General features: G+C 74.3%; 384 protein-coding genes, 1 tRNA gene, 3 rRNA genes, 1 other RNA gene and 1 riboswitch (1 of these 390 running past the window's edge). Of the genes, 162 read left to right on the top strand and 227 right to left on the bottom strand.

Annotation, left to right across the window (positions count from 1 at the left end; genetic code table 11):
* The first annotated feature begins 580 nt into the window (after positions 1-580).
* A complete protein-coding gene (locus tag J0910_RS25540) occupies positions 581-1,753 on the top strand; it encodes a thioester domain-containing protein (protein WP_420161082.1) in 1,173 nt (390 codons plus the stop codon).
* Positions 1,754-2,443: 690 nt separating this feature from the next.
* On the opposite strand, the gene gatA is transcribed toward J0910_RS25540, so the two are convergent.
* The 7 genes from gatA to mnmA form a co-directional block, all read right to left on the bottom strand.
* The gene (gene gatA, locus J0910_RS25545; RefSeq protein ID WP_420161083.1) at positions 2,444-3,943 is read right to left on the bottom strand and encodes an Asp-tRNA(Asn)/Glu-tRNA(Gln) amidotransferase subunit GatA; all 1,500 of its coding nucleotides are present in this window, start codon (positions 3,941-3,943) and stop codon (positions 2,444-2,446) included.
* Positions 3,943-4,242, bottom strand: a complete 300-nt coding sequence (gatC, locus tag J0910_RS25550) for an Asp-tRNA(Asn)/Glu-tRNA(Gln) amidotransferase subunit GatC (RefSeq protein WP_420161084.1) — start codon at positions 4,240-4,242, stop codon at positions 3,943-3,945. Before gatC ends, gatA begins: the two co-directional genes overlap by 1 nt.
* A gap of 27 nt (positions 4,243-4,269) precedes the next feature.
* Entirely contained in the window at positions 4,270-6,336 is a 2,067-nt protein-coding gene (locus tag J0910_RS25555; protein WP_420161085.1) for a putative bifunctional diguanylate cyclase/phosphodiesterase, read from the bottom strand.
* Positions 6,337-6,662: 326 nt separating this feature from the next.
* Complete coding sequence (gene ligA, locus J0910_RS25560) at positions 6,663-8,867, bottom strand: NAD-dependent DNA ligase LigA (RefSeq protein WP_420161086.1); 2,205 nt, start codon at positions 8,865-8,867, stop codon at positions 6,663-6,665.
* Positions 8,868-8,889: 22 nt separating this feature from the next.
* Complete coding sequence (locus J0910_RS25565; RefSeq protein ID WP_420161087.1) at positions 8,890-9,882, bottom strand: methionine synthase; 993 nt, start codon at positions 9,880-9,882, stop codon at positions 8,890-8,892.
* Between the two features lie 114 nt (positions 9,883-9,996).
* Positions 9,997-10,512 carry a DedA family protein gene (locus J0910_RS25570; protein WP_420161088.1) on the bottom strand — a complete coding sequence of 172 codons (516 nt, stop codon included), beginning with the start codon at positions 10,510-10,512 and terminating at the stop codon, positions 9,997-9,999.
* A gap of 68 nt (positions 10,513-10,580) precedes the next feature.
* Positions 10,581-11,699, bottom strand: coding sequence for a tRNA 2-thiouridine(34) synthase MnmA (gene mnmA, locus J0910_RS25575; protein ID WP_420161089.1), 1,119 nt, complete (start codon positions 11,697-11,699; stop codon positions 10,581-10,583).
* Positions 11,700-11,801: 102 nt separating this feature from the next.
* Here mnmA and J0910_RS25580 point away from each other — a divergent pair, with 102 nt between their 5' ends.
* Positions 11,802-12,974 (top strand): DUF695 domain-containing protein, encoded by a 1,173-nt coding sequence (locus J0910_RS25580; RefSeq protein ID WP_420161090.1) that lies wholly within the window; start codon positions 11,802-11,804, stop codon positions 12,972-12,974.
* A gap of 123 nt (positions 12,975-13,097) precedes the next feature.
* Here the strand turns inward: J0910_RS25580 and J0910_RS25585 are convergent, their stop codons facing one another.
* From J0910_RS25585 to glgP, 10 genes are all read right to left on the bottom strand, one after another.
* Entirely contained in the window at positions 13,098-14,267 is a 1,170-nt protein-coding gene (locus tag J0910_RS25585) for a cysteine desulfurase family protein (protein ID WP_420161091.1), read from the bottom strand.
* Between the two features lie 75 nt (positions 14,268-14,342).
* On the bottom strand, positions 14,343-15,287 hold the full coding sequence (locus J0910_RS25590; RefSeq protein WP_420161092.1) for an electron transfer flavoprotein subunit alpha/FixB family protein: 945 nt from the start codon (positions 15,285-15,287) through the stop codon (positions 14,343-14,345).
* A gap of 30 nt (positions 15,288-15,317) precedes the next feature.
* Positions 15,318-16,094: an electron transfer flavoprotein subunit beta/FixA family protein gene (locus J0910_RS25595; protein ID WP_420161093.1), complete on the bottom strand. Its 777-nt coding sequence runs from the start codon at positions 16,092-16,094 to the stop codon at positions 15,318-15,320.
* Between the two features lie 224 nt (positions 16,095-16,318).
* Positions 16,319-18,358: a serine/threonine protein kinase gene (locus J0910_RS25600; protein ID WP_420161094.1), complete on the bottom strand. Its 2,040-nt coding sequence runs from the start codon at positions 18,356-18,358 to the stop codon at positions 16,319-16,321.
* 140 nt (positions 18,359-18,498) lie between these two features.
* Positions 18,499-19,059 carry a YbaK/EbsC family protein gene (locus J0910_RS25605; protein WP_420161095.1) on the bottom strand — a complete coding sequence of 187 codons (561 nt, stop codon included), beginning with the start codon at positions 19,057-19,059 and terminating at the stop codon, positions 18,499-18,501.
* 41 nt (positions 19,060-19,100) lie between these two features.
* Positions 19,101-19,889 (bottom strand): enoyl-CoA hydratase/isomerase family protein, encoded by a 789-nt coding sequence (locus J0910_RS25610; RefSeq protein WP_420161096.1) that lies wholly within the window; start codon positions 19,887-19,889, stop codon positions 19,101-19,103.
* A gap of 170 nt (positions 19,890-20,059) precedes the next feature.
* Positions 20,060-20,779 (bottom strand): energy-coupling factor transporter transmembrane component T family protein, encoded by a 720-nt coding sequence (locus tag J0910_RS25615; protein WP_420161097.1) that lies wholly within the window; start codon positions 20,777-20,779, stop codon positions 20,060-20,062.
* Positions 20,776-22,287: an ABC transporter ATP-binding protein gene (locus J0910_RS25620; RefSeq protein WP_420161098.1), complete on the bottom strand. Its 1,512-nt coding sequence runs from the start codon at positions 22,285-22,287 to the stop codon at positions 20,776-20,778. The genes J0910_RS25615 and J0910_RS25620 overlap by 4 nt, the downstream gene beginning before the upstream one ends.
* A complete protein-coding gene (locus J0910_RS25625) occupies positions 22,284-22,868 on the bottom strand; it encodes an ECF transporter S component (RefSeq protein WP_420161099.1) in 585 nt (194 codons plus the stop codon). The genes J0910_RS25620 and J0910_RS25625 overlap by 4 nt, the downstream gene beginning before the upstream one ends.
* A 69-nt stretch (positions 22,869-22,937) precedes the next feature.
* A riboswitch (TPP riboswitch) is annotated at positions 22,938-23,043 on the bottom strand.
* Positions 23,044-23,067: 24 nt separating this feature from the next.
* Positions 23,068-25,707, bottom strand: a complete 2,640-nt coding sequence (glgP, locus tag J0910_RS25630) for an alpha-glucan family phosphorylase (protein WP_420161100.1) — start codon at positions 25,705-25,707, stop codon at positions 23,068-23,070.
* A 497-nt stretch (positions 25,708-26,204) separates the two neighbouring features.
* Here glgP and J0910_RS25635 point away from each other — a divergent pair, with 497 nt between their 5' ends.
* The 5 genes from J0910_RS25635 to J0910_RS25655 all read left to right on the top strand — a co-directional run bounded on the left by J0910_RS25635 (position 26,205) and on the right by J0910_RS25655 (position 34,888).
* On the top strand, positions 26,205-28,187 hold the full coding sequence (locus J0910_RS25635) for an alpha-1,4-glucan--maltose-1-phosphate maltosyltransferase (RefSeq protein WP_420161101.1): 1,983 nt from the start codon (positions 26,205-26,207) through the stop codon (positions 28,185-28,187).
* 104 nt (positions 28,188-28,291) lie between these two features.
* Positions 28,292-30,034: a maltose alpha-D-glucosyltransferase gene (gene treS, locus J0910_RS25640; protein ID WP_420162086.1), complete on the top strand. Its 1,743-nt coding sequence runs from the start codon at positions 28,292-28,294 to the stop codon at positions 30,032-30,034.
* A complete protein-coding gene (locus tag J0910_RS25645; RefSeq protein ID WP_420161102.1) occupies positions 30,031-31,461 on the top strand; it encodes a maltokinase N-terminal cap-like domain-containing protein in 1,431 nt (476 codons plus the stop codon). Before treS ends, J0910_RS25645 begins: the two co-directional genes overlap by 4 nt.
* Before the next feature lie 125 nt (positions 31,462-31,586).
* The gene (gene glgB, locus J0910_RS25650; protein WP_420161103.1) at positions 31,587-33,776 is read left to right on the top strand and encodes a 1,4-alpha-glucan branching protein GlgB; all 2,190 of its coding nucleotides are present in this window, start codon (positions 31,587-31,589) and stop codon (positions 33,774-33,776) included.
* Between the two features lie 101 nt (positions 33,777-33,877).
* Positions 33,878-34,888, top strand: a complete 1,011-nt coding sequence (locus tag J0910_RS25655; RefSeq protein WP_420161104.1) for a DUF418 domain-containing protein — start codon at positions 33,878-33,880, stop codon at positions 34,886-34,888.
* 123 nt (positions 34,889-35,011) lie between these two features.
* Here the strand turns inward: J0910_RS25655 and J0910_RS25660 are convergent, their stop codons facing one another.
* Positions 35,012-35,638, bottom strand: coding sequence for a hypothetical protein (locus J0910_RS25660; protein ID WP_420161105.1), 627 nt, complete (start codon positions 35,636-35,638; stop codon positions 35,012-35,014).
* Between the two features lie 114 nt (positions 35,639-35,752).
* On the opposite strand from J0910_RS25660, the gene sppA reads away from it, so the two are divergent.
* On the top strand, positions 35,753-37,444 hold the full coding sequence (sppA, locus tag J0910_RS25665; RefSeq protein WP_420161106.1) for a signal peptide peptidase SppA: 1,692 nt from the start codon (positions 35,753-35,755) through the stop codon (positions 37,442-37,444).
* A complete protein-coding gene (locus J0910_RS25670) occupies positions 37,441-37,929 on the top strand; it encodes a flavin reductase family protein (protein WP_420161107.1) in 489 nt (162 codons plus the stop codon). The genes sppA and J0910_RS25670 overlap by 4 nt, the downstream gene beginning before the upstream one ends.
* A 371-nt stretch (positions 37,930-38,300) precedes the next feature.
* Here J0910_RS25670 and J0910_RS25675 read toward each other — a convergent pair whose 3' ends face one another.
* From J0910_RS25675 to J0910_RS25700, 6 genes are all read right to left on the bottom strand, one after another.
* On the bottom strand, positions 38,301-39,212 hold the full coding sequence (locus J0910_RS25675; protein WP_420161108.1) for an ABC transporter substrate-binding protein: 912 nt from the start codon (positions 39,210-39,212) through the stop codon (positions 38,301-38,303).
* A gap of 37 nt (positions 39,213-39,249) precedes the next feature.
* Positions 39,250-39,933, bottom strand: a complete 684-nt coding sequence (locus tag J0910_RS25680; protein WP_420161109.1) for an ABC transporter permease — start codon at positions 39,931-39,933, stop codon at positions 39,250-39,252.
* Complete coding sequence (locus tag J0910_RS25685; protein ID WP_420161110.1) at positions 39,930-40,604, bottom strand: ABC transporter permease; 675 nt, start codon at positions 40,602-40,604, stop codon at positions 39,930-39,932. Before J0910_RS25685 ends, J0910_RS25680 begins: the two co-directional genes overlap by 4 nt.
* On the bottom strand, positions 40,597-41,721 hold the full coding sequence (locus tag J0910_RS25690) for an ABC transporter ATP-binding protein (protein WP_420161111.1): 1,125 nt from the start codon (positions 41,719-41,721) through the stop codon (positions 40,597-40,599). Before J0910_RS25690 ends, J0910_RS25685 begins: the two co-directional genes overlap by 8 nt.
* Positions 41,718-42,368, bottom strand: coding sequence for an HAD family hydrolase (locus tag J0910_RS25695; protein ID WP_420162087.1), 651 nt, complete (start codon positions 42,366-42,368; stop codon positions 41,718-41,720). The genes J0910_RS25690 and J0910_RS25695 overlap by 4 nt, the downstream gene beginning before the upstream one ends.
* Before the next feature lie 67 nt (positions 42,369-42,435).
* Positions 42,436-43,170 (bottom strand): NUDIX hydrolase, encoded by a 735-nt coding sequence (locus J0910_RS25700; RefSeq protein ID WP_420161112.1) that lies wholly within the window; start codon positions 43,168-43,170, stop codon positions 42,436-42,438.
* Between the two features lie 68 nt (positions 43,171-43,238).
* Here J0910_RS25700 and nadA point away from each other — a divergent pair, with 68 nt between their 5' ends.
* Both nadA and J0910_RS25710 read left to right on the top strand, forming a co-directional pair.
* On the top strand, positions 43,239-44,207 hold the full coding sequence (gene nadA / locus J0910_RS25705; RefSeq protein ID WP_420161113.1) for a quinolinate synthase NadA: 969 nt from the start codon (positions 43,239-43,241) through the stop codon (positions 44,205-44,207).
* Positions 44,208-44,671: 464 nt separating this feature from the next.
* The gene (locus J0910_RS25710; protein ID WP_420161114.1) at positions 44,672-45,889 is read left to right on the top strand and encodes a hypothetical protein; all 1,218 of its coding nucleotides are present in this window, start codon (positions 44,672-44,674) and stop codon (positions 45,887-45,889) included.
* A 752-nt stretch (positions 45,890-46,641) separates the two neighbouring features.
* Here the strand turns inward: J0910_RS25710 and J0910_RS25715 are convergent.
* The gene (locus J0910_RS25715) at positions 46,642-47,760 is read right to left on the bottom strand and encodes a steroid 3-ketoacyl-CoA thiolase (RefSeq protein WP_420162088.1); all 1,119 of its coding nucleotides are present in this window, start codon (positions 47,758-47,760) and stop codon (positions 46,642-46,644) included.
* Positions 47,761-47,878: 118 nt separating this feature from the next.
* Positions 47,879-48,454, bottom strand: a complete 576-nt coding sequence (locus J0910_RS25720; RefSeq protein WP_241485079.1) for a TetR family transcriptional regulator — start codon at positions 48,452-48,454, stop codon at positions 47,879-47,881.
* A 274-nt stretch (positions 48,455-48,728) separates the two neighbouring features.
* On the opposite strand from J0910_RS25720, the gene J0910_RS25725 reads away from it, so the two are divergent.
* The 9 genes from J0910_RS25725 to J0910_RS25765 all read left to right on the top strand — a co-directional run bounded on the left by J0910_RS25725 (position 48,729) and on the right by J0910_RS25765 (position 60,141).
* Positions 48,729-51,326, top strand: coding sequence for an AMP-binding protein (locus tag J0910_RS25725; protein ID WP_420161115.1), 2,598 nt, complete (start codon positions 48,729-48,731; stop codon positions 51,324-51,326).
* Positions 51,327-51,337: 11 nt separating this feature from the next.
* The gene (locus tag J0910_RS25730; RefSeq protein WP_420161116.1) at positions 51,338-52,486 is read left to right on the top strand and encodes an acyl-CoA dehydrogenase family protein; all 1,149 of its coding nucleotides are present in this window, start codon (positions 51,338-51,340) and stop codon (positions 52,484-52,486) included.
* A 61-nt stretch (positions 52,487-52,547) separates the two neighbouring features.
* Complete coding sequence (locus J0910_RS25735; RefSeq protein ID WP_420161117.1) at positions 52,548-53,837, top strand: OB-fold domain-containing protein; 1,290 nt, start codon at positions 52,548-52,550, stop codon at positions 53,835-53,837.
* A complete protein-coding gene (locus tag J0910_RS25740) occupies positions 53,837-55,006 on the top strand; it encodes a lipid-transfer protein (RefSeq protein ID WP_420161118.1) in 1,170 nt (389 codons plus the stop codon). The genes J0910_RS25735 and J0910_RS25740 overlap by 1 nt, the downstream gene beginning before the upstream one ends.
* Positions 55,007-55,079: 73 nt before the next feature.
* Positions 55,080-56,096, top strand: coding sequence for an MBL fold metallo-hydrolase (locus J0910_RS25745; RefSeq protein ID WP_420161119.1), 1,017 nt, complete (start codon positions 55,080-55,082; stop codon positions 56,094-56,096).
* Positions 56,097-56,140: 44 nt separating this feature from the next.
* Entirely contained in the window at positions 56,141-57,034 is an 894-nt protein-coding gene (locus J0910_RS25750; RefSeq protein ID WP_420161120.1) for an SDR family NAD(P)-dependent oxidoreductase, read from the top strand.
* Positions 57,035-57,119: 85 nt separating this feature from the next.
* A complete protein-coding gene (locus tag J0910_RS25755) occupies positions 57,120-58,388 on the top strand; it encodes a glycosyltransferase family 4 protein (RefSeq protein WP_420161121.1) in 1,269 nt (422 codons plus the stop codon).
* Positions 58,389-58,432: 44 nt separating this feature from the next.
* Positions 58,433-59,116, top strand: coding sequence for a class I SAM-dependent methyltransferase (locus J0910_RS25760; RefSeq protein ID WP_420161122.1), 684 nt, complete (start codon positions 58,433-58,435; stop codon positions 59,114-59,116).
* Entirely contained in the window at positions 59,113-60,141 is a 1,029-nt protein-coding gene (locus tag J0910_RS25765; protein ID WP_420161123.1) for a glucosidase family protein, read from the top strand. Before J0910_RS25760 ends, J0910_RS25765 begins: the two co-directional genes overlap by 4 nt.
* A gap of 223 nt (positions 60,142-60,364) precedes the next feature.
* Here the strand turns inward: J0910_RS25765 and J0910_RS25770 are convergent, their stop codons facing one another.
* From J0910_RS25770 to J0910_RS25790, 5 genes are all read right to left on the bottom strand, one after another.
* Positions 60,365-63,667 carry a transglycosylase domain-containing protein gene (locus tag J0910_RS25770; protein WP_420161124.1) on the bottom strand — a complete coding sequence of 1,101 codons (3,303 nt, stop codon included), beginning with the start codon at positions 63,665-63,667 and terminating at the stop codon, positions 60,365-60,367.
* A gap of 1,160 nt (positions 63,668-64,827) precedes the next feature.
* Entirely contained in the window at positions 64,828-65,598 is a 771-nt protein-coding gene (locus J0910_RS25775) for a tetratricopeptide repeat protein (RefSeq protein WP_420161125.1), read from the bottom strand.
* Between the two features lie 324 nt (positions 65,599-65,922).
* Positions 65,923-66,040: ribosomal RNA gene (gene rrf, locus J0910_RS25780) — 5S ribosomal RNA — on the bottom strand.
* 98 nt (positions 66,041-66,138) lie between these two features.
* A 23S ribosomal RNA gene (locus tag J0910_RS25785) occupies positions 66,139-69,226 on the bottom strand.
* Between the two features lie 331 nt (positions 69,227-69,557).
* A 16S ribosomal RNA gene (locus J0910_RS25790) occupies positions 69,558-71,089 on the bottom strand.
* Together the 16S, 23S and 5S rRNA genes form the textbook arrangement of a ribosomal RNA operon.
* An 815-nt stretch (positions 71,090-71,904) precedes the next feature.
* On the opposite strand from J0910_RS25790, the gene J0910_RS25795 reads away from it, so the two are divergent.
* Together J0910_RS25795 and J0910_RS25800 are read left to right on the top strand one after the other, a co-directional pair.
* Positions 71,905-73,152, top strand: a complete 1,248-nt coding sequence (locus J0910_RS25795) for an Nramp family divalent metal transporter (protein WP_420161126.1) — start codon at positions 71,905-71,907, stop codon at positions 73,150-73,152.
* A gap of 187 nt (positions 73,153-73,339) precedes the next feature.
* The gene (locus J0910_RS25800) at positions 73,340-74,362 is read left to right on the top strand and encodes a LacI family DNA-binding transcriptional regulator (RefSeq protein WP_420161127.1); all 1,023 of its coding nucleotides are present in this window, start codon (positions 73,340-73,342) and stop codon (positions 74,360-74,362) included.
* A gap of 148 nt (positions 74,363-74,510) precedes the next feature.
* Here J0910_RS25800 and J0910_RS25805 read toward each other — a convergent pair whose 3' ends face one another.
* The 6 genes from J0910_RS25805 to J0910_RS25830 form a co-directional block, all read right to left on the bottom strand.
* Complete coding sequence (locus J0910_RS25805; RefSeq protein ID WP_420161128.1) at positions 74,511-75,221, bottom strand: sulfite exporter TauE/SafE family protein; 711 nt, start codon at positions 75,219-75,221, stop codon at positions 74,511-74,513.
* Positions 75,218-76,612, bottom strand: a complete 1,395-nt coding sequence (locus tag J0910_RS25810; protein WP_420161129.1) for an amidohydrolase family protein — start codon at positions 76,610-76,612, stop codon at positions 75,218-75,220. Before J0910_RS25810 ends, J0910_RS25805 begins: the two co-directional genes overlap by 4 nt.
* 63 nt (positions 76,613-76,675) lie before the next feature.
* Positions 76,676-78,031, bottom strand: coding sequence for a uracil-xanthine permease family protein (locus tag J0910_RS25815; RefSeq protein ID WP_420161130.1), 1,356 nt, complete (start codon positions 78,029-78,031; stop codon positions 76,676-76,678).
* 307 nt (positions 78,032-78,338) lie between these two features.
* Positions 78,339-78,959 (bottom strand): RdgB/HAM1 family non-canonical purine NTP pyrophosphatase, encoded by a 621-nt coding sequence (gene rdgB, locus J0910_RS25820; protein WP_420161131.1) that lies wholly within the window; start codon positions 78,957-78,959, stop codon positions 78,339-78,341.
* Positions 78,956-79,675 (bottom strand): ribonuclease PH, encoded by a 720-nt coding sequence (gene rph / locus J0910_RS25825; protein WP_420161132.1) that lies wholly within the window; start codon positions 79,673-79,675, stop codon positions 78,956-78,958. The genes rdgB and rph overlap by 4 nt, the downstream gene beginning before the upstream one ends.
* Positions 79,676-79,729: 54 nt before the next feature.
* The gene (locus tag J0910_RS25830) at positions 79,730-80,236 is read right to left on the bottom strand and encodes a DUF7144 family membrane protein (protein WP_420161133.1); all 507 of its coding nucleotides are present in this window, start codon (positions 80,234-80,236) and stop codon (positions 79,730-79,732) included.
* Between the two features lie 246 nt (positions 80,237-80,482).
* Between J0910_RS25830 and J0910_RS25835 the strand changes: the two genes are divergently transcribed.
* A complete protein-coding gene (locus J0910_RS25835; RefSeq protein ID WP_420161134.1) occupies positions 80,483-81,247 on the top strand; it encodes a hypothetical protein in 765 nt (254 codons plus the stop codon).
* 54 nt (positions 81,248-81,301) lie between these two features.
* On the opposite strand, the gene J0910_RS25840 is transcribed toward J0910_RS25835, so the two are convergent.
* The 7 genes from J0910_RS25840 to clpS all read right to left on the bottom strand — a co-directional run bounded on the left by J0910_RS25840 (position 81,302) and on the right by clpS (position 85,865).
* Positions 81,302-82,078 (bottom strand): MBL fold metallo-hydrolase, encoded by a 777-nt coding sequence (locus tag J0910_RS25840; protein WP_420161135.1) that lies wholly within the window; start codon positions 82,076-82,078, stop codon positions 81,302-81,304.
* Positions 82,079-82,298: 220 nt separating this feature from the next.
* Positions 82,299-83,108: a thioesterase family protein gene (locus J0910_RS25845; protein WP_420161136.1), complete on the bottom strand. Its 810-nt coding sequence runs from the start codon at positions 83,106-83,108 to the stop codon at positions 82,299-82,301.
* 76 nt (positions 83,109-83,184) lie between these two features.
* Complete coding sequence (locus J0910_RS25850) at positions 83,185-84,132, bottom strand: PLP-dependent cysteine synthase family protein (protein ID WP_420161137.1); 948 nt, start codon at positions 84,130-84,132, stop codon at positions 83,185-83,187.
* 6 nt (positions 84,133-84,138) lie between these two features.
* Positions 84,139-84,417: a MoaD/ThiS family protein gene (locus J0910_RS25855; protein ID WP_420161138.1), complete on the bottom strand. Its 279-nt coding sequence runs from the start codon at positions 84,415-84,417 to the stop codon at positions 84,139-84,141.
* A gap of 76 nt (positions 84,418-84,493) precedes the next feature.
* Complete coding sequence (locus J0910_RS25860; protein ID WP_420161139.1) at positions 84,494-84,919, bottom strand: M67 family metallopeptidase; 426 nt, start codon at positions 84,917-84,919, stop codon at positions 84,494-84,496.
* Positions 84,920-84,990: 71 nt separating this feature from the next.
* Entirely contained in the window at positions 84,991-85,569 is a 579-nt protein-coding gene (locus J0910_RS25865) for a DUF2017 domain-containing protein (RefSeq protein WP_420161140.1), read from the bottom strand.
* The gene (gene clpS / locus J0910_RS25870) at positions 85,569-85,865 is read right to left on the bottom strand and encodes an ATP-dependent Clp protease adapter ClpS (RefSeq protein ID WP_420161141.1); all 297 of its coding nucleotides are present in this window, start codon (positions 85,863-85,865) and stop codon (positions 85,569-85,571) included. Before clpS ends, J0910_RS25865 begins: the two co-directional genes overlap by 1 nt.
* Positions 85,866-85,998: 133 nt before the next feature.
* Here clpS and J0910_RS25875 point away from each other — a divergent pair, with 133 nt between their 5' ends.
* Both J0910_RS25875 and pncA read left to right on the top strand, forming a co-directional pair.
* On the top strand, positions 85,999-87,327 hold the full coding sequence (locus J0910_RS25875; protein ID WP_420162089.1) for a nicotinate phosphoribosyltransferase: 1,329 nt from the start codon (positions 85,999-86,001) through the stop codon (positions 87,325-87,327).
* A gap of 13 nt (positions 87,328-87,340) precedes the next feature.
* Positions 87,341-87,916: a pyrazinamidase PncA gene (gene pncA / locus J0910_RS25880; RefSeq protein WP_420161142.1), complete on the top strand. Its 576-nt coding sequence runs from the start codon at positions 87,341-87,343 to the stop codon at positions 87,914-87,916.
* 97 nt (positions 87,917-88,013) lie between these two features.
* Here the strand turns inward: pncA and J0910_RS25885 are convergent, their stop codons facing one another.
* From J0910_RS25885 to J0910_RS25940, 12 genes are all read right to left on the bottom strand, one after another.
* On the bottom strand, positions 88,014-89,024 hold the full coding sequence (locus J0910_RS25885) for a tryptophan--tRNA ligase (RefSeq protein ID WP_420161143.1): 1,011 nt from the start codon (positions 89,022-89,024) through the stop codon (positions 88,014-88,016).
* Positions 89,025-89,034: 10 nt separating this feature from the next.
* The gene (locus J0910_RS25890; RefSeq protein WP_420161144.1) at positions 89,035-89,988 is read right to left on the bottom strand and encodes a zinc metalloprotease; all 954 of its coding nucleotides are present in this window, start codon (positions 89,986-89,988) and stop codon (positions 89,035-89,037) included.
* A 79-nt stretch (positions 89,989-90,067) separates the two neighbouring features.
* The gene (locus J0910_RS25895; RefSeq protein WP_420161145.1) at positions 90,068-91,780 is read right to left on the bottom strand and encodes a DEAD/DEAH box helicase; all 1,713 of its coding nucleotides are present in this window, start codon (positions 91,778-91,780) and stop codon (positions 90,068-90,070) included.
* Positions 91,781-91,823: 43 nt separating this feature from the next.
* A complete protein-coding gene (locus J0910_RS25900; RefSeq protein WP_420161146.1) occupies positions 91,824-92,009 on the bottom strand; it encodes a hypothetical protein in 186 nt (61 codons plus the stop codon).
* A gap of 4 nt (positions 92,010-92,013) precedes the next feature.
* Positions 92,014-92,793, bottom strand: coding sequence for a class E sortase (locus J0910_RS25905; RefSeq protein WP_420161147.1), 780 nt, complete (start codon positions 92,791-92,793; stop codon positions 92,014-92,016).
* A gap of 246 nt (positions 92,794-93,039) precedes the next feature.
* Positions 93,040-93,282: a DUF3039 domain-containing protein gene (locus tag J0910_RS25910; RefSeq protein ID WP_017593614.1), complete on the bottom strand. Its 243-nt coding sequence runs from the start codon at positions 93,280-93,282 to the stop codon at positions 93,040-93,042.
* Positions 93,283-93,325: 43 nt separating this feature from the next.
* The gene (locus J0910_RS25915) at positions 93,326-93,904 is read right to left on the bottom strand and encodes a YqgE/AlgH family protein (protein ID WP_420161148.1); all 579 of its coding nucleotides are present in this window, start codon (positions 93,902-93,904) and stop codon (positions 93,326-93,328) included.
* Between the two features lie 85 nt (positions 93,905-93,989).
* Positions 93,990-95,393 (bottom strand): NAD-dependent malic enzyme, encoded by a 1,404-nt coding sequence (locus J0910_RS25920; RefSeq protein WP_420161149.1) that lies wholly within the window; start codon positions 95,391-95,393, stop codon positions 93,990-93,992.
* A gap of 216 nt (positions 95,394-95,609) precedes the next feature.
* Positions 95,610-96,353: a cytidylate kinase-like family protein gene (locus tag J0910_RS25925; protein ID WP_420161150.1), complete on the bottom strand. Its 744-nt coding sequence runs from the start codon at positions 96,351-96,353 to the stop codon at positions 95,610-95,612.
* An 82-nt stretch (positions 96,354-96,435) separates the two neighbouring features.
* Positions 96,436-97,374, bottom strand: coding sequence for a co-chaperone YbbN (locus tag J0910_RS25930; RefSeq protein ID WP_420161151.1), 939 nt, complete (start codon positions 97,372-97,374; stop codon positions 96,436-96,438).
* A 34-nt stretch (positions 97,375-97,408) separates the two neighbouring features.
* On the bottom strand, positions 97,409-99,112 hold the full coding sequence (locus J0910_RS25935) for a coenzyme B12-dependent isobutyryl-CoA mutase large subunit (protein ID WP_420161152.1): 1,704 nt from the start codon (positions 99,110-99,112) through the stop codon (positions 97,409-97,411).
* A gap of 66 nt (positions 99,113-99,178) precedes the next feature.
* A complete protein-coding gene (locus J0910_RS25940) occupies positions 99,179-99,697 on the bottom strand; it encodes a MarR family winged helix-turn-helix transcriptional regulator (protein WP_420161153.1) in 519 nt (172 codons plus the stop codon).
* A 129-nt stretch (positions 99,698-99,826) separates the two neighbouring features.
* Between J0910_RS25940 and J0910_RS25945 the strand changes: the two genes are divergently transcribed.
* The 3 genes from J0910_RS25945 (at position 99,827) to J0910_RS25955 (ending at position 104,248) form a co-directional block, all read left to right on the top strand.
* On the top strand, positions 99,827-101,815 hold the full coding sequence (locus J0910_RS25945; RefSeq protein WP_420161154.1) for a glycosyl hydrolase family 18 protein: 1,989 nt from the start codon (positions 99,827-99,829) through the stop codon (positions 101,813-101,815).
* Positions 101,816-101,958: 143 nt separating this feature from the next.
* Entirely contained in the window at positions 101,959-103,635 is a 1,677-nt protein-coding gene (locus J0910_RS25950) for a glycosyl hydrolase family 18 protein (protein ID WP_420161155.1), read from the top strand.
* A 142-nt stretch (positions 103,636-103,777) separates the two neighbouring features.
* The gene (locus J0910_RS25955; RefSeq protein WP_420161156.1) at positions 103,778-104,248 is read left to right on the top strand and encodes a GNAT family N-acetyltransferase; all 471 of its coding nucleotides are present in this window, start codon (positions 103,778-103,780) and stop codon (positions 104,246-104,248) included.
* Here J0910_RS25955 and meaB read toward each other — a convergent pair.
* From meaB to J0910_RS25970, 3 genes are read right to left on the bottom strand one after another with little or no spacing between them, the layout of a single operon-like run.
* Positions 104,152-105,180: a methylmalonyl Co-A mutase-associated GTPase MeaB gene (gene meaB, locus J0910_RS25960; RefSeq protein WP_420161157.1), complete on the bottom strand. Its 1,029-nt coding sequence runs from the start codon at positions 105,178-105,180 to the stop codon at positions 104,152-104,154. The genes J0910_RS25955 and meaB overlap by 97 nt on opposite strands.
* A gap of 10 nt (positions 105,181-105,190) precedes the next feature.
* Positions 105,191-105,727 carry a DinB family protein gene (locus J0910_RS25965; protein WP_420161158.1) on the bottom strand — a complete coding sequence of 179 codons (537 nt, stop codon included), beginning with the start codon at positions 105,725-105,727 and terminating at the stop codon, positions 105,191-105,193.
* A 33-nt stretch (positions 105,728-105,760) separates the two neighbouring features.
* Entirely contained in the window at positions 105,761-106,948 is a 1,188-nt protein-coding gene (locus J0910_RS25970; RefSeq protein WP_420161159.1) for an acetyl-CoA C-acetyltransferase, read from the bottom strand.
* Positions 106,949-107,033: 85 nt separating this feature from the next.
* Between J0910_RS25970 and mce the strand changes: the two genes are divergently transcribed.
* Both mce and J0910_RS25980 read left to right on the top strand, forming a co-directional pair.
* Positions 107,034-107,471: a methylmalonyl-CoA epimerase gene (gene mce, locus J0910_RS25975; RefSeq protein WP_420161160.1), complete on the top strand. Its 438-nt coding sequence runs from the start codon at positions 107,034-107,036 to the stop codon at positions 107,469-107,471.
* A 262-nt stretch (positions 107,472-107,733) separates the two neighbouring features.
* Positions 107,734-109,002: a DivIVA domain-containing protein gene (locus J0910_RS25980; RefSeq protein ID WP_420161161.1), complete on the top strand. Its 1,269-nt coding sequence runs from the start codon at positions 107,734-107,736 to the stop codon at positions 109,000-109,002.
* A 236-nt stretch (positions 109,003-109,238) separates the two neighbouring features.
* Here J0910_RS25980 and J0910_RS25985 read toward each other — a convergent pair whose 3' ends face one another.
* The 4 genes from J0910_RS25985 to J0910_RS26000 all read right to left on the bottom strand — a co-directional run bounded on the left by J0910_RS25985 (position 109,239) and on the right by J0910_RS26000 (position 113,119).
* Positions 109,239-109,973: an alpha/beta hydrolase gene (locus J0910_RS25985; protein WP_420161162.1), complete on the bottom strand. Its 735-nt coding sequence runs from the start codon at positions 109,971-109,973 to the stop codon at positions 109,239-109,241.
* Positions 109,974-109,996: 23 nt separating this feature from the next.
* Positions 109,997-110,299: an ATP/GTP-binding protein gene (locus J0910_RS25990; protein ID WP_420161163.1), complete on the bottom strand. Its 303-nt coding sequence runs from the start codon at positions 110,297-110,299 to the stop codon at positions 109,997-109,999.
* 133 nt (positions 110,300-110,432) lie between these two features.
* Positions 110,433-111,887, bottom strand: coding sequence for a mycofactocin dehydrogenase MftG (gene mftG, locus J0910_RS25995; RefSeq protein ID WP_420161164.1), 1,455 nt, complete (start codon positions 111,885-111,887; stop codon positions 110,433-110,435).
* 38 nt (positions 111,888-111,925) lie between these two features.
* Positions 111,926-113,119, bottom strand: a complete 1,194-nt coding sequence (locus J0910_RS26000) for a 3-hydroxyacyl-CoA dehydrogenase (protein WP_420161165.1) — start codon at positions 113,117-113,119, stop codon at positions 111,926-111,928.
* A gap of 66 nt (positions 113,120-113,185) precedes the next feature.
* Between J0910_RS26000 and J0910_RS26005 the strand changes: the two genes are divergently transcribed.
* Positions 113,186-114,208 (top strand): LLM class flavin-dependent oxidoreductase, encoded by a 1,023-nt coding sequence (locus tag J0910_RS26005; RefSeq protein WP_420161166.1) that lies wholly within the window; start codon positions 113,186-113,188, stop codon positions 114,206-114,208.
* Positions 114,209-114,371: 163 nt separating this feature from the next.
* Here J0910_RS26005 and J0910_RS26010 read toward each other — a convergent pair whose 3' ends face one another.
* Positions 114,372-114,758, bottom strand: coding sequence for an SCO5389 family protein (locus tag J0910_RS26010; protein ID WP_420161167.1), 387 nt, complete (start codon positions 114,756-114,758; stop codon positions 114,372-114,374).
* A gap of 183 nt (positions 114,759-114,941) precedes the next feature.
* On the opposite strand from J0910_RS26010, the gene nucS reads away from it, so the two are divergent.
* Together nucS and J0910_RS26020 are read left to right on the top strand one after the other, a co-directional pair.
* Positions 114,942-115,619, top strand: coding sequence for an endonuclease NucS (gene nucS, locus J0910_RS26015; protein ID WP_420161168.1), 678 nt, complete (start codon positions 114,942-114,944; stop codon positions 115,617-115,619).
* Between the two features lies 1 nt (position 115,620).
* Positions 115,621-116,448 carry an ion transporter gene (locus J0910_RS26020; protein WP_420161169.1) on the top strand — a complete coding sequence of 276 codons (828 nt, stop codon included), beginning with the start codon at positions 115,621-115,623 and terminating at the stop codon, positions 116,446-116,448.
* Positions 116,449-116,526: 78 nt separating this feature from the next.
* On the opposite strand, the gene gdhA is transcribed toward J0910_RS26020, so the two are convergent.
* On the bottom strand, positions 116,527-117,879 hold the full coding sequence (gene gdhA, locus J0910_RS26025; protein WP_420161170.1) for an NADP-specific glutamate dehydrogenase: 1,353 nt from the start codon (positions 117,877-117,879) through the stop codon (positions 116,527-116,529).
* 223 nt (positions 117,880-118,102) lie between these two features.
* On the opposite strand from gdhA, the gene J0910_RS26030 reads away from it, so the two are divergent.
* The 6 genes from J0910_RS26030 (at position 118,103) to J0910_RS26055 (ending at position 124,627) form a co-directional block, all read left to right on the top strand.
* The gene (locus J0910_RS26030) at positions 118,103-118,990 is read left to right on the top strand and encodes an ABC transporter ATP-binding protein (RefSeq protein WP_420161171.1); all 888 of its coding nucleotides are present in this window, start codon (positions 118,103-118,105) and stop codon (positions 118,988-118,990) included.
* Positions 118,991-119,099: 109 nt separating this feature from the next.
* The gene (locus J0910_RS26035; protein WP_420161172.1) at positions 119,100-119,939 is read left to right on the top strand and encodes an ABC transporter permease; all 840 of its coding nucleotides are present in this window, start codon (positions 119,100-119,102) and stop codon (positions 119,937-119,939) included.
* Positions 119,940-119,944: 5 nt separating this feature from the next.
* Positions 119,945-121,192 carry a sensor histidine kinase gene (locus tag J0910_RS26040; RefSeq protein WP_420161173.1) on the top strand — a complete coding sequence of 416 codons (1,248 nt, stop codon included), beginning with the start codon at positions 119,945-119,947 and terminating at the stop codon, positions 121,190-121,192.
* Entirely contained in the window at positions 121,189-121,818 is a 630-nt protein-coding gene (locus J0910_RS26045) for a response regulator transcription factor (protein WP_420161174.1), read from the top strand. Before J0910_RS26040 ends, J0910_RS26045 begins: the two co-directional genes overlap by 4 nt.
* Positions 121,819-122,048: 230 nt before the next feature.
* Positions 122,049-123,590 carry a M20/M25/M40 family metallo-hydrolase gene (locus tag J0910_RS26050; protein ID WP_420161175.1) on the top strand — a complete coding sequence of 514 codons (1,542 nt, stop codon included), beginning with the start codon at positions 122,049-122,051 and terminating at the stop codon, positions 123,588-123,590.
* Positions 123,591-124,009: 419 nt separating this feature from the next.
* The gene (locus J0910_RS26055) at positions 124,010-124,627 is read left to right on the top strand and encodes a cob(I)yrinic acid a,c-diamide adenosyltransferase (protein ID WP_420161176.1); all 618 of its coding nucleotides are present in this window, start codon (positions 124,010-124,012) and stop codon (positions 124,625-124,627) included.
* Between the two features lie 84 nt (positions 124,628-124,711).
* Here the strand turns inward: J0910_RS26055 and J0910_RS26060 are convergent, their stop codons facing one another.
* The 26 genes from J0910_RS26060 to J0910_RS26185 form a co-directional block, all read right to left on the bottom strand.
* Positions 124,712-125,005: an MTH1187 family thiamine-binding protein gene (locus tag J0910_RS26060; RefSeq protein WP_420161177.1), complete on the bottom strand. Its 294-nt coding sequence runs from the start codon at positions 125,003-125,005 to the stop codon at positions 124,712-124,714.
* A 33-nt stretch (positions 125,006-125,038) separates the two neighbouring features.
* Positions 125,039-125,512 (bottom strand): DUF2550 domain-containing protein, encoded by a 474-nt coding sequence (locus tag J0910_RS26065; RefSeq protein ID WP_420162090.1) that lies wholly within the window; start codon positions 125,510-125,512, stop codon positions 125,039-125,041.
* Between the two features lie 43 nt (positions 125,513-125,555).
* On the bottom strand, positions 125,556-125,966 hold the full coding sequence (locus J0910_RS26070) for a F0F1 ATP synthase subunit epsilon (protein ID WP_420161178.1): 411 nt from the start codon (positions 125,964-125,966) through the stop codon (positions 125,556-125,558).
* 80 nt (positions 125,967-126,046) lie between these two features.
* The gene (gene atpD / locus J0910_RS26075; protein ID WP_017593581.1) at positions 126,047-127,489 is read right to left on the bottom strand and encodes a F0F1 ATP synthase subunit beta; all 1,443 of its coding nucleotides are present in this window, start codon (positions 127,487-127,489) and stop codon (positions 126,047-126,049) included.
* 5 nt (positions 127,490-127,494) lie between these two features.
* Positions 127,495-128,409 (bottom strand): F0F1 ATP synthase subunit gamma, encoded by a 915-nt coding sequence (locus tag J0910_RS26080; RefSeq protein WP_420161179.1) that lies wholly within the window; start codon positions 128,407-128,409, stop codon positions 127,495-127,497.
* 3 nt (positions 128,410-128,412) lie between these two features.
* A complete protein-coding gene (atpA, locus tag J0910_RS26085) occupies positions 128,413-130,056 on the bottom strand; it encodes a F0F1 ATP synthase subunit alpha (protein ID WP_420161180.1) in 1,644 nt (547 codons plus the stop codon).
* Between the two features lie 75 nt (positions 130,057-130,131).
* Complete coding sequence (locus tag J0910_RS26090) at positions 130,132-130,938, bottom strand: F0F1 ATP synthase subunit delta (protein WP_420161181.1); 807 nt, start codon at positions 130,936-130,938, stop codon at positions 130,132-130,134.
* A complete protein-coding gene (gene atpF, locus J0910_RS26095; protein WP_420162091.1) occupies positions 130,938-131,483 on the bottom strand; it encodes a F0F1 ATP synthase subunit B in 546 nt (181 codons plus the stop codon). The genes J0910_RS26090 and atpF overlap by 1 nt, the downstream gene beginning before the upstream one ends.
* A 38-nt stretch (positions 131,484-131,521) precedes the next feature.
* Complete coding sequence (gene atpE, locus J0910_RS26100; RefSeq protein ID WP_420161182.1) at positions 131,522-131,740, bottom strand: ATP synthase F0 subunit C; 219 nt, start codon at positions 131,738-131,740, stop codon at positions 131,522-131,524.
* A gap of 94 nt (positions 131,741-131,834) precedes the next feature.
* A complete protein-coding gene (gene atpB / locus J0910_RS26105; protein ID WP_420162092.1) occupies positions 131,835-132,677 on the bottom strand; it encodes a F0F1 ATP synthase subunit A in 843 nt (280 codons plus the stop codon).
* Positions 132,678-132,785: 108 nt separating this feature from the next.
* Positions 132,786-133,004: an AtpZ/AtpI family protein gene (locus J0910_RS26110; RefSeq protein ID WP_420161183.1), complete on the bottom strand. Its 219-nt coding sequence runs from the start codon at positions 133,002-133,004 to the stop codon at positions 132,786-132,788.
* A 63-nt stretch (positions 133,005-133,067) separates the two neighbouring features.
* Positions 133,068-133,529 (bottom strand): Cg1360 family ATP-synthase-associated protein, encoded by a 462-nt coding sequence (locus tag J0910_RS26115; protein WP_420161184.1) that lies wholly within the window; start codon positions 133,527-133,529, stop codon positions 133,068-133,070.
* Between the two features lie 219 nt (positions 133,530-133,748).
* The gene (locus J0910_RS26120) at positions 133,749-134,936 is read right to left on the bottom strand and encodes a glycosyltransferase family 4 protein (RefSeq protein ID WP_420161185.1); all 1,188 of its coding nucleotides are present in this window, start codon (positions 134,934-134,936) and stop codon (positions 133,749-133,751) included.
* 113 nt (positions 134,937-135,049) lie between these two features.
* Positions 135,050-135,916 (bottom strand): L-threonylcarbamoyladenylate synthase, encoded by an 867-nt coding sequence (locus J0910_RS26125; protein WP_420161186.1) that lies wholly within the window; start codon positions 135,914-135,916, stop codon positions 135,050-135,052.
* A gap of 55 nt (positions 135,917-135,971) precedes the next feature.
* Complete coding sequence (prmC, locus tag J0910_RS26130) at positions 135,972-136,829, bottom strand: peptide chain release factor N(5)-glutamine methyltransferase (protein ID WP_420161187.1); 858 nt, start codon at positions 136,827-136,829, stop codon at positions 135,972-135,974.
* Entirely contained in the window at positions 136,826-137,893 is a 1,068-nt protein-coding gene (prfA, locus tag J0910_RS26135) for a peptide chain release factor 1 (RefSeq protein WP_420161188.1), read from the bottom strand. The genes prmC and prfA overlap by 4 nt, the downstream gene beginning before the upstream one ends.
* A 109-nt stretch (positions 137,894-138,002) precedes the next feature.
* Entirely contained in the window at positions 138,003-138,212 is a 210-nt protein-coding gene (gene rpmE / locus J0910_RS26140) for a 50S ribosomal protein L31 (RefSeq protein WP_017593568.1), read from the bottom strand.
* Between the two features lie 227 nt (positions 138,213-138,439).
* Positions 138,440-139,699, bottom strand: a complete 1,260-nt coding sequence (locus J0910_RS26145; RefSeq protein ID WP_420161189.1) for a serine hydrolase domain-containing protein — start codon at positions 139,697-139,699, stop codon at positions 138,440-138,442.
* 109 nt (positions 139,700-139,808) lie between these two features.
* Positions 139,809-141,614 carry an L-lactate permease gene (locus J0910_RS26150; protein WP_420161190.1) on the bottom strand — a complete coding sequence of 602 codons (1,806 nt, stop codon included), beginning with the start codon at positions 141,612-141,614 and terminating at the stop codon, positions 139,809-139,811.
* A gap of 129 nt (positions 141,615-141,743) precedes the next feature.
* Positions 141,744-143,642: a transcription termination factor Rho gene (gene rho / locus J0910_RS26155; protein ID WP_420161191.1), complete on the bottom strand. Its 1,899-nt coding sequence runs from the start codon at positions 143,640-143,642 to the stop codon at positions 141,744-141,746.
* A gap of 436 nt (positions 143,643-144,078) precedes the next feature.
* The gene (thrB, locus tag J0910_RS26160) at positions 144,079-145,047 is read right to left on the bottom strand and encodes a homoserine kinase (protein WP_420161192.1); all 969 of its coding nucleotides are present in this window, start codon (positions 145,045-145,047) and stop codon (positions 144,079-144,081) included.
* Between the two features lie 78 nt (positions 145,048-145,125).
* Positions 145,126-146,184: a threonine synthase gene (thrC, locus tag J0910_RS26165; RefSeq protein WP_420162093.1), complete on the bottom strand. Its 1,059-nt coding sequence runs from the start codon at positions 146,182-146,184 to the stop codon at positions 145,126-145,128.
* 328 nt (positions 146,185-146,512) lie between these two features.
* Complete coding sequence (locus J0910_RS26170) at positions 146,513-147,811, bottom strand: homoserine dehydrogenase (protein WP_420161193.1); 1,299 nt, start codon at positions 147,809-147,811, stop codon at positions 146,513-146,515.
* A 62-nt stretch (positions 147,812-147,873) separates the two neighbouring features.
* Complete coding sequence (lysA, locus tag J0910_RS26175) at positions 147,874-149,265, bottom strand: diaminopimelate decarboxylase (RefSeq protein WP_420161194.1); 1,392 nt, start codon at positions 149,263-149,265, stop codon at positions 147,874-147,876.
* A gap of 70 nt (positions 149,266-149,335) precedes the next feature.
* Positions 149,336-150,451 carry a DALR anticodon-binding domain-containing protein gene (locus tag J0910_RS26180; RefSeq protein ID WP_420161195.1) on the bottom strand — a complete coding sequence of 372 codons (1,116 nt, stop codon included), beginning with the start codon at positions 150,449-150,451 and terminating at the stop codon, positions 149,336-149,338.
* A complete protein-coding gene (locus J0910_RS26185; protein ID WP_420162094.1) occupies positions 150,451-150,810 on the bottom strand; it encodes a response regulator transcription factor in 360 nt (119 codons plus the stop codon). Before J0910_RS26185 ends, J0910_RS26180 begins: the two co-directional genes overlap by 1 nt.
* Before the next feature lie 132 nt (positions 150,811-150,942).
* Here J0910_RS26185 and J0910_RS26190 point away from each other — a divergent pair.
* From J0910_RS26190 to J0910_RS26200, 3 genes are all read left to right on the top strand, one after another.
* Positions 150,943-151,014: transfer RNA gene (locus J0910_RS26190), tRNA-Arg, on the top strand.
* A gap of 380 nt (positions 151,015-151,394) precedes the next feature.
* A complete protein-coding gene (locus J0910_RS26195) occupies positions 151,395-151,535 on the top strand; it encodes a hypothetical protein (protein ID WP_420161196.1) in 141 nt (46 codons plus the stop codon).
* Positions 151,532-152,701: a methyltransferase domain-containing protein gene (locus tag J0910_RS26200; protein ID WP_420161197.1), complete on the top strand. Its 1,170-nt coding sequence runs from the start codon at positions 151,532-151,534 to the stop codon at positions 152,699-152,701. The genes J0910_RS26195 and J0910_RS26200 overlap by 4 nt, the downstream gene beginning before the upstream one ends.
* Before the next feature lie 183 nt (positions 152,702-152,884).
* On the opposite strand, the gene J0910_RS26205 is transcribed toward J0910_RS26200, so the two are convergent.
* On the bottom strand, positions 152,885-153,076 hold the full coding sequence (locus J0910_RS26205) for a DUF397 domain-containing protein (protein ID WP_420161198.1): 192 nt from the start codon (positions 153,074-153,076) through the stop codon (positions 152,885-152,887).
* Between the two features lie 434 nt (positions 153,077-153,510).
* Here J0910_RS26205 and J0910_RS26210 point away from each other — a divergent pair, with 434 nt between their 5' ends.
* The gene (locus J0910_RS26210; RefSeq protein ID WP_420161199.1) at positions 153,511-154,593 is read left to right on the top strand and encodes a methyltransferase domain-containing protein; all 1,083 of its coding nucleotides are present in this window, start codon (positions 153,511-153,513) and stop codon (positions 154,591-154,593) included.
* A gap of 210 nt (positions 154,594-154,803) precedes the next feature.
* On the opposite strand, the gene J0910_RS26215 is transcribed toward J0910_RS26210, so the two are convergent.
* Together J0910_RS26215 and J0910_RS26220 are read right to left on the bottom strand one after the other, a co-directional pair.
* Complete coding sequence (locus tag J0910_RS26215; RefSeq protein WP_420161200.1) at positions 154,804-155,001, bottom strand: DUF397 domain-containing protein; 198 nt, start codon at positions 154,999-155,001, stop codon at positions 154,804-154,806.
* A gap of 8 nt (positions 155,002-155,009) precedes the next feature.
* Positions 155,010-155,861 (bottom strand): helix-turn-helix domain-containing protein, encoded by an 852-nt coding sequence (locus J0910_RS26220; RefSeq protein WP_420161201.1) that lies wholly within the window; start codon positions 155,859-155,861, stop codon positions 155,010-155,012.
* A gap of 195 nt (positions 155,862-156,056) precedes the next feature.
* Here J0910_RS26220 and J0910_RS26225 point away from each other — a divergent pair, with 195 nt between their 5' ends.
* From J0910_RS26225 to J0910_RS26265, 9 genes are all read left to right on the top strand, one after another.
* Positions 156,057-156,479, top strand: a complete 423-nt coding sequence (locus J0910_RS26225) for a hypothetical protein (RefSeq protein WP_420161202.1) — start codon at positions 156,057-156,059, stop codon at positions 156,477-156,479.
* A complete protein-coding gene (locus tag J0910_RS26230) occupies positions 156,476-156,688 on the top strand; it encodes a BldC family transcriptional regulator (protein WP_420161203.1) in 213 nt (70 codons plus the stop codon). Before J0910_RS26225 ends, J0910_RS26230 begins: the two co-directional genes overlap by 4 nt.
* On the top strand, positions 156,685-156,912 hold the full coding sequence (locus J0910_RS26235) for a hypothetical protein (protein WP_420161204.1): 228 nt from the start codon (positions 156,685-156,687) through the stop codon (positions 156,910-156,912). Before J0910_RS26230 ends, J0910_RS26235 begins: the two co-directional genes overlap by 4 nt.
* Before the next feature lie 635 nt (positions 156,913-157,547).
* Complete coding sequence (gene hemC / locus J0910_RS26240) at positions 157,548-158,495, top strand: hydroxymethylbilane synthase (protein ID WP_420161205.1); 948 nt, start codon at positions 157,548-157,550, stop codon at positions 158,493-158,495.
* A 649-nt stretch (positions 158,496-159,144) separates the two neighbouring features.
* Positions 159,145-160,767 (top strand): sensor histidine kinase, encoded by a 1,623-nt coding sequence (locus tag J0910_RS26245; protein WP_420161206.1) that lies wholly within the window; start codon positions 159,145-159,147, stop codon positions 160,765-160,767.
* A 71-nt stretch (positions 160,768-160,838) separates the two neighbouring features.
* Positions 160,839-161,249, top strand: coding sequence for a roadblock/LC7 domain-containing protein (locus J0910_RS26250; RefSeq protein ID WP_420161207.1), 411 nt, complete (start codon positions 160,839-160,841; stop codon positions 161,247-161,249).
* Complete coding sequence (locus J0910_RS26255; RefSeq protein WP_420161208.1) at positions 161,246-161,602, top strand: DUF742 domain-containing protein; 357 nt, start codon at positions 161,246-161,248, stop codon at positions 161,600-161,602. The genes J0910_RS26250 and J0910_RS26255 overlap by 4 nt, the downstream gene beginning before the upstream one ends.
* Positions 161,583-162,182, top strand: coding sequence for a GTP-binding protein (locus tag J0910_RS26260; protein WP_420161209.1), 600 nt, complete (start codon positions 161,583-161,585; stop codon positions 162,180-162,182). Before J0910_RS26255 ends, J0910_RS26260 begins: the two co-directional genes overlap by 20 nt.
* Positions 162,179-163,408, top strand: a complete 1,230-nt coding sequence (locus tag J0910_RS26265) for a cytochrome P450 (RefSeq protein WP_420161210.1) — start codon at positions 162,179-162,181, stop codon at positions 163,406-163,408. The genes J0910_RS26260 and J0910_RS26265 overlap by 4 nt, the downstream gene beginning before the upstream one ends.
* Before the next feature lie 75 nt (positions 163,409-163,483).
* On the opposite strand, the gene J0910_RS26270 is transcribed toward J0910_RS26265, so the two are convergent.
* Positions 163,484-164,701: a cytochrome P450 gene (locus J0910_RS26270; protein WP_420161211.1), complete on the bottom strand. Its 1,218-nt coding sequence runs from the start codon at positions 164,699-164,701 to the stop codon at positions 163,484-163,486.
* A gap of 259 nt (positions 164,702-164,960) precedes the next feature.
* On the opposite strand from J0910_RS26270, the gene J0910_RS26275 reads away from it, so the two are divergent.
* The 3 genes from J0910_RS26275 (at position 164,961) to J0910_RS26285 (ending at position 169,130) form a co-directional block, all read left to right on the top strand.
* Positions 164,961-166,739 (top strand): gamma-glutamyltransferase family protein, encoded by a 1,779-nt coding sequence (locus J0910_RS26275; RefSeq protein WP_420161212.1) that lies wholly within the window; start codon positions 164,961-164,963, stop codon positions 166,737-166,739.
* 103 nt (positions 166,740-166,842) lie between these two features.
* The gene (locus J0910_RS26280) at positions 166,843-168,582 is read left to right on the top strand and encodes a pyruvate dehydrogenase (RefSeq protein ID WP_420161213.1); all 1,740 of its coding nucleotides are present in this window, start codon (positions 166,843-166,845) and stop codon (positions 168,580-168,582) included.
* Positions 168,583-168,632: 50 nt separating this feature from the next.
* Positions 168,633-169,130, top strand: coding sequence for an inorganic diphosphatase (locus J0910_RS26285; RefSeq protein ID WP_420161214.1), 498 nt, complete (start codon positions 168,633-168,635; stop codon positions 169,128-169,130).
* Positions 169,131-169,410: 280 nt separating this feature from the next.
* On the opposite strand, the gene J0910_RS26290 is transcribed toward J0910_RS26285, so the two are convergent.
* Positions 169,411-170,898 (bottom strand): carboxylesterase/lipase family protein, encoded by a 1,488-nt coding sequence (locus tag J0910_RS26290; RefSeq protein WP_420161215.1) that lies wholly within the window; start codon positions 170,896-170,898, stop codon positions 169,411-169,413.
* A gap of 183 nt (positions 170,899-171,081) precedes the next feature.
* Between J0910_RS26290 and J0910_RS26295 the strand changes: the two genes are divergently transcribed.
* Positions 171,082-171,978: an SCO6745 family protein gene (locus J0910_RS26295; protein ID WP_420161216.1), complete on the top strand. Its 897-nt coding sequence runs from the start codon at positions 171,082-171,084 to the stop codon at positions 171,976-171,978.
* A gap of 239 nt (positions 171,979-172,217) precedes the next feature.
* Here the strand turns inward: J0910_RS26295 and J0910_RS26300 are convergent, their stop codons facing one another.
* From J0910_RS26300 to J0910_RS26325, 6 genes are all read right to left on the bottom strand, one after another.
* Positions 172,218-173,387, bottom strand: coding sequence for a DUF5808 domain-containing protein (locus J0910_RS26300; protein ID WP_420161217.1), 1,170 nt, complete (start codon positions 173,385-173,387; stop codon positions 172,218-172,220).
* Between the two features lie 132 nt (positions 173,388-173,519).
* Positions 173,520-173,924, bottom strand: a complete 405-nt coding sequence (locus J0910_RS26305; RefSeq protein WP_420161218.1) for a GntR family transcriptional regulator — start codon at positions 173,922-173,924, stop codon at positions 173,520-173,522.
* Between the two features lie 81 nt (positions 173,925-174,005).
* On the bottom strand, positions 174,006-174,800 hold the full coding sequence (locus J0910_RS26310) for an ABC transporter permease (RefSeq protein ID WP_420161219.1): 795 nt from the start codon (positions 174,798-174,800) through the stop codon (positions 174,006-174,008).
* The gene (locus J0910_RS26315) at positions 174,797-175,528 is read right to left on the bottom strand and encodes an ABC transporter ATP-binding protein (RefSeq protein ID WP_420161220.1); all 732 of its coding nucleotides are present in this window, start codon (positions 175,526-175,528) and stop codon (positions 174,797-174,799) included. The genes J0910_RS26310 and J0910_RS26315 overlap by 4 nt, the downstream gene beginning before the upstream one ends.
* 633 nt (positions 175,529-176,161) lie before the next feature.
* Positions 176,162-177,709 carry a glycerol-3-phosphate dehydrogenase/oxidase gene (locus J0910_RS26320; protein ID WP_420161221.1) on the bottom strand — a complete coding sequence of 516 codons (1,548 nt, stop codon included), beginning with the start codon at positions 177,707-177,709 and terminating at the stop codon, positions 176,162-176,164.
* The gene (locus tag J0910_RS26325) at positions 177,706-178,317 is read right to left on the bottom strand and encodes a TetR/AcrR family transcriptional regulator (RefSeq protein ID WP_420161222.1); all 612 of its coding nucleotides are present in this window, start codon (positions 178,315-178,317) and stop codon (positions 177,706-177,708) included. Before J0910_RS26325 ends, J0910_RS26320 begins: the two co-directional genes overlap by 4 nt.
* Positions 178,318-178,334: 17 nt before the next feature.
* Between J0910_RS26325 and J0910_RS26330 the strand changes: the two genes are divergently transcribed.
* The 5 genes from J0910_RS26330 (at position 178,335) to J0910_RS26350 (ending at position 185,195) form a co-directional block, all read left to right on the top strand.
* Complete coding sequence (locus tag J0910_RS26330) at positions 178,335-179,954, top strand: FAD-binding oxidoreductase (RefSeq protein WP_420161223.1); 1,620 nt, start codon at positions 178,335-178,337, stop codon at positions 179,952-179,954.
* A gap of 157 nt (positions 179,955-180,111) precedes the next feature.
* On the top strand, positions 180,112-180,915 hold the full coding sequence (locus J0910_RS26335; RefSeq protein WP_420161224.1) for a protein phosphatase 2C domain-containing protein: 804 nt from the start codon (positions 180,112-180,114) through the stop codon (positions 180,913-180,915).
* A gap of 68 nt (positions 180,916-180,983) precedes the next feature.
* Complete coding sequence (locus J0910_RS26340; protein ID WP_420161225.1) at positions 180,984-181,814, top strand: enoyl-CoA hydratase-related protein; 831 nt, start codon at positions 180,984-180,986, stop codon at positions 181,812-181,814.
* A gap of 67 nt (positions 181,815-181,881) precedes the next feature.
* A complete protein-coding gene (locus J0910_RS26345; RefSeq protein WP_420161226.1) occupies positions 181,882-184,488 on the top strand; it encodes a DUF4118 domain-containing protein in 2,607 nt (868 codons plus the stop codon).
* Complete coding sequence (locus J0910_RS26350) at positions 184,488-185,195, top strand: response regulator (RefSeq protein WP_420161227.1); 708 nt, start codon at positions 184,488-184,490, stop codon at positions 185,193-185,195. Before J0910_RS26345 ends, J0910_RS26350 begins: the two co-directional genes overlap by 1 nt.
* A gap of 359 nt (positions 185,196-185,554) precedes the next feature.
* Here J0910_RS26350 and J0910_RS26355 read toward each other — a convergent pair whose 3' ends face one another.
* Positions 185,555-186,655, bottom strand: a complete 1,101-nt coding sequence (locus J0910_RS26355; protein ID WP_420161228.1) for a glycerophosphodiester phosphodiesterase family protein — start codon at positions 186,653-186,655, stop codon at positions 185,555-185,557.
* Between the two features lie 261 nt (positions 186,656-186,916).
* Positions 186,917-187,849: an aminoglycoside phosphotransferase family protein gene (locus J0910_RS26360; protein WP_420161229.1), complete on the bottom strand. Its 933-nt coding sequence runs from the start codon at positions 187,847-187,849 to the stop codon at positions 186,917-186,919.
* Positions 187,850-188,016: 167 nt separating this feature from the next.
* On the opposite strand from J0910_RS26360, the gene J0910_RS26365 reads away from it, so the two are divergent.
* The 3 genes from J0910_RS26365 (at position 188,017) to J0910_RS26375 (ending at position 191,504) form a co-directional block, all read left to right on the top strand.
* Positions 188,017-188,445: a DUF6153 family protein gene (locus J0910_RS26365; protein ID WP_420161230.1), complete on the top strand. Its 429-nt coding sequence runs from the start codon at positions 188,017-188,019 to the stop codon at positions 188,443-188,445.
* Positions 188,446-188,556: 111 nt separating this feature from the next.
* Entirely contained in the window at positions 188,557-189,186 is a 630-nt protein-coding gene (locus tag J0910_RS26370; RefSeq protein WP_420161231.1) for a DUF305 domain-containing protein, read from the top strand.
* A gap of 371 nt (positions 189,187-189,557) precedes the next feature.
* Positions 189,558-191,504, top strand: a complete 1,947-nt coding sequence (locus tag J0910_RS26375) for a heavy metal translocating P-type ATPase (RefSeq protein WP_420162095.1) — start codon at positions 189,558-189,560, stop codon at positions 191,502-191,504.
* A 65-nt stretch (positions 191,505-191,569) separates the two neighbouring features.
* On the opposite strand, the gene J0910_RS26380 is transcribed toward J0910_RS26375, so the two are convergent.
* Entirely contained in the window at positions 191,570-192,244 is a 675-nt protein-coding gene (locus J0910_RS26380; protein WP_420161232.1) for a sirohydrochlorin chelatase, read from the bottom strand.
* Between the two features lie 948 nt (positions 192,245-193,192).
* Between J0910_RS26380 and J0910_RS26385 the strand changes: the two genes are divergently transcribed.
* The 3 genes from J0910_RS26385 to J0910_RS26395 all read left to right on the top strand — a co-directional run bounded on the left by J0910_RS26385 (position 193,193) and on the right by J0910_RS26395 (position 195,776).
* On the top strand, positions 193,193-194,002 hold the full coding sequence (locus J0910_RS26385; RefSeq protein WP_420161233.1) for an aminoglycoside adenylyltransferase domain-containing protein: 810 nt from the start codon (positions 193,193-193,195) through the stop codon (positions 194,000-194,002).
* A 50-nt stretch (positions 194,003-194,052) separates the two neighbouring features.
* On the top strand, positions 194,053-194,607 hold the full coding sequence (gene def, locus J0910_RS26390) for a peptide deformylase (RefSeq protein WP_420161234.1): 555 nt from the start codon (positions 194,053-194,055) through the stop codon (positions 194,605-194,607).
* A 164-nt stretch (positions 194,608-194,771) separates the two neighbouring features.
* Positions 194,772-195,776 (top strand): coiled-coil domain-containing protein, encoded by a 1,005-nt coding sequence (locus J0910_RS26395; protein WP_420161235.1) that lies wholly within the window; start codon positions 194,772-194,774, stop codon positions 195,774-195,776.
* 127 nt (positions 195,777-195,903) lie between these two features.
* Here the strand turns inward: J0910_RS26395 and J0910_RS26400 are convergent, their stop codons facing one another.
* Both J0910_RS26400 and J0910_RS26405 read right to left on the bottom strand, forming a co-directional pair.
* Positions 195,904-196,710, bottom strand: a complete 807-nt coding sequence (locus J0910_RS26400; RefSeq protein WP_420161236.1) for an alpha/beta hydrolase — start codon at positions 196,708-196,710, stop codon at positions 195,904-195,906.
* Between the two features lie 144 nt (positions 196,711-196,854).
* Complete coding sequence (locus tag J0910_RS26405) at positions 196,855-198,123, bottom strand: CPBP family intramembrane glutamic endopeptidase (RefSeq protein WP_420161237.1); 1,269 nt, start codon at positions 198,121-198,123, stop codon at positions 196,855-196,857.
* Between the two features lie 290 nt (positions 198,124-198,413).
* On the opposite strand from J0910_RS26405, the gene J0910_RS26410 reads away from it, so the two are divergent.
* Complete coding sequence (locus tag J0910_RS26410) at positions 198,414-200,597, top strand: elongation factor G-like protein EF-G2 (RefSeq protein WP_420161238.1); 2,184 nt, start codon at positions 198,414-198,416, stop codon at positions 200,595-200,597.
* Positions 200,598-200,615: 18 nt separating this feature from the next.
* Here the strand turns inward: J0910_RS26410 and J0910_RS26415 are convergent, their stop codons facing one another.
* Both J0910_RS26415 and J0910_RS26420 read right to left on the bottom strand, forming a co-directional pair.
* Positions 200,616-201,416: a M48 family metallopeptidase gene (locus J0910_RS26415; RefSeq protein WP_420161239.1), complete on the bottom strand. Its 801-nt coding sequence runs from the start codon at positions 201,414-201,416 to the stop codon at positions 200,616-200,618.
* 393 nt (positions 201,417-201,809) lie between these two features.
* Positions 201,810-203,645, bottom strand: a complete 1,836-nt coding sequence (locus tag J0910_RS26420) for an amidohydrolase (protein ID WP_420161240.1) — start codon at positions 203,643-203,645, stop codon at positions 201,810-201,812.
* 471 nt (positions 203,646-204,116) lie between these two features.
* On the opposite strand from J0910_RS26420, the gene J0910_RS26425 reads away from it, so the two are divergent.
* Complete coding sequence (locus tag J0910_RS26425) at positions 204,117-205,226, top strand: acyltransferase family protein (protein WP_420161241.1); 1,110 nt, start codon at positions 204,117-204,119, stop codon at positions 205,224-205,226.
* A gap of 191 nt (positions 205,227-205,417) precedes the next feature.
* On the opposite strand, the gene J0910_RS26430 is transcribed toward J0910_RS26425, so the two are convergent.
* Positions 205,418-206,422 (bottom strand): CDP-alcohol phosphatidyltransferase family protein, encoded by a 1,005-nt coding sequence (locus J0910_RS26430; protein ID WP_420161242.1) that lies wholly within the window; start codon positions 206,420-206,422, stop codon positions 205,418-205,420.
* A 249-nt stretch (positions 206,423-206,671) separates the two neighbouring features.
* On the opposite strand from J0910_RS26430, the gene J0910_RS26435 reads away from it, so the two are divergent.
* On the top strand, positions 206,672-208,111 hold the full coding sequence (locus J0910_RS26435; RefSeq protein WP_420161243.1) for a GuaB1 family IMP dehydrogenase-related protein: 1,440 nt from the start codon (positions 206,672-206,674) through the stop codon (positions 208,109-208,111).
* A gap of 168 nt (positions 208,112-208,279) precedes the next feature.
* Here the strand turns inward: J0910_RS26435 and J0910_RS26440 are convergent, their stop codons facing one another.
* Positions 208,280-208,858, bottom strand: a complete 579-nt coding sequence (locus J0910_RS26440) for a nitroreductase family deazaflavin-dependent oxidoreductase (RefSeq protein WP_420161244.1) — start codon at positions 208,856-208,858, stop codon at positions 208,280-208,282.
* Between the two features lie 132 nt (positions 208,859-208,990).
* On the opposite strand from J0910_RS26440, the gene J0910_RS26445 reads away from it, so the two are divergent.
* The 6 genes from J0910_RS26445 to J0910_RS26470 all read left to right on the top strand — a co-directional run bounded on the left by J0910_RS26445 (position 208,991) and on the right by J0910_RS26470 (position 217,216).
* Positions 208,991-209,713, top strand: coding sequence for an ABC transporter ATP-binding protein (locus J0910_RS26445; RefSeq protein WP_420161245.1), 723 nt, complete (start codon positions 208,991-208,993; stop codon positions 209,711-209,713).
* Complete coding sequence (locus J0910_RS26450) at positions 209,710-211,896, top strand: YhgE/Pip family protein (RefSeq protein ID WP_420161246.1); 2,187 nt, start codon at positions 209,710-209,712, stop codon at positions 211,894-211,896. Before J0910_RS26445 ends, J0910_RS26450 begins: the two co-directional genes overlap by 4 nt.
* Positions 211,897-211,976: 80 nt before the next feature.
* Positions 211,977-212,567, top strand: a complete 591-nt coding sequence (locus J0910_RS26455) for a TetR/AcrR family transcriptional regulator (protein ID WP_420161247.1) — start codon at positions 211,977-211,979, stop codon at positions 212,565-212,567.
* Between the two features lie 292 nt (positions 212,568-212,859).
* Complete coding sequence (locus J0910_RS26460; RefSeq protein WP_420161248.1) at positions 212,860-213,651, top strand: ATP-binding cassette domain-containing protein; 792 nt, start codon at positions 212,860-212,862, stop codon at positions 213,649-213,651.
* Positions 213,652-216,090, top strand: a complete 2,439-nt coding sequence (locus J0910_RS26465; protein ID WP_420161249.1) for a YhgE/Pip family protein — start codon at positions 213,652-213,654, stop codon at positions 216,088-216,090.
* A gap of 727 nt (positions 216,091-216,817) precedes the next feature.
* Positions 216,818-217,216: a DUF3592 domain-containing protein gene (locus tag J0910_RS26470; RefSeq protein WP_420161250.1), complete on the top strand. Its 399-nt coding sequence runs from the start codon at positions 216,818-216,820 to the stop codon at positions 217,214-217,216.
* Between the two features lie 50 nt (positions 217,217-217,266).
* Here J0910_RS26470 and J0910_RS26475 read toward each other — a convergent pair whose 3' ends face one another.
* The 6 genes from J0910_RS26475 to J0910_RS26500 all read right to left on the bottom strand — a co-directional run bounded on the left by J0910_RS26475 (position 217,267) and on the right by J0910_RS26500 (position 224,927).
* A complete protein-coding gene (locus J0910_RS26475) occupies positions 217,267-218,493 on the bottom strand; it encodes a cytochrome P450 (protein ID WP_420161251.1) in 1,227 nt (408 codons plus the stop codon).
* Positions 218,494-218,555: 62 nt separating this feature from the next.
* A complete protein-coding gene (locus J0910_RS26480) occupies positions 218,556-220,181 on the bottom strand; it encodes an AMP-binding protein (protein ID WP_420161252.1) in 1,626 nt (541 codons plus the stop codon).
* Between the two features lie 49 nt (positions 220,182-220,230).
* Positions 220,231-221,388, bottom strand: a complete 1,158-nt coding sequence (locus J0910_RS26485; RefSeq protein ID WP_420161253.1) for a thiolase domain-containing protein — start codon at positions 221,386-221,388, stop codon at positions 220,231-220,233.
* Entirely contained in the window at positions 221,385-222,425 is a 1,041-nt protein-coding gene (locus J0910_RS26490) for a lipid-transfer protein (protein ID WP_420161254.1), read from the bottom strand. Before J0910_RS26490 ends, J0910_RS26485 begins: the two co-directional genes overlap by 4 nt.
* Complete coding sequence (locus J0910_RS26495) at positions 222,422-223,378, bottom strand: Zn-ribbon domain-containing OB-fold protein (protein ID WP_420161255.1); 957 nt, start codon at positions 223,376-223,378, stop codon at positions 222,422-222,424. The genes J0910_RS26490 and J0910_RS26495 overlap by 4 nt, the downstream gene beginning before the upstream one ends.
* Entirely contained in the window at positions 223,368-224,927 is a 1,560-nt protein-coding gene (locus J0910_RS26500; RefSeq protein WP_420161256.1) for an acyl-CoA synthetase, read from the bottom strand. The genes J0910_RS26495 and J0910_RS26500 overlap by 11 nt, the downstream gene beginning before the upstream one ends.
* 161 nt (positions 224,928-225,088) lie before the next feature.
* Between J0910_RS26500 and J0910_RS26505 the strand changes: the two genes are divergently transcribed.
* Entirely contained in the window at positions 225,089-225,901 is an 813-nt protein-coding gene (locus tag J0910_RS26505) for a crotonase/enoyl-CoA hydratase family protein (protein ID WP_420161257.1), read from the top strand.
* Positions 225,902-225,932: 31 nt separating this feature from the next.
* Here J0910_RS26505 and J0910_RS26510 read toward each other — a convergent pair whose 3' ends face one another.
* Positions 225,933-227,036, bottom strand: a complete 1,104-nt coding sequence (locus tag J0910_RS26510; RefSeq protein ID WP_420161258.1) for a VanZ family protein — start codon at positions 227,034-227,036, stop codon at positions 225,933-225,935.
* A gap of 513 nt (positions 227,037-227,549) precedes the next feature.
* Here J0910_RS26510 and J0910_RS26515 point away from each other — a divergent pair.
* From J0910_RS26515 to J0910_RS26540, 6 genes are all read left to right on the top strand, one after another.
* Entirely contained in the window at positions 227,550-230,153 is a 2,604-nt protein-coding gene (locus J0910_RS26515) for a sensor histidine kinase (RefSeq protein ID WP_420161259.1), read from the top strand.
* Between the two features lie 26 nt (positions 230,154-230,179).
* The gene (locus J0910_RS26520) at positions 230,180-230,572 is read left to right on the top strand and encodes a roadblock/LC7 domain-containing protein (protein ID WP_420162096.1); all 393 of its coding nucleotides are present in this window, start codon (positions 230,180-230,182) and stop codon (positions 230,570-230,572) included.
* A 12-nt stretch (positions 230,573-230,584) separates the two neighbouring features.
* Positions 230,585-230,959: a DUF742 domain-containing protein gene (locus J0910_RS26525; protein WP_420161260.1), complete on the top strand. Its 375-nt coding sequence runs from the start codon at positions 230,585-230,587 to the stop codon at positions 230,957-230,959.
* The gene (locus J0910_RS26530) at positions 230,940-231,542 is read left to right on the top strand and encodes a GTP-binding protein (RefSeq protein ID WP_420161261.1); all 603 of its coding nucleotides are present in this window, start codon (positions 230,940-230,942) and stop codon (positions 231,540-231,542) included. Before J0910_RS26525 ends, J0910_RS26530 begins: the two co-directional genes overlap by 20 nt.
* Positions 231,543-231,701: 159 nt before the next feature.
* Complete coding sequence (locus tag J0910_RS26535) at positions 231,702-232,670, top strand: oxygenase MpaB family protein (RefSeq protein WP_420161262.1); 969 nt, start codon at positions 231,702-231,704, stop codon at positions 232,668-232,670.
* Positions 232,671-232,857: 187 nt separating this feature from the next.
* Entirely contained in the window at positions 232,858-234,234 is a 1,377-nt protein-coding gene (locus J0910_RS26540) for an MFS transporter (RefSeq protein ID WP_420161263.1), read from the top strand.
* A gap of 99 nt (positions 234,235-234,333) precedes the next feature.
* Here J0910_RS26540 and J0910_RS26545 read toward each other — a convergent pair whose 3' ends face one another.
* The 5 genes from J0910_RS26545 to pgfA (J0910_RS26565) all read right to left on the bottom strand — a co-directional run bounded on the left by J0910_RS26545 (position 234,334) and on the right by pgfA (J0910_RS26565) (position 239,821).
* Positions 234,334-235,449 (bottom strand): nitronate monooxygenase, encoded by a 1,116-nt coding sequence (locus J0910_RS26545; RefSeq protein ID WP_420161264.1) that lies wholly within the window; start codon positions 235,447-235,449, stop codon positions 234,334-234,336.
* 284 nt (positions 235,450-235,733) lie between these two features.
* Positions 235,734-236,504, bottom strand: coding sequence for a decaprenylphospho-beta-D-erythro-pentofuranosid-2-ulose 2-reductase (locus J0910_RS26550; RefSeq protein ID WP_420161265.1), 771 nt, complete (start codon positions 236,502-236,504; stop codon positions 235,734-235,736).
* A gap of 29 nt (positions 236,505-236,533) precedes the next feature.
* Positions 236,534-237,892 carry an FAD-binding protein gene (locus J0910_RS26555; protein WP_420161266.1) on the bottom strand — a complete coding sequence of 453 codons (1,359 nt, stop codon included), beginning with the start codon at positions 237,890-237,892 and terminating at the stop codon, positions 236,534-236,536.
* A 50-nt stretch (positions 237,893-237,942) separates the two neighbouring features.
* Positions 237,943-238,887, bottom strand: a complete 945-nt coding sequence (locus J0910_RS26560; protein WP_420161267.1) for a decaprenyl-phosphate phosphoribosyltransferase — start codon at positions 238,885-238,887, stop codon at positions 237,943-237,945.
* A 10-nt stretch (positions 238,888-238,897) separates the two neighbouring features.
* Positions 238,898-239,821 (bottom strand): cell envelope lipid trafficking protein PgfA, encoded by a 924-nt coding sequence (gene pgfA, locus J0910_RS26565; RefSeq protein WP_420161268.1) that lies wholly within the window; start codon positions 239,819-239,821, stop codon positions 238,898-238,900.
* A gap of 152 nt (positions 239,822-239,973) precedes the next feature.
* On the opposite strand from pgfA (J0910_RS26565), the gene J0910_RS26570 reads away from it, so the two are divergent.
* Positions 239,974-241,251, top strand: a complete 1,278-nt coding sequence (locus J0910_RS26570; protein ID WP_420161269.1) for an acyltransferase family protein — start codon at positions 239,974-239,976, stop codon at positions 241,249-241,251.
* A 109-nt stretch (positions 241,252-241,360) separates the two neighbouring features.
* Here the strand turns inward: J0910_RS26570 and J0910_RS26575 are convergent, their stop codons facing one another.
* Positions 241,361-243,421 carry an ArnT family glycosyltransferase gene (locus tag J0910_RS26575; protein WP_420161270.1) on the bottom strand — a complete coding sequence of 687 codons (2,061 nt, stop codon included), beginning with the start codon at positions 243,419-243,421 and terminating at the stop codon, positions 241,361-241,363.
* A gap of 172 nt (positions 243,422-243,593) precedes the next feature.
* On the opposite strand from J0910_RS26575, the gene J0910_RS26580 reads away from it, so the two are divergent.
* Both J0910_RS26580 and J0910_RS26585 read left to right on the top strand, forming a co-directional pair.
* Positions 243,594-244,367, top strand: a complete 774-nt coding sequence (locus tag J0910_RS26580; protein ID WP_420161271.1) for a class I SAM-dependent methyltransferase — start codon at positions 243,594-243,596, stop codon at positions 244,365-244,367.
* On the top strand, positions 244,364-245,137 hold the full coding sequence (locus tag J0910_RS26585; RefSeq protein ID WP_420161272.1) for a class I SAM-dependent methyltransferase: 774 nt from the start codon (positions 244,364-244,366) through the stop codon (positions 245,135-245,137). The genes J0910_RS26580 and J0910_RS26585 overlap by 4 nt, the downstream gene beginning before the upstream one ends.
* 94 nt (positions 245,138-245,231) lie before the next feature.
* Here J0910_RS26585 and J0910_RS26590 read toward each other — a convergent pair whose 3' ends face one another.
* Positions 245,232-245,420, bottom strand: a complete 189-nt coding sequence (locus J0910_RS26590; protein WP_420161273.1) for a DUF397 domain-containing protein — start codon at positions 245,418-245,420, stop codon at positions 245,232-245,234.
* A complete protein-coding gene (locus J0910_RS26595; protein WP_420161274.1) occupies positions 245,417-246,229 on the bottom strand; it encodes a Scr1 family TA system antitoxin-like transcriptional regulator in 813 nt (270 codons plus the stop codon). The genes J0910_RS26590 and J0910_RS26595 overlap by 4 nt, the downstream gene beginning before the upstream one ends.
* A 228-nt stretch (positions 246,230-246,457) precedes the next feature.
* Here J0910_RS26595 and J0910_RS26600 point away from each other — a divergent pair, with 228 nt between their 5' ends.
* Complete coding sequence (locus tag J0910_RS26600; protein WP_420161275.1) at positions 246,458-246,916, top strand: ATP-binding protein; 459 nt, start codon at positions 246,458-246,460, stop codon at positions 246,914-246,916.
* A gap of 56 nt (positions 246,917-246,972) precedes the next feature.
* On the opposite strand, the gene pgfA (J0910_RS26605) is transcribed toward J0910_RS26600, so the two are convergent.
* The 5 genes from pgfA (J0910_RS26605) to J0910_RS26625 form a co-directional block, all read right to left on the bottom strand.
* Positions 246,973-248,085, bottom strand: coding sequence for a cell envelope lipid trafficking protein PgfA (pgfA, locus tag J0910_RS26605; RefSeq protein WP_420161276.1), 1,113 nt, complete (start codon positions 248,083-248,085; stop codon positions 246,973-246,975).
* A complete protein-coding gene (locus tag J0910_RS26610) occupies positions 248,085-252,500 on the bottom strand; it encodes an alpha-(1->3)-arabinofuranosyltransferase (protein WP_420161277.1) in 4,416 nt (1,471 codons plus the stop codon). Before J0910_RS26610 ends, pgfA (J0910_RS26605) begins: the two co-directional genes overlap by 1 nt.
* Before the next feature lie 40 nt (positions 252,501-252,540).
* A complete protein-coding gene (locus J0910_RS26615; RefSeq protein WP_420161278.1) occupies positions 252,541-253,875 on the bottom strand; it encodes a glycosyltransferase family 4 protein in 1,335 nt (444 codons plus the stop codon).
* A 205-nt stretch (positions 253,876-254,080) separates the two neighbouring features.
* On the bottom strand, positions 254,081-254,221 hold the full coding sequence (locus J0910_RS26620; RefSeq protein WP_017593484.1) for a hypothetical protein: 141 nt from the start codon (positions 254,219-254,221) through the stop codon (positions 254,081-254,083).
* Positions 254,218-256,044, bottom strand: coding sequence for an MmpA family trehalose lipid delivery protein (locus J0910_RS26625; protein ID WP_420161279.1), 1,827 nt, complete (start codon positions 256,042-256,044; stop codon positions 254,218-254,220). Before J0910_RS26625 ends, J0910_RS26620 begins: the two co-directional genes overlap by 4 nt.
* Before the next feature lie 115 nt (positions 256,045-256,159).
* On the opposite strand from J0910_RS26625, the gene J0910_RS26630 reads away from it, so the two are divergent.
* Positions 256,160-256,576: a peptidase inhibitor family I36 protein gene (locus J0910_RS26630; RefSeq protein ID WP_420161280.1), complete on the top strand. Its 417-nt coding sequence runs from the start codon at positions 256,160-256,162 to the stop codon at positions 256,574-256,576.
* Positions 256,577-256,587: 11 nt separating this feature from the next.
* Positions 256,588-257,010, top strand: a complete 423-nt coding sequence (locus tag J0910_RS26635) for a peptidase inhibitor family I36 protein (RefSeq protein WP_420161281.1) — start codon at positions 256,588-256,590, stop codon at positions 257,008-257,010.
* Between the two features lie 382 nt (positions 257,011-257,392).
* Here the strand turns inward: J0910_RS26635 and J0910_RS26640 are convergent, their stop codons facing one another.
* From J0910_RS26640 to J0910_RS26655, 4 genes are all read right to left on the bottom strand, one after another.
* Positions 257,393-258,811, bottom strand: a complete 1,419-nt coding sequence (locus J0910_RS26640; protein WP_420161282.1) for an AfsR/SARP family transcriptional regulator — start codon at positions 258,809-258,811, stop codon at positions 257,393-257,395.
* Between the two features lie 1,514 nt (positions 258,812-260,325).
* On the bottom strand, positions 260,326-261,336 hold the full coding sequence (locus J0910_RS26645; protein WP_420161283.1) for a GNAT family N-acetyltransferase: 1,011 nt from the start codon (positions 261,334-261,336) through the stop codon (positions 260,326-260,328).
* Positions 261,337-261,421: 85 nt separating this feature from the next.
* The gene (locus tag J0910_RS26650; protein ID WP_420161284.1) at positions 261,422-263,047 is read right to left on the bottom strand and encodes a GDSL-type esterase/lipase family protein; all 1,626 of its coding nucleotides are present in this window, start codon (positions 263,045-263,047) and stop codon (positions 261,422-261,424) included.
* A gap of 8 nt (positions 263,048-263,055) precedes the next feature.
* Positions 263,056-265,305, bottom strand: coding sequence for an acyl-CoA dehydrogenase family protein (locus tag J0910_RS26655; RefSeq protein ID WP_420161285.1), 2,250 nt, complete (start codon positions 265,303-265,305; stop codon positions 263,056-263,058).
* Between the two features lie 210 nt (positions 265,306-265,515).
* Between J0910_RS26655 and J0910_RS26660 the strand changes: the two genes are divergently transcribed.
* On the top strand, positions 265,516-266,421 hold the full coding sequence (locus tag J0910_RS26660) for a hypothetical protein (protein WP_420161286.1): 906 nt from the start codon (positions 265,516-265,518) through the stop codon (positions 266,419-266,421).
* A gap of 84 nt (positions 266,422-266,505) precedes the next feature.
* On the opposite strand, the gene J0910_RS26665 is transcribed toward J0910_RS26660, so the two are convergent.
* Positions 266,506-267,024 carry an NADPH-dependent FMN reductase gene (locus tag J0910_RS26665; RefSeq protein WP_420161287.1) on the bottom strand — a complete coding sequence of 173 codons (519 nt, stop codon included), beginning with the start codon at positions 267,022-267,024 and terminating at the stop codon, positions 266,506-266,508.
* Between the two features lie 607 nt (positions 267,025-267,631).
* Between J0910_RS26665 and nagA the strand changes: the two genes are divergently transcribed.
* The 3 genes from nagA (at position 267,632) to J0910_RS26680 (ending at position 271,933) form a co-directional block, all read left to right on the top strand.
* On the top strand, positions 267,632-268,780 hold the full coding sequence (nagA, locus tag J0910_RS26670) for an N-acetylglucosamine-6-phosphate deacetylase (RefSeq protein WP_420161288.1): 1,149 nt from the start codon (positions 267,632-267,634) through the stop codon (positions 268,778-268,780).
* Between the two features lie 246 nt (positions 268,781-269,026).
* Positions 269,027-271,510 (top strand): glycosyltransferase family 4 protein, encoded by a 2,484-nt coding sequence (locus J0910_RS26675; RefSeq protein WP_420161289.1) that lies wholly within the window; start codon positions 269,027-269,029, stop codon positions 271,508-271,510.
* A 111-nt stretch (positions 271,511-271,621) separates the two neighbouring features.
* Entirely contained in the window at positions 271,622-271,933 is a 312-nt protein-coding gene (locus tag J0910_RS26680) for a hypothetical protein (protein ID WP_017593472.1), read from the top strand.
* Positions 271,934-272,179: 246 nt separating this feature from the next.
* Here J0910_RS26680 and J0910_RS26685 read toward each other — a convergent pair whose 3' ends face one another.
* Complete coding sequence (locus J0910_RS26685) at positions 272,180-272,860, bottom strand: NAD(P)-dependent alcohol dehydrogenase (RefSeq protein ID WP_420161290.1); 681 nt, start codon at positions 272,858-272,860, stop codon at positions 272,180-272,182.
* A gap of 107 nt (positions 272,861-272,967) precedes the next feature.
* Between J0910_RS26685 and J0910_RS26690 the strand changes: the two genes are divergently transcribed.
* Together J0910_RS26690 and J0910_RS26695 are read left to right on the top strand one after the other, a co-directional pair.
* The gene (locus J0910_RS26690) at positions 272,968-273,894 is read left to right on the top strand and encodes a LysR family transcriptional regulator (RefSeq protein WP_420161291.1); all 927 of its coding nucleotides are present in this window, start codon (positions 272,968-272,970) and stop codon (positions 273,892-273,894) included.
* A gap of 67 nt (positions 273,895-273,961) precedes the next feature.
* Positions 273,962-275,251 carry an MFS transporter gene (locus J0910_RS26695; protein ID WP_420161292.1) on the top strand — a complete coding sequence of 430 codons (1,290 nt, stop codon included), beginning with the start codon at positions 273,962-273,964 and terminating at the stop codon, positions 275,249-275,251.
* A 75-nt stretch (positions 275,252-275,326) separates the two neighbouring features.
* Here J0910_RS26695 and ssrA read toward each other — a convergent pair.
* The 8 genes from ssrA to J0910_RS26735 form a co-directional block, all read right to left on the bottom strand.
* Positions 275,327-275,699, bottom strand: a transfer-messenger RNA (tmRNA) gene (ssrA, locus tag J0910_RS26700).
* 486 nt (positions 275,700-276,185) lie between these two features.
* Complete coding sequence (locus J0910_RS26705) at positions 276,186-278,237, bottom strand: penicillin-binding transpeptidase domain-containing protein (RefSeq protein WP_420161293.1); 2,052 nt, start codon at positions 278,235-278,237, stop codon at positions 276,186-276,188.
* A 23-nt stretch (positions 278,238-278,260) separates the two neighbouring features.
* Positions 278,261-278,725, bottom strand: a complete 465-nt coding sequence (smpB, locus tag J0910_RS26710; protein WP_017593466.1) for an SsrA-binding protein SmpB — start codon at positions 278,723-278,725, stop codon at positions 278,261-278,263.
* Between the two features lie 99 nt (positions 278,726-278,824).
* The gene (ftsX, locus tag J0910_RS26715; protein ID WP_420161294.1) at positions 278,825-279,733 is read right to left on the bottom strand and encodes a permease-like cell division protein FtsX; all 909 of its coding nucleotides are present in this window, start codon (positions 279,731-279,733) and stop codon (positions 278,825-278,827) included.
* A 90-nt stretch (positions 279,734-279,823) separates the two neighbouring features.
* Complete coding sequence (ftsE, locus tag J0910_RS26720; RefSeq protein ID WP_420161295.1) at positions 279,824-280,513, bottom strand: cell division ATP-binding protein FtsE; 690 nt, start codon at positions 280,511-280,513, stop codon at positions 279,824-279,826.
* A gap of 329 nt (positions 280,514-280,842) precedes the next feature.
* Positions 280,843-281,961: a peptide chain release factor 2 gene (gene prfB / locus J0910_RS26725; RefSeq protein ID WP_420161296.1), complete on the bottom strand. Its 1,119-nt coding sequence runs from the start codon at positions 281,959-281,961 to the stop codon at positions 280,843-280,845.
* A gap of 156 nt (positions 281,962-282,117) precedes the next feature.
* Positions 282,118-287,028 carry an NAD-glutamate dehydrogenase gene (locus J0910_RS26730; protein ID WP_420161297.1) on the bottom strand — a complete coding sequence of 1,637 codons (4,911 nt, stop codon included), beginning with the start codon at positions 287,026-287,028 and terminating at the stop codon, positions 282,118-282,120.
* A 550-nt stretch (positions 287,029-287,578) separates the two neighbouring features.
* The gene (locus J0910_RS26735; protein WP_420161298.1) at positions 287,579-288,283 is read right to left on the bottom strand and encodes an HAD family hydrolase; all 705 of its coding nucleotides are present in this window, start codon (positions 288,281-288,283) and stop codon (positions 287,579-287,581) included.
* 137 nt (positions 288,284-288,420) lie between these two features.
* Here J0910_RS26735 and J0910_RS26740 point away from each other — a divergent pair, with 137 nt between their 5' ends.
* The gene (locus J0910_RS26740) at positions 288,421-290,040 is read left to right on the top strand and encodes a hypothetical protein (protein ID WP_420161299.1); all 1,620 of its coding nucleotides are present in this window, start codon (positions 288,421-288,423) and stop codon (positions 290,038-290,040) included.
* A gap of 95 nt (positions 290,041-290,135) precedes the next feature.
* On the opposite strand, the gene J0910_RS26745 is transcribed toward J0910_RS26740, so the two are convergent.
* From J0910_RS26745 to J0910_RS26760, 4 genes are read right to left on the bottom strand one after another with little or no spacing between them, the layout of a single operon-like run.
* Positions 290,136-290,621 (bottom strand): hypothetical protein, encoded by a 486-nt coding sequence (locus J0910_RS26745; protein ID WP_420161300.1) that lies wholly within the window; start codon positions 290,619-290,621, stop codon positions 290,136-290,138.
* Positions 290,618-290,950, bottom strand: a complete 333-nt coding sequence (locus J0910_RS26750) for a DUF397 domain-containing protein (protein WP_420161301.1) — start codon at positions 290,948-290,950, stop codon at positions 290,618-290,620. Before J0910_RS26750 ends, J0910_RS26745 begins: the two co-directional genes overlap by 4 nt.
* Complete coding sequence (locus tag J0910_RS26755; RefSeq protein ID WP_420161302.1) at positions 290,892-291,095, bottom strand: DUF397 domain-containing protein; 204 nt, start codon at positions 291,093-291,095, stop codon at positions 290,892-290,894. Before J0910_RS26755 ends, J0910_RS26750 begins: the two co-directional genes overlap by 59 nt.
* Positions 291,096-291,100: 5 nt before the next feature.
* A complete protein-coding gene (locus J0910_RS26760; RefSeq protein ID WP_420161303.1) occupies positions 291,101-291,955 on the bottom strand; it encodes a helix-turn-helix domain-containing protein in 855 nt (284 codons plus the stop codon).
* Between the two features lie 144 nt (positions 291,956-292,099).
* Here J0910_RS26760 and J0910_RS26765 point away from each other — a divergent pair, with 144 nt between their 5' ends.
* The 5 genes from J0910_RS26765 (at position 292,100) to J0910_RS26785 (ending at position 297,781) form a co-directional block, all read left to right on the top strand.
* Positions 292,100-292,561, top strand: a complete 462-nt coding sequence (locus J0910_RS26765) for an ATP-binding protein (protein WP_420161304.1) — start codon at positions 292,100-292,102, stop codon at positions 292,559-292,561.
* 42 nt (positions 292,562-292,603) lie between these two features.
* Positions 292,604-293,035, top strand: coding sequence for a hypothetical protein (locus J0910_RS26770; RefSeq protein WP_420161305.1), 432 nt, complete (start codon positions 292,604-292,606; stop codon positions 293,033-293,035).
* A 379-nt stretch (positions 293,036-293,414) separates the two neighbouring features.
* Positions 293,415-294,524, top strand: coding sequence for a methyltransferase domain-containing protein (locus J0910_RS26775; protein ID WP_420161306.1), 1,110 nt, complete (start codon positions 293,415-293,417; stop codon positions 294,522-294,524).
* Between the two features lie 397 nt (positions 294,525-294,921).
* Positions 294,922-296,217 (top strand): chymotrypsin family serine protease, encoded by a 1,296-nt coding sequence (locus J0910_RS26780; protein ID WP_420161307.1) that lies wholly within the window; start codon positions 294,922-294,924, stop codon positions 296,215-296,217.
* 463 nt (positions 296,218-296,680) lie between these two features.
* Entirely contained in the window at positions 296,681-297,781 is a 1,101-nt protein-coding gene (locus J0910_RS26785) for a methyltransferase domain-containing protein (RefSeq protein WP_420161308.1), read from the top strand.
* A gap of 165 nt (positions 297,782-297,946) precedes the next feature.
* Here the strand turns inward: J0910_RS26785 and J0910_RS26790 are convergent, their stop codons facing one another.
* On the bottom strand, positions 297,947-298,441 hold the full coding sequence (locus tag J0910_RS26790; RefSeq protein ID WP_420161309.1) for a cupin domain-containing protein: 495 nt from the start codon (positions 298,439-298,441) through the stop codon (positions 297,947-297,949).
* Between the two features lie 80 nt (positions 298,442-298,521).
* Here J0910_RS26790 and J0910_RS26795 point away from each other — a divergent pair, with 80 nt between their 5' ends.
* Entirely contained in the window at positions 298,522-299,373 is an 852-nt protein-coding gene (locus tag J0910_RS26795) for a LysR family transcriptional regulator (RefSeq protein ID WP_420161310.1), read from the top strand.
* Between the two features lie 54 nt (positions 299,374-299,427).
* On the opposite strand, the gene pruA is transcribed toward J0910_RS26795, so the two are convergent.
* Positions 299,428-301,056 (bottom strand): L-glutamate gamma-semialdehyde dehydrogenase, encoded by a 1,629-nt coding sequence (pruA, locus tag J0910_RS26800; protein WP_420161311.1) that lies wholly within the window; start codon positions 301,054-301,056, stop codon positions 299,428-299,430.
* A 694-nt stretch (positions 301,057-301,750) separates the two neighbouring features.
* On the opposite strand from pruA, the gene J0910_RS26805 reads away from it, so the two are divergent.
* Positions 301,751-303,223 (top strand): serine/threonine-protein kinase, encoded by a 1,473-nt coding sequence (locus J0910_RS26805; protein ID WP_420161312.1) that lies wholly within the window; start codon positions 301,751-301,753, stop codon positions 303,221-303,223.
* A gap of 9 nt (positions 303,224-303,232) precedes the next feature.
* Here J0910_RS26805 and J0910_RS26810 read toward each other — a convergent pair whose 3' ends face one another.
* Together J0910_RS26810 and J0910_RS26815 are read right to left on the bottom strand one after the other, a co-directional pair.
* The gene (locus J0910_RS26810; RefSeq protein ID WP_420161313.1) at positions 303,233-303,685 is read right to left on the bottom strand and encodes a DUF6912 family protein; all 453 of its coding nucleotides are present in this window, start codon (positions 303,683-303,685) and stop codon (positions 303,233-303,235) included.
* Between the two features lie 82 nt (positions 303,686-303,767).
* Positions 303,768-304,430 (bottom strand): HAD family hydrolase, encoded by a 663-nt coding sequence (locus J0910_RS26815; protein ID WP_420161314.1) that lies wholly within the window; start codon positions 304,428-304,430, stop codon positions 303,768-303,770.
* A gap of 161 nt (positions 304,431-304,591) precedes the next feature.
* Between J0910_RS26815 and J0910_RS26820 the strand changes: the two genes are divergently transcribed.
* On the top strand, positions 304,592-305,788 hold the full coding sequence (locus tag J0910_RS26820) for an acyl-CoA dehydrogenase family protein (protein ID WP_420161315.1): 1,197 nt from the start codon (positions 304,592-304,594) through the stop codon (positions 305,786-305,788).
* Positions 305,789-306,011: 223 nt separating this feature from the next.
* On the opposite strand, the gene J0910_RS26825 is transcribed toward J0910_RS26820, so the two are convergent.
* From J0910_RS26825 to J0910_RS26855, 7 genes are all read right to left on the bottom strand, one after another.
* A complete protein-coding gene (locus tag J0910_RS26825; RefSeq protein WP_420161316.1) occupies positions 306,012-307,664 on the bottom strand; it encodes a glycoside hydrolase family 3 protein in 1,653 nt (550 codons plus the stop codon).
* Between the two features lie 615 nt (positions 307,665-308,279).
* Positions 308,280-309,962 carry a phosphoenolpyruvate--protein phosphotransferase gene (ptsP, locus tag J0910_RS26830; protein ID WP_420161317.1) on the bottom strand — a complete coding sequence of 561 codons (1,683 nt, stop codon included), beginning with the start codon at positions 309,960-309,962 and terminating at the stop codon, positions 308,280-308,282.
* An 11-nt stretch (positions 309,963-309,973) separates the two neighbouring features.
* Complete coding sequence (locus tag J0910_RS26835; protein ID WP_420161318.1) at positions 309,974-310,231, bottom strand: HPr family phosphocarrier protein; 258 nt, start codon at positions 310,229-310,231, stop codon at positions 309,974-309,976.
* Between the two features lie 27 nt (positions 310,232-310,258).
* Positions 310,259-310,921: an HAD family hydrolase gene (locus tag J0910_RS26840; protein WP_420161319.1), complete on the bottom strand. Its 663-nt coding sequence runs from the start codon at positions 310,919-310,921 to the stop codon at positions 310,259-310,261.
* Positions 310,922-310,929: 8 nt separating this feature from the next.
* The gene (locus J0910_RS26845) at positions 310,930-311,379 is read right to left on the bottom strand and encodes a PTS sugar transporter subunit IIA (RefSeq protein WP_420161320.1); all 450 of its coding nucleotides are present in this window, start codon (positions 311,377-311,379) and stop codon (positions 310,930-310,932) included.
* Positions 311,380-311,441: 62 nt separating this feature from the next.
* On the bottom strand, positions 311,442-311,681 hold the full coding sequence (locus J0910_RS26850; RefSeq protein ID WP_420161321.1) for a PTS sugar transporter subunit IIB: 240 nt from the start codon (positions 311,679-311,681) through the stop codon (positions 311,442-311,444).
* A gap of 150 nt (positions 311,682-311,831) precedes the next feature.
* Positions 311,832-312,875 carry an SIS domain-containing protein gene (locus tag J0910_RS26855; protein WP_420161322.1) on the bottom strand — a complete coding sequence of 348 codons (1,044 nt, stop codon included), beginning with the start codon at positions 312,873-312,875 and terminating at the stop codon, positions 311,832-311,834.
* 208 nt (positions 312,876-313,083) lie between these two features.
* Between J0910_RS26855 and J0910_RS26860 the strand changes: the two genes are divergently transcribed.
* Both J0910_RS26860 and J0910_RS26865 read left to right on the top strand, forming a co-directional pair.
* The gene (locus tag J0910_RS26860; RefSeq protein ID WP_420161323.1) at positions 313,084-313,824 is read left to right on the top strand and encodes a GntR family transcriptional regulator; all 741 of its coding nucleotides are present in this window, start codon (positions 313,084-313,086) and stop codon (positions 313,822-313,824) included.
* Between the two features lie 85 nt (positions 313,825-313,909).
* Positions 313,910-315,304, top strand: a complete 1,395-nt coding sequence (locus J0910_RS26865) for a PTS transporter subunit EIIC (protein WP_420161324.1) — start codon at positions 313,910-313,912, stop codon at positions 315,302-315,304.
* 327 nt (positions 315,305-315,631) lie between these two features.
* On the opposite strand, the gene secA is transcribed toward J0910_RS26865, so the two are convergent.
* Complete coding sequence (secA, locus tag J0910_RS26870) at positions 315,632-318,505, bottom strand: preprotein translocase subunit SecA (RefSeq protein WP_420161325.1); 2,874 nt, start codon at positions 318,503-318,505, stop codon at positions 315,632-315,634.
* A gap of 221 nt (positions 318,506-318,726) precedes the next feature.
* Here secA and J0910_RS26875 point away from each other — a divergent pair, with 221 nt between their 5' ends.
* The gene (locus tag J0910_RS26875) at positions 318,727-319,092 is read left to right on the top strand and encodes a hypothetical protein (RefSeq protein ID WP_420161326.1); all 366 of its coding nucleotides are present in this window, start codon (positions 318,727-318,729) and stop codon (positions 319,090-319,092) included.
* An 81-nt stretch (positions 319,093-319,173) separates the two neighbouring features.
* Here the strand turns inward: J0910_RS26875 and hpf are convergent, their stop codons facing one another.
* From hpf to mtrA, 5 genes are all read right to left on the bottom strand, one after another.
* A complete protein-coding gene (gene hpf / locus J0910_RS26880) occupies positions 319,174-319,833 on the bottom strand; it encodes a ribosome hibernation-promoting factor, HPF/YfiA family (protein WP_420161327.1) in 660 nt (219 codons plus the stop codon).
* Positions 319,834-320,396: 563 nt separating this feature from the next.
* Positions 320,397-321,227 (bottom strand): ComF family protein, encoded by an 831-nt coding sequence (locus J0910_RS26885; RefSeq protein ID WP_420161328.1) that lies wholly within the window; start codon positions 321,225-321,227, stop codon positions 320,397-320,399.
* A gap of 503 nt (positions 321,228-321,730) precedes the next feature.
* Entirely contained in the window at positions 321,731-323,497 is a 1,767-nt protein-coding gene (locus J0910_RS26890; RefSeq protein WP_420161329.1) for an LpqB family beta-propeller domain-containing protein, read from the bottom strand.
* Positions 323,494-325,245 (bottom strand): MtrAB system histidine kinase MtrB, encoded by a 1,752-nt coding sequence (gene mtrB, locus J0910_RS26895; protein WP_420161330.1) that lies wholly within the window; start codon positions 325,243-325,245, stop codon positions 323,494-323,496. The genes J0910_RS26890 and mtrB overlap by 4 nt, the downstream gene beginning before the upstream one ends.
* Before the next feature lie 18 nt (positions 325,246-325,263).
* The gene (gene mtrA, locus J0910_RS26900) at positions 325,264-325,941 is read right to left on the bottom strand and encodes an MtrAB system response regulator MtrA (RefSeq protein ID WP_017593434.1); all 678 of its coding nucleotides are present in this window, start codon (positions 325,939-325,941) and stop codon (positions 325,264-325,266) included.
* A gap of 423 nt (positions 325,942-326,364) precedes the next feature.
* Between mtrA and J0910_RS26905 the strand changes: the two genes are divergently transcribed.
* From J0910_RS26905 to J0910_RS26930, 6 genes are all read left to right on the top strand, one after another.
* A complete protein-coding gene (locus J0910_RS26905) occupies positions 326,365-327,675 on the top strand; it encodes a glycerophosphoryl diester phosphodiesterase membrane domain-containing protein (RefSeq protein WP_420161331.1) in 1,311 nt (436 codons plus the stop codon).
* A complete protein-coding gene (locus J0910_RS26910; protein WP_420161332.1) occupies positions 327,672-328,307 on the top strand; it encodes a DUF4129 domain-containing protein in 636 nt (211 codons plus the stop codon). Before J0910_RS26905 ends, J0910_RS26910 begins: the two co-directional genes overlap by 4 nt.
* Entirely contained in the window at positions 328,304-329,464 is a 1,161-nt protein-coding gene (locus J0910_RS26915) for a DUF4350 domain-containing protein (RefSeq protein WP_420161333.1), read from the top strand. Before J0910_RS26910 ends, J0910_RS26915 begins: the two co-directional genes overlap by 4 nt.
* A 67-nt stretch (positions 329,465-329,531) precedes the next feature.
* Positions 329,532-330,515 (top strand): AAA family ATPase, encoded by a 984-nt coding sequence (locus tag J0910_RS26920; protein ID WP_420161334.1) that lies wholly within the window; start codon positions 329,532-329,534, stop codon positions 330,513-330,515.
* Between the two features lie 43 nt (positions 330,516-330,558).
* Positions 330,559-331,860: a DUF58 domain-containing protein gene (locus J0910_RS26925; protein WP_420161335.1), complete on the top strand. Its 1,302-nt coding sequence runs from the start codon at positions 330,559-330,561 to the stop codon at positions 331,858-331,860.
* Positions 331,861-333,192: 1,332 nt separating this feature from the next.
* Positions 333,193-333,588: a hypothetical protein gene (locus J0910_RS26930; protein WP_420161336.1), complete on the top strand. Its 396-nt coding sequence runs from the start codon at positions 333,193-333,195 to the stop codon at positions 333,586-333,588.
* A 54-nt stretch (positions 333,589-333,642) separates the two neighbouring features.
* Here the strand turns inward: J0910_RS26930 and J0910_RS26935 are convergent, their stop codons facing one another.
* From J0910_RS26935 to J0910_RS26945, 3 genes are all read right to left on the bottom strand, one after another.
* Positions 333,643-333,957, bottom strand: a complete 315-nt coding sequence (locus J0910_RS26935; protein ID WP_420161337.1) for a hypothetical protein — start codon at positions 333,955-333,957, stop codon at positions 333,643-333,645.
* Positions 333,958-333,959: 2 nt separating this feature from the next.
* Positions 333,960-335,432, bottom strand: a complete 1,473-nt coding sequence (locus tag J0910_RS26940) for a polymorphic toxin-type HINT domain-containing protein (RefSeq protein WP_420161338.1) — start codon at positions 335,430-335,432, stop codon at positions 333,960-333,962.
* Between the two features lie 276 nt (positions 335,433-335,708).
* The gene (locus J0910_RS26945; RefSeq protein WP_420161339.1) at positions 335,709-336,704 is read right to left on the bottom strand and encodes a stage II sporulation protein M; all 996 of its coding nucleotides are present in this window, start codon (positions 336,702-336,704) and stop codon (positions 335,709-335,711) included.
* A gap of 123 nt (positions 336,705-336,827) precedes the next feature.
* Here J0910_RS26945 and J0910_RS26950 point away from each other — a divergent pair, with 123 nt between their 5' ends.
* The gene (locus J0910_RS26950) at positions 336,828-337,637 is read left to right on the top strand and encodes an RDD family protein (RefSeq protein ID WP_420162097.1); all 810 of its coding nucleotides are present in this window, start codon (positions 336,828-336,830) and stop codon (positions 337,635-337,637) included.
* Positions 337,638-337,677: 40 nt separating this feature from the next.
* On the opposite strand, the gene ahcY (J0910_RS26955) is transcribed toward J0910_RS26950, so the two are convergent.
* Both ahcY (J0910_RS26955) and ahcY (J0910_RS26960) read right to left on the bottom strand, forming a co-directional pair.
* Positions 337,678-338,940, bottom strand: coding sequence for an adenosylhomocysteinase (gene ahcY / locus J0910_RS26955; RefSeq protein ID WP_420161340.1), 1,263 nt, complete (start codon positions 338,938-338,940; stop codon positions 337,678-337,680).
* Between the two features lie 24 nt (positions 338,941-338,964).
* Positions 338,965-340,401, bottom strand: coding sequence for an adenosylhomocysteinase (gene ahcY / locus J0910_RS26960; RefSeq protein ID WP_420161341.1), 1,437 nt, complete (start codon positions 340,399-340,401; stop codon positions 338,965-338,967).
* A gap of 191 nt (positions 340,402-340,592) precedes the next feature.
* On the opposite strand from ahcY (J0910_RS26960), the gene J0910_RS26965 reads away from it, so the two are divergent.
* Positions 340,593-340,994: a MerR family transcriptional regulator gene (locus tag J0910_RS26965; protein WP_420161342.1), complete on the top strand. Its 402-nt coding sequence runs from the start codon at positions 340,593-340,595 to the stop codon at positions 340,992-340,994.
* A gap of 24 nt (positions 340,995-341,018) precedes the next feature.
* Here the strand turns inward: J0910_RS26965 and J0910_RS26970 are convergent, their stop codons facing one another.
* The gene (locus tag J0910_RS26970) at positions 341,019-343,103 is read right to left on the bottom strand and encodes an acyltransferase family protein (RefSeq protein WP_420161343.1); all 2,085 of its coding nucleotides are present in this window, start codon (positions 343,101-343,103) and stop codon (positions 341,019-341,021) included.
* Positions 343,104-343,321: 218 nt separating this feature from the next.
* Here J0910_RS26970 and J0910_RS26975 point away from each other — a divergent pair, with 218 nt between their 5' ends.
* Positions 343,322-344,461: a hypothetical protein gene (locus tag J0910_RS26975; protein WP_420161344.1), complete on the top strand. Its 1,140-nt coding sequence runs from the start codon at positions 343,322-343,324 to the stop codon at positions 344,459-344,461.
* A gap of 43 nt (positions 344,462-344,504) precedes the next feature.
* On the opposite strand, the gene J0910_RS26980 is transcribed toward J0910_RS26975, so the two are convergent.
* The 4 genes from J0910_RS26980 to J0910_RS26995 form a co-directional block, all read right to left on the bottom strand.
* A complete protein-coding gene (locus J0910_RS26980; RefSeq protein WP_420161345.1) occupies positions 344,505-345,821 on the bottom strand; it encodes a serine/threonine-protein kinase in 1,317 nt (438 codons plus the stop codon).
* Between the two features lie 28 nt (positions 345,822-345,849).
* Positions 345,850-346,959, bottom strand: coding sequence for an SIS domain-containing protein (locus tag J0910_RS26985; protein ID WP_420161346.1), 1,110 nt, complete (start codon positions 346,957-346,959; stop codon positions 345,850-345,852).
* The gene (locus J0910_RS26990; protein ID WP_420161347.1) at positions 346,959-347,135 is read right to left on the bottom strand and encodes a Trm112 family protein; all 177 of its coding nucleotides are present in this window, start codon (positions 347,133-347,135) and stop codon (positions 346,959-346,961) included. Before J0910_RS26990 ends, J0910_RS26985 begins: the two co-directional genes overlap by 1 nt.
* 80 nt (positions 347,136-347,215) lie before the next feature.
* Complete coding sequence (locus J0910_RS26995) at positions 347,216-348,580, bottom strand: phosphomannomutase/phosphoglucomutase (RefSeq protein WP_420161348.1); 1,365 nt, start codon at positions 348,578-348,580, stop codon at positions 347,216-347,218.
* Positions 348,581-348,769: 189 nt separating this feature from the next.
* Between J0910_RS26995 and J0910_RS27000 the strand changes: the two genes are divergently transcribed.
* Positions 348,770-349,228 (top strand): PPOX class F420-dependent oxidoreductase, encoded by a 459-nt coding sequence (locus tag J0910_RS27000; protein WP_420161349.1) that lies wholly within the window; start codon positions 348,770-348,772, stop codon positions 349,226-349,228.
* A gap of 90 nt (positions 349,229-349,318) precedes the next feature.
* Here J0910_RS27000 and J0910_RS27005 read toward each other — a convergent pair whose 3' ends face one another.
* Complete coding sequence (locus J0910_RS27005) at positions 349,319-349,711, bottom strand: DUF3499 domain-containing protein (protein ID WP_420161350.1); 393 nt, start codon at positions 349,709-349,711, stop codon at positions 349,319-349,321.
* Positions 349,712-349,794: 83 nt separating this feature from the next.
* On the opposite strand from J0910_RS27005, the gene J0910_RS27010 reads away from it, so the two are divergent.
* Complete coding sequence (locus tag J0910_RS27010; protein ID WP_184392377.1) at positions 349,795-350,253, top strand: metallopeptidase family protein; 459 nt, start codon at positions 349,795-349,797, stop codon at positions 350,251-350,253.
* Between the two features lie 1,759 nt (positions 350,254-352,012).
* Here the strand turns inward: J0910_RS27010 and J0910_RS27015 are convergent.
* From J0910_RS27015 to J0910_RS27030, 4 genes are all read right to left on the bottom strand, one after another.
* A complete protein-coding gene (locus J0910_RS27015) occupies positions 352,013-353,464 on the bottom strand; it encodes a DUF5719 family protein (RefSeq protein ID WP_420161351.1) in 1,452 nt (483 codons plus the stop codon).
* Between the two features lie 97 nt (positions 353,465-353,561).
* Positions 353,562-356,987 carry a glycosyltransferase gene (locus J0910_RS27020; RefSeq protein WP_420161352.1) on the bottom strand — a complete coding sequence of 1,142 codons (3,426 nt, stop codon included), beginning with the start codon at positions 356,985-356,987 and terminating at the stop codon, positions 353,562-353,564.
* Positions 356,988-357,257: 270 nt separating this feature from the next.
* On the bottom strand, positions 357,258-357,545 hold the full coding sequence (locus J0910_RS27025) for a WhiB family transcriptional regulator (protein ID WP_017595089.1): 288 nt from the start codon (positions 357,543-357,545) through the stop codon (positions 357,258-357,260).
* 228 nt (positions 357,546-357,773) lie between these two features.
* Positions 357,774-359,231, bottom strand: coding sequence for a hypothetical protein (locus J0910_RS27030; RefSeq protein ID WP_420161353.1), 1,458 nt, complete (start codon positions 359,229-359,231; stop codon positions 357,774-357,776).
* Between the two features lie 266 nt (positions 359,232-359,497).
* On the opposite strand from J0910_RS27030, the gene cofD reads away from it, so the two are divergent.
* The 4 genes from cofD (at position 359,498) to J0910_RS27050 (ending at position 364,595) form a co-directional block, all read left to right on the top strand.
* Positions 359,498-360,466: a 2-phospho-L-lactate transferase gene (cofD, locus tag J0910_RS27035; protein ID WP_420161354.1), complete on the top strand. Its 969-nt coding sequence runs from the start codon at positions 359,498-359,500 to the stop codon at positions 360,464-360,466.
* Positions 360,463-361,752 carry a coenzyme F420-0:L-glutamate ligase gene (locus J0910_RS27040; protein WP_420161355.1) on the top strand — a complete coding sequence of 430 codons (1,290 nt, stop codon included), beginning with the start codon at positions 360,463-360,465 and terminating at the stop codon, positions 361,750-361,752. Before cofD ends, J0910_RS27040 begins: the two co-directional genes overlap by 4 nt.
* Before the next feature lie 48 nt (positions 361,753-361,800).
* Positions 361,801-363,390, top strand: a complete 1,590-nt coding sequence (locus tag J0910_RS27045; protein ID WP_420161356.1) for a Na+/H+ antiporter — start codon at positions 361,801-361,803, stop codon at positions 363,388-363,390.
* 188 nt (positions 363,391-363,578) lie between these two features.
* Complete coding sequence (locus tag J0910_RS27050) at positions 363,579-364,595, top strand: chitinase (RefSeq protein ID WP_420161357.1); 1,017 nt, start codon at positions 363,579-363,581, stop codon at positions 364,593-364,595.
* An 81-nt stretch (positions 364,596-364,676) separates the two neighbouring features.
* Here J0910_RS27050 and J0910_RS27055 read toward each other — a convergent pair whose 3' ends face one another.
* The 4 genes from J0910_RS27055 to J0910_RS27070 form a co-directional block, all read right to left on the bottom strand.
* Positions 364,677-367,238, bottom strand: a complete 2,562-nt coding sequence (locus J0910_RS27055) for a bifunctional FO biosynthesis protein CofGH (RefSeq protein ID WP_420162098.1) — start codon at positions 367,236-367,238, stop codon at positions 364,677-364,679.
* Between the two features lie 138 nt (positions 367,239-367,376).
* Positions 367,377-368,600: a glycosyltransferase family 4 protein gene (locus J0910_RS27060; RefSeq protein WP_420161358.1), complete on the bottom strand. Its 1,224-nt coding sequence runs from the start codon at positions 368,598-368,600 to the stop codon at positions 367,377-367,379.
* Positions 368,597-369,412, bottom strand: coding sequence for a hypothetical protein (locus J0910_RS27065; RefSeq protein WP_420161359.1), 816 nt, complete (start codon positions 369,410-369,412; stop codon positions 368,597-368,599). Before J0910_RS27065 ends, J0910_RS27060 begins: the two co-directional genes overlap by 4 nt.
* A 283-nt stretch (positions 369,413-369,695) precedes the next feature.
* Positions 369,696-370,409, bottom strand: coding sequence for a class I SAM-dependent methyltransferase (locus J0910_RS27070; protein ID WP_420162099.1), 714 nt, complete (start codon positions 370,407-370,409; stop codon positions 369,696-369,698).
* A gap of 80 nt (positions 370,410-370,489) precedes the next feature.
* On the opposite strand from J0910_RS27070, the gene J0910_RS27075 reads away from it, so the two are divergent.
* Together J0910_RS27075 and J0910_RS27080 are read left to right on the top strand one after the other, a co-directional pair.
* The gene (locus tag J0910_RS27075; protein WP_420161360.1) at positions 370,490-371,413 is read left to right on the top strand and encodes an alpha/beta fold hydrolase; all 924 of its coding nucleotides are present in this window, start codon (positions 370,490-370,492) and stop codon (positions 371,411-371,413) included.
* Positions 371,414-371,604: 191 nt separating this feature from the next.
* Positions 371,605-372,561 (top strand): lysylphosphatidylglycerol synthase domain-containing protein, encoded by a 957-nt coding sequence (locus tag J0910_RS27080; RefSeq protein WP_420161361.1) that lies wholly within the window; start codon positions 371,605-371,607, stop codon positions 372,559-372,561.
* Between the two features lie 463 nt (positions 372,562-373,024).
* On the opposite strand, the gene J0910_RS27085 is transcribed toward J0910_RS27080, so the two are convergent.
* The gene (locus J0910_RS27085) at positions 373,025-373,579 is read right to left on the bottom strand and encodes a methylated-DNA--[protein]-cysteine S-methyltransferase (protein ID WP_420161362.1); all 555 of its coding nucleotides are present in this window, start codon (positions 373,577-373,579) and stop codon (positions 373,025-373,027) included.
* Positions 373,561-374,121: an RNA polymerase sigma factor gene (locus J0910_RS27090; RefSeq protein WP_420161363.1), complete on the bottom strand. Its 561-nt coding sequence runs from the start codon at positions 374,119-374,121 to the stop codon at positions 373,561-373,563. The genes J0910_RS27085 and J0910_RS27090 overlap by 19 nt, the downstream gene beginning before the upstream one ends.
* 152 nt (positions 374,122-374,273) lie before the next feature.
* Here J0910_RS27090 and J0910_RS27095 point away from each other — a divergent pair, with 152 nt between their 5' ends.
* Positions 374,274-375,089 (top strand): SDR family NAD(P)-dependent oxidoreductase, encoded by an 816-nt coding sequence (locus tag J0910_RS27095; RefSeq protein WP_420161364.1) that lies wholly within the window; start codon positions 374,274-374,276, stop codon positions 375,087-375,089.
* A 109-nt stretch (positions 375,090-375,198) separates the two neighbouring features.
* Here J0910_RS27095 and J0910_RS27100 read toward each other — a convergent pair whose 3' ends face one another.
* From J0910_RS27100 to J0910_RS27120, 5 genes are all read right to left on the bottom strand, one after another.
* A complete protein-coding gene (locus J0910_RS27100; protein WP_420161365.1) occupies positions 375,199-375,531 on the bottom strand; it encodes a glyoxalase superfamily protein in 333 nt (110 codons plus the stop codon).
* Positions 375,532-375,688: 157 nt separating this feature from the next.
* Positions 375,689-376,810 carry a glycosyltransferase family 4 protein gene (locus J0910_RS27105; RefSeq protein WP_420161366.1) on the bottom strand — a complete coding sequence of 374 codons (1,122 nt, stop codon included), beginning with the start codon at positions 376,808-376,810 and terminating at the stop codon, positions 375,689-375,691.
* Positions 376,811-376,813: 3 nt separating this feature from the next.
* The gene (locus tag J0910_RS27110; RefSeq protein WP_420161367.1) at positions 376,814-377,743 is read right to left on the bottom strand and encodes a glycosyltransferase family 2 protein; all 930 of its coding nucleotides are present in this window, start codon (positions 377,741-377,743) and stop codon (positions 376,814-376,816) included.
* A gap of 28 nt (positions 377,744-377,771) precedes the next feature.
* Positions 377,772-379,808 (bottom strand): hypothetical protein, encoded by a 2,037-nt coding sequence (locus J0910_RS27115; protein ID WP_420161368.1) that lies wholly within the window; start codon positions 379,806-379,808, stop codon positions 377,772-377,774.
* 76 nt (positions 379,809-379,884) lie between these two features.
* Positions 379,885-381,321 (bottom strand): serine/threonine-protein kinase, encoded by a 1,437-nt coding sequence (locus tag J0910_RS27120; RefSeq protein WP_420161369.1) that lies wholly within the window; start codon positions 381,319-381,321, stop codon positions 379,885-379,887.
* A gap of 175 nt (positions 381,322-381,496) precedes the next feature.
* Here J0910_RS27120 and J0910_RS27125 point away from each other — a divergent pair, with 175 nt between their 5' ends.
* Both J0910_RS27125 and J0910_RS27130 read left to right on the top strand, forming a co-directional pair.
* Entirely contained in the window at positions 381,497-382,303 is an 807-nt protein-coding gene (locus J0910_RS27125; RefSeq protein WP_420161370.1) for a TIGR03089 family protein, read from the top strand.
* A 20-nt stretch (positions 382,304-382,323) separates the two neighbouring features.
* Positions 382,324-383,751, top strand: a complete 1,428-nt coding sequence (locus tag J0910_RS27130) for an LCP family protein (protein WP_420161371.1) — start codon at positions 382,324-382,326, stop codon at positions 383,749-383,751.
* A 194-nt stretch (positions 383,752-383,945) separates the two neighbouring features.
* Here the strand turns inward: J0910_RS27130 and J0910_RS27135 are convergent, their stop codons facing one another.
* The 3 genes from J0910_RS27135 to wecB form a co-directional block, all read right to left on the bottom strand.
* Positions 383,946-386,144 carry a glycosyltransferase gene (locus J0910_RS27135; RefSeq protein ID WP_420162100.1) on the bottom strand — a complete coding sequence of 733 codons (2,199 nt, stop codon included), beginning with the start codon at positions 386,142-386,144 and terminating at the stop codon, positions 383,946-383,948.
* 134 nt (positions 386,145-386,278) lie between these two features.
* The gene (locus tag J0910_RS27140) at positions 386,279-387,982 is read right to left on the bottom strand and encodes a serine/threonine-protein kinase (protein WP_420161372.1); all 1,704 of its coding nucleotides are present in this window, start codon (positions 387,980-387,982) and stop codon (positions 386,279-386,281) included.
* A gap of 220 nt (positions 387,983-388,202) precedes the next feature.
* The gene (gene wecB, locus J0910_RS27145; protein WP_420162101.1) at positions 388,203-389,279 is read right to left on the bottom strand and encodes a non-hydrolyzing UDP-N-acetylglucosamine 2-epimerase; all 1,077 of its coding nucleotides are present in this window, start codon (positions 389,277-389,279) and stop codon (positions 388,203-388,205) included.
* A gap of 160 nt (positions 389,280-389,439) precedes the next feature.
* Between wecB and J0910_RS27150 the strand changes: the two genes are divergently transcribed.
* The 4 genes from J0910_RS27150 to J0910_RS27165 all read left to right on the top strand — a co-directional run bounded on the left by J0910_RS27150 (position 389,440) and on the right by J0910_RS27165 (position 396,211).
* Positions 389,440-391,164: a glycosyltransferase family 4 protein gene (locus J0910_RS27150; protein WP_420162102.1), complete on the top strand. Its 1,725-nt coding sequence runs from the start codon at positions 389,440-389,442 to the stop codon at positions 391,162-391,164.
* A 326-nt stretch (positions 391,165-391,490) separates the two neighbouring features.
* Positions 391,491-392,816, top strand: a complete 1,326-nt coding sequence (locus J0910_RS27155) for a nucleotide sugar dehydrogenase (RefSeq protein ID WP_420161373.1) — start codon at positions 391,491-391,493, stop codon at positions 392,814-392,816.
* Between the two features lie 689 nt (positions 392,817-393,505).
* Positions 393,506-394,672, top strand: a complete 1,167-nt coding sequence (locus tag J0910_RS27160) for a glycosyltransferase family 4 protein (RefSeq protein ID WP_420161374.1) — start codon at positions 393,506-393,508, stop codon at positions 394,670-394,672.
* A gap of 927 nt (positions 394,673-395,599) precedes the next feature.
* Complete coding sequence (locus J0910_RS27165) at positions 395,600-396,211, top strand: malonic semialdehyde reductase (RefSeq protein ID WP_420161375.1); 612 nt, start codon at positions 395,600-395,602, stop codon at positions 396,209-396,211.
* Positions 396,212-396,447: 236 nt separating this feature from the next.
* Here J0910_RS27165 and J0910_RS27170 read toward each other — a convergent pair whose 3' ends face one another.
* The 8 genes from J0910_RS27170 to J0910_RS27205 all read right to left on the bottom strand — a co-directional run bounded on the left by J0910_RS27170 (position 396,448) and on the right by J0910_RS27205 (position 403,317).
* On the bottom strand, positions 396,448-397,401 hold the full coding sequence (locus J0910_RS27170; RefSeq protein WP_420161376.1) for a glycosyltransferase family 2 protein: 954 nt from the start codon (positions 397,399-397,401) through the stop codon (positions 396,448-396,450).
* A 143-nt stretch (positions 397,402-397,544) separates the two neighbouring features.
* On the bottom strand, positions 397,545-398,315 hold the full coding sequence (locus J0910_RS27175) for a CDP-alcohol phosphatidyltransferase family protein (protein WP_420161377.1): 771 nt from the start codon (positions 398,313-398,315) through the stop codon (positions 397,545-397,547).
* Positions 398,293-399,342, bottom strand: a complete 1,050-nt coding sequence (locus J0910_RS27180) for an iron-containing alcohol dehydrogenase family protein (RefSeq protein WP_420161378.1) — start codon at positions 399,340-399,342, stop codon at positions 398,293-398,295. Before J0910_RS27180 ends, J0910_RS27175 begins: the two co-directional genes overlap by 23 nt.
* Positions 399,343-399,347: 5 nt before the next feature.
* On the bottom strand, positions 399,348-400,079 hold the full coding sequence (locus tag J0910_RS27185) for a phosphocholine cytidylyltransferase family protein (protein WP_420161379.1): 732 nt from the start codon (positions 400,077-400,079) through the stop codon (positions 399,348-399,350).
* A gap of 16 nt (positions 400,080-400,095) precedes the next feature.
* Positions 400,096-400,743, bottom strand: coding sequence for a DUF5941 domain-containing protein (locus tag J0910_RS27190; RefSeq protein ID WP_420161380.1), 648 nt, complete (start codon positions 400,741-400,743; stop codon positions 400,096-400,098).
* Between the two features lie 3 nt (positions 400,744-400,746).
* Complete coding sequence (locus tag J0910_RS27195) at positions 400,747-401,532, bottom strand: hypothetical protein (protein ID WP_420161381.1); 786 nt, start codon at positions 401,530-401,532, stop codon at positions 400,747-400,749.
* 76 nt (positions 401,533-401,608) lie between these two features.
* Entirely contained in the window at positions 401,609-402,487 is an 879-nt protein-coding gene (locus J0910_RS27200) for an ABC transporter ATP-binding protein (protein ID WP_420161382.1), read from the bottom strand.
* On the bottom strand, positions 402,487-403,317 hold the full coding sequence (locus J0910_RS27205; protein WP_420161383.1) for an ABC transporter permease: 831 nt from the start codon (positions 403,315-403,317) through the stop codon (positions 402,487-402,489). The genes J0910_RS27200 and J0910_RS27205 overlap by 1 nt, the downstream gene beginning before the upstream one ends.
* A 404-nt stretch (positions 403,318-403,721) precedes the next feature.
* On the opposite strand from J0910_RS27205, the gene J0910_RS27210 reads away from it, so the two are divergent.
* Both J0910_RS27210 and J0910_RS27215 read left to right on the top strand, forming a co-directional pair.
* Positions 403,722-404,459, top strand: coding sequence for an IspD/TarI family cytidylyltransferase (locus tag J0910_RS27210; protein WP_420161384.1), 738 nt, complete (start codon positions 403,722-403,724; stop codon positions 404,457-404,459).
* The gene (locus J0910_RS27215) at positions 404,459-405,232 is read left to right on the top strand and encodes a glycerophosphodiester phosphodiesterase (protein WP_420161385.1); all 774 of its coding nucleotides are present in this window, start codon (positions 404,459-404,461) and stop codon (positions 405,230-405,232) included. The genes J0910_RS27210 and J0910_RS27215 overlap by 1 nt, the downstream gene beginning before the upstream one ends.
* A gap of 145 nt (positions 405,233-405,377) precedes the next feature.
* Here the strand turns inward: J0910_RS27215 and J0910_RS27220 are convergent, their stop codons facing one another.
* Entirely contained in the window at positions 405,378-406,379 is a 1,002-nt protein-coding gene (locus tag J0910_RS27220; protein WP_420161386.1) for a glycosyltransferase family 2 protein, read from the bottom strand.
* 224 nt (positions 406,380-406,603) lie between these two features.
* Here J0910_RS27220 and J0910_RS27225 point away from each other — a divergent pair, with 224 nt between their 5' ends.
* From J0910_RS27225 to J0910_RS27265, 9 genes are all read left to right on the top strand, one after another.
* Positions 406,604-408,142, top strand: a complete 1,539-nt coding sequence (locus J0910_RS27225; RefSeq protein ID WP_420161387.1) for an LCP family protein — start codon at positions 406,604-406,606, stop codon at positions 408,140-408,142.
* Positions 408,143-408,485: 343 nt separating this feature from the next.
* Positions 408,486-408,713: a hypothetical protein gene (locus tag J0910_RS27230; RefSeq protein WP_017595048.1), complete on the top strand. Its 228-nt coding sequence runs from the start codon at positions 408,486-408,488 to the stop codon at positions 408,711-408,713.
* Positions 408,714-408,906: 193 nt separating this feature from the next.
* Positions 408,907-409,503 carry a hypothetical protein gene (locus J0910_RS27235; protein WP_420161388.1) on the top strand — a complete coding sequence of 199 codons (597 nt, stop codon included), beginning with the start codon at positions 408,907-408,909 and terminating at the stop codon, positions 409,501-409,503.
* Between the two features lie 276 nt (positions 409,504-409,779).
* Positions 409,780-411,111, top strand: a complete 1,332-nt coding sequence (locus J0910_RS27240) for a UDP-glucose dehydrogenase family protein (protein ID WP_420161389.1) — start codon at positions 409,780-409,782, stop codon at positions 411,109-411,111.
* A 181-nt stretch (positions 411,112-411,292) separates the two neighbouring features.
* Positions 411,293-412,246 (top strand): sphingomyelin phosphodiesterase, encoded by a 954-nt coding sequence (sph, locus tag J0910_RS27245; RefSeq protein ID WP_420161390.1) that lies wholly within the window; start codon positions 411,293-411,295, stop codon positions 412,244-412,246.
* 33 nt (positions 412,247-412,279) lie between these two features.
* Positions 412,280-412,693 carry a CoA-binding protein gene (locus tag J0910_RS27250; RefSeq protein ID WP_420161391.1) on the top strand — a complete coding sequence of 138 codons (414 nt, stop codon included), beginning with the start codon at positions 412,280-412,282 and terminating at the stop codon, positions 412,691-412,693.
* Positions 412,694-412,793: 100 nt separating this feature from the next.
* Positions 412,794-413,387, top strand: coding sequence for a type III secretion system chaperone family protein (locus J0910_RS27255; protein ID WP_420161392.1), 594 nt, complete (start codon positions 412,794-412,796; stop codon positions 413,385-413,387).
* 153 nt (positions 413,388-413,540) lie between these two features.
* Complete coding sequence (locus J0910_RS27260) at positions 413,541-414,134, top strand: DUF2975 domain-containing protein (protein ID WP_420161393.1); 594 nt, start codon at positions 413,541-413,543, stop codon at positions 414,132-414,134.
* The gene (locus tag J0910_RS27265) at positions 414,134-414,394 is read left to right on the top strand and encodes a helix-turn-helix domain-containing protein (RefSeq protein ID WP_420161394.1); all 261 of its coding nucleotides are present in this window, start codon (positions 414,134-414,136) and stop codon (positions 414,392-414,394) included. Before J0910_RS27260 ends, J0910_RS27265 begins: the two co-directional genes overlap by 1 nt.
* On the opposite strand, the gene purE is transcribed toward J0910_RS27265, so the two are convergent.
* Together purE and J0910_RS27275 are read right to left on the bottom strand one after the other, a co-directional pair.
* Positions 414,349-414,885 (bottom strand): 5-(carboxyamino)imidazole ribonucleotide mutase, encoded by a 537-nt coding sequence (gene purE / locus J0910_RS27270; protein ID WP_420161395.1) that lies wholly within the window; start codon positions 414,883-414,885, stop codon positions 414,349-414,351. The genes J0910_RS27265 and purE overlap by 46 nt on opposite strands.
* Positions 414,882-416,039 (bottom strand): 5-(carboxyamino)imidazole ribonucleotide synthase, encoded by a 1,158-nt coding sequence (locus J0910_RS27275; RefSeq protein ID WP_420161396.1) that lies wholly within the window; start codon positions 416,037-416,039, stop codon positions 414,882-414,884. Before J0910_RS27275 ends, purE begins: the two co-directional genes overlap by 4 nt.
* Positions 416,040-416,282: 243 nt before the next feature.
* On the opposite strand from J0910_RS27275, the gene J0910_RS27280 reads away from it, so the two are divergent.
* From J0910_RS27280 to J0910_RS27290, 3 genes are all read left to right on the top strand, one after another.
* Positions 416,283-416,738, top strand: coding sequence for a GtrA family protein (locus J0910_RS27280; RefSeq protein WP_420161397.1), 456 nt, complete (start codon positions 416,283-416,285; stop codon positions 416,736-416,738).
* Positions 416,739-416,915: 177 nt separating this feature from the next.
* Complete coding sequence (locus J0910_RS27285) at positions 416,916-417,584, top strand: response regulator transcription factor (RefSeq protein WP_420161398.1); 669 nt, start codon at positions 416,916-416,918, stop codon at positions 417,582-417,584.
* Between the two features lie 59 nt (positions 417,585-417,643).
* The gene (locus tag J0910_RS27290; RefSeq protein ID WP_420161399.1) at positions 417,644-418,930 is read left to right on the top strand and encodes a sensor histidine kinase; all 1,287 of its coding nucleotides are present in this window, start codon (positions 417,644-417,646) and stop codon (positions 418,928-418,930) included.
* A gap of 36 nt (positions 418,931-418,966) precedes the next feature.
* Here J0910_RS27290 and J0910_RS27295 read toward each other — a convergent pair whose 3' ends face one another.
* The 3 genes from J0910_RS27295 to J0910_RS27305 all read right to left on the bottom strand — a co-directional run bounded on the left by J0910_RS27295 (position 418,967) and on the right by J0910_RS27305 (position 421,822).
* Positions 418,967-419,608, bottom strand: a complete 642-nt coding sequence (locus J0910_RS27295; protein ID WP_420161400.1) for an MBL fold metallo-hydrolase — start codon at positions 419,606-419,608, stop codon at positions 418,967-418,969.
* Between the two features lie 2 nt (positions 419,609-419,610).
* The gene (locus J0910_RS27300) at positions 419,611-420,717 is read right to left on the bottom strand and encodes an S-(hydroxymethyl)mycothiol dehydrogenase (protein ID WP_420161401.1); all 1,107 of its coding nucleotides are present in this window, start codon (positions 420,715-420,717) and stop codon (positions 419,611-419,613) included.
* A gap of 76 nt (positions 420,718-420,793) precedes the next feature.
* Complete coding sequence (locus J0910_RS27305; RefSeq protein ID WP_420161402.1) at positions 420,794-421,822, bottom strand: adenylate/guanylate cyclase domain-containing protein; 1,029 nt, start codon at positions 421,820-421,822, stop codon at positions 420,794-420,796.
* A gap of 194 nt (positions 421,823-422,016) precedes the next feature.
* On the opposite strand from J0910_RS27305, the gene J0910_RS27310 reads away from it, so the two are divergent.
* On the top strand, positions 422,017-423,036 hold the full coding sequence (locus J0910_RS27310; protein WP_420161403.1) for a zeta toxin family protein: 1,020 nt from the start codon (positions 422,017-422,019) through the stop codon (positions 423,034-423,036).
* A 217-nt stretch (positions 423,037-423,253) separates the two neighbouring features.
* Here the strand turns inward: J0910_RS27310 and J0910_RS27315 are convergent, their stop codons facing one another.
* The gene (locus J0910_RS27315; RefSeq protein WP_420161404.1) at positions 423,254-424,126 is read right to left on the bottom strand and encodes a biotin--[acetyl-CoA-carboxylase] ligase; all 873 of its coding nucleotides are present in this window, start codon (positions 424,124-424,126) and stop codon (positions 423,254-423,256) included.
* 95 nt (positions 424,127-424,221) lie between these two features.
* Between J0910_RS27315 and J0910_RS27320 the strand changes: the two genes are divergently transcribed.
* The gene (locus J0910_RS27320) at positions 424,222-424,839 is read left to right on the top strand and encodes a Uma2 family endonuclease (RefSeq protein WP_420161405.1); all 618 of its coding nucleotides are present in this window, start codon (positions 424,222-424,224) and stop codon (positions 424,837-424,839) included.
* Between the two features lie 99 nt (positions 424,840-424,938).
* Positions 424,939-425,550, top strand: a complete 612-nt coding sequence (locus J0910_RS27325; RefSeq protein WP_420161406.1) for a Uma2 family endonuclease — start codon at positions 424,939-424,941, stop codon at positions 425,548-425,550.
* A gap of 63 nt (positions 425,551-425,613) precedes the next feature.
* Here J0910_RS27325 and J0910_RS27330 read toward each other — a convergent pair whose 3' ends face one another.
* On the bottom strand, positions 425,614-428,214 hold the full coding sequence (locus J0910_RS27330; RefSeq protein ID WP_420162103.1) for a phosphoenolpyruvate carboxylase: 2,601 nt from the start codon (positions 428,212-428,214) through the stop codon (positions 425,614-425,616).
* A gap of 287 nt (positions 428,215-428,501) precedes the next feature.
* Between J0910_RS27330 and J0910_RS27335 the strand changes: the two genes are divergently transcribed.
* From J0910_RS27335 to J0910_RS27360, 6 genes are all read left to right on the top strand, one after another.
* Positions 428,502-430,109, top strand: coding sequence for an acyl-CoA carboxylase subunit beta (locus J0910_RS27335; RefSeq protein WP_420161407.1), 1,608 nt, complete (start codon positions 428,502-428,504; stop codon positions 430,107-430,109).
* On the top strand, positions 430,106-430,348 hold the full coding sequence (locus J0910_RS27340; RefSeq protein WP_420161408.1) for an acyl-CoA carboxylase epsilon subunit: 243 nt from the start codon (positions 430,106-430,108) through the stop codon (positions 430,346-430,348). Before J0910_RS27335 ends, J0910_RS27340 begins: the two co-directional genes overlap by 4 nt.
* 75 nt (positions 430,349-430,423) lie before the next feature.
* Positions 430,424-432,193: an acetyl/propionyl/methylcrotonyl-CoA carboxylase subunit alpha gene (locus J0910_RS27345; protein ID WP_420161409.1), complete on the top strand. Its 1,770-nt coding sequence runs from the start codon at positions 430,424-430,426 to the stop codon at positions 432,191-432,193.
* Between the two features lie 533 nt (positions 432,194-432,726).
* Positions 432,727-432,801 (top strand): putative leader peptide, encoded by a 75-nt coding sequence (locus tag J0910_RS27350; RefSeq protein ID WP_376769095.1) that lies wholly within the window; start codon positions 432,727-432,729, stop codon positions 432,799-432,801.
* A gap of 134 nt (positions 432,802-432,935) precedes the next feature.
* Positions 432,936-434,366, top strand: a complete 1,431-nt coding sequence (locus J0910_RS27355; protein ID WP_420161410.1) for a dicarboxylate/amino acid:cation symporter — start codon at positions 432,936-432,938, stop codon at positions 434,364-434,366.
* Between the two features lie 133 nt (positions 434,367-434,499).
* Positions 434,500-435,762: a chemotaxis protein CheA gene (locus J0910_RS27360; protein WP_420161411.1), complete on the top strand. Its 1,263-nt coding sequence runs from the start codon at positions 434,500-434,502 to the stop codon at positions 435,760-435,762.
* Positions 435,763-435,870: 108 nt separating this feature from the next.
* Here the strand turns inward: J0910_RS27360 and J0910_RS27365 are convergent, their stop codons facing one another.
* Positions 435,871-437,247 (bottom strand): NAD(P)H-quinone dehydrogenase, encoded by a 1,377-nt coding sequence (locus J0910_RS27365; RefSeq protein ID WP_420161412.1) that lies wholly within the window; start codon positions 437,245-437,247, stop codon positions 435,871-435,873.
* 248 nt (positions 437,248-437,495) lie between these two features.
* Here J0910_RS27365 and J0910_RS27370 point away from each other — a divergent pair, with 248 nt between their 5' ends.
* Entirely contained in the window at positions 437,496-438,302 is an 807-nt protein-coding gene (locus J0910_RS27370) for a purine-nucleoside phosphorylase (RefSeq protein WP_420161413.1), read from the top strand.
* A 445-nt stretch (positions 438,303-438,747) separates the two neighbouring features.
* Here J0910_RS27370 and J0910_RS27375 read toward each other — a convergent pair whose 3' ends face one another.
* The 5 genes from J0910_RS27375 to J0910_RS27395 all read right to left on the bottom strand — a co-directional run bounded on the left by J0910_RS27375 (position 438,748) and on the right by J0910_RS27395 (position 444,484).
* Complete coding sequence (locus J0910_RS27375) at positions 438,748-439,329, bottom strand: PH domain-containing protein (protein WP_420161414.1); 582 nt, start codon at positions 439,327-439,329, stop codon at positions 438,748-438,750.
* 17 nt (positions 439,330-439,346) lie between these two features.
* Positions 439,347-440,456, bottom strand: a complete 1,110-nt coding sequence (locus tag J0910_RS27380) for an adenosine deaminase (RefSeq protein ID WP_420161415.1) — start codon at positions 440,454-440,456, stop codon at positions 439,347-439,349.
* Between the two features lie 36 nt (positions 440,457-440,492).
* Positions 440,493-441,734 (bottom strand): amidohydrolase, encoded by a 1,242-nt coding sequence (locus J0910_RS27385; RefSeq protein WP_420161416.1) that lies wholly within the window; start codon positions 441,732-441,734, stop codon positions 440,493-440,495.
* Positions 441,721-442,944, bottom strand: coding sequence for a glutamate--cysteine ligase (locus J0910_RS27390; RefSeq protein ID WP_420161417.1), 1,224 nt, complete (start codon positions 442,942-442,944; stop codon positions 441,721-441,723). The genes J0910_RS27385 and J0910_RS27390 overlap by 14 nt, the downstream gene beginning before the upstream one ends.
* 349 nt (positions 442,945-443,293) lie before the next feature.
* Complete coding sequence (locus J0910_RS27395) at positions 443,294-444,484, bottom strand: YihY/virulence factor BrkB family protein (RefSeq protein ID WP_420161418.1); 1,191 nt, start codon at positions 444,482-444,484, stop codon at positions 443,294-443,296.
* Between the two features lie 413 nt (positions 444,485-444,897).
* On the opposite strand from J0910_RS27395, the gene J0910_RS27400 reads away from it, so the two are divergent.
* The 3 genes from J0910_RS27400 (at position 444,898) to J0910_RS27410 (ending at position 447,958) form a co-directional block, all read left to right on the top strand.
* Positions 444,898-446,010, top strand: a complete 1,113-nt coding sequence (locus tag J0910_RS27400) for a GHMP family kinase ATP-binding protein (protein ID WP_420161419.1) — start codon at positions 444,898-444,900, stop codon at positions 446,008-446,010.
* An 87-nt stretch (positions 446,011-446,097) separates the two neighbouring features.
* Complete coding sequence (locus J0910_RS27405) at positions 446,098-446,511, top strand: spore-associated protein A (protein ID WP_420161420.1); 414 nt, start codon at positions 446,098-446,100, stop codon at positions 446,509-446,511.
* 214 nt (positions 446,512-446,725) lie between these two features.
* Complete coding sequence (locus tag J0910_RS27410; protein WP_420161421.1) at positions 446,726-447,958, top strand: LCP family protein; 1,233 nt, start codon at positions 446,726-446,728, stop codon at positions 447,956-447,958.
* A gap of 587 nt (positions 447,959-448,545) precedes the next feature.
* On the opposite strand, the gene J0910_RS27415 is transcribed toward J0910_RS27410, so the two are convergent.
* Positions 448,546-449,763, bottom strand: coding sequence for an NADP-dependent isocitrate dehydrogenase (locus tag J0910_RS27415; RefSeq protein WP_420161422.1), 1,218 nt, complete (start codon positions 449,761-449,763; stop codon positions 448,546-448,548).
* A 108-nt stretch (positions 449,764-449,871) separates the two neighbouring features.
* The gene (locus J0910_RS27420; protein WP_420162104.1) at positions 449,872-450,294 is read right to left on the bottom strand and encodes a DUF3017 domain-containing protein; all 423 of its coding nucleotides are present in this window, start codon (positions 450,292-450,294) and stop codon (positions 449,872-449,874) included.
* A gap of 504 nt (positions 450,295-450,798) precedes the next feature.
* On the opposite strand from J0910_RS27420, the gene J0910_RS27425 reads away from it, so the two are divergent.
* Positions 450,799-451,404: an FHA domain-containing protein gene (locus J0910_RS27425; RefSeq protein ID WP_017595015.1), complete on the top strand. Its 606-nt coding sequence runs from the start codon at positions 450,799-450,801 to the stop codon at positions 451,402-451,404.
* Between the two features lie 150 nt (positions 451,405-451,554).
* Here the strand turns inward: J0910_RS27425 and J0910_RS27430 are convergent, their stop codons facing one another.
* From J0910_RS27430 to purN, 3 genes are read right to left on the bottom strand one after another with little or no spacing between them, the layout of a single operon-like run.
* Entirely contained in the window at positions 451,555-452,412 is an 858-nt protein-coding gene (locus tag J0910_RS27430; RefSeq protein ID WP_420161423.1) for a bifunctional methylenetetrahydrofolate dehydrogenase/methenyltetrahydrofolate cyclohydrolase, read from the bottom strand.
* Positions 452,413-452,425: 13 nt separating this feature from the next.
* A complete protein-coding gene (purH, locus tag J0910_RS27435) occupies positions 452,426-453,997 on the bottom strand; it encodes a bifunctional phosphoribosylaminoimidazolecarboxamide formyltransferase/IMP cyclohydrolase (protein WP_420161424.1) in 1,572 nt (523 codons plus the stop codon).
* Positions 453,994-454,617, bottom strand: a complete 624-nt coding sequence (purN, locus tag J0910_RS27440) for a phosphoribosylglycinamide formyltransferase (RefSeq protein ID WP_420162105.1) — start codon at positions 454,615-454,617, stop codon at positions 453,994-453,996. Before purN ends, purH begins: the two co-directional genes overlap by 4 nt.
* 192 nt (positions 454,618-454,809) lie before the next feature.
* On the opposite strand from purN, the gene J0910_RS27445 reads away from it, so the two are divergent.
* Positions 454,810-455,223, top strand: a complete 414-nt coding sequence (locus J0910_RS27445; protein WP_420161425.1) for a DUF4190 domain-containing protein — start codon at positions 454,810-454,812, stop codon at positions 455,221-455,223.
* A gap of 3 nt (positions 455,224-455,226) precedes the next feature.
* Here the strand turns inward: J0910_RS27445 and J0910_RS27450 are convergent, their stop codons facing one another.
* The 5 genes from J0910_RS27450 to J0910_RS27470 form a co-directional block, all read right to left on the bottom strand.
* The gene (locus tag J0910_RS27450) at positions 455,227-456,549 is read right to left on the bottom strand and encodes a cell division protein PerM (protein ID WP_420161426.1); all 1,323 of its coding nucleotides are present in this window, start codon (positions 456,547-456,549) and stop codon (positions 455,227-455,229) included.
* 100 nt (positions 456,550-456,649) lie between these two features.
* Positions 456,650-457,528 (bottom strand): succinate--CoA ligase subunit alpha, encoded by an 879-nt coding sequence (sucD, locus tag J0910_RS27455; RefSeq protein WP_420161427.1) that lies wholly within the window; start codon positions 457,526-457,528, stop codon positions 456,650-456,652.
* 14 nt (positions 457,529-457,542) lie between these two features.
* Positions 457,543-458,727 carry an ADP-forming succinate--CoA ligase subunit beta gene (sucC, locus tag J0910_RS27460; protein ID WP_420161428.1) on the bottom strand — a complete coding sequence of 395 codons (1,185 nt, stop codon included), beginning with the start codon at positions 458,725-458,727 and terminating at the stop codon, positions 457,543-457,545.
* A gap of 281 nt (positions 458,728-459,008) precedes the next feature.
* Positions 459,009-459,815: a TSUP family transporter gene (locus tag J0910_RS27465; protein ID WP_420162106.1), complete on the bottom strand. Its 807-nt coding sequence runs from the start codon at positions 459,813-459,815 to the stop codon at positions 459,009-459,011.
* Between the two features lie 73 nt (positions 459,816-459,888).
* A complete protein-coding gene (locus J0910_RS27470; protein ID WP_420161429.1) occupies positions 459,889-460,308 on the bottom strand; it encodes a coenzyme B12-dependent isobutyryl CoA mutase small subunit in 420 nt (139 codons plus the stop codon).
* Positions 460,309-460,398: 90 nt separating this feature from the next.
* On the opposite strand from J0910_RS27470, the gene J0910_RS27475 reads away from it, so the two are divergent.
* On the top strand, positions 460,399-460,689 hold the full coding sequence (locus J0910_RS27475; RefSeq protein ID WP_420161430.1) for a hypothetical protein: 291 nt from the start codon (positions 460,399-460,401) through the stop codon (positions 460,687-460,689).
* A 34-nt stretch (positions 460,690-460,723) separates the two neighbouring features.
* Positions 460,724-461,373: the 5' portion of an AlkA N-terminal domain-containing protein gene (locus tag J0910_RS27480; protein ID WP_420162107.1), read on the top strand. The gene runs 874 nt beyond the window's last position; only the first 650 of its 1,524 coding nucleotides appear in the window; the start codon lies at positions 460,724-460,726; its stop codon lies beyond the right edge, outside the window.

Genomic DNA, 461,373 nt, shown 5'->3' on the forward strand with positions numbered 1-461,373 from the left:
GTGTCCGCGCCCGCAGGCCGGCGCGGCGGCCGGAGCAGCGCACACCCGCCGGTTCCGGGCTGCGGCACCGCCCGGGACGGTACGACCCGAATCACATCGCGGCTCCGGCGCTCCTGTGACCGGATGCGCTCCCACGCAAGAATGCCCAGGTGAAACCGGGCTGCAGAATGGGACAGGAACGGACTTCGGCTCAGAATCGCACGAATTCCGCGAACCATGTTGGAAGACCGGAATTGGGTCGCTAGTATCAGGCGGTGCGGTGCTCCGGTACCCGCCGCCGAGCCGGAACCCCTTCCGGGGCGGGCGAGGCGGCTCCGGCGAAGACGAATCGCGCCGATCTCCGTTCGCTTTTTCCGTGACGGCGCCTCCCGAAACAGCACGATGCCGCCGGACACCGCAGCGGGCTTCTCCACGGACCGCGCGAAACTCGCGCCGCGGCGGTCCGCGGTGCGCGCCCGACCGCCGTTGCCGGGCCTCCGCCCGGCGCAGCGGCGATGACCGGTTTTCCCCTGAACAACACCGGGACGCAACCTTGATCAAAACGACCTCTCTCCCCCACTCCCCCCGCCGCGGCCGCCGCGTGGCGGCCGTCGCCGCCGCGACCACCGCGGCCGCCCTGGCCTTCGGCCTCTCCGCCGCCCCGGCCCTGGCCAGCGGCGCCAAGGGCGAGTACGTGGGCAACGCCCTCAACGGCGGCAAGGTGACCGCTTCCGACGGCACCAGCATCGGCGCCAGCCTCTTCAACCTGAAGCTGGAAGACGGCACGCTGCTGCAGACCTACTGCATCGACTACGAGACCTCGATCCGGGGCGGTGCCGCCTACCAGGAGGACGCCTGGGAGAACTACCCGGGCAAGGGCGAGTTCGCCACCCCTGGCAAGGTCAACTGGATCCTGCAGAACTCCTTCCCCAAGGTCGACGCGGCCTCGCTGGCCGAGGCCTCCGGCGTCGCGGGCCTGACCGAGAAGCAGGCCGTGGCCGGCACCCAGGCCGCGATCTGGCACTTCAGCAACAACGTGGAGTTCACCGAGCAGGGCAACGAGGACAACGTCTTCGCGCTCTACAGCTACCTGGTGAAGAACGCGAAGAAGGAGGACGTCTCCGAGCCGGACGCCTCGCTCACCATCGCCCCGGAGTCCGCCGAGGGCAAGGCCGGCGAGACCATCGGCGAGTTCACCGTCACCACCAGCGCCGAGTCCGTCCCGCTGACCCTGGACGCCCCGGAGGGCGTGGAGCTGGTCGACGTGGAGACCGGCGAGCCGGTGGAGGCCGCCTCCAACGGCGACGTCTTCGGCTTCAAGGTCCCGAAGGGCACCGAGGCCGGCGAGGCCAGCGTGTCCGGCACCGTCTCGGCCACCGTCGACGTCGGCCGGCTGTTCAAGGGCGTGGAGGGCCAGCCCGCCACCCAGACCCTGATCACCGCGGACGGCAAGGACACCGAGGTCAGCGCCGGCGCGAAGGTCTCCTGGGCCGCCGGCGGCGGCGAGGAGACCCCGACCCCGGAGCCGAGCGAGCCCGAGCCGAGCCCGTCCGAGCCGGAGCCGAGCCCGTCCGAGCCGGCCCCGAGCCCGAGCACCCCGGCCGAGAAGCCGGACGACAAGCCCGCCCCGGGCAAGGACGAGGACACCGGCGGCCTGCCGGTCACCGGCGGCGCGCTTGCCGGCCTGGTCGGCGCGGCCGTGGCGGCCGTGGCCGGCGGCGGTGCGGCCATGTACCTGAGCCGCAAGCGCCGCAGCGCCTCCGACGAGAGCTGAGCGGTACGGCTCTAGGCGCAGGCCCTGCGCACTGAGACGCCCGCCCGCCGGACTGATCCGGCGGGCGGGCGTTCTCATGCGCGCGGACGCGTGAGCGGCTCCCCGAGGCGGCGAGGGCCCGCCATCCGGGCGTTCTCATGCGCGCGGACGCGTGTGCGCGGGCCCGCGACACCGCCGGCGCCCTGCGCGGGCCCGTGCGCCCGGCTCCGCGTGCGCGGGGCGCTCCCCGGGTGCCTCCCCCAGCGGCGCGGCCGGGCGCGACGCGGCCGCCGTGCCGGAGCGCGGTGCCCCCGCCTCCTCGGACCGCCGACGGGAAGAGGTCCGCCGGCGCGGAAGCACCCCGCCCTTCCCCGAGGGTTCCGGTGCTGCGGGGCGGATCCGCCCGTCAACGGCCTGGGCCGGCTCCGTCCGAAGCGGACCCCCGCCCTCCGCCGATCGGCGCGGGACGCCCTCTCCCGGGTCGGACCGTCCGTCCCGGCGATCACGGCGGCCGCCCCGAGCACCTCCGTCCGTCCAGAGACCCGGCGTCCGGACCGGACGCGGAAGCGAATCCGGCCGTCAGCGGGCCAGGCCCCGTCCCGGCGATCGCGGCGGCCGCCCGCACCGGGACCATCGCCCCGGCCGGACGCGGAAGGGGCGGTGCGGCCGCCCGGCCGCTCCGCCCCCGGGACACGCCTCGGAGCCCGCTCCTCAGACCGCGTAGGGGCTGCCGGCGAGCAGGGCGCCGCCGCTGCGGTCGCGCAGCGCCGCCTCCACGGCCGCGCCCACCCTGTAGGTCCGGTCGTCGGCCAAGGCCGGGGCCATGATCTGCAGGCCGACCGGGAGGCCGTCCTCCGGGGCCAGGCCGCAGGGGACCGAGAGCGCGGCGTTGCCGGCCAGGTTGGTCGGGATGGTGCACAGGTCGGCGAGGTACATCGCCATCGGGTCGTCGGAGCGCTCGCCGAGCGGGAACGCGGTGGTCGGCGTGGTCGGCGAGACCAGCACGTCCACGTTGGCGAAGGCCGCCTCGAAGTCCCGCTTGATCAGCGTGCGCACCTGCTGCGCCGAGCCGTAGTAGGCGTCGTAGTAGCCGCTGGACAGCGCGTAGGTGCCCAGGATGATGCGGCGCTTGACCTCCGGCCCGAAGCCCTCGGCCCGGGTGAGCGCCATGACCTCCTCGGCGCTGCGGGTGCCGTCGTCGCCGGCCCGCAGGCCGTACCGCATCGCGTCGAAGCGGGCCAGGTTGGAGGAGGCCTCGCTGGGCGCGATCAGGTAGTAGGCGGCCAGCGCGGTGTCGAAGCTCGGGCAGGAGACCTCGACCACCTTGGCGCCCAGCGACTCCAGCAGCTCCACGCTCTCCTGGAAGCGCTGCAGCACGCCCGGCTGGTAGCCCTCCCCGGCGAACTGCTTGACCACGCCGACCCGCAGGCCGGCCACGTCGGCCCGGCGGGCCGCGTCGGCCACCGGCGGCACCGGGGCGTCGATGGAGGTGGAGTCGCGCGGGTCGTGCCCGGAGAACGCCTCGTGCAGCAGCGCGGCGTCCAGCACGTTCCGGGCGAACGGCCCCGGGGTGTCCAGCGAGGACGCGAAGGCGATCAGCCCGTACCGGGACGAGGAGCCGTAGGTGGGCTTGGCGCCGACCAGGCCGCAGACCGCGGCCGGCTGGCGGATCGAGCCGCCGGTGTCGGTGCCGGTGGCCAGCGGCGCCTCGAAGGCGGCCACCGCGGCCGAGGAGCCGCCCGAGGAGCCGCCCGGGATCCGGTCGGTGTCCCACGGGTTGCGGGTCACGCCGTAGGCGGAGTTCTCCGTGGAGGAGCCCATGGCGAACTCGTCCATGTTGGTCTTGCCGAGGATGACCAGGCCGGCCTTGCGCAGCCGGGCGGTGACCGTCGCGTCGTAGGGCGGCAGCCACCCCTCCAGCATCTTGGAGGCCGCGGTGGTGGGCATGTCCTCGGTGGTGAAGACGTCCTTGTGCGCGATCGGCACGCCGGCCAGCGGGCCCGGCTCCTCCCCCGCGGCGCGGCGCTCGTCGACGGCCCGCGCCTGGGCCAGCGCGGCCTCCCGGTCCACGTGCAGGAAGGCGTTGATGTCGCCGTCGACCTCGCCGATGCGGTCCAGGTAGGCCGTCGCCGCGTCGACCGCGCAGGTCTCGCCGCGCGCGATGGCGGCGCCCAGCTCGGCGGCGGAGAGCCGGATCAGGTCGCTGCTCATCACTCCTCCTCCCCGAGGATCTGCGGGACGCGGAACCGCTGGTCCTCCACCGCGGGCGCGCCGGCCAGGGCCTGCTCGGGGGTGAGGCCGGGCCGGACCTCGTCGGGGCGGTACACGTTGGTCAGCGGCAGGGCGTGCGAGCTCGGCGGGATGTCGCCTTCGGCGGCCTCCTGCACCTTCGCCACAGCGGAGATGATCTCATCGAGCTGGGCGGCGAGGTGGTCGAGCTCGTCCTCGTTCAACGCCAGCCGCGACAACCGGGCGAGGTGCGCGACCTCATCGCGGGTGATGGCGGACATGAATTGCTTACCGTTCTCTGATGTCGTTCAGGACGACTCAATCCTATGGCCGCCGGGCACCCCTCGGTCGTCCTTCCGCACGGCCCCGCGGATCCACTCCTCGGCCTCGGCCGCCGCCAGCGGGGGCGCGAAGTGGCGGCCCTGCGCCGCGCGGCACCCCAGGGCGCGCACCTCCTCGGCCGCCCCGGCGCTCTCCACCCCCTCGGCGACGGCGCGCATCCCCAGCGAGCCGACCAGGGTGATCGCCGAGGCGACGATGGTCCGCCCGTCGGCGTCCTCCTCGACCCGGCGGACGAACGAGCCGTCGATCTTGATCTCCTCCAGCGGCAGCCCGTTCAGCCGGGCCAGGGTGTAGTAGCCGGTGCCGAAGTCGTCCAGGGAGAGCGGAACGCCCAGCTCGGCCAGGGCCAGCACGCTGGGGGCGACCGCGTCGGCCTCGGCCACCATGGTCCGCTCGCTGATCTCCAGGCGGAGCCCCTCCGGGGGGACGCCGTGCCGGCGCAGCGCCGCGGCCACCACGTCGGGCAGGGTGGGGTCGAGCAGCTCGCGGGCGGAGAGGTTGACCGCGACCGGGAACCGCCAGCCCTCCCGGCGCCACCGGGCGACCTGGGCCAGGGTCAGCTCCAGCACCTCGTGGGTGAAGCCGCGGATCAGGTAGGACTGCTCCATCATCGGCACGAACTCGTGCGGCTCCAGCAGGCCGCGGGTGGGGTGCCGCCAGCGCACCAGGGCCTCCATGCCGACCGCCCGGCCGCTCTCCAGGTCGACCGTGGGCTGGTAGTACATCTCCAGCTCCTTCTCGACCAGGGCGCGGCGGAGCTCGCCGAAGAGGCTGAGCCGGTCGGTGGAGTTGCGGTCCTTGTGCGGGGCGTAGGACTCCACCCCGGTGCGCTGCTCCTTGGCGACGTACATCGCCACGTCGGCGCGCTGCATGAGCAGCTCGAAGTCGGGGGCGTGGTCCGGGTAGAGCGCGATGCCGACGCTGGCCTCCAGGTCGAAGTCCATCCCGTCGATCCGGGTGGGCTCGGCCAGCGCCACCCGGAGCCGGGCGGCCACCTCGCGCGCGGAGGCGGCGTCGCGCACCTGCGGCAGCAGCACCGCGAACTCGTCCCCGCCGAGCCGGGCGACCAGGTCCCCCGGGCGCACGCTGCGGGTCAGCCGGACCGCCACGATCTGCAGCAGCCGGTCCCCGGTGGGGTGGCCCAGGGTGTCGTTGACCTCCTTGAACCGGTCCAGGTCGAGCAGGAGCAGGCCGACCCGCAGGTCGCGCTGGCGGGCCTCGGTCAGCGCCTCCTGGGTGCGCAGGATGAGCAGCTTCCGGTTGGCCAGGCCGGTGAGCTCGTCGTGGTTGGCCTGGTGCTCGCGCTTCACCGAGAGGGTGGCGCTGCTGTACAGCGCGGCCAGCGGCAGGGCGAACAGCGGCACCAGCCAGATCGAGTGCGTCATCGCCACCACGACCAGCGGCGCCAGGGAGAGCAGCACCCCGTTGACGAAGAGCCGCTGGCCGATGTCCTTGCCGAGCACCGTGTGCAGCGGCGCCCGCTCGTGCATGGCCACCGCGCACTCCACCAGGACCAGGTTGGTCACGAAGTAGGCGGCGCCGGCCAGGCCGACCAGGACCAGCTCCGCGCCCTGCGGCACCCACGGGTAGACCGACGCCCCGGGGTGGAAGAGCCGCATCGCCGCGTCGGCCACGCCGAGGCTGAGCACGTACTGGGCGGCGTTGAAGGCGGTCCGGTGCGGGGCGTGCCGGCGGGCCACCCCCGCGACCACGGTGGCCAGCGCCTGGACCAGCCCGGCGGCGGGCAGGCCGAGGTGGATGAGGAGGGCGAAGGAGAACGGGAGCGAGGTGGGCGCGCCCTCGTCGCCCGCGGATCCGGGCGTGGCGATGGGGCGCAGCTCGCCGAGGACGACCATGCACAGGATCAGCCAGACCAGCGGCCGGTCGGCCAGCACGAGCAGGTCCCCCGGCCCCAGCCAGACGAGCGAGCCGGCGAGCAGCGCCGCCCCGGCCGCCGTGGTGCCGGCCAGGTAGAGCCAGAGCGGTGTCCCTACCCGGGGGCCGACGTCCCGGGTGTTGTTGGGATCCTTCATATCGTCCTCGGGATGGTCGGCGGAGCTCCGGTCCCGCCCGGGGGAGTGCGGTCCGGGAGCTCCTGGCGGAGTCTCGTCCTCAAGCCTTCCGGCCACCCCCTGCAACGGATCCGGTTCGCTTCCGCGCGGTGCGCAGGCCGTGCGCACCCGTCGGTGTACGGGCACAGCTTACGACGCTTCATCACCAGGTGTCGCCATACAGGGACTTTAGGTAAGCCTTGCGGGGGTTGACAGAAACACCCGGTTTCCGTATCGGGCACCGCGCCCGCCTCGCCGACATGCGGTGCGGCCGGGGGCGGGAGACCGCTCCCGCCCCCGGCCGCCGCTCACTCCTCGGCCGTCCGGGCCAGTTTCGCGGCCTCATCCGGCCCGCCGTCCAGCAGCACCCGGAACCCCTCCTCGTCCAGCACCGGGACGCCGAGTTTGACCGCTTTGTCGTACTTGCTCCCCGGGCTCTCCCCGGCGACCAGGAAGTGCGTCTTCTTCGAGACCGAGCCGCTGGCCCGGCCGCCGCGCTCGGCGACCGCCTCCTTGGCGCCGTCCCGGGTGAAGCCCTCCAGCGACCCGGTGACCACCACCGTCACCCCGTCCAGCGGCCGGGGGCCGCTGTCCGCGCCCTCGTCGGCCATCCGCACCCCGGCCGCCCGCCACTTGCGGACGATCTCCCGGTGCCAGTCGACCGAGAACCACTCCCGGATGGAGGAGGCGATCGTCGGGCCGATGCCCTCCACCGAGGCCAGCTCCTCCTCCGAGGCGGCCTCGATCGCGTCCAGCGAGCGGAAGTGCCGGGCCAGGTCCTCGGCGGCGCGCGGCCCCACGTGCCGGATGGAGAGCGCCACCAGGATCCGCCAGAGCGGCCGCTGCTTGACCGCCTCCAGCTCCTGGAAGAGCCGCTCCACGTTCTTCTTCGGCTCGCCGTCGGCGTTGGCGAAGAAGGTGACGACCTTGCGCTCGCCGGTCTTCGGGTCGGTCTTCGGCTCGGTGGTGTCCGGGTCGAGCACCAGGGTCCGGATCGGCAGCAGCTCGTCGACGGTCAGGTCGAACAGGTCGCCCTCGTCGCGCAGCGGCGGCTCCTCCGGCTCCAGCGGCTGCGTGAGCGCGGTCGCCGCCACGTAGCCGAGCGTCTCGATGTCCAGCGCCTTCCGCCCGGCCAGGTGGGACAGGCGCTCGCGGAGCTGGCCGGGGCAGGAGCGGGCGTTGGGGCAGCGCAGGTCGACGTCGCCCTCCTTCTGCTGCCCCAGCGGGGTACCGCACTCCGGGCAGGTCTCCGGCATCCGGAACGGCCGCTCCGAGCCGTCCCGGCGCTCGACGACCGGGCCGAGGATCTCCGGGATGACGTCGCCCGCCTTGCGCAGCACCACGGTGTCGCCGATCAGCACGCCCTTCCGCTCGACCTCCTGGGCGTTGTGCAGGGTGGCGAACTCCACCTCGGAGCCGGCGACGTGCACCGGCTCCATCACGCCGTAGGGGGTGACCCGGCCGGTGCGGCCCACGTTGACCCGGATGTCGACCAGCCTGGTGGTGACCTCCTCGGGCGGGTACTTGTAGGCGATCGCCCAGCGCGGCGCGCGGCTGGTGGAGCCGAGCCGGCGCTGCAGCGCGACGTCGTCCACCTTGACCACGACGCCGTCGATCTCGTAGTCGGGCTCGTGCCGGTGCTCGCCGTAGTGGTCGACGTAGGCGCGCACCTCGGCCAGCGAGCCGACCACCCGGTACCGGTCGCTGACCGGCAGCCCCCAGTCCCGGAGCAGGTCGTAGACGTGCGACTGGTGGGTGAACTCGACCCCCCGGTGCGCGCCCACGCCGTGCGCGATCATGGTCAGCGGCCGGGTGGCGGTGATCCGCGGGTCCTTCTGCCGCAGCGACCCGGCGGCGCCGTTGCGCGGGTTGGCGAACGGCTGCTTCCCCTCGTCGGCGAGGCGCCGGTTGAGCTTCTCGAAGCCCTCCACCGGCAGGAACACCTCGCCGCGGACCTCCAGCAGCTCCGGGGCGGGCCGGACGCCCTCGTCCAGCCGCTCCGGCACCGCGGCGATGGTGCGCACGTTGAGCGTGATGTCCTCGCCGACCCGGCCGTCGCCGCGGGTGGCGGCGCGGGCCAGCCGCCCGTTCTCGTAGACCAGGTCGACGGCGAGCCCGTCGATCTTGAGCTCGCACAGGTAGGCCTCGACCGGGACCTCCGCCGAGACCCGGTCGGCCCAGGCGGACAGCTCCTCGGCGTCGAAGGCGTTGCCCAGGCTCTCCATCCGCACCAGGTGCTCCACCGGTGCGAACTCGTTGCTGATCGGCGCGCCCACCTTCTGCGTGGGCGAGTCCTGGGTGACCAGCTGGGGGTGGCGGTCCTCGAGACCGCGCAGCTCCTCCATCAGCGCGTCGTACTCCGCGTCGGAGACGACGGGCGTCTTCATGTAGTACCGGTAGCTGTGGTCGTCGAGCTCCTGCGACAGTTCGGCATGGCGCTCGCGCGCCTCGGCGGGGACGGGATCGACGCTGGCCGACTCTTCCGTGCTCACCCGGGACGTCCTTTCCTCCATGCTGTGCTCCTCCGCTCCGGGCTCACCCGCGGGGGTCGTCGCGCAGCACCCGGGCCGCTTCGCGGCAGGCGTCCAGGGCGGCGCGGGCGCCCTCCGGCGAGGCGCCGGCCAGGCCGCAGACGGGGGTGACGACGACGGTCCCGGCCAGTGATTCAGGGGCGAATCCGATGCGGTTCCACAGCTCACGTACAGGATCGACGGTACCGACCGGGTCGGACACTCCGGCCCGGGCACGCGCCGCGACGCCGAGAAAAAGCCCGGCCCCCGCCTCCACCGCCTCGCCCACGGCCTCGTCGGAGCCGGAGGTGAGCCGGGCGGCGTCCAGGCCCAAGGCGCGCGCCCCGGAGCGGCGCAGCAGCCCGATCGGGGCGTCCTCGGCGCAGCAGTGCGCGGCCGGCAGCGCGCCCGCCTCCTCGACCGCGGCGAACACCTCGCCCAGCCGCTCCCGGGCGAGGGCCGGGTCCGGGGCCGCGATCCGCCGGTAGCCGCTGGCGGTGGGCACCCGGCCGGCCAGCACCGCGGGCAGCGACGGCTCGTCGATCTGCACGATCAGCTCCGCGCCGGGCAGCCGCGCCGCCACGTCGGCGATGTGCGCCCGCACCCCCTCGGCCAGCGAGGCGGCCAGGTCGGCCACGGCGCCCCGGTCGCCGAGCATCCGCTCCCCCGAGCGCAGCTCGACCGAGGCCGCCAGGGTCCACGGGCCGGCCGCCTGGACCTTGAACGGCCCGGTGTAGGCGGCCCCGTGCCGCTCCACCGCCTCCAGGTCGTAGGAGAGGAAGCTGCCGGCCCGGGCCAGGTCCCGTCCGGGCCCGCGGGCCACCCGCCAGCCGGTCGGCTGCACCTCGACCGGAATGTCCACCAGCAGCGAGGCGGTCCGGCCGATGATGTCCGCCCCGGCCCCGCGCGCGGGCAGCTCCGGAAGGTGCGGCAGCTGCGTGAGCTCGCCGAACACCGTCCGCGCCGCCTCGTCGGGGTCCTCCCACGGATACGACCCCACACCGGTCCAACTCGCCACTGCCCAGGGAAAACGCCGATCATCCACGAGCGACAAGACTAGGGCACCCGCACCGCCGCCACGAAGGACGGGACGGCCGCGCGGGGAGCGGGCGGGAGCCCGGGAGGGGCCCGGTCAGCCGGCGACCGGCTCGGAGGGTTCGGCGTCCTCCCGCCGGGCGGCGCGGGCGCGGCGCCGGCGGAGCAGGGCGGCGGCGGTGGCCGCCCCGGCCGCGAGCAGCAGCACCAGGGCCACGGCCAGCACCGGGGAGTGCAGGAAGACGTTCCACCACACCGCGAGCACGGCGAGGCCGCCGAGGCTGTAGATGGCCGCCCAGATCGCGCAGCCGGGGATCATCGCGGCCAGGTAGCGCGGGAAGGACATCCGCATCGCGCCGGCCACGAGGTGGATCGCGGTCTGCACGCCGACCGTGACGTAGGCGACGGTGACCACCGGCGGTCCGAACCGGTTGATCAGCCGCTCGGCCCGCTCCAGCCGGGAGCCGAGGCGGGCGCCCCAGCGCGAGCGGTGCAGCCCGGCGCCGAGCCCGCGGCCGATCCAGTAGGTGGCCTGCGTCCGGGCGAAGACGATGCCGAACAGCGCGGAGTACACGATCCAGAAGGGCTGTCCCTCCAGGAACTGGTATTCCATCGGCCCTCCATGCGTTCCGGGCCGCCCGAGCGGCGCCACCCGGAGACCATGTTAAGCCTAACCTAAGTTCACCCGGCCCGGGGGGCCGCCGCCGGCTCCGCGGAGCCCGCCGGCTCGGCCGCGCGGGTGCCGGAGATCGTCGCCGAGCCCAGCACCGCGTCGCCGTCGTAGAAGACCGCGGTCTGCCCGGGGGCCACCCCGGTGGCCGGGGAGTCCAGGGAGATCTCCACCCCCTCGCCGGTCGCCCGCACCGTGCAGCCGTGCACCTCGCCGTGGGCGCGCAGCTGCACCCGGCAGGCGAGCGGGGCGCCGCCGGGGGCCGGCGCCTCGCGCCCGCTCCACACCGGCCGGACGGCGCTGATCCCGCCCACCCGCAGCGCCTCGCGCGGGCCCACCGTCACCGTGTTCTCCACCGGCTCGATGGAGAGCACGTAGCGGCGGTCCGGGGCCCCGCCGAGGTTGAGGCCCTTGCGCTGGCCGATGGTGTAGGCGTGCGCCCCGTCGTGGGTGCCCAGCACCTCGCCGGACTCGTCCTTGATCGGGCCCGGCCGGCTGCCCAGCCGCCGGTTGAGGAAGCCCGCGGTGTCGCCGTCGGCGATGAAGCAGATGTCGTGGCTGTCCGGCTTGTCGGCGACGGCCAGCCCGCGCCGCGCCGCCTCCTCCCGGACCTCCTCCTTGGTGCAGTCCCCCAGCGGGAACATGGCGTGCCCGATCTGCTCGCGGGTCAGCACGCCCAGCACGTAGGACTGGTCCTTGGCCTCGTCCACGCTGCGCACCAGGCGCCCGTCGACCAGCCGGACGTGGTGGCCGGTGCAGACCGCGTCGAAGCCGAGCGCGACCGCCCGGTCCAGCACCGCCTCGAACTTGATCTTCTCGTTGCAGCGCAGGCACGGGTTGGGCGTGCTGCCCGCGGCGTAGGAGGCGACGAAGTCCTGGACCACCTCGCGGTCGAACTCCTCCGCCATGTCCCACACGTAGAACGGGATGCCGATCACGTCGGCCGCCCGGCGGGCGTCCCGGGAGTCCTCCACGGTGCAGCACCCCCGGGCCCCGGTCCGGTAGGACTGCGGGTTCTTGGAGAGGGCCAGGTGCACCCCGGTGACGTCATGGCCGGCCTCGGCCGCCCGGGCGGCGGCCACCGCTGAGTCGACGCCGCCCGACATGGCGGCCAGTACGCGCAAAGTCATAACGTCTCCAGGGTATGCGCTGCACCGGGCCGCCCCTTCCGCTCCGGCCGCTCCCCCGGACCGGCGTCCTTTCCCCCCTCCGGGTTCTGCGAAAATCAGAGCATGCCTCTGTTCCGCCGCCGCCGTTCCGCGGCGTCCGAATCCGCCGCCGGCATCGACGCCTTCTGGGCGCACTGGCCCGAGCTGCGCGGCGCCCTGGCGGAGTCGGTCGACGCCGGCTCCCCGCTCTCCGAGGAGGCCGCCGAGCGGCTCACCGGGCTGGTGCGGCGCATCCACCCGGCCCTCGACTGGGAGGTCTCCTCCGCCCCGCCCTCCGGCGGCAACCCGCTGGAGGACCTGCAGTCCTCGCTCGACGCCGACCCGAGCGAGCTGATGGCGCGCCTGGCCGAGCTGGACGACCCCGGGGCGCTGCTCGGCGGGGACGAGCCCTCCTACGCCCTGACGCTCCGCTCCGGGCCGGACGACGAGGCGCGGATCGCCGCCGAGCGGTGGTCCCGCGCCGCCCCCGGGGAGCCGGGCTGGGTGTTCCGCCCGTCGCTGCCCGCCGACCACGGCGCGCTCTCCCGCCCGCTGGACTGGAACGGCCACGAGCTGGACCTGTCGCACACCAGCGTGGAGCTGCGGGCCGATCCGCGGCGCGGCACCCTCACCGCCGGCGTCTACCACCCCGACTTCATGTTCCTCCCCGAGGAGGACCAGGCCGGTGTGGCCGAGCACGTGGTGATGCTGGCGCTGGGCGAGGACGACTACGTGCGGGCGATCGGCGCGGTGCGCGCGCTGGTGGAGAAGCCGCTGGACCCGCTCCCGCCGACGTCCATCCCCTCGGTCGCCCACCAGCTGGGCCACGGCTCCGGGGGCGCCCTGGTGAGCGCCGAGGCCCGGCACCCGGTGCTCGGCCCGCTGGAGGTGCTCCTCCGCCACCCGGTGCAGCGCCGCGACTTCCCGGTCTTCACCCTGCTGCTGCAGGTGGTGCTCCCCTACCGCGAGGCCGACGCGGAGAAGCAGCCCGGCGGGGCCAGCGCGGCGGCGCTGGAGGCGATGGACTCGCGGCTGGAGGAGGTGCTCGGCTCCGACGGCGCGCTCTTCCTCCAGCAGACCGGGGGCGGCCGCCGGGAGATGCTCTTCTACCTGGACCCCGAGTCCCAGGTGCTGCCCTCGGTGGAGGAGGCCGTCGCCTCCTGGGGCGAGGGCCGGCCGGGGATGAAGACCCAGCTGGACCCGGACTGGTCGGTCTTCAACCGGATCACCGGCAAGTTCCGCGGGCTCTCCTCCTAGGCCTCCGGCGGGAGGCGGGGCCGCGGGCTCCGCGGAACGGCGCGGCGGCGGTCGCCCGGAGCGCTCCGGGCGACCGCCGCCGCGCCGGGAGCACCCCTGGGGCGCGGAGGCGGGGGGGGAGGGTCAGCGGCGGCGGCTGCGGGCGGCGCGGGCCCGCTCCACGGCCGGGCCGACCGCCTCGGCCAGGGCGTCCACGTCGGCCGGGGTGGAGCCGCGGCCCAGGCTGAACCGGAGCGAGCTCAGCGCGGTCTCGGCGCCGGCGCCCATCGCGAGCAGCACGTGCGAGGGCTGCGCGACCCCCGCCGAGCAGGCCGACCCGGTCGAGCAGGCGATCCCCTGGGCGTCCAGGAGCATCAGCAGGGCGTCGCCCTCGCAGCCGGGGAAGGACATGTGCGCGATCCCCGGCAGCCGGTCCTCCGGGTGGCCGTTGAGCACCGCGTCCGGCACCGCCTTGTGCACCGCGCGGACCAGCTCGTCGCGGAGCGAGGAGAGCTCGGCGGCGTGCTCCTCGCGCTCCTCGGCGGCCAGCCGGACCGCGGTGGCGAAGCCGCGGAGCAGCGGCGTCATCAGGGTGCCGGAGCGGACCTCCCGCTCCTGCCCGCCGCCGTGCAGCACCGGGACCGGGTCGGTGCCGCGCGCCAGCACCAGCGCGCCGGCGCCCATCGGCCCGCCCAGCTTGTGCCCGGACAGGGTGAGCGCGGAGAGCCCCTCCACCGCGAAGTCCGCGGGGACCGCGCCGACGGCCTGCACCGCGTCGGTGTGCATCGGGACGCCGTACTCGGCGGCCACCGCGGCCAGCTCGCGCACCGGCTGCACCGTGCCCACCTCGTTGTTGGCCCACATCACCGAGACCAGCGCGACGTCGTCGGGGTCGCGCTCGATCGCCTCGCGCAGCGCCTCGGGGTGCACGGTCCCGTACCCGTCGACCGGCAGCTCCTCGCAGCGGGCGCCCTGGCGGTCGGCCATCCACCGGGCCGGGTCGAGCACCGCGTGGTGCTCCACCGCCCCCACCAGGATCCGCCGCCGGCGCGGGTCGGCCCGGTTACGCGCCCAGTACAGGCCCTTGACCGCGAGGTTGTCGGCCTCGGTCCCGCCGCCGGTGAACACCACCTCGTGCGGGGTCGCTCCGAGCGCCCAGGCGATGTCCTCGCGGGCCTCCTCCACCACCCTGCGGGCGGCCCGCCCCGCCCCGTGCAGCGACGAGGGGTTGCCGAGCCGCCCGTACTCCTCGGTCATCTCCGCGACGGCCTCGGGGCGGACGGCGGTCGTGGCTGCGTGATCCAGATACACCATGGCCTTCCAAGGATACGGCGGCGGCCCCGGGCACGAGGTGCCCGGGGCCGCCGCCGGCCTTCCGCGGAGCCGCGCCTACTTGCGCTTCTCGATCTCCTCGGTGAGCTGCGGGGCGACGGTGTGCAGGTCGCCCACGACGCCGTAGTCGGCGAGCTCGAAGATCGGCGCCTCGGGGTCCTTGTTGACCGCGACGATGTTCTTCGAGGTCTGCATGCCGGCCCGGTGCTGGATCGCGCCGGAGATGCCCAGCGCGATGTACAGGTTGGGGCTGACCGTCTTACCGGTCTGGCCGACCTGGAACTGGTTGGGGTACCAGCCCGAGTCGACCGCGGCGCGGGACGCGCCGACGGCGGCGCCCAGCGAGTCGGCCAGCTTCTCCACCACGGAGAAGTCGTCGGAGCCGACGCCCCGGCCGCCGGAGACCACGATCGCGGCCTCGGTCAGCTCCGGGCGGGCGCCCTGCTCCTGGGCGACGCGCTCCACGACCTTGGCGCCCTTGGCCGCGTCGGAGACCTCCACCGAGACCTCCTCGACCGCGGCGGCGCCGGAGGCCGGCTCGGCCGGGACCGAGTTGGGGCGGATCGCGACGACCGGCGTGCCGGAGGCGACCTTGGCGTGGGTGACCAGGGCGCCGCCGAAGACGCTGTGCTCGGCGACCAGCTCGGCGGTGACGTCCACGACGTCGGTGAGCACGCCGGAGCCCAGCTTCACCGCGGTGCGCCCGGCGATCTCCTTGTTCTCGGCGGTGGCCGAGACCAGGATCGCGGCGGCGGACTTCTCCCCGGCCAGCTTGGCGAGCAGCTCGGCCTTGGGCGCGACGACGTAGTCGTTCAGCTCGGCCGGAGCGACGTAGACCTTCTCCGCACCGAACTCGGCCAGCTTGGCCTTGCCCGAGTCGGCACCCTCACCGACCCACACGGCCGCCGGCTCGCCGATCCGGCGGGCCGCGGTGAGCAGCTCGGTGGTGACCTTCTTGACCTCACCGTCGACGTGGTCGACGAGGACGAGGACCTCAGCCATGTCTTGAATCCCTCTTTCGTCTCGCCGGACCTATACGAACTTCTTGTCGGCGAGGAACGCGGCGATCTTCGCCCCGCCGTCGCCCTCGTCCTTGACGACGGTGCCGGCGGCGCGCGGCGGCGCCGGGGCGGCGTCGACCGTCTGGGTGGTCGCGGCGGCCAGGCCCACCTTGGCGGTGTCGATGCCGGCGTCGGCGGCGCCCAGCTTCTGCACCGGCTTCTTCTTGGCCTGCATGATCAGCTTGAACGACGGGTAGCGCGGCTCGTTGATCTTCTCGACCACGCTGACCACCGCCGGCAGCTGCGCCTCGACCACGTCGTAGCCGTAGTCGGTCTGGCGCTGGATCTTGATGGCGGAGCCGTCCACGTCGACCTTGCCGGCCAGGGTGAGCTGCGGCAGGCCGAGGTACTCGGCGAGCGCCGCGCCGACCACGCCGGTGCGCGCGTCGGTGGACTCCGAGCCGAGCACGACCAGGTCGAACTCGATGGTGCCCAGGGCCTTGGACAGCGCGTAGGCGGTCTGCAGGGCGTCGGAGCCCTTCAGCGCCTCGTCGTTGACGTGCACCGCCTTGTCGGCGCCCATGGAGAGCGCCTTGCGGATGGAGTCGGTGGCCTGGTCCGGACCCATGCTCAGGACCGTGACCTCGCCGCCGTGCTTCTCCTTGAGGAGGAGGGCCTCCTCGATGGCGTACTCGTCCAGCTCGTTGATGACGCCGTCCGACGCCGCGCGGTCCAGCGTGTGGTCATCCGCGAGTTTCCGCTCGGTCGCCGTGTCCGGGACCTGCTTGACCAAAACGACAATATTCATGGCCGGTGGCCGACCTCCCTGCACTCCCTTGCGTCGCCCGCTCGGACGGCGCGGACGCCGGTGCGTCCGTGGCCCCTAAGGGTGCCAAATGCGCTGATGGCATCCGGCGGCGGGGGGCGCGTTCACGTCCCGCGTCCCGCCTGTTCATGGTGCTCGCCCCCGATGTTACTGACTAGTAGCACAGAAGGCGAACACACCCCCGGGACTTCAGAGCTTAGGGCACCCTAACCACCGAACGGGTTGCTGGGCGGGAACCAGACCCAGACCGGGGCGGCGCTGAACCCGAAGGAGAGCACCAGCATCGCGAAGAGCACGGTGAACACGATGACGCCCCAGTAGACGTACACGTTGCGGAAGCCCACCTTGTCCAGCAGCTCCATCGCCTGGCCCCGGGCACCGCGGGCGTTGGGCCCCACGAAGCTCAGCAGGACCATCACGAACGTGCCGAAGGCGACCGCGTTGTTGATGCCCTCCCTGCCGGTGAGCATCCCGACGATGAACCCGAGGACGCTGCCGACGAGCAGGTACCCCAGCCCGTACAGCGCGTTGACGCCCAGGTTGCGCAGGAGCGCCACCGGCATGTCCAGTGCCACCACGATCGTGTCGGAGCTGCGCGGCGCCCGGGTCTGCAGCCGGCGGGCGTGGTTGGCCTTGACCGTGCCCAGCGCGCCGAGCAGGCTCACCAGCACCAGGCCGAACAGCATCCCGATCCAGGGCAGCACCAGCGCGATGCCGGAGACCAGCGCGAGCAGCGCGACCAGGTAGAGCCGGGGCAGGTGCCAGCGGTCGTCGTCGTAGTACTCGTCGTCCTCACCGCCGCCCCAGTAGTCGCTGACGCTGTCCCCGCCGCTGCGCCGCCAGCGCCCGAACAGGCCTCCCCGGCCCTCCTCCTCGGCCTCGTCGCCGTCCTGGGAGGACCGGCGGCCGCGCCGGGCGTCCTGCTCGACCGGGGTGAGGATGTCCTGGAAGTCCTCCGGGCGGAGGGTGGAGTTGAAGTACTGGGTCTGCGGGGCGCCGCCGCCCTGCCCGTCCTCGTCGTCGGCGTAGTAGGTGCGCACCTGGCCGGCCCGGGTGCGGTCCGCGTCCTGCGGGTCCAGCAGCCCGGTGGCCTGCGGGTCGTCCGCCTCGCGCGGCTCCAGCAGGCCGGTCGCCTGGGGGTCGTCCGCGGGCTCCGCGGCCGACTCGGCGGTCTCCGCCGGCGGCACCGCGCGGGTCGCGCCCGCCCCGTACTCGGTGGCGGGGCCGTACTCGGTGGCCGGGCCGTACTCGGTCGCGGGCCCGTACTCGGTGGCCGGGCCGTACTCGGCGGCGGGCGCGGCCTCGGAGCGCGACTCCTCCTGCCGGTCCTGCTGCGCGGGCTGCGCCGAGCGGTGCACCGCGGTGTGCTTCCCGGTCATCCCGGAGCCGACGTAGGCCGCGATGTCGTCGCTGAGCGGCAGGTCGAGGTTGAGCCGCCCGGTCTCGGCGACCAGCTGGGCGGCGGTCGGCCGGGCCGCCATGTCCCGGGAGACCGCCTTCATGACCAGCGGGCGGAGCCGCTCCGGCATCCCCTCGATGTTGATCTCGCCGTTGAGGATGCGGAAGAAGATGACCTCGAAGGACCCGGCACCGTAGGGCGCGTTGCCGGTGGCCGCGAAGGACACCGTGGCGCCCCAGGCGTGCACGTCGGTCGCGGGCCCCAGCGCGGTGCCCTCGATGACCTCGGGGGACAGGTAGCTGGGCGTGCCGACGAAGGTGCCGGTCTGGGTGAGCTTGGCGCCGTCCACCGCGTGCGCGATGCCGAAGTCGATGACGATCGGCTCGCCGTTGGAGATGATGACGTTGCCCGGCTTGAGGTCGCGGTGGATGACGTCGGCCGCGTGGATGTCGTCGATGGCGCGGGCCAGGCCGCTGACGAAGTTGGTCAGCGCGCGGCCGCGCAGCGGGCCGTGCGACTCCACCGTGGAGTCCAGTGTGGGGCCGGGGATGTACTCGGTGACCACCCAGGGCAGCTCGGCGCTGGTGTCCGCGTCGATCACCTCGGCGACGTTGCGGCTGTGCACCCGCCGCATCGTCTCCACCTCTCGGGCCAGGCGGGCGCGGGCGATGTTGTCGCCGGCCACCTCCGAGCGCAGCACCTTGATCGCGACCAGGCGGTCCTGCCGGGGATCGTAGCCCTGGTAGACCACGCCCATACCGCCCTGGCCGATGCGCCTCCGGATGGAATAAGGGCCGACGCGTTCCGGCAGCTCCTCACCCTCGGGGAAACCTGCCGACATTGCCATTGCGAACTCATCCCCTCAAAACCCGCATACCGCCACGACCAGCTTAGCCGTCGCGGGGCGAGCGGTACCGCGCTGCGCGCCCCTTGCAACCCCACGAGTATGACGGAAAATACCTGCGCCCGGTTCCGCTTCGGTGCCGCTCAGCCCTCGGCCGGAAGCCCGAGCCCGTCGACGGTTTCGGCCCCCGGGAGGCCGGTCAGGGCCGCTCCGGGGACGATCAGCTTGGAGCGGCGCACCCCGCTGCCGATGACCACCAGCGGACAGGCCGCCACCGCCGCGTCGATCAGCAGCGGCCACCCCTCCGGCAGGCCGACCGGGGTGATGCCGCCGTACTCCATCCCGGTGGCGGCGACCGCGTCGTCCTGCCGGGCGAAGGAGGCCTTGCGCACGTCGAGCCGGCGGCGGACCGCGCCGTTGACGTCCAGCCTGGTGGTGGCGAGCACGACGCAGGCCGCCCTGCGCACCTCGCCGCCGCGCTTGCCGGTGACCACGATGCAGTTGGCCCCGGCCTCCATCGGGAAGCCGTAGGCCTCGGAGGCGGCGGCGGTGTCGGAGAGCGCCGGATCGACCTCGGCGACCAGCGGCGGGGGCTCCTCCGCCGCCGCCTTCCAGCCCTCCAGCCCCGCCGCCACCGGCGCGGCCAGCAGGTCGGTCCGCTCCGCCGCGGGGGCCGCCGCAAGGCCCCAGATCCGCTCCGCCATCTCCGCCGCTATCCTCTTCTCCGCCGCCCGGCCGGTTCCGGTCAGCGCCCGGTGAACTCCGCCTTGCCCGGGCCGCTCTCCATGAAGCTGCGCATCCCGATCTTCTGGTCCTCGGTGCCGAACAGCGCCGCGAACTGCACCCGCTCGATCTCCAGGCCGGTGCCCAGGTCCGCCTCGAGCCCGCGGTCGACCGCCTCCTTGGCCGCGCGCAGCGCCGCCGAGGGGCCGCCGGCGTAGCGGGCCGCCATGGCCACCGCCGCGGAGTAGACCTCCGCCGCCGGAACGACCCGGTCCACCAGGCCGATCCGGAGCGCCTCGTCGGCCGGCACGTGCCGCCCGGTGAAGATCAGGTCCTTGGCCCGCGCCGGGCCGATCAGCCGGGGCAGCCGCTGGGTGCCGCCGGCCCCGGGGATCACCCCGAGCAGGATCTCCGGCTGGCCCAGCCTGGCGTCCTCCGCGGCGACCCGGAAGTCCGCGCAGAGCGCCAGTTCGCAGCCGCCGCCCAGAGCGTAGCCGGTGACCGCGGCCACCACCGGCTTGGGGATCTCGGCGACCGCGGTGAACGAGGCCTGCAGGGTGCGCGAGTGGGCCGCCATGTCGGCGAAGCCCATGCCGGCCATCTCCTTGATGTCGGCGCCCGCGGCGAACACCCGCTCCCCGCCGTAGAGGACCGCGGCGGCCACCGAGCCGTCCGCGGCGACCTCGGCCGCGGCCGCCCCGATCTCCCGCTGCACCTGCGCGTTGAGCGCGTTCATCTTCGGCCGGTCCAGCCTGATCACCGCGACCGCCGGATTCTCCGCGTCCTTCTCCACCCGCACGAACTCGCCCACTGCCGAGCCCTCCTGCCCTTCGGTCCCGCGCCCGGGTTCTCCGGCGCCTCCCGATGTCCTACCACGGCGCCGCCCGGCTCCCCCGCCCCCGCCCGCGCCGCCGAACGGGGCGGCGGCCGTACCGGGCGGCCGGGCCGGGCGCGGGGACCCCGGGCCCCCGCGCCGCAGACTCAGCCGAACAGCAGCCGCCAGGTGCCCATCCGCATCGAGAGCAGGTGCGCCGCGACCAGGACCAGCACGGTCCCGGCGATCAGCGCGCCGTCCGCGCCGGACCACCGGCTGGTGCGGGCGTGGGTGCGCGGCCCGGTGCCGAACCCGCGCGCGTCCATCGCGGTGGCCAGCAGCGTCCCGGTCCGGATCGCCCGGACCAGCAGCGCGAAGGCCTTCCCGGCGAACTGCGCGGCCAGCGCCGCCGGGTTGCGCCCCGGCTCCAGGCCGCGGGCCCGCCGGGCCAGGGTGAGGGTGCGCCAGTGCGCCGCCAGCAGCGGGATCAGGCGCAGCGCGGCCAGCACCCCCAGCGCGGGCCGCTCCGGCACCTTCAGCCGCTGCACCAGCGCGTCGGCGGTCTCGGTCGGGTCGCTGGTCAGCGCGACCAGCACCCCGGGCAGCGCGATCGCCAGCAGCCGCACCGCCAGGCCGAACGCGGTCATCGGGCCGCTCTCCCCGAACAGCAGGTTGACCAGGCCGACCGAGAAGGCGGCCAGCACCAGCGGCACGCCGACGGTGAGCAGCGCCCGGCGCTCCAGGCCCGCGAACGGCAGCAGCAGGACGGTCGCGGCGAGCACCGCGCCCGCGGTCACCGGGTCGACCGCGGGGATCAGCCCGGCGGCCACCAGCAGGGCGGCGACGATCTTGGCCGCCGGGTTGCGGCGGCGCAGCACCCCGGTCATCGGCCGCTCCCCACCGCGGGCGCCACGCCGCCGCCGGCCACCCGCAGCTCCACGTCGGTGAACGGGCCGAGCAGCCGCTCGTCATGGGTGGCCATGACCACCGCGCGGCCCTGCGCGCGCAGCTCCGCCAGGAGCGCCACCAGCTCGGCCCAGGTGCAGGCGTCCTGGCCGAAGGTGGGCTCGTCGAGCAGGAGCACGTCGGGGGCGTGCGCCGGCCCGGAGCTGAGCGCGGTGGCCACCGAGAGCCGCCGCTTCTCCCCGCCGGAGAGCGTGTAGGGGTGGACCCCGGCCAGGGGCGCCAGCCGGAGCCGCTCCAGCAGCTCGCCGACCCAGGCCGCGGCGGTCTCCGCGGGCAGCCCGGCCCGCTTCGGGGCGAACTCCAGCTCCTCCCGGACGGTGGCGGTGACGAACTGGTCCTCGGCGTGCTGGAAGACCGTGCCCAGGTGGCGGGCGAGCCGCCGGGCCGGCCAGCGGCCCAGGTCCCGGCGGTCCACCCCGGCCAGCGCGCCCTCCGGCCGCACCGAGCCGGCGTCCGGCCGGGCCAGCCCGCCCAGCAGGGTGAGCAGGGTCGACTTCCCGGCGCCGTTCGGCCCGGTCAGCGCGGTGGTGGCGGAGCCGGCCACGGCCGCCTCCACCCGGTCCAGGACGGTGCGCCGGCGGCGCGGGTCGGTGCCGGGGCCCAGCGGCTCCAGCGCGGTGCACCCGGCGGCCCGGATCAGCACCTCCCCGGTGGCCCCGGAGGCTCCGGGCGCCCGCGGCTCGTGGCCGGGCACCCACACCCCGCGGGCGGCCAGGGCCGCCCCGTGCCGGGCGAACACCTCGCCGGGCGGGCCGTCGGCGACCACGCCGCCGCCGGGCTCGACCACCACCACCCGGTCCACCAGGCCGACCGCCTCGGCCACCCGGTGCTCGACGACCACCATGGTCGCCGAGCTCTCCGCGGCCAGCCCGGCCAGCACCCCGCGGATCTGCGCGGCGCCCTCCGGGTCGAGGTTGGCGGTGGGCTCGTCGAGCAGCAGCAGCCGGGGCCGCATCGCCAGCGCCCCGGCGATGACCAGGCGCTGCTTCTCCCCGCCGGAGAGCGCCGCGGTGGAGCGCTCCGGGCCGTGGCCGAAGCCGACCCCGGCCAGCGCCTCCCGGACCCGGCCGCCGATCAGCTCCGGGTCGGTACCGATGTTCTCCAGGCCGAACGCGACGTCGTCGCCGGCCCGCGCCATCACCAGCTGGGTCTCCGGGTCCTGGGCGACCAGGCCGGTGCCGCCCCGGCCGCGCTCGGCCGGGGCGCCGTCCACGGTGAGCTCGCCCTCGCTCTCCCCGGTGATGGCCGATTCCGGCCCGGTCAGCCCGGCCAGGGCGTGCAGCAGCGTGCTCTTGCCGGCGCCGGAGGGGCCGAGCAGCAGTACCCGCTCGCCGGGCTCGACCTCCAGGTCGACCCCGCGCAGCGCCCACTCCTCGCGGCCGGCGTGCCGCCAGCCCCAGCCGCGCAGCCGGATCCGCGCGCCGCTCATCCGCGCGCCGAGGGGAAGGGGGTGAGCGCCCCGGCCCGGGCCAGGGCGGTGGTGAGCAGCCGGCCGCCGACCCCGGCGATCAGCACCGAGCTGGCGGCGACGAAGGCCGCGTAGGCGGCCATGAAGGAGGCCGGCCAGTCGGCGTAGGTCATGGTGAGGTCCATGCCGATCGGGGCCAGCGCGGCGGCCGCGGCGGCCAGCACGGAGGCCGCCATGCCCCAGGAGCGGTACCGGCCGGCCAGGAAGACCAGCTCCGGCAGGAGCCCCTGGAAGAAGCCGGCGACCAGCACGATCATGCCCCAGTGCGTACCCAGCAGCGCCGAGACCGTGGCGGCCGCGACCGAGGTGAGGACGCCCGCCCCGGGCTTGCGCAGCACCAGCATGCCGAGCACGCCGGGCAGCAGCCAGATGCCGTAGATGACCGCCTGGGCGGGCGGGAAGAAGACGAACAGCGGTGCGGTGGCCTGCCAGAGCATGCCCCAGAACCAGAATATGACGCCGATGGCGACGCCGAGCACCGCGGCGACGACGATGTCGACGGTGCGCCAGGCGTACGGCGAACGCTGGGCGGTGGTCTTCACGGGTGGGTCCCTTCGCGTCGGTGAGGACACGAGAGGGCTCAGGCCAAGAGCGCCCGGTACGGACTCCGCCGGGCGGAACACACGACTTCCTTCGCTGGCATGATCCAGATCAGGTGTCTAAGGGTCTGCGGGGTCTCCGCACTCTCAGCGCCGAAGCGCTCCCCTGTCGGTTTCCACCCATTATGCGGGTTATCGCCGCTCAGCGCAGCACGATCCCGTCCTCCATTCCGCGGTGCGGCTCCGGAACGGCCACCAGCCCCATCTCCGCGGCCGAGCGGAGCGCCGGGTGCCGGGGCAGCACGCGCACCGTGTAGCCGCCGGAGCCCGCCCTGGTCAGCGGGGCCGAACCGGTGTAGCGGTGCCCCTCCTGCCCGCCGCCGGTCCACTCCAGCACGGCGACGGCCGGCGCCACCAGCCGGCCGTCCTCGTCGACCCGGCCGACCAGCGCCTCCACCTGGACGTCGTCCGGGTCCAGGTCGCCGAGGCGGACCGTGGCGCTCAGGTCCAGCTCGCCGCCGGCCCGCGGCGGCTCCCCGGTGCCCGCGTCGATCCCGCCGGCCTCGACGTGCTCGATGCGCACCCCCGGCCAGCCGGCGCGGACCCGGGCCTTCCAGGCCGCCAGCTCGCGCGCGCCGGCCGCGCCGCCGTCCAGCAGCGCCCGCGAGGAGGCCGCGGCGCCCCGGTAGTAGCCCGCCACGTAGTCCTGGACCATCCGGGTGGCCAGCACCTTCGGCCCCAGCGAGACCAGGGTGTGCTTGACCATCTCCAGCCAGCGCTTGGGCAGGCCGTCGCCGTCGGCGTCGTAGAAGAGCGGCGCGACCCGCTCCTCGATGAGCTCGTAGAGCGCGCGGGACTCCAGGTCGTCGCGGCGGTCGGGGTCGGAGACCCCGTCCGCGGTGGGGATCGCCCACCCGTTGGACCCGTCGAACCACTCGTCCCACCAGCCGTCCCGGACCGACAGGTTGAGCCCGCCGTTGAGCGCCGACTTCATCCCCGAGGTGCCGCTGGCCTCCAGCGGGCGCAGCGGGTTGTTCAGCCACACGTCGCTCCCCTGCACCAGGGAGGCGGCCAGGTCCATGTCGTAGTCGGGCAGGAAGACGATGCGGTGCCGGACGTCGGGGCGGTCGCTGAACCGAACGATCTCCTGAATGAGCCGCTTGCCGCCCTCGTCGGCGGGGTGCGCCTTGCCCGCCACCACGATCTGCACCGGCCGGTCCGGGTGGAGCAGCAGCCGGGCGAGCCGGTCCCGGTCGCGCAGCATCAGGGTGAGGCGCTTGTAGGAGGGCACCCGGCGGGCGAAGCCGATGGTGAGCACGTCGGGGTCGAGCACGCCGTCGATCCAGCCCAGCTCGGCGCCGGTGGCGCCGCGGGCCCGCCAGGAGGCGCGCAGCCGGGCGCGGGTCTCCTCCACCAGCCGGCCGCGGAGCGTGCGCCGCATCCGCCACAGCTCGCCCTCGTCCGCGCGGGCCACCTTGCGCCAGCCCTCGGAGCGGTTGAACTCGGCCGAGTCGCCGACCACCGCCGCGGCCAGCTCCTGGGCCTCCTCGGCCACCCAGGTGCGGGCGTGCACCCCGTTGGTGACCGAGCCGATCGGCACCTCGTCCGGGTCGAACCCGGGCCACAGGCCCTGGAACATGCCCCGGCTGACCGCCCCGTGCAGCCGGCTGACCCCGTTGGCCCGCTGGGCCAGCCGCATGCCCATCACCGCCATGTTGAACACGTCGGGGTCGCCGCCCGGGTAGTCCTCGGCGCCGAGCTCCAGCACCCGGTCGGCGGGGAGCCCCGGCACAGCCGGGGAGTCCCCGTCCAGGTGGGCGAGGACCAGCTCGCGCGGGAAGCGGTCGATGCCGGCGGGGACCGGGGTGTGCGTGGTGAAGACGGTCCCGGCCCGGGCGGCCTCGACCGCCTCCGCGAAGCCGAGCGGCCCGCCGTCCACGCCGCGGCCGTCCATGTACTCGCGGACCCGCTCCAGGCCGAGGAAGCCGGCATGCCCCTCGTTCATGTGGAACACCTCGGGCCGGGGGTGGCCGCTGATCTCGCAGTAGAGCCGGACCGCGCGCACCCCGCCCACGCCGAGCAGCAGCTCCTGGCGGAGCCGGTGCTCCCCGCCGCCGCCGTACAGCCGGTCGGTGACCGCGCGCAGGCCCGGCGGGTTGCCCTCGTGCACCGCGTCCAGCAGCAGCAGCGGCACCCGGCCCACCCGGCAGACCCAGACCCGGGCGGTGAGCCGCTCGCCGCCGGGCAGGTCCACCCCGATCTCGGCGGGGGCCCCGCCGGGGCCGGACAGCCGGGTGATCGGCAGGCCCTGCGGGTCCACCTCGGGGTAGGACTCCAGCTGCCAGCCCTCCCGGGAGAGGGTCTGGGAGAAGTAGCCGTGCCGGTAGAGCAGCCCCACCCCGATCAGCGGGACGCCCAGGTCGCTGGCGCTCTTCAGGTGGTCCCCGGCGAGGATGCCGAGGCCGCCGGAGTACTGCGGCAGCGCGGCGGCCAGGCCGTACTCGGCGGAGAAGTAGGCGATGGCGCGCGGCCGGTCCGCCTCGTCCGCCCCCTGGTACCAGCGGGGCCCGCCGAGGTAGGCGTCCAGGTCCGCGGCGGCCTCGGCGAGCCGGGCGCGGAACGCCTCGTCGGTGCGGAGCTCCGCGAGGCGCTCCCGGCCCACCTCCCCCAGCATCCGGTAGGGGTCGCGGCCGACGGACTCCCACAGCGCGGCGTCGACCGCGGCGAACACCTCGCGGGTCGGGGCGTGCCAGACCCAGCGCAGGTTGGCCGCGAGCCGGCCCAGCGCGGACAGCTCTTCGGGCAGAACGGTACGTACGGTGAATCTCCGGATCGCCTTCACGGACCGTGAGGCTAGCCAATGCGCGGCCGGGGCGCGAGCCTTTCCGGGCCGTTTTCGTGATTTCACCGAGAATTCAGTGCAGAGCACCGCCCGAATGCCGGGAAGAGCCCGAACCGAATCCTATTCATGCCCGTGTTGCCGCCGTGCCCGCAGTGAACTTCTGAAACCAATGACCGGTTCGCCGGAATCAATACGAAAGAAACATGTCTAAAACCGCATGGATATCCGCATTCGCACTGTGACGACAATCACAAAAATAATCGCGGCCGGACTGTCGGCAGCGGCGTTCCGGGCCCTGACGATAGGACAGTGAGACGCGGCTCCTCCGTCCCGGAATCAGTCAGTTGAAACACGCGGCATCACGCTGAAACATCCTTCCCTGCCGGAAACCCGACACACGGGCGGCACACGAGGGAACACCGGGAACATCCAGAGCCGGTACGGCATGCCCGAAAACGCCCGGCATAGATCCCGACATAGATATCGATGGTGCTCTTGTGATCGGACGAATTCCCATTCTCGACGTCGCCCCCGTGCTCGGCTACGGGACCGCCTGCGCCGCCGCCGGCGAGGCCTTCCCGGTGAGCGCCACCGTGATCCGCGAGGGCCACGGCGCCCTCGGCGCGGCGGCGGTGCTCTACGACCCCAAGGGCAAGCGCGCCGCGCAGGTCCCGATGGCCGAGGCCGCCCCCGGGACCGACCGCTACACCGCCCTGCTCAGCGCCCCCGAGCCGGGCCGCTGGACGTTCGCGGTGGAGGCGTGGGCCGACCCGTTCGCCACCTGGCGCCGCCGGGCCGAGGCCAAGATCCCGCTGGACCAGGACGCCGAGCTCACCCTGGAGGAGGGCGCCCGGCTGCTGGAGCGGGCCGCCCGCCGGGTGCCGCGCCGCCCGGAGCTGGCCGCGGCCGCCGGGCGGATGCGCGACGCCTCCCTGCCCGCCGCCGAGCGGCTGGCCCTGGCCCTCTCCGAGGAGGTCGCCGGGTCCCTGGCGGCCAACCCGCTGCGGGAGAGCACCACCCGCAGCAAGCGGTTCCCGCTGACCGTGCACCGCCGCCGGGCCCTGGTCGGCTCCTGGTACGAGTTCTTCCCGCGCTCGGTCGGCGCCGAGTACGACGAGGCCGAGGGCCGGTGGCGCTCGGGCACCCTGCGCTCCGCCGCCAAGCGGCTGCCGGCCATCGCCGACATGGGCTTCGACGTGGTCTACCTGCCGCCGATCCACCCGGTGGGGCGCTCCTTCCGCAAGGGCCCCGACAACGGCCTGCACGCCGGGCCGGACGACCCCGGGTCGGTCTGGGCGATCGGCTCCGCCGAGGGCGGGCACGACGCGGTCCACCCCGACCTGGGCGACATCGGCGACTTCGACGCGTTCGTCGCCGAGGCCGCCGCGCACGGCATCGAGGTCGCCCTCGACCTGGCCCTGCAGTGCTCGCCGGACCACCCGTGGGTCGCCGAGCACCCGGAGTGGTTCACCGCCCGCCCGGACGGCTCGATCGCCTACGCGGAGAACCCGCCCAAGAAGTACCAGGACATCTACCCGCTCGACTTCGACAACGACCCGGAGGGCCTCTACGCCGAGGTGCTGCGGGTGGTCCGGCACTGGATGGCGCACGGGGTGCGGATCTTCCGGGTGGACAACCCGCACACCAAGCCGCTGGCGTTCTGGGAGCGGCTGCTCGCCGACGTCGCCGCCTCCGACCCCGACGTGCTCTTCCTCTCCGAGGCGTTCACCCGCCCGGCGATGGTGCACGCGCTGGCCAAGGCCGGGTTCCACCAGTCCTACACCTACTTCACCTGGCGCAACGGCAAGGAGGAGATCGAGGAGTACCTGGCCGAGCTGTCCGGGGACGCCGCCGCCTACATGCGCCCCAACCTGTTCGCCAACACGCCCGACATCCTGCACGCCTACCTCCAGCACGGGGGCCGGCCGGCGTTCGAGGTGCGCGCGGTGCTCGCCGCGACCCTCTCCCCCTCCTGGGGCGTCTACTCCGGTTTCGAGCTGTGCGAGAACACCCCGGTGCGCGAGGGGAGCGAGGAATACCTCGGCTCCGAGAAATACCAGTACAAGCCCCGGGACTTCGACGCGGCCGAGGCCGCGGGAATGTCGATCATTCCGCTTCTGCGCAGGCTAAACTGTGTCCGGCGCGACCACCCGGCATTGCAAGAACTGCGCAACCTGCGGTTCCACCATGTCGACCAGCCCGAGCTGATCTGCTATTCGAAACGGCTGGCCGGGACCGGCGACCAGGAGGGGGACGACACCGTACTGGTGATCGTCAACCTCGATCCGCACCGCACCCGCGAAGCGACCGTGCGGATCGACATGCCCTCTTTGGGGCTCGAGCGCGGCGCTTCGTTCACCGTGACCGACGCGATCTCGGGCGATTCCTATACCTGGGGAGAGGCGAATTACGTCCGCCTCGACCCGAATGTCCAGTCCGCTCACGTCTTCACAGTCGACCCGGCCGGCAGCACCCCGTGAAAAAGGGTCCGACCGGCGGACGCACTGGAACGCCAACTGGTGGAGTTGTTCTCGTGACCACACCCGATCCGGTGCTCGGCACCCGTCAGGCGCCCCCCGCCCCCGTGCCCGACACCTTCTCCGAGGGACCGCCCCGGAACCCGTACTGGTACAAGCACGCGGTCTTCTACGAAGTCCAGGTCCGCGGCTTCTACGACTCCAACGGCGACGGGGTCGGGGACCTGCGGGGGCTGATCGACAAGCTCGACTACCTCGCCTGGCTCGGCATCGACTGCATCTGGCTGCTGCCGCTGTACGAGTCGCCGCTGCGCGACGGCGGGTACGACATCTCCGACTACATGACGATCCTCCCCGAGTTCGGGAAGATCGCCGACTTCGTGGAGCTCATCGAGCAGGCGCACCGGCGCGGCATCCGGATCATCACCGACCTGGTGATGAACCACACCAGCGACCAGCACCCCTGGTTCCAGGCGTCCCGGTCGGACCCGGACGGCCCCTACGGCGACTTCTACGTCTGGGCCGACGGCACCGACCGGTACGCCGACGCGCGGATCATCTTCGTCGACACCGAGCACTCCAACTGGTCCTACGACGAGGCGCGCGGCCAGTACTACTGGCACCGGTTCTTCTCCCACCAGCCGGACCTCAACTTCGAGAACCCGGCGGTGCAGGAGGCCGTGCTGGAGGTGCTCCGGTTCTGGCTCGACCTCGGCATCGACGGCTTCCGGCTGGACGCCGTGCCCTACCTCTACGAGCGGGAGGGCACCAACTGCGAGAACCTCAAGGAGACGCACGAGTTCCTCAAGCGGGTGCGCGCCGAGGTCGACCGGCTCTACCCGGACCGGGTGCTGCTCAGCGAGGCCAACCAGTGGCCCGCCGACGTGGTCGACTACTTCGGCGACTTCGAGTCCGGCGGCGACGAGTGCCACATGAACTTCCACTTCCCGCTGATGCCGCGGATGTTCATGGCGGTCCGCCGCGAGCAGCGCTACCCCATCTCGGAGATCCTCGCCCAGACGCCGCGCATCCCGCGCAACTGCCAGTGGGCCATCTTCCTGCGCAACCACGACGAGCTGACCCTGGAGATGGTCACCGACGAGGAGCGGGACTACATGTACGCCGAGTACGCCAAGGACCCGCGGATGCGGGCCAACGTGGGCATCCGGCGCCGCCTCGCCCCGCTGCTGGAGAACGACCGCAACCAGATCGAGCTCTTCACCGCGCTGCTGCTCTCCCTGCCCGGCTCGCCGGTGCTCTACTACGGCGACGAGATCGGCATGGGCGACAACATCTGGCTGGGCGACCGGGACGCGGTGCGCACCCCGATGCAGTGGACCTCCGACCGCAACGCCGGGTTCTCCCGGTGCGACCCGGCCCGGCTCTACCTGCCGCTCATCCTCGACCCGGTCCACGGCTACCAGGCGCTCAACGTCGAAGCGCAGCGGGACGACCCCGGCTCGCTGCTCAACTGGACCCGGAAGATGATCGGGATCCGCAAGCGGCACCCGGTCTTCGGCACCGGCGAGTTCACCGAGCTGCACGCCAGCAACCCGAGCGTGTTCGCCTTCGTGCGGGAGTACGGCGACGACCGGATGCTCTGCGTGAACAACCTGTCCCGCTTCCCGCAGCCGGTCGAGCTGGACCTGCGCCGCTTCGAGGGGGCCACCCCGGTGGAGTGCACCGGCGGCGTCCGCTTCCCGGCCATCGGCGAACTGCCCTACCTGCTCACCATGCCCGGCCACGGCTTCTACTGGTTCCAGCTGCCGCCGGTGGCCGAGGCCGACGGTCCCACCCGGGACGACCGCACCCGGGACGCACGCGAAAGGAAGCGGGCCTCAGTCTCATGACCCAGTTGGAGGAGCTCCTCACCCGATGGATGCCGCGGCAGCGCTGGTTCGCCGGCAAGGGCGCGCCGGTCGAGAAGGTGCTGATCGAACGCGAGCACCCGATCGGCGGCGCCGACCCGGGCCCGCACGGGCCGGGGATGCGCGCGCTGGTGGTCGCCGTGCACCAGCCCGGCGGCCGCGCGCGCTACCTGGTCGTCATCGGGCTGTGCGCCAAGGGGCGCCTCCGCGACGAGCTGGCGCACTGCGCCATCGGCGCGTGCACGGTCGGCGGCGCCCGGCGCACCGTCTACGACGCCCTGCACGACCCGGAGCTGACCGGGAGGCTGCTGCGCTGCATCGCCCGGGGCGCCGGGACCGGACCCGTCCGGTTCCGGCGCCTGCCGGAGCCCGCCGAGCCGATCGCCACCGGGATGCGCAGCCTGGTGCACACCGGCGAGCAGTCCAACACCACCCTGGTGTTCGGCGAGCGCTACGTGCTCAAGACGTTCCGCCGGCTCTGGCCCGGGCTCAACCCCGACCTGGAGCTCAACCGGGCGCTGTCCGGGTCGCCCTACGCGGCCCGGCCGCACGGCTGGATCGAGGTGGACGTCGAGGCCGACGACGGCGGGGGCGAGGTGCCCACCACCGTGGCCATGCTCCAGCAGTACCTGCGCAGCGCCACCGACGGCTGGGTACTGGCCGCCACCAGCGTGCGCGACCTCTACGCCGAGCCCGGCACCCCGCCGGGCGAGGCCGGCGGCGACTTCGCCGGGGAGGCCGAGCGGCTCGGCGCGGCCACCGCGGAGGTGCACCGCGCGCTCGCCCGCGCCCTGCCCACCGACGTGCTCTCCCCCGGCGCGCTGCACGGCCTGGCCGACGCCATGGTCCGCCGCCTGGAGAGCGCGGTGGAGCAGGTCCCCGGGCTCGCCCCGTACCAGGAGGCGCTGCGCACCGCCTACGACGACTTCGCCCGGGTGCAGGCGCCGCTGCCGGTGCAGCGCGTGCACGGCGACTTCCACCTCGGCCAGGTGGTCCGCACCGACCGGGGCTGGGTGCTGCTGGACTTCGAGGGCGAGCCGGCCGTCCCGGTCTCCGAGCGCCGCCGCCCGTCCAGCCCGCTGCGCGACATCGCCGGGATGCTCCGCTCCTTCGACTACGCGGCCCGGCACCAGATGATCGGCAGCGCCGACGAGGAGGCGCTGGCCCCGGCCGCCCGGGCCTGGGCCCGGCGGAACCGGGACGCGTTCTGCGCCGGCTACGCCGCGGCCGGCGGCGTCGACCCGGAGAAGCACGCGGTGGTGCTGCGCGCCTTCGAGTACGACAAGGCGGTCTACGAGGTCCTCTACGAGGCGCACAACCGCCCGACCTGGCTCCGCGTCCCGCTGGACTCGATCGCCTCGCTGGCCGGCCCGGCGCGCGCCGCCGGCCGGACCCCGCCGCCCCGCTAGGGAGGCGGGCGGCGGAGACCGCCCCCGCCGCCCGCCCCTCCCCACCCCCCGGGGAGCCCCGCCGACGACAGAGCAAGCCCTCCCCCGGTCGCCCGCGGGCGACCGGGATCCGTGAAAGGACCTCCATGACCACGCCCCCGCCCACCGAGGAGATCGACCGGCTCGTCTCCGGCCGCCACCACGACCCGCACGGGCTGCTCGGCGCGCACCCCCGCCCGGACGGGACGGTGCTGCTGCGCGCGCTGCGGCCGCTGGCCCGCACCGTGCACGCGGTCCTGGCCGACGGCTCCCGGGTGCCGATGGAGCACGTGCACAACGGCGTGTTCACCGCGGCCGTGCCGGGGACCGAGGCGCCGGACTACCGGATCGCCGCCGACTACGGCGACGGCGCGGAATCGGTCTCCGACGACCCCTACCGGCACGCGCCCACCCTCGGCGAGCTGGACCTGCACCTGATCGGCGAGGGGCGGCACGAGGAGCTGTGGCGCGCGCTGGGCGCGCACGTCCGCGCCTTCCCCTCCGCCCGGGGCGAGGTCCGCGGCACCTCGTTCGCGGTGTGGGCGCCCGGCGCCCGGGGGGTCCAGCTGATCGGCGACTTCAACCACTGGGACGGCACCGCGCACCCGATGCGGTCGCTGGGCTCCAGCGGGGTATGGGAGCTGTTCGTCCCCGGCGTCGGCGACGGGGCCCGCTACAAGTACCGGGTGCACGGCCGGGACGGCGGGGTCCGGGACAAGGCGGACCCGCTGGCGTTCGCCGCGCAGTGCCCGCCGGAGACCGCCTCGGTCGTCTACACCTCCGGCCACCGGTGGCGCGACGAGGCGTGGCTGGCCGAGCGGAAGGCGGCCGAGTGGATCCGCCGCCCGATGAGCGTCTACGAGGTGCACCTGGGGTCCTGGCGGCCGGGCCTGGGCTACCGCGAGCTCGCCTCCGAGCTGGTGGAGTACGTCCGCGAGATGGGCTTCACGCACGTGGAGTTCATGCCGGTCTCCGAGCACCCGTTCGGCGGGTCCTGGGGCTACCAGGTCACCTCCTACTACGCGCCCACCTCGCGGTTCGGCACCCCCGACGAGTTCCGCGCGCTCGTGGACGAGCTGCACCGGGCCGGCATCGGGGTGCTGCTGGACTGGGTCCCGGCGCACTTCCCCCGGGACGAGTGGGCGCTGGCCCGGTTCGACGGCTCGCCCACCTACGAGCACCCCGACCCGCGGCGCGGCGAGCACCCCGACTGGGGCACCCTCATCTTCGACTACGGCCGCACCGAGGTGCGCAACTTCCTCATCGCCTCCGCGCTGTACTGGCTGGAGGAGTTCCACATCGACGGGCTGCGGGTGGACGCCGTCGCCTCGATGATCTACCTGGACTACTCCCGGGAGTCCGGCGAGTGGGCCCCCAACCACGAGGGCGGGCGGGAGAACCTGGAGGCCATCGAGCTGCTCAAGGAGCTCACCGCCACCGCCTACCGGCGCAACCCGGGGACCATGATGATCGCCGAGGAGTCCACCGCGTGGGAGGGCGTCACCCGCCCCACCGACGCCGGCGGCCTGGGCTTCGGCTTCAAATGGAACATGGGGTGGATGCACGACACCCTGGAGTACCTCAAGCGCGACCCGGTGCACCGGCAGTACCACCACGACGAGGCCACCTTCTCGATGGTCTACGCCTACAGCGAGAACTACGTGCTGCCGCTCTCCCACGACGAGGTGGTGCACGGCAAGGGGTCGCTGCTGTACAAGAACCCGGGCGACGAGTGGCGCCGGTTCGCCGGCCTGCGCGCCCTGCTCGGCTACATGTGGGCCCACCCCGGCAAGCAGCTGCTCTTCATGGGCGGCGAGATCGGCCAGGGCGAGGAGTGGTCGCACGAGGCCGGGGTGCAGTGGTGGCTGCTCGACCACGCCTTCCACCGCGGGGTGAAGGCGCTGGTCAAGGACGTCAACGCCGCCTACCGCGGCCGGCCGGCGCTGTGGTCGCTGGACACCGACCCGGCCGGGTTCCAGTGGATCGACGGCGGCGACGCCGCCGGCAACACGCTCTCCTTCCTGCGCTACGGCGCGGACGGCTCCGCGCTGGCCTGCCTGGTCAACTTCTCCGCGGTGCCGCACCGGCGGCGCCGGATCGGGCTGCCCGCCGCCGGCGCCTGGCACCGGGTGCTCGACAGCGACGCCGAGCGCTACGGCGGCAGCGGCTACGCCGGCGGCGTGCCCGCGTCGGTGCGGGCCGGCGCCGAGCCGTGGCACGGGCAGCCCGCCTCTGCCGTGCTCGACCTGCCGCCGCTGGCCACCGTCTGGCTGGAGGCCGAAAGTACGGTGCGCTGACCGGGGAAAGACCGGCCGAATGACCGATTCCTCCGAAACGCCCCCTCCCGGTACCGTCGACGCCGGTTCTGAAGACCGGTTCCGACGAGACGGGGGGCGACGTGGCCGGAGAGCGGCGGCGCATCGAGACGCTGGACGTGCTGCGCGGGTTCGCGCTGTGCGGGATCCTGCTGGTGAACATCGGCCCGATCACCCATATGGGGTACGAGGCGATCGAGGCGGGCCGGATATCCGGCCCCGAGGCCCCGGAGCTCTGGCTGCACATGCTGGTGGCCGGCCGGTTCTTCCCGATCTTCTCGTTCCTGTTCGGGATCGGGTTCGCGATCTTCCTGGACTCCGCCGCCGACCGGCACCCGCGGCCCCGGCTGCTGCTGCTCCGCCGGCTCGTCGCCCTCGGGCTGCTCGGCGCGCTGCACCAGACGGTCCACCCGGGCGAGGCGCTGCTACCCTACGCCGTGTTCGGCCTGCTCGTGCTGGTTCCGGCGAGCTTCCTGCCGCGCTGGGCGGTACTGGCCGGCGGCGCGGCCGGGGCGGTCGCCGGCGTCACCCTGGTGAGCGGCGGGATGATGCTGATCCCCGGGATGTTCCTGCTCGGCATGGCGGCCGCCCGGTACCGGGTCCCGCAGCGGCTGGACCGGCTCACCGGCTGGACCGGGCTCGCCTTCGCGCTGTTCGCCGCGGCCGCGGTGCCCGCCGCCCTGTGGCAGTGGGGCGAGGTGGAGAACACCGGGTTCAGCACCTCCAGCGCGGTCGCCGGCCTCGCCATGGCCGGGGCGTACGTGACCGGGCTGTGCCTGCTCATGCGCACCCCGCTGGCCGGGGTGCTGCACCGGCTGCTCTCCCCGCTGGGCCGGATGGCGCTGACCAACTACACCACCGCGACGCTGGTGGTGCTGGCCGCCGGGTGGGCGCTGGACTTCTCCGCCCAGGACCGGTGGGGCGCCCTGTTCGCGCTGGCCGCCTCGGTGCTCGCGGCCCAGTGGGTGCTCTCCGTGCTGTGGCTGCGCGCCTTCCGGTACGGCCCGCTGGAGTGGGCCTGGCGGTGCGTGACCTGGTGGCAGGTGGTCCCGCTGCGCCGCGGGACCCGGCAGACCGCGCCGGTCGCGGCCTGACCCGCCGCCCCCGCTCCGCGCTGCCTTTGCGCCGCGGCCCCTCCCGGAGCGCTCCGGGAGGGGCCGCGGCGCGCCGGGCCGGCGTCCGGGGGCCTCCTGCGAGGGCGGCCCCGCCGGCCGGCCCTAGCCGTTCTTCTTGTACTCGGTGATGTCCATCGAGGCCGCCACCTCGTCGTAGACCTTGGCGTAGGCGGGGTCGGCCGCCGGGACGTACACCAGCACGTCGCTCTCGGGCAGGAACCACATGCGCACCTCGAAGGCGGCCCCGCCCTCGCAGGTGACCTCCCAGACCCGGTGGTGCGACTTGAGGCCGTCGGCGTGCTGGGTCAGCTCGCCCTTGCCCACCGTGAACGCGGCCTTCTCCGCCTTCTTGCCGTCCGCGCCGGGCGCCAGGCACTCCTTGCCGCCGCCGGTCCAGCCGCCCTCCTGGTTGAAGGCGGAGCCCTTCTTCGGCCACTTGCCCGGGTCGCTCGCGGCGGCCTTGGGCAGCACCTGGACCGCCCCGTAGCCGCACGCCTGGCCGCCGGGCGGGGTCATGCACAGCTTGCCGCCGTCGGCGGTCGCCGCCCAGTCCTGGGGCACATCGATCGCGATGCCCTGGAAGTCGGTGGGAGTGTAGGAGGACTCCGCGGCCGGGACGACCTCGCTGTAGGCGTTCTCCGCCGTGGCCCGCGCCTCGTCGGGGGCGTCCCCGCCCCCGCCGCACGCCGCCGTGAGCAGGAGCAGCGCCGACGCCCCGCCGGCGCGCACAGCCGCTCTACCCCACATCGCCTCTGCCTCCAAGGTCGGCCGATCGGACGGAACCGACCATAGCGGGCCCGGCGGGCTCCCCGCGCCGCGCCTCGGCTCAGTAGCCTGGTGGGCATGGCGGACCTTGCACAGCTTCTCGAACCACTGGCCGAGCTCCGGGGCAGGCGGCGCGCGCCGCTGGTACTGGAGCTGGATCTGACCGAGGCGATCATCGACGAGCCGGCGGCCCCGCCGGTGGCGCAGCTGCTGGGGCGGCGCCGGCAGCGCTTCGCCGACGTGATCGAGGGGGTGCGCAGAGGCGCGCACGACCCCCAGGTGGTCGCGCTGGTCGCCAAGGTCGACGGGCGCTCCCTCGGGTTCGCCAAGGTGCAGGAGGTGCGGGACGCGGTGCGCGCCTTCCGCGCCGCGGGCAAGCCCACCGTCGCCTGGGGCGAGTCGATCGGCGAGTTCGGCCCCAGCACCGTCGGCTACTACCTGGCGACCGCGTTCGAGGAGATCGCGCTGGGCCCCACCGGCACCCTCGGGCTCACCGGCATCTCCATGCGCGCCTACTTCCTGCGCGAGGCCGCCGACCGGCTCGGCATCGAGACCGAGGCGGGCGCCCGGCACGAGTACAAGACCGCGGTGAACATGCTGACCGAGCGGGACTTCACCGAGGCGCACCGGGAGGCCGCCGAGCACCTGGTCTCCTCGCTCTCGGAGCAGGTCCGGGCGGGCATCGCCGAGGCGCGCGGGCTGACCGCCGAGCGGGTCGCCGAGCTGACCGCCCGCGGTCCGCTGCTGGCCGGCGAGGCGCTGGAGGCCGGGCTGGTCGACCGGCTCGCCTACCGGGACGAGGTCTACGCCGAGCTGCTCGGCCGGTTCGGCGAGCCGCGGCTGCGCTACGTCCCCCGGTACAACCGGCACAAGGCGGCCGAGCGGGTGCCCGCGCCGGGCCGCCAGGACCAGATCGCGCTGATCACCGCGCACGGGGCGATCCACAGCGGCCCCAGCCGGCGGTCGCCGGTCTCCGGTTCGACCAGCGCCGGCTCGGACACGGTGGGCGCGGCGTTCCGCGCGGCCCGCCGCGACCCCTCGGTGCGGGCCGTGGTGTTCCGGGTGGACAGCCCGGGCGGTTCGCACTCGGCCTCCGACGTGATCCGCCGCGAGGTCCGGCTCACCTGCGAGGCGGGCACCCCGGTCATCGTCTCCATGGGCGACGTGGCCGCGTCCGGCGGCTACTACGTGGCGCTGGGCGCCCGCAGCGTGGTCGCCCAGCCCGGCACGGTCACCGGGTCGATCGGGGTGTTCATCAGCAAGCCGGTCACCGCCGGCCTGCTGGAGAAGCTGGGGGTGGGCACCGGCAGCGTGGACAGCGACCCGCACGCCGCCATGTTCGAGCCGGCCCGCAGGTTCACCGAATCCGAGTGGGAGCGGGTGAACGCCCTGCTGGACGCGGTCTACGCCGACTTCACCGGCAAGGTCGCCGAGGCCCGGGGGCTCGACCCCGAGCAGGTGGACCGGCTGGCCCGCGGCCGGGTGTGGAGCGGCGCCGACGCGCACCGCAGCGGCCTGGTGGACGAGCTGGGCGGCCTGGAGACCGCGGTGCGGCTGGCCCGCGAGGCGTCCGGGGCGGAGAGCGCGCCGCTGCGCCCGTTCCCCCGGCCCAACCCGGTGGAGCGGCTGCGCCCGGCCGAGTCCAGCGAGGAGCGGACCGCCGCGCAGAGCCGGCTGGACGCCTGGGGCCCGCTGGCCGAGCTCTCCGCCCGGCTCGGGCTGCCCGCCGAGGGCGTGCTCTCCCTCCCCGGCGACTGGCGGGTCCGGTGAGCGGCTACACCGAGGCGATGGCCGCCCTGCCCACAGGGGTGTGCGTGGTCACCGTGAACGACGACCGGGACGACATCGGCAGCACGGTGAGCGCGTTCGCGTCCATCTCCGCCGATCCGCCGATCGCCATGCTCAGCGTGATCGCCGACGGCTACCTGCGCGAGGTGATCGACGAGCGGCGCGCCTTCGCGGTGAGCGTGCTCGGCGAGGGCCACCGGGCGATCGCCGGCAGGTTCGCCGCCGAGGGCCGGCCCAGCGCCCGGCTGCTGCTCGCCGCCGAGGAGCACCACCGCGGCGCGGCCACCGGCGCGCTGGTGCTGGACGGGGCGCTGGCCGCGTTCGAGTGCGCGGTGCTGCAGCGGGCCGAGGTCGGCGACCACGTGGTCTACTTCGCCGAGGCGGCGGTGCTTCCGGAGGTGGCCGGCGCCCGCGCGGGCTCCTCGCCACTGGTCCGGTACGGCGGGCGCTACCGCACCCTCGGCTGATCCAAACTCTCTGCAGAGGTGGGATCGCACCCCCCGGCCGGGAGCCGGTTCTGCTGGCGGCGCCAGTTCACAGGAGCCCGGGCGGGGGGTGCAATGGGGGTATGGACGGCTTCTACACGGTTCTCGGCATCCTCGCGGCCGGACTCATCCTGGCCATGATCCTCTGACCTCCGACCCCGGAATCGGACCCCTGACCCCGGAGCAAGCCCTCCCGTCACCCACCCCCACCCTCAACGGAGGCCCTGCGGGCCGCAAACCACACACCCGTCACCCGCCCTCAGCAGAGACCCTGCCGCCCCTCACCGCGGCGGCCGGGGGCGCCCGGCCGCCTGCCCGGCGCCCCCGGCCGCCGCGGAGGGGACGGGGCCCTCTCAGGCCAGGCCCTTCTCCTGCAGCCAGTCGGCGGCGACGTCGGCGGGGCTCTCGTGCTCGATGCTGACCCGCTCGTTGAGCGCGGCCAGGTCATCGGTGGTGAGTTCGGCGGAGACCGCGTTCAGCGCCTCGCGCGCCGCGTCGTCCACCGAGGCGTCGTGGATCAGCGGCACCACGTTCTGCGCGCCGAAGACGTTCTCCGGGTCCTCCAGGGTGACCAGGTCCTCGGTGGCGATCGCCGGATCGGTGGTGAACAGGTTGGCGGCCTGGATGTCGCCGTCGGTCAGCGCCTGCGGAAGCAGCGCCGGCTCCAGCGACTCGAACCGCTTGAACTCCAGCCCGTAGGCCTTCTCCAGCCCGGGGACGCCCTGCGGGCGGCTCTCGAACTCCGGCGGCCCGCCCAGCACCATGTCCTCGGAGACACCGGACAGGTCGCCGATCTCGGTGAGGTCGTTCTCCTCGGCGGTCTTCCGGGTGACGGTGATCGAGTCCTTGTTCTCCGCCGCCGCGGAGTCCAGGATGCTCAGCCCGTCGGGCAGCGCCTCCTCGACCCGCTCGTCGGTCTCCTCCCGGTTCCCCGGCTCGGCCTTCTGGTCGAGGTAGAGCAGGATGCCGCCGTTGTACTCGGGGAGCACCGACAGGTTCCCGGACTCGATCTGGTTGTAGTAGACCTCCCGGCTGCCGATGTTGAGCTTGGTCTCCACCTCCTGGCCGGCGTTCTCCAGCGCCTGGGCGTAGATGTTGGCGAGCAGGGTGGACTCGGGGAAGTCGGCGGAGCCGACGACGATCGCGCCGCCGGAGCCGTTGGCGGCGCCTCCCTCGGAGTAGGGGTCGGAGGCCCCGCAGGCACCCGCCGCCAGCAGCAGCGGAACGGCCGCGGCCGCGGCGGTGATCCGGGTAGGGATGGCCATGGCGCACCTTCTCGGTTCTTGGACGTCGGGGACGGTTTCAGCGGCGGCCGGCGGCCGCGCCCGCGCGCAGCCCCCGTGCCACCGCCACTCGACTGAGCAGGGCGAAGAGTGCGATGACCAGCACCGCCAGCAGGACGACCAGCAGCGACCCGCCGGCGACCATGCCGAACTCCTGGCGCTTCTGCCCGTCGAAGATGAACTTTCCGAGGCCGCCGGCCCCGGCGTAGGCCGCGATGGTGGCGGTGGCGACCACCTGGATCGCGGCGGTGCGCAGGCCCAGCAGCATCATCGGGGCGGCCACCGGCAGCTCCAGCCGGAACAGCACCTGCGATGCGCGCATGCCCATCCCCCGGGCGGCGTCGGTGAGGCCGGGCTCCACCGCGCGGACCCCCTCGTAGGTGTTGACCAGGATCGGCGGGATCGCCAGCACCACCAGCGCCACCTCGATCGGCACCAGCCCGATGCCCATCAGCAGCACCACCAGGAACATCACCCCGATGGTGGGCAGCGCCCGGCCGACGTTGGCCAGCGTCACCGCGAGGAAGCCGCCCCGCCCGGTGTGTCCGGTGACCAGGCCGGCCGGGATCGCGATCAGCGCGGCGACGGCCATCGCCAGCACCGAGTAGAGGACGTGCTCGCCGAACCGGGCCGGGATGCCGGCCGGGCCGGACCAGTTGGCCGGGTCGGAGAACCAGGCCGCCATCAGGTCGCCGACGCTCATCGCCGCACCCCCGCCCCGGTGCGCCGCGCCCACGGGGTGAGCAGCCGCTGCACCGCCACCAGTACCGCGTCCACCAGGAAGGCCAGCGCCACGGTGAGCAGCACGCCGACGATGATCGGGGTGGCGAACCGGTTGTTGAAGCCGTCCCGCAGGATCAGCCCGCCCAGGCCGCCCAGGCCGACCAGGGAGGCGACGCTGACCATGCTGATCGTGGAGACCGCGGCGACCCGCAGCCCGGCGATCACCGCGGGGACCGCGACCGGCAGCTCCACCTGGACCAGCCGGCGCAGCGGGCCGAAGCCCATCGCGACGGCGGCCTGGCGGACGTGCTCGGGGACCTGGCGCAGCCCGTCCACCACGTTGGGCACCAGGATGGCCAGGGTGTAGACGGCCAGCGGCAGCACCGCGGTCCAGATGGTCAGCCCGGTGTAGGGCAGCAGCAGGAAGAAGAGCGCGATGGAGGGCAGCGCGTAGAGCACGTTCACCGCGCCGAGCAGCGGCGGGTAGGCCCTCGGCCAGCGCGCGGCGGCGATGCCCAGCGGCAGTGCGACCAGCAGGCCCAGGGCGATCGGGATCAGCGACAGCTGGAGGTGCTGGAGCAGGGCGGTGCCGATCGGGTCGGCCAGGCCCCGTTCGATCCACCCCCAGTGGATCAGGCCGCCGTCACCCATCGGGGCTCCCCACCGACCAGATGGCGGCGCCCAGGTCGGTCTGGGCGACGACGCCGACCACCGCGCCCTCGGCGTCCACCCCGACCGCGCGCCCCGCCGGGGAGAGCACCGCCGCGTCCAGCGCGGCGCGCAGCGAGTCGGTCCGCACGTGGAAGATGTGGCCGTAGCCGACCAGGTCCATCCCGTCCACCGGGCGGCCGGCGGGGGTGCGGGCCAGTTCGTCGGCGGAGACCCAGCCCAGCGGGCGGCGCGCGCCGTCGGCGACCAGCAGCCACGGCTCGCCGGTCCGCTCGGCCAGCGCGAGCGCCTCGCCCGCGGTGGCGCCGTGGTCCAGCACCGCGTCGCTCCGGAGCTGCAGCGCCGATGCGGGGAAGAAGGAGAGCCGGCGCACACCGCGGTCGTAGCCGATGAAGCGCTCGACGAACTCGTCGGCCGGCTCGGCCAGCAGCCGCTCCGGCGGGTCGTACTGGGCCAGCCGCCCGCCGGGGCGGAACACCGCGATGCCGTCGCCGAGCTTCACCGCCTCGTCGATGTCGTGCGTGACGAAGAGGATGGTCTTGTGCAGCTCGCCCTGGAGGCGGATCAGCTCGTCCTGCAGGCCGGTGCGGACCACCGGGTCGACCGCGCTGAACGGCTCGTCCATCAGCAGCACCGGCGGGTCGGCGGCGAGCGCGCGGGCCACCCCGACCCGCTGCTGCTGCCCGCCGGAGAGCTGGTGCGGGTAGCGGCGCCCCTGGGCGGCGTCCAGGCCGACCAGCTCCAGCAGCTCGCCGGCGCGGGCCCGCGCCTTGCGGCGCCCCCAGCCCAGCAGCAGCGGCACGGTGGCGACGTTGTCCAGCACGGTGCGGTGCGGGAACAGCCCGGCCTGCTGGATGACGTAGCCGATGGAGCGGCGGAGCAGCGCGGGGTCGCGGTCGGTGACGCTCCGGCCGTCGATGGAGACGGTGCCGGAGGTGGCCTCCACCATCCGGTTGACCATCCGGAGGGCGGTGGTCTTGCCGCTGCCCGAGGAGCCGACGAAGACGGTGGTGCGCCCGGTGGGGGCCTCCAGGTCGAGTCCGTCGACGGCCACGGTGCCGTCCGGGTAGCGCTTGCCCGCGCCCTCGAAGGTGATCATCGGCCGGCCGCGATCCAGTTCGGAAGCTCGTTCAGGGAGTCGATGACGACGTCGGCGTGCTTGGCGTCGGGCCGGTCGGCGTGCAGGTAGCCGAGCATCCCGCGGCGGATGAGCGCGGTGCGCATGCCGGCCGCGCGGGCGGGCAGCACGTCGTTGTCGACCCGGTCGCCGACGTAGAGGATCTCGGCCGGGGGGACGCCGGCGACGGCGGCCACCCGGGTGAAGAACGCGGGGTCGGGCTTCTGCACGCCCCACTCGTCGGAGACGTGCACCCCGTCGACGGGCAGCTCCATCGCCTCCAGCGCGGGGCGGGCCTGGACCGGCTGGTTGCCGGCGATGACGACGGACAGCCCCATCCCGCGCAGGGCGCCCAGCGCGCCGCGCACGTCGGGGTAGAGGTCCTCGGCGTCGAAGCCGTCGGCGAGGGTGCCGGGGTCCTCGGCGCGCCAGGCGCGCACCTCGGCCTCCAGGTCGAAGTCGGGTTTGACCAGGCGGAACGCGTCCATCAGCGGGCGCCCCCGGGCGAGGAGGCCGCCCATCAGGCCGAAGAAGGCCAGCCGCGGCACGCCCAGCCGGTCGGCCCAGCGGGAGAAGATGCGCGTCTCGTCCACGAGGGTCTCGCCGACGTCGAACACCACACTGCGAATCGTCACGAATGGGACGCTAACACGGGCGGACGACGGAGTGCGGGCACCACGCGAAATCCCTACTGGATCAGTGTACTTTTTCGGCCGGCTTCGGCGGCGGGCGCAGCACCGCGAACTCGTCGGTGACCTCCAGGTGCGAGACCCGGAACCGGAAGACCGCGGCGGGCCGGCCGCCGGACCGCCCGGAGGGCACCGAGCGCCCGGTCTCCTCGATCTGGCCGCGGCGGAGCAGTACCCGGCGCAGGTTGGTGGCGGCGACGTCGTGCCCCAGCGCGGCCCGGTAGTACCCGGAGAGCTGGGACATGGTGAACTCCGGCGGGGCCAGGGCGAAACCGATGTTGGTGTAGGAGAGCTTGGCCCGCAGCCGGCGCCGCCCGGAGTGGACGATCGCGGCGTGGTCGAAGCCCATCGGCGGCAGCTCGGAGATGGCGTGCCAGGCGGTGTCGTCCGGGATCACCGGCTCGTTGTGCGCGGGGACCAGGCCCAGGTAGGCGGTGGCCAGGGTGCGCCCCTCCGGGTGCCGGTCGGGGGCGCCGCGGGTCTCCAGCTGCTCCAGGTGGGCCAGGTCCCGGACGTCCACCTTCTGCGCGAGCTGGCGGCGCATCGACTGCCCCAGCCCCTCGTCCGCGCCGAGCCGCCCGCCCGGCAGCACCCAGTCGCCCTCGAACGGCGGCTGCGCCCTGCACCACAGCAGGACGCAGAGCCGACCGGCCCTGACCTGGAAGACGACCGCGAGCACCTCGTGCGCAGCCACCCCCACCCGGGCCTCCTCCATGTCTCGTACCGCGCCTGTCCCTCCCATGACCCCCCATGTTAGGCTGTCTCAAGTTTTCGCCTGAAAGACTAAAACCCCCGAAGGAAGTACCGGACATGACCGAACCGGACCGGGCCGCCGAGATCCGCCGCCTCGCCGACGAGCAGGGCGCCGTGATCCTCGCGCACAACTACCAGCGGCCGGAGATCCAGGACGTCGCCGACCACACCGGCGACTCCCTCGCCCTGTCCCGGCTGGCCGCGCGGGTCGAGGCCGAGACCATCGTCTTCTGCGGGGTCCACTTCATGGCCGAGACGGCCAAGATCCTCGCCCCGGAGAAGACCGTGCTCCTCCCCGAGCCGGAGGCGGGCTGCTCGCTGGCCGACACCATCACCGCCGAGGACGTCCGGGCCTGGCGGGCCGAGCACCCGGACGCGGTCGTCGTCGCCTACGTCAACACCACCGCGGCGGTCAAGGCCGAGACCGACATCTGCTGCACCTCGTCCAACGCCGCCGACGTCATCCGCTCCATCCCGGCCGACCGGGAGATCCTCTTCCTGCCCGACCAGTTCCTCGGCGCCCACGTCAAGCGGGTCACCGGGCGGGAGAACATCCACGTCTGGATGGGCGAGTGCCACGTGCACGCCGGCATCGACGGGCAGACCCTGCGCGAGCGCGCCGCCGCCGAGCCCGACGCCGAGCTGTACGTGCACCCCGAGTGCGGCTGCGCGACCTCCGCCCTCTACCTGACCGGCTCCGGCGCGGTCCCCGAGGAGCGGGTGAAGGTGCTGTCCACCGGCGGCATGCTCGCCGCGGCCGAGAAGACCCGCGCCGACAAGGTGCTCATCGCCACCGAGACCGGCATGCTGCACCAGCTGCGCGCGGCCAACCCGACCACCGTCTTCGAGCCGGTGAACCCGCGTGCCGAGTGCCACTACATGAAGATGATCACCACCGACAGCCTGCTCCGGTCGCTGCGCACCGGCTTCGGCGAGATCTCCGTGGACGCCGGCACCGCCGACCGGGCGCGCCGCTCGGTGCAGCGGATGATCGAGATCGGCACCCCCTCCCGCGGCGGAGAGTGAGCCCCCCGCCGCCCGGACACCGCGGCGGGCCCGCTCCCCCGGGGGCGGGCGGCACGGGCGCCCGGCCCGGACGGAGGGCAGGGCGCCCCGGGCCGCCGCCGGAGGAGGGAAGGGGCTCCGGCCCCTCCCCTCCTCCGGCGGTGCGGGGCACCGCCCTCCGCCCGCGTCCCGCCCGCGGGACGCGGGGGCTCCCGCCGGCGCCCTCGGCGCCCGGAACAGCAGAGCGGATCCGGATCCCGGCCGCGCGCGCTCCGGCGCCACCTGGAATTCCCCCTGGGGGACGAACCGGGCGTTCCACACCGGACCGATCGCGGCGGCGCGCAGCACCCGGACGCCCTGCCCGCGGGGCCGATAGCGGGAGGACGGTAACGAACTCCTCACTGTCGGGACACACATCGCCGACTCCGCGAGCGCACCGGTACCGGTCCGGCTAGCGTCGGGTCCTACCGCGGAGGACGCCCCTGATGACGACGGAGCCGGAGCGGCGCTACGACGCCTTCGCCCCCGCCCTGTACCGGTACTGCTGGTCCCTGGTCGGCCCGCAGGCGGCAGAGGCCGCGCTGCGGCGCGCCCTGCTGGCCGCACCTCGGCTGGCCGGCGAGCTCTCCGACCCCGACGACCTGCAGCCGTGGCTGTTCGCGCTGGCGCGCACCGCCTGCCGGCACCGCGGGTTCGCCGCCGCCTCCCCGTACGCCGCCCTGGCCGCCTCCGCCGAGGAGCGGCCGGTCGCGCAGATGCTCGCCGGGCTGCCGCCCAGCTCCCGCGAGATGCTCGAACTCCACCTGCGGCACGGGCTGACCGCCTCCCAGATCGCCAAGGTCTGCGGGCTGGACCGGGAGACCTGCGGCGAGCTGTGCCGCGCGGCCGAGCGGCGCGCCGCCGAGCTGCTGCCCGACCCGGCCGCGGCGCTGGCGCTGCTGGAGCCGCCCGGACCGCCGCCCGGCCTGCTCTCCGGCCCGCTCGGCGGCCGTGCCGAGGCGGCCGAGGCCGCCGGGGAGATGCGGCCGCTGGGCCCCGACGGGTTCCCGCTGCACCGCCGCCGCGGAGCGGACCTCCCCACCGGGCCGGCCGCCGGCCCCGGCCCGGCCGGGGCCGCGGAGGCGCCCCGCGAACGGGAGCCCAGACCGCTGCCCGAAGACCGGGTGACCACCGCCGACGTGGGCGCCCCGCTCCGCCCCGAGCAGGTCCGCGACGAGCACCGGGCCTGGTCCTGGGCCGCGGTCTCCGGTCTGGTCACGGTCGCACTGGCGCTGATGCTCTCGGCGGCGGTCCTGCTCAGCGGCCCGGGCACGGTGGCCGGCGCGGGCCCGCCGCCGGTCGGCACCGGTGCGCCGGCCACCGCCCGGGCCACCGCGCCGGCCGACCGCGGGGACGCCCCCGGCGGGGCCCCCTCGCCCCGGCCGGAACCGTCCGCCGCCGCCTCCTCGCCCGGTGCCGGCGGCGGGCCGGGCGCCGGGGAACCCGGGGGCTCCGGAGCGCCGGGCACCGATCCGACGGGCGGTCCGTCCGCGCCGCCGGCCGCACCGGAGGAGCCCGCCCCCGAGCCGTCCCGCACCGCGGACCCCGCTCCCCCTCCCCCCGAACCGAGCGGCACCGCCCCGCCGCCCACCCAGGGCCCGCCGAGGTCGGGACCGGTCACCCGGCTCCTGGACGGCATCGCCGAGTTCTTCTCCCCCGAATGACCACCGGGCGGCCCCCTCTTTCCGACCGCCGCCCGACCGCCGCTCCCGGGCCCGGACCGGGCGGCCGCCCGGACTCGGCCGCCGACGGCCGCCGGGAGGGGGGAGCCGCGCCGCCCGGCCGGGACGGCGCGGACCGGAGCCCCAGGAAGGCGGAGCCGCCGGGCGGACCGGGCGAGCCCCTGCCGGAAACGGGCGGACCGCAGGTACCGGGACGGCTCCGCCCCTGGGAAGCGCCCCTTCTCCGTCCCCCGCACCGCCCCGGACCGGCCCGCCGGGACGGCGCGGACCGAAGGCCCGAGAGAACGGAGCCGCCGGGCGGACCCGGCGAGCCCCTGCCGGAAACGGGCGGACCGCACGGCCCTGGGACGGGCCACCGGCTCACCCCGGCGCCTCCCGGGGCGATCGGTCCGGATGCGGGCGGCCGCCGCCTCCCGGACCACCGGAGCGCCCCTCGGAGCACGGCCCCGCCGCGCCCGCCGGAAACGGCGACCGCCCGGCCCGCGCCGACCGCTCTGTCGCCGAACGCCCTGCCGCCGACCGGAGCGAGAAGGCCTCCGACGGCGCCGCCCCGCCCCCCGGCGGCGAAGAGGGCGTCTTCAGCCGGGTGGCGGAGAACGCCCGCCGGCTGAGCAGCCTGTTCGGCGGTCCCGACACGGGCCGCGCCGAAGAGCCGCGCCGCCCCCGGAAGAACGGCGCGGAAGAGCGCACCGCCCCCGCCGACCGCCCCGCCTGCGCCCTCTCCTCGGCCCGGGTCAGCCGTCCGTGCGCTGCAGGATCGCCCCGGTGGCCATCGCGCCGCCGGCGCACATGGTGACCAGGGCGGTCTCCCCGCCGCCGCGCTCCAGTTCGTGCAGGGCGGTGGCGACCAGCCGGGCGCCGCTCGCGCCGACCGGGTGGCCCAGGGCGATGGCGCCGCCGTTCACGTTGACCCGGTCCAGGTCGGGGCGGAGCACCGAGGCCCAGGAGAGCACCACCGCGGCGAAGGCCTCGTTGACCTCCATTAGGTCGAGGTCGCCCAGCGCCATCCCGGCGGACTTCAGCACCGTGCGGGTCGCCTCGATCGGGCCGTCCAGGTGGTAGTGCGGCTCCGCCCCGACCAGGGCCTGGGCGCGCAGCCGGGCCCGCGGGCGCACGCCCAGCTCGGCGGCGCGGGACCGGCTCATCAGCAGCACGGCGGCGGCCCCGTCGGAGATCTGCGAGCTGGTCCCGGCGGTGTGCAGGCCGCCCTCGGCCACCGGCCGCAGCCCGGCCAGCCCTTCGGCGGTGGTCTCGCGCAGCCCTTCGTCGCGGGCCAGCTCCGGCAGCGCGGCGACCTCCCGGTCGAACCGGCCCTGCGCCCAGGCGCGGGCGGCCAGCCGCTGCGAGCGGACGCCCCAGGCGTCCAGGTCGGCCCGGCCCAGCCCGCGCCGGGCGGCGATCCGCTCCGCCGCGGTGAACTGGTCGGGGAGGTCGACGTCCCAGTCCGGCGGGCGGGGGTCGTCCGGGTGGACCGAGCGGCCCAGCGGCACCCGGCTCATCACCTCGACGCCGCAGGCCAGCGCGGTGTCCACCGCCCCGGAGGCGATCATCGCGGCGGCCAGGTGCACGGCCTGCTGGCCGGAGCCGCACTGGGCGTCCAGCGTGGTGGCCCCGGTCCGCCAGGGCAGCCCCGCGTACAGCCAGGCGTGCCGGCCGATGTGGTTGCCCTGCTCTCCGCCCTGGGTGACGCAGCCGGCGAAGACCTGCCCGACCTCGGCCGGGTCGACCCCGGAGCGGTCCAGAACGGCGCGCTGCGCCCGGCCGAGCAGCTCGACCGGTTTGACCCCGGCCAGCGCGCCGCCGCGCCTGGCGATGGGGGTGCGGACGGCCTCGACGACGACGGGCTCGGACAACGGGTCGGACATGCCGCCTCCTCCGACGGTGGAACCCCCGGGAGAGGCAGACTATAACCGGTTCTACTTCAGGGCCAGGGGTCCGTTGCGTCGTGGTTTCGGCCTACCAGAACCCGATTCAGGAACCGGCGAACAACCGGTCCGCGGCCACGGCCAGCCGCTGCTGGACCTGCTCCACGTCCCGGTGCCCCTTGAGGATCTCCAGCAGTTCGAAGATCCACACGCTCGCCAGCGACCCGACCAGGATGTACTCGGTCCCCTCCCGGTCCGGCTCGGCGCCCTCCGGCTCCGCGCCGCCGAAGGCCACCCGCCACAGCAGGTCGGTGATGCGCTGCCCCAGCTCGGTCTTGACCTCGGCCATGATCAGCGAGCGGACCAGCGCGTCGGCCAGCTCCGGTTCGCGCATCAGCCCCCGGGTGGCGCGCATCAGCACGTCCACGGTGCGCCCGGCGGCCCCCTCGTCGGCCGGCGGCCGGCGGCCGATGCTGGCCTCCAGCAGGTCCAGCTCCTCGGTGACCACCGCGACCACGAGGTCCATCTTGGAGGGGAAGTAGCGGTAGAGCGTGCCCAGCGCGACGCCGGCGCGCTCGGCCACCGTGCGCATCTGCATCGCCTCGACACCGCCGCGCAGCGCGAGGGCGGCCGCGGTCTGCACGATCCGCTTGCGGCGCTGGTTCTGACTCCGCGATCGCATCCCCATCGGCGCCTGGACCGCCACGGTGCCTCCCCCATCCTGCGTCGTCCACCCATAAGAACTCTTATAAGAACACGTTATCCAAGGATCGCTCACGAGTTCAGCCCTCGACAACTGTGGAGAAGACCTCATCGAACGATGTTGCAGCGGTATGACCACCCCTTGGGGATTCCTCTTCCCGGATCGGGCGACACCCACTAGAATCTGTTCTACTTAGCCGGCCGGGGCGCGACGGCCGGACACCGGCGAGCACGGCGAACGCAGGGAGCCGCACATGACGCGCCCGCACACCCTGACCTCCCTACTGGCCGCCCGCGCCCGCGACGACCGCCCCGCCCTGTACTTCGAGGACTCCACCTGGACCTGGCCGGAGTTCACCGAGCACTGCCGTCGCCACGCCACCGCCTTGCGGAGGTATCCGCAAGGCAGAGCCCTGCGGAGGCACCCGCACACCGCCGCGCGGGACCGCCCGCACGCCGGCGTCCTGCTGGACAACACCCCGGAGATGCTCTTCCTGCTCGGTGGGGCCGCACTCTCCGGAAGCGTCCTGGTCGCCCTGAACACCACGCGCTCCACCGAAGAACTGGCCCGTGACGTCAGCGCTACAGATTGTAATGTTCTGCTGGCCGGCGCCGCTACGGAATCCGCGGCAACCGACCTCGCCCGGGCCACCGGGCTGCCGCTGCACGACGCCGCCGCCTTCGCCCGCGGCGCCCCGGCCGCACCGCCGGGCGCCCTCGACCGGCCCGCCGACCCCGCGGCCCTCGTCATGCTGGTCTTCACCTCGGGCACCTCCGGCCGCCCGCGCGCGGTCCGGTTCAGCCACCGCAAGATCACCCTGCCCGGCGAGGCCATCGCCGCCGATCTGGGTCTGGGCCCGCAGGACGCGGTGTACTGCCCGATGCCGCTCTTCCACTCCGGCGCGGTGCTGGCCGCGTTCGCCCCGGCGCTGGCCTCCGGCGCGCCGATCGCGCTGCGGCGACGGTTCTCCGCCTCGGCCCTCCTCGACGACGTGCGCCGGTACGGCTGCACCTACCTGCACTACGTCGGCAAGGCCCTGTCCTACGCCGCCGCCACCGAGCCGCGCCCCGACGACGCGGACAACCCGCTGCGCGTCGCGTTCGGCAACGAGGCCCCGCCGGAGGCCCGGCGCCGCTTCGCCGAGCGGTTCGGCTGCCGCGTCATCGACGCCTACGGCTCCAGCGAGAACGCCATCGCCGTCCGCCCCTCCCCCGGCGGGCCGCCCGGGGCGCTGGGCCGGCTCCCCCCGGACGTGGCGATCCTCGACCCGGCCACCGGCGCCCCCTGCCCGCCCGGCGCCGTCGGCGAACTGGTCAACACCGCCGGCACCGGGCTCTTCGAGGGCTACTACGGCGACACCAGAGAGGGGGCCGAACGGGTGCGCGGCGGCCGCTTCCACAGCGGCGACCTGGCATACCAGGACGGCGACGGGTGGGTGTTCTTCGCCGGCCGGGAGCCCGACCGGCTCCGGGTGGACGGCGAGAACCTCGCGGCCGGGCCGATCGAGGAACTCCTCCGCGGCCATCCGCGGATCGCCGACGCGGCCGTCTACCCGGTGCCCGACCCGCAGGGCGGCGACCGGGTGATGGCCGCGCTGGTTCCCGCCGGGGGCGCCCGGTTCGACCCCGGGGGGCTCGCCGCGTTCCTGGCCGGCCGCACCGGCCCGGGAGCCAAGTGGGCGCCGCACTACCTGCGGATCGTCCCGGAGCTCCCGCTCACCGCCTCGCACAAGGTCCTCAAGCGCCGGCTGGGCGCCGAGGGCACCGACTGCGCCGACCCGGTGTGGGAGCGGCGCGGAGACCGCTACCTGTTGAGGAGCCGCATGGACTTCGGATTCGACGAGGAGCAGGAGGAGCTGCGCGCCCTGGCCCGCCGGGTGCTCGACGGCGAGGGCGGGGGCGGCGGCGCCTGGGCCGCGATGGCCCGGACCGGGCTGCTGGAGGCGGCCGCCCAGGGGGCGGTGCGCACCGCGATCGTGCTCCGCGAGGCCGCCGCCCGCGCCGCGCCGGTGCCCGCCCTGGCCGCGCTCGGCCTGGGCGCGCTGCCGGTCGCCATGGCCGGCACCGCCGAGCAGCGCGCCGCGCTCGCCCCGGTGCTCGCCGGAGAGCACCTGCTGACCGCCGGCTTCACCGGACCCGGCCCGGTGGCCGCGCACCCCGACGGCGACGGCTTCCGCCTGCACGGGGTGTGCGCCCCGGTCCCGGAGGCCGAGGCGGCGCGGACCCTGCTCGTCCCGGCCGCCCTCGACGGCGGCGGGACCGGGGTCTTCCTGGTCCCCGGGGACGCGGCCGGGCTGGCCGCGGCCGGCGAGCGGGTCGGCCTGGACGGTGCGGCCGTGCCCGCCTCCGCCCTGCTCGGCGGCGACACCAGCGGCGAGGCCGCCCGCACCCTGCGGCACTGCGCGCTGGCCGCGCTGGCCGCCACCGCCTCCGGCGCGCTGGCCGCGGCCCTGGAGCTGACCACCGAGCACGTGCGGACCCGGCGCCAGTTCGGCCGGGCCCTGGCCGAGCTGCAGGCGGTCACCATGAAGGTCGGCGACGTCTACGTGGCCGGGCGCGCCCTGGACGCGGCGCTGTGGGCCGGGGCGTGGCGGCTGGAGCGCGGCGCCGATGCCGAGGAGACCGCCTCGGTGCTGGAGTCGGCCGCGCTGCTCGCCACCGAGCAGGCCCTGGACGCCCTCTACACCGCCCAGCACCTGCACGGCGGGCTGGGCGTGGACGCCTCCTACCCGCTGCACCGGCACTTCTCCACCGCGCAGTGGGTCTCCCGGGCCCTCGGCGGACCGGAGGCCCGGCTCGACGGACTGGGCGCCCTGGCCGCCCGGGACCGGCCCGTGCACACCCTCGCCTGAAGGAGCGGCGCGTGTTCATCGACCTCACCGACGCCCAGCGCAAGCTCCGCGACGAGCTGCGCGCCTACTTCGCCACCGTGATGACCGACGCCGAGCGCCGCGACGCCGCCGACCCCGGGGTCTACCGGCGGGTGGTGCGCCGGATGGGCCGGGACGGCATGCTCGGCCTGGGCTGGCCGGCCGAGTACGGCGGCCGCGGCCTGGGAGCCGTGGAGCAGCAGGTCTTCGTCAACGAGGTGACCCGGGCCGAGGTTCCGTTCCCGCTGGTCACCCTGCAGACCGTCGGGCCGGCCCTGCAGCGGCACGGCTCCGAGGAGCTCAAGCGGGAGTTCCTGCCCGGCATCCTCGCCGGGGAGGTGCACTTCGCCATCGGCTACTCCGAGCCGGAGGCCGGCACCGACCTGGCGGCGCTGCGCACCTCCGCGACCCCCGACGGGCGCGGCGGCTTCACCGTCGACGGGCAGAAGATCTACACCTCCGGCGCGCACTTCGCCGACCACGTCTGGCTGGCCGTGCGGACCTCCCCCGACGCCCCCCGGCACAAGGGCATCTCGCTGCTCATCGCGGACACCTCCGACCCCGGCTTCTCCTGGACGCCGATCATCACCGCCGACGGCCAGCACCACACCAACGCCACCTACTACTCCGGCGTCCGGGTGCCCGCGGGGCGGGTGGTCGGCGAGGTCGACGGCGGCTGGCGGATCATCACCGACCAGCTCAACCACGAGCGGCTCACCCTCGGGCCGTCCGGGAACATCGCCCGGCTCTACGACCGGTTCCTGCACTGGGCGCGGAGCACCCCCGGGGCCGACCACCCCGCGGTGCGCCGCGCGCTCGGCCGGATCCACGCCTACCTGCGCGTCAACGAGCTGCTCAACTGGCAGGTCGCCGCGTCGATCGACACCGGGTGGCTGGGCGCCCCGGACGCCTCCGCGAACAAGGTCTACGGCTCCGAGCGGCTCCAGGAGGTGCCGCGGATCATCGCCGACACCGTCTCCCGGTTCGGCGACCCCGCCGACGAGGCCACCCGGTCGCTGCTGGAGCGGGCCGACACCGCCGCCAAGGGGGCACTGGTGATGACCTTCGGCGGCGGCGTCAACGAGGTGCAGCGGGAGCTCATCGCCACGCTCGGCCTCCGGCTGCCCCGGGCACCGCGGTGACCCGCGCCGCCCCACCCTCCGCCGCCCCCGCCGAGGGGGCGGACCCGCAGAAAGGCGCCCCATGACCGAATCCCCGCCCGAGGAGCTCACCGCCCTGGCCGAGGCCGCCCGCGCCCTCGGCGAGGTCGACGGCGGCCGGGCCGCCGACCCGGTGAACGCGCCGATGGCCCGGCACTGGCTGCACGCCATGGGCGACGGCAACCCGCGCTACCTCAAGGCCGGCGAGGCCCCGCCGGCGATGCTCCAGGTGTGGACCATGCGCGGCCTGGACCCGGAGCCGCACGGCACCGGGTCGGCCGTGGACGGGCTGCTGGAGTGGTTCGACGCCAACGGCCGCACCGGGGTGGTGGCCACCGACTGCGCCCAGACCTACCACCGCCCGCTCCGCTTCGGCGAGGAGCTCCGCTCCACCACCCGGTTCGGCTCGCTGTCCGGCCCCAAGCGCACCGCGATGGGGACCGGCTACTTCCTCACCTGGCACACCTGCTGGTACTCCGGGGAGGAGCAGGTGGGCGAGATGATGTTCCGGGTGCTCAAGTTCGCCCCGCCGGAGTCGCCGCCGCAGCGCCCGCCCCGGCCCGAGCAGTACCCGCTGCGGCCCGCGCGCAGCGCCGACACCGACTTCTTCTGGGACGGCACCGCCCGCGGCGAGCTGCGCATCCGCCGCTGCACCGGGTGCGGGGCGCTGCGCCACCCGCCCGGCCCGCTCTGCCCGCACTGCCGGTCCGCCGGGGCCGACCACGTCACCGCCTCCGGGGCGGGCACCGTGTACAGCTACACGGTGCACCACCACCCGCCGGTGCCCGGCCGCACCGCGCCGTTCGCCGTCGCGGTGGTGGAGCTGCCCGAGGGGGTCCGGGTGACCGGCGGCATCGTCGGCGCCGACCCCGCCGAGGTGCACGTGGGCATGCCGGTGCGGCTGGAGTTCGAGCGGGTCGGCCCCGACCTGGTGCTGCCGCAGTGGCGGCCGGGGACCGGCGAGCCGCTGCCCGCGCTGCACCTGCCGCTCACCCGCACCTCGATCACCGCCCAGGCCCTGGCCACCCGGGACTTCCAGAACGTGCACCACGACCCCGACGCGGCCCGCGCCCAGGGCGCCGCGGACGTCTTCATGAACATCCTGACCACCCAGGGGCTGGTGCAGCGGTACGCCACCGACTGGGCCGGGCCGGCCGCGCGGGTGCGCCGGATCGCGATCCGGCTCGGCGCCCCCAACCACGCCGGGGACTCGCTGCTGCTCACCGGCACCGCGGAGCGCTCCGGCCGCGCCACCGAGATCTCCGTGCGCGGCACCAACGCGCTGGGCACGCACGTCACCGGGACCGTCACCGTCGAAGAGGGGGAGGGCTGATGGGGCTGTCGCGCGCGGCGTCGATCGCCGGGATCGGCGCCACCGGGTTCTCCAAGGAGTCCGGCCGCACCGAGCTGCGGCTGGCCGCCGAGGCCGTGCTGGACGCGCTGGACGACGCCGGGCTGGCCCCGTCCGAGGTGGACGGCATGGTGACCTTCACCCAGGACTCCAGTTCCGAGATCGCCGTGGCCCGGGAGATCGGCGCCGGGCCGCTCCGCTTCTTCAGCCGGATCGACTACGGCGGCGGCGCGGCCTGCGCGACCGTCGCCCTGGCCGCGATGGCGGTGGCCACCGGCCAGGCCGATGCCGTCGTCGCCTACCGGGCGTTCAACGAGCGCAGCGGGCGCCGGTTCGGCCGGGCGATGCCCGAGGCGCACCGCAACCCGTCCTCGCAGGGCCTGGAGATGAGCTGGCACGTGCCGTTCGGCCTGGTCACCCCGGCCGCGTGGGTGGCGATGAGCGCCCGCCGCTACATGGCGGCCTCCGGCGCGACCAGCGAGGACTTCGGCCGGGTGGCGGTCGCGGCGCGCCGGCACGCGGCGACCAACCCGGCGGCCTGGTTCCACGGCCGCCCGATCACCCTGGAGGAGCACCAGGCCTCGCGGTGGATCGCGGAGCCGCTGCGGCTGCTCGACTGCTGCCAGGAGAGCGACGGCGGGGTGGCGCTGGTGGTGGTCTCCGCGGAGCGGGCCCGGTCGCTGCGCCGCACGCCCGCGGTGATCTCGGCCGCCGCCCAGGGGTCGGCGCCCGGCCAGCAGACGATGACCTCGTTCTACTCCGACGACATGGCCGGGCTGCCCGCGATGGGCGTGGTCGCGGAGGCGCTGTGGCGCCAGTCCGGTCTGGGGCCCGGCGATGTGCAGACCGCCGTTCTCTACGACCACTTCACCCCGTTCGTCCTGGTCCAGCTGGAGGAGCTGGGGTTCTGCGGCCGCGGCGAGGCCCGGCACTTCGCCGCCGACGGCGGGCTGGAGATCGGCGGGCGGCTGCCGGTCAACACGCACGGCGGCCAACTCGGCGAGGCCTATATCCACGGGATGAACGGCATCGCGGAGGCGGTCCGGCAGATCCGCGGCACCGCCGCCAACCAGCTGCCCTCCGTGCACAACGTGCTGGTCACAGCGGGAACGGGGGTGCCCACCAGCGGTCTGGTGCTGAGCCGGGAGTGAGCGGCGCGGGGCCCCGCCGTAAAATAGAACGGAATTCGGTTCTATGACGGCACGAGCAGGAAAGGCCGCGCGCATGCGGGACACCCCACCCGTGGAGGACCTGGGCAACGGCATCTGGAGCATCCCGGTGCCCATCCCGGGCAACCCCCTCGGCTACACCCTCGTCTACGCCCTGGAGACCCCGCGCGGCCCGGTGCTCGTCGACGCCGGCTGGCAGCACGAGGACTCCTGGCGGGCGCTCACCGCCGGGCTGCGCTCCATCGGCGCCGACCCCTCCGGGGTGCACGGCGTCGTCGTCACCCACTTCCACCCCGACCACTCCGGCCTGGCCGGCCGGGTCCGCGAGGCCTCCGGCTGCTGGATCGCCATGCACCACGCCGACATCGACGTGCTGCGCCGGATCGAGGCGCTCGGCGGCCTGCTCCAGGACGAGACCGAGGCCGCCCAGCTGCGGCTGGCCGGCGCCCCCGAGGAGGAGGTCGCCGCCTACGCCCTGCTCGACACCCGGATGGACCCGCCCGCCCTGCCCGACACCGCACTCGCCCACGGCGAGCTGGTCGACGCCCCCGGCCGCAAGCTCCGCGCGGTGTGGACCCCCGGCCACTCCCCCGGCCACATCTGCCTGCACCTGGAGGACGGCGACCACCTGTTCACCGGGGACCACGTGCTGCCCCGGATCACCCCGCACATCGGCCTCTACCCGTTCACCGAGCCCGGCGGCGGGCCCGACGACCGCGACCCGCTCGGCTCCTTCCTCGACTCCCTCACCCTCATCCCCGACATCGGCGCCGCGCACGCGCTGCCCGCGCACGAGCGCCGCTTCGACGACCTCGCCGGGCGCACCGGCGAGATCATCGCCCACCACGAGGAGCGGCTGGACCTCCTCGCCGGGGCGCTCGGCCCCGCCCCGCTCACCCTGTGGGAGCTCACCGCCGCCCTGCCGTGGAGCCGCGGCTGGGAGGCGATGGCCGTCCGGGCCCGCCGGATGGCCGCCTCCGAGACCGCCGCCCACCTGCGCACCCTGGAGCGGCGCGGCCGCGCCGCGCCCTCCCGGGGCCGCGGCGGCGTCCTGCTGTGGCAGCGCCCGTGAACACGCCCCGCCGAGAAACGCACCCCGCCGAGAAAGGACTTTCAATGACCGCGTCCACCCGCCTGGACGGCCGGACCGCCGCCGTCACCGGGGCCGCCCGGGGCCTCGGCCGCGCGCACGCCCTCGCCCTCGCCGCGCACGGCGCCCGCCTGGTGCTCAACGACGCCGGCGAGGAGGTGCACGAGGTCGCCGCCGAGATCCGCGCCGCCGGCGGGCAGGCCGCCGCCCTGGTCGGCGACGCCGCCGACACCGCCGCCGCCGAACGGCTGGTGGCCACCGCCGCCGAACTCCACGGCGGGCTGGACATCCTGGTCAACAACGCCGGCGTCACCCGGGACCGGATGCTGTTCAACATGGCCGAAGAGGACTGGGACACCGTGCTCCGGGTCCACCTCAGAGGGCACTTCGCCACCTCCCGGGCGGCCGCCGCGCACTGGCGGGCCCGCGCCAAGGAGGCCGGCGGACCGGTCTACGGCCGGATCGTCAACACCGCCTCCGAGGCGTTCCTCCTCGGCTCCCCCGGCCAGCCCAACTACGCCGCCGCCAAGGGCGGCATCGCCGCGCTCACCGCCTCCACCGCCCAGGGGCTGCGGCGGTACGGCGTCACCGCCAACGCGATCTGCCCCCGCGCCCGCACCGGCATGACCTCCGGGGTGTTCGGGCCGCCCCCCGCGGACGGCCCCGACCCGCTCGCCCCCGAGCACGTCTCCCCGCTCGTCTGCTACCTCGCCTCCGAAGCGGCCGCCGGCGTCACCGGCCAGGTCTTCGCGGTGCACGGCGGCGTCATCGGGGTGCTGGCCCCGCCCAGCGTCGCCGCCGCCCTGCACGCCCCGGACGGCGCCGGATGGTCCTCCGCCGACGAGGTGGCCCGCGCCCTCGGCGGCGCCGTCCTCCCACCGCACGGGTTCACCGCCCCCGACGTCGGCGACCTGCGCTGAGCGGCCTAGGATCCACTACCGGAACCCCGCACTAAACTGCCGAGTAACTTCCGGTCGCTCCACCGCTCGCCGATGGGTCAGACATATGCCGAAACCGCCGCCGTCCCCCACCCCGCCGCCGATGCGCGTCGCGCTGCTCTCCTACCGCAGCAAGCCCCACTGCGGCGGGCAGGGCGTCTACATCCGGCACCTGTCCCGCGAGCTCGCCGCTCTGGGGCACCGCGTCACCGTCTTCTCCGGCCAGCCCTACCCCGAACTCGACCCCGGCGTCATCCTGGAGAAGGTCCCCAGCCTGGACCTGTACAACGACGCCGACCCGTTCACGGCCCCGCCGATGCGCGAGTGGCGCGACTGGATCGACGCCCTCGAAGTCGGCACCATGTGGACCGCGGGCTTCCCCGAACCCCTCACCTTCTCCCTGCGCGCCCTGCGCGAGCTGCGCCGCCGCGCCGGCGAGTTCGACGTGGTGCACGACAACCAGACCCTCGGCTACGGCCAGCTCGGCCTGAAGAACGCCGGCCTGCCCCTGGTCACCACCATCCACCACCCGATCACCGTGGACCGCCGCATCGAGCTGTCCGAGGCCGAGGGCTGGCAGCGGCTCTCCAAGCGCCGCTGGTACGGCTTCGTCACCATGCAGGGCCGGGTCGCCCGCCGCCTCGACCCGATCCTGGTGCCCTCGCAGTCCTCCGCCGACGACATCGTCCGCGAGTTCGGCGTGCGCCGCGACCGGACCGCCGTGGTCCCCCTCGGCGTCGACACCCGGCACTTCCACCCCCGCCCCGAACGGCCCCGGACCCCCGGCCGCATCGTCTGCACCGCCAGCGCGGACAGCCCGCTCAAGGGCGTCGCCACCCTGCTGCGCGCCGCCGCGAAGCTCGCCACCGAGCGCGACGTGTCGCTGACCATCGTCAGCCGCCCCAAGCCCGGCGGCCCCACCGACTCCCTCGTCGACGAGCTCTCGCTGCGCGACCGGGTGGAGTTCGTCAGCGGCATCGACGACGCCGAGCTGGGCCGGCTGGTCGCCGGCGCCGAGGTCGCCGTCGTCCCCTCCTTCTACGAGGGGTTCTCGCTGCCCGCGGTGGAGGCCATGGCCTGCGGCACCCCGCTCGTCGCCAGCCGCGCCGGCGCCCTCCCCGAAGTGGTCGGCACCGACGGGGAGGCCGGCCGCCTGGTCGCCCCCGGCGACCCCGAGGAACTCGCCGCCGAGATCGCCGCGCTGCTGGACGACCCCGCCGAGCGGGAGCGGATGGGCGCCGCCGCCTGGAAGCGCGTCCAGGAGCGGTTCACCTGGCGCGCCGTCGCCGAGGCCACCGCACGGCACTACGCAACGACCATAAGGAGCCCGCACTGATCACCGTCGACTTCTCCCTGTTCCCCGTCGGTCCGGGCGACCGGGTGCTGGACCTCGGCTGCGGCGGCGGCCGGCACGCCTTCGAGGTCTACCGGCGCGGCGCCGACATCACCGCGTTCGACCAGAACGAGAACGACCTGGCCGACGTCTCCGCGATGTTCGCCGCGATGCGCGCCGAGGGCGAGGGGCCGGAGGGCGCCACCGCCGAGACCGTCAAGGGCGACGCCCTCGCCATGCCCTTCGACGACGGCCGCTTCGACCGGGTCATCGCCTCGGAGATCTTCGAGCACCTGCCGCACGACACCGCCGGCATGGCCGAGCTCTACCGGGTGCTGCGGCCCGGCGGCATCGCCGCGGTCACCGTGCCCAGCTGGCTGCCGGAGCGGGTGTGCTGGGCGCTGTCCGAGGAGTACCACACCGTCGAGGGCGGGCACATCCGCATCTACACCCGCGCCGAGCTGGAGGCCAAGCTCAAGGCCACCGGGTTCGAGATCGGCCCGCACCACCACGCGCACGCCCTGCACGCCCCCTACTGGTGGATCAAGTGCGCCGTCGGCACCGACGACGACCGGCACCCGCTGGTCAAGGCCTACCACCGGATGCTGGTCTGGGACATCCTCAAGGCCCCCCGGACCACCCGGGTCGCCGAGCGCCTGCTCAACCCGGTCATCGGCAAGAGCGTCGTGGTCTACGTGCGCAAGCCCCTGACCGCCCGGGACGGCGGGTGAGGCCGGCGCTCCCGGAGGTCCCCGGCGTACTCGGCGCGGACGAGGCGGCCCGCTCCGCCGGCTACCTGCTGGCCGCCCAGGAGGCCGACGGCGGCATCCCCTGGTTCCCCGGCGGCCACCTGGACGTCTGGGACCACGTGGAGTGCGCCATGGCGCTCACCGCCACCGGCCACACCGAGGCGGCCCGCCGCGCCTACTCCTGGCTGGCCACCGCCCAGAACCCGGACGGCTCCTGGCCCGCCAAGCTGCGCCAGTCCCGGGTCGTCCTCCCGCTCCGGGAGGCCAACCACGCCGCCTACCCCGCGGTCGGACTCCTGCACCACCTGCTGGTCACCGGCGACGAGGCGTTCGCCCGCCGGATCTGGCCGACGGTGCGCGCCGGGATCGGCTTCGTGATGGGGCTGCGCACCGAGCGCGGCGAGTTCCTCTGGGCCCGCGACCCCGGCGGCGCCCCCGGCGACCACGCCCTGCTCACCGTCTGCTCCAGCGTCCACCACGGCCTGCGCTGCGCCGCCGAGCTCGGTGCGCGCCTCGGCGGCGGGGACCCGGCGTGGACCGAGGCCGCCGACCGGCTGGCCGTGCTGATCAACGAGCGGGAGGACGTGTTCGCCGACCGCGGCCGGTTCTCCATGGACTGGTTCTACCCGATCCTCGGCGGCGCGGTCCGCGGCCGGGCGGCCCGGGAGCGGATCAAGGAGCGCTGGGACGCCTTCGTCGTCCCCGGACTGGGCATCCGCTGCGTGAGCGACCAGCCGTGGGTCACCGGAGCGGAGACCTCCGAGCTGGTCCTGGCGCTGGCCTCGATGGGCGAGGTGGACCTCGGCGCCGAACTCCTCGGCAGCATCTCCCACCTGCGCGACCCCGACGACGGCGCGTACTGGACCGGCTACCAGTTCGCCGAGCGGGTGCGCTGGCCGGTGGAGCGGAGCACCTGGACCGCGGCCGCGGTCATCCTCGCCGCCGACGCGCTCTCCGGGGCCACCCCCGGCGCCAGGGTCTTCACCGACCCGCCCGGCTGCGGCTGACCCCGCCGGGAGAATGAGGCGCTCCGCGCGCCTCCAGCGCCCGCCCCCGCGGCGGCCCCGGCCCCCGGAAGGCCGTCCCGGCGCTCCGGCAGCCCCGGAGCACCGCGGCCCCATCGGCCCGGAGGCCGCGCCCCTCCGGGCACCCGGAGCGCACGCGAAAGCGGCCGCGCCCTTCTCGGACGCGGCCGCTCACCTGCTCAGGCCCCCTGCCCGGGGCCGCCGGTCAGCCCCCTGTCGGAGGGGGCGGCTCCCCGTCCCCCGGGTTCTCCGGGATCCCCGGGCCGCCGGTCCCCGGTTCCTCGGGCGTTCCCGGGCCCTCCGGCTCCTCGGGGACCTCCGGCTGCTCGGGCACCTCCGGGTTCTCCGGCACCGGCGGCGGCTCCTCCTCCGGCGGCACCTCGCCCAGCCCGTCGTCGGGCGGCTGGGTCGCCGGGTCCTCCGCCGGGACGTCCGGCGCGAAGTTCTCCGTCTCCCCGCCGTAGCTGGGCCCGGGGAAGCTCTCCGGGTCGACGCCCTCCATGGCCTTGGCCATGAAGCTCCGCCAGATCGTCGCCGGGAGCGTCCCGCCGGACAGCGAGCCGTACCCCGGCATGCTGAACGGCTGGTTGTTGCCGTTGTACACGCCCACCGCGGTGGACATCTGCGGGGTGTACCCGGCGAACCAGGCCGCCACGCTGCTGTCGGTGGTACCGGTCTTGCCGGCCACCGGCCGCCCGTCCGGCAGGTTCGCGGAGCGCCCGGTACCGGAGCTGACCACCCGCTCCAGCGCGTAGGTGACGTCGTTGGCGACGCCCTCCTCCATCGCCCGGGTCTCCTTGGGCTTCTCCCGCTCGTTCTCGCCGTCCTGGTTGACGATCTCCCGGATCACGTGCGGCTCGATGTGCATGCCGCCGTTGGCGAAGGTGGCGTAGCCGGAGGCCTGGTCCACCGCGCTCACGTCGGAGACGCCCAGCGCCAGGGTGGGCGCGGCCGCCTGCTCCTCGGTGATCTTGTCCTCCGGGATCCCGGCCGCGTGCGCCATGTCGACGACGTTGTCCAGGCCGGTCTCCAGGGCCAGGTTGATGTAGCCGGTGTTGCTGGAGCGCCGGGTCGCCTCGATGAGGTTCATCGGGCCGCCGGACCGGTCCGCGTTGTTCACCACCGACCCGTTGAAGGTCTGGCCGTTGCTGCCGTCGACGACGGTGTTCAGGCTCTTGCCGCTCTCCAGCGCCGCGGCCAGCACGTACGGCTTGAACGCCGAACCGGACTGCGCGGCCCCGCGGAACGCGCTGTCGTACTGGTTCTCGTTGAAGTCCTTGCCGCCGTAGAACGCCACGACCTCGCCGGTCGCCGGGTCGATCGCGGTCAGCCCGGCCTGGACCCCCTCGGGGAGGTTGTCCACGTCGACGTTGTCCTCGACCGCGGCCTTGGCCGCCTCCATGAGGTCCTTGTCGAACGAGGTGACGATCTTGTAGCCGCCCCGGTTGACGTTGTCCTCGCTGTAGCCCAGGCGGTCCATCTCGCTCATGGCCTGCTGCCACATGTAGCCGGTGAACCCGCCGAGGCCCTCGCCGGGGGTCTCCTTCTCCGGCTTGGGGAACTCCAGCTCGTCGGCTTCCTTCTTGGTGATCAGCTCTTCTTCCACCATGCCGTTGACGACGTAGCGCCAGCGGGTCTCCATCTCCGGAGTGGTGTCGCTGTCCGCCATGCCGAACTTGGTGGGCTGCTGGATCGCCGCGGCCAGGAACGCCGACTCGGCGACGTTCAGCTCACCGACGTCCTTGTGGTAATAGGCCTGCGCGGCGGCCTGGATGCCGTACGCCTGGCGGCCGAAGTAGATGCTGTTGAGGTACTGCTCCATCACCCACTGCTTGTCCTTGGACTGGTCCACCTTGAGGGCGATGATGATCTCCTGGAGCTTCCGGGAGATCGTCTGGTCCTTGCTGACGCCCTCGTAGTAGTTGCGGACCATCTGCTGGGTGATGGTGGAGCCGCCCTGCACCTGCTGGCCGGTGAAGGTGGAGAACGCGGCGCGCAGCGTGCCGGTGAGCGAGACGCCGGGCTCCTCCCAGAAGCCGCGGTCCTCGGCGGAGATCACCGCCTCCTGGACCTCCTCCGGGATCTGCTCGTAGTCGACCCGCTCCCGGTCCACCCCGCGCTCGGCGAACTTCGTCTTGCCGTCGGAGTAGTAGAAGACCGACCCCTGGTCGGTGGCCTCCGCCTTGGCGCTGGTGGGCACCTCGAACACCGCGTAGGCGATGGCGAACCCGGCGGCCCCCAGCCCCAGCATGACCAGGAGCGCGATCAGGGAGGCCCGGACGATCCGGAACCACAGCGGCTTCTTGGGGCCGCCGCCCTTCTTGCCCTTCTTGCCGGGCCCCTTCGGGCCGCCCGGCCCGCCGGTCCGGGCCCCGGCCAGGGCGGTGCCCTCGTTCCCGTCCTTGCCCTTCTTGCCGCCGAAGGCCTTCCCCGGCCGCTTGGCGCGCAGGATGTTGCGCGCTCCGCTCACCGATCCCTCGGCCGCGGCGGCCGACGCCGGGGCCGCCGGCGGGACGGAGCCCGCGGCGGATCCGGCGGCCGCGCCCGCGGCCGCGGGGGCGGCGAACCCGGGACGCGCCCCTTCGGGCTGCTCCCCGCCCTGCCGCGCGCCGTCCCCGGCCGCTGCGGAGGGAAGCGCCGCGGTGGCGTCCTCGGACTCGGAGGGCGTGTCCGCACCGGCCTCGCCGGCATCGGCGGATCCGGCCCCGGCACCGCGCTCAGCGGCGCCGTCCCCGTCCCCGCCGTCCTCATCGCGGAAGACCGGCGCGAACTCGGCGGTCGCCGGCCCCTCGGCGGCGGCGTCCGCGTCGGCGGGCCGCTCCCCGGCCTTCTCCTGCGGGGCGGCGCTCTCTCCGCCGTCGTCGTCGCCGTCTTCGTCGCCGTCGTCGAAGACCGGCGCGAAGGCGGCCGTCGCCGGGCCCTCGGCTCCGGTCCCGGTGGCGTCCCCGGCCTCGGAGGAGGCGCCCGCACCGCCGGTCTCCCCGGCACCGGCCTCGGAAGCGGCACCGCGCTCAGCGGCGCCGTCCCCGTCCTCGCCGTCGTCGAAGACCGGTGCGAAGGCCGCGGTCGCCGGGCCCTCGTCCGCAGAGTCCTCGGCCTTCCCCCCGGCCGGCCGGTCCTCTTCGGCGGCGCCCTGCGCCTGGGAGGCGCTCTGCTCCCCGGCGCTCGCCCCGTCCCCGCCATCGGGGTCGCCGAAGTCGCCGGAGTCGCCCGAGTCAGCGGAGACCGGCGCACCGGCCTCCGTCCGCTCGGCACCGGCGTCCCCGGGTGCCTCGGCGGTGTCCGCGGAGCCCTGCTCCGCGCCGGCTTCCCCGTCCTCGGGGTCCGCTCCCCAGGTGCCGTCCTTCCGGAGGTCGTACCCCTGCTCCGCGAGGGTCTGCGCGACCCGGTCGCGGAAGAAGCTGCCGCTGTCCTTGAAGGCGCTCAGCGACTCCTGCCCGGCGTCCTGGGATTCCTCCGCGGACGCGGAGTCCTTTTCCGAGGAATCGGATTCCGAGGTCTCGACCACGGCCTCGGACCGGTCACCGTCGCCGGCCGATTCCGCGCTCGGCTCATCGGTCTCCCCGGCGGCGGCCCCGGCTGCGGGGTCCGCTTCCTGTTCTCCGTCCGCCGGGGAGTCGGCGTCCGAAGGGTCCGCGGGTCTGATGTCCTCGGGGGAGGCATCAGCATCGCTCTCAGAGGCTTCGGAAGCGCCGGTCACCTCCTCGGCACCGGCTGCAGCCTCGTCCTTCTTCTCCGGCTGCTCTGGCAAATCGGCGTCTCGGCGCGGTTCCTGCTCGTCACCGTCGCCATAGGTGCTGTCACTCAGTTGGAGGCCCCCTGGAATCCTCGATCCCCCACCGTGCGACTGCATCCCTACAAGACGCAGACGCGGGCCGAATCGGTTCAGCAGAAATCTCAGGCGGGGAACGGCGCTGCGGGAGAGATCGCCGAAAACCCCTCACACACGATACCCGCCCCCGCCGACCTCCCATGTCCTGGGGAATGTCCCTCAGCCGATTCTTACAGGACTCTTATTTCAAGACTCGACGTGCACGTATTCCCGTACGCCGGGTGACCGGCGCCCACGCCTTCCACCCTCTCCGCCACCCCGCGTGACCGCCTCGGGGCCGTTCAGCACCCGGCACGCCCTCCGGAGACCGATGGGGATCGATCATCACGAAAAGGTCTCGATTTCATTCACCCTCGTCCGGGAATACCGCACGCCCGGAAGTCCGCCGGCCGGCCGCGCGGTGCGAGCGTCGGCCGCCCCCCTCCCGACCTCGGGTTCCGCACGGCGGAGCCGACCGACCGGAGGAACCCGCCCGGCGCCGCGGCCACCCCCGAGCGCACCGCCTTCTGCAGGGAAGCGCCCCGGGAGGGCCGGCCCGCCGAGGCGGCGGACGGCCCCGCCCGCTCCGGGGGGGGAAGCGGCGGCCCACGCACGCCGGGCGCCCCCGTCCGGCCTTGCCCCCGCTCCCGTGAAGCCCTCGTAAAGAAGCAGGTCGGAGCGGCGCTAACGCACGGTTTCCGCGCCGACCGGGAATCCGCGGGCTCTTTCTCTCCACCGTCTTCCGCATCTCCGGCGGACGCGGCGGTTTTACTGGAATCCCCAAAGGCCGCGCGGCCTTCCCACCGGATTCCAGGGCACCCGGCGGTCCCGGATTCCGCCGAGCGCGGCGGCCGGCTTCACGCGGGGCGGGCGTAGCCCTTCTGCACCAGCCACTGCAGCCACTGCGTCGCCTCGCCGTTCCGCCCGGTCTGGGTGAGCAGCTCCATCAGGACGGTGATCGCCTCGACGTCCTCGCTCTCGGCGGCCCGGCGCAGCCAGCCCTCCGCCTCCTGGACGCGCCCGGTCTCCTTCAGCAGGCGGCCGAGGTTCCGGAAGGCCGGGGGGAGGCCCGCGTCCGCCGCCCTGCGCAGCCACGGCTCGGCCTCCGGGTAGCGCTGCTGGTCGAGCAGGTCGCGAGCGGCCGCGTTCATCGCCGACGGGTGCCCGGCCTCCGCCGCCTGCCAGAGGTAGGGCGCGCCCTCCTGATAGCGCCCCAGTCCGTTCAGCAGCACGCAGAGGTTGAACATCGCCGGTACATGCCCGGCGTCGGCGGCCTGGCGGAGCCACTGCGCAGCGGCCTCGGGGTGCTGCTCCGCGAGGTCGTTCCCCAGGTTGTACATGGCGTCGCGGTGACCGTTCCCCGCGGCTCTGATGTACCAGTCGCGCCCCTCAGGCACCCGCCCGGTGTCGTTGAGCAGACGGCCCAGGTTGTACATCCCCTGCGGCTCACCGGCCGTCGCGGAGGAGCGCAGCCACCACTCCGCCTCCTGCATCCGGCCGGCCTGGGCGAGGAAGACACCGAAGTGCGTCATGGAGAGCGGACGCCCGGTGCCGGCCGAGGCCTGGTGCCACTGCTCGGCCTCCTGCATCCGCCCCGCCTGGGCGTGCCAGAGGGCGAGATCCGTCATGGCCACGGGGTCCCCCGAACTCGCGGCCGCCTGACAGGCCTGCTCTTCCTGCCACGATCTGAACATGCTCCCCCGCCTCCTCTTCGTTTCCTCGCCTACTCGGCCCGCAGGCCGGCGGCCGCCCTGAGAACTCGGGAGACATCGCCCCCTGAAAGCACGGCCCCCTGGAAGCGTATTCGCCGACGCCGCGCCAGGCCCCCTTCGATTGAACCGCACTGCCACCGCATTACGGGCGGAATCACATTTTTCACATGTTCACAAGGCGGTGCGAAAAAAAGGGCCCCCCAGCACCCCGAAAGGCACCAGGAGACCCCCGAAAAAGAAATGCGGCGGCGACCTACTCTCCCACCCCCACCATGGAGGCAGTACCATCGGCGCAGGGAGACTTAACGACCGGGTTCGAAAAGAGACCGGGTGTGACCCTCCCGCCATGACCACCGCAAACCCAACAGACCCGCGGACCCCCCACCCGCCGAAACCCCCAACACGAGGCCCCCGGCGGCGGGGGAAAAACAGTGTGCGCGAACACCCAGCATCTGCGGCGGACAAGCCCTCGGCCTATTAGTACCGGTCAGCTCCACGCCTCACGACGCTTCCACACCCGGCCTATCAACCCGGTCGTCTACCGGGAGCCTTACCCCCTCGAAGGGGCAGGAGACCTCATCTCGAAGCAGGCTTCCCACTTAGATGCTTTCAGCGGTTATCCCTCCCGAACGTAGCCAACCAGCCATGCTCCTGGCGGAACAACTGGCACACCAGAGGTTCGTCCGTCCCGGTCCTCTCGTACTAGGGACAGCCCTTCACAAGTCTCCAACGCGCGCAGCGGATAGGGACCGAACTGTCTCACGACGTTCTAAACCCAGCTCGCGTGCCGCTTTAATGGGCGAACAGCCCAACCCTTGGGACCAACTCCAGCCCCAGGATGCGACGAGCCGACATCGAGGTGCCAAACCATCCCGTCGATACGGACTCTTGGGGAAGATCAGCCTGTTATCCCCGGGGTACCTTTTAGCCGTTGAGCGACACCGCTTCCACACGCCGGTGCCGGATCACTAGTCCCTGCTTTCGCACCTGCTCGACACGTCCGTCTCACAGTCAAGCTCCCTTGTGCACTTACACTCAACACCTGATTGCCAACCAGGCCGAGGGAACCTTTGGGCGCCTCCGTTACCCTTTGGGAGGCAACCGCCCCAGTTAAACTACCCACCAGACACTGTCCCCGAACCGGATCACGGCCCAAGGTTAGATGCCCGAAACAGCCAGAGTGGTATTTCACCAACGCCTCCACCGCCACTAGCGTGACCGCTTCACCGGCTCCCACCTATCCTACACAAACCATCCCAAACACCAATGTCAAGCTATAGTGAAGGTCCCGGGGTCTTTCCGTCCTGCTGCGCGAAACGAGCATCTTTACTCGTAGTGCAATTTCACCGGGCCCATGGTTGAGACAGCGGGGAAGTCGTTACGCCATTCGTGCAGGTCGGAACTTACCCGACAAGGAATTTCGCTACCTTAGGATGGTTATAGTTACCACCGCCGTTTACCGGCGCTTAGATTCCCAGCCTCGACCCCGAAAGATCTAACCGGTCCTCTTAACGTTCCGGCACCGGGCAGGCGTCAGTCCGTATACAGCGTCTTACGACTTCGCACGGACCTGTGTTTTTAATAAACAGTCGCTTCCCCCTGGTATCTGCGACCCCACCCAGCTCAGAAAGCAAAGTTCCATCACCGGACAGGGCTCCCCTTCTCCCAAAGTTACGGGGACAATTTGCCGAGTTCCTTAACCATGGTTCACCCGAACGCCTCGGTATACTCTACCTGACCACCTGCGTCGGTTTCGGGTACTGGCCGCCCGCGAACTCGCTAGAGGCTTTTCTCGACAGCACGGGATCACTCACTTCACTGAAAACAGCTCGGCATCACGCCTCACCCTATGAGGGGCACGGATTTACCTGCACCCCGGGCTACACGCTTACCCCCGGACAACCACCGCCGGGTAGAGCTACCCCACTGCGTCACCCCATCACTTACCTACTACCCCATCGGGTCCCACGCCTCCACACACCGGCACCCGAAGGCACCGACGAGCTTCGGTGGTGGTTAGCATCAAAGGACTCGGTATCGGACGCGCACGGACGGGTACGGGAATATCAACCCGTTGTCCATCGACTACGCCTGTCGGCCTCGCCTTAGGTCCAGACTCACCCTGGGCGGATTAACCTGCCCCAGGAACCCTTAGTCAATCGGCGGCAACGTTTCTCACGTTGCTCTCGCTACTCATGCCTGCATTCTCACTCGCACGCCCTCCACGACACGGTCACCCGGCCGCTTCACCGAACGCACGACGCTCCCCTACCAACCAGGACCCTAAGTCCCGGCTCCACGGCTTCGGCGGTGTGCTTAAGCCCCGCTACATTATCGGCGCAGAATCACTTGACCAGTGAGCTATTACGCACTCTTTAAAGGATGGCTGCTTCTAAGCCAACCTCCTGGTTGTCTCAGCAACTCCACAACCTTTCCCACTTAGCACACGCTTAGGGGCCTTAGCCGATGATCTGGGTTGTTTCCCTCTCGACCACGAAGATTATCCCCCGCAGTCTCACTGCCGCGCTTGAACCTGACCGGCATTCGGAGTTTATCTGACGTCAGTAACCTTGTCGGGCCCATCAGCCAAACAGTAGCTCTACCTCCAGCAGGCAACACGCGACGCTGCACCTAAATGCATTTCGGGGAGAACCAGCTATCACGGAGTTTGATTGGCCTTTCACCCCTACCCACAGCTCATCCCCCAGGTTTTCAACCCTGGTGGGTTCGGGCCTCCACGACCTCTTACAGCCGCTTCACCCTGGCCATGGGTAGATCACCCCGCTTCGGGTCTGCAGCATGCGACTCAAACGCCCTATTCAGACTCGCTTTCGCTACGGCTACCCCACCCGGGTTAACCTCGCCACACACCACAACTCGCAGGCTCATTCTTCAAAAGGCACGCCATCACCCGACAAGGGGCTCTGACGGCTTGACAGCACACGGTTTCAGGAACTATTTCACGACCCCTCACCGGGGCACTTTTCACCTTTCCCTCACGGTACTAGTGCACTATCGGTCACCAGGACGTATTTTGGCTTAGCAGGTGGTCCTGCCAGATTCACACGGAATTTCACGGGCTCCGCGCTACTCGGGAGCATGCCAACGCCCAGGCCCTTCCTTCACCTACGGGACTCTCACCCACTACGGCTCCGCTTCCCAACGGATTCGGCTAAAAGAACCATCAGCGCACCCGGCCGGCAGACCGGGAACAGGCACATCCCACAACCCCGCGAACGCAACGACCGCCGTCTATCACACGCCCGCGGTTTAGCCACATCCCCTTTCGCTCACCACTACTCAGGGAATCACTGTTGTTTACTCTTCCTGCGGGTACTGAGATGTTTCACTTCCCCGCGTCACCACCGACCGCCCTATACATTCAGGCGGCGGCAACCCGACACGACTCGGGCTAGGTTTCCCCATTCGGACACCCGCGGATCACAGCTCGGTTGACAGCTCCCCGCGGCCTATCGCGGCCTCCCACGTCCTTCATCGGCGCCTGGTGCCAAGGCATCCACCGTATGCCACATTCACTTGGCCACCACAGATACAAGATGCTCGCGCACACTATCCACGAATCAAAACACCAGCCACGAACCCGCCTAGAACACGACCCGCAGAAAAACCCCCGCAGACCGGTCTTCGACCGGGGTGGCACCCGGAAACACCCACCCACACCCACCCGAAGGCGGAGGTGAGGGTTGCTCCCTCAGACACCCAACAGCGCGCCCCGAGGCCTTCCAGAAAACCTCGGGGAAGTTCAATCTCTACGGCCATCCCGGAAAACCCCAGGCCGAAGCCTGCGAGTCCGGGTCCACTTTCGAGTCCGCCGGCCAAACTTGGAAAACAGCCGGCTGCAAAAGACTCCTTAGAAAGGAGGTGATCCAGCCGCACCTTCCGGTACGGCTACCTTGTTACGACTTCGTCCCAATCGCCAGCCCCACCTTCACCCGCTCCCTCCCGAAGGTTGGGCCACAGGTTTCGGGTGTTGCCGACTTTCATGACGTGACGGGCGGTGTGTACAAGGCCCGGGAACGTATTCACCGCGGCATTGCTGATCCGCGATTACTAGCGACTCCACCTTCATGGGGTCGAGTTGCAGACCCCAATCCGAACTGAGACCGGCTTTTAGGGATTCGCTCCGCCTCACGGCATCGCACGCCCACTGTACCGGCCATTGTAGCATGTTTGCAGCCCAAGACATAAGGGGCATGATGACTTGACGTCATCCCCACCTTCCTCCGAGTTGACCCCGGCAGTCTCCCATGAGTCCCCACCATCACGTGCTGGCAACATGGAACAAGGGTTGCGCTCGTTGCGGGACTTAACCCAACATCTCACGACACGAGCTGACGACAGCCATGCACCACCTGTCACCGATCCCCGAAGGACCCACCATCTCTGGCGGTTTACCGGTGATGTCAAACCTTGGTAAGGTTCTTCGCGTTGCGTCGAATTAAGCAACATGCTCCGCCGCTTGTGCGGGCCCCCGTCAATTCCTTTGAGTTTTAGCCTTGCGGCCGTACTCCCCAGGCGGGGCGCTTAATGCGTTAGCTGCGGCACGGGAACCGTGGAAAGCCCCCACACCTAGCGCCCAACGTTTACGGCGTGGACTACCAGGGTATCTAATCCTGTTCGCTCCCCACGCTTTCGCTCCTCAGCGTCAGGTAAGGCCCAGAGACCCGCCTTCGCCACCGGTGTTCCTCCTGATATCTGCGCATTTCACCGCTACACCAGGAATTCCAGTCTCCCCTACCTACCTCTAGCATGCCCGTATCCACTGCAAAACCGGGGTTAAGCCCCGGCCTTTCACAGCAGACGCGACACGCCGCCTACGAGCTCTTTACGCCCAATAATTCCGGACAACGCTCGGACCCTACGTATTACCGCGGCTGCTGGCACGTAGTTAGCCGGTCCTTATTCCCCACCTACCGTCAACCCCGGGAGAACCCGGGGCCTGCGTGAGTGGTAAAAGAGGTTTACAACCCGAAGGCCGTCATCCCCCACGCGGCGTCGCTGCGTCAGGCTTCCGCCCATTGCGCAAGATTCCCCACTGCTGCCTCCCGCAGGAGTCTGGGCCGTGTCTCAGTCCCAGTGTGGCCGGTCGCCCTCTCAGGCCGGCTACCCGTAATCGCCTTGGTAGGCCGTTACCCCACCAACAAGCTGATAGGCCGCGAGCCCATCCCCGACCGACAAGACTTTCCACCCGAACCCATGAGGGTGCGGGTCGTATCCGGTATTAGACGGCGTTTCCACCGCTTATCCCGGAGTCGGGGGCAGGTTGCTCACGTGTTACTCACCCGTTCGCCGCTCGTGTACCCCCGAAGGGGCCTTACCGCTCGACTTGCATGTGTTAAGCACGCCGCCAGCGTTCGTCCTGAGCCAGGATCAAACTCTCCATCAAGGTCTAACCCACCCGCCGGTCGCCCGGGGGTGAAACCTGGAAGAGAAACCCTGACCGAACCCGGGTGGCGGAAAAACCACCCGATATCCAATCAAAGGAACCCTACGGACCATCGGCCGAAAGACCGCGATCCGACGGGGCCAAAACAAACATGGCACATAAAGTATTGAACACGCGCTGTTGAGTTCTCAAGAAACAACCGCTCATCCCGTAGAAGCTTCCCCGCCGATCTTGGATCGGCCCGGTCGCTCTTCCGCTAGAGGCGGCGCTTTCCGCTTTGTTGTGTCTCCGACTTTATCAGGTCCGCTCATTCCCGTCGAATCGGCGGGTTTTTGCTTTCCTGATCCGAAGAACCGGCCATCTCTTTCAAAAGAACGAGAGAAACGCGAACAGCGAACTCGGATTCGAATCGAAAGAACATGGACGACGCAGCGGCCGGAGCCGGGAGCATCGGAGGATCTTCAGTCGAGGATCGGGGCCAGACCGCCCACCCTGTCCGGGTGTTCGGGGCTCGGCGCCCGCACTGCCCTCCAGCGTACACCCCCGAAGCCTGTGCTTCGACCGGTTTTCCCGGAGAGCCGCCGCCGGACCCGGGTCCGTGACCCGTTTCGTGGCGACCCGACCGACATTACCCGATGCTCCACCCCGGATCGACCCCCTCGGACGGTGGCCTGGGCCATATCGATTGCGGCACGAGCGGCCCCGCCCTCTGTTGCGCGCTGCGAGCGCGTGCCTACGCTCGCCCCGACGGCGCCGGACGGCGGGTGGGAACGGACCCGGCAGAGAAGACGGGTCCGGTCGTGAAGGAGGAGCCGGTGGCAGGCACCGAGCAGCGCAAGGCCACATGGAGACAGCTGGGCCCGGGGATCGTCGTCGCCGCGACCGGCGTCGGCGCCGGAGACCTGGTCGCCACGCTCATCGCCGGCAACCGGTTCGGCTACGCCCTGCTGTGGGCGACCATCGTCGGCTGCATCGTCAAGATCTCGCTCGCCGAGGCGGCCGGCCGGTGGCACCTGGCGACCGGGCGGACCATCTTCGACGGCTGGAGCAGCCTGGGCCGCTGGACCACCTTCTACTTCGCGCCCTACATCGTCATCTGGGGCTTCGTCTACGGCGCCACCGCGATGTCGGCGACCGGGCTGCCGCTGGCCGCCCTGTTCCCGGTGCTCCCGCTGGAGGGGTGGGCGATCCTCGCCGGCCTCACCGGGCTCGCCCTCGTCTGGTTCAACCGCTACGCGGTCTTCGAGAAGATCGTGACGGCGTTCGTCGGGATCATGTTCGTGACCGTGGTCGGGCTTGCGATCTATGTCGGCCCGAACGTGCTCGAGGCCGTCAAGGGCCTGGTCCCGCTGCTGCCTCCGGGGTCGGCGTTCTACACCATGGGGCTCATCGGCGGCGTCGGCGGCACCATCACCATGGCCGCCTACGGGTACTGGGTGAACGCCAAGGGGTGGCAGGACTCGACCTGGATGCGGATGATGCGCCTGGACAACCGGGTCGCCTACATCACCACCGGCGTCTTCGTCATCGCGATGCTCATCGTCGGCGCCGAGCTGCTCTACGCCAGCGGGATCGCACTGACCGAGGGCGACCAGGGGCTGATCCAGCTCGGCGAGGTCCTGGAGGAGCGGTTCGGGCGCTTCGTCTCCGTCCTCTTCCTGGTCGGGTTCTTCGCCGCGGCGTTCTCCTCGATCATCGGCGTCTGGCACGGCGTCAGCCTGATGTTCGCCGACTTCGTGAACCACCTCCGCAAGCGCCCGAACCGGCCCGTCGCCGAGACCGAGCGCGGCTGGCCGTTCCGGGCCTACGCGCTCTGGCTGACCTTCCCGCCGATGCTGCTCCTGCTGCTCGGCCGCCCGTTCCAGCTGGTCATCGTGTACGGCGTGCTGGGCGCGTTCTTCATGCCGTTCCTGGCGTTCACCCTGATCTGGCTGCTGAACTCCTCCCGGACGCCGCGCGAGTGGCGCAGCGGCCTGATCAGCAACACCGGCCTGACCATCGCCGGCGCGCTGTTCCTGGTGCTGTCCGTGCACGAGCTCTGGTCCACCTTCGCCGGCGAGTGACCCGGGCCCCTTCCGGCCGGCCGGACCGCCCATGCGCGCCCCGCCTCCGCGGCCGGCGCGGGACGGGGCGCGCGGCCGCGGCGCCCTGGTCCGGTCCGCGCCGGCGGCATGGGCCAGACTGGCAGTGCAGCCCGGCGGCGCGCCCCGGGAGCGCAGCGCCGCACCGCGAGTGAAGGAGCCCAGCCCGATGGCACGACCCGTCTCCGGCCGGCGCCGCCCCACCATCGCCGACGTCGCGGCGGCCGCCGGGGTCTCCCGGACCACGGTCTCGCACGCGCTCAACGGGATCGGCAAGGTCGACCCGCGGACCCGGGCCCGGGTGCGGGAGGCCGCCGCGGAGCTCGGCTACCGGCCGAACCTGCGCGCGCAGCGGCTCCGGCACGGCCGCGCGCAGACCCTGGCGCTGGCCTCGTCGATGCCGGTCGCGGTGGCCGGCGGGCCGTCCCGGCTCGGCTTCTACATGGAGGTCGCCGCGGCCGCGGCCGAGCGGGCGCTGACCCGGGGGTACGCGCTGGTCCTGGTCCCCCCGGTGGAGTCCGGACCGGGGGTGGAGTCGGTGGACATCGACGGCGCGATCGTCGTCGAGCCGGAGGAGGACGACCCGGTGGTCCGGCTGCTGCGCGAGCGCGGCCTGCCCTACACCACCCTGGGGCGGCAGCTCGGCGGGGACGACTCCGCCGCCGTGGACCTGCACGGCGGAGCGGTGGCCGAGCTGCTCCTGGAGCACCTCCGCGAACGGGGCGCGCGCCGCCCGGCGCTGATCACCGGTGCGGGCACCCGGCACTCCTACGTGGACGCCCGCACCGCCTACCTTCGGGTCGCGGCCGAGCAGGGGTTCGAGCCGGTCGCGCCGGCGGCGCCGGAGGGCGGCGGGGAGCAGGCGGGGTACGAGGCCTGCGCGCGGCTGCTCCGCGAGCACCCCGAGGTGGACGCGGTGTGCGCCCTGGTGGACGCGTTCGCGGTGGGCGCCGCGCGGGCGGCCGCCGACGCGGGGCGCCCCGTCCCCGAGGGGCTGCTGCTGGCCACCCGGTACGACGGGCTGCGCGCCAAGACGCACCGCCCCGCGCTCACCTCGGTCGACCTGGGCCTGGGCGAGGCCGCCGGGAGCGCGGTCGACCTGCTGCTGAACCGGTTGGAGGGGCGCGGGGACCCGGTCGCCGAGGCTCCGCTCCCCCGCCTGGTGCCCCGGGCCTCCACGCTCCGCGGCTGACACCGCCCCGGGCGAGACCGCCCCGGGGCGATGATCTTGACGTTGCGGGGCCGTCAGAGCCCTCTGACGGCCCCGCAACGTCAAGATCATCGGGGGAAGGGCGGGGGAGGCGGTGTTCTTCTGCGCCTCCCCCCTTCCCATCAACGGTCTAGACCCCGATCATCAGGACCACGCCGGACACCAGGGCGAAGGCGAGCACCAGCAGCCGCATCCGGCGGGTGTCGATCCGGTTCCGGACCAGTTGGCTGAGGAGGGCGCCGATGACCAGCGGCGGCAGCATCAGCAGGACCGGGCCCAGGTCGGCGGCGCCGAGCCGGCCGTCCGCGGCGAGCAGCGCGAGCGAGGCGGCCTCCCCCACCAGGAAGCAGAGCGCGACGGTGGCGCGCAGCTCGGCGGGCGGTCGGTGCTGGTAGACCAGGGCCAGCGGCGGGCCGCCGACCCCGGTGGCGGTCTCGGTCAGCCCGGTCACCGCGCCCGCTCCGATGAACGCCGCCCGCCCCGGGCGGAACCCGGGGGCGGCCAGGCTGGCCACCGCCGCCAGCACGGTGGCCGCGCCGACGAACAGGCCGAGGGCGTGCGCCGGTATCGCGGCCAGCAGCAGCAGGCCGCCGGGGGTGGCGGCCAGCCGGGCCGCGCTGATCCACCCGGCGCCGCGCAGGTCGATGGCGGAGCGCTCGCGCCAGGCCACGTAGAGGTTGAGCGGGATCATCGTGGCGAGCAGGAAGGCCGGCAGCAGCGCCGGTTCGAGCAGGCCGGCCACCGGGGCGACGATCAGCGCGTAGCCGACCCCCGAGGCGCCCTGGACGAACGCGGCGACGGCCACGGCCGCGGCGAGCAGTGCCAGTTCCGCGCCGCTCACCGGGCGGCCCCGCGGGCCCGGTGCTCGGTGGAGACGGGGTGCGCGCGGGTGATCGGGGCGCGCTCGACGGCGGCCCGGCCCGCCGCGGCGGCGCGCTCCAGCAGGGCGCGATCGTCCCAGTCGACCGGGCGGCCCCGCCAGAGCCGCAGCCGGCCGCCGACCGCGACCGCGGTGATCTGGTCCCGGTCGGCGGTGCGGACCAGTTCCCAGGGCAGGTCCCAGGAGGGGGCGAGCTCCGGTACCTCCAGGTCGACGAGGAGGAAGTCGGCGGCGCGCCCTTCGGCGACCTCGCCGGCGGTCCCGCCCAGGCCGACGGCGTCGGCGGCGCCCCGGGTGGCCCGCTCCAGCCAGGTCCAGCCGCCGCCGCAGGAGGAGTCCCCGGTGGCCAGGCCGTGCGTGAGGCGCTGCGCGGTCTCGGCGGCGTCGGCGAGCCGGAAGGCGTCGGCGCGGGTGCCGTCGGTGCCCAGCCCGAACCGGACCCCGGCCTGGTCGAGGGCGACGGCGGGCAGCACCGCGTTCCCCTTCCAGGCGCTGGCCACCGGGTTGTAGGAGACGGCGGCGCCGCGGTCGCGGAGCAGGGCGATCTCGGCGGGGGTGACCAGGGTGGAGTGCGCGGCGAGGAGCTGGGGGCCGAGGGCGCCGATGCGGTCCAGGTGCTCCAGCGGGCGGGCGCCGTTGCGGAGCAGGGACCGCTCGACCGCGGCCAGGTGCTCGTTGACGTGGATCTGCACCACGGTGCCGGCCTCCCGGGCCAGCCGGGCGGTGTCGCGCAGGGTGCGCTCGGTGGCGGCCTCCGGGATGGAGATCGCCAGGGACGGGTGGACCAGGTCGTCGCCGTGGTAGCGGGCGAGGTGCTTCTCGGCGGCCTCCAGTGCGGCGCCGGGGCCGTCGTGGGTGCCGTCGGCGTCGTTGGCGACGGCGCCGAGCACCACCCGCAGTCCGGCGTCGCGCGCGGCGCGGGCCACCGGGTCCGGTCCGGCCGGGGAGCGGGTACCGGCCTCGGCGACGGCGGTGAAGCCGCCGCGCAGCGAGCGCAGCGCGGCGAGCTTGGCGGCCAGGTAGGCGTCCTCCTCGTCGAGGGAGCGCTCCAGGGGCTCCCACACCCGGCGGAAGATCTCCGACGGTTCGCCGTAGGCGAGGGAGGAGCCGAAGGACTGGGTGAGGTGGTGGTGGGCGTCGACGAACCCGGGCATCAGCAGGTGGCCGGGGAGCGGGACGGGCCGGAGGTCGGGGCGGTCCCGGCGGAGCCGCTCCAGCGGGCCGACGGCGCCGAAGGCGGTGCCGTCGACCACCGCGCCGTAGCCGCGGACCGGTCCTGCGGGGAGCAGGAGCAGGTCCGGGGCGAGCAGCAGCGGCCCGGTGCCGAGCCGGTCGAGGGCGGTGCGGTCCATGGGGCTCTTCTCTTCTCAGGGGCACCGCTTCTCGGGTGCGGTGCTCTTCGGGTGCGGTGCTTCTCAGGCCGAGTGCTTCTCGGGCGCGGGGCCGGCCGGTTCGGCGGCCGGGGCCGGGGGGCCGCCGGGGTGGCGGAAGAGGACGTTGAGCAGGGCCGCGGTGAGCGCGCTGACGGCGACGCCGCTTTCCAGGAGGATGCGGGCGGTGGACGGGAGCGCGGCGTAGAGCCCGGGGACGAGGATCGGCAGCAGGCCCAGTGCGATGGCGACGGCGCAGATGAAGGTGGTGGTGTGGTCGTCGAGCGCGGCGCGGCCGAGCATCTGCACGCCGAGCACCACGATCACGCCGAAGACCACCACGGCGGTGCCGCCGACCACGGCCGAGGGGACCGCGTTGACCAGCCGGCTCACCGGGGCGAGGAAGCCGATCAGCACCAGGATCGCGCCGGCGGCGACGGTGACGTAGCGGCTGCGCACCCCGGTGACCCGGACGATGCCGATGTTCTCGCCGCTGGTCACCATGAGCGGAAGGCCGAAGAAGCCGCCGGCGAAGGAGACGACGGCGTCGCCGCGGATCGTCTTGGGCGCGTCCCGGCGGGCGTCCACGTCCTTGCCGACGGCCTCGCCGTTGATCACCGTCTGCCCGGTGGCCTCGGCCATCGAGGCGAGGCTGTAGAGGAGCAGCGGGAGCGAGGCGAGCAGGCTGAACTCGGGGGCGCCGAAGGGCAGCGGGCGGGGCGCCTGGAGCAGCCCGCCGTCCAGGGTCCCGGAGAAGTCGGCGGCGCCGAGGGCGGCGGCGAGCAGTGCCCCGGCGACCAGGCCGAGCATGACGGCGAGCTGCCGCAGCACCCCGCGGAAGAGGCGGTAGAAGGCGACGGTGAGGCCGATGGTGGAGAGCCCGAGGACCAGGGCGGTCGGGTCGCCGAACTCCGGTGTGCCGGGTTCGCCGGTGATCAGCAGGGCGCCGACCTTCACCAGGTTGATCCCGACGACGACGATCATCGTGCCGATGACCAGGGGCGGGAAGAACCGGATCAGCCGGGTGAAGACCGGTAGGACCACCAGGTAGAAGAGGCCGGTGATGATGACGGCGCCGGTGGCGGTGGGCAGGCCGTGCTGCTGGGCGATGGCGGCGAACAGCACGACGGGGGCGCCGCCGGGGAGCATCACGAAGGGCAGCTTGGCGCCGATCCGCCAGGGTCCCAGGGACTGCAGGATCGAGCCGAGGCCGGAGAGGACGAAGGCCGCGGCGAGCAGGTCGACGGTGAGTTCGGGGGTCAGGTCGCAGGCGGCGCTGATCAGGAAGACGCTGGAGATCGGGGTCGCCGCCATGACCAGGACGTGCTGGGCCCCGAAGAGCAGCATCCGGTGCACTGGGCGGTAGCGGTCGACGGGGTGGCGCTCGGCTTGGACGGTCACGTTGGCGCTCCCTTGGTTCTGGGGGGTGAGGGGGTTGGCCAAATCGATTTGGCCATCAGTATGAGCAGGTGGAGCGGGATCGGTCAAGACACTCTTCGAAGCCGCGGCGGCGCCGCCGGGGGCAGGGCCGCCGCGGCGCCCGTCCCGGAACCGCCGCCGGAGCCGCCGTCCGGCCTGCCCCGCCCCGGCCCCGCGGCCGTCCGCGCCGGGTCCGGGGCGGGCGGGGCGGCCGCGCCGGGCCCGCCGACGGCGGAGGGCCCCGTCCGCGGCGGTGCGGACGGGGCCCTCGCGTGCCGGGGCGGCCGGGTCAGCCGAGTTCGCGCAGGTACGCGGCGAGGAGGCGGAACGCCTTGCCGCGGTGGCTGATCGCGTTCTTCTCCGCCGGGCTCATCTCCGCGGTGCTGCGCTCCTCGCCCTCCGGGACGAAGATCGGGTCGTAGCCGAAGCCGTTGGACCCGCGCCGCTCGCGCAGCAGCCGGCCGCGCATCACGCCCTCGAAGACCTCTTCCCGGCCGTCCGGCAGGACCAGCGCCGCGGCGGAGACGAACTCCGCGCCGCGCCGCTCCTCGGGGGCGTCGGCGATCTGGTCCAGGACCAGGTCGAGGTTGGCCGCGTCGACGTCGCCGGAGGCCGCGCCGAACCGGCCGGACCAGCGCGCGGAGAGCACCCCGGGCATGCCGCGGAGCTCGTCCACCCGCAGCCCGGAGTCGTCGGCGACCGACGGCAGGCCGGTGTGCGCGGCGATGGCCCGCGCCTTCAGCAGGGCGTTCCCGGCGAAGGTCGGCTCGGTCTCGGCGACCTTGGGCGCGTCCGGGTGGCCGGACAGGTCGGCCACCTCGGCGTCGACCCCGGCCTCGGCCAGGACCGCCTGCATCTCCGGGACCTTCTTGGCGTTGTGCGTGGCCAGGACCAGCTTCAGCAGGCTCATCCGGCCAGGGCCTTCTTCTGCAGCTCGGTCAGCTCGGTGCAGCCGCCCAGCGCGAGGTCGAGCAGGCTGTCCAGCTCCTTGCGGTCGAAGGGCGCCCCCTCGGCGGTGCCCTGCACCTCGACGAACCGGCCGTCCCCGGTGGCCACCACGTTCATGTCGGTCTGGGCGACCGAGTCCTCCAGGTAGTTCAGGTCCAGCCGGGGCCGGCCCTGCACCACGCCGACGCTGATCGCGGCGACCGAGCCGGTGAGCGGGTTGTTCTTCAGGTTGCGCTTCTTGCGCAGGTACTTGACCGCGTCGGCCAGCGCCACGTAGGCGCCGGTGATGGCCGCGGTCCGGGTGCCCCCGTCGGCCTGGAGCACGTCGCAGTCGAGGGTGATGGTGTGCTCGCCCATCGCCTTGAAGTCGACCACGGCGCGCAGCGAACGGCCCACCAGCCGGGAGATCTCGTGGGTGCGCCCGCCGATCTTGCCCTTGACCGACTCCCGGGAGCTGCGGGTGTCGGTGGAGCGCGGCAGCATCGCGTACTCGGCGGTCACCCAGCCCTCGCCGGTGCCGCGGCGCCAGCGCGGAACGCCGTCCTCGACGGTGGCCGCGCACAGCACGCGGGTGTCGCCGAATTCGATGAGCGCGGACCCCTCGGCGTGGCGGAGCCAGTCGCGCGTGATGGTCACGGGGCGGAGTTGGTTCGGAGCGCGTCCGTCAGGTCGGGCCATGTCCGCAGACTATCGCCGTACGGGGTCCGGAGCGCCCCGATCCCGCCGCCGGGCTCAGCCCATCGGCTGCTCGTGCCGGCCCTGCTGCCGCGGGGCCTGTGCCTCCGGCTTGGCGTGCGCCGCCTCCCGGCCCGCGCCGTAGGCCGTCGCCGCCTCCTCCGCCTCGCGGCCGGCCGCCGCGGCCGCCGTGGCGGGCCAGCCCGCGGTCAGCCCGTAGATGGCCAGCACGTCGGCGGCCATGATCGCCAGCGACCAGAGCGGGAAGGCCGGCATGAAGAGGAACTGGACGACCGCGTTGACCGCCAGCACCAGCACGCCCGCGACGCGCGCCCACATCGCCCCGGTCATGATGCCGATGCCGCCCGCGATCATCAGCAGCCCCCACACCGTGAGGACGGTCCCCCAGAAGGCGAAGTTGAACACGAGGAGGCCGCCGTCGGCCACGGCGTAGAAATCCGGCCTGCCCATGCCGACGATGCCCTGGACGAGGTTGATCACACCGAGGGTGAGCAGCATCGTCGCGGAGAAGACCTGCCACCCGTGTGCGCTTCGCATGTTCATTTCCCACTCCTCTCCATCACCACGCCTTCACCATGCGCTCCGGGGCGGTGGCCTGCCAGACGGGAGCAGGAATGAAGCGGTAAAAGTCCGGTATGCCGCCCGGTGCGGTCAGGTCTCCGTTCGCTCACGTTCTGTGGGGGCGGAGCTGGAGCCCGCCGGAAAGCTGGCACCATTGGGTTCCGGTTCCCCGGGCCGCCCCCATGGCCCCTCCAAGGCAGAGTCACCCCAAGGCAGAGGTCCCGGCAGATGAGTGCGCGTTCGATCGGTGCTGCGGCGGCTGCGTCCGCCGCCCTGCTGGCCCTGGCGGCCGCCGGCTGCGGCGGGGGCGCCGCCCCCGGCGGAGCGGGCGGAGGCGGCTCCCCGTCGGGTCCGCGCTCGGAGCCGGCCGCCTCGCCGGAGCCGGCCTGGGAGCGGTTCGGCGGCGAGGCGCTCCCCGGCCCGGAGGCGGAGGCCGAGGCGGCCACCGCGGACGACGCCGGGCCGCCGGAGCCGGCCGGCCCGGCCGAGGTGCCGGACCGCTGCGAGGACGCCGGGATCAGCGCGGACCAGGAGGCCTTCACCGAGCTGATCGGGGAGGACCCGCAGTTCACCGGCATCCGCTCGGAGCACGCGCTGGAGTGCTCCTGGGCCGGGTTCAGCGCCGCCGAGGGCAGCGAGGTGGTGATGGTCTCGTTCTCCGCCGAGGGCAGCCGGGTGCAGGCCGCCGGCGAGCCGCCCGAGCGGGCGGCCGGCGATCCGGACTACTTCACCACCCCGGAGGTGGCCGCGCTGGGCGGGGTGGGCGAGTGGCGGCCGGCCGAGCCGTTCTCCCGGGTGCTGCTGCACTTCCCCGGGCTGCTGGTCACCGTCTCGGCCAACTCCGAGCGGATGGCCGAGGCCGGGCCGGAAGTGGTGGAGGCGGCCGCCGGGAGCGCGGCCGAGGTGCTCGCCCCGGAGAGCGGCGCGGAGCCGTCCGGGGGCGCGGAGGACACCGGAGACGGGGACGGCGAGGGCGGCGGAGACGGCGGGTAGGCCGGCCGGGCCCGGCCTCCCGATCGGTTCGGCCGGCCGGAGGCGGCCGGAGGCTCAGGCCGGTGACTGGGCCAGCGCCTCGGCGCCGATCCGGTAGACCGCGCCCGGCCGGGCCAGCTCGACCGGGCCGGAGTAGGCCGTGTGCGCCTCGCGCAGCGTGGTCTCGTCGTCGTTCCACGGCACCAGGTGCGTGAGGACCAGGCGCCGGGCGCGGGCGCGCTCCGCGTGCTCGCCGGCCTCGCGGCCGGTCAGGTGGACGTCCTTGGGGTTGTCGTGGTGGTCGTGGAAGGACGCCTCGCACAGGAACAGGTCGGTGTCGGCGGCCAGGTCGACCAGCTGGTCGCATGCGGCGGTGTCACCGCTGTAGGTCAGGGTGGTGCCGTTGTGCTCCAGGCGGAGGCCGAAGGCGTCGACGGGGTGGTTGACCCGGGCGGTGCGCGCCGAGAACGGGCCGATCTCCCGGGCCCCCGGGGCGAGCTCGTGGAAGTCGAAGGTCTCCCGCATGCCGGGCTCGGGGGCGAGCCCGTAGGCCTCGGCCATCCGGTCGGCGACGCCGGGCGGGCCGTAGACCGGGATGCGGGGCTTGCGGCCGCCCTGCGGGTAGGTGCGGGCCACCCAGTAGGAGCAGAGGTCGAAGCAGTGGTCGGCGTGGAGGTGGCTGAGGTAGACCGCGTCGATCGCGTAGATGTCGGTGTAGTTCTGCAGGGCACCCAGCGCACCGTTGCCGAGGTCGAGGAGCATGCGGAAGCCGTCCGCCTCGACCAGGTAGCAGGAGGCGGGGCTTGCGGGACCGGGGAAGCTCCCTGAGGAGCCGATGATGGTGAGTCGCACGTCGCTTTCGCCTTTTCGGTGGGGTGCTCCGCGGAGGCCCGCGGCGGCGCGGTCGCAGCACGGGGCGGGTGCCTCCCTGTTCTTCGTGTTACGGGTCTACCCCAACGGCCGCCGCGGTGGTACCGATTGTGGCCCGCGTCTCACGCGGTTTGAATCACATGTGCACCGCTACCAGATTCGAACACACCACGTTTGCCCTGTTCAAGGCCGCCGAGTGCAATCAACGGCCATTTCGCGCCATTTGTCGGGACTGGGCCACCAGCCGCCCCTTCACATCCCACAACTCCACGTTCTCATCGAACCATCCGCCCCCCGCCGCCAGGCAGGTCGCGCGGAAGGCCAGCGGGCCGGGCGCGGGCAGCGCGCGCATGTGCCAGGTGAGCTCCACCGTGGGCGCCCAGCGCCAGGAGTCGAAGACCGTCACCACCGGGGGCAGCGCGTCCACCGCCATCGGCAGGAAGAGTGCCGGGTCGGCCGGGGCTCCGCCGTCCCGCTCGCTGAGCCGCAGGTGGCCGCCGAGCTCGGGGACCGGTTCGGGGTCCTCGCCGCGCAGCCGCCGCCAGGTCGGCTCGGTGTAGAACTGGTCGACCCGGCCCGGGAAGCCGTCGGCGCCGGCCTTGCCGCGGCGCGGGTCGTAGGCGCGGCAGCGGTCCGGCGGCGGCAGGTCCGGGGGCGCGGCCTCGTGCGCCGGCTCGCCGCCCGGCTCCAGCTCCGCCGCCGCGACGTGCCCGGTCACCAGCGGCCTGCCCTCCTGGAGCAGGGTGACCCGGACGGTGTCCACGGTCCGGCCGCTCTTCACCGGGACCGCCTCGACCTCGGCCGGCCCCGCGCCCGCGGGGCGCAGGAAGTGGTAGGAGGAGGAGACCGGGTGCGGGTGGGACGCCTCGGCGAGGGCGGCCCGCTGCATGACGGCCATCAGGTAGCCGCCGTTCATCGCGGTGCCGATCAGGTACCCGGGGTCGAGGTCGGCGGCGTAGCGCCCGCCCTCGGGCAGGGCGCGGACCTCGGTGGCGGACTCGAAGCGGGTCATGGCCCCATTCAACCGAACCGGATTCCGGGGGCGCCGCCCGGCCCCTCCCGCGGGAGGCGGGGGGCGGCCCCCCGGATCAGGCCCACAGCTGGCCGTCGAGCCGCTCCTCGGCCTCTTCGAGGGTGCCCTCGTAGGCGCCGGTGGACAGGTACTTCCACCCGCCGTCCGCGATGACCAGGGCGATGTCGGCGCGCTCGCCGGCCTTCACCGCCTTGGCCGCCATGCCCAGGGCGGCGTGCAGCGCGCCGCCGGTGGAGATGCCGGCGAAGACGCCCTCCTTCTCCAGCAGCTGCCGGGTGCGCCGCAGCGCGGCGTCGGAGGGGACGGAGAACCGGGTGGTGAGCACCTCGGGGTCGTACAGCTCGGGCACGAAGCCCTCGTCCAGGTTGCGCAGCCCGTAGACCAGCTCGCCGTAGCGCGGCTCGGCCGCGACGATCTTCACGTCCGGGCGCTGCTCGCGCAGGTAGCGGCCGACGCCCATCAGGGTGCCGGTGGTGCCCAGGCCGGCCACGAAGTGGGTGATCTCCGGCAGGTCGGCGAGGAGCTCGGGGCCGGTGGTCTCGTAGTGCGCGCGGGCGTTGGCCGGGTTGCCGTACTGGTACAGCATGACCCAGTCGGGGTGCTCGGCGGCCATCGCCTTGGCCACCCGGACCGCCTCGTTGGACCCGCCGGCGGCGGGCGAGGAGTGGATCTCCGCCCCCCACATCCGGAGCAGCTGGCGGCGCTCCTCGGAGGTGTTCTCCGGCATCACGCAGACCATCCGGTAGCCGCGCAGCTTGGCGACCATGGCCAGGGAGATGCCGGTGTTGCCGGAGGTCGGCTCGAGGATGGTGCGGCCCGGGGCGAGCAGGCCGTCCTTCTCCGCCTGCTCGATCATGTAGAAGGCGGCGCGGTCCTTGATCGACCCGGTGGGGTTGCGGTCCTCCAGCTTGGCCCAGAGGCGGACCTCGGGCGAGGGCGAGAGGGCCGGCAGCCCCACCAGGGGCGTGCCGCCCAGCGAGTCGAGGAGCGAGTCGTAGCGCATGGCGGGCTAGCGCATGCCGCCGGCGACGGCGGGCAGCACGGTGACCGTGTCGCCGTCGGCCACCGGGGTCGTGATGCCGCCGAGGAAGCGCACGTCCTCGTCGTTCAGGTACACGTTGACGAACCGGCGCAGCCTGTCGCCGTCGACCAGCTTCTCGCCCAGGCCGGGGTGGCGGCTGTCCAGGTCTTCGATGAGCTCGCCGAGGGTGGAGCCGGCGCCCTCGACTGCCTTGGCGCCATCGGTCAGATTGCGCATGATGGTGGGGATGCGGACCTCGGTGGCCATGGGCTCTCTCTCCTCACAGGATGGGGCTTGCCGCCCGTTGACAACGGCGCGCGGGCGCCGGTGATTCCTCCGCGGGTCAGTACGCGTCGACGACCTCGACCGGTTCCTCGGTGACCTCGCCGTCGAGGATCCGGTAGGACCGGAACTCGACGGCGTCCGGGCCCGCCTCCGGGTCCCGGGTGGAGACCAGCACGTAGTGCGCGTTGGGCTCGGAGGCATAGGAGATGTCGGTGCGCGAGGGGTAGGCCTCGGTCGCGGTGTGCGAGTGGTAGACGACCACCGGCTCCTCGTCCCGGTCGTCCATCTCCCGCCAGACCTTCAGCTGCTCCATGGAGTCGAAGCGGTAGAAGGTCGGCGAGCGCTCCGCGTTGGCCATCTCGACGAACCGCTCGGGGCGGTCGGAGCCCAGCGGGCCGGCGACGATGCCGCAGGCCTCGTCGGGGTGGTCCCGGCGGGCGTGCGCCACGATCAGGTCGCGGATCTCGCGGTTGATCCTCAGCATGCCAGCCAGCGTAGCCGAGAATTTTTCCCTACCCACCCACTGGGTATGGGTTTGTGCCCCGGGTCTCGCCGCTAGCCGCGCCGCGCGCCCATCAGCGCCTGGACCAGGGTCTCCTGCACACCGCCGAGCCAGTCGTAGATGTGCGCGGCCGCCTGGTCGGAGGCGCCCTCGACCCGCACCCGGGTCTCGCCGCCCTCCTCGGACACCTCCAGCCGGGTGCCCAGCGCCAGCCGCACGTCGTTGAGCGCCTTCAGCCAGGCGTGCGCGTCCCCGACGTCCAGCACCAGCTCGCCCCCGCCGGGCGGGAGCGAGGCCAGCGCGGCCGCCATCGCCTCGGCGTTCTCCCGCTTGTGCCGGCGCAGGTCGCCCTCGGTGTAGCGGCGGAAGTCGGCGGCGGCCCCGGTGTCGCCCTCCTCGGTGTAGGCGTCCGGGAGCAGCCGGGCCAGCACCGGGTCCTCCGGCCGCTCCGCGCTGCCGGAGATGCCCACCATGGCCTCCAGCGAGTCGGCTCCGCCCTCGCCGCCCCCGCCGTCCTCGGCCGGTCCGACCAGCTCCAGCACCAGGGAGGCCATCGAGTGCAGCACCGCCGCCTCGTCCGCGTCCAGCCGGATGCCCACGCCGCCGCGGACGGCCCGGAAACCGCTCGTCATCAGGTGTCCCGCTTCAAGGTCGCCCACAGCCCGTACTGGTGCAGGATGTTCACGTCGCGCTCCATCTCCTCGCGGGTGCCGCTGGAGACCACCGCGCGGCCCTTGTGGTGCACGTCCAGCATCAGCTTGTGCGCCTTGCGCTTGGAGTAGCCGAAGACGGTCTGGAACACGTAGGTCACGTACGACATCAGGTTGACCGGGTCGTTCCAGACGATCGTGACCCAGGGCACGTCGGGCCGGACGTCCTCCCGGGCCTCCGGCCGTTCGAGCTCGACCGGTGCCGGTGCCGTCGGCATGGGTGGCCCACCTCTCCGCTCGATCCGTCGCCGCCCCCATTGTCCCACCCATCACAGGGGCCCTCGGTCCGCTGCGCCGGTGTGCTGCTCCCCCTATTTTGTTCCTCTCAGACACAAACTAGTCTGGATGCCCATGACGGACCACACCACCGGTGGCGCGAGCAGTGCGCTCCTCACCGACCACTACGAGCTCACCATGCTGGAGGGCGCGCTGCGCAGCGGAGCCGCGCACCGGCGCACCGTCTTCGAGATGTTCGCCCGCCGGCTGCCCGAGGGCCGCCGGTACGGCGTCGTCGCCGGGACCGGCCGGTTCCTGGACGCGCTGCGCGACTTCCGGTTCGGCACCGAGGAGCTCGACTACCTCGCCGACGCCCGGGTGGTCGACGAGGCCACCCTGGAGTGGCTGGCCGGCTACCGGTTCTCCGGGGACGTCTGGGGCTACGGCGAGGGCGAGTGCTACTTCCCCGGCTCCCCGATCCTGGTGGTGGAGGGCTCCTTCGCCGAGGCCGTCGTACTGGAGACGGTGGCGCTGTCCATCTACAACCACGACACCGCGATCGCCTCGGCGGCCTCCCGGATGGCGAGCGCCGCGCACGGCCGCCCGCTGATCGAGATGGGCTCCCGGCGCACCCACGAGGAGGCCGCGGTGGCCTCCGCCCGCGCCGCCTACCTCGCCGGCTTCGCCACCACCTCCAACCTGGCCGCCGGCCGGCGCTACGGGGTGCCCACCGCCGGCACCAGCGCGCACGCCTTCATCCTGGTGCACGACAACGAGCGGCACGCGTTCCGCTCCCAGCTGGAGGCACTGGGCTCCGGCACCACGCTGCTGGTGGACACCTTCGACGTGGAGCGGGCGGTGCAGGCCGCGGTGGAGCTGGGCGGCACCGGCCTGGGCGGGGTGCGCATCGACTCCGGCGACCTGGCACCGACCGCGGCGCGGGTCCGCGAGCAGCTGGACCGGCTCGGCGCCTCCGGCACCCGCATCGTGGTCACCGGCGACCTGGACGAGTACGCCATCCAGGCGCTGGCGATCGCGCCGGTGGACGGCTACGGGGTGGGAACCTCGCTGGTCACCGGGTCCGGAGCGCCCACCGCCTCACTGGTGTACAAGCTGGTGGCCCGGTCGCACGGCAGCGACCCGGCGGCGCCGCTGGAGCCGGTGGCCAAGCGGTCCGTGGGCAAGCCCAGCAAGGGCGGGCGCAAGTGGGCCGCGCGCGCCTTCGACGAGTCCGGCACCGCCACCGCCGAGGTGGTCTTCGACCACGAGCCGCCGCAGCGCCCGTTCACCCGGCCGCTGCTGCGCCGGCTGGTCGCCGGCGGCGAGATCACCGGCGCCGAGCCGCTGCCGGCCGCCCGCGAGCGGCACGCCGCCTCGCTGGCCGAGCTGCCGGCCTCCGCCCAGCAGATGTCGAGGGGCGAACCCGCCCTGCCGACCCGCTTCGAGCAGCGCGTCGGCGTGTGAGAGGAGAACGACCGTGAAGGCGCTGATCGTCGTGGACCTGCAGAACGACTTCTGCGAGGGGGGCAGCCTCGGGGTTCGGGGCGGAGCGGAGACCGCGCGCGCCGTCTCCGCGTTCCTCGCCGAGCACCGGGCCGACTACGACCGGGTGGTGGCCACCCGCGACCACCACATCGACCCGGGCGGCCACTTCTCCGACGAGCCCGACTACACCGACAGCTGGCCGCCGCACTGCGTGGCGGGCACCCCGGGGGCCGCGTTCCACCCCGGGTTCGACGCCTCCGCCGCCGAGGAGGTGTTCAGCAAGGGCGCCTACACCGCCGCCTACAGCGGCTTCGAGGGCTCCTCCGAGAGCGGGGAGGGCCTGGAGGAGTGGCTGCGCGCCCGCGGCGTGACCGAGGTGGACGTGGTGGGCATCGCCACCGACCACTGCGTCCGGGCGACCGCGGAGGACGCCGCCGCGGCGGGCTTCGCCACCCGGGTGCTGCTCGGCCTGACCGCCGGGGTGTCCCGGGAGACCACCGACGCCGCCCTGCGCCGGCTGGCCGGGAAGGGCGTCGCCCTGGAGGGGACCCCGGTCGTCGCGGCCTGAGGCCCGCGGCCGCCGGAGAGCGCCGGAGGGGCGCCGCTCATCGGCGGCGCCCCTCCGGCGCCGGCCGGGGTTCCGCGGCGGCGCCTCGGCCGGCGCCCTAGGCGATGCCGATGGCCGAGCGGACCCGGGCCAGGGTGGCCTGCGCGCGCTCGCGGGCGCGGGCGGCCCCGTCGGCGAGGATGCCGTCCAACTCGCTGCCCGGCTCCATCAGCGCGTCGTAGCGCTCGCGCATCGGGCCGAAGGTCTCGTCGAGCACCTCGAACAGCTCGTTCTTCAGCTCGCCCCAGCCCATGCCGCCCTCCTCCAGGCGCTTGCGGGCGGCGGCGGTGCGCTCCGCGTCGGCGAAGTGGGACAGCAGCTGGAAGACCGCGGAGGAGTCCGGGTCCTTGGGCGCCTCGACCGGGGTGGAGTCGGTGGGGATCCGCCGGACCAGCTTCTTCAGCTTGTTCGCCGGCAGGAACAGCGGGATGTGGTTGTCGTAGGACTTGCTCATCTTGCGGCCGTCGATCCCGGGGAGCATGCTGCCCTCCCCCTCGGGGTAGGCGCCCTCCGGGATCGGGAAGGCGTAGGACGAGCCGTAGAGGTGGTTGAACGAGCCCGCGATGTCGGCGGTGTACTCGATGTGCTGGCGCTGGTCCCGGCCGACCGGGACCACGTCGGCGGCCATCACCAGGATGTCGGCGGCCATCAGCAGGGGGTAGTTGAACAGCCCCATGTTGACCCCGGCGTCCAGGTCCTCCACCCCGGCCTCGGCGTTGCGGTCCCGGGCCGCCTTGTAGGCGTGCGCCCGGTTCATCAGGCCCTTGGAGGTGACCGCGGACAGGATGGTGGTCAGCTCGAAGACCTCGGGGATCGCGGACTGCCGGTAGAGCAGGGTGCGCTCGGGGTCCAGGCCGCAGGCGAGCCACGTGGCGGCGACCGACCGGACGTCGTGGCGGAGCTTCTCCGGGTCCCGGACCGAGTTGAGCGCGTGGTAGTCGGCGAGGAAGTACAGCGTGTCGTTGCTCGCCGCCGCCTCCAGCGCGGGCTTGATCGCGCCGACGTAGTTGCCGAGGTGCGGCATGCCGGACGTCTGGATGCCGGTCAGGTAGGTCTTGGTCGCTGCCATGGCCCCGAGTCTATCGAGCCGGGTTCCCCTGCCGGTCGCGGAAGGCGTGCCAGTGGTCGCTCATCCGGACCGCCTGGCCCCGGGTGAACTCCCGCAGGCACGGGTCGTCGCTGTAGTTCATGAAGTTGCGCACCGGGTCGGTGCCGGGCTTGTCCGGGCAGGTGTCCCGGCCCTTCGGGCAGCCGCTGGACTGCTCCCGCTCGTACGGGGTGTCCTCCACGTAGTCGCCCGGGTGGGAGCAGCCGTTCTGGAAGGTGTGGAACAGCCCGAGCCAGTGGCCGGTCTCGTGGGTGGCGGTGTGGCCGAGGTCGAAGCCCTTCCGGCCGCCGCCGGGCACCGTCCGGTAGTCCACCACGACCCCGTCGGCCTTCGGGTCGGTCCGGTAGTCCTGCGGGAAGGTGGACTGCCCCAGCACCCCGGAGCCCATGTCCACGGTGTAGATGTTCAGCGTCTCCGGGCCGCCGCGGCGCAGCTCGGCCTTGGCCTTCGACTCGTTGGCCTCGAAGGAGCCGAACCAGGCGTCGTCGCCGGTCCGGGTGACCTCCCGCAGCTCGAACCGGAAGCCGGTGTCCACGCCGGCGTAGCCGCCGCCGAAGCCGCGGTTCATCACGTCGATCTGCTCGCGGACCTTGTCGTCGGGGACGTCGCCGGTGCCGTCGGCGGCGGTGATCACGTGCATCGCGACCGGTACGGTCACCGGTCCGTCGCCGCGGTGGGAGACCCGGGCCTCGCGGAGCTTCCGCTCGTACTCCGCGGCCTCGGCCGGGCTGATGCCGTGGCGGTCGCGGACCGTCCCCGGATCGGTGCGGCGCTCCGCGCCGGGCGCGCACTCCCCGGCGGCGGCCGCCGGGGGGCGCTCGGGTGAGTCCTCCGCGGAGGAGGCCCCCGCCGCCAGCAGGCCGGCGAGGGCAGCCGCGCAGGCACCCGTCCCGGACCAGATACGCCACGCCGTTCCTTTGCCCATGGTCACTCAATGTAGTCGAGTGACGACGTAGTGCATATGAACGGCGCGCCCCTGTTCGCCGGTTTCTTCCCCTCCCGGGTTATTTCCCGCCGGTGGCCCAGGCCCGGATCTTGTCGATCCGCCGCTGGATCTCCTCCGCGCTGGCCTGCGCGATCGGCGGGCCGCCGCAGGCGCGGCGGAGCTGGCTGTGGATCATCCCGTGCGGGCTGCCGGTCCGGTGGTGCCAGGCCCCGACCAGGGTGTTGAGCTCCTTGCGCAGCTCGGCGGTGCGCTCGTGGGCCGGCGCCTCGGCCGGCTCGGCGGGCGCCCTGCGCTCGGCGGCCCGCTGCTCGGTCTTGCGCTTGCGGAGCAGCTGGGCGACCTGCTCCGGCTCCAGCAGGCCGGGCAGGCCGAGGAAGTCCTCCTCCTCCGGCGACCCGGGGGCCCCGCCGCCGAACTCGGTCCCGTCGTAGAGGGCCCGGTCGAACTCGGCGGAGGCCTCCATCGTCTCGAAGGGCAGCTCCTCCCCCGCGTCAGGGGTGTCCCGCTTCTTGCGGGCCTCGTCGACCATGTCCTGCTCGGGCTCTTCGCCCTCCTTGAGCGGGCGGTCCAGCGCGTGGTCGCGCTCGCGCTCCATCTCCCCGGCGTACTCCAGCAGGGTGGGCACCGAGGGCAGGAAGACCGAGGCGACCTCGCCGCGCCGGCGGGTCCGCACGAAGCGGCCGATCGCCTGGGCGAAGAAGAGCGCGGTGCTGGTGGAGGTGGCGTAGACGCCGACCATCAGCCGGGGCACGTCGACGCCCTCGGAGACCATCCGCACCGCGACCATCCACCGGTCCTCCGACTCGGCGAACCGGGAGATCTTCTTGCTCGCGGTGGGGTCGTCGGAGAGCACCACGGTGGCGCCCTGGCCGGTGATCTTGCGCAGGATCCGGGCGTAGGCCCGAGCCGTCTCGTGGTCGCTGGCGATGACCAGGCCGCCGGCGTCGGGGCTGGCGTTGCGCACCTCGCTGAGCCGGCGGTCCGCGGCGGCCAGCACCTTCTTGATCCAGTCGCCCTTGGGGTCGAGCGCGGCCCGCCAGGCCTGGGCCAGGGCGTCGGTGGTGAGCGGCTCGCCGAGCCGGGCGGCGAGCTCGTCTCCGGCCCGGGTGCGCCAGCGCATCTCCCCGGAGTAGGCCATGAAGATGACCGGGCGGACCACGCCGTCGGCCAGCGCCGGGGCGTAGCCGTAGCTGTAGTCCCAGGAGCAGCGGCGGACCCCGTCGTGGTCCTGCACGTAGTCCACGAACGGGATGGGGTTGACGTCGGACCGGAACGGGGTGCCGGTCAGCGAGAGCCGCCGGGCCGCCGGGTCGAACGCCTCGCGGGCGGCGTCGCCCCAGGAGAGCGCGTCGCCGGCGTGGTGCACCTCATCGAAGATGACCAGGGTGCGGCGCGCCTCGGTGCGGTTGCGGTGCAGCATCGGGTGCGCGGCGACCTGCGCGTAGGTCACCGCGGCACCGGTGAACTGCCGCCCCAGCGCGCCCTGGGCGTTCTTGAAGTCGGGGTCGATCGCGATCCCGAACCGGGCCGCCGCCTCGGCCCACTGCTTCTTCAGGTGCTCGGTGGGGCACACGATGGTGATGGAGCGGACCGCGTGCCGCGCCAGCAGCTCGGCCGCGAGCGTCAGCGCGAACGTGGTCTTGCCCGCCCCCGGCGTGGCGACCGCCAGGAAGTCCCGGGGCTCCCGGCGGAAGTACTCGTCGAACGCCTCGCGCTGCCATTGCCGCAGCCCGGTGAGGCGGTCCGCCGTGCTCGTCTGCACAACCGTCATCTGGCCATTCCCCCATTGCTCACCCGGACGAGGGTATCCGGCCCTACCCCGCGCCGGCGCCAGCCCCCGCGCCGGTGTCGACCGCGCCGTCGTTGAACGGCATGTAGGGGTCGATCCACGGGAAGGCCACGCTCCACAGCAGCCAGGCGGCCCCGGCGATCAGCGCCAGGACGACGATCAGCTTCACCGGCACCGGGCCGGGGATCAGCCGCCAGATCAGTCCGTACACCGGTTCACTCCGCTTCCTTCGCCGCGTCGCCGTCCTCCGGCGCCATGTGCGCGATGTTCTCCGGCATGCCCTGCTCCTTGGGCCGGGTCTCGCTGAGCTCGGCGTGCACGATCAGCCGGTGCGTGTTGTTCAGCTTGGGGGCGCAGGTGGTGAGGGTGAGCAGGGAGCGCTGCGGGTCGCCGTTGTTCTCCGGGTCGAACGGGTCGGGGTCGACCACCTCGACCTTGTCCGGAGTGACGGTGACCTCTTCGATGACCTTGTAGGTGTAGTAGTTGTCCCGGTCCTCCACGACGATCTCGTCGCCGTCGGAGAGCAGGTCCAGGTCCCAGAAGATGCCGGCCACCCGGTGCCCGGCCACCGCGTAGTTGCCCGGCTGCCCGGGGTCGGCGGACTCGCCGCCGGCCACGTCGTCGTCGGTGTAGCGGCCGGGGCTGTACCGGATGTCCTCCGGCTGCACGCCGTTGACGACGACCCAGTCCAGGTCGAGCCCGGGGATGTACATCCGGCTGTCGGCCGAGCCGGGCAGCGGCTCGGAGTCCGGGCCGGCCTCCCAGGTCTCCTCCAGCCCCTGGGAGAGCTGCTGCTGCTCGCGGTCGGTCTCGATCTGCTTGCCGTAGACCTGGTAGACCGCGAAGAAGAGCATCACCACACCCGCGGTGAACAGCAGCTCGCCGACGGTGCGCAGGATGCCGCGCGCGACGTCGCCGCCGGTGAGCCTGCGGCGGGCGCGGCGACCCGTCCCTCTGGTGCGCCGGTGCGCTCCGCGCTCACTGGTGGAAACCATATGGACCTACCCGTCGTCGCCGTCGCCTGCGAGCGTATCCTGCCGCACGGGGCACCGTGCGCACAAAGCCCGCACAGCAGGGCATTGCCGACGGCGGGCGCCCCTCTCTCCGGCCTCTGGCGGGCGGCCCGCCGGCGGCCGGGGACCGCGGAGCGCGACGGCCGGACGGGGCGGCGGCCCGGAGGCGCCCGGCGAGGGCGGCGGGGGCAGGGCCTCCGCCGATGGCGGCGGAGGGCTACGGGCGCCTCAGGAGGTCATCTCCTCGTAGATCTTCTTGCACTCGGGGCAGACCGGGAACTTCTTCGGGTCCCGGTTGGGCACCCAGACCTTGCCGCAGAGCGCGATCACCGGCGCCCCGGTGACGGCGCTCTCGGTGATCTTGTCCTTCTGCACGTAGTGCGCGAACCGCTCGCGGTCCCCGTCGTCGTGCGAGATGTCCGGACGGGTCTCGCTCTCCGGCACGACCTTGTTCAGCACGTCCATGGCCATCGCTCGCTCACACCTCCTCGGATCCGGCCTCCTACGGTACCGGTCAGTTCAGCGAGGGGTCGTCGGGCAGGGTGGAGACCAGCGCGAGATCGCCGCCCTGCCGGCGGAGCACCCGCGCCCACAGGGTCTCCGGGGAGTCCGAGAAGACGTCCTCCACACTGGCCGGGAGGACGTACCAGGCGCCCTCCTCGATCTCCGCGCCGAGCTGGCCCCGGCCCCAGCCGGAGTAGCCGGCGAACACCCGCAGCCGGCCCAGCCCGCCGCCGACCACCTCGGGCGGGGCGTCCAGGTCGATGACGCCCACCCGGACGGCCTCGGTGTCGGCCTCGCCCTCCAGCGGCCGCCAGCCCAGCGGCTCCTCCTCGTCCCCGGGAACGCCCAGGGCCAGCCCGGAGCCCTCGCCGACCGGCCCGCCCTCGAACATCACCGCCGGCGAGCTGGCGAAGGCGCTCCACCCCTCCAGCACCTCCTCGACCAGGTGGCCGGAGGGGCGGTTGACGACCACGCCCAGCGTTCCCTCGGCGTCGTCGTCGATGACCAGGACGACGGTCCGCCGGAAGTTCGGGTCCTCCAGCGCGGGGGTGGCCACCAGCAGGCTCCCGGTCAGGTTCGGCGTGCTCATGTCCTGCTCTCTACCCCGCCCGGGCGGCCGCGACCACCGGCCCCGGCGCACGGCCGCGCACCGGAGCCGGACGGTCGCGGCGCGGTCACTCCGCGGCGCCTCCGGCGCGGACCGCGACCTCGCGCACCGCCGAGGCGACGGCCTTGGACAGGCCGGTGTGGAACACGCTCGGGATGATGTAGTGCGGCCCGAGCTCGTCGTCGGTGACGGCCCCGGCGATGGCCTCCGCGGCGGCGACCATCATGTCGGAGTCGACGTGGTGGCTCTGCGCGTCCAGCAGGCCGCGGAAGAACCCGGGGAAGACCAGCACGTTGTTGATCTGGTTCGGGTAGTCGCTGCGGCCGGTGGCCACCACCGAGGCGTGCAGGTGCGCCACGTCCGGGTCGACCTCGGGGTCCGGGTTGGCCAGCGCGAAGATGATCGAGTCGTCGTTCATCTCGGCGATGTCCTCGCCGCCCAGCACGTTCGGCGCGGAGACGCCGATGAACACGTCGGCCCCGGCGACCGCGCCGCGCAGGTCCCCGGTGTAGCCGTCCGGGTTGGTGTTGGAGGCGATCCAGGCCAGGTTGGGGTCGAGGTCGTCGCGGCCCTCGTGCACCGCGCCGTTGACGTCGCAGACCACCACGTGCTTGGCGCCGGCGTGCATCAGCAGCTTGAGGATGGCGGTGCCGGCCGCGCCCGCGCCGGACATCGCGATCCGCACCTCGCCGAGGTTCTTGCCGACCACGCGCAGCGCGTTCTTCAGCGCGGCGAGCACGACGATGGCGGTGCCGTGCTGGTCGTCGTGGAAGACCGGGATGTCCAGCAGCTCGCGCAGCCGGGCCTCCACCTCGAAGCAGCGCGGGGCGGAGATGTCCTCCAGGTTGATGCCGCCGAAGCCGGGGGCGATCACCTGGACGGTGCGGACGATCTCGTCGACGTCCTGGGTGTCCAGGGCGATCGGCCAGGCGTCGATGTCGGCGAACCGTTTGAACAGCGCGGCCTTGCCCTCCATGACCGGCATGGAGGCCTCCGGGCCGATGTTGCCCAGGCCCAGCACGGCCGAGCCGTCGGTGACCACCGCGACGCTGTTCCGCTTGACGGTGAGCCGGCGGGCGTCGTCCTTGTTGGCCGCGATGGCCTGGGAGACGCGGGCGACGCCGGGGGTGTAGGCCATGGACAGCTCGTCCCGGTTGCGGAGCGGGACCTTGGACTGCATCTCGATCTTGCCGCCGAGGTGCATCAGGAAGGTGCGGTCGCTGACCTTGTGCACCACGACGCCTTCGATGGCCCCCAGGGCGTCGACGATGGCCTGGGCGTGGTCGGTGTCGCGGGCGGCGCACGTCACGTCGATGCGGATCCGCTCATGCCCGGCCTGGGCCACGTCCAGGGCCGTGATGACGCCCCCCACGTGCTCGACCGCGTTGGTGAGGCTGCCGACGGCGCTGCCGTGCCCGTCGAGTTCCAGGCGGACGGTTATCGAGTAGGAGACGCTGGGAAGGGTGGCCACGTAAAGCTCCTCTATGTCACATGTCCGACGCGAACCGGCGCGCTCCGGCTCAGAACGCGCGCCGCCGGCACCGCGGGCGACCTGGCTGGGGCCGCGTTTCCCGGGCGTCGTGTCCCGCCCGGGGCGCCGTCGAGAGGTCCGGCGCGCAGGTGCCGTGCGCACCCTTCATGGTGCCACCGCCGCTGGTCGCGGTGGGCACCGGGCCGGTGAGGCGCTTCACACTCCGGTGCGCCCGGCGGCCCGCTCCCGGGCCAGCCGCTCCGCGATGTCCACGCATGTGGCCAGTTCGACCGCGGTGGAGTCGAGGACCAGGTGGTAGAGGGAGGGGTCGGCCGGGTCGGTGCGGTAGTAGCGGCGGACGTAGGCGCTGCGGGCCCGGTCGTTCTGCTCCAGGTCGCGCATGGTCGGCGGGTGCCAGGGGTGCTCCCTGGGCCCGGCGTCCGGGTCGGGCAGGGCCTCGCCGTCGTCGGGGGGCTCCGGCAGCCCCTGGGCGCGCGCCAGCTCGGGCAGGGCGGCGGCCTGCTCCAGCCGGCGCGCTCTGGGCCCGTCCAACCGGACGTGCAGCACCCCGGGGGCGCCGGCCAGCACCACGGCGCCGGCCCGGCCCAGCACCACGCCGCCGTCCTCGGCGATCCTGGCCAGCACCTGCTCGGTCCGGTCGACGAACTCCCGGTCGTCGAGGATGCGGCCCTCGGCGTCGGCGGCGCCGAGGTAGCTCATGTCCACGCTGCCCAGGGTGACGGTGGGCAGCCGGGCCGCGCCGGCCAGCATCCGCTCCAGCCCGCTGGGGGCGCGGTCGTCCCGGCGCAGCGCCTCCTCCAGGGAGCAGCCGATCCGCTCGGCGACCGCGCCGGGCACCGCCCGGTCCAGGAAGGAGACGCCGAGGCGGGCGGCGAGCGCGCGCCCCACCACGCCGCCGCCCGCCCCGTAGGTCGCCGAGACCGTCACCGCACAGCCCATAGCGCCACCATCCGGTCCGATTCCCGCGGGCCGCCCCGCTCAACCGGTTCCTACCCCGGCGCGGGGCGGCCGGAACGGCGGCTCAGAACAGCGCGGAGGTGAGCGAGCGGCGGGCCTTGGAGACCACCGGGTCGCCCGCGGGCAGCACCTCGAAGAGCGAGACCAGGTGCTTGCGGACCCGCTCGCGCTCCTCGTCCCGGGTGACGCGGACCAGGTTGATCAGCCGGCTGAAGGCGTCCTCGAACTTGCCGCCGTAGGTGTCGATGTCGGCGACGGCGATGTGCGCGTCGACGTCGGCGGGGTCGTCGGCGGCGGCCTTGCGCACCGCGGCGGCGTCGACATCGCGGAGCCGGCCGACCAGGCGCACCCAGGCCAGCTTCTGCCGGGCGTTCTCGTTCTTCGGGTCCTTCTCCAGGGCCTTGGCGTAGACGGCCTCGGCCGCCTCGAAGTCGTCCCGGTCCAGGGCCTCCTGGGCCTCGGCGTCGACCGGGTCCTGCGGGCCCTGCTCCTGCTCCGGGGCGCCGTCGTCCTCCGGGCCCAGCCCGGTGAACTCCGGCGGGAGGACCTGCTGCTTGCGCAGCTCCTCGAAGATCTGGGAGAGCCAGTCGCGCAGCTGGTCCCCGGTGGCCGGGCCGACCGGGCCGGGGACCACCTGGCCGCCGATCACCAGGGCCAGCGTGGGCACCGCCTGGACCCGCAGCGCCTGGGCGATCTGCGGGTTGGCCTGCACGTCCACCTTGGCGACGCGCCACTGGCCGCCGGCGCCCACGGCGAGGCGGTCGATGGCCGCCTCCACCTGGGCGGACTGCTCAGAACTGGTCTGCAGGACGGCGAGGACCACAGGCGCGCTGAGCGACGCCTCCAGTACCTCCTGCTGGAAATTGCTCTCGTCGACGTCGATCGCGTAGGGGTTGGCGGTGCCGGAGTTCCGCTCGGCCTCGCGCTTGGCCTCGCGTTCCATCGCGGCTTTGCGGGCTCCGAGGTCGACCGCACCCTGCATGGAGTAGTCCGATGGCTGCATGCCTCCATCCTGCCGCATGCCGGGGGCGTGCCGGTCAGAACCGCGGGTCCTCGGTGTAGGTGCCGAACTCCTCGCCCATGGCCGAGCAGATCTCGCCGAGGGTGGCCTCGGCCCGGGCGGCGTCCAGCAGTACCGGGACCAGGTTGGGCCGGGCCGGGTCGCGGACGGCCTCCAGCAGCCGGGCCAGCGCGGCGTCCACCGCGGCCGGGTCGCGGGCGGCGCGGCGGCGCTTCAGCGCGGCGGTCTGCTCCCGCTCGATCTCGTGCCCGATGCGGAGGATGTCCAGGTCGCCGGAGACGGTGTTGGTGGCGGTGTTCACACCGACGATCCGCTTGCCGCCCCGCTCCAGCGCCCGCTGGTAGCGGAAGGCGGACTCGGCGATCCGCGCGCTGAACCAGCCGCTGCGGATCCCGGCGAGGACGCCGGAGGCCATCGGGCCGATCCCGTGCCCGGCGTCCTCGCCGCCGCCCATCCGCAGGATCCGCTCGAAGGTCCGCTCGGCCTCGGCCTCCATCCGGTCGGTGAGCGCCTCGACGTAGTAGGAGCCGCCGAGCGGGTCGGCGACGGAGGCGGCCCCGGTCTCCTCCAGCAGCACCTGCTGGGTGCGCAGGGCGATCTCGGCGGCCTGCTCGGTGGGGAGGGCGTGCGTCTCGTCCAGGGCGTTGGTGTGCAGCGAGTTGGTGCCGCCGAGCACCGCGGAGAGCGCCTCGACCGCGGTGCGGACCACGTTGTTGTAAGGCTGCTGGGCGGTGAGCGAGACGCCGGCGGTCTGGGTGTGGAAGCGCAGCCACTGCGCCTTGGCGGTGGCGGCGCCGTACCGGTCGCGCATCCAGCGGGCCCAGATCCGGCGGGCGGCGCGGAACTTGGCGATCTCCTCGAAGAAGTCGATGTGGGCGTCGAAGAAGAAGGAGAGGCCGGGGGCGAAGGCGTCGACGTCCAGGCCGCGGGAGAGGCCGAGCTCGACGTAGCCGAACCCGTCGGCCAGGGTGAAGGCGAGCTCCTCGGCGGCGGTGGCCCCGGCCTCGCGGATGTGGTACCCGGAGACCGAGAGCGGCTTGAAGGCCGGGGCGTTCTCCGCGCAGTACTCCATCAGGTCGCCGATGAGGCGCAGGTGCGGCTCGGGCGGGTAGAGCCACTCCTTCTGCGCGATGTACTCCTTGAAGATGTCGGTCTGCAGGGTGCCGTTGAGCGCGGCGGTGTCCGCGCCCTGCCGCTCGGCGGCGGCCAGGTACATGCAGAACACCGGGACGGCGGGCCCGCTGATCGTCATCGAGGTGGTGACCTCGTCCAGCGGGATGCCGTCGAAGAGCGCGTCCATGTCGGCGGCGGAGTCGACGGCGACGCCGCAGTGGCCCACCTCGCCCAGCGCGAAGGGCGCGTCGGAGTCGTGCCCCATCAGGGTGGGCATGTCGAAGGCGACCGAGAGGCCGCCGCCGCCGGAGGCCAGGATCATCTTGTACCGCTCGTTGGTCTGCCGGGCGCTGCCGAACCCGGCGAACTGGCGGATGGTCCAGGCCCGGCCGCGGTAGCCGGTGGGGTGCAGCCCGCGGGTGTAGGGGAACTCCCCCGGCCAGCCGATCCGCTCGAACCCGGGGACGTCGGCGCCCGGCGGCGGGCCGTAGACCGGGTCGACCTCCTCGCCGGAGAGGGTGGTGAAGTCGGCGTCCCGGATGCGCGCCGCGTCGTAGCGCCGCTGCCAGCGGGCGCGGCCCGCCTCGATCTCATCGCCGGTGGCCATGGCTCCGACAGTAGGCCGCCGGGCCGGTTTCCGACAGGGGGCGCCCCGGGCGGCGGGGCGCCGGGGTCAGTCCCCGCCGGGGTCGGGGAAGTCGCCGAAGCCCACCCGGAGCTTGACGAAGGAGCGGTGCATCCGCTCCAGCTCCTCGGCGGTGTAGCCCTCCAGGCCGAAGTCCATGGCGAGCAGGTCGCGGGTGGCGTGCTCGACCACCTCCCGGCCGGCCTCGGTGATCTCGGCGAGGGTGCCGCGGCCGTCGCTGGGGTTGGGCATCCGCCGGACCAGCCCCTGGCGCTCCAGCCGGTCGATGGTGTTGGTGACGCTGGTGGGGTGGACCATCAGCCGCTCGCCGATCTTGCCCAGCGGCAGCGCCCCGGAGGCGCTGAAGGTGAGCAGGACCAGCGCCTCGTACCGGGCGAAGGTGAGCTCGTAGGGCTTGAGCACGCCGTCCAGGCGGCCGATGAGGATCTGCTGCGCCCGCATGATCGAGGTGACCGCGGCCATGGCGGGCGAGGCGCCCCAGCGCCGCTTCCAGTTCTCGTGCGCCCGCTCGATCGGGTCGAACGGCAGGTTCAGCGGATTTCCCACGTCGCCACTCTAGCGACCCGCGGAACGGCGGTGGTCCGGCCGGATTTTCCGGGTAACGGGTCTTGCCCTCCATCGAAATTAATAGTTAAGTTTCCTAAAAGATGCTCACCCAACGTGAGGACATCCCCCATGTCCGTGACGCGAAGACGCCCCCGACTCCGCCTCCGTGACCGGATCGCCGCGCTCGCCGCGGCCCTGATCGCCGCCCCGCTCGTGCTCACCGCCTCCCCCGCGGCGGCCGCCCCCGGCGACGTGACCGTCGTCTACACCGAGGGGTCGAGCTGGGAGACCGGCTACAGCGGCCAGTTCACCATCGACAACGCCGCCTCCTCCGAGCTGACCGACTGGACCATCGAGGTGACCCTGCCCAAGGGCGCCGAGATCGCCAGCCTCTGGAACGCCGCCATGAAGCGCTCCGGGGACACCTACACCCTGACCCCGCCGTCCTGGGGCGCCCCCGTGCCGGCCAACGGCACCTACCAGATCGGCTTCAACGGCAAGCGCGCCTCCGCCGGCACCAAGACCGAACCGGTCTCGTGCACCGTCAACGGCGCCCCCTGCGCCGGCGGCCCGGCCGACACCGAGGCCCCCACCGCCCCCACCGGGCTGGCCTCGGCCGGCACCACCTCCAGCACGGTCGCGCTCTCCTGGAAGGCCTCCACCGACGACACCGGGGTGGCCGGCTACGAGGTGGTCAGCGGCGGGCAGCCGGTGCGGACCGTGATCGGCACCGGCACCGAGGCGACCGTCTCCGGGCTGAAGGCCGACACCGAGTACACCTTCACCGTGCGCGCCTTCGACGCCGCGGGGAACCGCTCGGCGGAGTCCGGCTCCGTCACCGCCCGCACCGCCAAGTCCGACGGCCCCGGCCCCGGGCAGCCCGGCGGGCACCGGGTCGGCTACTTCACCCAGTGGGGCATCTACGACCGCGGCTACCTGGTGAAGAACATGGACACCAGCGGCACCGCGGCGCGGCTCACCCACATCAACTACGCCTTCGCCAACATCAACTCCAACGGCCAGTGCTTCCAGGCCAACCAGCTCGGCCAGGGCGACGCCTGGGCCGACTACGGCCGCTCGTTCCGGGCCGACGAGAGCGTGGACGGCGTCGGCGACACCTGGAACCAGGACCTGCGCGGCAACTTCAACCAGCTCCGCGAGCTCAAGGAGAAGCACCCGCACCTGAAGGTGAACCTGTCCATCGGCGGCTGGACCTGGTCCAAGCACATCTCGGACGCGGCCGCCACCCCGGAGTCGCGCGCCCGGATGGCCTCCTCCTGCATCGACATGTTCCTCCGCGGCAACCTGCCGCCGTTCGACGGCGCGGGCGGCCCGGGCGCGGCCTACGGCGTCTTCGACGGCATCGACCTGGACTGGGAGTGGCCCGGCAGCGAGGGCGCGCCCGGCAACGTCTACCGCCCCGAGGACAAGCAGAACTTCACCGCGCTGGTCAAGGAGTTCCGCACCCAGCTGGACGCGCTGGGCCAGGAGACCGGCCGGACCTTCGAGCTGACCTCGTTCATGCCCGCCGACCCGGCCAAGGTGGAGGCCGGCTTCGAGGTCGCCAAGATCATGCCGGACTTCGACTTCGTCACCGTGCAGGGCTACGACTACCACGGGGCCTGGGAGAACACCACCGGCCACCAGTCCAACCTGGTCGTCTCGGCCTCCGACCCCAACCCGCCGGAGCGGAAGTTCAGCGGCGAGGTCGCGATCGACGCCTGGACCTCGCGCGGCGCCAAGCCCGGCGACCTGGTGCTGGGCGTGCCGTTCTACGGCCGCGGCTGGACCGGGGTGCAGCCCGGCCCCGGCGGGGACGGCATGTTCCAGAGCGCGACCGGGGCCGCCCCCGGCCGCTACGAGGCCGGCATCCAGGACTGGAAGCTGCTCAAGGCCCTGCCCTCCCAGGGCTACACGCTCCACCGCGACGAGGCGAGCGGGGCGGCCTGGATCTACGACGGGACCACCCTGTGGACCTACGACGACCCGACCGAGATGGAGCGCAAGGCGCGCTGGATCAAGACGCAGAACCTCGGCGGCGCGATGGTGTGGTCGCTGGACGGCGATGACGCCGACGGCACCCTGATGCGCACGCTGGACGGCGCGCTCGGCTCCTGACCCCCCCGGGGAGCCGAGCGGCGAGGGCGGCGGTTGTGCACCGCGGAATCCCGGTGCACGGCCGTTGCCCTCCCCCCTTTCTGTTAGTTAAGTTTCCTGAAAATTTCGGGCAGACCAACCGACCCCCTGGAGAGATGCCCCCCATGTCGATCCCCCGAACAGCGGCCCGGGCCGCGGCTGTGGCGGCGGCCGCGCTGCTCCTGCCGGCGTCCCTCGCGGCCGCGCCGGCCGCGGCCGAGGACGCCCCGAGCGGCGGGCCGGTCACCGCCGCCCACACCGAGACCTCCCGCTGGCCCACCGGCTACCAGGCGGAGATCACGGTCGCCAACCCGACCGGCGCCCCGCTCGACGACTGGTCCGTCTCCTTCGAACTGCCCGAGGGCGCGAAGGTGCACGAGATGTGGGACGCCTCCCTGGAGGAGGACGGCTCCGGCTACACCGCCACCCCGCCGAAGTGGGGCGCGGAGATCCCCGCCGGGGGCAGCTACACCTTCGGCTACAACGGGAAGTTCTCCGGCGGCGAGACCGACCCGGTCTCCTGCACCATCAACGGCGCCCCCTGCGACGGCGGCGACGGCGGCGAGCGGCCCTACCGCCAGGTCGGCTACTTCACCCAGTGGGGCGCCGACGACAAGGACTACCTGGTCAAGTCGCTGGACACCACCGGCCAGGCCGAGCGGCTCACCCACGTCAACTACGCCTTCGCCAACCTGGACGAGGACGGCCGCTGCTTCGCCAGCGACACCGAGGGCGAGGGCGAGGCGCTCTCCGACTACGGCAGGGCCTACACCGCCGAGGAGAGCGTCAGCGGCACCGCCGACGAGGCCGGCCAGCCGCTCCGCGGCAGCTTCAACCAGCTCCGCCAGCTCAAGGAGAAGCACCCCGGCCTCAAGGTCTCCATCGCCATCGGCGGCTGGGCCTGGTCGGACCACTTCTCCAACGCCGCGCTGCCGGAGAACCGCGAGGCCGCCGTCGCCTCCTGCATCGACATGTTCATCGAGGGGAACCTGCCCGAGCTGAACGGCGCGGGCGGCGAGGGCGCCGCCGAGGGCGTCTTCGACGGCATCGACCTGGACTGGGAGTGGCCCGGCAGCGAGGGCGAGCCCGGCAACGTGGTCCGCCCCGAGGACAAGGAGAACTTCACCGCGCTGGCCGCGGAGTTCCGCACCCAGCTCGACGAGCTCGGCGAGGAGACCGGCGAGGACTACCTCCTCACCTCGTTCATGCCCGCCTCCATCGCCGCGCTGGACACCGGCTACGAGGTGCCCGAGCTGATGGAGTCGTTCGACTTCATCAACGTCCAGGGCTACGACTTCACCGGCTCCTGGTCGAGCAGCACCGGGCACCAGTCCAACGTCCGGGTGCCCGAGGGCGACCCGTCCTCGACCCCGCGCAGCTACGAGACGATCGTCCAGGCCTACCTGGACCGCGGGGCCGAGCCCGAGGACATCGTGATGGGCGTGCCGTTCTACGGCCGCGGCTGGCAGGGCGTCGAGCCCGGCCCGAACGGCGACGGCCTGTGGCAGGAGTCCGCCGGCGCCGCCCCCGGCCCGCGCGACCCCGGCTACAACGACTACAACGTGCTCGCCGGGTTCGCCGAGGACGGCGGGTTCGAGCTCTACCGCGACGACCACGCCGGCACCGCCTGGCTCTACGACGGCGACCAGTGGTGGACCTTCGACGACGCCACCGCCATCGCGCAGAAGACCGCCTGGGCCCGCGAGACCGGGCTGAGCGGCGCCATGGTCTGGTCGCTGGACGGCGACGACGCCGACGGAACCCTGTTCCGCGCGCTGGACGGCGAGCTCAACGGCTCCTGAGGAGACCACCCTGGAAAGGGGCGCCGCCGACGGGAGACGGCGGCGCCCCGCCTCCGCCGAGGGGCTCCTCGGCGCTGCGGCCCCGGCGTTGCTCGCCGCCGGGGCCGCAGGGGTGTCCGGCGCCGCGGATATGCTGGCCGGCATGCCCGCGACCAGCACGATCCCCGTCCGCATCGCCCCCTTCGCCGAACTCGGCACCGCCGAGCTGTACGCGCTGCTCCGGCTGCGCACCGACGTGTTCGTCGTCGAGCAGGAGTGCGCCTACCCCGAGCTGGACGGCCGGGACACCGAACCGGGCACGCTGCACGCCTGGGCGGCCGGCCCCGGAGACCCCGGCACCCCGCTGGCCTGCCTGCGGGTGCTGGCCGAACCGGACGGCTCGGCCCGGATCGGCAGGGTCGCCACCGCCCCCTCGGCGCGCGGGCGGGGCCTGGCCCGGCTGCTGCTGGCCGCCGCGCTGGAGCGGCTCCCCGGCCGCGAGGTCCGGCTGGACGCCCAGTCCTACGCCGCCGGCCTCTACCGCTCGTTCGGCTTCGAGCCGTGCGGGCCGGAGTTCACCGAGGACGGCATCGCCCACGTGCCCATGCTGAGGAGGGCGTCGGCCGCGGAGTAGGGGTCGCCGCCGGCCGCGACCTCGGCGGCCGCCCGGTCCAGCCCGGCGTGGCCGTGCACGTCGGCCAGGCGCTCGCGGAGCGCGGCCAGCACGATCGACTCGACCTCCCCGCGGGCCCGGGCCCGGCGGCGCCGCTCCAGCTCGCCGGAGCCGCGCAGGTGCTCGGCGTGCCGGTCGAGCCGGTCCAGCAGCTCGCCCACCCCCTCGCCGGCGGAGGCCACGGTGCTCACGATCGGCGGCCGCCACTCCCCCGGCCCGCGCTCCGCCTGGGCGATCATCTGGCGCAGGTCGCGCACGACGGCCCGGGCGCCCTCCCGGTCGGCCTTGTTCACCGCGAACACGTCGGCGATCTCCAGCACGCCGGCCTTGGCCGCCTGGACCCCGTCGCCCATGCCCGGGGCGCACAGCACCACGGTGGTGTCGGCGTGCGCGGCGATCTCCACCTCCGCCTGGCCGACGCCGACCGTCTCCACCAGCACGGTGTCGAAGCCCGCGGCGTCCAGCACCCGCAGCGCGTGCGGGGCCGCCCAGGAGAGCCCGCCCAGGCGGCCGCGGCTGGCCATGGAGCGGATGAACACCCCCGGGTCGGTGGCGTGCTGCTGCATCCGCACCCGGTCGCCCAGCAGCGCGCCGCCGGTGAACGGGGACGAGGGGTCGACGGCGAGCACCGCGACGCTCTCCCCGCGCCCGCGCACCGCCGCGACCAGCGCCGCGGTGGTGGTCGACTTGCCCACCCCGGGCGGGCCGGTGAGGCCGACGATCCGGGCCCGTCCGGCGGCCGGGGCGAGCCCGGCGGTGATCTCGCGCAGCACCCGCGCGCCCGCTTCCCCCCGGGAGCCCTCCTCCACCAGGGAGACGGCCCGCGCGACCGCGCGCCGCTCGCCCCGCAGCACCCGCTCGACGATCCCGGCCGGATCCGGCGCGCCCGTCACCCGCGGCCCCTCATCCGAACGGCCCGGTCCGGCCGTCGATCTGCTCCCGGAGGATGTCGGCGTGGCCGGCGTGCCGGGCCGTCTCCTCCACCATGTGCAGCAGGATCCAGCGCAGCGTCACCCGGCCCAGCTCCGGGTGGGGCACCGCGTCGTCCAGCGCGAACCGGTCCGCCGCCCGGCGGGACTCGGCGCAGGCCTCCCGGTACTCGGCGGTGAGCGAGGCGACGGTGTCGTGCCCGCCCAGCCGGAAGGTGGAGTCCGGCTCGGAGAGGTCCAGGCCGAGGTCCTCGGGCGGGCGGCCGCACAGGATGTGCTGGAACCAGTTGAGTTCGACGCGGGCCGCGTGCCGCAGCAGCCCGGCCGGCGTGGTCGCGGAGGGCACCAGGGCGCGCCGGGCGTCGGCATCGGACAGCCCTTCGGCCTTCCGCTCCAGCACCTGCCGCTGCAGGTCCAGGAAGGCCTCCAGGGTCTCCCGCTCGCCGCCCGACGGCGCCAGCGCGACCAGCCGCCGCGCCGCTTCGGGGAGCCGCTCCTCATCCAGCGCCATGCCCGGACCCTAACCCGGGCCCGGGCCGCGCGGCTAGGAAGCGGGGACCTCCAGCAGCAGGGCGTCGCCCTGCCCGCCGCCGCCGCAGAGCGCGGCCGCGCCGAGGCCGCCGCCGCGCCGCCGGAGCTCGTGCACCAGGTGCACGGCGAGCCGGGCGCCGGAGGCGCCGATCGGGTGGCCGAGCGCGATGGCGCCGCCGTCGGCGTTGACGATGTCCTCGGAGACGCCGAGGTCGCGCACGGACTGCACGGCGACCGCGGCGAACGCCTCGTTGATCTCGATCAGGTCCAGGTCGGAGACGTCCCGGCCGGCCTTGCGCAGGGCGTGCAGGATCGCGTTGGAGGGCTGGGAGTGCAGCGAGTTGTCCGGGCCGGCGACGTTGCCGTGCGCGCCGATCTCGGCGAGCACCGTGCAGCCGAGCTCCTCGGCCCTGGCCCTGCTCATCACCACCACGGCGGCGGCGCCGTCGGAGATCTGCGAGGAGGAGCCGGCGGTGATGGTGCCGCCCTCGGCGAAGGCCGGGCGGAGCCGGGCCAGGCCCTCCTCGGTGGTGTCCGGGCGCACGCCCTCGTCGGTGGCGAACACCTTCGGCTCGCCCTTGCGCTGCGGGATCTCCACCGGGACGATCTCGGCGTCGAACCGGCCGTCCTTGGCGGCGCGGGCGGCGCGCTGGTGCGAGCGGGCCGCGAAGGCGTCCTGCTCGGCCCGGCCGATGCCGAGCCGGGCGTTGTGCCGCTCGGTGGAGGCGCCCATCGACTCCCCGTCGAAGGGGTCGGTGAGGCCGTCGTGCTCGGTGGCGTCGAGCACCTCCATCGCGCCGTACTTGTGGCCCTTGCGCGCCTTGGGCAGCAGGTGCGGGGCGTTGGTCATGGACTCCATGCCGCCGGCGACCACGACGTCGAACTCGCCGGCCGCGATGAGCTGGTCGGCCAGGGCGATCGCGTCCAGGCCGGACAGGCAGACCTTGTTGACGGTCAGCGAGGGGACGTTCATCGGGACGCCGGCCTTGACCGCGGCCTGGCGGGCCGTGATCTGCCCCTGGCCGGCCTGGAGCACATGCCCCATCACCACGTAGTCCACCTGGTCGCCGGTGATCCCGGCGCGCTCCAGCGCGGCCTTGATCGCGACGGCGCCCAGGTCCGCTGCGCCGTGCCCGGCCAGCGAGCCGAGCAGCCTGCCGGTCGGGGTACGTACCCCGCTGACGATGACGGATCCGGGCATCTCGGGCCTCCCAGTGTCATTTATCGCACCCGGTCTGCAACGATACAGATGCCCGAACGTCCGCCCCACGGGAGGATCCGGAACCGTGTTCACCCGCATCGACCACATCGGAATCGCCTGCCGCGACCTGGACTCCGCGGTCGAGTTCTACCGCGGCGCCTACGGCTTCGAGGTCGCCCACGAGGAGGTCAACGAGGAGCAGGGGGTGCGCGAGGCCATGCTGCGGGTCAGCGGCACCGACGACGGCGGCGCCTCCTACCTGCAGCTGCTGGAGCCGATCCGGGACGACTCGCCGGTGGCGAAGTTCCTGGAGCGCAACGGCGAGGGGGTGCACCACGTCGCGTTCGGCACCCCGGACGTGAAGGGCGCCTCGGCCGCCGTCGCCGCGCGGGGCGTCCGGGTGCTCGACGCCGAGCCGCGCCCCGGCTCGATGGGGTCCAGGATCGCCTTCCTGCACCCCAAGGACTGCGGCGGCGTGCTGACCGAGCTGGTCCAGGCGGCCGAGGAGGAGCGGCACGGGTGAAGCCGTGATGCAACCGTCACCCGGCGAGTCGGGCGAAGGTCCCTCCAAGCGGGCGTTCGAGTTGATAAAGTCTGCTAGCCGCCAGGAGTACGGCGTTTCCCCCGATGTCCACCGCCGCGGTCGGCCGGGACTCCGCGACCAATGGAGCGAACTCCACTACGCCTAGGGCGCCCGCAGAGTAATCTCCAGCAGGAGCACCCGACCGCGCCGGCCGCAGCCGATCCGTCCAAGCCGTCTCGCCACCCGTTCAGGATTCCGCCACATGTCGTCCGATATTGAAGCCCAGCTCTCCAACTTCTTCGAGGAAGACACCCAGACCACCGAGTTCGACGTGGTCCTGCGCGGTTACGACCGGCAGCAGGTCGACCAGTTCATCAGCCAGAAGCAGACCGACCTCCAGCAGGCCCGCGACCTGGCCGACCGCTCCCGGCAGGAGCTGTCCAAGGTCAAGCAGCAGCTGCAGGAGCAGGAGCGCCCCACCTACTCCGGTCTCGGGGCCCGCATCGAGCAGCTGCTCCGCCTCGCCGAGGAGCAGGCCACCGAACTCGTCCAGGGCGCCCGCGCCGAGGCCAACGACATCAAGGCCGCCGCCAAGATCGAGGCCGCCGACATGCGCGCGGCCGCCGAGAACGAGGCGACCGAGATGCGCACCACCGCCCAGCGCGAGGCGGACGAGATGCGCACCTCCGCGGAGAACGAGGCGGAGGAGATCCGCACGACCGCGCGGCGCGAGGCGGACGAGCTCACCGCCACGACCGAGCGCGAGGTCCAGAAGAAGATCTCCACGGTCGAGCACGAGATGGCGGAGCGCCAGGCCACGCACGAGGCCGAGATCTCCAAGATCCGGATGACCACCGAGCGCGAGTGCACGCAGGCCCGCGCCGCGATGAAGCGCGAGCGCGACGAGACCCTGCAGGCCGCCAAGCGCCAGGCCGAGGAGCTCCGCGCCCAGGCCCAGCGGGCCCTGGAGGAGAGCGAGGCCCGCCGCGCCCAGGAGGAGGCCGAGTTCGAGATCCAGCTGGCGAGCCGGCGCGAGGAGGCCGAGCGGCAGGACGCCGAGCGGCTGGCCGCCGCGCAGGCCGCCACCCAGAAGCTGGTCTCCGAGGCCGAGGAGCGCGCCGCCAGCGCCGAGCAGCGGGCCACCAAGGCCAGCGCCCAGGCCGAGCAGACCCGGCGCGACGCCGAGCAGCACGCCAAGCAGGTCGTGGCCAACGCCAAGAAGCAGGCCGAGCAGACCAGCTCGGAGGCGAAGGCCAAGGCCGACCACCTGGTCGGCGACGCCAAGTCCGAGGCGGACCGGATCATGACCGCCGCCCGCCAGCAGGTCGACGAGCTGACCAAGCAGCGCGACAGCATCCAGTCGCACCTGCAGCAGCTCCGCCAGCTGCTCGGCGGCGGCGACTCGATGCCGGCCGCCCCGGCGGCCGCGGCCGCTCCGCCCGCCGCGGAGAAGCCCGCCATCGAGTCGAACGGCGCCGCGAAGCAGAAGCAGGCCGCCTCCGGCGAGGACGAGGACTGGTGGCAGGAGTAGTCCGCCGCCGCTGACCTCACGGCGGAACCACCGCAGGCCCGGCCCGGGAGCCCCCCGGCCGGGCCTGCGCCGTCTCCGGGCGCCCCTCCCCGCTCCGCACCGGGAGAAGCGGGGCCCCGGCCGGTTGCGGGCGGGCCCGCCTCACCGGCCCTCCCGCACCCGCCGGATCCGGCGGAGCGCGGCGCGGCCGCCCCGAGGGGCGCCGCGGCGGCTTCGGCCGGGGCGCTCCGGGAGGCTCAGGCCCCGGTGTCGCGGGTGTACTCGCCGTCCCACTCGGTGGGCAGCGGGTGGGAGCCCGGGGCGACCCGCTCCACCACGGCGTTGAGCACGGTGCGCACGTAGGGCTCGCCGACCCACAGGTGCTTGGCGCCGTCGACGCCGACCACCTCGGCCTGGGGGACCCGGGCGAACCGCTTGCGGGCCTCCTCCGGGCGGAGGTAGTCGTCGAACTCGGGCACCAGCGCGGTCAGCGGGCGGCCGAACTCCGCCCAGCCGTCCAGGTCGGCGTCGGTGGCCCGGTGCAGCGGCGGGGAGAGCAGGACCGCGCCCTCCACCTCGGGGTCGCGGCCCCACTTGAGCGCCAGCTCGGTCCCGAACGACCAGCCCAGCAGCCAGCGCCGGGGCAGCCCCTCGAACTCGGCGAACTCGATCGCGGCGGCGACGTCGTAGCGCTCCTCCTCGCCGTCGCCGAAGGCGCCCTGGCTGGTGCCGTGCCGCGAGGCGGTGCCCCGGGTGTTGAACCGGAGCACGGCCACGCCGGCCAGGGCCGGCAGCCGGAACGAGGCCTTGCGCAGCACGTGGCTGTCCATCATGCCCTCGGCGGTGGGCAGCGGGTGCAGGCAGACCAGGGTCGCGACCGGGTCGCCGGAGGGCGGCAGGGCCAGCTCGCCGACGAGCTCCAGGCCGTCGGCGGTGTGCAGGGTGATGGGGCGGCGCTGGGCCGGGAGCACCGTGGTGGCGCGGATCTCCATGGTTCCTCGTTCGCAGGCGGGGTTCAGAAAAGGTTCGCCCGGCGGCGCCAGCAGGAGGAGTGCCAGTGCCGGCGGTCCTCGCCGTCACCGTAGGGGCGCCAGGCGACCTGGTGCGGCATGCCCGGCCGGATCTCCTGGGAGCAGCCGGGGCACCGGTAGGTCTTGGTCGCGGCCGCGCCGCTGATGCTGCGGGTCACCCACTCCCCGTCGGGGCCGGTCTCCCGGCGCTGCCCTCCGGTGACGCGCAGCATGAGCGCGTCGGGGTCGGTGTCGTTCTGCTGGCTGCGGCCCCCCTTGCGGCGGGGGGCGTTTCGGCGCGGGCTCACCTGTCCAGGGTATTGACCGTTCCGACCGGGCGCGCAGGCGAGGGGCCGCGCCCCGGCCGCCGCGCACGTCCCGGGCGCCCCGCCGGCCGCCGGGAGCGGAGGGCCTACCGGGACGCGGGCGGATCCGGGAGGCTCACGGGTCCTCCGGGGCGTGTCCGCCGAGGAGTTCGCCGATGAGGACGGCGGTGGCGTTCAGTCCGCGGGAGGGGACCCGGGGCAGCAGGGAGGCGTCGGCGACCCGCAGGCCCGGGACGCCCTCCACCCTCCCCCACTGGTCCGCCGCGTGCCCCATGGCGCATCCGCCGCTCAGGTGGACCGCGGTGGAGGCGCGCTCGGCGATCCAGCGGTCCAGGGCCGCGGCGCCGCGCGGCGGCGGGTCGGCCGGCTCCAGGCCCGCGGCGGCCATCAGCTCGGCGCAGTGCAGCACGCCGGAGCGGAGCAGGGCGCGGTCGTGCGCGTCGGCGAGGTGCCGGTGCTCCGCCCGCGGCGGGTCGGCCGGGTCGGCGGAGGCCGGGACCAGCCTCCCCCGGCTGCGCGGGCGGAGCAGGGTGACCCCCCAGCCGGTCTGGTCCGGCGGCCCGGCCCCGGGGCCGATCAGCTCGGCGAACGGCGCGGTGTAGGGCATGATCTCCAGGCCGGGCAGGTGCAGCGCGGCCTGCACCACCTCGGTGCCCGGCGGCCTCGGCGGCGCGCCGCGGGCGCCCAGCACCACCATCGCGTGGTCCTGCGTCCCCGCGCCGACCGCGGGGGCCTCCGCCCGCACCGGGACGCCGAGCGCGCGCAGCACCGCGGGCGGGCCGATGCCGGAGAGCATGAGCAGCTGAGGGGTGCGCAGCGCCCCGGCGCAGAGCACCACGGTGCGCGCCCGGACCACCTCCGGCGCCCCGCCCTCGGGCCGGGCCAGCACGCCCGCCGCCCGGCCGGCGCGGTCCAGCTCCACCCGGAGCACCGGGGTCCGGCCGCGCACCTCCAGGCCGGGCCGGCCGGCCGCGGGCGCCAGGTGGGTCAGGGCGGTGGAGTGGCGCACCCCGCCGACGACGTTGAGCGGCACCCGGCCGACGCCGGGCGGGCCGCCCGCGTTCTTGTCCGGCTCCTCCGGGTGCCCGGCGGAGCGGCAGGCGCCGATGAACGCCTCGGTGGCGGGGAGCAGCGGGTCGGCGCGGCGGACCGGGACCGGGCCGCCGCGGCCGTGCCCGGGGCCGGCGAAGTCCCGGTCGTCCTCCAGGGCGGCCAGCACCGGCAGCACCGACCGGTAGGACCAGGCGTCCCGGCCGCCGGCGGCGAACGCCGCGAAGTCCTCCGGGCGGGCGCGGAGGAACACCCCGCCGTTGAGCGCGCCGGAGCCGCCGCCGACCCGGCCGCGGACGACGGTCCGCTCGGCGCCGCCCGCCGACCGGGCCGGGTGGGCGTCGGCGTAGCGGCCGCCCGGGCGGGCGGCCGCCATCCGGGTGCCGTCCCGCAGGACCTCCGGGACCGCGCCGCCGCCGAAGACCGGTCCGGCCTCCAGCAGCAGGACGCGGCGCCCGGGGGCCTCGGCGGCCCGCACCGCGTAGGCCGCCCCCGACGATCCGGCGCCGACGACGGCCACGTCGTACTCGGCCGGTCCCGCGGAGCCGGCGGCTCCGCTCAGCGCAGCGTTTCCGCGCCGTCCCGCACCAGCTTGGCCACCAGTGGGGAGGGCGCGTAGGGGGCGAGGCCGGCGTCGGCGATGCCGCGCAGCGCACCGGCCACCGCGCCGGCGCCGCGCTCGTCGAGCATCTCGATCGGGCCCTTGGGGTAGCCGCAGCCGAACCGCATCGCGGTGTCGACGTCGTCCGCGGTCGCGTAGCCCTCGCCGACCATCCGCAGCGCGTCGTCGATGTGCGGGGCGAGCAGCAGGTCGGCCAGGCCGAAGCCGTACTCGCCGGTGCGGACCGCCTGGGCGACGGGGCCGTCCGGGAGCTCCTCGGCGGCCTGGGCGGTGCCGTCGTAGGCGTAGAAGCCGCGGCCGGTCTTGCGGCCGAGCCGCCCGGCGGCGACCATCCGGCGGAGCAGCGGCGCCGCGGCATAGCGCGGCGTGCGGAACTCCTCCCAGAGCACGTCCATGACGGCCAGGCAGACGTCCAGGCCGACCAGGTCGGCCAGGGTCAGCGGTCCCATCGGCAGCCCGGCGGCCTCGGCCGGCGCGGCGTCGATCTCCTCCCGGGAGGCGAGCCGGTGCTCGTAGGCGGCGACGGCGTCGTTGAGGTAGGGCACCAGCAGGGCGTTGGCGACGAAGCCGGCCCGGTCCCCGACCGCGACCGGGGTCTTGCCGACCCGCTTGGCGACCTCGGCGGCGACCGCGACGGTCTCCGCGGATGTGCTCACCGTGCCGACCACCTCGGCCAGCTTCATCACCGGGGCCGGGTTGAAGAAGTGCAGCCCCACCACCAGGGACGGCCGCCCGGTGAGCGCGGCGATCTCGGTGACCGACAGCGACGAGGTGTTGGTGGCCAGGATCGTGCCGGGCGGGCAGATCCGGTCCAGGTCGCCGAAGACGTCGCGCTTGATGTCGATCCGCTCCGGCACCGCCTCGACCACGAAGTCGGCGTCGCCGAGCCGTTCCCGGTCGGTGGTGAACGTGATCCTGCCGAGGATGGCGTCGTGCTCCCCGGGGGTGATCCGCCCCTTGTCCCTGGCACGCCCGAGGGACTTGCCGATGTGGGCGCGGCCGCGTTCCAGCGCCGCTCCGTCGATCTCGACTCCGGTCACGTCGAACCCGGCCCTGGCGAACACCTCGACGATGCCCGCGCCCATCGTTCCGAGTCCGACCACGCCGAACTTCTTGAATTCCTGCACCATGGCGCCAACCCTAATCCGTTGCCGATTCCGCCCCCGCGCCGCCTCCGTCACCGGCACCATGTCTGCATGCGCATCGGAGCCTTCCTCCCCGCCGCGGGGTTCCCCGGGCAGGACCACACGCAGACCCTGGAGGCGGCGGTCGACGCCGCCCGAGCCGCCGAGGACGCCGGGTTCGACTCGGTCTGGTTCGCCGAGCACCATTTCATGAGCTACGGGGTGTGCCCGTCGGCGATCACCCTGGCCGGGTTCGTGCTGGGCCGAACCGAGCGGATCGCGGTGGGCACCGCGGTGAGCGTGCTGAGCACCGCGCACCCGGTGGCGCTGGCCGAGCAGGCGGCGCTGCTGGACCAGGTGTCGGCGGGCCGGTTCCGGCTCGGGGTCGGGCGCGGGCTGCCCCTGGTCGACCTGGAGGTGTTCGGCACCCTGGACCGCTACGAGCGGGGGCACGCGGACGCGCTGGACCTGCTGCTGGCCGCGGTGCGCGGCGGGCGGGTGCGCGCCGACGGGCCGGTGTTCGGGTTCCGCGAGGTGGAGGTGGTGCCCGGCCCGCGTACCCTGCCCCGCCCCGACGTGCTGCTGGCCGCGACCTCGGATGCGTCGCTGGGCATGGCGGCCGATCGCGGGCTGCCGGTGCTGCTCGGCATGCACCAGCGCCCGGAGGAGCAGGCCGCGACGCTGGAGCGGTACGCGGAGCTGCGCGAGCGGGCCGGCGGCGGCCCGGTCTCCGGGCACGTGGCGGCCTCGGTGGCGCATGTGGCCGACACCCGGGAGGAGGCCCGCAAGACGCTGCTGGAGTCGCTGCCGCGCTGGCTGCGCCCGGGGCTGGCGGGCTACCGGCGGATCGGGCAGGAGGGGCCCCGGCGCGACCCGGACGCCTACGCGGCGTTCCTGTGCGACGCGCACGCGGTCGGTTCCCCGGAGGAGTGCGTGCGCAGGCTGCGCGACCAGGCCTCGGCGACCGGCGCGGAGGAACTGATCCTGCTGGTGGAGGGGGCCGGCGCACCGGAGGCGGTACGGCGCAACATCGCCCGGCTGGGCGCCGAGGTGCTGCCCGCGGTCCGCGCCGCGCGGCCCGGGGGCGCGGGGTGACCTTCCTGCTCCCGTCCGAGCCCTGCCAGGGCCGGAAGGCAGCCCGAAGGATCTCCGCCGAGGGCGGTGGCGGGCGACGGGCAGAAGAAGCAGCGGCCCGGAGGGCCCCAATGAGGGCGGTGGCGGGCGGGGCACCGAGGGGACGGGCGCCCCGCCCTGCCGGTCAGCAGTCGACCAGTTCCGGGGACTGGTTGAGCAGCTGGGCGCGGGGCGCGGTGAACCGCTCGTAGGCCTCGTCCGCGTCCGGCCGGAACAGCGCGACCCGGTGGCAGTTCTGGAAGGCCAGCCGCATGCCGAAGTGGCGCTCGACGGCGCCGCGCATGGCGTCGCTGGCGACCAGGCGGAGCAGCTGGCCGCGCTCCTTCTCCCCGGGCGGCGCGGTCTCGTTGGCCTCGAACTCCGCGCCGCTGCCGCCGGCGCGGTCGGCCAGTCCGCTGACCACCTCCCAGGCGTAGGGGAGCGATTCGCGGATGCAGGCGATGAAGTCCTCGTCCGAGACAGGGCCCCGCTCGGCCTTGTCCAGCAGCTCCGGTGAAACCGTCAGCGACATTGCGTCCTCATCTCTTCGTCGGCGGACCGCGGTAGCGACGTTAGATCCCGAGCGCGGTCACGTCACGGGACCCCGGGGTCACAGATTGCTGCCCCCGGCGCCATATGAAAATAGTTTTCATTGTCGTTCGGCGCCACCGGAACCGGGAAATCCGGCCCCGCGGCGCCGCTAGGATCGGGCACCGTGAGACTCGTGATCGCCCGGTGCAGCGTCGACTACGTCGGCCGGCTCACCGCCCACCTGCCCATGGCCCCCAGGCTGCTGCTCTTCAAGGCGGACGGCTCGGTCTCCGTGCACGCCGACGACCGCGCGTTCAAGCCGCTGAACTGGATGAACCCGCCGTGCACGGTGCGCGAGTCCGCCGACGAGGACGGCACCGAGATCTGGACGGTCACGCACGGCAAGTCCGGCGAGAAGCTGGTGCTGCGGATCGAGGAGGTCACCCACGACAGCTCGCACGAGCTGGGCGTCGACCCCGGCCTGCAGAAGGACGGCGTCGAGGCGCACCTGCAGGAGCTGCTCGCCGAGCACATCACCACCCTGGGCGAGGGCTACACGCTGATCCGCCGCGAGTACCCCACCGCGATCGGCCCGGTGGACATCCTGTGCCGGGACGGCGGGGGCGGCACCGTCGCCGTGGAGCTCAAGCGCCGCGGCGACATCGACGGGGTGGAGCAGCTCACCCGCTACCTCGAACTGCTCAACCGGGACCCGGCGCTCAAGCCGGTGCGCGGCGTCTTCGCCGCCCAGGAGATCAAACCGCAGGCCCGGGTGCTGGCGGCCGACCGCGGCATCGGCTGCGTCACGCTCGACTACGACGCGCTGCGCGGCATCGAACCGGACACCCCGAGACTCTTCTGAGGTGCGCGCGCACGTCCGGTCCCTGGTCGACGCCGCCTGGTTCAAGCGGCTGATCGTCCTGCTGATCCTGGTCAACGGGGCCACCCTGGGCCTGGAGACCTGGCCCGAGGTGCTCGCCGAGCACGGGACCGCCCTGCGCGCCCTGGACCGGGCGCTGCTGTGGACCTTCGTGGCCGAGATCGCGCTGCGGCTCTACGCCTACCGGCGCGCCTTCTTCCGCGACCCGTGGAACCTGTTCGACCTCGCGGTCATCGGCATCGCGCTGCTCCCCGCCACCGGCCCCTTCGCGGTGCTCCGGGTCTTCCGGGTGCTGCGGGTGCTCCGCCTGCTGTCGGCCGTCCCGTCGCTGCGGATGGTGGTGACCGGCCTGTTCCGCGCGCTGCCGGGGATGGCCTCGATCTCGCTGCTGCTGGCGCTGCTGCTCTACGTCGCGGGCGTGGTGGCGACCAAGCTCTTCCAGCAGGGCAGCCCGCGGCACTTCGGCGACCTGTGGACCTCGCTGTTCACCCTGTTCCAGATCATGACCGGGGACAGCTGGAGCACGATCGCCCGGGACGTGATGGAGCACCAGCCCTACGCCTGGACGTTCTTCATCGTCTACATCCTGGTCTCCACCTTCATCGCCCTCAACCTGTTCATCGCGGTCGCGGTGGAGGCGCTGGAGCACGGCTCCGGGCGCGCCCGCGAGCGGGAGGGCGGGGAGCGGGAGGAGGGCGCCCCGGCCGCCGCGGTGCCGGCGCCCGCACGGCCGGTGGACGCGGAGGTCCTCGCCGAGCTGCGCGCGCTCCGCGGCGAGGTCGCCGAGCTGCGCAGGGCCCTGCCGCGCTGACGCCGGGGCCGCCCCCGCGGAGCGCTCCGCGGGGGCGGCGGCCGCCGGCCGGCCCCGGGGGCGGGCCCCGGAGCGGGGCTAGATCACGCCCTGGGCCAGCATCGCCTCGGCGACCTGCTCGAAGCCGGCGATGTTGGCACCGACGACGTAGTTGCCGGGCCGGTCGTACAGCTCGGCGGTGGCGTGGCAGGAGTCGTGGATGTGCCGCATCACCGCGGTCAGCCGCTCCTCGGTGTAGCCGAACGACCAGGAGTCCCGGGAGGCGTTCTGCTGCATCTCCAGGGCGCTGGTGGCGACGCCGCCCGCGTTGGCCGCCTTGCCCGGACCGAACGCGACCCCGGCCTCCTGGAAGACCCGGACGCCCTCCGGGGTGGTCGGCATGTTGGCGCCCTCGGCGACCGCCTGCACCCCGTTGCCGACCAGGGCGGCGGCGTCGGCCGCGGTCAGCTCGTTCTGGGTGGCGCAGGGCAGCGCCACGTCGCACGGCACCTCCCAGACCCGGCCGCCGGGGATGTAGCGGGCGTCGGCGCCGCGCCGCTCGGCGTAGTCGGCGACCCGGCCCCGCTCCACCTCCTTGACCTGCTTGAGCAGATCGAGGTCGATGCCCTTCTCGTCCACCACGTAGCCGGCCGAGTCCGAGGCGGTGACCACGGTCGCGCCGAGCTGCCGCGCCTTCTCGATCGCGTAGATCGCGACGTTGCCCGAGCCGGAGACCGCGACCCGCATGCCCTCCAGGCTCCGGTCGCGCATCCGCAGCATCTCCGCGGTGAACAGCACGCAGCCGTAGCCGGTGGCCTCGGTGCGCACCCGCGATCCGCCCCAGGACAGGCCCTTGCCGGTGAGCACGCCCGACTCGTAGCGGTTGGTGATCCGCTTGTACTGGCCGAACAGGTAGCCGATCTCCCGGCCGCCGACGCCGATGTCGCCCGCGGGGACGTCGGTGTACTCGCCGAGGTGCCGGTAGAGCTCGGTCATGAAGGACTGGCAGAACCGCATGATCTCGGCGTCCGAGCGGCCCTTGGGGTCGAAGTCGCTGCCGCCCTTGCCGCCCCCGATGGGCATGCCGGTGAGCGCGTTCTTGAAGATCTGCTCGAAGCCGAGGAACTTCACGATGCCCAGGTTGACCGACGGGTGGAAGCGCAGGCCGCCCTTGTACGGGCCCAGGGCGCTGTTGAACTCGACCCGGAACCCGCGGTTGACGTGCACCTCGCCCGCGTCGTCGGTCCACGGGACGCGGAAGATGACCTGCCGCTCCGGCTCGGCGATCCGCTCGATCAGCTTGGCCTCGACGAACTCCGGGCGCTTGGCGAGCACCGGGCCGAGCGTCTCCAGGACCTCGCGCACCGCCTGGTGGAACTCCTCTTCGCCCGGGTTGCGCCGGAGGATCTCCTGGTAGAGGGGTTCGACCTTGACGTCGAGGATTGGCGACATGCGTGCCTCCGCATTTCTTCACTGAGTGGCTGTGGGGTGCGCCCAGTGAACCCGGCGACGCTGACGGACCGCACGCTTCCCCTCGTCGATGGTAGGAGCCCGTCCCCGCGCCCCCTCTCCCCGGGGGTCCTCCGGGTGTCGCGCCCTGTCCTCCGTCCGGAGGACGGCGGGTCGGGCCGGTGCGCCGACGCGGCGGGCCGCGCCCGGGGCGGAGAGTCGGGCCATGAGCGCAGACGAGGTGATCGGGGCCGAGGGGCTCCGCAAGTCCTACGGGGGCGTCCCCGCGCTGGACGGGATCGACCTGCACGTGGCCCGCGGCGAGGTGTTCGCCCTGCTCGGACCGAACGGGGCCGGCAAGAGCACCGCCGTGGAGATCCTGGAGGGGTTCCGGGACCGGGACGCCGGGTCGGTCCGGGTGCTCGGCGCCGACCCGGCGCGGGCCGGGCGCGCCTGGCGGGCCCGGATCGGCATCGTCTGGCAGAACCAGGTGGAGGCGTCGCCGCTGAGCGCCGTCGCGCTGCTCCGCCACTTCGCCGGGTACTTCCCCGACCCGATGGACCCCGAAGAGGTCCTGGAGCTGGTCGGGCTCTCCGGGGACGCGGACCGCAGCGCCCGCGCCATGTCCGGCGGGCAGCGCCGGCGGCTGGACGTGGCGCTCGGCGTCATCGGCCGCCCCGAGCTGCTCTTCCTGGACGAGCCGACGACCGGTTTCGACCCGGGGGCCCGGCGGCGGTTCTGGGAGACGGTCCGCGGCCTGGCCCGGCAGGGCACCACCGTCCTGCTCACCACGCACTACCTGGACGAGGCCGAGGCGCTGGCGGACCGGGTCGCGGTCATCGCCGGCGGCCGGATCGCCGCCGCCGGGGACACCGCCACGCTGGGCGGCCGCCGGACCGGGGAGGCCACCGTGAGCTGGACCGACGGCGCCGAGCGCCGGTCGGTGCGGACCGGGGCCCCGACCCGGGCCGTCGCCGGGCTCGCCGACCGGTTCGGCGGCGAGGTGCCCGGCCTGGCCGTGCACCGGCCCACGCTGGAGGAGGTCTACCTCTCGCTGATCGGCGAGTCCTCCGGTACCGGTGCGCCCGGCGGCCCCGCGGAGGTGCCGGCGTGAGCCCGCTCCCCTCCCCCCTCCTCCGGTGCCGGAGGGCCGCGGCCTCCCGCGCCGCGCCCGCCGGCCCCGTGTCCGACCGCCCCGTCCCGCCCCTCCCGGAGGAGCCCGCATGAGCACGACCGCGACGCCGGCGCCGCGCGCCGCCGGCCGGCCCGCCCGGCCGCCCGGGGCGCTGCGCCTGGGCCTGTCCCGGGGGTGGCTGGAGATCCGCGAGTTCAGCAAGGAGTGGGAGCGGCTGGTCTTCGTCTTCTCCCTGCCCGCGGTGCTGCTGGTGCTGCTCGGCACCGCCTTCGGCGGCGGGGCGGACGGGCAGGCGGTGGCCGGCTTCTTCACCGCCTCGCTGACCGCGACCGGCCTGATGTCGGTCAGCTTCCAGAACCTCGGCCTGTCCATCGCCACCGAGCGGGACGACGGGACGCTGCGCAGGCTGCGCGGGCTGCCCATGCCGCGCTCTTCCTTCTTCCTCGGCAAGGTGCTGCTGGTCCTGGTGCTGGCCGTCGGCCAGGTGGCGCTGCTGCTCGGCATCGGGACGCTCTTCTACGGCGTCGAGCCGCCGCCCGCGGAGAAGTGGTTCGACCTGGCCTGGATCATGCTGCTCGGCACCACCGGGTGCACCCTGCTGGGCATCGCGGCGAGCAGCGCCGCCCGGTCGGCCCGGTCCGCCCAGGGCGCGGTGGTCCTGCCGTTCCTGGCGCTGCAGTTCATCTCCGGGATCTTCATCCCGGTGCAGCGGCTGCCGGACTGGCTGCTCGGCGTCGGCTCGCTCTTCCCGCTGAAGTGGATGGCGCAGGGGATGCGCTCGGTCTTCCTGCCCGAGGAGGCGGCGGCCCTGGAGGCCGCGGGCTCCTGGCGGCTCGGCACCGTGGCGCTCGTGCTCGCCGCCTGGTGCGTGGTGGGATCGGTGCTGTGCATGACGACGTTCCGGTGGAAGACGGCGAAGGACGGCTGAGCCCCATGTCCGGAAGGGAGGGGGCGCCGCGGACCGGGCACGCCTGGTCCTCGGTGCCCCGGTGGGACGCCTATGTGGTGGCGGTGCTGGCCCTGATGGCCGGGCTGGCGCTGGCGGCCGGCGAGGGGTGGCGGGCCTGGGCCTCGGCCGGGCTGCTGCTCGCGCTGGCCGCGGGCTACCTGGCCGGCGGGCGCCGGGCGCTGCTGGCGGAGGGGGCGGCGGCCCGCGCCTCCGGACCCTGGCTGGCCTGCTACACCGCGCTCTTCCTGCCGGCGGCGGTGCTGGTGCCGCCGGCCGCTTCGGCGCTGTTCGCGCTGGCCCCGCTGGCCTACATGACCGCCCCGCCCCGGTGGGCGGGGGCCGCGGTCGGCACGATGCTCTTCGGCCCGGTGCTGATCACCCAGGCCCTCGATCCCGGCCCGGTCCCCGGACTGGCCGCGCTGCTGCTGGCGAACACCGCGATCCTGCTCTTCTCCATCTGGTTCGGGGGCTGGATCAACCGGATCATCGGGCAGAGCGCGGAGCGGGCCGCGCTCATCGAGGAGCTGGAGGCCGGCCGGGAGCAGATCGCCGCGCTGTCCGCGCGCACCGGGGCCCAGGCCGAGCGGGAGCGGATGGCCCGGGAGATCCACGACACCCTGGCCCAGGGCTTCACCAGTGTGGTGACGCTGGCCCAGGCGGTCCAGTCGGAGCTGGGGACCGACCCGGAGGCGGCCCGCCGGCACCTGGCGCTGCTGCTGGAGACCGGGCGGGAGAACCTGGCCGAGGCGCGGGCCCTGGTGGCGGGCGCGCCGGCGGCCGGCAGCGCGGCGGCCGGCGCGCTGGAGGAGGCGCTGCGCCGGGCCGCCGACCGGCTGGCCGCCGAGACCGGGGCCGAGGCCGTCTTCGAGGTCCGCGGCGGGGCGCCGGCCCTGCTCCCCGCCGGCGTCCAGGTGGACCTGCTCCGCGCGGCGCAGGAGTCGCTGGCCAACGTGCGGCGGCACGCCGGGGCCGGCGCGGTCCGGGTGGTGCTGGAGTACGGAGCGGATACGGTGGGCGTCGCCGTGCGGGACGACGGGCGCGGTTTCGCGCCGGAGCGGGCCCCCGCCCCGGCCGGGGGCTCCGGCCACGGGCTGCCCGGCCTGCGCCGCCGGGCCGAGGCCGCCGGCGGCCGGTGCACCGTGCAGGCCTCCCCGGGGGCGGGCACCGCCGTGGTGTTCCGCCTCCCCCTCGGCGGCACCGGTACCGACCGCCCGAACGGAGCCCCGGCATGATCCGCGTGGTACTCGCCGACGACCACCCCGTGGTGCGGGAGGGGATCCGCGGCATGCTCGCCGCGGAGGGCGGCATCGAGGTGGCGGGCGAGGCCGGCTCCGGCGACGAGGCGGTGGCGGTGGCCCGCGCGCAGGCCCCGGACGTCGTCCTGATGGACCTGCGGATGCCCGGCATGGACGGGGTGCGGGCCACCGAGCGGGTGCTGGCCGAGGTGCCCGGCTGCCGGGTGCTCATCCTCACCACCTACGACACCGACGCCGACATCCTGCGCGCGGTGGAGGCGGGGGCCACCGGCTACCTGCTCAAGGACGCCCCGCGGGCGGACCTGGCCGCCGCGGTGCGCGCCGCGGCCCGGGGCGAGACGGCGCTCTCCCCGGCGGTCGCCACCCGGCTGGTGTCCGGGATGCGCGGACGCGCGGACGCGCCCCCGCTCTCCGCCCGGGAGACCGAGGTGCTCCGGCTGGCCTCGGAGGGGCTGACCAACGCCGAGATCGGCGCGCGCCTGTTCATCAGCGCCACCACGGTCAAGACGCATCTGATGCGCGCCTTCGGCAAGCTCGGCGTCTCCGACCGGACCGCCGCGGTCACCCGCGCCGTCCGGCGGGGCCTGCTGCCGCCGCGCTGACCGAAGGCGCACCGAACGGAAAGTCGACACATGAACGGCTTTTCCGGGAGAAAACCTACATCACAGCACACTTTTCACGCGGTTGGTAACCCCTTTGGCTAGATGTGGCAATTGCGGGTGCGTTTCCTTGCTCCGCCGCCACACGGGGTGACAGGCTGCCACCTACCTCGCACTGCTCGCGTCCGCCCCGCGCTGTCCGCGGCGGCCGGCGCCTTTCAGGAGGACGATTCGTGCGCAGAAACCCCGACACATCCCCCCGCCGGACCTCCCCCGTCCGGCGACGCGTGCTGGCCGGAGGGACCGGGCTGGCCGCGGTGCTGGCGCTGGGCATCGGCCCGGCCGCCCCCGCCTCGGCGGACTCCGCCGGACTGGACGAGCTGGTCACCGTCGACGCGGTCCGCGGCCACATGGAGAACTTCCAGACCATCGCGGACTACAACGGCGGCAACCGGGCCACCAACACGCCCGGCTACGACGTGGCCGCGAACTACGTCATCGACCAGCTCGAGCAGGCCGGATACAAGCCGAAGAAGCAGAGCTACGACTTCGAGCTCTGGCGGGAGAAGACCGACCCGGTCTTCGCCCGGACCGCCCCGGACCAGCGGGACTACGTCGTGGAGGAGGACTTCCTCACCATGACGTACTCGCCCGGCGGCAAGGCGGAGGCCGGCGTGGTGCCGGTGGACACCGACGGCACCGACAGCGGGTGCACCGCCGACGACTTCGCCGGCTTCCCCGCGGGCGAGATCGCGCTGATCAAGCGCGGCAGCTGCGCGTTCTCGGTGAAGGTGCAGCACGCCGCGGACGCCGGCGCCGCCGCCGCGATCATCTACAACAGCGGGGCCTCCGACGCCCCGGAGGACCAGGACGTGTTCGCCGGCACCCTGGAGACCGAGGGCGCCATCCCCGCGGTGGGCACCAGCCACCCGGTCGGCGCCGAGCTGGCCGCCGCGGAGGGGGCCGAGGCCCGCCTCGAGATCGACGCCGCGGTCGAGGAGAAGACCTCCTACAACATCATCGCCGACGCCTCCGGCGGGGCCAAGGACAACGTGGTCGTGGTCGGCGCCCACCTGGACGGCGTCCCCGAGGGCGCGGGCATCAACGACAACGCCAGCGGCTCCGGCGCGCTGCTGGAGACCGCGATCCGGTTCGCCGAGCTGGACGCCAAGCCGAAGAACAAGGTCCGCTTCGCCTGGTGGGGCACGGAGGAGGAGGGCCTGATCGGCTCGACCGAGTACGTGGCCGGGCTGAGCAGGAAGCAGCTCGACCGCCTCGGGCTCTACCTCAACTTCGACATGATCGGCTCGCCCAACTTCGGCCGGTTCATCTACGACGGCCGCGGCGAGCTGCCCGGCTCCGGCAACCCGCCGGCGGGCTCGGCCGCGATCCAGAAGCTGTTCGAGGACTACTACGACCGGCAGGGCCTGGTCACCGAGCCGACCGAGTTCAGCGGGCGCTCCGACTACGCCGCCTTCATGGAGGCCGGCATCCCGTCCGGCGGCCTGTTCAGCGGCGGCGACGGGGTGAAGACCGAGCAGCAGGCCGAGTGGTACGGCGGCACCGCCGGGGAGGACTACGACCCCAACTACCACACCGCCGCCGACGACATCGACAACATCAACTGGACCTCGGTGGAGCAGCTCTCCGCCGGCATGGCCTACGCGGTGGAGTCCTACTCGGTGTCGACCCTCCCGGTGAACGGGCGGGTGCGCACGCTGAGCGCGAACGAGTCGCTCTCCTTCGACCAGCGGGGCGAGGAGTGGGTGCGCTGAGGCGCCCCTGAACGGCACGGCCGCGACCGCGCGGCGGAGCCCCTGGGCGGTGACCGCCCAGGGGCTCCGCTGTGTCCGCGGCATGGACGCGGACGGTGGTTCGGGCCCTGCCCCGGGCCCGGGCGGACGGCGAGGGCCCCCCAGCCCCGTTCCGCCCGCCCGGGTCTCCCCGGCCGCCCGTCCCGGCACCTCCCCTCCGTGCCGGTAGGGCCGTCCGGGTGGCCCCCGGCTCGCACCCGGACGTCAGGGCCGCCATGCCGAAAAGGTCCGACCGCTCCGCAGAGTGCGTTGCGTGTGTCACACCGTACCAGGATCGACCAGCGGAGATAACCCGTTGTCCCGGAACGGTCACTCATCGTCCGTTTCATGCCCGCAGGGCGCGCCCGGACCGCGGCAAGAGCGCCGTCTAGGGTGGCCGCATGACGAAAAAGGACACCGACAAGCCGGTCGTGCTGTCGAAGATCTACACCCGGGGCGGGGACGGCGGGCAGACCCGGCTCAGCGACATGAGCAAGGCCGCCAAGACCGACCCGCGGATCGCGGCCTACGCCGACGCGGAGGAGGCCAACGCCGCCATCGGCGTCGCCCTGGCGCTCGGCGAGGTGCCCGGCGACGTCCGCGCAGTGCTGGCCCGGGTGCAGAACGAGCTCTTCGACCTCGGGGCGGACCTGTCCACCCCGCTCGCCCCGGAGGGCGAGGAGCCGGAGTTCCCGCCGCTGCGGGTGGAGCAGGACTACATCGACCGGCTGGAGGCCGACTGCGACGCGTTCAACGCCGGCCTGCCGGTGCTGCGCAGCTTCATCCTGCCCGGCGGCACCCCCGCGGTCGCGCTGATGCACCAGGCCCGGGTGGTCTCCCGGCGGGCCGAGCGGACCGCCTGGGCCGCGATCGGGGAGCACGGCACCGACCCCGGCGGCGGGATCAACGTCCGCACCGCGAAGTACCTGAACCGCCTCTCCGACCTGCTCTTCGTGCTCTGCCGGTACCTGGGCGCCGACGGCGGCGAAGTGCTCTGGAAGCCGGGCGGCGACCGCTGACGGCGGCCGCCGGGAGGCCGGCGCGGTCCCCTGGGGCGGCCGGCCCCGGACCGGTCCGCGGCGCTCCCGGCGGAAGGGCGGGGCCTACTCGGAGAGCTCCCGCTCCACCGCCTCGACCTTGCTGGTGAGGCCGTCGGTGACGCCCTCCCGGATGTCGGCCTTGAGGGTGAGGGAGACCCGGGACGAGCCCTCGCCCGCCGCCTGCACGGCGCGCTTGACCACGTCCATCACCTCGTCCCACTCGCCCTCGACGCTGGTGAACATTGCATCGGTGCGGTTGGGCAGGCCGCTGTCCCGGACCACCTTGACCGCACGGGCCACCGCCGGCGCCACCGACTCGTCGGTGCCCAGCGGACTGACGGAGAATGCGACGATCATGGGACCGACCCTAACGCGCGGAGGCGCCCCGGGTCACTTCTCCCACGGTGTCCCCGGCGGCATCGATTCCAGCCAGGAGAGGAACCCGGTCAGCGCGCTCTCGCCCATCGCCAGCTCGTAAGCGGGCTCCTCCGGGTCGGAGCCGTCCTCGGCGGCCCAGCCCACCCCGACCACGGCCAGGTCCTCGGTGAGCTCGGTGAGGTCCTCGGGGCCGGGGGCGCGCCGCCCCACAACGACGAGACCGCGGCGCGACAGCTCTGCTGCCGGCCGCGGCCAGAGGGAGAAGACGCGGTACCAGTGCAACCGCTCGCTCCCGTAGCGTCCGAGCCCGATCCGCCAGGGGGCCGGGCGCGCCCCTCCGCAGGGGCGCAGGTGGCACTCGACGGCGCCGCCGCCGCGCTCCAGCAGGAAGCGGCGGAGCGCCACCGCGCCGATCCCCAGCAGGGCCGCCGCGAGCAGGATGAAGAAGGACCACTCGGCGACTCTGAGCAGCGTCTGCCCGGACAGTTCTTCCCCCTCTGCGTACGGCCCCGGCGGGGCGCCGGGCGGCTCAGGCGGAGGTGGTCTCCCCCACCGCGGTCAGGCGGCTGCGCGCGCGCAGGGCGCGGGCCTGGGCCTCGGTGTCCTCCGGGGTCACCTTCGACTCGGCGTCGGCCAGCGCCTTCTTGGCCCGGTCCACGTCGATGTCCTCGGCCAGCTCGGCGATCTCGGCCAGGATGGAGACCCGGTCGTCATCGGCGACCGAGATGAAGCCGCCGTGCGCCGCGGCGCGGACCTCGCCGCTCTCGCGGCCGCCCACCACCCGGACCACCGAGCCCGGCGAGAGCAGGGCCAGCACCGGGGTGTGGCCCGGCTGGATGCCGATCTCGCCGTCGACGGTCTTGGCGATGACCATGTCGCCCTCGCCCGCCCACAGCTCGCGCTCAGGGGAGACGATCTCGACGAAAAGCTTCTTCGACACTGCCACAAACTCCTCTGGTAGAGGGCGGTTTCACGGGAGGCGGGCGCCCGGTGCCCCGGATGCCCGCCTCCCGCCAACGCCTAGCCCTGCAGCGTCTTCGCCTTCTCGACGGCCATCTCGATGTTGCCGACGTCCAGGAAGGCCTGCTCGGGCAGGTGGTCGTACTCGCCGTCGCACAGGCCCTTGAAGGACTCGATGGTCTCCTCCAGCGGCACGAACACGCCCGGGTTGCTGGTGAACTTCTCCGCGACGAACATGTTCTGGGAGAGGAACCGCTCCAGGCGCCGCGCCCGCTGCACGATGATCTTGTCCTCTTCGGACAGCTCGTCGATGCCGAGGATGGCGATCTGGTCCTGCAGGTCGTTGTTGCGCTGCAGGATCTCCTTCACGCGCTGCGCCACGTCGTAGTGCTCCTGGCCCACGTACTGCGGGTCGAGGATGCGCGAGGTGGAGGCCAGCGGGTCCACCGCCGGGTAGATGCCCTTCTGCGAGATCGGGCGGGAGAGCTCGGTCGTCGCGTCCAGGTGGGCGAAGGTGGTCGCCGGAGCCGGGTCGGTGTAGTCGTCCGCCGGCACGTAGATCGCCTGCATCGAGGTGATCGAGTGGCCGCGGGTGGAGGTGATCCGCTCCTGCAGCTGGCCCATCTCGTCCGCCAGGTTGGGCTGGTAGCCCACCGCGGACGGCATGCGGCCGAGCAGGGTGGAGACCTCCTGGCCCGCCTGGGTGAAGCGGAAGATGTTGTCGATGAACAGCAGCACGTCCTGCTTCTGCACATCGCGGAAGTACTCCGCCATGGTCAGCGCGGACAGGGCCACCCGCAGACGGGTGCCCGGGGGCTCGTCCATCTGGCCGAAGACCAGCGCGGTGTCCTGGAGGACCTCCATCTCGTCCATCTCGAGGAAGAGGTCGGTGCCCTCACGGGTCCGCTCGCCCACGCCCGCGAAGACGGACACGCCGCCGAAGTTGCGGGCGATACGGGTGATCATCTCCTGGATCAGCACGGTCTTGCCGACGCCGGCGCCGCCGAACAGGCCGATCTTGCCGCCCCGCACGTACGGGGTGAGCAGGTCGATGACCTTGATGCCGGTGACCATCATCTCGGTCTTCGACTCGAGCTGGTCGAACGGCGGAGCCTGGCGGTGGATCGGCCAGCGCTCGGTGACGTTCAGCTCGGAGGTCTTCACGTCCAGGGACTCGCCCAGGGTGTTGAAGACGTGGCCCTTGACGACGTCGCCGACCGGGACGCTGATCGGCTCGCCGGTGTCGCGCACCTCGGCGCCGCGGACCATGCCGTCCTGCGGGGCGAGGCTGACGGTGCGGACCAGGTTGTCACCGAGGTGCTGGGCGACCTCGAGGGTGACGGTCTTGGACTCGCCGCCGACGACGACGTCGGTCTTGAGGGCGTTGTAGATGTCCGGCAGGGAGCCGACGGGGAACTCCACGTCGACGACCGGGCCCTTGACCGCGGCGATGCGACCGGTGGCCGTGCCCGGCTCGGCGGTCCCTTCAACAGTCGTGGTCACTTCTCTCACTCACTCCCCGCTGCACCAGCCAGAGCGTCGGCACCGCCGACGATCTCGCTGATCTCGTTCGTGATCTCCGCCTGGCGCGCCTGGTTGGCCTGGCGGGTCAAGGTCTTGACAAGCTCCTCGGCGTTGTCGGTGGCCGCCTTCATGGCGTTGCGGCGCGAGGCCCACTGGGAGGCCGCCGACTCGAGGAGGGCGAAATAGATCCGGTTCGTCACGTACTGCGGAAGCAGCTGGTCCAGCGCCTCCTCCGCAGAGGGCTCGAACTCGTACAGCGGGAGGGCGCCCCCCTGCTGCTTGGCGAGTTCCGCGGGCTCGACCGGCTCGACCTCCAGGGGGAGGGCGCGGCGCGAGGCCGCCGACTGCGTCAGCATGGACACGAACTCGGTCGACACGATGTGGATCTCGTCCACGCCGCCCTCGGAGGTGTCCTGGGTGAACCGCTCCATCAGCGCGGCGCCGATCTCCTTGGCGTGCATGTAGGAGGGGCGCTCGGTGAGGCCCTCCCACTCCGCCTCCAGCTGCCGCCCGCGGAACCGGGAGTAGGCGATGCCCTTGCGGCCCACCATGTAGGTGACGACCTCTTTGCCCTGCTCCTGGAGGAGGGCGGTGAGGGACTCCGCCTCCTTGACCGCGTTCATCGTGTAGGCGCCGGCCAGGCCCTTGTCACTGGTGATCACCAGGACGGCGGCCCGGGCCGGCTTCTCGGCCTCGGTGAGCAGCGGGTGGTCGGTGACCCGGCCCGCGACCGCCGAGACGGCGCGGGTGATCTCCCGCGCGTACGGCCCGGCCGCCTCGACCGCCCGCTGCGCCTTGGTGATGCGGGTGGTGGCGATGAGCTCCATCGCGCGGGTGATCTTCGCCATCGACTTGGTCGAGCGGATCCTCCGCCGATAGACGCGAAGCTGTGCTCCCATGGGCTACTTCCCGGCGCTCTTGGCGACCTTGATGGTCTCCTGGCCGACCTTCTCGGCGTCCAGCGCCTCGGCCTTCTCCTCGGAGCCGAGGATGCTGCCGGAGCTGGTCTGGAAGGTCTCCTTGAAGGAGGCGACGGCCTCCTTCAGGGCGGCCTCGGTCTCGGACTCGAACTTGCCGGACTCCCGGATGTTGTCCAGGATCCCGGAGTGCTCGCGGCCCAGGTAGTCCAGGAAGTCCCGCTCGAAGCGGCGGACGTCCTCGACCGGCACGTCGTCCAGCTGTCCGGAGGTGCCGGCCCAGATCGAGACGATCTCCTCCTCGACCGGGAACGGGGCGTACTGGCCCTGCTTGAGCAGCTCCATCAGGCGCTGTCCGCGCTCCAGCTGCTGCTTGGAGACCGCGTCCAGGTCGGAACCGAAGGCGGCGAAGGCCTCCAGCTCGCGGTACTGGGCCAGGCCCAGCCGGAGCGAACCGGTGACGTTCTTCATCGCCTTGGTCTGCGCGGCGCCGCCGACTCGGGAGACGGAGACACCGACGTTGATCGCCGGGCGCTGGCCCTGGTTGAACAGGTCCGACTCCAGGAAGACCTGGCCGTCGGTGATGGAGATGACGTTGGTCGGGATGTAGGCCGACACGTCGTTGGCCTTGGTCTCGATGATCGGCAGACCGGTCATCGAGCCCGCGCCCATCTCGTCGGAGAGCTTGGCGCAGCGCTCCAGCAGCCGGGAGTGCAGGTAGAACACGTCGCCCGGGTAGGCCTCGCGGCCCGGCGGGCGGCGCAGCAGCAGGGACACGGCGCGGTAGGCCTCGGCCTGCTTGGTCAGGTCGTCGAAGACGATCAGGACGTGCTTGCCCTCGTACATCCAGTGCTGGCCGATGGCCGAGCCGGTGTAGGGGGCGATGTACTTGAAGCCCGCCGGGTCGGACGCCGGGGCGGCGACGATGGTGGTGTACTCCATCGCGCCGGCCTCTTCGAGGGCGCCCTTGACGCCGGCGATGGTGGAGCCCTTCTGGCCGACCGCGACGTAGATGCAGCGCACCTGCTTGCTCGGGTCGCCGGACTCCCAGTTCGACTTCTGGTTGATGATCGTGTCGATGCAGACCGCGGTCTTGCCGGTCTGCCGGTCGCCGATGATCAGCTGGCGCTGGCCGCGACCGACGGGGGTCATCGAGTCGATGGCCTTGATGCCGGTCTGCATCGGCTCGCCGACCGGCTGGCGCTGCATCACGGTGGGCGCCTGGAGCTCCAGCTCGCGGCGCTCGGTGGTCTCGATCTCGCCCTGGCCGTCGATCGGGCGGCCCAGCGGGTCCACCACGCGGCCCAGGTAGGAGTCGCCCACCGGGACGGAGAGGACCTGGCCGGTGCGGCGCACCGTCTGGCCCTCCTCGATCCCGGTGAAGTCGCCCAGGACGATCGCGCCGATCTCGCCGATCTCCAGGTTCAGGGCCAGGCCCAGGGTGCCGTCTTCGAATTCGAGCAGCTCGTTCGCCATCGCCGAGGGAAGGCCGCCGATACGGGCGGTCCCGTCACCGGCGCTGGTGACGGTTCCGACCTCTTCACGCGCGGCGGCGTCGGGCTCGTACGACTGGACGAAACGCTGCAGCGCGTTCCGGATTTCCTCCGGCCGGATCGTCAGCTCCGCCATCTCAGGTATGTCCTTGCTCTCGTATGGCGCCGCTGTACCCGGCGCCGTGCGTATTGCGTTGCGTGATTCGTCGTGTCAGCCGGCCAGGCGGCGGCGGACCTCCGCGAGCCGCCCGGCGACGCTGCCGTCGATGACCTCGTCGCCTACGCGGATGGAGAGGCCGCCCACGAGCTCGGGGACGACTTCGATGTTGAGGTGGATGGGCCGGCCGTAGGACCTGGTGAGGACCTGGCGCAGGCGCTCCTGCTGGGCGTCGCTCAGCGCCGCCGCCGTCCGGACCACAGCGATGAAGTGCTGCGCCCGGTCGGCGACCAGCTGCTGGTAGTGCTCCAACCCCTGCTCCAGGGTACGTCCCCGGGGACGCACCGCGGCCTCGGTGATCAGGGCCAGCGAGGGGGCGCTGACCTTGCCCGAGAGCAGCTCGTCCAGGAGCGTGCGCTTGTGCGCCCCGTCGACCCCGTCCAGGGTCAGCGCGGCGCGCAGCTCCGGCTGCGCCTCGATGATCCGCTCGAACCGGAAGAGCTCGTCCTCCAGCCCGTCCAGACCGCCGGCCTGGACCGAGGCGACGGTCGCGTAGACCGCCGTCCGCTCGACCGCGTCCAGCAGGTCCCGGGGGCGGGACCACTTGGCCTGGACGATGTCGCCGACCACGAGGACCGTGGACGGCGACACCTTCGACTCCAGGAGCTCGCCGATCAGCTGCGACTTCGCCTCGGCCGGGTTGGCCTGGTCGGCCAGCCAGCGGCGGAGCGAGCTCTCGGCCCCGAGCAGGGACACGACCTCGAAGAGCTCGTGTCCCAGTGCCGCGGCGTCGGCCGAGGGCAGGATCTCGTCGAGGCGACGGGTGACCTCGGCCAGGGAGGTGCGGCTGATCCCACGCATCAGCGCACCTCGGCCTGGTTCGAGGTCGTGCTCTCGCCCTGCTCCAGCTCGTCCAGGAACCGGTCGATCACGCGGCTCTGCAGAGCGGAGTCGGAGAGGGACTCACCGACGATCCGCTCGGCCAGATCCGTGGAGAGGGTTCCGATCTCGGCCCGCAGCTGGGCGATGGCCTGCTGCCGGTCGGCCTCGATCTGAGCGTGCGCCGCATCGACGATGCGTCGGGCCTCGACCTGTGCCTCATCCCGGGCCTCGGCGATGATGGCGGCGCGCTGCTCCTTGGCCTTCTCGAGCTCGGCGGCGTACTGGCGGTGCGCCTCGTCGAGCTTCTCGCGGTACTGCTGACGGATCTCCTCCGCCTCCGCCTCGGCCTTCTTCGCACGCTCGATGCCACCCTCGATCTGGTTGGCACGCTCGTCCAGAGCCGAGGTCAGCTTGGGCCACATCTTGTAGACGATGCCCAAGATGATGAGGAAGGCGATGGAGCCGAAGACGAATTCATCCACGTGGATACGGAGGATGTTCTCTTCTGCAGCCAATCCGATCACGGCTGGCATCTCCTTCGTTGTCGCGTACGGTTAGGCGCCTACTGGCCGGACTGGAGGAACGCGAGAACGAAGCCGAGAATGGCCAGCGCCTCGACGACCGCGAAGCCGAAGATCATCTGGCCCTGCAGGATGCCGCGGGCCTCGGGCTGGCGGGCGATGGCCTGCACGCCCATGCCGAAGATGAGGCCGACGCCGATGCCGGGGCCGATGGCGGCGAGACCGTAACCGATGGTCGCGAGGCTACCGGTGATTTCCATTGTTTTTCCTCTTTAACTCAGACACGCCGACGGGCTCTGTGCCGCCGAACTGACGTTGATTACCGGACTGGGGTCGTAAAGCGCGCGCACCGTATTAGTGCGCACCCTCCATGGCCTCACCGAGGTAAATGGAGGACAGTAGGACGAACACATAGGCCTGGACGGCCATGATGAAGAGTTCGAAGGCCGTGAAGAGCAGGAACCCGATCAGCGCGATCGCGGAGAAGCCCGTGGAGAGCAGCCCCAGGCCGATGTTGGGGGCGCCGAACAGGTTGAACATGTACCAGCCGCCCGCGGCGAAGACCGCCAGCAGCAGGTGGCCGGCGAACATGGTCGCGAAGAGTCGGATCATGTGCGTGGCCGGGCGGATGATGAAGTTCGACAGCGCCTCGATCGGCACCACGACCGGGAGGATCCACGCCGGGACGCCGCCGGGGACCAGCCGCGCCTTGAAGTGCGCGCCCGCGCCGTGGCGCCTGATGCCCACCGCGTTCCACAGGATGAAGACGAAGATCGCCAGGACCGCCGGGAACGCCAGGTTGGAGGTGACCGGCAGCTGCAGGCCGGGGATGATCCCCATCACGTTCATGCAGAAGATGAACAGGAACAGGGTGACCATCAGCGGGAGGAACTTGTCGCCCTCCTTGCCCATGGTGTTCCGGGTGATCTGGTCCCGGATGAAGCCCACCAGCAGCTCGGCCATGCTCTGGCCCCGCGAGGGGACGACCTTGGCGTTGCGGGTGGTGAAGTACCAGAAGCCCGCGGCGACCAGCAGGGCGACCACCAGCACCAGGGTGTACTTGGTGATCCCCGAGGTCATCGGGAGGCCGAAGTCCACCCAGGGGGTCGGGAAGAAGAGGCTGGTGCCAGGGGCCTCGAAGCCGCACCCGAAGTCGTTGAAGAGATGGCAGCCCTCTTCACCGGCGGCGCTGTACATGACGTCAGCACTCACGGCGAACCCTTTCGTCGTGACGCAACTCAATCCTCGATTTATAGGGCCCTGCCGCGCCGCTCTCGGGGAGCCGCCGGCTACCGGGCTGGACGTTCAGGACCGGACGTACTGGGTGATGATCAGGTAGAGCGAAGCGACCAGACCCAGCAGGAGACCGATGGGCAGGAACAGCGTCTCGAAGCCGAGCGCCAGATCCACCAACCAGCCGACGAAACCCCAGAAGGCCAGGCCCCCCAGTAGATACGAGAGGACCGTCATCGCATTGGCGCGCGGGGCCTCTTCGGCTCCCTTCGCGTCCGCACGCTCGCTCATCTCGTCGCTCCGGAAGATAGCAGTTGGTGATAATCGTTTGCACATCCCCCCGGGGGAGGGGGGTCACCGCTGTTCTCCGGGCGACGCGGCGGCCTGCTCCCCTTCGCGTTCGGGCTCCGCGGCGGGCTGCGGATCGGGTTCCACGTAGAACTGCTTGACCCGCTTGCTCGCCACGGCCTGCCCGCCGAGCCAGACGACGATGCAGGCCAGCGCGGAGAACGCGAAGGCGGTGTGGTCGAACGCGGTCGACCCCCCGAAGACCAGGAGGACCACCGCGAGGACGCCGATCTTGGTCGTGTAGACCAGGAACGCCACCGGCAGCAGCAGCTGCGGGTTGCGCTCACCCGTCCACGCGATCACATAGGCGGACACCGCGAAGCTGCCCAGCACGAGCAGCGTTGCGAACACCCCCCCGAGCAGCCCGTGCAGCCCCGCGAAGGCGAAGCCAAGGGCCATCGCGATGAGGCCGGTCAGGGCGGTGGGAATCGCGGCGCCTCGGAGGATCCGGGCGTCGTGTTCCTGCATGGCTGAGCTCCGGTCGGTGTTCAGTGGGGTGCTTGCTCGTGAAAGCTATCACAAGGATTTCGGCCCCCGATCCGGGAGTCCTTTACGCATAGCTTACCTGCGTTCAGGTTGTCCGGATCCGGGTGCTACTCCAGGGTATGGGGTGTTCCGTGTGCCCCGGCACCACCCCCCGGACAAGTCCGGAACCGCACCCGCAAAGCACAGAAGTTCACACTCCGCTCAGCCGCCGGTCCCCCCTTCGGCCTGCTCGGATCCGGCGGCGCGGAGCTCGGCGGCCCGGCGCCGCAGCGAGCGCCGGCGCAGCCGCGGAAGCGTGATCAGTCCCACTGCGCAGGCGGCCACCAGAACGGTCACGGTCAGCACCATCAGCGGCGAGTCCAGCACCGAGAGCGACACCGAGGCGAACGCGATGATCGCCGCCCAGAGGTACATCAGCAGCACCGCGCGCTTGTGCGAGTGCCCCAGCTCCAGCAGCCGGTGGTGCAGGTGCTTCTTGTCCGGGGCGAACGGCGACTTGCCGGCCAGGGTGCGGCGGACCACCGCGAGCACCAGGTCGGCCAGCGGCAGCGCGAGCACCAGCAGCGGGAGCAGCACCGGGAGGAACGCCGCCAGGGCGTGGAAGCCGCTCATCCCGCCGGCGGCCGCGGCCTCGCGGTCCGGCAGGAACAGCCCGGTGACCGAGATGGTGATGGAGGCCAGCAGCAGGCCGAGCAGCATGGAGCCGGTGTCGCCCATGAACACCCGGGCCGGGTTGAAGTTGTGCAGCAGGAAGCCGATGCAGACCCCGACCAGGATGATCGCGATCATCGCCGGGTAGGACTGCCGCTCGAACCCGCGGTCCACCGCGGCCACGTAGTAGTAGGCGAAGAACGCCATCGCGGAGATCGCCACGATGCCGGCGGCCAGCCCGTCCAGCCCGTCGGCGAAGTTCACCGCGTTGATGGTGACCAGGATGAGCAGCACCGACAGCACCGCGCCCAGCCACGGGCCGAGCGAGAGCTGCATCCCGGGCAGCGGCAGCCAGAGCAGCTGCACGCCCTGGGCGACCAGGATCCCCGCGGCCGCGGTCTGCCCGGCCAGCTTGGGCACCGGGCCCATCCCCCACCGGTCGTCGATGACGCCGATGACGGTGATCAGCCCGCCGGCCAGCAGCAGCCCGGACCAGATCTTCGCGGTGTCGGTGCGGAAGACCTCCTGCAGGTGCGGGAGCTGCGCGGAGATCAGCATCGCGGCGGCGAAGCCGCCGTAGATGGCGATGCCGCCCATCCGCGGGATCGGCTCGGTGTGCACGTCCCGGTCGCGGACCGGGGGCACGGCGCCGACGGCGATCGCCGCTCTCCGGACGAAGGGGGTCAGCAGATAGGTGACCGCCACGGCGATGACGAAGGTGAGCGCGTACTCACGCACGGCGTGACCGGTGGCCTTTCACGGACGTCGCGCGCGGGCTCGCGGGCGGCCGCGCGCATCGGCGGGGATCTTCGGATCCCCCGAAACTAGCACTCCCCCGGAGTCCCGGCACCCTACTCGCTCCGCCGCGCCGGGGACTCCCCGGTCTCCGGGCCGGGGCCGTCCCGCCGCTCCTCCTCCGCGGCGGCGCCCCGCTCCGGGGCCTCCGCGGGCTCGCCGCCCGCCGCGCCCTGCGCGCCGTCCCCGGCCGCCGGGGCCGGGTCCTCCCCGGCGCCGGCCTCCGGCTCCGCCTCGGACTCCGCCTCCGGGTCGGGGGCGGGGCGGCGGCGCGGCTTGGCCTCGCCGATGACGGTGCCGCAGACCGCGCGGAGCCGCTCGATCGGGATGGCGCCGGCCCGCAGCACCCGGGGCACCGCGTAGGTGAGGTCGACGATGGTGGAGGGGACGCCGCCCTCGCACAGGCCGCCGTCCAGGTAGACCGAGACGGAGTCGCCGAGCTGCTCCGCGGCCTCCTCGGCCCGGGTCGCGGCCGGCTGCCCGGAGATGTTGGCGCTGCTCACCGCCATCGGGCCGGTCTCCTTGAGCAGCTCGATGGCGACCGGGTGCATCGGCATCCGGACCGCCACCGTGCCCTGGGTGTCGCCCAGGTCCCAGGAGAGGCTGGGGGTGGCCCGGCAGACGATGGTGAGCGGTCCGGGCCAGAACTCGTCGATCAGGTCCTGGCCGTGCCCGCCCAGGTCCTCGATGAGCGCGTGCGCGGCGCGCACCGAGCCGACCAGCACCGGCGGGGGCATGTCCCGGCCGCGGCCCTTGGCCTTCAGCAGGGAGGCCACCGCGGCGGGGCTGAACGCGTCCGCGCCGATCCCGTAGACCGTATCGGTGGGCAGGACCACCAGTTCGCCCTTGCGCACGGTGGACGCCGCGTCGGCGATCCCGTCCCTGCGCGCCTCGTCGTCGGCGCAGTCGTAGCTGCGGCTCACGGATGTCACCCCGTTCTCGAAGGCGGCCGCCGGGCCGCCGTGTCGCTCCGCCGTGTCAGTCGTCGGCGCGGCGCATCACCACGAACCTGTCCCTCCGGGCCAGGTCCTTGCGGTTGCGCACGTCGCGCCAGCCCAGCTCTTCGGGGAAGAGCCGGGGGATGTCGATGCCCTGGCCGTCGCCGTGCTCGACGGCCATCGCCCCGCCGGGCCTCAGCAGCCGGCGCCCCACCCCTTCCAGGGCGCGGATCATGTCCAGGCCGTCCCTGCCGGACCACAGCGCCGGCGCCGGGTCGTGGTCGCGGACCTCGGGCGGGATGACCGGGGCGTCCTCGGTGGGCACGTAGGGGGGGTTGCTGATCAGCAGGTCGACCCGGCCGTCCAGCTCGGGCAGCGCGGTGCGCATGTCGCCGCGGTGCGCGGTGACCCGGTCGCCGTGGCCGGTGGCGCCGATGTTGCGCTCGGCCCAGGCCAGCGCCGCCTCATCCAGCTCGACCGCGTGCACCCGGGAGCGCGGCACCTCCTGGGCGATGGAGATCGCGATGGCGCCGGATCCGGTGCCGAGGTCCACCACCAGGGGGTCGGCGACGTCCATGGCGCGCAGCGTCTCGATCGCCCAGTCGACCATGATCTCGGTCTCCGGGCGCGGCACGAACACCCCCGGGCCGACCTGGAGCTCCAGATAGCGGAAGTAGGCGCGGCCGGTGATGTGCTGCAGCGGCTCCCGGGCCGCCCGGCGCGCCACGCACTCCCAGTACAGCGCGTCGAAGTCGGAGTCGGCGACCTGGTGCAGCTCTCCTCGACGAACGCCGTGCGCGAAGGCCGCCAGCTCCTCGGCGTCGGTGCGGGGCGAGTCCACGCCCGCCTCGGCCAACCGAAGCGTGGCCCGCGCGACTTCGTCGAGCAGGAAGTTCATGACTGGGCCTGCTCCAGCCTTTCCTTGGTGTCGGCGTCGATGAGGGCCTGCAGCACGCCGCTCAGGTCGCCGTCGAGGACCTGGTCGAGATTGTAGGCCTTGTAGCCGACTCGGTGGTCGGAGATGCGGTTCTCCGGGAAATTGTAGGTGCGCACCCGCTCGGAGCGGTCGACCGTGCGGACCTGGCTCTTCCGCTCGGCCTGGGCCTCGGCGTCCGCGGTGGCCCGGGCCTCGGCCAGGATCCGGGCGCGCAGGATCCGCATCGCCTGCTCCTTGTTCTGGAGCTGGCTCTTCTCGTTCTGGCAGGAGACCACGATGCCGGTGGGCATGTGGGTGATGCGCACCGCGGAGTCGGTGGTGTTCACGCTCTGCCCGCCGGGGCCGGAGGAGCGGTACACGTCGATCCGCAGGTCGTTGTCGTTGATCTCGACGTCGATCTCCTCGGCCTCGGGCACCACCAGCACGCCGGCGGCCGAGGTGTGGATCCGGCCCTGGGACTCGGTGACCGGGACGCGCTGCACCCGGTGCACGCCGCCCTCGAACTTGAGGTTGGGCCAGACGCCCTCGCCCGGCTCGGGCGCCCCCTTGTTCTTGAAGGCGATCGTGATGTCCTTGTACCCGCCCAGGTCGGAGGCGGTGGAGTCGATGACCTCGGTCTTCCAGCCGCGGCGCTCGGCGTAGCGCAGGTACATCCGGACCAGGTCGCCCGCGAACAGCGCGGACTCCTCGCCGCCCTCGCCCGCCTTGACCTCCATGATGAGGTTCTTGTCGTCGGCCGGGTCGCGCGGGACGAGCAGGACCCGCAGCCGCTCGGTGAGCCGCTCGGCCTCGGCGGCCAGCCGCTCGGCCTCCTCCGCGAAGGAGGCGTCCTCGGCGGCCAGTTCGCGGGCCGCCTCGATGTCGCTCTCCACCTGGTTGAGCTCGCGGTAGGCGGCGATGATCGGGGTGAGCTGTGAGTAGCGCTTGCCCAGGCTCCTGGCGCGCGCCTGGTCGGCGTGCACCTCGGGGTCGGCGAGCTGCTGCTCCAGCTCGTAGTACTCGCCCAGGAGGTCGTCCAGCTTCACGTTTCGTCAGTCCCCGTCGAGGTGGTGTCCGATCGGATGCGCGGATGCAGTGCGGCGCCGCGCCGCGCGCCGCCGGAGGGGCGCGCGGCCGGCGCCGCTGCGGCGGGCGCTACTTGCGCTTGCCGAAGCGCTTCTCGAAGCGGGCCACCCGGCCGCCGGTGTCCATGATCTTCTGCTTGCCCGTGTAGAACGGGTGGCAGGCGGAGCAGATGTCCGTGCGGATCGAGCCGTCGGCCTTGGTGCTGCGGGTGACGAAGCTGTTCCCGCAGGTGCAGGTCACCTGGGTGACGACGTACTCGGGGTGGATGTCGGCCTTCACGTGTTTCTCCTCTTGAGCAAGTGCGGTCGCCGGACGCACGCCGCCGGGAAGGAACGCTGGGCACGGGTCGCCCCCTCGACGTGCGGAGGGGCGGGTGAGCGGCGTGCGCGAACCGGTACCGCGGTGGTCGTCGGACCGGGCGCGCCCCTGCCACAGGGCAGGAGGTTCCTTCCCCTACCAGTCTGCCAGACCTGCGAACAAGAACCGACCGCCCGCTGTTCCCCCGGCTACTTCCCGCCGTCCTGGCCCCGGCCGGTGCCGGTGACGTCCTCGCCCGGGTAGTCGCCGGTGCTCGGCGAGGGGTCGGGCTCGGCGGGCGCCTCCTCCGGGCACATCGCCAGCTCGATCATGGCCCAGGCGGGCGGGTCCGGGTCCTTCGCGGAGCGGGCCTGGAACAGGGTGAAGTCGCGGTCCTCGCCATGCACCGACCAGGTGCGCGAGCCCGGGATGTTCCCCGGGTGCATCCACACCTGCTCGCCGCAGGACAGGGTGTAGGAGCGCGGGCCGAGCGCGTAGCCGTAGCCGCTCTCCTCCTCGGCCTGGACGGCGAGCATCTGCTCCAGCATCTCCCGGTCGAGCAGTTCGCCGTCGAGCAGCGCCCGCCAGAACCGGTTGAGGTCGCCGACCGTGGAGACCACCTGGGCGGTGCCGTACCACCGGGTGGGGTTGAACTCGGTGATGTCCACCATGGCGCCGTGCGAGCGGGTGTAGGCCCGCATCACCGGCTCGGGCATCCGCGAGTCGAACGGGATGGAGGTGTCCTCCAGGCCGAGCGGCTCGATCACCCGCTCCTGCACCGCCTCGGCGTAGGGGCGCCCGGTGACCCGCTCGATGACCATGGCGACCAGCACGTAGTTGGTGTTGGAGTACTGCACGTCGGTGGCGGGGGCGAAGACCGGCCGGTGCCGCTGGGCGATCTCCACCAGCTCCTCGGGGGTCCAGCTCCGCTCCGGGTCGGCCACCACGCTGGGCATGTCCTTGTTGTAGCTGTACAGCCCGCTGGTGTGGCTGAGCAGCATGCGCAGGGTGATCTGCTCGCCGCCTTCGACCGTGCCCGGGAGCATGTCCTCCAGGGTGTCGCCCAGCTCCAGGCTGCCGTCCTGCACCAGGAGGAGCGCGGTGGCGGCCACGAACGGCTTGGACAGGCTGGCGATGCGGAAGTGCGCGCCGGGGTCGACCGGGGTGCCGCGCTCCCGGTCGGCGACGCCGGCCACCCCGTTCCAGGCGTCCGAGCCGCCCTCGTTCCGCTCCACCAGTTCGGCGACGGCCCCGCTGGAGCCCTGCACGACCACCTCGTTGAGGGCCTGCTGGAGCTCGATGCGCCGGTCCGCGCCGATGTCCGGCGGGTCGGGGGGAGGCGCGGGGCGCACACCGGTCGAGCCGGTGGCGTCCCCCTCTCCGCCCCAGGGGACGTTGACGGCGACGATCGCGGCGGCGGCCACGAGCGCCGCCGCACCCCCGGTCGCGGCCCACCTCTTGAAGTCCATACCAGCCGAATGGAAGCACGGAACCCCGGTTTTGGCGAACCGAAGCGCGGGTAAAAGTCCCTGCCTTCACGGGCCTTCCGCACATTCCGCCCCGATTCGCGGAGTCCGCTCAGGAACCGCCCCCGGCCTGGGCCCGGACCGCCTCGGCCGCGTCCCGCCGGTGCGCCGCCCAGGCCGCCGCGGCGAGCACCACCAGCAGTGCGGCGAGCACCGCGGCGCCCGGAGTGAGACCGACGCCATACACCGCCAGGTGCGCCAGGGCCCCGGCGGCGGTCAGGTAGTAGAGCAGCGGGAGCGCGCTCTGCCGGATCAGGTCGCCCTCCCGGCCGAGCAGCCCGACCACCGCGGAGGCGGCCACCACGTTGTGCACCGTGATCATGTTGCCCGCGGCGCCGCCCACCGCCTGCGCGGCGACGACGGTCTCCGGTGCGGCGCCGATCTGCTCCGCGGTGGAGAACTGGAAGAGCGAGAACATCAGGTTGGAGACGGTGTTGCTGCCGGCGACGAAGGCGCCGAGCGCCCCGATCCACGGCGCGAACAGCGGCCACGCCCCGCCGGCCAGGGCCGCCGCCTCCCCGGCCAGGGTGAGCGGCATGGACTCCGGGCCCCCGGCGGAGAACTCCGGGCCGCTGTTGATGAAGACCCGCACCAGGGGCACCGCGAAGAGCAGCGCGACGGCGGCGCCGGCCAGCTGACCGCCGGCGGTCCGCCAGGAGGCGGCGATCCGCCGCCGGTCCATCCGGTGCAGGCCGTAGGTGAGCAGGCAGACCAGGATGAACACGCCGCCCGGCGAGTACAGCGGCTGCACCCCCTCGCCGATGGAGGTGCCGAACAGCCCTTCGGCGCCGATCCGGACGGCCTCCAGCCGCTCCTTGAGCGGACCGATCAGCCGGGTGGCGACCAGCAGTCCGGCCACGATGAGATAGGGGCTCCAGGCGCGCAGCAGGCCGATCCGGGGCGCCTCCTCCGCACCGGCGTCCCCGCCCCCGGGGGCGAGCCGCCCGGTCCACCGCGCCTCCCAGCGCTCGCGCGGCGGGAAGTCCCAGGCCGTCTTGGGCACCAGGAACCCGGCGCGGGCGGCGGCGAGCACGATCAGCAGGCCGGTGAGGCCGCCGAGCAGCGAGGTGAACTCCACCCCGAGGAAGGCGTTGTAGAGCACCGAGGGGACCACCATGGCCAGCGCGGAGAAGAGCGCGAACGGCCAGACCGCCAGCCCGTCGGAGAACCTGCGCCGGCCGCCGTAGAAGCCGGTCAGCATGGCGCAGAGGAAGACCGGGACCAGGGTGCCGACCGCCGCGTGCAGCAGCACCGTCTGCAGTCCGATCGCGTCGATCATCCCGGCGAAGCCGCCCGCGGTCTCCGCGGCGCGCGCCTCGGCCTCCGGGGTGCCGGAGAGCCCGCCGGCCACGCCGACCAGGATCGGGGTGCCGACCGCGCCGAAGCTGACCGGGGTGGACTGGATCACCAGCCCCACCATGACCGCGGCCATCGCCGGGAAGCCGAGGGCGAGCAGGAGCGGGGCGACCACGGCGGCCGGGGTGCCGAACCCGGAGGCGCCCTCGATGAAGCCGCCGAACAGCCAGCCGATGATGACCGCCTGCACTCGGCGGTCCGGGCTGATCCCGGTGAAGGTGGCCCGGATGGTGCGGATGGCCCCGCTCTGGGTGAGCGTGGCGAGCAGCAGCAGCGCGCCGAAGATGATGTAGAGCAGGCCGGCCGCGAGGATCAGCCCCTGCGCGGTGGAGGCGGCCACCGCGGCCCACTCCACCCGCCACACCCCGACCGCCAGCGCGACGACCACCGCGTACCCGGCGGGCATCGCGTACTTGGCCGGTATCCGGAAGCCGACCAGGAGGACGCCGACCACGGCGATCGGGGCCAGTGCGAGCAGGGCGAGCAGGGCCGTTCCGTCCATCCGCGGCGCTCCCGGGGGGGGTGGAGTACACGGTATGCAGGGCGCGTGGGGATGGTAAGCCGGTGGCGCCGGAAAGGTAAAGGGGCGGCCCCCGCAGGAGCCGCCCCGGAGCGCTCGCGCCCCCGCCGGTCAGGTGGTCTTCTGCACCTGGAGCAGGAACTCGGTGTTGCTCTTGGTGTCCTTCATCTTCTCCAGCAGCAGCTCCAGCGCCTGCTGGGTGTCCAGGGCGTGCAGCACCCGGCGGAGCTTCCAGATGATGGCGAGCTCCTCGCTGGACATGAGGATCTCCTCCTTGCGGGTGGAGGAGGCGTCCACGTCCACCGCGGGGAAGATGCGCTTGTCCGCGAGCTGCCGGTTGAGCTTGAGCTCCATGTTGCCGGTGCCCTTGAACTCCTCGAAGATCACCTCGTCCATCCGCGAGCCGGTCTCCACCAGCGCGGTGGCCAGGATGGTCAGCGAACCGCCGTTCTCGATGTTGCGCGCCGCGCCGAAGAACCGCTTCGGCGGGTAGAGCGCGGTCGAGTCGACACCGCCGGAGAGGATCCGGCCGCTGGCCGGGGCGGCCAGGTTGTAGGCGCGGCCCAGGCGGGTGATCGAGTCCAGCAGGACCACCACGTCCATGCCCATCTCCACCAGGCGCTTGGCCCGCTCGATGGAGAGCTCGGCGACGGTGGTGTGGTCCTCGGCCGGCCGGTCGAAGGTCGAGTGGATGACCTCGCCCTTGACCGTGCGCTGCATGTCGGTGACCTCTTCGGGCCGCTCGTCGACGAGGACGACCATGAGGTGGCACTCGGGGTTGTTCTCGGTGATCGCGTTGGCGATCGCCTGCAGCACCATGGTCTTGCCCGCCTTGGGCGGGGAGACGATCAGGCCGCGCTGGCCCTTGCCGATCGGGGCGACCAGGTCGATGATCCGCGTGGTCAGCACGTTCGGCTCGGTCTCCAGGCGGAGGCGGTCCTGCGGGTAGAGCGGGACCAGCTTGGAGAACTCGGCGCGGTTGCGGGCCTGGTCGGGCGCCATCCCGTTGATGGTGTCCAGCCGGACCAGGGCGTTGAACTTCTCCCGGCGCTCGCCCTCGCGGGGCTGGCGCACGGCGCCGGTGATCGCGTCGCCCTTGCGCAGCCCGTGCTTGCGCACCTGGGCCAGCGAGACGTAGACGTCGTTGGCGCCGGGGAGGTAGCCGGTGGTGCGGACGAAGGCGTAGTTGTCCAGGATGTCGAGGATCCCGGCGACCGGCAGCAGGACGTCGTCCTCGCTGATCACCGGCTCGTTGTCCTGGCGGTCGCGGCCGCCGCGGCGGTCCCGGCGGTCGCGCCGGCGGCCGCGCCGGCGGCCGCCGCCGGAGTCGTCGTCGCCGCCTCGGCCGCCGCCCTGCTGGCCCGGACCGGAGTCCTGCTGCTGCTGGGGCTGGGCGTCGCCTTCGTCGCGGTTGCGGTTGCGGCGGTTGCGCTGGCGGTCGCGGCCGGACCGGCCGGACTGCTGCTGCGCGTCGGAGCCGCTCTTCTGGGAGGTGTTGGAAGTCTTGGTCACGCTGCTCGCGGAGGTAGAGGTTTCGGTCGCGTCCGTGCCCGGCTCGCCGCCGGCCTCCTCGCCGCGCTTGCGGGAGGTGCGCCGGCCGCGCTTGTCGGTGCGCTCGTCCTGCTCGTCGGCCTCGCCCTTGTCCGCCTTGGCGGCGGCGGGCTCGGCAGCGGGCTCCTCGACCTTATCGGCCGCGCTCCGCTTTCCGGCGGACTTCGCGCTCTTGGCCGGCTGCGGCGCGGCCACCGGACCGCCCTGCTTGGCCTCGATCGCGGCGATGACGTCGCTCTTGCGCATGCGCCCCGTTCCGGTGATGCCCAGGCTGGAGGCGAGCCGCTGCAGCTCGGTCAGCTTCAGGGCGGACAGCCCGGTGGCGCCGGACTGGGCCCGGCCGCGGGCCGGCGGGTTCTTGGCCGGTTCAGCGGCGTCGCCGGATCCCGCACCGGGCGCGGTGGGGGTGTCGTTCTTGCTGACCGCCGCGTCCGTGTGGAGTTCGGTGGTGTCGCTCACTAAGGGTCCTTCCCAAGGAGCGGGCTCGTGCCGTTTGTCTTCTTCATGAACGGACGGCCCGGTGGTGCGAACCGGCCTGGGCCGGGTCGGGCATGCCCCACCTGGATGTCGGGAACCGTCGGATGGCGCCCTTACCCAATCGCGGCGGGCTCTGGGTACAGCCAGACGTCGGGGCGTTGAGCTCGGTGGTGCTTCCCGTGGACCGTCCTGTCGCTCTCGCCGGGCGGGAAACCTGCCGCGGTGGGATGGGCAGAGCCACGGATGCGACGTGAGCTCGACACAGCGGCCACCTCGGACCCCGCTGGTGCGGCGTTGCCGACGAGCGGTGTCGGTGCGGAGGACCCTGTGGCGGATGAGCACACGCCCCGCAACGGGGCATCTGGTGCTACGACCAGCCTAACATCACCGGAGCCCACAGCTATTCCTCGACTCAGGTCTATGAACGGGGGGAAGTGATCCGTACCCCGGCCGGATCGATTTTTAAGGGGCGTATGTGCCATCCAGTACCCGTTCGGGCTCGAATCGAATCCGCGATGCCGACACTGATTTGCCCGGCATCGCCCGCATCCGAGGGGTTTTCGGGCTCGACGCCCAGCACCAATACGGTCGGGCCCGCCCCCGAGACGACGGCCGGGAGGCGCTCCTGCTCGCGCAGCTCGGAGACCAGTCGGGCGCTCTCCGGCATCGCCGGGCGCCGGTAGCGCTCGTGCAGCCGGTCCTCGGTGGCCTCCAGCAGCAGCTCCGGGTGGCCGGAAACGGCCGCGGTGAGCAGCGCTGCGCGCCCCGCGGTGAACGCCGCGTCGGCGTGCGGCACCTCCGCGGGGAGCAGCCCCCGGGCCTTCTCGGTGGAGAGCCGCTCCTCGGGGATGCACGCGATCGGCCGCAACCGGCCAGACGGGGCCAGCGGCAGCGCGCGCCAGCGCTCCCCCTCCCGCCAGGAGACGGTGAAGCCTCCGAACACGCACGGGGCCACGTTGTCCGGGTGTCCCTCGACGTCCGCGGCGACCTGGAAGATCCGCTCGCGGTCCGGTCCGCCGCCGGCGCCGCGCCAGCCCAGCAGGCCGGCCGCGGCCGCCACACCGGCGGTGATCGCCGAGGCCGAGGAGCCCAGGCCGCGCCCGTGCGGCACCGCGTTGCGGCAGCGCAGCGCGACGCCCGGCGGCTCCTCACCGGCCGCGGCATAGGCCGCGCGGAAGGCGGCGGCCACCAGGTGGGAGGCGTCCAGCGGGACCTCTCCGGCCCCCTCGCCCGCCACCTCCACGGTGGTCCGGCCGTCCGTGCGGACCTCGGCCTCCACCTCGTCGTACAGGGCCAGCGCCAAACCCAGGGCATCGAAGCCCGGGCCGAGGTTGGCGCTGGTGGCGGGGGTGCGGACGTGCACCGCCGCGGGGCGCGTCTGGGGCATGCGCGGTCTCCGGTCGGACTCGGGGACCCGGTTCTCCTGCCCGGGACCGCCGGCCGGGGGAAGCCCCCCGTCAGTGGTCTAGGCCAGGCCGAGGGCGGAGGCCGCGGCGTGCGCGTCCACCGGGACGGTGGTCGCCGCCGAGGCACCGGCCAGGGCCCAGTCCGGGTCCTTGAGGCCGTTGCCGGTGACGGTGCACACCACCCGGCTGCCGCGCTCGATCGCGCCGGCCTCCACCGCCTGGAGCAGGCCGGCGACGCTGGCCGCCGACGCGAGCTCCACGAAGACGCCCTCCTCGGCGGCGAGCATCCGGTAGGCGGAGAGGATCTGCCGGTCGGTGACGGAGTCGATGGCGCCGCCGGAGGCGTCCCGGGCGCTCTCGGCCAGCTGCCAGGAGGCCGGGTTGCCGATCCGGATCGCGGTGGCGATGGTGCGCGGCTGGCGCACCGGGGCGCCGTCCACGATCGGCGCGGAGCCGCTGGCCTGGAAGCCGAACATGCGCGGGGTGCGGGCGGCCGGCCCGTCCGCGGCGTACTCCTGGTAGCCCATCCAGTAGGCGCTGATGTTGCCGGCATTGCCGACCGGCAGGCAGTGCACGTCGGGGGCGTCGCCGAGCGCGTCGACCACCTCGAAGGCGGCGGTCTTCTGGCCCTGCAGCCGGTACGGGTTGACCGAGTTGACCAGCGCGACCGGGTAGTCCACCGAGAGCTTGCGGGCCAGCTCCAGGCAGTCGTCGAAGTTGCCGTCGACCTGGAGCAGCTTGGCGCCGTGCACCAGGGCCTGGGCGAGCTTGCCCATCGCGATCTTGCCCTGCGGGACCAGCACCGCGCAGGTCATCCCGGCGCGCACCGCGTAGGCGGCGGCGCTGGCGCTGGTGTTGCCGGTGGAGGCGCAGATGACCGCCTTGGCGCCGTCCTCGGCCGCCTTGGTGATGGCCATCGTCATACCGCGGTCCTTGAACGAACCGGTGGGGTTGAGCCCTTCGACCTTGAGGAAGACCTCGCACCCGGTCAGCTCGGAGACCCGGGTGGCCGGTACCAGCGGCGTGCCCCCCTCGAGAAGGGTGACGACCGGGGTGTTCGCCGTGACGGGAAGCCGGTCGCGGTACTCCTCGACGACCCCTCGCCACGCCCGTGCCATGCTCACGACAGGACCTTTCGCGCTGGTGGACGGCCCGGCGCCGGGCCTGCCCGCGGTGCGGGGCGCCCGACGCGCCGGTGCAGACGTGCTGCAGATGTGCTGCGGAGGGCGGGGACCGGATCCCGGGCGGCGCCTGCGCACGCCCGCGTTCCCTCGCCGACCTCGATTCTAGGCCCCGGAGGCGGAGTCGGGTTAATCGGGCCCACCCGTCTCACCTGCCGAGACGCAGAGTCCGCCGGTTCCGCGCCGGTCCCGGTGCCGCCGCACCGGAAACCGGCCGGGGCGGCGGCGCCGGGTCCCCGCCGGAGGCGGGCGGGGCCGGGTCCGGCTAGTCGGCGTTGTTCAGCGCCTCGACCCGCATGACGCTGGCGACGCTGCGCACCGTGTCCAGCGCGCGCAGCCGGCGCACGGTGGCGTCCAGCGCGGAGTCCGGGGCCCGGTGGCTGACCAGCACCAGCTGGGCGTCGTCGCCGTGCCCCTCCTGGCGCACGTTCTTGATGGAGACGTGGTTCTCCGCGAACACCTCGGCGACCCGGGCCAGCACGCCCGGCCGGTCGGCGACGTCCAGGGCGAGGTGGTAGCGGGTGACCGTGTCGCCCATCGGGTGCACCGGCAGGCCGGTGTCGTGGCCGCCCTCGGCGACCGAGGTGCCGGACAGCCGGTTGCGCGCCACCGCGACCAGGTCGCCCAGGACCGCGCTGGCGGTGGGCGCCCCGCCGGCGCCGGCGCCGTAGAACATCAGCCGGCCGGCCGACTCCGCCTCGACGAAGACCGCGTTGTAGGCGCCGCCGACGGTGGCCAGCGGGTGCTCGCGGGGGAGCATCGCCGGGTGCACCCGGACGCCGACCGAGGCGCCGTCCTCGGAGAGCTGGCAGATGGCCAGCGGCTTGACCACGCAGCCCATCGCCTCGGCGCTGGCGATGTCGCCGGCGGTCACCCCGGTGATGCCCTCGCGGTGCACGTCGGCGGCGGTCACCTGGCGGGTGTGGAAGGCCAGCCGGGCCAGGATGGCGGCCTTGGCGGCGGCGTCGAAGCCCTCCACGTCCGCGGTGGGGTCGGCCTCGGCGTAGCCCAGCGCCTGCGCCTCCTCCAGGGACTCGGAGAACCCGGCGCCCTGGGTGTGCATCCGGTCCAGGATGAAGTTGGTGGTGCCGTTGACGATGCCCATGACCCGTTTGACCCGGTCGCCGGCGAGCGAGTCGCGCAGCGGGCGGAGCAGCGGGATGGCGCCGGCCACCGCGGCCTCGTAGTAGACGTCCACCCCGGCCTCGCGGGCGGCGTCGTGGATGGCGGCGCCGTCCTCGGCGAGCAGCGCCTTGTTGGCGGTCACCACCGACTTGCCGTTCTTGATCGCGGCCAGGATCAGCGACCGGGCCGGCTCGATGCCGCCGATGACCTCGACCACCAGGTCGATGTCGGGCCGGGTGACCAGCGCCATGGCGTCGGTGGTGAACAGCTCGGGGTCGAGCCCCGTGCCGCGGGCCCGGCCGAGCCTGCGCACCGCGATCCCGCCGACCTCGACGGGCGTGCCGATGCGCGCGGCCAGCTCGTCGGCCTGCTCCTGGAGCAGGCGCACGACCTCAGCACCCACAACGCCGCATCCGAGCAGCGCCACCTTCATCGCCATAGGGGGGTGACTCCCACTTCTCTCACGGTTCCTGCGTTCTGTCGTCGGCCCTCGGCCCCGGCTCAGCCCTCGTCGAGGCGGAGGAGGTCCTCTTCGGTCTCCCTGCGCACGATGGTGCGCGAGGCCCCGTCGCGCACCGCGGTGATCGCCGGGCGCGGGAGGTGGTTGTAGTTGCTGGCCATCGAGTAGCAGTAGGCCCCGGTGGCGGCCACCGCGACCAGGTCGCCCGGGCGCAGGTCGCCGGGGAGGTAGAGGTCGTTGACGATGATGTCGCCGCTCTCGCAGTGCTTGCCGACCAGGCGGGAGAGCATCGGCTCGGCCCCGCTCACCCGGGAGGCGAGCACGCAGGTGTACTCGGCGCCGTACAGCGCGGTGCGGATGTTGTCGCTCATCCCGCCGTCCACGCTGACGTAGGTCCGGATGCCCTCGACGTCCTTGACCGTGCCGACCCGGTACAGGGTGACCCCGGCGGGGCCGGCGATGGCCCGGCCCGGCTCGACCGCGATCCGCGGTACCGGCAGGCCGCCGGCCCGGCACTCCCGACTGACGATGGAGACCAGGTTCTCCGCGATGGCCTTGGGCGTCAGCGGGGTGTCGCCGGGGACGTAGGCGATGCCCAGGCCGCCGCCGAGGTCCAGCTCGGACAGGGTGACGCCGAGCTCGCCGTGGATCCGGGCGAGGAACTCGGTGACCCGGCGGGCCGCCACCTCGAAGCCGGCGGTGTCGAAGATCTGCGAGCCGATGTGCGAGTGCAGCCCGACCAGCTCGATGTGCGGGGAGGCGATGAGCCGGCGCACCGCGCGCTCGGCGGCGCCGGTGCTCAGCGCGAGGCCGAACTTCTGGTCGTCGTGCGCGGTGGCGACGAACTCGTGGGTGTGCGCCTCCACGCCGGTGGTGACCCGCACCAGCACCGACGGCTTGAGGCCGCGCTCGGCGGCCAGCCGCTCCAGCCGGTCGATCTCGTCGAAGGAGTCCACCACGATCCGGCCCACCCCGGCCTCCAGGGCGCGGGCCAGCTCGGCCTCGGACTTGTTGTTGCCGTGCATGCCGAGGTCGGCGGCGGGGAAGCCGGCGGCCAGCGCGACGGCGAGCTCGCCGCCGCTGCACACGTCGAGCTTGAGGCCCTCCTCGTGCACCCACTTGGCGACGGCCTTGGTGAGCAGCGCCTTGCCGGCGTAGTAGACGTCGGCGCCGATGCCGCCGAAGGCCTCCTTGTAGTCCCGGGCGCGGCGGCGGAACTCCGCCTCGTCCAGTACGAACAGCGGGGTTCCGTACTCGGCGGCCAGGGCGGCGGCGCCGACGCCGCCGACGGCGAGTTCGCCGCCGACCCGCTGCGCGCTGCCCGGCCACACCCGGGGGTCGAGCTCGTGGAGGTCCTCGGGCGGCGCCGGCGGGTGCTCCTCGGGGAGGACGTCGGCGTGGCGCGGGCCTGCGGGGTGGGCGTAACGGCTCATGGGCTGCGGCTCTCGGCTGTTCGTTCGTCGGACGGCGGGTCGGCGGCGGCCCGCCGGTCGGGGCGGTCGCCTACGGCCTTGTGGGCGCGGACGCACCGAGCAGGGCGAGGCCCGCCCCGAGCACCCCGGACGCGGCGGAGCACAGCGCGACCGCGTCGGCCGCGGGCCCTCGCACCGCATCGGAGGACCGCGCCCATCCATGGTAGGAAGCGGCCAGTCCTTCCAGGTATCTGACCAGCATATGCGGTTGCCCACGCCGCCCGGCCGCCGAGACCGCGCCCGGGCCGTCGAACAGGGCGCCGACCAGGTCGGCGGCGTGCTCGCCGAGCGGTGCGCGCCAGTCCGGTCCGGGGGCGGGCCGGGTTCCGGTGCGCGCCTGCTCGGCCTGCTCGGCCCAGCCGCGGGCGGCGACCGCGTGGGCGTGCGCGTAGCGGACGGCGAAGGCGGGGTTGTCCCAGGTGTACCGGGCCCAGGCGCCGGGGGCGGCGGGGCCGGGCTCGGCCGGCAGGTCCGGGCCGGTGACCTCGCCGGGGCGGGGCTCCTCCGAGGCGGCCCGGCAGAACGCGATGCGCGCCGCGGACTCGCCGACGGCGGCCAGCAGCCGGGCGGCCTCCCCGCCGGCGGGCGGCAGGTCGGCGCAGGGCTCGCGCCAGTCCGCCTCCGCGGGGCGGGGCGGGGCGGGCTCGGGGCGCGGGCCGGGCGCGCCCTCGGCGGCCCGCGCGGCCAGCGCGATGCGGCGCCGGGCGTCCTCGCGGGCGAGCGCGCGGGCGCGCCCGAGGGAGGGGGCGGCGGCCAGGTCGGAGCGGGCCCAGCCGTCCTCGCCCTCGGCGGGCAGCGCGCGCCGGGCGCCGCCGGTGAGGTAGGCGGCGCCGTTCCAGGCGGCGGGGACCAGGGCGGCGAGGGCCTCGGGGCGGGGTTCGAGGGCGACCATGCCGCGGCCCGGCGCCTCGGCCGCGGCGACCCCGGGGAGGGCGCGCAGCGCGGCGGCGATCCGGGCGGCGGCCGCGTCGGCGCCGCCGGGCGCCCCGGCGCGCAGCGCGACGGCGGAGGCGAACCTGCCGGGGCGGCCGGGGACGCGGCGCGGGTCGGTCCAGGGCAGCGCGGCGGGGGCGGCGCCCAGCGCCTCGGCGGCGGCCGCCCGGAGCAGCGCGTCGATCCCCCAGGGGGTGGCGGCGGAGCGGGGCATCAGGCCAGCCCGGCCAGCTCGCGCACGGTCCCGATGAGCTCGGTCGGGTCGAAGGGCTTGGTCAGGTAGGCGTCCGCGCCGACCTCCTCGCCGCGGCGCAGGTCCTCGCTCTGCGCACGGGCGGTGATGAGCACGACCTTGGCGCCCCGGGTCTGCTCGCTCTCCCGGAGCCGCGTCGCGGTCACCCAGCCGTCCAGCCGGGGCATCATCACGTCCAGGGTGATCACGTCGGGCCGCACCTCGGCGGCCCGCTCCAGGCAGTCCCGCCCGTCCACGGCCGTGTGCACCTCGAACCCCTCGAGCTGCAGGTTCACCGCGATGAGCTGCCTGATCACCTCGTTGTCGTCGACCACCAGCACCCGCGCCAATGCTTCACCCACGGGCGTGAGACTAACGCGGCGCCCCGGCCCCGCGCCGGGGTTCGCCCGATCCGGCCCGGGAAAGGCGGACGATCCACCCTCCGGACCCTGTTAGAGTAGTGATCACAGCGAGCCCCCTTAGCTCAGGGGATAGAGCAACGGCCTCCGGAGCCGTGTGCGCAGGTTCGAATCCTGCAGGGGGCACATAATCGCGACCGTCTCGGGTCGCACAATGACCAGCGGTGATGCTTCGGCAGCCGCTGGTTTTCCTTTGTCGCCTTCCGTCTTCCCACAGCAGGTTTCGCGGACTCCTGCGGTCACACCGCGGTCAGGACATAGAGAACAGAAAAAGGCGGAGACCCCATATCGGACGGGTTTTCTTCGCCTCCGGCCTTGACCGCTCCAATGCGGGATAGGGACTCCCCGCCCCCGACGTGCTCGGCGACCGCTTCGGGTCCCCACCCTCATCTGCGGGAAGGGCGGCAGTCGTGCCGGTGGCCGTCGTGGTGCGACCGGCTCCGGCCACTTCTCTTACGCAGCGCGACCATCGGGTTACCTTCGACATACCCACATGAGGAGGCCTGATGGGCGGCGGAAAGCACGGCGACCAGGACGTCCCCCGCGACTCGGGGAAGGGGCGCGATGGCGACGGCCAGGACCCGGCCAAGCACGGTTCGGAACCCATGCCCGAACAGGGCGGCGACGGGCAGGACCCTGGCAAGTGACCGCCCCCGGCGCGGTGGTCGCCCGCGCCCTCACCGCCAAGGGCGCGCTCCTCGACCCTGCGTGGCACCGCGCCGTCCTCGCAGTGCCGCGCGAGGCGTTCATCCCCGAGACCGTGTGGGTGCGCACCCGGAGAGAGGGGCGCACGGTCTTCGCGCCCTACCCGCGCACCGACCCCGACGTCCAGGCGTGGATGCACCAGGACTACGCCCTGATGACCCAGGTCGACGACGGCGAACCCGCCGGCCCCGGCGGGACCGGGATCGTTCCCACCAGTTCTATCTCCCAGCCCTCCCTGGTGGCGGCGATGCTCCAGGCGCTCGACGCCGCCGACGGCGAGAAGGTGCTGGAGATCGGGACAGGCACCGGTTACAACCTGGCTCTCCTCTGCGAGCGTCTGGGGGATGGGCGGGTGGTCTCCGTCGAGGTGGATCCGGTGGTCGCCGAGCAGGCCCGGCGCACCCTGGCCGAACTCGGCTACAAGCCGACGATCATCACCGGAGACGGCGCGGCCGGCGTTCCGGGGTGCGGCCCGTTCGATCATGTACTGGCCACCGTCGGCGCGAAGCAGGTGCCGCCCGCCTGGATCGCGCAGACGCAACCGGGCGGCCGGGTGGTCGTCCCGTGGGGGCCGGGGTTCACCTCGGCGGCGCTACTGCGGCTGGTCGTCGACGAAGACGGATCGGCTCACGGGCGGCTGCTGCGGGACGCGGCGTTCATGTGGCTGCGCGACCAGCGCCGCCCCGTGGACGACTGGCGCGACCACATCGACGAGACGGCCCCCGCGCTCGCCGCGGGGGAGGTCACCGTGAACCCCCGAGTGGTGTCCGACCCGGATCCCGGGTGGGGCGTGGCGCTCGGACACCTGGTCCCGGAGCTGGCGGCGCACACCGCAGAGGCCTCCGAAGACAATGCGGAAGCCGTGGGCGAGGCGACGGTGCGGCTGTACGACCGGGCCGGTTCGTGGGGGGTGGGCGAGTACACCCCGGCCGGCGCCCCTTACGAGGCGCAGCGGTGCGGCCCCCGGGACCTGTGGGCCGAGGTCACCGCCGCCCGCACCGCATGGGAGGAGGCCGGACGCCCCGGCCGGGACCGACTCGGCCTCACCGTGGAGCGCGACGGGAGGCAGGTGCTGTGGGTGGACGACCCGACCAAGCCGCTCGACTGACCACCTCGCTCTGCTCCTCTGCATCACCTCGGCGCACCGGCCTCCAACAGCCGCTCCCGGTCAGGGCACGACCGGATCCGGCACCTGGGCCGCCGGCGCGCCCCGCCCAGTGGGAAATACATCGGGTATGTACGGCGGAGGCCCCGGCGTGCACGCCGGGGGCTTCCTGCTGTCCTAGGTTCCCTAGATGTCGTCCCTCTTCAGGGCTTCCAGGAAGGCGCGCCACTCGCGAGCCGGGACGGACAGGTACCCCGCACTGCGGTTCTGCGTATCGCGGACGAGGGTCGCGGCGCCCTCGGCGACCTCGACGCAGTTCTGAGTGGTTGCTCCGCTGTAGCTGGACTTCCGGAACACCAGGCGGGATGTCTCGGACATGGGTTCCCTTCCATCCATCGGTGAGCAGGCCCTCCATGGTTAGAGTGCTCGCGTGCAGGTGGTCGTACCCCGTCTTGCAGTGCTCCGGGTTTCCGGCAGCCCTGCGCGAACAAGGCATCCGGTGGCGATCATGGTGCGACCGACTCCGGCCACTTCTCTTACGCACCGCGACCAGCAGGTTACGGTCGAGGAGGCGGTGAGGGGAGGCCCATGGGCAGGCACGGCAACGACGACAAGCCCAGCGACACGCACGGCGGTAGCGACCGCGACGGCCAGAAGCCCGGCCAAGGGCACGGCTCCGGCGAGCGCACGCCCGACCAGGGCGGCGACGGGCAGAAGCCTCGATGAGAACCTTTCCCGGAGCGCGTATCGCCCGCGCACTCAGCTCCAGAGGAGCGATCCAGGATCCGGACTGGCACCGCGCCGTCCTCGCAGTGGATCGAAGCGCGTTCATCCCCGAGACGGTGTGGACCGACACCGGCGACGACGGGGTGTTCCGCCCCTACCCTCGCGCCGACCCCGACGTCCAGGCGTGGATGCACCAGGACTACGCGCTGGTGACCCAGGTCGATGACGGGTCCCCGGCCGGTCCTGACGGTACCGGCGTCGTGCCGACCAGTTCGATCTCCCAGCCGTCCCTGGTGGTGGCGATGCTGGAGGCCCTGGAACTCCATGGCGGCGAGCGGGTGTTGGAGATCGGGACCGGGACCGGGTACAACACCGCCTTGTTATGCGAGCGCCTCGGGTCGGAGAACGTGGTCTCCGTCGAGGTGGATCCGGTGGTCGCCGAGCAGGCGCGTCGTACCCTGCACGGCCTGGGTTACAAGCCGGCGCTCATCGTCGGCGACGGCGCGGCCGACGTTCCTGGGCAGGAGCCGTTCGACCATGTGCTGTCCACCGTCGCCGCGCGCCGTATTCCACCTGCCTGGATCGCCCAGGCCCGGCCGTCCGGCCGGATCGTCGCCCCGTGGGGGCCGGGGTTCACCTCGGCGGCGCTGCTGCGGCTGGTCGTCGACGAAGACGGATCGGCTCACGGGCGGCTGCTGCGGGACGCGGCGTTCATGTGGCTGCGCGACCAGCGCCGCCCAATCGGATCCTGGCGTGATTTCGTCGACGAGGACGACCCGGCGGCTGCCGCGAGCGAGATCCCCGTGAACCCCCGAGTGGTGTCCGACCGCGCATCGGGGTGGGGCGTCGTGCTGGGACACCTGGTTCCGGGGCTGGGGTACGCCTCCTACGAGGCCGCTGAGAACGACCTCTCGGCGGCGGGGGAGGCGACCGTCTACATCTATGACCGGGAGGGGTCGGGTTCGTGGGGGGTGGGCGAGTACACCCCGGCCGGCGCCCCTTACGAGGCGCAGCGGCGCGGCCCCCGGGACCTGTGGACCGAGGTCACCGCCGCCCGCACCACATGGGAGGAGGCCGGACGCCCCGGCCGGGACCGACTCGGCCTCACCGTGGAGCGCGACGGGAGGCAGGTGCTGTGGGTGGACGACCCGACCAAGCCGCTCGACTGACCACCTCGCTCTGCTCCTCTGCATCACCTCGGCACACCGGCCTCCAACAGCCGCTCCCGGTCAGGGCGTGACCGGGAACCGCATGCTGCGGCCGCCTTCGGCCTCCCGAGGTAGGTAGGCGGAGGACGCCTGCCGGGGTAGTCTGGCGGTGGTTCTGGTACAGCGATGGCCCCGGCGAGAAGTTTCGTCGGGGCCCTCGCTTTGCCCGGGCTACAGGTCGCCGTTCTTCACAGCCCGAATGAGCGCCGCCCACTCGGACGAAGGCGCGGTCAGATAGCCCTCTTCAGGGCGAGTGGAGTCACGGACCGCCGAAACGCCCGGGGCGTCGGCGACCTCGACGCATTCGTTCCGCGTGGCGCTGTAGCCGCTCTTGCGGAACTCGAAGTGAGGGTTCTGGTTCTGGTACACGGTTCCTACTACTGGTAGTTGCTGCGGAGCTCATGCAGCCGGGCGACGGAGGCCTCCGGGTGGAGGGCCATGACGCGGATGTCGTCCCATGCATCCCGGTATACGGCGATCTCCTCCTCTTGTTCAAGGTAGAGGCCGTCCGTCCGGGTCTCGACATAGACGATCGAGGGATCCGCGGGGTTGGGAAAGTCCAGGAGGGTGAACGCTCCGGAGGTACCGGGGTGTAGCCCCACTTCCAGCGGAAGCACCTGGATCTTGATCGAGTTGACCTCTTCGGACGCCTCGATGAGCTTGTCGATCTGCGTCCGCATCGCCTCTGGACCGCCGGCGGGCCGGAGAAGCACCGACTCGTCTATGACCGCCCAGAGCCGCGGAGCATCCTCCCTGTCGAGGATCTCTTGGCGCTCCATCCGGGCGGCGACCGCGCGGGCGGTGGCGTCCTGGTCGCGAGCGTGCATGGACTTGTCGGAGGCGGCGGCATAGTCGGGGGTCTGGAGCAGGCCGGGGATGACCATCGACTGGTAGGTCGAGATCACGGAGGCCTCGGCCTCGAACCCGACGTAGCCGTCGGTGAAGACGTCGCCGTACCGGGCCCACCACCCCTTCTCCCGTGACTGGCGGGCAAGAGTGACCAGTCCTTCACGGACATCCTCGGAAGCGCCGTACAGCTCGGCCAGCGCCCGCACGATGACGGGGTCGGGGCGCTTCCACTTGTTCAGTTCCATGTTGGTGAGCCGTCCGCGCGACCAGCCGAGCTTGTCGCCGACCTTCTCAGCCGTATATCCAGATTCTTCGCGCAAACGTTTCAATTCGGCGGACAGCCGACGTCGCCGGACAGTCGGGCTGTGCCTGTCGCTCACGGTGCGTACCCCTCGATTCCGACGCGGACGTTTCCCTGCGGCGATGGTAGATCACCCCTTCGACCAAGATTTTGAAGCGAGGATCCCAGCAATCTAAATCTTTGTATTGAAAATTTGGAAGGTGGTTGTCAGTATGAGGCACACCAGAACCCCGCCGCCCTTACCAGGCGGCATCCCTCTTCCAGGAGGTCGCCGATGCGACTCTCGTCCCTGATCGCCGCGGCCGCGCTGCTGCGGCTCATCCCTCCCCCCGCGTCCCGGCGCGGTCGGCACGCCCGCCGAGAAGGAGGGGGCGGCGGCTCGGCGCCGCGCCCCCGCCGCTACGCCCCCGGGCAGGCCCCCGACTACAACGCCCTGTGCGACGCCACCGTGCGCCACGCCGCTCGCTGGACCCTCGCCTACGAACCCGAAACGGCCGCCTGCTACGTCGCCCGCTCCCTCATCGACGACGGCGTCGTGCTCGCCGCCTCCGACGTGGCCGAGCTCGACCGGCTGCTCATCGAGTTCGTCCCGCCGCCCCGCATCCGCCCCTACGCCGTCGACCCCGAGGCCGCCGCCATGGCCCGCGCCTCCGAGCAGCGGCTGCTGGCCCGGATGATGCAGGAGGCGGCGGCATGATCCACGGAGCAGAGCCCCCGCTCACCTCCGGCGAGGTCGCCGACCTGTTCCGCGTCGACCCCAAGACCGTCACCCGGTGGGCGGCCACCGGAAAGCTGCGGTCCTTCCGCACCCCGGGCGGGCACCGCCGGTTCGCCGCCGCCGACATCCGATCGATCCTGGCCCACGCACGGCAGCCCCGGCGCGAGCAGGGGCGGGTGGCCCGATGACCTCCGCCCACAACCGCGCCGTCATCCGCGCCCCGCGCCCGGACGCGGTCCGCGCCGAGCGCGCCCCGGAGGTCGGCGGCGTCGCCCTCGTCCTCGCCCCCGAGATCGAGGTGCTGCTGTCCGGCCCGGACGCCGCCGCCTACCTCACCCGGCTGGCCGCCGCCATCGCCACCGCCCGCGGCATGCTCCACCCCGCCCAAGGCGACCGGGCGCCCCGGCCCTGACCCAGGACCCCGCGCCGCGTTCCCCTTCCCCTGCGCGGCGCGGGAACAGACGCCCCCGCCCCGGGCCCGGCTCCCCTCGCCCGGGGCGGGCGGCACCCCCACCCCAGGAGCCCGTGATGACAGAGACCGCCCGGTGCGGCGCCTGGCTGCCCGGCCACCCGCACTCCTGCGCCCGCCCGACCGACCACGACGGCGCGCACGAATCGGTTCGGGGCCTCACCTGGGAAGACGCTGCGGAAGAGCACCCCGCCCGCCGCACCGCCCCGCCGATCCGGCCGGGTGGCGGACGGGGCGAGCCACCGCGCGCATAGAGACCGACCACACGCCGGGACCGGAGGCCCCGGCGCCGACCACGGCCGGCACCCGCCGGAGGGGACGAGGAGCCCGGCCACCCGCCCGCCCCGGGGCTGACTCCCCCGCCCGGGGCGGGCGGCACGACGAAAGAGGTGAAGCGTGGGCTGGATCCACCTGCGCCCCGAGTGCAAGGCCGTCTGGGGCACCTGCCCCACACGCGCCCCCGAAGAAGAACCGACCAGGAGCCGCCCATGTCCGAGATCGCGACGGCCCGTCAACAAACCCCGGGTGACCTGCAAAGACCGTCCGGTGCGCCCTCGCCTGCGCAGTACCTTGAGCGCATGCTCTCCGACCGCCCCGCCCTCCGTATCGGCACCCGCACCTCCCCCATGGCCATGGCCCAGGCCCGCACCGTCCAGCGGCTCCTCACCGAGCGCGCCGGCGTCGCCTCGGAGATCGTCGGTATCTCGACGACCGGCGATCAGTGGATGGGGGACCTATCGAAGCTGGGCGGCAAGGGGGCGTTCCTGAAGCAGATCGAGCGCGCCCTGGTGATGGGGCACGTGGACATCGCCGTGCACGCCATGAAGGACGTGCCGGGAGACGTCCCCCTCGCCGAGGGCACCGCCTTCGCCGCCTACCTCGCGCGCGAGGACGTTCACGACGTCCTGGTGGTGCGCGAGGGGTCCAAGTACCGCGGTCTCTCCGAGATGCCGCCGGGCACCCGGATCGGCACCTCGGCGGTGCGGCGCAAGGCCCAGATCCTCAAGCACCGGCCCGACCTGCACGTCGACCGCATCCGCGGCAACGTGAACTCACGGATCGCCCGGCTCGACGAGCGCGGCGAGTTCGAGGCCGTCGTGCTCAACGCGAGCGGCCTCCACCGGACCGGGCTGGAGCACCGCGCCACCGAGGTGATCCCCACCGACGCCATGTGCCCGCCGGTCGGCTCCGGCGTCGTCGGCGTCCAGTGCCGCACCTCCGACAGCGGCATCGCCGAGGCGCTGCGCCTGCTCGACGACGCGGAGACGCGGACGCTGATCACCGCGGAGCGGACGATGCTGCACGGGCTTCGCGGCCACTGCAATTCGCCGATCGCCGGGCATGCGCACGTCACCGCCGACGGGCAGCTGAGCCTTCGCGGCATGGTGTTCACCCGGGAGGGCGGGAGGTTCGCCTACGCCCAGGAGTGGGACGAGCCGGCGCGCGCCGCCGAACTCGGCGCCTACGTCTCCGCCGTCCTGCTCCGCAAGGGCGCCCGCGGCATCATCGACGGCATCCCGCACTGACCTGCCCTGGGCACGGCGAAGACGGCCCGCTCCTGAAGCTTGAGAGGTGATGGACCGGAGAGGCCGGCCATGGGGGCGCCGGCTCTCCGGCCTCCGCGCACCGCCGGTGCGGCGAACATCACACCGGGTCCGCGTCCGCCGCAGAGCCGCGCGGGCCGGGACTCCGGGCACCACGGCCCGGCGGGGGCGGGGCACCTCGTCGGCCTTGGGGAACGGACGGTGGGGATAGGTGTCTTCCCGGCCTCCTGCTGGGGTGGCAGAGGGCGTTCCGGCGCCCGCCGGTCCTCTTCGATCCCGCCCTCTTTCTTCCGGAGCGGAGGAAAGGCACGGGCACCCCGTCCCCTTTCCTCCGGAGCGGGCCGCATTCGCCCCGGAGACGTCCCGCTCGCGTTCCGAAACCCCTGCCGCACAGGAGATGACGAAACGTGAGCGGATGCCGTAAGGTGCGCACGAACGGTGACGAACGGGCCATGGAATGCCCAACCGTCACCGACCCGGTCTGCGGTCGGTCATCGACCTGCGGTTTTTCGGCGGGCCGGGGCGCACCCCGCAGCGCCCCCCGGCCGCGGAGCCAGCCTGTTCTCCTGTTTTTCCGGGGCTCCACCGCGCCTTCAACGCCTCCAAAGCCGGACGCTAGGAACGTGAATCTATGTCGGAAGCAGTGCCCGCGGCGGAACGCGGCGGACGGTGGGCCGGTCTCTGGGCGGTCCTCGCCTCGGCGGCCGCGGTGGTCGTCGCCGGCGGACTGTGGAGCTGGGCGGTGCTCGCCCTCCCCCAGGACGGCCGGGTGCCGGTGGCGGTGGCGGCCGGGCTGACCACCGCCCTGCTCGGCGCCGCCGTCTACATCGCGGTCCGGCGCACCGGCGAGGCGCTCCTCGCGGAGGACGAGGCGCACCGGGCCTGGGCCCGGCTGCACGAGGCCGCCGCCCGGCTGGACGCCGCCCGCACCGAGCTCGCCTCGCTGGCCGACGAGGTGCTTCCGGCCGCGGTGGCCCGGCTGCGCGAGGGGGCGACCGCCGACACGGTGCTCGCCGAGGCCCCCCGGCCGGCCGAGGAGGTGCACGGGCGGCTGCTCCGGCTGCTCGTCCAGGAGATCTCCCAGGGCGAGCGGCACCGCGCCGCGGCCACCGCGGCCTGCGCGAACGCGGCGGGCCGGGTGCAGGCGCTGGCCACCCTCACCCTGGCCGAGCTGCGCGAGATCGAGAACGCCTGCCCCGAGGACATGCTCGGCGACGTGATGCAGGTGGACCACAACACCGCGCAGATCGGCCGGCTCGCGGACAGCATCGCGGTGCTGACCGGGGCGCGCACCGGGCGGCGGTGGACCAAGCCGATCCGGATGGAGAGCATCCTGCGCGGCGCGATGGGCCGGATCAGCTCCTACAAACGGATCCGGGTGCACTCCGCGAGCCGCTCGGCGATCGCCGGGTACGCCGCCGAGGACGTGATGCACGCGCTCGCCGAGCTGATGGACAACGGGACGCGCTTCTCCGCCCCCTCCGAAGAGGTGCACGTCTACGTCGAGGACCTGAACAACGGCGCGGTGATCACCGTGGAGGACAGCGGCCTGGGCATGAAGCCGCAGGCGCTGGCCCGCGCCGAGCGCGCGGTGTCGCGCACCGAGCCCTTCGACCTGACCCGGCTGCCCGGCACCCGGCTGGGCCTGGCCGTGGTCGGCCGGCTGGCCCGCAAGCACCGGCTGGACGTGTACTTCCGGCCCTCCTCGCGCGGCGGGATCGGCGTGGTGCTGCGCATCCCCAACCACCTGATCGGCCCGGCCGAGGTCGACCCGCTTCCGGCGCCCACCGCCCGGCCGCTCGGCGCGGCCCCCGGCGGCACGCCCGGCGCCGCGCTCGCGGACCGGCCCGCCTCCCGGACCGCTCCGGCCTCCGCTCCCCCGCCCGCCGCGCGGCACGCGAAGCCCGCGGCGCCCCAGGCCCCGCCGAGGCCCGCCGCGCGGCAGGCCCCCGCCCCGGAGCCGGCCGCTCCCCCCGCTCCCCCCGCGCCCGCCGCGGAGCCGCCCGCGCCCGCGGTGAAGCCCGCGGTGCCGCAGGCGCCCCCGGAGCCCGCCCCGGCTCCGGAACCCGCGCCGGAGGCCGCCGAGCCGACGCCCCTGCGCCGGCCGCTGCCGAAGCGGCCGCGGGGCGGCACCCTGCGGTCCGCCCCGGCGCCGCAGCCCGCCCGGGACCCGGAGGCCGGCCGCCCCCGCCCCGGCATGGGGCAGCGCTTCAGCGCCTTCCGCCGGGGGCGGACCGACCCCTCCGGCGACTGAGCCCGCCGAATCCCCCCGCCGTACCGGACGACCAGATTGGAGCGGGGGGCCGCCCCGGCCCCCGAACCCCGATGGACACCACTGATTCGAACCTCGAATGGCTCCTCCAGGGCCTCGTGGACGACACCCCGGGCGCACGGCACGCGCTGGTGCTCTCCCGGGACGGCCTCAAGCTCTGCCACACCTCCGGCCTCGCCGTCGACCAGGCCGACCAGCTGGCCGCGATCGCCGCAGGGGTCCAGGCGCTCGCCCACGGCGCGTCGGTGGAGTTCGGCGACGGCTCCGGCGGGGTGCGCAACTCGATGACCGAGTTCCACGGCGGCATCCTGTTCATCGTGGACGCGGGCGAGGGCGCCCACCTGGCGCTGGTCGCCGCCGAGGACTCCGACGTGGGCCTGATCGGGCACAACATGGAGGGGCTGATCGAGCAGATCGGCGCCTTCCTGACCGCCGCCCCGCGCAGCTCCGCGCCGACGGCATGAGGCGGATCATCGACGGCGAGGACCCGGACCGGCTCTACACCGTCACCGGCGGGCGCAGCCGCGCCGGCGACGCCGGGCTGGACCTGGTCACTCTGCTCGTGAGCGAGTCCGACCCGGTGCCCGGCATGCAGTCCGAGCACGTGCGGATCCTGCGCATCTGCCACCGGCCGACGTCGGTGGTGGAGCTCTCCGCCGAGCTGGAGCTGCCGGTGAGCGTGGTGCGGATCCTGCTGACCGACCTGCTCGACACCGGCCGGGTCTCCGCCCGGCACCCGTCCTCGGCCGGTGCCGCGGTGCACACCCCCGACTCCGAATTCCTGAAGAAGGTGCTCGTTGGACTCGCCAAGCTCTGAGCGCACACCGCTGGCGGCCACCGCGGCGGACGGCGCCAAGATCGTCATCGTCGGCGGCTTCGGGGTGGGCAAGACGACCATGGTCCGCTCCGTCAGCGAGATCCGGCCGCTGAGCACCGAGGAGGTGATGACCCAGGCCGGCGTCGGCATCGACAGCACCGGCGGGGTGCAGGACAAGAGCACCACCACGGTCGCCTTCGACTTCGGCCGGATCAGCCTGGACGAGCGGCTGGTGCTCTACCTGTTCGGCGCGCCCGGCCAGGAGCGGTTCTGGTTCCTGTGGGACCGGCTGTTCGCCGGGACGCTCGGCGCGGTGGTGCTGGTGGACGCCCGGCGCATCGAGGACTCCTGGTACGCCATCGACCGGCTGGAGCACAACCGCGTCCCGTTCATCGTGGCGCTCAACCGGTTCGAGGCGCCCGCGCACACCCATGAGGAGGTCCGCGAGGCGCTCTCGCTCGGCCCGGACGTCCCGGTGGTCGACTGCGACGCCCGCGAGCGGGCCTCCGCCAAGGAGGTCCTGATCTCCCTCGTGGACCGCCTCTACACGCTGACCGCCGCCCGGGAGGCCGCATCGTGACCGCTGACACCCCCTACGCCGAGGACCGGGTCCCGTTCCACGGGGCCCTGTTCGAGCAGGACCCCTCCGCGCTCTACGCCGAGATGCGCAGGCTGCACGGCCCGGTGGTCCCGGTGCTGCTCGACGGCGACCTGCCGGCCTGGCTGGTCACCGGCTACCGGGAGGTGCACCAGGTCACCGGGGACGACGAGCTGTTCGCCCGGGACACCCGGCGGTGGAACCAGTGGGAGCACGTCCCCGAGGACTGGCCGCTGCTGCCCTACGTGATGCACAACCCCTCGGTGATGTTCACCGAGGGCGACGAGCACCGGCGGCGCGCGGGGGCGATCGGCGACGCGCTCTCCGCGGTCGACCAGTTCGACCTGCGGCTGCACTGCGAGCGGATCGCCGACCGGCTGGTCGACGAGTTCGCCGGCAGCGGCGAGGCCGAGCTGATGGCGCAGTTCGCCCAGCAGATCCCGCTGCTGGCGGTGGCCAAGATGTTCGGCATGTCCGAGGCGGAGACGCCGCAGCTGGTCCGGGACGTGGCGATCTCGCTGGACGTGGGCCCGGACGCGATCCCGGCCTACATGCGGGTGCAGGAGTCGATGGGCCGGCTGGTCGCCGAGAAGCACCGCAACCCCGGCTCCGACGTCCCCTCCCACCTGCTCTCCCACCCCTCCGGGCTGGCCGACGAGGAGGTGGTGCAGGACCTGCTGGTGGTCACCGCGGCGGCGCAGCAGCCCACCGCCAACTGGATCGGCAACACGGTCCGGCTGATGCTCACCGACGACCGGTTCTCGATGACGCTGACCGGCGGCCGGGGCAGCGTCGGCCAGGCGCTCAACGAGGTGCTCTGGCACGACACCCCGACGCAGAACTTCATCGGCCGGTTCGCGGTGCGCGACACCCTGCTCGCCGGGCGGCGGATCCGCGCCGGCGACATGCTGGTGCTGGGGCTGGCCGCGGCCAACGCCGACCCGCACGGCAGCCTCTCGCTCGACTCGGACCTGACCGGCAACCGGGCCCACATGTCGTTCGGGCACGGCGAGCACGGCTGCCCGTTCCCCGCCCCGGAGGTCGCCGAGATCATCGCCGGCGCCACCATCGAGGTGCTGCTGGACCGGCTGCCGGACCTGGCCCTGTCGGTGCCGGCCGAATCGCTGGTGTGGCGCCCGTCGCTGTGGATGCGGGGCCTGGAGTCGCTGCCGGTGGCGTTCACCCCGGCCTACGTCTCCGGCGCCTGACCGGCCCGGCGGGATGAGGGCGGCGGGCGCCGGAGAGCGCCCCGCCGCCCTCTTCCGCTGCACCGGGCGGGGGCCTCAGTCCGCCGGGGTGAACCGGACCGGGAGCGACTCCGGACCTCGGGTGAACACGCCCTGCTCGGCCGGGGCGGCCCCGTCGGCGATCCGCACCTCGGGCATGGCGTCCAGCAGCCGGTCCACGCCGATCTCGACCTCGGCCTTGGCCAGCAGCGCGCCCACGCAGAAGTGCCGGCCCAGCGCGAACGACAGGTGGTCGGCGGCGGCGGAGAACGCGGTGCGGGTCGGCAGGTCCTCGCGCAGGACGTCGAAGGAGTCGGGGTCGGAGAACCGGCGCGGGTCCCGGTTGGCCGCCCCGATCAGGCAGGTCAGCGTGGACCCGGCGGGCACGGTGCCGGTGCTGAGCTCGACGTCCTCGGAGGGCTGGCGCATGATCATGTGCACCGGCGGGCTGTACCGCAGCGTCTCGGCGAAGGCCTGCGGGATCAGGCTCCGGTCGGCGCGGACCGCCTCCAGCTGGTCGGGGTGCTCCAGCAGGTTCTTGAAGATGCTCGCGATGGCCTTGTCGGTGGTCTCCCCGCCGGCGGCGAGCAGCAGGCTGCAGAAGGCCTTGATGTCCTCGTCGCTCATCGCGGTGCCGTCGACCTCCGCCGTGCACAGCGCGGAGAGCAGGTCGTCGCCGGGGGCGGCGCGGCGCTCCCGGATGATCGGCAGCATGTAGGCGGCCAGTTCCTCCCGGGTGCGCAGCCCGGCCTCGGCGACCTCCGGGTCCTGGGAGAGGTTGCCCAGGAAGCCGATGATCGCGGTGTACCAGGTCTGGAACCGGGCGTGGTCGGCCTTGTCCAGCCCGAGCATGTCCACGATGACGTTGATCGGGAAGTGCCGGGCGAAGTCGTGCACCAGGTCGGCCGAGCCGGTCCGGCGGAACCCGTCGATGAGCTCGCGCGCGTTCCGCTCGATCACCGGCAGGAACTTCTCCTCCAGCTCCTTGCCGCGGAAGGCCGGGGCGACCAGGGCCCGGCGCACCGCGTGCTCGCGCCCGCTCATCTGCAGGATGGTGCGGCCGTGCACCGGCTCCAGCTGCCAGGCGTAGTTCTCCGTGGTGAAGACGGGGTCCTTGAACGCGCGGGCGACGTCTTCGTACCTGGAGACGATGTGGCTCTGGGTCGCCTCGTGCCAGAAGAGCGGGGCCTCCTCCAGCATGACCCGATAGGCGGAGTAGGGGTCCGCCGCGAATTCGGGGGAGAGGATGTCCGGGACGTTTCGGACGGTTGTCATCGAACTCCTTCAATCGCCAACGATTCGCCACGCTAACGACTGGGCCCCCACCAAGGAAGGGGCCGGACGTCCCTACCTGCGGAAGCCCTGGCATGCGGGTTCCGGGCCGTCCGATCCAGGGGTTCCAGACCGGATTCCGGTCGGCCTATCGGCCGTTCCCGGCCGCCACCGGAAGCCCGGGGACCCCGGGCGTATGTTGTGCACGGCACACGGCGGGGCGCGGCCCCGCCCTCCCCTGAGCGGAAGGACCCCCGCCCCGATGGCCGAGTTCAGCACCAGACCCGAACTGCGCGGCACCTTCGGGATGGCCGCCTCCACGCACTGGATCGCCAGCGCCGCGGGCATGGGCGTACTGGAGCGCGGCGGCAACGCGTTCGACGCCGCGGTGGCGATGGGCTTCACCCTCCAAGTGGTGGAGCCGCACCTGAACGGCCCCGGCGGCGAGGTGCCGATCATCTTCAAACCCGCGGGCGGGGAGCCGGCGGTGCTGTGCGGCCAGGGCCCGGCGCCGGCCGCCGCCTCCCCGGAGGCCTTCGCCGGGATGGACCGGATCCCCGGCAGCGGGGTGCTGCCGGCCACCGTGCCCGGCGCCTTCGACGCCTGGCTGCTGCTCGCCCGCGACCACGGCACGCTGCCGCTGCGCGAACTGCTGGAGCCGGCGGTCGGCTACGCCCGCGGCGGGTACCCGGTGCTGCCGCAGATCGCCGCCAAGGTCGCCGAGGTGCGCGGGGTCTTCACCGGGCGGTGGCCCTCCTCCGCGGCGCTCTGGCTGCCCGGCGGCCGGGTGCCGGAGGCCGGGAGCATGCACCGCAACCCGGCGCTGGCCGACACCTACCGGCGGCTGGTCGAGGAGGCCGAGGCGGCCGGCGGCGGCCGGGAGGCGGTCATCGACGCGGCGCGCCGGGCGTGGCGCGAGGGGTTCGTCGCCGAGGCGATCGCCGGGTTCTGCTCCCGCCCGGTCCCCTCCGGCACCGGTGAGCCGCACCGGGCCCTGCTCACCGCCGGCGACCTGGCCGGCTGGTCCGCCGGGTACGAGGAGACGGTGCGGGCCGACTACGCCGGGCTGACCGTGCACAAGACCGGGCCGTGGGGGCAGGGGCCGGTCTTCCTGCAGCAGCTGCGGCTGGCCGAGGCGCTGGGGACCGGGGCGGCCGGCGTGCTCTCCGCGGACTTCGCGCACCTGGTGACCGAGGCGGCCAAGCTGGCCTTCGCCGACCGGGACGCGCACTACGCCGACCCGCGCTTCGCCGACGTGCCGCTGGAGGCGCTGCTCTCCCCCGGCTACGCCGCCGAGCGCGCCGCGCTGGTCGGCGCCGAGGCCTCGCTGGAGCTGCGCCCCGGCGCCCCGGGCGGCCGCACGCCGTTCATCCCCGAGGCCGCCGAGGCCGGCACCGCGCCCGGCGCCGACCGGGCCGGCGGCGAGCCGACCGTGGACCGCACCGGGACGCAGCGCGGCGACACCTGCCACCTGGACGTGGTGGACGCCGCGGGCAACATGGTCGCGGCGACCCCCAGCGGCGGCTGGCTGGCCAGCTCGCCGGTGATCCCCGAGCTCGGCTTCCCGCTGGGCACCCGCGGGCAGATGTTCTGGCTGGACCCGCGCTCGCCGGGGGTGGTCGCCCCGGGCAAGCGGCCGCGCACCACGCTCACCCCCACCCTGGTCACCCGGGACGGGGAGGGCGTGATGGCGCTCGGCACCCCCGGCGGCGACCAGCAGGACCAGTGGTCGCTCACCTTCTTCCTCCGCCTGGTGCACGGCGGGATGGACCTGCAGCGGGCGATCGACGCGCCGATGTTCCACACCAACGCGCTGGTGGGGTCGTTCCACCCGCGCGAGATCTCCCCCGGGGAGCTGGTCGTGGAGGAGCGGATCGGTGAGCGGGCCGTCGCCGAGCTGCGCCGGCGCGGGCACCGGGTGGTCGTCTCCGACCCGTGGTCGCTGGGCCGGCTCTCCGCGGTGGCCCGCGACCCGGAGACCGGGGTGCTGCGGGCCGGCGCCAACCCGCGCGGCATGCAGGGGTACGCGGTCGGCCGCTGAGCGCTCCCCGGCCCCGGGCGGCGAGGCAAAACCGCGGGAAAACCTCGGCGGCCCCCGGCGGTCCGCCTCCCCCGGGCCGGGCCGCCGCTCCTACCGTGGCGCCATGGCGCGGGAACGGATCGCAGACCAGCTGGTGCAGGTGCTCCGCGAGGCCGGGGCGCGGCGGATCTACGGGGTGGTGGGCGACAGCCTCAACCCGGTGGTCGACGCCGTGCGGCGCAGCGGCGACCTGGAGTGGGTCTATGTCCGCAACGAGGAGGCCGGGGCGTTCGCCGCCGCGGCCGAGGCCCAGCTCACCGGGGAGCTCGCGGTCTGCGCCGGCTCCTGCGGGCCGGGCAACACCCACCTGGTGCAGGGGCTCTACGACGCACGGCGGAGCGGCGCCCCGGTCCTGGCGCTGGCCTCGCAGATCCCCTCCCGGCAGCTGGGCACCGGGTACTTCCAGGAGACCCGCCCGGAGGCGCTGTTCGCCGAGGCCGCGGACTTCACCGCGGAGATCGGGAACGCCGCCCGGATGCCGCGCCTGGCCCGGATCGCGGTGCAGCACGCGCTGGGCGGGCCCGGGGTGTCGGTGCTGGTGCTCCCGGGCGATGTGGCGGCCGCCCCGGCCGAGGAGCCGACCGGGCACGCCGTGCCGTGCGTCGGCCCGGCCACCGTCCACCCCGACCCTGCGGCCGTGCGCGACCTGGCCCGGCTGCTGAACGGGGCGGAGAAGGTCGCGCTGTTCTGCGGCGCGGGCGTGCGCGAGGCCCGGGAGCAGGTGCTGTCACTGGCCGACGCGCTGAACGCCCCGGTCGGCCACAGCCTGCGCGGCAAGGAGTGGATCCAGCACGGCAACCCGTTCGACGTGGGCATGATCGGGCTGCTCGGCTACGGGGCCTGCCACGACGCGCTGCACCAGGCCGACCTGGTGCTGATGCTCGGCTGCGACTTCCCCTACGACGAGTTCCTGCCGGGCAGGTCGACCGTGCAGGTGGACCGGGAGGCCCGCCGCCTGGGCCGGCGCACCCCGCTGGAGCTGGCGGTGCACGGCGACGTCGCCGCCACCCTGGAGGCGGTGCTGCCGCTGCTGGACCGGCCGCACCCGGAGGAGTTCCTCTTCGACATGCTGCGCCGGCACGAGCGCGCGCTGTCCCGGGTGGTGGAGGCCTACACCCACGACATCGAGCACCACCGGCCGATCCACCCGGAGTACGCGGCCCGGCTGCTGGACGAGGCCGCCCCCGGCGACGCGGTGTTCACCGTGGACACCGGGATGAACAACGTGTGGGCGGCGCGGTACCTGACGCCGAACGGGCGGCGCCGCATCATCGGCTCGTTCACCCACGGCAGCATGGCCAACGCGCTGCCGCACGCGATCGGCGCGGCGTTCGCCGGCGGCGGCCGCCGGGTGGTCTCGCTCTCCGGCGACGGCGGGCTGAGCATGCTGCTCGGCGAGCTGATCACGGTGCGCCAGAACGACCTCCCGGTGACCGCGGTGGTCTTCAACAACTCCTCGCTCGGCATGGTCAAGCTGGAGATGATGGTGGACGGGCTGCCCGCCTTCGGCACCGACCACCCGCCGGTGGACTACGCGGCGGTGGCCCGCGCGGTGGGGCTGCCCGCGGTGCGGGTGGAGGACCCGGGCGAGGTGCGCGGCGCGCTCGCCGACGCGCTCGCCGCGGACGGGCCCGCCCTGGTCGAGCTGGTCACCGACTCCAACGCGCTGTCCATCCCGGCGCGGATCAAGGCCGACCAGGTCAAGGGGTTCGCGCTGTCGGCGGGCCGGAGCGTGCTGGAGGGCGGCGTGGGCGCCATGATCGAGCTGGCCCGGTCGAACCTGCGCAACATCCCCCGGCCCTGACGGGCCCGCCCCCTTGTCCCGCCGGGGTGCGACACGGCAGCGTGGGCCCCATGAACCTCGACATGGTGGTGGAGATCCCGCAGGGCTCGCGGAACAAGTACGAGATGGACCACCGGACCGGGCGGATCCGGCTCGACCGCACCCTGTTCACCTCGACGCAGTACCCGGCCGACTACGGGTTCTTCCCCGGCACGATGGCCGAGGACGGCGACCCGCTGGACGCCATGGTCGCGCTGGAGCAGCCGTCCTTCCCCGGCTGCGTGGTCCGGGTCCGCCCGGTGGCGGTGTTCTGGATGCGCGACGAGAAGGGCCCGGACGCCAAGGTGCTGTGCATGCCGGCCGGCGACCCGCGCCTGGAGCACATCCGCGACCTGCGCGACCTGCCGGAGTTCCAGCGCCAGGAGATCAACCACTTCTTCGAGATCTACAAGCGGCTGGAGCCCGGGAAGAGCTCGGAGGTCCGCGGCTGGCAGGACCGCGCGGCGGCCCTGGAGGCCATCGAGGACGCCCGCCGCCGCGCCTCCGCCGGGGCCGCCCACCGCTCCTGACCCGCGGGGCGGCCCCGCCCCGGGGCCTTTCCCGCTGCCTCGGCCGGGCGGAGGGGCCGGCACCCGCCGCTCCCCCGCCCCGCCCCGGCCGCCGTCCCCGCGGCGCTCCCGGCGCCGGGCCCCGGAGCGCCGCCGCCGGGGGCGGCGGGGGAGAGCGCGGGGAGGACCGGCCCCCGCCGCTCTTCCGCCGGCGGCGGTCCCGGTCCGTGCCGCTTCCGGGACGGGGAGGCCGCCCGCGCCGTCCGCGGAGCGGCCCGGCGGAGAGCGGGGCGCAGGAGGATCAGAGCCGGCGGCCCTCCCAGAGGCGGCGGGTCTCCGCGCCGGGGTCCTCCACCAGGGCGGACTCCGGGGAGTCGAACCGCCAGACCGGGCGGCGCTCCTGGTTCCACGGCTCCCAGCCCGGTTCGCCGGTGCGGGCGAAGCGGAGCCAGGCCGAGCGGACCTGCCCGGCCAGCTCCTCCGGCGGGTCCTCGCCGACCAGGGCGGCGGCGGTGCCCAGGGTGCCGAAGAGGAACGGCACCTCCAGCGCGTGGCAGGCGCCCAGCCTTCCTCCGGCGACCGGGGAGCGCCAGCCGAACTCGTAGGCGAACACCCGGACGCCCACCCTGGCCCGCGCCTCCAGCACCCGGTAGGCCGGGATGCGGAAGACCGCGTCGCCGTAGAGCGCGGTCAGCGCGTCGCCGGCCCGGCCGCCGTGCTCCGCCGCGTACACCGCGGCCGCCTTGGCGTCCAGCCCGAAGCCGGCCGCGCCCTCGGCGACGTGCCGGTCGGAGGTCGCGCCGTTCCCTCCGCCGGGCACGGCCAGGACCCGGAACTCCTCGGAGGTGGTCCCGACCATGAGGTCGGCCCCGGCCCCCTCGCCCGCGCGCAGGCCGTCGATGGGGCGCCGGGTGACCAGCCCGCCGTCGACCACGGGGGCGAACGGCAGCGTCCCCGGTACGGCCAGCCGCTCGCCCCAGGCCGCCGGGTCGGCGCCGGCCCTGAACTCGGCGGTGATGGAGGACTGCGCGGCCAGCACCCGGTCCGGGTCGGCCTCGGCGAGCGCCTCGGGGGTGGGCGCGGCCGCGCCGGCCCGGCGGGCCAGCTCCGCGGCGACGGCGCGGGCGTCCTCCACCGGGTGCACGTGGTGCCCGGCCCCGGACTGGGCGACGGCCCGGCCGAACAGGCCCCGGGCGCGCGGCAGCGACAGCAGGGTGATCACGCTCATCGCCCCCGCGGACTGCCCGAAGACGGTCACCCGGTGCGGGTTGCCGCCGAACCGGGCGATGTTGTCCCGGACCCATTCCAGGGCGTGGATCTGGTCGAGCAGGCCGAGGTTGGCGGTGCCGCCGTCGAGCAGGGCGAAGCCCTCCGCGCCGAGCCGGTAGTTGGCGGTGACCACCACGGCGCCGGACCGGGCCAGGGCGGAGCCGTCGTAGAGCGGGTGCGAGCCGGACCCGGTGGCGAAGCCGCCGCCGTGCAGCCAGACCAGGACCGGGAGCCCGGCCGTGCCGGGGTCGGGCGTCCACACGTTGAGGTTGAGGCAGTCGTCGCCGGGGACCCGGTGGTCGGGGAGGAGGCGGGGGCCGGGCTCCGGCGGGGGCGCCGGGGCGGTGGGCCCGGGGCGGGTGGCGTCGCGGGCCTCGTCCCAGGGGGCGGGGTGCCGGGGCGGCCGGAAGCGGAGCGCTCCCACAGGGGGCGCGGCATAGGGCACGCCCTTGAAAGCGGCCACCTCACCCTGCAGGGAGCCGCGCACAGGCCCGGCATCGGTGTCCACCACGGGCTGCATGGCCGCTCCCTCGTCGTCCCGGATACCGGTCCTCCCCGTCCTACGGAGCCGCGGAACCGGTGTCAATAGGGCGATCGGCCCCCCGCTGACCGGCTCCGGACAAGACCGCTCGGTATGCTCCGGGGAGCGGAGCCGGGGCGGCACCCGGTTCCGGACCCCGCCCCGAGCGAACGGAGCCCCCTCATGCCGGAGAAGAGCGACGGAGCCGTCTCCGCGGAACTGGCCCGCACCGCCTGGTCCGCACTGGAACCGCTGCACGTACTGGTCTACTTCACCCCCGAGGCGGAGCCCGGTTACGCCGGGATCGGCCTGGAGACCGGAACCGGTGCGGCCTACTTCGCCTCCCGCTCGGCCCCGATGGGCGCGGTGGGGCCGGGCCCGGTCGCCGCCGCGTTCTACAACTTCAACCCGGAGCTGGTCGCCGCCGTGCTGCCGGGCGCGTGGGCCTCCGCGCCGCCGGAGAAGGTGGTGCGGGCCCGGTTCGGGATCGCCGACCGGGCGCTCTCCGCGGTGCTCGGCCCCGAGCTGCTCGGCTCCCCCGGCCTGGCGGAGGCCGCGGAGCTGGCCCGCACCGCCGCGCTCGGCGCCGCCGGGCACCGGCACGGCCGCCCGCTCTACGCCGGCCACGCCGACCTGGACTGGCCGGAGGGCGGTGCGCACCTGGTGCTGTGGCACGCCGCGACGCTGATCCGCGAGTTCCGCGGGGACGGCCACGTCGCGCTGCTGGCGCAGGCCGGGATCGACCCGGTGGAGGCCCTGGTGACGCACGTGGCGGCCGGCCCGTACAAGGCCCCCGCGCTGCGGAGGACGCGGTGGTGGAGCGAGCAGGACTGGGCCGCCGCGGTGGACCGGCTGGCCGAGCGCGGCCTGGTGGCGGCCGGCGGCGACCCGGAGGCCCCGGTCTTCACCGACGCGGGCCGGGAGCTCCGGGAGGAGCTGGAGCGGCGCACCGACGAGCTCTCGGTCCCCGCCTTCGCCGCCCTGGGCGCCGAGGGCACCGCCCGCCTGGCCGAGCTGGCCGCCCCGCTGCGCGATGCGGTGCTGGCCGCCGGGCTGCTCCCGGGAACCCGCAAGCGCTGACCGCCGGCCGGCCCTCCCGGTGCGCCGCCCCGGGAGGGCCGCCGAGAGGAGGCGCTCCTCCGGCCGGTCCCCTGTCGCGGCGTGCCCGCACCGTCGGCCCCAGGGCCCGCGCGGGCCCGCTTGCCCGGAGGCGGGAGGCGGACGGCGCGGGGCGGGCGCCCGTCCCGGCCGCCGTGCCCCGCCGCCCTCCGCGGAGCGGACTCCGGGGGCCGGGGCCCGCGCGGGGCGCTCCGGTCCGCTCACCACTCCCATTTCCAGCCGTAGAAGTCGGCGCCGCCGGGGAGGGAGAGCATCCCCGCGGCCGCCGCGGCGGCCGCCCCGGCCAGCAGGAGGAGCAGGCCGGCTCCGGTGCAGAGCACCACCGGGTTGCCCAGGTTGAGCGTCCAGCCGACGCCCATGGCGCGCTCTGGGACCAGCACCGCCGGGTCGTCCCGGTTGGCGTAGACCAGACCGCCCAGCCGCCAGAACCGGTCGTCGTCGCGCTGCACCAGGCCGGTCTCGGCCTCCGGGGTCCCGGCGCGCAGCCGGCGCCCGCCCTGGCCGAGCAGCATCGGAACGGCCGAGCAGAGCGCCACCGCGGCCAGGCCGGGGGCCAGGGCCAGCACGGCCAGCGGGCCGTCGGTCATCCGCCCGGTCCAGGTCAGCGCGGCCACCCCGGCCAGGCAGAGCACCGTGCCGAAGACCGCGCCGGCCACGCACCGGCCGGCGATCACCAGGAACCGCCGGTACCGCTCGGCGTCCCGCTTCGGGGAGGCCGCGTCGATGTCCGGCCGGGAGCGCAGCGCGGCCGCGAACGCGGCGGGGACCAGGACCGCCGCGGCGATCTGGCCGAGCACCGCGGCGAACGCGCTGAACGGGGTGGTCTCCACGGTGCGCACCAGCCGCTCGCCGTCCCGGTACTCCACCGCGACGGCCAGCTCGGCCGGGAGGTCCGGGTAGAGCAGCAGCCCGGCGGCGAGGGTCGCCGCGATCAGCGCCCAGGAGGGGAGCAGCAGCGCCCACGGCGGCCGGACCGGGTCGGTGCGCAGTCCGGTGTCGGCGGCGACGGCCTGGGCCAGTCCGCGGTACCAGTCGCCCTCCCGCTTCGCCGCGGCCACCGCGCGGTGGCCGCGTATCCGGAGCGCGAGGTGGCCGGCGACCCCGGTGACGGCGACCGCGCCCATCGCGGCGGTCGGGCCGGCGATCGGGAGGAGCCCCGCGCCCAGCACGACCAGCACCGCTCCGAGCAGCAGCGTCGCGGTCCGGTAGCCGCGCAGGGCGGCCAGTACCGCCGGGTCGCCGACCCGGTCCGGCGGGATGCGCACCCCGAACGGCAGGGTCGCGCGCCCCATCCCGGGCGCGGCGAGCATCAGCGCGGCGGCCGCGACCGCCACCGCGGCGAGCAGCGGCGTCCAAGGCCAGCTCACCATGTCACCTCCTCAGGTCGCCGGCGGGGCCGGCGCCCCCGCCGTGCGGAGCGGGTCCTCCCGGGACCGGCGCTCCGATGCCGGGGCGCCCCGGCCCCTCGGGGCCTCCGGGAGGCGGCGGAGCGCCCCGGCGGCTCACCGCGTCCCCTCCTCGGCTCCGGCCGCGAACGCGGTCAGCCGCCCCCGGCAGCGCTCCAGCACCTCCTCGGCGGGGACGCCGTGCGCCACCGCCTCGGCCAGCAGCGTGCCCAGCCGCGCCTCCCAGTCCGGTGCGAAGCCGGGGCCGGGCGGCCCGGAGCCGGGGTCGCGCTGGACCACCGCGCCGGTCTTCCGGTTGACCCGCAGCAGCCCTTCCCTGCGCAGCAGGTCGTAGGCCTTGTTCACGGTGTGGAAGTTGATCCCCAGGTCCGCGCCGAGCTGCCGGATCGCCGGGAGCTGGCTGCCCTCCCGCAGCTCGCCCGAGGCGATGGCCTCGACCACCCGGTCGCGGAGCTGCTGGTAGATCGGAACCTCGCTGTCGAGGTCGATGCTGAGGATCACGGATCTCCCCTCCGTAGGGGCCGGTCGGACGCTGGTGCGGGCTTTCAGCATCGCATCCGCGCGGCACCGGTGCGCTCCGCATCAGACCACGTCCCTGCGGACCGGCAGGGCGACCGCGACGGCGGCCGCGAGCAGCGCGTAGCCGAGCAGGACCAGGGCGGCGGGGCCCGGCGCGAGCAGGTCGGGGGCGGGGATCCCGGACTCGGCGGCCACCCGCTCGGCCAGCGCGCCGAAGCCGGTGAGGGCGTCGGTGGCGCCGCGCGGCAGGAAGGGCTGGAGCGGGCCGAGGACCGGGAAGAAGGAGAGCAGCGGGTCGATGAAGTAGAGGTACCCGCCGAGGACCGCCAGCCCGGCGAGCTGGTTGCGGACCAGCGCGCCGAAGCCGACCCCGATGAGGGTGTAGGCGGTGATCGCCAGTGCCCCCCGGGCCAGGCCGGTCGCGATCGCGGCGGTGCCGGCGGCCGCCTGGACGTCGAGCACCGCGCAGGCCAGGGCGATCCCGGCGCCGCCCGCCGCTGCGGCGACCGCCCCGTATCCGGCGCCGATCGCGGTGAAGGCGGCCAGCTTCGCGGCGACCACGCGCCACCGGCGCGGGACGGCGAGGAAGGTGGGGACGGCGGTTCCGTGCCGGTATTCGCCGGTCATCGCGGTCAGGCCGACCAGCGCCGGGATGATGACCAGCATGCCGGGCATCCCGATCGCGACGGCGAGCCCGTCCTCGGTCTCCGGTCCGGGCAGCGGCGGGTTGCCGGTCGGTCCGGCGATCCCGACGACCGCGGTCATCCCGAAGGCCGCGGCGGCGAACAGCGCACCGGTCCACATCCAGGTGCGGGTGGCGAAGAACTTGGCGAACTCGACGCCGATGAGCCTGATCACTGCGGCACCTCCGATGCTGCGGTCTCGGTCAGGGCGAGGAAGGACGCCTCCAGGCCGCGGTCCCCGGCCACTTCGGCCAATGTCCCCTCCGCGAGGGCCCGGCCGCGGTCCATGACCACCACCCGGTCCGCGGTCTGCGCGATCTCGGCGAGCAGGTGGCTGGAGACCAGGACGGTGCCGCCGGCGGCGGCGCGGGCCCGCAGGAACCCCCGCAGCCAGGCCGCTCCGGCGGGGTCGAGGCCGTTGCCGGGCTCGTCGAGGACGAGCACGCCGGGGTCGCCGAGCAGGGCGGTGGCCAGGGCGAGGCGGCGGCGCATCCCGGTGGAGTAGCCGCCGATCCGGCGGTCCGCGGCGGCGGTGAGGCCGACCTCTTCCAGTACTTCGGCGGTCCGCCGGCTCGGGGCGCCCGCCGCGCGCCGGTAGATCTCCAGGTGGCGGCGGCCGGTCCAGGCCGGGTGCGCCGCGCCGGCGTCCAGCGACGCGCCGACGGCCGCCGACGGGTCCGGTAGGGCGGCGTAGCGGCGGCCGCCGATCTCGGCCCGCCCGGCGGAGGGCCTGACCAGGCCGAGCAGGCAGCGCAGCGCGGTGGTCTTGCCGGCCCCGTTCGGCCCGAGCAGCCCGGTGACGGCCCCGGGCGGGGCCGAGAAGGAGAGCCCGCGGAGAGCGCGGACCTCCCCGAAGGACTTGGCGAGGGATCGAACGTCGACGGCATGCGCGGTCCGGGGCATGGAGCCTCCTCTATTCGCTCTCTCCTATTTGTTATAGCCAACATAGAACAAAAAGACAACGGGTCTCCCCCGGACCGGGCCCGGCGCTCCGCTCCGATCAGGCCCGGCGGACTCGCGCACTCCGCTCGGAAGGGCGGCCGGAGCGCGGGGGCCGGGAGAAGGACCCCGCCTCCGCCCACCCGGAGCCGGGAACGCAGCGCACCGCCCACGAACAGGCCCCGCCTCCGCCCACCCGGGGCCAGGAGCGCAGCGCACCGCCCACGGACAGGGCCCGGCACCGCCCCGCCGGACCGACCCGAAGAGCGAGCGCCCGGAACGGGCAGCCGGGGCCCTGAGCTTGTTCTTCAACCCCGGGGGCGGCCGGGGCACCGGGGCGGCCGACGGGTGGACCTGGCTCGTGATCGCCGCCCGCACCCGGCTCCGCCCGGCCCGCCCCGGCCGCCGGGGCGGTCGAGCCCGGCCCGGGCGCGGGTACGGGGGGCTTTCGCAGCGCCCGCGCGGAGGCGGCCCGTCCCGCCGGTGCCCGGCGGGGGCGGACGGCTCCGGGGCGCGTCGGCGGCGTACCCGGGCCGGGAGCACGCGCGCCCGCCGGAGGGGTCCGGCGGGCGCGGGCGTCGGGAACGGGGGGCGGGGTCAGCCGGCGGCGCGGCGGAGGGCCTCCTCCGCCCAGGGGAGCGCGGCCTCGCGGTCGGCCGGGACCAGGCCGATCCGGGTGCGGCGGTCCAGCAGGTCGCCGGCGTCCAGGGCTCCCTCCCGGGCGACCGCGAAGAGAAGTTCGGCCGGGGTGACCCCGGCGGCGACCGGGCGCAGCAGCTCCGGGTCCCCGGCGGCCAGGGCGGCGACGTCGGGCGCCTCGGTCCCGTACCGGGCGACCAGCCGGCGCGGGGCGTCGACCGCGTCCAGCGCCTCCCGGGGGGCGGCGCCGACCAGCGGCAGCGTGCGGGTGGTGCACGGGCCGGCGCGCAGCCCGGCGGAGCGCACCGCCGCGTCCACCGCGTCGGCGGCCATCCTCCGGTAGGTGGTGAGCTTGCCGCCGACCGCGGTGAGCACCCCGTCGGCCGAGCGGATCACCGCGTGCCGCCGGGACAGGTCGGCGCTGTCCTCCTCCCCGGCGTCCAGCAGCGGCCGCAGTCCGGCGAAGGAGCCGACCACGTCGGACCGGTCCAGCGCGGTGCCGAGCACCTCGTTGACCGTGCCGAGCAGGAACTCCACATCGGACTCGGGCACCTCCGGCACGTCCGGCAGCGGCCCGTCGACCGGTTCGTCGGTCAGCCCGGCCAGCACCCGGCCGTCGCCCTGCGGCAGCACCAGGGCGAACCGGTTCAGGGTGCCCGGGATCGGCACGGTCATCGCCGCCCGGGGCCGGCCCACCGCCTCCTCGCGGAGCACGATGTGCGTGCCGCGGCTGGGCCGCAGCCGCACCTCGGGCACCAGCTCACCGGCGTAGACCCCGGTCGCGTTGAGCACCGCGCGGGCGCTCACCTCGAAGCGGCGGCCGGTGCTCCGGTCGTGCAGCAGGGCCCCGTCGCCGCCGATCCGCTCGGCCGCGCACCGGGTGACGACCCGGGCCCCCCGGCCGGCCGCGGTGCGCGCCAGGGCGACCACCAGCCGGGCGTCGTCGGTGAGCCGCCCGTCGAAGGAGAGGATGCCGCCGCGCAGCCCCGCGGTGCGCACGCCGGGCAGCAGCCGGGCGGTCTGCGCCGCGCTCAGCCGGCGCGACCGGGGCAGGGTGCGCGGGTCGGTGCCGGCCGCGGTGCGCAGCAGGTCGCCCATGCCCATGCCGGCCCGGACCGCGGCCGCCTGGGCGCGGCGCACCGCCGGGTGCAGCGGCAGCACCATCGGCATGGTGTGCACCAGGTGCGGGGCGGTGGTGCCGATCAGCACGTCGCGCTCGCGGGCGCTCTCGTAGGCCACCCCGAACTGGCCCCGGGCCAGGTAGCGCAGCCCGCCGTGGATCAGTTTGGAGCTCCACCGGCTGGTGCCGTGCGCCAGGTCGCCCCGCTCCACCAGGGCCACCGACAGGCCGCGCGCGGCCGCGTCCAGGGCCGCGCCGGCGCCGGTCACCCCGGCCCCGACGACCAGCAGGTCCACCGGCGCCCCGTCGGCCAGCGCGGCGATGTCGGCCTCGCGCCGGCCCGCGGTGAGCGCGGTGCGCGGCTCCCCGGCCGCCGCCCCGGTCACCGGTCCTCCCCGGCGGCCTGCTCGGCGGCCCCGCCCGGGACGAGGTAGCCGTGCAGCAGGGCGCGGACCTCGGCGGCCAGCGCGTCGGTGTCCATCAGGTCCTCGGCGAGGCGGCGGGAGGTGGCCAGGTTCTGCACGGTGAGCAGCACGATGCGGGCGAGCACCTCCGGCGGACCGCTCCGGACCGACCCGTCGGCCTGGCCGGCCTCGATCTGCGGGCGGAGCAGGTCGAGCACGGCGAACTGGCTGGTGCCCAGGCGCTGGAAGGCGTAGGTGGCCAGCGTCTCCGGCTCGTTGTCGACGATCTTGGCGAACAGCGGATGGGCCAGGGAGGCGCGGAGCACGCTCTCGACCTGCTCCACCAGGTGCTCGCGGGCGCTCCGGCCGCCCTGCTCCCGGGCGGCGCCGCCCAGCAGCGCGACCATCTCCCGGGTGAGCAGGTCGGCGACGAGCGAGTCGGCGTCGGGCCAGCGGCGGTAGACGGTGGGGCGGCTCACTCCGGCCCTGCGCGCCACGTCGGTGAGGGTGGTGCGGCGGACGCCGAAGGCCTCGACGCAGGCGCGCGCCGCATCGAGGATCTCGTCTTCAACGTTACGTCTTGACGTCATGTGTAAAACTGTACGGCATGAGCAACCGCCGGGCCGCGTCCCGTGTCCCTGAAATGTCCTGGTTCGCCTGGGGCGACCCGTCCCGCGCCGAGCCGCTCTCCGAGTCGGTGCGCGCGCTGATCGCCGAGGCGCTCGGCGCCGAGCTGCGCGACCTGCCCCCGGTGGCCGAGTCCGAGGTGCGCCTGCCGCCCTCCGCGCTGACCGGGGAGGCGCGCGCGGCGCTCACCGCGGCGCTGGGCGGCGACGGCGGCCGGCTGCGCACCGACGACGCCGCCCGGCTCCGGCGCAGCGCCGGCAAGAGCACCCCCGACCTGCTGCGGATGCGCTCCGGCGCGGTCGCCGACGCGCCCGACGCGGTGCTCTTCCCGGCCGGCCACGACGAGGTCGAGGCGGTGCTGCGGGCCTGCTCCGAGCAGGGCGTCGCGGTGGTCCCGTTCGGCGGCGGGACGAGCGTGGTGGGCGGGGTCGCGCCGCTGCGCGGCCGGTTCTCCGCCGTGGTCGCGCTGGACCTGCGCGAGCTGGACGCACTGGTCGCGCTGGACGAGGAGTCGCGGACCGCGGTGCTCCAGGCCGGGCTGCGCGCCCCCGAGGCCGAGGAGCTGCTGGCCGCGCGCGGCTACACCCTGGGCCACCTGCCGCAGAGCTACGAGTACGCGACGATCGGCGGGTTCGCCGCGACCCGCTCCAGCGGCCAGGCCTCCTCCGGCTACGGCCGGTTCGACGACATGGTGGTGGCGCTGAAGGCGGCCACCCCTCGCGGCACCCTGGAGGCGGGCCGCGCCCCCGCCTCGGCGGCCGGCCCCGACCTGCGCCAGCTGCTGCTCGGCTCGGAGGGCGTGTTCGGGGTGATCACCGAGGTGACCGTGCGCGTCCGGCCGATCGCGCGGGCCCGGCACGACGAGGCGTGGGCGTTCCCGTCCTTCGCCGAGGGGGCCGCGGCGCTGCGCGCCCTGGCGCAGTCGGCGCTCCGCCCCACCACCGCGCGGCTCTCCGACGAGACCGAGACCTTCGTCAACGCCGCCCTCTCCGGCAAGCAGGCCGCCCCCGGCTGCCTGGTGGTGGTCGGCTTCGACGGAGAGGCGGAGGAGGTCGAGGCGCGCCGCGCCGCCACGGCCGCGGTGCTGGCCTCGGCGGGGGGCTCCGCGCTCGGCTCCGAGCCGGTCGCCGACTGGCGGCACAGCCGGTTCCACGCCCCCTACCTGCGGGACACCCTGCTCTCCGCGGGCATCCTCGCCGAGACCCTGGAGACCGCGGCCTCCTGGTCCGGGCTGCTCCCGCTGTACCGCGCGGTGGGCTCGGCGGTCTCCGGGGCGCTGGAGGGCCCGGAGGGCAAGGCGGTGGTGCTCTGCCACGTGTCGCACACCTACCCCGAGGGCGCCTCGCTCTACTTCACCGTGGTCACCGCGGCCGGGGCCGACCCGGCGGCCCGCTGGGACCGGGCCAAGCGCGCGGCGGGCGACGCCATCGCGGCGTCCGGCGGCACCATCACCCACCACCACGCGGTCGGCGCCGACCACCGCCCGTGGATGCCCGCGGAGATCGGCCCGCTCGGCGCGGAGGCGCTGCGCGCGGTCAAGTCCGCCCTGGACCCCGCCGGGATCCTCAACCCGGGCAAGCTCATCCCCGAAGCGGAGTGAGCCCGCGCCCCTCCCGAGGCCGTCCCGGGGCAATACATCTGGATCGTTGAGGGAGACTCCGCCCCCAGGGCGATGGTCTTGACGTTGCGGGGGAGGGGCGGGGCCGGGGTCTTCTGCGGCCGCCGCCCCTTCCCCGGCAACGGTCTAGCCTTCCTCCGTGGACATCCGATTCGCGACGCGCAAGGGCGTCGGCGCAGAGAACGAGGACGCCGCCGCCGCGGGGCCCGGGTGGGCCTTCGCGGTGGACGGGGCGACCGAGCCGCCGGACGCCGACACCGGCTGCCGGCACGGGGTGCGCTGGCTGGTCGGCCGGCTCTCCGCGGCGCTCGCCGCCGAGCTGGGCGCGGCCTCCGGGAGGCCGCCCGCCGAGGGCGGCGGGAGCCTGCCGGAGCTGCTGGCCGCCGCGATCGGGCGGGTCCGGAGAGAGCACGGCCCCGGCTGCGACCTGTCCCGGCCGGACTCCCCCTCGGCCGCGCTCGCCGCGGTGCGCGCGGTCCCCGGCGGGCTGGAGTACCTGGTGCTGGCCGACTGCGCGGTGCTGCTCCCGGTGCCGGGCGGGCCGCCGCGGATGATCACCGACGACCGGATCGACCGGCTGCCCGGCGGGCGCCCCTACCCCCGGGAGCTGGTCCGCTCGATGCGGAACCGGCCCGGCGGGTTCTGGGTGGCCGGGGCCGACCCGCGGGCGGCCCATGAGGCGGTGACCGGGGTCCGCCCCGGCGGCGGCCGGTTCGGGCTGCTCACCGACGGGTGCACCCGGCTCGCCGAGCACTTCGGGTACGGCTGGGCGGAGGTCTGGGAACTCCTGGACGGGGCGGGGCCGGCGGCGCTCATCGACCGGGTCCGCGCCGAGGAGCGGGACCGGCCCGGGGCGGTCCGGGGGAAGCCGCACGACGACGCCACCGCGCTGGTCGGCGCGTTCGCCCCGGCCGCCCCGGAGCGGAGGTTCCCCCGGGGGTGATCCGGGTCTCCCCGGCCGCGTAGGATCGGCGCATACCAAGCGGTCTGTAGCGGTATCGAGGAGGCGGCGTGGCCGACGCGGAGTGGGAGCGCGATCCGGAGCAGCAGGTGCTGCGCGAACTCGACGGCGGGGTGCTGGTGCTCACCCTGAACCGGCCGGACCGGCTCAACGCCTGGACCCCGGCGATGGAGGAGCGCCTCTTCGACCTGATGGAGGAGGCCGACGCCGACCCCGAGGTGCGCGCGATCGTGCTCACCGGGGCCGGCCGGGGCTTCTGCGCCGGGGCCGACCTGGACGCGCTGGCCTCCATCGGCGACGGCGTGCGGGGCGGCTCGGGCGGGCGGATCGAGCAGCCCGACCGCCCCAAGCACCTGCCGATGCTGCTGCGCAAGCCGGTGGTCGCCGCGATCAACGGCGCCGCCGCCGGACTGGGCCTGGTCGTCGCGCTCTTCGCCGACGTCCGGTTCTGCGCCGAGGACGCCAAGATCACCACCTCGTTCAGCCGGCGCGGCCTGGTCGCCGAGTACGGCGTCGCCTGGCGGCTGCCCCGCCTGGTCGGCCAGGGGCGGGCGATGGACCTGCTGCTCTCCTCCCGGGTGCTGACCGGCGCCGAGGCCGAGCGGATCGGCCTGGCCGAGTACGCGCGCCCCCGCGAGGAGGTGCTGCCCGCCGCCCTGGACTACGCCCGCGCCCTGGCCTCCGAGTGCTCCCCCGCCGCGCTGGCCGAGATCAAGGCCCAGGTGCTGCGCTCCGCGGAGAGCGGGCTGGACGCCTCGGTCGCCGAGGCGGTGCGGCTGATGCCGGGCGCCTTCGCCCACCCCGACTTCGCCGAGGGCGTCGGCGCCCACCTGGAGCGCCGCCCGCCCCGCTTCGCCCCGCTGCCGCCCCGGCGGGACTGACCCCGGCCGCACCACCCGGCGGACCGGCGTCTCCGGGACCGGCCGGGGGATCACCGACAATGGAGGCGTGACACGGGGACGACTGCGGATCTACCTCGGGGCGGCCCCCGGGGTGGGCAAGACCTACGCCGCGCTGTGCGAGGCCCGGCGGCGGCGCGACCGGGGGACCGACGTGGTGCTCGGGCTGGTCGACGAGCACGGCCGGGAGCGGACCGCCGCGGCCGCCGAGGGGCTGGAGCGGGTCCCCCCGCGCCGGGCCGAGCACCGGGGCGCCGTCTCCGATGAGGTCGACGTCGAGGCGCTGCTGCTGCGCGCCCCGGAGGTCGCGGTGGTCGACGAGCTCGCCCGGGCCAACGCCCCCGGCGCCCGCAACGCCAAGCGCTGGCAGGACGTCGACGAGCTGCTGGAGGCGGGGATCGACGTCGTCTCCACCCTGAACATCCAGCACCTGGAGTCGCTCAACGACGTGATCATGCAGATCACCGGGACACGGCAGAGCGAGACCATCCCCGACGAGATCGTCCGCCGCGCCGACCAGATCGAGCTCTGCGACATGTCGCCCTACGCGCTGCGCCGCCGCATGTCGCACGGGAACATCTACCCGGCGGAGAAGATCGACGCCGCGCTCTCCAACTACTTCCGCGAGGGCAACCTCACCGCCCTGCGCGAGCTGGCCCTGCTCTGGGTGGCCGACCGGGTCGACGAAGGGCTCTCCCGGTACCGCGGCCAGCACCAGATCCGGCACACCTGGGAGGCCAGGGAGCGGATCGTGGTCGCGCTCACCGGCGGCCCGGAGGGCGAGACGCTGATCCGCAGGGCCGCGCGGATCGCCGCCCGCGCCCGCGGCGGCCAGCCGCAGCCCAGCCACCTGATGGCGGTGCACGTGGTGGCCGCCTCCGGGCTGGCGCACGGCCCCACCCGCGACCTGGCCCGGCAGAAGCGGCTCCTCGCCGAGCTGGGCGGCACCTACCACCAGGTCATCGGGGAGGACGTGGCGGTCTCGCTGCTGGAGTTCGCGCGCGGGGTGAACGCCACCCAGATCGTGCTCGGCTCCTCCCGGCGGCGCGGCTGGCAGTACGTGTTCGGCCCCGGCGTGGGCGCCACGGTGGCGCGCGAGTCCGGCGACATCGACGTGCACATCGTCACGCACGAGGAGGTGGGGCGCGGCCGCGGGCTGCTGCCGCCGCTCCGCGGAACCCTGGGCGGGGCCCGGGTCGCCTGGGGCTGGGTGCTGGCCCTGGCGCTGCCGCCGCTGCTCTCCGGGCTGCTCCGGGTGCCCCCGCTGGACGCCCTCGGCCTCACCACCGACATGCTCTTCTTCCTCACCGGGACGGTGGCGGTGGCGCTGGTCGGCGGGCTGTGGCCGGCGCTGGCCTCGGCCCTGTGGGGCAGCCTGCTGCTCAACCTGCTGTTCACCCCGCCGTGGCGCGGCCTCACCGTGAACGAGGCCGACAACGCCATCGCGCTCGCGGTGTTCGTGCTGGTGGCGCTCCTGGTCTCGTTCGTGGTGGACCTGTCCAACCGCAACTCCATCCAGGCCGCGCGGGCCCGCTCGGAGGCCGGCACCCTGGCGCTGCTGGCGAGCAGCGTGCTCGCCTCCCAGGAGCCGCTGCGCGCGCTGATGGTGCGGATCCGCGAGGCGTTCGCGCAGCGCTCGGTCACCCTGCTGGAGCAGCGCGACGACGGCGCCTGGCAGGTGGTGGAGAACTACGGCGACGCGCCGTCCACCGATCCCGAGCAGGCCGACGCCCTGGTGTCGGTGAGCGACTCGCTGGCGCTGGCGCTGCGCGGCCACATGATCACCGCCTCGGACCGGAAGTTCCTCAACGCCTTCGCCAGCCACATCGGCATCGCGCTGGAGCGGCAGCGGCTGGCCCGGGACGCCGCGCTGGCCCGCCGGCAGGCGGCGGGCAACAAGATCCGCACCGCCCTGCTCGCCGCGGTCTCGCACGACCTGCGCACCCCGCTCACCTCGATCAAGGCCAGCGTGTCCAGCCTGCGCGCCACCGAGCTGAAGCTGGACGAGACCGACCGGGCCGAGCTGCTGGAGAACATCGAGGAGGCCACCGACCGGCTGGACGGGCTGGTGGGCAACCTGCTGGACATGAGCCGGCTGCAGACCGACACCGTGCAGCCGAAGATGCGCGAGGTGGGCCTGGAGGAGGTGGTGCCGGCCACGCTCATCGGGATCCCGCCGGACACCGTCGCCGTCGACGTCCCCGACTCGCTGCCGCGGGTGTGGGCCGACCGCGGGCTGCTGGAGCGGGCGGTGGCCAACGTGGTGCAGAACGCGGTGCGCTACAACCGGGCGGGCGGCCCGCCGGTGCGGATCGCCGCCAGCGCGCACGGGGACTCGGTCGAGCTGCGCGTGGTGGACCACGGGCCCGGGGTGGCCGACCCGCACAAGGAGCGGATCTTCGAGGCGTTCCAGCGGCTCGGCGACGCGCCGCGGGGCACCGGGATCGGGCTGGGGCTGGCCGTGGCGCGCGGGTTCAGCGAGGCGATGGACGCCGCGCTCACCCCGGAGGACACCCCGGGCGGCGGCCTCACCATGGTCTTCACCCTGCCGCGCTGCGCCCCCTTGGACGCGCCCGCTCCGGAGGCGCGCCATGATGGGGACGGCGGCACCGGTGCCGAGGAGGAGCGCCCCGCCGGAAGGACCGAGGACGGCTGATGCGGATTCTCGTCGTGGACGACGACACCCAGATCATCCGGGCCATGCGGATCAACCTGCGGGCCCGCGGCTACGAGGTGGACACCGCGGCCGACGGCGCGGCGGCGCTGCGCGCGGTGGCCGAGCGCCACCCCGACGTCGTCCTGCTCGACCTGGGGCTGCCGGACATGGAGGGCGGCGAGGTGATCGAGGCGCTGCGCGGCTGGACGTCGGTGCCGATCATCGTGCTCTCCGCCCGCCACTCGGCCAGCGAGAAGGTGCGCTCGCTGGACCAGGGCGCGGACGACTACGTCACCAAGCCGTTCGGCATGGACGAGCTGCTGGCCCGGATCCGGGCGGCGCAGCGCCGCTCGGTGCCGGTGGAGGAGGCGCCGGTGGTGGCCACCGAGTCCTTCACCGTGGACCTGGGCGCCAAGCGGGTGGTCCGGGACGGCGAGGAGGTGCGGCTCACCCCGACCGAGTGGCACATCCTGGAGATCCTGGCGCGCAACGCGGGCCGGCTGGTCAGCCAGCGCCGGCTGCTGCACGACGTGTGGGGGCCGGTCTACCAGAGCGAGACCAACTACCTGCGGGTCTACATGGCGCAGCTGCGCCGCAAACTGGAGCCGGACCCGGCCCACCCGGTGCACCTCATCACCGAGGCCGGCATGGGATACCGGTTCGAGAAGGGCCCCTCCGCCGGGCAGGGCGCGCCGGCGCAGGGGTGAGGGCGGGCCGCGGCCGCTCCCCCGGCCGGCCCCGTGCAGGCGGCACGGCGCCGGGCCCCTGCCCCGGGCCGCCGCGCGCCGGGGGGGGGAGCGGCGGTCCGGAGCCCGGCACCGCCGCGGCCGCTGCGGGGAGGTTTCGCGGGGGCGGGCCGCGGCGGGCGGCGCACCGCGCCGCCCCCTCGTCGATCGTTGGCGCCCCCTTCGACACCGAGACCGGCGAGGACGGGCGGTGTGCGCCTCCGGCGCGGGCCGACCACACCGCGGGCGGGCCGAGAAGCCCGAGGCGGCCCCGCCCGGCGACCGGCCGGGGCCTGCCGGGCGTTCCGCGCGGGCGGCCGCCGGGGCGCGCCGCCCCGGGCTCAGCCCTGGTCCTCCAGGTAGCGGTCGCGGGCCTCGCGGAGGTGGTCGGGGCTGTCCGAGAACACCCCGTCCACCCCGGTCTCCAGGACCTCGGTGTAGTAGGAGAGGTGGTCGCCGTAGGCGGCGGGGTCGTCGCCCTTCCGGTACCCCTCGGGCAGGAAGGCGTTCTCGCTGCGCAGCGTGTACGGGGTGACCAGCAGGTCGCGGTCGTGCGCGTCGCCGACCAGCGGGGTCGGCTCGCCGGGGAGCCCGTCCTCGCCGATCGGCAGCACCAGGCGCATGTCCGGTCCGATCGCGTCGGCGTACCCGGCCACCCCGTCCAGGCCCTCGGGGGTGGTGAGCTCGGGCTGGGAGGGGCTGATCAGCTGCACCACCGGGTTGCCCACCAGTGAGTCGACCTCGCGGGCGCTGCCCGGCTCGAAGGACTGGACGATGACCGGGGAGTCCTCGCCGTCCAGGCCGTGCCCGGCCAGCGAGTCGGCGAGGATCCGCTCGGTGTCCAGGCCGATCGAGTCGAAGTAGGCGCCGTGCTTGAGCTCGGGGATCAGCTTCACGCCGGCGTACTTGGGGTGGCGGTCCGCCTTCTTCCAGAAGGAGACGACCTCCTCCCAGGTGGGCACCTTGTACTTGCCGTCGTAGCGGGTGTTGCGGGGGCGGATGTCGGGGATCCGCTCGACCGCGCGCAGCGTGCGCAGCTCCTTGAGGGTGAAGTCCTCGGAGAACCAGCCGGTGACCTCCTTGCCGTCGATGACCTTGGTGGTCCTCCGGTCGGCGAACTCCGGGCGCTCGGCGACGTCGGTGGTCCCGCTCAGCTCGTTCTCGTGCCGGGCGACGAGGTGGCCGTCGGAGGTGGGCACCAGGTCCGGCTCGATCACGTCGGCGCCCTGCCGCAGCGCCAGCCGGTAGGCGGCCATGGTGTGCTCGGGCCGGTACGCAGAGGCGCCCCGGTGCGCGATCACCCACGGGGCGTCGGCGGCCCGTTCCCCGCCCTGGGGCCGGACCGGCTCGGCCGCGGCCGGGGCGGGGACGGCCAGCGCCGCGGCGCTGACCAGTCCGGTGGTGAGGGCGATCCACTTCGGTGCGGTGGCGCTGCGCCGCATGGGTCTCCTTAGGTCCGCGGGTGGGTGCAGGGGCGGTCGGAACGCTGCCCGACCCGTGCGTCGCACGGTTTCACCTTGGCTGAACGACACCCCACCGGCGGCGGAAATGTAAACGGGACGGCCGGTTCCGGACTCCCAGGGTGGCGGAGGAGGCACGCTCTGTGATAGAAGGCGGCACCCGTGTCCCCGGGTCCGTTCTCTCCGGGAGGCGCCCTCGGGGGCGCGTTCCCGGGGCGGGGGCGCCGGGCGGCGCCCCGGGCGTCACAGCCCGGAGGAGGCCGCCTCGATCATCATCCGGAACCCGGGGGTGTCGCCGCGGCCGCGGTCGGCGAAGGCCACCGCGAACAGCGGGGCGAACGCGCTGCACCACTCCAGCAGCCGCTTCTCCGCGACGCCGATGGCCGGGGACAGCTCGGCGGCGCGGCGGCGCGCCTCGTCGGCGCTCTGCGCGCGCCACAGCACCCAGTCGACGCCGTCGGCGGCGGGGTCGCCGAGGCAGGCGCGCGGGTCGACGGCGACCAGCCCGCGCTCCGGGCCGCCGTCCAGCACGTTGCCCGGGTGCAGGTCGCCGTGGAGCGGGACGGCGTCGTCCCCGTCGGAGCCGTTGGCCAGGGCCCGCGCCCAGGCGTGCCCGTGGTGCAGCAGCGACGCCGGCACCAGCTCGGCCGCCGGGCCCTCGGAGCGCCGCCGCTCCCACATGTCGAAGAGGAAGCCGACCCGGCCGGCCAGGGGGTTGAGCTCCATCCGCTCCTTGCGGGACATCGGCACCGAGTGCAGGTCGGCGATGAGGGCGCCGATCTCGGCCATCGGCGGGACGGTGCCGGCCATCGCCACGGTGCCGCCGTCGCCGATGGCCTCCAGCAGGAGCGCGCCGCGCTCCTCGTCGACCGCCCACACCTCGGGGACGCGGCGGGTGTCGGCCCACAGCCGCAGCACCCGCGCCTCGGAGACGCCCAGGCCCGCGTCGGGGGAGATCTTCATGATGGCGGAGGAGCCGTCGAGGCGGCGGCAGTGCAGCACCACCGAGGTGCGGCCGTGCGGGGCCGGGCCCTCCACGGTCAGCTTCCACTGCTCGGCGAGCGACTCCACCAGGGCGGGCAGCCCCGCCAGCCACCCGGACGCCCCGGTGCCGAACCTGCGTAGCAGGCGCTGTCGCTGCCTGTCGTCGACGAACTGCGCTGTGAGGTCGCTCATGGGTCCACCTTAGAAGTCCGTTCGGCCCGCGCCCCGGGAACGTCGCCGCTCCACGGCCGGGGGTTGCGGCGGAGACCGCCCGCGCCCCTCGGGGGGAAGGGCGCCGGGGGTAGACCTACCCACGGGGGCGTGCGCTCTATACCCCCCGGCCCCATTACGATGGCGCCATGGGACGCGGACCGCTCGCAGGCCGCGGGGCCTCGGCGCGGCTCCGCGCACTCGTGCTGCTCTGCGTCCTGTTCGGCGTCGGCGCCATGCACACGCTGGGGCACCTGGAGTCGCACGGGCACGGCGGCGCGCCGCCCGCCGCGGTCGCGGCCCAGGCCCACCCGGACGCGGCGGCCGGGCACGCGGCCCCTTCCGGCCCGCACTCCCCCGGCGGGGGCGGCGCACCGCTGCCCCCGCTGGACCCGGCCTCGGTCTGCCTGGCCCTCGCCGGCGCGGTGCTCACCGCGCTGCTGGCGACCGCCGCCGCGCACACCCGCTCCCCGCTGCCGGCCGCCCTGTTCCGGGCGGTCCCGGCGCCGCCGGTGCCGGCCGTGCGCCGGCCGCCGGCCCCTCCGTCCCTCTCCGCCCTGCAGGTGCTGCGGATCTAGATGCCCGGCGGGGGTACCGCCCCCGCCCCCTTCCGCGATCCCGGAACCACCCGCGCACCGGCGGGCGCTCCGCCGTGCGCTCTTCGCACTTCACCAAGGACGGAAACCTTCATGGCACCGAACAAGCGCCTCTTCCTGCTGCCCGCCGCCCTGGCCTCGGCCCTGCTGCTGAGCGCCTGCGGCGGCTCCCCCGACGGGGGCGGCGGGCAGGCCGGGGACGAGGCGGAGTCCGCCGAGTTCAACTCCGCCGACGTCATGTTCGCCCGGATGATGATCCCCCACCACGAGCAGGCGCTGGAGATGGCCGAGCTGGCCGAGGAGCGGTCCGGCCCCGAGGTCGGCGACCTGGCCGAGCGGATCGAGAAGGCCCAGGGGCCGGAGATCGAGCAGCTCACCTCGTTGCTGGAGGAGTGGGGCGAGGACCCCGGGGCCGAGATGGACCACGAGATGGACGGCATGCTCAGCGAGGAGCAGCTGGCCGACTTGGAGGCCGCCGAGGGCGACGCCTTCGACGAGCTCTTCCTGGAGCAGATGATCGAGCACCACGAGGGTGCGGTGGACATGGCGCAGGCCCAGCTCGACGAGGGGGTCAACGCCGAGGCGACCGAGCTGGCCACCGCCGTGGTCGAGGCCCAGGAGGCGGAGATCTCCGAGATGCGCGGCCTGCTCGGCGAGCCCTCCGAGGCCCCCGCCTCCGAGGACGGGAGCGGGGAGAGCGGCGGGGAGCACTCCGGCCACTGATCCCGGACCGGACCCCGCCTCCGGGCCCCTGCCCCCGGCCCGGCCGGCGCCCCGGTGCGGTGCGTGCCGCACCTCACCGGGGCGCCTCCTTGACACCTGCATACCCCCTGGGGGTATAAATGGCGGTGTCGGAAACGCTTCGAAGGAGGGAACCGGCCATGGTCTCCGAACACGACGGGCACGCCGGACACGGCGGGGCGCGCGGGTCCGCGCCCGACCGCCCGCACGGCCCCGCGCACGACGGGCACGCGGAGCACACCGGCCATGGCGGGCACGCCGGCCGCGAGGGGCGCACCGGGCACGAGGGCCACGGCGACCGCTCCGGGCACGGCGGCCACGGCGGCCACGGCGGGCACGGGGACCACGCGGCGATGTTCCGCACCCGCTTCTGGTGGAGCCTGCTGCTCGCCGCCCCGGTCGTGGCGACCAGCCACATGATCGCCGGCTGGTTCGGCTACCAGGTGCCGGGCGCGCTGACCTGGATCCCGCCGGTGCTGGGCACCGTGGTCTTCGGCTACGGCGGCTGGCCGTTCCTCTCCGGGGCCGTCTCCGAGCTGCGGTCCCGGCGGCCGGGGATGATGACCCTGGTCGCGATGGCGATCACCGTCGCCTTCGGCGCCAGCCTGCTCGCCTCGCTCGGCGCGGTCGGCATGGAGCTGGACTTCTGGTGGGAGCTGGTGCTCCTGGTCGCCATCATGCTGCTCGGCCACTGGCTGGAGATGCGCGCCCTCGGGCAGGCCTCGGGCGCCCTGGAGGCGCTGGCCGCGCTGCTCCCGGACACCGCCGAGCGGATCGGCGCGGACGGCGGCGCCGTCCCGGTGCCCGCCTCCGAGCTGCGCGCCGGCGACACCGTGCTGGTCCGCTCCGGCGGACGGGTGCCCGCCGACGGCACGGTCTCCGAGGGCCGCGCCGCCATGGACGAGTCGATGATCACCGGCGAGTCGCGGACCGTCTCCCGAGGCCCCGGCGCCCGGGTGGTCGCCGGCACCGTGGCCACCGACTCCTCGATCCGGGTGCTGGTGGACGCGGTCGGCGAGGACACCGCGCTGGCCGGCATCCGGCGGCTGGTCTCCGAGGCGCAGGACTCCCGCTCCCGGGCCCAGGCCCTGGCCGACCGGGCCGCGGCGCTGCTGTTCTGGTTCGCGCTCGGCGCGGGGGTGCTGACCGCCGCCGCCTGGGCCGCCCTGGGCAGCCCGACCGACGCGGTCACCCGGACGGTGACGGTGCTGGTCATCGCCTGCCCGCACGCCCTCGGGCTGGCCATCCCGCTGGTCGTCTCGATCTCCACCGCCAAGTCGGCGCGCGCCGGCATCCTGGTCAAGGACCGCCTCGCCCTGGAGCGGACCCGGCTGGTCGACACCGTCCTCTTCGACAAGACCGGCACCCTGACCAAGGGCCGCCCCGCGGTGACCTCCGCGGCCGCCGCGGACGGCTGGACCACCGACCGGGTGCTGGCCCTGGCCGGCGCCGCCGAGTCCGACTCCGAGCACCCGCTGGCCCGGGCCGTGGTCCGCGCCGCCCGGGAGCGCGGCCCGGTCCCGCAGGCCGAGGACTTCCGCTCCGAGACCGGCCGCGGCGTGCGCGCCTCGGTGGACGCCGGCGAGGTCGCGGTGGGCGGCCCGGGGCTCCTGTCCGACCTGGGCCTGGCCGAGCCGGCGGAGCTGTCCGGCTCCACCGCCTCCTGGCGGGAGTCCGGTTCGACGGTGCTGCACGTGGTCGCGGACGGCGCGATCGTCGGAGCCCTCGCGCTGGCCGACGAGATCCGCCCCGAGTCGGCCGAGGCCGTCCGCGGCCTGCACGAGCGCGGCGTCCGGGTCGCCATGGTGACCGGCGACGCGCGCAGCGTGGCCGACGCGGTCGCCGCCGAGCTGGGCGTGGACGAGGTGTTCGCCGAGGTCCGGCCGGAGCAGAAGGACGAGGTGGTGCGCACCCTGCAGGAGCGCGGGCGGACCGTGGCGATGGTCGGCGACGGGGTGAACGACGCCCCGGCCCTGGCCCGGGCCGACGTGGGGATGGCGATCGGCGCCGGAACCGACGTGGCCATCGAGTCGGCCGGGGTGGTGCTCGCCTCCGACGACCCGCGGGGCGTGCTGTCGGTGCGGATCCTGTCCGCCGCGAGCTACACCAAGATGGTGCAGAACCTGGTCTGGGCCGCCGGCTACAACCTGCTCTCGGTCCCGCTGGCGGCCGGGGTGCTGGCCCCCGTGGGGTTCGTGCTCCCGCCGGCGGTGGGAGCGGTGCTGATGAGCCTGTCCACCATCGTGGTGGCGCTCAACGCCCAGCTGCTGCGCCGGGTGGACCTGCGCCCCTGGCGCTGAGCGGGGCGGCCGCGGAGCGGCGGAGGGGCGGCGCGAACGGCGCCGCCCCTCCGCCGCCCGCCGGTTCAGGCGGCCAGCCGCGCCTTGGCCGCCCGGTGCCGGGCGAGCAGGGTGTCCACCACGATGTCGGCGGGCCACAGCGGGGCGGTGACCGCGGCGCCGAGCTCCCGGAGCCGCTCGTGGTCGCCGTCCTCGACCAGCCGCCAGGCGCCGATGGCGACCCGGCGGCCGCCGCGGCGCAGCCGGTCGACCGCGTCGGCCACGGTCGGCGCCCACGAGTTCAGGTAGCCCACCTGCACCGGGGAGTCGAGCCGGCGGCTGAGCATCCGGGCCACGTCCGCGACGGCCTGGCGCTCCGCCTGCCCGGTGCCGCCGTCGGCGGCCAGCACCACGCCGTCGCCGGGGGCCCACCCCTCGTCGGCGAGGCGGCCGGCCAGGTCGGCGACGATCGAGGGGACCGCGCCCAGCGGGTCGGTGGCGCACACGCCGCCGCGGTCGGCCGACCGGAGGCCGGAGAAGAGCTCGGCGCTGGCGACGTCGCCCCCGGCGACGTAGGCCGGGGTGAGGACCTTGGGGCCGTCGACCAGGTCCAGGGCCGCCTGGACCTCGGCGGCGGAGCCGAAGGCGGAGACGACCGGGGCCTCGCCCCGCGCCGCGACCGCGTCCGCCAGTTCCCGCAGGGATTCCCCGCGCCGGGCGTCCTGCTTATCGTCGGCAACGAGCACCATCGTGGGGACCATATCCGCCTCCTCGGCAATCGCCTTCAGACATCGGCCCGGACATGCAGGTGACCCTAGGGGCCGATGGTTTCACTTCAATGACCTGGTGTTACACGCGGGGAAACTCGCGCCGCGGGCGCGACTCACCGGCGCTGCGGAACCTTTCCGGAAATCCGATCGGCTTTACCGGGCGATTCCGCGCCGCCGGCGCGGCCGCACCGCCCGCCGGAGGGGCCGGCGGGATCAGTGCGGGACCTCCCGCTCCGACCAGGGTCCGCGGGAGGCAAAGGGAAGCCAAGGCAATGGTAAGCACATCGCCGGAGTTTTTCCGCTTTCCACGGGAGTCGTCTTCGCCACTCTTCCTCCAATGGACTTCCGGGGGACCGGAGGAACGCCGGCGGCTCATTCGCACCGGAGCCCGGGGAAGGCTCCGGCGGACGGGGGACGAGTTCTCTGCAGAACTTCGGCGCCCCGCGCCCCCGGGACGCTCCGGCAACGCATCAGAGGCAGCAAGAATACCCGGTTCCGCAGTTTTCATAACGCTCCGAATCACCACCGGCCGCGTGTCGCGGAAAACCCGCGATACGGAAACCGGAAGCGATCGTGCATTCGCCGATGCCGTTTTTTGCGCATTTCCTTTCATGCAATCCCGCGAACAGCCCATTCCAGGTCGGGGGCGTACCATGCATCGGAGCCTCGGACGCGCCGGCGCCCTTAGCAGAGCGCCGAGTTGGGCGTCAAGGGAGTCCGCACCACCCCGGCCCCACTCCCGCACACCCCCTGACGTGGGGAGACAGAACGCCGATGGGCTCCGATCACTTGCGATCCCGGGTCAAGCCGCACAGACTTGGTGCCGACGACGAGGGGGGCGGCACGGCGCCGATCCCGGTTCGGCACCGCACGCCCGCGGGGCCGGCCGAAGGCCCCCGCGCCTCCCCCGCCCCGTAACGCAGAGTGGAGTAGTACCTGATGGCGATCGACCCGCGCGTCCGAGAGGTCGCGGACACCTTCCTGCGGAACGCGGACGTCGAAGCGCCGGGCCTGGTCGACGGGCTCTACCTGACCGGTTCCGTCGCCCTCCGGGACTTCCGCCCGCACGCCAGCGACGTGGACTTCGTCGCGGTCGCCTCCCGGCCGCTGACCGACGCCGACCGGGCCGCGCTGCGCCGCGCACACGCCGCCACCCGCGCCCGCGCCCCCCGCCCGCAGTTCAACGGGATCCACCTCACCTGGGAGGACCTGGTCCGCAGCCCGGACGAGTGCGCGCCGGTGAGCGCGGTCGTCGGCGGGCGCTACCGCTCCTCCTCCCGCGCCGAGCTCAACCCGGTCACCTGGCACGTGCTGGCCGAGCGGGGCGTGGCCGTGCGCGGCCCGCACCCCTCCGAGCTGGCCGTCTGGGACCGCCCGGAGAGCCTGCGCACCTGGTCGCTGGGGAACCTGGAGGAGCAGTGGCGCCGCTGGCGGGCCAAGGCCGGCCGGCTGCTCACCCCGCGCGGCCTGGCCGCGCTGGGCTCGCTGGCCCCCTCGTGGAGCGTGCTGAGCGTCAGCCGGCTCCACTTCACCCTGCGCACCTGCGAGATCACCTCGAAGTCCGGCGCCGGGGTCTACGCGCTGCACACCTTCCCCGAGCACTGGCACCGGATCGTCAACGAGTGCCTGCGGGTGCGCCGCGGCAGCGGGGCGCCCTCGCTGTTCGACAGCACCCTGGAGCGGCGCCGCGCGGCCCTGGACTACATCGAGATGGTCATCGACGACGCCCTGGAGCCGCAGGCCGCCTGAGCCCCGCCGGGGCCGCACCGGCGGGGTCCGGCCCGCATTAGGCTGTGGCCATGAGCAAGCGCCCCATCGTCCGCTTCGGCGATCCCGTCCTCACCGCCCCCACCACGCCGATCACCCGCTTCGATGCGCATACCGACCGGCTCGTGCGGGACCTGCTGGACACCGTGGACGCCCCCGGCCACGCGGGGGTCGCCGCCACCCAGATCGGGGTGGGGCTGCGCGCCTTCAGCTACAACGTCGACGGCCGGATCGGCTACGTGATCAACCCCGAGATCGCCGAGCTCTCCGAGGAGAAGCAGGACGGCGAGGAGGGCTGCCTGTCGGTGCCGGGCCTGTGGTACCCGACCGAGCGCGCCATGCACGCCGTGGTGACCGGGGTGGACAGGCGGAACGAGCCGGTGACGCTGAGCGGCTCCGGTCTGATGGCGCGCGCCCTGCAGCATGAGACGGACCACCTCGACGGGATGCTCTACCTGGACCGGCTGGACCGGGAGACGCGCCGCGGCGCCCTGCGCGCCGTGCGGGAGTCCCCGTGGTTCCTGGGTTCGGAGGCCCCGGCGCCGGCCCCCTCCCGGCTGCCCAGCGCCTTCGGCGGTTTGTCGTGACTTGTCCTGTTTCTGGATAAAAGATGACGAGTCGCTAGGCGGATAACGGCCGGATCACGTATGGTGTGGCGGGGTATCGCGTGGCCCCCCAGGCATCACGCGCCCCTCCCTCCTCGATCCTTCCGGGCGAGGCCCTCTGGTCCCGTTCCACGGAGAAACCCCACGTGACTCGATACAGCAGACCCTCCTCCCGCCGCGCGCGCCCGGCGGCCTCCGCCGCGATCGGCTCCGCCGCCGCGGCCCTCCTCCTGTTCACCGCCCCGGCCTCCTACGCCGACGACGACGAACCCTCCCTCGACGAGCTCAACTCCAAAGCGGAGAAGCTGGAAGAGGAGCTGGACGGCGAGCTCGTCGTCTACGAGGAGGCCAAGGCCGCGGCGGACAAGGCCGGCGAGCGGCTCGAAAAGGTCGAGAAGGCCTACGAGACCGCCCGCGGCGACGTCTCCGAGCTCGCCGCCGCCCAGTACAAGGGCAGCGGGATCGACCCCGCCCTCGAAGTGGTGATGAGCTCCTCCCCCGAGGACACCCTGGACAGCGCCGCCCTGGCCGGCCAGATCTCGCACAACAACGGCGAGCGGCTGCTCTCCCTCACCGAGAGCCGCGCCGACCTGAAGAAGGCCTCCAAGGAGGCCGACTCCAAGCTCGACGACGCCAAGGAGATCGTCGACGAGCTGGAGGACAAGCAGGGCGAGATCAAGGAGCGCATCGAGCGCTACGAGGCCGAGCAGGTGCCCGAGCCCGCGGACGACTCCTCGTCCGGCGGCGGCGGTGGCACCGGCGGCGGCCCGGTCCCGGACCGCCTCAAGGGCTGGGGCTTCGACGGCGCCACCCCGCGGATGGCGGCCATCCGCGACGAGATCATCGCCAACTTCTCACTGCCCTACGAGGTCGGCTGCGTGCGCTCCAGCGCCGACGACCACGGCACCGGCCAGGCCTGCGACTTCATGATGAGCGCCGGCGGCGCCATGCCCAGCGGCGGCAACCAGCAGATCGGCTGGGACGTCGCCGAGTACGCCAAGGCCAACGCCGACCGGCTGGGCGTCAAGTACGTCATCTGGGAGCAGAAGATCTGGGACAGCCGCAACCCCGGCGCGGGCTGGAAGCCCATGGAGGACCGCGGCAGCGTCACCCAGAACCACTACGACCACGTGCACATCTCGTCGTTCTGACCGGTGTGCGGCCCGCCCCCGCGGGCCCTGCGCGCGCTCTCGGGCGCGGCGGCCGCTCCGGCCGCCGCGCCCGCCCCGTTCCCGGGCCGGCCGCGGCGGGTCCCGGTGCGCCCGCCCCGCCGGGCGGTCAGCCCTCCGCGGGGGCGGAGGGGGCGGCCCGGTTGGCCTCCAGCCAGGCGGCGATCCGGTCGGCCCGCTCCGGGGTCATGCTCCGCTCGGCGTGGCCCATGCCCGGTTCGATCCACAGCTCCTTGGGCTCGGAGGCGGCCTCGTAGATGCGGCGCGGGTGCTCCAGCGGGAAGTAGGAGTCGGCGTCGCCGTGCACCACCAGCAGCGGGGCCGGCGCGATCCAGGCGGCCAGCTCGGTGGGGTCCGGGGGGACCGGGTCCCAGGCCCGGTCGGTCACCCGGACGTTGCGGGCGGTGCGCAGGAACCAGCGGCCGACCGGGCGCTCCACCCCGTAGTGCAGCATCCGCATCCGCGGGGTGCCCCGGTAGTACCAGCGGCTCGGCCCGCTCACCGCGACCACCGCGCTCACCCCGCCGAACGCGCCGGCGTGCCGCAGGGTGACCGCCGCCCCCATGGAGAAGCCGAGGGTGGCCACGTCGCCGTAGCCGAGCCCGCGCAGGTGCCGGACGGCCGCGTCGAGGTCGTACACCTCGTCGTTGCCGACCGTGCTGGCCCCGCCCGAGTCGTAGTGCCCGCGGAAGTCGAACAGGAGGACGTCCGCGACGGGGAGCAGCCGCCGGGCGATCATCCGGGTGTCCCTGCTCCGCCAGGAGCCGGTGAAGCCGTTGGCGACCGCCACGGCCGAGCGCCGGGCCCCGCCTCCCCCTCGGATCAGGACCGAGTCGATCCCGACCCCGTCGATCGTGGTGAGCCGCCGACGCTCCGGGCGCTCTCGAACGCTGATTCCGGACGATGTATCAGTCACCCCACCATCCTGCCCGATCCCGCCCTCCGCCGGCCGTGGGGCGGGCACCTCTGAGGAGGTGTGGCCACTACTCCTTCCGCGGCGGCCCCGGCTCCCCCGGCCCCGGCGGCCGCCCCGGGACGGCGCGGTCCCGGGCGCGGCGGATCAGCGGTACGGGCCGTCCAGCGGGTCGGGGCGGCCGCCCTGCTGCGGGCCGGGCGGGGGCGGGAACCCCCCGGGGGGCGGCCCGGCCGGTCCGGGCGGGCCCTGCGGGGGGCGGCCCTGCGGAAGCCGGTACCCCGGGGGCGGCGCCTGCGGCGGCCGGTGCGGCGGCGGGCCCTGCTGCGGCCGGTGACCGGGCTGCGGCCGCTGCGGCCCCGGGGGCGGCGGGAAGGCCTGGGTCGGGGCGCCGCCGGGGACCGGGACGCCCTCGGGCGGGGTGTCCGAGGGGCGGCGCCCGCCGCGCTCCTCCGGCCCGGGGTACCGGTCCGGCTCCGGGCCGCCGTACCCGTCCGGGTCCCGGCGGCCGCCGTCCTCCCCGTGCCCGGGGAGGTCCCGGCCGGCGCCGTACCCGGTGTCCTCGTACCCGTCGTGGCCGCCGTCCCGGTGGTCGCCGTCCGGGTGGCCGTCGTCCTGCTCCGGGCCGCCGTCCCCCCGGCCGCGCCGGCCGCGCCGCCCCCGTCCGGCGTGCCTGCGCCCCCGGCCGGTGAGCAGCAGCGACCGCGCCTCGATCGCGATGTGCAGCAGGACCGGGAAGAGCAGGCTGCCGGTGCCCAGGTAGAGGACCATGAGCAGGGCGCCCAGCAGGCCGGGGCCGACCAGGCCCCACCAGCCCTGGTAGAGGTGGGCCAGCGCGAACAGCAGGCAGGACAGCACCGCCGCGGCCCACAGCGGCAGGCCCAGGCCCACGCCCAGCGCGGTGAACAGGCCCCGGTAGACCAGCTCCTCGCAGACGCCGGCGGTGACCGCCAGGCCGAGGGCGGCGCGGCGCTCGGTGCGGCTGCGCGGCGCCAGCCGGGAGATGGTCGCCCCGCCCGGCTCGTAGGAGGGGGCGAGGGTGGGCATCCGGCGCGCCGAGGAGCGCTTTCCGTCCCGGGTGAGCAGCCAGGTCACCAGCAGCGCCAGGGCGAAGCCGAGCGCCGCGGCGACCAGCGGCCCGAGCGCCGAGGGGGCGCGCAGGCCCAGGTCGCCGGCGGACAGCTCCGGGGAGAGCAGCAGGATCGCGGCGACGGCGGCGGCCCAGCCCCACTGCACGCCCATGGTCAGCAGGTAGAACCGGACCAGGGCGCGGGGGTCCTCGTCGCGGCGCCGGTCCACCCGCCGGTAGGCGGTGCGGCCGAGCAGCGGCTCGCCGATCGCGGCGTACAGCAGCAGCACGACCCCGAGGATCGTCGCGACGAGACTGAACTGAGGAATGCTCTCGGACCACGGCACGGCCACAGCCTAGGAGATGCGGACGGCCGCGACGCACATTCCGGTCGAACCGCAGGGGAGGCCGCGGGGCGCGGCCGGCCCGGACCGGACACGCCCGGGGCCGCCGCACCCGGCCCGTCCCCCCGCGGACCCGCCGCCGCGCCGGATCACCGCAGCCGCAGGGGCCGATCGGGGCGTCCCGGCGGGCGCTCCCGCGCGCGGGACCGATCACCCCTTGTGATATGCGCCGCGGCGGGCGACGGTGGAGAGTGCCGCAGATCACATCGGCGCTCGAAGGAAGGTTGGGAAGCATGGCGGACAAATCCGGTCAAGCGACCACCGGCAGGGCTCCCGAGGCCGCCCGGCCCGCGGACATCCGCAACGTGGTGCTGGTCGGCCCCACCGGTGCCGGCAAGACGACCCTTCTGGAGGCCCTGCTGCACGCCTCCGGCGCCACCTCGCGCGCCGGATCCGTAGAGGAGGGCACCACCGTCGGCGACTACGACGAGGCGGAGGTCCGGCAGAAGCGCTCGGTCAACCTGAGCGTCGCGCCGATCGACGCCGCCGGGCTCAAACTCAACGTGGTGGACACCCCCGGCTACGCCGACTTCATCGGCGACCTGCGCGCCGGGCTGCGCGCGGCCGACGCGGCGCTGTTCGTGGTCTCCGCGCTGGACGGGGTGGACGCCCGCACCCGGATGCTGTGGGAGGAATGCGCCGCCGCGGGCACGCCGCGCGCCGTGGCCGTCTCCCGGATCGACCACCCGCGGGCGGACTTCGAGGAGACGGTGGCCCGGTGCCGCGAGGTGTTCGGCGCCGGCGTGGTCCCCGCCTACCTCCCGGTCTTCCGCGGCGAGGGCGACGAGCGCGTCCTGGAGGGCCTGGCCGGCCTGCTCTCCCTGCGGTTCTACGACTACACCCGGCCCGCGGCCGGGGGCGCGCCCGGCCCCGCCTCCACCGACGGCCCGGTGCCGGAGGGGGCCGCCGGGCGGGTCGCGGAGCTGCGCGACGCGCTGATCGAGGAGGTGATCCAGGAGAGCGAGGACGAGGCCCTGATGGAGGCCTACATGGAGGGCCGGGAGCTCTCCCCGGAGACGCTGATCTCCTCCCTGGAGACGGCGGTCGCCCGCGGCGGGCTCCACCCGGTGCTGGCCGTCTCGCCCGCGCACGGGGTCGGCGTCGCCGAGCTCCTCGACGAGCTGCCGCGCGCCACCCCCTCGCCGCTGGAGCGCCCGCTGCCGGAGGTGGAGGACCTGCGCGGCCGCCCGGTCACCGGGCTGGAGTGCGACCCGGACGGACCGCTGCTGGCCGAGGTGGTGCAGATCATCAGCGACCCCTACGTGGGCCGGGTGAGCCTGGTGCGGGTCTTCTCCGGGACGCTCCGCCCCGACCTGCCGGTGCACATCGCCGGGCGGGGCGACGCCGACCGGGGCCGCGCCGAGCGCGACGCCGACGAGCGGCTGGGCGCCCCGTCGGTGCCGGTGGGGCGGCGGATGGTCCCCGTCCCGCAGGTCATCGCGGGCGACATCGGGGCGGTGGCCCGGCTCGGCCCGGCCGAGACCGGGGACACGCTCTCCGACCGGGACCGGCCGCTGCTGATCCGGCCCTGGCCGTTCCCGGAGCCGCTGCTGCCGATCGCGGTGCGCGCCGCCTCCGCCGCCGACGACGACAAGCTCTCCCAGGCGGTCGCCCGGCTGGCCGCCGAGGACACCGCGCTGCGGGTGGAGGTGAACGGCGAGACCGGGCAGATGGTGCTCTGGTGCACCGGGGAGGCGCACCAGGACGTGGCGCTGGACCGGCTGTCCGGCCGGTACGGGGTGCCGGTGGAGACCGAGGAGGTGCGCATCCCGCTGCGGGAGACGTTCTCCGTCCCGTCCCAGGGGTTCGGCCGCAACGTGAAGCAGAGCGGCGGCCACGGCGAGTACGGCATCTGCCGGATCAAGGTGGAGCCGCTGCCCTCCGGATCCGGGCTGGAGTTCGTGGACAAGGTGGTCGGCGGGGTGGTGCCGCGCCAGTTCATCCCGTCGGTGGAGAAGGGCGTGCGCGCCCAGATGGAGTCCGGCGGCGACTCCGGCTTCCCCATCGTGGACATCCGGGTGACGCTCTACGACGGCAAGGCCCACTCGGTGGACTCCTCCGACATGGCCTTCCAGAAGGCGGGCCGGCTCGCGCTGCGGGACGCCTCCGAGCAGGGGTCCATGTCCATGCTGGAGCCGTTCGACGAGCTGTCCGTGCTGGTCGCCGACGAGTACATGGGGGCGGTGATGAACGACCTGTCGTCCCGCCGCGGCCGGGTGGTGGGCAGCGAGCCGGTGGAGGGCGGCCGCACCCTGATCCGCGCGGAGGCGCCCCGGCTGGAAACCGTCCGCTACGCGATCGACCTGCGCTCGATCGCGCACGGCACCGGCACGTTCAGCCGCCGCTACCTGCGGCACGAGCCGCTGCCGCCGCAGCTGGCCGCGAAGTACGCCAGGGCCGAGGCGAAGAGCGGCTGAGCGGCCGCGCCGCCCCGGTCACAGCACCCGGCCGGGGCGGGTCCGGTCGGCCAGCGCCTGGAACCGCCAGGTGTTGATCGGGTGGCTGGAGAGCAGGTTGACCAGCATCACGAAGAGCCCGCTGTCGGTGGCCGCGCGGGCCGCGATCGCGTCGAAGTCCACCTCCGGGTAGAGGTACTTGCCGGCCGCGAGCACCCGCAGCCCCTGCGCGCCGGCCGGGTGGTAGGCGAAGGCGTGGTTGTCCGCGGTGTACTCCTGCGCCCGGCTCAGCGTGGTCCCCACGCCGGGGATGACGTTGGCGATGGAGACCCCGAACTGGCGCCAGAAGGAGGTGTGCCCGGCGGCGATGTGCCCCACCTCGTGGCCGATGATGAAGCGCAGCGCGTCGGGGTCGGCCAGCCGCCCGCCCAGCTCGAACAGGTCGCTGTGCACCGCGACGTAGCGGCGGAGCCCGTGCCCGGAGGCGAAGGCGTTGAGCACCCCGTTCCCGGCCACCACGTAGGCGTCGGGCGGCTCGGCCATGCCGAACGCGCGCGCGGCCTCCACCACCATCCGGTGCGCCTCGGGGAACTGGCGCTCGGTGATCAGCACCCCGTTCACCCGCTGCTTGGCGTAGAGCTGCCCGCGCAGGAAGAACACCGCCCCGGGGATGGCCAGCAGCATCAGCGGCCGCCCGGGGTCGCCGTCCAGCGTGCGGGCCGACGCCCCGATCACGGCCAGGGCGGTGACCGCCACGCAGACCGCGAGCAGCCGGTTCTCCCAGGGGTGCCGGAGCCCTCGGGTGCGCCGCCGCTCCCCCGCCCACCACAGCTTCGCCATGCCCCCATTCTCCGGACCGGGCACCGGGAAAGGGGAGAGGAACCGGGCGGGTCACCGCTTCCGGCCGCGCCCCTCCCCCGATGATCGTGGCGTTGCGGGGCGATCAGAGCGCTCTGATCGCCCCGCAACGCCACGATCATCGCCCTGGGGCGAATCTCCCGGCAGCGATCTGAGGGGCCTCCCTCCCCGGTGCGGGGTGGGCCGCCCTGCCTCCGTCCGAGCCGCCCGGCCGGCCTGCGGAGACCCCGGCCGGGCGGGATGCCGGGCCGGTTCCGCCCCGCTCGGGGCGGGCGGCGGCCGGCCCCGGGCCTCCGCGCCCCGCCGCGGGCGGCCGCGGAGCACGGGCCCGCACCGCGGAGCGGTGGGGGCGGGGCGGGGCGGGGCGGCGACCGCCTAGTAGCGGTGCGGCGGCTCCTCCGGCGGATCGACCGGGTAGGGCTCGCCGGACGGCGGGTCGGTGGGCGGCGGGGCGCTCACCGGCGGCCCCTGCGGAGGCGGGGCGGCGACCGGCGGGCCCTGCGGCGGCGGGGGCGGCGGGGCGCCCTCCGGGAAGGCCGGGCCCTGCGGCGGCTGGGCGAACGGGTCGGAGTGCGGCGGCGGCGCGTCCCAGCGCCGCTGCTCCGGCTCGGGCTCGGGGCCGTCGCCGAGCAGGGAGTCCATGTCCGCCTGCTGGGTGGAGACCGGGTCCGGCCGCCCCGGTTCGGGGTAGGGCCCGGCCTCCGGGTAGGGCGTGGCGTAGGCGGGCTCCGGCGGGCCGGGCACGCCCTCGGTCGGCGGGACCTGCCCCCGCTCCATCGGGACCTGGGCTCCGGTCGGCGGCATCGGGACCTGGTCCATCGACGCCTGGGCACCGGTCGGTGCGGCCTCCACCGGGGCCTGGCCGCCGGTCGGGGTGATCACCGGCGCGGCGCCCTCCGGCCGGGCCAGGTAGGCCAGGGCGCCGACGGTCAGCGCGGCCAGGCCGGAGCGGAGCGTCGCCTCCCGCTCCGGGGCGAAGAACGGCGAGTGGTTGCCGGGCACCCCGGCGAGCTTCTCGTAGGGGGTCTCGCCCGGCGCGGACTGCCAGACGTCGTAGGGGGTCCCGCCCACGAACCAGTAGACGTAGGGCACCGGGTCCGGGTCGCCGGGCAGGCCGAAGACGCCGACGTCCTCGCTGCCGGTGAACGGCTCGGGCAGCTCGATCACGTAGTCGTCGCCGAAGTAGGCGCGGTGCGCCTGGGCCACGCCGGCGGTCTGCTCCGGGTCGTTGTCGGTGACGCCGACCTGCTGGACCACCTCGATCTCGGGCTCCCGGGAGGCGCCGGAGGCCTCGGCCTCGGCCCGGACCACCCGGCTGATCGAGGCGATCAGCCGGTCGGCCACGGCCGGGTTGAGCGAGCGGGTGTTGATCTCCAGGTAGGCGTCGTCCGGGATGATGTTGGCCTTGGTGCCGGCGCGCAGCACGCCGACGGTGGCGACCGCCATCTCGCCGGGGCTGATCTCGCGGGAGATCACGCCCTGGACCCGGGAGACGATGTTGGCGGCGATCAGCACCGGGTCGACGGTGGTGTGCGGCTGGGAGGCGTGCCCGCCGGTGCCGAACACCCGGATCCTCAGGGTGGCGGTGGCCGCCAGGATGATCCCGGGCCGGTGCGAGACCATGCCGGCCGGCTGCGGCCCGACGTGCTGGGCGAGCACCACGTCCGGGCGGCCGAACCGGGTGTAGAGGCCGTCCTGGAGCATCGCCGCGGCGCCGTCGATGGTCTCCTCGGCCGGCTGGGCGACCACCATCAGGGTGCCGCTCCAGTAGCCGCGCGAGGAGGCCAGCAGGTCGGCGGTGCCGACCAGGCAGGCGGTGTGCACGTCGTGCCCGCAGGCGTGCATCACCGGGACCTCGTTGCCGTCGTCGTCGGTGCCCCGGGCCGTGCTGGCATAGGGCAGCCCGGTCTTCTCCTCCACCGGGAGCGCGTCCATGTCGGCGCGGAGCATCACCGTGGGCCCCTCGCCGTTGCGCAGCATCCCGACCACGCCCGTTCCGCCGACGCCGGTGGTCACCTCGAACCCGGCGTTGCGCAGCCACTCCGCCACGGCGCTGGCCGTGCGGAACTCCCGGTGCGACAGCTCGGGGTTCTTGTGCAGGTCGACGTAGAACCCCTCGACCAGAGGGAAGATCTCGTCGACGAGGCGCAGTACCGCACCGCCGTGCTGTGCTGCTCGGGAGGGATCGACCGCGTGCGGCACCGCATCCACCGCCTTACTCAGGATTCTTCGTGCGCTTCTTCCGCACCCGTACGTCCGGGCCGGCGCGCCGACCGGGCCCGATTCTCTCGTCCGGTCCGGGGAATCTCAAACGCGGGGTGCCCTCCGGCCCCACGGCGCCGCTGTGAACCCTGTGAGAAATCCCAGGTTTCTCCGCGCGGCGGCGCGTCGGATGTTATCGTCGCGTGACCGCTCCGGAGATCTGCCCTGACACCCGGCGATACCGCCCCATCTGCCGTTGTGCCCCCCGGCGCACACGCCGATACCGTCGGGTATGGCCGATCCTGAGCGGTACGGGTAGTGTTCCCGTTCGGAGTTCTCTCAGGATTCTCAGCCGGCCTGCTCATGGCCGGCCCCTCCGCGGCGCGGAGCGGCCGAACCGCCGCGCGGCCCCGAGCGGTCTGCGCGCCCGATCCCGCGCCCGCCCCTCCCCAACCCCGAGAAGGTGAGTTCGGAGACCCCGTGGCCTCAACAATCAGCATCCAGGAAGACCGAGGGCCCGCCCCGAGCGGCCCGGCCGGCGCCGCGAAGCCCAAGAAGCGCGACGCCCTCCTGGACAATGCAAAGTTCCTGCTGATCGTGCTGGTCGTCGTCGGCCACGCCATCGAGCCCAGCACGGAGTCGCGCATCTCCGAGGCGATCTACTTCTGGATCTACCTCTTCCACATGCCGGCCTTCGTCCTGATCAGCGGGTACCTCTCGAAGTCCCAGGACGGCTCGGGACGGCGGATCGACAAGCTGCTGACCACCATCGCCGGCCCCTACCTGATCTTCTGGGGGATCTACGCGCTGCAGTCGCTGTCCTCCGGCCGCTCGCTTCCGGACGGGCCGCTGGAGCCGCTCTGGCTCACCTGGTTCCTGGCCGCCCTGTTCGTGTGGCGGCTGAGCGTTCCGCTGTGGCGGCGGGTGCGCTGGCCGCTCGCCGTGGCGGTCGCGCTGTCCCTGGCCGGCGGCCTGGTGGCCACCGGTGACGTGCTGGGCATGTCCCGCATCCTCAGCCTGCTGCCGTTCTTCGTGGCCGGGCTGCTGATGGAGCAGCGCCACTTCGACTTCCTCAAGTCGGGCTGGGTCCGCGTCTGGTCGGCCGGCGTCGTGCTGATCACCGCCGCGATGTCCTACCTCTACCTGGAGCAGCTCAGCCGGGAGTGGATCTACTGGCGGGAGAGCCTGGTCGACCGGGACATGGACCTGCTGCCGGTGGGCCTGCCCGGCCGCGTGCTCTTCCTGCTGCTGGCGTTCGCGCTGACCGCGGCGGTGCTCTCGCTCACCCCGCGGCGCACCACCTGGTTCACCCGCTACGGCGCGCTGACCATGTACGCCTTCCTCCTGCACGGCCTGGTCGTCCGGGTCGCCCAGCAGCTCGGCTGGTACGACTGGTCGCACGCGGTCCTCGGCGACCACGGCGCCTTCGTGCTCAACGGGGCGCTCGCCGTGGCCCTCGCCCTGGTGCTGATGTCGGCGCCGGTGCGCAGGGCGACCGGATGGATCGTGGAGCCCAGGCTGGAGTGGCTGCTCCGCCGGAACCGGGAGGAGAAGCCGGCGCCCTCCCTGACCGGGCCCCGCTTCCCCTGACCTCCCGGTCCCGCCGCCGCGGGCCGGGGCGGGGTCCCCGGCCCGCCCGGCGGCGGCCGGCGCGCCCGAGAAGGACACGGGGACGCGGAGGGCGGGAAGCAAGGAGGGGCGGGGCCGCGCGGCCCCGCCCCTCCTGCTGCTCCTTCTGCGCCCCTGCTCCCTGAGCGCCCCGCCGCCGGGGCGCCGCGGGGTCAGCTCTGCGCCAGCCGGTCCAGCTCCCGGGTGAAGTCCCGGGTGGCCAGCCAGAGCTTGAAGACGATGGCCACCTCGAAGGCGAGCAGCGCCGCGCAGGACAGCACCGCCACCCCGGTGATGAGCGCGCCGGCCACCGGCGCGAGCGGGGTGACCAGCGCGGTCAGCGGCGCCACCACGCAGACGAACATCTCGAACTCGATGCCGCTGAACAGGTGCGGGCGGACCCGGCTGCGCAGCAGCGACCGGCGCAGCCGCTCGTACCAGCCCATCTTCTCGCTGAAGCCGGCGTGCACGTCCACCACCCGGACGCCCTCCGCCTTCGCCCGCGCGTAGACCTGCTCGCGGTCGAGCGAGGGGTCCTCGCGCAGCGCCTCCTCCATGAAGACCACCCGGGGCCCGTCCTCGGCGTCCTGCGCGGCGGCGGCGTCCGCGGCGGGCTCGGCCTCGGTGCTCTCCGGGTCGGACACGGCGGCGTCGACCCGGCGGCCCTCCGCGGCGTCCCGCAGCTTCTCCCGCATGCTCTGCCGGGTCTTGGCGACCTGCGCGCCGTTGAGGTAGCGCAGCAGGTCCAGGAAGGTGACCACCGGCATCAGCAGCAGGAAGACGACCTCTCCGGTGGCCGCCCACTGGCCGATGAAGAGCGCCATCATGCAGCCGAAGAACCGGATCCGGTCGAAGACGAAGTCGACCCAGGCGCCGAAGACCGAGCCGTTCCCCTTGAGCCGGGCGATCTTGCCGTCCATGCAGTCCAGCACGAAGCTCAGGTGGAACAGGACCGCGCCGAGGACCAGCCAGGGCCAGTCGGCCATGGCGAAGGCGACGGCCGATCCCAGGCCGAGCACGCCCGCGCCGAAGGTGATCTGGTTGGGGGTGATGTCCGTGCGATTGGCCGTCCACACCACCAGCCGGGCCGCGAGCGGATCCACCAGGAACACCGTCCACCAGGCGTCCCTGCTCTTATAGGTGCGCTCCCGGACGTCGGCCAGGGTATAGGTCGTCATGTGTCGTCATCTCCTGCGGGACTCCCCCGGCGCCGCGCGTTCCGGAGGCGTTCCGGGCGCGGTCGTCTCCGACGATCCGCCGGAGGGAGGAATGGCGGGCGGGTGTCGGCCGGTTGATCATGCCAGACGTGTGTCCGGACTCCCAATCGGCACGGTCATAATTGACAAGTAAGACGGGTTCGGAAGAACAGGATCCCCGAGCGGGGTCCCGCGTGGCCGGCCCCGGACAGCATCGACCGAGGTAGAGGCGTGCGCTTTCTCAACGACCAGGTCCCCGTCCACGACCTGACCTACAGTGACGTGTTCATGGTCCCCCGGCGCTCGGCCGTCGGGTCCCGGCTGGACGTGGACCTCTCGACGGCCGACGGGACCGGGACGACCATTCCCATCGTAGTCGCGAACATGACGGCGGTCGCCGGTCGCCGGATGGCCGAGACCGTGGCCCGCCGCGGCGGCATCGCGGTGATCCCGCAGGACATCCCGATCGACGTGGTGACCGAGGTGATCTCCTGGACCAAGGGGCGGGACCTGGTCCACGACACCCCGCTCACCCTGGGCCCGACCGACACCATCGGCGACGCCCTCAACCTGCTGCCCAAGCGCGCGCACAACGCGGTCATCGTGGTCGACGCCGACCGCCGCCCGCTGGGCGTGGTGACCGACGCCGACTGCGAGGGCGTGGACCGCTTCTCCCAGCTGCGCGACGTGATGTCGACCGAGGTGGTCACGGTCGCGGCCGGCACCGACCCCAAGGAGGCGTTCCAGACGCTGCACGACGCCCGGCACCGCCTGGCGCCGGTCGTCGGCGCCGACGGCGCGCTGGTCGGCGTGCTGACCCGGACCGGGGCGCTGCGCGCCACGCTGTACTCCCCCGCGGTGGACGGGCGGAACCGGCTGCGCATCGCGGCCGCCGTCGGGGTCAACGGCGACGTGGCCGGCAAGGCCGCCGAGCTGCTGGAGGCCGGGGTGGACACCCTGGTCATCGACACCGCCCACGGCCACCAGGAGAAGATGATCGCGGCGCTGCGCAAGGTGCGCGCGCTGGACCCGCGGGTCCCGATCGTCGCGGGCAACATCGTCACCGCCGAGGGCACCCGGGACCTCATCGAGGCCGGCGCCGACATCGTCAAGGTCGGCGTGGGTCCGGGCGCCATGTGCACCACCCGGATGATGACCGCGGTGGGCCGCCCGCAGTTCTCCGCGGTGCTGGAGTGCGCCGAGGCCGCCCGGGAGCTGGGCCGGCACGTGTGGGCCGACGGCGGCGTGCGGCACCCGCGCGACGTCGCGCTGGCGCTGGCCGCCGGGGCGTCCAACGTGATGATCGGCTCCTGGTTCGCCGGCACCTACGAGTCCCCCGGGGACATCGTCCGGGACGCCCAGGGCCGGATGTACAAGGAGAGCTTCGGCATGGCCTCGGCCCGCGCGGTCCGGCTGCGCACCGCCGACGACTCCGCGTTCGACCGGGCCCGCAAGGCCGTGTTCGAGGAGGGCATCTCCAGCGGCCGGATGTACCTGGACCCGGAGCGCCCCAGTGTGGAGGACCTGATCGACGAGATCGTGGCCGGCGTGCGCAGCTCGCTGACCTACGCCGGGGCGTCCGACCTGGAGGAGTTCGCCGAGCGGGCCACCGTCGGCCTGCAGAGCACCGCCGGGTTCACCGAGGGCAAGCCGGTGCCGACCAGCTGGTAGCCCCTCAGGGGCCTCCGGCGGGACCGAGGGGCGGTGCGGACCTCCGCGCCGCCCCTTCCGCGTCTCCGCGGCCGGCCCCCTCTCCCCCGATGATCTTGACGTTGCGGGGGCATCAGAGCGCTCTGATACCCCCGCAACGTCAAGATCATCGCCGTTCCGGCCGGCGGCCTAGTACCTCCCGGCCTCCCCGCCGGCCGGCTCCAGCAGCACCACCGGGATCTCCCGGTCGGTCCAGGACTGGTAGGCCGCGTAGTCCGGATAGAACCCGACCAGCAGCGGCCACAGCTCGGTCCGCTCCCCGGGGGCCGCGGTGCGGGCCCGGACCAGCCGGAGGCCGGAGCCGACCTGGAGCACCGCGCGCGGCTCCTCCAGCAGGTTCCGGTACCACATCGGGTGCCGGGCGCTCCCGCCCTGGGAGGCGACCACCGCGACCGCCTCCCGGTCCGGCCAGGGGCGCAGGTGGAGCAGGGGCGTGGTGCGCAGCCGGCCGGTCTTGCGGCCGCGCGTGGTGAGCAGGCAGACCGGCAGGCCCCGGGGGAACCCCGAATGCAGCCGCCACCTCCCGCCGAGGCGCCCGCCGGTGGCCCGGTAGAGGGCGGCGTTGGTCCGCGAGGCGAGCGCCATCGCGCGCCGGGCCGCCGGGGCGTCGAGTCTGACTGGGGGCGTCGAGGGCAAGGGGACCTCCATCCGGGACTCGGGCTCCGACGCTATTGCGTCCACCCCCGCTCCGGTCAAGATGTCGCACATGGCCCGATACGGCCGATTTTCCGGGCCGCTTCTGTGGCACAGCCCACCGCTCCATCGAACCGGGAGCGGACACCTCGTGGGTTATTTTTGAACTGACCAGTCAGTGCAAAAACGGGATGCGGGGGCGAGCGGATGCGGCGTGCGACGGGCGCGCGGATCGATGCCGAAGGGCTCGGGGTGCGGACCAAGGAGGGCCCGGTCTTCTCCGGGGTCGACCTCGCGGCGGCCCCGGGGTCGCTCACCGTCTTCCACGCCGACTCCGGCGGCGGCCGGACCTCGCTGCTGCTCACCCTCGCCGGGCGGATGCGCCCCACCGAGGGGACGCTCGCCGTGGACGGCTACGAGCTGCCGAAGAAGGCCCGCAAGGTGCGCGGCGTCGCCGCCCTCGCGCTCTGCGACGGCGTCAACGACCTGGAGGACCGGCTCCGCGTCGCCGAGCACCTGAACGAGCGGCTGCTGCTCCGGTTCCGCCCGGCGCCCCGCTCGGTCACCGGCCCCGCGCTCGCCGCGGCCGGCCTGGGCGACCTGGACACCTCCCGGATGGTCGGCGACCTGTCCATGGCCGAGAAGCGGCGGCTGGGCGTCGCACTGGCGCTGCTGGACGAGCCGCGCCTGATCGCCGTCGACGACGCCGACCGCGGCCTCGGCCCCGACCAGCAGCGGGAGTTCTTCAAGCAGCTGCGCGACGTCGCCGACACCGGCCCCACCGTCGTGGCGGCCTGCGCCGACCCCGAGGCGGCCGAAGGGGTGGCCGACGTGGTGGCGCTGGCCGGCGACGAGCAGGGCCCCGCGGGACGGCACGCCCGCGCCCTGTCCTCCGCCCCCGAAGACCTGTCCGACAAGGAGAACGCGTGAAGCTCCGGAAGCCCCGGGCCCTCCCCTCGCTCAGGCTGGGCGGACTGTCCGTCCGCTCGTTCTTCCGCGCCCGGCTCACCGCCGCGGCGATCGCCGCGCTGACCATCATCCCGCTGCTCTACTCCGGGCTCTACCTGTGGTCCTTCTGGGACCCCTTCGAGCGGATGAGCAACCTCCCGGTGGCGCTGGTCAACGAGGACCGCCCGGTGAAGGTCGACGGCGAGGAGATGAACGCCGGCGCCGAGATCACCGGCGAGCTGCTCGAGGGCGGCGACCTCAACTGGAAGGTGATGGACGCGGAGGAGGCCGAGGCGGGAGTGGCCGACGGCCGCTACTACGTCTCGCTGACCATCCCCTCCGACTTCAGCGAGCGGCTCTCCTCGCCCAGTGAGGACGGGGCCGAGCCCATCCCGGCGATGCTGGAGGCGCACTACAACGACGCCAACGGCTACATCGTCCGCCAGCTCATGTCCTCGGCGTTCAAGGAGGTCCGCTCGGCCGCGGCGGACAGCGCCGTCGCGGAGTACCTGGACGCGATGTTCGTCGGCTTCAACGACGTCCACGAGGCCACCGAGAAGGCCGCCGACGGCGCATCGCAGCTGGCGGACGGCGCCTCCGACGCCAAGGACGGCTCCTCCCAGCTGGCCGACGGCACCTCCGACGCCAAGGACGGCGCCGACGAGCTGAACGGCGGCCTGTCCGACGCCAAGGACGGCTCCTCCGAGCTCTCCTCCGGCGTCGGGCAGCTCTACGAGGGCTCCAAGACCCTGGCCGACGGCGCGGGAACCGCCTCCGACGAGGTCTCCGACGCCGTCGACAAGCTCGACCCGCTGGCCGACGAGTGGATCCCGGTGCTGCGCGAGAAGGCCCCGGAGATCCAGTCCGGCGCGCAGGCCGCCGCCGACGCGGCGAGCACCCTCTCCGACGCCCTCGCCGAGCTGCCCGCCGACTCCGCCCAGGCGGCGCAGTCCGCCCGCGACCTCTCCGGCCGCATCCAGGCCCGGCTGGACGCCTCCCCCGACCTGGAGCAGACCGACCCCGGCCTGTACGCGCTGCTCACCGACGCCAAGGCCGCCGCCGACCAGGCCGCGAAGCTCAACGACTTCGTGCAGACCAACCGGGAGAGCATCACCTCGGTCAAGGACGACGCCGACGCGGTCGCCTCGCTCGCCTCCGACCTCGCCGAGGACGCCCCCGACCTGGCCGACGACGCCGAGGACGCGCGGGACAAGGTCGACGAGCTCAACGACGGGCTGTCCCAGCTGGCCGAGGGCAGCCGGGAGCTGCGCGACGGCCTGGAGGAGGCCTCCGGCGGCGCGGGCGACCTGGACTCCGGCATCGGGCAGCTCAAGGACGGCTCCGGCGACCTCTCCGACGGCCTGGGCCTGCTCGAGGACGGCTCGTCCGAGCTGGACTCCGGCATCGGGCAGCTCAAGGACGGCTCCGGCGACCTCTCCGACGGGCTGGCGGAGGGGGTCGAGGAGATCCCCACCTTCGACCCCGGCGACCGCGAGTCCCGAGGCGACATGATGAGCCAGCCGGTGCGGCTCTCCTCGGCCACCTCCAACGAGGCGCCGAACTACGGGACCGGCTTCGCCCCGTTCTTCATCGCCCTGTCGCTGTGGGTCGGCGCGATGATGGTGTTCATGGTGCTGCCGCCGCTCTCCCGGCGGGCGCTGGCCTCCACCGCGCCGTCCTGGCGGATCGCGCTCGCCGGCTGGGTCCCGGCGCTGCTGATCGGCATCGCCCAGGTCGCGGTCAGCCTGGCCGCCCTGCACTTCCTGCTGGGGCTGCAGGCCTCCCGGTGGGCGGCCACCGCCGGGCTGCTCACGCTGACCGTCGCCGCCTACACCGCGGTCGTGCAGTGGGCCAACGCCCGCTTCGGCGCGGCCGGCCGGGTCGTGGCCCTGGTGCTGCTCATGCTCCAGCTCACCTCCGCCGGCGGCACCTACCCGATCGAGACCAGCCCCGGCTTCTTCCAGGCGATCTCGCCCTACCTGCCGATGAGCTGGGTGGTCTCCGCGCTGCGGGTGCTGATCAGCGGCGGCGACTCCGCGGTGGTGCTGGGCGCGTGCGGCGTGCTCGCCGCCTACATGGCCGTGTTCCTGCTGCTCACCTGGCTCACGGTGGCCCGGAAGCGGATGTGGACCATGACCGAGCTGCGTCCGGCGCTGAAGCTGTGACCGGGGCTACAGGAAGGGGCGCGATAATGATGGCGGGCAGCACCGCTGCCGATCCGATCCCCCGCAACCAGGAGCAGCACGTGAGCGCGCGACGCGAGGCCACCCGGCAGCGGCTGTTCGAGGCCACCCTCGAACTGGTCTCCGAGAGCGGGTTCGAGAACGTCACCGTGGACCGGATCGCCGAGCACGCCGGGCTCGCCAAGGGCACCGTCTACTACAACTTCGGCGGCAAGACGGAGCTGTTCACCGCCTTCATGGAGTGGGGGGTGGACCGGTTCGCGGCGGTGCTGCGCGAAGGCGCCACCGGGACGCCGCGCGAGGCGCTGTCCGGGGTGATCCGCGCCGAGCTGCTGTTCATCCGGGACCGGGAGGGGCTGGCCCGGCTGCTGCTCTCCGAGGCCTGGCGGTCCAACCAGGCCTGGGAGGCCACCGCGCTGCGCATCCGCCGGCAGGCCATCGACGTGCTCACCGGGCTGCTGGACACCCTGGCCGAGGCGGGCGAGCTCCGCTCGGACCTGGACACCGGCGTGGCCGGCTCGGCGATGTTCGGCATGGCGCTGACCGCCGCCCTGGAGTGGCGCACCCTCACCCCGGAGCGCCCGCTGGAAGAGGTGCACGCCGCGGTGATGCGCCTGGTCGACGCGGTCCTGGCGGCCGAGCGGCCGGACTGACGCCCGGCCGCGCCCCACCCCGCCCCGGCGGCCGCGACGGCCCCGGGGCGGTGGCCTACCGGGCCCTGTTCCACCCGCCCGGCCCGGCGGCCGGGCGGAGGCCTCACGCCGACCGAACCGTCACGGGCGGACCGGCACCGAGACCGCTCCGCGGGCCGGAACAGAGCGGCAAAGGGGGCGCCAAGTCGCAGCGCGCCGCATTGCCCGCACCCGGCCCGTATTCCACCCTCGTGTCCTGAAAAGGGGCGCGCCGCGCCCCTCCCGACCGCTCGGGGGCGAGGGGGACGAGCCGATGCGCCGTGCCACGGGGGCGCTCGTGGAGGCCGACGGGCTGGAGCTGCGGACCGGCGAGGGGCCGGTCTTCTCCAAGGTCGGCTTCACCGCCGAGCCCGGCTCGCTCACCGTGTTCGAAGCGGACGCCGGCGGCGGGCGCACCGCGCTGCTGCTCGCCCTGGCCGGGCGGATGGACCCCACCTCCGGGACGCTCCGGGTGGACGGCTACGAACTCCCCCGGCAGGCCCGCCGGGCCCGGCGGATCGCCGCGCTCGCCCTGGCCTCCGGGGTCAACGACCTGGACGAGCGGCTGCGCGTCTCCGAGCACCTGGCGGAGCGTCTGCTGCTCCGGTTCCGGCCGGCCCCCGCGTCGGTCTCCGGACCGGCGCTGGCCGAGGCCGGGCTGTCCGGGCTGGACCCGCGCACCCTGGTGAAGGACCTGACCGCGGTGGAGCGGCGCCGGCTCGGGGTGGCCCTCGCCCTGCTCGAAGAGCCCCGGCTGCTGCTGGTGGACGACGCCGACGCCGGCCTCGGCGAACGGCACCGGCGCGCGTTCTGGGGCCTGCTCCGCGACCTGGCCGGCACCGGGCTGACCGTCATCGCCGCCTGCGCCGACGCCCGCGGCGCCGGGGACGGCGTCGCGGTGCACCCCGTCCCCCGGCCGCCGCGCCGGGCCCGCGCCGCCAAACCGCTGGCCCGGTCGGTGCTGAACGCGCTGCGCCCCGGGGCGCAGGCCAAGGGCCGGCACAGCAGGGGCGGCGACACCGAACCGCTCTCCCTGGGCGAGATCCTGCCCCGGGCGGAGGAGTGAATGCCCGCCTCCCCGTTCCGCACGCTGCCCGCGCCGCGCCTCGGGTGGCTGTCGGTGCGCTCCTTCTTCCGCCACCCGCTGCTGGTCGCCGCGCTGGTGGCGCTGACCGTGGTCCCGCTGCTGTACACCGGCATGTACCTGTGGGCGTTCTGGGACCCGTTCGGCAAGGTGCACAACCTTCCGGTGGCCCTGATCAACGAGGACCGCCCGGCCACCGCCGACGGCGAGCGGGTGCACGCCGGCCGGGAGCTGACCGAGCGGCTGGTGGACCGCGGCGACCTGGACTGGCACGTGACCGACGCCGAGGACGCCGCCGCGGGCGTCGCCGACGGCCGCTACTACGCCTCGATCACCGTCCCCGCCGACTTCAGCGCCGACCTGGTCTCCCCCGCCGACACCGGGCGCGACCCCACCCCGGCCATGCTCCGGGTGCACTTCAACGACGCCACCAACTACATCGCCACCGAGCTGCTGGCCATGGGCTTCCGCGAGATCGAGCAGGCGGTGAGCCGGACCGCGATCGCGGAGTACCTGGACACCCTCTTCGTCGACTTCAACGAGATCCACGACCGGACCGAGGAGGCCGCCGACGGCGCCGGGGAACTGGCCGACGGCGCCGCGCAGGCCGAGGAGGGCGCCGGGGAGCTGGACGGCGGTCTCGGCGACGCCGAGGACGGCGCCGGCGAGCTGGACGGCGGACTGGACGACGCCGAGGACGGCGCCGGCGAACTGGCCGACGGCGCCGGGACCGCGCAGGACGGGGCGTCCGCCCTGGCCGGCGGGGCGGCCTCGGCCGAGGACGGCGCCGGGTCCCTCCTCGACGGCCTGGAGAGCGCCGAGAGCGGGGCCTCCGACCTCGAATCCGGCCTGGACGGGCTGCACGGCGGGTCGGTGGAGCTGGCCTCCGGCGCGGGCGCCGCCTCCGCCGCGGTCGACGAGAAGACCGAGGAGCTCAACGCGCTGGCCGACGAGTGGATCCCGCTGCTCCAGGAGCACTCCCCGGACATCGAGGCGGCCGCCACCGCGGTGGCCGACGGCGCCGGCCTGCTCGCCGACGCGCTGGAGGGCCTGCCGGCCCTGACCGACGAGGAGGCCGCGGTGCTGTCCGGACTCCGCGACCGGCTCGCCGCGCACCTCGCCGCCCACCCCGAGCTGGAGACCCGGGACCCCGACCTGTACCTGCTGCTCTGCGACGCCGAGTGGGCCGCCGGCGTCGCCGTTGACCTGCACGGCTTCACCACCGGGCACCGGGACGACATCGACGCGGTGGCCGCCGACGCCCGCACCGTCGCCGGGCTGGCCGGGGAGCTCGCCGACGCCGCACCGGACCTGGCCGACGGCGCCGAGGACGCCCGGGACCAGATCAACGAGCTCAACGACGGCCTCAAGGACCTCGCCGAGGGCTCCCGGGACCTCCGCGACGGGCTGGAGAGCGCGCACGACGGCGCGCAGGACCTGGACGACGGGCTGAGCAGGCTGGTCAACGGCGCCGACGAACTCCACGGCGGTCTGGGCGACCTCCGCGACGGCGCCGACGAGCTGGACGCCGGACTCGGCTCGCTCTCCTCCGGCGCGGACGAGCTGGACGCCGGGCTGGGCGAGCTGTCCGGCGGCGCGGGCCGGCTCTCCGAGGGCATCGCCGCACTGCACATCGGCGCGGGCGAACTCGGATCCGGTCTGGGCGACCTCCGCGAGGGCGCCGGTGAACTGGCCGAGGGCCTGGACGAAGGCGCGGAGGAGATCCCCGTCTTCGACCGGGACTCCCGCGACGCCCGCGGCGACATGATGAGCGCCCCGGCCCGGCTCTCCGCCTCGCACGACAACGAGGTCCCCGACTACGGGACCGGCTTCGCCCCGTTCTTCCTCGGGCTGTCGCTGTGGGTCGGCGCGATGGTGGTCTACATGGTCCTGCCCGCCCTGCCCGCACGCGGCCTGGCCTCCACCGCGCCGTCCTGGCGGCTGGCCCTCTCCGGCTGGCTGCCCGCCCTGGTCCTGGGCATCGCACAGGGCTTCGTGATGGTCGCCGCCCTGCACCTGCTGCTCGGCCTGCAATCGGTGAACTGGCCGGGCCTGCTCGGCTTCCTGGCGCTGACCGCCGCCGCCTACACCGCGATCGTGCACTGGGTGGACGCCCAGTTCGGCGCCCCCGGCAAGGTGATCGTCCTGGTCCTGCTGATCGTGCAGATCACCTCGGCGGGCGGCACCTACCCGCTGCAGACCAGCCCCGACTTCTTCCAGGCCATCGCGCCCTACACCCCGATGTACTGGGTCGTCTCCGCCACCCGCCACCTCATCAGCGGCGGCAGCGGCACCGTGGTCCTGCACGCCTGCCTGGTCCTCGGCGCCTACGCCTTCGCCGCCCTCGTGCTGAGCTGGGCCACCACTGCGGGACGCCGCACCTGGACCATGTCCCGCCTGCACCCGGTCCTGAAGATCTGAGGCCCGGCCGGGGTCTGATCACCCCCGCGCGTGCGGGGAGCACTCCTGTCCCCACCACTGGGTGGTGGTGGTCCTGGGACCATCCCCGCGCGTGCGGGGAGCACGACCGTGCGGCCGACAAGATCATCTGCACGTCGGGACCATCCCCGCGCGTGCGGGGAGCACTACACGGTCCGGGACCGGTTCGACCAGATCGAGGGACCATCCCCGCGCGTGCGGGGAGCACTCTCGTTGAACTGGGATTCTTCCGGGCCGGAAGGCCGTTTTCAACCACTTCCCGTTCTCCGGGCGGGTGGGTCGGCCCCCGCCGGCTTCGGGGCCCCGGAACGCACTGCGGGCCGGAACCCCTGTGCGAGGTTCCGGCCCGGGCGATTCCGGGGTCCGAGCGCGCCCGTCCGGGCCCCGTGTCGGCGGGTGCGCGGCCCCGTATTCCGCGCTTCCCGCTTACCGAAGAAGTTACGGGGACGGCCCGGGTCCGCGCATCGGCCGAGGAGCGTATCCGCTCTACGACCAAAGGCGGTGCCGGAGGACTCCGGGTGTCATTCTCCGGAGGGACCGGTGTCATGGGCCGCCCGGGACCTGTGTCATGGGTCCCTTGTGGCCTGCCCCGGCCGCCCCTCCTCCCCGCGGGCGGTCCGGTGCTCTAACCTGAGCCTCGGACGCCGGTGCCCCGCGACGCACCGAAGGCCGTGCCGGACGCGGAACCGAGACCGACGGAGTTCACACCATGGTCGACCTCTACCCGCTGCTGCCCATCCTGGCCGGGCTCGGCATCCTGTGCGTCTACTTCCGGCACGTGCTCTGGACCGGCCTGCTGCTGCGCAACGGGCTCCATGCCGAAGGCGAGATCGTCGGCTACGCCGAGTCGAGCACCGCCGCCCGGATGATCGTGCGGTTCGAGACGCACGAGGGCGAGGAGGTGCACGCCACGCACGAGAGCACCGGCTGGACCGCCTCCAAGCACGGCGACGCCGTCACCGTCACCTACCACCCCAACCGGCCGCAGCAGGCCCGCATCGTCGACGCCCCCTGGCTCAGCACCTGGGTGCACGGCATGTTCGGGGTCGTCGGCTGCGCCCTGATCGGGATCGGCTGCTTCCTGGGCTACCTGCAGTGGTGGAGCTGACCGCCTCCCCTTCCTCCTTCCCGCACGTCCCCGCTCCTCTTCCGGCGGCGTCAGGCGTAGCGCGCCGGGAGGTGCTTGACGCCGTTGATCCAGGACGAGCGGAACCGCTCCGGGCCGCCGGTGACCTCGATGCCGGGCATCTGGTCGGCGATGGCGTTGAAGATCAGGTCGATCTCCATCCGGGCCAGGTTGGCGCCGAGGCAGTAGTGCGCGCCGGTGCCGCCGAAGCCCAGGTGCGGGTTGGGGTCGCGGGTGACGTCGAAGGCGAACGGGTCGTCGAAGACGTCCTCGTCGAAGTTGGCCGAGCTGTAGTAGAGGCCGACCCTCTCCCCCGCCGCGATGGCCCGGCCGCCGATCTCGGTGTCGGCGGTGGCGGTGCGCTGGAACGCGATCACCGGGGTCGCCCAGCGGACGATCTCGTCGGCGGCGGTGCGCGGCCGCTCCCGCTTGTACAGCTCCCACTGCTCCGGGTTGGCGTGGAACGCCAGCATGCCGTGGGTGATCGCGTTGCGGGTGGTCTCGTTGCCGGCGACGGCCAGCAGGATCACGAAGAAGCCGAACTCGTCGTCGGTCAGCCCGCGGCCGTCCACGTCGGCCTGGACCAGTTTGGAGACGATGTCGCCGCGCGGGTCGGCGCGGCGCTCGCCGGCCAGGGCCATCGCGAAGCCGAGGATCTCCGTCGAGGCGACGGCCGGGTCCATGCCGAACTCCGGTTCGTCGTAGCCGAGCATCTCGTTCGACCACTGGAAGAGCTTGGCCCTGTCCTTCTGCGGGACCCCCATCAGCTCGGCGATGGCCTGCAGCGGCAGCTCCATCGCCACGTCGGCGACGAAGTCCCCGCCGCCCTTCTCCGCGGCCCGGCTCGCGATGCGGGCGGCGCGCTCGCGCAGCGCCTCCTCCATCCGCCCGATGGCGCGCGGGGTGAACCCGCGCTGCACGATCTTGCGGAGCTTGGTGTGCGCCGGCGGGTCGAGGTTGATGAGCAGGTTGTCCTTCTGCACCTGCATCCCGTCCGGCCCCATCTCCGGGTAGTAGCGGACGATCGAGGTGTTGGCGTTGCTGGAGAACAGCTGGGAGTCCACCGAGGCGCGGCGGACGTCCTCGTGCCTGGTGAGCAGCCACAGCCCGCCGTCCTCGAAGCCGTACCCGCCGGGCTGCGGGTTCCAGCGGACCGGGCTGGTGCGGCGCAGGGCGGCGAACTCCCGGTGCGGTACGCCGCGGACGATGACATCGGGGTCGGTGAAGTCGAATCCTTCGGGCACGGGCGTCTCGGTCATGTCGTCTCCCGGGTCGTGCTGGTCGCGCCCTCGGTCTGTCGCTCGGCCGCCGCGCCCCGCGCTCAGTGCGGGGCGGGCTCCTCTCCTGCGGCGGCGGCCTCTCGCGCCCACCTGTAGTCGGCCTTCCCGCTCGGGGACCGGCGCACCTCCTCCACCAGGCGGTACAGCCGGGGGGCCTTGTAGCCGGCCACCCGGCCGCGGACGTGGGCGTCGAGGTCGGCGGGCGAGGGGCCGCCCCCGCCCCGGCCCGCCACCACCGCGGCGACCCGCTGGCCGTACCGCGGGTCCGGCACCCCCACCACGACCGCGTCGGCCACCCCGGGGAAGCCCTTGAGGACCGCTTCGACCTCTTCGGGGTAGACCTTCTCGCCGCCGGTGTTGATGCAGACGGAGCCGCGGCCGAGCACGGTGACGGTGCCGTCCTCGGCGACGGTGGCCATGTCGCCGGTGAGGGTGTGCCGGACCCCGTCCACCTCGACGAAGGTGCGCGCGGTCTTCTCCGGGTCCTTGTAGTAGCCGACCGGGACCCGGCCGGCCCGGGCCACCTGGCCGATGTCGCCCGAGCCGGGGGCGACCGGGCGCAGGTCCGGCCCGAGGACGGTGATCAGCGGGTCGTCGAAGCGGAACCGCAGCCCGGTCTCGGGGGCGGAGCCGGGCACCCCCCAGGCGGCCAGCCCGGCCTCGGTGGAGCCCAGGTTGTCCAGGATGAAGCGGTCCGGCAGGGCCCGCTCCAGCCGCTCCCGCACCGTCCCGGAGAGGATCGCCCCCGAGGAGCTGACCACCACCAGCGAGGAGAGGTCGTAGCGGCCGGCCTCCAGTTCGTCGGCGAGCGGGACGGCCATCGCGTCGCCGACGATGTTGACGGTGGCGACCCGCTCCCTCTCGATCGCCCGGAGCACCTCGGCGGCGTCGAAGGAGCGCACCAGCACCACCCGGCCGCCGCCCCAGAACCCGATGAAGCCGGCGAACTGGGCGGCGCCGTGCATCAGCGGTGCGGCCGGCAGGATCACCGCGCCCTGGGCCAGGGCGGCCTTGTCCACCAGCTCCTCGGGGGAGGCGACCGGCTCCCCGCCGGGGTTGCCGCCGCCGTGGCCGGCGAAGAACAGGTCCTCCTGGCGCCACATCACGCCCTTGGGCATGCCGGTGGTGCCGCCGGTGTAGATGATGTAGAGGTCCGCGCCGGAGCGCTCGGGGAAGCCCCGCTCGGGCGAGGAGCCGGCGAGCGCCTCCTCGTAGTCGGCGGAGCCGAGCAGCCCGCCGGGCCCGGGGGCCTCCGGGCCGGTCCCGGCCGCGGCGCCGACCCGGACGGTGTGCCGGAGGGTGCGGGCGGCCGGGGCGGCCCGGGCGACCCGGGCCTCGAACTCGGCGTCGTAGACCAGCGCGGCCAGGTCGGCGTCGGCGTACAGGTGGGCCAGTTCCCGGGGCAGGTAGCGGTAGTTGACGTTGACCGGCACCGCGCGGATCTTCAGCGCGCCGAGCAGGGTCTCCAGGTACTGCGGGCCGTTGTAGAGCTGGATGCCCACGTGCTGCCCGGGGCGGACGCCGGCCCCGGCCAGGTGGTGGGCGACCCGGTTGGCGCGGGCGTCCAGTCCGGCGTAGCTCCGGCGGTCGGCGCCGCAGACGAGGGCGGTCCGGTCGCCGAGGCGGTCGGCCACCCCCTCGTACATGTCGGCGAGGTTGAACTGCATCCGGCCTCCCTGGGTCGGATCCTGCGGACGGGGGGCGAGTAGGGGCCGGTCATGGGCGCTCCGCGCCGACGACCCACATGGCGAAGAACTGGGAGCCGGCGCCGTAGGCGTGGCCGAGCGCGGTGCGCGCCCCGTCGACCTGGTGCCCCCCGGCGAGGCCGCGGACCTGCTGGGCGGCCTCGGCGAAGCGGATCATGCCGGAGGCCCCGATGGGGTTGGAGGAGAGCACCCCGCCGGAGGGGTTCCACGGGATGTCGCCGTCGGCGGCGGTGGCGCCGGACTCGGTGAGCCGCCAGCCCTCGCCGAGTGCGGCGAAGCCGAGGTTCTCCAGCCACATCGGCTCGTACCAGCTGAACGGCACGTACACCTCGGCGGCGTCCAGGTCGCGGCGGGGGTCGGCGATGCCGGCCTGGGCGTAGACGTCGGCGGCGCAGTCCCGCCCGGCGCGGGGGTCGACCGCGTCCCGGCCGGCGAAGGTCATCGGTTCGCTGCGCATCGCGCTGCCGAGGATCCAGGCGGGCGGGCGCGGTGCGGCGCGGGCCTCCTCCTCGCCGGCGATCACCAGCGCGCAGGCGCCGTCGGAGGAGGGGCAGGTCTCCAGGTAGCGGATCGGCTCCCAGAGCATCGGGGTGGCCGCCACCGACTCCGGGGTGATGTCGGGGATGCGCAGGTGGGCGTAGGGGTTGCGGAGCGCGTTGCGCCGGTCCTTGGCGGCCACCAGGTGGCCGATGTGGGCGGGGGCGCCGGACCGCTCGATGTAGGCCCGGATGAACGGGGCGAAGTAGCCGCCGGCGCCGACCACCAGGGAGGTGGAGAAGGGGTGCGCCATGGTCAGCGCCCAGGTGGCGTTGGACTCCGATTGCTTCTCCCACGCCACGGCGAGCACCCGGCGGAACGCGCCGCTGTGCACGTGCCCGGCGGCGACCACCGCGGTGGAGCCGCCGACCGACCCGGCGGTGTGCACCCGGAGCAGCGGTTTGCCGCGTGCGCCGAGCGCGTCGGCGAGGAACAGGTCGGGCATGGCGACGCCCTCGAACAGGTCCGGGGCCTTGCCCAGCACCACCGCGTCGATGTCGGCGAAGCCCAGCCCGGCGTCGTCCAGGGCGCGCAGTGCGGCCTCGCGCACCAGGCCCGGCATGGACACGTCGTCGCGCCTGCTCCGGTAGCGGGTCTGCCCGACCCCGATGACCGCCGCGGGCCGGCTCATCGCGCTCCTCCTTCCAGGACGGCGACCAGGTTGTGCTGGAGGCAGGGCCCCTGGGCCGCGTGCGCGGCGGCCCGGCGGGCGGTGCCGTCGGCGATCCGCCGGGCGGCCTCGCCGATCCGGATCAGGCCGGTGGCCATGACCGGGTCGGCGGCGAGCGGGCCGCCCGAGGGGTTGACCGGGACCTCCGGGCCCAGGCCGAGCGCGTCGCGGAGCAGCACCTCCTCGTGCGGGTGCCGGACGTGCAGTTCGGCGAGGTCGACCGGGGCGCCGGCGAGTCCGGCCCCGGCGGCGGCGCGCTCGGCGGAGGGGCAGCGGGCCAGGTCCCGGCCGGCCGGGGAGTGGCCGTCGATCCGCTGGTCCAGGCCGCGGATCCAGACCGGGACGGTGCCGTGCCCGGCGGCGAGCCGGCGGGCGGTCTCCCCGGCGGCGAGCACCACGGCGGCGGCTCCGTCGGCGGGCCGGGCGGTGTGCCCGGGCAGCAGCGGCAGCGGCGGCGGGTCCTCGTGCCCACCCGGTCCGGGCCGCCCGGAGCGGGCGGCGATCGCGGCGAGCCCGGCCTCGTCGGTCCGGCCGGCGTCCAGGACCGCCCTGGCCTGCAGCGCGGCCAGCGAGACGGCGTCCACGCCGAGCGGCGCCAGGTGGTAGGGGTCGAGCTGGCGGGCGAGCACCTCGGGCAGCGAGCCCTGGGTGGCCTTGCCGAACCCGTAGACCAGGGCGGTGCCGATGTCGCCGTGGCGGAGCCGGAGCCAGGCCTCGTACAGCGCCCAGGCGGCGTCCATCTCGACGTGGCTCTCGCTGATCGGCGGCCAGGCGCCGATCGCGTCCAGGGCCCCGACGAAGGAGAACGGGGTGCCGGACAGGTAGTCCAGGCTGCCGGAGACGGTGAACCCGATGTCGGTGCGGGACAGCCCGGAGCGGGCCAGGGCCTCGGTGACCGCGGTGTGCACCAGGCCGGCCTCGCTCGCCGCGGTGCCCTCGGGGTGGATCCGGGCGGCGTAGCCGACGACGGCGATATCGGGGGTGCCGGGGGTGCTCATCGCGGCCCCTCCTCCGCCCCGGCGCCCCGGTCGGGGACGAACCAGCGGATGCTCGGCCGGGTGCGGGTCCGCTCGCCCGGCGGCAGCCATTCGGCGCGGACCCGCATCCCCGCGTGCACCTTCTCCGGTTCCACCCCGCTGATCAGGGTGAGCAGGTCGACGTCGGCGCCGTCCAGCCGGACGTACCCGGTGACGAAGGGGACCGCGGGCGCCCGGGGGTCGGGCACGTGGTTGACGGAGAAGGTGGTGAGCACCCCGGTGTCGGGCAGTTCGACCTCGCCGGCCATGGGGGCGCCGTCCACCGGGTCGACGTCGCGCATCGGGACGTGCACCCGGCCGCCGCGGGTGCGCGAGCCGAGGATGCGCCCGTGCAGCTGCGCCTCCAGGTAGCGGGTGAGCGCGGCGTCGGCGCGGACGGTGTAGTCCAGCCGGCGGTCGTCGATGATCCGGTCGACCTCGGGGCGGAAGCAGCGGATGTCGGTGATGGAGCCGGTGCGCTCGTCCTCGGGGCGGAGCCGCGGCCGGACCCGCAGGCCGGTGCGGAGCCGCGCGGGCGGGCGGTCGGCGGGGGCGTCCGGGCCGAAGTCGAGGGCGTGCAGCACGGCGGTGTCCGCGCCGTCCAGCCGCACGGCGGCCCAGGCGAAGGGGTGGTCCAGCGGGTGGCCGGGGCGCGGGGCGCCGACCCAGCACCAGGTGTGCACGGTGCCGCCCGGTCCGACCTCGGGGAACTCCGGCGGGTCGGGGAGCGGTGCGCCGTCCTCGGGGTCGTACTCGGCCGGGGGGAAGAGCACCCGGCCGGCGGCGGTGCGCACCCCGACCAGGCGCCCGTCGCGCAGCTCGGTGAGGAAGCGGCCGAGGACCGGCCCGGTGCTGCGGGTGTAGCCGCCGGGGAAGCGCACCGTGTGCGTGCCGACGAGCTCCCCGGGGTCCTCTCCGGCCTGCTCAGATCGCATCGGCCCGCCCTTCCCAGTAGGGGGCGCGGAGTCTGCGCTTGGGCAGCTTCCCGTTGGGTTCGCGGGGCATCTCCGCGATGAAGTCGATGGATCGGGGCCGCTTCATCCGGGCCAGCCGGCCCTCCAGCGAGGCCAGCAGCCGCTCGGCGAGCTCCGGGCCGGGTTCGCTGCCCTCGGCCGGTTCGACGACCGCCTTGACCTGCTCGCCCCAGTCGTCGTCGGGGACCCCGAACACCGCGGCGTCCATCACCTCGGGGTGGGCGAGCAGCGCGTTCTCGACCTCGGCGGGGTAGATGTTGGCGCCGCCGGAGATGATCACGTCGGCGGCGCGGTCGGTGAGGTAGAGGTGGCCGCCGCGGTCGAGGCGGCCGATGTCGCCGAGGGTGAAGAAGCCGCCGAGCCGGCCCGCCTCGGTCTTGGCGGGGTCGCCCTTGTACTCGAAGGACGGTCCCTGCATCCGCATGTAGACCAGCCCGGTCTCACCGGTCGGCAGCTCCTTGCCCTCCTCGTCGGTGATGAGCAGCTCGGTGATGGGCCAGGGGCGGCCGACCGAGCCGGGGTGGGCGTGCCGGTCCTCGGGGCGCTGGACCGTGCCGCCGCCCTCGGTGGCCGCGTAGTACTCGTAGACGCACTCGCCCCACCAGCCGATCACCGCCTCGCGCACCTCCGGCGGGCAGGGCGCGGCGCCGTGCACCAGCCAGCGCATCGAGGAGACGTCGTAGCGGGAGCGGGTCTCCTCCGGCAGGTGCAGCATCCGCTTGAAGTGGGTGGGGACCATGTGCGTGCTGGTCACCCGGTGCCGCTCGACCAGGCGGAGCGCCTCCTCGGCGTCCCAGCGGTCCATGAAGACCAGGGTGTGGCCCATGTGCAGCGCGGTGGTGCCGAACCGGGCGACCGCGGTGTGGTAGGTCGGCGAGGTGACCAGGTGCGCGTGGCCCGGACCGGGTTCGATGCCGAAGAAGCCGAGGAAGGAGGTGGACAGCTCGGCCGCGGTGTCCGGGTCGAGCCCGTTCAGCGGGCGGCGCACCCCTTTGGGCAGGCCGGTGGTGCCGGAGGTGTAGTGCATCGCCTCGCCCGCGGTGCGGTCCGGGGGCGGGGAGGCGGGGCGGCCGGCGATGAACTCCTCCAGGCCGGTGCAGCCGGGCACCTCCCCGATGCCGATCCGGGCGGGGCCGGGCAGGGCGGCCAGGTCGGCGCCGCGCAGCCCTTCGGCGGCGAACCGCTCGTGCAGGAAGAGCGCCTTGGCGCCGCTGTCGGACAGGATGTGCCCGATCTCCGGTGCGGTCAGGTGCCAGTTGAGCGGGGTGTGGTAGAGGCCGGCCTGCATCGCGGCGAGATACACGGTCAGCCCGGCCGAGCCGTTGGGGGTGAGCGCGCAGACCCCGTCGCCGGCCCGCAGGCCCAGCGCGCGCAGCGCGTGCACCAGGCGGTCGGCGCGCTCCAGGATCCGCCCGGCGGTGTGCCGCGACCCGTCGGGGTCGACGCACGCGATCCGTTCGGGGTCGGCGCGGGCGATCTTCCAGAAACCGAGCAGGGGGGCGTCCGCCATGGAGACCTCCGTTGCGGGGGGTGCCCTTCGAGTGCGAGTAGAGCACGTTCTCTTTTTGCTGCCAAGACCCTGTCAGCCAGTGAGTTTCCTATCTAGAATCAGTTCTCCCAGGAGAACCGTGAACGGCGTTCGCGGATACGCAGCGCAGCAGGGAGGCCACGATGGTCGAGCGGCTGGACATCTCCACCCCGCACTGCGAAGTGGTGCGCGACGGCCCGGTGGTGACGGTGGTGATGGACCGCCCGGAGGCGCGGAACGCCCTCTCCACCGACATGCTGGTCGGGATGGCCGACGCGTTCGGCTACATCGACGCCGAGCCCGGCGTCCGGGTCGGGATCCTCACCGGCGCCGGCGGCGTGTTCTGCGCCGGCGCCGACCTGAAGGGGATGGGCGCCCCCTCCCGGGACGAGCGGGTGCGCCGCCGCGCCGCCGAGATCGAGGACTTCCACTGGAAGGGCCTGCTCCGCGAGGCCCGCCCGGGCAAGCCGCTGGTCTGCGCCGTCGAGGGGCCGGCCGTGGCCGGCGGCACCGAGCTGGTGGCCGGCACCGACGTCCGGATCGCCGCCGAGGGCGCCGTCCTCGGCCTGTACGAGGCCCGGCGCGGCCTGTTCCCGATGGGCGGCTGCGCGGTGCGCCTCCCCCGCCAGCTGCCCTACGCCCACGCCATGGAGATGCTGCTCACCGGCCGCTCCTACACCGCCCGGGAGGCCGCCGCCATCGGCCTGGTCACCCGGGTCGTCCCGGACGGAACCGCCCTGGCAGAGGCCCGCGCGGTCGCCGACTCCATCGCCGCCTGCGGCCCGCTCGCGGTCCAGGCGATCCTCCGCGTCCACCGCGAGACCGAGGGCCTGCCCGAGGCCGAGGCGCTGGAGGTCAGCGACGCGCACGGCTGGAAGGTGATGGCCTCCGCCGACGCGAAGGAGGGGGCCCGCGCCTTCGCGGAGAAGCGGCCCCCGGCCTTCACCGGTGAGTGACCGGCCCGCGAGCGGCCGGCGGACCCGCGGCTCAGCCGGCGCGCGGGGCCGGGGCCCGGGGCTCCGGGGGCGGGGCGTAGCGGATGAGCCCGGTCGGCAGGGCGCCGCCCTCGGTCCAGGCGCGGGTGGCGGTGCGGGTGCCGCAGATCAGGTCGGCCAGGCCGGCCCCGTCCGCCCGGGCCAGGGCGGGCAGGCCGTGCGCGATCGGGACGAGCAGCGCCCACCAGTGCAGGTCGGCCGCGAAGAGCACGGTGACCGGGGCGTACAGCAGCAGCGAGCGGCCCAGGACGCGCGGCCGGGAGGCCGGTTCGGGCAGCGGGCCGGCGGAGGCGGTGGCCAGCATCAGGCAGGCCCGGCCGGGCGTGCACCGGTCGCCGCGGAGCAGCGGCTGCACCAGGCCGAACAGGACCGCGGCGGCGACCAGGGCCGCGGTGTGCGGCTCCGGTCCGGGCGGCGGGGCGTACCCGGCGCGCACCGCCAGGGCGGCGACTGCCAGGGTGCCGTACCACCACAGCGCGAGGTCGATCAGGTGCCCGGCGGCGCGGCGGCCGAGACCGGGCGGGAAGAGGTCGGCGAGGCCGCCCGGCCAGGGGCGGGGCAGCACCCGGTCGGCGGCCAGGCCGAGCAGCCACCCGGCCAGCGCGCCGGCCGCGCCGAGCAGGACGTCGTCGACGGCGGCGACCCGGTGCGCGCAGGGCAGCGCCCCCAGCACCCCGGTGGCCTGGACCGCCTCGACCGCCAGCGCGATCAGCGCGCCCAGCGCGACGGTGGAGACGGCGCCCCTGCGGTACCGGTGCCGGGCCAGCAGGCCGACCGGGACCGCCACCGCGAACGCCAGGGCCGCGTGCCGGAGCAGCCCGCCCGCCGGCAGCTCCAGGGTGCCCAGTGAGAACGGCGAGGCCAGCGGCTCCGCGGCGCATTCGGCGGGGCCGGGCAGCGGCCAGACCGCGTACGCCCCCACCCCGATCCCGGTGAGCAGCACCGCCTGTGTCACCCGGCCCGGCCAGCCGGCGATCCGCCCGTAGCGCCCCAGGTGCAGGCGGAGGAAGACGGCGCAGTACGCCGCCACCGCCACCGCCGCCACCGGGGCCGCGATCCCGCCGGCGCCCGCTCCGGCCTCGAAGAACCCTCCCATAAGGCCCTCAGGTTAGCGGCGGCGCCCTGCGGCCCGCCGGAGAACCGGGGGAAACCCGCGCCCGGGGCCCCGCCGTACCCGGAGCGCACTCGACGTGTAACTATTTGATAATTCTTCGCGTCTCACCGGGCCCTACCGACGGGTTTCGTGAAAGCGGCGATCCGCCCAACGGAATCCGCAGATGCCCAGTTGGGGACCAAAGACTCCTCCGGCGCATCCGCCGCATGGCCGCCCACTCCGCCTCCACCCGGCTATTCGCCGTCTTCGGGGGCGAGATACGATCCCCTGGCCGATTTCTCGCGTTCCACACGGACCTCGGCATCATCGGTCGTAACCGGAGACCGCCCCATCGGCGCCGACGGCCGCCCCGCATACGGCAAAAGCACCGGAGCGCCCCGCCCCCCGCGCTCCGCAGCGTCCCGGCGTGCTCAGATACGGGCCCCTAGGAGAGCAGTGCAGGCAGCAAAGCAACGACGGACGCCGAGCATCCGCGCCCGTCTCCGCAGGATCGTCTTGGCCCCCACCTCGGCCCTGGTCGTGCTCTGGCTGGGCGTCAGCGGCACGCTGTTCGCCAACGCCGCGATCGACGTCGCGCTCGCCGACGGCAACGAGAAGTACCTGACCCCGTCGGCCGTCGCGCTGACCGCGGTGATGCAGGAGCGCTCGGCCACCGTCGGGTACCTGGAGCACCCCGACGAGCTCGCCGACGACCTCGCCGAGGCCCAGGAGGACTCGGACGAGAAGATGGGCACCATCATCACCGACTACGACGCGCTGAAGTCCGTCGTACCGGAGCCCTCGGCCGAGCGGATCACCACCCTGCAGGAGCGCTACTCCGGCATCCACGACCTCCGGGCCGAGGTGCGGGCGGGCACCGCCTCCCGCGAGGACGTGATGGAGTTCTACGGCGGGGTGACCACCGCCGCCGCGGACCTCTTCGACGACCTGTCCCGCAACGGCAACGACACCCAGACCATCGGCCACGGCGTCAGCGCCACCTCGGTGTTCCGCGCGGTCGACCAGCTGGGCATGGCCGACGCGCAGCTGGTCCGCTCGTTCAGCGAGGACGAGCTGAGCCACCCGGACATGCACGCCTTCGTCCAGGAGTACGGCGCCTTCCGGTCCCGGATGGAGCAGACCGCCGACTTCCTCGGGCCCCCACAGCGCGAGCAGTACCGCGAGCTGATCGAGTCCGAGGAGTACCAGCGGCTGCAGGAGTACGTCAGCCAGATCATGGAGCGCCCCGCGGTCACCGAGACCGACCCGGTCACCGGCGAGGTCGTCGAGCGGTTCCCGATGCCGGTCTCCAAGGAGGACTGGCGGGCCGCCTACGACCCGGTGTTCGAGGAGATCACCTCGATCGGCGCGAACGAGGCCACCTACGCCGGCGAGTTGCAGGGCGGGGCCGCCTACCGCTCGATCGGACTGGCCGCACTGGGCAGCGCCGGAGTGGCGGTGCTGGTCGTGCTCGCCTTCATCGCCGCCAACCGCTCCGCCCGCCGCCTGGTCGAGCGGCTGCACCGGCTCCGCGACGACAGCCACGAGCTCACCGAGAAGAGGCTGCCCGGCATCATGGAGCGGCTGCGCCGCAACGAGCCGGTGCAGGTGGAGACCGAGCTGTCCAGCCTGGAGGCCAACCAGTCCGCCGACGAGATCGGCCAGGTCGCGCACGCCTTCGACACCGCCCAGCGCACCGCGGTGGAGGCCGCGGTCCGCCAGGCCGAGCTGCGCGAGGGCGTCAACCGGGTGTTCCTCAGCATCGCGCACCGCAGCCAGACCCTGATCCACCGGCAGCTCCGCCTGCTGGACCGGATGGAGCGCGAGCAGGAGGACCCGGCCCAGCTCACCGAGCTGTTCAAGCTGGACCACCTGGCCACCCGCTCCCGCCGGAACGCGGAGAACCTGCTCATCCTGGGCGGCGAGAACCCCGGCCGCACCTGGCACCGGCCGATGCCGCTGGTCGACGTGGTGCGCGGGTCGATCTCGGAGTCCGGCGACTACACCCGGGTGCAGCGCAACCACATCGCCCGGGTCTCGGTGGTCGGCCCCGCCGTGGCCGACGTCATCCACCTCATCGCCGAGCTGGTCGACAACGCCACCACCTTCTCCCCGCCGCACACCCGGGTCATGCTCTCCGCCGAGCAGGTCCCCAACGGGGTCTCCATCGAGATCGAGGACCGCGGCCTGGGCATGCAGGAGGACGAGTTCGAGGCGGCCAACGCGCTGCTCTCCGACCCGCCCGAGTTCGACGTCATGCGGCTCAACGAGAAGATGCGGCTCGGCCTGTTCGTGGTCTCCCGGCTGGCCCGCCGGCACGACATCAAGGTGTGGCTGCGCTCCTCCCCCTACGGCGGCGTGCAGGCGATCGTGCTGCTGCCGCCGGAGATCATCGCCGACGCCGCGCCGCTCCCCCCGGGCCGCTCCGAGGAGGACACCGGCGAGCAGCCGGTGGCCATCGGATCGCTGGCGCGCAAGCGCCCGGAGAGCGGCGGCGACCTGCTCAAGGGCACCGCCACCGGGGAGAACCGGGCCGTGCCCGCGACCGGCGGGGACCGGGGCCCGCGCGCCGTCGGCTCCGCCGGCGGGGACTCCGCCGAGCGGAAGGAGACCGCCGGGAAGGACGGCGGCGAGCAGGGCGGGGAGAAGGACGCCGCGGCGCCGGAGCCCTCCGGCGACCGCCCGCCGCTGCCGCGGCGCGGCCGGAGCGCCCCCGCCGCGAACGGATCGACCACCGCGTCGGGGCTGCCGCGGCGCGGCGCCGCCCCGGCGGCCGGCTCCGCGAACGGCTCCGGCGCCGCCGAGGAGCCCGCGCGGAAGAGCGGGGCGGACGGGAGCGGCGGCGGTGCGCCGGAGGGCCCCGCGCCCGCGGCGCCGCTGGACGCCTCCGGCCGCCCGCCGCTGCCCAAGCGCACACCGCAGACCAACCTGGCGCCGCAGCTGGCCGAGTCCGATCCCGAGGAGGACCGGCAGGCCGCGCCCGCCTCGCACGACCCGGAGCGCTCGGAGAAGCTCCGCCGCAATATGGCCGCCTTCCAGGCGGGCACGCTCCGCGGCCGCAAGGAGAGCCGCGCCAAGCAGGGCGGCAAAGACACCGAGGACACTGAGAAGGATTCCTGACCTTGACGAACAACGCAGCTAAGGACTTGAACTGGCTTCTCGACAGCCTCGTTGAGCGCGCCGTGGGGGCCAAGTACGCGATCGTCCTGTCCGCCGACGGGCTCCTGCTGGGCAACTCGGCCGACCTCGGCAAGGACGACGCGGAGCAGCTCTCCGCGATCGCCTCCGCCTTCCAGAGCCTCGCCCGCGGCACCGGCAAGCAGTTCGACGGCGGCGAGGTGCTGCAGACCGTCGTGGAGATGGAGCGGGCCTACCTGTTCGTCACCGGGGCGGGCAAGGGCGCCTGCCTGGCCGTGCTGGCCGAGGAGAGCTCCGACGTCGGGCTGATCGCCTACGAGATGAACGTCCTCGTCGAGCAGGTGGGGCGGTTCCTCGACGCGGCTCCGCGGCAGAACGCCGCCGATGGATCCGCCCGATAGGGGAGGCCCTTCATGTCCGAGTCCAACGACGCGGGGCCGAACGCCGACGGCATGGGTTCGGTGGTCCGCCCCTACATCCTCACCGAGGGCCGGCAGCGCTCCGACGGGGTCCGGCTGGACATGGTCAGCGTCGTCATCGCCGCCCGCGCCGAGGTGGACGAGATGGCGCTGGAGCCGGAGCAGGTCCGCATCCTGGAGCTGTGCCGGCGCGCCCAGTCCGTCGCCGAGGTCTCCGCGCACCTGGACATCCCGGTGGCGGTGGTCAAGGTGCTGCTCGGCGACCTCATCGGCCGGGGATACGTCCTGGCCCGCGCCCCCTACACGACCGAGAGCCCGGTGAACCGGGACGTACTGCAGGCGGTACTCGATGGCATCCAACGACTCTGACCCGCGCGCCTCCGCAGCGGAGGAGGAGCGCATCCCCGCCGCGATCAAGATCCTGGTCGCGGGCGGCTTCGGTGCGGGGAAGACCACCATGGTCGGCTCGGTCAGCGAGGTGGCCCCGCTGCGCACCGAGGAGGTGATGACCGAGGCCAGCCTGGGGGTGGACGACCTCTCCGGGGTCGAGGCCAAGGGCACCACCACGGTGGCCCTGGACTTCGGCCGCATCACCATCAACGACGACCTGGTGCTGTACATGTTCGGCACCCCGGGCCAGCAGCGGTTCTGGTTCATGTGGGAGGAGCTGGCGCTGGGCGCGCTGGGCGCGGTGGTGCTGGCCGACACCCGCCGGCTGGAGACCTGCTTCCCGGCGGTGGACTTCTTCGAGCGGCGCGGCCTGCCCTTCGTGGTGGCGGTGAACTGCTTCGAGGGGGCGCACTCCTACAGCGCCGACGAGGTGCGCGCCGCACTGAGCATCCCCGAGGGCATCCCGGTGGTCCTCTGCGACGCGCGCAGCCGGGCCTCCAGCAAGGAGGTCCTGCTCACCCTGGTGCGCAGCGTGGCCGATCGGATGGCGGCGACGGCCTGAGGGCCTTTCTCACAGGGGATGCCGACGGGTCGGTTCCGAACCGGCGGGCTCCGGGGAGTAAGGTCCCTACCGACCGGTACCCACCACCGGTCTCCGGTGGGCGCCCCTCCCCGGCCCGCCTTGCCCCCGCATCCCCCGACCGCCGATCCGGAGAGGCCGATGAAACGGTTCGACTGGTACGACGAGATCCACCGAATGGACGCGGAGAAGGACGCCCAGCGCATCACCTTCATCCTGTCCGCGCACGAGTTCCCGTGGGACATGAGCCAGGCCCTGGGGCTGGCGCTGTACCGGACCTACGCGGTGCCCAGCATCGGCGGGCTGCTCGGCGACACCGAGGAGTTCACCGACCGCACCCAGCACCGCTACGACGACACCGCGCTGCTCCTCGGGCAGATGCTGCGGTACGGGTTCGAGCCGGGGCGCGGCCGCGACGCGCTGCGCCGGATGAACCAGATGCACCGCAGCTACGACATCAGCAACGAGGACTACCTGTACGTGCTGAGCACGTTCGTGGTGATGCCGGTGCGCTGGCTCAACGACTGGGGCTTCGGCTGGCGCCGGCTGAGCGAGCACGAGGTCCGCGCCAACACCAACTACTACCGCTCGCTCGGCAAGCACATGGCGATCAAGGACATCCCGGAGACCTACCAGGAGTTCCTTGAGCTGTTCGAGTCCTACGAGGCCGAGCACTTCGCGTTCAGCGAGGGCGGCCGGGCCGTCTCGGACAGCACCCTGGACCTGATGCTGACCTTCTCCTCGGCCTGGCAGCGCCCGCTGATGAAACGCTTCACCCTGGCGCTGATGGAGGACCACCTGGTCGAGGCGTTCCACTACGAGCCCGCCTCGGGCTTCTGGAAGGGCGCCGCCCGGTTCGCGCTCAAGGCGCGGGCCAAGGTGGTCCGGCGGATGGCTCCGCGGGTGGAGCCGCGCACCGAGGAGCAGAACCCCAACATCAAGAGCTACCCGGAGGGCTTCGACCCGTCCCGGATCGGCACCTTCCCGATGAAGTGCCCGGTCCCGCACGACCTCAGGGTCGTCGAGGTGTCCGGCTCCCGGGACCGGGTGCCGGCCCCCGGCCAGGCGCTGCCGCCCAAGGAGAGCGAGCAGCCCCGGCAGCAGGCCTGACCCGCCCCGGATCCGGGCGCCCCGCAGTCCGCGCGGTGGGGCGCCCTTCCGCTGCCCGCCTTCCTTCCCCTCCCCCGATGATCTCGGCGTTGCGGGGGTATCAGAGCGCTCTGATACCCCCGCAACGCCGAGATCATCGCCGCGGGGCGAGCCTCTCCCCGTCGACGAGATAGATCGGTCCCCCAGCGTGCCCTCCCCCGCCTCCGCGGACGCCGCCGCCCGGCGCGGCCCCGCCCTGCCCCGCTCCGTGCACGTCGGCTACGGCGTGGGCGCCGTCGCCACCCACGTGTTCAGCACGGTCCCGTCGCTGCTGCTGCTCATCTACCTGACCGACGCGCTGGCGGTCTCGCCCGCGCTGGCCGGGTTCGTGGTGGTGGCGCCGAAGGTCGTCGACGTGTTCGCCGGCCCCTACATCGGGGTGCGCTCCGACCGGACGGTGTCCCGGTGGGGGCCGCGGCACCCGTGGATGGCGGCCGGCGCGGTGGCGCTGCCGGCCTCCTTCGCCCTGCTCTTCTTCGGCTTCCCGGTCCCGGGCACCCCGGCCGCGATGTACGTGCTGGTGGTCTTCGTGCTCGCCGCGGTCTCCGCGTCGGTGTTCCAGGTGCCCTACTCCGCGATGCCCGGCGAGATCACCGACGACTACCACGAGCGGTCGGTGCTGCAGAGCTGGCGGACCGTCTTCGTCGGGGTGGCGCTGCTGCTCGGCGGGGCGCTGGCCCCGGTGCTGGTGGAGAGCGCCGGGCCGGGGAACGCACTGGCCGGCTACCGGCTGATGGGCGCCGTGATGGCGCTGATCGTGCTGGCCGCGATGGTCGGCTGCATCCTGGGCACCCGCCGGGCGCCGCTGCGCCGCCGGGTGCGGGACGCCCAGCCGCTCCTCGCGCAGTTCCGCACCGCGCTGGGCAACCCCTACTTCCGCCGGCTGCTGCCGGTGGCCTTCTTCGGGGTGGTCGCCTCGGGCACGATGATCGCCGGGGTGCCCTACGTGACCCGGCACGTGATGGGCGACCCGGGCTACACCGCGCTGCTGGTGGTCTGCGTGACGCTGCCGCTGATCGGCACCATGCCGGTGTGGATGGCGGTCTCCCGCCGCCTGGACAAGGGGCCCACTCTCGCCCTGGCCTGCGGGTTCTTCATCGCCGGCGCGGTCGGGCTGTTCTTCATCCCGGTGCTGGGCGGGCTGCCGTGGGCGATCGCGATGTCCATCGTGGTGGGCACCGGCAACGCGGGCTGCACCATGCTGCCCTACTCCATGCTGACCGACTGCATCGCCGCGACCCGCTCGGTGAGCGGGCACCACCAAGCCGGCGTGCTCTCCGGGATCTGGTCCTCGATGGAGGCGCTCGGCGGTGCGCTGGGCGCCTGGCTGCTCGGCGCGGCGCTGGCGGTGAGCGGGTACCGGGAGTCCGCGGCGCACGAGGCGGTCCGCCAGACCGAGCAAGCGCTGCACGGCATGCTGGTGGGCAGCACCCTGGTGCCGGCCGCGGTGATGCTCGGCTCGGCGCTGCTCCTGCTCCGCTACCGGTTGAACGCCGCCGAGATGGCCCGGCTGACCGGCGCCTGACCCGCTCTCCCGCCCCCTCCCCGCGATGATCTCGGAGTTGCGGGGGCATCAGAGCGCTCTGATGCCCCCGCAACTCCGAGATCATCGGGAGGGCCGGGGTCAGTCCTCCGCGGCCGCGTTCAGCCGGTCCAGCGCGTCGCCGAAGCCGCTCATGAACGCGTAGACCACCTGGGAGCTGGACCGGACCCGGTTCAGGCTGCCCACGATCTGGCCGACCGGCGAGGGGGTGAGGGTGGGGTGGGCGACCCGCCCCACCCGGCGCAGCGCCTCGGAGACCAGCATGAACTGGAGCGGCATGGGCAGCGTTCCGGGCGAGTCGGACCGCTCCCAGGCCTCGGTCCAGTCGTTGCGCAGCATCCGCGCGGGCTTGCCGGTCATCGACCGGGAGCGCACGGTGTCCCGGGAGTCGGCCTGGAGGATCTGGGCCAGGGCGCCGGCCGGGGTGTCGGCCTCCTCGGTGGCCAGCCAGACCGAACCGGTCCACACGCCCTCGGCGCCCAGCGCCATGCCGGCCGCCATCTGGCGCCCGTCGCCGATGCCGCCGGCGGCCAGCACCGGTGCCGGGGCGACCTCGTCCACCACCTCGGGCACCAGCACCATGGTGGAGACCTCGCCGGTGTGCCCGCCGGCCTCGGTGCCCTGGGCGACGACCACGTCCACCCCGGCCTCGCGCTGCTTGGCCGCGTGCCGTCGGCTGCTGGCCAGCCCGGCCACCGCGACGCCGTGCCGGTGCGCCTGGCGCACCACGTCGGCGGGGGGCGCGCCGAGCGCGTTGGCGAGCAGCGCGATCGGGTGCCGCAGCGCCACCTCCACCTGGGGGCGGGCGGTGGCGTCGGTCCAGCCGAGCAGGAACCGCCCGGCTCCGGCCCGGGTGAGCTCCGGTACGTCGTGCTCGGCGAGCAGTCCGTTGACGAAGCGGCGGTGCCCGTCCGGGATGAGGCCCTCCAGCCGCCGCTGGAGCTCCTCCCCGGAGTCGGCGCCGATGTCGGCCCCCTCATAGCGGGACGGCATGACGACGTCGACGCCGTAGGGGCGGCCCCCCGTGTTGGCGTCGATCCAGGCGAGTTCGGTCTCCAGTTCCTCAGGGGTGAAGTAGAGGGCGCCGAGGACGCCCATCCCGCCGGCCCGGCTGACCGCGGCGACGACGTCCCGGCAGTGGCTGAAGGCGAAGATCGGCAGCTCGATGTCGAACATCTCGGTCACTCGTGTCCGCATACGCCCATGGAAACACGAAACTGAAACATGTTCTACCTCAGTTCCGGGGCCGGTCCCGGAACGGGAGGGACGATCCCGCCCGCGCCCCGGGCGGCGGCGCGGATGCGCCCCGCGCGGGCGGCCACCGGGCGGGACCGGCGAAGGCCCCGGCCGGACGCGGGCGGGAGGCAGGGCGCGCCGGATCTCAGAGGCCGTCAGGCGTCCGGCCGGTCGCCCGGTCGGGCCGCCGCGCCCCGGGCGGCGCCCGGACACCCCGGGCGGCCGTTCGCACACCCGACCGTCTCTCAGCGCGGCAGGCGCCGCCAGACCGAGCGGGGCAGCACCCGCATCCCGGCGAAGACGTAGCGGAGCACGCCCGGCACCCAGACCGTCTCGGCTCCGCGGCGCAGCCCGGCGGCGACCGCGTCGGCCACCTCCCGCGCGCTGGCCGGGAACGGCGCCGCCGAGACGTGCGCCGACATCTTGGTCGGCACGTAGCCGGGGCGGACCACCATCACCCGGGCGCCGGTGCCGTGCAGCGCGTCGCCCAGCCCCTGGGCCAGGCCGTCCAGCCCCGCCTTGGCCGCCCCGTAGACGAAGTTGGCCCGGCGCACCCGCACCCCCGCCACCGAGGAGAGCACCACCAGCGTGCCGTGGCCCTGCTCGCGCAGCCGGGCGGCGACCGCCAGGTCGGCCGAGACGTGCCCGGTGAAGGTCGCCGCGGCGGCCGCGGCGGCCGCCGCCGGATCGGCCTCGAAGGCCGCCTGCTCGCCGAGGACCCCGAAGGCGTCGATCACCGCGTCCAGGTCGCCGGCGAGCTGCACCGCCTCCGCGACCACCGCCTCGTGCCCGGCGGTGTCGGCGGCGTCGAACTCCACCGGGTGCACCTCGGCCGCGCCCGCGGCGCGCAGCCGCTCGGCCTCCCCGGCGAGGCCCCGCCCGGCGGCGGCCTCCCGGGCGGCCAGCACCACCCGGCGGGCGCCGTCGCGCACCAGCCGCTCGGCGATGGCCAGTCCGATCTCGCTCCGCCCGCCCAGCAGCAGCACCGTGTCCACCGCGCCGACCGCGTTCCGCATCCGTGTCTCCCGTCGTTTCCGTTCCGCCGTCACAGCTCCAGGCGGCGGGCGAGGTCGGAGGTGAGCACCCCGTCCGGGTCGACCCGGGCGCGGACCGCGCGCCACTCGTCCAGCCGGGGGTACATCGCGCGGATCGCCCCGGGCGCCGCGCGGGAGTCCTTGGCCAGGTACAGGGCGCCGCCGGCCTCCAGCACCCGCTCATCGAAGGAGGTCAGCAGCCGGGCCAGGCCCGGCAGGTCCGCCGGGAGGTCCAGGGCGAGCGTCCACCCGGGGCGGGGGAAGGAGAGCGGCGCCGGGGTGCCGGGCCCGAACCGCTTGAGCACCGCGAGGAAGGAGGGGGCGCCGACCGCGGCGAGCCGGGAGACGATCCCGCGCAGCACCGGCTCCGCGCCGAACGGCACCGCGAACTGGTACTGCACCAGCCCGGCCGGGCCGTACAGCCGGTTCCAGCCGCGCACCGCGTCCAGCGGGTGGAAGAACGGCCCGACGCCGGTGATCCGGTCCCGGTCCCGGCGCGGCGCCCTGGCGTAGTAGGCGGCGTTGAACGCGCGCACGCTCCAGGTGTTCAGCAGCCCGGACGGCACCCGGGGCGGGACGGCGGGCAGGCTGCGGTCGCGGAAGCGCAGCGGGTCGCGGCGGAGCCGGGCGGGCAGCTCGGCGGCGCGCGCGTGCCGCCCCCGGGTGAGCACGCCGCGGCCGGTGGCGCGCCCGGTGGCCAGCAGGTCGATCCAGCAGACGGTGTGGTGGTAGCGGTGGTCGGTGGCGCTCATCAGCGCGAGCGCCTCGTCCAGGTCGGCGGTGCGGTCGGTGTCCACCCGGACCGCAGAGGTCTCCACCGGGACGACCGCGAACTCGGCCTCGGTGATCAGCCCGGTGAGCCCCATCCCGCCGACGGTGGCCCAGAACAGCTCGGGGTCCCGGTCCGGGCCGACGGTGTGCTCCGCCCCGTCCGGCGCGACCAGGTTCAGCCGGCGCACGTGCGCGCCGAACGAGGAGTCCGCGTGGTGGTTCTTGCCGTGGATGTCCGCGGCGATCGCGCCGCCCACGGTGACCTGCCTGGTCCCCGGGGTGACCGGGAGGAACCGGCCGTGCGGCAGCAGCCGCTCCATCAGCTCGGCCAGCGAGGTGCCGGCCGCCGCGGTGACGGTGCCCGCCGCCGGGTCCAGCCGGAACCCGGGGGCCAGCTCGGCGGTGTCCAGCACCAGCCCGCCGGCGCACTGCGCGGCGTCGCCGTAGGAGCGGCCCAGGCCCCGGGGGATCGCGCCGCGCCCCGGGCCGGCCTGCTGCAGCAGCGCCGCGGCCTCGGCGGCGGTGCGCGGCCGCGCGACCGTCGCGGCGGTCGGGGCGGTGCGCCCCCATCCGGTGAGGAGGCGGCGTTGCGTGCGCACGGTCGGGCCTTCCCGCTGGGGTTCGGTGGTCGGGCGCTGCTCCGGCGGCGTCACGGCAGGTGGACGCCGAGGCCGACGAGGACGGCCATGCCCAGCAGGCAGAGCTGGAGCGGCCGGTCGCGCAGCGCGATCTCCTCAGGCTCCTCGCCCACCCCGCGGTCGACCAGGAGGTGGTAGCGGAGCACGAAGACGATGAACGGAACGATACTCAACGCGGGGAAGACCCCGGCGGTGCCCTCCCCGTGGCCGTCCAGCGCCCACAGGCAGTAGGTGACGATCATCGCCGCCGAGGCCATGGTGCGCACCTGAACCAGGTAGGAGACGGTGTAGCCGCGCAGGGCGGCCCGGCCGCCGCCGGCCTCGGGGTTACGCAGCTCGGCCTCGCGCTTGCCGACCACCACCAGCAGCGCCCCCAGCGAGACCACGATCAGGAACCAGGCGGTGAACGGGACGCCCACCGCCACGCCCCCGGCCAGCGCGCGCAGCACGTGGCAGCCGGCCACCGCGACCACGTCGCCGATGATCACCCGCTTCAAGTAGAACGTGTAGCAGGCGGTGAGGGCGAGGTAGCCGAGCAGCACCCCGAGCAGCGCCGGGTTGCCCAGCGGCAGCAGCGCCAGCGGGGCGGCGGCGGCCAGCACCGCGCCCAGGCCCAGCGCGAGCGGGACGGGCACCGCGCCGGAGGCGACCGGCCGGCACCGCTTGCGGGCGTGCGCCCGGTCCGCCTCGACGTCGCGGACGTCGTTGAGCAGGTAGGTGCCGCTGGAGGCGATGCAGAAGGCGGCGAAGGCGACGGCCGCCCAGCCGGCCGAGGCCGGGTCGGTGAGCACCCCGGCGGCCCCCGGCGCGGCGAAGACCAGCAGGTTCTTCAGCCACTGCTTGGGCCGGCAGGCGCGCAGCAGCGCGGCCGCCCGCGCCGCGGGGCGCCCCGCGGACCGGTCCTCCGGTCCCGGTTCGCCCCCGGCGCGGGCGGCCGCCGCCTCGGTCTCCGCCACGGCGCCCCGGTCAGCCCCGCCGGTCCGCGCCTCTGGCGCTGGCCGCCAGCAGGGCGCCCAGGATGATCAGTCCGGCGCCGACGCCGAGCAGCACCAGCGGAACGGTGGTGCGCAGCAGCGGCAGCGCGGTGAGCGCCTGCTGGGCGTTCTCGACGTTGGCGTCCACCGTCTCGTCGGTGAAGCGCATGTCCCCGTCGAACAGCACCAGCTTCTCCTCGCCGTCGACGAAGGCGCCGCGGTGCTGGTCCTCGCTGAGCATGATGGGGGCGCCGCTGACCGGCTCGATCCAGTAGGTCCGGGTCACGCTGTACATCTCGTCGGTGACCACGTCGCCGTCGCCGTCCATGCCCAGCAGCGACCGGGGCAGCTCGCGCTCACCGGTCTTGGTCGGCTCGATCTCCTGGACGAACTTGTAGGTGTCGACGCCGTTGACCTCCTCCTCTTCGACGAACTCGATCGGGAGGGACTCCCTGACCGTGGTGTCGAAGTACTCGTAGTCCTTCTTCTCGGTGAAGAAGGGGAACTTGAAGGCCTGGCCGCTCTGGACCGTGGCCTCCTCGTTCACCGCCGCGTCGCAGCAGTCCACCGCCTCACCGGTGACCCGGTCGTGGGGGGTGCGGCGGCTGGAGGAGAGAATGGCGAAGTCGCGCTCGATGTCCTCGACCCAGGTGAACTGGTCCCAGACCACGATGTCGTCGTCGCTGGCGGCGACGTCGCCGCGGACGGTGGTGTAGGCCTCCACCGTGGCCCCCTCGACCTGCTCCAGCTCCTCGGCGCTGAAGTAGGTGACGTCCTCCCCCCGGTTGACCGTTTCGCTGTACTGGTCCATGGGGGTTTTCATCAGGGCGCTGGCCATCCAGAATCGCAACAGGGGGGCCAGGACCAGACTGAAGACCCCCAACGCGATGCAGACGACTGCAACGGTGCGGCGCATTAGCCCTCCTGGGCGGAACGGGTCGGAGAAAGACTCAGAGCTGGAACTTGCTTCATTTTGGGGTAGAGTACTCCCCAGTAGAGGCCAACGTCACCAGGGCGTGTCCGAATGTTTATAACAGGTTCTAGTCTGGCGCTCGCCCGGTGCGGCCGGTGAGCGCGGCGCCCGACGCCGGCGCCCTGCCGCAGGTCCGCGGCCACCTCGAACCCCTCGACGGTGTCCGCGCGCTCGCCGCGCTGATGGTCCTGGTCTTCCACGTCTCGGTGGAGACCGGCGACGCGCTCGCCCCCGGGGCTCTGGGCGCCCTGCTCTCCGCCGCCGAGCTGGCGGTCCCGCTCTTCTTCGCCCTGTCCGGGCTGCTGCTGTACCGCCCCTGGGTGCGCGCCTGCCTGGACCGGACCCCCTCCCCCGCGGCCCGGGTCTACCTGTGGCGGCGGGCGCTGCGGGTGCTGCCCGCCTACTGGCTGGTCGCGGCCGCGGCCATGCTGATCTGGTCCGACGACAACCCGGGCACGCTCACCGCCTGGCTGGAGGTGCTCACCCTCACCTTCACCTACAACACCGATCCCTGGTGGGTGGGGACCGGCCCCTACGGGCTGGGCCAGATGTGGAGCCTGTGCGTGGAGGTCAGCTTCTACCTGCTGCTCCCGCTCTTCGCCGCGGTGCTCGGCCGCTACGCCGCCCGGGGCGCCGACCCCGGCGCCCGCGCCCGGCGGCTGCTCACCGGGCTGGCTGCGCTGAGCGTGCTCGGGCTGCTCGCGTTCATCCCGCAGTTCTATCCCGAGCACCACTCCTACATGCACGCCTGGCTGCCGCGCTGCCTGGGCCTGTTCGCGGTGGGCATGGCGCTGGCCGTGGTCACCGAGTGGGCCTGGCGGGAACCGGGGCCCGACCGCCCGGTCGCCCGGTTCTGCGCCACGCTGCGCCGGAACTCCGCGCTCTGCTGGGGCCTGGCCGCCGTGGTCTACGCGCTCAACTCCACCCCGGCCGCCGGGCCCCGGTTCGTCGGCGTGGACGGGTTCTGGATCTCGGTGATCGCGACGCTCACCTCGATGCTCTTCGCGTTCTTCGTGATCGCCCCGGTGGCGGTGCTGCCCGGTCGCGGCGCGGAGCCCCGGCCGCACCGCTGGCGGGAGGGCGCCTGGCTGGAGACCCTGCTCTCCCACCCGGTCTCGCTCTACCTGGGCAAGATCTCCTACGGCATCTTCCTCTGGCAGTTCGTCGTGCTCTACCTGTGGCGGGCCTTCACCGGGCAGGAGATCTTCACCGGCTCGTTCTGGCTGGACATGGTCCCGGTGGCGGCGGGCACCGTGCTGCTGGCCGCCGCCACCCACCGCTGGATCGAGGAGCCGATGCGCCGGTTCAACGGCCTGGTCCGCCCGCCCGGCGCCCCGCGCCCCCGCAAGCCGAGCCTGGTCGACGGCTCCTGACGGACCCGACCGCGCACTCCCCCGGTGATCTTGACGTTGCGGGGCCGTCAGAGCGCTCTGACGGCCCCGCAACGTCAAGATCACCGGGAGCGGGGGAGGCCCGGCGGGGTCAGTCCTCTTCGGCGTCCCCGCCGTCCTTCTCCCCGTCCTTCCCGTCCTTCTTGCCGGAGTCCTCGGACTCCTCGGACTCGCCGCCGTCCCCGGAGTCCTCGGCGTTCTCCTCCGACCAGGGGTCGCCCTCGGTGGCGGGGGCCAGCTCGCCGAAGGTCACCCAGTTCATGCAGAGGTCCTCCTCGCTGGTGCTCAGCGCCAGCCGGGTGCCGGCGCCGTCCAGCGGCAGGTACCAGGTCCCGCCGTCCGGCGCGGCGGGCAGCACCGCCGACCGCCAGGCGTCGCCGATCACCGCGTTCACCTCGGTGTCGGTCTCCGATGTGTAGGCGATGGTCAGCACCATCGTCGGCCCGCCGAACGAGCTGACCTCCCACATCGCCTGGCCGCCGAAGGTCACCAGGCACTCCTCGTCCTCCGGCGGGCCGAAGAACGCGCTGCCCTCGGCCGGCTTGGCCGGGACCAGGTAGCCGGCGCCGTTGAAGACCAGCGCCGAGTCGGCCGGCTGGGGGACCCGGATCCGCTCCGCCACGCCGTCCGGCGCCAGCGGGCTGAGCACGTTGGAGCTGAGCCGCCGCTGCCCGTTCCAGGGCAGCACGATGTCGTCGGGGATCGGCCGGGAGTAGATCCCGGCCTCCGCCGGGACCCCCTCCACCGAGGCGCGCACCGTGTCCAGGTACCAGCGGACCCGGTCGCCGCTGAGGGTGTCGGCGAAGGTGTAGGTGGAGTAGCCGCCGAGCACGGTGAAGGCCAGCGTCCCGGCGACCGCCGCGGTCCGGGCGGTCCTCGGCGGCAGCGGCCGGCGCCGGACCCCCGGGTCGGCCCGCCGCTCCTCCAGGGTCGGGATGAACGCCAGCGCGACCACCACGGCGAGGATGAGCGCGGCGTCGGCGACGTAGCGCGGGTCGTAGCCGATCGTCTCCTGGTAGCGGCCGCGGGCGATGACGGTGGGCAGCGCGTCCACCACGATCAGGTGCCCGGCGAGCAGCGCCCAGGCCCGCCAGGCGCGCCGGCGGAACACCATACTGGCCACGACCACCGCCAGCAGCAGCCCCCAGGCCGCGCCGACCATCCAGGCCGCGGGTTCGAGCAGACCGCCGGCCGGGGTGACCGGCCCCCACTCCCCCGGTCCGCCCACCGCGCCCACCGGGAAGGTCTCGCCGATCATCCGGCCGGCCAGGCCGAGCGCGGTGCCGCCGTCCGGGCGGCCCGCCCCCTCGCCCTCCGCGGTCTCCTGCAGCGACAGGTAGACGAGGCCGTGGACGACGCTGAGCAGCGCCATGCCCACCCAGAACGGCATGTCCCGGTCGAGGGTGCGCCAGAGCACCCGGGGCATCCGGCCCTGCACGACGAAGGCGGCCGCGAACACGAACAGCAGCGGCGGCAGGAACATCGCCTTGACCGAGAAGGCCATGCCGAGCACCACCGCGCCGGCGGCCATCCAGGCGTGGCGCGCCTCGCCGCCGCGCAGGTAGCGGACGGTCCACAGCAGCGCCAGCACGATCGCCAGCTGGTAGGGGACCGCGTTCAGCGCCGCCGACCACCAGGCCAGCACCGGCATGGTGAGCGGGGCGAACAGGAACAGCGCCAGCGGCGGGACGATCGCCCAGCGGCGGCCGAACAGCACCCACAGCAGCCGGAACAGCCCGATCGCCGCCCCGGCCTGGAAGAGCATCATGACGCCGCCGGTCAGGCCCCAGTTGTACGGGGAGACCGCGGTCTGGATGTAGGCCAGCAGCTTCGCACCGGGCATCAGGTGGCCCTTGTGCAGGTCGGTCAGGTACTCGACGGTGAGGTTGTGCGCGGCGGCGTCCGCGACGAACAGGAAGTCGTCCTCGATGAAGTAGGCCTGCCGGAGGACGTAGGCCTTGAGCACCAGGGAGGCCAGGATGAGCACGCCGCCCAGCATCACGACGGGGTCGCGCACGCCCCGCTCCAGCAGCGCGGCCGCCCGGGCCCCGGAGGCCCGCTCCGGCCGCTCTCCGGCGGGCTCCTCGTCCGGCTTCCCGGCGCCGTCCGCGGCGGCCGGCTCGGAGGGGGCCTGTCCATCGGATCCGCGCATGCCGCTCTCTTCCCCGGCCCGGTGGCCGACCGGTTGACGTGACCGCGTAAGAGAGTGTCACAATACAACAGGTTCCACATCCCTCCCCGTTGATCATCGCAGGTATGAGCGCGATACCCGACGGTAGCCAAAGGTAGATGAGAACTTGATCCACCAGCCTCCGGAGGAGGGAGTGAGCGCGGTGAGCCTGGACGAGGTCCGCCGGGACTGGACCCTGCTGGGGTCGGCCGAACCCCTGTGGGCCGTATGCGTCGACCCGGACAAGCGGAACGGCGGCTGGGACGACGAGGAGTTCCTCGCCTCCGGGGCCGCGGAGATCGACGGGGCCCTGGCCCGCCTCGCCGAGCTGGGCGTCGGGCACGGCACCGGCCGCGCCCTGGACTTCGGCTGCGGCGCCGGGCGGCTCTCCAACGCGCTGGCCCGGCACTTCGAGGCGGTCGACGGGGTCGACATCTCCGCCCCCATGCTGGCAGAGGCCCGCCGGCTGGACCGGAGCGGGGGGCGCATCGCGTTCCACCTGAACGAGGCCCCCGACCTGTCCGCCTTCCCGGACGCCTCCTTCGACCTGGTCTACACCGACCTGGTGCTGCAGCACCTGCCGCCCGCACTCGCCGCGGGCTACCTGCGCGAGTTCGCCCGGGTGGTGCGGCCCGGCGGGGCGATGGTGCTCGGCGTCCCCGCGCGCGAGCGCGCCACCTTCAAGGGCCTGGTCTTCCGGTACGCCCCCTGGCCGCTGATCCGCTGGGCCCAGCGGGTGCTGCTCCGCTACCCGGCGCCGATGCGGATGCACACCTGGAGCCCCGAGCGGATCGCCGCCGCGCTCGCGGAGGGCGCCGCACCGGGCCGGGCACCGCGGATCGCCGCCTCCGAGGAGTACTGGGGCGGCGACCACTGGCAGCACCTCCGGCACTTCGTCTCCGCACCGCCCCTGGAGGAGTCCCCGTGACCGGTTCCCCCGCCGAGCCCTCCGCGCCCGCCCGGCGCCCCCCGTTCCGGGCGACGCTGGGCCGATCCGCCGCGCTGTTCTCCGCGTTCCGCAAGGAGCAGACCGACCCGGACCTGTTCTACGGCACCCTGGCCCGGGACACCGTGGACCAGCTGCGCGGCTACACCTCGCTGGACGGCGCCGTGGTGGTGGACGTCGGCGGCGGGCCCGGCTACTTCGCCGACGAGCTGCGCGCCGCCGGGGCGCACTGCGTGTGCGTGGACGCCGACGCCGGGGAGATGCGGCTGCGCGACGGCGACCTGCCCGACACCGCGCTCCTGGGCAGCGCCCTCGACCTGCCGCTCCGCACCGGCTCGGTCGACGTCTGCTTCTCCTCCAACGTGCTGGAGCACGTGCCCGACCCGCGCCGGATGGCCGGCGAGATGGTCCGGGTGACCCGGCCGGGCGGCCTGGTCTACCTCTCCTACACCCTGTGGCTCTCGCCGTGGGGCGGGCACGAGACCTCCCCGTGGCACTTCCTCGGCGGCCGCTACGCGGCGGAGCGCTTCGCCCGCAAGCACGGCCGCCGCCCCAAGAACGACTTCGGCCGCACCATGTTCGCCGTCTCCGCCGCGGAGATGCTGCGCTGGCTGCGCACCCGGGAGGACGTCACCCCGGTGGACGTGCTGCCGCGCTACCTGCCCTCCTGGATGAAACCGGTGGTCCACGTCCCCGGCGCCCGCGAGGTCATCACCTGGAACCTGCTGCTGGTCCTCCGCAAGCGCGGCTGAAAGGGAGCGCTCCGCCGGCTGGACGACCTGCCGCACCCGGACACGGCGAACCCCCTCACCGGACACGGCAAGGGGGAACCGGGCGGAGCGGGGGTCAGGGGCGGTCGGATTTCACCTCGCGCAGGAACGCCGCCCACTCCCCGGACGGGAAGGACAGATGGCCGAGCCTGCGATGCCGGGTGTCACGCACCATGACGGAGTCAGAGCTTTCTGCCATCTCGACACAGTGCCCTCCGGTCTGGTTACTGTAGCTGCTCTTGCGCCACACCGGCGGTGCGCTCACGTGAAGTCTCCTCTGATGCGTTCTATGAGCTTGCGCGATGCTTGAAGTGGGAGGGAGGCGCCCCGGAGGTCAGCGAAGTGAGCGGTGTAGCTCGCGACCTGTTCATGGTCGTCCACCGGAGTCGCGGCGATCCGAGTCTCCATGTACAGGACCTCTCCATGCTCAGGCACTTTGACCACTGAGAACGCTTCGGACAGCCCAGGATGGTGCTCTGTGTCGAAGGGTAGGACGTGCACGTCCACACGGGCACCGGACGTCGCGTCAAGCAGGTGTGTCAGCTGGTCCTTCATGATCGCATGTCCGCCGATGGGACGACGAAGCACGGATTCGTCTATGACCTCGATGAGGTGAGGGGCGGAGGGCGACGCGAGCACAGACTGCCGCTCGATACGGGCGGCGACCTGCTCTTCGATTTGCTCATCGGTGTACCCGGGCTGTCCCGCCCGCAGGATCGTACGCGCATAAGCCTCGGTCTGGAGAAGCCCGGGGATGAGCATCGGGTTGTATTCGCGCAGTTCAGTTGCTTTTCGGATGAGCTCGGCCCAGCCGCGAAACCACGATGCGAGTCCGGTTCCGTCGTTCGTGGTGTGCCAGACGCGTATGAGTGCCCCATCGGCTGAAAGCTCGTGGTCGATTCCTTCCACAAGCTCCAGTTTCGGCCTCTGTATCGCCCTCTCGATTGCGCTGATCGTTCCATAGGTGGTTGAGAGGAGCTTGCCCAGTTGATCTTGCGTTAGTCCAGCCAGCTCCCGTCTCCGGCGAAGCTCCCGACCGAAGCGCCGCCACTGGGGTTGAGCCTTCTTGGTCATGACTCAACTTTATTCAAGAAGCTTTCAACCTCAATGGGTTCCAGTGAAAATAAATCACTATTTCCAGACTAGAGCTGGACTCTCTTGACCAGGGAGGACAGGTTGTCTGTCAGGCCCATTCGGTTGCAGCGCAGCGACTCTTCAAGCGCTAATCAACCGAAACGATTGCGGCCCTGGTCAGCGTTCGCGTCGCCGGCCAGGGCCTTGCCCCCGACCTGAGGAGACCAGGTGAGGACCACGCAGAACACTAGCGCCCGAACAAACCCCCACAAGCGATTTCTGGGACGACCAGCTGTATTTCGGTGCAGCCTGCCCGGAAAACCCTCCCAGGTCGCCGAGGCCCGCAGGTGGGCCGCAGCCGTACTCGTCCACCGCGTGCACGCGGCCCCCGGCCTGGTCGACACCGCCGAGCTGCTGGTCAGCGAGGCGGTCACCAACGCCATCGTGCACACCGCCACCGGCCGGCCCGGCGGTTCCTTCACCGTCGTGATCCGCGCCTACCCCGCCGGGGTGCGCATCGAAGTCCACGACGCCGGGGGCTCCACCACCGCCCCCCGCCCCCTGCACGCCGCCGACGACGCCGAGCACGGGCGCGGACTCGCGCTGACCGCCGCCCTGGCCCAGGAGTGGGGCATCCTGTCCGGCCGCCGGGTCCGGGGCGTGTTTTTCACCCTGCACACCGGCTGAACCGGCACCGGCCCGCCATGCCCCGCGGGCGGCCCGCGCGCGGGGGCCGCCCGGAATCACCGGGGCATGCGCCGGGCCGGCCGTGTGGATCTTCCCCGTGGTGCGGGGCCGGTGGCGTCCGGGGCCCTGCCGTCCTGCTCGGGGGTCTCCGCGTCGGCGTCCTCTCCCGCTTCGTCCTCCGGGGGCGCATCGTCCTCGTCCGGTTCCCCGCCGCGGGCGCGGAACCTGAGGATGGGAGCGGCCGCCAGGGTGAGCGCGCCCAGGGAGCCGAGGGCGATCGGGGCCCAGACGTGCACGGCCTGGAGCAGCAACCGGGTGTTCCCGGCGGCCTCGGCGTACCCGGCGACCTGTCCGCCGTCCAGGGACAGGTCGGCGTTGAGCAGGGTCCGCTCGCCGCCCTGCTCGCCGCGGAGGGTCTCCACCCTCCGCTCCTCGGCGTCGACCAGCCGGCCGGAGACCGGCTCGATCCGATAGGTGCGCTCCACCTCCAGCCAGAGGGTGGCGGTGACCGTGCCCCGGCGCTCCAGGCCCAGGGCGCTCGCGGGCACCTCCCGGGCCGAGTCCGGCACCTGGGTGGGCTCCACCCGCTGCACGTACTCGTGCACCGGGACCCCCGCGGCGCTCCCGGCGCCGGTGTAGCGCATCGGCGGCGCCGAGCGCACGTCCGCGTCGTAGAACGGCCGGTCGCCCGGCTCCGCACCGGCCGGCCAGTACAGCACCAGCCCGGCCTGGCGGACCGCCCGGTCGCCGCCGACGTGCTCTCCGCAGCAGTTCACCGCGCGGCCGGTGCCCCGGTCCACGATGACCCGGCGGTCCATGTGGCCGATCATCGAGGAGCCGCTGGTGGTGTCGGTCGACACATCCCAGGTGGCCCAGTCCTCGTTGCCCGCGGAGACGCCCCCGGAGATCTCCGTCTGCCGGACCACCTCGGCGCTCTTCACCGTGCGCCAGGTGGAGGTGTCCAGGTAGGAGGCGTCCTCGTCGACCATGCGCAGCCGCAGGTCGGTGCCGGCCGGGACGACCGCCAGCCGCTCGTAGACGTAGAACCGCAGCATCAGCGCCGAGGTGAGCAGGAACGCGCCGAGGGCCGCGGCGATCAGCGCGGCGTTCCGCCCCAGCGCCCGCTTCCGGGAGCGGCGCTCCGCGCCGCCCGCCCGGTCTCCGCCCATCAGGCGCTCACCCCCGCGCTCTCCTCGTCGGTGCGGCCCGCGCCCGCCCGGCGCGGAGCGCCGTTCCCGGCGGACTCCCCGGCCTCCCCGGACTCCCCGGCCGCATCCTCCGCTCCGGCCGGCCCGGTGCGCCCGGCGCCCGCGGCGGGTCCGGCGGGCGGGCCCGGGTCCGGGCCGGCGGAGCCGTGCGGGGCCTCGCCGAGCGCCAGCACCAGCCGGGTCAGCGCCGGCAGGCAGAGCAGCTGGGCGACCCAGCCGCGGAGCGGCTCGCTCAGCAGGCCGCTGATGTCGTGAAAGGGCATGGACATCGCCATGTAGGTGCCGAGCGCGGTGCTCAGCCCGGCCGCCGCCAGGCAGGCCGGCACGGTCCACGGCCCGGCGAGCCAGTGCAGCGCGGCGCCGCCCAGTGCGGGCCGGCCCGGTTTGGCGTGCTTGAGCGCCGGCGACGGGGCCCGGCTCAGCCACCAGACCGCCAGCATCATCACCGCGGCCACCGCGGCGCCCGCCGCTCCGGCCACCCAGGTCCCGTAGAGCGGGGCGACCGCCAGCAGCGGTGCGCGGCCGATCCGGCCGGCCGCCGCCGCGGGCGCGGCGGCCGCGCGCCGCGGCCGCGTCCGGCGCAGCGCGAGCACGCCGAGCAGCAGCGCCAGCGCGGCGCCGACGCCCAGGGCCAGGTGGTACAGGCCGTCCGGACGGTAGCTGAGCAGGACCGTGCCGGTGCTGCCGGCCGGCAGCACCCAGGCCTGCTTCCAGCCGTCCAGCCGGACCGGCTCCAGCTCGGTGCCGCCGAGCTCGGCCTGCCAGCCCTCGTTGAAGTTCTCGTTGACGACGAGGTAGCTCTCCTCGCCGACCGCGACGTCCACGCTGCGCTCGCTGGGGCCCCAGCCGTTCACCGCGGCGACCTCTTCGGCACCGACCTCCTCGGCTCCGGCCGGGCCGTCCTCCGGGCCGATCAGGGCGGAGAGCACCTGGTACTGCGGGCCCGGTGCGACCTGGATTTGGTTGGCCCCCTCCCGCAGCCCCACCGGCCCGCAGCCCTCGAAGCGGAGCGGGCGGCCGGCGAGCTGGTCCTCCAGCGTCCCGCCGGAGATCCGGGTGTCCACCCGCTCGCCGTTGACCCGCAGCACCGGGCCCAGGCCGCAGGCGGTCTCCGCGCTGCCGCCCTCGATCGGCTCCAGCGGCTCCACGTCGGGCAGCGCGATCCGGGAGACCTCCAGCGGCTGCCCTTCGGGCGGGTCGAAGGAGAGGGTGAGCTCGTCGGTGCGGACCGGGGCGAAGCCCACCCAGCCGTCGCCGTCGACCCAGGCCTCGCGGACCGTCCCGCCGGCGTCCACGGTGACCCGGATCGGCCGGGTGACCGCGTCGGGCCGGGGGAACTCCACCCGCATGCCGTCGATCTCGCGCCGCTCGCCCAGGTCCACCTGGAGCGAGGGCTCGTCCTCCTCGGGGTCGGGGTACCAGACCGTGGCGGCGTCGCCGTCGAAGGTGTTGCGGCCCATCGCGGCCGGGTGCCGCACCGAGGTCGAGGAGGAGGTCACCTCGGGGTGGCCGCCGGCGCGGTTGGCGGCGTTCTCCACCGCGCGCGGGTCGGTGGCCACCACCCGGCCGGAGACGGTGTGCTCCCCGGCGGCGGCCTCCGCGTCCAGCTCGACGGTGCGGTCCATGCCGAGGGCGTCCTCGCCCTGCACCGCCAGCTCGGGGTTGCACACCCAGGCCTCGGAGCCGGGCATGCAGCCGGGGACCGCGCCGGTGGCGCCGGTGAACAGCAGCGACCCGGCGCCGGCCGGGGCGGGCACCTCCAGGGTGCGCGAGGGCGTGACGCCGTCGACGGTGAGCCCGGTGATGCCGACCCGGGTGCCGAACCGGTACTCCGGCTCGTAGGCCAGGTCCTCGACCTTGATCCGCAGCTTCCCGGTCCGGCCCTCGGGGGCGGCGAACTCCTGCGGCTCCCCGGTGTCGGCGACCGCGGCGGTGGTCCGCCCCTCGTCGGTGGAGAGGCTGATCTCCGAGGGCGGCGGCTCGCCGGGGATCTGCTCGAAGGCGATGGAGACGGAGCCGACCTCGCGCGGCTCCTCGAACTCGATCTCCAGCCACTGCCCGACGGCGCCGGTGAAGCCGCTGGACCGCCAGGAAGTGCCGGGGATGTCGTCCAGGGCGGCGTAGGGGGTGCGGCCCGGGTCGCGCACGCTCGCCGCGGCGCCGGCCCCGGCCTCGCTGGAGGAGGCGGTGACCGAGGCGATGCCGTCGTCCACCGCGACCGCGGTGTAGCCGTCCCAGGCGGGGTCGGCGATGTCCGGGGCGGGGGCGTCCCGCTCCAGCTCCTCGTCGGCGGTGAGGGTTCCGCTGACGTTGCGGCGGACGTCGGAGTAGACGATCTCGCGGCGGCGCGCGGTGTCGGTGGCGACGGTGTCCGCGCCGTCCACCGCCTCGGCGCCGGGGTCGTCGCCGATCAGCACCGGGCGGTCGCCGTCCAGGGCGCCCTGCTCGGCCAGGGCCAGCAGCGACTCGGGGCCGCCGGTGACGCGCAGCGTCTCCCCGGTGGGCACCGTGCCGACGCGGGGCGCGGCGCCCTGCACCTGGTAGACCTCGAGCGCCTGGTAGGGCTGGTCGTACCAGCGCGAGGCGGGCTGCGGCTCCTCCGAGCCGACCACCGGGCCGAAGGAGGCCCGGTGCTCGATGCCCGGCGAGTCCGCCAGGGCCTGGTGCACCCGGGCCGGCCAGCCGCCGTTGTTCCCCTCGCGCTGCAGGTCGTTGCGGACCAGCAGGTGGGTGACGCCCATCCGGGCCAGGGCCTCGGTGAGCCCGGCCGAGCCGCGCCCCGACGAGATGCGCTGGTCGATCTCCTGGTTGAGCCGGGAGACCCCGGCCGACCCCCACGGGATGATCTGGTGGTTGGTCCAGGCGCTCTCCAGCAGCGGCTGCATCGGCTCGTCCATCGGCCGCCCCCACCGGTACTCGCCGCGGGCCGAGCCGGGGACCGCCATGGTCGTCCCGCCGGAGGCGGAGCGCGCGTCGATCCAGGCGGCCGCCTCGTACCAGTACCCGGGGATCCGCTCGAAGCCGCCGCGGGTGGCGATGCCGACGGTGGCCAGCGGGGTGAGGGTGGCGAAGAACGCCACCGCGCACACGCCGGCGGTGGCCCGGTGGGCGAAGCCCGGGGAGAGGCCGAGGGCGCGCGGCAGCCCGCCGCGGCGGCCGCGGGCGTCCAGCCCGACGACCACCGGGAGCTGGGCCAGGCCGAGCACCACGGGCAGCCGGATCAGCGCGTCGAACTTGTGGATGTTGCGGAACGGCCCGAGCGGGCCGTCCAGCAGCGCGGCCATGGTCGGGCCGAGCGGGCCGGAGAGCTGCCCGGTGTAGCCGGCCACCACGATCGCGGTGCCCAGCAGCACCGAGGTGAGCAGGAACGGCCGCTCCGGGGTGCGCCGGTTGATCAGCCCGGCCAGGCCGAGCCCGGCGACCACCGCGGTCATCACCACCAGCCACGGCTCGGTGGAGAGCTCGGCGCCGGCGGGCAGCGCCGGCTGCCCGGCGCTGGGCACGAAGCCCATCCAGTTGGAGGTGCCGCGCAGCGCGTTCATCAGCGAGGTGATCGCGGTGGTGGTGGCCGCGTCCTCGGTGTAGGGCATGAAGGACCACACGTAGCGGCCCATGATCAGCAGCGGCACCAGCCACCAGAAGGAGGCCAGGAAGAGCGCGGTGAGCCACCAGAGCAGCAGCCGCCACTTGCGCGGCCCGTTCTCCCTGGTCAGCAGGTAGACCAGCGGGACGACCAGCACCGCCAGCTCGGAGGCGGCGTTGGTGCCGCCGCAGAAGAGGAAGGCCAGGCCGGACAGCATCGCCGCGCGGCGCGGGTCGGCGCCCTGCCGCGCCCCGTGCACCAGCGGCAGCACGATGAGCGGCAGCAGCATCATCGGCTGCAGCTCGGCGGAGTTGTAGGAGATGAGGGTGAGCACCCGGGGGGCGAGCGCGTAGGCGACGCCCGCGGTGATCCGGGTGTGCAGGGTGCCGATGCCCAGCGCCTCGGCCAGCTTGACGGTGCCGAGGAAGGCGGCGCACAGCAGCACCGCCATCCACACCCGCTGGACCAGCCACTCCGGCATGTCCAGCGCGATGAGCAGCGCGTGGAACGGGCCGTTGGGGAAGAAGTAGCCGTAGGCCTGGTTCTGCAGCTGCCCGAAGTAGGAGGGGTCCCACAGGTACAGCGCCCGCTCCAGGAAGCCGAGCGGGTCGATCGTCAGGTCGATCTTGGTGTCGCCGACGATCATCGGCGGGTCCAGGCTGAGCGCGGCGCCGATCAGCAGCAGGCAGACCCCGAACAGCTTGAGCCTGCGGACCAGTGCGCCGTCGGTCCCGGGCGCGCCGGAGGAGCGCCGGTCACCGGTTCCGTCGGTGGTCGGGGAAGAGGTCACCATGCGTCTCCGAGGGGTCCCCGGGGTCGGTCCCGGAGGGAGGTCACGTCCCTGCCCTGCGCGCCGGGCGGCCGCCGGCCGCCCCGGTCTCGTCCGCGATCAGCCGGGCCATCGCCGCTCCGCTCGCCTCCCAGGTGAACCGGGCCGCCCAGGCCCGGCAGGCCGCGCCGACCTGCTCGGCGCGGACCGGGTCGCTCAGCTCGGCGAGCGCCTTGCCGACCACCCGGGTGAGGTCCTCGCCGTCGCGGACCAGCCAGCCGGTCTCGCCGTCGCGGACCGAGTCGCGCAGGCCATCGACATCGTAGGCCACCGTGGGAACGCCGAGCGCGGCGGCCTCGATGACGGTCAGCCCCCACCCCTCGAACTCCGAGGCGGTGACGTGCAGCAGCGCCCCGGCGAGCACCGCGCGCTTCTCCTCCTCCGGGAGGAATCCGTGCAGCTCGACCAGGTCGTGCAGGCCCTCGCGGCCGATCCGCTCGCGCAGCGGCTCGGACTCCGGGCCGCGGCCGACGATGTGCACGCGCAGGCCGGGGTGCTCGCCGCGCAGCCCGACGGCGGCGTCCACCACCCGGGAGACCCGCTTCTGCACCACGAGCCGGCCGAGGCTGACCACGGCGGGGGCGCCCAGGCCGGCGGCCGGGCGGACCGGCGCGCTCTCCCGCTCGGGCGGGCGGCCGTTGTGGATGACGGTGATCGGGGCGCGCCAGCCCAGCTTCTCCCGCATGGCGCGGCGGGAGGAATCCGAGACGGTGACGGTGGTGCAGTTCCGGTAGACCCGGCTGGCCACGGCGCTCTCCACGAACCGGCCGAACCAGGCGAGCGGCCGGCTGAAGTAGGCGTTGAACTGCAGGTCGTGCACGTGGTGGACGACGCTGACCACGCGGGTGCGCCGGGGCAGCACCAGGCGGGAGAAGAACGGGATGCCGTTCATGCAGTCCAGGGCGGCGTGGAACTCGCGGCGCCAGAGCAGCAGCCAGAGCATGACCAGCGGGTAGACGGTGAACTTGCCGCCCATCCGGCGGATGACGATGCCGTCCCGGGTCTCCACCCGCGGCTGGTCCGGCTCCCGGCTGGTGAGGAAGGTGACCACGGCTCCCCGGCCGACCAGGTGCCGGGAGATCCGCCAGGCGTACTCCTCGGCCCCGCCCGCGGTGGACTGCCAGGGGCAGCGCCAGTTGACCACGACCAGCCGGACGCCGTCCAGGCGCGGCCCGGGGCCGCCGCCGCGGCCGTCCGCCGCGCCGATCGCCCGCACGGCCTCCTCCGCCTCCTCGGCGGAGCGCGCGGGCCGGGGGGCCTCCGGTTCCAGGGTCACCGGCGGGCCGAAGGAGACGTCCGGGATCTGGGGGGTGGTCTGAGCCGCCTTGTGAGGGGCCACATGCTCTCCTGTTCCGTCCGGCTCTCCCCAAACGAACGTTCGTTCACCGGCCGCGGCACGTGGATCACCGGAGGCAGGGGGAGCGAGAGGCCGGAAGGGGAAGAGGGAGCACGGCCGGCGCACCGCGCCGCCGGAGCGGGCGGGGCCGGTGCCGACCGCCGGGGGCGCCGGCCGGCGGCCCCGCGCGCGGCGGGGCCGCCGGCGGCTAGCGGTCGCCGTAGTTGTACAGGGACTCGTTGACGGGCTCGGCCGACGACGAGGCGTTGGTGGCCACGGTGGTGCCGACCAGAGCCAGTCCACCTGCCAGGGCCGCGCCGATCACGCAGGCGGCCAGGACCTTGATCATGTGGGGGTCTCCTTCCGCGACCGGTTCCCCGCGGGTCGGGGAGGCCGCACGGGAATGAGATTAGAACCTGATGCAGCCAACGAACAGATGATTGACCCGACTGTAGCCGACCAACCAGTAACTTCCAACCCCGAAAGCTCCTCCTTGGCCGCTTCTACATGGAGGTCTGGGATCCGGTACAGGGCCAGCCGCGGGCCTTCATGCACCTGTTCCAGGGAGTCGGGATCCGACAAGAACTTGTTCTCACTGAGGGGGTCTTCGGTGCCGGCGGAGTCCGGGAGCGCTTCGCGCTCGACCAGGACGTAGCGGACGCCCAGGGCGCCCAGGGACTCCGCGCCGGCGCGCCCCTCGGCGGCGAGCCGGGCGGCGGCGCGGGCCGCGGGGTCCTCGCCCCGGACCGTCCGCACCTCGCCGTCCTCGGCCACTCGGAGGTCATCGTTCCACACCGTGCGCCGCTCGAACAGCTTCGCGGCGGGATCCAGTACGACGACGGTACGCCCTCCCCCCGCCCAGTCAAGGCCCCGGTAGGCGCTCCACGGCAGCACCAGCACCGACCCCGGGTCCGGGTCGCCGTCGACGATCCGCCGCACCTCGCCCCACTCGGCCGGGTAGTGCACCGGCACCAGCTTGCCGCCCGCCCCCCAGAGCAGCCCCGGGAGCAGCACCACCGGGGCGCACGCCAGCAGCGCGGCGGCCACCGGGCCGGCGCGCCCCTCCCCCTCCGGCCCGTGCAGCCACGCCGCCGCCCCGCCCAGGCCGACCGCCTGGAGCAGGGCGAGCGGGGCGACGTAGAGCTGGCCGTCGCGGAGCGGACCGAACCCGGGCCAGGCCCCGATCAGCCAGCGCAGCAGCTCCCGGCCGGGCTCGGTGGTGCCCAGCAGCGCCAGGCCGAAGCCGGCCGCCGCCGCGGCGGTCAGCCCGGGCCCCGCCGCGCCCAGCCGCCCGCCGCGCAGCAGCCGGACCCACCCGGCCAGCGCGGCCAGCGACAGCGCCAGCCGCAGCGCGGCCAGGGCGGGGTGTCCGTAGAGCTCGGGCACGGCCCGCGCGTTCCAGATCCCGCCCAGCGAGAGCAGCGACCCGGCCGCACCGAACGGGGTGTCGGCGCGGGCCGCGAACAGGTCGACCGCGGCCGGGTCGGTGCCCGCCCCGCTGCCCAGCGCCGGGAGCAGCCAGGGCAGCGAGACCAGCGCGATGCCGGCGGCGGCCAGGGGCACGGTGCGCAGCCGCGCGGCGGCCGCCGCGGGCAGCGCCACCAGGGCGGAGAGCAGCGCCGACGAGAACCCGCCGACCGCGGCGGGCAGCAGCGCCGCGATGAACCGGGCCAGGCCGCGCCGCCGCCCCAGCCGCACCGCGGCGGCCAGCACCCACGGCAGGCCGGCGTAGCCGAGCAGCACCGCCCACTGGCCGAGCAGCAGCCGCTCGGCGAGGAAGGGGTTCCAGGCGTAGAACAGGGCGGCGGCGAGCCGGGGCGCCTGCGCCCGGCCGGATCCGGCCGGGACGAGCCGGGCGGCGCCGGCCGCGCCGACCGCGAAGACCGCCAGCAGGAGCAGCGTCTGCACGATGTCGGCGGGCAGCAGCCGGGAGAGCAGCGCCGCGACCGCGTCGCTGGGGACCGCCCTCGGGAACCCCTCCCCCGCGCCGAGCTGCACCGGGCCGAGCGGCGGGTCCGGGACGAAGACCATGTCGTAGCGGAGCAGGTATCCGCGCCCCAGACCGGGCCCGAGCGCCAGCGCGCCCGCGGCGAGACCGACCAGCCACGGCGCCGCGCAGCGCAGCGCGGCCCGGGTCCGGCTCTCCCCGCCTCGGGGGACATCCCTGGTCATGGTGGAGCGAATCTAGCAATCCGCCCATTCGGCACCGATCTCCGCCCCGGTAACCGATCGATAAGGCGGCGATAACCCGATCGCCTAGCGTTCCACCGTCCTTCGCAGTTCCCGCATGGCAAGGAATGGAGCGAACATGGGCAAGGTCGGCAGGGCGGTCGCCGCCGCCTCCGCAGCGGCGCTCACCGCGGCGGGCCTCCTCACCGCGGGCGCGGCGCCCGCCTCCGCGCAGGCCTGGCAGGGCCAGTGCGCCAAGGGCGACGTCTGCGTCTGGAGCGGCCCCAACGGCACCGGCACCCGGTGCGCCTGGACCGGCGACGACCCCGACTGGCAGGGCGGCGCGGTCCAGTGCCGCCCGCACGGCTTCCGGGTCAACTCCATCTGGAACAACGGACACCCCGGCGCCTACGACGTGGTCCAGTTCTTCCGGGACGCGAACTACCGCACGCCCTACCACGGGGCGGTCCCGGCCGGGCAGCGCAACAACGTGAACAACCTGGCGATCCGCTCGCACAAGTGGATCAACCCGTGAAGGGACCGGACATGACCTCTTTCCGGCGGCTCCGCCGCTCCGGCACCGCCGCCCTGCTCACCGCGGCGGCCCTGCTCGCCCCGGCGGCGCTCGCCGCCCCCGCGGCCGCCTCCCCCGTCGCCCCGGCGTCCCCCTCCGCCTGGCAGGGGACCTGCGCCAAGGGCGACGTCTGCGTCTGGAGCGGCCCCAACGGCACCGGCACCCGGTGCGCCTGGACCGGCGACGACCCCGACTGGCAGGGCGGCGCCGTGCAGTGCCGCCCGCACGGCTTCCGGGTCAACTCCATCTGGAACAACGGACACCCCGGCGCCTATGACATGGTCCAGTTCTACGGCGGCCCGAACTACACGAATCCGCTCTACGACCCGGTCGTGATCACCTCGAAGCCGATCAACGCCAACAACGTGGCCATCCGCTCGCACCGCTGGATCTGACCCCTCCCACGGGGGCGCGGCGGGCCCGCCCGGCGGCTCCGGACGGGCCCGCCGCCCCGCCCCTCTCGGCACCCCCGGGGCGGGCCCCTCCGCTTCCCCGGACCACCGCAGCCCCCGGCCGCCCCGCACAGATCGCCGCTGCGGGCAGCGCACCCCGCCTCCCCACGGCGTCCCGGGGAACCCCGTTCCATTCCCCATGCCGGACGTCCGGCACGCCCACGTACCGGCTCCCGCCCGTCGGCGGTGGAAGTGGGAGGACCTTTCCGCCCCGGCACCGCCGATGGGGGTTCCGGCCGCCCCGGCACCGGGCGGAGCACCGCCCCCGCCGGTCCCGGAACACGGCCGGAAGGGCCCCATTCTCCCCGGGGCCGGCTCTCCGGGCTCAGCGGGGGCCGGCGTGGCGGGCGACCGCCATCCGGATGCCGAGCGGCATCCGCCCGCACGCCTCGGTGAGCCGGAGCGCGTCCGCTCCCAGGCCCCCTCCGGAGAGTCGGCAGACCAGGTCCACGGCGTCCTGCGGCGGCAGCGGGCCCAGTTCCAGGCGGCGGGCGCCGTACCGGGCGACCAGGTCGCGCAGCGGCGCGCGGGAGGTGACCAGGACGCAGCAGGAGGGCGCGCCGGGCAGCAGCGGCCGGACCTGCTCGGCGGAGGCCGCGTCGTCCAGCACCACCAGCACCCGGCGCCCGCGCAGCAGGGTGCGGTAGAGCCCGGCGCGCTCCTCCGGGGCGTCCGGGACCCGGTCCGCGGCGGTGCCCAGCGCGCGCAGGAACCGCCCCAGCAGCCGCCCCGGATCGACCGGGGCGCGGGTGCCGCCGTGCTCCGCGCCGTGCAGGTCGGCGAAGAGCTGGCCGTCGGGGAAGGCGCGGGCCGCCTGCTGCGCCCAGTGCAGCACCAGCCCGGTCTTGCCCGCGCCCTCCGGCCCGGTCACCACGGCCAGCCTCAGGTGCCGCGCCGTGGAGGCGGTCAGCCCGTCCAGGGCGGCCAGCTCCGCGGTGCGCCCGGTGAACGAGGAGACCGCCGCGGGCAGCTCGCCGGGGCGCGGCCCGCCCCGGTCCTCCTCCCCGCGGGCCTCGCGCAGGATCGCACCGTGCAGCTCGCGCAGCCGCCGGCCGGGGTCCACGCCCAGCCGCTCGGCGAGCAGCCGCCGGCCCTCCGCGTAGACCTCCAGCGCCTCGGCCCGGCGGCCGGCCCCGGCCAGCGCCGCCATCAGCAGCTCGCGCGGGCGCTCGCGGAGCGGGTCCCGGGCCACCAGGGCGCCCAGGTCGCCGATCTGCTCGCGGTGGCGCCCCTGGGCGAAGCCGGCCTCGGCCAGCTCCTCGGCGGCGGTCGCGCGCAGCTCCTCCCAGCGGTGGGCGGCCGCCTCGACCGCCGCTCCCTCCAGCCCGCACAGCGCGGGGCCCCGCCACAGCGCCAGGGCCCGGCGCAGCCCCTCCTCGGCGGCCGCATGGCGGCCCGCGCGGGCCGCGGCGCGGGCGGCGGCGACCTCGCGCGCCGCCTCCTCCGCGTCCAGCCGGACCTCCTCGGCGCGGAGCCGGTAGCCCGCGCCCGCCGTGTCGATCACCGGTCCGCCCCCGGCGTCCCGGAACGCCCGGCGCACCCCGGAGACGACGATGGCCACCTGGGTGCGGGCCGAGGCCGGCGGGTGGTCGGACCACAGCTCGTCGATCAGCCGCGCCACCGGGACCACCCGCCCCTTCTCCACCGCCAGCAGGGCCAGCAGCAACCGCGCCCGCCGCCCGCCCAGCCGGACCGGGCGCCCGCCCGCACTCGCCCGCAGCGGGCCGAGGATGTGCAGTTCCACGCGCCCCCTCCTCTCCCCCGTCACCGGTCGGCGCCCCGCACACCGCCCCGAGGACAACTGTGCGGCACGTTCCGCACCCAAGTGAACACCGAGCGTTGAATCGTCCTGTTTCGGCCGCTCGGAAATAAGGCCTCGGCTCCCCGGAGGCACTCGCAGCCACGCCGAGCGGGCACGACGGGACCAGAGCTCAGGCCGGCAGCGACGGCAAAGGCAGGAACAGGGCGAGCGCCCCACCCGAGCGCGGCACCTCACGGGGCGGAGGTCCAAGCAGGCAGCGAAGGCGGGAAGGGGACCGGCCGATCGGTCGGGCGCGGCACCCCGCAGAGCGAAGGTCAAGACGGGCGGCGAAAGCGGGAAGGGGGACCGGCCGGTCGGTCCGGCGCGGCGCCTCGCGGAGCGAAGGTCAAGACGGGCGGCGACGGCAGAGGTAGAGACGGGGCGAAGGCGATCGCCCGAGCGCGGCGCCCCACAGGGCGAAGGTTCAAGCAGGCGGCGAAGGCGGCGGTGGGAACCGGCCGGTCGGTCAGGCGCGGCAGAGCAGGTCGGGGCGGGTCGAGGGGGCGGGATCACCGTTCCCGCGTCGCCCCGAGCGCCGGGGCCAGCCACCTTCGAAACCACTACACCTCTCTGACCTGGGTGAATACGGACAGTGATGACGGTGGGGGGCGCCCTGCGCACCGCGAGAGCACCCCGGTGATTCCTGGGCGCGCATCCCGGCCCGGATCGGGCCTCGGGAGGCTCGAATCGCCCCGGTCGGGCCGGTGTTCGGGGGTTGGAGCCGCCTGGAAGGCCGAAAGACGGGGGCCGGAACCCGGGAAGAGCAGAGGCGGGGGCGGGATGTCGCATTTGTCCTGCCAGGAGGACCCGCCTTGGCCACTCTGGGTAACCGGGGAGGGGGCAATGGGGGGTTCGGGGCTTACTACTCGCTGGTAGATGTAATCGGGGTGCCGCCGAGGTGCGCAGGGCGCCCCCACCCCCGCCTGATCCTCGCCGCAAATCGGGCATAGGGGGATACGGCCCCCTGGCGGGCGCGGGCGGGCCCACCCCCTCCACCGGAACGCCGCCCCTTCCCGCCGGGAGCACGCGCCGCCCCGCCTGAACCCCGACCCCGCGAGACGCCGCACCCGGGTGAGGCCCTGGCCCCGCCCCTACCGCTGCCGTCGCCGCCCGCTTGAACCCTCACCCCGTGGGGCGCCGCGCCGGACCGACCAGCCGGTTCCCACCGTCGCCTTCGCCGCCTGCTTGAACCCTCACCCCGTGGGGCGCCGCGCCCGACCGACCAGCCGGTTCCCACCGTCGCCTTCGCCGCCTGCTTGAACCCTCACCCCGTGGGGCGCCGCGCCCGACCGACCAGCCGGTGCCACTCCCGCCCTCGCCGCCCCGCCTGAACCTCCACCCCCTGGGCGCCGCGCCCGGGTGAGGCCTGCGCCCCTTCCCTCCTTCACCGTCGCCGCCGGCCTGAAGCCGCTCAGCGGCTGCCGGTACGCAGAGTCGGCCGCTTGTTCGGCGCTTCCTCAGCGGCCGTCGCGCTGGAGGCGGTGGGCGACCTCGACCGGGCGGAAGCCGAAGCCGCGGTTGATTCGCTGCATCGGGCCGTTGACCCCGGCCGTCCAGGTGTGCACCCGGCGCCGCTCGGGGTGGTCGGCGGCGAGCCGGGCCAGGTTGCCGGCCTTGAGCGCCGCCCCCAGGCCGCGGCCGCGGTGCGCGGCGAGGACCACCGTGTCGTCCTGGTAGACCTCGGCCGGGTTGTGCCCGGGGACGAAGAGCTCACTGTAGCCCGCCGGGGCGCCGTCGGCGGCGCGGGCCAGCGAGGCGATCGAGGTGAAGCCCTGCCGCCGCAGGCGCCGCTCGACCTCGCGGACCCGCTCCGGGTCCCAGGTGCGCGGCGCGAACCGCACCCCGCCGGTGGGCACGGCGCGCTCCATGGCCGAGCGGAGCCGGGCCACCTCCGCCACGAACTCCGGCGGGCAGGGCCCGCTCCAGGTGTCCAGCCGGTAGCCGGAGCGCCGCGGCACGGCGCCGGCCAGCAGCGCGGCCACCGCCTCCTCGTCGGCGGGCAGGTCGAGCACGAGGTGGTCCTCCCGGTGCACGCTGCGGAAGCCGCGCCCCAGCGCGAACCGGGTCCCCGGATGATCGGCCGGGGCCTGCCCCGCCGGGACGTGCGCCTCCGCCAGCAGCACCCGCCGGCCGGCCCGCGCGGCCAGCCGCTCCGCGTGGGCGAGCAGCGCCGACCCGTACCCCTGGCCCCGCTCGCCCGCGGGGACGCTCACGTCCACCTCGGCGACCCGCCGGTTGCCCTCCCCGTACAGCTCCACCAGCAGGCTGCCCACCACGCCGCCGGCGGCGACGGCGGCCCACACCGAGCGCTCCGCCCCGGCGCCCGGCTCCCGCAGCGCGGCGCGGACCTCCTGGTAGGCGGCGATGATCGGCCGCTCCCTGCCCGCCGCGGCCCCCGCGCGCAGCGCCCGGTACCAGGCCTTCAGCGCCTGCTCGTCGTGCGGATCCACCTGCTGGATGACCGGCACTGGCGCCCCCGTGCTCCCAAAGACCGATGCGCCCTCCGTTATCCCGCACCGGGGCGCCACCGGGCAACCGGTTCGCCGGGTCCGGTCAGTCCTCCGGCACGTACTCCACGGTCTCGGAGTGGCCGCCCTCGACGTAGTCGCGGTGCGAGCGGACCGCGAACTCGTAGGCGCCGCCCGCCGGTGCCGACACGGTCCACTCGGTGGCGCCGCCCTCCACCAGGGCCGCGGTGCTCCACCCCGCGCCCCGGCCGGGCCCGTTCCCGTCGACCGGGGAGCAGTCGCCGGGCCCGCTCCCGCCGTCCTCCCCGTCCGGGCCGGCGCCGCCCGGGTCGGCGGGCCGCTCGCAGCTCATCGCGCGGCGGAGCACCTCGTAGTGCCCGGCATCGGGGACCTCGTCCCAGGCCAGCACGGTGTCGCCGTCCTCCAGCCGGACCCGGTCCGGGGCGGGCGGCGGGTCGGCGTCGACGGTGATCCGGGCCGGTTCGGAGCCGGCTCCGCCGTCGCCGCCCTTGTAGGGGCGCACCACGAACTCGTAGGTGGCGCCGCTGAGCAGCCGGTCCACGGTGGCGGTGCGCGGCTCGTCCCCGGAGCCGCCGACCTCGGCCGGCAGCGGGACCCGGTCGTCGGGGTCGGGGTCGACCCGCTGCTGGAGCACCTGGTAGCCGGTGGCGCCCGGAACCGGCTCCCAGGTGAGGACCACCTCGCCGCCCTCCTCCTCGGCCTGCACCGACGGCGCCCGGCGCGGGCCGACGTCCACCTCGGGCAGCGGCCGCGGATAGGGCTCGCCCAGCCGGAGCGGTCCGGCCAGCGCGTCGGCGAAGGCCGCGGCGATCTTCAGCTCGCCGCGCGCGTTGGGGTGCGTGGTGTCCCAGTTGTCGTCGGCCGGGGCGTAGCCCTCGGCGGTGTGCGCGACCACGACCGGGGCCGGGCCGCCCAGCTCCTCTGCCAGCCCGGGGAGGAGCCGGTTGAACTCCAGGGCCTTCTCGTTCAGCTCCTCGTCGCGGCCGGTGCCCCAGTTCGGGGTCACCTCGCCGAGCACGATCTGCAGGCCGCCGTCGGCGACCCGGGCGTTGCCCACCGCGTCGCGCACGCCCTCCAGCGCGTCCGCGGCCGAGCCGCCGTGCACGAAGTCGTTGGTGCCCGCCATGAGCAGCAGGTAGTCCGGTTCGTACTCGGCGACCTGCTCGCCGATGCCCGCGGCGACGTTCTCCGCGGTGGCCCCCCACACCCCGGCGTGCGCGGTGTCGAAGTCCGGGTCGGCGTAGCCGTCGTCGCCGAACTCGCCGGTCTCCAGCTCGACGATGTCGTCGTAGGGGCCGACGAAGTCGACGTCGGCGCCGGATGCCGCGAGGTGCTTCCAGAGCCGGTAGCGCCAGGTGAAGTCGCCGGTACTGCCCTGGACCAGGGAGTCGCCGGCGATCATCACCCGCGCGGTGCCCTCCGGCGGGGTGCCGACCGCCGGCGGCGCCGAGGGCTCCGGCTCCGGGTCGCCGCCGGTGCGGAACGTGCCGCCGAAGGTCTGGATGACCACCAGGGTGGCGCACATCGCGGCCAGCGCCACGGCGGACAGGCCGAGCGCGCCGGGCTGGAAGCGCCCGCCGGCGCGCGGGCGCCGTGCGGCGCCGCGCAGCCGGGCGAGCACGCGGGAGCACCGCCCGGGGCCTTCGTCGGGGGAGGGCGGGGGGTTCCCGCCGTGGTCAGGGTCGTGCACGGCCGCCGCTATGCCTCCGGGTCGCGGGGGAGCCCGAGCAGCCGCTCGGCGATGATGTTGAGCTGCACCTCGGTGGTGCCCCCGTAGATCGTCATGGAGCGGCTGAACAGCATATAGCGGGCCCAGGTGCCGGTGGAGTCCGAGGGGTCCGCGCAGACCGCCGCCCCGCCCTGGCCCTCCCAGATGTGGTCGGCGACCCGCTGGTTGAACTCCACCCCGAGCAGTTTGCGCACGCTGGACTCGGCGCCGGGCTCGGTCCCGGAGAGCTGCTTCAGCGTCACCCGCAGCCCGAGCAGCTCGATCGCCTGCCCGAGGGCGATCAGCCGCCCGGCGGACACCCGGACGTCGCGGTCGGCGGGGTCGGCCGGGGCGGCGGCGCCCCACCCCCCGGGCGACGGCGCCCTGCGGAGGAAGTCGAGGAGTTCCGGAACGCCGGCGCCGAGACCGCTCCCGCCGGACAGCGCCACCCGCTCGTTGCTGAGCGTGGTGCGCGCGACCCGCCAGCCGTCGCCGACGCCGCCCACCACCTGGTCGTCGGGGACGAACACGCCGTCGAAGAAGACCTCGTTGAAGACCGCGTCCCCGGTGAGCTCGCGCAGCGGGCGCACCTCCAGGCCGGGGGCGGCCATGTCCACCAGGAAGTAGGTGATGCCCTCGTGCCGGTCGGACGCGCCGGGGTCGGTGCGGGCCAGGCAGATGCCCCACTGCGCCAGCTGCGCCATGGACGTCCAGATCTTCTGCCCGGTGAGCCGGTAGCCGCCGTCGACCCGCTCGGCCCGCATGGACAGCGAGGCCAGGTCGGAGCCGGCGCCCGGCTCGCTGAACAGCTGGCACCAGGTGATCTCCCCGCGCAGCGTCGGCCGGAGGAACCGCTCCTGCTGCCCGGGGGTGCCGTGCCCGGCCAGCGAGGGCACCACCCAGGCGCCGATGGCCAGCCCGGGGCCGCGCAGCCCGGCGCGGCGCGCCTCCTGCTGGATGAGGACCTGCTCCAGCGGCGCGGCGCCGCGCCCCCAGGGCCGGGGCAGGTGCGGCATGACCCACCCGCGCTCGGCCATGGCGGCGAACCGCTCGCCGTCGTCGGCGATCCCGGCCAGCGCGCCGGCCTCCTCCCGGATCCGCTCGCGGAGCCCGGCGTCCTCGGCGTCCTGCGGGCCGACCTCGACCGGGCGCCGGTGCCCGGCCAGGGCCAGGTCGGCGACGTCGGCCGCGCGGTCCGCCGCGGCGCCGGACAGGATCCGCAGGGCGGAGGCCCGGCGCAGGTAGCGGTGGGCGTCGTGCTCCCAGGTGAAGCCGATGCCGCCGTGCACCTGGATGCAGTCCCGGGCGCATTCGAGGGCGGCGTCGGGGGCGATGAGGCCGGCGACCGCGGCGGCGAACCGCACCCGGTCGGACGCGGGCCCGCCGGTGTCCTCGGCGTAGCCGCGCGCGGCGTCCCACACCGCGGCGCGGGCCTTCTCCAGCGCGATGGCCATCCGGGCGCACCTGTGCTTGACGCCCTGGAATCGGCCGATCGGGTGGCCGAACTGGACCCGGACCCCGGCGTAGTCGGCGGCGGCCGCCACGCACCAGGCGGCGACCCCGGCCGCCTCGGCGCCGAGCAGCACCGCGGCGATCCCGTCCGCGTCCTCCCGGTCCAGGCCGGCGAGCAGGGCTCCGCCGGGCACCGGCAGCGCGTCGGCCTCCAGGCGGGCGACGCCGCGGCCCAGGTCGAGCGCGGGCAGCGCGGTGCGCCGGAACGCCGCGCCGTCCAGGACCGCCCAGGCCTCCCGGCCGCCGGTGAGCAGCGGGACGAGGACGTGGTCGGCCCCGGCGCCCTCCAGGACCGGCTGCAGCGCCCCGGTGACGGCGAGCCCGCCGCCCGGTGCGGGGACGGCGGCCAGCGCCGGGCCGGGGGCGACGGCGGCGGTGCGGGTCCCGTCGGCCAGGCCGGGCAGCAGCCGCTCGCGCAGCTCGGGCCCGCCGAACCGGTCGATCAGCGCCGAGGCCAGCACGGTCGGCAGGAACGCGGCGCCGGCCAGGCCGCGGCCGAGCTCCTCCAGGGCCACGGCGAGCTCCGGCAGGCCGCCGCCCTGCCCGCCGTACTTCTCCGGCAGGTGCAGGCCGAGCAGGCCCTGGGCTGCCAGGCCGGCCCGGAGGGCGGGCGGGTCCTGCCCCGCCTCCCCCGGCCCGCCGCCCGGGCCGTCCGGTACGGTGCGTTCGATCAGGCCGCGCACCGCCGCGGCCAGCTCTTCGTGTTCTCCGGTCAGTCCGATCGCCATCGACAGCCCCTCGGTCCGGTTCGCGCTGGTCCTGCCGCGACACCAGACTAGAACTCGTTATATATACAGAGTCAACTAGGATCGGTCTTTCCGTTGTGGGCGAGCCGTCCAGCTCCTGCTGGTTCGGCGCACCGGCCCCGGTACGTCCGCGGAAGATCCGATACGAACAGGTTTCACGCGCCGACCCGGTCGGCGGAAAGGCGGTGGCCCGTGACCGGTCTGGTCGCCGCGCTGCTCGCGGCCGCGGTCTACTCCCTCGGCCTGGCCGTCGAGCAGCGCGCCCTGCACCGCGCGCCCTCCATCTCGGTGCGCCGCCCGCTGCACCTGGCCCGGACCCTGCTGGGCAACCCGCGCTGGGTGGGCGGCTGCCTGCTGGCCGCCCTCGGCAGCCTCGGCCTGGTGGTCGCCCTGGGCCTGGCCCCGGTCTCGGTGGTCCAGCCCGCCTTCGCCGGCGGCATCGCGCTGATGCTGCTGCTGACCGCGCTGGTCCTGGGCGACCCGATCTCCCGGGGGGAGAAGGCCGCGCTGGCGCTGATGCCGGTGGCGCTGCTGCTGCTCAGCCTCTCCCTGGGGGACGGCGGGAGCACCGGGACCACCCCGGACATGCCGTTCCTGCTGGCGGTGAGCGTGGGCACCGTGGTCGCCTGCGTCGCCGCGGTCGCCTTCGCCTCCGGCGGCGGGCGCTCGGTCTCCGCCGCCGCCATGGGGGCCGCGGCCGGTCTGGCCCAGGGCGTGGCCGGCCTGCAGGGCAAGGCGCTCGGCGGCCTCCTGGCCGATCAGGGGCTGCCCGGGGCGCTGCTCCCCGCCCTCGCCTCGCCCTTCCCCTACCTGTACGCGCTGGGCTGGGCGGTGGGCATCGTGCTCTTCCAGGCCTCCCTGCAGCGCGCCCGCGCCTCGATCACCGCCCCGGTCGCCAACGTCACCGGCAACGTCTTCATGGTCGTGCTGGGCACCCTGATCTTCAGCGAGAGCCTGCCCGAGGACCCGCTGATGCTGGCGCTGCGCGCGGCCGGGTTCCTGCTCACCCTGGTCGTCGTGGTCCTGGTGCGCGGCAACGCCGCCCAGGCCGAGGCCGACACCTCCCGGATCCGCGAGGCCGCCCGCCCCGGGGGCTGACCGGCCGGACCCGGCGGGAAGGGGGCGGCCCCCGCGCCGTCCGGTGCGGGGGCCGCCCCCTTTCCGCTTCGCGCGCGGCCGGGGTCAGGCCGAGACGGCGACCGCCTGGCGCAGGGCCGGGGCGGCGACCTCGGCCCAGGCGCCGATCACGCCGGCGGGCTCGCCCAGCTCGGTGGAGGCCAGCAGCAGGGCCGGCTCGACCACCCAGGCGCCCAGGTCGGACAGGAGCACCCGCAGGTCGGCCTCGATGTTGCGGCCGTTGCGCAGGTCCGGCACCGAGGCCATCGGGACGGCCACGCCGCGGCCCAGGCCCAGCTCGGGCAGCCGGTCCAGGAAGACCTTGAGCAGGCCGGTGTAGGAGCCGTGCGTCTGCGGGGTGGCGACCAGCAGCACGTCGGCGGAGCGGACCGCGTCCAGCGCGTCGGCGACGTCCCGGCCGGTGTCGGCGGCCAGCAGCGCCGGACCGAGGCGGGCCAGGTCGATGGTGTCCGGCTCGGCCTCCAGGCCGGCCTGGGCGGCGAGCGCCCGGGCGGCGCGGGCGGCGGCGGAGCCGAGGGCGGAATCAGGGGTGTGGTCGGCGACGAGCACGGTGAAACGGGTCATGGGGCGGTCTCCAGTGTGCGGGCGGCGCGGGCCGCGAAAGCGCTGTGGGTTCGTCGGGCGCGACGCGTACGGTGCGCGCGCGGGCCTGATCGATGGGCCTGGATACCGGGGTGCCGCACCTCTCGGGCCGACGACGGCGCTGTGGACGGCCGGGTGCGCCGCGCGCGGAGCGGGCGGCGGAGAGGAGAGAGGGAGGAGGACACGACCGGTGCGGATCCCGGGCGGGCTCGCGGCGGAAACGGCGGCGAGGGCGCTCCGGGCGACGGGGCCGGGCCCCGACGGCGCTAACTACGACACAGGGCGCTGGCCTGCTGCCTCAGATCGACATGCAGGCGCTGGACGAGCAGCTCACCGGCGGTCATGCCCACCATCATGGGGTGAGCGGGCGCTATGGTCAATGCATGTTGGGCGGAATTGTCGTGCGCAGCGCCGCCGCGGCCTCCGCCCTCCGCGACACCTCCCCGCCTCGGCGTGCGCAACGCCCCAGTTCCCTCCGGGAACCGGGGCCGCCCCCCGCCCTGCCGGGGACGGTTCGGACGGCAGTGTGGCATCGGGCACAGGCGTGCCAGGAGAGCCCCAGAGGGCATTCGGGAGGACGCGGAACCACATGGGCGCGAACACGACGACCCTGACCAACGCACGGCTGCTCACCCCCGAGGGGTTCCGGCTCGGCTGGCTGCACATCGAGCGCGGCCGGATCCGGTCACTGGGCACCGGCGCCCTGCCGGCCGAGGCCGGCCCCGCCGTCGACGCCGGCGGCCGCACCGTGCTGCCCGGCGCGGTCGACGTGCACGTGCACGGCGGCGCGGGCGCGGCGTTCACCGAGACCGACCCCGAGCGGCTGCTCTCGATCGTCCGGTTCAACCGCGAGCAGGGCGTCACCACCGTGGTCGGCGGCCTGGTGGCCGCCTCCCCCGCCGACACCCTGGCCCAGGTCGCGGCGCTGGCCGAGCTGACCGAGGCCGGCGAGATCGCCGGGTCCTACCTGGAGGGCCCGTGGATCTCCGAGCACCGGCACGGGGCGCACGACCCGGCCCTGCTCCGCGAGCCCGACCTCGCCGAGTTCGCCCAGATCGTCAAGGCCGGACGCGGCCACATCCGGATGATCACCGTCGCCCCGGAGCTGCCCGGCGCGCTCGACCTGATCCGCGCCGCGGTCTCCGAGGGGATCACCGTCGCGGTGGGGCACACCGAGGCCACCTACGACCAGGCCCGTGCCGCCTTCGACGCGGGCGCCTCCATGGCCACCCACCTGTACAACGCGATGCGCCCGCTCAACCACCGCGAGCCCGGACCGATCGGCGCGGCGCTCACCGACGAGCGGATCGTCCTGGAGCTGATCAACGACGGCGTGCACGTCCACCCGGCCGCCGCCCAGGTGGCCTTCGACGCCGCCGGGAGCGAGCGGATCGCCCTGGTCACCGATGCGATGGCGGCCACCGGGCTGGGCGACGGCACCTACAGCCTGGGCAAGCTGGAGGTCCGGGTGGAGGGCGGCCGGGCGCTGCTCGCCGACGGCACCATCGCCAGCAGCACGATCGTCCTGCCGGACGCGATCCGCCGCGCGGTGCGGACCGTGCCCGGCGTCGACCTGGCCGCCGCGGCCCGCTCGGCCGCCACCGTCCCGGCCCGCGCCCTGGGCATCCCCGAGGTCGGCTCGCTGGAGCCCGGTTTCCACGCCGACCTGCTGGTCCTCGACGACGACCTGGGCGTGGCCGGCGTCGTGCACCGCGGCGAGTGGGTCCGCCCGCTCTGACGCACGGCCCCCTGAGGCGCGCTCCGCCGGCCGGCGGAGCGCGCCGCGCCTTTCCTCCGGGCAGATCCTGGTCCCGGTACACCCCACCGGTGCAATCTGTGGCGATTTCCGGCGCGGCGTGTCGTAATGCCCGAATCACCCCTTGTGTGGAAAATGGCAGGTCAGGCGGCGGACCGCGCCCTTGCCCCGGAAGCGGTCCGAGCTCCCCCTCCGCCGACCGATGAATCGGGCCACCACGGGGGAAACGTGAAGATCGTCTACCTCATCCACAACCTGTACGGCATCGGCGGCACCATCCGGACGGTGATCAACCAGGCCGAGGCCCTGGCCGAACTCGGCCACGGCGTGGAGGTCGTCTCGGTCTTCCGGCACCGGGAGGACCCGGTCCTGCCGGTCGGCCCCCGAGTGGGCGTCCGGCCGGTGATCGACCTGCGCGACCCGCCCGCCGGCGAGTCCGCCCGGCGGCCCTCCCGGCTCTACCCGGCCGAGGAGAAGCTCTACCGGGACCACAGCGCCGCCTCCGACGAACTCATCGCGCAGGCGCTCGCCGAAGCCGGGCCCGATGTCGCGGTGGGCACCCGGGCCGGGCTGAACATCCTGCTCACCCGGCTGCCGCTGCGCGAGGACGGGATCGCCGTCGTCGGCCAGGAGCACCTCACCCACCGGATGTACGGCCGCGACCTGATGGCCGCCATGTCCCGCGCCTACCCGCACCTGAGCGCGCTGGTCCCGGTCACCGAGGCCGACGCGGCCGCCTACCGGGAGCGGATGCGGCTGCCCGGCGTCGTGGTCCGGGCGATCCCCAACTGCGTACCGGAGCCCGCGCTCACCGCGGGCGGGGCGCCCCGCCGCACCGTCGCCGCGGCCGGGCGGCTCACCGGGATGAAGGGCTACGACCTGCTGATCGACGCGTTCGCCCGGGTCTCCGACGAGCACCCGGGGTGGACGCTGCGGATCTACGGGCGCGGCAAGGGGCTGGACGCCCGCCGGCGGCAGATCGCCGCACTGGGCCTGCACGACCGCGCCTTCATGATGGGCCCGCACCCGCGGATGGACGAGGCCTGGGCGGTCTCCTCGTTCTGCGCGGTCACCTCGCGCGACGAGCCGTTCGGCATGACCATCGTGGAGGCGATGCGGGCCGGCCTGCCGGTGCTCAGCACCGACTGCCCGTTCGGGCCGGCCGAGATCATCACCGACGGCCACGACGGGCTGCTGGTGCCCAACGGCGACGTCGGCGCGATCGCCGACGGGCTGGACCGGCTGATGGGCGACGACGCGCTGCGCACCCGGATGGCCGCCGCGGCCCTGGAGAGCTCCCGCCGGTACGCCCCCGAGGCCATCGCCCGGCGGCACGAGGAGCTCTTCACCGACCTGCTCGCCACCCCGTCCGTCCCCGCGCAGCGCTCCGCGCGGACCGTGCGGCCCACCGCGCCGCCGGACGACGAGCCCGCCCCGGACCACTGCGCCGCCGAGGCGGCGGCCGACGGGTCGGTGCGGCTGCGCTTCGCGCGCCCGCCGCAGGCCGTCGTGCTCCAGGGCGAGGAGGGCGAGCAGCTCATCCCCGCGCAGAACGGATCGGTGCCGATCACCCCGGCCGACATCAGGCGGGCCGGCGGCGCCTGCTCGGTGCTGCGCCGGGACGAGGACGGCGCCCCGGTCCCGGTCCCGGCCACCCTGCTGGACCTGCGCTCCGCGCCCGCCCCGGCCTCCGACGACCTCGCCGGGCACCCCGCCGGCCTGGAGTTCGTGCTGCCGCAGCGGGCCGCGGCCGGCCTGCTCCGGGTCTCGGTGCGCGGCGCCGCCCGGTACGCCGAGGTCCGCGACGTCCAGGTGGCCGCCGAAGCGGTGACGGTGACCGGCAGCGTGCTCGGCGCCGGCCGGGGCGACCCCGACGGGCTGCTGGTGCTGCGGCCGGGCGCGGGGGCGGACCGCATCACCGCGGCCGCCCCGGTGGACGCCTCCGGCATGTTCACCGCCGCGGTGCCCACCTCCGAGGTCGCCACCGGGCATTCCCGGCGGCTCTCCGCCCTGGACGACCCCGCGGCGCCGGTGAACTGGAGCCTGGTGCTGCGCGCCTTCGGCGCCGAGCACCGGGTGGGCCGGCTGCTGCTGGGGGCCGCCGACTGGTCCCGGATCACCGGGTACCCGCACGCCGTCGCCTGCGCCGACGGCCGGGGCGGCGCGTTCCTGGTCCAGCCCCGCTACACCCGGGCCGGGCGGCTGGCGCTGCGCTCCGCCCCCTGCGGACCGGACGAGAGCGCGGACCCGCTGGCGCACGCGGTCAGCGACCTCGCGGTGCGCTGGGCGACGCCCGAGCCGCTGCCGTCCCTGCTGATCAGCGGCGCGATCCGGTCCCAGGCGGTGTCGGCCGACTCGCTCCGGCTGCTGCTCGTCGGGGACGCGCCGGACACGGTTCCGCTCCCGCTCAGCACCGAGCAGGACGCCGGCGGCGTCTACTACACCGCCTGGGTGACGCTGGCCCGGCGCGCGGTGCCGTTCGGCCGCCGGCGGGTGGTGCTGCAGACCGGCGGCGCGCTGGGCGACGCGGAGCCGGGCTGCCCGGACCCGCCCGGCCCGCACCGGTGGTGGATCGGCCCGCTCCCGGTCTACGCGCGGATCCGGGAGGTGGACGGAGCGACCGTCATCGAGTACGCCCCGATCGACCTCCCGCAGGCGCTGCGCAAGCGAATCCGCAGGTGGCGGCGGAAGTTGCCGGGGCATCCCCGGTGAGGGCCGGGCAGGTCCGCCCGGCGTGTCGAAGCCATGGTTACGACCTGGTAACCGTACGCAGGGTGACAATGGCGGCTACAGCAGGTCACCCGTCCGTGAGGAGGAGGCGCCATGGCCGACATCGAGAACGCCCGCTACCGTTCGGCGTCCGAGGCGCCGGAGAGCGTCGAGCGGAGGCAGCTGTCCCTGCTCGCCGAAGCGCTCACGAAGTACGGTGTCACCTCCAGCCTGGTCGGCCCAGAGCCGCCGGTCCTGCGGGTGCGCAATCCCGGTTCCGACTACGCCGTCGAGGACATCGGGTGCGAGCGGCGCGAGCACAACCACGCCTTCCTCGCCTCGTTCGGTGTCCACCTCGGCACCAGTGAGAGCATTCCGATGACCGCCAAGAAGGTCGCGTGGCTGGTCGGCGCCACCGACCCCTGACCGCCCGGACCCAGCGCCCCGCCGGCCGGCGGGCCCCTTCCGCGGGCCCCGGCCCCGGGGCGGGTTCCGGGCGGTCACCCCCCGGAACGCGAGCGCCTCCGGCCCTGCGGCCGGAGCCGGACCGCCGCCCGGGCGGGGGATCCCCGGGCCGGCCGCCGCACCCGCCGCGCCCCGGGAACGCCCCGAGGGCCTTCCGCCCGCGCCGGACCGCGGCCGCACCTCCCCGGGAGGCCGCCGGCACCGGGGTCAGGACCGGACGGCCACCACCGATCTGCCCTGCGCATGCCCCTCCCCCTGGCGGGCCAGGGCCTCGGCGACGCCGTCCAGCGCGCAGGTCCGCCCGACGGCGGGCCGCACCCGCCCGGCCTCGATCATCTCCGTGAGCACCGCGAGGTCCCCCCGGTTCGGCCTCGCCGCGAACATCACCGCCCTGGGGCCGCCGCGCCGGGACCAGAGGACCGCCCGGAGCAGGTAGGGCAGCGGGCCGAGCAGCCGGCCGCCGGGCATGCCGGTCGCGCCGACGTAGACGCCGCCGCGCAGCACCCGCCGGTACTCGGCCGGCGTGCGGCTCCCGACCAGGTCGAGGATGACGTCGTAGGACCGATCGCCGAGGGGGTCCTCCCGGGTGCAGTCGACGGCCCGGTCCGCGCCGTAGGAGCGCACGCGGTCCAGGTCGCGGGTGCTGCACACGCCGATCACGTCCGCGCCGAGCGCCCGGGCGATCTGGACCGCGGACATGCCGACGCCGCCGGACGCGCCGTTGACCAGGACCCGGTGGCCGGGCCGGACCCCGCCGGCGTCGCGGAGGCCCCGGAGCGCCGCGACCCCCGCGAGCGGGACGGCCGCCGCCTCGGCGAAACCGAGGCCGGCCGGCTTGGGCGACAGGGCGTCCTCGGCGTAGGCGCCGCCGGGGAGCTCGCCGTACACCTCGGCGCCCGGGCGCAGCCGGGCGCCCCCGGGCCGGGCGGGCGCCAGGGTATAGGGTCGCCCCCGGGCGGGGCCCGGCTCCGTCCCCCACACCGACCAGGCAGGAGGTGCTCCTCCGCTTCCGGGGGCTGATGGTGGAACGGCTGGAGATCGAGAGCTTTCTGACGCTCGCCGAGGAACTGCACTTCGGGCGCACCGCCGAGCGTCTGCTCGTCTCCCGGGCCCGGGTCAGCCAGACCATCCGGAGGCTGGAGCGGCGGATCGGCGCCCCGCTGTTCGAACGGACCAGCCGCAGGGTGCGGCTGCCCCCGCTCGGGCGGCGGCTCCACGACGACCTCGAACCCGGCTACCGGCGCATCCAGGAGGGCGTGGCCAGGGCGCAGGCCGCCGCCAAGGGCATCGAAGGGGTGCTGCGGGTCGGCTACCTGGGGGCCGCGGCGGGCGAGTTCGTGCTCGACGTGACGGACGCCTTCACCGCCCGCCATCCCGGTTCCGAGGTGCAGATCCGCGAGACGCAGATCAGCGACCTGCTCGGGCCGCTGCGCACGGGGGAGGTGGACGTACTGGTCACCCAGTTCCCCGTCGACGAGCCCGATCTCACCCGGGGCCCGGTGGTCTTCTCCGTGCCGCGGATGCTCGCCGTGCCCTCCGGGCACCCGCTGGCCGAGCGGGAGTCCGTCTCGCTCGAGGACCTCGCCTGCGACAAGGTGTTCGCCTGCATCGGCGAGGTGCCGGTGTACTGGCAGGAGCACAACGCGCCGCTGCGCACCCCCGGCGGCCGGCCCGTCGAGCGCGGCCGGTCCGCCGCCACGCTGCAGGAGACCCTCGCCCTCATCGGCGCCGGCAAGGGCATCTCCCCCGTGGGCGCCGACGTCGCCCGGCGCCACACCCCGCGGGGCGTCGCCTACGTCCCCTTCACCGACGCCGAGCCCGTGGAGTACGGGATCGTGTGGCGGGCGGCCGGCGAGACCGCCCGGGTCCGTGCGTTCGTGCAGGCCGGCACAGAGGCCGCCGCAGCGGCGGGCGATCGGTGAGCCCGGCTTACCGCACGTTGCGGTTTTCGGCGTTGTTCCAGGTCGGCAGGGGTTCGACAGTGGACCGGTGAGCAATGACCCTGCGCGTCCGAAGACGCGCCCCCAGAACCGTTCCTCCGCGCCCGCCGCGCTGTCCGCCCTCGCGCTCGGCGCGTTCGCCGTCGGCACCACCGAGGTCGTCATCGCCGGCCTGCTTCCCGAGATCGCGGCCGACTTCGGCGTCTCCATCCCCACCGCGGGGTTCCTGGTCTCCGGATACGCCCTGGGCATGGTGGTGGGCGCCCCGCTGCTGACCGCTCTCGGCACCCGGGTGCCGCGCAAGACCATGCTGATGTGGCTGATGGCCCTGTTCATCGGCTCCAACGTGATCAGCGCCGCGGCCCCCGCCTACGCCGTACTGATGGCGGGCCGGATCCTGTCCGCCCTGGCCGGCGGCGCCTACGTCGGCATCGGCGCCGTCACCGCCGCCGACCTGGTCCCAGAGGACCGCAGGGCCCGGGCGATCGCCACCCTGTTCATGGGGCTGAGCATCGCCAACGTCCTCGGCGTCCCCGGGGGCACCGCCCTGGGGCAGGCGCTGGGCTGGCGCTCCGCCTTCTGGGCGGTGGCCGCGATCGGAGCGGCCGTCCTCCTCGGGGTGCTCAGGCTCGTTCCCCGCAGGCCGGCCGGTCGGGACGCGGACCTGCGCGGGGAGCTGGCGGTGTTCAAGCGGGGCCGGCTGTGGCTCGCCTACGGCGCGACCGCTCTGGGCTGGGCCCCCGCCCTGGCCGTCGTCACCTACATCGCCCCCATGCTCACCGAGGTCACCGGCTTCTCCGACGGCGCGGTCCCGGTCGTGCTGGTCCTGTTCGGGGTCGGCATGGTCATCGGCACGCCGATCGGCGGCAGGCTCGCCGACCGCGCGCTGACGCCGGCGCTGTACGGGGTGCTCACCGCGGTCACCGCCGCCTCGCTGGTGCTGCTGCCCGCCGTGCAGGGCAAGGCCGCCGCGGTGGCCGGCTTCATCCTCTTCGGCGCGGCGGTGGCGGCGGTCATCCCGCCGGTGCAGGCCAAGGTGATGGCCACCGCCGAGGGCGCGCCGAACCTGGCCTCGGCCTCGAACGTCTCCGCCTTCAACATCGGCAACGCCGCCGGCCCCTTCCTCGGCGGGGCGGCCATCGGCGCGGGGCACGGATACACCTCCCCCATCTGGATCGCCGCCCTGCTCGGCGCGGGCGGCCTGCTCCTCGCGCTGCTCTCCGGTGCGCTCGACCGGCGGGCGCGGCCGGGGCTGGGGGGCGACCGCGGCCGCACAGGCGAGGCCGGGCGGCGCGCCCCCTCGGCCGACCGGAGCGCCGCGCCGGCCGCCGACCGCTGAGGCCGGTGCGCCGCCCCTCGAAATACGGAGAGCCCCCGGCCCGCGAGTGCTCTCGCGGGCCGGGGGCTCTTCCAGAGGTGGAGGTGGCGGGAATCGAACCCGCGTCCTTCAGCAACGCACCAGGGCTTCTCCGGGTGCAGTCCGTGCTGTCGTTCTACTCGGCCCCAGTGCTACCACGAACAGTTCACTGACGGGCCCAGCCACGAAGGTGTCCCACCCGGGCCTCGTGGCCCGATCCGGGTGGTGAGTCCTCTTAACGATGCCGGACACTGGGCCGAGGACGGGCCCAGGCCGACAGAGTCGCTATCGCTTAGGCAGCGAGAGCGAACTCAGTGCGCTTGGAATTGGCACTTGATATTTATGCGAATGCAGGATTTACGAGGTCACAAACGCAACCCTCGACCCGCTTCCCCTGATACGGCTACCGAAGTCGAAACCGATCACCCCCTGTGCAGTTTTCAACGGGCCCGGGGGCCCGCGAGCGGAGCTCGCGGCTCCGCGGGGCACCGGAGTGCCCCAGCGATCCAACGCTACCGGTACAACGCCTCGAAGGCCAAGTGGATTCCCGCGGGGCGGCGGGCGCGCCGGACCGTTACCCGTCCGTGTCCTCGACGGGGGCCGGGCGGCCCTCCCGGGGACCGAGGGGCGCTCCCCCGGCCGGTCCACCGGGGCCCGGACAGGAAGAAACCCTCGCGGGCGCGGACGAGATCCATCAACGCCACCCGCGAGGGCGGCCGGCAGGGTCGGGCCGGCCTTCCTACGGCGAGACCTCCCCCGAGATGAGGTCCCGCCTCATGGACTGGCTTCCGCAACCCCCCATTACGTCACCCAGTCAAGGGGGAAGACGCACGCGGGGCGCGCGATGGTTGCCCGCTCCCGCGAACTTTTCCGCGGGCCGTGCCCGGGGCCGCTCCGCAGCGGCCCCGCGGGCGGCTCAGCCGCCCATCGGAGGCTGCGCCGCGCCCTCCTGGCCGGCCTGGTCCGCGCCGTCGGCACCGGCGCCGGCGGCGCCCTCCCCGCCCTGCGCCGCGTCCTCGCCGTCCTTCCCGCCGCCGAGCACCGGGGCCTCGTACTCGGCCTCGACGTGGCCGACCGGCAGCCCCTGCAGGAAGCCGGTCCCGCTGAGCAGCGCGTACTGGTCCCACACCTGGTCCGCCGGGACCTCCGCGACGGCCGCGAAGGCGATGTGGCCCTGGTAGCCGACGAACCACTGGACCGCGGTCTTCTTGCCGCCGATCTTCTGCTCGGCCTGGGCGACCTGGCCGTGCACCGGAACGGTGCCGATGTTGGCCGGGGTGGCCTGGCCGCGCTCGACCGTGGCGCGCATCAGGGTGCGCAGCTCCTTGACGGTCCCGGCGTCCAGCTCCCGGTCCTCGCCGGGCTTCTCCGCGATGTCGTCGTCGGCGTCGACCGCGAGCCGGGGGGCGTGCCAGGTGCCGTCGGCCACCGCGCCCGCCACCAGGGCCATCGACAGCGGGCTCACCGTGACCCCGCCGGTGCCGGCCATGCCCGCGGCGGTGCCGGCCTCACCGGTGGCGGAGAGCTCGCCGCTGTAGGTGGGCAGCGAGAGCTGCCAGTCGCCGCCGATGCCGAACTGCTCGGCCGCCTCGGCCAGGCCCTCCTCGCCGGTCTTCCCGCCCAGGCCGGCCAGGGCCGAGGTGCAGCCGGTGGCGAAGGCCGTGGTCAGGTCCTGCGGCTGGGTCCACTGCCCGGTCTCGTTCTCGTTGCCGAACTCGGTGCCGCCCACCTCGACGCCGGGCTCGCAGGCCAGCTGCGCGCCGGCGCCGGAGACCGCCCCGGTCTGCAGGGCGGCGGCGGCCGAGACGATGCCGAAGGCGCCGCCGGGGCGGTACTCCTCGGTGAACGCGCCGGTGTTGTCGAAGGCGTTCGGGCGGCTGGCCGAGGCGAGCACCTCGCCGGTGCGGGAGTCGACGGCGACCAGGTGGCCCCGGCCCGGCATGCTCTGCAGCGCGGTCTCCGCGGCCTGCTGCGCCTCGGCGTCCAGGGTGGTGGTCACGGAGCCGCTGGGCGTGCCGGGCCACTCCTTCAGCACACCGGTCTGCTTCCCGTCCTCGCCGAGGGTGACCACCTCGGTGGTGGCGGTGCCGGCGAGGCGGTGCTGGAAGACGTTCTGCAGGCCGCTCAGCCCGACCGTGTCGCCGGCCTGGTAGGCGCTGGCGACCCGGGAGGAGACGTTGTGCTCGGCGGTTCCGGCGACCTCGCCGACCACGCTGCGGGCGGTCTCGGGGGTGAGCGGCATCGCGAGCGACCTGGTCTCCACGCCGGGGATCGCCTTGGCCTTGGCCATCACCCCGCTCCGCACGTCCTTCTTGCGGAGCAGCACCAGCGGCTGGAACTCCTCCGGCGGGGCGGAGCGGACCCGGTCCATCAGCGGGTCGGGGTCCTCGTCGAGCAGCTCGGCCAGCGCGGTGATGTTCTTCTCGGCGTCCTCCAGGCCGGACGGGACCACGCCGAAGGCGGTCACCGCGTCCTCGCCGACCAGCGCCCTGCCGGTGCGGTCGTGGAGGCCGCCGCGGTCGGGCACGTCGTAGCTGACCGCGAGGCGCTCGCCCGCGCCGAGGTCGGGGTGGATCACCGAGGGATCCCAGACCACGCGCCAGCCGTCGCCGCCGCGGCGCAGCTCCATCCGGCCGGTGTACTTCCACACCGGGTCGCCGATGCCCAGGTCGGCCTGGGCCTCGAACTCGGAGACGGCGGTGTCGCCGTCCTGCTCCAGCGCGCCCAGGCCGAACCGGACGCCGGCCAGGTCGAGCTGGTCGTGCGCCTCCTTCAGGGCGGTCGCGACCTCGTCGGGGTCGCCGTCGGTGAAGGCCGCCGCGGCGGCGTAGTCGCCGGCCTGCCAGTCCAGCAGGAAGGTGCGGACCGCCACGTCCGGCCGGGGCTGGCTGGTACATCCGGCTAGTGCCGCCGCCGCGATGACACCGGTGCCTGCGGCGATGATGCGGCGGAAGTGGCGGGGGGACACCCTGGTGAATCCTTTCCCGGTGCCTAGCGCCGTCGGCGCAAGGCGCGTTCGATATCGCGCTGCGCCTCCCGCGCGGCGATGTCCTGGCGTTTGTCGTGGCTGCGCTTACCGCGGGCCAGGGCGATCTCGACCTTGGCCTTGCCGTCGCTGAAGTAGAGCGAGAGCGGGACCAGGGTACGCCCGGGCTCCTGGGTCTTCCCGATCAGCCGGGAGATCTCGGAGCGGTGCAGGAGCAGCTTACGCGGTCGGCGGGAGGCGTGGTTGGTCCAGGTCCCGTGGGCGTACTCCGGGATGTGGACGTTCTCCAGCCAGACCTCGCCGTTCTTCACGTGGGCGAAGCCGTCGGCCAGCGAGGCTCGGCCGGCGCGCAGCGACTTGACCTCGGTCCCGGTGAGGACGAGGCCCGCCTCGTAGGTGTCGTCGATGTGGTAGTCGTGCCGGGCGCGCCTGTTCTGCGCGATGAGTTTGCGCCCTTTTTCCCGAGGCACAGGACCTCTCCTCTTTCCGGTCCGTTCCCTGAAGGGGCGGGCCGCCGGTCCGCGGACTCCGGGGCCCGCCCGGCGTGCGGGCGGGCCCCGGAGGATGCATCACACCCGCAGGTAGCGCCGGAGCGTCAGGAACGACGCGATGGTGCAGAGCAGGATGCCGAGGATCAGCGAGAGCCCGATGACGTAGGCGACGGAGCCGCCGCTCAGCGAGATGTCGAAGTTGAACCAGCTCTGGATCCGGTCCAGCAGGAGGAACTTGGCCCCGACGATGAAGCCGGAGGCGATGACGCCGCCGATCAGGCCGGAGATGGCGCCCTCCAGCAGGAAGGGGAGCTGGATGTAGAAGTTGGACGCACCGACCAGGCGCATGATGCCGGTCTCCCGGCGCCGGCTGTAGGCCGACAGCCGGATGGTGTTGCCGATCAGCAGCGCGGCGGCGGCCAACTGGACGAACGCGACCACCAGGGCGGCCCACTTGAGGCCGTCGAGCAGCTCGAAGAACTGGTCGAGGACCTGCTGGTCGTTGTGGACCGAGTCGACCCCCGGGCGCCCCTCCACGGCGTTGAGCACCGCGTCGAACTGGTTGGGGTCCTTGAGCTGCACCCGGAAGTTGTCCGGGATGTCGCCCTCCTGGGCGGCCTCGGTCAGCGCCTGGTTCTCCGAGAACCGGTCCTGGAACTCCTTCCAGGCCTCCGCCGCGGTGACGTACTTGACGCTGCTCACCTCGGGCAGGGATTCCAGGTCGGCCTGGAGGCTCTCCCGGTCCTCCTTGGTGGCCGCGCCGTTCTCCTGGCACACCTTGGACGGGGAGACGTCGGTGCACATGTACACCGTGACCGAGACCCGCTCGTCCCAGAACTGCCGCATGTGCGAGATCTGCTGCTGGACCAGGAGACCGCTGCCGAAGAGGGCGAGCGAGATCGCCACCGTAATGATGACGGCGATCGTCATCGTGAGGTTACGGCGCAGGCCGATCCACATCTCGGAAAGTACGAATTGTGCTCGCATGAGTGTTGAAGGTCCATCCTTGAAGGCTTCGGCGCTGCTCCGGCCGGGTCAGCGGCGGGCTCTCGCCACCCGTCGTTCGGTAGGGCCGGGTCAGTAGGCCTGGCCGTAGACGCCGCGCGTCTGGTCTCGGACGACCACGCCCTCTTCCAGCTCGATGACGCGCTTGCGCATCGAGTCGACGATGGCGGCGTCGTGCGTCGCCATCACCACGGTGGTGCCGGTCCGGTTGATTCGGTCCAGCACCTTCATGATGCCGATCGAAGTGGCGGGGTCGATGTTTCCGGTGGGCTCGTCGGCGAGCAGGATCTGCGGGCGGTTCACGAACGCGCGGGCGATCGCCACGCGCTGCTGCTCACCGCCGGACAGCTCGTCGGGCATCCGGTTGGACTTGCCCTCCAGGCCGACCAGCTCGACCACCTCCGGCACGACCTTGCGGATGAACCGGCGCGGCTTGCCGATGACCTCCAGCGCGAACGCGACGTTCTCGAAGACGTTCTTGTTCGGCAGCAGGCGGAAGTCCTGGAAGACGCAGCCGATGCGGCGCCGCAGGTGCGGGACCTTCCAGTTGGACAGGCGCGCGAGGTCCTTGCCTGCGACATGCACCCTGCCCTTGGAGGGCTTCTCCTCTTTGAGGACGAGCCGGAGGAACGTTGATTTACCCGAGCCGGACGGGCCGACGAGGAAGACGAACTCCCCCTTCTCGACGTCGATGGAGACGTTCTCCAGTGCGGCGCGCTTCTGGGTCGGGTAGACCTTGGTGACGTTTTCGAAGTGGATCACAGGTGCATCACAAGGTTCTCGAAGGTAGGGGCACCCAGGCGGACACAGCGCTTCCGCTCAGGGCAGTACCGGCCACGGGGCCAAACGACAGTGTAGAGGCGATCGCAACCCGGAATGTCCCTGAAGATACGGACCCCGGGCCCCGCCGCAGGGGCGGGGCGATCCGGCGGAGAGCGGGTCTGCACCCGGCTCCCGCCTGGCCCACCTGGCGCATCGGCCACGGCCGCCCGTCGACCGGGCAGCAGAAACGAGCATATCGGAACTGTCAACCGAACATAACGGTAACGTATCGCGAGCCCTGTCTCCGGGCCGCCGCCGGCACCTCCGGACTAGGCTCCGGAAGCCCCTTCACCACTGCGCATCCAGCGGATCTCGGCGTCGATGAACCCGTCGATGTCGCCCTCCAGGACGCCGGCCGTGTTCCCCGTCTCCATCCCGGTACGGGTGTCCTTGACGCTCTGGTACGGGTGCAGCACGTAGTTGCGGATCTGGGTGCCCCAGCTGCTGGTGCCCTCGCCGCGCAGCTCGTCCAGCTCGGCCCGCTCCTCCTTGCGCTTGCGCTCCAGCAGCTTGGCCTGGAGCATGCCCATCGCGGTGGCCTTGTTCTGCAGCTGCGAGCGCTCGTTCTGGCAGGAGACCACGATTCCGGTGGGCAGGTGGGTGATGCGCACCGCGGAGTCGGTGGTGTTCACGCCCTGGCCGCCGGGGCCGGAGGAGCGGTACACGTCGACCCGCAGGTCGCCGTCGTCGATGTCGATGTGGTCGCTCTGCTCCACCACCGGGACGACGTCGATGCCGGCGAAGGAGGTCTGCCGCCGGTTCTGGTTGTCGAACGGGGAGATCCGGACCAGCCGGTGCGTGCCGTGCTCGCCGCGGAGCGTGCCGTAGGCGTAGGCCGCCTTGACCGCGAAGGTCGTCGACTTGATGCCGGCCTCTTCGGCGTAGGAGGTCTCGTAGATCTCGGTGGAGTAGCCGTGCTTCTCGGCCCAGCGCAGGTACATCCGCTGCAGCATCTGCGCCCAGTCCGCCGCGTCCACCCCGCCGGCCTGGGCGTTCACCGTGACCAGCGCTTCGCGCGCGTCGTAGGGGCCGTTCAGCAGGGTGCGGACCTCCAGCTCGCCGATGTCGCCGCGGAGCGACTCCAGCTCGCGGTCGGCCTCGGCCCGGGTGTCCGCGTCCTCCTCCGCGTCGGCCAGCTCGTAGAGGACGCCCAGGTCCTCCAGGCGCTGCCCGATGGAGGTCACCTTGTTGACCGTCGACTCCAGGTCCGACAGCCGCCGGGTGACCGCCTGCGCCCGCGCCTGGTCGTTCCACAGGTCGGGGTCGGCAGACTGCTCGCGCAGTTCGGCGATCTCGGTGTTCTTGGCGTCCAGGTCGAGCACGGCCTCGACGCTCGCCAGCGTCGAGGCGAGTTCCTTGAGCTTCTCTGCGGGGTCTACGTCTGCCACGGACCCAAGTCTAGGGCGTCCGCGCCGTGCTCGCGGAGAGCGGCTCCGCGGCCCCCGCCCCCTTCCCCGCAGGGGCGGGGCGCGCGGCGGCGGGGAAGCCGGGCCGGGGCCGGCCCGTGCGGGCCGGCCCCGGCCGTCAGCGCCCGGTCCGCCGGGTCACTCCCCGGTCAGGGAGCGGATGGAGCGCAGCGCCACGGAGAGCGTGGCCAGATCGAACCGCTCGGTCTCCCAGATCTCCGAGGTGGTCTCCCCGGCCCGCTTGACCGACTCCAGGTTCTGCTCGGCCCAGTGCGCCGACAGCGACTCGGCCGACTCCTCGGCCCCGCCGGAGCGGAGCACGTCCCGGGTGAGCTCGGCGTGCGTGGCGTACAGGTCGTCGCGGACCGCCGAGCGGGCCATGGTGGCCCACCGGTCGTCCCGCGGCAGCGCGATGATGCGCTCCCGCAGCCGGCTGATCTGCAGCCGGTCGGCCAGGTCGAAGTAGACCTCGGCGGCCTTGCGCAGCGGCCGGCCGGTCTGGTCGGCGACCGAGACCAGGTCGAACACCGAGTAGGCCGGCACCATCCCGGCGACCCGCTCGGCGAGCTCGGCGGGCACCCCGCGCCCCTTGAGGGCGTCCCGGCGCTCCTGGTAGGCGACCAGGTCGCGGCCCTCCAGCAGCTCGGGCAGCTGCGGCACGATCTCCGCGGCGCCCTCGGCGAAGTAGGCGACCTCCTCGCCGATGCCGAACCGGCCCGGGCGGTTGCGCAGCAGCCACCGGGTGCAGCGCTCGGTGAGCTTGCGCGCCTCCAGCAGCATCTGGAGCTGGGTGTCGACGTCGATGACGTGGTCCAGCTCCTCCACCGCCGACCAGAAGCCGCGCAGCCCGAAGACGTCCATCGCCACCAGGTAGGCGCGGGCGATGTCGGCCGGGCCGGCGCCCAGCTCCTCGTTCATCCGGAAGGCGAACGTGGAGCCGGACCGGTTCACCATGTCGTTGACCACCCGGTTGGTGATGATCTCCCGGGCCAGCGGGTGCTCGGGCATGGCGTCGGCGTAGCGCTCGCGCAGCGCGGTGGGGAAGTACTCGGTCAGCGTGGACCGCAGGTAGGGGTCGCCCGGCAGGTCGCTCTCGGCGACCGCGTCCTTCAGCGTGATCTTGGTGTAGGCGATGAGGGTCGCGAACTCCGGCCCGGTCAGCCCCTGGCCGCTGGACCGGCGGGCCGCGATGGCCTTCTCGTCCGGCAGGAACTCCAGCTTGCGGTCCAGGTCGCCGTCGCGCTCCAGCCTGCGCATGTAGCGCGAGTGGACGTGCAGCATCTCGTTGGTCTGCTTGCGGGCGGCGGCCAGCACCACGTTCTGCGCGTAGTTGTCGTCCAGGACCAGTTCGGCGACCTCGTCGGTCATCCCCATGAACAGCTCGTCCCGGTCGGCCTGGGAGAGCCGTCCGGCGCGGACCTCGCGGTCCAGCATGATCTTGATGTTCACCTCGTGGTCGGAGGTGTCCACCCCGGCGGAGTTGTCGATGAAGTCGGTGTTGACCCGGCCGCCGGCCAGCGCGTACTCGATCCGGCCCAGCTGGGTCAGGCCGAGGTTGCCGCCCTCGCCGACCACCTTGCAGCGCAGCTCGGAGCCGTTGACCCGGACCGGGTCGTTGGCCTTGTCGCCGACCGAGGCGTCGGTCTCCACCGACGACTTGACGTAGGTGCCGATGCCGCCGTTCCACAGCAGGTCCACCGGAGCGCGCAGGATGTGCTGGATGAGCTCGAACGGCGTCACCGCGGTGGCGTCGTCCGGCATGCCCAGCGCGGCCCGGATCTGCGGGGTGATCGGGATCGACTTCGCGGTCCGCGGGAAGACCCCGCCGCCCGCGGAGATGAGCTTCTCGTCGTAGTCCGCCCAGGAGCTGCGGGGCAGCTCGAACAGGCGGCGCCGCTCGGCGTAGGAGGACGCCGCGTCCGGGTCGGGGTCGACGAAGACGTGCCGGTGGTCGAAGGCGGCCACCAGCCGGGTGTGCTCGGAGAGCAGCATGCCGTTGCCGAACACGTCGCCGGACATGTCGCCGACGCCGACCGCGGTGAACTCCTCGCTCTGCACGTCGGTGCCCATCTCCCGGAAGTGGTACCTGACCGACTCCCAGGCGCCGCGGGCGGTGATGCCCATGGCCTTGTGGTCGTAGCCGACCGAGCCGCCGGAGGCGAAGGCGTCCCCGAGCCAGAAGCCGCGCCGCTTGGCGATGGCGTTGGCGGTGTCGGAGAAGGTCGCGGTGCCCTTGTCCGCGGCGACCACCAGGTAGTAGTCGTCGCCGTCGTGCCGGACCACGTCCTCGGGGTGCTCCACGTCGCCGCCGACGAGGTTGTCGGTGACGTCCAGCAGGCCGCTGATGAACTGCTGGTAGCACTCCACGACCTCGGCCATCACCGCGTCCCGGTCGCCGCCGGCGGGCAGCCGCTTGCAGACGAAGCCGCCCTTGGCGCCGTTCGGCACGATCACCGAGTTCTTCACCATCTGCGCCTTGACCAGGCCGAGGATCTCGGTGCGGAAGTCCTCCGGCCGGTCCGACCAGCGCAGGCCGCCGCGGGCGACCGGGCCGAAGCGCAGGTGCACGCCCTCCACCCGGGGCGAGTACACGAACATCTCGAACCGGGGCCGCGGGTCCGGCAGGTCCGGGATGGCGTGCGGGTCCAGCTTGAGCGTCAGGTAGGGCTTGCGGAGCCCGGCCGCGTCGGTCTGGAAGTGGTTGGTGCGCAGGGTGGCCTCGATCGCGGCCAGGAAGGAGCGCAGGATGCGGTCCGAGTCCAGGCTGGCGACCTGGTCCAGCTCGCCGCGGACCTCCTCGGTGATGCCCTCGGAGCGCTCCGCGCGCCCGGCGCCGGAGCGGGGGGCGAAGCGCGACTCGAAGAGCTTCACCAGCAGGCTCGCGATGCGCACGTTGGAGACCAGCACCTCGGCCATGTAGGCCGGGGTGAAGGTGCTGCCGGTCTGGCGCAGGTACTTGGCGTAGGCGCGGAGCACGGTGAGCTGGCGCCAGTCCAGGCCGCCGTTGAGCACCAGCGCGTTGAAGCCGTCGGACTCGCCGCGGCCCTCCCAGAGCGCGGTGAAGGCGTCCTCGAAGAGGAACTTCAGCCGGTTCGGCTCGGTCTCGACCGCGCCGTCCAGCGGCGCCAGGCCGAAGTCGTAGACCCAGGCGCGGGCCTCGCCCACGCGCTGCGCTCCCTGCCCGGTGATGCCGTAGGGGCGCTCGTCGACCACCTCGACGCCCATGTTCTCCAGCAGCGGGAGCACCCGGGAGAGCGAGACCGGGGCGCCGCGCCGGTACAGCTTGAGGTGCCAGGCGCCGTCGCCGTCGCCCTTGCGGTGCAGGTTGACCGCGAGCTCGTCCTCGCCGAGCGCGGAGATCCGGGAGATGTCGTCGACCGCGGTGCGCGGGTCGGTGTCGACCTTGTAGCCCTCGGGCAGCGCGGAGCCGAACTCGCGCATCACGTCGGCGGCCTCGTCGGCGCCGAACCGCTCGCTCAGCTCGACCAGCAGGTCGTCGTCCCAGGAGCGGGAGGCGCGGACGATCGCGGCCTCCAGCTCGGCGTGGTCCACCTCGGGCAGCGCCGACTCGCGCGGGGCGCGGACGATGATGTAGAGCCGGGCCAGCGGCGCCGAGCCGACCATCACGCTGTGGTCCAGGGTGGCGCCGGCGAACGCCTCGCCGAGGACCCGCTGCACCTCCATCCGGACCTTGGTGTTGTACCGGTCGCGCGGCATGTAGATGAGGCAGGACATGTACCGGCCGTACACGTCGCGGCGCATGAACAGCCGGGTGCCGCGCCGCTCGCGCAGCCGCAGCACGCCCACCACGACCCGGTGCAGCTCCTCCACCGAGGTCTGGAACAGCTCCTCGCGCGGGAAGCCCTCCAGCACCTCGGTGAGGTCCTTGCCGTCGTAGGACTCGGGTTCGAAGCCGGCCAGGTCGAGCACCTCGGCCAGCTTGCGGCGGAGGATCGGGATCTGCTTGATGCTGCTGGTCACCGCGTCGTGGGTGAACAGGCCCAGGAAGCGGCGCTCGCCGATGATCTCGCCCTCGGCGTTGAACTCCTTGACCCCGATGTAGTCCAGGTAGCGCGGGCGGTGCACGGTGGCCCGGGAGTTGGCCTTGGTGAGCACCAGGACGTGCGGCTCGCGCGCCTTGGCCCGGACCGCGGGCGGCAGCGCCGCGAAGCTCTCCGAGACGTGCGAGTCCATCCGCAGGATGCCCAGGCCGCTGCCGGCGCGGGGCTTGAGGGCCTCGTTGCCCTCCGCGTCGGAGACCAGGTCGTATTCGCGGTAGCCCATGAAGTAGAAGTGGCCGCCGGCGGCCCAGCGGAGGAACTCCTCGCTCTCGCCGATCTCCTGGGACGGCACGCCGCCCTTGGCGAGCACCGGGGCGGAGGAGGCGACCTCCTCGGCCAGCGCCGTGGCGCGGGCGCGCATCTTGCCCTTGTCCTCGTCGACCTCGCGCACGTCGCCGAGGACCCGCTCCAGGTCGGAGGCGACCTGCTTGAGCACCGCGGGGTCGGTCTGGCGGTCCAGCTCCAGGTGCATCCAGGACTCGGCGATCGGCAGCAGGCCCTCGCCGCCCTCCTCCGGCTCGACCTCCAGGAGGCGGCCGTTCAGGTCGCGGGAGACCCGCAGCTGGGGGTGGACCACCAGGCGGACGCCGATGTTCAGCCGGGTGAGCTCCATGGTGACCGAGCCGACGAGGAAGGGGGCGTCGTCGGTGACGATCTGGGCGACGGTGGCGCCGCTGTCCCAGCCGTCCTCGTCCGCGGTCGGGTTGAACACGCGGACCTTGGCGCGGCCCTGCGGGCGCTCCTCGGCGAAGGCGCGGTGCGCCAGCGCGGGGCCGCAGACGCCGGAGGCGGTCCGCTCCTTGAGTTCTTCGGGGGCGACGTGGCGGTAGTAGAGCCGGAGGAAGCGCTCGGCGCCCTCGGGGCCGCCGGCGGCGTCGATCCGCTCGGCGGGGGCGGCGCCGTCCGGAGCGCTCTGGCTCCGCTCGGCCCATTCCGCGATGGCTTCGCTCACCAGTCGGTCCTGAACGGCGTCAGGCTGGGCTGGCATGTTCGATCTCACTCCTTTGTGAGTCGTCGGGGGTCGCCGTGGTTCCGGCCCGCCGGCCGGCGCCACGCGTCATCACGTGGATCATCGGGTGATGTGACTTGTGAAGTTCTGTTACCGCCGGCGGCACCGTGCCGCCCAGCGGTCGCCCGCGGGGGCGGCACGGCCCCGCACGGGGTGCCTGTGCGCACAGGTCGTGGCCGTATCGGCCGGACGCCCTTGTCCGGCCTTCGCCTTGAGACAGGCTACTCCGATTAACACGGGTTCACCCCACTCGACACCTTCATAGCCGTTAACGTTACGTAACCCCACGTTTCAGCTGGAAGAACGCAGCTCGGCACAGGAGGGCCCACTCAGGACGCTACGGCGCCGCACCGGAAGGGGCCAGTGCCCCGGCGCGGCCGTCCGCTTCCGGACAGGGGTTCGGGGAGGGCGGGTTCCCCTCCTTCATACCCGATCCCCTCCGCCGCCGCTGCCGTCCGCTTCGATCCCGGCGGCCGCGCGCACGGCGCGGCCCCGGCACCGGGTCCGGAGCCGGGGCGGGCGGGGCGGTTCAGGCCCGTCCGGGGAGGGCGGTGGCCCTGCGGACCGCGCTCACCACCGCCTGGGCGTCGGTGAGGTCGGGCAGCACCTGCTCGGCCCCGGCGGCGCGCAGCTGCGACTCGGTGGCCGACCCGCTGAGCACCGCGATCGGCGCGGCCCGGCCGATCACCGCGGCCTCCACGTCGCGCACCGAGTCGGTGATGTAGACGGTGGACTCCTCGGGGAAGGCCGCGCCCTTGGCCTCGCCGGCCCGCATCCGGGTGAACTGGATGAGGCCGGCCTTGGGGTAGTGCTCGGAGCCGAACCCGCCGATGGCCAGGTCGAGGTGGCCGTCCAGGCCGAACGCGGAGAGCTTGGCCACCGCGTTGGGCATGATCGTGCCGGTGACCACCGTCTGCACGGTGTCCTCCATCGCGGCGACCGCGGCCAGCGCCTCCCGCGCGCCCTGGGCCGCCCGCCCGCGCGCGGTGAGCTGGTCGCGCCGCCGGGCGAAGCCCTCGGCCAGCGCGTCCAGGTAGGCCGCGAGCGGCTCCTCTCCCGGTTCCCCGTCCACGTCGTTGCGGGCGAAGAACTCGAAGAAGATCTCGGAGTCGGTGCGCCCCGCCGTCGGGGCGAGGTAGACCAGCGGAACCCCGGTGACCCTCTCGAACGCCTCGGCATAGGCGGCGCGCGTGACCTGCGCGGCGTCGACGAGGGTGGGGTCGACATTCCACAAGACCAGGCGGCTGATGGCGGCACTCCTTGCTGGCGAAGGGCTGTCGGTGGCCCCTCCATCTTGCCGTACCCCGGAACCGGTCCCCCGCCGGCGGCGTCCCATCCGGGGTACGGCGCAGGGCGAGAGAGGCGGAGCAGGTGCGGGACAACCTGATCGACCCCGGGTTCTTCTCCGGGGACAACTCCTGGGGCGGCGCGGCCAGCGACCGCGCCCAGAACGAGGCGATCCGGGACCTCAACGCAGAGCTGAGCAGCGCCCGGCGGCGGCTCAACTCCGAGCTCAAGCACATCCGGGGCACCCTGGAGCAGCGGATCGACCGCATCTCCGCCTCCTTCGACGCCTTCGTCGAACTCAGCGACGTGCGCGAGCGGCTCTCCCTGTTCACGCCCTACGCGCGGGTCCGGTACCGGGTGCTCGCGCTGCTGGACGGGGCCGACCGCGACCTCCCCGAGCCCGCCCGGGCGGACGAGCCGGACTACTGGCTGGCGCCCTGCGCCCGCGGCCTGCGGGCGCTGCTGGACGGCGACACCGCCGGAGCCCAGCGGCACTTCTTCGACGGCGCGGAGCTGGACCCGCTCCGGGCGGGCGTGTTCGCGCTGCTCGCCTCGGCGGTGAAGGCTCCGGAGAGCGCCCCGGCGCTGGCCGAGTGGATCCTGCCCGGCGTCCTGCCCGAGCTGCCCGGGGAGCAGGCCGCGTACCAGCGCGCCGTGCTGCTGCTGGCGGTCGAGGGGCGGCTGGGCGAGGCCGCCACCGGGCGCGCCCTGGCGGTCTGCGCGGAGCGGCTGCGCGCCGACGGGGGCGCCGAGGCCGCGGCGGAGCAGGTGTTCCTCGGCGCCGACCGGGACCTGAAGGCGCCCGCCCCGCCGAAGGGCGTCGAACCGGAGGGGGCGCTCGGCGAGGTGCTCGCGGCGGCGCGGCGGCTGGCCGCGATCCGGGCCCGCCTGGAGGAGGCGGGCGGGGCCCCCGCCCCCTCGCCCCCTTCCGAAGGCGAGGACGAGAGCGGCTCCGACCCCGCCGTCCCCGCCGAACTCGCCGAGGCCGACCGGGTACTGCGGCTGCTCGTCGCGGAGGGCGGCAGGCCCGAGGCCGAGCTGCTGCGCCGGGCCGCCCAGCTGCGCGCGGTGGTGGAGAGCGGCGGCTCCGCCGGCTCCGAGACCCCGGTCGCCTCCTGGAAGGACATCGTCGGCTCGGCGAGTGAGGAGGTGCGGGGGATCTGCTCGGAGGCCGGTCCGTCCCCGGCCCGGTCCGCGTTCACCCGCCGGCTGCTCGCCGCTGAGCTGCGCGCCGCCGCCGAGGCCTGCGCCCGGCAGGCGCTGGCCCCGCTCCCGGACCGGGCCGTCGTGCGTCACCAGGGCGGCAGGGTCGACATCGGCCCGCAGGGGGCGGACCCGGAGGACCTGGCCGCGGGCGAGCGGCGCGCGGCCGAGGCGTACCAGGGGGCCGGCGGCTCCCGGGCGCTGCCGATCACGATCGCGTGCGGCGGCGCCATCTTCGCGGTCGGGGCGCTGCTCTCCGGTGAGATGTCCCTGTGGGCCTTCGCGGTCGGCGGGTTCCTGGTCGGCGGGCTCCTCCACCTCAGCGAGAACAAGAAGAGGGACGAAGCACGCTCGTCCGCGGAGGCCGAGGGCGCCCGGTTCCGCGCCAAGGTGGAGGAGTCGGCCTCCGCCTGGCGGGACCATCTCGCCCGGGCCGAGGAGACCCGGTCCCGGGCCGCCGGCGACATCGACGCCGTCCGGCGCCTGCTCGCCTCCGGCTGACCCGGGCCCGGCCCCAGCCCCGATGATCTTGGAGTTGCGGGGCCATCAACGCGCGTTGTCAGCCCCGCAACGTCAAGATCGACGCCAGGGCCGACTCAGCCCTCGCGCGCGGCGCCGTCCGGCCAGATGACGTCGACCGGGACCCCGGCCGCCCGCGCGGCCTCCACGGCGTCCCCGGTGCCGCCCTTCCCGCCGGCGGGACGGCCGTCCCAGACCGCGAAGAGCCGGTCGACGCCGCCCAGGACGACGGCGTTGGCATCGGCGTAGGCGGCCTCGCCCGCGGTCCGGTGCGGCATGTAGCGGACCAGAGCGGAGCGGATGAGCAGCCCGTCGAAGGCGTCCCGGTCCTCCGGGGCGACCTTGGCCTCCCGGTAGTCGGCCGATGGCAGCACGACCTCCAGCCGCCCGCCGGCCGCCAGTACCTCCTCGGCGAACAGCTGGTCGGCGCCTTTCGCCAGGCAGGAGATGCCGACCAGCCCGTTTCCGGTGTGGGGGGCGAGGGCCTCCTTGAGGGCTCGCCGCACCACGTCGACGGCGCCGGCGGCGAGGTTGGAGTGCCCGGTGATCCCGATCCGCGTCATGAGGCCGCCTCGCTGTTTTTCAGGGTCCGGAGGAAGGACGCCCATTCGGTACCGCCGAACACGAGGTGCCCGGCCTCCGGGTTCACGGAGTCCCGCACCGCCGACCGACCAGGCAGGTCAGCCACTTCGACGCAGGCTCCCCGGTTCTGGGAGTACGTCGACTTGCGCCACCCCTCACTCACCCGCCGCTCATACACGGAAGCCACCTCGACGCAGTTGCCACCGGCGTTGCTATAGCTGGATTTGCGCCATACCGCGTTCGCATACGTTTCATGCACAGAAGCCACCGCCCTTGAGGGTTCGGAGGAAGGTCGACCATTCAGCACCACCGAACACGAGGTGCCCGGAATCGAGATTCTTAGAGTCTCGCACAGCCATCTGATCGGACAGCACGGCCACTTCGACGCATTCTCCTTGAGAACCGCTGTAGCTGGACTTCTTCCAACACAGCCCCTCCCTTGAAGCCAAGGCCATCGGAATCATTCCTTCCGCTGCTCATGAACCCGGGCGATGCTCTCCAGCAGCAACCGCGTGGCCTCTCCCTCCTCGGTGGAGACGGCCTGGAGCTGCTCGAACACCGATGAGTAGTCCGCTATCTCCTCTTGCTCAGAGGAGAACCGGCTGGAGTCTTGCCCTTCAATGTAGACCGCCTCGAGACCTTCCCCTTCGACTCGAAGGATGACGAACGACGTGCGGCGCATGCCGGGATGGGCCCCAGCCGAGAACGGAAGCACCCGCAGAGAGACACCACCGTCTCCGGAAAGGTCGATCAGTCTCCGGACCTGCTCGGCCATGACGGCAGGCGAGCCGACCTGCTGCCGAAGCGCCCCTTCGGCGATCACCAATTCAAGATGCGGAGGGCGTTCGCCTTTCAGAACGGCCTGCCGCTTCTTCCGCACCTCGACTTCGCGATCGACATCGCTGTTGGGGCGAAGCGTCGCCTCGATCACGGCCCTCGCATAAGCCTCGGTCTGCACAAGCCCGGGAACGAGCTGCGAGTGGAACATCTCGACGACCGACGCCTGCGCTTCCACATTGGCATATGTCCGATAGCTGCGTTCCAGCTCGTAGGGCTGCCAGCAGTCGGTCCCACGCGCCTGGCGCCGGAGCTCCAACAGCTCCTCGAAACGCTCAGTGATCTCGTACACCTGGCAGAGGCGTTCGAGGGCCGCCGGACCGGGCACCGCTCCCCGGTCACCAGGGGTCTCCCAGCGAGCCAGGCTTCCGCCGCTGGTACGCAGCGCCTGGACGACGTCGTTGAATTTTCGGTCGCCACGCAGCTGCCTGAGCTGTCGAGCGAGGTGCCACTGGGCGAGGGTCGGATTCCGCTCCATCCTTGGATCTTGCCGCTTCTTCGCATTGAGGGACAAGTTGGCCAACTTCTAAATGAGACTTGCAAGTAGCACTTGATTGCGATTCACTGTAACCGCGCTCGCACCGAGCGTGCCACTCTTCTCCCTCCTCCGAGGTGAGCTCTCGTGTCCCTCACGCACGACTTTCAGCCCGATGTCACGACACTGTTCCTACCCGGCCTGCGGCTGGGCGAGGTGCGCACCGCGCGGGAGTACGTCTCCCTCGTCCTGCGCACCGAACCGGCGGACACCCACACCACCGCCGCCCTGCTGACCAGCGAACTCGTCACCAACGCCCTGATCCACGGGGACTCCCGCAACACCGCCTGCCCGCGCACCGGCCTGCTCGCCCGGCGCCGCCCGCTGCACGTCACCGTGGAACTCCTGGCCGCCCAGGTCTGCGTCCTCGTCTGCGGCGCGGGCTCGACCCGCCCCCGCATCGCCCCGAAACCGACCCTGACCTGGGACTCCTCCGGGCGCGGACTGGCCCTGGTCGCCGCGCTCTCCGCCACCTGGGGCACCCACGGCGACGCCGCCTCGCGAACCGTCTGGTTCGCCCTCGACCGCACCGCCGTAGTCGCCGCCTGACCGAACGCCTGATCCGAACCGAGAGGAAACGGGTGAATCCCCATGCCGTCCAGCTCACCGATGCCCCCGAGCACGTCCCCGGCCGCCTCCCAGGCCACCGCCCGGCTGCGCGCCGTCACCTCCCGCCCGCGCGGCCGCCGGTTCGCCCCGGCCGGGGCCCGGCACCGCGCCTACGCGGCCGCCCCGTCCCCCGCCGCCGGCCACGCCCCGGGCCCGCGCACCGGCCCGTCCCCGCACGCCCCCGCCTCCTACCGGGCCGACACCGGCGCCCTCCCCCCGTGGATGCGCCGCACCATGGAAGAACTCGCCCCGGACCGCGTCCCCGCTCCCCCACCGCCGCACCGCCGCGCCCGCCCCCGGCTCCCCCCATCCACGGCCGCCCGGCAGCGCCTCCCGGCCCCCCTCTCCCCCGCCGCCTTCGCCGTTCTCTGCGCCGCCGTCCTCACCGCCTACGCCATCGGCCTGTTCACCTGATGACCCCGTTCACCGCCACTGCTACCGCGATGGCCTGAACCGGCCGCTTCACCTGACAGTCGGCAAGCGCCCCGTTACCGTTGATCACGCTCGGTCGCCTCGCCTGCTCCCTTCCCCCGCCCGGCCTTGAGTGAGAGGTACGACCATGGATCGTTCTCTGCCCTGCGCATCCAGCGACCTGCGCCCCCTCGCACGCGGGGGAGCACGCTCACTGCTTCTCTCCGCCGGTCGGGGCGGGCTGCCGTGCTGCATTCCGAGGGCGGCCGACTGCGGCAAGTGCGGCGGATCAGGCGTGGTCTGGGTCGATAAGGACGGCACCGGCCCTTGGAAGAAAGAAGCCATGGCCTGCCCGGACTGCGGTGGAAGCGGAGTCCTCTGAATGGACCTGGACGAGGCGCATGCCCGGCTGGTCGCCGGCATCGACACCGCGCCCGAGATCCGCAGCGCGTTCGCCGCCCACCCCCGGCACCGGTTCATCCCCGATGTGATCTGGCCCGACGCGACAGGGCTCCCGCTCATCCGAGGGCGCGCTCCCGATGCATGGGCGAGAACCGTCTACACCGACGACGCGGTGACGACCCAGGCCAACGACGGCGGCGCGGGAACCGTCAACACCCCCACCTCATCGTCGTCGGCCCCCCAGGTGATGGCCGACATGATCGAAGCCGCCGAGATCGGACCGGGCATGCGGGTGCTGGAGGTGGGCACCGGGACCGGGTGGAACGCCGCCGTCCTCGCCGAGCTCGTCGGCGCCCATGGCCGGGTGACCACGGTGGAGGTCGACCCGGGCGTGGCCGAGCACGCCCGGCAGGCCCTCGCCGGCACCTCCGCCCGAGTGGTGGCCGGAACCCTGCACGATGCTCCCGGGACCTACGACGCCGTTCTGGTGACGTGCTCCATGAACCGCATCCCCGCAGAACTCGCGGGGTTCCTGGCCCCGGGGGCCGCGGCCGTGCTCCCGTGGTCGCCCGATCCGCAGTCGCACAGCACGCCCGTCGTCGCGCTGCGCGCCGAGGGCGGACGCTTGGCCGGCGGCTTCGTGCGCGAAGGGTCGTTCATGCGGTCCCGGGACCAGCGCCCCCCGGCGGAGCGGTTCCCCGGGCTCGGCGCGGTGCCGGACACCGCGGCGACCTTCGAGACCACGTCGGACGAGGTGATCGACTCCGGGGCGATGACCCCGCTGATGCTCATGCTTCCGGGGGCGCGTCTCGGAGTCGGCATGCGCCCCTTCGACGGGACCCCGCGCAGGATCGTCTACCTCGGCGCCCCGGACGGGTCATGGGCCTACCTTTGGCCGGACGGCGCACTGACGATGGGCGGCCCGACCGCGATCGCGGACCGGTTCACCGCCGCCTTCCGGACACTGGGCAGAGCCGGGTTCCCCGGCCTGGCCGCCTTCCGCCTGGAGGCCGACCCCGGACGGGGGATCTACCAGGTCACCGCCGAGGGCATCGGTGAATGGGCACATGAGCCGGCTCACTCCGCCTGAGCGGCGCCGGCACTCTCTCCTGGAGCGGCTCGCCGATGACCTCACCCCCCACCGCCTTCACGGTCCTGTGCGCCGCCGTCCTCACCGCCTACGCCATCGGCCTGCTCGCCTGACGGTTCCCGGCGCCCCGAAGAGCAGACCAGCGGCATCAGCGACACCGGCACAGCGCTCCCAGCGAACCAACCGGCCTCCGGTAACGCCCCTTACCTGAACAACGGCGGTGCCCTCTTGCCGATCTCAACCAAACATCTCAAATCAACACAAAGACTCGACGGAACACACGTCAATACTTCCCTCTGTCCCCAAGCGGCCATTTCGAACATGGATTCATCTGATGAAATAGGGACCCCTTCTCCGCGGAGGCAGGATGATCCCCCAGAGACCGTTGAGCCGAACCTTGGCGTTCCTCCTCACTGCCACCACACCCCTCGCAACGTTCACCGCGCTGAACACAATGATCTACCCAGAGGAAGCAGTGGCACGAGAAAGTGGAAACCACGAAGGGATGGCCAGGGCGAGCGAGGCCGTACACCGCCTCCATAGAGAAAATCCAGAACTCGTCGAAACCGAAGGATACACGGCCCTGACCCCGACCCGACTCGGAATCGAAGTCAAGTTCAACAGAGAACTCAGTGCTCACGAGAGAGAAAAGATCGAGCGGTCCACCCGCGGGGTACCGATCACCTTCACTGAAGTCACCTACAGTAGAAAACAACTCAAAGAGGTTGTCGATTCCATACGCTCTGACTGGAGAGACTGGAAGGACGACGGAATAGAGATCGCCGTCTTCGGCATCGATGACGAGGCCAACCGCGTCAGAGTCGCCCTGAAGGAGTACAGCGACCGGAACAAGGACCGAATCGAATCAGCCTACGGGGATCCGGTCTACGTCGTACCGGGCGATACCAGAACATCCCCGCAGAGAAAGAACGCCGCAGGGGAGGAGGTCGATGCCCCAGGAACCCCAAAAGTCGGTGACGAGGCCGCGACCGAATACAGCAGGGAGAACGATTCTCCTCCCTGGACCGGCGGCCTCGTCCTTGAAAGCAGTCTGACCGGAGGCCGGTGCAGCGGAGGGTTCACGCTCATAGACACATCCTCCGTCCCCCACCCGATGTACATGACAACTGCAGGACACTGCAGTGGCGGGCGCATCCCCCTCCCAGAGGACACCTTCTACAATGGAAGTGAAAGAAACTCCGTAGGGACGATCAGCGAAAGGTTTTTCAGCTCCGAAGGGGAGATCGACAGCCAGGTAATCCTGTTCGCAGATCAAGGACTCGGCGGATTCGCCGACATATGGGATAACGGAGACACCGGCGAATCACATCGACCCGTCAGGTGGGGTGACCTTATTGACCAGCCGGCAGAAGAGGTCTGCTATAGCGGAGCAGTGACAGGTGAAATATGCGGGGGAATCATCACCGGCACCGAGGAGTGCTTGTCCTACATGGACGGCATCACCTGCGGTCTCACCGAGGTTCGCCACGTCGCCGACCTCACCATGTGCCATCCCGGCGATAGCGGTGGCCCCGTCTTCCGCCCTGAGGTCGACGACCCTTCAGGAGGAGTCGTCGCCAAAGGAACACACGTCGCCTACGCGGAAATATCTGGAAAACCTTACTGCTACTACACCCCGATCAGAACGGTCACCGACCAGCACGGCCTGACGTTGGCTTTGAACCCGGGCTGAAACCGGTCGGCTCCTCTGCACGAAGAGCGGTGGTGGGCCCACCCCTGGTCCCGTCCCTGGTTCTCCTCCCCCACCGCCTTCGCAGTCCTGTGCGCCGCCGTCCTCACCGCCTACGCCATCGGCCTGTTCACCTGATGCCACCCCCTCAGGGGAAACACTCTGTATCTGTTCCGCTGCCCTGTGCCTCTGTAATCTCCAGACATGGTCGGCCCTCAGGACCGGCCCCAGGGCCAAAACGAGCACGATCGCCGGGAGGCCATCCGCGTGGGCAAGCATGAGGAGAAGAAGGAAGGCGACGGCCGGTGGCCCCGCCCTGTCCCCCCGCCCACCGCTGGTGGAACGATGCCGGCGGCCCCTCGCACACCCGCTTCGGCGCCACCGTGACACCGGACGAGCAGTACGTGTGGCTCGACGACCCCGCACACCGGATCTCACCGCCCCTCGGTGAAGCGGCGGGGCTCTCATGAAACCCCCGCCTGAGCGGCGGTGGCGCCCTCTCCTGGAGCGGCTCGCCGATGACCTCACCCCCCACCCGCTCACCGACCCGGCGTGGCGTCGAGCGTTCCTGGACACCCCCCGCCACCTCTTCGTCCCCGGCTTCTACGACGACCGGGGCAGCGAACCGCAGTGGATCGAACCGGGTGCCCCGGGCTGGGCGGAAGCGGTCTACACCGACGATTCGCTGATCACCCAGCTCCAGCGGCATCCCGCCGCCCCCGGCTCCTGGTGGCCGACCAGCTCCTCCAGCCGCCCGTCCCTCATGGTCGCGATGCTGCACGCGCTCGACGTCGGCGACGGCGACCGGGTACTGGAAGTCGGTACCGGTACCGGCTACAACGCGGCTCTGCTCTCCGCCCGCTTGGGCGAGGAGAACGTCGTCACCGTGGACATCGACCCGCGGCTGACCCGGGCCGCCCGCGACCATCTCGCCGCCGCCGGATACCGTCCGTTGGTCGTCACCGCGGACGGCTCACTCGGCTGCCCGGAGCACGCACCTTACGATCGGGTGATCGCCACCCACTCGGTCGAGCGGGTTCCTTACGCCTGGATCGAGCAGACCCGGCCCGGCGGACTGATCCTGGTCGACGTACGCTCGGTGGGCTCGCCCCGGGTGGGGCACCTGGCCCATCTGGAGGTCCGGGGCGATGGCACCGCCGAGGGCGGCTTCCGCCTCCCCGAGCCTGGCTTCTTCATGCCCGCCCGCACCGACCTCACCACCCCGCAGCGGCGCTTTCCGGCCGCGATGGACCTGCGGGAGGCCGTTGAGCGTTCCAGCGCGGTCGGCTCTGGGGGGCTGGAGCCCTCCGGTATGGCGTTCGCGCTGTGGGCGGCCGTCCCCGACGTCGGCATCACCTCGATGAGCGGCAAGGCCCTGCTCTTCACCCCGGACGGCTCCTGGGCCACCGCGGACGGAACGGGCCGTGTGCAGACCGCCGGCCCCCGCGATCTGTGGGCCGAGGTCGAACGGGCACATGCCGAGTGGGTATCGGCAGGGCGCCCTGGAGTCGAGGAGTACCGGATCGAGATCGACCTGCACGGCCAGCGGATCACCCCACCGAAGTGAAGCGGCCCCGCCCCCGCCCGCCACGCCGCACCACCGCCGCAGAGGGGGCGGGCGGGCCCGGGCGCCTGTGTGGGGTGGAACGGCGGGCGGTGGGGACGGAACCCCGACCGCGAAGCTCTGCGATGGGGAGCGTGCGGGCCTCGCGGGGGCGGGCGGTGTCCGCCCTCAGCCGAAGTCGGTGGCGGGTTCGGTGGCGTAGCGGCGCATCGTCCGGAGGGTCTCCTCCGGGGTCGGCGCCCGGCCGTCGGCCGCCGCCTCCTGCAGGTCGCGGAAGTACTGCACGTACAGGTCCGGGGTGAAGGTGCTGAGCATGACGGCCGGTTCGCCCGTCACGTTGGCGAACGTGTGCGGGGCTCCGGGCGGGACCATCACGAGCGTGCCCGCGGTCGCGTCGTGCTCTTCGTTCCCGACCGTGAAGCGCAGCGCGCCGGAGATTATGTAGAAGCCCTCGTCGTGCCGGGCGTGGCGATGCTGCGGCGGCCCCGGGGTGTGCGGCGGGACGACGGACTCGGCGATCCCGATGCGGTGCCCGGTGCCGCTGCCGTCCTCGAGGATGCGCATCCGCGTGGCGCCCAGGGAGATCATCTCGCCGTCGCCCGGCCGGACCACTGATACGGCGGGGTCCGCGGCCGGTCGTCCGGCCTTCTGCTCTTCGGTCATGCCCCGATTCCACCGCCGGGGCCCCGCGCCCGTCCAAGACCCGTTCCGGAGCCCCGATACCGCACGGGTATCGTCGCCGCATGGAGCTACGCACGCTGCGCTATTTCGTGGCGGTCGCCGAGGAACTCCACTTCGGCCGGGCCGCGGCCCGGCTGCACATGAGCCAGCCGCCGCTGAGCCGGGCGATCAGGCGGCTGGAGGCCGAGGTCGGCGCCGCGCTGTTCGACCGGTCGCCCGTAGGTGTCGCGCTCACCCCGGCCGGGTCGGTGCTGCTCGACGAGGCACGGGCCCTGCTCGACCGGGCCGAGCAGGCGCGGGTGCGCGCGGCTTCGGCGGCCGGGGCCGCGACCGTCACCGTCGGCGTCCTGGGCGACGGCACCGACCCCGGCGCGGTGCGGCTGGCCCGCGAATACCGTCGGCGGCACCCGCACGTCGAGGTGCGCGTCCGCGAGGCCGACCTGACCGATCCCACCTGCGGTCTGCGCGCCGGGACCGTCGACGTGGCCCTGACCCGGGGCCCGTTCGACGAGACCGGCCTGGCGGTGCGCGAGCTGCGCGCCGATCCGGTGGGCGCACTGCTGCGCGCCGACGACCCGCTGGCCGACCGCGGCGCCTTGACACCGGCCGACCTGGCCGACCGGCGCTGGTTCCGGTTCCCAGAAGGCACCGATCCCCTCTGGCGGTTCTACTGGAGTGGCGGGGAGCCCCGCGAGGGCCCGGTGGTCCGCGCGATCCGGGAATGCCGGCAGGCCGTGCTGTGGAGCGGCACGGTCGGTGTGACCCCCCTGGACCACGAGCCCGCGGACGGGCTCACCGTGGTGCCGCTGATCGGCATGGCGCCGAGCCGTGTGCTGGTGGCGTGGGCCGCGGGCGACCGGAGCCCGCTGGTCCGTTCGTTCGTCCGGATCGCGACCGCCGCCTACCGCGGCTGAGCGCCGCACCGGCGGGCCCGCCCCCGGTTCGCGGGGCGGGGGCGGGCGGCCCGGTCAGCCCATGTGCGGGTAGCGCCAGTCGGTGGGCGGGACGAAGGTCTCCTTGATCGCGCGGGGGCTGGCCCAGCGGATGAGGTTGAAGACCGAGCCGGCCTTGTCGTTGGTGCCGGAGGCGCGGGCGCCGCCGAAGGGCTGCTGGCCGACGATGGAGCCGGTCGGCTTGTCGTTGACGTAGAAGTTGCCGGCGGAGAAGCGCAGCGCCGCGTCGGCGGCGGCGACCGCGGCCCGGTCGCGGGCGATGACCGCGCCGGTCAGCGCGTACGGCGCGACGTCGGCCATCTGCGCCAGCACCTGCTCGTAGCGGTCGTCGTCGTAGACGTGCACCGCCAGGATCGGGCCGAAGTACTCGGTGTGGAATACCTCGTCCTCCGGGTCGTCGCACTCCAGCACGGTGGGGCGGACGAAGTAGCCGACCGAGTCGTCGGCGGTGCCGCCGGTGAGCACGGTGATGGAGTCGGTGGCCTTGGCCCGGCTCAGCGCCGCGCTGTTCTTCGCGAAGGCCCGGTCGTCGATCACCGCACCCATGAAGGTGGACACGTCGCCGGTGACGTCGCCCATGGTCAGCGCCTCGGTCTCGGAGAGCAGGTCGTCGCGGACCTCCGCCCAGACGCTGCGCGGCACGTACGCGCGGGAGGCCGCGGAGCACTTCTGGCCCTGGTACTCGAAGGCGCCGCGGATCATCGCCGTGCGCAGCACCTCGGGGTCGGCGGAGGAGTGCGCGACGATGAAGTCCTTGCCGCCGGTCTCGCCGACGATCCGCGGGTAGGACCGGTAGTTCGCGATGTTCTCGCCGGCCGTCCGCCACAGGTACTGGAAGGTCCGGGTGGAGCCGGTGAAGTGGATCCCGGCCAGGTCGGGCTGGGCCAGGGCGGTCTCGGAGACCGCCTCGCCGACGCCGGTGACCATGTTGATCACCCCGGGCGGCAGCCCCGCCTCCTCCAGCAGCCGCATCAGGTACCAGGCGGAGAAGGTCTGGGTGGGCGAGGGCTTCCACACCACGGTGTTGCCCATCAGCGCCGGGGCGGTGGGCAGGTTGCCGGCGATCGCGGTGAAGTTGAACGGGGTGATGGCCAGGACGAAGCCCTCCAGCGGGCGCAGCTCCTGGCGGTTCCACACCCCGCGCGCCGAGATCGGCTGCTCCTCGTAGAGCCGGCGCGCGAAGGCGACGTTGAACCGCCAGAAGTCGATCAGCTCGCAGGCGGCGTCGATCTCGGCCTGCTGCACCGATTTGGACTGGCCGAGCATGGTGGCGGCGTTGAGCGTCCGCCGCCACGGGCCGGCCAGCAGGTCGGCGGCGCGGAGCAGGATCGCGGCCCGCTCGTCGAACGGCATGGCCCGCCAGGCCGGCGCGGCGGCCCGCGCCGCGTCGATCGCGGCCCGCACCTCGGCCGGGCGCGCCTCCGGCATCCGCCCCAGCACGTGCCCGTGCCGGTGCGGCTGCACCGCGGGGATGACCGCACCGGTGCCCATCCGCTGCTCGCCGCCGATGGTCTGGGTCAGCTCGTGCTCCCGGCCGGCCAGCCGGGCGATCTCCGCCTCCACCTCGGCCCGCTCCGGCGAGCCCGGCGCGTACCCGAGGTTCGGCTCGTTGACGGGATCGGGAACCCTGGTCACGGCATCCATCTCGTCGCCTTTCGGAGAGGTCGTTCGCGGGGACTGTGCTGTCCCCCTACCCGACCGGCGACCCGAACATGACTCCGATCACATTCGGGCGGCGCCTTCGCGCCCTGCGGGGAACCCGCGCAGGCGGTCCAGGATCCCGTCGCCTGCAGCGCAGGGCCGGTCGCCGGCGACGCCGAGCACGCCCCTGCTGCTCCTCTTCGGCGCCCCGGCGGTACACCATCCGCGGGAACGGCGGCTTGATCCGTATCATCCGGCCCCGCCGCCACGCCCCGGGAAAACGGCCGCGGGGAGGCCGACCTCCGGGGCGCAGCCCTGGTAGGCGGTGGCCGTCGAGTCCGTGTGCACGGCCCGGGTCCGGTATCCGGGTTCCGGCATGGGGGCGTGCCGGACGGATCGCCCGGCGGGCGCGGAGACCGTGTACCCGCCTGTGGGCCGGCCCTGCGGGTACCGCGAGTTCTCCGCCCGCGCTCCGGGCCGACGGTGACAGGGCCCGCCCGGCTCGCCGGCCGGGCCCGCCCCGCGGCAACGGCTTGTCGGACCTCCGATGCGCTGAGTAGTGTCGAGCACCGATAGGAGACGCGGGCAGCGGTGTTCCGAGGCCCCGAAACCTCAGCACCCCGACCGCCCACCAGCGCGCTCCGCTCCGCCCCTGCCGCCGCCCCCTGGAGCGATCCGCATGCCTCACCCTGCGCCCTTGTCGACCGAGGATCCGACCGAGATCGGCGGGTACCGCCTCCTCGGCCGGATCGGTTCCGGCGGCCAGGGCACCGTCTACCTCGGCGCGCCTCTCCGAGGCGGGTCCCGGGTCGCGATCAAGCGGCTCGACGGCCACGCCCTCGGCGGGACCGACATCCGCCGGCGCTTCGTCCGCGAGGCCGACGCCGCCCGCAAGGTCGCGTCCTTCTGCACCGCCGCCGTTCTGGACGCCGATTTCGAAGCCGATCCCCCCTACATCGTCAGCGAGTACGTCGAAGGCCTGTCCCTGCAGCAGCGCATCCGGCAGGACGGCCCCATGTCCGGCGGCGACCTCACCCGCCTCGCCGTCGCGACCGCCACCGCCCTGGCCGCCATCCACGAGGCCGGGATCGTGCACCGCGACCTCAAGCCCGGCAACGTCCTGCTCGGCGGCGGCGGGGCGCGGGTGATCGACTTCGGCATCGCCCAGATCGCCGAGGGGACGGGCACCCTCACCGACTCCGTCATCGGCACCCCGGCGTACATGGCCCCCGAGCAGATCGAGCACGGCCGGGCCTCGCCCGAGTCCGACGTCTTCGCCTGGGGCGCCGTCGTCTCCTTCGCCGCCACCGGGGCGTCTCCGTTCGACGGCGCGACCGTGCCGAACGTGCTGCACAACGTGATCCACACCGAGCCCGACCTCGGAGCGCTCCCCGACCCGCTCGAACCGGTGGTCGCGGCCGCGCTCGCCAAGGACCCCGCCGACCGGCCGAGTGCGTTCGACGTCCTGACGACTCTGCTCGGGCGCCGGGCGGGCCCGACCCGCACCCTCGACCAGGCCATGCGCGACGCCCGCACCGTCGTGCTCGACGGTGACGGGGCCGCGCCGGACGCGGCGCCCCCGCCGGCGCCTCCGGCCTCCTCCCCGGATCGGCCGCCCGCCTCCGGACCCGGGCGCCCGAAAGCGGGGCGGCGCTGGCTGATCGGCGCCGGCGCCGTCGTCTCGGGCGCCGCGCTCGTCGGCGCGGGCGTGCTGCTCGGCAACGCCCTGGGGCCGAACGGCGGCGGCCCCGGAACGGGCGGCACGGGCACCGGTGAGGACGGGGCGGACAGGGGAGGTGCCGTTCCTGAGGGCGGCGGGGTCGCCCGGTTCACCGAGGACGAGGCCGGCTCGTGGGAGGGCGTCGCCGAGTCCGGACTCCTCTACGAGGTGCGGTTGGAGGCCGGTGAGCGGACCGCCGCCCTGGACTCCCCCGACGATGACACGTGCTCGACCGAGCTCAGGCTGCTCGAGGGCGACGGCGGGACCTACCGGGCGAACATCGTGTTCGAAGGCATGGAGCCCAACCGCTGCGTGGACTCGTCGAGATTCTGGGAGCTCAGTCACGAAGCGGTGGTGACCATCGCGGACGACACCATGAGCATCGAATTCTACGAGGCCGACACCGACGCGCCCGCGGAGACGACGGTCGCGTTCTCACGGGTGGAGTGAGGCCGGCCCCTACTCCACCAGGTACTTGAGCTCCTGCACCGCGTACCACATGAGCTCGTGCTCGTCCTGGAGCCCGGCCTCGGGGTCGGCGGCCGCGGCCCCGATCTCGTCGGCCGCGCCGGCGTCGTCGACGTGGCCCGAGGCCAGCCGCTTCAGCGGCACCGAGCCGCCGATGGCGACCGATGCCGGGCCGGCCTCGTCCGGGGTGGCGACGACGACGGCCTCGGGGACGTCGGCGGCCAGCACCACCCGGCGGCGCGGCGCGGACGGGTCGGCGGCCAGCAGCCGCAGCGAGGCGTCGGCCGCCGCGAGCATCGCCTCGTACTCCAGCTCCTCGTCGTCGCCGCCGGTGGCGCGGAGCGCGTCGGTGACCGCGAAGGCGGCGAGCGGCTCGCCGCCCACCCGCCCTTCGGCGAGCACTCCGGCGAGGGCGGGCAGGGTGGTCGGCAAGTAGACGCGCATGGTCGGGTTCGTCCTCCGTCGGACCTCGGGTTACCCGTCGAGTCTGCCAAAGGCCGGGGGCCGCTCGGTGCGGCGCGCCCGGTCAGGAGGGGGCCGGGTCCAGCCGCAGCCCGCACGCCTCGGCCAGGCGCTCCCGGGTCTCCTCGGGGCCGCGGTGCAGGATCCCGGTCATGCCCAGCTCGGCGGCGGCCCGGACGTTGTGCTCCAGGTCGTCGATGAACACGCACCGCTCGGGGGGCAGCCCGGTGACCTCCAGCGCGTGCCGGAAGATCTCCGGTTCCGGTTTGCGCATCCCGACCTCGCCGGAGATGACCAGGGCGTCGAAGACCTCGGCCAGCCGGGCCCGGGGGTAGCCGTTGCCCCAGGAGTTGGAGAGCAGGGTGGTGCGCACGCCCTGCCGGCGCGCCTCGCCGAGCACCTGGTACATCTCGTCGACCGGCTGGAACGCGGAGAACATCCGCTCGATCAGCCCTTCGGCGGGGACCGGGCCGCCGTCGACCAGGCGCAGCTCGGCGGCGAGGGAGCGCTCGAATTCGGAGACGGAGATCTCGCCCCGCTCCAGGGCGTGGATGGCGTTGCCGGGGGCGCGGGCGTCGCCGATGCCGGCGAACCACTCGGCCATCACGGCGGCGTAGTGGTCGCGGTCGATCCGGTCGGCCGCCAGCCACGCGCCGATGGTCTCGGGCAGCGGCCCGGTGAGCACGCCGCCCCAGTCGCTGATGATGCCGCGGTGGACCTCGGGCATTGCACCGCCTCCTCCGCCTCCTCGCGGCGCCGGTCCGGGAGACCGGCGCAGGGGCGGAGTTCCTTCCCGCCGGGGAGGGGTTCCAATCCCCGGCGGGGCGGCCGGGAATTCCCGCGAAAGAAGGGTACCGACTGGTCGGTCTAATTGGCATACTCGTGCCCATGGACTTCGGACTCAGCCCCAAGGCCCGCGACTACCTGGCCGCCCTGCAGGAGTTCATGGACTCCCACGTCTACCCGGCCGAACCCGCCTACCGGAAGTGGCGCGCGGAGGCGGGCCCCGACAACCACGACCTCCCCCCGATCATGGAGGAGCTCAAGGCCGAGGCCCGCCGCCGCGGCCTGTGGAACCTCTTCCTGCCCGACGTCGGCGGCCTCAGCGTCACCGAGTACGCCGCCCTGGCCGAGGTCACCGGGCGCTCCCCGCTGGCCCCGCAGGCGCTGAACTGCTCCGCGCCGGACACCGGCAACATGGAGGTGCTGCACATGTTCGGCACCCCGGAGCAGAAGAAGCGCTGGCTGGAGCCGCTGCTGGACGGCACCATGAGGTCCGCGTTCGCGATGACCGAGCCCGACGTGGCCTCCTCCGACGCCTCCAACATCGCCACCTCGATCGTCCGCGACGGCGGCTCCTACGTGATCAACGGCCGCAAGTGGTGGATCAGCGGCGCCGCCGACCCGCGCTGCGAGGTCTTCATCCTGATGGGCAAGACCGACCCGGACGGCCCGGCGCACCGGCAGCAGTCGATGATCCTGGTCCCCCGGGACACCCCCGGCGTGGAGATCGTGCGCGCCCTGCCGGTCTTCGGCTACCAGGACCAGGAGGGCCACTGCGAGATCACCTTCACCGACGTGCGGGTCCCCGCGGAGAACCTGATCGCCGGGGAGGGCGACGGGTTCATGATCGCCCAGGCCCGGCTCGGCCCCGGCCGGGTGCACCATTGCATGCGCGCCCTCGGCGTGGCCGAGCGCGCGCTGGAGCTGATGGTGCGCCGGGCCGGCGAGCGGGTCGCGTTCGGCAGGCCGCTCGCCGAGCAGGGCGTGGTCCAGCAGCAGATCGCCGAGTCCCGGCTGGCCATCGAGCAGGCCCGGCTGCTGGTGCTCAAGACGGCCTGGCTGATCGACGCCAAGGGCACCAAGGAGGCCCGCACCGAGATCGCCGCGATCAAGGTCGCCGCGCCGCGCGCCGCGCTGGAGGTGATCGACCGCGCCATCCAGGTGCACGGCGGCGCCGGGGTGAGCGACGACTTCCCGCTGGCGCTGATGTACGCGCACGCCCGCGCCATGCGCATCTTCGACGGCCCGGACGAGGTCCACCTGCGCTCGATCGCCCGCCAGGAGATCAAGCGCCAGGGCTGACCGCCTTCGGCGGGGACCGGACCGGGGCGGCGCGGTGGGGGCGCGGGCCGCCGGCGCGGTCCCCGCCGCGCAGGAGGGTCCCGACCGGTCCGCCGGCCACCGGGCGGGCCGGCCGGTCGGACGGCCGCAGGCGCACCGGGCCGTCCGCGCCCCCGGCGGCCGAGGGGAGCCCCGGCCGCGCCGACCGCTCCGGGACCGGCCGGGGCCGGCCCCGGTACCGGGCTCAGTAGCCGGTGCCCGCGCCGAAGCCGTAGTCGGTGCCGGGGACCGCCACCGGGAGCTTCCCGGACGGGGCGACCTCGCCGGCGATGGCGCGGGCCGCGGCGGTCCGGGAGACCTCCACCGCGGAGTAGACCGCGAGGTAGGCGTCGGACTCCAGCCCGGCGGCGTCGTAGGGGGCGCCCTGGGCGACCACGGCGACCGGGGTGGAGCCCGCCCGCCGCACGGCCTCCCGGTGCTCGGCGTCGGCGCGGCCGCCGTCGGTGCCGACCACGGCCAGGTCGGCGCCGGCCGCCGAGCCGACCACCTCGACGCCCAGCTCCTCCAGGGCGGCGGAGATCTCCTCGGCGCCCTCGCCGGAGACCGAGACCTTGGCCCCCTCCTCCACCGGCAGCGCGCCGCCGCCGTTGCGGAGCAGGGTGACCGAGGCGTCCGCGACGTCCTGGGCGGCCTTCAGGTGCTCCTCGGAGCCGACGGTCGCCGCGGCCTGCTCCGGGTCGGCCGGCTCGGCGCCGAACAGCCCGCGCTCGGCCTTGAGCTCCAGGATCCGGCGGACCGACTCGTCCAGCCGCTCCTCGGTGATCCGGCCCTCCTGCACCGCGGCGGTGACCGCGTCCACCGCGGCCTTCGGGTCGGGCGGCATGAGCAGCTGGTCGGCGCCGGCCTCGATGGCGCGCACCGCGATCTCGCCGTCGCCGTGGGTCTGCCGGACGCCCTCCATGTTGAGCGCGTCGGTGGTGACCACCCCGTCGAAGCCCAGCTCACCGCGGAGCACCCCGTCGATGACCTCCGGGGAGAGCGTGGAGGGCTCACCGGAGTCGTCCAGTTCGGGGACGAACACGTGCGCGGTCATCACCGCGTCCACCCCGGCCTCGACCGCGCGGCGGAACGGCGGCAGGTCGGTCTCCTCCCACTCGGCGCGCGGCTTGTCCACCACGGGCAGCCCGGTGTGGCTGTCCACGTCGGTGTCGCCGTGCCCGGGGAAGTGCTTGACCACCGGGACCACCCCGGCCTCCTCGAACGCCTCCGCCTCGGCGATCGCCATGTCGGCGACCAGCTCGGGGTCGGAGCCGAAGGAGCGGATGCCGATCACCGGGTTGTCCGGGTTCACGTTGACGTCGGCGTCGGGCGCGTAGTCCATGTTGATGCCGAGCGCCTTGAGCTCGGTCGCGGTGGTCCGGGCCAGCGCGGCGGCCTGCTCGGTGTCCCGGGTGGCGCCGACCGCCATGGCGTCGGGGAAGTGCGCGCCCAGCGGCAGCCGGGCGACCATGCCCTGCTCCTGGTCGATGCCGAGGAAGAGCGGGGCGCCGGAGGCCTTCCCCGCGCTCTCCTGCAGCCCGTTGGAGAGGGCGGTGATCTGCTCGACGTCGGTGAGGTTCTCCGGGAAGTAGATGAACCCGCCGGGGCGGTAGGCCTCGATCGCCTCGGCGTTCTCCTCGGCCGTCGTCCCGGCGGCGGTGAGCACCAGCAGCTGGCCGACCTTGTCCGCCAGCTCCATGCCGGCCATCGCCTCCTCGGCGGTGGCCGCGGCGTCCGGGCCCTCCTCGGCCCCGCCCCCGCCGGATCCTCCGGGGGAGCCGCCGCCTCCCTGTGCACAGGCCGTGGAGATCAGCAGCAGGCCCGCGCCGAGCGGCGCGAGGAGGCGTCGAAGGGGCATCGTGTGTCGGACTCTCGGTTCGCAGGGCCGCACCGGCGGTGTGCGCCCGCGGGCGCACGGCCGGGACCGGCGCGGAAGGGCCGGTCGCGCGGGACCGGGGACGCACTCCCCGGACGCGGCGCCCACTGTAGCCGGAACCGCGTCCGCCGGGGGCGCCATCGGCCGCGGGGCGGCGCGGCCCGGCCCTCTCCGGCGGCGGCCCGCGGGGACGGGACCGGTCCGGAGCAGGCCCCGCCCCGGAAGCGGCGGAGCGGTCCGCCCCGGTTCCCGGAGGCGCGGCCGGCACCGCGGATCCGGGCGCCGCGGGCCGCCGAAGGGCTCGGCTCCGGCGGAGGCGGCCTCGGCACGTGCGGGTGCAGGCCTCCCGTCCGCCCTGCGGCGGCGGGCCGCACTCCGCCCCCTTCAGGGGGGTGCCTCGGCGGCCGCCGGAACGGGAGGCGGGGGCTTCGGGCCGGCCGTTCCGGCCGTCCACCGCCGCCGGACCGCGGCGCAGCGGTACGGGAGGGGCGGGCCTGCGGGGCCGCCCGGAGCGGGGCCCGGGACGGTACCGCCCCGGGCGCCGGAGTGCGGCGGCCGCCCCGCCCTGAACCGGGTCGGGGCGGCCGCCTCCCTGTACTACAGGCCCAGCTCGGCCAGGCCGGGCAGGGCGGTGCGGGCGGCCGCGCGGGCCTCCGCCGGGCCGCGGGCCTCCAGGGCGGCCCCGGCCGCCAGGCGGCACTGCTCCCGGGTGGCGCGGGCCAGCGCCGCGCGGACCATCGGCAGCGCGGTGGCGCCCATGGACAGCGTGGTCACGCCCATGCCGACCAGCACGCAGGCGAGCAGCGGGTCGGCGGCGGCCTCGCCGCACACCCCGCACGGGCGGCCGGCCGACTCCGCCGCGCGGGCGGTGGTCGCGACCAGCTCCAGCACCCCCGGCTGCCAGGAGTCCTGGAACCGGCCCAGCCCGCCCACCTCGCGGTCGGCGGCGCAGGTGTACTGGGTGAGGTCGTTGGTGCCGATGCTGAAGAACGCCGCGTCCCGGGCGAGGTGCCGGGCGCGCAGCGCCGCGGCGGGGACCTCGATCATGACCCCGGCCCGCTCGATCCCGGCCTCGGCCGCGCGGGCGGCGAACCACTCCGCGTCCTCGGCGTCGGTGACCATCGGCGCCATCACGCTGAGCTCGCCCGGGGCGCCCCGGGCCGCCTCGGCCAGCGCGGCCAGCTGGGAGGAGAGCATCTCCGGGTGCCGGTGCATCATGCGCAGCCCGCGCTCGCCGAGCGCCGGGTTGGGCTCCTCCCCCGGCGGCGGCAGGAACGCCAGCGGCTTGTCCGCGCCCGCGTCCAGGGTGCGCACCACGACCTTGGCCCCGGGGCCGAACGCCTCCAGCGCGGCCCGGTAGGCCGCCACCTGCTCCTCGTGGCCCGGCGCGTCCCCGCGGTCCAGGAAGAGGAACTCGGTGCGGTAGAGCCCGACGCCCTCGGCGCCGTTGTCCACCGCGGCCGGCAGGTCCTTGGGGCCGCCGATGTTGGCGAGCAGCGGGACCGGGTGGCCGTCGGCGGTGCGGCCGGGGCCGGAGCTCTGCTCGGCGGCGGCCCGCCGGGCGGCGTCGCGGGCCAGCGCCCGCTCGGCCTCGGCCGGGTCCGGATCGGCGGCGACCTCGCCGGAGGAGCCGTCGACCAGCAGCATCGCCCCGTCGGCGAGCTCGTCGGCGCCCGGCCCGGCCACCACGGCGGGCAGGCCGAGCGAACGGGCCAGGATCGCCGAGTGGCTGGTGGGGCCGCCCTCCCGGGTGACGAAGGCGAGCACCTTCGCCGGGTCCAGGGTGGCCGTGTCGGCCGGGGCGAGGTCCCGGGCGACCAGCACGAACGGCGTCTCGGACTCGGGGATGCCGGGCACCGGGACGCCCATCAGCCGGGCGACGATGCGGTCCCGGACGTCGTCCAGGTCGGTGACCCGGGCGGCCATGTACTCCCCGGCCGAGGCGAGCATCTCCCGGTAGACCGCCATCGCGTCGGAGACCGCGCGGGCGGCGTCGGCGCCCTCCCGGACCCGGCGGGCGACGTCGTCGGCGAGCGACGGGTCGTTCGCCATCAGCGCCTGGGCGGAGAGCACCTCCTGGGCCTGGCCTCCGGCGCGGGCCCCGCGCTCGGTCAGCTCCCGGGCCGTCCGCTCCATCGCCTCGGCGGCGCGGGCGGCCTCCGCCTCGGCGTCGCCGGAGTGGCCCGCCTCCGGCGGCTCGGGGACCGAGCGCGCCAGCCGCAGCGCCGGCCCGTAGCCGACGCCGGGGCTGACCCCGACCCCCTTCAGCGTGTCAGCCATGGTCTCCCCCACTAGCCCGCGCCGGCGATCTCGGCCAGCCGGTCCAGGACCTCCTCGGCCCCTTCGCCCTCGACCCGGACCACGATCTCGTCGCCGTTCCGGACGTCCAGGCCCATCACGGCGAGGATGCTCTTGGCGGAGACCGGCGCACCGTCGCCCTTGGCGACCGTGGCCTCACCGGCGGCCTTGGCGGCGGCCTCGACGAACAGGGCCGCGGGGCGGGCGTGCAGCCCGACCTCGGACTCGACTTTGACGCGGCGCTCTGCCACAGCTCTCTCCTCTTCCCTTTGTTCAGGTCATTCGGGCGCGCGGCCGCTCGGGCCGATCCCGTCCCAGTCCACCTCGGTGAGGTGGTCGACGATCAGGTCGGCCTTCTGCAGCACCGCGGGCACGTGCGTGGTGGTGATGGCGACGACGCCCATCCCGGCGCGCAGCCCGGCCTCCACCCCGGCGGGGGTGTCCTCGAAGACCGTCGTCCGCGCCGGGTCGGCGCCGAGCAGCCGGGCGCCGGCCAGGTAGCCCTCCGGGTCGGGCTTGCCCCGGCGCACGTCGGCCGCGGTGATCACCCCGGTGAACAGCTCGGCGACCCCGACCATGTGCAGCGCGGCGTGCGCCCACTCCGGTCCGGCCGAGGTCACCAGGGCGATCGGCACGCCCCGGGCGTGCAGGGCGCGGACGAACTCCGCCGACTCCGGCAGCGGCCGCACCGGCGGCAGGTCCGGGGCGGAGCCGATCTGCTGCAGCTCGCTGAGGAGCACGTCCCAGGAGACGCCGGGGAACAGGCTCGGGTCCTCGGCGATGACGTCCGGGCCGCGCCGGCCCATGAACCGGTGCAGGGTGGCCTCGTCGTAGGGCACGTTGTGCGCGTCGAGCAGCCGCGACCAGACCGCCATCGACCGGGGTTCGCTGTTGATCAGCGTCCCGTCCAGGTCGAACAGGGCCGCGCGGCCGCCGGCCATGGCCGCGCTCACCGCCAGCCGAACAGCGGGGCGCCGGAGGCGACCTCGCCGGAGGAGACGACGTCGCTCAGCGCCTCGGCGGAGGCGTCCAGCGCCACCACCGGGACCGCCGGCGAGCGGCCGCCCTTCTCCACCTCGGCGGGGTTCCAGCGGACCAGCGGGGCGCCGGCCTCCACCTCCGCGCCCTCCTCTGCCAGGGTCTCGAAGCCCTCGCCCTTCAGGTCGACGGTGTCGATGCCCAGGTGGACGAGGACGCCCTTGCCGTCCGGGGTGGCGATGACGTAGGCGTGCGGGTGCAGCTTGACGATGGTCCCGGCGACCGGGGCCACCGCGGTCTGCGGCTCGCGCACCGGGTCGATCGCGGTCCCGGGGCCGACCATGCCCTGCGCGAAGACGGGGTCGGGGACCTCGGCCAGGCCGGTGGCCGTGCCCGGCACGGGAGAAAGCACAGAGAGCACGGGGATTACCTCCGTTCGAGGGCGCGGACCAGGGCGGCGGTCCGCGCCGGCGGGCGAGTCTGTCAGTCCTCGAGGAGATCGTTGATGTCGTCGGTGAGCGAGTCGGCCTCCGGGCCGACGACCACCTGGACGACGTTGCCGGAGGAGAGCACCCCGTGGGCGCCGGCCGCCCTCAGCGCGGCCTCGTCCACCTTGGAGGGGTCCTTGACCTCGGTGCGCAGCCGGGTGATGCACGCCTCGATGTCGTCGATGTTGTCCGCGCCGCCGAGCCCTGCGACGATCGCGGCTGCCTTGTCGGCCATGTGGGTTCCTGCCTTCCCTTTCGGAGCGGGCGGACCGCCCTCCGCGGAGGAGGGGCGGGCCGCCCGGTGAAGAAGCGTTGCGGGCCGCACCGGTGGCCGGAGCCGTGCGGCGGGGCCCATGCCGAGCTTAGATCCACTCGGCACCGTCTCCTACGAGGTCTGGGTGACCTTGCCCAGGCCGCGGGGGGCGTCGGGGTTGTACCCCAGGCGCCGGGCCAGCGTCTCGGTGAGCAGCTGGGCCGGGGCGATCAGCGAGATCGGGGCGGCCCACTCCGGCAGGTCGGGGGCGGGAACCGACAGGTCGCAGGCGCCGGCCAGGGCCTGGCCGCCGCCGATGCCGAACACCGGGGCGCCCGCGGCGGAGACCCGCTCGGCCAGGGCGACGGTGCCGGGCAGCGTCGGCCCGGAGTTCGCCGCGACCAGGATCGCCGGGGTGTCGGCGTCGACCACGGCGATCGGGCCGTGCAGCAGGTCGGCGTAGGAGAGGCCCATGGCGTGCAGGTAGCAGGCCTCCTTGAGCTTGAGCGCGGCCTCCAGCGCGGTGGAGAAGGCCATGCCGCGGCCGGAGATGACCGCGCCCTGCACCCCGGCCAGGCGCTCGGCGATCAGCTCGATCGGGCCCTGCGGGGCGTCGACCGCCTCGCCGATGGCGTCCGGGACCGCGCGCAGCACGCCGGCGTCCAGGTCGGCGCCGAGGCCGAGGGCGAGCACCGCGAGCGCGGCCAGCTGGGTGGTGTAGGTCTTGGTGGCGGGCACCGCGAGCTCGCTGCCGGCCTGGGTGACCAGGGCCAGGTCGGCGGCCTGGGTCAGCGGGGAGCCGGCGCCGTTGGTGATGCCGACGGTGCGGGCGCCGCACTCGGCCGCCCAGTTCATCGTGTCGACGATCTCCTCGGTCCGCCCGGACTGGGAGATGGCCACCGCGAGCACCCCGGACAGGTCGACCTTGGACCCGTAGGTGGTGGCGATGGACGGCGAGGCCAGCGTGGCCAGCCGGCCGGCGTGCGCCTGGAGCAGGTAGCTGCCGTAGACCGCGGCGTTGTCGGAGGAGCCGCGGGCGATGAAGAGCACCTGCCGGGTGTCCCGGGCGAGCTCGGCGAGCTCGGGGACCAGCGGCAGCAGCGCGTCCAGGGTACGGCGCAGTGCCTCGGGCTGCTCGGCGATCTCCGAGCGCATGACGCTCGTACTGGTGGTCATTGTCGATTCTTCCCATCCGCTCGGTGCCGCTGCCGGGTATGTCGCCGCGGGGCCGGGCGACCGTGTCGACCTGCGGACTCAGGTCCGAAACGTCTTGGTTTCAATCTGCCCGAAAGGGAGATTCGCCAGACAACGGACACTGTACTCTGGTCTAGTCCGGCCTATACCAGTCATACCAGAGCGTCTAGAGAGCGAACAGGCGGTCGTCATGGAGATCGACCCGGCGAGCCCAGCCCCCAAATACGCACAGCTGCGTGAGCTCCTGCTCGACTGGATCGTCGAGGCCGGCCTCGGGGTGGACGACCTGATCCCCTCCGAGCGCGAACTCGGCCGCAGGTACGGGCTGTCGCGGATGACCGTCCGGCAGACCATCGACATCATGGTCTCCGAAGGCAAGCTGTACCGGGTGCCCGGAAAGGGCACCTTCGTATGCCGGCCCAAGATCGAGATGCCCCTGGCGCTCGCCTCGTTCACCGAGGATATGCGGGCCCGCGGGTTCGTCCCCGGATCCCGCGACCTGTCCCGCAGGAGCGCGCCGGCCAGCCCGCACACCGCCCGGATGCTCGACGTGGCGCCGGGGACCCCGGTGCACCACATCGAGCGGCTGCGCACCGCGGACGGGGAGCCCATGGCGGTGGAGCGCACGATGCTCCCGCTGTCCCTGCTGCCCGGCCTGGAGCGGATCGCGCTCACCGGGCGCTCCCTGTACGAGGTCCTGGAAGAGGAGTTCGGAATCCTGCTCGATTCCGGAGAGCAGACCATCGAGGCCGGGCTGTGCGACCCGGCCGACGCCAAGCTGCTCGGGCTCGCTCCGGGCAGCCCGATCCTGTCCATGCAGCGCCGCAGTTTCAGCAACGGCGCCTGCGTGGAGGTCGCGCTCTCCGGGTACCGGGCCGACCGCTACCAGCTGCACTCGCGGCTGGACCCACGCCGTCCGGGGACGGCCTGAGCGCCCTCCCCGTGCCGCGACCGGCCGCTCGCACGCGGCCGGTTCCCGTCATAACTCACCGGTTAACGATTCAGGAGGACCAGTTGTGAGTTCCTCAGCAACCGCGGACAGCGGCGTCGGCGGCTCCTCGAAGGTGCTCGGCGTCCTGCAGCGCATCGGGCGCAGCCTGATGATGCCCATCGCGGTCCTGCCCGCCGCGGCGATCCTGCTGCGCCTGGGCCAGGGCGACATGCTGGGCAGCAACGGCGCCGACCCGGGCGGTCTGGCCGACGCGCCCGGCATGCACTGGATGGCCCCGGTCGCCAGCATCATCGGCGCGGCCGGCGACTCGCTCTTCCAGGCGCTGCCCCTGCTCTTCGCGGTCGGCGTGGCGATCGGCTTCGCCAAGCGCGCCGACGGCTCCACCGCGCTGGCGGCCGTGGTCGGCTACATCGTCTTCGACCGCGTCACCAAGTTCATGTTCTTCAACTTCGACCCCAGCGGCGAGATGAAGGGGACGGTCACCGCCTTCGACGCCGAGGGCGCCGAGGTGATCAACTGGGGCGTGAAGAACCCGACCGACGTGCTCGGCGGCATCGCCATCGGCATCCTGGCGGCGGTCCTCTGGCAGCGCTACTACAAGATCAAGCTCCCCGCCTGGCTCGGGTTCTTCGGCGGCCGCCGGTTCGTGCCGATCGTCACCGCGGTCTCCGCGCTGCTGCTCGCCGTCGTCTTCGGCTTCGTCTGGCCGACCGTGGGCGGCTGGATCAACGACCTGGGCACCTGGATCGTGGCCTCCGGTCCGGTCGGCGCCGGCGTGTACGGCGTGGTCAACCGCCTGCTGCTGCCGTTCGGCCTGCACCACGTGGTCAACTCGGTGGTCTGGTTCGTCTTCGGCAGCTACACCGACCCGGCCACCGGCGACGTGTTCAACGGCGAGATCAACCGCTACCTGGCCGGCGACCCCACCGCGGGCGGCTTCCTCTCCGGCTTCTTCCCGGTGCTGATGTTCGGCCTGCCCGCCGCCGCCATCGCCATGTGGCGCGCCGCACACCCCAGCCAGCGCGCCACCGTCGGCGGCATCATGGTCTCCGCCGCGCTGACCGCGTTCGTCACCGGCATCACCGAGCCGATCGAGTTCGCCTTCATCTTCATCGCGCCGGTGCTGTTCGCCGTGCACGTGGTGCTGACCGGCATCTCGATGGCCATCCTCAACGCGCTCGACGCGCACCTGGGCTTCGGGTTCTCCGCGGGCCTGATCGACATGGTGATCAACGCGTTCAAGTCCAACACCACCGGGCTGGTGTGGATCCTGCTCATGGGCGTGGTCTACTTCGCCATCTACTACCTGGTGTTCTACTTCCTGATCACCAAGATGAACCTGCCCACCCCGGGCCGGGAGCCGGTCGAGGAGAAGGCCTCGATCGCCACCAACCCGGACCAGCCGGGCGGGTCCGCCCAGAGCCCGGCGCAGGGCGCCGAGGGCGGCAAGCAGGGCTGAGCCCGGCGCCCGGCCCTCCTTCCGGGGCCGCGGCGCACCGCAGAGAGGCGAGGGGTCCGCATCCGCGGGCCCCTCGCCGCTTTCCCGGCGCTCCCCGGTCCCCTCCGCGCGGCTCCCGGCGCCGCACGCCCCGCCGGAGCGGTCCGGCCGCGCCGCGGAGGATCCGCCCCCGGCCTCCACCTGCGGTCCGAGGGCCCGCGGCGCCGAGGCCGGCGCCCCGGAGGAGGCGCTCCCGGCGGCGCCCGGTCCGGGGAGAGCGGAAGGACCCCCGCCCGGTTCGCCCCGGGCGGGGGTCCTTCGATGCGCCGGCCGTTCAGACCGCGGGGCCTACTTGTTCTTCGGGTCCCCGTGGCACTTCTTGAACTTCTTGCCCGACCCGCAGGGGCAGGGCGCGTTGCGCGGGGTGCCCTCGTAGGAGTCGGAGACGGTCTCGGTGCGCTTGGTGACGCCGCCGTCCTCGGAGGGCGCGGAGTACTGCAGGCGGCCCGGGGAGCGCGGCTCCTCCAGCCCGGGGACGACGACGTCCTCCTCGGACACGCCCTCCTTCTCCTTCTCCGCGGGCTCCTCCGCCTTCTCCTCCTCGGACGCCTCCTCGGCCTCCGCGGACTCCTCGGCCCCCTCCTCGGTCGCGGTCGCGGCGGCCACCGCGGCGCCGTTGGCCGCGGCCGCGGCCGCCGCCGACGCGGCACTCACCCCGGTCTTCTGCTTGACCTGGACCTCGACGTTGAAGAGGTAGCGGACCGAGTCCTCCTTGATGGCCTCCAGCATCTCCTGGAACATGTCGTAGCCCTCGCGCTGATACTCGATCAGCGGGTTGCGCTGCGCCATCGCCCGCAGGCCGATGCCCTCCTGGAGGTAGTCCATCTCGTACAGGTGCTCGCGCCACTTGCGGTCCATCACCTGCAGCACCACGCGGCGCTCGACCTCGCGGACGGCCTCGGAGCCCAGCTCCTCCTCGCGGCGCTCGTAGGCCTCGTGCGCGTCCTCGCAGACGCGGGCGGAGATGAGGTCCGGGGTGACCGAGCCCAGGCCGCCGTTCTCGTCGATGAACTCGTCGACGGTGAAGCTGACCGGGTAGACCTGCTTGAACGCGGTCCACAGCTTGTCCAGGTCCCAGTCGGAGGCGTCGCCCTCGGCGGTGGCCGAGCGGACGTAGCCGTCCAGGACGTCGTCGATCATGCCGGCGATCTGCTCCTGGAGGTCCGCGCCCTCCAGGACCTTGCGGCGCTCGGCGTAGATCACCTTGCGCTGCCGGTTGAGCACCTCGTCGTACTTGAGGACGTTCTTGCGGATCTCGAAGTTCTGCTGCTCGACCTGGCCCTGGGCGCTCTGGATCGCCTTGGTGACCACGCCCGACTCGATCGGCTGGTCGTCCGGGAAGTTGGTGCGCTCCATGATCATCTCGACCCGGGCGCTGTTGAACATGCGCATCAGGTCGTCGCGGAGCGAGAGGTAGAACCGGGACTTGCCGGGGTCGCCCTGCCGACCGGAGCGGCCGCGCAGCTGGTTGTCGATCCGCCGGGACTCGTGCCGCTCGGTGCCCAGCACGTACAGGCCGCCGGCCTCGACGACCTCCTCGTGCTCGCTCTTCACGGCCTCCTCGGCCTTCTCCAGCGCCTCCGGCCAGGCCGCCTCGTACTCCTCCGGGGTGTCCAGCGGGTTCAGCCCGCGGGCCTGGAGCTCCTCGTCGGCCATGAACTCGGCGTTGCCGCCGAGCATGATGTCGGTGCCGCGGCCGGCCATGTTGGTCGCCACTGTGACCGAGCCGAGCCGGCCGGCCCGCGCGATGATCGAGGCCTCCCGGGCGTGGTTCTTCGCGTTCAGCACCTCGTGCGGGATGCCCTGGCGCTTGAGCATCTTGGAGAGCAGCTCGGACTTCTCCACGCTGGTGGTGCCGACCAGCACCGGCTGGCCTTCCTCGTGCCGCTCGGCGATGTCCTCGACGATCGCGTCGAACTTGCCTTCCTCGTTCTTGTACACGAGGTCGCGGTCGTCCTTGCGGACCATCGGGCGGTTGGTCGGGATGGGGACCACGCCGATGCCGTAGGTCTGGTTGAACTCCGCGGCCTCGGTGGTCGCGGTACCGGTCATGCCGGCGAGCTTGTCGTAGAGCCGGAAGTAGTTCTGCAGGGTGACCTTGGCGAGAGTCTGGTTCTCGTCCTTGATCTTGACGCGCTCCTTGGCCTCGATGGCCTGGTGCATGCCCTCGTTGTAGCGGCGGCCCCGCAGCACGCGCCCGGTGAACTCGTCGACGATGAGCACTTCGCCGTCCTTGACGATGTACTCCTTGTCCTTCCTGTACAGCTCCTTGGCCTTGATGGAGTTGTTCAGGAAGGAGACCAGCGGGGTGTTGGCGGGCTCGTAGAGGTTCTCGATGCCCAGCTCGTCCTCGACCTTGGCGACACCGGACTCGTTGACGCCGATGGTCCGCTTCTTCTCGTCGACCTCGTAGTCGACCTCGCGGCGGAGCCGGGGGGCGATCTTGGCGAACACCTCGTACCAGCGCGAGTTCTGCTGCGCCGGGCCGCTGATGATCAGCGGGGTCCGGGCCTCGTCGATGAGGATGGAGTCCACCTCGTCGACGATGGCGAAGTTGTGGCCGCGCTGCACCAGGGCGTCCATCGACAGCGCCATGTTGTCGCGCAGGTAGTCGAAGCCGAACTCGTTGTTGGTGCCGTAGGTGACGTCCGCGGCGTAGGCGGCCCTGCGGGCCTCCGGGCGCATGTCCGGGCTGATCACCCCGACCTCCAGGCCGAGCAGGCGGTGGATCCGCCCCATGCTCTCGGCGTCGCGCCGGGCCAGGTAGTCGTTGGTGGTGACGACGTGCACGCCCTTGCCCGCGAGCGCGTTCAGGTAGACCGGGAGCGTGGAGGTCAGGGTCTTGCCCTCACCGGTCTTCATCTCCGCGATGTTGCCGAGGTGCAGCGCCGCGCCGCCCATCAGCTGGACGTCGAAGTGGCGCTGGCCGAGGGTGAGCTGAGCGGCCCGGCGCACGGTCGCGAAGGCCTCGGGCAGGAGGTCGTCCAGCGACTCGCCGTCTTCGATCCGCTCGCGGTACTCGTCGGTCAGCTCGCGCAGCTCGGCCTCTTCGAGCTTCGCGAAGTCCTCCTCGATCGAGTTGATCTGATCCGTCAGCCTCTTGAGCCTGCGCAGGATCTTGCCTTCCCCCGCGCGGAGGACCTTGTCGAGTATGCCTGGCACTTGCTATGCGCTCCTCGCGATTCGGGGCCCGCGTCCGGAGGCGGGACGGAGTCCTTGACCCCCAGCATTCCATCCTAGGCGAGCCTATTGCCCGGTTGTCCTGCCCGCGCCCCTTGGCCGCGGTCCCCCCGCGGAGCGCCCGTTTAGTGGCGCTCGGTCCGGTAATCCCGAATATGTGCAGGTCCGCATCTCTGCGGGCCGTCGGGGGGAGGAGCGCCGCCATGAGCGAGGTCCACGGGACCGGCTCGTCCGGAGGAATCGAATACTACATCCGCGGGTACCAGCACGAGGGTGGACGCTGGGCACCGACCAACGACCACCGGGGGAGGCTGCTCTCCTGGGTCGCGGTCGGCCTGATCCTGATCGGGGCCGCCGCCGCGGGGCTGGGCATCGTGCTGGCCGCCTGGTGGATGATCATCGCCGGCGGCGTGCTGGCGCTCGCCGGGGCGGTGCTCTGCGCGGTCGACGACATCTTCACCGACGTGGTCCTCGACGACCCGCGCCGGGAGTCGGAGGAGCCGCACACCACCCCGCTGCACCGGATCAAGAAGCGCGACCGGGAGATCGCCGAGGCGCGGCTGCCCTGACCCGCACCGGGGGGACGGGGTGCGGCGGCGCCGGAGGGGCCTCCGGCGCCGCCGCGCGTCGGGCGGGGAGGGCGGGTGCGCCTAGTCGACCAGGCGGAGGACGCCGTAGTTGAAGCCCTTGCGGCGGTAGACGACGCTCGGCAGGTCCTTCTCCTCGTCGTGGAAGAGGTAGAAGTCGTGTCCGACGAGCTCCATCTCCATGAGGGCCTGGTCGATGCTCATCGGCTTGGCCGAGTGGAACTTCTCCCGCACGACCACCGGGGCATCGCCCTGGGTGTCCAGCTCGACGAAATCGTCGGAGAACCGGCCGTCGACCTCGCCGCCGTCGAAGGGCTCCTCCTCCGCGGGCGGCGGGACCCGCACTTCGCCGAGCGCGGCCTCGTTCCCGTTCAGGCCGGCCGTCGCGTCGGCCACCGAGACGGGGGTGCGGCCGCTCTTGCTCACCTTGCGCCGGTCGGCGAGCTTGCGCAGCCGCGACTCGATGCGGTCGATGGCCTGGTCGAGGGCTCCGTAGCGGTCGTCGCCGGAGGCCTCGCTCCGGATCACCGGCCCGGTGGAGTGGATCGTGAGCTCGATGCGCTCGCTCTGCGAAGCCTGGCGCGGGTTGCGCTCCCTGGACACCTCCACGTCGATGGTCATGCCCTTTTTCTCCCACTTGGAGAGCTTGTTCAGCTTGTTCTCGACGTGCTGCCGGAACTTCTCGCTGATGTCGGTGCGCCGCCCCTTGACGATGATGTCCACAAGACCCCCTTCATCGCTCAGCCGCCGCCCCGCGGCGGCCAGGCCGTACGTGCCGCCCCCCGCGGGTGCGGAGGGCCTCGCTACCGGGTCCTCCTCTCGGCCGCCCGCGCCCCGGGCGGCTCGTTTCGCCAACCGTATACCCATGAGACGCCGCCTGATCACCCGCTCTCCAGGTGACGTTCGGCCAGTTCAGAGGGTGAAACCGGACACTCCTGCCGGCCCGGTGCGGCGCATGGGCGCCCATGGCCGGGCGCACTGAACGCAATGGGCATGCCACCCGCCCGGCCGACCTGGTCTTCGTCCCCACATCCGCCTGCCGAGGGGTTCGCCGCTTCGTATGCGACTACTGCCCTTCTCCCGCTCACGAGGGACATCGGGACCCTGTGCGGGGCAGGACTTACCTCTAAGGCGCACCGTGATCGGTCGACGAAAAGTCGCCTTACGTGGGCCGTTTCGCCTGCGCCTGGCATCGGCTTGCCGGAACTCCGCCTCGCCTGGCGGCGGGCGGCGACTCCGGCGCAACCACGGACCCGGGCGGGTGCCATGTCCGAAACGCTAACCCCTTATCCCCCGCTTGTCAGGTGCGGGCCTCTCCCCACCTGCCCGATCCGGGCGCGCAAGGGCCGGTGGAGCGGCATCGGCGGGTCTTTTCCGCCCTGCGAGTAAAGGCTTCTTGACGCCGTCCGGCGCCCGCGCTCGGCCAGTACGGCGGCGCCGTGCACGGCCGCCCCCGCCGCGCGCAGCGCCCGGGCGGCCTCGGCCAGGGTGGCGCCGGTGGTCAGCACGTCGTCGACGAGGAGCACCCGGCGGCCCCCGGCGCGGGCGAGCCGCCCCGGCCGCGCGGCCAGCGCCCCGCGCAGGTTGCCGTACCGCTCGGCGCGGCCCAGGCCGACCTGGTCGGCGACGGCGCGCGCCTGGCGCAGCGCGGGGACCGCCCGGACCGGCCGCGCCGGGGCGTCGAGCAGCTCGGCGGCGCGCCGCGCCAGCAGCGCGACCGGGTCGTAGCCGCGGCGCCGCACCCCGCGCGGCCGGGCCGGGACCGGGACCAGCAGCAGCGGCCCCGCGCGCGGCGCGGCCGCCCGGGCCGCGCGCGCCAGCCGGGCGGCCAGCGGCCCGGCCAGCGAGCGGATCCGCCGGTGCTTGTAGGCGAGGAGCAGCGCGCGGTCGGCCCCGGTGTAGCGGCCGGCGGCCCAGGCGGGCGGGCAGCCCTCCCGGGCGGCGCACCGGTGCGGACGCGGGGCCAGGGCGTCCGCGCACTCGGCGCAGACCCGGCCGCCGGGCGCACCGCAGCCGGCGCAGCACTCGCCGAGCAGCAGCGCGGTGAGCGCCGCGGTGAAAGAGGGGGCCGGAGTCGGTCGTGGGGACGGTGGGGGGAGCGGGGCGAACGGTGCCATGTCCCCAGGCTGCCCGGCCGGGGGCGGGCGGAGAAGGGCGGTCTCCCCGGCTGTGGACGGAGCGCACCGCTCCGGGCGTCCGCCCTCTTCGCCCCTGGGCGATGGTCTTGGCGTTGCGGGGGTGTCAGAGCGCTCTGACACCCCCGCAACGCCAAGACCATCGGGAGAGGAACGGGGCGTTCTCCGCTGCTCACCGCCTTTTCCCGGCAGCGATCGGGGGAGGCCCGGCGCGGCGGACCGGGCGGAGGCCCCACCGCCCCGGAGCGGGCGGCCCGGCCGCGCCCGTCCACAGAACGGTCTTCCACAGGACGGTCGTCCACAGCCCGGGTCGTCCACAGGCCCGTCGTCCACAGGCCGCGGAACCGGGGTGGCCGGCCGGGTGCGCCGCCGAGCAGCCTGGGGGCATGCTCTTCTTCCCCTGCTCCCCCGCCCCGCCGCTCCGCTCCGCCCTCCGAAGCGCCCTCCGGCGCGCCCTGTCCGGCCTGCGCCGCGCCCGGCCCCGCTCAGCCCGGGAAGACCGGGTCGGCGCCGTCGGTGGCGCGCTGCCAGAGCACCCGGTCGCTGGTCAGCCAGAGCTGGTCGTCGTCGCCGCCGGCGATCAGCGGGCGCTCCGGCGCCGCGGCGATGGTCTCCGCGGAGGTGATGGTGCCGACGCTGGTCGGGTCGGTGGCGCCGTCCAGCGGCACCAGGTAGCCGCGCATCGCGCCGTTCTTCTCGCCGAGCACGGCGAGCTGGTCGCCGCTGCGCCAGGCCGCGTCGGAGACCGAGCCGACGTCGGAGGCGAGCTCCATGAACCCGCCCAGCGCGACGCCGCCGCCGTCCTCGGGCACCACCCGGCCGACCCAGAGCCGGCCCTCGGGGTCGCCGTCGGCGGTGACCACCGCGGCCCGGGTGCCGTCCCGGGAGAGCCGCAGCTGCGCGATCTCCCGCTTCTTCAGCGCGGGGGCGTCCACCCGGACCGGCTCGGCGCCGCCGCGCAGCATCCACAGCCGGGAGCCGGGGTCGTCGCCGTCGGAGGTGTCCTCGGCGACCCACAGGTTGCCGTAGCCGTCCCAGGAGAGCGCGGTGTACTCGCCGCCCTCGAGCACGGTGCGCACCTCGTCGGAGCCGTCCTCGGCCAGCAGCACCCCGCCGCCGTCGGCGGAGACCGCGGCGAAGCGCTCCTCGTTCAGCGAGACCGCGTAGTGCGCCGGGCCGCCGGCGCCGAACGAGACGTCGGCCTGCTCGACCTGGTCGACGTCCTCGTCCCCGCCGCCGCTCATGGTCCACAGCCGCCCGTCCCGGACGAAGTAGGCGTTGAGCTCGCCGGTGACGCCGGAGGGGTTGACCGCCTTCCAGTAGTCGGTGTCGGTCTGCAGGTTCTCGTCCTCGTCCCGGGGGATGCGCACCTCGTCGTCGCCGAAGCGCAGCACCACCTCCTGGACCTCGGGCAGCTGCTTGAGGGTCCAGCCGAGCTGCGCCTCCATGCCGAACCGGGCCTGGTTGCCGGGGGCGTCGCCGGCCAGGCTGACCACCACCCGGCCCGCGTCGAAGGCCACGTCGGCGGTGGAGTCGGCGGGGAAGGAGGAGCGCACGGCCGGCTCCAGCCACTCGGTCGGCCCGGCGACCAGCTTCTTGGCCAGCCGGGTGGCGACCTCGTCCGAGGTGACCGGGAGGAACACCGGGTCCGGCACGAGCGTGCTGGAGTCGGCGTTGAAGTAGTACAGGTTGAGCGGCCGGTAGACCCGGTCCACGTCGGCCCGGGAGAGCAGCAGCCGGTCGGGCAGCTCGGTGATCCGCCACTCGCCGTCGCCGTCCCGCCGCAGCTTGAAGGTGACGTCGATGATCTCGGCGCCGTCCGCCGGGACGTACTGCCCGTCCGCCCGGATCATCGCCGCCTCGGGGGTGCGCATCCGGACCGTGGCCGCGGTGTCGTCGGCGGAGGTCTCCACGTCCAGCGAGACGGCGTCCATGTTCTCGTAGACCAGCGCCGAGTCGTCGGGGGACCATTCCGCCCGGGTCTGCGGGAGCAGGAACCGGCGGGCCGCCGCGTGGTTCTCCTCGAAGCTGGCCATGTCCTTGAGGAAGCCCTTGACCAGGCCCTCCTCGCCGACACCGGGCTGCGGGCCGACCGGCAGCATGCGCACGTAGCCCTCGTAGGGGTCGGGCGACTCGCCGACCCGGTCGGCCTCCACGATGGGGCCGCCGGTGGGCACGGCGGCGCACCCCGCCGCCAGCAGGACGGCCGCGAGTCCGCCCGCGGCCGCGGCCCGGCCGCCTCTGAGGCTCATCGGCCCTCCCCCGTCACCGCGGGCCGCCCCGGCTCCGCGTCGGCGGCCGGCGCGCCGGCCGGGCGCGCCCGGCCCATCGGCTTCTCCGGCGGGACCAGCGGCAGCGGCGAGCCGCGCAGCTCCTGCCCGGACTTGCGCGGCAGGGAGAGGCGGAACTGCGATCCGGCGCCCGGCTCGCCCCAGGCCTGCAGCCAGCCGCCGTGCAGCTGGGCGTCCTCCTTGGCGATGGAGAGCCCCAGGCCGGTGCCGCCGGTGGTGCGGGCCCGCGCCGGGTCGGCCCGCCAGAAGCGGTCGAAGCACAGGTGCTCCTCTCCCTCCTTGAGGCCGACGCCGAAGTCGCGGACGGCCACCGCGACCGAGTCGCGGTCCCCGGCGACCGTGACGATCACGTCCTTGCCCTCGCTGTGCTCGATCGCGTTCACCACGAGGTTGTTCAGGATGCGGTTGATCCTGCGGGTGTCGAACTCCGCGACGCACGGCTCGGCCGGCAGCCGGAGCACCACCTTGATGCCGCGCTTCTCGGCGATCTGCTCGGAGTCGCCGACCGCCTTGAGCACCGCGTCGCGCACGTCGGCGGGCTCCACCGCGAGGGTCGCGGCGCCCGCGTCGTGCCTGCTGATCTCGAGCAGGTCCGCCAGGAGCTCCTCGAACCGCTCCAGCTGCCCCTGGAGCAGCTCCACCGAGCGGGCCATGGTGGGGTCGAGGTCGTCGCGCTCCTCGTACAGCAGGTCGCCGGCCATCCGGATGGTGGTGAGCGGGGTGCGCAGCTCGTGGGAGACGTCCGAGACGAACTGGCGCTGCGCCCGGGAGAGCTCCTCCAGCTCCTGGATCTTCTCCTGCAGGTTGCCGGCCATCTCGTTGAAGGAGACCGCGAGCCGGGCGAGGTCGTCGGCGCCGCGGACCTCCATCCGCTCGTTGAGCTCGCCCTCGGCGAGCCGCTCGGCGGACCCCGCCGCCGCGCGCACCGGGCTGACCACCTGGCGGGTGACCATGTAGGCGATGACGCCGAGCACCAGGCAGAGCAGGGTCGCGACGAACACCAGGGTGTTCTGCACCAGGTCGAGGATGCCCTGCTCGTGGGTGAGCGGGAAGACGTAGTACAGCTCGTAGGCGTGCGACAGCGGTGCGCCGACCACCAGGCCGGGCTCGTCCGTGCCGCGCTCGCGCTGGATGGTGGTGTAGGTCCAGTAGGAGGAGTCGATGCCGTCGGCGGACTGCACCCGCTCGCGCAGCCGCTCCGGCACGGTGGTCTCGAGCACGCCCCCGGCCACCCAGCCGGACGACCCGTCCACGCTGGGCAGGATCATCGCGTCGTGCCCGCTGGAGGAGGTGCCGCTGCCGCCGCTCAGCTCCTCGACGATGTCGTAGAGCTGCTTGTCCCGGTCGACCGGCTGCTCACCGTCCTGCAGCTCGCTGAGCGCGGTGCTCAGCCCGGCCGCGTGCTCGCGGAGCGCCGACTCGCGCTGGGCCTCCAGCAGCCCGCTGCGGATCTGCTGGACCAGGAAGAAGCCGAGCACCGCGGCGACCGCGACCGAGATCAGCAGGGTGGTGCTGACCACCCGGAGCTGCAGGGATCCCCGCCAGCGCTGGTTCACCCCGCGGACCAGGGCGCGCGCCGCGCGCTGCGCGAACTGGTACCCGACGAGCAGGCCGCCGCTGAGCCGCTGCCAGCGCGTCCGAGCGGCTTCCCCGGTCTCCTTCGGGGAAGCCGCCTCGGGCGGGACTGCTGCGGACTCGGCGCTCGGCACGGGAGGGTCCCGGTTCCCTCAGACCGTGCCGGCCTTGTAGCCGACGCCCCGGACGGTCACCACGACCTCGGGGTGCTCGGGGTCCTTCTCGATCTTGGCGCGGAGCCGCTGGACGTGCACGTTGACCAGGCGGGTGTCGGCGGCGTGCCGGTAGCCCCAGACCTGCTCCAGCAGGACCTCGCGGGTGAACACCTGGCGGGGCTTGCGGGCCAGGGCGACCAGCAGGTCGAACTCCAGCGGGGTGAGGCTGATCTGCTCGCCGTCCCGGCGCACCGAGTGGCCGGCCACGTCGATGGTGATGTCGCCGATCTGCAGGACCTCGGGGGCGGGCTCCTCGGTGCGGCGCAGCCGGACCCGGAGCCGGGCCACCAGCTCCTTGGGCTTGAACGGCTTGACCACGTAGTCGTCGGCACCGGACTCCAGGCCCAGTACCACGTCGATGGTGTCGCCCTTGGCGGTGAGCATCACGATGGGCACGCCCGACTCGGCCCTGATCTGGCGGCAGACGTCGATGCCGTCGGTGCCGGGGAGCATCAGGTCCAGCAGAACGAGGTCGGGCTTGGCCTCGCGGAAGGCCTCCAGTGCCTTGTCGCCGTCGTGCACGAACGTCGGCTCGAAGCCTTCGCCCCTGAGCACGATGCCCAGCATCTCGGCGAGTGCAGGGTCGTCGTCGACGACCAGTACGCGTCCCTTCATCAATGCATCCGGCGCCCGGTCCCTCCCCCGAATCCGGGGTACGGCACCCGGCGCCTTCTCCTTTCTGGACACTCAAGCGGCGAACTGCGGTCACTTCTGCCGGGGTCCCTGGCGGGAGCCGCGCTCCCACCCCACCTTGCCATCTCCTCGCCGTTTCCGGCTGCGGTTCTCCCGGTCGCCCGCGGCGGGCGCCGCCCGGCCCCGTGGTTTCCGCGGCCGCCGCGCCCGGCCAGCGCCTTCGGTACGCGCGACTTGGTCGGTAGACAACCGAAAGCATACAAAACGAACGAACGGATTCGCCGCCCCAAATCGGACTAAACCCCCAGGGGGCGGAGGGAACGGCCGCTGCTGCGCCGATCTGGCATAGCGTGGGTATCCCCACGCCTGGCGAACGGCACCGGCCCGCGGGACAACGGAGGACCAATGACGCATGAGGACGGCCGCAGCGAAGGCCGCCCCGAGGAGGAGCGGCCGACCGCCGGCGGCTGGGCCGCCCCCGGCGGCGGCGCCCCGGACCCGGGTGCCCCCCGCCCCTCCTTCGCGCCTCCCGGCCAGGAGGCGCCCCCGGGGCCCCCTTCCGCACAGGACCCCGCTTCCGGCGCTCCCGGCTGGGCCGCCCCCGGCGGCGCGGCGGGCGGAGCGGCGCCCCCGGAGGGCGCGCCGCAGTGGCAGGGCGCCCCGCAGTGGCAGCAGCAGGCCTGGGGGCCGCCGCCCCCGCCCCGGCCCGGCATCGTCTCGCTGCGGCCGCTGCTCCTCGGCGACATCCTCAACGGCGCCTTCGGCTACATCCGCGGCAACCCCAAGACGGTGCTCGGCCTGGCCGCGATGCTCAGCGCGGTGATCGCGCTGCTGCCCTCGCTCGGCGCCGGCAGCCTGCTCAACGACCTCGACCGGCTCAGCGCCCAGGTGGAGGCGGGCACCTCTCTGGTCGGCGTGTTCCCCTTCTCCACCGGCACCCTGGGGCTGCTGGCCGCCGGCGTGCTGGTGCAGTTCGTCGGCGCGGCGGTGCTGTCCGGCGTGCTCGCCACGGTCATCGGCATGGCGGTGCTGGGCCGCCGGCTGGGCATCCGGGAGGCGTTCGCCGCGGTGTCCCCGCGGATCGGCGCCGTGCTCGGGGTGGCCGGCCTGCTGGCGCTGCTCGGCGCGGCCTGGATGGCCCTCGCCGCCGGCGTGCTCATCGGGGGGACCCTGGTCATCGCGGCCTCCCCGGACGCCGCGCCGCTCGGCATCGGCCTGATGCTCCTCGGCTGGACCGTCCTGGGGCTCGTCGCCGCCTGGGTCTACGTGCGGACCTCCCTGGCCATGCCGGTCACCGTGCTGGAGCGGGTCGGCGCCGGCCGGGCGCTGGCCCGGTCCTGGCGGCTCACCCGGGGCTCCTGGTGGCGGGTGTTCGGCATCCTGCTGCTCACCTCGGTGATCACCTCGATGGTGGCGCAGGTGGTCACGGTCCCGTTCTCGGTGGCCGGGGCGATCGCCATGGTCCTGCTGGAGGGCACCGCCCTGGCGGCGGTCCTCTACGGGGCCTCGATCTTCCTCGGCAGCGTGCTGGGCGGCGCGATCACCGCGCCCTTCGCCAGCGGCGTCGCCGGGCTGCTCTACGTCGACCTGCGGATGCGCCGCGAGGGCCTGGACCTGCGGCTGCAGGCCGCCGCGCAGGAGGGCCGGGACGTCGGCCCCGAGATCTACCTGGCCGAGCCCGCCCCGGGGACCGCGGCACCGGGAGGCCCGGCGTGATCCTCCCGCCCCTCGCCTCGGCCGCCGAGGTCACCCGGGAGGAGGGCGCCCGCATCGCCGGCGAGGAGCTGTCCGACCCGGCCTACGCCGAGGCCGAACCCGGCCTGATCCAGCGGATCTGGGACGCGATGCGGGACCTGCTCGCGGAGCTGCTGGACGGCGTCTCCGCCGGGGTCCCCGGCGGCTGGTGGACGCTGGGGCCGCTGCTGCTGGTGCTCGCCGCGGCCGCGGTGCTGCTGGTGCTGCGCGCCCGGCCCGCCCGCGCCGCCCGGATGCGCGGCGCCCTGTTCGACGCCGACGCCCCGATGTCCGCCGCGGACCACCGGGCCGCCGCGGAGCGGCACGCCGCCCGCGGCGAGCACGCCGAGGCCGTCCGCGAGTTCCTCCGCGCCATCAGCCGCGACCTGGAGGAGCGGGCGGTGATCGCGGCGCGCCCCGGCCGCACCGCCACCGAGCTCGCCGCGGACGCCGGCGCGGTGCTGCCCGGGCACGGCGCCGCCCTGGAGCGCGCCGCCGCGGTCTTCAACGCCTCCGCCTACGGCGGCGTGCGGCCCGGCGCCGGGGACACCGCCGCCCTGCGCGACCTGGAGGCGGCGCTGCGCGCGGCCCGGCCCGCGGAGGCCGCCCGATGAGCGCCGCCATCGCACCGCCGCCCGCCGCGCCGCCGGCCGCCCCGCCCGGCCCCGCCGCGCTGCTCCGCCGGCACCGCGGGACGATCGCCTTCATCGCCGTGCTGGCGGTGCTGGCGGTCCTGGTCTCGCTGGGCCAGCGCCCGGAGCGCAGCGGCCGGCTGGAACCGGAGAGCGCCGCGCCCGAGGGCTCCCGCGCCCTGGTCAACGTGGTCCGCGACCGGGGCGGCGAGGTCACCGTCGTGCGCGGCAGCGGCGCCGCGATGCAGGCCGCCGCCGCGGGCGCCCTGGTGGTGCTGCCCGCCTCGCACCGGCTCGGCGGCGCCGAACTGGACCGGCTCGCCTCCTCCCCCGCCGACCTGCTGCTGGTGCAGCCCACCGGGCCCGCGCTGGACGCGCTGGCCCCGGGCGTGCGGGTGGCGGGGCGCGCCGAGCCGGGCGCGCTCGAACCGGAGTGCCGGCTGCCCGGGGCCCGCGCCGCGGGCCCCGCCGACCTCGGCGGGGAGACCTACTCCGGCGCCCCCGGCTGCTACCCGGCCGACGGCGGGTCCGCCCTGGTCAGCACCGAGCGGCCGGGCGGGGCGGTGAGCACCGTGATCGGCACCCCGGCCCCGCTCACCAACGAGCGGCTGGGCCGGGAGGGCAACGCCGCGCTGCTGCTCAACCTGATCGGCGACCGGGACGTGGTGTGGTTCCTGCCCGACGTGCCGGTCGAGCAGGGCTCCAAGGGCCTGACGGACCTGGTGCCCCCGGCGGTGCGGCTGTCCGCGTTCCCGCTGGCCGCCGCGGTGCTGCTGCTCGCGTTCTGGCAGGGCCGGCGGCTCGGCCCGCTGGTCGCCGAGCGGCTGCCGGTGGTGGTGCGCGCCGCGGAGACCACCGAGGGCCGGGCCCGGCTCTACGCCTCCCGCCGGGCCCGGGACCGGTCCGCGCTGGCGCTGCGCACCGGGGTCGTGGAGCGGCTCCGGCCCCGGCTGGGGCTGGCCGCCGACGCGCCCGCGACCGAGGTCGCCGACGCCGCCGCCGTGCGCACCGGAGACGACCCGGGCCGGCTGCGGACGCTGCTGTACGGTGTGGCCGGGGACGGCTCCGACATCACCGACGACACCGCCCTGGTCCGGCTCGCCGCCGAACTGGACCGGCTGGAGGAGCGGATACGGTGACCCCGCCCCTCCCCCTCGCCTCCCCGCACGCCCCGACCATGCCCGCCCGATCCACGGAGGTTCCCCGGTGACCGCCTTCAGCCCCGACCAGACGCCCCACGCCGACCAGGCGCGGGAGGCGCTGGCCGCAGTGCGCGCCGAGGTCGCCAAGGCCGTGGTGGGCCAGGACGAGACGGTGACCGGGCTGGTCGTGGCGCTGCTGTGCCGGGGCCACGTGCTGCTGGAGGGGGTGCCCGGCGTCGCCAAGACGCTGCTGGTCCGCTCCCTGGCCGCCGCGCTCGACCTGGGGCACAAGCGCACCCAGTTCACCCCCGACCTGATGCCGGGCGACGTCACCGGGTCGCTGGTCTACGACGCGCGCACCGCGAAGTTCGAGTTCCACGAGGGCCCGGTCTTCACCAACCTGTTCCTCGCCGACGAGATCAACCGGACCCCGCCCAAGACGCAGGCGGCGCTGCTGGAGGCGATGGAGGAGCACCAGGTCAGCGTGGAGGGCACCCCGATGCGGCTGCCCGACCCGTTCCTGGTCGCCGCGACGCAGAACCCGGTCGAGTACGAGGGCACCTACCCGCTGCCCGAGGCGCAGCTGGACCGGTTCCTGCTCAAGCTCATCGTGCCGCTGCCGCCGCGGGACGCCGAGATCGACGTGCTGGGCCGGCACGCCGCCGGGTTCGACCCGGGCGACCTGGAGGCCGCCGGGATCCGGCCGGTCGCCGGGCCGGCCGAGCTGCGCGCCGCCCGGGAGGCCGCCGCCGCGGTTCGGGTCGCCCCGGAGGTGCTGGGCTACATCGTCGACCTGTGCCGGGCCACCCGGCAGTCCCCCTCGCTCCAGCTGGGCGCGTCGCCGCGCGGCGCCACCGCGCTGCTGCGCACCAGCCGCGCCTGGGCGTGGCTCTCCGGCCGCGACTACGTCACCCCCGACGACGTGAAGGCGCTGGCCAAGGGGACGCTCCGGCACCGGGTGGCGCTGCGCCCCGAGGCCGAGCTGGAGGGCGCCACCTCCGACGGGGTGCTGGACGGCGTGCTCGCCTCCGTCTCGGTCCCGCGCTGACCGGAACCGGCCACAGGACCGACGGGATTCGGGGGAAGCACGGATGGCGATCACGGGACGGACGGTCCTGGCGGCGTTCGCCGGGGCGCTCGTGGTACTGGCGGCCGGCTCCCTGGGCGCCTGGACGGCCTGGGCGGTCCTGGGCGTCCTGGCGCTGCTCATCGCGGTGGACCTGGCGCTGGCGCCGAGTGCCCGCCGGGTCTCCTTCGAGCGCTCCGGGGAGACCGGCATCCGGCTCGGCGAGTCCGCCGAGGTGGAGCTGGTGGTGGCCAACCCGTCCGGCCGCAGGCTGCGCGGCGTGCTCCGGGACGCCTGGGCGCCGAGCTCCGGCGCCCGCCCGGGGCGGCACCGCCTCGCGGTGCCGGCCGGTGAGCGCCGCAGGCTGGGCACGGTGCTCACCCCGGTGCGCCGCGGCGACCACCGCGCGGCCGGGGTGACGGTGCGCAGCGTCGGCCCGCTGGGGCTGGCGGCCAGGCAGGCCACACACGAGGTGCCGTGGACGGTGCGGGTCCTGCCGCCGTTCCACAGCCGCCGCCACCTGCCGGGGAAGCTGGCCCGGCTGCGCGAGCTGGACGGCCGGCACAGCGCGCTGGTGCGCGGCCAGGGCAGCGAGTTCGACTCGCTGCGCGAGTACGTGCCCGGGGACGACGTCCGCTCCATCGACTGGCGGGCGACGGCCCGCCGGGACGGGGTGGTGGTGCGCACCTGGCGCCCGGAGCGGGACCGGCGCATCCTCATCGTGCTGGACACCGGCCGCACCTCGGCGGGGCGGGTCGGCGACACGCCCCGGCTGGACCACGCGATGGACGCCGCGCTGCTGCTGGCCGCGCTGGCCGCGAAGGCGGGCGACCGGGTCGACCTGCTCGCCTTCGACCGCCGGGTGCGCACCCAGGTGCGCAGCTCCGGGCGGGGGTCGGCGGTGCCCGCGATCGTGCAGGCGATGGCGCCGCTGGAGGCGGAGCTGGTCGAGTCGGACCACGCCGGACTGGTCGCCTCGATCCTGTCCGGCCAGGGCCGCGCCCGCCGGCTGGTGGTGCTGCTGACCGACCTGAACGCCTCCGCGATGGAGGAGGGGCTGCTCCCGGTGCTGCCCGCACTGACCTCCCGCCACCTGGTGATGGTCGCCGCGGTCGGGGACCCCGCGGTCACCGCGATGGCGGCGGAGCGCGGCGACGCCCCCGCCGTGCACCGCGCCGCCGCGGCCGCCCGGACCCTGGGCGAGCGCCGCCGCGTCACCGCCGAACTGCGCCGGCACGGCGTCGAGGTGGTCGACGCCGACCCGGAGCACATCGCCCCGGCCCTCGCCGACGCCTACATCGACCTCAAGGCCCAGGGGCGGCTGTAGGGCCCGTCCCGCGCCGGTCCCCGCCGCTCCTGCCCGGGTACAGCGCCCCACAGAGTGAAGGTTCAAACAGGCGGCGACGGCAGCGGTAGGAACAGGGACGGGCGCCTCACCCGAGCGCGGCGCCCCACGGGGCGGGGGTTCAAGCGGGCGGCGAAGGTGGGGAGAGGCACCGGCCGGTCGGTCCGGCACGGCACCTCGCAGAGCGAAGGTCCAAGCAGGCGACGACGGCGCAGGCAGGACCGGGGCGAAGGCCTCACCCGGGCGCGGCACCCCACGGGGCGGGGATTCAGACAGGCGGCGAGGGCGGGAACGGGGCGGCGCCCCGGCGAAGGCAGGGTGATCCGCTCGCCCGCACCCGCCAGGGGACCTTATCCTCATATGCCTGGTTTGCGGCGAGGAACGGGCGAAGGCGGGAGCGCCCTGCGCACCTCCGCAGCACCCCGATTACATCTACCAGCGAGTAGTAGCCCCCGAGGGCCCAACCACCCCCTCACCGATCACCCAGAGTGGCCAAGGCGAGCCCTCCCGGCAGGACAAAAGCGGCATCTCACCCCTGCCCCTGCTCTTCCCGGGTTCCGGCCCCCTGCATCCCGGTCTTCCGGGCGGCTCGAACCCCCGATCACCGGCCCGATCAGGGCGAATCAGGCCTTCAGGGGGCCGATCCGGGCCGGGATGCGCGCCCAGGAATCACCGGGGTGCTCTCGCGGTGCGCAGGGCGCCCCACCCCGCCATCACCCTGCGTATTCACCCAGGTCAGGGAGGTGCGGCGGTTTCAGCGGCGGCCGGCCCCGGCGCCCGGGCGACACGGGCACGGCGAACCCGCCACCAGGCCCGCCCCGACCGCCCCCGCCCTGCTCTGCCGCACCCGACCGACCAGCCGGTGCCCCTGCCCGCCTTCGCTGCTGGCTTGAACCCTCACCCCGTGGGGCGCTGTGCCCGGGCGACGCCTGCACCCCGCCCCTGCCGTTGCCGTCGCTGTCCGTCTTGACCTTCGCTTCGCGGGGCGCCGTGCCGGACCGACCAGCCGGTCCCCGCTGCTGCCTTCGCCGCCCGTCTTGACCTCGACCCCGTGGGGTGCCGCACCCGACCGACTGGCCGGTGCCCACCGCCGCCGTCGCTGCCCGTCTTGACCTTCGCCCCGCGAGGCGCCGCGCCCGACCGACCGGCCGGTGCCCCTCCCTGCCGTCGCTGCCCGCTTGAACCTCCGCTCCGCGAGGCGCCGCGCCCGGCGACCACCCCCGCCCCTGCCTGCGCCGGCGGCGCCCGCTCTGCGGGGCGCGCGGGGCGGGCTACGATGGCACCCCGCCGCCCCCGATCCCCCAGGAGCACGGCATGAAGGTCCGCTTCGCCCCCTGGCTCAGCATCCTCTTCACGCTTCCCGGAGCGGCCCTGCTGGTCTTCGGCATCTGGCTCTGGATCCAGGGCAGCGAGGGCGGCATGCCGACCATCCTCGCGAGCCTGGTCCTCGTCGGGTTCGGCCTGGCCTACCGGAGCATGCCCTACTTCGCCCTCGGCGGCGGCCGACTGACCGTCCCGATCATGCGCGGTCCGAAGGCGGAGACCGTCATTCCCGCCCGCGCCCGGGTGGACGCGAGCGGCGACCGCCTCGTCATGACCGTCGGCAAGAAGAAGACCGACCTGCCGGTCCGCCGCTCCATGGCCCACCCCGGCGACTGGGCCGCCCTGCAAGACCTGCTCGCCCGCTCCCAGGAGACCGAGCAGCCCTGACCCCGGCCTTCGCGCCTCCCCTCCCCTCTGCATCCGATGCGGCGGAGGAGGCGGTCAGCCGATCCGCCGGAGCGACGTCTCGTGGTCGCCGTTGGCCACCATGTCGCGCACCGCGGCGAACATCTCCCGCACCCCCGGACGGCGCATCACCACCAGGTCGGGGCAGGCGAAGTAGGACCCGCCGAGGCATTCCCCGGTGGTCCGCCACCTGTCCATGACACGGCCCATCTCCCGATGGGTCAGAAAGGTCGCCGACCATTCCCCTTCACCGGGGACCAGGACCCACCCGTCGGCGTTCTCCACCTCGTCCGGCTCATCGCCCCCGAGCTCCACCCGGAGGGTCAGCCCTCCTTCACTGATCTCGTACATCCTCAGCTTCCGTAGAGTTCCTTGAGGCGCTTGATGACTTTACTCTCGTTTGATTTGTCCGCTTTTCCGACGATCTGGATTCCGTCGCCGGTGTTCCGAAAGAAGACGCGCCCGCCGTTGCGCCCCCGGAGATAGGAGATGTCGGTCCCTTCCAGGGCTTTGTTGCCGAGTCCCGGGTTCTTGTTCCCGCTCCGGAACTGCATGACCAGGTCGTCCATCTCCTTCTGAAGCCGCTGGTTCTTCCCTGCCGCCTCTGCAGCCTTCACCAGGTACGGGTCATCGTGGATGGCCGAGGTCACCCCGCAGAGGTCGTCCGCGTTGTGCACCAGGACCGGGACGGATCCGGCCAGGACATAGTACGTGTGGAGATCTGCGACGGTGAGGTTGTGGACCCGTTGGTCCGGCACTTCGCGCACCTCGACGCCGTCCACCTGCGACCATGCACCCGAGGACGACCTCAGCCGCATGCCCTGGTCCAGCTCTCCCGCCTCGATCCACTCGGCCCCGTCCGGCCTCCAGAACGGATGCCCGTCCGTGGCGGTGAGCGGAGCGGCGCCTCCCCCGCCGCCGACGGAAACGTCGACCAGGGTCTTCGCACCGCTGCCGACGATGGTGCCGGTGACCTCTCTCGGCCCCTCCTCCCCCGTCAAGGGGTCGAAGGCCAACACCTCGTCGCCGACCGCGACGTCCTCGATCGGAAGGGTTCCGCCGTCGGCCATAAGCACGCGGGTGTCCGGCAGGAAGCTGTTCCCCACCTTGCACTGCTTGACCGCGTCGTCGACCTTGTCCTTGGCCTCATCGACCTTCTTCCCCGCCGCGCTGAGGGTCTCCTCCGCCGCCTCCTTGGTCTTCTTCGCCTTTTTCCAGCGACGCCAGAACTTCAGAATCTTGGGAGCGGCCTTGACCAGCTTGGCGCCCTTGCCCCAGGGGGTGAAGCCGACCACGGTCCACAGGCACGCCATCAGGTCGCCTTCGGTCAGACAGGCCTTGGCATCGTTGTAGCCGATGATGTCTCCGACGAGGTTCAGCAGATCATCGCTGATCTGGTCGTACCCGCTGTCGGCGAGGGCGGCCTCGGCGTCGGCCTGCTCCTGCGAGGCACTGATGAGGGCCGCGTCCGCTTCGAGGAAAGCCTGCAAGGCATCGGGGTCGTACTCGTCCTCCTCGCCCTCAGGGGAGTCCTCCTCCGACCCCGCTCCCGGGCTCTCCGACGCACCGGTCCCCTCCTCCTCCGACCCCGTGGAGGGCTCCTCCTCACCGTCCGGAGCGGGACCGCCGCCCTGGGCGCCCTCTTCGCAGTCCTCTCCGCCGTCGATCCGACACAGGGCCTCCGCGTAAAGGGTCCGGACATCGGTGGGCACCCCGAACGCGAAGACTGCGGTGACCAGCACCGCCACCAGCAGGACGAGCGCCCCGTATTCGAGTTTGAAGCCACCGGACTCGATGTGCCTCTCGCCTCGCCAGACCCAGTGCACCGCAGAATTTCCTTTCGCTGATCCCGGATTGCGAATACGCCTCGCAGGCTCTAAGGCGGGGATCCGGCGAACGCGGTCCGCCGGAGAACGAGAGGCCGAGGCCCTCCGACGCCTTCACGACGAGCAGCCGCCCTGCTACCGCCAGTCGGCACAATTGAACACTATGAATAGCACGTTTCAATGCATATGACCTAAGCCGGACATAGGAGAGGGGCGCGGAGAAGAACGCCCCACGCCCCTGGAGGAGGCCGACCTACGCCCCGGGCCCGGGGCGGGTCAGCCCGCGACCGGGGCCTCGGCCGGGCGTTCGCGGATGTCGCCGTATTCGCCGGCCCGGTGGGCGCGGCGGCCCAGCGTGAAGACGTAGGCCAGGAAGAGGGCCTCGGCCGCGACGCCGATGCCGATGCGCAGCCAGGTGGTGTGCACGTACCCGGTGACCAGGCCCTCGATCAGGCCGGAGATGAACAGCACCAGCACCAGGCCGAGCGCCACCGCGATGGCCGGGCGGGCCTCCTCGCCCAGGGCGCGGAGGCGGGGCCGGGGGCCGGGGGCGATCAGCGTCCAGCCGAGCTTGAGGCCGACGCCGGCGGCGACGAACACCGCGGTCAGCTCCAGCAGGCCGTGCGGGATGATCAGGCCGAAGAAGACGTCGCCCTTGCCGTGCGCGATCATCATCCCGCCGGCCACGCCGAGGTTGGCGCCGTTGAGCGCCAGCACGTAGATGGTGGGCAGGCAGCCGAAGACGCCGAAGATCAGCGCCTGGGCGGCGGCCCAGGCGTTGTTGGTCCACACCTGGGCGGCGAACGAGGCCCCCGGGTGCTCCACGTAGTAGTTGGCGAAGTCGTGCTCGACGTAGGCGCGGATGCTCTCCGGGGTGCCCAGCGCCCCCATCACCTCGGGGTCGAGCACCACCCAGGCGCCCAGGGCCGCGGCGAACGCCACGGTCCCCAGCGAGGTGAGGATCCACCACCAGCGCAGCCGGTACAGCACCGCGGGGAAGACCTCGGTGAAGAACCGGGCGATGTCCCGCCAGGCCGGGTCGGAGGCGCCGACCACGGCCGCGCGCGCCCGCGCGACCAGCCCGGACAGCCGCCCCACCAGCACCGGGTCGGCGCCGGAGGAGCGCACCACCGACAGGTGGGTGGACACCCGCTGGTAGAGGTCGACCAGTTCGTCGGCCTCGGCCCCGGTCAGCCTGCGGCGCCGGCGGACCAGCTCCTCCAGGCGCTCCCAGTCGCTCCGGTGCGCGGCGGCGAAAACGTCGATCTCCACGATCAGCGACCCTACCCGCTCCGGTCGCCCCGCCCTCCGGCGCCGGGGGCCGGGCGGCGCGGGGGCCCTCCGGACGACCTAGAGTTGAAGGTCCTGATCGACGGAGGAGACGAGGGGGCAGCGGTGGTCCACGGCCATGACGCCTACGACCGGCCCGCCGAGCTGGTCACCGGGGACGCCGTGGTGCTCGACCTGCGCCCGGCCGGGTTCGCCACCCGGGCCGTGGCGCTGCTGATCGACGTGCTCCTGCAGGGCGCCGCGATCATCGGGACGCTGATCCTGGTCTCCGGGGTCGCCCGCGGGGTGGACCCGGCGGCCACCGCCGCCGTGCAGCTCGGGCTGACGGTGCTGATCATCGTCGGCTACCCGACCGCGGCCGAGACGCTCACCCGGGGCCGCTCCCTGGGCAAGTTCGCGCTGGGGCTGCGCGTGGTGGGCACCGACGGCTCGCCGGTCCGGTTCCGCCAGGCGCTCGGCCGGGCGCTGACCGGCGCGGTGGAGATCTGGGTCGGATCCGGTGTGATCGCGCTGATCACCTCGCTGATCAACCGGGACGGGCGCCGGGTCGGCGACTTCGTCGCCGGCACCCTGGTCGTCTCCGAGCGCGCCGCGCGGCGGTCCCCAGAGGAGATCCCGATGCCGCCGCGGCTGGCCGGCTGGGCCGCCTCCGCCGAGCTGTCCGGCCTCTCCGCGGAGACCGCCGCCATGGCCCGGCAGTACCTGCTCCGCTTCGAGGAGCTGTCCGAGGAGGCCCGCTACGAGATGGGCATCCGCATCGCGGGCCTGGTCTCGGGCGCGGTCAGCCCGCCCCCGCCGCCGGACGCCTCCCCGCCGGAGTACCTGGCCGCGGTGCTCGCCGAGCGCCGCCGCCGCGAGGCCGAGCGGCTGGCCGCCCGGAGCGGCGGCGCGGGCTTCCCGCCTCCCCCGGGCTGACCCGGCCGCCCTCCCGGGGCGCTCCTCCCGCTCGGCGGCCTCAGGGCCGCCAGGAGTTGAGGTAGTCCTGCTGGCCCGCGGTGAGGGCGTCGATGCCGACGCCGAGCGCGTCCAGCTCCAGGCGGGCGACCTCGGTGTCGATGTCGGCGGGTACCTCGTGCACGCCCGGTTCCAGGGTGCCCCGGTTGCGGGCCAGCCAGGCGACGGTGAGGGCCTGCCCGGAGAAGGACATGTCCATCACCGCGGCCGGGTGCCCCTCGGCCGCGCCCAGGTTGACCAGGCGCCCCTCGGCCAGCAGCACCACCCTGCGCCCGTCGGCCAGCACGTACTCGTCGGTGTGCGGGCGGACCTCGCGGCGGACCTCCACCGCCAGCGACTCCAGCGCCGCCAGGTCGATCTCCACGTCGAAGTGGCCGGAGTTGGCCAGTACCGCGCCGTCCTTGAGCGCCGCGATGTGCTCGGCGCGGATCACGTCCCGGTTGCCGGTCACCGTGACCAGCACGTCGCCGATCCGGGCGGCCCGGTCCATCGGCAGCACGGTGAAGCCCTGCATCACCGCGTCCAGCGCCTTGACCGGGTCGACCTCGGTGACCACGACCCGGGCGCCCATGCCGCGGGCCCGCTCGGCCAGGCCGCTGCCGCAGTGGCCGAACCCCGCCACCACCACGGTGCGCCCGGCCAGCATGGCGTTGGTGGCGCGCAGGATGCCGTCGATGGTGGACTGCCCGGTGCCGTAGCGGTTGTCGAACATCCGCTTGGTGGCGGTGTCGTTGACCGCGACCATGGGCAGCCGCAGCGCGCCCTCCGCGCTCATCCGGCGCAGCCGGATCACCCCGGTGGTGGTCTGCTCGCAGCCGCCGAACGCCTCCCCGATCAGCTCCGGACGCTCCAGGTGGGCGATGTTGACCAGGTCGCAGCCGTCGTCCAGGAGCAGGTGCGGGCGGCGCTCCAGCACCGCCGCCAGGTTCCGGTCGTAGGTCGCCGGGTCCATGCCGGCCCGCGCGAAGACCTCCACCCCGTACTCGGCGACCAGCGCGGCGGCCGTGTCGTCCTGGGTGGACATCGGGTTGGAGGCGGCCAGCGCGATGTCCGCGCCGCCCGCGGCCAGGGTGCGCAGCAGGTTCGCGGTCTCGGCCGTCACGTGCATGCAGGCGGCCACGCGCAGCCCGTCCAGCGGCCGCTCCGCGGCGAACCGCTCGCGGACGCGGCGCAGCGCGGGCATCGCGCGCTCGGCCCATTCGACGCGGCGGACCCCGGCCGCTGCGAGGCCGAGGTCCGCGACGTCGTACTCAGGAGGTGCCATCGGGTGGTGCCGTGCGCCGCCCGATCAGTACCGGTAGTGGTCGGGCTTGTACGGCCCGGCCACGTCGACGCCGATGTAGGCGGCCTGCTCCTTGGTGAGCTCGGTGAGCTTCACGCCGAGGGCGTCCAGGTGGAGCCGGGCGACCTTCTCGTCGAGCAGCTTCGGCAGGGTGTAGACGCCGATCGGGTACTCGTCGGTCTTGGCGAACAGCTCGATCTGGGCGAGCACCTGGTTGGTGAAGCTGTTGGACATCACGAAGCTGGGGTGGCCGGTGGCGTTGCCCAGGTTGAGCAGCCGGCCCTCGCTGAGCACGATCACCGCGTGCCCGTCCGGGAAGGTCCAGGTGTGGACCTGCGGCTTGATCTCCTCCTTGGCGATGCCGTCGATCTTCTCCAGGCCGGCCATGTCGATCTCGTTGTCGAAGTGGCCGACGTTGCCGACGATCGCCTGGTGCTTCATCCGCGCCATGTGCGAGGCGGTGATGATGTCGAAGTTGCCGGTGGTGGTGATGAAGATGTCGCCCTCGCCGACGACGTCGTCCAGCCGGTCCACCTGGTAGCCGTCCATCGCCGCCTGCAGGGCGTTGATCGGGTCGATCTCGGTGACGATGACCCGGGCGCCCTGGCCGCGCAGCGCCTCGGCGGAGCCCTTGCCGACGTCGCCGTAGCCGCAGACGACCGCGACCTTGCCGCCGATCATCACGTCGGTGGCGCGCATGATGCCGTCCGGCAGCGAGTGGCGGATGCCGTACTTGTTGTCGAACTTGCTCTTGGTGACCGCGTCGTTGACGTTGATCGCCGGGAAGAGCAGCTTGTCCTCGCGGGCCATCTCGTAGAGGCGGTGCACGCCGGTGGTGGTCTCCTCGGAGACGCCCTTGATCCCGGCGGCGATCCGGGTCCACTTGCCCTTGTCGGCCTTGAGGCTCTCCTGGAGCAGGGTGAGGAAGACCCGGAACTCGTCGGAGTCGGCGGTGGAGGGGTCGGGGACCGCGCCGGCCTCCTCGAACTCCTTGCCCTTGTGCACCAGCATGGTGGCGTCGCCGCCGTCGTCCAGGATCATGTTCGGGCCGTCGGCGCCCGGCCAGGTCAGCGCCTGCTCGGTGCACCACCAGTACTCTTCCAGGGTCTCGCCCTTCCAGGCGAAGACCGGGACGCCCTTGGGGTCGTCGACGGTGCCGTCCGGGCCGACGACGGCCGCGGCCGCGGCGTGGTCCTGGGTGGAGAAGATGTTGCAGCTGACCCACCGGACCTCGGCGCCCAGCGCGACGAGGGTCTCGATGAGGACGGCGGTCTGCACGGTCATGTGCAGCGACCCCATGATGCGCGCGCCCTGGAGGGGCTTGGAGTCGCCGTACTCGGCACGGAGGGCCATCAGGCCGGGCATCTCGTGCTCGGCGAGGGTGATCTCCTTGCGGCCGAAGTCGGCCAGGGACAGATCGGCGACCTTGAAGTCGAATGACATGCGTGTGCTCACTCCTCAGGTGGATGCGGACCGAGTCTAGACGCGCCCCGCGGACCCCGGCACGCCCCGGCGGCCGAGATTGACGCTGCTTTGTCAGATTCGCCGGAACCGGCCCGTTCCTCGGCTAGGGTCGGTCCGGGGACCTTCCGCCGCACCCCGCTGAAAGCCCGTTGACCTGGGAGGACGAGGCGATGCCCGAGAACCGGGGCGCAGGCTCCGCCGACGCCGGGGCGGTGCCGATCTCGGCGGCCGCCGATGCGCTCGGGGTGAGCGCGCGCAGCCTGCGCTACCGCGAAGGGCTCGGCCTGCTCCCGGTCACCAAGGAGCAGCCGACCGGCCGGGGCCACCGGCACCGCCGGTTCTCCCCCGAGGACCTGCGCACCATCGCGGCCGGGCTGGAGCTGGAGCGCGGCTTCGACGTGGCGCCCGCCGCGCTCGCCTTCGCCCTGCGGGTGCTGGCCGAACCGGAGACGCTGGCGGCGGTGCGCTCCTACGGCGAGCGGCTGGGCCGGCTGGCGCCGCCGCCGGCCCGCGCGATGGACTTCGAGAAGCAGAAGGCGCTCCGGCTGCTGCGCGCCCGCGGCGGCCCCTGACCCGCCCGGGCGGGCGGGAGGGCGTCACCAGCCGGTGGCGTCGAGGATGCGGCGCTCCAGCTCGGGGGCCATGGTCCGCATGTAGGTGGCGCCGATGTGGCTGCCGTCCCAGTAGACCAGCACGTTGCCGACGACCGCGGGGCACTCCCCGGCGGTGCACAGCAGGTCGGTGAGGTCCAGCGGGACGACGTTGCCCGGCAGCCCGGCGGTCCGCTCCAGCGGCGACTCGGCGGCCATGGAGACGTCCGGGGCGACGGTGCACTCCTCCGGTTCCCCGCCGGCCAGGCACTCCGGCGCGTCGAAGCCGAGCCGCGGGGTGTCCCGGACCGCGATCACGTCGATGCCCAGCTCCTCCAGCTCCCGCCACCGGTCCAGGTAGCCGTCGACCACCTCCTCCTCGCCGAAGCCCGCCGAGGTGTCCAGGCTGGTGGTGGTGCCGGTGGTGAACACCGCGTCCGGCCGGAGCCCGGCCAGCTCCGCCACCGCGCCGCGGTTCCACTCGCGGCAGGAGGTGTAGGGCTCGCCCTTGTAGGTCTGCGGGGCGTCGGTGAACAGGCAGGCGCCCTTGACCATGTTGACGATCCGCCAGTCCCGCCGCTCGGCGATCTCCTCCAGCGCCGGGAACCAGTGCGCCGCGTGCGAACCGCCGACCAGCGCGATGGTGCGCTCCGCGTCCTCCGCGCCGTAGACGCAGGTGAGCACCTCGGCGTCGGTGGTGGACTGGTTGCACCCGTCGGCGTAGGTGACCGGGACGTCGTCCGCGGCCTCGGCCGGGGCCGGGTAGACCGGCATCGGGCGCTCCGCGCTGCCGTCGCCCCCGCCGGCCAGCGCGGCCGCCCCGGGGTAGCGGGAGGCGTCGGCCAGCAGCGCCTCCTGGGCGCGCTGCTCGGCGGCCAGCCGGCCGGACCAGGCGCCCGCCGCGACCAGAACCGGGAGCAGGCAGGCCAGCGCGACCGCGGGCCCCTTGAGCAGCGCCCGGCGCGGTGCCGCCGGGGCAGCCCGGCCGATCCGGGCCAGCCGGTCGGCGACCGGGGTGGTCGCCGCCGCCAGGGCGACCGAGGCGGCCAGCACCGCGGCGCCGCCGTACGGGCCGGCCAGCGTCCGGTCCGTGGCGTGCAGGTAGAACACCAGGACCGGCCAGTGCCACAGGTACAGCGCGTAGGAGATGGAGCCGAGGTAGCGCAGCGGCCGCAGGGTGAGCAGCCGGTCGGCGCCCAACCGCGAGCCGCTGGTGCCTGCGGTGACGACCGCCGCGGCGGCCAGCGTCGGCCAGAGCGCGACGTAGCCGGGGAAGAGCGTGGAGACCTGGAGCAGCAGGCCGCAGGAGACCAGCGCGGCCAGCCCCAGCCAGCCCAGCGCGACCCGGGCCCGGCGCGGCGGGTCCAGCCGGCCCAGCAGCAGCGCGAGCGCGCCGCCCAGCGCGAACTCCCACAGCCGGGCCCCGGTGTCGAAGTAGGCCCACGGCTGGTCGGCCGCGGTGATCCGGACCGAGTAGGCCAGCGATCCGGCGAACACCGCGGCCAGCGCCGCCAGGACGGCGGGGCGGACCCCGGCCCCGAACCGGCGGCCCAGCCAGGCCGCGGCCGCGATCAGCACCGGCCAGAGCAGGTAGAACTGGCCCTGGATGGAGAGCGACCAGAAGTGCTGCACCGGGCTGGTGGCGTCGTCCCGGGCCAGGTAGTCCACCGCGTCCAGGGCCAGGGTCCAGTTGAGGTGGTAGAGCGCGGCCGCCCAGGTCTGGGCGATCAGGTCGTGCCAGTGGTCCTCGGGCAGCAGCAGCCGGGCGCCGGCCAGCACCGCGCCCAGCACCACGGCCGCCGTCGGCACCAGCCGCGCGGCGAGCCGGGCCAGGAACGCGCCGAACCGGACGCCCGATCCGCGCTCCACCGAGCGGACCAGCGAGCCGGTGATGAGGAAGCCGGTGAGCATGAGGAAGACGTCCACACCGCCGGAGACCCGGCCGAACCATACGTGGTAGGCGGCGACCAGCAGCACCGCGACCGCGCGCAGCCCGTCGATCTCCGGCCGGTGCGCGCCGTCCGCCGGACGGCCCGGCCGCGGGGCCGGCGGGCGCGCGCGGGCGGCGTCGGGGGCTGCGGTCTGCTGCACGGGTGAGGGGCTCGCTTTCGCGCGCGGGGAACTGGGGACGACCGGCCATCCTTCCCCCGCCCCGTTACCGGTCGGCGTCCACCGGTTGAACCCCGGACCGCCGTTCGGATACCGGTCGGCCCCTCCGCGCGCAAGGCCGGTGGCCGGATCCGGAGCTTTCCCCGGGAATCGGGCCGGGGCCGGTTTCCGCCGCGGGCGGCCGGGTTAGGTTGGCAGACGTGGACAGCCGAAGTGGTCTCCGCCCCGCCCCCCGTGCGCCGACCGGGCTCGACCGGCGGTTGGGCATCCTGGACCGGCTGCACCGCCTCTGGTGCGAGCGGCACCGGAACCGGGCCGCCGGGGAGGGCGGCGAGGCGCTGCGGCCGGTGTTCGAGCGGCACGTGCGCGAGCTGCGCGCGCTGGCCGGCCGGCCGGGGTCCGCCTCCCGCTCCGGTCTGGACGCCGACGCGCTGTGCGCGCTGGCCGACGAGGACCGCTCCGGCCGGCTCACCGCCGGCCACCTGGGGGCGCTGGCCCGGCGCATCCCCGACTTCGACCCGCCGCTGCCCGGTCCGGAGCGGGTGGCCGCCGCGGCGGCCGAGGCCGCCTCCTCCGAGGAGCACCCGGTGCTGCGCGCCGCCCGGTCCTTCCTGGAGACCTCGCGGGCGATGGGCGGCGGCGAGCCGCCCGCCCCGCACCTGCGCCCGCTGCCGTGGGCGCTGGCCTCGCTCTCCCTGCTCCGCGCCGGGTACCCGCCGCTGGCCGCCGACCGGCGGATCGGCGGCCGGCTGGAGGAGGCGCTGGCCGCCCCGGAGGCGCTGCCCGCCCTGGCCGAGGTCGTCGCGGACCTGGCCACCGCCGAGCTGCGCGCCCGGCTCAGCGGGCCCGCCGGGGTGGTTCCTCCGCAGGCCGAGCCGCCGCTGGTCGGGCCGCTGGCCGCTGCGATGCACCGCAGGGTCCACCGGCACCTGCGGCACCGCACCGGCCCCATCGGGCTGGTGCTGCGCGAGGTGGAGCCGGGCGCCCGGGTGTCGGTCTCGGCGGCGGACACCGCGGACGGCGCGGTGCGCGAGCGCTGCGCCGGGGCCGCCGAGCGGGCCCTGTTCACGCCGGGACCGGAGTGCCGGTGGGTCCGGCTGGAGCTGTGCGCCGCCGAGCGCGAGGTGGAGCTGCTGGTCACGGTGCACGACGTGGGCGACCCGCCGTCGGGGGCGCTGGCGGTCACCGCCGGGCCGGCCGATGTGCTCGACGCCGCCTGCACCGACTGCGTCACCCTGCTCCCCGGCGACTCGGCCGACGAGCGCTGGCCCGCGGTGGAGGCGTTCGTCGACGACGCCGTCTCCCGGGTCCTGGACCGGCTGACCCGGTCGCTGGCCTGAGGCCGCCGGAAAGGCGCGGACCGCGCGCGGGCCCCGGGAAGGGTCACATCAGGGCGATGATGACCAGGAGCAGCAGCAGGATGATGATCGTGATGAGCACCGCGGGGATCACCCAGCCCTGCGAGAGCAGCGGGTCCTCGCGCTGCGGCGCGGGTGCCGGGCCGCCCTGGCCGGCGAAGGCGTTCGGTCCCATCGTGGTGTTGGGGCCCATGGTGGGCGGGCCGACCACGCCGGGGCCCATCGGGGGCGGGGTGACCGGTCCGGGCGGCGGGGTGTGCGGCCCCATGGGCGGCGGGGTGTGCGGGCCCATCGGCGGGGCGTAACCGCCTTGCGGGCCGGTCATCGGCCGGCCGGGGCCGGTGGGGCCCTGCGGGTAGGGCTGCTGGGGCGGCGGCGGGCCCTGCGGGTGCATCGGGGCCTGCGGGCCGCTGACGGTGAACGCCGGGCCCGGCCCGGTACCGCCCTGCACCAGCGGTCCGGCGCTGATCACACCGGTCTCCGCCGCGCGCTCGCCCTCGCGGACAACGTCCTCGGTCGAGGCGCCCTCCGCCGGGTCGTGGCCGAGCAGCTGCATCAGCAGCTCCTTGGCGCCGGGCCGGCGGTCCGGGTTCTTCTCCAGGCACCGCTGCACGATGGGCAGCAGCTCGTCGGGGACCCCGTCCAGGGACGGCGGGGAGCTGATCACCCGGTGCACCACCGCGTGCACGCTGTCCGCGCCGAACGGCGCGTTGCCGGTGGAGGCGAACGCCATCACGCAGCCCCAGGCGAACACGTCCACCTTGTCGGTGATGCCGGTGCCCTCGATCTGCTCGGGGGCCATGTAGGAGGGGGTGCCGACGATGGAGTTGGTGACCGTGGCGGTGCCGTCGTCGACCCGGGCGATGCCGAAGTCGATCACCCGCGGGCCGTCCTCGCCGAGCAGCACGTTGCCCGGCTTGAAGTCGCGGTGCACGATGCCCGCCTTGTGGATGGCCACCAGCGCGGTCGCGGTGTTGACCGCCAGCCGCTGCAGCGCCGCCCCGCGGCGGGGGCCGCGCCGGGCGACCGCCTCCTGCAGGGACGGGCCGTCCACGTACTCGCTGACCACGTAGGGCGGGTCGACGTCGAGGTGGGCGGCGTAGATGGCCGCGGTGCAGAAGGAGGCGACCTTCTGGGCGGCGCGCACCTCCTTCTCGAAGCGCCTGCGCAGCTCGTCGTTCTCCGACCACTGGTCGTTGAGGACCTTGATCGCGACCTCTTCGCCCTCGGTGTCGCGCGCGAGGTAGACGACACCTTGGCCGCCCTTGCCGAGGCGGCCCACGACGCTGTAGTCGCCGAACGAGGTGGGGTCGCTCGGCGACAGCGATTCGGGACCGGGCATGGAACTCCTCCAGGGGGTGGTGCCGGCGCTAGCCCGCGGTGTGCTCTTCCGCCACGGGTTCTACTCCATAAGCCGCGGCTAAGTACACAGTGGCGTAATCGGTTAGAGCGATCAAACCGGCCATGCGTTCCATCGGATGCCCGGATTCCGCTGAGACCGTGCTCACCGGCGTGCCGCCGCGCGCCGCGGCGGCCTCGGCCGAGTGCAGGTCGAGGGCGGTCCGCTCGCTCTCCTCCCCCGGGTCGCGGAAGAGCAGCAGGCGGGTGCGGAGCGGCCCCTCCTCCTCCGGGTCGTCGAAGATGGACCGCGGCCCGGTGCCGCCCAGCGGGCCGTTCGCCAGCCGCACCGCCGGCTCCAGCGCGTCCGGCAGCGCCCCGTGCAGCACCGGGTAGCCGGCGGTGCGCGCGGCGCGCTCCGCCGTGTGCGCCGCCGCGAACGCGGTCGGCCCGGTGCCGCCCACCGCGACCGGGAGGGTGCCGGCCAGTTCCAGGGCCAGCGACTTCGCCGGGTTCTCCCAGCTCTCCACGGAGGGCGCGCAGCGCACCGCGGTCTGCTCCAGCCGGACCGCGGCCACCTCGAAGACCTCGCTCCCGGGCGCGGGCAGGCCGGCCGCACCGGCCGCGCTGAGCAGCGCCGCGGCCGGGCCCCAGACCGGTTCGAAACCGCCCGCGGGGGCTCCGGCGCCGCGCAGCTCGATGTAGGGGGCGCGGGCCTGCTCGGCGAGCGGCCGCAGCGGCCCGTCCGGAGGTCCGGCGGCCACCAGCCGGCAGCCGCGGCGGACCGCCTCCGCGGCGCACCCGACGACCGGTTCTTCGGCGTCCGGCCCGGAGGCGGCCAGGACCAGGTCGTAGGAGGAGACCCAGCCCGGCAGCAGCGGGCCGCGCACCGGGGAGAAGGGGACCGGGCAGCCCGGTCCGAGCACCGCGGCGGCCAGTTCCGCGGCGAGGCCGCCGGTACCGGAGCCGATCGCGACCGCGGCCCGCGGCCGCCCGTCCTCGGCGAGCCGGTCCAGGCCGGCCTCCAGCGCGGCCGACCGCGCCGCGCGCAGCCGTCCGGCCGCGGAGGCGGCCGACCGGGCGAGCGGGCCGTCGGCGCCGGGGCCGTCCAACCGGGTCTCGTCGAAAACGGCTCCGGACATCAGCCGAGCTCGCGCGCCTCGTCGACCAGCAGCACCGGGATGCCGTCCCGGATCGGGTAGGCCAGGCCGCTCTCATCGCAGACCAGCTCGCCGGCCTCGGCGTCCAGCCGGAGCGGCTTCTTGCTCTTCGGGCAGGCCAGGATCTCCAGCAGCCAGTCGTCGATCTTCGCGGTCATCGTGAACCTCCGGGACGGCCCCGGGCGGGGAGCCCGGGGAGGGATTGTGGGCCCTGCTCGCGGCAGGGCGGCGGGGCTGCTCAGCCCCGGACGACGGCCAGGACCTCGTCGCGGAGCCGCTCCATGCCCGCCGTGTCGGGCGCCTCGACGTTCAGCCGGAGCAGCGGCTCGGTGTTGGACGCCCGCAGGTTGAACCAGCTCCCGTCGGTGAAGGAGACGGTCAGCCCGTCCAGGCGGTCCACCTCGGCCCCGGGGCGGGATCCGAACTCCGCCTCGGCCGCCGCGGTGCGCCCTTCCTGGTCGGCGACCTCGGAGTTGATCTCCCCGGAGGCCGCGTACCGAGTGTATTGCCGGGTCAGCTCGGAGAGGCCCTGCGTGCCGCCGCCGAGCGCGGCCAGCACGTGCAGCGCGGCCAGCATGCCGGTGTCGGCCCGCCAGAAGTCGCGGAAGTAGTAGTGCGCGGAGTGCTCGCCGCCGAAGACCGCCCCGGTCTCGGCCATGCTGCCCTTGATGAAGGAGTGGCCGACGCGGGTGCGCACCGGGACGCCGCCCTGCTCCCGGATGATCTCCGGGACCGCGCGGGAGGTGATCAGGTTGTGGATGATCGTCGCGCCGGGGTGCACGGCCAGCTCGCGCTCGGCCACCAGGGCGGTGATCGCCGACGGCGGGACCGGTTCGCCGCGCTCGTCGACGACGAAGCAGCGGTCGGCGTCGCCGTCGAAGGCCAGCCCGATGTCGGCGCCGGTCTCCCGCACCTTCGCCTGCAGGTCCACCAGGTTGTCCGGGTCCAGCGGGTTGGCCGGGTGGTTGGGGAAGGTGCCGTCCAGCTCGAAGTAGAGCGGCGTGATCTCCAGCGGCAGCGCGCCGAGCGGGTCGGGGCCCAGCACCGCGGGGACGGTCAGCCCGGCCATGCCGTTGCCGGCGTCGACCACCACCTTGAGCGGCCGGATCCCGGAGAGGCCGACCAGCGACCGGAGGAACTCCGCGTACGGGGCGAGCAGCTCCTTCTCCGTGATGGAGCCGCGCCGCCCGGCGGGGGCGGGCACGCCCTGCTCGGCCAGCTCGCGGATCTCGGCCAGGCCGCTGTCCTCGCCGATCGGGGCGGCGCCGGCCCGGCACATCTTGATCCCGTTGTACTGGGCCGGGTTGTGGCTGGCGGTGAACATCGCCCCCGGCATGTCCAGGCTTCCGGAGGCGTAGTAGAGCAGGTCGGTGGAGCCGAGGCCGGCCATCACCACGTCGGTGCCCTGGTCGGCCGCGCCCTCGGCGAAGGCGCGGGCGAGCTCCGGGGAGGAGGGCCGCATGTCGTGCGCGACGACCACCGACGGCGCGTCCGCGACGCGGGCGAACGCCGCGCCCACGGCGCGCGCCACGGTGGAGTCGAAGGTGTCGGGGACGATGCCGCGCACGTCGTAAGCCTTGAAGATCTGGCCGAGGTCGCCCACTGCTGCTCCGCATCCGGTTCGTTGATCGGATCCTGTCCGGGCCCCGCCGCCGTCGGCGGGGTTCCAACGTACAAGACCGGCCCCGGGCCCCCGGAGCGGCACGGCGCCTCGGCGGCACGGGGCGGCGGTGGCCGGTCCCGGCCATGGCGGACGCGAAATGCCCTGGGTACGGGCGGAGGTTATCCCTGCATGACCCGACAGCCGTCCCCACGGACCCTCACCGATGCCGCCCTCTCCGAGCTGCTGGCGGCAGAGCGGTTCGGCACGCTGGCCACCGTCAAGCGCAGCGGCCACCCCCATATGACCACCATGGCCTACACCTGGGACCCCGCGGCCCGCATCGCGCGGTTCTCCACCACGGCCGGCCGGATCAAGGTCGGGCACCTGCGGCGCGACCCGCGTGCGGCCCTGCACGTGCCCGGCGGCGACGTCTGGTCGTTCGCCGTCGCCGAGGGCGAGGCCGAGGTCTCCGAGACCACGGACGTCCCGGGCGACCGGATCGGGCGGGAACTGCTCGCGATGGCCCGGACCCTGGCCGAGCCCGAGGACGAGCGGGCGTTCCTGGAGCGGCTGGTCGCCGAGGAGCGGGTGGTCGTCCGGCTGAAGGTGAACCGGTTGTACGGGACCGCCCTCGACTTCGAGGGCTGAGGGGCGTCGCCCGATGTTCGCTCCCCGTTCTCCCCGCGGCGGCGCGGGGAGGGCGGGGTTTCCCGGTCGGGCGCGGCGCCGCGGCCCGGGTCAGGCGTCCTGGCCGGTGGGGCGGTCCTGGGAGCCGGGGTCGGAGCGGACCACCCTCAGATGGCCCTTGCCGTGGCCCTCGACCACCGCGCCGGGCGCCTGCGGGCGGCGCTGCGGCGCTTTGGGGCGGGCCGCCTCGCGCACCGCGTTGGCCAGCGCCTCCAGATCGTCGCTGCCCGGACCGCCGGAGCTGTCCGCCGGAAGCCGGACCACCTCCCACCCGCGCGGGGCGGTGAGCCGCTCGGCGTGCATCGCGCACAGGTCGTAGCAGTGCGGCTCGACGTAGGCCGCGAGCGGGCCGAGCACGGCGGTGGAGTCGGCGTAGACATAGGTGAGCGTGAAGACTGCTGGCTGTCTGCACGCGGTTCGCGAGCAGCGTCGGACAACGCTCACGGGGACCGACCCTATTCCTTTCCTCCTACGGATGCCAGCAGGCCCCCGCCGTGTCCCGGGCCAGGGCTGCACTCCGGGCCCCGATGGCATACTCTCGAACCGTGCGACGAGTGCGCCTACAGAGGGCTCAGGCCGACCGCTTCCGACGCCGGGACCGCCGCGGCCGCGGAATCCGCGGACCTTTGGCGCCCCCGGAGTCACCGCTGTCCCGAAGCCGTGCCCAGGTCTTCGACGACCTGGTGCTGGACGCGGTGGAGCGTCTGGAGCGGGTCTGGTCGCGCGAGCTCGCGAATGTGGAGTTCCTGGTCGAGGACGTACCCCGGGTCCCGCCCGGCGTCACCGCCGAGGACGGCATCCCCTACTCCCGCCTGGAGACCGGCCGCGACGGCCGGGCCTGCATCACCGTCTACCGCCGGCCCGTGGAGATCCGCACCCGCGAGCCGGAGGAGATGGCCCTGATGGTCTACGAGACCGTCGTCGAGGAAGTGGCCAACCTGCTCGGGCTGGAGCCCGAGACGGTCGACCCGGAGACCCGGGGCTGACCCCGGCCCGGGGCGCCTCCCCGGGACCCGCCTCGACCCGCCGGCCGGACCACCCGGCCGCTCCGGCGCTGCACCCTGCCCGTTTTACGGGCCGGTCCCGCGCTCCTTCCCAGACCACTCGGCGTCCCGTGCCCGTGCCCGTACGCGTACCCGCGCCGCCTCCCGTGGCCCCGCCGACCTGATTCCCCTACCGGCGAGCGGCCGGCCTGCCGGAGTCGGGCGCTCCGGTCGGAAGCGGCGCCCCACAGGGTGGAGGTTCAACCGGGCGGCGACGGCGAAGGAAGGGGCGGGGCCGGGCACTCCAGCCGGGCGCGGCGCCCCACAGAGCGAAGGCTCAGACCTGCGGCAACGACAGAGGCAGGGACGGGGCGGAGGCCTCGGCCGAGCGCGGGCCTCACGGGGTGGAGGCTCAGACCGGCGGCGACGGCAGGGGGCATGCCAGCCGGCCGGTCGGGCGCGGCGTCTCGCAGAGCGAAGGCTCAGGCCAGCGGCGACGGCAGAGGCAGGGACGGGGCCGAGGCATCAGCCGGGCGCGGCGCCCCACAGAGCGAAGGTTCAAACCCGCGGCGAAGGCAGGGGGCGTGCCAGCCGGTCGGTCGGGCGCGGCGCCCCACGGGGCGGGGTACAGGCAGGCAGCGAGGGCAGGAAGGGGGCCGGGGCAGCGGGGCGCCTGCGGGGGGCGGGTGAAGGGGCGGGATCGCCGCGCCCGCGTCGCCCCGGCGCCGGGGCGGGTCGCTCGGTGACCACCGGCACCTCTCTGACCTGGGTAAACACGGACAGTGATGGTGGCGGGGGGCGCCCTGCGCACCGCGAGAGCACCCCGGTGATTCCTGGGCGCGCATCCCGGGCCGGAACGGGCCTCCCGGGGCCCGAACGGCCCTGATCGGGGCGGTAGCCGGGGATCCGTGCCGCCGGGAAGGCCGGAAGGGCGGGGCCGGAACCCCGGGGAGGGCGGCGAGGGGGCGAGATGTCGCATTCGTCCCCCCGACGGGCCCCGCTTCGGCCACTCTGCGTGACCAGGGAGGGGGCGGCGGGGCTTCCGGGGGTGCTACTCGCCGGTAGATGTCATCGGGGCCGCCGCCGAGGTGCGCAGGGCGCCCCCGGCCCGCCCGATCCCCGCCGGCGACCCGGCATAGCGGACATAACCCTCCTCTGTTGGCGCGGAGAGCCCGTGCCCGCCGCCGGAACACCGCTCTCCCCCGCCGGACGCCTGGGCGCGGACCGGTGAACGCCGCCCCCGGCCCCGCTCCCGCCCTCGCCGCCCGCCTGAACCCCGGCCCCGTGAGGCGCCGCGCCCGGACGAGACGCCCGGCCCCGCTCCTACCCTCGCCGTCACCGCCGGTTTGAACCTTGGCCCCGTGGGGCGCCGCACCCGGACGAGACGCCCGGCCCCGGCCCTTCCTCCGCCGTCGCCGCCCGCCTGAGCCTTCACCCCGTGGGGCGCCGCGCCCGGTTAAGGCGCCCGGCCCCGCCCCTGCCTCCGCCGTCGCCGCCGGCCTGCACCTCAGCCCCCTGAGGCGCCGCACCTGGTTAAGACGCCCGGCCCCGCCCCTGCCTCCGCCGTCGCCACCGGTCTGAACCTTCACTCCGCGAGATGCCGCACCCGGGCGACGCCTGCACTCCGCCCCTACCTCCGCCGTCGCCGCCCGCCTGAACCCCTGCCCCGTGGGGCCTCGCTTCTCGGGCGGCTCCTGCCGGGAACGGGGACCGGCCTTGCCCTCTCGCTCCCTCTCGCTCCCTTCGAGCGGGGAGGCGCAGGTCAGGGCAGTGCGGTCAGCGAGTCGACCACCGGCGGGAGGCGGACCTCGGCGGGGGCCGGCGGGACCGGGAGCACCGCGGTGGAGCGCTTCTCGCCCTTGCCCTGGGTGAGCACCGCGGCGGCGTGCACCGGGCCGGAGCCGTCGCTCAGCTCCAGCAGGAGTGCGTGCGCCCCCTTCGGCGACTCCACCTCCACCTCGGCGGTGCTGCCCGCGGCGACCTCCACCTTCATCGGGTCGGCGGTGGTTCCGTCCTCGGCCACCGGGGTGACGATCAGCGAGGCGTCCTGCTCCACCGCCCCCACCAGCAGCTCGGTCGAGGTGTCGTCCGGGTCCGCGGGGACCGCTGCGGTGCCGCCGGGCCCCTCCTCCAGGGCGGGCGCGGCCGCGGTGTAGGCGCTGTCGTCGCCGCCCTCCCTCTCCGCCAGCACCCCGGCCACCACCGGCCGGTCCGACTCCACCAGGACCGTGGCGGCCTGCTTCTCCAGCGGCCCCTCCAGGCTGAGCGCGGCCGACGCCGCCGGCGGCACGTCCAGGTCGTCCAGGGCCTCGTGCTCGATCTCCCCGTCCGGGCCGAACAGCCGGACGTCGACCGAGGCCGGCTCGTCGCCCGGAGCGGCCACCACCAGGGTCCGCGAGCCCCCGCCGGCGGGAACGCCCGCGACCACCTGGCGGGTCGCGGGGCGCTCGGTGGCCGGCGCCCACTCCGATCCGCCCTTGGAGCGCTCGGCGAAGAGCGACGCCGCGACCCGGCCGGAGGCGGTGCGCACGTGCACCGCGACGGCCCGCCCCGAGGAGCCCAGCTCGGTGAGCTCGCCCAGCTCGACGGTGGCCTCGCCCTCCGAGGGGACCTCCACGCCCCGGGTCTCCTCCTCCGCGATCGGCCCATCGGCGGCGTAGACGTCCACGTTGGCCACCGCGGTCCCGGAGTCGACGTTGGCCAGGTGCACGGTGAGCTTCTTCAGGTCCTCGCCCGAGGGTGCGGTGAACCAGGTGCTCCAACCGGGCTCGGTGCAGCGCACCACCGACGCGCTCGCGTCGTCGTCCTCGGCCACCGCGGTCTGCGCGGCCTCCAGGCCGCCGGCGAAGGCGCCCTCGGCGCGCAGCACGGTGTGCCGCCCCTCGTCCGCTTCGCTCACGTCGGCGGTGAGCAGCTGGCCGGGAAGCTCGCCCTCGGCGAGGCGGCGGGCGTTGGCCCGGTTGGCGGTGAGCAGCAGCTCGCCGTCCTCCTCGCCGCGGTACGGGGTGAACGCGGCCGCCTCGGTGAGCAGGTCGTCGTCCTGGGCGGGCGGGCAGACCCGCAGCGCGGACTCGACCCGCATCGTCTCGGCGCTGCCCCCGCCGGTCGCCCCACCGGGCTCCGGGCGGGTGACGAAGGCCACCCCGAACAGTGCGGCCAGCGCGATCGCGACCAGACCGAGCAGGGCGAACCGGTTCTCCACGAGCAGCTTCATCGTGTCTCCCGGAGGATGCGCCGGCCCTCGGGCCGGGGAGGTGCGGTCGGTCCTGGGCGGCGGAGGGGCACGCGGCACCGTCCGGCGCGGTCGGCGGTCATCCGTGCCGCCCCTTGCGGTGCGAGGCCCGGCGGCGGCCCCGGACGCCGCGGCGGCCGCGGCCCTCGCGGGCGGCGCCCGGTTCGGGCGGGGCCTCCCCTTCGTCGGCGCCCTCCGCCGGAGGCGGGGGCTCCGGAGCGCTCTCCGGGGACGGCGGCTCCTCCGGGGCGGGAGCGGCCGCCGCACCCGGTGCGCCCGGTCCGTCCGGCGACAGCGCCCGCTCCGGCCGCTCCTCCGCGGAGGGCCGCGCCGGGACGGGGTCCGGGGCGCGGCGGCGCGGCCGGCGGGGGCGGGCGCGGGCCCGGATCTCGTCGGCGTGGTCGTCCTCCTCGGTACGGGCGCCCGGCGAGGCCAGCACCAGGGCGGTGGCGATGAGCAGGCCCTGCAGCACCAGCCAGGCGTCGCGCCCGGCCGAGCCGCGGGCGATCACCACCGTTCCGCCCTCCGGGGGCAGCTCGAACAGGGTCATCCCGGTGTACGCCTCGGAGGCGCGCAGCGGCTCGCCGTCCAGGGTGGCGCTCCACCCGGCCGCGTACGGCTCGGCGAGCACCAGGGACCGGTCGGCCGGCCCTGGGGGCACCTCCGCGCTCCCCTCTCCGGGGCCGATGTCCAGCGCCTCGGCCCGGCCGTCGTCCTCCTCGCCGTCGCCGCCGGAGGGCACCACCCGCAGCCGCCCGGCCGGGGTGTCCAGCCGCCACAGCGCGAACTCCTCGCTGAGCATCTGCCGGCTCAGGCCCGGGGTGCCGTCCAGGGTGTCCACCAGGGTCTCGTCGGCGTCCCCGCCGATCTGCGGGCGGGGGATCATCACGTGGCCGATGCCGTAGCCGGCCAGGTCCTCCGCCTCGTCCCCGGCGCGGCCGGCGGCGAGCGCGGCCACCGCGGTGTCCAGTTCGGTACCGGCCGCCTGGTCGGCGGGGATCTGCTCGGTGCCCAGCCGCGGCTCGCCGCCGCGGAGGACCGCGTAGCGGAGCGGCCCGTCCTCGACCGGGCGCAGCACCAGGGTCCGCCCGGCGGCGGGGTCGGTGGCGATCGCGGAGACGAAGCCGGGCACCGGGGAGGGGGCGTCCCCGCTCAGCGGGCCGTCGACGCCCTGCCACATCCACAGGCCCGCGGCGCTGACCGGCGTGGTCAGCGCGAGGGCCGCCGCGCCCCCGGCGAAGAGCCGGCGCGCCCCGCCGAGCCGCCACATCAGGCCGAAGGACTGCGCCGAGGCGGCCGCGGTGAGCAGCATGGCGGTGGCCGCGAAGGCCAGCGCCACCCCGGGCCAGGCCGGGGCGGCCGGGCCGCCGTAGCCGGGCTCCACCACGATCCTGCTGGTGAGGATGGCGATGAGGATGCCGAAGAGGGTGATGCTCCAGCCGACCGCCACCAGCATCCGGCGGCGGAGCAGCAGCAGCGCGCTGAGCGAGGCGGCGATGAAGCCCGCCGTCACCCACGGGACGGGCACCCCGGGGCCGCCCGGGGAGAGCATGAGCAGCTCGTGCGCGGCCGGGGCCGGGGCGGACAGCTCGGGGGCGTGCAGCCCGGCCTCCAGCAGCCACAGCGAGGGGTGCAGCACCAGCTCGATCGACCAGGGCAGCAGCAGGAGCGGCGGCACACCGACCGCGATGGCGACGCTGATGTAGAGCCGCCGGCCCAGGTGGCCGTAGGCCACCGCCAGCAGCACCGCCACCACCAGGGCGAGCAGCCAGAGCAGCGGGACGAACGCGGTGCACGCGGCGAGCAGCACCGCGGTCCCCCAGGCGGCCCGGCGGGAGCGCTTGGGCGGCAGGGTCAGCACCCGGGTGCCGAGGATGCCCAGCACCGGGAGGAGCGCGTGCACCAGGGCGGTGCCGACCCGCCCCTGGGCCACCGCGCCGGTGGCCATCGGCAGCAGCGCGTACGAGCAGGCCATCCAGAGCTGCGCCGGGAGGAAGTGCAGCACCCGGCGGGCGAGCAGGTAGGCGGTGAGCCCGGCCAGCGGCACGCAGCCGAGCAGGATGACGTTGACCGCCAGCCACGGCTTGCCCAGGGCGATGGTGGACACCAGCGCCAGCAGCGCGACGTAGGGCGGAGCCGGGGCGTCGGAGCCCACACCGGTGGTCTGCGCGCCGCTCAGGTAGAGGTGCCACAGGTCGGAGGCGCCGCCGACGGCGGGCGGCAGCGCGCCCCCGGCCAGGGTGCCGCCGCTGAGCAGGGACCGCTCGGCGACCAGCGCGACGGCGGTGAGGCCGAGCACCAGCAGCACGCCCGGCTTGGCGAGCACCCGGCGCAGCACGCTCTGGTCGTCGCGGAGCGGGTCCTCGTCGTCCTCGGCGCGGGGCGCGGTGGTGACGGCCTGGTGCCGGCCCGGGGTGTCGGAGGCCGAGGCGTCTCCGGAGAGCAGTCCCGCCACCGCGGTGGTGAACTGGCGGAGCGCGACGCCGTGGGCGAGGAAGGGGCGGATCGCGCTGTAGGTGCGGCGCCGGTTGCGCCGCCGCCGGAACCGGCCCTTGATCAGCCGGCCGGGGCGGAAGAAGACCGCGGTGATCGCCGCCGCCTCGTCGAAGGCACTGGCCGGCTGCTTGGCGACGAGGTACATCAGCACCCGCAGCAGCGACCCGAAGGCGTTGCGGAGCAGCGCGCCGAGCATGCCGCCGAACGGCAGGTTGGCCAGCAGCACGAAGAGCGCGTTGTGCCGGTCGAGGCGGCGCGGGTGGCCGCCCGCGGCGGCGATCTTGCGGCGGCGCCGGGCCGAGGCCTCGGCGTGGTAGGCGACCGCGCCGGTGACCAGCAGCACCCGGTGCCCGGCGGCGCCGGCCCGCCAGCAGAAGTCGATGTCGTCGCGGAACAGCGGCAGGGTGGCGTCGAAGCCGCCGATCTCGTCCCAGACGTCCCGGCGGATCAGCATGCCGGCGCTGGAGACGGCGAGCACCTGCCGGTCGCCGTCGTGCTGGCCGTGGTCGAACTCGCGGGGCTCCAGGCCGGTCTCCCGGCGGCCGGCCCCGTCGATGGTCACGCCCGCCTCGACCAGCATCCGGCGGTCGTAGAAGTCGCGCAGCTTGGGGCCGAGCACGGCGGCGCGGCGGTCGTCGTTGGCGGCCTCCAGCAGCGTCTGCAGCGCGCCGGGGTCGGGGACCAGGTCGTCGTGGACGAGCCAGATCCACTCGGTGGCCTCGGGTGCGGCGCCGGGGAACGGGCCGCGCTCCCGGGCCAGGGCGAGCCCGGCGCGCACCGAGTCGCCGAACCCGGTGTCCCGGGGCACCGCGGTGATCACTTCGGGCGCCAGGAAGGAGGCGAGGATGTCGCCGCTGCCATCGCGGCTGCCGGCGTCCACGCCGACGACGCGCTGCACCGGGCGGGTCTGCTCGCGGACGGCCTGCAGCGCCTCCGGCAGCCAGCGTGCGCCGTCGTGGGTGACGATGACGGCCGTCACGATGTGGTGAGCGGGGTCCAGGGGAAGCACGGCTGCGGGTCTCTCGGGGTCGCGGGACGAGGGCGTATCAGGGGTTTTGGGGGGACTCTTTCGGCAGATCACCATACGCCACGGAGCCGCCCCGGGGCGGCGCACCGGCGGAACCGGTCAAAGGGGCGCGGTCGTGCGTCCGGAGCCGGGAGCCATGGGCGCATCGCGAACAAATCGCCCAGAGTCCTCTCCGAACGGTAAAGCGGGGATAAAAAAACGCGCGCCCCGGGGCAAAGCCCTCGGGACGCGCGCCCAACGCAGACGGTCGAGCTAGAGCATGTCGGCCAGGAAATCGAAATCCCCGCCCGCGGCTTTCTTCAGCCGCCGGCGTTCGCGCTCGGAGAGACCCCCCCAGATGCCGAAGCGCTCATCGTGCTCCAGTGCGTATTCCAGGCACTCGGCCCGGACCTCGCAGGACTGGCAGACCTTCTTCGCCTCGCGCGTGGAGCCGCCCTTCTCGGGGAAGAACGCCTCCGGATCGGTCTGCGCGCACAGTGCGCGCTCCTGCCAGCCCAGATCGTCGTCTGCGCCGTGCGCCAGCGGGATGACCTCGCTCATGCGCACCTCCTATTGCCCCCCATGGATGTCCCCTCCCTTTCGACCCCCGGGAGGGGGGAAACACACATCTGAAATTACACGCGCGACGCTTGCTATACGTCAAGCGCAGTGCGCGGTAATCCACTGAATACCATGTAACGAACCGCCAACGACGGCTGGTCCGCGGGCATGGTGTGGATTACCGCGCACTTTCGGGGGCCGGGAGGGCGCCCGGAGGGCCGGGAGCGGTCAGCGCCGCTCGTCGTCCCGGTACCAGGACTGCTGGTCGCCGCTCTGCTCGGCACCGGCCTGGCCGGCGTCCTGCTGCTCCGCGGGCTGCTGGCCGGCCTCCGGCTGCTGGCCGTACTGGGCCGGGTCGTAGGCCTGCTGGCCGCCGGTGCCGTACCCCTGCTGCTGGTAGGCGTCGCCCGCCTGCTGGCCGTACTGCGCCGGGTCGTACGCCTGCTGGCCACCGGTGCCGTAGCCCTGCTGGGCCGCGTACGGGTCATAGGCCTGCTGGCCGCCGGTCCCGTACCCCTGCTGCTGCGCATCGCCCTGCTGGCCGTACTGGGCCGGGTCGTAGGCCTGCTGGCCGCCCGTGCCGTACCCCTGCTGCTGGTAGGCGTCACCGGCCGGCTGGCCGTACTGCGCCGGGTCGTACGCCTGCTGGCCACCGGTGCCGTAGCCCTGCTGGGCCGCGTACGGGTCATAGGCCTGCTGGCCGCCGGTCCCGTACCCCTGCTGCGCGGGGTCGTAGGCCTGCTGCTGGTAGGCGTCGCCGGCCGGCTGGCCGTACTGCGCCGGGTCGTAGGCCTGCTGGCCGCCGGTGGCGTACGCCTGCTGCGCGGGGTCGGCGTAGGCCTGCTGGGCCGCCGGGTCCGCATAGCCCTGCTGCTGGTAGGCGTCACCGGCCGGCTGGCCGTACTGCGCCGGGTCGTAGGCCTGCTGGCCGCCCGTGCCGTACGCCTGAGCGGGGTCGGAGTACGGCTGCTGGGCGTCCTGCTGGTAGGCCTCGCCGTAGCCCTGCTGCTGGTAGGCGTCGCCGACCGGCTGGCCGTACTGCGCCGGGTCGTAGGCCTGCTGGCCGCCGGTGGCGTACGCCTGCTGCGCGGGGTCGGCGTAGGCCTGCTGGGCCGCCGGGTCCGCGTAGCCCTGCTGGGCGGGGTCGGCGTAGGGCTGGCCGAACGCCGGCTGGCCGCCGTAGGTCTGGGACGGGTCGGCGGCCGGGAAGGGCTGCTGCGCACCGGTCTGCGGGGCGAAGCCCTGCTGGGCGCGGGGCACCAGGTTCGGGTCGTTGAGGATCCGGAGCAGGAAGAGCCCGGCGAAGACCAGGACGGCCGCCTGGCCCGCGATCCGGAAGAGGCCGGCGAACGCGTAGCCGACGCCGGCCGAACCGGCGGTGGCGAAGCCCGCGATCAGGCCGATCAGTGCGAACAGTGCGCCCACCCCGAGCAGGATCAGCCCGGTGAGGACCACTCCGAAGTTGGCCGGGGTCTTCTGCGGCGCGGTGACGACCAGCGCCACGGCCACCACCACCAGGCCCACGATGATCGGGCTGTAGAAGTCGCCCGGGACGGAGAAGGAGCCGTACTGGCCCTCCATCCCCGCGAACATGCTGATGAGGCCTGCGATTATCTGTGCCACCACAGCGCCGAGCAGCGCCCAGGCGGCGGGTACCCGCAAGCGGTTGATTGCTTCGTTGTTCAAGAGAGGTTCCCCTCCGCTGCTTCGCTGTCGCGTCGGTGGAAGCTTTGCATATCGACAGTCTGTCAAGTCATTCGGCCGATTCCGCACTGGACAGGCGCGACCGGCCCGGCCGCGGGCCCGGATCACGGGACGCCGGGCGGTTCCGGCTCGGGGCGGGAGCGCCGCCCGGCCGCCGGAGTGACCCTCCTGACACCGTGCGCGCCGGCCCCGTCCACCCCAGGGGCCCGACCGCGCACACGCCGTCTCACCCTGCCAGACTTGGGCGCATGCGGATAGTCGTGCCTGCGGGCGGTATCGGAGGCGCGCGGTTCCTGCGCGGCCTCAAGGCGACGCTAGGGATCGTAGCGGGCCAGGAGAGCGATTCCACCATCACCGTCATCGGGAACACCGGCGACGACATCACCCTTTTCGGACTGCGCGTCTGTCCGGATCTGGACACGGTGATGTACACCCTCGGCGGCGGAATCAGCGAGGAGCAGGGCTGGGGGCGCGCCGACGAGTCGTTCACCGTCAAGGAGGAGCTGCTCGCCTACGGCATGCAGCCGGACTGGTTCGGGCTGGGCGACCGGGACGTCGCCACGCACATCGTCCGCTCCCAGATGCTCGCCGCGGGCTACCCGCTCTCCGCGGTCACCGAGGCGCTGTGCGACCGGTGGCGGCCCGGCGTCCGGCTCGTCCCGATGACCGACGACCAGGTCGAGACGCACGTGGTCGTGGAGGAGGGCGGCGACCGCCGCGCGCTGCACTTCCAGGAGTGGTGGATCCGGCACCGCGCGGAGCTCCCCGCGCTCTCCATCGTCGGCGTCGGCGCCGAGGAGGCCCGGCCCGCGCCCGGCGTGCTGGAGGCGATCCGCGAGGCCGACGCGGTGCTGCTGCCGCCGTCCAACCCGGTGGTCAGCATCGGGTCGATCCTGGGCGTCGCGGGCATCCGCGAGGCGCTGGAGCAGGCCGTGGTGGTCGGCGTCTCGCCGATCATCGGCGGTGCGCCGGTGCGCGGCATGGCCGACGCCTGCCTGGCCGCGATCGGGGTGGAGACCTCCGCCCGCGCCGTGGCCGAGCACTACGGGCCGCGGCTGCTGGACGGCTGGCTGGTCGACGAGGCCGACGCCGGGACCCGGGTGGACGGCGTCGAGGTGGTCTCCCGACCGCTCTACATGAGCGGCCCGAAGGCCACCGCCGACCTCGCTCGGGCCGCCCTCGACCTGGCCCTGGACCTGAAGGGGCGGCGCGGATGAGCACCCCTGCGGCGGAGGTCGCCGTGCGCGCCGTGCCCGGCCTGCCCGAGGTGCGCCCCGGCGACGACCTGGCCGCGCTGATCGCCGGGGCCGCCGGGCTCCGCGACGGCGACGTGCTGGTGGTCACATCGAAGATCGTCAGCAAGGCCGAGGGCCGGATCCGCCGGATGGACCGGGAGGCCGCGATCGACGCCGAGACCGACCGGGTCGTCGCGCGCCGCGGCCGCACCCGCATCGTGCAGACCCGGACCGGCCTGGTGATGGCGGCCGCCGGGGTGGACGCCTCCAATGTGGAGCCGGGCAGTGTGCTGCTGCTCCCCGAGGACCCGGACGCCTCCGCCCGGCGGATCCGCGCCGGGCTGCGCGATCGGCTCGGGGTGCGGGTCGCCGTGCTGGTCAGCGACACGTTCGGCCGCCCGTGGCGGAACGGCCAGACCGATGTGGCGATCGGCGCGGCCGGCCTGGAGCCGATGCAGGACCTGCGCGGCGGGACCGACACGCACGGCAACGTGCTGGAGGTGACGCTGAACGCCGTGGCCGACGAGATCGCCGCCGCCGGCGAGCTGGTCAAGGGCAAGGCCGGCGGTGTCCCGGTGGCGCTGGTGCGGGGGCTCTCCGCACTGGTCACCGAGGAGGACGGGCCGGGGGCGGCGGCGCTGGTCCGCCCCGCCGACGAGGACCTGTTCCGGTACGGCTCGCGGGACGTGGTCCCGGCCCGGCGCACCGTGCGCGAGTTCACCTCCGAGGCGGTCGACCCGGAGGCGGTGCGCCGCGCGGTCGGCGCGGCGGTGACCGCGCCCGCGCCGCACCACACCACCCCGTGGCGGTTCGTGCTGGTGGAGGATGCCGGGACCCGCACCCGGCTGCTGGACGAGATGCTCCGCGCCTGGCAGGCCGACCTGCGCGCGGACGGGTTCTCCGAGGAGGCGGTGGCCCGGCGCACCCGGCGCGGCGAGGTGCTCCGCCGCGCCCCCTACCTGGTGGTACCGTGCCTGGTCACGGAGGGTGCGCACGCCTATCCGGACGAGCGCCGCGCTTCGGCCGAGCGGTCGATGTTCCTGGTGGCGATGGGCGCCGGGGTGCAGAACCTGCTGGTGGCCCTGGCCATGGAGGGCCTGGGCTCGGCCTGGGTCTCGTCCACCATGTTCTGCCCGGACACCGTGCGCGAGGTGCTGGACCTGCCTCGGGAGTGGCAGCCGATGGGCTCGGTCGCGGTCGGCCATCCGGCGGCGCCCCCGCCGGACCGCCCGCCCCGCGATCCGGCCGCGTTCATCGCGGTCCGCTGACCCGCCGCGGCGCCGCCGCGCGGTGCCGCCCTCGACCGGAGGCCTCCCGTGTCCGATGAACACCTGATCCTGGCGGGGCTGCTCGTCCTGCTGATGGTCTTCGCCGGGCGGGTGCTGGCCGACCGGATCCGGGTCCCGGACGCGATCGTCCTGGTGGCGCTGGGCGCGGCGATCGGCTTCCTGCCGGGGCTGGACTCGGTGCACATCTCGCCCGAGATCATCCTGCTGGTGTTCCTGCCGCCGCTGATCTACAGCGCGGCGTTCTTCTCCTCGCCGCGGGACATGCGGGCCGAGGCGCGGCCGATCGTCGCCCTGGCGGTGGTGACCACGCTGGTCACCGCGTTCGCCATCGCCGGGGTGATCTGGCTGGTGCTGCCGGACACCGGCTGGCCGGCCGCGATCGCGCTGGGGGCGGCGGTGGCGCCGACCGACGCGGTGGCCTCCTCGGCGGTGCTCAAGCGGATCGGCGCCCCCAAGCGGGTGCTCACCCTGCTGGAGGGCGAGAGCCTGATCAACGACGGCGTGGCGCTGACCCTGTTCTCGCTGGCGGTGACCGCGATGAGCACCCCGCTCAGCGTCTCCGACGGGGTCGTCGAGCTGGTCAAGGTGGTGGCCGGCGGGCTGGCGTTCGGCGCGCTGGTCGCGGTGGTCGTCGGCTGGCTGTGCCGGCGGTTCCAGGACGGCAACGCCCAGCTGGTCCTCTCGCTGATGACGCCGTTCGCGGCCTACGTGCCGGCCGAGATCCTGGGCTTCTCCGGGGTGCTCTCCGCGGTGGTGGCCGGCTTCTACCTGGGCAGCCGGGGCGAGGGCATGCTGCCGCCGAAGGTCCGGGTGACCGGGCGGACCGTCTGGCGCGGCCTGGTGATGCTGCTGGAGTCGATCCTGTTCGTCCTGCTCGGGCTGGAGCTGCACGAGGTCTTCGCGGACGTGGCCGGGCTGCCGGTGCCGGTCCTGGTGTTCGGCGCGGCGGCGGTGCTGGCCACCGCGGTCGGGGTCCGGCTGCTCTGGGAGGTGCTGGCCCCCCGGGTGGGCCGGCTGCTGCCCCGGCGGATGCGGCCGCCCGCCACCTCCGTCCGGATGCAGATCGTCATCGGGTGGAGCGGGATGCGCGGCGCGATCTCGCTGGCCATCGCGCTCTCCCTGCCCACGACGCTGAACGGCGAGCCGTTCACCGACCGCAACGTGCTGCTGTACTTCGCCGCGGTGGTGGTGCTGGGCACCCTGGTCGGCCAGGGCATGACGCTGCCGCTGGTGCTGCGCGGCCTCGGCCTGGAGGGCGGCGAGGACACCCGGCGCGAGTACGCCGTGGCCGAGGAGGCGATGGGGCGCGCCGCGCTGAGCAGGCTGGACGCGCTGGTCGCCGAGGGGCTGGTGGACGAGCGGACCGCCAAGCCGCACCGGGACGTGCTCAAGTTCAAGGTGCGCGAGGCGCGGGCGGTGCTGGAGGCGACCGAGGAGAGCCGGGCCGGGATCGGCAAGCGGGTGCGGGGCGCCGTGTTCGTCCGGCACGAGACCGGCCGGGCGCAGCGCGAGGCGCTCAACCGGCTCTACCGGGAGGGCGCGATCGGGCACGAGACGTTCCAGGCGGTGCGGAGGCGGCTGGACCTGGCCGAGCCGTCGGGCCGGCCGGAGCAATGAGAGACGGAATTCCTTTATGTCGTGGAATTCGACTCACTGTCCGGAAAAAATGTAAACTTAGTTTCCTGTTCGCATTGACGCAGGCCTCCGCCGGATTCTAGGTTGTCGGCAATTCGCCCGGTTGCGCAGCCGACACCGCTTGTCACGACCCGTACCCGCTCAACGGAGCAACGGACAAGGAGTCCCCCATGCGCGTCCCCCTCCGACGGATACTGCGCAGAACCGCCCTCGCCTGCACCGCCCTGGCCCTCGCCCTGGGTACCGGGGCCTCGCTCGGCACCGCCCAGGCCGAGGAGGCCGCCCCCGGGGCCGGTGCCGCCGCCCCCGGCCAGTGGCTGACCGGCTACTGGCAGAACTTCGACAACGGCGCCCCGGTGATGCCGCTGTCCGAGGTGCCGGCGGAGTACAACATGATCGCCGTCGCCTTCGCCGACAACCTCGCGGGCACCCCCGGCGGGATCACCTTCAACCTGGCCTCCGCCGAGCTCGGCGGCTACACCGAGGCCCAGTTCAAGGCCGACATCGCCGCGGTCCAGGCCCAGGGGCGCAAGGTCGTCCTCTCGGTCGGCGGCGAACTCGGCCACGTCGAGGTCGCCAACCCCGAGCAGGCCGCCGGGTTCGCCTCCACCGCGCACGCCCTGATGCAGGAGTACGGCTTCGACGGCGTCGACATCGACCTCGAGCACGGCATGAACCCGCAGTACATGGAGGATGCCCTGCGCGACCTGCACGGGCGCGCCGGCGGCGACCTGATCATCACCATGGCACCGCAGACGATCGACTTCCAGTCGACCAGCGGCTCCTACTACCGGCTGGCCAAGGCCATCCCGGACATCCTCACCATCGTCAACATGCAGTACTACAACTCCGGCACCATGATGGGCTGCGACGACCAGGTCTACGGCCAGGGCACGGTCGACTTCGTCACCGCCCAGGCCTGCATCCAGCTGGAGATGGGACTGGCCCCCGGACAGGTCGGCCTGGGCCTGCCCGCCACCTCCCAGGCCGCCGGCGGCGGCCACCAGCCCCCGGGCAACGTGGTCTCCGCGCTGAACTGCCTGGAGCAGGGCACCGACTGCGGCTCCTTCACCCCGCAGCAGCCCTACGGCCCGATCGGCGGCGCGATGACCTGGTCCATCAACTGGGATGCGAGCAACGGCTACGCGTTCGCCAAGACCGTCGGCGGCCGGCTGGGCACCGGCTGACCGGCCCCGCCGCGGCTCCCCGGCCCCTCCTCCGGGTCCCCTCCGGCCGGGGCGCCGCACCTCCCCCGGCCCCGCCTCCCCTCACACCAGGGGGAGGCGGGGCCGCCGCACGCTCGCGGCCACCCCGTCGCAGGCCTCAGCGGCGCGGCGGCGCTCCTCCGGCACCTCGCCGTAGAGGGTGGTGCGCTGGCGCAGCGGGCGGCCGACCGGTTCGACCAGGGCGCGGATGTCGCTGATCGTCTTGTAGGAGCCGTTGCCCGAGCCCGCCATCCTGCTGATGGTCTCCTCCATCAGGGTGCCGCCGACGTCGTTGACCCCGCCGCGGAGCAGCGTCCGGCAGGTCTCCTCGGCCAGCTTCACCCAGGAGCACTGGATGTTGCCGACCGCGCCGTGCAGCAGCAGCCGGGCCAGCGCGTGCACCGCCCGGTTCTCCCGCGCGGTCGGCCCGGTGCGGGCCAGGCCGGCCAGGTAGATCGGGGCGCCGGTGTGCACGAACGGCAGCAGCACGAACTCGGTGAACCCGGGGCGGCCGTTCCGCTCCAGGGAGCGCTCCTGCAGCGAGCGGATCAGCCGGATGTGCGCCACCCAGTGCTCCGGGGCGTCCACGTGGCCGTACATCATCGTGGAGGTGGTGGGGATGCCCAGGTCGTGCGCGGCGGTGACCACCTCGACCCACTGCGCGGCGGGCAGCTTGCCCTTGGTCAGCACCCAGCGGACGTCGTCGTCCAGGATCTCGGCGGCGGTGCCCGGGATCGAGTCCAGCCCGGCCTCGCGCGCCCGCACCAGCCACTCGCGCACCGGCAGGTCGGTGCGGGCCGCCCCGTTGGCCACCTCCATCGGGCTGAACGCGTGCACGTGCATGCCGGGCACCCGCTCCTTGACCGCGCGGGCGATGTCGAAGTAGGCGGTGCCGGGCAGGTCCGGGTGGATGCCGCCCTGCATGCACACCTCGCCGGCGCCGGCCCGCCACGCCTCCTCGGCCCGGTCGGCCACCTGCTCCAGGGAGAGCGTGTAGGCGTCGGCGTCCGTGCGGCGCTGGGCGAACGCGCAGAACCGGCAGCCGGTGTAGCAGACGTTGGTGAAGTTGATGTTCCGGGTGACCACGAAGGTGACGTCGTCGCCGACCGCGTCCCGGCGCACCCCGTCGGCGATCCGGGCCAGCTCCTCCAGGTCCGGCCCGTCCGCGCCGAGCAGCGCCAGCGCCTGGGCGTCGGTCAGCCCGGCCGGGTCGCGCTCGGCGGCGCGCAGCGCGGCGCGCACCCCGGGGTCGCCCGCGGGCAGCGGCGGCGCCGCGCCGCGGGGCGCCCGCTCGGCCAGCGCGCCCCAGTCGCCGTAGACGGCGTCGAAGTCGCCGCGGCGCTCCTGCGCCCGGCCCTCGGTGTCGACCGCGGTGTGCAGGTCGGTGCGGCCGGCGGCGGCCGGCCCGCCCTCCGGCTCCTGCCAGGGGAGGCCGCGGGCCTCGGCCCCGGGCCGGGCCAGCCCGGTCTCCGGGTCGGCGAGCGCGGCGACGTGCCCGGCCAGCCGCGGGTCCAGCCAGGGCTCCCCGGCGCGCACGTACTCCGGGTAGGCGGTGAGCCGCTCGCGCAGCTCGAACCCGGCCGCGGCGGTGTGCCGGGCCAGCTCCTCCACCTGCGGCCAGGGCCGCTCGGGGCTGACGTGGTCCGGGGTGACCGGGGAGACGCCGCCCCAGTCGTCGATCCCGGCCCGCAGCATCAGGCCGTACTCCTCGCCGATCAGGTTGGGCGGGGCCTGCACCCGCGCCCCCGGCCCCATCACCAGCCGGGTGACGGCGACCGCGGCGGCCAGCTCCTCGGGGCCGGCGTCGGGGCGGTGCATCATCGCGGTCCCGGGCTTGGCCCGGAAGTTCTGCACGATGACCTCTTGGACCGAGCCGTACCGGCGGTGCGCGGCGCGCAGCGCGAAGACCGAGTCGGCCCGCTCGGCCATGGTCTCGCCGATCCCGATCAGGATGCCGGTGGTGAACGGGACCGAGCAGCGCCCGGCGTCCTCCAGCACCCGCAGCCGCACCTCCGGGTCCTTGTCCGGGCTGCCGTAGTGCGCGTTTCCGGGCTCGGTGAACAGCCGCCGGGAGGTGGTCTCCAGCATCATCCCCATGGACGGCGCGACCGGTTTGAGCCGCTGGAAGCCGGACCAGTCCAGCACCCCGGGGTTGAGGTGCGGGAGCAGGCCGGTCTCCTCCAGCACCAGGATCGCCATGGCGCGCAGGTAGGACAGGGTGTCGTCGTAGCCGCGCCGGTCCAGCCAGTCGCGGGCCGCCTCCCACCGGTCCTCCGGCCGGTCGCCGAGGGTGAACAGCGCCTCCTTGCAGCCGGCCCGGGCGCCCCGGCGGGCGGTCTCCAGCACCTCGTCCGGGGAGAGGAACGGCGCCTCCACCCGCCCCGGGACGGTGGCGAAGGTGCAGTAGTGGCAGCGGTCCCGGCAGAGCCGGCTCAGCGGGATGAACACGTTCCGGCTGTAGGTGACGGCGCCGGGCCGCCCGGCCGCCTCCAGCCCGGCGTCGCGCACCCGCCCGGCCGGCTCCAGCAGTGCCTCCAGGTCGGCGCCGCGGGCGTGCAGCAGCACCTCCGCCTCGGCCGGGTCGAGGGCCTTGCCCGCGCGGGCGCGGGCCAGCGCCCGGCGCATCGCCGAGGGGGTGGGGGCGGAACCGGTCATCGGGGGGCACCTCCGCTGGCTCAGCTTGGTCGAGCGGAGGGAAATGCTACAGCTCCGCTCCGTGACCGCGCGGAGGCGGGCCCCTCCTCAGCGCGCCGCGGCGGCGGGTCAGCGCAGCACCGGGAAGTGCCTGCGGAACCGGCTGCCCCACCCCCGGTCGGAGCGGCGGGCGGCGAGGAAGCGCTCCCACCGGCGGACGATGTCGTCCATCCCGTAGTCGGCGGCGGAGCGGAGCGCCTCGGCGGCCATCCGCTCGCGCAGCGGACGGTCCTCCACCAGGCGCAGCAGCGCCGCGCCGAGGGCGTCCACGTCCTGGTCGGGGACGAGCAGCCCGTTGTGGCCGTCGTCGATGATCTCCCGCGGGCCGTGCGGGCAGTCGAAGCTGACCGCGGGGACCCCCACCGAGAAGCCCTCGATGATGGTCATGCCGAACCCCTCCACCCGGGAGCTGACCGCCAGCAGCGACGCCTTGGCGAGCTCCCCGGTGATGTCCTTGGTCCGGCCCATCAGGTGCACCTGGTTGCTCAGCCCGTGCTCCACGATGGCGGCGCGCAGCCGCTCCTCCTCCTTGCCGCTGCCGTAGATGCGCAGCCGCCACTCCGGGTGCTTCTCGGCCACCGCGGAGAACGCCTCCAGCAGCTTGGGGTACTGCTTGATCGGGGAGAGCCGCCCGGCGGCGGCGATGATCGGGTTGTCCTGGGTGGAGCGGGGGACCTCGCGCCGCGGCAGCGGGTTGGGCAGCACCGCCTGCCAGTCGCCGGAGTCGCCGAGCAGCTCCCGGTAGGCGCGCCGGTCGGCGTCGGTGAGCACGGTGGTGCCGTCCAGCCGCGGGTAGAGCCGGCCGATCGCGCCGCGCACCTCGGGCTTGTGCTCGCCCAGGTTGACGTGCTCCTGGCCGATGGCGGTCAGCCGCCGCGGCGCCCAGGCCGCGAGCAGCAGGTTGATGCCGGGGCGGGTGCCCACCACCACGTCGGCGTCGGTGGTCTCCAGGTAGCGGCGGAGGCCGATGACGGCCGGCGCGGTGAAGCTCTTGTTCCGGCGGCGCTCGGCCTCGGGGACGATCCGCTCGGCCCGGCGCACCCAGCGCCGCTCCCGGGCGTCCGGCTCCGGGGCGCGGCCCTCGGCGGCGGCCCGCTCGGCGCGCGCGCCGGCGTCGGCCAGCGGGCGCAGCGCCACGCCCGGAGGGACCTCGAAGAACGGCTCCTCCTTGTGCCGGGCCAGGCTGACCACCTCGACCTCGTTCCGGGCGGCGAGCCCCTCGGCGAGGTTGTACACCGTGCGGACGGTCCCGCCCAGGCCGTAGGCGTTGGCGATGACGAAGGCGATCTTCACCGGTCGCCCCCGGCCGCGACGGCGAGCAGGGAGAGGTCGTCGTGCACCGTGTAGTAGGGCTGCACCAGCACCCGGCCGGGGCCGCCGTCCAGCTCCGTCTCGGGGAAGGCCGTCTTGCGCTTCTTGCCGACCACGTCGTCGGCGCGCGAGCCGAGCCGCAGCTCCTCACCGGTTCCGGGCAGGCGGAGCCACAGGTCCCACTCGTTGTGCGGGCGCTCCGGGCGGTGCGCCGCGGCCAGCGGGGCGAGCGGCACCGCGCAGCGGAAGCCGCGGCCGTCCAGCTCCGCCGGGGCGGTCAGCTCCCCGTCCAGGCCGCGCTGCCTGGCGATGAGCAGCCCGGAGGCGTCCCGCGGGTCCGGCGCGTAGGCCAGCATCCCGGAGAGCAGCACCCGGTCGCCGTCCAGCCGGACCCGGGCGACCTCGGCGTAGGGCGACGCCGAGGAGGAGCGGAGCAGCAGCCGGCCCCGCTCGTCGCGGAGCAGGCGCAGCACCCGCCGGCGCGGGCGCTCCAGGTAGGCGAACCGGTCCGCCAGGTGCAGACCGGGGTCGGTGGTGGCGACCGCGCCGGAGCGCCCCTCCCGGTCGGTCCAGAGCACCTCCCAGGCGCCGTCGGCGATGGGCAGGCCGGACAGTCCCGCGGTGATCCTCCGGCCCGAACGGCGCACCTCGGTGATCGGGATCCGCGCGTCCGGCGGCTGCTCCGCGCCGCCGTCCCCGCGGCGGCGCAGTGCCAGTCCGACCTCGCCGCCGGGCTCACCGCCGGCGGCGGCGATGCGCAGCTCCAGCACGTCCGCGGCGTCGATCCGATTCATTTCCGCCTGCACTCCGGAAACCCCCGTCCGTTCCCTCTCGGACCCCGGACCGGTGCGTCGCGCCCGGCCCCGGCGGGTCCGCTCCATTGCGCCGGCCTCCCCCCGAAGGCCGCGTCCCTCCTTCTCCGGCGGCCGGCGGAGCGGGGCGAGGAATCGGCCGGTCCGCGGAGAATCAGGACGCACGCTACCGATCCCCGGTTAAAGAGGGCGTAACACACGGGGTGCAACGTTGGGGACACGCGTCACATTTGCGCCGCGGGGCGGGCGCGGGAGGGTAGGGTGCTCAGCCGTCCTTGCGGGCGTGCACCAGCACGATGCTCCCCCGGTCGTCGGGGGTGCCCCGGTCGCTCAGCGCCACCAGCGGGATCAGCGGCGCCGCGGCGTTGAAGCCGAACCGCCCGCCGTGCGCGGAGAGCGACAGGTAGGTGCGCTCGGCCAGCCGGGAGCGGAACTGGTAGGTGTGCTGGCGCACGGCGAGGCCGCGCTCGGCGAGCAGCGCGCCCAGGGTCTCGTGGGTGTAGGTGCTGCGCACGTGGTACCGGCGCCGGTGCGCCTCGAACAGGTGCGGCCACTCGCCGCGCCGGGACAGGCAGTCCGCCGACATCACCAGCCGGCCGCCGGGCCTGAGCACCCGGGCCATCTCGTCCAGGGCCGCGGCGCCGTCGGCGAAGTGCTCGATGGCGCAGACCGACATGACCGCGTCGACCGAGGCGTCCCGGAGCGGCAGCCGCAGGGCGTCGCCCTCCAGCAGGCCGGGCGCGCTGCGCAGCCGGGCGCCGCGCACCATCTTGGTCCGGGCCAGGTCCAGCGAGACGGCGCGGGCGCCGCGCTTGCGCGCCTCCCCGGCCCAGTACCCGTCCCCGCCGGCCACGTCCAGCACGACCTGCCCGGACAGGTCCGGGCCGAGCCAGCGCAGCAGTGTGGACGCCTCCCGCTGGCGGCAGACGTGGATGCGGTGTCCGGCGAAGGCTACGGCGTCGGTGATCCCCACCCGCACGAACTTACACACCCCCGCGGAGTGCCCCGGTGTCAGTGCCCTGTCAGCGGTCCGAGGGCGTCCGGGCCTAGCCTCCTGCCATGACGAACACGACGCCGTCCGCCGAGCCCGCAGCCGAGGTGCGCGTCCCCGGTGCGCCGGGGCTGGCGGTGCGGGTGCGCCCCGGTGAGGGGACACCGCTGGTCCTGCTGCACGGCCTGGGCCGCACCCTGGAGGACTGGGAGCCGCTGGCGCCGCTGCTGGGCGGGCGCCCGCAGTACGCGGTGGACCTGCGCGGCCACGGCCGCTCCGGGGACGGCTCGTGCACGCTGGACGGCCTGGTGGACGACGTCATCCGGGTGCTGGGCCACTTCGGCCTGGAGCGGGCCGCCGTCATCGGCCACTCGCTGGGCGGCATGGTGGCCGCGGAGGTCGCGGCGCGCCGCTCCGACCTGGCCGCCGCGGTCGACATCGACGGGCACGGCTGGCCCGCCGCGGAGCCCACCGCCGCCCGGCTGGGCATCGGCGCGGAGGAGGCCGAGGTGCAGATCGGCCTGGTCCGCGCGTTCACCGAGGAGCAGGCGGCGGCCTTCATGGCCCCGGTCCCGGCGGACGCCTTCGCCGCGGCGCTGGAGGGCTACCTCGAGATCGCCCCGCACGGCGGGACGATGGCCGCCGGGGCCCGCCGCGCGGCGGTGGAGCTCGACGGCCTGGTCGCCCCGCGCCCGGGGCCCCGCGCGGTGCGCGCCTTCTACGGCGCCTTCGACGAGTTCAGCCCGGCGCGCACCGCCCGCCGCCTGCTGGTCCCGCTGCTCACCCTGGTCTCCACCGCCCCGCTCCCCGCCCTCCCGGGCGCCCCGGTGCGGCTGGCCGACGTCCTCGCCGCCCAGGCCGCCACCGAACTGGAGCGCACCGCCCCGCTGCTGACCGCGGACGCCTTCGACGCCCCGCACGCCATGCACCTCACCCACCCCGAGGCCGTCGCGGCCCGCATCGAGGAGTTCCTCACCGCCCTCGGCCGCTGACCGCCGCCCCCGGCCGGTCCCCTGCCGCCGGGCCGCACCGCCCCTGCCGGGAGAAGGCCCGCCGGACGGGCCCCGTGCCGCCGGAGCCGCTCCGGCGAATCCGGCGGAGCGGCGCGGCCGGCGGACCCCGCCGCGGCGGCGTGCCGGGCGGGGCCGGGGCGGCGGCCTCGGGCACCGCTACCCTGGCTTGCGTGCTCGCCCGCCTGGGCCGGCTGCGCTCCGACCGCAGGGTGCGCCTGGCCGTACTGACCGCCGTCCTCGGCTGCGTCGCGCTGGCGCTGTACGCCCGCTGGGAGGAGGCGGGCGGGGCACTGGCCGCGCTGCCGCCGTGGGCCGCGCCGGCGTCGCTCGCGGCGGGCGCGGCCGGGCTGTGGTGCCAGATGATGGCCTGGCGCGCGCTCCTCTCCGGACTGGGCTCGCGGCTGCCGGCGGCCGCCGCGGCCCGGGTGGTGTTCGTCGGGCAGCTCGGCAAGTACCTGCCCGGTTCGGTGTGGGCGTTCGCCGCCCAGGTGGAGCTGGCCCGGGACCGCGAGGTCGCCCGGCACCGAGGCGCCGCGGCGACGGTGCTCGCGGTCGCGGTGACGCTCACCGTGAACCTCGCGGTCGCCGCCGGCACCCTGCCGTTCACCTCCGAGGAGGCCGCGCGGCGCTGGTGGTGGGCGCTGGCGCTGGCCCCGGTGCTGCTCGCCGCGCTGCACCCGGCGGTGGTCACCCGCGCGCTGCGGTTCCTGCTCCGGCTGCTGCGCCGCCCGGCGGCCGACGTCGAGGCGGTCGCGATCGGGGGCCGGCCGATGGCCGCCGCCCTGGCCTGGACGCTGGCCGCTTGGGTCCCGCTCGCCCTGCACATCGGGGTGCTGGTCTCCGGCGCGGACGGCGCCGGCCCGCGGGTCTGGCCGCTGGCCGCCGGGGCCTACGCCCTGGCCTGGACACTGGGCGTGCTCTTCGTGTTCGCCCCCGCCGGGATCGGGGTGCGCGAGCTGGTGCTGGCGGCGGCGCTCTCCCCGGTGCTCTCCCCCGGTGCCGCGCTGCTGGTCGCCGCGCTGTCCCGGCTGGCCATGACCGCCGCCGACGTGCTCTGCGCGGGCCTGGCCGCACTCGCCGACCGCACCGCGGCCCCCGCCGGGCCCGATCCCGGCGGGGAGGGCTGACCGGGCCCGGCCGCCCTCACGGGTTCCCGCCCGACGGCGGCGGGCCAGCGGAGCCGGGCTCCGCCGGTCCGCGCGCCCCGCCCGTCGGGGCCGCCCCCGGACCGGAAGGCGGGGCTCCGCCCCCGCGACCGCTTCCAGGCGGGCCGGCGGTCTCACCGCCTGCCCCGCCCCCGCCCCGCTCGGCAGGCGCGAACCGCGTCCGCGCCCCGCACAGGCGGCCACCGGGCGGGACCGGCGGAGACCCCGGCCGGACGCGGGCGGGAGGCCGCCCGCCGCGGGGCCTGCCCCCGCGAAGCCTCCCCGCGGCGGCCGCGGCGACGCCGGGCCCCGGACCGCCGCCTTCCCCGGCCCGCGCCCGGACCCCCGGGCGACCGGCCGCACACCCGACCGCCTCTCAGAAGTGTCCGGGCCGGGACGCCGACCGCCCCGCCTTGTGCGTGCTCGCGGGACCGGGTCCGCCCGGTCAGGCCCCGGTGGCGCGTTCCAGGGCCAGCAGGTCGGCCTTGGTCCGGTCGCCGAAGATGTACCGGCCCAGGGTGCCGTCGGAGCGGGTCACCCGGTGGCACGGGATGACCAGCGGGACCGGGTTGGTCGCCAGCGCGGTGCCGACCGCGCGGACCGCGCGCGGGCGGCCGATGAGCCGGGCGACCCAGGCGTAGGGGCGCACCTCGCCGCGGGGGATGGTGCGGGCGGCCCGCAGCACGTCGGCCTGGAAGCCGGTGCTGCCGGTCAGGTCCACCTCCAGGCCGGCGGAGTCGCCGGTGCGCAGCGCGGTGGACAGCCCGTCCGGGAGGTGCTCCGCGGCCAGCAGCGGGCGGCCGAACCGCTCGCGGAACGCGTCGGCCACCCCCGGCCCGTCCCGGCGCACGTAGGCGACGCCCCGGTCGGTGAAGGCCACGAAGACCTCCCCCGCGGCGCTGTCCGCGCGCGTCCAGCGGGCGGCGATCCGGTCGAGCAGGCGGGCCGGGGGCTCTGCGGCCAGCCCGGCCAGTCCGTCGATCAGCGGGTCCCGGTCCATCGTGCACCTCCCTGTGCTGAATCCTCGGTGAGCTCGCGGAGCCGCTTCAGCCCGCGCGAGACGTGCGACTTGGCGGTCCCCTCCGGCACCCCGAGGGCTTCGGCGACCTCCGCGGTGGACAGCCCGCCGATGTGCCGGAGCACCACCGCCTCGCGCTGCCGCTCCGGCAGCAGCCGCAGCAGCGCGGCCAGCTCCCCGCCGGTCTCCCGGCGGGCCACCGCCTGCTCCACGCTCTCCCCCGGGTCGGCCGGCTCCGGAACGCCGTCGATCGGCTCCGGGGGCGGCCGGCGCGCCGCGTCCCGGCCCCGGTTGCGCCAGAGGTTCATCAGGATCGCCATCAGCCAGGCACGCGACCGCAGCTCGGCGCGGCGCTGCGCACCGTATCCCGAACCGGCCCGGTAGGCGCGGAGGAACGCCTCCGCGGTCAGGTCCTCGGCGTCGCCGCGGCCGCCGCACAGCCGCAGTGCCGTCGAGTAGACCAGGCCGCGGTGGCGCTCGTACAGCTCCGCGAACCACGCGTCGGTGTCCGTCTCCTCGATCACTCTCACACCCTTACCAACCCCGCCGCGCCGGTCCGGTTGCACCCGCTCCTGAGCGCGGCCGGGTGCAACCGGACCGGCGCGGCGGGGTTTCAACTCCCCGAGAAGGGCGCGACCGGCGCCCCGCGAGAGATACCGAGGGAACGGAGCCCCCCATGGACCTGGAGCTGAAGGACCGCGCCGCCGTCGTCACCGGCGCCTCGAAGGGGATCGGGCTGGCCGTGGTCCGCACCCTGCTGGACGAGGGGGCCCGGGTCCTCGCGGTGTCCCGGAGCAGCGGTCCGGAGCTGGACGCGCTGGCCGCCGGCGCCGGGGACCGCCTGGTGCACGCCGCCGAGGACCTCACCGACCCGCTCGCCCCGTCCCGCGCGGTGGCCCGCGCCATCGAGGTCTTCGGCGGGCTGGACGTGCTGGTCAACAACGCCGGCGGCCCGCCGCCGGGGGTGGTGCTGCCCCGGTTCGGCTTCCTCCCCCTGGAGGACGCGGACTGGACCGCGATGTTCGAGTTCAACCTGTTCGCCGCGGTGCGCGCGGCGCGGGCGGCGATCCCGCCGATGCTGGCCGCCGGCGGCGGAGCGATCGTCAACGTCTCCTCGGGCAACGCGCACCGGCCGATGCCGATGAACGTCGACTACAACGCGGCGAAGTCCGCGCTGAACAGCGTCTCCAAGGCGCTGGCCGAGGAGTTCGGCCCGCAGGGGGTCCGGGTGAACACGGTCTCGCCCGGGCCGGTGCGCACCCCGTGGTGGACCGATGAGGGCGGCGCCGCCGACGTCCTCGCCGGGCAGGCCGGGACCGACCGGGACACGGTGCTGAACGAGGGGGCGCCGCAGATGATGGCGCTGACCACCGGCCGCCTCGCCGAACCGCAGGAGGTCGCCGACGTGGTGGCGCTGCTCGCCTCGCCCCGCTCGGCGAGCACCAACGGCGCCGACTTCGCCGTGGACTCCGGCTTCCTCAAGGAGATCTGACCTTACGGGGGCGGTCCGCCGGCGGACCGCCCGGGGAGGGCGCGCCGGGCGCGCTCCCCGGACGCGGGCACCCGTCTGCGGCTCCGTCCGCCGCGGTGCGGGTCGGTCCTCAGTCCTCCGCGGCGCCCACCCGGAGGCGGTTGCCGTCGGGGTCGCGCAGCTCCAGCTCGCGGCCCCACGGCGCCTCCTCCGCCCGGGCGCCGAACTCCTCGGCGACCCGGTCCACATCGCGCACCCGCAGGTAGACGAGGGTGTCGGGGCGGGCGTCGCCGGTGTGCTCGGAGAGGAACAGCCGGACCGGGCCGCGCGCCACCGAGACGAAGGCGGGCAGCCCCGGCTCGAACCGGTGCACCCACTCCTCGGTGAAGCCCAGCCGGGCGTACCAGGCGGCGGCCGCCCTGGCATCGGCCACCCGCAGGATCGGGATCGCCTGCTCCTCCATGTCCGCTCCTTCCGTCCGGCCCCGCGCCGGTGCGGGGCTTCCCCGCCATCCTCCCCGGCGGCACCGGCACCGTCCCCTCCTCCGGTGATCCCGGCGCCGCGCTCCTTTCCCGCGCGCCGGCGGGGCCGCTGCGCCGGTGTTTCCCGGGGGAGGCGGGTCAGCGGGCGGTCAGGGCGCGCAGGTAGGCGTCCCACAGCGCGTCGGTGCGGGCGGCCGAGGCCGCGGCGGCCCCGGCGGCGCCGGCGCGCAGCCGCTCCGCCGCACCCGGGGCGGCGAACGCGGCCAGGGCGCGGGCCAGGCCGTCCGGGTCGCCCGGGGCGCACAGCAGCCCGTCGACGCCCTCCCGGACCGCGTCCGGGAGGGTCCCGGTGCGGGTGGCGATCACCGGGAGGCCGTGCCGCTGCGCCAGCAGGACGTTCTGCGTGGCGGTGGCGGACCGGTAGGGCAGCACCACCGCGTCGGCCCCGGCGAACAGCGCGCCCAGCTCGGCGGCGGGCACGTAGCCCTCGCGGAAGTCCGTCCGGTCGGCGATGCCGAGCTCGCGGGCCAGGCCGCGCAGCTCGGCCGAGCCGCCCCAGAACTCCCCGGCGACGGTGAGCCGGGCGCCCGGCGGGGCGCCCGCGGCGAACGCGCGGAGCAGCACGTCCACCCCCTTGTAGGGCCGGACGATGCCGAAGAAGAGGAAGTGCGGCGGGCCGGGCGCGCGGACCCGGTCCGGGACCGGCCCGGTCTCCGGCAGGTGCGGCGGGAGCCCGGCGGTGCGCACGTCGGCCCCGGGGGCCAGGCCGCGCGCCAGCTCGGCCTGCTCCTCGGAGTGGACCAGCACCGCGCCGGCCCGGCGGAGCAGCGCCCGCATCAGGGCGGTGTCGCCCGGCCGCCGCTCGTGCGGCAGCACGTTGTGCGCGATGACGGCGGTGCGCGCCGCGCGGCCGACCCCGGCCAGCAGCACCAGGTAGGCGGGGACCTGCACCGGGGAGAGCGCGGCGACCGCCACCAGGTCGGCGGAGCGCCCGGCCCGGCGGCCCGCGCGCAGCCAGCCGTCCGGCCGGTACCAGGCCAGTTCGCGCCGGGTCGCCGGGTAGGGCGCGCCCTCCGGGCTCCGCACCGTCTGCCGGCCCGGGTAGAGCGCGGCCGGGTACTGCGCCCGCCACGACTCCAGCACGGTGGGGTGGCCGGCCGCGGCGAGCCGGTGCGCCAGTTCGGTGGTGTGCCGCGCCCCGCCGCCCTTGTAGGGGTGGGCCGGGCCGACCAGGACCACCCGCTCCGCTGCGCCCGGCACCGCTCAGGCCCCGTTCCGGGAGCGGACGATCAGGTCGGCCAGGAGCGCCACCGATCCCACGATCAGCCCCGTGGTCAGCAGCATCACCGTGTTGTTCGGGATGTAGAGCGGGTTGCGGACCTGGTCGAAGAGGAACTTCACCGCGCCGATGCCGACCAGCCACAGCGCGGGCGGCATCAGCACCTTCAGCGGGTTGAAGTACATCACCATCCGCACCACCTGGAGGATGTAGCGGTAGGCGTCCCGCACGAAGTGGAACTTGGACCGCCCCTCCCGCTTGGCGTAGTCGATCGGCAGGTAGGCGACCCGGTGCTGGTTGGAGAGGAAGGCCAGGGTGATCGTGGTGACGCAGGAGAACCCGGGCGGGAGCAGCCGCAGGTAGGGCAGCGAGACCGAGCGGCGGAACGCGCGCAGGCCGGAGTTGAGGTCGGGGATCGCGCTGTTGGTGAGCCGCTCGGCGAGCTTGCGGACCGCCCACTTGGCCGGGACGCGCAGGAAGCGGTGCGTGCCGGCCTCCCGGTTCCGCGCGCCCACCACCTGGTCGGTGGAGGGGTCGGCGTCCAGCAGCGCGACCAGCTCGGGGATGCGCTCGTTGGGGTAGGTCATGTCGGCGTCGGTCCACACCACGATCTCGCCGCGGGCCCGCTGGGTGCCGATCCGGCGCACCGTCCCGGCCCCGCCGTTGTGCCCGAAGGCGATGACGGCCATGTGCGGGAAGCGCGGTTCGGCCTCGCGCAGCCGGTCCAGCGTGCCGTCGGTGGACGCGTCGTCGACGGCCAGCAGCTCGTAGGTGTATCCGGAGGCGTCCATCGCCGCACAGATCCGCTCCACCTCGCGCACCACGTGCGCCTGCTCGTTGTAGCAGGGCAGCACGATGGTGACGCGGGGGGCGCCGTCCGGGCCGCCCGCCTCGCTCGTCTCGTTCCGGGTCACTCGTTCCCCTCGCGGATGGGGTGTGGTGTCAATGCCCGCCGGGAGGCACGAAGACCCACACGTCCCCCTCGAACGGCCAGGCCCCGGAGGGGCGCCGGGTCAGCGTACTCGGGTCCTGGTCACTGCGGACGCGGAAGGGGTGCTCGATCCCGTCGCCCGAAGGAGCGTAGTACTCCAGCGCCTCCCTGCCGCCCGCGGCCAGCACCGGGGTGCGGCCCCGCTCCTGGATGCCGGCGACCGCGCGGGCCACCGCGTCGGGCCCGTCCGCGGCCGCCGTCGGCACGTCGCACATCCCCCGGATGAGCTGGCCGTAGTAGTGGCCCACACCGTCGACCAGCACCACGCTGGCGTCGTCCGGGATGGCCTCGCACAGCCGCTCCGCCGCCGCGATGCTGCCCACGTCGGAGCGGTATCCCATGATGCCCTCCGAGGCGATCGCGGTCGGCAGGGCGGTGGCGGCGACGCCGGCGGCCACCGCCGCGGCGCCCAGCCGGGACCGGGCCCCGGCCGGGTCGAGTTCGCGGATCCGGCGCGCGACCCAGGCCAGCAGCCAGATCGCGAGCAGCACGAACGCCGGGAGCACCAGCACCACCAGGCGCCGGCTGGCCCACGGGTGGTCGGGGGTGATCGCGGGGCGCGCCAGGGTGGTCGCCACCGACCAGGCCAGCACCATCATCGGCAGCACCCAGTGCGGTTCCCGGCGCATCAGGATCCGCCGCACCAGCAGCGCCGCCCCGACCGAGGCGGCGGCCACCGTCGTCAGGCCGAGGTACCAGACCACCCAGTACAGGCTCTGGTCGCCGTAGTTGAGGTCCGGCTCGACCGGCACCCCCTCCAGCGCCTGCACCTGGCCGACGAAGTCCGCTGTGGCCTGGTCGCCGTGGCCGTACGCGGGCAGCACCAGGGGGCGCACCGCGAAGCCGAGCATGAGCAGCAGCACCAGCGCGAACCCGGCCGCGGGCAGCCACCGGGACCGGTCGGTCCGGGGCACCCCGCGCCGCCACAGCGCGGCGGTGAGCACCGCGGTGGCCGCCACCACGCAGCCGCAGAGCACCAGCAGCGGGTCCAGCGAGTCGGAGAGGTGGTCCAGGTAGGGGCGGGACAGCCCGAACCCGGCGACCAGCCCGTAGCCGGTGCCGACCGCCAGCCCCAGCGCCATCGGGACCGCCTGGCCGCGCCGGGCGAGCAGCAGCAGCCCGAGGAACCCGACCACCGGCAGCAGGTCCCGCAGTGCGTCGATCCGGACCACCAGGCCCAGCCCGAAGACCAGGCCGGCGGCGCCGGCCAGGGCGTGCGGCGCCCCCCACCGCTCCCGCGGCCCGGTGCGGCGGGTGAGCGCGTCGAAGGCCAGCACCAGCCCGCCGAGCAGCAGCACCTGCCCCACCGGTTCGCTGTAGGTGGAGCGGGCCGCCCACTGCACGGGCAGCGCGGCGGCGAGCACCAGCGCCGCGGCCGGGGCCCACCGGGTCCCGATCAGCCGCCCGGCCAGGCCGGCGAAGACCAGCACCGCCAGGCCGCCGACGACCGGCGGCACCAGCACCATCCCGCCGGGCCCGCCCAGCCAGAACCCGATGGAGAACACCAGCGGCGCGCCGGCCAGGAACTGCGGCCAGATGGCGTCGCCGACCTCGTAGTAGGCCAGGCTCTCGAAGCTCAGCCCGGGCGCGTCCCCGGCGATCAGCTCGCGGTGCTGCGGGATCGGCAGCCCGCCGTGCTGCGCGATCCACACGGTGTACTGCGCGTAGGAGGCCGGGTCCCGGCGGATGACCAGCGCCTCCGAGTGGTAGGCCAGCTGCACCGCGGTGAACGCGGCGGCGATCAGCAGCACCGCGGCCAGCGGCCAGCGGGGCGGGTCCTTCTCGGGGAGGGCCGGGGTCCACCGCCACACCGCGTATCCGGCGGCGGCGACGGCGGGCGCCCCGAGGAGCAGCGCGGGCAGCGGCGCGAACCGGTCGGCCAGCAGCAGCGGGAACGCCACGAGCAGCCAGGCCCCGACGGCGGCCGCCGGCAGCACCGTGACCCGGGCGAAGAGTCGCCCGGCGGCGGAGGAGGCGGTGGACGGCATGCGCCCGAGTGTGCCAGCCGAGCGCACCCGGCCGCGCGCCCCGGTCCGGCGGAGCGGCGGACCCGGGTCCGGCGGGTCAGTCGGCCTCGGGGCGCATCCGCAGGTCGAGGGCGGGCGTGCCGGCGTCGGTGAGGGCGACGGAGAGGATGCCGCCGTCCAGGGTGATCCGGGCGGTGTCGGCGGGGGCCGCGGTGCACTCCTCGCCCTGGCCCGTCTCGGTGACCTCGGCGGTCAGCCCGACGGACGGGTCGGTGTCCCCCTCGACCACGGAGAGCTCGTAGAAGCAGTCGTCATCGTCGTCGTTCTCCAGGGTCGCGGTGCGGTCGCCCTCGCCGACCTGGAGCGTCCACAGCGCGCCGTCGACCGCGCCCTCCCAGTCCGCCGCGTGGTCGGCGGTGAACTCGGGGACCGGCATCGGCTCGCCGGTGGACTCCGGGGACGGCGAGGCCGGGGCGGACTCGGCGTCCGGCGCCGCGCTCCCCTCCGCCGTCGCCTGCGCTTCGGAGCCGGGTCTCTCCCCGCCGCCGCGGAGCAGGAAGAAGGCCCCGGCCGCGGCGGCCAGCAGGGCGAGCACGGCGAGCACCGCGACGGGCCCGGGACCGCGGCGCCCGGCGGGCGGCTCCGCCCGGGTGGGCGCGGCCGCCGCTCCGGCCGGAACGGTCGCCGCCGCAGCGGCGGCCGCGGCGGCGGGGGCCGCCGGGGCGCTCTTCCGGCCCAGCAGCTCCATCAGCAGGTCCTGCGAGGACGGCCGGCGGGCCGGGTTCTTGTCCAGCGCGGCGGCGACCGGGGCGCGCAGCCGCTCCGGCAGGCCGTCCAGGTCGGGGGCGGCGTTGACCACCCGGTTCAGCACCTCGGCGACGGTGCTCCCGGCGAACGGCGCCCTGCCGGTCGCGGCGAAGGCCACCACCCCGCCCCAGGCGAACACGTCGGTGTGCGGGCCGATGCCCTCCCCGCCGATCTGCTCGGGGGCCATGAAGGCGGGGGTGCCGATGGAGGTGTGCGTGCGCTCCCCCTGCGCCTGCGGGACCTGGGCGACGCCGAAGTCGATCACCCGCGCCCCGCCCGCGGCCAGCAGCACGTTGTCCGGTTTGAGGTCGCGGTGGACGATCCCGGCCTCGTGCACCGCCACCAGGGCGGTGGCGATGTTCACCGCGAGCCGGTCCAGGTCGCCGCCGGAGAGCGGGCCCTCGTCGCGCACCACCGCGGCGAGCGGCGGCCCCTCCACGTACTCGCTGGCGATGTAGGGCGGGGAGGCGGAGAAGTCGGCGTCCAGGACGGCCGCGGTGCAGAACGAGGCGACCCGGCGGGCCGCCGCGGCCTCCCGGACGAACCGGTCGCGCAGCCCGGGGTCGCGCATGCCCGCCGGGTTCAGCGTCTTGACCGCCGCGCGCGCGCCGTCCGGGTCCTCGCCGAGGTAGACGACGCCCTGGCCGCCCTCACCGAGCCGGCCGAGGAGGCGGTACCGTCCGATCTCCCTGGGGTCCGACGGACCGAGCGGCTGTGCCTGGCTCACTGGTCTCTTCACTCTCCCGCACTGCAGAGGACCTGTGGAAGCGACGGTACTCGACGCGGCCCCGGGGGCCGCGCCCCGGCCCGCACGGGGCGGGGCCGACCGGGCAGTAGCATGTGGCAGACCTCGCCCGCCCCTGCCCCCGCGGGGCGACCCGTCAGAAACGAAGGTTCCTCCCTTGTCCCCGGAAACCCCAGCGGCCCTGTGGCGGTCGGCCGCCGCCCAGGACCCCTCCCGCCCGTTCGTGACCGCCTACGACGCCGGCACCGGCGGCCGGGTGGAGCTCTCCTACGCCACCTTCGACAACTGGGTGGCCAAGACCTCCGGGCTGATCGCCGACGGGCTGGGCGCGGTGCCCGGTGAGCGGGTCGCGCTGGCCCTGCCGGTGCACTGGCAGAGCCTGGTGTGGCTGCTGGCCTGCTGGTCGACCGGGACGGTGCCGGTGCCCGCCGCCGGCCCCGGGGACGTGCCCGAGGCCGATGTCGCGGTGGTCGACGGGGCCCGGGTGGAGGCCGCCCTGGACGGGTCGGCGCGCGAAGTGGTCGCGGCCTCTTTGCACCCCCTCGGCGCCCCGCTGGCGGACTGCCCGCCGGCCGCGCTGGACTACTCCGACGAGGTCCGCGCCTACCCGGACGCGTTCAGCCCGCGCGGCGCCGCCGGACCGGGCGACCCGGCGCTGGAGCTGAACGGCGTCCGCTCCGGTGCCGACCTGGTGGCCGCGGCCCAAGAGGCGGCAAAGAGGTGGATGCTGACATCCGATGACCGTGTGGCTATCATCACCTCAGCGCAGGATCCCCTCGGGGCGCTGGGCGGCGACCTCTCCGCGCTCCTCGCTCCCCTTTCCCGCGCGGTTCCGCTCGTACTCTCCCCGAGTATCGATTCGGCTAATCTGCAATCACGTCTCGGTATGGAGCGCGCCACCGCGATCATCGGCGCGCCGCCCGGCACCCCCGCGAAGACGGGCGACATCCGAGTCCTGTCCTGACGTCTAGTCATTGGTTCCCGATGCCAAGAACACGCCCCTCATCACGCGGCTCCACGCGGGGTCACGCCGCAGCGCGGCGGGCGATCTCGCCTCGCCGCATCATCGCCCTGGTCTCCACCTGCCTGCTCATCTGCAGCCTGCTGACCGCCTACGGGGTCTACTGGAACATCTACAACAAGATCAACCAGCAGAACATCGACCTCGACCCGTTCGGTGACCGCCCGACCCGGGTCGACGGCGTCCTGAACATCATGCTGATCGGCTCCGACGTGCGCAGCGGCGACAACGCCGACTACGGCGACGCCGAGGGCGAGCGCCCGGACACCCTGGCCATCGCGCACATCTCCCCCGAGAAGGGCCGGGCGACCATCGTCAACATCCCCCGGGACTCGGTGGTCGACATGCCGGCCTGCGAGCCCACCGACGAGAAGCCCGGCCAGGACGCGCACACCGCCATGATCGGCGAGTCGATGAACAACGGCGGCGTCCAGTGCCTGTGGGGCACCGTCGAGCAGCTCACCGACGTGCACATCGACCACTTCGTCAGCGTCGACTTCACCGGCTTCAAGGAGATGGTCAACGCGCTCGGCGGGGTCACCATGTGCATCCCCGAGCCGATCCGGGACGAGAAGGCCGGCCACCTGAACCTGGAGGCCGGCGAGCAGACCCTGGACGGCGAGGACGCGCTGGGCTACGTCCGGTCCCGCAAGGGGCAGGGCGACGGCAGCGACCTGTCCCGGATCGACCGCCAGCAGGACTTCATGGGCGCCATGCTGCAAGAGGTGATGAACGGCGACGTGCTGTCCAGCCCGAGCACCCTCAACGCCTTCCTCGGCTCGGTCGCCGACTCGCTGAGCACCGACGACGGCCTGACCGTCTCCACCATGGGCGACATCGCGGTCGCCATGCGCGAGGTGGACCTGAACAACATCGAGTTCGTCACGGTGCCCAACGGCCCGCACCCCGCCGACCGGAACCGGGTCGCCTGGAGCGAGCCGAAGGCGACCCGGCTGTGGCAGTCGGTGGCCAGCGACGAGATCAGCGATGGCAAGGAGGACGACGAGGGCGGCAAGGGCAAGGGCGGCGACAAGGCGCCCAAGGTGGAGCCGTCCACCATCTCGGTGGAGGTGCTCAACGGCACCGACACCCCGGGCCTGGCCGACGAGGTCTCCACCGGCCTGGCCGGGATGGGCTTCCTGCCCGCCGGCACCGGCAACCCGCTCGGCGAGACGCCGGAGAAGAGCACGGTCTACTACCCGCCGGGCAAGGAGGCCGAGGCGAAGGCGGTCGCGTCCAAGCTGAACAGCGCGACCACCGAGGAGAACCCGGCGCTGGCCGAAACCCTGCAGCTGGTCGTCGCCTACGACTGGAACGGGTTCAAGAGCGGCGGCGGGGGCGGCGCGGACGTCGAGGGCAAGAGCGCGGCCGACGCCAAGACCGCCTGCTGACCCTGCGCCCGGTCCGCGCGGTGCGCGGACCGGGCACGAGAGCGGCCCCGCACCGGGATCCCGGTGCGGGGCCGCTCCGCTTTACGGCTCTCCCCCGGCCCTCGTGCCCGGAGGAGGCGATGGCCGCGACGCTGCGGGGGTGTCGCGCTCCGACGGCCCCGCAGCGCCACGATCGCCGAGAGGGGCGGGGCGGGTCAGACCGCGACCCGCTCCGGCAGCGAGACCGGCTCGGGGGCCGTCCCGCTGACGATCAGGTCGGTCCACATCCGGCAGACCTTGTCCAGCGCGTAGTTCTCGGTGATCTCCGCGCGGGCCGCGCCGCGCACCGCGTCGAACCGGCCCTCGGCGACGGTCCCGTGGATCGCCTCGGCCATCGCCGCGGTGTCCTCGTGCAGCCAGCGGTGCGAGTAGATGGTGTCCGCACCGGGCCAGGAGAGCACCGCCGGGATGCCGCCGGAGGCGGCGCACTCCGCCGGGGCCAGGTGGAAGCTCTCGTCGTCGCTGGTGGAGACGGTGAACCCGATCCGGCGCAGCCACGCCGCGACGTCCGGGCCGAACGGGTCGAACACCACGCCCTCGGCGAGCAGCGGGTCCCGGCGGATCTCCCGGTAGGTGCGCTCGTAGTACTCGCGCTCCTCCGGGCGGTTCCAGATCCACCAGTAGTCCCAGGGCTGCTTGGACTTGACCGCCAGGGTGAAGCGGCGGTCCCGGCGGCGCAGCTCGCGCAGCACCTCCAGGGCCCGGTCCAGGCGCTTGCGGGACGGCGCGATGCCGATCATGCCCAGGGTGAACTCGGCGCCGGGCAGCTTCTCCCGGTCCAGCTGGTCGACGTCGACCCAGTTGGGCAGGGTGACCACCTTGTCCGCGGGCCAGCCGGCCAGCTCCCGGGTGAGCGAGGCGTAGTAGGGGCTGACGCAGATCACCGCGTCGACCTTCTCGATGTCCAGCTTGCGCGGCCACTCCGCGTACAGCTCGAACCGGTGCAGCCGGACCAGCAGCCGCTGGTCCTGCCGCTTGTGCTTGGCGTAGAACAGCGCGTTCGGCCCGCACCACTCGCAGATGACCACGTCCGCCCAGGCCGCCAGCTCCTTGCTGCGGTACTGGTCGTGGGCGCGCAGCGACTCCCACTCGTCCAGCCGGACGTCCAGTCCGGGCAGCGCGGTGAGGTGGTCGGCCAGCCGGGTGAAGAACTTGAGGTCGTGCCCGGCGATGACCACCTTGAGCGGGCGGGCCGGGTCGGTCCCGGCCGGGCCCTGCGGGCAGGCGAGGTCCAGGTACCCGGCGAGCCGCTCGGCCGCCCGGTCCAGGCTGAACGCGGCCGAGGCGGACCGGCAGCGCTCGGCGGCCTCGGCGCGCACCACGGGGTCGGCGGCGAGCGTCAGCACGTCGGCGACGTCCTCGGCCTCCGCACCGGGCTCGGCGAAGAGCGGGTAGTCCTCACCGAGCAGCGCCTCGTGCGCCGGGGTGCGGTTGAGCACCACCGGCAGCCCCAGCGCGCCCATCTCCAGCACCTTGGTGGACAGCTCCAGGCTGGCGTCCAGGTCCGGGTCGCGCCAGGAGAGGCCGACGTCGGCCCGGGCGGACAGCCGCAGCGCCTCGGCCCGCGGCTTCCCGCCGTGCCAGACCACCCCCTGGGTTCCCTCCAGCGCCTTGGACATCCGCCGGGCCCACTCCGGGTTGTCCCGGTGGATCTTGTCGCCGATCATGTCCAGCTCGGCGGCGACCCCGCGCTCGGCCAGCACCTCGGGCAGCCGGGCCATCTCCAGGGTGTTCCAGCGCGGCGCGAACTTGCCGGTGTAGACGAGGCGGAGCGGGCCGCCCCCGTCCCCGCCGGCGCCGCCCCGCTCGGGTCCCGCCCGGCCGGGCAGGTCCTCGGGGACCACCACCACCGGCGGGAACAGCACGCTCTTGCCGGCCGAGGCGGGCACCGCCGACTCCAGGAAGCAGCGCAGGTCCTCGGTCTGGCAGAGCAGGAAGCGGGAGGCCACCGCGATGTCGGTGAGCTCGGAGACCGCTCCGGCGGTCAGCTCCGGGACGCTCTGCGGCACGTCGGTGAGGTAGGTCCAGAGCCGGCCCTTGAGCGCTTCGCTCTGCGCGGCGAGCACGGCCAGCCGGCGGCCGCGCACCACGACCAGGTCGTAGCGGTCCCGGCCGTCCAGGTCGGCCAGCAGGCCCACCGCCTGGTCCGGGGTGAGGCCGCGCGGCCCCAGGTCGGTGAGGAGCTTCTCCTCGTAGGGGCGGCGCACCTCGACCCCGGGGACCCCCTCCAGCGGGGCGACCAGCCGGTCGGTGGAGACCTCGGCCTTGAGCAGCAGCGTCACCCGGCAGCCGGCCGCGGCCAGCGCCTGCACCATGGACTGCGCCCAGACCGCGGAGCCGTCGATGATGTTCATGTCGACGTCGCCGTAGACGAGGGCGCGCGGCCGCCGCCCGCGGCCGTCCCCCCGGCCGTCCGTGAGTCCCTGCTTCGTCACGTCTTCCCTTTCCAATGCCCCGGTCGCCGCTCCGCTGAGCGGCCCGTCCCCGTTCAATTCGTCCCCGGGGCGCTGTGCGCGCGGCCCTGCTCCGGGCCGGGGGCGGCGCCCCGGTCCGGCCCGAGTGCCAGCAGGCGGGCGCCGTGGCGGTTCCACAGTCCCGGGTCGATCCCCCGGGCGGCCAGCGCGGTGCGGACCAGGTCCGGCCGGACCGCTCCGACGAAGACGTAGTCCTGGTCGGCGCCGACGGCCCGGACCGCGTCGCCGCCGGGCACCGCGGCCTCGCCGACCGCGTCCGCGCCCGAGCACTCCGCGGCGCAGACCAGGTCGGCCAGGTGCGCCTCGCCGCGCGGGCCGTGCCACAGCGCGCTCCAGGGCGCGTCGGCCTGGCGGGCCAGGGCCGCCCAGCGGGCCGCCCCGCCGCCGTCCGGCACCGGAGCGGCGCGCACCGGGACCCCGAACGAGCGGAGCCGCTCGACCCCGGTGAACCGGGAGGCCCCCTCCGGGACCACCACCTGCGCCGCCGGGTGGGACTGCTTGAGCAGGTCGTCGGCGAGCGCCAGCGACTCGGTGTCGTCCAGCGGTGCGGCGAGCACCGCGGTGCGCCGCCCGGCCAGCGGCTGCCCGGCGCCGCCGGAGCCCGGGGCCAGGTCGAGCCGGCCGATCACCTCGGCCAGCCGGACCGGGGTGGCGTCGGTGAGGAAGACCGAGCGGAGCGCGGCGCGCACCTCGTCCGGGGCCGCCGGGCCGGCCGCGCGCAGCCGGGCCAGCTCCTCGGCGGCCGCGTCGGAGCGGAGCGCGGAGGCGTCGGTGGGCACCGAGGGCCCGCGCTCCCCGTCCGCGGGGCGGCCCAGCAGCAGGGCGCGGGCGCCGCAGGCCAGCGCCCGGTCGGCGGCGGCCTCGTCCGCGGCGACCACCGCGGCCGAGGAGCGGAGCAGGCCGGGCAGGTCCTCCCAGTGCGGGTCGGCGGTGCGCAGCCCCAGGCCCGCCACGAGCCGCCGGGCCACCGCGTTCAGCGGCCGGTACGGGAGCGGGAGCACCGGTTCGGCGGCGCGCTCCGGTTCGGCGGCGATCGGGTTGAACCGGTGCAGCGGGACGCCCAGGTCGCCCTGGTGGACCAGGTCGAAGGGGAGCCGGGCCAGCGCGGGCGGCGCGGCGGCGTCGGCGATCAGCACGCTGGGCACGCCGCGGGCCGCGGCGGCCTCCAGCACCCAGGCCAGGGCGCGGGTGCGGTCGGCGGCGGCCGGGTCGCCGGTGTGCGCCCAGGCGCTGCCGGTGCCGGCCAGCGCCGCGGAGGCGGTCACCAGCACCAGGTCGACGTCGACCGACTCGAACACCGGCTGGGCGTCCTGCGGGCGCAGCGGCACCACGCGCAGGTACGGCTCGACCGCGGCGGCCGCCTCCGGGGAGAGCACCCCGGCCACCGCCAGCCGCTCGTCGCGTACCCCGATGGTGCCGCTGAGCAGCCGCACCTCCTGGCGCTCGGTCTCATAGGAGCGGACCGGGTCGGGCTTGCGCCGCCGGCCGGTGGCCTGGGCGGTGGTGCCGTTCCTGCGCCACAGCCGGAACAGGTCCCGGGGCAGCCGGACCAGGCCGCGCCCCGGGCGCTTGGCCGCGGAGGTCAGCGCCCGGCCGACCTGGAGCGAGGTCGACCCCTCCAGGGCGGCCAGCCGCGCCTGCGCCTCGGAGAGCTGGGCCTCCCGCTCCGACAGCGCCCGCCGCAGCTGCTCGGTCTGGCTCTGCTCGCGCCGTTTCATCGCACCTCCCCGAGGAGGGATTCCGGGTTCGCCGTCGCGGAACCCCGCGGCCGGTCATCGGGTCGTGGCGTGCTGGGGGAGAACCAAGCCGGCACGGCAACTCCTTCCAAAGCTTCGGGTATCCGGGCCGGTCGCGGACGGGCCGGCGCCGATCGCGCGGGGCCCGTCCGCCCGGCGGGCGGACGGGCGGCGCGGGCCGGCCGCCCGCGCCGAGGAGGGTTCAATGGTCTCCCACCTCGCCGCAGAGCACGGAGGCGATCCGCTCCCCGGCCCGGCCGTCCCACAGCGGGGGCACCGGGCGCTCGGCGGGGGCCTCCGCGGCGGCCTTGGCGACCAGGCCCGGCAGCTCGGGCAGCTCCGCCTCGGAGACGAGGCGGTTGGTGCCGTGCGTGATGGTCACCGGCCGCTCCGTGTTGGGGCGCAGGGTCAGACAGGGCACCCCGAGGATAGTCGTCTCCTCCTGGACCCCGCCCGAGTCGGTGACCACCGCGCTGCTGCCGCGGACCAGGGCCACGAAGTCGATGTAGCCCAGCGGCTCCAGCAGGTGCACCCGGGGGTGGCCGCCCAGGCCGGCCGCGGCGAAGGCGGCCCGGCCGCGCGGGTGCACCGGCATCACCACGTCGATGTCGTCGGCGACCTCGTGCACCGCGGCGACCAGCCGGGCCACCGTCTCCGGGCGGTCGACGTTGGCCGGCCGGTGCAGGGTGGCGGCGACGTAGGACTCGGGCAGGCCGGTCCGGTCGCGCAGCGCGCCGGTGTCGAACCGGTCGAGGTTGCCGAGCAGGGTGTCGATCATCGGGTTGCCCACCAGGTGCACCCGGCCGACCGGGACGCCCTCGGCCGCCAGGTGGCCGACGGCCTCGGGGCTGGTGGCGAAGCAGAGGTCGGAGAGCTGGTCGGTGACGCGCCGGTTGACCTCTTCGGGCATGGACATGTCGAAGGAGCGCAGCCCGGCCTCGACGTGCGCGACCGGCACGCCCAGCTTGGCGGCGACCAGCGCGGCGGCCACGGTGGAGTTCACGTCCCCGTAGACCACCACCATGCCGGGCCGGCGCTCGGTGAACTCCTTCTCCAGCCCGACCATCAGCGCCGCGGTCTGCTCGGCGTGCGTCCCGGAGCCCACGCCCAGGTCGGCGTCGGGGCGGGGCAGCCCCAGGTCGCGGAAGAACACCGCGGACATCCGGTCGTCGTAGTGCTGGCCGGTGTGGAGCACGCTCTGCTCGGCACCGCGGCCCTCCAGCGCCGCCACCACGGGCGCCGCCTTCACGAAGTTCGGCCGCGCCCCGACGATGTGCAGGAACGCGCCTGGCGCCGCGGCGTCGGCGGCCGGTGCCGGTGACCCTGTTGACACTGTCTTCCTTTCAGCTGTCCCCGGGTGCACAGTTTCCGCGCCTCCCGGGATCTCGACGCCCGAACGTCACCGTCCGGCCATCCCCGCGTGGTTGCATGCGAGCGTGTTGCAGAACGTGAGAGCGGCGACCTACGCCGCCACCCTCGCCTGGCGCCACCTGCGGGACGAACCCGCGCGCTCCCCCCTGCTGCTGCTGCGGGTGCTGCCCGCCCCGGCCCGCTCCGGGCTGCGCCGCGCGGCGTCCCGGGGCGGCCCGCTGCTGCGGGCCTACGCTCTGGCCGACGCCGGAGAGCGCGCCGAGGCCGTGCGCACCGTGCGCGGCGCCGCCCATCGCGCCTCCCCCCGCTCGCTCGCCCGGTCGGCCGCGTTCGCCCTGGCGATCCGCGAGACCGGCCTGGCCGACGAGCTGATCGAGCGCCTGCCCGAGGGCGGCCGGCGCGCGGCGCTGGCCGACCGCTCGGCCCTGGTCGCCGGGCGCAGGGTGCCCGACCACCGTGGATACACGCTCACCGTAGCCCCGGAGCGGAGAACGCGGCGCGACCGCCCGGTGAACGGTCAGCGATCAGCCGAGCACGCCCGGCGTTCCGGCCTGCGCGTGCTGCACATGGTCACCAACGCGCTCCCGCACACCAACGCCGGCTACACCCAGCGCACCCACCGGATCGCGCTGGGCCAGCGGGCGGCGGGGCTGGAGGCGCACGTGGCGACCCGGGCGGGCTACCCGCTCAGCGCCGGGAGGCCGGACGCCCGGCCCCGCGTGGTGCTGGACGGCGTGCCCTACCACCGGCTGCTGCCCTGGTCGGCGCCGTCCGGCGGGGACGGCGAGGTGCGGGCCGGGGTGCGGCTGGCCGGCCCGCTGCTGGACCGGGTCCGGCCGGACCTGCTGCACGCGGCCAGCAACCACGTCAACGGCCGCACCGCGATCGAGCTGGGGCGCGCCCGCGGCCTGCCGGTGGTCTACGAGGTCCGCGGCTTCCTGGAGGAGTCCTGGCTGTCCCGGGACCCCTCCCGGTCCACCGCCGACGCCTACTACCTGGCCGAGCGGGAGCACGAGACGGCCTGCATGGCCGAGGCGGACCTGGTGGTCACCCTGGGCGAGGCGATGCGCGCCGACATCGTGGCGCGCGGGGTGCCCGCGGAGAAGGTGCTGGTGGTGCCGAACGCGGTGGACGAGTCGTTCCTGGAGCCGCTGCCGGACGGCGGCCCGGTGCGCGAGCGGCTCGGCATCCCCGCCGGCGCGTTCGTGGTCGGCACCACCACCAGCTGCTACGGCTACGAGGGCCTGGACACGCTGGTGGACGCGGTGGCCCTGCTGCGCGAGCGGGGCGTGCCGGCGCACGCGCTGGTCGTCGGGGACGGCCCGGAGCTGCCCGCGCTGCGCCGGCGCGCGGCCGAGGCCGGGCTGGACGGCGCGGCGCACTTCCCCGGCCGGGTCCCGGCGGGCGAGGTCCGCGCGCACCACGCGGCGCTGGACGTGTTCGCGGTGCCCAGGCGGGACGAGCGGGTGAGCCGGCTGGTGACGCCGCTCAAGCCGGTGGAGGCGATGGCCGGCGGCCTGCCCGTGGTCGCCTCCGACCTGCCCGCGCTGCGCGAGCTGGTGCGGCCGGGGAGCACCGGCGAGCTGGTCGGCGCGGGCGACCCCGCGGCGCTGGCGGAGCGGCTCGCCGCGCTGGCCGCCGATCCCGCGGCGCGCGCCGCGCTCGGCGCCGAGGCGCGGGCCCGGATCGGGCGGGACCGGACCTGGACGGCGGCCGCGCACCGGTACGCGGAGGCTTATCGAGGGCTCCTCGGTGACGGGGGCGAATGGAGTGTTTCGTCTAACCCCGAGTGACCGGAGAGTAAATTCCACCCGGTAATTCGGAAGCTTGCTCCGATATCCGGAGATAGCACTCTAAAGTCGGACTCGACGAGGCCGGATCCGGTCCGGGCGAGGTACCGGAGCCGGTCGTACCTCGGTCGACGCGGAGGAAGAACACCAGGCGGATTTGTCCGAACCAGGCCATTTCTCAGGGGTCCGGCCAACTCGGAACTACGCTCAGGCGTCTAGCCAGAGTAGCCCGAAGGCGCACACTCCCCGCTGCGACACGCCTTTATACGCAACCGCACGTCTTTGCAAGCGATACCGCCGAAAAGCGCTCAACGAAGGTGAGGGGCCCCGTGGACGTCGCAACCCCAGCAAGCGATCTAGCCGTCATCGGTCTCGGGTACGTCGGACTCCCGCTGGCGCACGAAGCCACCAGAGCCGGGCTCACCGTCACCGGGCTCGACCTGTCCGGCCCCGTGGTCGACGGCCTGAACGCCGGCCGGTCGCACATCGACGACCTGTCCGACACCGACATCGAGCGGATGCGCGAGGCGGGGTTCACCGCCACCACCGACGCCTCCCGGCTGTCGGGCGCGGGCACCATCGTGATCTGCGTGCCCACCCCGCTGTCCGCGGAGGGCGGCCCCGACCTCGGCGCGGTCACCTCGGCGGCCGCCTCGATCGCGGCCCACCTGACCCCGGGAACCCTGGTGGTGCTGGAGTCCACCACCTACCCCGGCACCACCGAGGAGGTGGTCCGGCCCATCCTGGAGGAGTCCGGCCTCATCGCCGGCGCCGACTTCCACCTGGCCTTCTCCCCGGAGCGGATCGACCCGGGCAACCCCTCGTTCGGGGTGGCCAACACGCCCAAGGTGGTCGGCGGCCTCACCGAGGAGTGCGGGCGGCGCGCCGCCGCCTTCTACGGCCGCTTCGTCGATCAGGTGGTGCGCGCCCGCGGCACCCGCGAGGCGGAGATGGCCAAGCTGCTGGAGAACACCTACCGGCACGTCAACATCGCACTGGTCAACGAGATGGCGGTGTTCTGCCAGGAGCTCGGCGTGGACCTGTGGGACTCCATCGCCTGCGCCGCCACCAAACCGTTCGGCTTCCAGGCCTTCTACCCCGGACCCGGGGTGGGCGGGCACTGCATCCCGATCGACCCGAACTACCTCTCCTACAAGGTGAAGACGCTGGGCTACCCGTTCCGCTTCGTGGAGCTGGCCCAGGAGATCAACGCCCGGATGCCCTCCTACGTGGCGCAGCGCGCCCAGGAGCTGCTCAACGACAGCGGACTGGCGCTCTCCCGCTCCCGGGTGCTGCTGCTCGGCGTCACCTACAAGGCCGGCATCGCCGACCAGCGCGAGTCGCCGGCCCGGCCGGTCGCCCGCAAGCTCGCCGCCAAGGGCGCCGAGCTCAGCTACCACGACCCCTACGTGGCGGAGTGGTCGGTCAACGGCACCCAGGTGCCCCGCGCGCTGGACCTGGAGCAGGCGCTGGCCGAGGCCGACCTGACCATCCTCCTCACCGACCACCCCGACTACCGCCCCAAGCTGCTGGCCGAGCACGCCCGGCTGCTGCTGGACACCCGCGGCGTGATGCGCCGGCTGGCCCCGGACTCCCCGGACCGGGCGCACAGCACCACCTCCCCGATCGAGCGCGAGGGCATCGAGGTCCTCTAGCCCCGCCACCCCAGGGCGGCCCGGTCCGGCGACCGGGCCGCTTCCCCCGTGCCCGCTCCCGGACCCGCCGGCGGCCGACCCCGGCCGGTCCGCCCCGGCCGCCGAGGACCTGCGCCGCCCCTGGGAGCGGCCCCGGCCGCCGGACGGTCGAGCCCGGCGCGGGCGCGGCGGGGCTTTCGCGGCGCCCGCGCGGAGGCGGCCCGTCCCGCCGGTGCGCCCGACCCCCGGCTCCGGGCCCCGGGCGCCCCCGGAGCCCGAAGAACCGGCGTCGGGCACCGCGCCATGACGCGGGAAAGACGGCCGAACGCGCCATGCCCCTGAAGGGGCACCACACCCGCCCAGGTTGAAGAACAAGCTCAGAGACCGTCGGGCATCCGGCCGGTCGCCCGGACTCGGCAGCGGACCGCCCCGTTGATCTTGGACTTGCGGGGGTATCAGGGCGCCCTGATACCCCCGCAAGTCCAAGATCAACGGGGAAGTGGGACGGCGGCCCGGCGGCGCACTGCCCGCAGCGGCCGCTCTCCCCGGCCACCGGAGCCGCATCCGTCTCTTCATGCGCGCGGCGACCTCGGGGACGCCCGTCCTTCACTCTCCGTTCGCCGGGCCCGCCTACCCTTCCCAGCAGGTCGGCCGCCCATCCGGGCGGAACCCCCCGGACCGGGACGCTCACCACCCAGGCGGAGGTGCCCATGCACGCACTCGTGGCCACCGTGGTCCACCACCCGGAGGACGCCCGCATCCTGCACCGGCAGATCCGGGCCCTGCTGGACGCCGGCCACTCCGTGACCTACCTGGCCCCGTTCCGCGAGCGCGGCGTCACGCCCTGGCCGGAGCTGACCGCGGTGGACGTGCCGCGCGCCGCCGGACGGCGCCGGCTGCGGGCTCTGCGCGCCGCCCGCGCGGCGCTGGAGGAGCACGCGCCCCGCGCCGACCTGCTCCTCTTCCACGACCCGGAGCTGATGCTGGCCCTGCCCAAGGAGCGGCCGGCCACCGTCTGGGACGTGCACGAGGACGCCGCCGCCGCGCTGCTCACCAAGCCGTGGATGCCCCGGCCGCTGCGCCGGCCGCTCGCCCCGGTGGTGCGCGGCTTCGAGCGCCGCGCCGAGCGCCGGATGCACCTGCTCCTCGCCGAGGAGGGCTACCGGGACCGGTTCTCCCGGCAGCACCCGGTGGTGCCCAACACCACCGAGGTGCCGGAGCGCCCGGCCCGCCCGCCCGGCCACGACCGGATCGTCTACCTCGGCCACCTGTCCGAGGCGCGCGGCGCCCGCGAGCTCATCGAGGCGGGGCGGCTGCTCCGCCCGCACGGGGTCCGGGTGGACATCATCGGCGCGGCCGACCCGCAGGTCCGCCCGCTGCTCCGGGACGCCCAGCGCGACGGCCACGTGCGCTGGTACGGCTTCGTGCCCAACGACCGCGCGCTGCGCATCGTCAGCGGCGCGCTGGCCGGGGTGAGCCTGCTGCACGACACCCCGAACTACCGGCACTCGCTGCCCACCAAGGTGGTCGAGTACATGGCGCACGGCCTGCCGGTGATCACCACGCCCTCGCCGGTGGCCGAGGCGCTGGTCAGCGGCCGCCCGGAGGGGGCCTGCGGGATCGTCGTGCCGTTCGGCGACGCGGCGGCCGCCGCCGAGTCCGCGCTGCTGCTCCGCGGCGACCCCGCGCTGCGCGCCCGGTTCGCCCGGACCGGCCACGAGATCGCGCGCGACCACTACCACTGGCCGGTGCAGGCGGAGCGGTTCGTCCGCCAGCTGGAGGAGTGGGCGGGGGAGGCGACCCGGGAGACCGCCCGCGGCCGCATCCCGGCCCAGTGCTCCGGCCCCGCCGCCCCGCTGCGCAACGCCCGCGCCTGACCCGGTCGCGGGGCCGCCCCGCGACCCATCCCCCTCCGGCCGCCGGGACGGACCGGGGCCGCCCGGCCCCGGCCACCGCCCGGCGCGCCCGGCGGAGCCGCCCCCGCCCACTTCCCCGGGGCGAGGGGCGGCGGCTCCGCCCCGCCGGACCGCCCCGCTTCAGCCGGGCCGGCCTGCGGAAGCAGCGGCCCCGCCGGCTCCCCTCCCCGAAGCGGAACGGAGCGGCCCGCCCCTCCCCCACGCCGTTCGGCGCGGGCCCCCGGGCAGGCCGCCCGGCTGATCCGGAAAGCCGCCGCGGCCGCTCCGCACGGCCTGAGCGGCGAGCAGCGGCCCCCGGCGGCCTCAGAAACCGTCGGTCATGCGAGCGGTCGCCCGGAGTGTCCGGGCGCGGGCCGGGGGGAAGGCGGCGCTCCGGAGCCCGGCGCCGCCGCGGCCGCTGCGGGGAGGCTTGGCGGAGGCAGGCCGCGGCAGGCGACCTACCGCGCCCCCTCGTTGGTCTTGGGGGCGCGGGGGCACCGGAGCGTTCCGGTGCCCCCGCGACCCCAAGAGCAACGAGGACGGGCGGTGTGCGCCTCGGGCGCGGGCCCGCCGCACCGCGAGCGGGCGGGGAAGCGCGAGGCGGCCCCACCGGGCGACCGGCCGCACACCCGACGGCCTCTGAGACCCGCCGCGCTCCGGGAGCGGGTCCCACTCCCGCCCCGTGATCCCGGCCGGCCGCCAGGGGAAGGCCGCCGGCGCGGCCGCCCGGTGGACCGGCCGGACCGGGGCCGCCCCACCGGCAGAACATGAGACTCCCGCCACAGGGCTCACCATATCGGAATAGCTTCTCAGGAAGTAATGTTCTGAACCGACGTTCGGGCGGTGCACGGCGCCCCCGGACGCCGAGAGCCAGTACCCGCCCGGCCCCCGCGGCCGCGAAGGAGTCCCATGTCCGAGAGCACCGACGCCCTGCAGATCAGCAAGGAGACGCAGGACCTGCTGTTCCGCGCCGCCCGCACGGCCAACACGTTCAGCGCCGATCCGGTCTCCGAGGAGCAGGTCCGGGCCATCCACGACCTGGTCAAGTACGGTCCCACCGCGATGAACGTCCAGCCGCTGCGGATCGCGCTGCTGCGCTCGGAGGAGAGCCGCCGCCGGCTGGCCCCGCTGATGGCCGAGGGGAACCGGGAGAAGACCGTCTCCGCCCCGCTGGTCGCGGTGCTCGGGTTCGACGGCGAGTTCCACCTCAAGGGCGACCGGTTCTTCCCGGACCGGGCCGAGATGGTCGCGCAGGCCTTCGCCGACGAGAGCGGCCGGATCCCCACGGCCCGGCTGAACTCCGCGCTGCAGGCCGCCTACTTCATCATCGGCGTGCGCGCGGCCGGCCTGGCCGCCGGGCCGATGGTCGGCTTCGACGCCGCCGGGATCGACGCCGAGTTCTTCCCCGGCGGGACCTTCCGCACCTTCATGATGGTCAACATCGGCAAGCCGGGCGCCGACCACCCGCAGTTCCCGCGGCTGCCCCGGTACGACTACGAGGACGTCTACACCGAGTTCTGACCGGACGCGGCGCGCGGCCGCCGGGGCGCTCCACGGGGGCGCGCCCCGGAGCGGGCCGCGCCGGCCGGGGCCCGCCAGAGGGGACGGGCCCCGGCCCCACCCGATGGAGGGGGACCGCACCCGAGGAGACGGCCTCGGCGGCCGCCGGAGCGCTCCGGCGGCCGCCGAGGCCGTCTCGGGTCGGGCGGGGCGCGGACGGCGCCTCCGCCGCGCCTCCCCGCCGCTCGGACGGGGCGTCAGATGATCGGCGGGCGGCCCAGCCGGGTCATCCGCCACGCGGTCGACCAGGAGATCGGGGTGCGCGGGCCGGCGTCGGTGCGCCAGCCCTCCTTGAACCCGGTGAACCAGGCCCGCAGCGCCGTTCCGGAGCGCTCGCGCAGCACCGTGATCGCCACCCAGTCGGCCAGGTAGACCGCGGCCAGCGGCCAGGGCAGGTTCCGCCGGGCCAGCCAGACCCGGTTGCGCGCGTTGAGCCGGTAGAAGTCGGCGTGCCGGGTGGGCGCGACCGCCGGGTGGTACATGACCGCCTCGGCGTCGTAGTCGATGTGGTAGCCGGCGTCCAGGATCCGCCAGGCGAGGTCGGTCTCCTCGTGCGCGTAGAAGAAGTCGCCGGGAAGGCCGCCGCCGGCCTCGAAGGCGGTGCGGCGGACCGCGCACGCCCCGCCCAGGAAGGTGGTCACCCGGCTGGAGCGCTGCGGGTCGCCGGCGCGCAGCCGCGGCACGTGCCGGCGCTGGTCCGGGCCGCCGTCCGGGTCGGCGATGCGGAACGAGAGCGCGCCCAGCGACGGGTCGGCGGCGAACCGCTCCGCGACGTGCCGGGCCAGGTCGGGCGAGCGGTACCAGCCGTCGTCGTCCAGGAAGAGGATGACGTCGCCGTCGGTGGCGGCCACCCCCTGGTTGCGCCCCTCCGGGATGCCCACGTTCTCCGGCAGCCGCAGGGTCGCCACGCCCTCGGGCAGCTCGGGCAGGTCGGCGCCGTTGCCCACCACGATCACGTCGACGTCGGCACCGCGCTGCTCGAACACGCTCTCGATGGCGCGGCGCAGCTCGGCCGGGCGGTTGCCCATGGTCAGCACGACGCAGGAGATGCTCGGCCGCTCCGCCCCCTCGGCGGCGGCGCGCTGCGGCGCGGGACCGGTCTCCGGCGCGGCGGCCGGCGCGGACGCTTCCTCTGACGCAGGACTGGGCATGGCAACCGATCGTTGGAGTGGACGGGGAGTTGACCCAAGATTACCGTCGCAGGAACCCGGTAACGAATGCATAAGGCCGCGTTTCGCCGCGCGGCCTTGGGGACAGGGGGGCGCCGGCCCGTCCCCGGGCCGGCGCCCCGCGGTCAGTGCAGCCGGCGCGAGGCCAGCACGCTGACCAGGTGCAGCACCGTCTGCAGCGCGGCCACCGCCACGCAGACCGCGGTCAGTACCTGGGTCGCCGCCAGGTCGCCGCGGACCGCGTCGACCACCGCTGCGGCCAGCACCAGGATGGACAGCTCCACCGCCTGGATCACCCGGTGGAAGCGGAGCGCCGAGGCGGCCTTGCGGGCCAGGCTCAGCCCGGCCGAGCGCGGCGCCATGGCCGAGTCGGCGATCTTCTCCGGCAGCCCGGCCTTGGCCCGGGCCACGACCACGTTGTCGGTCTCCGCCTTGATCAGCGCGGCGCCGAGCGCGGCCGCCATGCCGGCGACCACCCAGCCGCCCGCGGCGAACTCGCCCTGGGCGCGCACGCCCAGGCCGATCAGGAGCGCCACCTCGGCGAGGTAGTGCCCGATCCGGTCCAGGTAGATCCCGGCGACGCTGGTCCGCCCGGTGTAGCGGGCGACCTCGCCGTCGCTGCAGTCCAGCAGCAGGTAGATCTGGACCATCAGGAAGGCGGCGATCGCCGGCCACAGGCCGCCGAAGGCGACCACGACCCCGGCGAGCACGCCGAAGGCCATCATCAGGTAGGTGATGGGGTTGGGGGGAACGCCCAGCCTGATGAACAGGGCGCTCAGGTAGGGGGAGATGTCGCGCATGTAGAGCCGGCCGGCCCAGTGCTCCTCGTTGACGCGCTCCTTGATGCCTTCCGGCTGCCCTCCGGCGCGGACCTCAGCGACCGAGGGTTTCGACATATTCACCGACGCTCCGACCGATCTCGTCCTCGGACAGGTCGAGGTGCTCGAGGATGGTGTAGCGCCCCGGCCTGGTGGCGGGGGCGTGCGCGACCGCCCGGACGAACTGCTCGGTGTCCAGTCCGACGTCGGAGGGGACGACCGGGAGTTCGTGCCGGAGCAGGCAGGCGCGGATGTCCTGCACCCTGCGCTCGTCCTCGCCCAGGTGCCTGACGCGCAGGAACGAGGCGTACAGCGCGCCGAGGCCGGCGAGCTCCCCGTGGTTGCTCACCCCGGGGTACAGGTGCGTGATGGCGTGCAGGATCTCGTGGCAGGCGCCGCTGGCGGGCCGGGAGGAGCCCGCGACCGACATGGCCATCCCGGACAGCACCAGCGCCTCGGCCAGCACGGTCAGGAACTCCTGGGACTCCACCGAGTCGCGGCGGTGCAGCACCGCCTCGGCGGCGACCCGGGCGAAGGTGACGGCCATGCCGTCCACCGGCTCGCCCTGCTCCCGCCCGGCCAGCTCCCAGTCGGCGATCGCGGACAGGTTGCTGACCACGTCGCCCACGCCGGAGCGGACCAGCCGGGGCGGCGCGGCGCGGACGTAGTCCACGTCGATGACGACCGCGATCGGCATGGACACCCCGTAGGTGCCCTTGCCGCTCTCGTGCTCCAGGGAGGCGGTCGGCGACGCGATCCCGTCGTGCGCCAGGTTGGTGGCCACCGCCACCATGGGCACGCCGGCCATCGAGGCGGCGTACTTGGTGACGTCGATGGTCTTCCCGCCGCCGATGCCGGCGACGGCCTCGTAGGCGCCGGAGCGGATCTTCTTGCCCAGCTCGGTGGCGATGTCGATGCTGCCGCCCTCGACCTGGAACACCTCGCAGTTGGGCAGGTCGAGGTCGGCGGCGATCTGCGCGCCCTGCCCCGGGCCCACGGCCACGGCGATGCGCCCCTCCGTCGCGATCCGCCGGTCGGAGAGGACCGACCCGAGCGAGGCGATGGCCCCGCGGCGGACGTCGATGGTGAGGGGTGAGGGCAGCATCCGGGCTAGTAGCGGCATGCGATCTCCCGGGCGCGGTTCAGGTCGTCGTGGTCGTCCACCTCGACCCAGTCCACCTTGCCGATCGGCGCCACCGCGACCTTGCCGCCGCGGTTCACCAGCTCCTGGTAGCCGTCCTCGTAGTAGAGCTGCGGGTCGCGCTCCCAGGTGGCCTTGAGGGCGTCGGCCAGCCGGCCGGCCAGCGAGCCCTCGATGAGGGTGGCGCCGATGTACTCGCCGGCGGCGGTCGCCGGGTCCATCAGCTTGGTGATCCGGGCCAGGTGGCCGTCGGAGTCGAGGGTCACCTTCATCTCTTCGTCGGCGAGCGTTTTGACGTTGTCCACCGCGAGGAGCAGCTCCGGGCCGCGGGCGGCGAGTAGCGTCTCCTCGACGCTCACCGGGTGCACGGTGTCGCCGTTGACGAGGAGGACGCCTTCGGAGAAGTACTCACGCGCGGTCCACAGGGAGTAGGCGTTGTTCCACTCCTCGGCCTTGTCGTTGTAGACCAGCGTCAGCTTGACGCCGTGCCGCTCCTCCAGGGCCTCCTTGCGCTCCTCGACCGCCTTCGCGCAGTAGCCCACCACGATGACGACGTCGGTGAGGCCCGCGGCGGCCAGGTTGCGCAGCGAGATGTCCATGATGGTGGTCTCGCCGTCGACCGGGACCAGCGCCTTGGGAAGGGTGTCGGTGTAGGGGCGCAGCCTCCGGCCGGCTCCGGCCGCTAGAACCATACCGAGCATGTACGCGCGTTCCTCCTTAGGTCGTGGAGGCCTGTGCGCCTCCCCGTTCGTTTCGCGGCACGTCCGCAGGGCGGGCCACGGGGGTGTTCGCCCATTCCCTCGCGGACTCCCGGACGAGCAGCACCGCGAGGCAGGCCGCGAGCGCGCCGTAGGTGAACGGGAGCCAGCCCAGCGCACCTCCGGCGGCGACCAGCAGCATGCGGCCGTCCCACCCGAGCAGCGCCCGCGCGGTCCGGCCGGAGCGGCCGGTCCCGCGGTGCGTCCGGCAGACGGTATCGCAGTGGTGCAGCACCACCACGGTCAAGAGTACGAACACCAGCGGCCCGGGGACACCGGCGCCGATGCCGAGCGCGAGCAGGTAAAGATACTCGGTCCCGCGCAGCAGCGGCGGCACCGCCCGGTCCAAGCGGCCACCGTGCGGATGCCAGGAGGCGGCCGCGGCCGGCAGCAGCAGGGCCACCGGTGCGAACAGGGTAATGCCTGAGACCTCCCCGAGACCGACCGCCAGCAGCACCGCGGTGGCCAGGGCCGCGGTGAGGGCGGGCGGCAGCGGCGGCAGCGCCCCGCCCGCGAGCCGGCCCAGCGCCCGGCTCAGGTGACCATCATCACGCAGAAACCGCACGTGGGAGCGGGCGGTCCCGTCCGGTTCCGGATAGGTCTCCATGCGCTACCGCCTCCCCTCGCCCGGACGCGGGTCGACCAGGGCCGCGGTCGCCGCGATCGCGCATCCGGTGATCAGTGCGATGAAGGTCACCCGCGCATCGGCGAACACCGCCGTCACCGCGATGACCAGGAACCTCACCGGTTCCGGGAAGCACGCGGCGGCGCGCAGCCCGGACAGCGGTCCGGGGCGCGCGGTGAGCGCGTAGGAGCCGCTCCGGCGCCGGGGCGGCCGGTCCCGCTCGGGCACCGGATCGCCGAGCAGCTCGCGGGTGAGGCCGGGGTCGCCCGGCGGCCGCTCCGGGTCCAGGCCGCCGAGCACGGCGGAGGACCAGTCGCGGCCGCGCGGTGCGGGCTGCCGCGGCGCGGCGGCCCCGGGCGCACCGGAGGCGATGGCGGTGTCCCGCAGGGCGCCGGCGATCAGCGCCCCGGCCGCCCAGGCCCAGGCGTCCTCGACGCCGGCCAGCACCCCGCCGACGGCCAGCCCGGCGTAGACCGCGTACTCGCGGAGCCGGCCCAGCACCACGTCCAGCCATTCGGTGAAGGCGTCCGGGGACGGCCCGGCCAGGGCGTCGCGGACCTCGCCGCAGAAGAGCACCGCGCCGAGCAGGACCGAGCCCGCGACGGCGCCGCGCAGGTCGCCGCTGGAGAACCAGAGCGCGGCGAGCACGCCGAGGACGGCGCCGACCCTGGTGATCGCGGCGGGCGCCAGCTCGGCCCGGGCCGCGGCCCCGGCGGCCGCCCGCACCGGCGAGAACCTCCCAGAAGCGGAGAATGCACCGGTACCGGCCATCGCCCGCCCTCCCTTCCCCCGCGTCGAGCCTCACCCAGGACCGGGGCCCGGGCAAGCTCCAACACGGGGGCGGGGGTCAGGCGGCCTGGCCTCCGCCCTCCTCGCCGCCGGACGGCTTCTCCTGCTCCGCGGCCTGCTGCCGCTCGGCCGCCTTCTTCTCCTCGGCGGCCTTCCTCCGGGCGGCCCGCTTCTTCGCCGCCTCGGCCTCGGCCTTGGTGTCGTCGTTGTAGGCCTGCAGCGAGGTCTCGATGTCGGCGTCCAGGGCCAGCGAGCCGTCCTTGATGTAGAGGCCGCGGTCGCAGAAGCGCTTGAGGTCGCCCTCGTTGTGCGAGACCAGCACCATGGTGCGGTTGTTCTCCAGCATCCGCCCGATGGCCTCGTAGCACTTCTTCCGGAAGGCCTTGTCGCCGACGGCGAGCACCTCGTCCACCAGCATCACCGGGTGCTGCAGCTGGGAGATGAGGGCGAAGCCGAGCCGCACCTTCATCCCGCTGGAGTAGTGCCGCACCGGCATGTCGATGTAGCCCTCGCGGAGGTTGGCGAACTCGACGATCTCCTCGAACTTCGCCTCGATCACCTCCGGGGACATGCCGTGCAGCGAGCCGACCAGGTGCACGTTCTCCCGGCCGGTGAGCTGGTCGTTGAACCCGGCGCGCAGCTCCAGCAGCGGGGCCACCTTGCCGCGCACGGTGACCCGGCCCTCGTCCGGGATGAGCACCCCGGCGATCATCTTGAGCAGGGTGGACTTGCCGGTGCCGTTCTTGCCGACGATGCCGACGCACTCGCCCTGCGCGACGGAGAAGGAGACGTTGCGCATCGGCCAGAAGTCCTTGCCCCCGGGGTTGGGGTCGCGCTTGCTCCCGTGGATGAACATCTCGCGCAGGCTCCGCTTGCGCCTGCGGTTCACCGCGAACCGAATGCCGAGGTTCTCGGCCTCGATGACCGGTTCCGCCATCACAGCTCCTTCAGGACGGACGTCTCCAACCGCCGGAACGTCCAGTATCCGACGGCGAGGGCGATGATCGCCCCTCCGATCGAGGTGCCCAGGATGAACGCGTTCGGGGCGTCGAGCGGGTACCAGACCGCGTGGTGCATCTTGAAGATGCCGAGCAGGGGGTTGAGTTCGTAAAGGATCTTGAACCACTCCGGGAACGGCGAATCGGAGTCCAGCACCATCCCGGACGGGATGATGATGGCCGAGGCGTAGAACAGCACCCGGTTCAGGATACGGACCACCCGCTCGACGTCGCGGACCAGCACGTTCACCGAGGCGAGCAGGAAGGTCACGCCGAGGGTGAAGGCGTACTGCACCAGCAGCGCCAGCGGCAGCCAGACCAGCAGGCCCATCAGGTGGGTCCGGCCGCCCAGCGCGAACACGAAGAGCAGCAGCACCGGCCAGGTGAACAGGTAGTCGACGAACCCGCGGGTGACCACGGCGACCGGGAAGATCTCCCGCGGGACCTTCATCGTGGTGATCAGCTTGGCCTGGGAGATCAGCGCCTTGGGCGCCTCGTTCAGGGCGGTGCTGAACCAGAGCCAGGGCAGCAGGCCGGAGATGAGGAAGAGCAGGTACCCGCCGGGGGCGCTGTCCCCCCCTGGGACATCCCTGTCGGTGTTGAAGATCAGGCCGAACACGAAGAAGTAGACGCCGGCCATGGCCAGCGGCTCCAGCATCGACCACGCGTAGCCGAGAATCGACTTCTGGTATTTGACCTTCAGGTCTCGCTTGACCAGGAGGCCCACGACCTGCCGGTTCTGCCAGACGGACAGCGCCCTTGACGCCACCGCCACCTCCTCGTGTGTGCACGTTCGACACTTGCGGGGCCGGGCGCGACTGGGGCTCGGGGGACGCGGGGCCGGCCGGGGTGAACCGTGGGTGCCGCGCGGGGCGGCCGAGGCCGGCCCGGGACTCTGGCCCGGGAGGCCGTGCGGTTCAGGGGTCGGATCTCCGGAGCGGCGGCGCGGCGGCGCGCGAAGCGGGCGCCCGCCCCGGGTTCGGTGGCCGATCCTGTCACATCGACGGAGCGGCCACCCGTTCAGGCGTCACAAGAGTACCGGCGCGGCGGACGGTTCCTCCCCGCGCGGTCCGCACTTCTTTCCCTCCCGGCCCCTCCCGCCCCCTCCCACCCGCGATCGACGGACCGCCCGGGAGCCAATATTTTTTCCGTGAGACGGAAGCGAGGTGCGCGATGCCGCACGTGACCGCCGCGATCCTCGCGGGCGGTGTGGGCGCCCGGATGGGCGGGCCCCTCCCCAAGCAGCTGCTGCCCCTGGACGGGCGGCCGATCATCGAGCACTCGATCGCGGCGTTCGAGGCCGCCCCCGAGGTGGACGAGATCGTGGTCTTCATGGTCCCCGAGCACCTGCCCGAGGTGGAGCGGATCGTGAAGGACTCCGGGGCGGGCAAGGTCGCGGCGGTGCTGCCCGGCGGCGCCACCCGGACCGGGAGCTCCACCGCGGCGCTGCGCGCGGTGGCCGCCCGCGGCGACGGCGACCTGCTCCTCATCCACGACGCGGTGCGCCCGCTGGTGGCCCGGCCGACCATCGGCGCGGTGGTGGAGGCGCTGGCCGCCGGGGCCGGCGCGGTCGGCGTCGCGGTGCCCTCCTCCGACACCGTGGTGCGGGTGGCCGCGGCCCCGGGCGGGGCCGAGGTGATCGCCGAGGTCCCGCCCCGCTCCGAGCTGCGCCGGATGCAGACCCCGCAGGGCTTCCGGCTGGGGGTGCTGCGGCGCGCCTACGGGCTGGCCCTGGCCGACCCGGAGCTGGTCGCCACCGACGACTGCGGGGTGGTGCTGCGCTACCTTCCCGGCGAACCGGTGCGGATCGTCGCCGGCACCGAGTCCAACATCAAGATCACCCACCCGGGGGACGTCGAGGTCGCCGAGGCCCTGCTCCGCCGGGACGCGGGAACCGGAAGGGACGGCTGATGGCGGTCTTCACCCCCACCGAGGTCATCGGGCACCGCGGCGCCGGCCGGGGGTCGGCCGGCGGGCTGCGGGAGAACACGGTCGCCTCCTACCTGGCCGCGGCCGAGGCGGGCGCCTCCTGGATCGAGATCGACGTCCGGCGCACCGCCGACGACGTGCTGGTGCTCCACCACGACGCGGCGCTGGGCGACGGGCGGGCCGTGGTGGACCTCACCGCCGCGCAGTGCCGCGAGGCCGGGCTGGTCCCGCTGGACGAGGCGCTGGCCGCGCTCCCCCCGGAGACCGGGCTGGACGTCGACGTCAAAACGGTGATGGAGGACGCGGTCGACCCGCAGGCGCGCCGGACCGGGGCGCTGCTCGCCCCGGTGCTGCGCCGGGAGGCCGCGCACCGCAGGCTGTTCGTCTGCTCCTTCGACCCGGCGGTCCTGCTCCAGGTGCACCGGGACGCCCCCGGGGTGCCGACGGCGTGGATGCCGTTCGTGCGCAACCCGCTCGACCAGGCGGTGGCCGGGGCGGCCGGGCTGGGCTGCGCGATCGTGGCGATCGACGCGCGCTCCTTCGGGCTGACCGGGGACGCGCCCCGGCCGGGCCGGCGCGCCGTCGAGTACACCGTGGACACCGCGCACCGGGCCGGCCTGGAGGTGGTCTCCTGGTGCCCGGACCCGGTGGACGCCGCCCGGTTCGCCGAGGCGGGGGTGGACGCGGTCGTGGTCGACGACGTCCCGGGCGTGGTCGCCGCGCTCAAGGAGGGCGCCCCGCCCGCCGCGGAGTGACCCCCGGAGGAGCAGGCCCCGGGCGCGGGGCGGGCGGAGGCCCGCCCCAGGGCGATGATCCCGGCGCTGCGGGGCCGCCAGAGCGCTCTGGCGGCCCCGCAGCGCCGGGATCATCGCCCTGGGGCGGAATCGCCCGTCAGCGGTCTCAGGCGTTCTCGCGCTGGGCGCGGGCGGTGCGCGAGTCGGCGCCCAGGCTCGGCGGGCTGGTGATGAAGCCCGCCCCCCAGGCCATGTGCATGGTGGCCAGGGCCACCGGGACCGACAGCCGCCCCTTGGCCGGCAGCCCGGAGCCGAGCGGGACCGAGGCGGCCAGGACCGCCGCGGCGTAGCCGCCCGGGACCAGCCAGGCCGGCCAGAAGAAGAACCCGCCGACCAGGCCGGCCGCGATCCCCGCGACGGCGGCCGGCGGCGCCAGGTAGCGCAGGTTGATGGTGCCCTTGTGCTGGCGCGCCACCACGCGCCGCCAGCGCCCGTAGTGGAAGTACTGCTTGGCGAGCTTGGCCGGGTTCGGCCGGGGCCGGTAGGAGACCCGCATCCGCGGCTGGAACCAGACCGTCCCCCCGGTCTCCCGGATCCGGTGGTTCATCTCCCAGTCCTGGGCGCGCAGGAACGCCTCGTCGTAGCCGCCGACCCGCTCCAGCGCCGACCGGCGGAACACCCCGAGGTAGACGGTGTCGGCCGGGCCGCCCTCGCCGCCGGTGTGGAAGCGCGCGTTGCCGACCCCGACCTTGGAGGTCATCGCGGCGGCGACCGCCTTCTCCCAGGGGGTCTCGCCCTCGGCGGCCATGATGCCGCCCACGTTGTCCGCGCCGGTCTCCTCCAGCGTCTCCACCGCCACCCGCAGGTAGTCGGAGGGCATCATCGCGTGGCCGTCGATGCGGGCCACGATCCCGTGCGAGGAGGCCCCGATCGCGGCGTTGAGCCCGGCGGGGGTGCGGCCGGTGGGGTTGTCCACGACGACCACCCGCGGGTCGGCCGCGGCCAGCGCGTCGGCGACCTCCCGGGTGCGGTCCTCGGAGGGGCCCACGCCGAGCACCACCTCCATGTCGCCCGGGTAGTCCTGGGCGAGCACGTGCCGCACGGCGGCCTCGAGGTGGCGCTCCTCGTTCAGTACGGGCATGACGACGGATACGGCGGGCCAGCTCACAGGGGTCCCCTTGGTTCTCCGGGGTCGTTCCATACGGGTGGACGGTGTAACGGTACTGCAACCGCGGGGAGGGTCCCGCCAACCGCGGGAAGAACCGGGAGGGGCCCGTCCGCGTCACACCCGGGACAACACGCCGGGGGCGACATGGCCGACCCATCGGTGGATTCAATGACAACCTGGGAGCGGCAGCCGGGGGGCCGTCATCGGGGGCTGGAGGACACCCAGTGGGCGAGCGCAGGGGAGACGGGCAGGGGCAGGACGGGGGCGGGTCGGAGTTCCGCAGGGTGCGGTCCTCGCCCACGCCCCCGGAGCGGGGCGGCCCGGCCCGGGGCGGCCCGCGGCACCCGCTCACCCCGGCCCCCGCGGTGCGCCGCCGCCGGGTGACCCTGCTGCTGGCCGGCGCCATGTCGGTGCTGGTGCTGCTCGCCTCGGGCACCGCCTGGGCGCTGACCGGGTGGATGTCGGGCAACCTCAACCGGTTCGACGTGTTCGGCGCGCTGGGCGACCGCCCCGACAACGGCCCCGAGGGCGCCCTGGACTTCCTGGTGATCGGCTCCGACTCCCGGGAGGGCATGGACGGGGCGGCCAAGAGCGACCTCGGCGTGGGGAGCGCGGACGGGCAGCGCGCCGACACCATGATGCTGGTCCACCTGAACGCCTCCCGGGACGCCGTGACCGTGGTCGGCATCCCCCGGGACTCCTGGGTGGACGTCCCCGGCGAGGGCGAGAACAAGATCAACGCGGCCTACGCCTACGGCGGGCCGCAGCTGGCGGTGCAGACCGTGGAGGCCGCCACCGACGTGCGCATCGACCACTACGTGGAGATCGACTTCTCCGGGTTCGTCGACGTGGTGGACGCGCTGGGCGGCATCGAGGTGTGCCTGCCCGAGCCGATCCAGGACGAGAAGGCCCGGCTGGACATGGCGGCCGGCACCCACCAGGTGGACGGGCACGAGGCGCTCGCCTTCGCCCGCACCCGCAAGACCAGCGGGGGCGACCTGGACCGGATCGACCGCCAGCAGCAGGTGATGGCCGCCCTGCTGGACAAGGCGCTGAGCAGCGACACGCTGAGCGACCCGGCCCGCTTCTCGGCGTTCCTGGACACCGCGCTGGGCAGCGTCACCGTGGACCGGGACCTGGACACCGCGGCCATCAACCGGCTGGGCGGGCGGCTCCGCTCCATCGGCCTGGAGGACGTCTCGTTCACCCAGGTCCCGGTGGACGACCCGGCGTTCTGGACGCCGCACGGCGACGTCGCGGTCACCTGGGACCGGCCGGCGGCCGCGGAGATGTTCGGCCGGATCGCCGCGGACGAACCGCTGGAGGGCGGCGGGGGCGGCGGGAAGCGCGACGACTCCGCCGGGGGCGGCGGGCCCCGCCCCCAGGACGTGACGGTGCAGGTCTTCAACGGCATCGGCACCCCGGGCCTGGGGAACAAGGCCTCCGACGCGCTGGCCGCGCAGGGCTTCTCGGTCCCCGGGCAGGCGCAGAACTGGAGCTCGCGCGATGTGGAGACCACCACGGTCCGCTACGCGCCGGACGCCGAGGCCGAGGCCGAGCTGGTGGCCTCCGCGCTGCCCGGGGCGGAGCTGGAGGCCGACCCGACCGCCGGCGAGGAGGTCCAGGTGGTGCTGGGCTTCGACTTCACCGAGGTGGGCGAGGTGAAGGGGGGCGCCTCCCCGGCCGCCCCGTCGCCCGGCGGCGCGGGCGGAGGCGCCGGCGGTTCGGAGCCGAAGAGCGGTGCGGAGAACGTCTGCGGCTGAGAGCCCGCCGGGTATGCGGGTGGCCGCGCGGTCCGCCCCGCCCCTGCCTCCCGCGTTGGTCTTGGAGGTGCGGGCCTGTCAGAGCGCTCTGACAGGCCCGCAGCGCCAAGATCGACGGGGAAGGGGCGGCGCGCTTCCGCCCGGCGGGATTCCGGCCCTTCCGCACCGGGACTCCGGCCTGCCCGTCATCCCGGCTTCGGATTGAAGCAATAGGTGCAGTAGTCCCATTTCTCCGGATTAGGACGCCGACAACTCTCGCATATCCAGCGCACGCATGCCGACCACACCGTTGCCCCCCGCTCGACGGCCGACCGTTCCGCCGATCCTAATCTAGGGTGGCGGTATGGCGTTGCTATCCGAGGGAGACCGACCGCGGCAGGTCGGTGAGGCCTTGAAGCTGCTGCATGCCCAGGGCGTCATCGACGGCGTCGAGGTGGACCGCGGCGCCCCCCGCCCCTACGCCGTCAAACTCGTCTCCGGAATCGTGCGGATGAACGAGGACGAAGCGGCCATGTTCGCACTCGGCGCCGCGGTGGGCGCTTTCGGCGGCGCGGCCAGAAAAGCGCTGTAGCGGATTCCCGCGCCGCTCCCGGACTTCCCGGCGGACCCGGTCCCCGGAATCCGGGAGCGCTCCCGGATTCCGGGGACCGCGGAGGGGGCCGCGGAAATGCGCCGCGGCGCGCGGCTTCCCCGATCTCCCTTAAGGGTCGCCCGGCACGCGGTTGGATACCGTGGGGGAAAGGGTCGATCGAGCGGAGGAAGCCATGCTGCGCCACGTGCTCGGACTCCTCACCGGGCTGGCCCTCGCCCCCGGGGCCTGGTTCGGGGCCGGATGGGCGGCGGTCGCCGTCGCCGGGCACACCGGATCCGCCGGCCAGGTGGACGCCTCGGCCGCATCGGTCCCGCTGGGCGTGCTGATGGCGCTCGGCGCCGCGGGCGGGTTCGTCGCCGGGGCCCGGATATCGCCGCTGGCCCCGCTCGGCGCGGGCCTGGTCCTGCTGGGCTACGGGGTGTGGCCGCTGGTCGCCCCCGCCTCGATCCCGTCCTGGCTGCCCGAGGGGGCCCTGGTCCACCCGGCCGGCCCGGCGCTCCCCGCCGGCCTGCTGCTCGGCACCCTGTTCTTCATCGCCGCGATGTCGCCGTCCCGGTGGCGCCGGCGCGCCGCGGCCCCGGCCGCCTCCGCCCCTCCCCCGGTTCCGCCGGTCCCGGCGCCCGCGGGCGAGCCCGCTCCGGGGCCCGCGCCGCTCCCCGGCGACCCTGAGAAGACCACCACCCCGTTCCGGCGCGACCCCGAGGGGGCGGGCTGGGAGAGCCTCCCCGCGGAGCGGAAGGCCTCCCGGACCCAGGAGTTCCGCCGCTGATCAGCGGGGGAGCCGTTCGCCACATTCCGGTTCCCCGACCGGCCCGCGGCGTCCGCCGCACGACCCGGGGGTAACCTTGGGGCGCCGCGATGTTGACCGGACCCCCTCACCGGAAATGTCTCTGTGAAACGACCCGCGCCGCGGAGCAGCGGGTCGGCGGAGTCCCGGGCACCGCCGCCCGCCCGCGACCGGGGAAGGGCGTTCCCGCACCCCGAGGAGGTCCGGGCGGAGCGCCGGGCAGCATCCCCCCGGCCGGCCGTAAGGAAGGACAGAGCATTGGTCGCAGAAGCGCGCAGCAGGATCTCGGTGATCGGCACCGGCTACCTCGGCGCCACCCATGCCGCGTGCATGGCGGAGCTGGGCTTCGAGGTGATCGGGCTCGACGTCGACCCGGTCAAGGTCGCCGAGCTGTCCGCCGGCCGCGTGCCCTTCTACGAACCCGGCCTGGAAGAGGTGCTCACCCGCAACCTGGCCTCGGGGCGGCTCCGCTTCACCACCGACTACGACGAGGCCGCCGCCTTCGCCGACGTCCACTTCATCTGCGTGGGCACCCCGCAGCGCGACGACTCCGGCGCCGCCGACCTGACCTACGTCAAGGCCTCGGTGGAGGAGCTCGGCCCCCGGCTGACCGGCCCGGCGGTGGTGATCGGCAAGTCCACCGTCCCGGTCGGCACCGCCGCGGTGCTGGCCGCCCGGCTGCGCGCGCTGGCCCCGGCCGGCGACGAGGTCGAGCTGGGCTGGAGCCCGGAGTTCCTGCGCGAGGGCTTCGGCGTGACCGACACCCTGCACCCCAACCGGATCGTGGTCGGCACCGACTCGCCCCGGGTGGAGGCGGTGATGCGCGAGGTCTCCGCCAAGCAGATCGCCGACGGGGTGCCGTTCCTCGTCACCGACCTGCAGACCGCGGAGCTGGTGAAGATCTCCGCCAACGCCTTCCTGGCCACCAAGATCTCCTTCATCAACGCGATGGCCGAGGTCTCCGAGGCGGCCGGCGCGGACGTGATGCGGCTCGCCGAGGCGCTCTCCCACGACGACCGGATCGGCGGCAAGTTCCTCGGCCCCGGCCTGGGCTTCGGCGGCGGCTGCCTGCCCAAGGACATCCGCGCGTTCATGGCCCGCGCCGACGAGCTGGGCGTGGAGCCCGCGCTCTCCTTCCTGCGCGAGGTGGACGCGATCAACCAGCGCCGCCGGGCCCGCACCGTGGACATCGCCCGCGGGCTGATCGGCGGCGGGTTCGCCGGGCGCACGGTGGGCGTGCTGGGCGCGGCGTTCAAGCCCAACTCCGACGACATCCGCGACTCCCCCGCGCTGGACGTCGCCTCCACCATCGCCTCGCTGGGCGCCGCGGTCACCGTGTACGACCCGGAGGCGCTGGAGCGGGCGCGGAGAGAGCACCCCGAGCTGAACTACGCGCACTCCATGCTGGAGGCGGTGCGCGACGCCGACGTGGTGCTGCTGCTCACCGAGTGGGCCGAGTTCCGCGACGCCGACCCGGACGAGCTGGCCAAGGTGGTGGCCGAGCCGAAGATCGTGGACGGCCGCAACGTCCTCGACCCGGAGCACTGGCGCGCCCGCGGCTGGACCTACCGGGCCCTCGGCCGCCCCTGACCCTCCCTTCCCCGCACCGCTCCCCTCCCCCGATGCCCGCGCACCGCCGCGGGCATCGCCGTTTCCAGGGGGCGGCCCGGGGCGCGCGGCCGGAGCCCGCGGGGGAAGCGGCACCGTTCCGTCACCGCACGGCCACCGTCCGGTGACCGGGGAGAGACCCGGGTCCGGCAGGTTGTCGGACATGAGAAAGCGAATCCCCCTCATGTTCGCCGCACTGATCGGAGCCGCGTCGGTGGCGGCCGCCCCTCCGGCCGCCGCCGACGGCGCTCCGGCGATCGCCACCTACAACGTCTTCTTCATGTCGAAGAACCTCTATCCCAACTGGGGCCAGGACCTGCGCGCCGACAGCATCGCCGAGGACGGCCTGGTCTCCGGCCAGGACGTGGTGGTCCTCCAGGAGGCGTTCGACAACTCCTCCTCCGACCGGCTGATCGACAACCTCTCCGCGGAGTATCCCCACGCCACACCGGTGGTGGGGCGCTCCAAGTCCGGCTGGGACGCCACCACCGGCTACCGCGGCGGGACCTCCGAGGACGGCGGGGTCGCCGTGCTGAGCCGGTGGCCCATCGTCCGCGCCGAGCAGCACATCTTCACCGACGCCTGCGGCGGCGACTGGTTCTCCGGCAAGGGCTTCGCCTACGTCGAGCTGGACACCCCGTCCGGCCCGCTGCACGTGGTCGGCACCCACCTGCAGTCCGCCGACGACGGCTGCTCCGGCGACCTGGACGTGCACGTGCGCTGGTCGCAGCTGGACCGGATCGCCACCGTGCTGGCGGAGAAGGGCATCCCCGACGACGAGCCGGTCTACGTCGCCGGCGACCTCAACGTCATCGGCGGCACCGAGGAGTACGACTCGATGATCGGGCAGCTGGGCGCGGTGCGCCCGGACTACACCGGGGCGCCGTACTCCTTCGACCCGGAGACCAACTCCATCGCCGGCGAGCGGTACCCGGGCGCCGCCCGCGAGGCCCTCGACCACGTGCTGCCGATCGCCAACGGCGCCGCTCCGGCCTCCTACGCCAACGAGACCCGGGAGGTGCGCAGCGAGCCCTGGACCGTGACCTCCTGGGGCAAGGAGTACACCTACACCGACTACAGCGACCACTACCCGGTGTACGGCGGCGGGGCGGGCTGACCCGCGCCGCCCCCGGGGGCGGAGAATGGCGCCATGAGCGATATCAGCGACGAGGAACTGGGCCGCGTGCTGCGGGAGAGCCGGGTCTGGGCCGTGGTCGGCCTGGGCGACAATCCGGAGCGGCCGGCCTACGCCGTGGCCCGGTTCCTGCAGTCGGTGGGCAAGCGGGTCGTCCCGGTGCACCCCTCGGCCGCCACCGTGCACGGCGAGCGGGGCTACGCCTCGCTCGCCGACGTCCCCTTCCCGATCGACGTCGCCGACGTGTTCCGCCGCTCCTCCGAGGCGGGCTCGGTGGCCGACGAGGCGCTGGCCCGCGAGGACGTCGGCACCGTCTGGTTCCAGCTGGGCGTGGTCGACGAGGAGGCGGCCCGGCGGGTCCGCGCGGCCGGGCGCACCATGGTGATGAACCGCTGCCCGGCCATCGAGTGGCCCCGGCTGCACGGCTGACCGGAGGGGCGCGGGGGCGGGGGAAGACCCTGCCCCCGCCCCCTCCGGCGCCCCCCGGAAGCGGGCGGTTCCGGGGTGGCGCACCGGGTACTGGAGGGGCATGCGACTTCCGAGATTCACCCGCCCGTCCCGCGCCAGGCCGCCGGACCGGGCCGTCCCCGCACCCGCCGAGTCCGCCGAGCACCGGGACCGCCGGGAGTCCCGCCGGGCCTTCGCCGGCGAGCAGGGGTGGCACTTCGCCGAGCGGGCCCCGCACGCCATCCAGGGCTGGCCGCGCACCGCGCTTCCGCCGGGCCCGCTGGGCCGGGTGCGCAACGAGGTGACCGGCTTCCACGCCGGCCGGCCGTTCCGGGTCTTCGACTACGAGGCGCCCGGCGCCGAGCCGCTCGTCGTCTACGCCGTCGGGCTGCCCCGCCACGTGCCCTACGTCTACGTCCAGGACCGCGAGGGCGGCGCGCACGACCTGTTCGCGGAGAGCCGGGACCGGCGCTACGCGCTGGCCGTGCTCGGCGAGGCGGTCCGCGAGGACCTCCGCGAGAGCGGCATCACCGACCTGGTCCTCGACCGGGACCGGCTGATCTGCACCGGCGCCGAGTCCTCCCCCAGCGCCATCGTCTCCCGCCTGGACGCACTGACCGCCCTGGTCGGCCACATCACCGACGACGTGTGGACGGAGTGGGGCTCCACCCCCTGACCGCCCCTCGGCCCCCGCACCCGCCGCCCCCGGTGGTCCCGGCGCCCTCTCCGCTCCGGCGGCGCCCGGCTCCGGACGCACCCCGTTGACATATCGAATATCAATACTTATCGTTTTTCGATAGTATCGAAGAACGATAAGGGGTGCTGCGCGATGCGGATGAGGAACACGTGGCTGGAAGGCCTCCAGGCGGTCACCGCGCTCGCGGTCGTCCTCCTCGCCCTGGGGCTGGCGGCGCTGGCCGTGACGGTGGTGAGCGGGATGCTGGGGAAGCCGATCCCGCTGGCGCAGCCGGTGGCGGTCGAGGTCCCCGCCGACATGGTGGAGGCCGCTCCCCCGCCCGGAACCGGGCTCGACCGGGACGTCGAGGTCACCGTCGGCGACCCCGCCCCGGTCCAGTACCTGCTCTACGGGATCCCGGCGCTCACCGGCTCCGGGATGCTGCTCGCCGGGGCGGTGCTGCTGAACCGGGCGCTCAAGGCCGCGCTGAGGGAGCCGTTCAGCCGCGCGGTGGTCGCCCTGCTGCGCGCGCTGGGCATGCTGGCCGTCCTCGGCGTGCTCGTGCAGGCGCTGGTGGAGAGCGCCGCCGGCATGCTGCTGATGCGCTCGGTCCTGCCCGCCGGCGGACTCTTCCTCACCTACGACGTGCCGCTGGGCGTGCTGCTGTTCGGCGTCGGTATGCTCGCCGCCGCGGGGATCATCCGCCGCGGCGCGGTGATGCGCGACGACCTCGAAGGGACGGTCTGATGGGTGAGGGCGCCGACGACCCCACCGGTGTCGTGGTGCACCTGGACGCCCTGCTCGAAGAGCGCGGGATGACCCTCGCCGAGCTGTCCCGGCGGGTCGGGGTGACCGTGGTCAACCTCTCCGTACTGAAGAACGGGCGGGCCAAGGCGATCCGCTTCTCCACCCTGGCCCGCCTGTGCGCGGTGCTCCGCTGCCAGCCCGGCGACCTGCTGGGCTACCGGGCCGCGCCGAAGCCGACCGAATCGCCCTCGCCGGACTGACGGCGCAGGCGCTCGCCCTTGGCCTGGGCCAGGCGCTTGAGCTCCTCCTGGAAGGCCTCCATCCTCCCGCGCAGCTCCGGGTCGGCGGCGCCGAGCATCCGCAGCGCGAGCAGGCCGGCGTTGCGGGCCGCGCCGATGGCCACCGTGGCGACCGGCACCCCCGCGGGCATCTGCACGATGGACAGCAGCGAGTCCATCCCGTCCAGGTGCTTGAGCGGCACCGGGACGCCGATCACCGGCAGCGGGGTGACCGACGCCAGCATGCCGGGCAGGTGGGCGGCGCCGCCCGCGCCCGCGATGATCGCCTGCAGCCCGCGCTCGGCGGCCCGCGACCCGTACTCGATCATCTCGTGCGGCATCCGGTGCGCGGAGACCACGTCGGCCTCGTAGGCCACGCCGAACTCGTCCAGGGCGGCGGCGGCCTCGCGCATGACCGGCCAGTCGGAGTCGCTGCCCATCACGATGCCGACGGCGGGGGCGGTCTCGGTCACTTTTCGTCTCCCTTGAGGTAGGCGGCCGCGTCCCGGGCGCGGGCCAGCAGGTCTTCAGGGTCGTCACCGACCACGGTGACGTGCCCGATCTTGCGGCCAGGGCGCACCTGCTTGCCGTAGAAGTGCACCTTGAGGCCGGGGTCCTTGGCCATCACGTGGATGTAGCGGCGGTAGACGTCGGGGTCCTCGCCGCCGAGCAGGTTCGCCATCACGGTGAACGGGGCGGTGGTCCGCGGCGACCCCAGCGGCAGGTCGAGGACGGCGCGCAGGTGCTGCTCGAACTGGGAGGTGCGGGCGCCCTCGATGGTCCAGTGGCCGGAGTTGTGCGGGCGCATCGCCAGCTCGTTGATGAGCACCCCCTCGCCGGTGTCGAACAGCTCCACCGCGAGCATGCCGACCACGCCCAGGGCGTGCGCGAGCTCGATGGCCAGCTCCTGGGCGCGCACCGCCTCGTCCGGGTCGAGGCCGGGGGCGGGGGCGACCACCTCGCGGCAGATCCCGTCCCGCTGCACCGTCTCCACCACCGGGTAGGCGGCCACCTGCCCGTAGGGCGAGCGCGCCACCTGCACCGCCAGCTCGCGGCGGAACGCCACCTTCTCCTCGACCAGCAGCGGGACCTCCTCGGCCGCGGCCCGCTCCACCACGGCGCGGGCCTCGGCCGCGTCCGCCGCCACCCAGACGCCCTTGCCGTCGTATCCGCCGCGGGCCGCCTTGAGCACCACCGGCCAGCCGGCCTCCTCGGCGAACGCCTCGACGTGCGCCGTCTCGGCCACCGCCCGCCAGCGCGGGCAGGGCAGGCCGAGCTCGGTGGCGCGCACCCGCATCCGGAGCTTGTCCTGGGCGAACCGGAGCGCGTCGCGGCCCGGCCGGACCGCGACGCCGTCCTCCTCCAGCCGGCGCAGCACCGGCTCGGGCACGTGCTCGTGGTCGAAGGTGACCACGTCGCAGGACTTGCCGAAGGCCAGCAGGTCGTCCAGGCCCCGGTCGTCCCCGAGCCGGACGTCGCCGCAGACCCGCGCGGCGCTGTCGTCCGGCGAGCCGGCCAGGACCGCGAAGTCCACGCCGAGCGCGATGCCGGCCTGGTGCGTCATCCGGGCGAGCTGCCCGCCGCCGACCATGCCGACCCGGGGAATGCTGCCGTTTCGCTCACTCACTGTGCTTCAACGCCTCGACTCTGCTGTCGGCTGCTCTGCTCACCGGCGACCTGACCGGGCAGCGCGTCCCGGAGGCACCGTCCGAAGTCTAATGACCGGCGCGGAGAACGGTGTCGGCGCTTCCCGGACCCGGCCCGCGGGCGCCGCCGCTCCGCTCCGGAACCCCGGGCGGAGCGGCGCTCCGGGAGCGCGGGCTAGAGTCGGGCGTGCAGCGACCCCGCCCGACCCTTGGAGGCCACGGCCGTGCGCCAGTTCCTCGACCGCCACCCCCGGATCGCCCGGCTCGCCGCCGAGCTGGGCAAGTTCGGGTCCGTCGGCGCCGTGGCCTACGTGGTCCAGCTGGGCACCACCAACCTGCTGTGGGCGGTGGGCACCACCGCGCTGACCGGTCAGGCGATCGGCACGCTGTGCGCCATCGCGGTGGCGTTCGTCGGCAACCGGTTCTGGACCTTCGGCGACCGGGCGCGCACCGGCTACGGCCGGGAGACGCTGCTGTTCCTGGTGATGAACGGGGTGGGGATGGGCCTCCAGGTGGCCTGCCTCGGATTCACCCTGTACGTGCTCGGGCTGGACGGCGCGCTGGCCCGGAACGTCTCCGGGAACGTGGTCGGCGTCGCCCTGGGCACCCTGTTCCGGTTCTGGTCCTACCGGACCTGGGTGTTCCCTCCGGCCGACCGGGACGAGAGCCGGGCGGCCTGAACCGCTCCCCGGGGCACGTTTTCTCCCAACCGGTGGACAAGGAATCGCAAAAATGCGGGCCTCCGGCCCCGCGCTCCTACTAATGTCCCTTCCACGCCGCCGTGAATTCCGGCCGACCCGCCTCAGCACGGCGCGCATAATAGGGAAAACCCCCCGGTGGGACTTACGATCTCCATCATGACCTGCGTTTTGCTGGCCGAAGACGACGCCTCGATCTACGAGCCGCTCGCCCGCGCACTGCGCCGCGAAGGCTATACCGTGGACGTGACCGTCAATGGCACCGACACCATCGATCGGGCCCGTGCAGGAGATATCGACCTCATGGTGCTCGATCTCGGGCTACCGGAAATGGACGGGCTGGAAGTGGCCCGGCGGCTGCGGGCCGAAGGGCACGTGACGCCGATCCTCATCCTCACCGCCCGCGCCGACGAGGTGGACACGGTCGTCGGCCTCGACGCCGGGGCCGACGACTACGTGACCAAGCCCTTCCGGCTGGCCGAGCTCCTGGCCCGGGTGCGGGCGCTGCTCCGCCGCGGCGGCGGCGAGGTACCGGTCGTGCACGGCGTGCGGATCGACAACGACTCGCGCCGCGCCTGGCTGGGCGAGCGCGAGCTCCAGCTGACCACCAAGGAGTTCGACCTGCTCCGGGTCCTGGTCCGGGACGCCGGGAAGGTGGTCACCCGCGAGCAGATCATGCGGGAGGTCTGGGACACCAACTGGTGGGGTTCGACCAAGACCTTGGACATGCACATCTCCTGGCTCCGCCGGAAGCTGGGCGACGACGCGAACCAGCCCTCCTACATCACGACCGTCCGGGGGGTCGGCTTCCGATTCGAACGGGATTGAACCCGCCTGCGCCGTGACCCCGGACCGCGCGGCGCCGGGGCGCGAGAAGAAGGGGTGCAATGCGCAGGCGGATGCTGTTCTCCACGCTCGTCGTGACGGTCATCGCCGTGCTGCTGCTCGGCCTGCCGCTGGGCGCGCTGGTGTACCGCTCGGCCTATGAGGACGCCGAGCGGACCCTGCAGCAGGAGGCCGAGGTCATCGCGGCCGACGCCGACGCCCAGGTGGAGAACGAGGGCGGCATCGACCGGGAGCACTTCGCCCAGGTCTACCCCGAGCGCCTGATCGAGCTGCAGCCGCGCGGCGAGGCCCAGCCGATCCGGGCCGGCGGCTGGGACTACGATCCCGACTCCGACGACCCGCGGCCCACCCTGGACGCCCACACCACCTCCCCGGGCGGCATCGACGTGCGGGTGTGGCAGGGCTCGGGCCACGTCCAGGAGAGCGTCTTCAACGCCTGGCTGGGCATCGCCTCCCTCTCCCTGCTGGCCATCGGCGTCGCCGTGGGGCTGGCGATCCTGCAGGCCCGCCGGCTCACCCTGCCGCTGGTCGACCTGGCGGCCACCGCCGAGCGCCTCGGGTCGGGGGTCGCCACGCCGTGGGGGCACCGCTACGGCATCCCCGAGGCCGACCGGGTCGCCGAGGTGCTGGACCGCAGCGCCGAGCGGATCGCCGGGCTGATCGCCACCGAGCGGCACTTCGCCACCGACGCCTCGCACCAGCTGCGCACCCCGCTGACCGCGCTGACCATGCGGCTGGAGGAGATCATCGCCGAGGCGGACGACCCCCGGGTGGTGCGGGAGGAGGGCGAGGCCGCGCTGCAGCAGGCCGAGCGGCTCACCCAGACCGTGGAGAACCTGCTGGGCCGGGCCCGCAAGAGCCAGAACCCCGAGGTGGAGCAGGTCGGCATCGACCGGGTGCTGGAGCGGTTCGTCGGCGAGTGGTCCCCGGTCTTCGAGCAGAACGGCCGGAAGCTCCGGCTGACCGGCGCCAAGGGCCTCAGCGCGATGACCGTCCCGATGGACCTCACCCAGATCATGGCGGTGCTGGTGGAGAACGCCTCCGCGCACGGCGCGGGCACCGTCACGGTCAACGTGATCGACGGCGGCCACTCGGTCCGCATCGAGGTGGGCGACGAGGGCGAGGGGGTCCCCGAGCACCTGGTCGGGCGGATCTTCGACCGGGAGGTCAGCGGCGGCGAGGGCACCGGCCTGGGGCTGGCGCTGGCCCGGCACATCGCCGAGTCCGAGGGCGCCCGGGTGGAACTGGTCCGGCCCAAGCCGACCGTGTTCGCGGTCTTCCTGCCGACCGGCGGCGAGGGCCTGGGCAAGGACACCGGACCGGTCTGAGGCCGGCCGGGCCCGCGCCGCCCGCCGCCGCGCGGCTCAGTACCCCCGGTCGATCCACTCCTGCAGGTGCGGCGCCTCCTCGCCGATCGTGGTGGAGGGGCCGTGGCCGGTGTGCACCGCGGTCTCCGGCGGCAGCCCCAGCAGCCGGTCCCGGATGGAGCCGATGATGGTCGGGAAGTCGGAGAAGGACCGCCCGGTCGCCCCCGGCCCGCCCTGGAACAGGGTGTCGCCGGTGAAGACCGCGCCCAGCGAGGGGGCGTGCAGGCAGACGCCGCCGGGGGTGTGCCCGGGGGTGTGCAGCACCTCCAGCTCCACCCCGCCGGCCTGCAGCACCTCGCCCTGGAGCAGCGGGGCGTCGGGCTCCCGGTCGGGGTGGACCCGGTGCCACAGCACGCCGTCGTCCGGGTGCAGCAGGATCGGGGCGTCGCACAGGTCGGCCAGCTCCACCGCGGCGTTGACGTGGTCGTTGTGCGCGTGCGTGCACACCACCGCCATCAGTTCGCGGTCGCCCAGCGCGCGGGCGATCCGCTCGTGGTCGTGCGCGGCGTCGATGACCACCGCCGACCGGTCGTCGCCGACGATCCACACGTTGTTCTCCACCGGCCACTCGCCGCCGTCCAGGGCGAACACCCCGGAGGTGACCAGGTGGTGCACGGGTTGCACGGGTGCCTCGGGCATGGTCAGCGGACCACCACCGATCGCAGTACGGTCCCCCGCCTCATCCGGCCGAAGGCCTCCTCCACGTCGCCGGGGCCGATCCGCTCGGTGACGAACGCGTCCAGGTCGAGCCGGCCCTGCAGGTACAGGTCGATCAGCATGGGGAAGTCCCGGGACGGCAGGCAGTCGCCGTACCAGGAGGACTTCACCGCCCCTCCCCTGGAGAAGACGTCCAGCAGCGGCAGCTCCGCCTGGAACTCCGGCTCGGGCACCCCGACCAGGACCGCGGTGCCGGCCAGGTCGCGGGCGTAGAACGCCTGCCGGAAGGTCTCCGGGCGGCCCACCGCGTCGATCACCACGTCGGCCCCGTTGCCGCCGGTCAGCTCGCGCACCGCCTCGATCGGGGAGCGCTCGCGGGCGTTGACGGTGTGCGTCGCGCCGAACCCGCGCGCCCACTCCAGCTTGCGCGGGTCCACGTCGATCGCGATGATCCGGGCGGCGCCGGCGAGCCGCGCTCCGGCCACCGCGGCGTCGCCCACCCCGCCGCAGCCGATCACCGCCACCGAGTCGCCCCGGCCCACCCCGCCGGTGTTCAGCGCGGCGCCCAGGCCCGCCATCACCCCGCAGCCGAGCAGGCCGGCCGCGGCCGGGTCGGCGGCCGGGTCGACCTTGGTGCACTGCCCCGCGGCCACCAGCGTCTTCTCCGCGAACGCGCCGATGCCCAGCGCCGGGGAGAGCGCGGTCCCGTCGGGCAGCCGCATCGGCTGCGCCGCGTTGGCGGTGTCGAAGCAGTACTGCGGGCGGCCGCGGGCGCAGGCCCGGCACACCCCGCAGACCGCGCGCCAGTTGAGCACCACGAAATCGCCGGGCTCCAGCCCGGTGACGCCCTCGCCGACCGCCTCCACCCGGCCGGCCGCCTCGTGGCCGAGCAGGTAGGGGAAGTCGTCGCCGATGGCGCCCTCACGGTAGTGCAGGTCGGTGTGGCAGACCCCGCAGGCCTCCACCGCGACCAGTGCCTCGCCCGGGCCCGGGTCGGGGACCACGATGGTCCGCACCGAGACCGGCGCCCCCTTCTCCGTCGCCACCACGGCCTCGACGGTCTGCCCGCCCCGCTGCCGAGTATCGGTCACCGGCACTCCTCCCGGTCGCCCTTGGCCTTCCCCAGAGGACATGCCCCGTGCGGGCGGCCCCGTACCGGACCGGTTCTCAGCCCGCCGTGGGGGCGAACCGCTCGAAGGAGCGGCGCAGCGCGTGCGGCTGGAGCTGGCCCAGCCCGTGCGCGTGCCGCGGGCGCACCGCGACGACCTGCAGCGCCTCCTCGCCCCTGAGGTGCTCGGCCATGGCGTCGTCGATCAGCACGGTGCCGGGGCGGGCGAACGAGGTGAGCCGGCTGGCCCGGTTGACGGTGGTCCCGAAGACGTCGCCGAGGAGCGCGAGGATCGGCCCGAAGGCGACGCCGACCCGCACGTCGGGGACCTCTATGTGCGTCTTCACCCCGTCGGCCAGGCGCAGCGCGATCTCCGCGGCCTGGCGGGGGGTGTTGGCGACGAAGAAGATCTCGTCGCCCAGGGTCTTGACGACGCGGCCCCCGCCGGAGGAGACGATGTCGGTGGCGGTGGACTCGAAGCCCTCGACCACCTCGGCCAGCTCCACCTCGTCCAGCTCCCGGCTGAGCGTGGTGAAGGAGACCAGGTCGGCGAAGCCGGCGGCGAGCGGGAAGTAGGTGGGGGCGGCGTCCTCGCTGCTCTCCATGAAGGCCAGCCGGCGCGCGGAGGCGGCGGCGAGCTGGCGGCGCCAGATGTGCACCAGCAGCCGCTCCACGTCGGGCAGCATGTCCTTGGTGAGCCCGACCAGCGGCCCCAGCGAGCCGTCGTCGGGCGCCCCCTCCGCCGAGGCGCAGCCGTCGGGCGAGAAGGCCAGCGTGGAGATGATGCTGATCTGCCACTCGGCGAGCCGGGCCATGGTCTGCCCCATGGCGCGGGCCAGCCGGATCGCGGCGTCCTCGTCGACGACGCCCTCGCGGAGCAGCCGGGCGGCGGTGCCCAGCGCCTCCACGTCGCTCTCCGCGAACGCGGCGACGTCGTCGTCTCGGGTGGGGAAGCCCAGTGCCCGCCAGACCCGGTCGGCGAACTCGGGGGAGGCCCCGGACCTGCTCACGGCCTCGGCACGGGTATAGCGCGCCTCCCCTCCCAACAGGGCGGCTTCGATCTGCTCTGGGTCGGGACGCGCGGTCATACGTTCTCTCGTCGTTCGGTGGGAGCCGGTGATCGACCGGTTCCCGGGTAACGGCCCGGGATTGACGCGATCACACCTTCATCACTGCCGGTTTAGCGGGTGGGAACACTCTGCGTCAAGAAATCGGCCGACCGGCCGCTCCCGGCCGGGGGCCCCGGGTGTGGCCCGCGCCCGGCCCGGGAACCTCCGGTGCCATGGACCTGCCCCTCTCCCCACTGGACCGGTTCGCGGCGCTGGGCGGCGTGCCGTCCCGGCCGGCAGCCGACCGGGACGCCCGCGAGACCGCCTACAACCTGCTGAGCGCGGCGATCGGCCTGCACTCCGCGCTGCTGCGCCGCGCCTCCGGGAGCGAGCGCGACGCGCTGGAGAAGGAGGCCCGGCGCCTGCTCGGCCTGGAGGCGCGGCTGCCCTTCCTGGACGGCGCCGAGCTGCGCGCGGTGGCCGGGGAGTACCCGGAGCGGCTGCGCGCGCTGCGCGGCCGGCACCGGTTCGGGCCGGCGCCGGCCGCCCCGAAGCCGCTCGGCGCCGGGGAGCTCCGCGCCGCCTTCGACCGGGCGCTGCGCGACCGGCTCACCGGAACCCCCCGGGAGGAGCCCGAGGCGCTCATCCTCGGCGGGCAGCCGGGGTCGGGCAAGAGCACCCTGCAGCGGGCGCTGCTGCCGGCGCTGGCGCCGGGCACGGTGAGCTACGACGGGGACGACCTGATCCGGCTCTCCCCCGACTACGAGGCGGCGATGGCCGCGGACGACCGGGCCGCCTCCGCGGCGCTGCCGCCCCAGATCGCCGGGCTGCACCCGATGGCGCTGGAGCACGTCCGGGAGGGCCGCTCCGACGTGCTGTGCAGCCACCCGCTGGGCCGCGCCGACTGGGCGGCGGCCTGGACCGAGGGGTTCCGCGAGGCCGGCTACCGGGTGGGGGTGGCCTTCGTGGCCGCGGACTCCGGCGAGAGCGCCGCCGCGATCGGGGAGCGGTACCGGCGCTCCCGCCGCGAGCAGGGCTTCGGCCGCTGGATCTCGCCGGAGCAGCACGAGCGCGCCTACGCCGGGGTGCCCAACACCGCGGAGTTCCTGGAGACCCACCGGCTGGCCGACGCCCTCTACGTCGTCTCCCGGGACGGCGCCCTGCTGTACGCGGCCCGGCTCGGCCCCGGCGGCGACTGGGACAAGGAGCCCTTCGCCCGCACCGCCCTGGAGGCGGCCCGCACCCGGCGCTGACCGCATCAGGGCGCCTCCGCCGATCCCGCCCCCCGGGGGCACCGGCCGCACGGGCCCGCGCGGCGGCGCCGGGCGCGCTCCGCCCCGCCCGGTCCCCGCCGGCCCGCGGAGCGCGTTCCCGAAGGCTCCCCGCTCCGGCGCGACGAGGTCCGGCCGCTCCAAGCCGGCCGCACGGGCCGCCCCGCCGAGGCGGAGCGGCCCGTGCGGCCGGCTCCGGTCAGCCCCGGCGGACGTGGACGACGTCGCCGGCGCTGAGGGACTCGGTGCCGCGGGGGCCGGCGACCTGGAGCCTGCCCTCGGCGTCGACGCCGAGGGCCTCGCCCTCCAGCAGCCGGTCGCCGGGGAGGCTCACCCGGACCCGGCGGCCGATGGTGTCGCAGTGCCTCCGGTACTCCTCGGCGAGCCCGCTCGCCTCGGCGTCCCCGCCGGCCTCCTCCCAGGCGCGGTAGAGGTCGGCGAAGGCGCGCAGCACCGCGCGGAGCAGCGGGTCCCGGTCGCCGTGCGGGTCGCCCTCCAGCACCAGCGAGGTGGCCGCCTCCACCGGGAGCTCGTCCCGGCGCTGCGACACGTTGAGCCCCATCCCGATGACCACCCCGGGCCCGGCCTCGGAGAACGCCGCCTCGGACAGGATCCCGGCGAGCTTGCGCGGCGGGGCGTCCCGGTCCTCCTCCGGGGCCAGCACGTCGTTGGGCCACTTGAGCACCGGCTCCACCTGCGCGACGAAGGAGGCGGCGCGCACCGCGGCGACGCCCATCATCAGCGGCAGCCAGCCGAACCGGGCCGTCGGCGACTCGGGCCGGACCAGCACCGAGAAGGTCAGCGCGGCCCGCGGCGGCACGGTGAAGGTGCGCCCCCGCCGCCCCCGCCCGGCGGTCTGGTGCTCGGTCACCAGCACGCTCCCCGAGGCGGCGCCGCCCTGGGCCCGCGCGGCCAGCTCGGTGTTGGTGGAGCCCGTCTCCGGCACCACCTCGATCCCGGTCCACACCTCCCCGGGCCGGACCAGCGCGCGGCGCAGCGCGTCCGCACGCAGCGGCGGCCGGTCCAGGTCGCGGTAGGCGGGGTTCGCGGGGTGCAGGGAATCGCCGGTCATGCGCCCTGTATACCGCCCCGGCGCCCGCTTATCGTGAACCCAAGGACACCGGGGCGGCCCGGTGCTACGTTCGGTCCTCGGAGGTGACGCGGCGTATGCACGTGGCGGAAGTGGAACCCGACGTGAATCACTCCTCCCCCTGGGACGTTCTGCTGCGCACCTGGGAAGAGCTGGACCTGCCCGATGGTTGGCGGGCCGAGATCAGCCAAGGCGGTGTCCTCCTATCGCCTCCCCCCGGCGACGACCACAACGACATCGTCGAGACCGTACAGCGCGGCCTCTACCAGCAGATCCTGCTGAGCAGTGGGGAAGTCTCCCGGTTCCGTGTGCACCAGACGGCGGACCTGCGGGTCCTTCCGCTGGGCACACTGTTCGTCCCGGACCTTCTGGTCCTTCCCGGCCCGCTGCGCGACCGCGGCGCGGAGCACTCCGCCGCCGACGCCCTGCTCGTCGTCGAGGTCGCCTCCCCGGGCAACGCGGACCGGGACCGCAAGACGAAACTCTGGGGCTACGCCCACGGACCGGTCCCGCTCTACCTGCTGGTCGACCGGTGGGACCCGGTCCTGGGCGAACCCGCCGCCACGCTCTACTCCAAGCCGGTCAGGGGCCGCTATACGAACGTGCAGCGGGTCCCCTTCGGGGAGTCGGTGAAACTGCCCGAGCCGTTCGGGTTCGACCTCGACACGGCCGAATTCCCCCTCCCGGAGAAGTGAGGGCCGCACCGCCGGAGCGGTGCGGCGCCCGCTTATCGTGAACCCAAGGACACCGGGGCGGCCCGGTGCTACGTTCGGTCCTCGGAGGTGACGCGGCGTATGCACGTGGCGGACGTGGAACCCGGCGCGGGCCGCTCCTCCCACTGGGAGGCCCTACTGGGCATCTGGCAGGGCCTGGAACTCGCGGAGGGTTGGCAGGCCGAGATCATCGAAGGCGGTCTCTTCCTCGTGACCCCGCCGCAGGACGCGCACAACAGGATCGTGGCGGACGTGCAGAAGCAGCTGTACCGGGAGATCCTCCGGGACGGCGGCGCGATCGCCGACTGCGACGTCCATCAGGCGATCGACCTGCGCATCCCGTCGCTGCTCTCGCTCTACATCCCCGATCTGGCGGTCCTGCCCGGCCCGCTCGACGAGCGGGGTGAGGACCATTCCGCCGCCGACGCCCTGATCGTGGTCGAGGTCGCCTCCCCGAGCACCGCCGAGCGGGACCGCAAGGCCAAGCTCTGGGGCTACGCCCACGGACCGGTCCCGCTCTACCTGCTGATCGACCGGTGGGACCCGCTCCTGGGCGAGCCCGCCGCCACGCTCTACTCCGAGCCGCTGAACGGCACCTACGCCGACGTGCACAAGGTCCGCTTCGGCGAGCCCGTCGCGCTGCCCGAGCCGTTCGGGTTCGCCCTGGACACCTCGCGGTTCCCGGTTCCGTAGCGACGGCGGGGGCCGCACCGCCGGAGCGGTGCGGCCCCCGTCCTCCGGGCGCTCCCCGGCGGGTCAGCCGGTGTTCTGCAGGCCGGCCGCGACGCCGTTGACCGAGAGCAGCAGCAGCCGCTCCAGGTGGCGCTGGTCCTCCTCGGAGAGGGTGTCGGCCTCCGGGCCGCGCAGCGCGTTCAGGGCGCGCAGCTGCAGGTGGGAGAGGGCGTCCACGTAGGGGTTGCGCAGGTCCACCGCGCGGGAGAGCACCCTGCGGTTCTCCAGCAGGCGGGTGTGGCCGGTGGTGCGCAGCACCAGCTCCCGGGTGAGGTCGTACTCGGCGAGGACCTTCTCGGTGAGCTCCGGGCGGCCGCCCAGGCGCAGGTAGCGCTCGGCGATGGCGCGGTCCGTCTTGGCCAGGCTCATCTCCGCGTTGTCCAGCAGCGACGCGAACAGCGGCCACTCCTGGTAGGCGGCGCGCAGCGCCTCCGGGTCGGAGGCGGCGGCCAGGCCGGTGCCCAGGCCGTACCAGCCGGGCAGGTTGACCCGGGTCTGGGTCCAGGCGAACACCCACGGGATGGCCCGCAGGTCGTCCAGGCCGCGGGCGGCCAAGCGGCGCGACGGGCGCGACCCCAGGCGCAGCTCGCCGAGCTCCTCCAGCGGGCTGACCCGGGAGAACCACTCGGCGAAGCCCTCGGTGTCGATCAGCGACCGGTAGGCGGTGTGCGCGGCGCCGGCGATCTCGTCGGCGGTCTTGCGGAACCGGGCGGACGCCTCCCGGGCCCGCTCCTGCACGGTCTCGGTGGAGGCCAGCAGCACCGCGTGGCCGACCTGCTCGATGTGGCGGTGGGCGATGGCGCGCTGGCCGTACCGGGCGAAGATCACCTCGCCCTGCTCGGTCACCTTGAACCGGCCCGCGACCGAGCCGGGGGCCTGGGCGAGCAGCGCCCGGCTGGCCGGCCCGCCGCCGCGGCCCAGCGAGCCGCCGCGGCCGTGGAACAGGGTGAGGGTGACGCCGTGCCGCTCGGCCCACTCGGTGAGCCTGCCCTGCGCGTCGTAGAGCCGCAGGGTGGCGCTGACCGGGCCGACGTCCTTGGCCGAGTCGCTGTAGCCGAGCATGACCTCCAGCCGGCCGCCGGTCTCCTCCATCCGGCGGCGCAGGTCGGGCAGTTCCAGCATGCCGTCCAGCACCTGGGGCGAGGCGTCCAGGTCGGCGCCGGTCTCGAAGAGCGGGATGACGTCGAGGACCGGGGCCTTGCCGGCCGGCAGGGCGTGCGCGGCGAGCTCGTAGACCGCGGCGACGTCGGCGGCCGAGCGGGTGAAGCTGACGATGTAGCGGCGGCAGGCGTCCACCCCGAACCGCTCCTGGATCCAGGCGACCACCCGGAGGGTGGCCAGCACCTCCTCGGTCTGCTCGGAGAGCGCGCCGCCGGCCCGCACCTCCTCCAGGGCGCGCGCGTGCACCTCGCTGTGCTGGCGGATCTCCAGCTCGGCGAGGTGGAAGCCGAACGTCTCCGCCTGCCAGACGAGGTGCTGGAGCTCGCCGTAGGCCTGCCGGTTCGCCCCGGCGGCGGCCAGCGAGGACTGCACGGTGCGCAGGTCGGCGAGGAGCCGGTCGGGGCCGGGGTAGCCCAGGTCGGCGTCGCGCTCCCGGGTGGCGCGCAGCCGCGCGGTGGCGAACAGCAGCAGCTGGCGGTGGGGCTCGTTGGGCGAGCGCTTGGCGATGTCGGCCATCACCCGCGGGTAGCCGGCCTGCGCGGCGGCCAGCGTGTCCCGCAGGTCCTCACTGGCCGGGGTGAGGTTGCCGTAGGCGGTGAGGTTGCGCGCGATCCGCCCCGCGGCCGCCTCCAGGGCGCGCAGCACGTGCTCGGACTGGATCGCGATGGCCTCCCGGGTCACCTCGTGGGTGACGAACGGGTTGCCGTCCCGGTCGCCGCCGATCCAGCTGCCGTACCGGACGAAGGGGCGCGCCGAGGGCGGCCGGGTGCCGGTGCCGCTCGGGTCCAGCGCGGCGTCCAGCGACCGGTAGATCTCCGGGACCACCTCGAAGACGGTGGAGTCGAAGGCCGCCATCGCGGTGCGCACCTCGTCCAGCGGGTCCAGCTTGGTGTAGCGCAGCTGGGACGTGCGCCAGAGCAGGTCGACCTCCTCGGTCAGCCTGCGCCGCGCCTCCCGCTCGGCGGTGGAGTCGGGGTGCGCGGCGTGCAGCCGCTCCAGCTGCTCGCCGATCCGCAGGATGGCGGTGGAGACCGCGCGGCGGCGCGCCTCGGTGGGGTGCGCGGTGAGCACCGGGTGGAACTCCATCCCGGCGACGAAGCCGGCCAGCCGCTCCTCGCCGCAGTCGGCGCGGACCTGCTCGACCGCGGCGGCCAGCGACTCGCGCGGCGGGTGCACGGCGTCGTCGCGCTCGCGCAGCGCCCGGATCCGCTGGTGCTCCTCGGCCAGGTTGGCCAGGTGGAAGTAGACGGTGAAGGCGCGGGCGACCTGCTTGGCCCGCTCCAGCGGCCAGGACTCCACCAGCTCGGTGGCCTCGGCCGCGGTCGACGTGCCCTCCCGGGCGCCGATCACGGCGGTGCGCAGCCGCTCGACGTCGGCGAGCAGGTCCTCGCCGCCGCTCTCGGCCAGGACGGTGCCCAGGGTGCCGCCGAGCAGGCGGATGTCGGCGCGCAGCCGCTCCGGCATCTCCTGCCGGGCGCTGTCCCGCTCCGCGCCGGCCCGGGTCGCATCGTTCGCCATCGCAAGGTCTCCTCGCGTCGCTAAGCCTGTCCTCGGATCACCGCGCCGGCGCCGTTGCCCAGATCCGCGGTGGGCATGCGCGGCACAGCCTAGCGGGGTGGTCTGGACCAATCACGGTCCGCCCCAGGTCGCCGCGGCCGCGCGGCCTCCTGGTCCCTCTCTCCCCGATTACCGGCGAGTAATCCGGGGTCGGCCCGACCGGGGGCCCAGGGCCGGGTCTAGGCTGGCTTCCCATGGCGACCGAAGCCCCTGAACCGCTGCCCGCGGAGGACATCGACATCCACACGACCGCGGGCAAGCTCGCCGACCTGCAGCGGCGCCGGTACGAGGCCGTGCACGCCGGATCCGCGCGAGCGATCGAGAAGCAGCACGCGAAAGGGAAGATGACCGCCCGCGAGCGGATCGACGCCCTCCTCGACCCCGGGTCCTTCACCGAGTTCGACGCACTGGCCCGGCACCGCTCCACCAGTTTCGGCCTGGACGCCAACCGCCCCTACGGCGACGGCGTGGTCACCGGGCACGGCACCGTGGACGGCCGCCCCGTCGCGGTGTTCAGCCAGGACGTCACCGTCTTCGGCGGCTCCCTCGGCGAGGTCTACGGCGAGAAGATCGTCAAGGTCCTGGACCACGCGATCAGCACCGGCTGCCCGGTCGTCGGGATCAACGAGGGCGGCGGCGCGCGGATCCAGGAGGGCGTGGCGGCCCTCGGCCTCTACGCCGAGATCTTCAAGCGCAACGTGCACGCCTCCGGCGTGGTCCCGCAGATCTCGCTGATCATGGGCGCCGCGGCCGGCGGGCACGTCTACTCCCCCGCGCTCACCGACTTCGTGGTGATGGTCGACCAGACCTCGCAGATGTTCATCACCGGCCCCGACGTGATCAAGACCGTCACCGGCGAGGACGTCTCCATGGAGGAGCTGGGCGGCGCCCGGGCGCACAACACCCGCTCCGGGGTGGCGCACTACATGGGCGCCGACGAGCAGGACGCCCTCGACTACGTCAAGGAGCTCCTGGCCCACCTGCCCTCCAACAACCTGGACGACGCCCCGGTGCTGCCGGCCGGCTCCGACCCGGAGCCCACCGAGGCCGACGCCGAGCTGGACTCCTTCATCCCGGACTCGGCCAACCAGCCCTACGACATCCGCCGGGTCGTCGAGCACGTGCTGGACGACGGCGAGTTCCTGGAGGTGCACGAGCACTTCGCCGGGAACATCGTGGTCGGCTACGGCCGGGTCGAGGGGCACAGCGTCGGCATCGTCGCCAACCAGCCGATGAACTTCGCCGGGTGCCTGGACATCGACGCCTCGGAGAAGGCCGCCCGGTTCGTGCGCACCTGCGACGCGTTCAACGTCCCGGTCCTCACCTTCGTCGACGTGCCCGGCTTCCTGCCCGGCACCGACCAGGAGTGGAACGGCATCATCCGGCGCGGCGCCAAGCTCATCTACGCCTACGCCGAGGCCACCGTCCCGCTGGTCACGGTGATCACCCGCAAGGCCTTCGGCGGCGCCTACGACGTGATGGGCTCCAAGCACCTGGGCGCCGACGTCAACCTGGCCTGGCCCACCGCGCAGATCGCGGTGATGGGCGCCCAGGGCGCGGTGAACATCCTGCACCGGCGGACCCTGGCCGCCGCCGGCGACGGCGTCGAGGCCGAGCGCGCCCGCCTGGTCGAGGAGTACGAGGACACCCTGCTCAACCCGTACGCCGCCGCCGAGCGCGGCTACGTCGACGGGGTCATCCTGCCCTCGGAGACCCGCGTGGCGGTGGCCAAGGCGCTGCGCGCGCTGCGCACCAAGCGCAAGCGGCTGCCGCCGAAGAAGCACGGGAACATCCCGCTGTGAGCGGCGGGAGGGACGGCGGGAGCACCCCCCGCCTGAGCATCGTGCGCGGCGACGCCTCCCCCGAGGAGGTCGCCGCCCTGGTCGCCGTGGTCGCCGCGCGCGCCCGCGCGGCCGAGGCGGCCCGCGGGGGCGCGGAGGCCGAGCGGACCGAGTCCGCCTGGCGGCGGAGCGCCCGCGGCCCGCACCGCACCGCCGCACCCGCCCCGGGGGCCTGGCGGCGCAGCATGCACCCGGGCTGACCCGGCCGGTGCGGCCTAGACTTCCCATCCACAGGCGCGACGTCCGGCAGTCGCCTACCAGGAGGATTTCCCACCGTGCGTAAAGTTCTGATCGCCAACCGCGGCGAGATCGCGGTACGCGTGGCGCGCGCCTGCCGCGACGCCGGGCTGGGCAGCGTCGCGGTCTACGCCGACCCCGACCGGGACGCCCTGCACGCCAAGGTCGCCGACGAGGCCTACGCCCTGGGCGGGGACACCCCGGGCGAGAGCTACCTCTCCATCGCCAAGCTGCTCGATGTGGCGGAGCGCTCCGGCGCCGACGCGGTCCACCCGGGCTACGGCTTCCTGGCCGAGAACGCCGAGTTCGCCCAGGCCGTGATCGACGCCGGGCTGACCTGGATCGGCCCGCCGCCCTCGGCGATCACCGCGCTGGGCGACAAGGTCCAGGCCCGGCACATCGCGCAGAAGGTCGGCGCCCCGCTGGTGGCCGGCACCCCCGACCCGGTCTCCGGGGCCGAGGAGGTGGTGGCCTTCGCCGAGGAGCACGGCCTGCCGATCGCGATCAAGGCCGCCTTCGGCGGCGGCGGGCGCGGCCTGAAGGTCGTCCGGGAGATGGGCGAGGTCGCCGACGCCTACGAGTCGGCGGTGCGCGAGGCGGTCACCGCGTTCGGCCGCGGCGAGTGCTTCGTGGAGCGCTACCTGGACCGGCCCCGGCACGTGGAGACGCAGTGCCTGGCCGACGCGCACGGCAACGTGGTGGTGGTCTCCACCCGGGACTGCTCGCTGCAGCGCCGGCACCAGAAGCTGGTCGAGGAGGCCCCGGCCCCGTTCCTCACCGCCGAGCAGACCGGGCTGCTCTACTCCTCCTCCAAGGCGATCCTGCGCGAGGCCGGCTACGTCGGCGCGGGCACCTGCGAGTTCCTGGTCGGCGCGGACGGGACCGTGTCGTTCCTGGAGGTCAACACCCGGCTCCAGGTGGAGCACCCGGTGACCGAGGAGGTCTCCGGGATCGACCTGGTCCGGGAGATGTTCCGGGTCGCCGACGGCGGAGAGCTGGGCTACGCCGACCCGGCGCTGCGCGGGCACTCCATGGAGTTCCGGATCAACGCCGAGGACGCCGGGCGCGACTTCATGCCCGCGCCGGGCACCATCACCCGGCTGAACCTGCCCGGCGGCCCCGGGGTGCGGGTGGACACCGGCTGCGAGGAGGGCTTCACCGTCCCGCAGGCGTTCGACTCCATGGTCGCCAAGCTCATCGTGACCGGCTCCGACCGGCGCCAGGTGCTGGAGCGCTCCCGGCGCGCCCTGGCCGAGTTCGAGGTGGGCGGCATGCCCACCGTCATCCCGTTCCACCGCACCGTCGTCGAGGACCCGGCCTTCGCCCCCGCGGGCGGCGGGCCGTTCTCGGTGCACACCCGGTGGATCGAGACCGAGTTCGACAACACGGTGCCGCCCTACGAGGGCGCCCCGGGCGGCCCCGCCGAGGAGGAGGAGCGCGAGCGGGTCACCGTCGAGGTCGGCGGCAAGCGCCTGGAGGTGGTGCTCCCCGCCGGCCTGGGCGCCGCCGCGGCGGCCCCCGCCGCCGGCGCCCCGGCCCGCAAGCGCGGCTCCCGGTCCAAGAAGTCCGGCGGCGCCGCGGCCGCGAGCGGCGACTCCCTGGTCTCCCCGATGCAGGGCACCGTGGTCAAGGTGGTCGCCGAGGACGGCGCGCAGGTCGCCGAGGGCGACACCGTGGTGGTCATCGAGGCGATGAAGATGGAGCAGCCGCTCGGCGCGCACAAGGCCGGCACGGTGGCCGGCCTCTCGGTCTCCCCCGGCGACACCGTCACCAGCGGCGGCGTCGTCTGCGAGATCAAGGACGCCTGACCCGGACTCCGCGGCACCGCGAGGGGCGGGCCGGGGCCGGCGGCGGCCCCGGCCCGCCCCTCGCGCCGTTCCGGCGCCGGCCGGCCTCCCCGCGGCCCCCGGGGAGCGGCGGCGCCCCCCCCCGCGCCGCTCTCCGTGCTTCTCGGCGCCGCGCAGCGGGCCTCCGGCGCCCGCCGGGGCGGACGGGGGCGGCCCGCCTCCAGGCGGCCCCTCCGGGAGCGCCACCGGTACCGGTCGCGGAGCGCGCGGCGGGCCCCTTCCCCCTTCGCGGTGGCCGGGCCGACCCGGCGCCGCGCGGGGCCGCCGCGGCCGACCGGGGCCGGCCGGACCGGGCGGGGCGGGGCGGGCGGCCGGGCCGGAGCCCCTGGGCCGCAGGGGGTGCCGGGCCCGGCGCGCGCCCCGGGCCCGGGTCCTCCGCGAGGTGGGGGCGGGGCCGCAGGTGAGGCGGGTGCGCCGGGGATCCGGGGTGCGTGACCGGATTGACACCTCGGGGCGGGGGAATAATCCGGCGACCGTGGATATTGTTCCTAATCGTGACGAACCTGTGGGGCTTGACCGAGCGACGGCACGTCGACCTGTGCCGCGTCGCCAGCCAGGCGTGTCGTTAGACGCCTTCTCCTTCCGATCCTTCTCCGATCGACGACCCCCCTCCGCCGCGCCCGCGCGCGCTCATCCGCTTCGTCCACCGCCGGACCCGACACATCCCCGTCGTTCGGCGCTGCCCTGACCCAGGAGACGCCCCGTGCTTTCCGCGTTGAGACGCATCCCCTTCGCCGTGCAAGTGATCGCGGCGCTGTTCATCGGTATCGGCCTCGGATTCGTGGCCCTCCGGCTGGGCGGCGGCCCCGACGACCCCAACTGGCTGGCGGTCACCCTCGACACCGTCGGTTCCACCTTCGTCACCCTGCTGAAGACGATCGTCCCGCCGCTGATCCTGCTGGCGGTCATCTCCTCGATCGCGAGTCTGCGCAACGTCTCCAACGCCGCCCGGCTGGCCGGGCAGACGCTGCTCTGGTTCGCGATCACCGCGCTGATCGCGGTGCTCATCGGCATCGGCCTGGGCACCGGCTTCCGCCCCGGCCTGAACAGCGGGGTCGACCCGGGCACCGCCGCCGACCCCTCCTCGCAGGGCTCCTGGATCGCCTTCATCGAGAGCATCGTCCCGGTCAACTTCCTCGGCCTGGGCGCCTCCACCGGCCAGGACGAGGCCGGCGCGCTGACCACCTCGCTGGACTTCAACGCCCTGCAGCTGATCGTCATCGCCATCGCGGTGGGCGTGGCCGCGGTCAAGGTCGGCAAGGCCGCCGAGCCGTTCCTGGCCTTCACCGAGTCGGCGCTGCAGATCGTGCTGAAGGTGCTGTGGTGGATCATCCGCCTGGCCCCGCTGGGCACCATCGGCCTGCTCGGCAACGCCGTCTACAGCTACGGCTGGGGCACCATCGGCGCCCTCGGCAAGTACGCCGCGGTGATCTACCTCGGCCTGGCCCTGGTGCTGTTCGTCGTCTACCCGCTGCTGGCCCGGCTGCACGGGCTGTCCATCGTCAAGTTCTTCAGCGGCGTGTGGCCGGCGGTCCAGCTCGGCTTCGTCTCCCGCTCCTCGATGGGCACCATGCCGGTCACCCAGCGGGTCGCCGAGACCAACTTCGGCGTCCCCCGGCACTACGCCTCGTTCGCCGTCCCGTTCGGCGCCACCACCAAGATGGACGGCTGCGCCGCGATCTACCCGGCGGTCTCGGCGATCTTCGTCGCCCAGTTCTTCGGGGTGGGCCTGGGCGTCACCGACTACCTGCTGATCGCGTTCGTCTCGGTGATCGGCTCCGCGGCCACCGCGGGCACCACCGGCGCCACCGTGATGCTCACCCTGACCCTGTCCACCGTGGGCCTGCCGCTGGAGGGCGTCGGCCTGCTGCTGGCCGTCGACCCGATCCTGGACATGGGCCGCACCGCCACCAACGTGGCCGGCCAGGCGCTGGTCCCGGCGATCGTCGCCAAGCGGGAGGGGATCCTCGACGTGGAGCGGTACGGCGCCCCGCGCGGCCTGGACGGCTTCGTCGACGAGGACTTCGCCTCCCGGGCGGAGCGGGAGGCCGCCGAGCAGGAGGCCGAGGAGGCCGGAGAGGAAGAGGAAGAGGGGACCGGGCGCAGGGAGACCGCCGGGACGACCGCGTCCTGAGGCCCTCGCGCTCCCCCGTCAGCGGGCGGCCCGCCGGTTCCGGCGGGCCGCCCGCGGCCGTTCGGGAACCCGGAGCGGCCGCCGTTCGTCCTTATCGAGTGAGGGAGGCGAGAGGAACGACATGTTGCGCCGATTGGTAGTACCGGCCCTGCTGACCGCGGGCCTCACCGCTTTCGCGGCCGCCCCGGCGGCCGCCGACACCGCCCCCGCCCCGCAGGACGCCGTGGGCGACCTGAAGAGCGACCACATCTACGTGCACGACGACATCACCGAGGAGGCGGTCCCCGGCGGTATCCGGGACCGGCTCGGCGAGGCCGCCCAGGAGACCGAGTCGGAGAGCCCGGTCTACCTGATCATGCTGCCCCAGGAGAGCTTCGGCTCCAAGATGGAGCTGAACGCCTACATGGACGGCGTGATGGGCGAGGTGGGCGACGGCGTCTACGCCGGCTTCATGGGCTCCGACGCCAACAACTTCTTCGTCGACTCGCCGAACCTGGAGGCCTCCGAGCTCCAGCAGATCGAGCAGAACGTCGCGGCGGCCGACCCGGCCACCGAGCCCGACGCGCTGGCCGCGGTGCCCGAGGCCGTGGCCGACCAGGAGAGCTCCGAGGCGGCCTCCGGCGTGTTCGGCATCGCACTGCTCGCCATCCTCGCCGCGGTCGTGGTGGGCGGCGGCTTCTACCTGGTCAAGGCGCGCAAGAAGCGCGAGGCCGAGAAGGCCAAGCAGCTCGCCGAGATCAAGCAGATGGCCCAGGAGGACGTGGTCCGGCTCGGCGAGGACATCGCCCGGCTGGAGATCGACCTGCACGCCGTCGACGACGCCACCCGCACCGACTACACCCACGCCATGGACTCCTACGACCGGGCCAAGGCCACCTTGGACGGCATCCGGGAGCCGCAGGAGATCCAGCAGGTCACCACCGCGCTGGAGGACGGCCGCTACTACATGACGGCCACCCGCGCCCGGATGAGCGGGGACCCGCTCCCCGACCGGCGCAAGCCCTGCTTCTTCAACCCGCAGCACGGCCCGTCCACGCAGGACGTGCAGTGGGCCCCGCCGAGCGGCGCCCCGCGCGCCGTGCCGGCCTGCCAGGACTGCACCCGGGCCGTGCTGTCCGGCCGCGACCCCGACGTCCGCCTGGTCGAGGTGGACGGCGAGCGCCGGCCCTACTACGACGCGGGCCCGGCCTACGCGCCCTACGCCGGCGGCTACTTCGGCATGAGCATGATGATGGGCATGTTCTCCGGCATGATGATGGGCTCCATGATGGGGTCGATGATGGGCGCGGGCATGATGGGCGCCGGCGACATGGGCGGAGACATGGGCGACGCCGGCGGGGGCGACGACTTCGGCGACTTCGGCGGCGACATGGACTTCGGCGGCTTCGACTTCTGATCCGCCGACGCCGCCGCACCGCCGCCCCGGCGGTGCGCCTCCCGGGCGCCGCGAGGAGCGCGAAGGGCCCCGGCCGGGACGGCCGGGGCCCTTTCCGCGTCCGCGGGGCTACTCCGGGGAGGCCTGCATCAGCGACCGGGCCGCCTCGGTGACGCTGCCGGACAGCGACGGGTAGACGGCGAAGGTGTGCGCGATCTCGTCGACGGTGAGCCGCTGCTGCACCGCGATGGACACGCCCAGGATGAGCTCGCTGGCGCGCGGGCCGACGATGACGCCGCCCAGCACGATCCCGGTGTGCTGCCGGCAGATCAGCTTGACGAAGCCGTCCTTGCTGTTGTTCATCTTGGCCCGCGGGTTGGTGTCCAGCGGGAGGTTGACGATGCGCGCGTCCACCTTGCCGCTGCGCACGTCCTCCTCGGTGGCGCCGACCGAGGCCAGCTCGGGGTGGGTGAACACGGTCGCGGCGACGGTGGACAGCTTCAGCGGGGCGACCGCCTCGCCCAGCGCGTGCCACATCGCGATCCGGCCCTGCATCGCGGCGACCGAGGCCAGCATGTTCACCCCGGTGCAGTCGCCCGCGGCGTACACGCCCGGGGTGGAGGTGCGGGAGACCCGGTCGACCTGGACGAAGCCGCCCTTGTCCAGCCGGACCCCGATCTCCTCCAGGCCGAGGTTGTCGGTGTTGGGGATCATCCCGACGGTCATCAGGCAGTGCGTGCCGTCCACCGTGCGCCCGTCGGAGAGGGTGACCCGCACCCCGTCGCCGGTGTTGACCACCGACTCGGCGCGGGTGTTGCCGAGCACCCGCATGCCGCGGCGGCGGAACACGTCCTCCAGCACCTCGGCGGCGTCGGCGTCCTGGGTGGGCATCACCCGGTCGCGCGAGGAGACCAGGGTGACCTGCGAGCCCAGCCCCTGGTAGGCGTTGGCGAACTCGGCGCCGGTGACGCCGGAGCCGACCACGATCAGCTCCTCCGGGCGCTCGTCCAGGTCGTACAGCTCGCGCCAGGTCAGGATGCGCTCCCCGTCCGGGCGGGCCGAGGGCAGCTCGCGCGGGTGGGCGCCGGTGGCGACCAGCACCACGTCGGCGCGGAGCCGCCGGTCTCCGACGGCGACGATCCGCGGGTCGACCAGGCGGGCCTCGCCCTGGACGATCTCCACGCCCTCCTTGACCAGGCGGGCGGCGGTGTCCTCGGACTGCGCCCGGGCCAGCCGCTTGACCCGCTCGTTGACGGCCTTCATGTCCACGCCGACGCTGCAGTCGTCCTCGGAGTTGACCGTCAGCCCGAGCCGCCCGGCGTCGCGCACGTAGTTCGCCCGGACCGACGTCGCGATCATCGTCTTCGAGGGCACGCAGTCGGTCAGCACGCAGGCCCCGCCGACACCGTCCCGCTCCACGACGGTGACCTCCGCGCCGAGCTGCGCGGCGACCAGTGCCGCCTCGTACCCCCCGGGACCGCCTCCGATGATCACGACCTTCGTCACGTCTGCTCCACTCCCTTACCGAGGCGCTGCACGGATCTTGGCCATCCTGTGTCGCCCTCCCATTGTCGACCATCCTGAGGTGGGGTTTCACACCGGCCGGTCCGGTTCCTCCCGCGCACGGCCGCCGGAAGGGCGCCCGGGGGCGGCTCCGGCATCCGGAATACACACCCCGGCGTTGCGCTGGGCGACCGGGCGGCCACTCACGGGTAACCTCCCGAGATGTGAGCGAATCCACGCACGATCGCCCCGTGGCCACCACCACCGCCGCCGCCAAGGAGCGGGCTTCGGCGGCCGCCGAGGAGCTGACCGCGCGCACCGGCGCGGACTCCTTCGACGCCGCGGTCGTGCTCGGGTCCGGCTGGGGCGTCCTGGCCGACCGGCTGGGCACGGCCGACACCGAGGTCGACGCCGGCGAGCTGCCGGGCTTCACCGCGCCGAGCGCCCCGGAGCACTCCTCCCTGGTGCGCAGCGTCTGGGTGGGGTCCAAGCGGGTCGCCCTGTTCGGCGGGCGGGTGCACCTGTTCGAGACCCGCGACCCGCTGCTGGCCGTGCACGCGGTGCGCACCGCGATCGCGGCCGGCGCGCGCGCCGTCGTCCTCACCGGCTCGGCCGGGTCGCTGCGCACCGACTTCGCGGTGGGCCAGCCGATCCTCGTCCGCGACCACGTCAATCTGACCGGCTCCTCGCCCCTGGTCGGGCCGGACTTCGTCGACCTCACCCGGGCCTACTCGGCGCGGCTGCGCGGCCTGGCCCGCGAGGTGGACCCGTCGCTGGCCGAGGGGGTCTACGCCGAGATCGCCGGGCCGCAGCTGGCCACCCCGGCGGAGCTGGCCATGATCCGCGCCTCCGGAGCCGACCTGGTGGGCCACTCGCTGGCGCTGGAGACCATCGCCGCGGTGGAGATGGGCGCCGAGGTGCTGGCGCTGGCGTCGGTGAGCAACGACGCGGTCGCCTCGGTGGTGGAGCCGTTCGACCTGGACCGGGCGACCGAGGCCGCACGGCACTCCGCGGACCGGACCGCGGCCCTGCTGCACGAGGTGCTGATGCGCTCCTGACCCCCCGCAGCACCGAGATCACCAGGAGGGGCGGGCGGGTCCGGGACGGAGAAAAGCCTCCGGGAGGAGGGCCGCCGCTCCCCTCCGCGCGAGAGAGCGGCGTCCCTCCTCCCGGAGGGGCGCGGTGGAGGCCCGGCCGACCCGGGGCCCGGCACTGCGTGGCGAGCAGCATCCCGAGGCCGAGGGATGACCGTACCGGCCGTCCCGGGGCGGCGGAGGAGGCCTCCGCGCGAGCACGCGGCCCGAGGGCTCGGGGACCGATCCCAGATGTCCCCGACCCGGCACGGGTGGCGATCCGCACCGGCCGCGCATCCGCTATTCAGTTGGATCCGCACTGCCCGCGGAGGGGGAGCGGGTCCGGTGATCCGCGCGAGCACCGGAACCGCCGTCCTCCTTAGGCATGCCTTACCTAATCAGTACTGCGGCGCGTAGTCAAGCCCTTCGTTCAGAAGAGCACCAGGACCACCAGGAGCAGCGCCACCGGACCGGCCAGCGCGCCCACCGCGTCCGGCGACCAGACCGGCCCCACCGGGGCCTCCCCGGCCCCCGCCGACGGGCGGGCCTTCTGCCGCTCGGCCAGCTCGCGCAGGCGGAGCGCGTGCAGCTCCACCGGGCGCATGGTGCGCGGGTCGCCGTCGCCGATCGGATCGCCGTCGGCCAGCCCGCCGGCCCGGCGCAGGTTCTCCCGGACCTTGGCCCGCCTGGTCTCGCGCAGCGCCCAGGAGCGCACCACCGTCTCCCCCGCGTGCACCCGGAGCACGTCGGTCACGTCCGACCAGGTGAACGCGGACCAGGGGACGAAGGTCTCGCGGAGCGGGTTGACCACGCGCACCCCCTCCTCCGAGGGCGCCACCCGGGGGCGCAGCCAGAGCACGTAGACGCCGCCGACCGTGATCAGCAGGACCGCAGCGGCGATCAGCGAGGAGGAGTCCCTGCCGCGTACCGCCAGGTCGAGCAGGAGCAGTCCGGCGAGGACGATCCAGGCCCAGGAGAGCAGGCGCGGCACCGGCGCGGTGAAGGGTTTCATGGCACTCCGTCTCGTCCCTACCTCACCGCCCCGCCGGCCGCCCACTTGAGTTCGGCGAACCCGGGTTTGATCCGGCCGTTGATCAGCGCCAGCCGCTCATCGAACGGCAGGAAGGCCGATTTCATCGCATTGACGGTGAACCACTGCAGATCATCCCAGTCATACCCGAACGCCGACACCAGTCGGGCGAACTCCTCGGACAGCCCGGTCCGGCTCTGCAGCCGGTTGTCGGTGTTGACGGTGACCCGGAAGCGCAGCCGGCGGAGCAGGCCGATCGGGTGCTCGGCGATGGAGGCCGCCGCCCCGGTCTGCACGTTGGAGCTGGGGCACATCTCCAGCGGGACGCGCTTGTCCCGGACGTAGGAGGCGAGCCGCCCGAGCCGGTGGCCGCCGTCCGGGTCCGGCTCGATGTCGTCGGCGATGCGCACCCCGTGGCCGAGCCGGTCGGCCCCGCACCACTGCAGCGCCTCCCAGATGGACGGCAGCCCGAACGCCTCGCCGGCGTGGATGGTGAAGTGCGCGTTCTCCCGGCGCAGGAACTCGAAGGCGTCCAGGTGCCGGGTGGGCGGGTGGCCCGCCTCGGCGCCGGCGATGTCGAAGCCGACCACGCCCGAGGTGCGGTAGCGGACCGCCAGCTCGGCGATCTCCCGGGAGCGGGCGGCGTGCCGCATCGCGGTGAGCAGGCAGCCCACCCGGATGTCCCGGCCGCGCCCGCGCGCCCGCCGGGCGCCCTCCTCGAAGCCCTCCAGGACCGCCTGCACCACCTGGTCCAGGCCGAGGCCGCCGTCCAGGTGCTGCTCCGGGGCGAACCGCACCTCCGCGTAGACCACCCCGTCGGCGGCCAGGTCCTCGGCGCACTCGGCGGCCACCCGCAGCAGCGCGCCCCGGGTCTGCATCACCCCGACGGTGTGCGCGAACGTCTCCAGGTAGCGCTCGAGCGAACCGGAGCCGGCGGCGGAGGCGAACCAGTCGGCGAGCGCCTCCGGCTCGGTCTCCGGCAGCGCGCCGTACCCCGCCTGCTCGGCGAGTTCCACGACGGTGCGCGGACGCAGCCCGCCGTCCAGGTGGTCATGGAGCAGGACCTTGGGGGCCCTGCGGATGCGGTCCAGGGTCGGCTCGTGGCTCATGCCGCCCAGCATGCCAGCGGGGCGGCCCGGACGCGGCTACATCAGCGCGGCGTCGGCCACCTCGTCCCGGCCGCCCGGCCGCTCGCACTCCCACAGCGCGGTGAGCGCCGCGGCCGCCATCAGGTGCACGCCGACGCCGATCGCCCGCTCGTCCACGTCGAAGGTGCCGCGGTGCAGGTCGAGCATGGGCGAGGTGGCGTCGACCGGGTGGGTGCCCAGCCGGGCCAGCGCGCCGGGGACGTGCTCCAGGTACCAGGCGAAGTCCTCGCCGCCCAGGCTCTGCGGGGTGGACTCCACCGCCTCCGGGCCCAGCGCCTGCCCGGCGGCGTCGCGCAGCATCCGGACGCTGACCGCCTCGTTGACGGTGGGCGGCACGCCGCGCCGGTAGTCCATCTCCACCGTCGCCCGGTACGGCGCCACCACGCTGTCCAGCAGCTCCTTGAGGATGTCCGGGGCGGCGTGCCAGGCGTCGTCGTCCAGGCAGCGCACGGTGCCCTCGGCGACCCCGTCGTCCGGGACGGCGTTGGGCGCCGACCCGGCGCTCACCCGCCCCCACACCAGGCTGAAGCCGGCCCGGGGGTCCACCCGCCGGGAGAGCGCCGCGGGCAGCTCGGTGACCACCTTGGCCAGCGCGTAGACCAGGTCGGCGGTGAGGTGCGGGCGGGCGGTGTGCCCGCCCGGCCCGGAGAGCCGCACCGCGATCCGGTCGCAGGCCGCGGTGATCGGCCCGGTGCGCAGCCCCACCTGGCCGCAGAGCAGCCGCGGGTCGCAGTGGAGGGCGAAGATCCGGTCCACCCCGTCCAGGCCGCCGGCGTCGATCACCGCGCGGGCGCCGCCGGGCAGCTCCTCGGCGGGCTGGAAGAGCAGCCGCACCCGGCCCGGCAGCGCGCCGGCGCGGGCCTGCTGGGCGAGGAACAGGCCCGCGCCCAGCAGCGCCGTGGTGTGCACGTCGTGCCCGCAGGCGTGCGCCGCGCCGGGGACGGTGGACCGGTAGGGCACGTCCTTCTCGTCGGTGAGCGGCAGCGCGTCGATGTCGCCGCGCAGCGCGACGGTGGGCCCCTCTCCGGAGCCCACGTCGCAGATGATGCCGGTGCCGTCGGGCAGCCTCCGGGGCGCCAGTCCGGCGGCGCGCAGCCGCTCCTCCACGCGCTGGGTGGTCCGCGTCTCGGCGAACGCCAGCTCGGGGTGCATGTGCAGGTCCCGGCGGAAATCGATGAGACCGCGTTCATTGCGCGCGAGAAACGCGGTCAGCTGATCCCGCAGATCACGTCCCTGCATGCGTTGTCCCCCTGTTCATCGGCGTTGGCGGTGCGGCGGCGGTCCCGCCGCCGACCCGGTCTGCTCCGGCGGCCGGTCCGCCGATCCCCTCGCGGAACTCCGCGATCAGGGCGTCCACGACGTCGTCGAGCGTGCCGCCGTCGCGCACGATGGCGCGCTGGCGCTCGTAGGAGGCGCCCTTGTCCAGCACCTCGGAGACCACGTCCAGATCGTCGGCGCAGCCCAGTCGGGCGGCCACCGGTTCGAGCTCGCGCACGAGCTCGTAGAGGTCGTCCCGGAGCGGGACGGTGGACCCGCGCTCATCGGTGATGATCCGGGCGTCGAGGCCGTAGCGGGTGGCCCGCCACTTGTTGTCCTCGGTCACCCAGGAGGGCCGGCACGGCAGCCGGTAGCCCCGGTCCAGCAGGTTGTCGAAGTGGGTGACCAGGCTCTGGGTGAGGGCCGCGGCCATCCCCACCTCGCGCAGCGTGGGGATCCCGTCGAACATCCGGATCTCCACGGTGCCCAGGTCCGGGTGGGGGCGCACGTCCCACCAGACCTCCTTGATGCCGGCGATGGTGCCGGCGCGCAGCAGCGTCGCCATGTAGTCCTCGAAGGCCGCCCAGTCCGGCAGCACCGGCGGCGGGCCGGAGGTGGGCAGCGCCCCGAAGACGATCGACCTGCTGGAGGCCAGGCCGGTGTCGTGGCCGTTCCAGAACGGGCTGGAGGCGGTCAGCGCGAGGAAGTGCGGCAGGTGCCCGGCGAGCGCGTTGACGATCGGCACCGCCTTCTCCGCGGAGCCCACGCCCACGTGCACGTGGACGCCGAAGGTGAGGATCCTCCGGGCCAGCCACTGCATCTGGTCCACCAGCTCGCCGTAGCGCTGCACCGGCGACATCGCCTGGTCCCGCCAGTCGTCCAGCGGGTGGGTCCCGGAGCAGATGGCGGCGGTGCCGCGCGGCTCCAGCACGCCCTGCAGCCGGCGCACGCTCCCAGCGAGGTCCTCCCGGGCCTCCTGCACGGTCTCGCAGACGCCGGTGACCACCTCGACGGTGCACTGCATGAGCTCGTGGCGGAGCGGCGGGGCCGACGGCGCCTCGCTCAGTTCGGGCAGTTCGGCGAGTACCTGCTCCGCCTCCTGGCGCAAGTGGCGGCTTTCCACGTCGACGAGCTGGAGTTCCCACTCGACGCCGAGGGTGGTGCGGTCAGAGGCGTTGAATTCGATTCCCACGATCGTCCTCCGCACGGTTGTCCGGCCGGCGCGCACGCCGTTAGAGGCACCATAAGCGAGAGGGACCGGCATACCGCCAGTGCTCCTCATCGCTTTCAACTCCTCAGGACACGGGACCGCGGAGGAAGACCGAACGCCTTGGATTGAAGACGGCCCGCCGCGCTTCGAGGATTACAGATTCACCCCGGCCCCGCGGCGGATTACGGCGATCGCGGCCCGCCCGGTTCCCGATCCGTTCACCCCGGGCCGCTGGACGGCACGGATCTGCTGCCGGCGCCGCTTTCCTCACGCTATACGATTCGGCCCTGTTCGGTGGCGAAGTGACCGATACGTGATCTGCGGAACAGCGTCATTTCCGGCGCCGGTACCGCAGCCACCAGGCCGCGCAGGCGGCGCCGAGCGCCGTCGCCGCGGCCGCCGGCGCGACACGCCGGAGCAGCCCGCCCCGGGCCCGGGGCCGCGCCCCCCGGTGCCGGGCCGGCGCCTTCCGGCCCGCCCCGGAATCCGGCCGCTCCGCCCCGGACCGCTCCGGCGGAGCCGGCTCCGGAGCGCCCACCAGCGCCAGCCCGGACCCGGCCGGCGCCCGCCCGACCGGCAGGTCCACCGGGACCGCCCCCTGGTAGGGCGGCGGCACCGGCAGCCAGGTCGCGGTCCAGGCCGCCGCGAACACCACCATGCGCAGCACGATGTTGAGCCAGACCAGCAGCCCGACCAGCACCGCGAAGGAGGCGTAGACGGGGTTGGTCAGGGTGCCGCCGATGAGCAGCGCGCCGACCGCCTTGAGCACCTCGAAGCCGACCGCGGCGAGCAGCGCCCCGCGCCACAGCAGCCGCCAGGGGCGGCGGGTGCCGGACAGCCGGGAGAACAGCACCAGGAAGATGAGCAGATCGGCACCGATCGCGATGGCGAGCCCGAGCAGCCGGGTGGCCGCCGCGGCGGTGAACGAGCCGTCCAGCCCCACCCAGCCCAGCAGCCAGCCGGTGGCGGCCTGGGCGACGCCGGTCAGCGCCACCGAGGCGAGCAGCGCCGCGCCCAGCACCGCCGTGACCGCCAGGTCGATCGCCTTGGCCACCAGGAAGTTCGGCCCGTCGGAGACGCTCTTGAGCCAGATGGTGTGCAGCGCCTCGCGCAGCGCCCCGACCGCGCCCAGCCCGGTGTAGGCCAGCCCGATCAGGCCGATCGCCCCGGCGCCGGTGCGGGCCTGGGCGATCTGCTCGATCGGCAGCTGCCGGGAGAGCCCGGGCAGCTGCTCGTCGATCGCGGTCTCCAGGTAGGAGCGCGCGTTGGGGTCCACCTCGACCGCGTAGCCGACCACCGCGAAGGCCAGCGCGATCAGCGGGAAGAAGGAGAGGAAGGCGAAGTAGGTGACCGAGGCGGCGAGCTGGTTCCCCTGCCGGTCGGCGTAGCGCTCGTAGGCCCGCACCAGGTGGTCGAACCAGGGCCTGCCCCGGCGCAGCGCCCAGTAGGTCTCCATGGCCCGCTGCCGGTAGTGCCGCACGCGGTCCCGCAGCCCGCCCGTCTCAGCGCCGACCTCCCCCACCTCCCCCGGTTCCCTGGAGCGAGCGTAGCGACGCCCCCTCCCGGGAGGAACCCCGACACTCCCGGGCGTGTCGCCCCAGGGGGCACCGGAGCGCCCCCGCCCCGCCCCTCCGGGAGTCCGCTCTCCCCCGGCACCGGAGCACGCCCCGGCCCACTGCGGCGCCCGCAGGAGCCGCGCCCGGGGGACCGGCGCACCGGCCGCCCCGCCCCCGGGGAGGCACCGGACGCTTCCGCCCGGTCCTCCGGGGGTGCTCCGCTCTTCCCGCCCCCTCCCCGGGGCCGGTCTCCTCGCAGGTCGCGGCCGGTCGTGCCGGGGGCGGGGCGGACGGGGCCGGGCGGCGCCCGCGGCGGGCGGCCGGCGCGGTTCCGGGGAGGCCCCCGGGCCCAATCGGGAGGAAGCCCTAGAATCGGGCCGTGCCGCAGCTCAGAGCCCGATCGAAGCCGACCTCTCCGCCCTCGGGGACGGAGCCGGAGGCGTACGCGGCGGAGATCGCCGCGGCCTTCACCCGGATCCACGGGCACGGCCCGGAGGGCATCTGGTGGGCCCCCGGGCGGGCCGGGCTGCTGGGCGACCTGTTCGGCTGCCCCCCCGGACCGGTGCTCCTCTCCGCGCTGCCCTGGGGGGTGGCGGCCGCCGTCTCCCGCACCCGGGACGGGTCGGTCGAGGCGCGCACCGCCGACGGGCGCCGCTCCCGCCGCCTGGCCCGGCGGGCCGCGGCCGCGCTGCGCGCCGCCGCCGGCGCCGGCCTGGCCGAGCCCTCCGACGGGGTGCGGGTGCTGGCCGGCTCCACGCTGCCCGCCGGCGCCGGGCTCGGCGCCGGCCCCGCCCTGGAGTGCGCGGTGCTGCTCGCCCTGGCCGAGACCGCCGGCTCCGGCTCCGACCGGAAGGCCCTGGCCCGCGCCGCCCCCGCCTCGGCCGAGTACGGCGCCGCGCTGCGCTGCGCCCCCGGCTCGGTGCTCTCCATCGACCTGGGCGGCGGCCGCGGCCGCACGCTGCCCTTCGACACCGCCGCGTCCGGGCTGGTCCCGCTGGTGATCGGCGCGGGCGGGACCGGGCCCCGGCGGGCCCGGCGCACCGCCCGGCGCCGGCTGGCCGAGTGCCGCCGGGCCGCCGCCCGGCTGGGCGTGGAGGACCTGCGCGCGATCGAGGACCTCCCCGGCGCCCTGCGCGAGCTGCGCGACCCCGCGCTGCGCGGCCGGGTGCGGCACGTGGCGACCGAGGCCAACCGGGTGCACGCCGGGGCCGGACTGCTGCGGGCCGGGGTCCCCGCGGAGCTCGGCGCGGTGCTGACCGCCTCGCACCTGTCCATGCAGGGGCCGTTCGCGGCGACCTCCGCGGAGGTGGACCTTTCGGTGCAAAGGGCCGTAGGCTCGGGCGCGCGGGGCGCCCGTACCGCGGGCGACCGGATCGGCGGCGCCGTGGTCGCGCTGGTCGCCGAGGACCGCACCGAGCGGGTCCGCGCCGCCCTCCCCGGGGCCTGGGTGCGGACCGCCCCTCCGTCGGACGGAGCCCGCCGGCTGCGCTGAGCCCGCCCGCGCCCGGGTCTCCGAGCCCCCCGCTCCGGAGCCCCCGCCCTGCCACCGAACCCCCTGGACCCCCTGGAGCCCCCTCAGATGCCCCTTCCGCACCGGTCCCGAGCGGCCGCGGCCACCGCCGCCGCGGTGTTCCTCACCGCCCTGGGCTCCGCCGCGCCCGCCTCCGCCGCCGGGTACAACGGCGTCTGCGGCTCCGGCTACAAGGCGGTCAACTCGGCCGACCTGCCGGGCGGCGCGGGCACGGTCCACCTCGCCTACAACGGCTCCACCGGGAAGAACTGCGCGGTGACCATCCGCGCCTCGAAGGGCGCCGCGGCCCCGATGGACGTGCAGCTGGCGCTCGCCTCCGACCCGGACTCCGCGGTTCTGGACGGCGGCGAATTCACCTCCTACGCGGGACCGGTCTACCTGAAGGCCCAGGGCGCCTGCGTGACCTGGAGCGGAATCATCGGGGACCAGGCCGCCGGCAAGGCCGGGACCAACTGCGGATGACGCCGGCGGGCCTTTCCCGGCCCGCCCCCTCCGCCTCCCCGCCCCCTTTCCCCGCGCCTTTCCGGGCGTCCGGTTCCGGTGGCGGATCGGGGCCGGCGGCAGCCGGAAAAGGTCCGAAGAACGGAGGAATCGAACCCGAATACCATGAGCCGAGTCGGATCGGGTGTACAGAGGCATCCGGCCGATCCTGCGAACGGGATGGACGAGCAGAACAATGGCGCACGGGCCGAACGACGCCGAGCGCACCGGAGTCTTCCGGCGCGGTGACGACGGCGGGTACGACGAGATCGAGAAGCTGTACCGGCCGCCGACCAGGCGCACCCCCTCCGGCTCCGGTGGCGGCGGAGAGGGCCGGCGGAAGCACGGGAGCGGCGGGCGGGGCCCCGAGCGCTCCACCGCCGCGGGCGGCCGCGGGGGCCGCTCCGGCGGGCACGGCCCCGGCCGGGTCTACGACGGATCGGGGCGGCAGCGGCGGGAGAAGGAGCGCCGCCGCCGGGTCTGGCGGAACGGCGCCGTGGCGGCCCTGGTCGTGCTGCTGCTCGTGGTGGTCGTGTTCCCGGTGGGCATGTACATCTGGGCCGACGGCCGGCTGGACCGGGTCGAGGCGCTGCCCGACTACGAGGGCCGCCCCGAGGAGCAGCCCGGCACCACCTTCATGATCGTCGGCTCCGACAGCCGCGAGGGCCTCAGCGACGGCGACATGCAGGACCTGCGCACCGGCCGCGCCGAGGGCAAGCGCACCGACACGATCATGGTCCTCTACGTGCCCGAGGACGGGAAGCCGACCATCCTCAGCGTGCCCCGCGACTCCTACGTGAACATCCCCGAGATCGGCGAGAACAAGATCAACGCGGCCTTCGCCGAGGACCTCGGCGGCGGCCCGTCCACCCTGGTGCAGACGTTCGAGCAGGCCTCCGGGGTGCACATCGACCACTACGTGGAGATCGGCTTCGCCGGCTTCGTGGACATCGTGGACGCCGTCGGCGGGGTGGAGATGTGCCCCGAGGAGCCGATGGAGGACCCCAAGGCCGGACTGGACATCGAGGCCGGCTGCCAGGAGATGGACGGCTCCACCGCGCTGGGCTACGTGCGCACCCGCGCCTCGGCCCGCGCCGACCTGGACCGGATCCAGCGCCAGCGGGAGTTCTTCAGCGCGCTGATCGGCAAGGCCACCGACACCTCCACGCTGATCAACCCGTTCCGGTCGGTCCCGCTGGTCTCCGAGGGCACCGAGACCTTCGACGTGGACCGGGACGACCACCTGATGGACCTGGCGCGGATGGCGCTGGCCATGCGGGACAAGCCCACCACCTCGTCGATCCCGGTCGGCTCCACCCCGACGCTGGCGGTCGGCTCGGTGGTGCTGTGGGACGAGGAGGCCTCCGGCCGGATGTTCTCCGCCATGCAGAGCGGCGAGGAGATCCCCGAGGACGTGCTCCGGGACTGAGGCCCGCCCGCGCCGTGCCGCGGCCGGGGCGCACCGGGGAAGAACGAGGGGCCCGGCGCTCGATGAGCGCCGGGCCCCTCTCTGTGACGTTCCGCACCGCGCGCGCCTACCCCCCAGCGGGCGCGCGGCCGGCACGTCGTCTTCGGGAGACCGGATCCGGTCTCGACCTCGACTCTGTCGAGGCTAGTGGAGCGGGACTCAACGCCCCCTCCAGACAGGTACAACTCTAGGCAATGTTCGCAAACTACGCGAACGATCAGCGTGTGGCGTTCACCCCACCACGAGCGGGAACTCCGGTGCGGTCACGCTCCGTCCCCACGTGGAACATCATTGCACCCGGGCGGCCCCCCGCGGGCGGAAACCGCGGAACCCGCCCCGGGCGGCGCGGAGCGCGAGGAGCGCGGCGGCCTCCCCCGGCGCCGGCGGCCCTCCGGCGGCCCGCGCCGGGGCGGGGAGGCCCGCCGGGCGCGCGCGGCGGGAGCGCGGCCGGAGGCCGGGCGCGCAAGCGGAAGGGGCCGCCCCGCCGCGAGCGGCGGGGCGGCCCCTGTCGTGCCCTCCGGCCGGGCCCCGGGCCCGGCCGCGCCGGATCAGGCCAGGCGCTTCTGCAGGTTCTCGTCGAGCGCGGCAAGGAACTGCTCGGTGGTGAGCCACTCCTGGTCGCCGCCGACCAGCAGCGCCAGGTCCTTGGTCATCTGGCCGCCCTCGACCGTCTTGACGACGACGTCCTCGAGGGTGGAGGCGAACTCGGTGACCTTGGGGGTGCCGTCCAGCTTGCCCCGGTGCTCCAGCCCGCGGGTCCAGGCGAAGATGGAGGCGATCGGGTTGGTGGAGGTCGGCTTGCCCTGCTGGTGCTGGCGGTAGTGCCGGGTGACGGTGCCGTGCGCGGCCTCCGCCTCGACGGTGCGCCCGTCCGCGGTGCGCAGCACCGAGGTCATCAGGCCCAGCGAGCCGAAGCCCTGCGCGACGGTGTCCGACTGCACGTCGCCGTCGTAGTTCTTGCAGGCCCAGACGTAGCCGCCCTCCCACTTGAGCGCGGCGGCGACCATGTCGTCGATCAGCCGGTGCTCGTAGGTGAGGCCGGCCGCGTCGAACCTCTCCTTGAACTCGGTCTCGTAGATCTCCTCGAACACGTCCTTGAACATGCCGTCGTAGGCCTTGAGGATCGTGTTCTTGGTGGAGAGGTAGACCGGGTAGTTCCGGTCCAGGCCGTAGTTGAGGCTGGCCCGCGCGAAGTCCTCGATGGACTTGCGGAAGTTGTACATCCCCATGGCGACGCCGCCGCCCTCGGGGAAGTTCGCGACGTCCAGCTCGACCGGCTCGCTGCCGTCGGCCGGGGTGTAGGTGATGGTGACGCTGCCCGGGCCGGGGACCTTGAAGTCGCTGGCCTTGTACTGGTCGCCGTGGGCGTGGCGGCCGATGATGATCGGCTTGGTCCAGCCCGGCACCAGCCGCGGCACGTTCTGGCAGATGATCGGCTCGCGGAAGACCACGCCGCCGAGGATGTTGCGGATGGTGCCGTTGGGCGAGCGCCACATCTTCTTCAGGCCGAACTCCTCGACCCGCGCCTCGTCCGGCGTGATGGTGGCGCACTTGACGCCGACGCCGTGCTCCTTGATGGCGTTGGCCGCGTCGACGGTGATCTGGTCGTCGGTGCGGTCCCGCTCCTCGACGCCCAGGTCGTAGTACTTCAGGTCGACGTCGAGGTAGGGGAGGATCAGGCGGTCCTTGATGAAGGACCAGATGATCCGGGTCATCTCGTCGCCGTCGAGCTCGACTACGGGGTTCTCGACCTTGATCTTGGCCATGGCTGTGTGGCTGTCCCTTCGTTTCGGCGCGGCGTCGTGTGGCTGGATACCTGCCGAGTTCTGTTCAGTATCTCGATATCAAGCTTATTAGACGCCACCGGCCTCTGTTCAAGAGGTCAGCTGCGGGGCCACCCAGGCGAGCACGATCAGCAGGACGGCCAGGCCGACGGCGGTGGCGATGTCCAGCCAGCGGCCGCGCACCGCCAGCATGCCGATCCGCTCCTCGGGCAGCAGGATGCGGAAGGTCGCGGCCAGCAGCAGGGCCCCGGCGATGATGGCCGGCCCGCGCTTGAAGTAGGCGGCGGCGACCACCACGATGCCCGCGGCCATCGTCGCCAGCACGAGGAAGTAGGGGATCTGCGCGAGCCAGCCGGGCGCCTCGGGGCCGGGCTCCGCTCCGGGACCGGGGCCGGCCCCCTCCGCCTCGGCCTCGGGCTCCGGCAGGGCCCCCTCCGTGGTGCCGCTCTCCTCCGCCTCGCGGCCGGCGTCCCCGCCGGGAGCGTCGTCTCCGGGTGCGACCGTCGCCTCCACCGCTTTTCGGCTCACCGTAAACCTCACGCTCTCGTGCACGAATCTCGGGATCGTCGAGCGGGACCGGGCCCGGTGTGGCGCGGTCCGGCCACCACCCGGAGCACAGGGACCGAAACCCCGAGGGAAGTGAGGCCCGTCGGCGAGCGAACCGTCATTGAACACACATCGTGACTGGCCACCGCAGCCCCAGTGTAATGAGTCCGATCGCCCGCCCGTCCCACCCCGCACGGAATCGGATCGCCCACCGTACACCGGATACCGACCCTTAAAGCAGAGCAACGGCGTAAACCTCGCGCGATAGGTGTCTAACGGGCGGGTAAGCGCGTAGAACCGACACACCCCGGGTAACCAACCAGAAGATGAGTGCCACGGTGAGCGAGGACAGCCCCCATGAAGCCCACTCGGACGATCACCGGCAAGCGTTCCGCCCCCGTCTCGCGGCCTCCTGTCGCGCCGCACCGGGCACCGTCCCATCGGCCACGCCCCACAACGGGAGGAACAACCGTGGACGGGCCTTACATACGGGTCGAGGAGAGCGGGGACGTCCGCCGGCTGGGCACCGAGGTGACCACGGTCGGGCGCGGTGAGGGCGCCGACATCCGGCTGAACGATCCCAGCGTCTCGGCGCTCCACGCCGAGCTGGTGCGCCGCGGCCCCTACGTCTACGTCGTCGACCTCGGCCTCTCCCGCAACGGCACCAGGGTCAACGGGCGCCCCATCGCCCGCCGTGTGCTCGAGGAAGGCGACGTCGTCAGTTTCGGCTCCGCCCGGTGCAAGATCGGCGGGCTCCCCCGCGAGGACATCAACCCCGAGGTGGAGCTGCGCCGCGGAGCCGCCCCCGAGCTCACCCGCCGCGAACTCGACGTGCTCACCTCGCTGTGCCGCCCGGCCCTCTCCGACGAGGCGTTCGTGTCCCCCGCGACCGCCCGCGAGATCGCGGAGGACCTGGTGGTCACCGAGGCCGCCGTCAAGCAGCACCTGCTCCGCCTCTACCAGAAGTTCCGCATCCCCGAGGGGACCAACCGGCGGACCCGGCTGGCCAACGAGGTCGTCGCGCTCGGCCTGGTCCGGCCGCTGCCGGTCCCCGACCGCGAGCGCAAGGCCGGCTGAGAGGCCGCCGGGCATCCGGCCGGTCGCCGGGCGGGGCCGCCCCGCGCTCCTCCGCCCACCCGGCCGGGCCGCGCCCGGACACTCCGGGCGGCCGCTCGCACACCCGACGGCCTCTGCGGCGCGGGGGCGGGCCGCCCCCGCGCCCGCGCGTCAGGCCGACGCCGCCCGGCGCTCGGCGGCCTCCACCACGTTGACCAGCAGCATGGCCCGCGTCATCGGCCCCACCCCGCCCGGGTTGGGCGAGACGAACCCGGCGACCTCCCGCACGTCGGAGGCGACGTCCCCGGCCAGGCCCTGCTCGGTGCGGGTCACGCCGACGTCCAGCACCGCCGCCCCCGGCTTCACCATGTCCCCGGTGACCAGGTTCGGCACGCCCGCCGCCGCCACCACGATGTCGGCCCGGCGGGTGTGCGCCGCCAGGTCCCGGGTGCCGGTGTGGCAGAGCGTCACGGTGGCGTTCTCGGTGCGCCGGGTCAGCAGCAGCCCGATCGGCCGGCCCACGGTCACCCCGCGGCCGACCACCACCACCTCGGCGCCCTTGAGCTCCACCCCGTACCGGGTGAGCAGGTCGATGATGCCGCGCGGGGTGCACGGCAGCGGCGCGTCCTGCATCAGCACCAGCTTGCCCAGGTTGGACGGCTGCAGCCCGTCGGCGTCCTTGGCCGGGTCGATCAGGCCCAGCACCCGGTTCTCGTCCAGCCCCCTGGGCAGCGGGAGCTGCACGATGTAGCCGGTGCACGCCGGGTCGGCGTTGAGCTCGGCCACCGCGGCCTCCACCTCGGCCTGGGAGGCCGTGGCGGGCAGGTCCCGGCGGATGCTGGCGATGCCGACCTCCGCGCAGTCCCGGTGCTTGCCCGCGACGTAGGTGCGGCTGCCCGGGTCGTCGCCGACCAGCACTGTGCCCAGCCCGGGGGTGATGCCCTTCTCCCGCAGGGCGGCGACCCGCTCCGCGAGGTCGGCCTTGATCGCCGCGGCGGCGGCCTTGCCGTCGAGGATCTGTGCGCTCACGCTCGTCCCTTCGTCAGTGGAAGAAGTGCCGGGTTCCGGTGAAGTACATGGTGACCCCCGCCTGCTCGGCGGCGGCGGCCACCTCGGCGTCGCGGACCGACCCGCCGGGCTGGACCACCGCGCGCACCCCCGCCTCGGCCAGCGCCTCCAGGCCGTCGGGGAAGGGGAAGAAGGCGTCGCTGGCCGCGACCGCGCCGGCCGCCCGCTCCGCGCCGGCCCGGGTGATCGCCAGCCGCACCGAGTCGACCCGGTTCACCTGGCCCATGCCCACCCCGACGGTGGCGCCGTCCGAGGCGAGCAGGATCGCGTTGGACTTCACCGAGCGCACCGCGCGCCAGGCGAACCCCAGGTCGGCCAGGGTGGCCGCGTCGGCCGGGGCGCCGGTGCGCAGCTCCCAGTTCTTCGGCGCGTCGCCCGGGGCGTCCACCAGGTCGGCCGCCTGGAGCAGCAGGCCGCCGCTGATCTGCCGGGCCTCCGGCCGGGCCGCGCGGTCCGGGGCGGCGACCCTGAGCAGCCGCACGTTCTTCTTCCGGGTGAGCACCTCCACCGCGCCCGGCTCGAAGTCCGGGGCGGCGACGACCTCGGTGAAGACCTCCGCCAGCTGCTCGGCCATGGCCGCGCTCACCGGCCGGTTGGCGGCGACCACCCCGCCGAAGGCCGACACCGGGTCGCAGGCGTGCGCCTTGCGGTGCGCCTCGGCGATGTCGCCGCCCACCGCGATGCCGCACGGGTTGGCGTGCTTGATGATCGCCACGCACGGGTCGGCGAAGTCGTAGGCGGCGCGCAGCGCGGCGTCGCCGTCCACGTAGTTGTTGTAGGACATCTCCTTGCCGTGCAGCTGCTCGGCTCCGGCCAGCCCGGGGCCGGCCGGGCCGGCGGCCGTGTACAGCGCCGCGCCCTGGTGCGGGTTCTCCCCGTAGCGCAGGGTCGCCACCCGCTCGTAGGCCTGGCCGTGGAAGGCCGGCCAGCCGGTCCGCTCGGCCGCCTCGTCCGGGGCGTAGGTCCCGGCGAACCAGGACGCGACCGCGGCGTCGTAGGAGGCGGTGTGCGCGAAGGCCTGCGCCGCCAGGCGCTTGCGCCGCTCCCCGTCGAAGCCGCCCTCGCCCAGCGCGGCCAGCACCTCGCCGTAGGCGCCCGGGTCGACCACCACCGCGACGCTCGCGTGGTTCTTGGCCGCGGCGCGCACCATGGACGGGCCGCCGATGTCGATCTTCTCGATGCACTCGTCGGCGGAGGCGCCGGAGGCGACCGTCTCCCGGAACGGGTAGAGGTTGACCACCACCAGGTCGAACGGCTCCACGCCGAGCTCGGTCAGGGCGGTGCGGTGGTCCTCCTTGCGGCGGTCGGCCAGCAGCCCCGCGTGCACCTTGGGGTGCAGGGTCTTGACCCGCCCGTCCAGGCACTCGGGGAACCCGGTCACCTGCTCCACCGGCGTCACCGGGACGCCCGCGTCCGCGAGCCGGGACGCCGTGGAGCCGGTGGAGACGATCTCCACCCCGGCGCCGGCGAGGCCCCGGCCGAGCGCCTCCAGCCCCGTCTTGTCGTAAACGCTGATCAGCGCGCGCCGAATGGCCTGCCGCGTCACCGGTTCTCCTCTGCTCGTTCCTTGCCCGGCCGGACGGTCCGCCCGTCCAGCCGCCAGCCGTCCCGTGCCAGGCGCCCGACCGCGTCGACCAGCATCCGCTGCTCCACGGCCTTGATCCGCCCGTGCAGCGACGCCTCGTCGTCATCGGGTTCGACCCGCACCGCGACCTGGTCGATGATCGGCCCGGTGTCCACCCCCTCGTCGGCGAAGTGGACGGTGGCGCCGGTGACCTTCACCCCGTGCGCCAGCGCGTCGCGGACCGCGTGCGCCCCGGGGAAGGCCGGGAGCAGCGCGGGGTGCAGGTTGATGACGGTGTTCTCGGCCAGCACCTCGGAGCCCAGGATCCGCATGAAGCCGGCCGAGACCACCAGGTCCGGCCGGTGGGCGGCGATCTCCGCGGCGAGCGCGGAGTTCCAGGCCGACCGGTCCGGATAGGCGGAGAAGGGGGTGCAGAACACGGGCACGCCCGCGTCCGCCGCGGTCTTCAGCCCGGCGGCCCCCTCGCGGTCCGCCCCGACGGCGACCACCTCCGCCCCGTAGCCGGGATCCGACGCCGCTTCGACGAGTGCGGCCATGTTGCTTCCGGCCCCCGAGATGAGGACGACTACTCGCGCCGACAGTGTGCTTCCTCCTCATGGAAAAAGGCGGTGCGGAGATCGGGCGCCGCACGCGCGCGCCCGGGGGCGCGTTGGGAACGCGCAGCATCCGGGCGCTTCTCCAGGCCAGCCTATCTCCCCCTCCGGCCGAGCCGCCCTCCGGCTCCGGTAGCGTCTACATCGGCAGCACCGATGCAGCAGGAAATGAGGTTCCCCGTGACCGACGAGACGCCGCAGCCGCGCGCCGATGGGCAGCAGCCCACCGTCGAAAAGGGCGGTCTGTGGGGCGTCTTCCTCGCCGCCATCGGCCTGATGTGGCCGCCGTTCGGGATGCCCTTCTCGCTGATCGGCATCGTCCAGGGCCGCAGGGCCCGCAAGGCCGCCCGCGCCAGCCGGGGGCAGGCCCCCGGGGCGGTGCTCAGCATGGTGCTGGGCTGGGTCGGCCTGGTGGTGTCGGTGTTCGCCATCGCCGGCTACGCGGTCTTCTGGAACGAGTACACCGCCTACCGGGACTGCTCCGCCCGGGCGCTCACCACCAGCGCCCAGCAGGACTGCGACGACGCCTGGCGCGCCGACGTCGCCGAGCGCGCCGGCATCCCGGAGGAAGAGGTCCCGGCGCTGGGCTCGTGAGGCTCAGCGCTCCGGTTCGGCCTCGTAGGTGATCCCGGCGAACTCCTCGGAGTCCTCCTCGGGCCCGCCGCCCGGGTCCTCCTGCCCGCCGGGCGGCTCCCCGGACTCCTCCCCGTCCTCTCCGCCCTCCGCGGCGGTGCGGCGGAAGTGCCGCCAGTTCGCCAGCCACGCGGCGATCGCCGCGGACACCCCCACCTCCAGCGCGGTGATCAGGCCGACCTGCCAGGCCGACGGGCCGACCTCGGCCAGCCGGTGGGCGCCGATCGGGCCGCCGGCCAGCAGCGACAGCGCGGCGCACACCAGCCCGGTCGCCACCCCGCACACGAACCCCCACAGCGGCGCGGCCTCGCTGACCACGGTGGGCGCGCTGCGCTGGGTGAGCACCCCGCCCACCGCGCCGGCCGCGAACGGCGCGGCCAGGGCGGCCAGGGCCGGCAGCGGGGCCGGGCCGTTGTCCGGCAGCGCGGCCAGCATCGGCAGCATCGGCACCGCGCCGACCGCCACCCCGGTGGGCGCCACCATCGTTCCGGCGCCGACCGCGAACCCGGGCCCCACCGCGAACGCCAGTCCGAACACCAGCGCGTTGGGCAGGAAGAGCAGCTGCACGATGAAGAGCAGCGTCCCCCCGACCGGGCCGGGGGCCAGTTCCCGGGTGACGGCGGCGGCCTCGCCGAACCCGGCGGCCAGGCCGGAGAAGAACAGCACCGCGCCGCTGAGCAGCAGCACCCCGGTGGCGCCCGCGGTGCCCGCCAGCAGCGAGCGGGGCCGGTCCGGCATCAGCTCCAGCATCCGCCGCACCGGAATCCGCTTGTCGATGAGCTGCTGGCGGAGCACGCCCAGGCCGCCGGCGAGGAACGCCAGCACGAACCCGGCGAACAGCGCCTGCGGGACGCTCGGCCGGATCACCTCGGTCTGGGCGATGAGCGCCAGCGTGCCGGAGATCGCGGCGTAGGGGCCGGCCAGGGCGATGGCGGCGCGGAAGGTGTGCCGCAGCCGGGTCGGCTCGCCGGTGCGCCCCAGCCACCGGCCGGCCCGGTAGAGCAGAAGGCCGGGCAGGACCACCAGCCCCAGCGGGAGCATCATCACCTCGCCGCCGGGGATGCCGAAGCCGACCAGGTGGCCGACGAGCCAGGCCTGGACCGCGGTGCGGGCCACGTCGGCGATCTCCTTGCCGAGGGCGTCGTGCGGGGCGGCGACCCAGCCGATCAGGGTGAAGGTGAGCAGCACCGCCATGCCGACGCCGGCCGCCCAGGCGGCGGCGAGCCCTCCGGCGGTGTACAGGGGGCGCTGGTCGGTTCTGGCTGCGGGCGTACTCACCCGGTCCATGCTGCCAGCCCCGCCCGCGGCGGTCACCTCCGGACACGGCGGCGGCCCCGCCCCGGGATCCGGGACGGGGCCGCCGTGCACGGTGTCGGTGCGGCCGTCGTCAGAACAGCTCGCGAGCGAGCTTGGCCGTCTCGCTGGGGGTCTTGCCCACCTTGACGCCGGCGGCCTCGAGGGCCTCCTTCTTGGCCTGGGCGGTGCCCGAGGACCCGGACACGATCGCGCCCGCGTGCCCCATCGTCTTGCCCTCCGGCGCGGTGAACCCCGCCACGTAGCCCACCACGGGCTTGGTGACGTTGGCCTTGATGAACTCCGCGGCCCGCTCCTCGGCGTCCCCGCCGATCTCGCCGATCATCACGATCGCGTCGGTGTCGGCATCGGCCTCGAAGGCCGCCAGGGCGTCGATGTGGGTGGTCCCGATGATCGGGTCCCCGCCGATGCCCACGCAGGTGGAGAAGCCGATGTCGCGCAGCTCGTACATCATCTGATACGTCAGCGTGCCCGACTTCGACACCAGCCCGATCCGGCCCGGCTTGGTGATGTCGGCCGGGATGATCCCGGCGTTGGAGGCGCCCGGGGTGATCAGGCCGGGGCAGTTGGGCCCGATGATCCGGGTCCTGTTGCCCTTCTCGGTGGCATAGGCCCAGAAGTAGGCGGTGTCGTGCACCGGCACGCCCTCGGTGATGACCACCGCCAGCCCGATGCCGGCGTCGACCGCCTCGATCACGGCGTCCTTGGTGAACTTCGGCGGCACGAAGATCACCGTGGTGTCGGCGCCGGTGGCGGCCATGCCCTCGGCCACCGACCCGAACACCGGCACCTCGGTGCCGTCGAAGTCCACCGCGGTGCCGGCCTTGCGCGGGTTGACCCCGCCCACCACCTGGGTGCCGGCGGCCAGCATGCGCCGGGTGTGCTTGGTGCCCTCAGAGCCGGTCATGCCCTGGACCAGCACCTTGCTGTCCTTGGTCAGGAAGATCGCCACGTGTCTCGCCCCTTCTACTTCGCCGCGGCCAGCTGCGCGGCCTGCGCGGCGGCGCCGTCCATGGTCTCCACCTGGCGCACCGCGGGGTGGGCCCGCTCGGTCAGGATGGAGCGGCCCAGCTCGGCGCTGTTGCCGTCCAGGCGCACCACCAGCGGCTTGGTCACGTCGTCGCCGCGCGACTCCAGCAGCTCCAGGGCCTGCACGATGCCGTTGGCCACCGCGTCGCAGGCGGTGATCCCGCCGAACACGTTGACGAACACCGACTTGACGTCGGCGTCGCCCAGGATGATCTCCAGGCCGTTGGCCATCACCTCGGCCGAGGCGCCGCCGCCGATGTCGAGGAAGTTGGCGGGCTTGACCCCGCCGTGGGCCTGGCCGGCGTAGGCGACCACGTCCAGGGTGGACATGACCAGGCCCGCGCCGTTGCCGATGATGCCGACCTGACCGTCGAGCTTGACGTAGTTCAGGCCCTTCTCCTTCGCCTTGACCTCGAGGGGGTCGCCCTCGGCGGCGGAGGAGAGGCTCTCCAGGTCCTGGCGGAACTCGGCGTTCTCGTCCAGGGTGACCTTGCCGTCCAGGGCGACGACGCGGCCGTCGCCGGTGAGGATCAGCGGGTTCACCTCGACCAGGGTGGCGTCCTTGGAGACGAAGACGTCCCAGAGCTTGGTGATCACCTCGGCGGCGCCCGCGGCGGCGGCCTCGGGCAGCTTGCCCTTGGCCGCGATCTCCGCGGCGATCTCGGCCGGCGCGCCCTTGATCGGGTCGATCGCGACCTTGGCGACGGCCTCCGGGTTGGTCTCTGCGACCTCTTCGATCTCCACGCCGCCCTCGGCGGAGCAGATCGACAGGAAGGTCCGGTTGGCGCGGTCCAGCAGGAAGGAGAAGTAGTACTCCTCCGCGATGTCGCTGGCCTCCTCGATCAGGACGCGGTGGACCGTGTGGCCCTTGATGTCCATGCCGAGGATCTGCTCGGCCTTGGCCTGGGCGTCCTCGGGGCCGTCGGCGACCTTCACACCGCCGGCCTTGCCGCGGCCACCGGTCTTGACCTGGGCCTTGACAACGACGCGGGAGGTCCCTGCCGCCGCGAACTCGTCGGCGATGGCACGGGCCTCATCGGCCGTGCTCGCCACCTTTCCCTGGGGTACCGGCACCCCATGCTCCGCGAAGAGCGCCTTCGCCTGGTATTCGAACAGGTCCACGAGGGTCCGTCCTTGTTACTCGCTGGCTGCAGTGGTCTGCGGGGGTCGTGTCACTCGAACGGCGCCTCGGACGCACCGCCGGGAACCGTTGCCCGGCGCTCCGCGTTGAACATGAGTTCCGTCGAAGAATCCACCCGCAACATGCGAAAGCTTAGCCCTCCCGGGTGCGGCGAAGGGCCACCGGCCCTCGCCTGACAGGCGGTTACACCCCGCTGAGAGGTACGCCACCGGTCCCGGCCAGGGATTTGCGTGAGAATTCGTGTGACCAGTCACATCGCCCGTCACAACAGCGCGGACAGCGGATCGGGCAGCATTCCGGAGAACTGCTCCCAGGCCAGCTTGGCCAGCAGCGCGACGACGACCACCACCAGCACCCCGCGCACGAACCCGGCGCCGCGGCGCACCGCCATCCGCGCCCCCACCTGGGCTCCCGCGATGTTGCACGCGGCCAGCGAGAGGCCGAGCAGCCACAGCACGTCGCCGTTGGAGGCGAACACCGCCAGCGCGCCCAGGTTGGTCGCGGTGTTCACGATCTTGGCCGACGCCGACGCCTCCACGAAGTCCATCCCGACGATCCCGGTGAGCGCCAGCACCAGGAACGTCCCGGTGCCCGGCCCCACCAGGCCGTCGTAGAACGCGATCCCGCAGCCGGCCACCGCGACCGCGGCGACGATCCGGCCGCGCCCCGGCGGCCCCGGCCGCGACGACGCGCCCAGCGACGGCCGGGCGACCACGATCGCCAGCACCAGCGCGAGCACCGCCATCACGATCGGGCGCAGCGCGTCGGAGGAGATCGCCCCGGCCAGAGCGGCTCCGGCCCCGGCGCCGAGCAGCGCCAGGCCCGCGGCCGGCCACACGATCCGCGGTTCCAGGCGCAGCCCGCCGCGGCGCACGAACGCGGCCGCCGCGGACGCGGTGCCGAAGACCGCGGCCAGCTTGTTCGTGCCGAGCAGCCGGGCCACCGGGGCGTCCGGGAAGGCCACCATCAGCGCGGGCAGCAGGAGCAGCCCGCCTCCGCCGACCACCGCGTCGATCCACCCGGCGGCGGCCGCCGCCGCGAGCAGGACGAGAAGGGTATCGGCGCCTATATCACCCAGGGTCACAAGCGGCGGAGTCTATCCCGGCGCCCCCTGCGGCCCGCCCACCGGCCCCGCACCCGGGCTATCCGGCGGTGTGCAGCGCCCGGACGTTCCCCCGCACCCAGTCGCCGATCTCGGCGGTGGTGGCGCCGGGCGTGAAGATCTTCGCGACGCCCATCCGCTCCAGCTCCGGGATGTCCTCATCGGGGATGATGCCGCCGCCGAACACGGTGATGTCCGGGGCGCCGTTCTCCCGCAGCAGCTCCAGCACCCGGCCGAACAGCGTCATGTGCGCCCCGGAGAGCACCGACAGCCCGATGGCGTCGGCGTCCTCCTGCAGGGCCGCGGCGACGATCATCTCCGGAGTCTGCCGCAGCCCGGTGTAGATCACCTCGACCCCGGCGTCGCGGAGCGCCCGGGCGACCACCTTCACCCCGCGGTCGTGCCCGTCCAGTCCCGGTTTGGCGATGACCACCCGCAGCGCCGGCGCCTTCGCGGACATGTCCGCCTCCCCTCGCAGCGCGGACCACAGCTGCAGGGTAACCCGGATCACCCCCTGTTCAACGGAGGAGCCGAGGGGTATCTGTCCGGTATGACCGACGACGTCGAAGGAACCGCCGAGCTCGACGGCCTCGACACCGAGGAGCTCCGCCGACGCGCGTTCGCGCGCGCCCGGCAGCGGTGGGACGTGCAGTTCTTCTGGCACATCATCAAGAGCATCCCCGCGGCGGAGGCCGCCACCGGCCGCTGGGAGGCCGGCCCGGAAGGGGTGTCCACCGCCTCCGCCCAGGTCAGCGAGGCCCTCGCGGAGCACGGCGACCCCCGGGTGCAGGAGGTCCTGCGCCCCGTCTACATCGAGTACCTCACCGAGCACGGTGGCTGAAACCCGCCAGCGCGACGCCCGCCCCGCGGCCAGGATGGGACGGGTGAGCTTGAGCGACGATCAGCGCTACCGCGCCGTGGCGGGCAAGGACGCCCGGTTCGACGGCGTCTTCTACACCTGCGTGACCAGCACCGGGATCTACTGCCGGCCGAGCTGCCCGGCCGCCGTGCCCAAGCGCGGCAACGTCCGGTTCCTGCCCTCGGCCGCGGCCGCCCAGGCGCACGGCTTCCGCGCCTGCAAGCGGTGCCGGCCGGACGCCTCCCCCGGGTCGCCGGAGTGGAACGCCCGCGCCGACGCGGTGGGGCGCGCCATGCGGCTGATCGCCGACGGGGCCGTGGACCGGGACGGGGTGACCGGGCTGGCCGGCGCGCTCGGCTACAGCGAGCGGCAGCTCAACCGGATGCTCACCGCCGAGCTCGGCGCGGGCCCGCTGTCGCTGGCCCGGGCCCGCCGCGCGCAGACCGCCCGCATCCTCATCGAGACCACCGCCCTGCCGATGTCCGACATCGCGTTCGCCTCCGGCTTCGCCAGCATCCGGCAGTTCAACGACACGGTCCGCGAGGTCTTCGACCGCAGCCCGTCGCGGATGCGCGAGCACGCCGCCCGGGGCGCCGACCCGGCCGGCGCCGGCGGCATCGCGCTCCGGCTGCCGTTCCGCGAGCCGCTGGACGCCGGTCCGCTCTT

This window comes from Nocardiopsis oceanisediminis, from assembly GCF_048595525.1.
In the GTDB taxonomy this organism is placed as follows: domain Bacteria; phylum Actinomycetota; class Actinomycetes; order Streptosporangiales; family Streptosporangiaceae; genus Nocardiopsis_A; species Nocardiopsis_A oceanisediminis.

What these genes read in the sequence shown, in the direction of transcription:
- gatA (WP_420161083.1), bottom strand. Translation starts at nt 3,943, where the DNA reads ATGAGCAGCGACCTGATCCGGCTCTCCGCCGCCGAGCTGGGCGCCGCC.
- gatC (WP_420161084.1), bottom strand. Translation starts at nt 4,242, where the DNA reads ATGTCCGCCATCACCCGCGATGAGGTCGCGCACCTCGCCCGGTTGTCG.
- J0910_RS25555 (WP_420161085.1), bottom strand. Translation starts at nt 6,336, where the DNA reads ATGAAGGATCCCAACAACACCCGGGACGTCGGCCCCCGGGTAGGGACA.
- ligA (WP_420161086.1), bottom strand. Translation starts at nt 8,867, where the DNA reads ATGGAGGAAAGGACGTCCCGGGTGAGCACGGAAGAGTCGGCCAGCGTC.
- J0910_RS25570 (WP_420161088.1), bottom strand. Translation starts at nt 10,512, where the DNA reads ATGGAATACCAGTTCCTGGAGGGACAGCCCTTCTGGATCGTGTACTCC.
- mnmA (WP_420161089.1), bottom strand. Translation starts at nt 11,699, where the DNA reads ATGACTTTGCGCGTACTGGCCGCCATGTCGGGCGGCGTCGACTCAGCG.
- J0910_RS25580 (WP_420161090.1), top strand. Translation starts at nt 11,802, where the DNA reads ATGCCTCTGTTCCGCCGCCGCCGTTCCGCGGCGTCCGAATCCGCCGCC.
- J0910_RS25585 (WP_420161091.1), bottom strand. Translation starts at nt 14,267, where the DNA reads ATGGTGTATCTGGATCACGCAGCCACGACCGCCGTCCGCCCCGAGGCC.
- J0910_RS25590 (WP_420161092.1), bottom strand. Translation starts at nt 15,287, where the DNA reads ATGGCTGAGGTCCTCGTCCTCGTCGACCACGTCGACGGTGAGGTCAAG.
- J0910_RS25595 (WP_420161093.1), bottom strand. Translation starts at nt 16,094, where the DNA reads ATGAATATTGTCGTTTTGGTCAAGCAGGTCCCGGACACGGCGACCGAG.
- J0910_RS25600 (WP_420161094.1), bottom strand. Translation starts at nt 18,358, where the DNA reads ATGGCAATGTCGGCAGGTTTCCCCGAGGGTGAGGAGCTGCCGGAACGC.
- J0910_RS25605 (WP_420161095.1), bottom strand. Translation starts at nt 19,059, where the DNA reads ATGGCGGAGCGGATCTGGGGCCTTGCGGCGGCCCCCGCGGCGGAGCGG.
- J0910_RS25615 (WP_420161097.1), bottom strand. Translation starts at nt 20,779, where the DNA reads ATGACCGGGGTGCTGCGCCGCCGCAACCCGGCGGCCAAGATCGTCGCC.
- J0910_RS25620 (WP_420161098.1), bottom strand. Translation starts at nt 22,287, where the DNA reads ATGAGCGGCGCGCGGATCCGGCTGCGCGGCTGGGGCTGGCGGCACGCC.
- J0910_RS25645 (WP_420161102.1), top strand. Translation starts at nt 30,031, where the DNA reads ATGACCCAGTTGGAGGAGCTCCTCACCCGATGGATGCCGCGGCAGCGC.
- glgB (WP_420161103.1), top strand. Translation starts at nt 31,587, where the DNA reads ATGACCACGCCCCCGCCCACCGAGGAGATCGACCGGCTCGTCTCCGGC.
- sppA (WP_420161106.1), top strand. Translation starts at nt 35,753, where the DNA reads ATGGCGGACCTTGCACAGCTTCTCGAACCACTGGCCGAGCTCCGGGGC.
- J0910_RS25675 (WP_420161108.1), bottom strand. Translation starts at nt 39,212, where the DNA reads ATGGCCATCCCTACCCGGATCACCGCCGCGGCCGCGGCCGTTCCGCTG.
- J0910_RS25680 (WP_420161109.1), bottom strand. Translation starts at nt 39,933, where the DNA reads ATGAGCGTCGGCGACCTGATGGCGGCCTGGTTCTCCGACCCGGCCAAC.
- J0910_RS25685 (WP_420161110.1), bottom strand. Translation starts at nt 40,604, where the DNA reads ATGGGTGACGGCGGCCTGATCCACTGGGGGTGGATCGAACGGGGCCTG.
- J0910_RS25690 (WP_420161111.1), bottom strand. Translation starts at nt 41,721, where the DNA reads ATGATCACCTTCGAGGGCGCGGGCAAGCGCTACCCGGACGGCACCGTG.
- J0910_RS25700 (WP_420161112.1), bottom strand. Translation starts at nt 43,170, where the DNA reads ATGGGAGGGACAGGCGCGGTACGAGACATGGAGGAGGCCCGGGTGGGG.
- nadA (WP_420161113.1), top strand. Translation starts at nt 43,239, where the DNA reads ATGACCGAACCGGACCGGGCCGCCGAGATCCGCCGCCTCGCCGACGAG.
- J0910_RS25710 (WP_420161114.1), top strand. Translation starts at nt 44,672, where the DNA reads ATGACGACGGAGCCGGAGCGGCGCTACGACGCCTTCGCCCCCGCCCTG.
- J0910_RS25720 (WP_241485079.1), bottom strand. Translation starts at nt 48,454, where the DNA reads ATGCGATCGCGGAGTCAGAACCAGCGCCGCAAGCGGATCGTGCAGACC.
- J0910_RS25725 (WP_420161115.1), top strand. Translation starts at nt 48,729, where the DNA reads ATGACGCGCCCGCACACCCTGACCTCCCTACTGGCCGCCCGCGCCCGC.
- J0910_RS25735 (WP_420161117.1), top strand. Translation starts at nt 52,548, where the DNA reads ATGACCGAATCCCCGCCCGAGGAGCTCACCGCCCTGGCCGAGGCCGCC.
- J0910_RS25740 (WP_420161118.1), top strand. Translation starts at nt 53,837, where the DNA reads ATGGGGCTGTCGCGCGCGGCGTCGATCGCCGGGATCGGCGCCACCGGG.
- J0910_RS25745 (WP_420161119.1), top strand. Translation starts at nt 55,080, where the DNA reads ATGCGGGACACCCCACCCGTGGAGGACCTGGGCAACGGCATCTGGAGC.
- J0910_RS25750 (WP_420161120.1), top strand. Translation starts at nt 56,141, where the DNA reads ATGACCGCGTCCACCCGCCTGGACGGCCGGACCGCCGCCGTCACCGGG.
- J0910_RS25755 (WP_420161121.1), top strand. Translation starts at nt 57,120, where the DNA reads ATGCCGAAACCGCCGCCGTCCCCCACCCCGCCGCCGATGCGCGTCGCG.
- J0910_RS25775 (WP_420161125.1), bottom strand. Translation starts at nt 65,598, where the DNA reads ATGACGGATCTCGCCCTCTGGCACGCCCAGGCGGGGCGGATGCAGGAG.
- J0910_RS25800 (WP_420161127.1), top strand. Translation starts at nt 73,340, where the DNA reads ATGGCACGACCCGTCTCCGGCCGGCGCCGCCCCACCATCGCCGACGTC.
- J0910_RS25810 (WP_420161129.1), bottom strand. Translation starts at nt 76,612, where the DNA reads ATGGACCGCACCGCCCTCGACCGGCTCGGCACCGGGCCGCTGCTGCTC.
- rdgB (WP_420161131.1), bottom strand. Translation starts at nt 78,959, where the DNA reads ATGAGCCTGCTGAAGCTGGTCCTGGCCACGCACAACGCCAAGAAGGTC.
- rph (WP_420161132.1), bottom strand. Translation starts at nt 79,675, where the DNA reads ATGGCCCGACCTGACGGACGCGCTCCGAACCAACTCCGCCCCGTGACC.
- J0910_RS25830 (WP_420161133.1), bottom strand. Translation starts at nt 80,236, where the DNA reads ATGAACATGCGAAGCGCACACGGGTGGCAGGTCTTCTCCGCGACGATG.
- J0910_RS25835 (WP_420161134.1), top strand. Translation starts at nt 80,483, where the DNA reads ATGAGTGCGCGTTCGATCGGTGCTGCGGCGGCTGCGTCCGCCGCCCTG.
- J0910_RS25845 (WP_420161136.1), bottom strand. Translation starts at nt 83,108, where the DNA reads ATGACCCGCTTCGAGTCCGCCACCGAGGTCCGCGCCCTGCCCGAGGGC.
- J0910_RS25850 (WP_420161137.1), bottom strand. Translation starts at nt 84,132, where the DNA reads ATGCGCTACGACTCGCTCCTCGACTCGCTGGGCGGCACGCCCCTGGTG.
- J0910_RS25855 (WP_420161138.1), bottom strand. Translation starts at nt 84,417, where the DNA reads ATGGCCACCGAGGTCCGCATCCCCACCATCATGCGCAATCTGACCGAT.
- J0910_RS25860 (WP_420161139.1), bottom strand. Translation starts at nt 84,919, where the DNA reads ATGCTGAGGATCAACCGCGAGATCCGCGACCTGATCGTGGCGCACGCC.
- J0910_RS25865 (WP_420161140.1), bottom strand. Translation starts at nt 85,569, where the DNA reads ATGACGAGCGGTTTCCGGGCCGTCCGCGGCGGCGTGGGCATCCGGCTG.
- clpS (WP_420161141.1), bottom strand. Translation starts at nt 85,865, where the DNA reads ATGCCGACGGCACCGGCACCGGTCGAGCTCGAACGGCCGGAGGCCCGG.
- J0910_RS25875 (WP_420162089.1), top strand. Translation starts at nt 85,999, where the DNA reads ATGACGGACCACACCACCGGTGGCGCGAGCAGTGCGCTCCTCACCGAC.
- J0910_RS25885 (WP_420161143.1), bottom strand. Translation starts at nt 89,024, where the DNA reads ATGGCAGCGACCAAGACCTACCTGACCGGCATCCAGACGTCCGGCATG.
- J0910_RS25890 (WP_420161144.1), bottom strand. Translation starts at nt 89,988, where the DNA reads ATGGGCAAAGGAACGGCGTGGCGTATCTGGTCCGGGACGGGTGCCTGC.
- J0910_RS25895 (WP_420161145.1), bottom strand. Translation starts at nt 91,780, where the DNA reads ATGACGGTTGTGCAGACGAGCACGGCGGACCGCCTCACCGGGCTGCGG.
- J0910_RS25905 (WP_420161147.1), bottom strand. Translation starts at nt 92,793, where the DNA reads ATGGTTTCCACCAGTGAGCGCGGAGCGCACCGGCGCACCAGAGGGACG.
- J0910_RS25910 (WP_017593614.1), bottom strand. Translation starts at nt 93,282, where the DNA reads ATGGCCATGGACGTGCTGAACAAGGTCGTGCCGGAGAGCGAGACCCGT.
- J0910_RS25915 (WP_420161148.1), bottom strand. Translation starts at nt 93,904, where the DNA reads ATGAGCACGCCGAACCTGACCGGGAGCCTGCTGGTGGCCACCCCCGCG.
- J0910_RS25925 (WP_420161150.1), bottom strand. Translation starts at nt 96,353, where the DNA reads ATGGGCTGTGCGGTGACGGTCTCGGCGACCTACGGGGCGGGCGGCGGC.
- J0910_RS25930 (WP_420161151.1), bottom strand. Translation starts at nt 97,374, where the DNA reads ATGCAGCCATCGGACTACTCCATGCAGGGTGCGGTCGACCTCGGAGCC.
- J0910_RS25935 (WP_420161152.1), bottom strand. Translation starts at nt 99,112, where the DNA reads ATGGCCACCGGCGATGAGATCGAGGCGGGCCGCGCCCGCTGGCAGCGG.
- J0910_RS25945 (WP_420161154.1), top strand. Translation starts at nt 99,827, where the DNA reads ATGTCCGTGACGCGAAGACGCCCCCGACTCCGCCTCCGTGACCGGATC.
- J0910_RS25950 (WP_420161155.1), top strand. Translation starts at nt 101,959, where the DNA reads ATGTCGATCCCCCGAACAGCGGCCCGGGCCGCGGCTGTGGCGGCGGCC.
- J0910_RS25955 (WP_420161156.1), top strand. Translation starts at nt 103,778, where the DNA reads ATGCCCGCGACCAGCACGATCCCCGTCCGCATCGCCCCCTTCGCCGAA.
- J0910_RS25965 (WP_420161158.1), bottom strand. Translation starts at nt 105,727, where the DNA reads ATGGCGCTGGATGAGGAGCGGCTCCCCGAAGCGGCGCGGCGGCTGGTC.
- J0910_RS25970 (WP_420161159.1), bottom strand. Translation starts at nt 106,948, where the DNA reads ATGCCCGGATCCGTCATCGTCAGCGGGGTACGTACCCCGACCGGCAGG.
- J0910_RS25980 (WP_420161161.1), top strand. Translation starts at nt 107,734, where the DNA reads ATGTCGTCCGATATTGAAGCCCAGCTCTCCAACTTCTTCGAGGAAGAC.
- J0910_RS25985 (WP_420161162.1), bottom strand. Translation starts at nt 109,973, where the DNA reads ATGGAGATCCGCGCCACCACGGTGCTCCCGGCCCAGCGCCGCCCCATC.
- J0910_RS26000 (WP_420161165.1), bottom strand. Translation starts at nt 113,119, where the DNA reads ATGGTGCAGGAATTCAAGAAGTTCGGCGTGGTCGGACTCGGAACGATG.
- J0910_RS26005 (WP_420161166.1), top strand. Translation starts at nt 113,186, where the DNA reads ATGCGCATCGGAGCCTTCCTCCCCGCCGCGGGGTTCCCCGGGCAGGAC.
- J0910_RS26010 (WP_420161167.1), bottom strand. Translation starts at nt 114,758, where the DNA reads ATGTCGCTGACGGTTTCACCGGAGCTGCTGGACAAGGCCGAGCGGGGC.
- gdhA (WP_420161170.1), bottom strand. Translation starts at nt 117,879, where the DNA reads ATGTCGCCAATCCTCGACGTCAAGGTCGAACCCCTCTACCAGGAGATC.
- J0910_RS26030 (WP_420161171.1), top strand. Translation starts at nt 118,103, where the DNA reads ATGAGCGCAGACGAGGTGATCGGGGCCGAGGGGCTCCGCAAGTCCTAC.
- J0910_RS26035 (WP_420161172.1), top strand. Translation starts at nt 119,100, where the DNA reads ATGAGCACGACCGCGACGCCGGCGCCGCGCGCCGCCGGCCGGCCCGCC.
- J0910_RS26040 (WP_420161173.1), top strand. Translation starts at nt 119,945, where the DNA reads ATGTCCGGAAGGGAGGGGGCGCCGCGGACCGGGCACGCCTGGTCCTCG.
- J0910_RS26045 (WP_420161174.1), top strand. Translation starts at nt 121,189, where the DNA reads ATGATCCGCGTGGTACTCGCCGACGACCACCCCGTGGTGCGGGAGGGG.
- J0910_RS26055 (WP_420161176.1), top strand. Translation starts at nt 124,010, where the DNA reads ATGACGAAAAAGGACACCGACAAGCCGGTCGTGCTGTCGAAGATCTAC.
- J0910_RS26060 (WP_420161177.1), bottom strand. Translation starts at nt 125,005, where the DNA reads ATGATCGTCGCATTCTCCGTCAGTCCGCTGGGCACCGACGAGTCGGTG.
- J0910_RS26080 (WP_420161179.1), bottom strand. Translation starts at nt 128,409, where the DNA reads ATGGGAGCACAGCTTCGCGTCTATCGGCGGAGGATCCGCTCGACCAAG.
- atpA (WP_420161180.1), bottom strand. Translation starts at nt 130,056, where the DNA reads ATGGCGGAGCTGACGATCCGGCCGGAGGAAATCCGGAACGCGCTGCAG.
- J0910_RS26090 (WP_420161181.1), bottom strand. Translation starts at nt 130,938, where the DNA reads ATGCGTGGGATCAGCCGCACCTCCCTGGCCGAGGTCACCCGTCGCCTC.
- atpE (WP_420161182.1), bottom strand. Translation starts at nt 131,740, where the DNA reads ATGGAAATCACCGGTAGCCTCGCGACCATCGGTTACGGTCTCGCCGCC.
- atpB (WP_420162092.1), bottom strand. Translation starts at nt 132,677, where the DNA reads ATGTACAGCGCCGCCGGTGAAGAGGGCTGCCATCTCTTCAACGACTTC.
- J0910_RS26110 (WP_420161183.1), bottom strand. Translation starts at nt 133,004, where the DNA reads ATGAGCGAGCGTGCGGACGCGAAGGGAGCCGAAGAGGCCCCGCGCGCC.
- J0910_RS26115 (WP_420161184.1), bottom strand. Translation starts at nt 133,529, where the DNA reads ATGCAGGAACACGACGCCCGGATCCTCCGAGGCGCCGCGATTCCCACC.
- prmC (WP_420161187.1), bottom strand. Translation starts at nt 136,829, where the DNA reads ATGAACTTCCTGCTCGACGAAGTCGCGCGGGCCACGCTTCGGTTGGCC.
- J0910_RS26145 (WP_420161189.1), bottom strand. Translation starts at nt 139,699, where the DNA reads ATGGACTTCAAGAGGTGGGCCGCGACCGGGGGTGCGGCGGCGCTCGTG.
- J0910_RS26150 (WP_420161190.1), bottom strand. Translation starts at nt 141,614, where the DNA reads ATGGACGGAACGGCCCTGCTCGCCCTGCTCGCACTGGCCCCGATCGCC.
- thrB (WP_420161192.1), bottom strand. Translation starts at nt 145,047, where the DNA reads ATGCCCCAGACGCGCCCCGCGGCGGTGCACGTCCGCACCCCCGCCACC.
- thrC (WP_420162093.1), bottom strand. Translation starts at nt 146,184, where the DNA reads ATGGCACGGGCGTGGCGAGGGGTCGTCGAGGAGTACCGCGACCGGCTT.
- J0910_RS26170 (WP_420161193.1), bottom strand. Translation starts at nt 147,811, where the DNA reads ATGGCGATGAAGGTGGCGCTGCTCGGATGCGGCGTTGTGGGTGCTGAG.
- lysA (WP_420161194.1), bottom strand. Translation starts at nt 149,265, where the DNA reads ATGAGCCGTTACGCCCACCCCGCAGGCCCGCGCCACGCCGACGTCCTC.
- J0910_RS26180 (WP_420161195.1), bottom strand. Translation starts at nt 150,451, where the DNA reads ATGCCCCGCTCCGCCGCCACCCCCTGGGGGATCGACGCGCTGCTCCGG.
- J0910_RS26195 (WP_420161196.1), top strand. Translation starts at nt 151,395, where the DNA reads ATGGGCGGCGGAAAGCACGGCGACCAGGACGTCCCCCGCGACTCGGGG.
- J0910_RS26205 (WP_420161198.1), bottom strand. Translation starts at nt 153,076, where the DNA reads ATGTCCGAGACATCCCGCCTGGTGTTCCGGAAGTCCAGCTACAGCGGA.
- J0910_RS26225 (WP_420161202.1), top strand. Translation starts at nt 156,057, where the DNA reads ATGCGACTCTCGTCCCTGATCGCCGCGGCCGCGCTGCTGCGGCTCATC.
- J0910_RS26230 (WP_420161203.1), top strand. Translation starts at nt 156,476, where the DNA reads ATGATCCACGGAGCAGAGCCCCCGCTCACCTCCGGCGAGGTCGCCGAC.
- J0910_RS26235 (WP_420161204.1), top strand. Translation starts at nt 156,685, where the DNA reads ATGACCTCCGCCCACAACCGCGCCGTCATCCGCGCCCCGCGCCCGGAC.
- hemC (WP_420161205.1), top strand. Translation starts at nt 157,548, where the DNA reads ATGCTCTCCGACCGCCCCGCCCTCCGTATCGGCACCCGCACCTCCCCC.
- J0910_RS26245 (WP_420161206.1), top strand. Translation starts at nt 159,145, where the DNA reads ATGTCGGAAGCAGTGCCCGCGGCGGAACGCGGCGGACGGTGGGCCGGT.
- J0910_RS26250 (WP_420161207.1), top strand. Translation starts at nt 160,839, where the DNA reads ATGGACACCACTGATTCGAACCTCGAATGGCTCCTCCAGGGCCTCGTG.
- J0910_RS26255 (WP_420161208.1), top strand. Translation starts at nt 161,246, where the DNA reads ATGAGGCGGATCATCGACGGCGAGGACCCGGACCGGCTCTACACCGTC.
- J0910_RS26270 (WP_420161211.1), bottom strand. Translation starts at nt 164,701, where the DNA reads ATGACAACCGTCCGAAACGTCCCGGACATCCTCTCCCCCGAATTCGCG.
- J0910_RS26275 (WP_420161212.1), top strand. Translation starts at nt 164,961, where the DNA reads ATGGCCGAGTTCAGCACCAGACCCGAACTGCGCGGCACCTTCGGGATG.
- J0910_RS26280 (WP_420161213.1), top strand. Translation starts at nt 166,843, where the DNA reads ATGGCGCGGGAACGGATCGCAGACCAGCTGGTGCAGGTGCTCCGCGAG.
- J0910_RS26285 (WP_420161214.1), top strand. Translation starts at nt 168,633, where the DNA reads ATGAACCTCGACATGGTGGTGGAGATCCCGCAGGGCTCGCGGAACAAG.
- J0910_RS26290 (WP_420161215.1), bottom strand. Translation starts at nt 170,898, where the DNA reads ATGCAGCCCGTGGTGGACACCGATGCCGGGCCTGTGCGCGGCTCCCTG.
- J0910_RS26295 (WP_420161216.1), top strand. Translation starts at nt 171,082, where the DNA reads ATGCCGGAGAAGAGCGACGGAGCCGTCTCCGCGGAACTGGCCCGCACC.
- J0910_RS26300 (WP_420161217.1), bottom strand. Translation starts at nt 173,387, where the DNA reads ATGGTGAGCTGGCCTTGGACGCCGCTGCTCGCCGCGGTGGCGGTCGCG.
- J0910_RS26315 (WP_420161220.1), bottom strand. Translation starts at nt 175,528, where the DNA reads ATGCCCCGGACCGCGCATGCCGTCGACGTTCGATCCCTCGCCAAGTCC.
- J0910_RS26325 (WP_420161222.1), bottom strand. Translation starts at nt 178,317, where the DNA reads ATGACGTCAAGACGTAACGTTGAAGACGAGATCCTCGATGCGGCGCGC.
- J0910_RS26330 (WP_420161223.1), top strand. Translation starts at nt 178,335, where the DNA reads ATGAGCAACCGCCGGGCCGCGTCCCGTGTCCCTGAAATGTCCTGGTTC.
- J0910_RS26350 (WP_420161227.1), top strand. Translation starts at nt 184,488, where the DNA reads ATGCGGATTCTCGTCGTGGACGACGACACCCAGATCATCCGGGCCATG.
- J0910_RS26355 (WP_420161228.1), bottom strand. Translation starts at nt 186,655, where the DNA reads ATGCGGCGCAGCGCCACCGCACCGAAGTGGATCGCCCTCACCACCGGA.
- J0910_RS26360 (WP_420161229.1), bottom strand. Translation starts at nt 187,849, where the DNA reads ATGAGCGACCTCACAGCGCAGTTCGTCGACGACAGGCAGCGACAGCGC.
- J0910_RS26365 (WP_420161230.1), top strand. Translation starts at nt 188,017, where the DNA reads ATGGGACGCGGACCGCTCGCAGGCCGCGGGGCCTCGGCGCGGCTCCGC.
- J0910_RS26370 (WP_420161231.1), top strand. Translation starts at nt 188,557, where the DNA reads ATGGCACCGAACAAGCGCCTCTTCCTGCTGCCCGCCGCCCTGGCCTCG.
- J0910_RS26375 (WP_420162095.1), top strand. Translation starts at nt 189,558, where the DNA reads ATGTTCCGCACCCGCTTCTGGTGGAGCCTGCTGCTCGCCGCCCCGGTC.
- J0910_RS26380 (WP_420161232.1), bottom strand. Translation starts at nt 192,244, where the DNA reads ATGGTCCCCACGATGGTGCTCGTTGCCGACGATAAGCAGGACGCCCGG.
- J0910_RS26385 (WP_420161233.1), top strand. Translation starts at nt 193,193, where the DNA reads ATGGCGATCGACCCGCGCGTCCGAGAGGTCGCGGACACCTTCCTGCGG.
- def (WP_420161234.1), top strand. Translation starts at nt 194,053, where the DNA reads ATGAGCAAGCGCCCCATCGTCCGCTTCGGCGATCCCGTCCTCACCGCC.
- J0910_RS26410 (WP_420161238.1), top strand. Translation starts at nt 198,414, where the DNA reads ATGGCGGACAAATCCGGTCAAGCGACCACCGGCAGGGCTCCCGAGGCC.
- J0910_RS26415 (WP_420161239.1), bottom strand. Translation starts at nt 201,416, where the DNA reads ATGGCGAAGCTGTGGTGGGCGGGGGAGCGGCGGCGCACCCGAGGGCTC.
- J0910_RS26430 (WP_420161242.1), bottom strand. Translation starts at nt 206,422, where the DNA reads ATGACGACCTATACCCTGGCCGACGTCCGGGAGCGCACCTATAAGAGC.
- J0910_RS26440 (WP_420161244.1), bottom strand. Translation starts at nt 208,858, where the DNA reads ATGTGCGACATCTTGACCGGAGCGGGGGTGGACGCAATAGCGTCGGAG.
- J0910_RS26445 (WP_420161245.1), top strand. Translation starts at nt 208,991, where the DNA reads ATGCGGCGTGCGACGGGCGCGCGGATCGATGCCGAAGGGCTCGGGGTG.
- J0910_RS26460 (WP_420161248.1), top strand. Translation starts at nt 212,860, where the DNA reads ATGCGCCGTGCCACGGGGGCGCTCGTGGAGGCCGACGGGCTGGAGCTG.
- J0910_RS26465 (WP_420161249.1), top strand. Translation starts at nt 213,652, where the DNA reads ATGCCCGCCTCCCCGTTCCGCACGCTGCCCGCGCCGCGCCTCGGGTGG.
- J0910_RS26470 (WP_420161250.1), top strand. Translation starts at nt 216,818, where the DNA reads ATGGTCGACCTCTACCCGCTGCTGCCCATCCTGGCCGGGCTCGGCATC.
- J0910_RS26475 (WP_420161251.1), bottom strand. Translation starts at nt 218,493, where the DNA reads ATGACCGAGACGCCCGTGCCCGAAGGATTCGACTTCACCGACCCCGAT.
- J0910_RS26480 (WP_420161252.1), bottom strand. Translation starts at nt 220,181, where the DNA reads ATGCAGTTCAACCTCGCCGACATGTACGAGGGGGTGGCCGACCGCCTC.
- J0910_RS26485 (WP_420161253.1), bottom strand. Translation starts at nt 221,388, where the DNA reads ATGAGCCGGCCCGCGGCGGTCATCGGGGTCGGGCAGACCCGCTACCGG.
- J0910_RS26490 (WP_420161254.1), bottom strand. Translation starts at nt 222,425, where the DNA reads ATGAGCACCCCCGGCACCCCCGATATCGCCGTCGTCGGCTACGCCGCC.
- J0910_RS26495 (WP_420161255.1), bottom strand. Translation starts at nt 223,378, where the DNA reads ATGCGATCTGAGCAGGCCGGAGAGGACCCCGGGGAGCTCGTCGGCACG.
- J0910_RS26500 (WP_420161256.1), bottom strand. Translation starts at nt 224,927, where the DNA reads ATGGCGGACGCCCCCCTGCTCGGTTTCTGGAAGATCGCCCGCGCCGAC.
- J0910_RS26505 (WP_420161257.1), top strand. Translation starts at nt 225,089, where the DNA reads ATGGTCGAGCGGCTGGACATCTCCACCCCGCACTGCGAAGTGGTGCGC.
- J0910_RS26510 (WP_420161258.1), bottom strand. Translation starts at nt 227,036, where the DNA reads ATGGGAGGGTTCTTCGAGGCCGGAGCGGGCGCCGGCGGGATCGCGGCC.
- J0910_RS26525 (WP_420161260.1), top strand. Translation starts at nt 230,585, where the DNA reads ATGTCCGAGTCCAACGACGCGGGGCCGAACGCCGACGGCATGGGTTCG.
- J0910_RS26530 (WP_420161261.1), top strand. Translation starts at nt 230,940, where the DNA reads ATGGCATCCAACGACTCTGACCCGCGCGCCTCCGCAGCGGAGGAGGAG.
- J0910_RS26535 (WP_420161262.1), top strand. Translation starts at nt 231,702, where the DNA reads ATGAAACGGTTCGACTGGTACGACGAGATCCACCGAATGGACGCGGAG.
- J0910_RS26545 (WP_420161264.1), bottom strand. Translation starts at nt 235,449, where the DNA reads ATGCGGACACGAGTGACCGAGATGTTCGACATCGAGCTGCCGATCTTC.
- J0910_RS26550 (WP_420161265.1), bottom strand. Translation starts at nt 236,504, where the DNA reads ATGCGGAACGCGGTCGGCGCGGTGGACACGGTGCTGCTGCTGGGCGGG.
- pgfA (WP_420161268.1), bottom strand. Translation starts at nt 239,821, where the DNA reads ATGCGCCGCACCGTTGCAGTCGTCTGCATCGCGTTGGGGGTCTTCAGT.
- J0910_RS26575 (WP_420161270.1), bottom strand. Translation starts at nt 243,421, where the DNA reads ATGCGCGGATCCGATGGACAGGCCCCCTCCGAGCCGGCCGCCGCGGAC.
- J0910_RS26595 (WP_420161274.1), bottom strand. Translation starts at nt 246,229, where the DNA reads ATGACCAAGAAGGCTCAACCCCAGTGGCGGCGCTTCGGTCGGGAGCTT.
- pgfA (WP_420161276.1), bottom strand. Translation starts at nt 248,085, where the DNA reads ATGGGCGGAGACCGGGCGGGCGGCGCGGAGCGCCGCTCCCGGAAGCGG.
- J0910_RS26610 (WP_420161277.1), bottom strand. Translation starts at nt 252,500, where the DNA reads ATGGTGACCTCTTCCCCGACCACCGACGGAACCGGTGACCGGCGCTCC.
- J0910_RS26620 (WP_017593484.1), bottom strand. Translation starts at nt 254,221, where the DNA reads ATGATCAAGGTCCTGGCCGCCTGCGTGATCGGCGCGGCCCTGGCAGGT.
- J0910_RS26625 (WP_420161279.1), bottom strand. Translation starts at nt 256,044, where the DNA reads ATGACCAGGGATGTCCCCCGAGGCGGGGAGAGCCGGACCCGGGCCGCG.
- J0910_RS26630 (WP_420161280.1), top strand. Translation starts at nt 256,160, where the DNA reads ATGGCAAGGAATGGAGCGAACATGGGCAAGGTCGGCAGGGCGGTCGCC.
- J0910_RS26635 (WP_420161281.1), top strand. Translation starts at nt 256,588, where the DNA reads ATGACCTCTTTCCGGCGGCTCCGCCGCTCCGGCACCGCCGCCCTGCTC.
- J0910_RS26655 (WP_420161285.1), bottom strand. Translation starts at nt 265,305, where the DNA reads ATGGCGATCGGACTGACCGGAGAACACGAAGAGCTGGCCGCGGCGGTG.
- J0910_RS26665 (WP_420161287.1), bottom strand. Translation starts at nt 267,024, where the DNA reads ATGACCCGTTTCACCGTGCTCGTCGCCGACCACACCCCTGATTCCGCC.
- nagA (WP_420161288.1), top strand. Translation starts at nt 267,632, where the DNA reads ATGGGCGCGAACACGACGACCCTGACCAACGCACGGCTGCTCACCCCC.
- J0910_RS26680 (WP_017593472.1), top strand. Translation starts at nt 271,622, where the DNA reads ATGGCCGACATCGAGAACGCCCGCTACCGTTCGGCGTCCGAGGCGCCG.
- ftsX (WP_420161294.1), bottom strand. Translation starts at nt 279,733, where the DNA reads ATGCGAGCACAATTCGTACTTTCCGAGATGTGGATCGGCCTGCGCCGT.
- J0910_RS26730 (WP_420161297.1), bottom strand. Translation starts at nt 287,028, where the DNA reads ATGCCAGCCCAGCCTGACGCCGTTCAGGACCGACTGGTGAGCGAAGCC.
- J0910_RS26745 (WP_420161300.1), bottom strand. Translation starts at nt 290,621, where the DNA reads ATGACGCGGATCGGGATCACCGGGCACTCCAACCTCGCCGCCGGCGCC.
- J0910_RS26755 (WP_420161302.1), bottom strand. Translation starts at nt 291,095, where the DNA reads ATGGCCTTGGCTTCAAGGGAGGGGCTGTGTTGGAAGAAGTCCAGCTAC.
- J0910_RS26760 (WP_420161303.1), bottom strand. Translation starts at nt 291,955, where the DNA reads ATGGAGCGGAATCCGACCCTCGCCCAGTGGCACCTCGCTCGACAGCTC.
- J0910_RS26770 (WP_420161305.1), top strand. Translation starts at nt 292,604, where the DNA reads ATGCCGTCCAGCTCACCGATGCCCCCGAGCACGTCCCCGGCCGCCTCC.
- J0910_RS26775 (WP_420161306.1), top strand. Translation starts at nt 293,415, where the DNA reads ATGGACCTGGACGAGGCGCATGCCCGGCTGGTCGCCGGCATCGACACC.
- J0910_RS26785 (WP_420161308.1), top strand. Translation starts at nt 296,681, where the DNA reads ATGAAACCCCCGCCTGAGCGGCGGTGGCGCCCTCTCCTGGAGCGGCTC.
- J0910_RS26790 (WP_420161309.1), bottom strand. Translation starts at nt 298,441, where the DNA reads ATGACCGAAGAGCAGAAGGCCGGACGACCGGCCGCGGACCCCGCCGTA.
- J0910_RS26795 (WP_420161310.1), top strand. Translation starts at nt 298,522, where the DNA reads ATGGAGCTACGCACGCTGCGCTATTTCGTGGCGGTCGCCGAGGAACTC.
- pruA (WP_420161311.1), bottom strand. Translation starts at nt 301,056, where the DNA reads ATGGATGCCGTGACCAGGGTTCCCGATCCCGTCAACGAGCCGAACCTC.
- J0910_RS26810 (WP_420161313.1), bottom strand. Translation starts at nt 303,685, where the DNA reads ATGCGCGTCTACTTGCCGACCACCCTGCCCGCCCTCGCCGGAGTGCTC.
- J0910_RS26815 (WP_420161314.1), bottom strand. Translation starts at nt 304,430, where the DNA reads ATGCCCGAGGTCCACCGCGGCATCATCAGCGACTGGGGCGGCGTGCTC.
- J0910_RS26820 (WP_420161315.1), top strand. Translation starts at nt 304,592, where the DNA reads ATGGACTTCGGACTCAGCCCCAAGGCCCGCGACTACCTGGCCGCCCTG.
- J0910_RS26825 (WP_420161316.1), bottom strand. Translation starts at nt 307,664, where the DNA reads ATGCCCCTTCGACGCCTCCTCGCGCCGCTCGGCGCGGGCCTGCTGCTG.
- ptsP (WP_420161317.1), bottom strand. Translation starts at nt 309,962, where the DNA reads ATGGCTGACACGCTGAAGGGGGTCGGGGTCAGCCCCGGCGTCGGCTAC.
- J0910_RS26840 (WP_420161319.1), bottom strand. Translation starts at nt 310,921, where the DNA reads ATGGCCGGCGGCCGCGCGGCCCTGTTCGACCTGGACGGGACGCTGATC.
- J0910_RS26850 (WP_420161321.1), bottom strand. Translation starts at nt 311,681, where the DNA reads ATGGCCGACAAGGCAGCCGCGATCGTCGCAGGGCTCGGCGGCGCGGAC.
- J0910_RS26855 (WP_420161322.1), bottom strand. Translation starts at nt 312,875, where the DNA reads ATGACCACCAGTACGAGCGTCATGCGCTCGGAGATCGCCGAGCAGCCC.
- J0910_RS26860 (WP_420161323.1), top strand. Translation starts at nt 313,084, where the DNA reads ATGGAGATCGACCCGGCGAGCCCAGCCCCCAAATACGCACAGCTGCGT.
- J0910_RS26875 (WP_420161326.1), top strand. Translation starts at nt 318,727, where the DNA reads ATGAGCGAGGTCCACGGGACCGGCTCGTCCGGAGGAATCGAATACTAC.
- J0910_RS26885 (WP_420161328.1), bottom strand. Translation starts at nt 321,227, where the DNA reads ATGGCACCGTTCGCCCCGCTCCCCCCACCGTCCCCACGACCGACTCCG.
- J0910_RS26890 (WP_420161329.1), bottom strand. Translation starts at nt 323,497, where the DNA reads ATGAGCCTCAGAGGCGGCCGGGCCGCGGCCGCGGGCGGACTCGCGGCC.
- mtrA (WP_017593434.1), bottom strand. Translation starts at nt 325,941, where the DNA reads ATGAAGGGACGCGTACTGGTCGTCGACGACGACCCTGCACTCGCCGAG.
- J0910_RS26905 (WP_420161331.1), top strand. Translation starts at nt 326,365, where the DNA reads ATGACGCATGAGGACGGCCGCAGCGAAGGCCGCCCCGAGGAGGAGCGG.
- J0910_RS26915 (WP_420161333.1), top strand. Translation starts at nt 328,304, where the DNA reads ATGAGCGCCGCCATCGCACCGCCGCCCGCCGCGCCGCCGGCCGCCCCG.
- J0910_RS26925 (WP_420161335.1), top strand. Translation starts at nt 330,559, where the DNA reads ATGGCGATCACGGGACGGACGGTCCTGGCGGCGTTCGCCGGGGCGCTC.
- J0910_RS26930 (WP_420161336.1), top strand. Translation starts at nt 333,193, where the DNA reads ATGAAGGTCCGCTTCGCCCCCTGGCTCAGCATCCTCTTCACGCTTCCC.
- J0910_RS26935 (WP_420161337.1), bottom strand. Translation starts at nt 333,957, where the DNA reads ATGTACGAGATCAGTGAAGGAGGGCTGACCCTCCGGGTGGAGCTCGGG.
- ahcY (WP_420161340.1), bottom strand. Translation starts at nt 338,940, where the DNA reads ATGGCACCTCCTGAGTACGACGTCGCGGACCTCGGCCTCGCAGCGGCC.
- ahcY (WP_420161341.1), bottom strand. Translation starts at nt 340,401, where the DNA reads ATGTCATTCGACTTCAAGGTCGCCGATCTGTCCCTGGCCGACTTCGGC.
- J0910_RS26965 (WP_420161342.1), top strand. Translation starts at nt 340,593, where the DNA reads ATGCCCGAGAACCGGGGCGCAGGCTCCGCCGACGCCGGGGCGGTGCCG.
- J0910_RS26980 (WP_420161345.1), bottom strand. Translation starts at nt 345,821, where the DNA reads ATGCCCGGTCCCGAATCGCTGTCGCCGAGCGACCCCACCTCGTTCGGC.
- J0910_RS26985 (WP_420161346.1), bottom strand. Translation starts at nt 346,959, where the DNA reads ATGTCCGGAGCCGTTTTCGACGAGACCCGGTTGGACGGCCCCGGCGCC.
- J0910_RS26990 (WP_420161347.1), bottom strand. Translation starts at nt 347,135, where the DNA reads ATGACCGCGAAGATCGACGACTGGCTGCTGGAGATCCTGGCCTGCCCG.
- J0910_RS27000 (WP_420161349.1), top strand. Translation starts at nt 348,770, where the DNA reads ATGACCCGACAGCCGTCCCCACGGACCCTCACCGATGCCGCCCTCTCC.
- J0910_RS27010 (WP_184392377.1), top strand. Translation starts at nt 349,795, where the DNA reads ATGGCATACTCTCGAACCGTGCGACGAGTGCGCCTACAGAGGGCTCAG.
- J0910_RS27015 (WP_420161351.1), bottom strand. Translation starts at nt 353,464, where the DNA reads ATGAAGCTGCTCGTGGAGAACCGGTTCGCCCTGCTCGGTCTGGTCGCG.
- J0910_RS27025 (WP_017595089.1), bottom strand. Translation starts at nt 357,545, where the DNA reads ATGAGCGAGGTCATCCCGCTGGCGCACGGCGCAGACGACGATCTGGGC.
- cofD (WP_420161354.1), top strand. Translation starts at nt 359,498, where the DNA reads ATGCGGATAGTCGTGCCTGCGGGCGGTATCGGAGGCGCGCGGTTCCTG.
- J0910_RS27040 (WP_420161355.1), top strand. Translation starts at nt 360,463, where the DNA reads ATGAGCACCCCTGCGGCGGAGGTCGCCGTGCGCGCCGTGCCCGGCCTG.
- J0910_RS27050 (WP_420161357.1), top strand. Translation starts at nt 363,579, where the DNA reads ATGCGCGTCCCCCTCCGACGGATACTGCGCAGAACCGCCCTCGCCTGC.
- J0910_RS27055 (WP_420162098.1), bottom strand. Translation starts at nt 367,238, where the DNA reads ATGCGCCGGGCGCTGGCCCGCGCCCGCGCGGGCAAGGCCCTCGACCCG.
- J0910_RS27065 (WP_420161359.1), bottom strand. Translation starts at nt 369,412, where the DNA reads ATGAATCGGATCGACGCCGCGGACGTGCTGGAGCTGCGCATCGCCGCC.
- J0910_RS27075 (WP_420161360.1), top strand. Translation starts at nt 370,490, where the DNA reads ATGACGAACACGACGCCGTCCGCCGAGCCCGCAGCCGAGGTGCGCGTC.
- J0910_RS27085 (WP_420161362.1), bottom strand. Translation starts at nt 373,579, where the DNA reads ATGGACCGGGACCCGCTGATCGACGGACTGGCCGGGCTGGCCGCAGAG.
- J0910_RS27095 (WP_420161364.1), top strand. Translation starts at nt 374,274, where the DNA reads ATGGACCTGGAGCTGAAGGACCGCGCCGCCGTCGTCACCGGCGCCTCG.
- J0910_RS27100 (WP_420161365.1), bottom strand. Translation starts at nt 375,531, where the DNA reads ATGGAGGAGCAGGCGATCCCGATCCTGCGGGTGGCCGATGCCAGGGCG.
- J0910_RS27115 (WP_420161368.1), bottom strand. Translation starts at nt 379,808, where the DNA reads ATGCCGTCCACCGCCTCCTCCGCCGCCGGGCGACTCTTCGCCCGGGTC.
- J0910_RS27130 (WP_420161371.1), top strand. Translation starts at nt 382,324, where the DNA reads ATGCCAAGAACACGCCCCTCATCACGCGGCTCCACGCGGGGTCACGCC.
- J0910_RS27135 (WP_420162100.1), bottom strand. Translation starts at nt 386,144, where the DNA reads ATGAACATCATCGACGGCTCCGCGGTCTGGGCGCAGTCCATGGTGCAG.
- J0910_RS27140 (WP_420161372.1), bottom strand. Translation starts at nt 387,982, where the DNA reads ATGAAACGGCGCGAGCAGAGCCAGACCGAGCAGCTGCGGCGGGCGCTG.
- J0910_RS27160 (WP_420161374.1), top strand. Translation starts at nt 393,506, where the DNA reads ATGCACGCACTCGTGGCCACCGTGGTCCACCACCCGGAGGACGCCCGC.
- J0910_RS27165 (WP_420161375.1), top strand. Translation starts at nt 395,600, where the DNA reads ATGTCCGAGAGCACCGACGCCCTGCAGATCAGCAAGGAGACGCAGGAC.
- J0910_RS27170 (WP_420161376.1), bottom strand. Translation starts at nt 397,401, where the DNA reads ATGCCCAGTCCTGCGTCAGAGGAAGCGTCCGCGCCGGCCGCCGCGCCG.
- J0910_RS27175 (WP_420161377.1), bottom strand. Translation starts at nt 398,315, where the DNA reads ATGTCGAAACCCTCGGTCGCTGAGGTCCGCGCCGGAGGGCAGCCGGAA.
- J0910_RS27180 (WP_420161378.1), bottom strand. Translation starts at nt 399,342, where the DNA reads ATGCTGCCCTCACCCCTCACCATCGACGTCCGCCGCGGGGCCATCGCC.
- J0910_RS27185 (WP_420161379.1), bottom strand. Translation starts at nt 400,079, where the DNA reads ATGCTCGGTATGGTTCTAGCGGCCGGAGCCGGCCGGAGGCTGCGCCCC.
- J0910_RS27190 (WP_420161380.1), bottom strand. Translation starts at nt 400,743, where the DNA reads ATGGAGACCTATCCGGAACCGGACGGGACCGCCCGCTCCCACGTGCGG.
- J0910_RS27195 (WP_420161381.1), bottom strand. Translation starts at nt 401,532, where the DNA reads ATGGCCGGTACCGGTGCATTCTCCGCTTCTGGGAGGTTCTCGCCGGTG.
- J0910_RS27200 (WP_420161382.1), bottom strand. Translation starts at nt 402,487, where the DNA reads ATGGCGGAACCGGTCATCGAGGCCGAGAACCTCGGCATTCGGTTCGCG.
- J0910_RS27210 (WP_420161384.1), top strand. Translation starts at nt 403,722, where the DNA reads ATGCCGCACGTGACCGCCGCGATCCTCGCGGGCGGTGTGGGCGCCCGG.
- J0910_RS27215 (WP_420161385.1), top strand. Translation starts at nt 404,459, where the DNA reads ATGGCGGTCTTCACCCCCACCGAGGTCATCGGGCACCGCGGCGCCGGC.
- J0910_RS27230 (WP_017595048.1), top strand. Translation starts at nt 408,486, where the DNA reads ATGGCGTTGCTATCCGAGGGAGACCGACCGCGGCAGGTCGGTGAGGCC.
- J0910_RS27235 (WP_420161388.1), top strand. Translation starts at nt 408,907, where the DNA reads ATGCTGCGCCACGTGCTCGGACTCCTCACCGGGCTGGCCCTCGCCCCC.
- sph (WP_420161390.1), top strand. Translation starts at nt 411,293, where the DNA reads ATGAGAAAGCGAATCCCCCTCATGTTCGCCGCACTGATCGGAGCCGCG.
- J0910_RS27250 (WP_420161391.1), top strand. Translation starts at nt 412,280, where the DNA reads ATGAGCGATATCAGCGACGAGGAACTGGGCCGCGTGCTGCGGGAGAGC.
- J0910_RS27255 (WP_420161392.1), top strand. Translation starts at nt 412,794, where the DNA reads ATGCGACTTCCGAGATTCACCCGCCCGTCCCGCGCCAGGCCGCCGGAC.
- J0910_RS27260 (WP_420161393.1), top strand. Translation starts at nt 413,541, where the DNA reads ATGCGGATGAGGAACACGTGGCTGGAAGGCCTCCAGGCGGTCACCGCG.
- J0910_RS27265 (WP_420161394.1), top strand. Translation starts at nt 414,134, where the DNA reads ATGGGTGAGGGCGCCGACGACCCCACCGGTGTCGTGGTGCACCTGGAC.
- J0910_RS27285 (WP_420161398.1), top strand. Translation starts at nt 416,916, where the DNA reads ATGACCTGCGTTTTGCTGGCCGAAGACGACGCCTCGATCTACGAGCCG.
- J0910_RS27290 (WP_420161399.1), top strand. Translation starts at nt 417,644, where the DNA reads ATGCGCAGGCGGATGCTGTTCTCCACGCTCGTCGTGACGGTCATCGCC.
- J0910_RS27295 (WP_420161400.1), bottom strand. Translation starts at nt 419,608, where the DNA reads ATGCCCGAGGCACCCGTGCAACCCGTGCACCACCTGGTCACCTCCGGG.
- J0910_RS27305 (WP_420161402.1), bottom strand. Translation starts at nt 421,822, where the DNA reads ATGACCGCGCGTCCCGACCCAGAGCAGATCGAAGCCGCCCTGTTGGGA.
- J0910_RS27310 (WP_420161403.1), top strand. Translation starts at nt 422,017, where the DNA reads ATGGACCTGCCCCTCTCCCCACTGGACCGGTTCGCGGCGCTGGGCGGC.
- J0910_RS27315 (WP_420161404.1), bottom strand. Translation starts at nt 424,126, where the DNA reads ATGACCGGCGATTCCCTGCACCCCGCGAACCCCGCCTACCGCGACCTG.
- J0910_RS27320 (WP_420161405.1), top strand. Translation starts at nt 424,222, where the DNA reads ATGCACGTGGCGGAAGTGGAACCCGACGTGAATCACTCCTCCCCCTGG.
- J0910_RS27325 (WP_420161406.1), top strand. Translation starts at nt 424,939, where the DNA reads ATGCACGTGGCGGACGTGGAACCCGGCGCGGGCCGCTCCTCCCACTGG.
- J0910_RS27330 (WP_420162103.1), bottom strand. Translation starts at nt 428,214, where the DNA reads ATGCCGGAGCGGCTGCGCGCCGACATCCGCCTGCTCGGCGGCACCCTG.
- J0910_RS27335 (WP_420161407.1), top strand. Translation starts at nt 428,502, where the DNA reads ATGGCGACCGAAGCCCCTGAACCGCTGCCCGCGGAGGACATCGACATC.
- J0910_RS27375 (WP_420161414.1), bottom strand. Translation starts at nt 439,329, where the DNA reads ATGAAACCCTTCACCGCGCCGGTGCCGCGCCTGCTCTCCTGGGCCTGG.
- J0910_RS27380 (WP_420161415.1), bottom strand. Translation starts at nt 440,456, where the DNA reads ATGAGCCACGAGCCGACCCTGGACCGCATCCGCAGGGCCCCCAAGGTC.
- J0910_RS27385 (WP_420161416.1), bottom strand. Translation starts at nt 441,734, where the DNA reads ATGCAGGGACGTGATCTGCGGGATCAGCTGACCGCGTTTCTCGCGCGC.
- J0910_RS27405 (WP_420161420.1), top strand. Translation starts at nt 446,098, where the DNA reads ATGCCCCTTCCGCACCGGTCCCGAGCGGCCGCGGCCACCGCCGCCGCG.
- J0910_RS27410 (WP_420161421.1), top strand. Translation starts at nt 446,726, where the DNA reads ATGGCGCACGGGCCGAACGACGCCGAGCGCACCGGAGTCTTCCGGCGC.
- J0910_RS27415 (WP_420161422.1), bottom strand. Translation starts at nt 449,763, where the DNA reads ATGGCCAAGATCAAGGTCGAGAACCCCGTAGTCGAGCTCGACGGCGAC.
- J0910_RS27450 (WP_420161426.1), bottom strand. Translation starts at nt 456,549, where the DNA reads ATGGACCGGGTGAGTACGCCCGCAGCCAGAACCGACCAGCGCCCCCTG.
- J0910_RS27470 (WP_420161429.1), bottom strand. Translation starts at nt 460,308, where the DNA reads ATGTCCGCGAAGGCGCCGGCGCTGCGGGTGGTCATCGCCAAACCGGGA.
- J0910_RS27475 (WP_420161430.1), top strand. Translation starts at nt 460,399, where the DNA reads ATGACCGACGACGTCGAAGGAACCGCCGAGCTCGACGGCCTCGACACC.